Source organism: Bradyrhizobium sp. USDA 4353, from assembly GCF_054063215.1.
In genome coordinates, this window is the sequence record NZ_JBSSGB010000001.1 from 5,535,696 (window position 1) to 5,990,912 (window position 455,217).

Below are 455,217 nucleotides of genomic sequence, written 5' to 3' on the forward strand. Positions count from 1 at the left end.
GGCACCGGCCGACACGGACGCCTTGTTGCGAATCTCGAGCATTCCCATCGTGAAATAGCCTTGGCTCACAAAGGCTACGAAGGCGGCATCGACGCGCCGACCTTGATACTCGAGTCCCCCCAACATCCGGTCCAAATGTGGCTCCGGAGAATTGTCGTTACAAATTCATGCACACAGCAACGAAGCGAGCGCTATCGATAGAGATCCCAGCTTAGTGCGGACGAGGTCAATGGTTTTGCAGAACGAGCGAGGAGCCTCCATCGTTGATCATGAGTTCGAGCAGGCGCTACAGCAGCTCCTCGCGTCCTACTCTCTGAGGCTGCAGCACCTCCATCAGGGCACAATCAACTATCAGAAAACGATCCTGGATCAGCCGCAGTCGTGGGTCGAGCTGCACGTTCTTGCGTCGCCGGTCGTTAGCTGATGTGCGCCAATCGAGTTCTCGCCGCGGTAGCAAGGTAGCAGCCACCTAAAGATTGGTTAACGATTGAAATCGCCGACCAGCGCAATTGCTTCGGGTTCGTAACGCGACCTCAACCCGCCTCGGTCATCGTCAGATCCGCAGAAGCGAGGTCAGCCATGTTACACGCGACAGAACGTCAGTTTGCAGACGCCCAGGCGATCGAGGCGAAGTCCATCAAGCGCGAAGCGATGGAAGCGCTCTTCGTGGCGCAGATCGCCGAGGCGCTCTATCCGATCCTCATCACAGACGAGAGCGGCCCGGCCGATCAGGCGGAGAAGCGGGCGCGTGTTGAACAGGCCGCGCGTGCAGCGTGGGAACGTTTCTCGGCGGTCTGACAGAGACGGTGCACACCGCTCCGTTCTGCACGCCACAATGCCGGAGGAGACGCCGGTGTGCTTCCCGGAAGCGACGCGCCTGAAAGAGTCGCCAGGAGATATTACTGCCGCATCGTTCCCACGAGTCGGGGAGCGATAAGTTGCGCTGAAGTGCAGCGCTAACAGGCAAGCCGTTGAGCACTGTCAATCCCGAACGATTGCGAACGACGGAAAACAGGATTCTGGCGGAAGGGGTGGGATTCGAACCCACGGTACCCTTGCGGGCACGCCGGTTTTCAAGACCGGTGCCTTAAACCACTCGGCCACCCTTCCAATCCGGCGTGATTCCGGAATGCTCGCGAGCGAGTCGGCATGATGAGCAGCGTCCTCGCGAGCCCTGTTTAGGGTGCTGGCTTGCGGCTCGTCAACGGCGGTTTCGCTCCTCGGCGAATCTCGGTCGTTCGAATCGTCGGTCGGGGCGCGCTCGCGCGGAATTTCCGTCGCCCAGGGCAACGGTCGATCGTGCCGGCGCTCGGAGCGCCCGGCCTCGTTTACATGAACGCAAAAACCATGAGGCTCGAGCACAACACGGCGGTGCTCACGGCCGCCAGGGCGAGAAAGCCGCCCGAAAACAGATCTTGGTGTCGCATGGGCCACCTGCTGCGGCCGGATTCGCGGTCCGAACTCGCGGGCTCGTTCGATCGAAGGCCCGGCTCGGAGATCATGCAGCTTCAGGCCAATCCTGAAGGGTCGCTGTCGTAGGGATAAGATATCAGCGGACGAAAGCCGACCGTGTCGTCGGCTGTCCGACCTTTGCAGCATCAGGCCCGCGAACGGACCCCTTCAAACGCGTGAGCGAGGAAGATGCCGGCGCCAACCAAGCCCATCACCGCTGTCATTGCTTCGATCATCGTGAACACACCCTTGTTGCGCCCCGTGTGAAGGAAACGACGTGCAGGCCTGCACAGTCAAAATGATTCAGGGGAGGTAAATGAGAACGCCCCTAAGTGATGTTTTCACGCAACATATGTGTCTAAAAAGGTGCACTCGCAACAATGCGCGGCGGATCCGTGCACGCGAGGGCACCTATCGCACAGGACGGACAACCGCTGTGATAGGCGCGCGACGCCCCGGAAAGCTCCGGTTAACCAAGGCGGGGGCCACCCCATTTCCGCCGTGTTCGGGTTGCGTTATCCTTATGCAGTGAGTTGCGGGGATGCGACTCGGGGAGAAGCCGGTACGTGGGGGCTGCGGGGCGCGGCTCGAGCGACCACCGGCGAAGTGGTATTTGGGGTCGATGGGGATTGATCAAACAGATCCGGCCGGGAGAGCGGTGCGCGGCGCTGTCGCGATTCTCGCCTGCCTGATGGTCGCGAATTGCGCCTCCTCCAACAAGTTCGCCAGCAAGGTCGATCCGAAATACGGCGTGTCGTCGAGCCCGCGTGTCGTCGGCTTCGGCGAGCCGGTGCCGAAGGGCGGCGGCGTCTACCGCGTCGGCAAGCCCTATACGGTCGCCGGCAAGACCTACGTGCCGGAAGAGGACACCAATTATCGCGCCGAGGGCATGGCGTCCTGGTATGGCGACGACTTCCACGGGCGCCTGACCGCCAATGGCGAGGTGTTCGACATGGCCTCGCTGACGGCGGCGCATCCGACCCTGCCGCTGCCGAGCTATGCGCGGGTCACCAATCTCGCCAACGGCAAATCGCTGATCGTCCGGATCAATGATCGCGGCCCGTACCACGGCAACCGGTTGATCGACGTCTCCAACAAGGCGGCCGACCTGCTCGAGTTCAAGGGCAACGGCATCGCCAAGGTGCGCGTCGAATATGTCGGCCGGGCGCCGCTCGAAGGCTCCGACGATACCCAGCTGATGGCGACCCTGCGCACCGGCATCCCGGCGCCCGCGCCGTCGCTGGTCCGCGTTGCCTCGGCCAAGCCGTTCGTGCCGGAGATGGGCGCGAGCCGTCCGATTCGCGGCGAGATCCCGATGCCGGAGGGCCGGCCCTATACGCTCGGCAACACGTCAGCCGACATGGCCTCGATCGGCGCGACCTCCGAGCTGTCGGCCTCCAGCCGCTCCAGGGGACGCACCCTCGATAATCCCCGCGCCGTCTCCTACGACCAGAGCGGCCGCTACGTCTCGCAGGGAGAGACGACCGCCAATGACGGCGCCGACGAGGCGCGCGACATCATGAGCGGCCGCGGCCTTTACTGAGCACACCGTCGATCGCTTTCAGATGCCCAAAACCGCCCCGTCCGGGGCGGTTTTGATTCGCGCGGCAGCTTCTCCCTCATCGGGCGCTGAACGGCACCCGCGCCTTGGCCGAGAAGGTCCACACGCGGGTGTTGCCGCCGATGCCGCCATATTCGGCGCCGAGACCGACGCCGGCGCCACCCGCCGTCTCGATGCCGAGGCCGCCGGTGAAGCGGGCCGACCAGCCCTGCAGCAGCGGCGTCGACGCCAAGGCGCCGGCGACGAGGGCGTTGGCGTCCTCCTTGTTGAAATAATAGTCGCCATACATGCCGACGAACGGCGTCAGCAGCAGGCCGCTATCGAGCCAGGCAACGGGGTAGGCGGCGCGCAGACCGCTGGAGGCGCGGCCGCTGGCGAAGTCGTAGGAGCCCTGCCGCGTGCCCAGCGAGTCGGTATAGGCGTTCTGGTGCTCCCACAGCGCGTAGACCTTGGTCGACGGCTCCAGCACCACGCCCGCCCATTTGTAGGTGCCGGTCAGGCCGGAGGAGAGCATCCATCGCTGGCCGGTGAAGCTGCCCTGCGCGGTTCCTGCGCTGCCATCATAACCGATGCCGGAATAAGCGACGGCGGCGTCGAAGCGCAAGGTCGGCACGATCTTCCAGCCGAGATAGGCGCCGGTGGTCCAGCCGTCGCCCTTCAGCTTTCCGTTGATGTCCTGCTGGGTGTAGCTGAACGTCTCGTAGCCGCCGAGCACGCCGACCAGGACGCTCGGCGACGCGCGATAGGTCAGCCCCATCATGGCGTTGAGCTGCTGGCCGTAGAGCGAGGCCTGGCTGGACTGGGTGACGCCGGCCGTGCTGGTCGTGCCGAAGCGGTCGACGCCGGTGCCGCGCACGTCGGCCCATAGCAGCCACTCCTTCTGCTCGTGCCATTTCGGCGCCGCCTGCTTCTTGTCGCCGCGGTCGATCGCGGCAAAGGCATCGTCGACCCGGTTGCGATTGACGGCGCGTCCGCGCTGCGGCGCGCCCGGCAGCAGCGAGGACGCGGCATTGGTGCCGGCGGCGCCGTCCGCGGCCACAGGCCGCTCGTCCTGATCACGCGGATCGGCCGAGAAGTTGAAGCGCATGCGCGTGCCGCCCGGCGTCAGGAACGCCCCACCGCCGTCGCTGAAGCCATCGGCAATCGCATCATCGATCGCGCCCGAGATTGCCTGCCCGGAGTTCTGCGCCACCATCTTCGAGACGGTCTGCTGCAGCGAGCGCAGCCGCACGCTGTCGACCGGCACGTTGACGGTCTGAGCGAGCCCAGGCGACGTGCTCGCCGTGAACAGTGCGCTACCGCCATAGCTCGCCGTGATGGTATGGCTGCCGACCGCAAGCGTCGAAATCGCGAGCGTGGCGACGCCGCCCGTCAGAGCTCCCGTGCCGATCGGCGAGCCATTGTCGTTGAACGTCACCGTGCCGGTCGGCGTCCCGCCGCCGCCGACTTGCGGCGTCACGGTCGCGGTGAAGGTCACCGGCTGGCCGAACTGGCTCGGGTTCTGGGACGATGTCAGCGCCACCGTCGTGCTGAGCCGCCCGACCGAGAGGCTGAACGTGGCGCTGGCGGTCGCGCTGACGGTGTCGGTCACTGTCACCGTATAGGTCGCCGCCGGCGTCGTAGTGGTCGGCGTGCCGCTGATCTGGCCGTTCGACGCATTGAAGCTAAGACCGGCCGGCAGGGCTGGAGACACCGCATAGGTCAGTGTGCCGGTGCCGCCGGAGCCCGTCACCGGCGTGAACGGCGTCACTGCCTGGTTGATCGGCAGCGTGGTGGATGGCACGGCCGTCGTCGCGGCGACCGGACCGTTGACGGTCAGGCTGAAGGTCGCGCTCGCGGTCGCGCTGTTGATGTCGGTGACGGTGACCGTGAACGTCGTCGCCGCTGTCGGCACGGTCGGCGTGCCGGTGACCTGGCCGTTCGATGTATTGAAGCTGAGGCCGGCCGGCAAAGTGGGAGACACCGCATAGGTCAGCGTCCCCGTGCCACCCGATCCGGTCACCGGCGTGAACGGCGTGACCGGCTGATTGTACGGCAGCGTGGTGGACGGCACGGCCGTCGTAGCGGAGACCGCGCCGCTCACCGTCAGGCTGAATGTGTTGGTCGCGGTCGCGCTGGCCGCATCGGTCACGGTGACCGTGTAGGTGGCGGCGCCGCTCGCGGTCGTCGGCGTGCCGCTGATGCTGCCGGTCGAGCTGTTGATCGTGAGACCTGCGGGTAGCGAAGGCGATACGCTGTAGGTGTATGGCGTGGTGCCGCCGCCGCCGGTCACCGGCGTGAAGGCGGTGACCGCCTGGTTTGCGGTCACGACCTTCGACGCGATCGCCTGCGTCGCGGTCACCGGGCCGTTCACCGTCAGGCTGAACGTGTTGGAGGCGGTGGCGCTGTTGGCATCGTTGATCGTGACCGTGTAGTTGGTAGTGCCGCTGATCACCGTCGGCGTGCCGGTGATCGCGCCGGTGCTGGTGCTGAACGTGAGGCCCGTGGGCAGGGACGGTGAGATGCCGTAGGTGTAGGACGGCGTGCCGCCTGCTGCGGTGACCGGCGTGAACGAGGTTGCCGCCGTATTCTGTGTCAGCGCCTTGGAGGCGATCGCCTGGGTCGCGCTCAACGGGCCGTTGACCGTCACCTGGAAGGTGCCGCTGGCCGTGCCGTTGTTGGCGTCCGTCACCGTTACCGTGTAGGTGGTGGTGCTGCTGACGACGGTCGGCGTGCCGCTGACCTGGCCGGTCGCCGTGTTGAAGCTGAGGCCGGCCGGCAGTGTCGGCGAGATTCCGTAAGACAGTGGTGACGTGCCGCCGCCGCCGTTGATCGGGGTGAACGACGTGATCGCCGTGTTCACGGTGACGGTGGCCGAGGTCACCGATGGCGTCGCCGTGACCGCGCTGTTGACCGTCAGGCTGAACGTGTTGCTCGCGGTGGCACTATTGGCGTCGGTGACGGTGATCGTATAGGTGGTCGCACCGCTGGTCGCGGTCGGCGTGCCTGTGATCGCACCCGTGCTGCTGCCGAGCGAGAGGCCCGCAGGCAGTGATGGCGAGATGGTGTAGGTCAGCGAGGGCGTGCCGCCGCCGCCGGTGACCGGGGTGAAGTTGGTCGACGGCTGGTTCCGGGTCAGCGTCTTCGAGGCGACCGACTGTGTGGCAGTCACCGCGGCGTTGACGGCGAGCGTGAACGTATTCGAGGCGGTCGCCGAGTTGGCGTCGGTCACGGTGATCGTATAGGTCTGCGACCCGCTCGTGGCGGTCGGCGTTCCCGTGATCGCACCGCTCGAGGGACTGAGCGTCAGGCCCGAGGGCAGCGACGGCGAGATGCTGTAGGTATAGTTCGGCGTGCCGCCGCCGCCCGTGACCGGCGTGAAGTTGGTCGAGGGCTGGTTCTGGGTGAGCGTCTTGGACGCCACCGACTGCGTCGCCGTGACCGCGCCGTTGACCGTCAACTGGAAGGTCTTGCTGTCCGACAGGCTGTTGGTATCGGTGACCGTGACCGTATAGGTCGTGGCGCTGCTGGTGACCGTGGGCGTGCCGCTGATCGCACCATTCGTCGTGTTGAAGCTGAGGCCGGACGGCAATGTCGGCGAAATGCCGTAGGTGAGCGATCCGGTGCCGCCGCTACCGGTGACCGGCGTGAAGGACGTGGTCGCCGTGTTGACAGTCAAACCCTTCGACGCAATGGCCTGGGTCGCGATCGGTCCCGCCGGCAAGCCAGTGATCTTGACGAAGATGGGATTGAACGGCGACGTCGGGGTCGAGGGACAGCTCGCCGTCGGACAGTTGTTGGAATCGATCGCATACATCGTGATGTAGTCGGTCGATTGGCCGCTGGTATTGAGGCCGAGCAGTGCGAACGAGTAGGAGCTCGTTTGTCCACCGTCCACCGAATTCGCCGACACCTTGAACTGCACGCCGTTGGCGGATGTCACCGTCTGATTGCTGTAGGTCGGTGTCAGCACGGTGCCCGCGTTCGCAAAGGACGAGACGTTGAAGCTTGCGGACGGATACAGGCCGAGAGAGATGTCAGCATCCTGTGTGCCGACGGTGTTGAAGGCATTGCTGCAGACATTCGACCCCTGCGTCTGCGTGGTGGTCGCGCTGCCGGTGCCCGAGCCGCTATAGCCCGAATAGGCCGCCGTGAGCGCAGAGCCGCAAAAGGTCGAGCCGGCCGATTGAGCCTGGGCGCCCGACGAGAGGCCGAGCAAGGTGAGGCTCACCGCCGCGGCGACGCTGGCAGCGTTCACGGCTCGCTTAGAAAGAGGTCGCGAAAGCCTGCGGCCCGACGTCGCACGATCGAACGACGTGGCGAGACGCGCACATCCGCTTCGAAGCAGGTGGATCAGTAACAGAAAAAGCACAATGCCCCCTCGCGCCGATCCTATGTCTGGAGCGTGCGCGCCTCGTTGAAATCAGATCGCTGGTACTCAATGCCGCGATCTTGTCGCTACTACCCAAGGTTAGGCAAGCCGCCGCCGGCCCATGAGGGACATCAAGGAGGCATGCAGAGCGGATTTGGAAGGTGACGTTGCCGACGCGCAACATCATGGAACCGTTGGAATCAGGACGAGTGTGTTCCGCGGTAATATGATGATGATCACGCAATGCACGCCGATCAACACATGGCAACATCCGAATCTCGCGAAGGCCACAAGCTCACTCACGACCTCAGGTTGCTGCCTTGTGGACCGGGCTTGACGCGCGAACATGCGCTCTCTAACAATCAAAGCGCGAGAGTTATTTTCTCTCGCCTATCGGACGCGTGTCCATCGCTCGATCTTATTGAACCTTTGCTTTCACCTGCGAACTGATTGTCGAAGAACATATTCGGGGGAGACACTGCATGCCGTTGACGCCTGTGCTCGGGCAGATCATGCCCTTTGCCGGAAACCAGGCCCCGCGTGGATGGGCGTTCTGCAACGGCGCGCTGCTCGCGATCCAGCCCAATCAGGCGCTGTTCTCGCTGCTCGGTACTTATTACGGCGGCAATGGCGTCACGACCTTCGCGCTGCCGGACCTGCGTGGCCGCGCCATCCTCGGCTCGACCGGAAACGGCGGCCAATATCCGGCTGGCATGGTCAGCGGTGAAACGTCAGTGACGCTGACCGTCCCGCAGCTTCCGTCACATAATCATTTGATGCAGGCGTCGACGACCAACGGCGCAGGGCGCGTCGCCGCGCCGACGGACAAGCTGTTCGGAACCAATACGTTTCCGCCGACCGACACCAAGTTGATCTTCGCCACCGCAGGGGTCGGCGAAGTGCCGCTGGCAACGGGCACCAACATCACCAACACCGGCGGCGGGCAGGCGCACAACAACATGCAGCCCTATCTCGTCATCAACTATCTGATCGCGATGCAGGGGGTCTATCCCTCACGCGACTGAGGCGGGTCGGCGCAGCTCACGCCGGCCGTGTTCGACCTTCTCGATCGAGACGCAATGTCGCGCCGTCGGCAAGACGGCGTCGATCGCTCAATGGCATCGCTCAATGACATGGCTCAATGATACGGCTCAATGATACGGCTCAATGATACGGCTCAATGAAAGGATGTCGGGATGTCAGACCCGTTTCTCGGCGAGATCAGGCTGTTCGCCTTTCCACGCGTGCCGGAATGGCTGGCTGGCCTGCGACGGAAGCTCGCAATCCATCGCTGCCAATGATGCGCTTTACGCCGTCATCGGAACGACCTTCGGCGGCGATGGCATCCAGACCTTCAACCTTCCCGATCTGCGCGGGCGCGTCCCGCTCGGGCAGGGCACGACGCAGGATGGCACGCCGTATATCATCGGCCAGATCGCGGGCGAGGACGATCATACTTTGATCTCGAACGAGATTCCTGCCCACAGTCACGCTCTGCTGTCGTGCACCGTTCCCGCCGATACGGCGACGCCTGGCCCGACCGTCCATCTAGCGACTGCGTCGACTGGCAATCTCGACGCGCCCATCGCCGATGCAGGAACCTACTCGGTCATGGCTCCCTGCCTGGTCGCTACGGGACAGAGCGTTCCGCACAACAACATCATGCCGACGGTTGTCGGCAACTACTGCATCTGCATCGCCGGCATCTTCCCCTCGCCAGGCTGAGGCGTCGCGGCACGATCGCAACTCATCGCGTAGTCTCGAATGGCGCATTCTCGAGGAGAGTCCACGTGTCAGATCCCTTCATCGGCGAAATCCAGGCTTTTCCGTTCACCTTCGCCACCGGCGGGTTCAACAGTGCCTGGCTGCCGTGCTTCGGGCAGGTGCTGCCGATCCAGCGATATACGCCGTTGTTCGCGCTGATCGGCACCTATTATGGCGGCAACGGCACCACCAACTTCCAGCTCCCCAATCTGAGCGGCAGCATCACCAACGGCCAGGGCGACGGCCCCGGCCTGCAGCCGCGCGTGATCGGCGAGACGCTTGGCAGCAGCACCGTATCCCTGGTGTCCGCCGAGTTGCCGTCCCACACGCATAATCTGCAGCTCGGGAGCAAGAGTGCTGAGAACGCTGCGCCCGGACCGGGGACGGCCGGCACCATGGTGGCCATCGATCCCGGCTTCAACGGCTTCGTGGCCCCGCCGGCGAATGTCAACTTTGCGCCGAATGCGGTCACGTCGACCGGGCAGAACATCCCGCACGACAACATGCAGCCGACCCAGGCGCTGATCTGGTGCATTTGCTATGCGGGCATCTTCCCGTCGTTCAACAACTCCTGACCTCGCATGTCCGTGGCAACGACGATCGCCAGCGAGATCGTCTCGCAGGATGCGCGCTTGCGGCTGCGGCTCGGCGATATCGCCGACGAGCCGTTCCTGCGCGACCTGTTCAAGTCCGTGAAAGCGGCGCAACTCGCGACCGCCGGCCTGCCTTCTGCAATGCTCGATATCGTGGTGGCGCAGCAGTATCGTGCGCAGGTGGCGGGCTATGCGGCGCAGTGTCCGGCGGCGCAGTCTCTGATCATCCTCCGCGATGGTTCGCCGGTCGGGCGGCTGCTGCTCGATCGCACTGTCACGCGGTGGCACGTCGTCGATCTCGCGTTGCTGCCGGGCGCCCGCAACGCCGGGGTCGGGCGCGAGATCATGGAAGCGGTCGCCGCCGCGGCACGGGAGCAGGGCGCCGGCGTCCTCTCGCTCGCGGTCGCGACCAGCAATGAGGACGCGATGCGGTTCTATGCGCGGCTGGGTTTCTGCGATATCGCGGATGCGGCCACGGCCTCGCATCGCCGGATGGAGCTTGTGCTCGCAAGCTAACCTGCCGCCGCGACCTCGTGTAGGAACGCGATCAGCGCTGCATTCACCTCGGCGGCGCATTCCTGCTGGATCCAGTGACCGGCGCCCTCGATGATCAGCTTGCGCCGGAGGTCGGGCAGCACGCGCTCCATGTCCTGCACGCGCTTGGCGCCGATGATTCCCTTGATCACGGCATCGTCGCTGCCGGCGATGAACAATGATGGCTGGCGGATCGGCGCATCCTGCCACGGCGCGGTCAGCTCCCAGTTGCGGTCGATGTTGCGATACCAGTTGAGGCCGCCGCGAAAGCCGGAGGTACGGTAGGCCGCGATGAACTCGGCGAGGTCGGCTTCACTGAGCCAAGCCGGCAGAGGCAGGTTGGGATTCGTCTCGCCAAGGAAAGCCCTTGCCGGGCGCCACGAACAGCGACTGCGGGTCGGAGAAGCCTCGTGCGAGCATAGTGCGCATCGTCAGGGCCACGTCTCGCTCGAGCTCGGCCTCGGCGACACCGGCGTCTGAAAATACTGCCAGTAGAAATTCGCGATACCGCCGGCCTTGAGCGTCTCGAGCGGCCGGCCGCGTCCGCGAAACGGCGGCGGCACGCTCAGGCCGGCCACGGCGGTGAACATGTCCGGGCGAAACATCGCGGCGTGCCACGCCACCGGCGCCCCCCAATCATGGCCGATGATCACGGCCTGGCGTTCTCCGAGCGCTCCGACGAGCGCCACCATGTCGCCCACAGTGTCGAAGATGGAGTAGGCGGCAATATCAGCAGGCGCCTGCGAGCGGCCGAAGCCGCGCATGTCGGGCGCCACGACCCGATAACCAGCCTCGGCGAGCGCCGGGATCTGATGCCGCCACGAATAGGACAGCTCGGGCCAGCCATGGCAGAGCAGAACGAGCGGACCTTCGCCCTGTTCGCGCACGAACAGCTCAATTCCGTTGGCCTCGACGATCCGCGCCTGTGACACCGCGTCCTCCCAGTGGTTTTTCTGTTCTTGGTCCTACGGTATCGCATCGCGCGCAGCACGGTGCAAATCGCGGGACAGCCACGGCGGCGGCGGACTGCCGAGTTGTTTGCGCACCGCCCAGATGCTAGATTCCAAGCGCGCTCCAGAGCTTAGCCGATGAATCTCATGCTTTTACCGTTCCGCCGCGCCGGCACCACGTCCGGGCGGACGACGCGTGCCCTCATCGCCCTGGCGGCCGCGCTGGCGGTCGGCTGGAGCGGGATGCTCTATGCCGCCAACCAGAGCGTCCAGGGCGCGAAAAAGGAAGACGGCGGCTTCGACGGGGACGCGCCGACCGCGATCCTGGTCGAGGCCAACAGCGGCAGCGTGCTGTTCGAGAAGAACGCCGACGAGCTTCGCGCGCCCTCCAGCATGATGAAGCTGATGACCGCCGAAGTGGTCTTCAACGCCGTCAAGGAAGGCACCATCAAGCTCAACGACGAATACCGCATCAGCGAGAATGCCTGGCGCCGCGGCGGCGCGCCGTCGGGCACCTCGACGATGTTCGCAGCGCTCAACAGCAAAGTGTCCGTCAGCGATCTCCTGCATGGCGCGATCATCCAGAGCGGCAACGATGCCTGCATCGCGCTCGCCGAGGGCATGGCCGGCAACGAGAAGATCTTTGCCGCGGACTACATGACCAAGCGTGCCCGCGAGCTCGGCCTGACGAAATCGACCTTCGCCAATTCCAATGGCCTGCCGGACCCCGGCAACAAGATGACGGTGCGCGAGCTGTCGATGCTCGCGCGGCACATCATCCTGGATTTCCCGGAATTCTATAAGATCTTCGGCGAGAAGGAATTCACCTGGAACAAGATCCGCCAGCAGAACCGCAATCCGCTGCTGAATGCGATGGAAGGCGCTGATGGCCTGAAGACCGGCTTCACGAAGGAGGGCGGCTACGGCATGGTCGGTTCCGCCGTGCAGAACGGCACGAGGCTGATCGTCGTGGTCAACGGCCTCGAGGATCCCGAGGATCGCGCCACCGAGGCCAAGAAGATGCTGGAATGGGGTTTCCGCAACTTCGAGACCCGCACCTTGTTCACCGCCGACCAGACGCTCGGCTACGCAAAAGTGTTCGGCGGCGAGAGCCGCTCGGTCAAGCTGTCGAGCCCGGTGCCGGTCAAGGTGATGGTGCAGAAGAACGGCGGCGAGAAGCTGCTCGCGCGGATCATCTACAGCGGGCCGGTCAAAGCGCCGGTCGAGCCGGGGCAGAAGGTCGGGGTTGTCAGGGTCTGGCGCGGCCCCAATATCGCCATGGAGGCCCCCGTCTATGCTGCGGAGGCGGTGGCCAGGGGGTCCACGATGCGGCGCGCGATCGACGGAGCGAGCGAGCTCGTGATCGGAATGTTCCGCGCCGGGGCCGAGAAGCTCTAGAGACATGGCGGATGCAGCTTTGAAACGTGGTCCGGGCCGCGGCCGATTCGTCACCTTCGAAGGCGGCGAGGGCGCCGGAAAATCCACGCAGATCAAGATGTTGGCGGACCGTCTGGAGAAAGAGGGTGTGCGCGTGGTCTTGACGCGCGAGCCCGGCGGCTCGCCCGGCGCCGAGATCATGCGTCACCTCGTGCTCTCCGGGATGGGCAAGCTGCTCGGCGCCGAGGCCGAGACGCTGCTGTTCGCCGCCGCCCGCGACGACCATGTGCGCAACGTGATTCTGCCGGCGCTCAACCAGGGCAGCTGGGTGCTGTGCGACCGCTTTTTCGATTCGACGCGGGCCTATCAGGGCAGCCAGGGCAAGGTCGCGCCCGACGTGCTCAACGCGATGCAGCGGGTGACGATCGGCGATCTCAAGCCGGACCTGACCCTGATCCTCGACGTGCCCGTCGAGGTCGGCCTGCAGCGCGCCTCGGCGCGGCGCGGCAGCGGCACGCCGGACCGGTTCGAGGGCGAGGACATCAAGTTCCACAAAGGCTTGCGCGACGCCTTTCACAAGATCGCGGCCGACGATCCCAGGCGCTGCGTGCTGATCGACGCGACCGCGAGCGCCGAGGCCGTGTCGCACATCGTCTGGGATGCCGTACGCGAGCGCCTGTTCACGGCTGTGGCAGCCGCGTCATGAGTGCGCGCAAGGTCGAGCCGGAAATCGCGGTCCGCCATCCGCGCGAGACCACGGCGCTGTTCGGGCACCGCGAGGCGGAGGCCGCTTTGCTTGCCGCCTATCGCAGCGGCCGCATGGCGCATGCCTGGCTGATCGGAGGGCCGCAGGGCATCGGCAAGGCGACCTTGGCCTATCGCATGGCGCGGTTCGTGCTGGCGCATCGCGATCCCACCGCCATGGAGGTGCGCGCTGCCGAATCGCTCCACGTCGATGCGGACGATCATGTCGCCCGGCTGATCGCCTCGGAGGCCCATGGCGGCCTGCTGACCTTGGAGCGCTCCGCCAACGACAAGGGCGTGCTGCGGACGGTCATCACCGTGGACGAGACGCGCGAGACGATCTCGTTCTTCGGCTCGACGGCGGCCGTCGAAGGTTGGCGCGTCTGCATCGTTGACACCGTCGACGAGCTCAATCCCAACGCGGCGAATGCGCTGCTGAAGATTTTGGAGGAGCCGCCGCAGCAATCGCTGTTCCTGCTGGTCAGCCACGCCCCCGCACGGGTGCTCGCTACGATCAAGTCGCGCTGCCGACGGCTTGCGCTGCGGGCGCTGTCGACCGAGGACGTCATCAGCGCAGCCGCCGAGGCGACCGGCATGGACGGCGGCGAGCCGGCGCTGCGCGAGGCGGCCAAGGCCTCCGAGGGCAGCGTCTCCAGGACCGTGATGCTGATGGGCGGCGACGGGCTGCAGTTGCAGACCCGGACCGCGGCGCTGCTCGCGGGCCTGCCGCGAATCGACGCCGGCGAGCTGCATGCCCTGGGCGACGCGCTCGGCACCAGCGATCGCGTCGCGCTGGCGAGCTTCCTCGACAGCATCGAGCGCTGGGTGGCGGAACGGCTGCGGGCGCAAGATCCGAACGCGGAACTGCCGCGCCTTGCACGGCTGGCGGAGGTATGGGAAAAGATCGTCCGCGCCGCGCGCGACACCGAATCCTATAATCTGGAGCGAAAACCGCTGGTTTTCTCGGTGTTCGGGATGCTCGCCGAAGCCACGCGGTAACGCGCCGACCATCATCCCGGGATCATCAGGATCAATCCGTCCACCGACGGCGTCAAAGAGGAATCTGCCGTGGCCAAGGCCAGCAAGACAACCGTGAAGAAGGGCAAGCCGGCGACCAAGGGCGCCGCGAACAAGGCTGCCACCAAGAAGGCTGTGAAGTCACCCGCGAAGGCCAAGACCGCCGCGACCAAAGCCAAGGCGAAGGCCGCGGCTGACAAGGACAAGAAGGCGAAGGCTGCGAAAGCCAAGGCTACGAAAGGCAAAACGTCTTCCGCGCCCGCCAAGAGCAAGGCACCGAAGGCTGCGAAGAAGGTCGCTGCCAGCAAAGGGACTGCCAAGAAGGCTGTGAAGGTGCCTGCCAAGAAGGCCGCGGCCAAGCCTGCTACACCGGTCAAGAAGACCGCTCCCAAAGCCGCCGCCACCAAGCCCGCGTCGTCGAAGAAGCCAGCGGCGACGAAGCCCGCGCCTGCTCCGAATCCAGTCGTGCCAGCGGCTACCGAGAGCCCGAAGCCGGCGCGCGCCGCAAAGCCCAAGGCCCCGCGCAAGCCGAAGGTCGAGGCCGTCGCGGCTCCCGACATCGAGATCGCCGAGATCGACGTGGCTGAGGTCGAGGTTGTCGAGATCGAGGTCACCGAGACAGAGGAAGCCGCCGAGCCCGTGGCCGCCGCGCCGGCCGAGAGCAACACCTTCTACGTCACCACCGCGATCGCCTATCCCAATGGCAGCCCGCATATCGGCCACGCCTATGAGGCGATCGCGACCGATGCCATCGCGCGGTTTGCGCGGCTCGACGGCAAGGACGTGTTCTTCCTGACCGGCACCGACGAGCACGGCCTCAAGATGGTGCAGACCGCGCAGAACGAGGGCCTGACGCCGTCCGAGCTCGCGACCCGCAACGCCGGCCGCTTCCGCGAGATGGACGAGCGGCTGAACGTTTCGTTCGACCGCTTCATCCGCACCACCGAGCCCGCCCACCACGCATCGGTGCAGGCGATCTGGACGCGCATGCTCGAGAACGGCGACATCTACGCCGACACCTATTCGGGCTGGTACTCGGTGCGCGACGAGGCGTACTACGCCGAGGAGGAGACGGTCGTCGGCGAGGACAATGTCCGCCGTGGACCCCAGGGCACACCGGTCGAATGGGTCGAGGAGAAGAGCTACTTCTTCCGCCTGTCGGCCTATCAGGACAAGCTGCTGGCGCTGTATGAGAGCCAGCCCGATTTCATCGGGCCTGATGCGCGGCGCAACGAGATCACGAGCTTCGTGAAGGGGGGCCTCAAGGACCTCTCGATCTCGCGCACCACGTTCGACTGGGGCGTCCGCGTGCCCCATGACGACGAGCACGTGATGTATGTCTGGGTCGACGCGCTGACCAACTACATCACCGGCGTCGGCTTCCCCGACGAGAGCGACAAGAACTGGAAGTACTGGCCCGCCGACGTCCACGTCATCGGCAAGGACATCATCCGCTTCCATGCGGTGTACTGGCCGGCGTTCCTGATGTCGGCCGGCGTGCCCGTGCCAAAGCGGGTCTATGCGCATGGCTTCCTGTTCAACAGGGGCGAGAAGATGTCGAAATCGGTCGGCAACGTCGTCGATCCGTTCAATCTCGCCGACCAGTATGGCGTCGACCAGCTGCGCTATTTCTTCCTCCGCGAGGTGCCGTTCGGCCAGGACGGCAACTACAATCACGAGGCGATCGTCGCGCGCATCAACGCCGACCTCGCCAACGACCTCGGCAATCTCGCGCAGCGCTCGCTGTCGATGATCACCAAGCAATTGGGCGGCGTGCTACCGGAGCCCGGCGAGTTCTCTGCCAACGACCAGGCGATCCTGGCCGAGGCCGATGCGATGATCGGAGCGGCGCGGAAAGCCATGGCGACGCAGCAGATCCACCAATGGCTGAATGCCGTGTGGTCGGTGGTCGCCGAGGCGAACCGCTATTTCGCGGGCGAGGCGCCGTGGGCGCTGGCCAAGACCGATCCGAAGCGCCAGCACACCGTGCTCTACGTCACCGCCGAGGTGATCCGGCAGGTCGCGATCCTGACGCAGCCGGTGATGCCGACGGCGTCCGCGAAGCTGCTCGACAGCCTCGGGATCCCCGAAGGTGAGCGGACCTTCGCGCAGCTCGGCGGCGAGGTGCGCATTGCGGCGGGCACGCAGCTGCCGGCACCGCAGGCGGTGTTCCCGCGCTACATCGAACCGACGGCGGCGTGATGCTGGTCGACAGCCATTGCCATCTGGATTTTCCGGACTTTGCAGAGGATCTGGATGGCATCGTCACGCGTGCCGCCGCGGCTGGCGTCGGCCGACTGGTGACGATCTCGACCCGGGTGCGCAGGCTGCCGGACCTGCTCGCCATCACCGAGCGGTTCGACAACGTGTTCTGCTCGGTCGGTACGCATCCTCACAACGCCGATGAGGAGGACGGCATCACGGCCGAGGAGCTGATCGCGCTAACGAAGCATCCGAAGGTGGTCGCGCTCGGCGAGGCCGGGCTCGACAATTTCTACGACCACGGCTCCAAGGACGCGCAGGAGCGCGGGTTCCGCGCACATATCGCGGCGGCCCGCGCAACCGGCCTGCCACTGGTGATCCACACCCGCGAGGCCGATGAGCAGTGTAGCCGCATCCTCGACGAGGAGATGGCGCGCGGACCTTTCAAGGCCGTGCTGCATTGCTACACCGGCGGACGCGAGCTGGCGATGAAGGCGATCGATCTCGGACTGCACATCTCGTTCACGGGCATCGTGACGTTCAAGAAGTCGGAGAGCTTGCGCGCGCTTGCCGCCGAGGTGCCGGCCGACCGCATCATGGTCGAGACCGACGCGCCGTATCTGGCGCCGGGCAAGTTCCGCGGCAAGCGCAACGAGCCGGCCTATGTGGTGGAGACGGCGAAGGTGCTGGCGGAAACGCGCGGCGTCTCGTTCGAGGAATTCTCGCGCCAGACCTCTGATACCTTCTTCAAGCTGTTCTCCAAGGTGCCACGACCCGAGGTGCTGGCATGACCCTGACGCTCACCATCCTTGGCTGCGGCTCGTCGGCCGGCGTGCCGCGCCCGGCGCTGGGATGGGGCGCCTGCGACCCGAGCAACCCCAAAAACCGCCGCCGCCGCTGCTCGCTGCTCGCCGAGCGCCACGGGCCGCATGGCGTGACGCGGGTGGTGATCGACACCTCGCCAGATCTGCGCGAGCAGCTGATCGACGCGGAGGTCGATCACATCGATGCGGTCTTCCTCACGCATGAGCATGCCGACCAGACCCATGGCATCGACGATCTGCGCTCGGTGGTGCTGCATCAGCGCCGGCGCATTCCGGTCTACCTGAACCAGTCGACCGCCAAGGACATCATGCACCGGTTCTCCTATTGCTTCATCTCGCCACCGGGCAGCGACTATCCGCCGATCCTGACGCAGCATTCGATCGAAGCCGGCGAGACCCAGGCTGTGGAAGGGAAGGGCGGCGAACTGAAGCTGACCGCCTTCCTGGTCCAGCACGGCAACATCCCCGCGCTCGGCTATCGCATCGGCAACGCCGCCTATACGCCCGATCTGAACGACATTCCCGAGGAGAGCTGGGGCGCGCTGGAAGACCTCGACCTCTGGATCGTCGACGGCCTGCGGCCGGCATCGCATCCGAGTCATTTCTCGGTCAACGACGCGCTCGCCTGGATCGAGCGCTTCAAGCCGCGGCGCGCCGTCATCACCAACATGACCGCCGACCTCGACTACGAGGTGCTGCGCCAGAGCCTGCCGGCCGGCGTGGTCCCGGCCTATGACGGCATGCGACTGGAACTGACTGCGTAGGGTGGGCAAAGGCGCGGGCAAACTCTCGCCACGCGCGAGGTGGAAGCGGCGCCGTGCCCACCATCTTGCCGATGAGTACGCCGCCCGCCGGTGGGCACGCGTCGCCTGACGGCGCCGCTTTGCCCACCCTACGCAGCAACTCGCACTGAACTAACAAGGAGCAGCTTGCCATGCTGTCGCTGTTCTTCGAGGTCGAGGTCAAGCCCGGCCGTCTCGATCAGTACCTCCAGCTCGCAGCCGCGCTGCGGCCCGAGCTCGACGCGCTCGGCGGCTGCCTGTTCCTCGATCGCTTCAGGAGCCTGTCGCGCGACAACCTGATCCTGTCCTACCAGATCTGGCAGGACGAGGGCGCCATGACCGCCTGGCGCGTCCACGCCCATCACCACGATATCCAGACGCTCGGCCGCGACAAGGTGTTTTCCGACTATCGCCTGCGCGTCGCCGAGCTGGTGCACGAGGTGAGGCCGGGGCAGGCGGCCTGGCAGCCGGAGCGGCGTGGGACGTACAACGATCCGAAGCGGCGTGCGCCGACTTATGTGCTCGTGCTGGAGACGGCAGAGCCGCAGTTGAATACTGTTACGAACCTAGGGGTCGAGAGCTTTTCCAGCGTGTATCGGCAAGGCCGCTTCGCGCATTTAATCGAGCTGCCGGACGAATCCACCGGCATCTCGCTGAGCGCTCAACTCCTCACCGAACCCGGCTCCGACAACATTCGCATCGTTGAAGTCAGCAGAGACTACGGCATGTACGAACGCCGCGAAGCGCCGCAATACTATCCGCAGAAGAGCAGGGGCGAAGCGATCGACTAATCGTCCGCACAACACGATCGAAAGAAAAAAGACGCGCAAGTTTGGTCACGTAATTGCGCCTCTCCACGCGCGTTGCTCGCGGAGAGACACCCCTCACCCAATCGAGTACGAGGCGGCGCCGGCGCTGCCCTCTCCCACCCTGGCGAAGCTTCGCTTCGCCTTGGGGGCGAGGGCACTGTATCGGGTAGCGGTGCGGAGGCCGGGAGTGTTCAGAGTGCTGTCAGGACAGGCTGCGGCCATCGAGAGTCGAGCGGACGTCACCTTGTCTCGCCGCGGGCGCGGTGGCGGTGACTGGGCCCTCGCCCCTTGTGGGAGAGGGCATGTATGACAGTGCCACAAGCTCGCTTGGGTGAGGGGTTCTTACGTCACATTGCGCTTTGAGTTCGTGGCAACCCCTCACCCGGTTTCGATGCCTTGCATCGAAACCACCCTCTCCCACAAGGGGAGAGGGTGCACCGTCCGCGTCGATGCAGCTCATCAGCTCAGCTGATAGTTCGGTTGCCCTACGCCGAGATCGCCTTCGCCGAATTCACCTCATTGCGCAGCAGGAACTTCTGGATCTTCCCCGTCGACGTCTTCGGGATCGGGCCGAACACCACGACCTTCGGCGTCTTGAAGCCGGACATGTGGCTGCGGCAATAGGCGATGATCTCGGCTTCCGTCGCCTGGGCGCCGTCCTTCAGCTCGACGAAGGCGCAGGGGACCTCGCCCCATTTCGGGTCGGGCTTGGCGACGACGGCGGCGAACAGCACGGCAGGATGCTTGTAGAGGATGTCCTCGACCTCGACGGAGGAGATGTTCTCGCCGCCGGAGATGATGATGTCCTTTGAGCGGTCCTTGATGATGACGTAGCCGTGCTCGTCGAGCACGCCGAGATCGCCGGTGTGAAACCAGCCGCCGGCGAACGCCTCCTGCGTGGCCTTCTCGTTCTTCAGGTAACCCTTCATGACGATGTTGCCGCGGAACATGACCTCACCGATGGTCTCGCCGTCGCGCGGCACCTCCTGCATCGTCTCCGGATCGAGCACGGTAACGGCTTCCTGGAGCGGATAGGGCACGCCCTGGCGACGCTTCAGCCGCGCGCGCTCGGGCGCCGGCAAATCGTCCCAGCCGGGCTGCTCGGCGCAGACGGAGGCGGGGCCGTAGACCTCGGTGAGGCCGTAGACATGCGTCAGCTTGATGCCGATGCTCTCGGCGCCTTCGAGCACGGCAACCGGCGGCGCGGCGCCGGCGATCAGGCCGACAACTGGCTTCTCGCGCTTCCCCTTGGGCGCATCAGGCGCGTTGATCAGCACGTTGTAGACGATCGGCGCGCCGCACATGTGGGTGACGCCGTGAGTCTTGATCAGCTCGAAGATCTTGGTCGGCTCGACCTTGCGCAGGCAGACATTGACGCCCGCCGCGGCCGCCATGGTCCAGGGAAAGCACCAGCCGTTGCAGTGGAACATCGGCAGGGTCCAGAGATAGACCGGATGCTGGCCGAGTCCGCCGGCGAGGATGTTGCTGACGGCGTTGAGATAGGCGCCACGATGATGCGTCACGACGCCCTTGGGATTGCCTGTCGTGCCCGACGTGTAGCTCATCGCGATCGCATCCCACTCGTCAGCGGGACGGCGCGGTTCGAAAGAGGGATCGCCAGCAGCGACCGCGGCCTCGTACTCGATCTCGCCGATGCGGCCGCCGCCGGCGTAGGACGCATCATCGACGTCGATCACGAACGGTTTTGCGCCGCTCATCAGCTTCAGCGCTTCGCTGATCACGCCGGAGAATTCCGGATCGACCAGGATGATCTTGGCCTGGCCGTGGTCGAGCTGGAATGCGATCGACGGCGCGTCGAGGCGGATGTTGAGCGTGTTGAGCACGGCGCCGGTCATCGGCACCGCGAAATGCGCTTCGTTCATCGCCGGGATGTTTGGCAGCATCGCTGCGACCGTATCGCCGACGCCGATGCCGCGGCCGACGAGATAGGACGCGAAGCGCTGGCAGCGCTCGTCGGTCTGGCGCCAAGTGAAGCTGCGGCCTTCATAGACCGTGCTGACATGGTCGGGGTAGACGGCCGCGCTGCGCGCCAGGAAGCTGAGCGGCGTCAGCGGCACGTAGTTGGCGGGGTTCTTGTCGAGGCCGAGCTGGTATTGGTTGGTGCTCATGGCTGCCCTCCCTTGTCACCCCTGGAGTTTACAGGAACCCAATCGAAATCCACGGAAAAATCGCAACGATGATCAGGCCGATCAGAAGCGCCAGCAGGTAGCCCCAGATCGGCCTTATGCCCTCGGCGGGATCGACCCGGCCGATGGCGCAGGCGGCGTAATATCCGACCCCGAAGGGCGGCGCGAACAGGCCAATGCCCATCGCCAGGATGATCACCATGGCATAATGCACCTCGTGCACGCCGACCGCGCGCGCGATCGGAAACAGCAGCGGCCCGAACAGCACGATCGCCGGAATGCCCTCGAGCACGCTGCCGAGGATCGTGAAGGCCACGATCGAGACTGCAATGAAGGTCGCAGGGCCGCCCGGCAGGCCGGTCATGGCGGCTGCGAGCGAGCGCGAGAAGCCGGACTGGGTCAGGCCCCAGGCCATGCCGGTGGCGGTGCCGATGATCAGCAGGATCGCGCCGGACAGCGCGGCCGTCTCGATCAGCATCGGCATCAGCCGGCGCCAGTCGAACTTGCGATACACCAGAAGGCCCGCGAGCACGCCGTAGACGATGCCGATGGTCGAGACCTCCGTGGCTGTGGCGATACCCTCGACAACCGCGGCGCGGATCACGAAGGGCAGGGCCAGGGCAGGGACCGACACCACGAACGCCTTGCCGATCTCGGCAGCCGTCGCGCGGCGGACGCCGCTCATGTCCTCGTTGCGATAGCGCCACCACACCAGCGTGCACAGCGTGAATGCGAGCACCACGCCCGGCAGCAGGCCGCCGGTGAACAGCGCCGCGATCGAGACGCCGGTGACCGAGCCGATGGTGATCAGCACCAGGCTCGGCGGGATGGTTTCGGTCTGCGCGCCGGTGGCGGCGAGCAGGGCGACGAGATCGCCGGGCCTGGCGCCGCGCGCCTTCATCTCCGGAAACAGCACCGGCGCCACCGCGGCCATGTCGGCCGCCTTGGCGCCGGAGATGCCGGACACCAGATACATCGCGCCGACCAGCACGTAATGCAGCCCGCCGCGGACGTGGCCGAGCAAGCTCGCCAGGAACGCGACCATGGCGCGCGCCATGCCGGTCATCTCGATCAGCAGGCCGAGGAAGACGAATAGCGGCACGGATAGCAGGATGAGGTGGCTCATGCCCTCGTCCATGCGCCCGACCAGCACCATCAGCGGCGTCCGCGTCGTGAGCGCCAGATAGCCGAAGATCGCAAGCCCGAACGCGAACGCGATCGGCACGCCGGCGAACACGCAGACGCCGACCACGCCGACGAAGAAGATCACGAGATTGATGTTGCCGAGCGGCTTCAGCACCGGCTGCGCCAGCCAGAATAGCGCCAGGATCGCCGCGATGGATATCACGGCCAGCAGCATGGTCCGGAAATTGGCCGTGCGCGCCAAACGGATCAACGCGAACAGCGCCATCAGCCCGATGCCGACCGGCAGCGCCGCGGCGCGGCAGATGTTGGAGATCTGCAGCGCCGGCGTGGTGATGTAGCTTTCCTCGTAGGCGTATTCCCAGGACGGCCAGGCGATCATCACAAGGAACGCCAGCGCGGCGGAGGTCGCCACCAGATCGAGATAGCCGCGCAAGCCCGGGCTTGCGCGCGCCACCATGGCGGTCATGCGCATGTGCTCGCCGCGGCGGAAGGCCACCGCGGCGCCGAGCATCGCCAGCCACAGGAACAAGATCGAGGCCAGCTCGTCCGACCAGATCAGCGGCCGGTGCAGGCCATAGCGCGCGACCACGCCGGCGAACAGGATCACGATCTCGGCTACGACCAGCAGCGCGGCCGGGATCTCGACCAGGAGGCCGAGCAGGGCCTCCAGGCGGTCCAGCCAGGACCAGCGTCGAGGGGTCTCGATGACCACCTCACCGACCGCAATTTCCGTGAACTCGGCATGCGCCATGACGTCACCCGAACGCGCTTACGTCAGTGTCGTCAGGACAGCTTGCCGACGGCCCTTTCCAACAGCCCCCAGGCCTCGTCGCCATACTTGCCCTTCCACTCGGCGTAGAAGCCTGCGGTGCGCAGCTTGTCGCGGAACGGCGCGACGTTGGGCTGATTGAAGGTCAGGCCCTTGCCGGCGAGATCCTGCTGCAGGCCCGCATTGAGCTTGGCGACGTCCTCGCGCTCCTTCACCGCGGCGGCGTTGATGTGCTTGGCGACGATCTCGCGCATGTCGGCCGGCACGGCCTCCCAGGCGCGGCGGTTCGCCAGGAACCAGAAGCCATCCCACATGTGATTGGTGAGCGAGCAGTACTTCTGCACCTCGTACAGCTTGGCCGTCGAGATGATCGCCAGCGGGTTCTCCTGGCCCTCGACGACCTTGGTCTGCAGCGCCGAATAGACCTCGCTGAAATTGATCGACGCCGGCGCCGCCTCGAACGCCTTGAACATCGAGGTCCACAGCGGCGACACCGGCACGCGGATCTTGAAGCCCTTGAGATCGTCAGGACCGTTGATCGGCTTGGTCGACGACGTCGTCTGGCGGAAGCCATTGTCCCAGATCTTGTCCATGACCATCAAGCCGGCCTTGTTGATCTGACCGCGCACGTAAGCGCCGAGATCGCCGTCCATGGCCTTCCAGACCGTGTCGTAGTCCGGGAATGCGAAGCCGATGCCGTTGATCGACGCCGCCGGCACAAGGGTCGCCAGGATCAGGCCCGACAGCGTGAAGAACTCGACGCCGCCCGAGCGGATCTGGCTCAGCATGTCCGTGTCCGAGCCGAGCTGGTTGTTCGGAAAGATCTGCAGGTCGAACTTGCCGTTGGTCTCGGCCTTGATCGCTGCCGCCATCTCCTTGGCGCGGACGTTGAGCGGATGCGTGTCGGGCAGGTTGTTGGCGTACTTGTAAGTAAAATCGGCACTCTGTGCGCGCGCGACATGCGGGGCCGCGATCCCACCCAGAACGGCCGAGGCCGCTGATGCCTTCAACAGCGCGCGTCGTGACAGGCTCATTCTCGTTTCTCCCTGGAGATACTTCTTCTTGTTTCATGCTCAGCCGGAGGACGCGCGGTTCGAATCCCGCGGCGTCAGCGGCGCCGTCTGCGCTTATTGCAGCGATGAGCCGCAGCGGCAATATCGGCGTTCGCAGCAGAGCTTGGGAGACGGATTTGAGAGCCACGGGGGACGCTGTGGCGAAACCTGGAGATGCGTCCTAGAAGGCGCGGATGCTCGTGGCCGGTTCGAGCTTCTGGCGCCAAGCCATTGATATCCCGGCCATATAAATATTCCATAATATACCTTATGCGAATCGGCTATATGGCGGTCCAACCCGGTCCCCTGGGTTCAGGCAGCCCGTGCCGATGCCAGACAGAGTGATCACGCGCGTCGGACCGCCGGCTTGAACTTCACCATGTGCCGCGGTGCCGGCCGGTGGTCAGGATGAGCGACGGACATCCGTTCGTCCTCCGATCGAGCCGCTCATTGCAGCTCAGCGCCAGAGGCATTGGACGGATCGGGTCCCACGTCTCGGCGTCCCATTTGCGCGTGCGAAATCGCCGCCGGCTGGTCACCCCTTAGTCTTCCTTTGGTCAAAGCCCCCCGCCAAATCGCTGGCGGGGATTTGGCACGGGCGCTTCGCGTACAGGACCCGAAAACATGTCAGTTCAGTCGACGCCGAAGGAAGATGATCCGGGCGATGTCGCGCTGTCGCCCGACAACGAGATCTGCGAACAGATCTATCAGCGTGTCCTGACCGAGGTGCGCGCCCGCATCGATCAGCGCATCGCCGCGATCGAGGCCCAGGCCGCGGCGGAAGGCGACGGCGACGTGGATGCCGAAGTGGTCGAAGCCGGCGGACCGTCGAGCGCCGTGGTGAACGCAGCGGCGCCGGAGGTTACCAAGCGCCGGCCGGTGTTTCGGGCCGCGATCACGCTTGCTGCGTCCGCCGGCCTGGTGGGCGCCGTCGTCACCTTGGCGCGCGATCATCAGGAGGCCATCACCTCGGTGACCGACCGGATCGAGGCGGCGCTCCAATCCATCCGTCGTGAAACCTCGCAGATCGCGCTGCCGACCAGCGGACGCGAGCCGACGACAACAGGATCGAGCGAGGCCGCGGCCGCAGAGACGCCCCCTGCCTCATCCTCTCCATCAGCGTCCCCGTCGCCCGAGCCGTCAACGGGGCGATCCAGCGATCCATCCTCCGCAATGGCGGAAGCGACGTCGGAGCGGGACATGCCGCCCGCGCCGGAGCGAGAGCTCGCGCCGCTGATCGAGAAGATCGCGCATGATATCGCCGCGCTGCAGACCGGGCTGCAGGATCTGAAGGCGAGCCAGGAGCAGGCCAGCCGCGATCAGGCCAAGGCCATCGAGCAGCTGCAGACCGGCCAGGAGCAGCTCGCGCGAGCTGTCCGGGCGTCGAAGACCGAGCCCGCGACGACCGTCGGCGCCGCCGCACGGCTGGCGCCACCGCGACCGCCGCAGCAGGTTCCAGCGCGCCCTCCTCGGTTTTCGAACTTCTGAGCTGACGCGATCCGGGCAGGGCGTACCGATGTCCCTGCTCCCTGCCCGTGCGTCACAGGTAGTTCGCGGCAGCCTCGGCCTCGAAGCGATCCGGCGGGCCTTCCCAGACGATCTTGGCGTGATCCAGCACGTAGACCCGGTCCGCATGCGGGAGCGCAAAGGTGACGTTCTGCTCGCCGAGCAGCACTGTTATCTTGGTGGTCTCGCGCAAGCGGTCGAGTGCCTTCGACAGCGTCTCCAGGATGACCGGCGCGAGACCGAGCGTGGGCTCGTCGAGGATCAGGAGCTTTGGCTTCATCATCAGCGCGCGCGCGATCGCCAGCATCTGCTGCTCGCCGCCGGACAGCGTGCGCGCCAGTTGCGGCTGCCGCGATTTCAAGATCGGAAACAGGCCGAACAGCCATTCCAGCCGCTCGCTGCGCTCCGTGTCCGACAGCGCATTGCCGCCCAGCTCGAGATTTTCGCGCACCGTCATGTCGCCGAACAATTCGCGCGTCTCCGGGCACTGCACGATGCCGTCGCGCGCGATCTGTGCCGCCGTGCCGCCGGCAAGGTTGCGCCCTGCCCATGTCACCGCGCCTGAATACGGCACCAGGCCCGAGATCGCGTTAAACAGCGTCGTCTTGCCGGCGCCGTTGAGGCCGACGACGGACACGAACTCGCCCTCATGGACATGCAGCGAGACGTCCTGCAGCGCCTGCGCCTTGCCATAGAGCACGCTGACCTTGTCGACCTGCAGCGCCGGCGTGACGTCCTTGAAGCTCGCCTCGGGCCGCGCGGTCGAGACCAGCGCGCCACCGAGATAGACCCGGCGCACGGTCTCGTCCTGCATCACCTCGGTCGCCCTGCCCTCGGCGATCTTCTCGCCGAGATACATCGCGAGCACGCGGTCGACCAGCGCCGACACGCTCTTGACGTTGTGATCGACCAGCAGCACGGCACGGCCGTCGTCGCGGAATTCGCGGATCAGGTTGGAGAAGTCGGCGACCTCCGACGCTGTCAGTCCCGCGAAGGGCTCGTCAACCAGCACCAGCTTCGGGCTGCGAGCGACTGCTTTCGCAAGCTCGAGCCGGCGCAGATCGGCGAAGGCCAAGGTCGGCGGCCGGCGGTCGATGACGCCGCCGAGGCCGACGCGCTCGGCGATCGCGCGCGCTCTGCTATCGACATCCTTGTCCGCGAACAGCCGCGTCAGCTTGTCCGGCAGCAGCGCGACCTTGATGTTCTCCAGCACGGTCTGGCGTGCCAAGGGCCGCGAGTGCTGAAACACCAGGCCGACGCCCATGCGTGCGATGCGATGCGACGGCAGGCCGGCGAGCTCGACGCCGTCGAGCTTGACCGAGCCGGCGGTCGGCCGCTCCACGCCCATCACGCTCTTCATCGCCGTCGACTTGCCCGAGCCGTTCGGCCCGATCAGGCCGAGGATCTCGCCGGGGCTGATCGAGAAGCTGAGGTTCTTGACGGCAACGAGGCCGCCGAAGCGCTTGGTGAGACCGTCGACCTCCAGCATTGGAGCCTGAGTCATGCTTTGGCCCCTCCCCTGATGATGCCGAGGAAGCCGTCGGGGAAGAACAGGATCACCACCAGCGCGATCACCGAGACGATCAGGGTGGCGAGCTCGCCCAGCGGCCGCAGCAGCTCGCCCATGCCGATCAGGAAGATCGCGCCGATCGCGGCGCCAATGACGGTGCGCCTTCCGCCGAGCACCGCCGCGATGATGATCTGCACGCCGACGCCGACATCGACGAAGGTCGAGACCGAGGCCGTGCCCATGTAGAACACCATCAGCGCGCCGGCGAGGCCTGAGAAGAACGCGCTGACCACGAAGGCCGCGAGCTTGTGCTTGGTGACGTTGAAGCCGAGCGCGCCGGCCTGGATCTTGTCCTGGCCGCTCGCCTGCAGGATCAGCCCGATGGCGCTGCGCGACAGGCCGAACAGGATGGCGCCCGATACCAGCATGAAGCCGAGCGCGATCCAGTAGTTGGTCTTGGCGTCGATCGAGATCACGTCGGGCACGGCGAGGCCGATCTCGCCGCCGGTGAGACCTGCCGCGACGACGATGAAGTTCTGCAGCATCAGCACGGCGACCAGCGTGGTCAGGCCGAAATACGGCCCGCTGACGCGCAGCGCCGGCAGCGCCAGGATCACGCCGCCGACCACTGCGGCCAGCGCGCCGGCTGCGATGCAGATCCAGATCGACAGCCCAGGCGAGTAATGCGCGTCGAGAATGCCGGCGGTGTAGGCGCCGACGCCGATCAGGAAGGTCGGGCCGAAATTGACCTCGCCGGCGAAGCCGAACAACAGGTCCCAGGACATCGCGAACACGGCCGTGTAGTACGCGACCGTCAGCAATCCGAGCACGTAGCCAGAGACATAGGTCGGCAGCACCAGAGCGACGACGACGGTGAGCGCGCCCATCCAGAACAGCCGGGATGAGAGGAATGCCGGCATGCTCACCTCCGTCCGAACAGCCCTTGCGGGCGCAGATACATGACGATGACGAGCAGCAGCAGCGCCGGGATGGTCCGGTAGGCCGGCGAGATCAGGTAGGCCGTTCCGGTCTCGAGATAGCCGACGACATAGGCCGCGATCAGCGAGCCGGAGACGCTGCCGAGGCCGCCGAGCACGACGATCGAGAATGCGCTCGCCGTCAGCGGCCCCACGCTGTAGGAGCTGACCCCTAGGAACATGCCGAGCAGGATGCCGGCGACGCCAGCCAGCAGGCCGTAGATCGCCCACACCGTCAGATAGATCGACGACAGCTCGATGCCGAGCAAGGTGACGCCGCGCGGGTTCATCGAGGCCGCCATGACCGACTTGCCGCGCCGGGTGCGATTGACCAGCAGCCACAGCAGCCCGATCGCGACCCAGCAGATCACGGCGGTGAAATATTCGTTGCGCGGCGTCCGCACGCCGAACACCGTGACGACGCCCTCGACGATCGGCAGCACGGTCTTGGCGTTGTTGGTGAAGAAATACGCGATCGCCTCCTGGATGATGATGCCCCAGAGCAAGGTGGCGGTCAGGATGAAGATCTCCTTCTCCGACTCCGCGATCGCCTTGGAGCGCTGGATCGGCCGGACGGCGATGAAGTAGGTGGCGAAGGCCAGGATGAGGCCGGCGAGGATGCCGATGAGCGCTCCTGCATAGGGCCCCGTGCCGAGCTCGCCGGCGGCGGCCCAGGCCGCCACGGCTGCGCCCACCATGATGGCGCCGTGGGAGAGGTTGAGCACGCCGGAGACGCCGAAGATCAGCGTGAAACCGGTCGCGCCAAGCGCATAGAGAGCGCTGATGGCGAAGCCATCAATCAAGATCTGCCAGAAAAGCATTGAGAATGGATCCGAGCGTCGAACTGAGGCACCAGGAACATGGGCCGCCCCTCTCGGAGCGGCCCTGTGATGCGTCAGTTGCTGGCTGCCTTGAGCTTGATGAAGGACGGCCAAGTCACGGTGCCCGCGGCAAGCTCCTTGGGCCAGACATTGACCTGCTTGCCGCCCTGCCATTGCAGCATCAGACCGGTGATGTAGCCCTTGCCGGTGCGCAGCGCGTGCGGGTTCGGATCGCCCTTCGGCTTGAACGCCACACGGCCGATCGTGCCGACATAGTCGGTCGCCTCCATCGCCTCGACCATCTTGTCCGGATCGGTGCCCCCGGCGCGATGAATCGCATCCGCGATCATGTAGACGTCGTCATACGAGGTGTAGCCGGCATAGGACGGGATGTTGCCGAACTTTTTCTGATAGGCATCGACGAAGGGCAGCGTCTTCGGCGTGACCGCCACGCCGGGACCGGACACGGCATTGAACATCACGCCTTCGACCGCGCCGTTGGTGTCTTTCCAGAACGTCGAATTGGTGGCCTGCGAGGAGATGCCGAACATCGGGATCGGCACCTGCTGGCTCTTCCACTGCACCGTCGGCTGCGTGCCGACATGGGAGATGCCGGTGATCATCACATCAGGCTTAAGGGCCTCGATCTTGTTAAAGATCGGCGTGAAGTCGGTGGTGTCGGGCGACATCCGGATGTGGTCGACGACTTTCACGCCGATCTCGGGCAGGCACTTCTCGTAGCCGGCATCGAGCGGCGTCGTCCACGCCGCGTCCTCGCTCATGATCACGGCGGTCTTCATCTTGTAGGGCTCGACCAAGAGATCCTTGGCCGCATCGCAGACGAGGCCGGCGAGCGACGTCGAGGTCAGGTAGCCATGGAAGGTGTATTTGAGCCCGTCATAATTCTTGGCGATGTTCTGGGTGATCACGTCGGACGCCGCACCGGGCGTGATCATCAGGGTCTTGAGGCGCCCTGCCCACGGCTCCAGCGCCAGCACGACCTCGGAGATGTAGCTGGCGATGACGGCATTGACCTTGTCCTCGCTGACCGCGCGCTGGAACGCCCGCACCGACTCGGCCGACGATGAATGGTTGTCGTAGACGACGATCTCGATCTTGCGCCCGTCGACGCCACCCTTGGCATTGATCTCCTCGGCGGCGAGCTGCGCGGCGGGGGCAATCGACGAGCCGGCAACCGCCTGAGCTTCCGCAATGACGGCGATCTTGATCGGATCAGCGGCCGACGCGGCCGATGACACGAGCGCGGTGGCGCAGCTCGCAAGCAAGAATGACTTGAGCGACAACATAGGACCTCCCGATTCCTTATGCCTCTGACGGGCAACCGGACTTTGGTCTCCCACATGCCAGCGAGCAAGAGCACACGCTAACTCCTGCTCTGCGTTCAGCGCATTGTGATGGCGCGATTAGCTCATGACTGGCGGAAGTCCCGCAGCGCAGCAGTGCGCTACTCCGGCAATCTGCCGCGTTGCAGCGTATCCCCTCGAAGCGAGCGGAACTAATTTCCGTCAAGCGGACGACAGCAGAGCAAGAGGTACATGCCAGCGCAGTAGCGGCCGCAGAAGCAGCTCTCAGCCAGTCGGCCGTACGTGGCTGAGCATCTCATGCACGTCGTAGGTCATGACCGCGAGAAGTGCCGCGAGCGCCAGATAAGTCCCGGCATATTCCACCTTGGTCTGCAGCGTCGTGCCGTAATAGGCGACATTCTCTGCCGCGTTGGGATCGTAGCGCCACGCCTTCATCAGTTGCGGAGCGGCGAGGACCGCGATGAAGATCAGCATCGGGCTCGGCCGGTAGAGCATCATGGCAAGCAGCATGGGAACGCCGAGCAGCCAGATCCGCGGGCTGAGCACGCTGGTGACGCGGCCGCCATCGAGCGGCGAGATCGGCAGCAGGTTGAACAGGTTGAGGAACAGGCCCGAATAGGCGATCGCGAGCAGCAGATTGCTGTCATATGATCTCGCGCAAAGATACACGGCCAGCGCGGCGATGGTGCCGACCAGCGGACCGGCGAGCGCGACATAGGCTTCGGTCTCGACGTCGACCGGCTGCTCCTTCAGCGCGATCCAGGCGCCGACGAACGGGATGAAGGCAGGTGCACCGACATCGAGGCCACGCTGGCGCGCGGCGATGTAGTGCCCCATCTCATGGGCGAACAGCAAGGCGATGAAGCCTGCCGCATAGCGCCAGCCCCAGATGCCGGCATAGACGATGAGCGACAGCAGCATCGTGCCGCCGCTCATGGCGAGCTTGCCCCATTTCAGTCCCGAGAACAGGAGCAGCAGGATCGCCTTCACGCCGCCCCGCCTGCATTGTCGTTACGGGGCTTGCGGCGGAAGAAGTTCATCACGGTCGCGCCGAAGCCCACCACGGCGAAGATGATGATCTTGGCGAACTTCAGGACGAAGGCACCGGCCAGCGCCAGCAGTCCGAGCTTCTTGGCGGCAACGCCGCCGACCAGGGCGAGAAGCCCATATTCGGCGATCCGGTCGGTGCTCGCGCTGAAGTCCTCATAGCGTTTGCCGGCATTGTAGGAGAGGTCGGACAGCAGCTCGTGCGCGACCGCCTTGTCGCCGGCGATCCGATCGGAGCCGGACAGCAAATTGAGGCTGAAATAGCCGTCGCGCCCGAGCGCAAAGGTGTTGTAGTTGACGTTCTTCGGCGCATCGTCGGACTGGCTCTTGTTCTTGGCGAGCAGCGACCACACCAGGCGATGCGTCGTAGCGTCATAGGCCGGCGGCTCGATCCAGCCGATGACCGTCATCTCCGGAAAGCCGCGCTCGACCCGTTCCTTGTTGGCCTCCTCCGCGCCGGCGCGCAGATTGCTCAACAGCTCGTCGGCATTCCAGTTCTTGGCGTCATCGTCTTTGATGTAGCCTTCCTTGATGTGCTTGATCACGACCATCCAGCCGTCGTTCTGACGCTGGCCGACGACCAGGCCGACGAAGGTCGCATCGTTGACGACGTTGCCGAGCGCACGAAGCACCCGCAGGCCCTCGCTCTTCGGCACGTAGAAATAATCGGCGGGAAGCTTCAGCGTGCCCTGATCGATCAGCGTGATCTCGCTCGGACCGGCGGTCCCCGCCTGGCTCGCGGCCTGCCAAGCCGCCACCAACTCCGCCTTGCGCGCTCCCTCGTCCGCCGGCGCAGCCTGCGCAAGACAACACCAGCCAACCCATGCCGCGCATAGCGCAGCGCGTATGATCGCACCGAAGATTTTCACCAGCCCCAATCCTTCAACCCCAAGATGATAGGTCGAATGCTACCTTGATCGCTTGCAAACATGCAAGGAACTCAGCCCTTGCCCCGCGTCAATCAATCCCCGAGCCCTGCAGCAAGGGGAAGATTGTCCGAAATGGCCCCCTCCTCGTCACGACGCTGTCTTGCTTTCGGCCAAAGCGGCGGGTCGAGTCACGCTTGAAAATTCAAAGACAAAAGAGCGTCGGCGGCGGACGTACAGGGTTTGGGGATCACCAATGCAGTCCACACAGAATGTGCAACAGATCGATCCGAGCGACGTCGGGCTTGCTCCGGATAAGCCGGAGAAGACCAGCTACGATCAGCTGTACCGCAGGGTCCTGCGCGAGGTGCTGACCCGAATCGACACGCGGCTGGCGGCGATCGAGAAGCCGGGGGTCGCCGCAGATGCCGCTGCCGCGGCCAGCACGAGCGACGCGGTCGCGACAGAGCGCAGCCGTTGGGCGCGGGTCAAGGCGCCGCTGAGCAAGCTGCGCGGGCGCAACGCGGTCGGTCTCGCACTGCTGGTGCTGCTGGTCGGCGGCTCCGTGGCGTGGTCGCAGCGCGACCCGGGATCGTCACTGATGGACCGCTGGATGCCCGGCTCCAGCGAGACGTCGCAGGAGGAGGCGTCCGCGCAGCAGCCGGGCAACGACGACGGCATGATGTCGAACGCGTCGCTCCGCGGCAGCGAGGACGGCACCACCGGCAGCCCGGGCAATCTGATGCAACGGATGGCGCGCGACATCGCCGAGCTGCAGCAGGGCATCGAGCAGATCAAGAGCACGCAGGATCAGGCGAGCCGGGATCATACCCGGGCGATCGAGCAGTTGCAGGCCGGTCAGGACCAGCTGATGCGGCTGGTGTCGCGGATGTCGAACCAGGCGGCGCAGGCCCGCGGCGCAGCCGCGCCGGCGGCTGCGCCGCAGCAGATCATCGTGACGCCGCAGCAGCGGACCACGACGGGACTGGCGCGGCCGCAACAACAGCAGGGATCGACGATCGGAACGTTCCTGACCCGCAACACCTCGGGCATTCAGTCGCCGCTGCCGCGCTGATGGGACGATCGGCAGCGGGCATCGCCGCTGCCGACACGATCTGCTCGTTACGAGCAGCGATGCACCCGGCCGTCATAGCCGTGGTAGGTGCCGCTGTCGGCGTCATAGGTGCGGAAGCTCTTGCAGTCACGGCCGCCGCGCCGCACATGGTGCTTCTTCTCGGCCTTGGCCTTGGCGCGATGCTTGTGCCTGGCCGGCTTGTCGTCGTCGTGGGCATGCTCACGATGGCGGTGCTTTTCGGCCTTCTCCGACGCGCCGGCCGCGTCATGCTTCACGTCGGCCTTCTGTGGTGCGGCTGGCGGGCTCACTGCAGCGGGAGCCGCGATTGCCGGCTCGGCCTTCTTGGTCTCAGCCGGAGCCGCCGCCGGCTTGCTGCTTTCGGCGGCCTTCTCGGCGGGCTTTGCCTCGGCCTTTTCAGGCGCGGGCGCATCCTTGGCAGCGGCGGGCGCCGGGGCCACCGCATCCGCAGGCTTCGCCTCGGTGACGGCCGGCTTCTGGCTTGCGTCCGACTCAGGCTTCGTCTCGGTCTTCGGCTCGGCCTTCAATTCAGGCTTGAATTCAGGCTTGAATTCAGGCTTGGCCTCAGACGGGGTCTCGGACTTCGCCTCAGAGGAGTTTGGCTCTGACTTCGGCGCAGCTTTGGCCTCGTCCTTGGATTCGCTCGGCTTGGTCTCAGCGGCGCTCTCGGTCGGCGCCGGCTTCTCGGCGGCCGCCTTTTCCGCAGGTGCAGCTGGCTCAGCGGGCTTGTCTGCCGTCTTCTCCGGCTCCGCCGCGGCTGCCGCCGGCTTGTCGGCCACCTGCTCTGGCGGCTTGGCCTCGGTGGCCGCGGGCTTCTGCTCGGCCTCAGCGGGCTTGTCGGCGGGTGTCGCGGCGGGCTGCTCCGTGGCCGGCTTGGCTGCATCGCTCTGCGCGCTCGCAGAGCTCCCGATTGCGCCGAGGACGCAGAACAGAACGCCAGCGCACAGACGGCCGACAGGCGAACGAACGACAGATACTGACATGGATAACGGTCTCACTTGTGGATGACGCCGTCACCGTCTACGTCAATTCGGCTGACCTTTCTTCTTCAAATCTTCGCTCGCGCAAAATCGTCGCACCTGGTGTGCCTTCCGCACCATGGCTGCGCAATTCCAGCGTGAGGACAACGCACGCTCGTCGCCCTCCAGTGGTGGACTCAGGCGCTCACGGCGTTGCGTGTGATCACGTGACGATAATACGAAGCGCTCAGCTTCGGCGTCCGCACCTGGGTGTCGAAATCGACATGGTAGACGCCGAAGCGCTGCTTGTAGCCGAACACCCATTCGAAATTATCGAGCAGGCTCCACAGGAAGTAGCCCTTCACGGGCACGCCTTCCGACGTGGCGCGCTGCAGCTGGGCCAGGTAGTTGCGCAGATACATCACGCGGTCGAGGTCGTGGACCTTGCCGTCGGCCGTCAGCTTGTCGTCCGACGAGGTGCCGTTCTCGGTGATGTAGATAGTCTTGAGATTCCAGATCTTGGCGGCGAGCTTCGGCACCCAATAAGCGGTCTCGGGCCCAACCAGCAGCCAGGGCGAGCTCATATGCGGGAACGAGGCCGGCATCGGCAGCACGTCGAATCCCGGCGCGCGATCGGAGGCAACGACATAGGCCTGCGGCGCATAGATGTTGAGGCCGACGAAATCGACCGGCGACGCAATCGTCTTCAGCTCGTCTGCGGTGAACACCGGCGCATCCTTGCCGGACCAGGCCAGGAAGCCCTCGGTGTAGCGGCCCTCGAGGATGACGTTGAGGAAGCCGGCATTCATCTCGCGCGTCGCGATCTCGGCGGCCCGGATGTTCTCTGGCGTGTCGATCGCCGGCAGGCAGGCGGTGATGTTCTCGGCCATGCCGACGCGCGTGCCGGCCTGCCCCTGGGCGCGGATCGCCTGCACCGCGAGGCCGTGCGCCAGCGCCACGTGGTGGCGCGCCTGATTGACCTCCTGCGGCGGCAGCTTCAGCCCTGGCGCATCGATGCCGAGGCCATAGCCGAACGGAATGAACCGGCCGCACTCGTTGATGGTGAAGATGGTCTTCACGCGATCACTGAGGTGTTGCGCGACATAGCCCGCATAATGCGCGAAGGCTTTTGCGGCTTCCGCCGAGCGCCAGCCGCCGATGCGGTCCTGCAACGCCTGCGGCAGGTCCCAATGATACAGCGTCGCATAGGGCGCGATGCCGTTGGCGAGCAACTCGTCGACGAGGCGATTGTAGAAGTCGAGCCCTTTCGGATTGGGTGTCAGCCCGCCATCGGGAAACAGCCGTGGCCAGGCGATCGAGAAGCGGTAGGCGCGGCAGCCGAGCTCCTTGATCAGCCGAACGTCCTCCTTGTAGCGATTGTAGTGATCGCAGGCGACATCGCCGGTCGAGGCATCCTCGATGTTGCCCTGAATGCGCGTGAACACGTCCCAGATCGACGGCCCGCGGCCATCGGCGGTCGCGCCGCCCTCGATCTGATAGGACGAGGTGGCCGTGCCCCAGACGAAATCGGCGGGGAAACGACGGCTGACATCCTCCCTCACGGCGGCCTCCTCCGCTTGCGCCGGCGCATTGGCGGCCCCGAGGGCAGCCAGTCCGGCCAGCTTCGCAAGATCACGGCGGGAGACGTCGTTTGGCATTGATGAACCTCAATCCTGATGGTCTTTTCACCCCCAGCCCGGCGGGTCGACCCCAACAGGAACCACATCTTGGCGTGAATTTGAACCTTTGGAGCCCGCCGAAATGAAGTTACAGTTTCAGCGTGCCCTCAGAAGATGCTTCCACTGCGCAGTGCGTCGCTCGACAGCGCAGTGGGATACCCGTATTTTCGCGCCATGACCGATCACGAGCACCATCACGACCATCATCACGATCACTCGGAATTGTCCGAGACCGATCTTCGCGTCCGCGCGCTGGAAAGCATCCTCACCGAGAAGGGTTACCTCGATCCGGCCGCGCTCGATGTCCTGATCGAGACCTATGAAAGCAAGGTCGGCCCGCGCAACGGTGCTCGGGTGGTGGCGCGGGCGTGGACCGACCCGGCCTTCCGGGAGCGGCTGCTCAGGGATGCCACGCCGGCGATCGGCGAGCTCGGCTATGCCGGCCGCCAGGGCGAGCACATCGTCACGGTCGAGAATACGCCGGAGCTGCACAACATGGTCGTGTGCACGCTGTGCTCCTGCTATCCTTGGCCGGTGCTCGGCCTGCCGCCGGTCTGGTACAAGTCGGCGCCCTATCGCGCCAAGGCGGTCAAGGACCCGCGCGGCGTGCTCCGTGATTTCGGCTTCGAGCTGCCGGCAACCACCAGGATCCGGGTCTGGGATTCCACTGCCGAGGTCCGCTATTTCGTGCTGCCGATGCGCCCCGAAGGCACCGATGGCTGGAGTGAGGACGAGCTCGCCGAGCTCGTCACCCGCGACAGCATGATCGGCACCGGCCTGCCGAAACAGCCCGATCAGGTGCAGCGCTCCGCGGAGAAATCCTGATGGATGGCGCGCACGACATGGGCGGCGTCGCCGGCTTCGGCCCGGTCCGCCCCGAGCCGAACGAGCCGGTGTTTCACGCCGAGTGGGAGCGCCGCGCACTGGCGATCACGCTGGCGATGGCCCTGCCCGGCGGCTGGAACATCGACATGTCGCGCTTCGCGCGCGAGAACCGGCCCGCCGATGATTACCTCGGCATGAGCTACTACCAGATCTGGCTCGCCGGCCTCGAGCGGCTGATGCAGGACCAGCATCTGGTGGAGGCGGATGAGCTCGCCGCGGGCAAGCCGCTGCATCCCGCGAAGCCGGTCGCGAAGATCCTGACCGCCGACGAGGTGCCCGCGGTGCTGCGCCGGGGCGGCCCGACCGAGCGTCCCGCCACCGGGCCGGCGCTGTTCGCCGTCGGCGACCGCGTGCGTGCCAAGGACATCCATCCGCCGACGCATATCCGACTGCCGCGCTATGTGCGCGGCCATGTCGGCCGGATCGAAGCCGTCAGGGGCGTGCACGTGTTTCCGGACAGCAACGCGCATGGCCATGGCGAGGACCCGCAATGGCTCTACACGGTGTCGTTCAGCGGCGCCGAGCTGTGGGCCGACGCGCCCGATCCACTGCTGGAGGTGACGGTGGACGCGTTCGAGCCCTATCTGGAGCGCGCATGACGGGCGCCAACCGCGACGCTGCGCTGGAGGCGACACGCGCCCTGCCCGGCATTCCCGTCGATGCCGATGGGCCGGTGTTTCGCGAGCCGTGGGAGGCGCACGCCTTTGCGATGGCGGTGACGCTGCACGCGCGCGGCCTTTTCAGCTGGCCGGAATGGGCCGCGGCGCTCGCCGAGGAGATTGCGCGCGCGCAGGCTGGCGGAGATGCCGATTGCGGCGATACCTATTACAGACATTGGCTCGCGACCTTGGAGCGCCTGGTGGCCGAGAAAGGCGTCACCAATTCCGCCACCCTCGCCCGCTACCGCGACGCCTGGGATCACGCCGCCGACCGCACCCCGCATGGCAAGCCGATCGAGCTGCAGCCTGAGGACTTCGCAAGCTGAGCTCAGCCAGCATCGTTAAGCTTGCGTGACCAGCTTGCAGGGCATTTGAGCGTCCGACCTTAACGGCCGGGTATGCATGATGCGAAGAGCCGTATTCGCGCGAAATTGAACGTTCATCAGTGCGACCGTAGCGTCCCGCGCATCTTCTTTGATGGAGTTGAGGGGACGTCGAGATGCCTGCGTCAGAGTCTTTCGCTGCGATCGTCGACACGCTCGCGAGCGTGCGACGGGACTACCACGAGAAGCTCAAATCGATTCCGCAATACGAGGCCTTCCTGCTGATCGAGAGCTCGACCGAGAAGGCCGCCGGCGCCCTGCACGGCACCGCTGCATCGTCCTCGTCGATCGCGACCGACGTGATCGACTCGCTGCAATATGCGCGCACCCGCTTCGAGCAGCACATGACGTCGATCCCGGAGTACCGCGTGCTCGTGGCGATCGACAAGGTGATCAAGGAGATCTCGCAGCATCTCGGCCTCGCCACCAGCGACGATGCGGCGCCAGCGCCGAGCGCGGTTGCGGCATCGGATCAGCCCGCGCCTGAGGCTGCGCTCGCATCTGCCGAAGCGAACCAGTCTGCGTCGACAGCCGAGGCCGTCGCGGAGCCTGAGCTTGCTCAGGAGAGTGGCGCCGAACCGGCGGCCGAGGTCGCCGAGCAGCCTGCGGTCGCGGAAGCCGAGGACGTCGAGGCTGAAGCAGAAGCGGAGGTTTCCGCAGAGGCAGAGGTGCCGACCCTGCACGTGGTCGAAGCCAAGTCGCCGTCGATCGTGCCCGCCGATCATGCCGAGGACGACGACATCGTCGTGCTCAATGCACCGGCCTGGGAGAAGAGCGGCAAGGACGCCAAGGACGACATCACCGCGCGTCTCGCCGCCCAGGCGGCCTCCGCTGCCGCCCACGACGCGAACGAAGGCGATGACGACGCCGACGCCGATCTCGTGATCGTCAGCAAGCGCGAGCCGTCCGATCACGAGGCGGCCTGACGTCACCACCCGATCATTTCATTGCCGATGAGAGGCGGGGCCGTACGGCCCCGCTTTTTTTTAGGACGATCCGCCGACGGCGATGTATTCGCGCCAGCCTCGCGCGCGCAGCTCGCAGGCGGGACATTGACCGCAGCCATAGCCCCATTCGTGCCGTGCGCCGCGCTCGCCGAGATAGCAGGTGTGCGACTGGTCGCGGATGAGATCGACCACGCCGCGGCCACCGAGATCGTAGGCCAGCTGCCAGGTCGATGCCTTCGACAGCCACATTAGCGGCGTGTGCAGCTCGAACGGCCGGGCCATGCCGAGGCTCAACGCGGTCTGCAGCGCCTTGATGGTCTCGTCGCGGCAATCCGGATAGCCGGAATAGTCGGTCTCGCACATGCCGCCCACGATGTGGCGGATGCCGCGCCGATAGGCCAAGGCGGCAGCAAAGGTGAGAAAGACGAGGTTGCGGCCCGGCACGAAGGTGTTGGGCAATCCGTCGGCGCCCATCTCGATGGCGACGTCGCGCGTCAGCGCGGTCTCGGAGATCGAGGCCAATGTCGGGATGTCCAGCGTATGGTGGTCGCCGAGCTTGTCCGCCCAGTCGACGCGTAGCTGCGCGAGGCCGTCCAGCAGCCGGGCGCGGCAATCGAGCTCGATCGCATGGCGCTGCCCGTAGGCGAAACCGATCGTCTCGACCCGCGCGAAGCGGTCGAGGGCCCAGGCGAGGCAGGTCGTCGAATCCTGCCCGCCCGAGAACAGCACCAGGGCCGTTGCATCCTGCTCAGTCATGAGCCTCGCTTAGCACCATCGCCCGGTCCGGCCAACCCGTCGGCAGCCCACGCGTTCCCAGCCGTTTTTGCTGGGACGCGCCCGCCCCTTGAGGCATACAGGGCGCAATCCGAGACTGCTGCCAGGACCGCGCCCATGACCCCTTCCCGCGACATCTCCCGCCTGATCGAGATCATGGCCGCATTGCGCACACCCGCGACCGGCTGCCCATGGGACGTCGAGCAGACGTTCCAGAGCATCGCGCCCTATACGATCGAGGAGGCCTATGAGGTCGCGGATGCGATTACGCGCGAGGATCTCGACGATCTGCGCGAGGAGCTCGGCGATCTCCTGCTGCAGGTCGTGTATCACGCGCGCATCGCCGAGGAGCGAGGCGCCTTCGCCTTCGAGGACGTGGTCGAGGGCATCACGAAGAAGATGATCCGCCGTCATCCGCACGTGTTTCCGGACAAGGACGGCAAGGTCACGCAGCCCACCAAGGGCACCTGGGATCGGATCAAGGCCGAGGAGAAGGCCGAGCGCGCGGCGCGCCGGCCGCCCCAGGAGCAGGCGAGCAGGTCCTCGCTGCTGTCGGGCGTGAAAGCCGGGCAGCCGGCGCTGGTGCGCGCGATGGAGTTGCAGAGGAAGGCGGCAACCGTCGGCTTCGACTGGAACGATCCGCGCGCGGTGCTGCAGAAGATCCGCGAGGAGGCCGACGAGATCGAGGCCGCGCTCGACAACAAGGATGCGACCGAGCTCTCCGCAGAGACCGGCGACCTGCTGTTCGCGCTGGTCAACCTCGCACGACACGCCGAGGTCGATCCTGAGACCGCCCTGCGGGGCACCAACGCCAAGTTCGAGCGCCGCTTCGGCCATATCGAGCGCGCCCTCGCGGCCCGCGGCCGCACGCTGGAAGAAGCCTCCCTCGACGAGATGGACGAGCTGTGGAACGAGGCGAAGACGCTGGAGAAGTAGCCTTCCCCTCCCGACGCTGAGATCAGCCGGCTTTGCCGGACAGAGTCCGCTTGGCGATCTCCACGAAGCGCTGCGCTGCTGGTGACAAGCCGAAATCGGCGCGGCTCAGCAGCGAGACATGGCGGGAGATGGTCGGCTGCGAGAGCGGGATCGCCGCCAGCATCGGGAATTGAGTCTTCGGCAGCATGTGTGCGGGCAGGATGCTCAGCCCCGCGCCTTCGGCGGTGAGCGCCAGCGCGGTCGTGATCAGCGACACTTCCCAGGCCGGCTTCAGCGCGCGCCCGCTCTCCGCCAGCGCCTCGTCGATCTGGCGGCGAATGCGCGTCCCGCGGCGCATCGTGATCAGGTCGGAGCTCATGATGCTGTCCCAGGTCAGCCGGCGGTGCTTCTCGAACCGGCCGTCACGGAGGCCGATAGCGGACAGCGGGCTCTGCATCAGCGGCTCGACCCGCACTTCCGGCACGCCCTCATCCTCGACGCTGCCGAGGCCGAACTCGGCCTGACCGGCCATCACGATCGTGAACAGCTCGTCGGGCGCAACGTCGCGCAGGTCGATGCTCACCTCGGGATGCCGCGACCGGAACGTCGCGAACACCCGCGGCAGCAGCGCCGAGGCGACGCCCGCCGACACCGCGATCGAGATGCGGCCGGTCTTGATCTCGGCGAGGTCGCGCATCCGCTGCGACAGCCCTTGCGCGCCGGCCAGGATGCGTTCGGCCGCCGTGATCGCCTCGCGACAGGCCTCCGTCGGATGCAGCGCCCGCGTGGTGCGATCGAACAGCTTGAGCTGAAAGTTCTCCTCGATCTGCCGGATCAGCAGGCTGATCGCCGACTGCGTGACACGCAGCTCCGCGGCCGCCTTGGTGATGCTGCCGAGCCGATACACCAGGACCAGGGCCTCCAATTGCCGCAGGGTCGGTGACATTAGCTTTCCTCATGAATGAATGAGAATTTTGTGGCTAATCGAAAGATTTTGAACATGCAACATATTTGCAAACAGCCGGTGCCATCGGGGGCGCGAGGTAACAACAAGCTCACGGGGAGGGACAATTGTCGCAGGCGATCAATCTCACACGCTACGTCGACGAACGACCTCTGTCGGGATTTCAGATCCGGGTGATCTGCCTGTGCGCGCTGGTCGTAGGCCTCGACGGCTTCGATGCCCAGGCGCTCGGCTTCGTCGCGCCCGCCCTCAGCAAGGACCTGCATTTGGCGCCGGGAGCGCTAGGTCCCGTATTCGGCGCGTCGCTGTTCGGCGTGATGGTCGGCTCGCTCGTGTTCGGCGCCCTCGCCGACTATCTCGGACGCAAATGGCTGGTCGTCGCCGGCGTGCTGGTGTTCGCGCTGGGATCGCTGGCAACCAGCCAGGCCACCAGCGTCTCCGACCTCGTGATGCTGCGCTTCGTCACCGGCATTGGGCTCGGCGGGGTCCTGCCGAACACCATCGCATTGACCGGCGAGTACGCGCCGCAGCGTCGCCGGACCTTGTTGATCATGCTGATGTTCATGACGGTGTCGCTGGGCTCGGCAATCGGCGGAGCGGTCGCGGCCAAGCTCATCACCGCCTATGGCTGGCAGGTCATCTTCATCATCGGCGGCGTGCTGCCGCTGATCCTTTGCCCGATCCTAATCCTGTGGCTGCCGGAGTCGCTGTCGCTGCTGGCGCTCAATGCCGACAAGAGCGATCGCGTCCGCACGCTGCTGATGCGCATCGATCCCTCGGCGCAGCTTCCGGCGGATGCACAGTTCACGATCGTCGAAGAGAAAGGCAAGGGCTTCCTGCTGCCGCAGCTCTTCACCAACCGCCGCCTGATTCCGACTTTGCTGCTGTGGGTGATGTTCTTCATGAACATGATGGACATCTACTTCCTCAACAGCTGGCTGCCGACGCTCACGCATGGTGTCGGGCTCGATGTTCAGGCGGCGATCGCCGTCGGCGTGGCGTTCCAACTCGGCGGCATGCTCGGCACGATCGGGCTCGGCGTGCTGATCGAGCGGTTCGGCTTCGACCGCGTGCTGTTCGTCACCTATGTCGCGGGCTTCCTGTCGATCATCACCATCGGCATCGCCGGTGCCTCCTTGCCGATCCTCGTGCCGGCTGTCTTCATTGCCGGCGTCGCCGTCATCGGCGGGCAGATCGGCTGCAACGCCTACGCGGCGAAGATCTACCCGACCTACATCCGCGGCACCGGCATCGGTTGGGCGCTGGGCATCGGCCGCTTCGGCTCGATCCTCGGCGTCACCATCGGTGGAATGATGCTCGCCGCCAAATGGGACGTCGCCTCGCTGTTCCAGGCCAGCGCGGTGCCGCAACTGTTCTCCGCGCTGGTGATCCTGGGATTGGCGCTTCTCAGCATGCGCGGCAGCCTTCCGACTGCCGACGACAGCCAACGTAATCCGCTCTCGGCCGCCGAGCGCGCGTAGCATTCTAGCAAGAGACACGGACATGAAGACGTTACAGACCCAGGTTCTCATCGTGGGCGCCGGCCCGGTCGGACTGACCGCCGCCATGGATCTCGCCTCGCGCGGCATCGACGTCGTGGTCGCCGAGATCCGGCGCGCCGGCGAGCCGCCGAACGTGAAATGCAACCACGTCTCGGCGCGCTCGATGGAGGTGTTCCGCCGGCTCGGCATCGTCCGCGAGGTGCGCGAGGGCGGCCTGCCCGCCGATTTCCCCAACGACTGCGCGTACCGGACCGCCGTTGTCGGCCGCGAGCTGACGCGCATCCCGATCCCCTCCCGAAGGGATCGCTACACCGCTACGGGTGGACCTGACACCGACTGGCCCACGCCCGAGCCGCCGCATCGCATCAACCAGATCTATCTCGAGCCGATCCTATTCGCCGCCGCGGAGGCGCAGCCGCGCATCACGATCCTCAATCGCGTTCAGCTCGACCGGTTCGAGCAGGACGACAAGGGCGTGATCGCCCACGCCCGCGATCTCGACTCCGAGCAGGACATCACCATCTCAGCCGACTATCTGATCGGCTGCGACGGCGGCCGCTCCACGGTCCGCCGGTTGATCGGCTCCCGCCTTGGCGGGACGGACGTCGTGCAGCGGGTGCAGTCGACCTATATCCACGCGCCCGCGCTGAAGGACCTCATCACGCAGAAGCCGGCGTGGATGACGATGTCGCTCAATCCGCGCCGCTGCGGCACGACGGTCGCGATCGACGGCCGCGACAACTGGCTGATCCATAACCATCTCGCCGCAGAGGAGGTCGAGTTCGACAGCGTCGATCGCGACTGGGCGCTGCGCACCATCCTGGGCGTCGACGATCACTTCAAATACGAGATCATCAGCAAGGAGGATTGGATCGGCCGCCGCCTGGTCGCCGATCGCTTCCGTGATCGCCGCGCGTTCATCTGTGGCGATGCCGCGCATCTGTGGATCCCCTATGCGGGCTACGGCATGAATGCCGGGATCGCCGATGCGGTCGATCTGTGCTGGATGCTGGCCGGCGTCATCCAGAAATGGGCCGCCCCTGCCCTGCTCGAGGCCTATGAAGCCGAGCGCCAGCCGATCACCGAGCAGGTGTCGCATTTCGCCATGAACCACGCGCTCGCCGTCATGAGCCAACGGCGCTCGGTCCCTCCCGAGGTGGAAATGGACGGCCCGATCGGCGATGCCGCGCGCAGCAAGGTCGGACAGGCCGCCTATGACCTCAACGTGCAGCAATATTGCTGCGCCGGCCTGAACTTCGGCTACTATTACGATCAGTCGCCCGCCATCTCCTATGACGGCGAGACGCCGCCGCCTTACGGCATGGGCCACTTCACCGCGTCCACGGTGCCCGGCGCGCGCGCGCCGCACGTCTGGCTGGCGGAGGGCCGGTCGCTGCTGGATGCGCTCGGGCCCGCCTACACGCTGGTCCGGTTCGATCCCTCACTCGACGCGACCGCGATGGTCAAGACCGCAGCCGACCAGGGCGTTCCGCTGGCGCTCGTGGATGTCGACCGCGCCGAGGCGGGCTATGCGTTCGCGGAAAACCTGCTGCTGCTGAGGCCGGACTCTCACATCGCCTGGCGCGGAATGAGCGCACCGCGCGATCCCGGACAGCTGTTCCAGCACCTGCGGGGTATCGCAACCCAGCCTGAGGGCATGCGCCGTGACGATGCCGTCCTCGCCTGATCCGCGTCCGCGCGCCGTGGCCAGCCACACCACCGCGCATTACTTCCTGGAGGCGCTCGTCGACCTCGGCGTCGACTACATCTTCGCCAATCTCGGCACGGATCATGTGTCGCTGATCGAGGAGATCGCGCGCTGGGACGCCGAGGGGCGACGGCATCCGGAGGTGATCCTCTGCCCCCACGAGGTGGTCGCGGTGCACATGGCGATGGGCTACGCCATGCTGACCGGCCGCGGCCAGGCCGTGTTCGTCCATGTCGACGCGGGCACAGCGAATGCCTGCATGGCCATCCAGAATGCGTTTCGCTACCGGCTGCCGGTGCTGCTGGTCGCGGGGCGCGCGCCCTTCGCGGTTCATGGCGAGCTGCCGGGCGGACGCGACACCTACGTCCACTTCGTGCAGGAGAGCTTCGATCAGGCCAGCATCGTCAGGCCCTACGTCAAGTGGGACTACACGCTGCCGTCGGGCGTCCTGGTGAAGGAGGCGCTGGCGCGCGCAGCCGCGTTCATGCACAGCGATCCGCCCGGCCCGGTCTACATGATGCTACCACGCGAGACTCTTGCCGAGACGTGGGCCGCCGAGGCCATGCCGGCCTACGCGCCCGCACGTTACGGCAGCGTCAAAGCCGGAGGGATCGAGCCGGAACGTGCGCTGGCGATCGCCGACGCGCTGATGGCCGCGGATAACCCGATCGCACTGACCGCGTATCTCGGACGCAGTGCCGAGGCCGTGTCGATGCTCGAGCGGCTGGCCCTGGTGTGTGGAATCCGCGTCGCCGAGTTCAATCCCGTCACCATGAACATCTGCCAGGACTCGCCCTGCTTCGCCGGCTCCGATCCTGCAGCTGTTGTTGCAAACGCCGACCTCGGGCTGTTGATCGACATTGACGTGCCGTTCGTTCCGCAGGCGCTGAAAGCGGCCGACCAATTGCGCTGGATCCAGATCGATGTCGACGCCCTCAAGGCCGACATCCCGATGTGGGGCTTTGCCACCGATCTGCGCATCCAGGGCGATTCAGCCGTCATCCTGCGCCAGGTCCTGGAGATCGTCGTCGCGCGCGGCGATGACGCCTATCTGAGGAAGGTGCGCGATCGCATCGCGAGCTGGCAGCCGGCACGCGAAGCCGCTCAAGCCAAGCGGGTCGCCGCAGCCGCACAGAAAGGCAGGACCGGCACGATCAACCCGGCTTTTGTGTTCGCGCGACTGCAGGCGCTGCTGTCGGAGGACGACATCGTCCTCAACGAGGCCGTTCGCAACGCGCCCGTCCTGCAACAGCAGCTCCGTCGCACCAGGCCGATGACCTATGTGGGCCTCGCCGGCGGCGGCCTCGGCTTCAGCGGCGGCATGGCGCTCGGGCTCAAGCTCGCCAATCCCACGACGCGCGTCGTGCAGGTGATCGGCGACGGCGCCTATCACTTCGCGGCCCCGGATTCCGTCTACGCCGTCGCGCAGCAGTATCAGTTGCCGATCTTCACGGTGATCCTCGACAACGCCGGCTGGCAGGCTGTGAAGGCCTCGGTCCAGCGCGTCTATCCCAATGGCGCTGCCCAGCAGAGCGACGCGTTCCTGTCGCGGCTCTCGACCGGACGCGAGGATGAGCAGCGTCGTCTCGCCGACATCGCCTGTGCCTTCGGCGCTCATGGCGAACGGGTCGGAGACCCCGATGCACTCGATGCCGCGATCGAACGCTGCCTCGCGGCCGTCGACGGCGGACGCGCCGCGGTGCTGCACGTCGACATCACTCCGCTCTGAAGCGCGATGGGATCAGGCGACCCGGGGCACGCCGTGATAGCGCTCGACGACGATGTCGCGCTTGGTCGCATCGACGCGCACCGTCATGTCGTAGTGGCCCTCGTGCAGCTCCTTGGCGAGCACCTCGGCGTTGCGATGCAGCCAGGAGATACCGGCGCCGTCGGACGCGTCGATGGTGAGGTCGAGCGTCGTGCGCGCGGCTGCGAGCCGGTCCTCGATCGCCTGCAGCAGCGCATCGACGCCTTCCCCGGTTTCGGCGGACACCAAAAAGCATGGCCGCTCCGGCGGCCGCCCGGGCGGCGATATTGGCGAGGTTTTCGCGCGCGGCTTCGTCGAGCCGGTCGATCTTGTTCCAGACCTCGATAATGCTGTCGGTCGCCTCGGGATCGATGCCGAGCTGGCTGAGCACCAGCTCGACGTCGTGCTGCTGCGCCTCGGCATCCTCATGCGACATGTCGCGGACATGCAGGATGACGTCAGCTTCCAGCACCTCCTCCAGCGTCGCGCGAAACGCCGCAACGAGCTGCGTCGGCAGGTTGGAGATGAAGCCGACAGTGTCGGACAGCATCGCCTTGCCGCCGTGCGGCAGGCTGATCGCGCGCAGGGTCGGATCGAGCGTGGCGAACAGCATGTCGGCCGCCTGCACGTCGGCGCGCGTCAGACGGTTGAACAGCGTCGACTTGCCGGCATTGGTGTAGCCGACGAGCGCGACCACGCGATACGGCACGCGCTGGCGCCCGGCGCGATGCAGCCGCCGCGTCGCCTGCACCTTCTTCAGCTCGTTCTCCAGCCGTGTGATGCGATCGCCGATCAGCCGGCGGTCAGCCTCGATCTGGGTCTCGCCCGGGCCGCCCATGAAGCCGAAGCCGCCGCGCTGACGCTCGAGATGGGTCCAGGAGCGTACGAGACGGCTGCGTTGATAGTTGAGATGGGCGAGCTCGACCTGCAGCGCGCCTTCCTTGGTCTTGGCGCGGCGGCCGAAGATCTCGAGAATCAGCCCGGTGCGATCGAGCACCTTGGTGTTCCACGCCTTCTCCAGATTGCGCTGTTGGATCGGCGACAGCGCGCAATCCATCACCACGAGCTCGGCGGCCTGGCTCGCGATCACGCCGGCGATCTCGTCGACCTTGCCCTTGCCGAGATAGGTCGCGGGGCGGATCTGTCCGATCGGCGCGAGAATCGATTCCACCACCTGGAGGTCGATCGCCCGCGCAAGACCGGCGGCCTCGTCGATCCGCGCCTCGAAATCACGCATGTCGGCGTGCGCAGATTGCGCGTCATCGCCGCGGCGCGCCCGCAAATAGGGGCCGACCACGATGACCAGCCCCGTTGTCTTGACGTCATCCGGCCTGGAAAGGCCGATGAACCCTTGGCGATCCCTGGGTTCCAATCAGGTCACTCTCACGCAGACGCGTCCTCGCCGCCCTCGAACAGCTGGATCGGGGCGCCCGGCATGATGGTGGAGATCGCATGCTTGTAGACGAGCTGCGAGTGACCGTCGCGCCGGAGCAACAGGCAGAAATTGTCGAACCATGTGACAATGCCCTGCAGTTTCACGCCATTGACCAGGAAGATCGTGAGCGGTGTCTTGGTTTTGCGGACGTGGTTGAGAAAGGTGTCTTGTAGGTTTTGTGCGCGGTCTGCCGCCATCGTTGTTATCTCGCAGTCTTGTGCTTTTTCTTATTGGACCTGCGGCGACCCGATTGCCGGCCTCGGTGCCGTCGCGGTGACCCATGATCCATTGAGATCCCCCTCGAGGGATCATGGGACGCGTGATTAGAGGACAGGCGAGCATATTAGGCAAGCCGCTTGCGTCGACCCTGGTTCCAAAACACCCGGATTCGCCCGTAAATATCCGGAGCCGGACGAATTTTCCAATGTAAATTCGTCCAACCCGGCAAACTTTGCCTAGTTGATTGCCTCAGCCGACCCCGAGAGCCTTCAGCTTGCGATGCAGGGCCGAGCGCTCCATGCCGACGAACTCGGCGGTGCGCGAGATGTTGCCGGAGAAACGGCTGATCTGCGCGATCAGATAATCGCGTTCGAACACCTCGCGGGCCTCGCGCAATGGCAGGCCCATGATGTGCTCGCCATTGTTGCTGGTGGGCATGGCCGGCACCATCGAGCCGACATCAGGCGGCAGCATGTCGGCGGTGATGATCACCTCCGGACCGCCGGCGGCGAGAATCATCACGCGCTCGACGTTGTTGCGGAGCTGGCGGACGTTGCCGGGCCACACATGCGATTGCAGCACGGCCATCGCATCCTGCCCGATCTGCCGCTTCGGCAGGCCGGTCGTGATCGAGATCTGGTCCATGAAATAGTCGATCAGCTCGGGAATGTCCTCGCGGCGCTCCGACAGCGGCGGAACGCGAATCGGCACCACCGACAAGCGGTGATAGAGATCCTCGCGGAAGCGGCCGCTGGCGATCTCCTCCTCCAGGTTCCTCGCCGTCGAGGAGATGATACGCACGTCAACGTGCACTTTGGTGGTGCCGCCGGCGCGCTGGAAGGTCTGGTCGACCAGCACGCGCAGGATCTTGTTCTGCGTCTCGCGCGGCATGTCGGCGATCTCGTCGACGAACAGCGTGCCGCCATGCGCCTCTTCGAGCGCGCCGGTCTTGCGCGACTGCTCGCCATTGGACTGCTCGATGCCGAACAGCTCCTCCTCCATCCGCTCCGGCGTGATCGCAGCGGCGTTGATCACCACGAACGGGCCTTCCGCGCGCGGCGATTGCGCGTGCAGCGTGCGTGCCGCGAGCTCCTTGCCGGAGCCGGGAGGTCCGACGATCAGGATGCGGCTGTTGGCCTTGGCCGCGCGCTCGATGGTCTGGCGCAGCTGGTTCATCGAGGGCGAGCGGCCGGTCATCGTGCTCGCGGTCGGCGCGAGTTGCTTGAGCTCGCGCACCTCGCGCTTCAGCCGCGAATTCTCCAGCGCGCGCGTCGCGACGAGAATGAGACGGTCCGACTTGAACGGCTTCTCGATGAAGTCATAGGCGCCGCGCTTGATCGCGGCGACCGCGGTTTCGATGTTGCCGTGGCCGGAGATCATCACGACCGGCAGATCGGGATGATCCTTCTTGATCTGCTCCAGGAGTTGCAGCCCGTCGAGCTTGGAGCCCTGCAACCAGATGTCGAGGAAGACAAGATTCGGACGGCGGCCCGCGATCTCGGCGAGCGCGGAATCGCTGTCGCGAGCCGTTCGAGTCGTGAAGCCTTCGTCGTCCAGGATGCCGGCAACTAGCTCCCGGATATCGGCTTCGTCGTCGACAATCAGAATATCACTCGCCATGGGTCACGCCTGTCTCGTCAGCTGCCGGTCGCAGCTTGGATTTTTGGTTGATCATTGGTCGCTTGAGCCGTGGCCGCGGTTTCCCCGCCCGGCTCCGTTATCTGCGTTTGACTGGAGGCTGCTGCCTGCTCCTTCGCTCCGGGTTTTGCGGCCTGGCCGGACACGGCAAACCGCAGCCGCATCCATGCGCCACGCTGGCCGGGACGGAAGTCGGAGGCATCCTTCAGCTCCAGCTTGCCGCCATGGTCCTCGAGCACGCGGCCGACGATCGCAAGACCAAGGCCGGTGCCCTTGGCGCGCGTCGTGACATAGGGCTCGAGCAGCCGTTGCCGCGCGACCTTGGGCAGGCCGATGCCGTTGTCGACCACGTCGATCAGCACATCGTCGCCCTCGCGCGAGGCCACGACATCGATACGGCCCTTGCCGAGCTCCTCTTCCGGCACCACCTCGATCGCCTCGGTGGCGTTCTTGATGATGTTGGTCAGCGCCTGCGAGATCAGGCGGCGGTCGAACTGCGCGCGCAGCGGGTCCTGCTTGATGTCGGTCTCGATATCGATCTCGGGATGCGCAACCTTCATCAGGAACACGGCCTGCCGCACCGCGTCGGCGACGTCCTCGCCTTCCATCACCGGCTTCGGCATCCGCGCGAATCGCGAGAACTCGTCGACCATTCGCCTGATGTCGTCGACCTGCCGCACGATCGTCTCGGTACATTGCTCAAATACGGCCTTGTCCTCGGTGATGACCTTGCCGAATTTGCGGCGAATTCGCTCTGCGGACAGTTGAATCGGCGTCAGCGGATTCTTGATCTCATGCGCGATGCGCCGCGCGACATCGCCCCAGGCCGAGGTTCGCTGCGCCGACACCAGCTCGGTGATGTCGTCGAGCGTGATGATGTAGCTGTCGCGCGCCTGGTTTGTTTGTTCCGCAGTGACGCGCACCGACAGATTGCGCTCGTGGCCGTCGCGCTGGATCGTGATCTGTCCCTGCACCAGCCGCTGCTTGCCCTCGCGCGCCGTCTTCATCATGTCGTCGAGCTCGGGCAGCACCTCGGACAGCGGATGATCGAGCACCTCCTGCTCGGCGTGGCCGATCAGCTTCTCGGCCGAGCGGTTGAGGATGCCGACGCTGCCGGAGGCATCGACGCCGATGATGCCTGCCGACGCCGAGGACAGCACCGCCTCAATGAAGCGGCGGCGGCTGTCGATCAGGTCGCTGGCGCTGACCAGCTCGTCGCGTTGCGTGCGCAGCTCCTGGGTCATCTTGTTGAAGGTCTGGCCCAGCTGCGCAAGGTCGCCCTCGGAGCGATGCACGGGGACCTGGACGTTGAGGTCGCCGGTCGCGACCGTATGCGCGGCGCTCATCAGCTGCCGGATCGGCGACACCAGCCAGTTGGCAAAGTTCAACCCGATCAGCACCGAGGCCATCAGGATGGTGAGCGCGATCACCGCGAACATCAGCGCGAAGGCGATCTGGATGCCGAAGCGGCGCGCCTCGACCTGGGCGTATTCGGCGACCGACAGCTCGGTCTGCTTGAGCTGATCGACGACCTGCGGATCGAGCGGACGGGCCACGTAGAGGAACGTGTCGTTGAACGCGCGGAGCCGGATCACGGCGGCAACGTAGTTCGACTCCGGCAGGATCGCGATCTCCGGCTCTTCCTCGCGAACGTTGTTGAGAAACTCGGGCGCCGGCGGCGAATAAGCGAGCTGCACGCCCCCGGTCTCCGCCCACACGATCGGCTTGGTGTCCTTGTCGATGATCATCGCGCCCGGCAGATTGCGCGAGGCGGCGCTGGCGGTGAGCAACTCGCGGAAGCTCGCGCGGTCCTGATCGAACAGCGGCCGCGCGCGGGCGATGTCGTTGGACATGCCGATAATGTCGCCGCGAATGAACTGCGCGTGCTCCTGGGTATAGGCGCGGGCGATGTCCAGCGAGTTCTGGATCGCGACCTTGGCGGGTCCGGAGAACAGCCGGTCGAGGCCGCGGTCGATGGTGACGTTGGCGGCGACGGCGACCAGCACCGCCGGCAGCACCGCGATGACCGAGAACAGGCTGACGATCTGCACATGCAGCCGGGCTGCCGCGCGCCCGCGGCGGCGGGCCTGCACGACCTGCCAGACCTCACGGATGATGATGCCGACCAGGATCAGGATGGTGCCGGCGTCGATCAGGTAGAACGTCTTGACGACCTCGGCCGTCGGTTCGATCGGGCTGAGGCCGACCAGCACGATGAAGGTCAGGAAGGCCGACAGCAGCGCGAGCCCGACCGCCACCGGCGCCAGCCAGGTGCGCCAGGTCCAGCGCCGGCCGTCGCCGGGCGTCGAATCGAAGGGGGTGGCCGAGGTCTCTGCGCTGGTCATTCCGGCAAGGGGTGTGATGTGAACGCGGCACGTCCTGAAGAATCGGACTGATGCATTCCTACCACGCTGTTGCCAAATTGCGACAAATCCACGGCGCGGAAGCCCGTCGCGGGTTTGTCTACAATATTTCTCATCTACGGCGCTTTCCGGACGACGGTATCTTGGAACCCTTGCACCCGCCCCACCCCGGCTGCCTCGTTCCTATCCGCCACATGCTGTGGTCAAATCGACCCCAGCCGTCTTCAACAGCGGACGGATCTCCTCGGCATGCTCCGCGGTCAACCGGGTCACCGGACCGGACAAAGCGAGGGCGCCCAGCAGAGCGCCGCCCGGGCCGAACACCGGCGTCGCAAGCGCCGCAGAATGCGGATCCGTCACGCCACTGGTAAAGATCGGCACCTCGATCTCCGCCGCGGTCCGGCCGCGGTCGAAGTGGCGGAGAACCTGGGCGATGGCCGACTTGTCCATCGGACGCAGATCGCCGGGCTGGACATGCATCCGGATCTGGTTCGCGCTTTCGACCCGGAACAGGCAGAGGCGCTGGTCGCCCCGGCGCGTGTAGAACGAAGCGGTCTCGCCGGTCGAACGCGCGAGCCTCTCCAGCACCGGGGTGACGTGATCGGCGAGGCCGAAGGCATGCTGATAGCAGGCCGCAAGCCGCATCACCTCGGCATCGAGGCGGTAGCCGCCATCGTCGACGCGCCGGATCAGACCGAAGCTCTCCAATGAGAGCGCCATGCGCATGACCGTCGTCTTGATCAATCCGGTACGCCGCGTCAGCTCGGCGAGACTGACCTCGCCGTCGCCGCGCTGAAACGCCGTCAAGATGCTGAGCGCGCGATCCACGGCGGAGACGCCCTTCAGGCCGGACGGCGCCGCGGGCTTGGCAGTCTTGTTGCGACTGCTGGATTTTTGGGGGCTGGATTTCTTCGCCACGTCGTGATTCCCGAAGCGGCCACCGATCGGGCGGCCGTTGCGGGACGGTATACACAGCCACGACGCGAAGTTCACGCCGTTCGAGCGGAAGCTCAGCCCATATATTCGACGCCGCGCTTCTTCAATTCCTCATCGACCCATGAGCGATCGTTACGGCCGGCGGCAATCGCCTCGAGCTGCGCGGTCTCGGCCTCATGCTTCTTCTTCGCGGCAGCGAACACAGTCTCAGCGTCGGCGAACGGCACGCAGACAAGGCCGTCGTCGTCGCCGAGGATCAGGTCGCCCGGATGAATCACCATGCCGTCGATCGCGATCGGGACATTGATCTCGCCGGGACCGTCCTTGTACGGGCCGCGATGGGTCACGCCCGCAGCAAAGATCGGAAACTTGCCGGCGCGGATCGCAGCCGCATCGCGGACGGCGCCGTTGATGACGACACCAGCGAGGCCGCGCCGCTCGGCGTGCGCAATCATCATCTCACCGATCAAAGCGTTCGAGAGATCGCCGCCGGCATCGACCACGACGACGTCGCCGGGCTCGGCGATATCCAGCGCCTTGTGCAGCATCAGATTGTCGCCGGGGCGCGCCTTCACGGTGATCGCCGGTCCCGCGAGCACGCCGCCGCCATGCATCGGCCGCAGCCGCGGGCCGGCTGCGGTCATGCGGGACATGCTGTCGCTCACATTGGCGACCGGGAGCGTCCGATACCGCTCGACCAGGTCCTTGGAAACTCTCTGCTTCGGATTCGGATAAATACGAAAACCGACGGTCATGGCGTGCTCCTCTTCGCGATCGTCCCTGCGGCTCTGCCGATCGGCGGTTGACAAAATGAGCCGTCGCGGCGATACGTACAAAAAATGCAACGCCGTTTCAATTTTAAAATACGGCGCGGGAAACGGTCAGCATCTCGTCAAGGAGCGGGCCTGCGGCACAATGCTGCGGTCGGGCTGAGCCGCCATCGCGAGCCCGTGGGCGGGCGTTGCCGCCAGCAAGCAGAGGCAGCGACATGCGGTACAAACTTCTCATCACCGGCCCGGCCCTCACCGCAGAGGCGACGGCGATCGCTGCCCAGCGCGGTGCGGTGCTGATCGACAACCCGCGATATGCGAGCCCTCAGGAGCTGGCGGAGATCGCAGCCCGCGAGCAGCCCGACGGCATCATCGTGCGGCAGGGCAAGATCGACGACCAGGTGATCGGCGCCTCGCAGAGGCTCAAGGCGATCGCCAAGCACGGCGTCGGCTATGACAACATCGATGTCGACGCCGCCGACCGCCGGGGCATCCCCGTGTTCGTTGCGCGCGGCGCCAATTCACAATCCGTGGCCGAGCTCGCCTTCGCGCTGATGTTCGCTGTCGCCCGCGAGATCCCGCACCTCGACGCGCGCATCAAGACCGGACACTGGGACAAGGCGACCACGAAGGGCGCGCAATTGCTCGGCCGCAGCCTGGGCGTGATCGGCTTCGGCGAGATCGGCCGCATCCTGGTCGGCCTGGTTCAGCCGCTCAAGATGCAGGTGCGCATTTTCGATCCCTATATGCCTGATCACGCCGATATCGCGGGCGCCGAGCGTGTCGACAGTCTCGACGCGATCCTCGCGGCAAGCGATGTGATCAGCCTGCACTGCCCGTTGACGCCGCAGACCCGCAACATGATCGGCCGCGACCAGCTCGCCCGCATGCGCCGCAATGCGATCCTGATCAACACCGCCCGCGGCGGGCTGATCGACGAGGCCGCCTTGTTCGAGGCGCTGCGCGACGGCGTCATCGCCGGCGCCGGCCTGGATTCGTTTGCAGAGGAGCCGGCGCGGCCCGATCTGCCGCTGCTGACCCTGCCCAACGTCGTGGTCACCCCGCATGCCGGCGCCAGCACCCAGGAAGCGCGCGATGCCATGGGCGTGATCGCGGTGAATCACGTCATGGACGTTCTGGAAGGCAAGGCGGCCGACCGGCGGGCCATCGTCAACAAGAAGCAGCTCAGCATCGCCTGAGCGACGTAAACAACAAAACGGGAGGATCAGATGGCTCAAGCTGCGGCCGCGCCGAGTGCGCTCGAACAGACGACCATGCGCCGGGTGTCCTGGCGCATCATGCCTTTCATGATGATCTGCTATCTGTTCGCGATCCTCGACCGCGGCAACGTCGGCATGGCGTCGCTGCAGATGGTGCACGATCTCGGCATGTCAAAGGCGGTGTTCGGCTTCGGCGCCAGCCTGTTCTTCTTCTCCTACTTTCTCATGGAGGTGCCGAGCAATCTAGCCCTGCAGCGCTTCGGCGCGCGGCGCTGGATCGCGCGGATCATGATCAGCTGGGGCATCATCTCGGCCGGCATGGCCTTCGTCCAGGGCCAGAATTCGTTCTACGTGATGCGCTTCCTGCTCGGCGCTGCCGAAGCCGGCTTCTTCCCCGGTGTGCTGCTCTATCTGACCTACTGGCTGCCTGCGAACTATCGCGGCCGCCTGATCGCGCTGTTCGGCATCTCGATTCCGGCTGCGAGCTTCATCGGCTCGCCGCTCGGAGGCCTGCTGCTCGGCATGGACGGCCTGCTCGGCCTTCGCGGCTGGCAATGGCTGTTCATCGTCGAAGGCGTTCCCACCGTGGTGCTTGGCCTGATCTGTCTTGCCATTCTGACCGATCGTCCCGAGGACGCACGCTGGCTGAGCGATGACCAGCGGAGTTGGCTGTGCAATGAGCTCAACCGCGAGAAGGCGGGCCGCCCATCGGCGGCGGCCAAGACGGGGTGGGGTTCGTTCCTGAATCTGCTGCGCAACCCGATCGTCTGGGCCATGGCGCTCGCCTGCTCCGGTGCCTCGGCCGCCGGATCGGTGCTCGGAGTCTGGCAGCCGCAGTTCCTCAAGTCATTCGGCCTCACCAATCTGGAGACCGGCCTGATCAACTCGATCCCCTACGGCGTCGCTTGTGTGCTGATGGTGCTGTGGGGCCGACACTCCGACAAGACCCGCGAACGCCGCTGGCATACCGCGCTGACGCTGCTGCTGATCTCGTTCGGCTTCCTCGGTGTCTTCGTGATCCATTCCCTGATCGGCACGGTCATCCTGCTCAGCCTGGTCCTGGTCGGCGCCTATGCCTTCAAGGGCCCGTTCTGGGCGCTGTCGTCGGGATGGCTCGGCGCCGGATCGGTCGCAGCAGGTCTTGCGATGATCAATGCAACGTCGAACCTGATCGGCGGCGGCCTGATGGTCAACATCTATGGCAGCGTGCTGGATGCGACCGGCAATTATGGTTTGGCCCTGCTGCCGATCGCGATCGTGACCATGATCGGCGCCGGGCTGGTCCTCGTCATCAGCCGCTCACGCAGCACCCAGACGACGATCCTAGCCGCCGCGAAGGAGGCGTGACATGAGATCTTCCTCTCACGTCACGCGCCGCGGCCTGCTGCTCGGCGCCGCGGCGCTGGCCGCCCTGCCCCGCTCGGCCAGCAGCCAATCCGCCGATGCCGTGCGTTGGTCGGCTGGGACCGCGCCGCCCGTCAGCAAGGCGCCGCCGCGCGCGACCGACTGCCATTTCCACACCTACGACGCCAGCTATCCGACGGCGCCCGGCGCTGCGCTGACGCCGCCCGACGCGTCGCCTGACGACTACAAGGCGCTGCAATGCCGGATCGGCACCACGCGCGGCGTGCTCGTGACGCCGTCGACCTACGGCACCGACAACAGCCTGCAGCTGGCGTCGATGAAGGCGCTGGGGCCTGAGAATTTCCGGATGGTCGCCGTCGTCGCTGAAGACGTTTCTGACGCCGAGCTGAAGCGTCTCGACGCGCTCGGTGCGCGTGGCGTACGCTTCAACCTGCCCTTCCCCGGCCCGCTGTCGGTCGCGTCGCTTGAAAAGCTGTCGCCGCGGCTTGCGGCGCTCGGCTGGCACTGCGAGATCAACATGCGTCCGCAACAGCTCGAGGCCGCGCAGGACATGCTGCTGCGCCTGCCGTCGCGGCTCGTGGTCGATCATCTCGGAGCGTTGCCGGCCGAGGGCCTCAACAGCCCGTCCTACAAGATCATTCGCCGGCTGCTCGACAAGGGCAACACCTGGGTGAAGCTGTCGGGTGCCTATCTCAGCAGCCGGTCGCCTTATTCCGAGAGCGCCGCGATCACGGCGGCCTATGTCCGCGCGGCTCCGGAGCGCATGGTGTGGGGCAGCGACTGGCCGCATCCCACCCGCAAGGCCGATGACAAGCCGGATGATGCCGAGCTGTTCGACCTGATGGCGAAGGAGATGCCGGACCAGGCCGCGCTGAAGCGGGTCCTGGTCGACTCGCCCGCCGAACTCTATGGATTTCCGACATGAGCTGGTTCGCACCGCCCCGCCGCGTCGACACGCAGGTCTTCACCCGGCTGCCGGATCAATTCCGCAAGGCCGAGCGGAGCGCCTGGGCAGACGCCAACCAGGGCGGCCGCGCCATCGACAGCTTTCTCGAAGGGCCCTCCTTCGACCGCCAGGGCCGGCTCTACGTCACCGACATCCCGTTCGGCCGCATCTTCCGGATCGATCCCGACGGCGCCTGGACGCTGATCGCCGAATATGACGGCTGGCCCAACGGGCTCAAGATCCGTGCGGACGGCCGCATCTTCATCACCGACTACAAGCGCGGCCTCATGCTGCTCGATCCCGGCATCGGCCGGGTCACGCCGTTCCTGGAGACGGCGGCGAGCGAGAGCTTCAAGGGCGTCAACGATCTGGTGTTCGGACGCTCGGGCACACTGTATTTCACCGACCAGGGCCAGACCGGCATGCACGACCCGACCGGCCGTGTCTGGCGACTCGACACCGATGGCCGGCTCAGCTGTCTCGTCAATACGATCCCGAGCCCGAACGGCATCGTGGTCGATCCCGAGGAGACATTCCTGCTGGTCGCCGTCACCCGCGCCAACCAGGTCTGGCGCATTCCACTGCCCGCGAGCGGCATCACCACCAAGGTCGGTGTGTTCGTGAACCTGCACGGCGGTCCCGGCGGACCCGACGGCCTGGCGCTCGACCGCGACGGCAATCTCCTGATCTGTCACACCGGGTTCGGATCAGTCTGGCGCGTGTCGCCCGTCGCGGAGCCGCTCGACCGCATCGTCTCATGCGCCGGAGTCGGCACCACCAATCTCGCCTTCGGTGGCCCCGACAATCGCAGCCTCTTCATCACCGAGAGCCGGACCGGTTCGATCCTCCGCGCCGAGCTCGAGACGCCGGGCCTGCCGATGTATTCGCACGCCTGACGCCGTCGCGTCAGGCAAAGCCGAACAGCCGCGCCGGATTGCCGACCAGGATCTTCTCGCGGATCGCAGCATCCGGCGCCCAGTTCGACAACAGGTCGAACAGCAGCGAATCGTCCGGCTTCTCCTTTTCGGTCGGATGCGGCCAATCGCTGCCCCAGATCACCCGGTCCGGTGCTGCCTGCACGCAGGCGCGTGCCACCGCGCTCGTATCCGTATAGTCCGGCGGACCAACCTTGGTGTCGGCATAGGGTTCCGACAGCTTGATCCAGCCGCGGCCTTTGTCCGCGAGACGCAGCATCGCCTGCGCGCCGGGATGCGCCAGGCCGCTCGGCTGCGGGATGCGTCCGAGATGGTCGAACACGACCGGGACCGGCAACGCCGCCAGCACGGCCTCGTGTTGCGCGATCTGGTCGCCGGACATCAGCACCTGGACATGCCAGCCGAGCGGCGCGATCCGCTTCGCGGTCTGCTCCAAACGCTCCGCCGTCGTGACGCCCCAGGATTGCGGCGTCAGGAAGTTGACGCGGACGCCGCGCACGCCGCGTTGGTCCATCCGCTTCAACTCGGCATCATCAGTCTGCTCGTCGATGACGACGATGCCACGCGCCTCGGCGCCGAACTGGTCGAGCGCGTCGAGCAGGCATCGATTGTCGACGCCATAGGTCGAGGGCTGCACGATGACGTGCCTGGCGACGCCGAGCCGCTTCTGCAGCAGCCGATAGTCGGCGACGGTCGCGCCATCCGGCCGGCCGCCGCGCCAATGCGGCGAGACCGGGAAGCGCGCGTCGTAGATATGATGATGGCTGTCGCAGGCGTTGGCCGGCGCCTTCAGCTTGGGCGGCTCCGAGCCGGCCGAGTTGGGCACGGTGTCGGCGGCGGCCGGCCGGACAGCCATTGCGACGACGGCGCCTGCTGCCAACAGGCTGCGGCGGGTGATCATGCGGTCTCCTTTGCTGAGGCTGTGTCGCGGGCGGGATCACCGAGCGCGAACATCACGGCGGTGCCGACAAGCAGGATCGCCGACAGGACATAAAGCGGCGTCGAGAAGCTCTTCGTCGTCTCGCGCAGATAGCCGATCATGTACGGACCGACGAAGCCGCCGAGATTGCCGATCGACACGATCAGAGCGAGCCCGGCCGCTGCGGCCCGTCCGGTGAGGAAGCCGGATGGAATCGCCCAATAGGTCGCCTGGAACGACAGGATGCCGACCACGGTCACCGTCAGCGCCAGCATGGCCGGCAGCGGTGCGGCGAAGCTCGCGCTGACCGACAGCGCCACACCTGCGGCCGCCAGCGCGCCGCACACGACCCACAGGCGGTGCCGGCCGCGGTTGGCGAGGCGTGCCCATAGCAGCATGCAGACCGCACCCAGCGCATACGGCGCCGCAGAGATGAAGCCGACCGCGACATAGCTGACGCCGAAGCCACGCACGATCTGCGGCAGCCATAGGCCAACGCCGAGCGAGCCGCAGATGCCGCAGAAATTGACCAGCGCCAGCACGAAGACCTTCGGATTGGCGAAGGCATCGCGCAGCGTGTTGCCGTGACGGGCGGAGAGCGTCGCCTGCTCCGCCGTCAATTGCGCATCGAGCGCGCGCCGCTCGTCGGCGTCGAGCCATTTGGCCTCGCCGGGACGGTCCGACAGCACGAACAGGCAGGCGATGCCGAGCAGCACGGCCGGCAGGCCCTCGATGATCAGCAGCCACTGCCATCCGGCGAGGCCGGCAAAGCCGTCCATCGTCAGCAGCGCGCCCGAGATCGGCGAGCCGATCATGTTGGCCACGGGAATGCCGACCAGGAAAGCAGCAGTTGCACGGCCACGCCAGACGCCCGGAAACCAGTAGGTGAAATAGAGGTACACGCCCGGCGTGAAGCCGGCCTCCGCCATGCCGAGCAGGAGACGCATCACCGAGAAGCTCACCGGCCCGGTGACGAGGCAGGTGAGCGTGGACAGCAGACCCCAGGTGATCATGATGCGTGCGATCCACAGCCGCGCGCCGACGCGCTGCATCATCAGATTGCTGGGGATCTCGCAGAGGAAATAGCCGAGGAAGAACAGCCCGGCGCCCCAGCCGAACTGCGACGGCGTCAGGCCGAGATCGCGGTTCATCTGCAGGCCGGCGAAGCCGACATTGATGCGGTCGAGATAGCTGACGACGTAGCAGACGAAGATGAACGGAATGATGCGTCGCATCACCTTGCGCATCGTCGAGGTGATGTCGAATGCCGGCGCCGCGCGCACAGCTACGCTGTCCATTTCCGTTCCTCCGTGGTGCCTTCTCGGGCCTTGTGACGGCCAAGCTTGCGGGCACCATAGGGGACGAAAAACTTAAATGCAACGCCGTTTCATTTTATGTAATCGACATGCCGAGCCGCTCGGAGGACGCGCAAAGACGCATCGGCGCCGCGGGTGCGCCGGTGCTTCGACTATGCTATCGCGTGCTTGGAGTGCGGGCTTGTGCTGCGAGCCGCGGTCGCGCTTCGCCTGATTGGCAGGCGGTCTCCCCCGACCTCGTCGGGGGAGATGCGTTCGGGACTAGCCGCCGCTACGATAGACCTGGATGTCGAGATCGCGAATCTTCTTCCGCAGCGTGTTGCGGTTGAGGCCGAGCAGGTCGGCGGCGCGGATCTGGTTGCCGCGGGTCGCCGCCAGCGCGGCCGTCAGCAGCGGGATCTCGATCTCTTTCAGGATGCGGTGATACAGGCCCGGCGGCGGCACGCCGTTCGGAAAACCCTGGAAGTGCGAGGACAGATAGGCCTCCACGGCGCCGCCGAGATTGTCGATCGAGGTCGGCGCATTGGAGCCGGTGGTCACGGCCGGCGGCGCCAGCTCGCCGTCGATGACCGACGCCGTGATGACGTCTTGCGGGTACAGCGCCGCCAAGCGGCGGGCGAGATTCTCGAGCTCGCGGACGTTGCCCGGCCAGCGGTGCTGCTTGAGCCGCTCCAGCGCCGCGGCGTCGAGCTTCTTCGGCGGCAGCCCGTCCTTCTCGGCGAGCGCGAAGAAGTGGCGGACGAGGTCCGGCAGATCCTCGATGCGCTCGCGCAACGGCGGCAGCCGCAGCGGCACGACGTTGAGGCGGAAGAACAGGTCTTCGCGGAACAGCCCCTGCTGAATCAGGATGCGCAGATCCTTGTTGGAGGCCGCAACGATGCGCACGTCGGTCTTGATCGGGGTGCGGCCGCCGACGGTGGTGTACTCGCCCTGCTGCAACACGCGCAGCAATCGCGTCTGCGCCTCCATCGGCATGTCGCCGATCTCGTCCAGGAACAAGGTGCCGCCCTCGGCCTGCTCGAAGCGGCCGGAGGCTCGGGTGTTGGCGCCAGTGAAGGCGCCGCGCTCATGGCCGAACAATTCCGATTCGATCAGGTCGCGCGGGATCGCCGCCATGTTGACCGCGACGAACGGGCCATTCCGGCGCTTGCCGTAGTCGTGCAGCGCGCGCGCCACCAGCTCCTTGCCGGTGCCGCTCTCGCCGGAGATCATCACCGTGAGGTCGGTCTGCATCAGCCGCGCCAGCACGCGGTAGATGTCCTGCATCGCCGGGGAGCGGCCGACCAGCGGGATCGATTCGAACTCGCTGTCGTCGGGCTGGCTCGCCGCCCGCTCCTTCGGCTCGGCGAGCGCGCGGCCGACGATCGCGATCAGCTCCTTCAGGTCGAACGGCTTCGGCAGATACTCATAGGCGCCGCGCTCGGAAGCCTTGATCGCGGTCATGAAGGTGTTCTGCGCGCTCATCACGATGACCGGCAGGTTCGGCCGCATCTTCTTGATCCGCGGCAAAAGGTCGAACGCGTTCTCGTCGGGCATCACCACGTCGGTGATGACGAGATCGCCCTCGCCCTGGCTCACCCAGCGCCACAGCGTGGCGGCGTTGCCGGTCAGCCGCACCTCATAGCCGGCGCGTGACAGCGCCTGGTTCAGGACCGTGCGGATGGCCGTATCGTCGTCGGCAACGAGAATGCTACCTGCAGGCATAGGTGGTCCTCAATGTGATCCCTGAGAGGCATGCGACGACGTTCCCGAAATGTCATCGCCAATGCTGTTTTTTGGGCCGTGGTCGTGTTGTTTGCTGGCGCTGTACATCGGCATCAGCACCCGGAAGGTCGTCTTGCGCGGCTGCGACTCGCACTCGATGATCCCGCCATGGTCGCCGATGATCTTCGCGACCAATGCAAGACCGAGGCCGCTTCCGGTCGGCTTGGTGGTCACGAACGGATCGAACAGGTTCGGCATCAGATCTTCCGGCACGCCGGGGCCGTTGTCCTTGACGCAGAACTCCAGCGGCAGCGACACGCGCGATTTCTTGCCGGGCACCGACAGCCGCACGCCCGGGCGGAACGCCGTGGTGAGCTGGATCTCGGCATCCGAGCCGAGGTCGACGACCGCCTCGGCGGCATTCTTGACCAGGTTCAAAAACACCTGGATCAGCTGGTCCTGGTTGGCGAGCACCGGCGGCAGCGACGGGTCGTAATCCTCGATGAAGCGGATGTTGCGGGCAAAGCCGGACTGCGCCAGCCGCTTCACGTGGTCGAGCACCGAGTGGATGTTCACAGGCCCGCGCGCGACCGGGCGGTCGTCGCCGAACACCTCCATGCGGTCGACGAGCGTGACGATGCGGTCGGCCTCGTCGCAGATCAGCCTGGTCAGCATGCGGTCCTCCGAGGAGGCCTGCTGCTCCAGCAGTTGGGCGGCGCCGCGGATGCCCGACAGCGGGTTCTTGATCTCGTGCGCCAGCATCGCGGCCAGCGCGATCACCGAGCGCGCGGCGCTGCGATGGGTGAGCTGGCGGTCCATCTTGTCGGCGATGGTGCGCTCCTGCAGCATCACCACGATATGGCCGGGCCGCTCCGGCAATGGCGCGACGTGCAGATCAACGAGTCGATCGGCGCCGGTGCGCGGCGTGCCCAGATCGACCTTGTACTCGTTGACCGGCGCGTTGGTGGTCCGCACCTGGTCGATCAGCGCCAGCAGCGGCGAGCCGAACGGCACCAGCTTCTTCAGCGACTGCCGCTGCAGGAACTGGGTGGAGGAATCGAAGAACGATTCCGCCGCCATGTTGGCGTCCATGATCATGCCGTCCGGGCCGATGACGAGCACCGGATTCGGCAGAGCGTTGAGGATGGCATCGCCATCGGACGGAAGGCGCTTGCGCTGTTCTGCGGCTGAGCTCATGCGGCTGCACTCCAGGCAAAATCGTCAAAGGCCTCGCGCAGCGCCCGACGCACCTGGGACGGCTGCTCGGATGTCAGGATACGCTCGCGCCACGCCTTCAGTTTTTCCGCCGGCGCTTGGGCATGCTCCGCGGCGACGTCGAGTCCCCAGCTGAGATGCTTGCGGGCGTGGCGCAGCCCGACCCGCTCGCCATAATGGCGGCAGGTCTCGTCATAGAGCGCGGTGAGAAGGTCGAGCTGCTGCGCAAGCTCCGGCGCGCTTTCTTCCATGCCGCCGTCGAGGCGGCGGCCGATCTGTCCGGGCACCCAGGGCGCGCCCTGCGCGCCGCGGCCGATCATCACGGCGTCGGCGCCGGAGGCCTCGAGCGCCTCGCGCGCGTCCTCGAAAGTGGTGATGTCGCCATTGACGACGACGGGCAGCTCAACCGCCTGCTTGACGGCGCGCACCGCGCTCCAATCCGCCTCGCCGTTATAGAACTGCTGCCGCGTCCGGCCATGCACGGTAATCAGTTTCACGCCGGCGGCTTCGGCGCGGCGCGCCAGCTCCGGCGCATTCAGGCTGCGCTCGTCCCAGCCGAGCCGCATCTTCAAGGTCACGGGCACGTCGACGGCCTCGACCGTCGCCTCGATCAGGGTCAGCGCATGATCGAGATCGCGCATCAGTGCCGAGCCGGACTGGCCGCCGGTGACGTGGCGCGCCGGGCAGCCCATGTTGATGTCGATGATATCGGCGCCGCCGTCCGCGGCGACCTTGGCGCCCTCGGCCATCCAATGCGCCTCGCAGCCGGCGAGCTGCACCACATGCGGCCCGATGCCGCTGGCCTCGCAGCGCAGCCGGGATATCCACCGCCCGCGCACGAGATCATCGCTCGCCGTCATCTCGGACACCACCAGACCGGCGCCCAATTCGGCAGCGAGTCGGCGGAACGGCGCGTCGGTGATGCCCGACATCGGCGCGAGAATGGCCCGGTTGGCGAGTGAAACGTCGCCTATCTTCAATTGCTTGGCGGGTGTATTGGCCGGACCGGTCACGAACGACTCTTCAAGCTCATCGACGCATCATTGCGTCTGTCCTGCACTCTCAAGCACAATTCTTGGGCAGTCAAGCGTCATGCCTACACTTTAGCCAAGATCGACTGCTTTTCAAGTGCACTGCAGCAAAATATGCTTGTTCAGCAGTCATGGTAAACCCGTGAGCCGCCGGGTTTTTGCATGGCTCCGTGCAGACAGGCCGCAAGCGCGGGGCGGGCTGGCCCCTGAGGTGATCATGCACCACTCACCTCAGTCCGAGTCGGGGTCGCCGCTCATGCAATGTGTGATCCCGCTCGCTTAACATCCTCTGCAGATGTAAGAAGCCGCGACCAATCACCGCTTCCCCACCTCACGAGCATCGATACCCTGTTCCCATGACGACTTCTCAGCGGACTGTAGCCATTCTCGTCGCGGCCGGACGTGGCCTGCGCGCCGGCGCCGGCGGTCCGAAGCAATATCGCGAGATCGGCGGCCGCACCGTCATCCACCGCGCGCTCGCCGCCTTCGCCGAGCATCCCGAGGTCGCTGTCGTGCAGCCGGTGGTGAACCCGGATGATATCGACGTCTTCAATGCCGCCGTGTCAGGCCTGCCTCATGAGGCGCCCGCGCATGGCGGCGCGACGCGCCAGGCTTCGGTGCTCGCGGGCCTGGAAGCCTTGGTGCCGCACCGGCCCGACATCGTGCTGATCCATGATGCCGCCCGTCCCTTCGTGACATCTGCGGTGATCTCGCGGGCGATCGTCGCTGCCAACAAGACCGGCGCCGCGATTCCCGTCGTGCCCGTCACGGATACGATCAAGGAAGTGAGCGGCGGCGGCGACATCACGGCGACGCCGGACCGTGCAAAACTGCGGATCGCGCAGACTCCGCAGACTTTCAAATTTGAGACCATCCTCGAGGCGCATCGCCGCGCCGCGCGCGACGGCCTCACCGAGTTCACCGATGATGCGGCGATTGCCGAATGGGCGGGATTGACCGTCGCGACCTTCGAGGGCGATGTTGCCAACATGAAGCTGACCACCCCGGAAGATTTCGTGCGCGAGGAAGCGCGCCTGGCCGCCCAGCTCGGCGACATCCGGACCGGCACCGGCTACGACGTGCACGCCTTCGGCGAAGGCGACCATGTCTGGCTGTGCGGCCTGCGCGTGCCGCATACGAAGGGCTTCCTGGCGCACTCGGACGGTGACGTCGGCCTCCACGCCCTTGTCGACGCCATCTTGGGTGCCCTGGCCGATGGCGACATCGGCTCGCACTTCCCGCCCTCCGACATGAAGTGGAAGGGGCGCCTCCTCCGACCAGTTCCTCAAATACGCTATCGAGCGCGTCACCGCCCGCGGCGGCCGCATCGCCAATCTCGAAGTGACGATGATCTGCGAGCGCCCGAAGATCGGCCCGTTGCGCGACCAGATGCGCGCCCGTATCGCCGAAATCTCCGGCGTCGACATCTCGCGCATCGCCGTCAAAGCCACCACCAGCGAACGCCTCGGCTTCACCGGCCGCGAGGAAGGCATCGCGGCAACCGCGAGCGCGACGATCCGGCTGCCGTGGGGAGTGTAGCAGGAAGATTGGATTGATTTGACGCAGTGGTGGAGAACCTCGACTGCTGACGTTGAGTTGGAAGTTCAATCCAATCCGAGTTTGAGTCGAGTCATCGCCGCAAGCGCGGTGCGCTCCCTCGCCCCGTTCTTACGGGGAGAGGGTTGGGGTGAGGGGCAGCCGCACGGGCGGTGCGTGCGGAAAGCCCCCTCACCCCGATCGCATCTGACGATGCGATCTGACCTCTCCAGCCCGAGCGAAGCTTCGCTTCGCCCTGGCGGAGCGAGGTGAACCGAGTCCGTGGCAGCGTCTCGAGTCCATCGAGCGTCATCCGTTTTCGGCGAACCACATGTTGAGGCTTTGATCGCTTCGAGGACGACCGGGGACATGGCGAGCGAACGTCAAATCGGCTCCACCAGCGCGCTGGCCCGCTCGCTGCTCGACCTCTGCCGGTCGCGCAAGCTGATGATCGCGACCGCCGAGTCCTGCACCGGCGGCCTGGTCGCCGCCGCGCTCACCGAGATCCCCGGCTCCTCAGATGTCATCGACCGCGGCTTCGTCACCTACTCCAACGAGGCCAAGCGCGCGATGCTCGGCGTCGAGGCCTCGACCTTGCAGACCTTCGGCGCCGTCTCCAAGGAGACCGCCATCCAGATGGCCGTCGGCGCCCTCGAACGCGCCGACGTCGACCTCGCGGTCGCCATCACCGGCATCGCCGGTCCCGGCGGCGCCACCCCCGGCAAGCCGGTCGGCCTCGTCCACTTCGCCGTCGCCGCCCGCGACGGCCGCATCACCCACCGCGAGCACCGCTTCGGCGCCATCGGCCGCAGCACGGTGCGGACACGCTCGGTGATCGAGGCATTGCGGATGCTGATGGAGTTGGCGAGGCCGCAGGTGCCCGCCAAGCCGAAGCGCGCCGCGGCGACGCGATTGCGCCCGCGCGTCGCACGGGCGCCGCGGCTGCATCCGGTGAAGCGACCACCGAGGCGGCCTCGGACGTAGCTGCGAACGTTGCGCTGTGCTCTCGCTGCGCCTCCATCGTGAGCGCAGCGAGGGGATCCAGTATCCTGCGCAGCCATTCCGGATTGCTTGGCACGAGAGACGCACGCAATGACGAGAGAATGGTTTCGACCTCGATCTATATCAACTCGTCCGGATCGCGCGCTGCGTGACGCACGCCATGAACGATCACCTCATCAGCAGAAACTTCATAGTAGATGAGGTAGGGGTACGGGTTGACGACCAGCCTGCGCAGGCGTGGATGGTTCGATTGCGCGCCTGCTTTCGGATAATACGCCAGCACATCAAGAGCCGATTTGATGCGGGTCTGCACGCGTCTTGCCCCACTTGGCGAATGGGCGGCGATATAGTCGAGAACGACCTCAAGCTCGCGGGCAGCACGAGTCGTGAATCGAAGCTTCAGAGACCGTGCTTGGCCCATATGGCCTTGATCTCGTCGTCAGACGCAAACTGGCGTTGATCTGCCTCGCGAAGAGATCCTGCCAAGGAATCAAGGTCTGCCTGGGTCAACTCGACGCGAGCCTCGTCGTGCCCGGTCAGCCGCAGCAGCACCCGCGCCAACTCGTCCTGCTCTTCGACAGGAAGCTGGCGTGCCACATCGAAAGCTTTGTCAAGCAAAGTGGTCATGAAGGAAATATAGACCCGCAAGTCGTAGGTGGGAAGTCCTCCACCGCTCGCGCTTGCGCGGACTGGCTATACTTTGCCCCGCCGCAGACAATCATCAATAACCTGCATTCGCGAGGTTAAGGCGACGCTGCGGCCCCACCCACCGTCGTCATCCCCGCGAACGCGGGGATCCATAACCATAGGATGCCGTGTGGCGGCACGTCCGTGACTCCGACCCCCTCTCACCACACCTGCTGCGGAGTATGGATCCCGGGTCGGCGCCTCCACGGCGCTGTGCGCCGTTCCGGCTTGCCCGGGATGACAGTTGCGGGTGGGCTGACGCCTCCGTCTCAGCTGAAAGCCGTCATGCCCGCCAGAACGGGCGGCGGCATATCCGCCGTGCCTCGTCGCGCGTGAGGCCGTAGTCCTCCAGCACTTCGTCGGCGAGCCAGGGCAGCTCTCTGGCGAAGCTGCGACGCTCGCGCCAGCGTGCCCACCAGAGCCGCAGCAAGGACATCCGCTTCGGCTCGCTCCGACTTTGGTCGGGAGACGGAGTCGACAAGTAGTAGACGTTGGCGCCAGGCAAGATCGGATGTCCCGACGTGCGCTCGCGACGCGGCCCGATCAGTCGGTGCGAGCGCGCGCCGTCACGGAGCGCACGCGTCCCAATGGCGCTCAGGCTCTGCTCGTCAGTCGTGCTCGGCATGGAGGGCTCCCTCGGAAAGAAGAACCTGCCGGCACCAAAAAAGCCGCCAGGTTCCTGGCGGCTGTTCGGATCAAAGACTGCAAATCAATCAGATTGCGCGTGATCCTCCCGCCGCCCGCGAGCTACGGTGCGTCCAACGACCGAAACGATGGGTGGCGGCGGTGATCATGGTCGGCTCTATAGCTGATCGATCTGAGGTTGTCATCCGCCAATTCGGCCAGAGATCAGCGACCGCCTTGTCCAACCTGTCAGGACGGAAACGCGCCCACCGTGCGCGCAAGCTGCCGCGCCAACGATCCCGGCAGCGCCTGATCGAAGATCTTGCTCAGCGTGCGGTAGTACCAGAGCGTCCCATCCTTTCCGCCAGTGAAGCGTTGCCACACGGCGTCGCCCACTTCGTCGAAATCGCGCGCGATCGCCTCGGCATTGTCGACCTTGTCGGCGAGCGAGACCAAAAGCGATGACGCCGGCTTGTGCGGCAGCTTGGCGAGATAGGCTTTCTTCCGGGGACGCCAGTCCGGCTTCGGCTCGATCCAGGAATCCGTGCAATCCGCGACAATCTCGGCGACACCATCGCCGAACCGCCGCCGGATCTCGTCCAGGGTCGCTTGCCCGCCCTGATCCTCGGCGGCGTCATGTAACAGGCCGGCGATGGCCTGCACCTCGCTGCCGCCGGCCGACAGCACGCGGCTGGAGACGCTCAGCAGATGCGCGATGTAGGGCACGTTGCTGCCCTTGCGGACTTGGGTGCGGTGCAGCTCCGCTGCGTAGACGAGCGCGTCGTCATAGAGAGACGAGAGTGACATCAGTTTGCTTTCTTCTCCGGATGCTTGAGGCGGTCGCCCCTGTATCGATCGACATTGGCATCTGGTCCTCCCAACATCTGCCGCGTGGGTCCGGATCAGCGCTTCGCCGACGCGAGCGTCGGCGACGCTTGTCCGGGACGATACCGTTGATTCTGCTGCTACCTGATCATCGCCGGACCGTGGTCCGGCACGGCAACATCGAGGACGCGCAGTTGGACGCGCTCGACGCCCTGGTAGCGGTCGACGGTCAGCGTGCCCGCGACATGCAGCACCTGGCCGCGATGCTGGACCAGGGCATTGCCGAGCTTCTGGCCGACCGAGCGGAACGCGATGGCATTCACCGTGGCGCCGTCGCCGGACTTGAAGCGGAGCTTGAGATGCGCCTGCCCGACCTCGTCGGCATAGACAAGCTGGTGCGACGGCAGCGCCACGATCGGCTCGGGATTGCCGCTGCCGAAGGGACCTGCGCGGTTGAGCGTGTGGACCAGCTCCGGCGTCGCCGCGCGCGCGCTGATCGCGCCGTCGATCAGGATCTCGTTGACGTGCCGCGCCTCGGCGACATCGGCGGCGAGCGCGTTTTCGAGATAGGCGCGAAACTCCGCCAGCCGCTCCTTGCGCAAGGTGACACCGGCGGCCATGGCATGGCCGCCGCCCTTCATCAGGATGCCCTGCTCCACCGCGTGGCGCACGGCACGGCCGAGATCGACGCCGGGGATCGAGCGGCCCGAGCCGGTGCCGATGCCGCCGGGCTCCAGCGCGATCGCGAACGCCGGCCGCGCGAACTTTTCCTTCAGCCGCGAGGCCACCAGCCCGACCACGCCGGGATGCCAGCCCTCGGACGCGGTGACGATGACCGCGCCCTTGTCCTCCAGGCCGAGCGAGGCCAGCGCCTCGGCCTCAGCCTGCGCCTCGGCATGCTGCTCGATGACGCGGCGCTCGGTGTTGAGCCGGTCGAGCTCGGCCGCGATCCGCGCCGCCTCCGACACGTCGGTTTCCAAGAGCAGCCGCACGCCGAGATCGGCGCGTCCGATGCGCCCGCCAGCGTTGATGCGCGGCCCGAGCATGAAGCCGAGATGCCACGCCTCCGGCGGGCCGTTGAGCCTGGCGACATCCATCAGCGCGGTGTGGCCGACGTGGTCGCGCCGGCGCATCGCGATCAGGCCCTTGGCGACGAAAGCGCGGTTGAGCCCGACCAGCGGCGCCACGTCGGCGACGGTGCCGAGCGCGACGTGATGCAGCATGCCGAGCAGGTCGGGCTCCGGCCGCGTGCTGCTGAAGAAGCCGCGACCGCGCAGCTCGCGATTGACGGCAACCAGCGTCACCAGCGTGAGCCCGACCGCGGCGAGATGGCCGAGCCCGGAGAGATCATCCGGCCGGTTCGGATTCACCAGCGCCTCGACCTCCGGCAGCTCCTCGCCGCATTGATGGTGGTCGATCACGACCACGGACATGCCGAGCCGCCGCGCCTCCGCCAGCGGCTCCAGGCTGGTTGTGCCGCAATCGACGGTCACGAGCAGGGTCGCGCCCTTGTTGGCGAGGCCACGAATCGCCTCGCTGTTCGGCCCGTAGCCTTCGAAGATGCGGTCGGGAATGTGGATCAGCGGATCGAGCCCGCAATGCCGCAGGTGCCAGGCGAGCAGTGCCGCCGAGGTTGCGCCGTCGACATCGTAGTCACCGAAGATCGCAACCTTCTCACCGTTGACGGCCGCATCCGCGATGCGCTTGGCCGCCGCCTCCATCTGCGTGACGGTGAACGGATCGGGCATCAGCTTGCGGATGGTGGGATCGAGGAAGTCGTTGACCGCGTCGAGCTCGACGTCGCGCCCGGCCAGCACCCGCGCCAGCATCTCCGGCAACTGATAGCGCTGCACGATCGCCAGCGCCCGCGCGGCGCCGCGCGCATCCAGCCGGTCGCGCCACAGCCTGTTGGTCAGCGACAGCCGCACGCCGAGGAACGCCGGCGGGGCGCTCAGGGGCAAGGCAAGGGCGGACGGTGCCATCAGGCTAAGGGCCTCGCATGCGGCATGGCGATTCGAAAACGACGGCGCCGAATCTACAGCAAGTCGCCGCGCTCCACAGGCTCTGGCAAGGGAACCCACTGGAATCGCACTGCATGATCGGTGGAAATCACAACCATAGCGGGGCGACTGCTGACATATAGTGCAGCATGCCTAAAATTGAAGCTGTGTTCAGGAGCGTGCATTAAACGACCGTTAGGCGAACTCCGTGACATTTCAATCAAATGATACCGACTGAATTGGTTCGCAGTCTCCGCATCGGCCGAGACGGCGATGAAATGGAGTTGTTCAATGTTAGCAGCGCCTGAGCTGAAGACCTCGCCTTCGATTGCGCCCTCCCCGACGGCTCCCCAGGACGAGAACGACGTCTCCGCGCTGATCGCGCGGCTCACCGGCGAGGTCAACCAGATCGCGTGCGAGAAGACCAAGTCGATCCAGCAGATCACCAATCAGATGAAGATGCTGGCGCTCAACGCGCTGATCGAAAGCTCGCGCGTCGGCGCGCAGGGCGCGGGCTTCGCGGTCGTGGCGCAGGAGGTGCGCGCGGTCGGCCAGCAGGTGGAGACCATCGCGCGCGAGCTCGAAGGCCAGCTGACGACACGCACCGGCAATCTCAAGAGCTCGATCGAGCGCATGACCGAGCGCGCCCGCGGCGAGCGCATGGTCGATCTCGCCCTGAACGCGATCGAGCTGATCGACCGCAATCTCTATGAGCGGACCTGCGACGTGCGCTGGTGGGCAACCGACTCCGCCGTCGTCGATTGCGCGGCTGCCCCGGATGCCGACCGCGTCGCCCATGTCTCCGAACGGCTCGCGGTGATCCTCTCGGCCTACACGGTCTATCTCGATCTGTGGCTGTGCGATCCCAGCGGCAAAGTCATCGCGAACGGCCGCGCCGATCGCTACAATGTGGTTGGCCAGAGCGTCGCCGATACCAAATGGTTTCGCGAGGCGCGCGGCCTGCGCTCAGGCGATGACTACGTCGCCGGCGACGTCGAGTGCCAGCCCCTGCTCGGCAACGCCCAGGTCGCGACCTATTGCGCATCGGTGCGCGAGAACGGCAAGGCGCATGGCAAGCCGCTCGGCGTGCTCGCGATCCATTTCGACTGGGAGGCACAGGCGCGCGCGATCGTGCAGGGCGTCCGCGTCAGTGAAACCGACAAGGCGCGCGCGCTGCTGGTGGATTCCAGCCATCGCGTGATCGCCTCCTCGGACGGCCAGGGCATTCTCAGCGAGCGCGTCTCGCTGAAGCTCGACGGCAAGCGCAGCGGTTTCTACCAGGACGCATCCGGGCGCATGGTCGCCTTCCACGCCACGCCCGGCTACGAGACCTACAAGGGCCTCGGCTGGTACGGCGTGATCGTGTCGGGTGCGTGAGGCGGAAGATCAGCAGCCGAGCCGGTCGGCGATGCCGTTGAAGTCGGCGGCCACGATGTCCCAGGCGCCGGTCGCCTCGAAGTCACGGTTCTGCAGCGGGCCGTATTCGGTGGGTCGGGCGACGAAGGCCGTCTTCAGGCCATAACGCTGGGCGGCCTCGAGATCGTTGTTGTGCGCGGCGACCATCATGACCTCGCCGGGCGAAAGACATAGGAGACGCGCGGCGCCGAGATAGGTCTCGGGATCGGGCTTGTAGTGCTCGAACAGCTCGGCGGAGAGAACGAGGTCCCAGGGAAGCCCTGCGAACTTCGCCATGTTGGTCAGCAGCGCGACATTGCCGTTGGAGAGCGGCGAGATGATGTATTTGGACTTCAGCCGGGTCAGCCCGGCGACACTGTCGGCCCACGGATGCAGCCGGTGCCAGCCGCGCGTCAGATAGTCGAGATCGGCCTCGGTGAGGCCGGCGATGCCGAGCTTGGCGACGAGCGTCTCGAGCGAGCGCCGGTGCAGTACGTCGAGGATGAGATAGCCGCGCTCGGGATGCCTGCGGACCTCCTCCATCGAGCCGACATAGAGCCCGCGCCAGCCATCAACCAGCGCGGTCCAGTCGCCCTGGATGCCGCGCGTCTTGGACCAGGCGGTGAAGTCGTTGATGAGGCTCGTGCGCCAGTCAACGACGGTGCCGAACACGTCGAACACCAGCGCCTTGACCATCGAGAGATCGGACATTGCGGCGCTCCGCCGTCAGTCGAGGTGGAACTTCTCGAGCTGACGGTGCTCGGCGCGGATGTAGCGGACGGTGCCGGTGACGGAGCGCATCACGACGGTCTCGGTCTCGATCACGCCGTCCTTGCGGAACTTTACGCCGGACAGCAGCGAGCCGGTGGTGACGCCGGTGGCCGCGAACAGGCAGTCGCCGCGGGCCATGTCCTCGATGCCGTAGATCATCTTGGGATCGCCGACGCCCATCTTGTGAGCGCGCTCGCGCTTCTCCTCGGTGTCGAGGATCAGGCGGCACTGCATCTGGCCGCCGATGCAGCGCAGCGCCACCGCAGCCAGCACGCCCTCGGGCGCGCCGCCAGTGCCGAGATACATGTCGACTCCGGTGTTGTCGGGGTCGGCGCAATGGATCACGCCCGCGACGTCACCGTCGGTGATCAGTCGGACGGCAGCGCCGGTCGAGCGCACGCCCTGGATGATATCGGCGTGGCGCGGACGGTCCAGCACCAGCACGGTGATCGCGGAGGGATCGACGCCCTTGGCCTTGGCGAGACGGCGGACGTTGTCCGCCGGGGTGGCATCGATGTCGACCACGCCCTTGGCGTAGCCCGGACCGACGGCGATCTTCTGCATGTAGACGTCGGGGGCGTGCAGCAAGGTGCCACCATCGGCCATCGCCATGGTCGCGATCGCGCCCGGCATGTTCTTGGCGCACAGCGTCGTGCCCTCGAGCGGGTCGACCGCGATGTCGACCCTGGGACCGGCATTGAGGCCGACCTTCTCGCCGATATAGAGCATCGGCGCCTCGTCACGCTCGCCCTCGCCGATCACGACCGTGCCTTCGATCGGCAGCTTGTTGAGCTCGCGTCGCATCGCATCGACCGCCGCCTGGTCGGCCGGCTTTTCCTGGCCGTGGCCGCGCAGCCGCGCCGCCGACACCGCCGCGCGCTCGGTCACACGCACCAGCTCCAGGGTCAGGATGCGCTCGAGCAAGAGCTGTTGCGGGACGGAAATCTGCGTCGACATCGGTCAACTCCTCAAGACGTCAAGGCGGCACACCGCCCTCAAATTCTACCAGCGCGAGGCCGCCATCGGGGGCGGCTCACGGTTCAGCGGGACGGCCCGGATGGCCGCTCCTCGCCGCGCGATTCCACCGGTTTGAGCATGAACCTAAGCCAAACGCCACGCGTTTGTTTGAGCAACGGCAACCGGTTCCCGGGGCATCCCAGGTTAATTCTTCTCGATCCGGATCACCTGCGGCTTGCCGCTGATGACCTTGTCGCGCTGCACGGCCTGGAGCGCCTTGTGCACGGCATCCTCATGCGTCGCATAGGTGATCAGGATCACCGGCACGGGGCCGCCCTTGGCGCCGGTCTTCAGCGCCTCGCTGCCATTCGGATGGCGCTGCACGATCGACTCGATCGAGATCTTCTGCTCGGCGAGCCGGGTCGCGATCGTTGCGGCTGTGCCGGCATGGTCGCGCGCCATCAGGCGGATGTAATAGCCGCCCTCGTGCCGCTCCATCGGCGCCTTCTCGGTCGGCTGCAGCTTCTCGACCGGACGCCCGAACGGCGCTGAGCGGATGCCGCGCGCGACGTCGGCGATATCGGCAACGACCGCGGACGCGGTTGCCGCGCCCCCTGCGCCCGGACCGACCAAGGTGATCGGCGGAATGCCTTCGCCGTCGATCGTGACCGCATTGGTTACGCCCATGACCTGGGCGATCGAGGAGGATTTCGGCACCATGGTCGGATGCACGCGCTGCTCGATGCCCTTGGCGGTGCGCATGGCGACCCCGAGCAGCTTGACGCGGTAGCCGAGCTCATCGGCAGCCTTGAGATCCTCGGGAGCGATCGAGGAGATGCCTTCCACATAGATCGATTTCTCGGCCACCTGGGTGCCGAAGGCCAGGCTCGCCAGGATCGCGAGCTTCTGCGCGGTGTCATGGCCATGGATGTCGAAAGACGGATCGGCCTCGGCATAGCCGAGGCGCTGCGCGTCCTTCAGGCACTCGTCGAACGACAGGCCCTCCTGCTCCATCCGGGTCAGGATGTAGTTGCAAGTGCCGTTGAGGATGCCATAGACGCGGCCGATGCCGGTGCCGGCGAGACCCTCGCGTAACGTCTTGATGACCGGGATGGCGGCGCCGACGGCGGCCTCGAAATTCAGCGCGGCGCCCGACTTCTCGGCGGCCTTGGCGAGCTTCAGGCCATGCTTGGCGATCAGCGCCTTGTTGGCCGTGACCACCGACTTGCCCGCCTTCAGCGCGGCGTCGATCGCCGACAGCGCCGGGTCGCCCGATCCGCCCATCAGCTCAACGAAGCAATCGACCTCGGGATCGCCGGCCAAAGCGAGCGGATCCTTAGCCCACTTGATGCCGGTGAGATCGACGGCGCGCTTCTTCTTCGACCGCGCCGTCACGGCCACGACCTTCAAGGGCCGCCCCGTCCGCTCGGTGAGCACGCGCCCCTGCTGCTCGATCAGACGAACGACTTCGGCACCCACGGTGCCGAGGCCCGCGATGCCCACTCTCAGGGGTGCGACCATGGAATCAAAGAACCTGCAGCAAGGAAACGGGAAGACTCAGCGCCGGTTGGCCAGAGGAACCACGTTGTGCAACGTTTCGATGCCGCTTTCAAGGAAGCGGCGGACGCCGCGCGCGGCCTGCCGGATGCGCTGCTCGTTCTCGACCATCGCGATGCGCACATAGCCTTCGCCATGCTCGCCAAAGCCGACGCCCGGCGACACCGCGACGCCGCACTTCTCGACCATCAGTGTCGCGAACTGCATGCTGCCCAGGCTCTTGAACTTCTCCGGAAGCGGCGTCCAGGCGAACATCGAGGCCTCCGGCGAGGGGATCTCCCAGCCGGCCCGGCCGAACGACTCGACCAGCGTATCCCGACGCTTGCGATAGACGTCGCGCATCTCGCGAATGCAGTCGTCGGGACCGTTCAGCGCGGCCGTCGCTGCGACCTGCACCGGCGTGAACGCGCCGTAGTCGAGATACGATTTCACCCGCGCCAGCGCGGCAATGATGCGCTCATTGCCGACGGCGAAGCCCATGCGCCAGCCAGCCATCGAATAGGTCTTCGACATCGAGGTGAACTCGACCGCGACATCCATCGCGCCCGGCACCTGCAGCACCGACGGCGGCGGGTTGTTGTCGTCGAAATAGACCTCGGCGTAGGCGAGGTCCGACAGGATCAGGATCTCGTGCTTTTTCGCGAATGCGACGAGGTCGCGATAGAAGTCGAGGCTCGCGACATAGGCGGTCGGGTTGCTCGGATAGCAGACGATCAGCGCCAGCGGCTTCGGGATCGAGTGAATGATGGCCCGCTCGGCCGCCTCGAAGAATTGCGGCGTCGGCTCGGCCGGCACCGAGCGGATGACACCGCCGGCCATCAGGAAGCCGAACGCGTGAATCGGATAGCTCGGGTTCGGACACAGGATGACGTCGCCCGGCGCGGTGATCGCCTGGGCCACGTTGGCAAAGCCTTCCTTGGAGCCGAGCGTCGCCACGATCTGGGTGTCGGGATTGAGCTTCACCCCGAAGCGGCGGTCGTAATAGGCCGCCTGCGCGCGGCGCAGGCCAACGATGCCGCGCGAGGCGGAATAGCGGTCGGTGCGCGGCTTGCCCAGGGTCTCCTTGAGCTTCTCCAGCACATGTGCCGGCGCCGGCAGGTCCGGATTGCCCATGCCGAGGTCGATGATATCGGCTCCGGCGTTCCGCGCGGCCGCCTTGGCCCGGTTGACCTGCTCGAACACGTAAGGCGGCAGACGGCGGATGCGGTAGAAATCTTCCATGGGTCTCTCGGCTCCGGCAACCGGGGGCGAATTCGCCAACGTGGCTGGCGCTGCGACGCCTCAGCCCTGAAATCCGTGCTTGAACATAAGCTTAGCACGGCCATACGGCCTGGCTGGCGGCGACACGCAAGGGTGCGGTTGATTCCGGTGTTTTATCATGGACGCCGCGCCGCGCCAGACAATTACGTCATTGGGAGCGGGCCGGAGGGCTTACCGGTCCCTGACGCCGGACGCGGCCGAGGCCTGGCGGTCGCGCGCAGCCGTGAGCTCCTTTTCGATCCGGGCGCGCTCCTCCGGCGAGATCATCGGCGTTCCGCGATCGCGCGGGACGTCGTTCACAGGCAGATAACCGGAGGGCTCCTTGGGGTGAGCGCCGGCGTCGGCGTCGAGCGAGGGCATGTCGGCGATCGAGCTGGAGCAGCCAGCCAACGCCAGGCTGCCGCAAAGCACGACGGCCGCCGCCAAGGCGCGCGCCCACGTCCTCCCGCTCTGCTCCGCCCCTGTCACGCCAAAGTCCCCACCGACCCAACCGACCCAACCGACCCCAAAACGCAATGCGGCACATTTTGCCGCAGTACAACCAATTGTCACCCGAAACGTTAGACGGTTGAACAGGAATTTCGTCGCCTATGCGAACGCATTGTGACTGACGCGAATCTTTTTCGCAACGCAACACGCAGAAATCGAATTAACCGCAAACTCGCGGATTATTGATCTCGCGCGGTGACGAGCGGGTCCCAACGCGATAGTGTGATCTGGCCATGACCGACGTTTCGAACAACACCACCCAATCAACAAAAACATTCGACGCCGAAGCCTTCGCGACGAATATCGCGAGAGCAATGGAGACCAGCGGCAAGGCGCTCGCGGCCTATTTGAAGCCCCGCGAGACCGGCGAGGTTCAGGACCGGCCGCCGACCGAGCTTGCCGAGGTCGTGAAGTCATTCACCGCCGTCGCCGACTACTGGCTGTCGGACAAGGATCGCGCCAGCGATATCCAGACCAAGATTGCGAAGGGCTATCTCGACCTGTGGGGCTCGGCCTCGCGGCGTCTGGCCGGCGAGGAGGCGCCGCCCACAATCTCGCCGTCGCCGCGCGACAAGCGCTTCGCCGATCCCGAGTGGAAGTCGAACCAGTTCTACGATTTCGTCATGCAGGCCTATCTGCTGACCACGCAGTGGGCGCAGGACCTCGTGCACAATGCCGAAGGCCTCGACCCGCACACGCGCAAGAAGGCCGAGTTCTACGTCAACCAGATCACCAACGCGCTGGCGCCGTCGAACTTCGTGCTCACCAATCCGGAGGTGCTGCGGCAGACGGTGGCGTCGAGCGGCGACAACCTCGTGCGCGGCATGCAGATGCTCGCGGAGGACATCGAGGCCGGCAAGGGCACCTTGAAGATCCGGCAGTCCGATCCGGCCAATCTCGAGGTCGGCGTCAACATGGCGACGACGCCGGGCAAGGTGATCTTCCAGAACGAGATGATGCAGCTGATCCAGTACGCGCCGACCACGGAGAACGTGCTGCGCACGCCGCTCCTGATCGTGCCGCCCTGGATCAACAAGTTCTACATCCTCGATCTCCGCCCGGAGAAATCCTTCATCAAATGGTGCGTCGATCAGGGCCTCACGGTGTTCGTGATCTCCTGGGTCAATCCCGACAAGTCGTTGGGGAGCAAGACCTGGGAAGACTACATGAAGGAAGGCCCGCTCACCGCGATGGACGTCATCGAGAAGGTGACGGGCGAGATGAAGGTGCACACGATGGGCTATTGCGTCGGCGGCACCATGCTGGCGACGACATTGGCCTGGCTCGCCGACAAGCGCCGCCAGCGCGTGACCTCCGCCACCTTCCTCGCAGCCCAGGTCGACTTCACCCATGCCGGCGACCTCCTGGTGTTCGTCGACGAGACCCAGATCTCGGCGCTCGAGCGCGACATGCAGGCCTCGGGCGTGCTCGAGGGCAGCAAGATGGCGATGGCCTTCAATATGCTCAGGTCGAACGACCTGATCTGGTCCTACGTCGTCAACAACTACCTCAAGGGCCAGCCGCCCCAGGCGTTCGACCTCTTGCACTGGAATTCCGACGCCACGCGGATGTCGGCGGCCAATCACTCCTACTACCTGCGCAACTGCTATCTGGAGAACCGGCTGACCTCGGGCACCATGGTGCTCGACAACACGCTGCTCGATCTCTCCAAGGTGAAGGTGCCGGTCTATAATCTCGCCACCCGCGAGGACCACATCGCGCCGGCCGACTCCGTGCTCTACGGCTCGCAGTTCTTCGGCGGCCCCGTGAAGTACGTGCTGTCGGGCTCGGGCCACATCGCCGGCGTCGTCAATCCGCCCTCCTCCGGCAAGTACCAGTACTGGACCAACGACCAGATCCACGACATCTCGCTGAAGGACTGGATCAAGGGCGCCGAGGAGCACAAGGGCTCGTGGTGGCCGGACTGGCGCGCCTGGCTCGGCGAGCTCGATCCGGAGCAGGTTCCCGCGCGCAACGTCGGCAGCGAGGCCTATCCACCGCTTGAAGATGCGCCCGGGTCGTATGTCCGTGTCCGCGCGTAGCGTGATCAGCCGCGATTGACTATAACCGCTCCGTCCCGCCGGGACGGGACGGTAATCAGTTGAGGGGATGTTGATGACGCGCGAACTGTTCTGGCTGACGCTCACGGTCATTCTGACCGGCCTGCTGTGGGTTCCCTACATCCTGAACCGCTGCCAAGTCCGCGGCCTCACCGGCGCCATGGCCAACCCGTCCCGCAACGACAAGCCCCACTCGGCCTGGGCGAACCGGTTGATGTTCGCGCATGACAATGCGGTCGAGAACCTCGTGATCTTCGCGCCGCTGGTGCTGATCCTGAACGCGATCGATTATTCGACCAAATGGACCGTGCTGGCCTGCGCCGTCTATTTCTGGTCGCGCGTCGCCCACGTCATCGTCTATGCGATCGGCCTGCCCGTGTTTCGGACGCTTGCTTTCGTTGTTGGTTTCGCCGCCCAGGCGGTTCTGGCGATCGCGATCTTCGGCTGGCTGTAATCCCTAGGGCAGATTGTCCCGCAGGAAGATGTCGATGCGGATGCGCTCCTGATCGGGGCTCGTCGGCTCGCCCGAGCAATGCGCAAGCAAGACGCGCGCTGCCGAGCGCGCCTCGTGGCCCGGATCCTGGTTGATGATCGCGTCCAGCGTGCCGCGGACCAGGAAGCGCCGGGTGTGCTGGGTCAGCTCATGCGTGATCCACACCACCTCGCGCGCTCGCCCCGACGCCTCCAGCGCATCGGCAATTCCACGGTTGCCGGCGCCGCAGCAATAGATGCCGCGCAGGTCGGCGTGGCGGGCGAGCAGCTCCGTCGTCAACTCCCGCGTGCGCTCGCTGTCGTCGCGGCCCTCGAGCACCGGTAACGCCCGCAGGTTCGGATACTCGCTCGACAGGATCTGGTTGAAGCCGAACTGCCGCTCGGCATGATCGCGCAGCGACAATGAGCCGGCGATGACCGCGACGGTCCCCTCCTGGCCGCCGAGATAGCGCCCCATCAGGGTGGCCGCGGTTCGCCCCGCCGCGGGATTGTCGATGCCGACGTAGTGCAGGCGGCGCGAGCTCGGCGCGTCCGACACCAGCGTCACAACAGCAACGCCACGCGCGGTGAGCTCGTCAATGGCGGCACGGACTCGGGGATGGTCAAGCGCAATCACTGCGACGCCCTGATAGGCCGGCGACAGCGTCTCCAGCGCGCGCGCCAGCACGTCCGGATCGAACACATCGACATGGAGGATGTCGATGAAGCCGCGCTGGCCGGCCAGCCACTCCGCGGTGCGCTGGACCTGCTCGGTCAGGTTGGTCATGAAGCTGTTGCCGCCGGTCGGCAGCACGAAGGCAAAGCGAAAGCTTTGGCCGCGGGCGAGACGCGCGGCGGCGATGTCGGCGCGATAGCCGAGCTTGGCCACGGCAGCCTCGACGCGCGCGACGGTCTTGGCCCGCACACCCTCGCGCCGATTGATCACCCGGTCGACAGTGGCGAGCGAAACGCCGGCCGTCCGCGCGACGTCTTCAAGCGTGGCGCGGACCGGCATTGGCGTTGCGTCAGGGGTCACTCGCGGGCCGCCCATAGCATGCCGCGCGTCATGAGCGTGCGGATCTCGGGCACGTCGAGCTCATAGGCGCGATGACCGAGCGAGGAATAGAATACCCTGCCCTCGCCATAACGTTTCTTCCACACCACCGGCATCACGACCCCCTCGATCCAGGGGGCATGCTCGCCGCTGAAGGTCGTGGTCGCCAACACCTCGTTGGCCGGGTCGACATGCATATAATACTGCTCGGACCGGTGTTCGAAACTCTTCAATCCCTTCATGATGGGATCATCCGGCTTGGTCAAGTCGACCCGGTAGTCAATGATATTGCCGGGATGCGCGACCCATTGCCCGCCGCACATGAACTGGTAGTCCACCGAATCGCGGAAGGCGTCGCCCATGCCGCCGTGATGGCCGGCGAGACCGACGCCGCTGCGCACCGCCGCACAAAGGTTGAGCGCCTCAGCTTTCTCGATCTTGGACATCGTGTAGATCGGAATGATCAGCGACAGATCATGGATCGCGGGATCGGCGAAAGCCGCGGTCGTGGTCTCGATCCGGACGTCGAAGCCTTCCGCCTTCAGCCATCCCCGGATCATCGAGGCACAGAGATCGGGGTCGTGTCCCGGCCAGCCGCCCCATACAATCATTGCCTTGCGCATGTCTCTGTCCTCAATCGATCTGTCCGGTGTCGCGTCCCGCCGGCAGGGCCGCAGGCCGCTCGACGCGGCTCTCGATCCTGACGCGGCGGCCTTCGTTGGCGGAGGTCTGGAACGCCTCCATCACCTCGAGCACGTGGAAGGCCAGCGCGCCGCTGGCGCGATGCGGCCGGTCGTTCAGGATCGCGATCGCCATGTCGGCGACGCCGATCGAGCGGAATTCGCCGTCGACGTGCCCATGCGTCAGCGGCATCGTCTCCCATTCACCGCCGGTCTTGGCCACCTGCACCTCGCCGCCGAAGCGGTTGGGATCCGGCACCAGCATGCTGCCCTGGTCGCCATAGATCTCGATCGGCGCATGCCGGTGCTTGGGCACATCGAAGCTCATCGTCACCGACACCACCGCCCCGCTCTCGAATTCGAGCGTGCCGGAGACGTGCGTCGCCACCTCGACCGGGATCAGCGTGCCGTTCATCGGCTGGCTGGTGACGAGACGCTCCGCCCGCGGACGCGCGGTCGAGCCCATCACGCTCGCGACCGGACCGAGCAGTTGGACGAGATCGGTGATGTAGTACGGTCCCATGTCGAGCATCGGACCGCCGCCGCGCAGATAGTAGAAGCCCGGCGCAGGATGCCAACGCTCATGGCCGGGGCAGCCGAAGAAGACGCTGCCGGCGACGGGCGTGCCGATCGCGCCGTCGTCGATCAGCTTGCGCGCGGTCTGGTGTCCGCCTCCGAGAAACGTGTCCGGCGCACAGCCGACGCGAAGATTCTTCTGCGCGGCGAGCTCCATCACCTTGCGGGCTTCGGCGACATCGATGCCGAGCGGCTTCTCGGAATGAACGTGCTTGCCGGCATTGAGCACGGCGAGGCTGACATCGGTATGCGCGAGCGGCACGGTGAGATTGATGACGATCTCGATGTCGTCGCGCTTGAGCAGCTGGTCGACCCGCATGCCGGGAAGGCCGAAGGCGGCGCCCTGGCGCTCGGCCGCCTCGCTGCGCATGTCGGCGAGAGCCTTGATGTCGAGGACCGGGAAGCGCTGGGCCGCCTTCAGATAGGCGGTGCTGATGTTGCCGCAGCCGATGATGCCGATGCCGACGCGTCTCATTGCATTCTCCGTGATGTCAGGTTCATCCCTTCACCGCCCCCGACGTCAGGCCGGCAACGATGTGCTTCTGCGCCAGAAGGAACAGGATGATGGTGGGCGGGATGGTCAGAGTGATGAAGGCCAGGATCAGGTGCCACTCGGACGAATATTCGCCCTGATAGACCATGATGCCGAGCGGCCAGGGATACAGCGCATCGGTGTTGAGCATCACCAGCGGCAGCAGATAAGCGTTCCAGCTGTTGACGAAGGTGATGGTCCCGACGGTCGCCAGGATCGGACGTGATAGCGGCAGGGTCACGTAGCGGAAGAACTTCACGTAGCTGCAGCCGTCGACCAGCGCGGCTTCCAACAGCTCGTAGGGGATGTCCTTGAAGAACCGTCGCAGCAGCAGCACGCTCATGGCGAGGCTGAACGCGACCTGCGGCAGCGCGACGCCGAAATAAGTGTCGAGCAGCCCGAGGTCGCGCACCTTGATGAACAGCGGCAGCACCGCCGTCGCTGCCGGGAACAGCAGGCCGAGCGTGAGATAGCTCAGCAGCATCGAGCTGCCGTAGAACCGGACATGAGCGAAGGTGAACGCCGCCATGGACGCGACGATCAGGGTGAGGACCACCGTGAGCGTCGAGATGATCAGCGAATTGCGCAGCAGCTGCCAGTAGCGGCCGGAGAACAGGATGTCGGCATAGTTCTGCCACTCCCAATGCCTGGGCAGCCCGAACGGATTGACGCGCAATTCGCCGAGCGACTTGAAGCCGCCGAGGAAGGTCGCCAGCAGCGGCACCACAACGAAGACGGCGACGATGGTCAGGAATGCCGCCTTGAACAGCACGGCCGGATCGAACGGCTCTCTCGTGGTCTCAGCCCTATTCATCGCGCATGAACCATCGCTTGTAGGTGAAGGCAAAGGTCACGCAGATCACGAACAGGATGACGCCGATGGCGCTGCCGTAGCCCACCCGCATGCGCGAGATGCCGTTGTTGTAGAGGAAGCTCACCATCGTGTTCGAGGAGTCCGCTGGCCCGCCACGTGTCAGCGGCATCACCAGGTCGAACAGTTGCAGCGAGCCGATGATGGCGAAGAAGACGGACAGCCGGATGGTCGGATAGAGCAAGGGGATGACGACATGGCGCAGGCTCTGCGTCCGCGTCGCGCCGTCGATCCGGGCGGCCTCGATCAGGCTCTTGTCGATGCTCTGCAGCGCTGCAATGAACAGCATCATGTGGAAGCCGAAATACTTCCAGACGATCACGATCAGCACCGCCAGCATCGCGGTGTCGGTCGAGGCCAGGAGGTGCGGCGGCTCGGCACCGAAACCGCGCCAGATGGAGGCCACGAGGCCGTAATCCCCGTCATAGACGAAGCTGAAGATCAGCCCGGTCGCGATCTCCGCGAGAATATACGGCATGAAGAACAGCATGCGCAGCGCGACCGCGCCGCGGAACCGCTCGGCGAGCATCAGGGCCAGCGTCAGCGCCAGCGGGAGCTGCACGCACAGCGAGACCGCGATGATCAGGCCGTTGTTGCGGAGCGCGAGCCAGAACGCGCGCGTCTCCAGCACGAAGCGGTAGTTGTCGAAGCCGATCCAATTGGTCGGCCTGCCGAACCCGTTCCAGTTGAAGCCGGAGTACCAGGCGGCCTCGCCGATCGGCAGCACCACGAACAGCGTGAACAGCAGCAAGGCCGGCGGCAAGAACAGGATCAGGACGGTGAAGCGGCCATCCCAGCTCGGGCCGCGGCTCGCGCGCACGGCCGGCGACGGCCGCGCGACCTGCAGCGACGGCGTACTCGCGATCGGACGCGCCACGTCAGTTGCCCTGCTTGCGCGCCGCTTCGATAGCCTTCGCCGCCTCCGGCGGACTCATGCTGCCGCCGGCAATCTCCGCGCTGACGTCGTTGACGACGCGGCCGACCGACGGGCCGAGGCTCTGGTCATAGAAGTTCTGGTGATAGTTCGACTTCGCCAGATTGGTCGCGATCTGCTTCATGAAGGAATTGGTGAGACCGGCCTCGGCCCCCTGCACCACCGGAATGATGAAGTTGCCGGCCGCAAGCCGCGTCTGCACGTCCTTGGAGATGAAGTATTTCAGGAAGTCCGTCGCTTCCTTCGGCGAGCCCTTGGTGACGAGCCAGCCGGTGATGCCGCCGAGCGTATCGGTCGGCTCCCCCTTGCCGCCGGCGACCGTCGGGAAATCGAACCAGCAGATCTTGTCCTCGCCGAGGCCCACCTTATCGGCCGCGAGCGCGCGCTGAAGATTGTAGACCGAGCTGATCGCCAGCGTCATCGCCGCCTTGCCGTCGCCGAAATAGCCAACCGCCTGCGGGTTCTTGAAGCCGAGGAAGCCGTTCTGGAACGGCTGGAGATCGACCAGTTGCTTGAACAGCTCGCCGGACTTGACGAAAGTGTCGCCCGCGAAGCCGCCGTTCTCGCCACGGAGCGCCGCCTCGAACGCCGGCTTGCCGCCGAGTCGGACGGCCAGATGAGTCCAGTAGAAGTGCAGCGGCCATTTGTCGGCGCCGCCGACCACGATCGGGGTCACGCCCGCAGCCTTCAGGGTCTTCACGGCTCCCAGCAGATCGTCCCAGGTTTTGATCGCGGCGGGATCGACCTTGGCCTTGGCCATCAGCTCCCTGTTGCAGACGAAGCCGACCTGCGAGAGCGAGATCGGCAGCCCGTACACATGGCCATTGTCGGTGAAGGCGGCGAGCGCCGCCGGAGTGATGCTGTCGCTATAGCCCTTCACCTGGTCGGTGATGTCCTCCAGCACGCCGGCCTCGATCTGCGCCTTCAGCACGCCGCCGGCCCAGCTGTAGATGATGTTCGGACGGTCCTTGGATTGCAGAATCGTCGGCAGCTTCGCCTTGTAGGCCTCGTTCTCGAGGAACTGCATCTCGATCTTGGTGCCGGGATGCGAGGCCTCATAGGCACGCGCGACCTCCTCCCAGATCTTCACCTGGGCCGGATTGACCTCGATGTGCAGCCATTTGACGGTCGTGTCGGCGACGGCCGCGGCAGTGCCAAGCAGGCATGCGGCCGCAGCGAATCCGAGCTTCGCGAGCAGTCTCATCAGAATCCTCCCAACGTCTTTTTGTTGAGGTAATCCTGTCCTCAAATTCTGAGGTGCGCAACTAAAATTCTGACCTGGCTCACCTCACGCGATTGACTTCGCGCATGCAGCAGGCGTGCGCGGGTGCACTCCGCCGGTCCGAGTTCCATCAGACCGCGAGCGGAACGGAGGGCGGCGGAGGAAACAACAACCACGCTGCAACGCGGTGAACCACGACGACCACCTCGCTCACGCGAGGCGGTCAGCCGGCACTCAGCCGTCGAGGGCGTCGATCAGCGTTTCGTCGACCAGTGGACGCAGGCTGAAATCGTCCTTCAGCCGCGTGCGTCCATACCAATCGAGCAAGGTGACCTCCTTGCCGAGGTAACGCTGCATCGCCAGGCCGAACAGCGGATGGTCCTTGTTGGCAATGGCAAAGCTCTTTCGATCGAGATCGCGGTCGCGCTGATAGATGGCCTCGATCTCATCCAGAAAGCCAGAGAGCATGCTCTTCAGCCGCGCCTCGACCTCATTCACAGCGGCCAAATCAACACCTGCTTCCACGAGGTGGCCCTTGACGTCGTCCAGCTCCTCGTTCAGCGCGAGCCACGCGATGTCGCGCTCGCGCAGGAACGACAGGCTGCGATGGATGCGCAGGTACCAGGGACACTTGACCTTGACCATGTCGCCATTGGCGAACTGGATGACGTAGCCTTCCCTGCCCTCCATGTCGGCGAGCGAGTCGATGGCAGCCGACAGCGAGAGCCCGTCGAACCGATGCACCAGCGGAACGGCGTGACTGGCGATCAGGTCGTGAACGGCGTGACCACGATCGAGCATCACATATTGACCGGTGACGTTGTCGCGCACATGCAGCAGGCGCAGCTCGGGCTGCTCCTGCGCAACGACGATCCGCGCATCCGGGTGCGTCAGCTCGAAGATCGCCGTCATGCCGGCGCGCGCGACCTCCTGGGCGAAGGCGTTGATGCGGCCATTCTCAGGCTGCCCCAGCAATTGCGTCGCCAGCCTGACGACATCCGAATTGAACGACTTCTTCGACCGCCATCTCAGCTGATCATCGACCCAGGCGGTCGCGACCATGCTGCCGTCGAGCTTGTCGTAGATCGCCACGATGTCGTCGCGCGACAGCAGCCGGTCCGGCGCCAGCCACTCCTTCTCGCCGACATTGAAGAACTTGTGCAACGGCCGCGACACGATCTGGCCAGCGCGATCGAACGCGATGCCGCGGCACTCCAGCGCCTCCGGCGAGTCGAAGGTCTTGGAATCCATGAACAGGTAGCAGCCGAGCGTGATGCCGTTGGGCTGGGAGAGGAAACGAATCTCCTTCTTGCCGGCAACCGCGGGCTCGACGTCGGAAATATGCCGAATCGTCTTGAACATCGTTGACGTTCCACAATCAGTATGAATCGAGAGACGAACAGGCTCAGGTGCAGCGCGCCTTGAAATCGGCGGCCACGAGCTTCGCCATCACGTCGTTGAGATGAGCCTGGTCGCGGGTCTCGATCACCAGCTCCAGCAAGGTCGCCTTGGCAGGCAGATCCGAGAACGTGCGCTGGTGCGACACCTCGATGATGTTGGCGCCGGCGTTGGCGAGCAATGTCGACACGGCTGCGAGCTGTCCCGGCCGATCGACGATGTCGATCGACAGCTGCGTCAGCCGGCCCTCGCGTGCCAGCTCCCGCGTCAGCACCGAGGCGATCAGACGGGTGTCGATGTTGCCGCCGCACAGCACGAGGCCGACATTGCGGCCGGCGAACGGCGCGGGATGCGCGAGCACCGCGGCGAGGCCGACGGCGCCGGCGCCTTCGACGACCGTCTTCTCGATCGAAATCAAGGTGGCCAGCGCGCGCTCGATCTGCGGCTCAGTCACGAGCAGGATGTCATCGACGAGATGGCGGATGATCTCGGTCGTGATCCGGCCCGGCGATTTCACCGCGATGCCCTCGGCCAGCGTGTCGCCACGCATCGACAGGCTGCTGTGATTGATCGCGTTGAACATCGACGGATACAGCTCGGCCTGTACGCCGATGATGCGCAGGCCCGGCTTGATCGCGCGCGCCGCCACGGCGATGCCGGAGATCAGGCCGCCACCGCCGATCGGCACCACCAGCGTGTCGAGCTCGGGGACGACAGCGAGCATCTCCAGCGCAACCGTGCCCTGCCCCGCGATGATCAGCGGATCATCATAAGGATGGATCATGGTCATGCCGTGGGCCGCGCCGTGCTCTCTGGCGAACGCGCCGGACTCCTCCAAGGTCGCGCCGGAGATCACGACCTCGGCGCCGTGCCGCCTGGTGTTCTCGATCTTCACCATCGGCGTGCCCACGGGCATGACGATGGTGGCGGGAATGCCGAGCCGCCGCGCGTTGTAGGCGACGCCCTGCGCGTGGTTGCCGGCGGACATCGCGATCACGCCGCGCTCTCTCTGCTCGGCCGACAGCGCGTTGAGCCGGTTCAGCGCGCCGCGCTCCTTGAACGAGGAGGTGAACTGCAGGTTCTCGAATTTGAGCCAGATGTTGCAGCCGCAGATCTCGCCCAGCGTCCGGCTCTGGTTGCAGGCAGTGGCCAGCACCGCGCCGCCGATGGTGTCAGCCGCGGCGCGGACGTCGTTCACGGTCACGGGCAGCGCGTTCAGATCGATGGCGGTCATAGCTCTGCCTATCCCCAACGTGCGTCATTGCACGGCGATGCCGGTCAGGCGCCGGCGCTTGCATCATACTGTTGAAACCAGCCGGCCGCTGGCGCAGCCGGCTGATCCGTGTCGATCTCAGCCGAGGTCGGGAAGCCCGAGCATCAGCCGCATGTTCTGCACGGCCGCGCCCGACGCTCCCTTGCCGAGATTGTCGAGCCGCGCGACCAGCACCGCCTGGTGATGCTTGTCGCTGGCGAACACGTAGAGCTCGAGTTGATTGGTCTCATTCAGCCCCTCGGGCTCCAGCTTGCCGCTTGTGTTGGACCCGCTCTCGAGCGGCATCACCGAGACATATTTGCTGCCGGCATAGTGCTTCGCCAGGGCGGCATGCAGATCCGCCCCCGCGGGCTTGCCCGGCAGCGTCTCGAGCTGCAGCGGCACCGACACCAGCATGCCCTGCCGGTAGTTGCCGACCGAGGGAATGAAGATCGGCCGCCGCGTCAGCCGCGAATAGAGCTGCAGCTCCGGCAGGTGCTTATGCTCCAAGCCGAGACCATAAAGCTCGAAGTGCGGGGCGGTCCCGGCCTCATAGGCCGCGATCATCGTCTTGCCGCCGCCGGAATAGCCGCTCACCGCGTTCACGGTGATCGGATAATCCTGTGGCATTAGGCCAGCATCGACCAGTGGCCGCAGCAGCGCGATGCCGCCGGTCGGATAGCAGCCGGGATTGGAGACCTTGCGTGCGTTGCGGATCTTGTCAGCCTGGTCGGGGGCGAGCTCCGGAAAGCCATAGGCCCAGTCCGGCGCCACGCGATAGGCGGTCGACGCGTCCAGCACCTTCGGCGCCGCGCTGCCCATGCCATCGATCAGCGCCACCGTCTCCTTGGCGGCGTCATCGGGCAGGCACAGGATGACGAGATCGACCTCGGCCATCAGCGCCCGCTTGGCGGCGGGATCCTTGCGCTTGTCCTCGGCGATCGTCTTGACGACGATGTCGCTCTGATGCGCCAGCCGCTCAGCAATCCCCAGGCCGGTCGTGCCCGAGCCGCCGTCGACGAAGACGGAGCGGGTCGTCATGCCGGCGGCAGTGTGAGCCTTCGGCGGGTTGCTATCGATCACGGTCATGACACGCTCCTTCAGGTCTGGGTTTCGCCGGCAAAGGCCTGGGGCCGCGCCTGCCGCATGAGAGAGGAAATCTGTTGCGAGCCGATGTCGGGCTGCTCGCCGAGCCTTGCGGCCACGGCTGCATAGTCGGCCTCGGACTTGTGCTGGTTGAGCTTGAAGCTGCCCTCGACCTGTTCAATGGTCATGACGATGCCGACGATTGCCTTGCGCATCGACTCCAGCCGGCCGGCGGTCATCTTGTCCGAGGTCCACGGCGTCTTCGGCAACAGCCATTGCTCGAACTTGGCGCTGAGCGCGTCGGCCTGCGCCGCGAGCTCGGCATCGGACAGCACCCGCGCCGGGCCGGTGAGATGCACCGCCTGATACAGCCAGGTCGGCACCTGCTCCGGCGAGACGTACCAGTCGGCCGAGACATAGGCGTCGGGACCGTTCACGGCGAGCAGCCATGGCGTCGCGCCGTCGGCGAGCTTCACCAGCGGATTGTTGCGGGCCACATGGAAGAACGCCTGCGGCGTACCGTCGTTCAGCGCCCCCAGATGAAACGGCAGCGGTGACGCAACTGGCTTGCTGCCGTCCCACGCGCAGACCGTGCCGAAGCCGCGCGCATCGGCAAAGCCGAGGCTTGCGGCGCGGTCTGGCTTGAAGGGCGGTGGCGTGTACATCGGTCACTCCTGCTGGACGAAGGAGCCGCCTGATCGATCACGCTGCAAGGGGAAGAACTGCCGCGGGATCGGGTCCGGCGGCAAGGGGGATGATCTAGACGCAGACCATCGCCCGTACCGCGGGGGTACGACGGCGCATGGCGGCAATGAAAATGGTCGCGGCGTTGATCATGGGCGCAGGGCTATAAGGCCGCGCGGTTCCTGCGTCAAGGTCGCGTCTGGCCGGCGCGCGTCAGACGGCGCGCCACAGCCATTCCATGATGCGCCCGATGATATCGCCGAACAGCAGCAACACGGCCGACCAGACCAACGCCGAGACGAAGTTGGCGATCTGGAACATCATATACGGCATCTCGAAGATGCCCGCGGCCAGCGGCACCGAGGCGCGCAGCGGCCCGAAGAAACGGCCGATGAAGATGCTCGGCACGCCCCAATCCCGCACGAACGCCTCGCCGCGCGGCAGCAGCTCCGGATAGCGCGACAGCGGCCACATCTGCGCGACGCGGTCCTTGTAGCGGTAGCCGAACCAGTAGGACACCCAGTCGCCGAGCGCCGCGCCGAGGCCGCCGGCCAGCCAGACCGGCCAGAAGCTGATGCCGGTGGCGCCGATCAAGGCGCCGATCGCCACCAGGGCGCCCCAGGCCGGAATCAGCAGCGAGATGAAGGCCAGGGACTCGCCGAAGGCGAGCAGCAGGACGATTGGAGCAGCCCAGGCCTGATGGTCGCGCACGACGTCGGCAACCGCGCGGCCAAAATCTTCCATCTGCTCGACGCCTTTCCTGCGACCCGGCTGTAAGTGCTTGAAGCGCTTTGCGGTTCCCTGGCGAAGACTGGTACGCCACGGAGCGGGGCAACTTCAAGTCACAACAACCGGCTGCGGCGCGTGAACAAGCCGGATCCAGCGACCACACCCGCCTCCGCCTGCCGGTTGGTTCCGGGGGCCGGCGTTTCCGGGATCATTGTCTTATGCCGGTCCATGGCATAGTCAGGCGCAACGATTCGTTCCAAATGCGCAAGCGCAACATCAAGATTCCATGGGTAAGCCGTTGAAATCAGCTGCAAAAGCCAAGGCCAAGGGGGTCCCCGACCCGCTGGCGGCATTCGCCGCCAAGGGCAAGGCCCAGACCAAGCCGCAAGCCAAGACTCCCGCCAAGCCAGCCGCCCGTGCGGCCGGTTCCGAGGGCGACTACACCGCCCGTGACATCGAGGTGCTTGAGGGCCTGGAGCCGGTACGGCGCCGCCCCGGCATGTATATCGGCGGCACCGACGAGAAGGCGCTGCACCATCTGTTCGCCGAGGTCATCGACAACTCGATGGACGAGGCGCTGGCCGGCCACGCCACCTTCATCGAGGTCGAGCTCGACGCCGAGGGCTTCCTCACGGTCACCGACAATGGCCGCGGCATTCCTATTGATCCCCACCCCAAATTCCCGAAGAAGTCGGCGCTCGAAATCATCATGTGCACCTTGCACGCGGGCGGCAAGTTCGACTCCAAGGTCTACGAGACCTCGGGCGGCCTGCACGGCGTCGGCATCTCCGTGGTGAACGCGCTGTCGACCCGGCTCGAGGTCGAGGTCGCGCGCAACCAGAAGCTCTATCGCATGATCTTCGAGCGCGGCCATCCCAAGGGCAAGCTCGAGGAGGTCGGCAAGGCGCCGAACCGCCGCGGCACCAAGGTGCGCTTCCAGCCCGACCCGACCATCTTCGGCGCCAAGGCGACGTTCAAGCCGCAGCGCCTGTTCAAGATGGCGCGCTCCAAGGCGTATCTGTTCGGCGGCGTCGAGATCCGCTGGAAATGCGATCCGTCGCTGCTCAAGGGCATCGAGGACGTCCAACCAGAGGCGACCTTCCACTTCCCGGGAGGTCTGAAGGATTATCTGGCGGCAGCGATCCACGCCGACACGCTGGTCCATCCGGACATCTTCGCCGGCAAGTCCGGCCGCACCGGCGGCCATGGCGGCTGCGAATGGGCGGTGGCCTGGACCGCCGACGCCGACGGCTTCCTGTCGTCCTATTGCAACACGATTCCGACCCCCGATGGCGGCACCCACGAATCGGGCATCCGCAGCGCACTCCTGCGCGGCCTGAAGGACCACGCCGAGCGCGTCGGCCAGGGCAAGCGTTCGGCGAACATCACCTCCGAGGACATCATGGCCGGCGCCGCCATCATGCTCTCGGTGTTCGTGCGCGAGCCGGAATTCCAGGGCCAGACCAAGGACCGTCTCGCGACAGCAGAAGCGCAGCGCATCGTCGAGCAGGCCGTGAAGGACCCGTTCGACCACTGGCTCTCGGGCAATCCGGTGCAGGCGAACAGGCTGCTCGACTTCGTCGTCGAGCGCGCCGAGGAGCGCATCCGCCGCCGCCAGGAGAAGGAGACGGCGCGCAAGACCGCGACCAAGAAGCTGCGCCTGCCCGGCAAGCTCGCCGACTGCACCGATGCCGGCACCGAGGGCTCCGAGCTGTTCATCGTCGAGGGCGATTCGGCCGGCGGCAGCGCCAAGCAGGCGCGCGACCGCAAGAAGCAGGCGGTGCTGCCGCTGCGCGGCAAGATCCTCAACGTCGCCTCGGCCGGCAAGGACAAGCTGACTGCCAACGCCCAGCTCGCCGACCTGGTGATGGCGATCGGCGCCGGCACCGGCACGTCGTATCGCGAAGAGGATCTGCGCTACCAGCGCATCATCATCATGACCGACGCCGACGTCGACGGCGCCCATATCGCTTCGCTCTTGATCACCTTCTTCTACCGGCAGATGCCGCGGCTGATCGACGAGGGCCATCTGTACCTCGCCGTGCCGCCGCTGTACCGGCTGACCCATGGCAGCAAGACGTTCTACGCGCGCGACGACGCCCATCGCGACGAGCTGCTCAAGCGCGAGTTCAACGCTAATGCCAAGGTCGAGATCGGCCGCTTCAAGGGCCTGGGCGAGATGATGCCCGCGCAGTTGAAGGAGACCACCATGGATCCGGCCAAGCGCACCCTGCTCCGGGTGACGCTGATCGCCGACGATCGCGACGGCACGGCCGACTCGGTCGAGCGGCTGATGGGGACCAAGGCGGAGGCGCGCTTCGCCTTCATTTCGGAAAAGGCTGAATTCGCCAGCGACGAGCTGCTCGACGTCTAGCTTTTGACCCGATTTCACGCCACGATTGCAGGTTCCACGCGCTCGCGTGGGCCTGCTTTTGTTTTTTGTGAACAACGACTTACGGGAACGCCGACGGTCCCGCACTGCACTTTCCCCTCCACTGTGGTGAACCGGCAACAGCTTTTGGGCATCAATCGGCTATAGTTCGGGCACATCAGGCGAGGGAATCGCCGCCACGTCCGGTCTTTGACGACCCGTCGATCTCTTGGGGAATTAGATATGAAAAAGCTTTTGCTTGCTACGACCGCGGTGGTGGTGATGACGGGTGCGGCTTCGGCTGCCGATCTGGCCGCGCGTCCCTACGCGAAGGCCCCGATGATGGCGCCGGTTGCTCCGAGCTGGACCGGCTTCTACATCTTCGGCGGTGCTGGCGGTGGCCTCTGGAATGCCGATAGCAACGTCAACACGGTTGGCGGCCTGGCGATCACCCGCGATCAGCGCCTCGGTGGCAATGGCTGGTTCGGCACGGTCGGCGCCGGTTACGATTGGCAGTTCAACAGCTCCTGGCTGGCCGGCGTGTTCGCCGACGGTCAGTTCGGCGACATCCGCGGCTCGCTGACCGATCCGAACTTCGCCCTCGAAGGACGTGAGAAGCTGCGCACCAGCTACGCCGCTGGTGTCCGCGTCGGCTACCTCGTCGCGCCGAACGTTCTGTCCTACGTCAACGGCGGCTACACCGGCTCGGAGTGGTCGGGTGCTGGTCTGTCGACCCTGGCTGCGGGCGGTGGCGCTGTCGTCGCGAATACGCCTTCGTTCCACCGCGACGGTTGGTTCATCGGCGGCGGTGTCGAGAACAACCTGAACATCTTCGGCATCACCGCGCCGGGCTGGTTCATGAAGACCGAATATCGCTCGGCCTATTACGGCCGCGTCACTCTCCCGGAGACGGCGGTCGGCGCTGCGGCCCCGTTCCAGACCGTGACCTTCAAGCCGTGGGTGCAGACCATCAGCACCTCGCTGGTCTATCGCTTCAACTGGACCGGCCCGGTCGTTTCGAAGTACTGATCGGCAATCGGCATTCTCGATTGACTGCGAAAAGCCCCGGATCATCCGGGGCTTTTTGTTTTGCTCCCCGCAGATTGCCGCCCTGGTCAGCGCGACCATCGGCCGCTAGGCTCTCCTCCACAAAAAAGACGGCAGCAGCGTCTCCGATGCTGAGAAGCCAGTCGACGACGGAGGACAATGGCCATGCGGAGATTCTTGATGATCGGCGGCCTGCTTCTGCTCGCCGTCGGCCTGTTCTGGGTTGGTCAGGGCACCGGCGTGGTGGCATGGCCCCGGACGAGCTTCATGATCAACCAGCTGCAATGGGCCGGCTATGGCGTCGGCATGGGTGCGCTTGGCCTGGTGATGATCTGGCAGGGCACCTGCTGACCTCTTTTGAAAACCGATTTGGAGAAGACGCATGGCAGGCCGTTTCGACCTGAGAGGCAGAGTTGCGATCGTGACCGGAGGCAATGGCGGCATCGGCCTGGGGATGGCGCGGGGACTCGCCGACGCCGGCGCCGACATCGCCGTGGTCGGCCGCAACGAGGCGAAATCGCAGGCCGCTGTGACCGACCTTGCCGCACGCGGCGTCCGCGCCATCGCGGTCAAGACCGACGTCAGCAACACGGATGACGTGGCCGCGATGGTCGCGCGCGTCACCGGCGAGCTCGGCCGAATCGACATCCTCATCAACAACGCCGGCATGAGCATCCGCAAGCCGCCGCATACGCTCGAGCTGGAGGAATGGCAGGAGGTGATCGACACCAACCTGACCAGCGCCTTCCTGTGCTCCAAGGCCGCCTACCCCGCCCTGAAAGCGAATGGCGGCGGCAAGATCATCAATATCGGCTCGATGCTGTCGATCTTCGGCGCCAGCTTCGCGCCCGCCTACGCCGCCAGCAAGGGCGGCATCGTGCAGTACACGCGCGCCTGCGCTTGTGCCTGGGCGCCTGACAACATCCAGGTCAACGCGATTCTGCCCGGCTGGATCGATACCGATCTGACGCGCGCGGCCCGCCAGCAGATCGACGGCCTGCACGACCGCGTGCTGGCACGCACGCCGGCCGCGCGATGGGGCGATATCGACGACTTCGCCGGCATCGCGACCTTCCTGAGCTCACCGGCCTCCGACTTTGTCACCGGCACGGCGATTCCGGTCGACGGCGGCTACTCGATCTCGGCGTGAACCAGATCAGCGCGGAAGCTGTCAGCGCCGAAAACTCTTGATCTCGGACACGCTGCCATCGCGATAGGTCAGCTCGACGGAGACGAACTTCGTCGCCGGCGGCAGCTTCAGATAGGGCGTGGCGTTGGACGGGATCGCGATCGGATCGCGCATGTCGCAGCCGGGCATGTTCAGCACCTTGTCCGGCACGGCCGTATCGATGCCGATGCGCACCTCGCGGATCGCGCAGCGATACGACATCAGATGCGTGTAGTAGACGAGCAGCCCGTTGAACTCGCGAAACGACAGCCAGCTGGTCGCGGTCATGTCGAGGATCTTGCGCTGGTCGCGCACCAAAGCGGCCTCCGGCTCGAACCGGATCGGAAACGGCCCCTGCATCTCGCCTGATGCATCGACATAACGCACCTGGATGGTGCCGGCCGGCGCATCCGCCGGCAGCTGGATCGACGGATTGGGCATGCGCTTGCGGGTGCGCGGATCGAGCACATCCAAAAATCCGGTCTCGCGAAACTCGCCCGTCTCGCCCATGCGCCAGGAGATGCCGAGCGTCGGATCGGCGATCGAGAACGTCACCGTCCAGCCGCCATTGTGGCGGGAGAACATCGCGATCGGCGCGTTCATGATCTCGTTGGCCGGCGGAATCTTCGGCGCGGAGACCGGCGGCAGCGCAGCCAGCTTCTGCTGCGGCTCGGGCGGCTTCTCCGCCGCAGGTGCTTTCGCCATCCCGTTGAGAAAGACATCATCGACCATCTGGTCGAAATACACCGGGATCTGCTTGTGGCGCACGGTCTCGGCAAGCTCGCTCACGGCGCGCCGGGTGCGTTGCGCGACCTGCACCAGGTTCACGCCGGGCTGCGTCAGCTCCTTGGCGAAGGTGCGCGTGAACACCGAGTTCGGATTGGTGTCCTCATTCGAGAGCCGGTCGAGCGCGGTCTGACGCGGCCCGGCCGAGAATACCGAGAACACGCCTTCGGGCAGCTGCGTCAACGGCGCCAGTCCACCGCCGCCGGCGACCGCGCGCGTGCCCGAGCGCTCGAACGGATTGTTGCGGCAGGCATCGAACACCAGGATCGAGGTCCGCGCTTTCTTGTTCTGCAGGCGCTCGATGATGCGGTCCGCGAGGATCGAGGCGTCGCGCACCAGCTCCTCCTGCCCTTCCGTCGCCGCCGGCACGTCGGTCGGCAGCAGGAAGTTCTGGCCGGCGATCTCGAAGCCATGCCCGGCGTAGAAGAAGAACGCGGTATCGCCGGGCTCGACGGCATTGTCGAAGGCGAGCAGGGTCTGACTGAATTGCTGACGGTTCAGATTTTCCGCGACCATCACGTTGAAGCCGAGCTGCTTGAGCGTATCGCCCATCGTGCGCGCGTCATTGACGGCCTTCTGGAGCTTCGGGACGTAGCGATAGTCGTTGTTGCCGACGACGAGCGCGACGCGCTTCTCCGCCTGGGCGGGCGGCGCCACCATCATGGCCAGCAGCGCCAACCCGCAGGCCAGCATCATCAGCATCGATCTCATCATTCGTCCCTGCCCTCGCAGCATCAGGCTGCGCCATCGATAGTCGGCCGCGCCGGGCCGCCGGTTCACCTATCCCAGGCCGGCACGCCCCCGACCTCGCCAGCGGCGCCGAACACACGCCGCAATTCCGTCGACAATTCGACGAGGCCCCGCCCTCGGTGGTGGGCGTCCTCGTCTTCGGCCAGCCCGAAGTACGACAACAGGACGACGATCTGCCTGGAATCAATGCAAAAACATTAAGCTTTTTCGGGACTTCGCCGCCCTCTTCCATTGACTTTGCGGATTTCGTCCCTATCTTCCGCAGCAGCGCGGCCGGGATACGATCCGATTCCTGATGAATTCGCCGCCGGTCAGCGTAAGTCAGACACCCCCAGCTTCCTTAGAGCATGCCGTTTCGGGGTTGAACGCGACCACAGCCTTTTACCCCTCGATTCCTAACGGCGGCGTCGAATAGAGGCCCCGTCGCCTGTTGGCGCGTGACATAGAGGCTCGATGTCTTTTTCCAATCTCGGCTTGTCCGACAAGGTGTTGGCTGCAGTAGCGGCAACCGGATACACCACCCCGACTCCCATTCAGGAACAGGCGATCCCCCACGTTCTCGCCCGCCGCGACGTGCTCGGCATCGCCCAGACCGGCACCGGCAAGACCGCCGCCTTCGTCCTGCCGATGCTCACCATCCTCGAAAAAGGCCGCGCCCGCGCACGCATGCCGCGCACCCTGATCCTGGAGCCGACCCGCGAGCTCGCAGCACAGGTCAAAGAGAATTTCGACCGCTACGGCGTCGGACAGAAGCTCAACGTCGCCCTGCTGATCGGCGGCGTTTCCTTTGGCGACCAGGATGCCAAATTGACCCGCGGCGTCGACGTCCTGATCGCAACGCCGGGCCGCCTGCTCGACCATACTGAACGCGGCGGCCTGCTGCTCACCGGCGTCGAGCTCCTGGTCATCGACGAAGCCGACCGCATGCTCGACATGGGCTTCATTCCGGACATCGAGCGCATCTGCAAGCTCGTCCCCTTCACTCGCCAGACCCTGTTCTTCACCGCGACCATGCCGCCGGAAATCCGGCGCATCACCGACGCCTTCCTGCACAATCCGCAGAAGGTGGAAGTGTCCAAGCCGGCCACGACGGCGGTCACCGTCACCCAGTTGCAGGTGCCGTCCGGCCGCGAAGCGCATCAGAAGCGCGAAGTGCTGCGCCGCCTGCTGCGTGAAGCCAAGGACCTCAAGAACGCGATCATCTTCTGCAACCGCAAGCGCGATGTCGCCATCGTTCACAAATCGCTGCAGAAGCACGGCTTCAGCGTCGGCGCGCTGCACGGTGACATGGACCAGTCGGCGCGCATGGCGGCGCTCGATCAGTTCCGCAAGGGTGAGCTGCCGCTGCTCGTCGCCTCCGACGTCGCCGCCCGCGGCCTCGACATTCCCGAGGTCAGCCACGTCTTCAACTTCGACGTTCCGCATCATTCCGACGACTACGTTCACCGCATCGGCCGCACCGGTCGTGCCGGACGTACGGGGACGGCGATCTCGATCGTCGCTCCGGCCGATCAGAAGTCGGTCGTCGCGATCGAGAAGCTGATCGGACAGAGCATCCCGACCATCGAGGGCGACTACCAGGTTCAGGAGTCCTCGCACGAGGACGAGCAGCGCGAGCGCCGTCCACGCGATGCCTCTCGCCGCAGCCGGGGCAAGACCTCGCGCGAGCGCGAGCCGCGTGAGCGTGAGCCCCGTGAGCGTGAGCCCCGTGAGCGGGAACCGCGCGAGCGTGAGCCGCGTCCGGTCGTAGCCTCCCCTCGTCCGGCAGCATCAGCACCGTCGCGGCCTGCGCGCAGCGAGCAGCCGCGTCATGAGCAGCCGCGCAACGAGTCGCGTCGGCCGCGGCGCGACCACGACAACGAGCCGGCCGATCATTCGCATCTGCCCGCTTTCCTGCTGCGCCCGGTCCGCGCGCCGCTCCCCTGACCAGTGAGAGTTCCAAGCTATTAGTTCGCTTGGAGCTCTGCTGTTTCGGTTCCCAGCTTCACATAAGTTAAGCCGATCGCACGATCCCCCTCAGCGATGGTGCGATTTCCGATGCGAGCCCAGACAGTCCTCAGGACGAGGCGCCAGATAACGCTCGCAAATCGCCGCTTATGTAGCTCATTGAACATATGAGCGACGGCTCCGGTGTAAGCGCTGCTTGACGCTTCTCCGTGACTCTACGGCCGTATTTACCCCTGGTTCACACACGTCCTTTAGCTTGGCCGTCATTCATTATTTCATTGTTGTGACGGCGACGCGGGCGATTGGGGAGAACCTGTTGTGGTCAATGCGCTTGACGAACACGAACGCACGCTGGCCTACGCCGAGGTCGCGCTCAGCCAAATCAGAACGCTGCGCCACTCGGCAAACCCGCGCAACTACGAAATCTGGTACGTCTATGCGACGGGCTACAACGCGCCACTGAATGAGATCATCAACGAGACCTTGGCGCGCAACGGCAAGCTCTCGCAATCCGAGCTCGACCAGCTCTACGAATCCTATCTCACGCATCTCAAGACGTCGGATCGCATCGACAAGGTCGGCGCCCGCGTGGTCGGTGAGATCGACGATCTCATGGGGATGCTGTCGGATGCTCTCGGCCGGACGGCGAGCTATGATGCGAGCCTCGCCGGCGCCGATCGCATGCTCGCATCGGCCACGAGCCGCGAGCAGCTCGTCGACATCATCGAGGCGCTCGCGCACTCGACCAAGCAGATGCGCGAGACCAACCGGGTGCTCGAGGAACGCCTGTCGCTGTCCAAGGACGAGATCAGCGGGCTGCAGCAGAGCCTGGAGGCGATCCGGGCCGAGAGTCTCACCGATCCGCTGACCGGGCTCGGCAACCGCAAATATTTCGATCGCATGATCGAGACGACGGTGCAGACGGGGCTCGCCACCAGCCAGCCGCTCTCGCTGCTGATGTTCGACATCGACCATTTCAAGTCGTTCAACGACTCCTACGGCCACCTCACCGGCGACCAGGTGCTGCGCCTGGTCGGCATGACCTTGAAGCATGCGATCAAGGGACAGGACATCGCCGCGCGCTATGGCGGCGAGGAATTCGCCGTCGTGCTGCCGAACACCTCGCTCCGGCAGGCGTTGACGGTGGCCGACCAGATCCGCCGCGCGGTCACCGCGAAGGAGCTGAAGAAGAAGTCGACCGGCGAGATCCTGGGGCGCGTGACGATCTCGGTCGGCGTATCGATGCTCCGATCCGGCGATGACACCGACGCGCTAATCGAGCGCGCCGACGCCTGCCTCTACGCGGCCAAGCGCAACGGCCGCAATCGCGTGGTCTGCGAGACCGACCCTGAATACACCGCGGAGACGCGCGGCCAGGTCGCGTAATGGCCACGCGACGGCTGCATCCTCGATCTCAGCGGCGTCTGGCCGTCGGAGCACCGGACGCACGAGCGCGCGGCGCAACCTTGCGAGTCGCTTTGGCGGACTTCGCTTGCTTCGGCTTCGCCAGCGTCTTCTTGGCTGACGTCTTGTTCGTTGGGACCTTTTTTGATCCGGACTGTTTCGGCGCGGTCTTCCTAGAGGCGCCAGCCTTTTTAACCGAGCCCTTCTCCGGTGTCAGAGACGAGTCGCGGCCCTTCCGGGACGTCGCGCGCTGCTTCATCCGTTTGGCCAGCGCTGCCGTTTGCGCAGCGCCGAATGCCTCACGCGCCCACAGCGTGAACTCGTCGCTATCGTCGAACAGATGCGCGGGGACCTGCCAATAGGAGCGCACGGTCATCGCTCGCGCCCGGGTCTCGTAGGAGAACGGCTTGGAGCCGGCTGCCTCGAATTTGGCGAAGCTCGCTTCGTCCGCGCGCAGATAGAGCCCGCTGCGGAGCGCCAGAGCGAAGTTGATGCCGTCAGCCGAGATGCCGAAGCCGGAGAACATCCGCCGGATCGTGACCGGTCCGAAGCCGGCGAACAGCTCCTCGAGATATTCGCGATCCATCGCGGCGTGCCTCCGGCCGGGACGATTCAAAAACGCATGATGCGTTTGTCGTCCTGCCGAGGCCAGCCTGTCAATGTCGCGAACGCGACAGATGTGGCGGAAATGCCGGGTCGAAATCCGACGATCAGACTTCAGCGGGCTTCAGCTGCACCGACTCGCCGCAGCCGCAGGCGCTGATCTGGTTCGGATTGTTGAACACGAACTGGGCCTGCATCTTGTCGCTCTGGTAGTCCATCTCGGTGCCGAGCAGGAACAGCACCGCCTTGGGATCGACCAGGATCTTGACGCCCTTGTCCTCGACGACCTCGTCGGTCGGCCGGATGTCATGGGCATATTCGACCGTATAGGATTGTCCGGCGCAGCCGCCGTTCTTGACGCCGACGCGCAGGCCGATGATCTCGGACTCGGCACGCTGCGTCAGCTCACGGATGCGCGTGGCGGCCGCTTCGGTCAGCCGCATCACTTGCGGACGGGGGCGCGGCTTCGGCTTGGCGGCGACTGGCGTGTTCGTCATATCGGTCATCTGTTCAATCCCGGCGGTCGATCAATGCCGCCCGTCATTCAAACTTCGTGCCTCACCACATATTGAGGACGAGGCGGGCCTCGTCGCTCATCCGGTCCGGCGTCCATTGCGGCTCCCAGACGATGTTGACGTTGACGACGCCGACGCCGGGAACGCTGGCGATGGCGTTCTCCACCATGGTCGGCAGCTCACCGGCCGCCGGGCAGTTCGGCGTCGTCAGGGTCATCACCACGTCGACGCTGCGATCGTCCTTGATGTCGACCTTGTAGATCAGGCCGAGCTCGTAGATGTCGGCCGGGATCTCCGGATCGAACACCGTCTTGAGCGCCGCGATGATCTCGGCGGACAACCGTTCGGTCTCCTCCGCCGGCAGCGCCGACTGCGTTTCGACTGACTGAGTTTTGACTTCGGCCGTGTCGGTCATGCAAACAAATCCCGCGCCTTGATCAGTGCCTGTGCCAACTGATCGACCTCTTCCCTCGTGTTGTACATGCCAAACGAGGCCCGGCAGGTCGCCGTGACGTTGAATCTCTCCAAAAGCGGCATCACGCAATGCGTGCCCGCGCGCACCGCGACGCCCTGGCGGTCGATCACGGTGGCGACATCGTGCGCATGAGCGCCCTTCATCTCGAACGAGATCACCGGCCCCTTGCCCTGGGCGGTGCCGATCAGCCTGACCGAGTTGATCTCGCGCAGCCGCTCCTGAGCGTAAGTGAGCAGGTCGTGCTCGTGCGCGGCGATACGCTCCTTGCCGACCGAATTGACGTAGTCGATCGCAGCGCCCAGGCCGACGGCCTCGACGATCATCGGCGTGCCCGCCTCGAACCGGTGCGGCGGGTCGCCATAGGTGACGACATCCCGCGACACTTCGCGGATCATCTCGCCGCCGCCGTTGAAGGGGCGCATCGCGGCGAGCATGTCGTACTTGCCATAGAGCACGCCGATGCCGGTCGGCCCGTACAGCTTGTGGCCCGTGAAGACGTAGAAGTCGCAATCGATGTCCTGGACGTCGATCGCGAGATGCACGGCCGCCTGGCTGCCGTCGATCAGCACCGGGATGCCGCGCGCATGCGCGAGACGCACGACCTCCTTCACCGGCACCAAAGTGCCGAGCATGTTCGACATCTGGGTGATGGCGACGATCTTCGTCCTCGGCGTCAGCAGCTTCTCGAACTCGTCGATCAGGAAGTTGCCGTCATCGTCGACCGGCGCCCACTTGATCACGGCGCCCTGGCGCTCGCGCAAGAAGTGCCACGGCACGATGTTCGAGTGGTGCTCCATGATCGAGAGCACCATCTCATCGCCCTCGCCGATATTCGCGCCGCCCCATGATGCGGCGACGAGGTTGATCGCCTCGGTCGCATTGCGGGTGAAGATGATCTCCTCGCTGCGCCGCGCATTGAGGAAGCGCGTGACGCGCTCGCGGCCGCCCTCATAGGCTTCGGTCGCGGCGTTGGCGAGATAATGTAGGCCGCGATGCACGTTGGCATACTCGCTGGTGTAGGCCTGCGTCATGCGGTCGAGCACCGCGCGCGGCTTCTGCGCCGAGGCGGCGTTGTCGAGATAGACGAGCTTCTTGCCGTAGACCTCGAGCGCCAGCGCCGGAAAATCCTCGCGGATGCGGGCGACGTCGTAGGAGCCGTTGGACACGGCGGGATGCGTGCTCATGCGCGGGCCTCCAGCCAGTCCTGGGCCGTGGCGATGACGCGCTCGCGCAGGCCATCGTCCTCGATTGCTTCGATGGCCTCGCCGACGAAGGCCTGGATCAGCAGCGCCTGCGCCTGCTTCTCGGGGAGGCCACGGGCGCGGAGATAGAACAGCAGGCTGTCATCGAGCGCGCCGGCAGTGGCGCCGTGGCCGCAGGAGACGTCGTCGGCGAAGATCTCGAGCTCCGGCTTGCTATCGGCCTCGGCCTCGTCGGACAGCAGCAGCGCGCGGGTCATCATCTTGCCGTCGGTCTGCTGCGCGTCGGGGCGGACGATGATGCGGCCCTGAAACACCGAATGGGCGCGATCGTCGAGCACGGCACGGAAGTTCTCGCGGCTGGTGCAGCCGGGCACGGCGTGGTCGACCACCAGCGTCATGTCGCCGTGCTGCTTGTCGCGCAGCAGGTTGACGCCGTTGACGATCAGCTCGCTGGCCTCGCCCGCGAGCGTGAAGAACGCCTGCAGCCGGCTGACCGCGCCGCCGCTGGTCATGTTGAACAGGCCGAGCTTGGACTTGGCACCGACGGTGAACAGCTCGGACGAGATGTTCACGGCGTCAGCAGCATCGCGCATCAGACGGATGTGCGAGAGCTGAGCGCCGTCGCCGACCCAGATCACGGCGGCATCATTGGCCTGATAGGCGGCAACGCCATCAGCGGCGATGGACGTCTCGACCAGGGTCGCGCGGGCGCCCTGCCCGACCTTCACATGCGAGCGGCTGTAGCGTGCGGCTTTCGACGCCGTGGCGACGTGGATCAGGTGCAGCGGTGCCGATAATTGCGCACCATCGGCAACGGTGACCAGGACCCCGTCAGTCGCGAGCGCCGCGTTCAGCGACAGCATGGGATCGCTGGCCTTGGTCAGCAGCAGGTCGCCACGCGCCTCGTTCGATGCCTCGTCCAGCACCGCGCGCAACGTGCGCACGGTGACGCTCGCCGGAAGCGCGGCGAGGTCGGACAGTTCGGCTGCGACCACGCCATCGACCAGCACCAGCTTGGCGGCGCCGTCGATCGCGACCAGGGCGATTGCAGCTTTCGCCTTCGCCAATGCCGCAGCATCGGGCGCACCGGCAAGCGGCAGAACCTCGCGCACCAGGGCGCGCAAGTCCGTGTACTTCCATTCCTCGATGCGCCGGTGCGGCAGGCCGGTGCGCTCGAAGGCTGCGAAGGCCTCGCGCCTGACATCCGCCACCTTGCCGGCGCCGGGCAGCCGGCCCTGCGCGGCAGCGAACACGCTGCTCGCCGCCGGACCGCTGTCGTTCTTGACCAAAGCTACATTCATCACAGATCCATTCCGGCCAGCGATCAGGCCGCGTCTTCGAACTGGGCGTAACCGGACGCCTCCAGCTCGAGCGCGAGCTCCTTGCCGCCGCTCTTCACGACGCGGCCCTTCGACATCACGTGAACGACGTCGGGCACGATGTAGTTCAGAAGCCGCTGATAATGGGTGATCACGATCATCGAGCGCTCCGGCGAACGCAACGCGTTGACACCGTCGGCCGCGATGCGCAGCGCGTCGATGTCGAGGCCGGAATCCATCTCGTCGAGGATGCACAGCGACGGCTGGAACAGCGCCATCTGCAGCACCTCGTTGCGCTTCTTCTCACCGCCGGAGAATCCGACATTGACGCCGCGCTTGAGCATGTCCTGCGGGATGCTGAGTTGCCTGGAGATCTCGCGCACCTTCTTCAGAAAGTCCGGCGTCGAATATTCCTCCTCGCCGCGCGCCTTGCGCTGCGCGTTCAGCGCGGTGCGCAGGAAGGTCATCGTCGCGACGCCGGGGATCTCGACCGGATATTGAAACGCCAGGAACACGCCCTTGGCGGCGCGCTCGTCCGGATCCATGGCGAGCAGGTCCTCGCCCTTGAACAGGATCTCGCCGCCGGTCACCTCATAGCCGGGCTTGCCGGCGATGACGTGGGACAAGGTCGACTTGCCGGAGCCGTTCGGCCCCATGATCGCATGCACCTTGCCTTCGTCGATCGTCAGCGTCAGCCCATGAAGAATCTCGCGCTCCTCGACGCGGACCTGCAGGTTCTTGATTTCGAGTAGTGCCATCGGTCAGTCCTGATCCTGGTCAATCAGCTCCAGACGCTTTTCGATGCGGTCGAGCCGAACTTTGATTGCTGCGATATCCTGGTGGTCGTGATCTTGGATGGTCACGACCCCTGCGAGGTGCTGGCGGATCGCCGTCATTTCGACGCTGAGGGTCTGCATCCAATCCGCCATCTTGCTCATGTCCGAGCGGATCGCCCGGAGATGTTCGAGAACAAGATTGTCGGGTTCGACCATCAGCCCACGCTCCCCTCCAGGGAGATCGAGATCAGCTTCTGCGCCTCGACGGCGAACTCCATCGGCAGCTGCTGCAGCACGTCCTTGACGAAGCCGTTGACGACGAGCCCGACCGCCTCTTCCTGCGAAAGACCGCGCTGGATGCAGTAGAACAGCACGTCCTCGGAGATCTTGGACGTGGTCGCCTCATGCTCGAAGGTCGCCGAGGAATTCTTCGCCTCGATGTAGGGCACGGTGTGCGCGCCGCATTTGTCGCCGATCAGAAGCGAATCGCAGGCGGTGAAGTTGCGCGCGCCGGTGGCCTTGCGATGCGCCGTCACCAGGCCGCGATAGGTGTTCTGCGACTTACCCGCTGCGATGCCCTTGGAGATGATGCGGCTCGACGTGTTCTTGCCGAGATGAATCATCTTCGTCCCTGAGTCGACCTGCTGGAAGCCGTTCGAGATCGCGATCGAGTAGAACTCGCCGCGCGAATTGTCGCCGCGCAGGATGCAGCTCGGATATTTCCAGGTGATCGCCGAACCCGTCTCGACCTGGGTCCAGGAAATCTTGGAGTTGGCGCCGCGGCAGTCGCCACGCTTGGTGACGAAGTTGTAGATGCCGCCCTTGCCTTCCGAGTTGCCCGGATACCAGTTCTGCACCGTCGAGTACTTGATCTCGGCGTCGTCCATCGCGACGAGCTCGACGACCGCGGCGTGCAACTGGTTCTCGTCGCGCTGCGGCGCCGTGCAGCCTTCGAGATAGCTAACATAGGCGCCCTTGTCGGCGATGATCAGCGTGCGCTCGAACTGGCCGGTGTTGCGCTCGTTGATGCGGAAATAGGTCGACAGCTCCATCGGGCAGCGCACGCCCGGCGGCACGTAGACGAACGAGCCGTCGGAGAACACCGCCGAGTTCAGAGTGGCGTAGAAGTTGTCCGAGGTCGGCACCACACTGCCGAGATATTTCTGCACCAGCTCGGGATATTCGCGGATCGCCTCCGAGATCGGCATGAAGATCACGCCGGCCTTCTTCAGCTCCTCCTTGAACGTCGTCGCCACCGACACCGAATCGAATACGGCATCGACCGCGATCTTGCGCGTCTCCGGGCTGCCGGCGCCGGGCTTGGGCTCCACGCCCTCGAGAATCGCGACCTCGCGCAGGGGAATGCCGAGCTTCTCGTAGGTCTTCAGGATCTCCGGATCGATCTCGTCGATCGAGGAGAGCTGCTTCTTCGGCTTCGGCGCGGCGTAGTAATACAGATCCTGGAAGTCGATCTTGGGGTAGTCGACGCGCGCCCAGGTCGGCGCCTGCATGGTCAGCCAGCGGCGATAGGCCTCCAGGCGCCATTCGAGCATCCAGGCGGGCTCGTTCTTCTTGCCCGAGATGAAGCGGATCGTGTCTTCGGAGAGGCCCTTGGGGGCCTTCTCGGATTCGATGACAGTCTCGAACCCATAGCGATATTGGTCAACGTCGATCCGCCTGACGCGGTCGACCGTCTCTTGTACGGCTGGCATTCCATCCTCCGCTCGCGGTTTCAAGGACCGCGGTGGACATCTCTGGAACCGTCTTACGACGTTTCGCAGACGAAATCACGCCCTTAGAATCGCTCAAGCGCTGTTTCGTCACGTCCTTTAAGTAGGGTCATCGACAGCTTTCGCCAAGCCTCGACGGCCCGATCGACCTCCGCAGGGGTGGTGGACCAGCCCAGACTGAGACGCACCGCTCCCTCCGCGACGGCGGAACTGGCGCCCATCGCCTCCAGGACGTGGGACGGCTGGACCTTGCCCGAGGAGCAGGCGGAGCCGGAAGATACCGCCATACCTTCGAGATCGAAGCCGATCACGGCGGTCTCGGCTTTCAGACCGGGTGCCGTGAACAGCGTGGTATTGGGCAGCCGCGGCGCATCGGATGAAAAGACCGTAACGCCCGACGTCTGGCGCAGGCCGCTCTCCAGACGGTCGCGAAGCGCCGTGATCCGGGGCAGATCCGCCTCCATGACCGCCAGAGCCGCGCCCGCCGCGGCGCCGAAGCCGGCAATTCCGGCCAGATTCTCGGTTCCGGCGCGGCGCCCCCGCTCCTGTCCGCCGCCCCTCAGGACCGGGATGACGTCCTCGACCGCGGCGCCCAGCACCAGCGCGCCGATCCCCTTGGGGCCGCCGATCTTGTGCGCAGAGACGGTCACAAGATTTGCGCCCATCTGGTTGATATCGAGGGGTATTTTGCCGAACGCCTGGATCGCGTCGACATGCAGCAGGCCGCCGGCTTGGCTGACGATCTCAGCGACTTGCGAAACCGGCTGAAGCGCGCCGGTCTCGTTGTTGGCCGCCATCACCGAGACCAGCGCCGGCGGACCGCCGGCCAGCATGGCTTCGAGTCGGCCGAGATCGACCACGCCGGACCGATCGACCGGAATCGTCTGCACCACCGCCGGCGCAAACCGGCCGCCAGATAGCACCGAGGCATGCTCGACCGCCGAGACCAGCAACCGCTCCACCGCTCCGGCCGGGGCCTTCAGCCCCGGGCTCAAGGCCAGCGTATTGGCCTCTGTCCCCGCCGGAGGTGAACACAACGCGGCGCGCCACCGTGCCGAGGCCGCGGGCGATCGCCGCGCGGGCCTCCTCCATCACCCGCCGCGCCTTGCGGCCTTCATCGTGCACCGACGACGGATTGCCGACGAGGTCGAACGCAACGAGCATGGCCGCGCGCGCCTCGGGGCGCAGCGGCGTAGTGGCATTCCAGTCGAGATAGACGCGATCCGGCATGGCCTCTCATACCATCTTGCAAGACCGCGCCAATCGGAACCGCACACCTCAGGCGGGCTGCTGAACCGCCTTCACCGGCGCGTTCGTCCCCATCCGCAACCCGAACAGCGGCCGCAGCCAACTGACCCGCCGCGCGATCTCGTAGGTGACCACGCAGGCGGCAACGGTGCCCGCGATGATGACGCCGGCTTCCAGCCCGGCCGAGAGGCCGCTGCCCTGCAGAGCATGCGCGATCATGATGATCGCGGTCTGATGCACGATATAATAGGGAAACATCGCATCCGTCAGATAGCGGCGAACCGGGCCATCGGCCGAGATGAGGCGCCGCGCCATCCCGAGCACCGCGGCCATCGCCAGCCATTGATAGCAGCCATAGGCGACGCCGACGATCGTCTTGAGCGTCGGCACCGGCGCGAGGCCCATGCCGAAGCCTGCACGGATCGAGAGGAAGACCGTGAAGACGGCGGCCCCGGCCGCCAGCGCGCCCCAGCGCCAGCGCTCCAAGGTGACCCACACAGTCTCATCCCTCGCCAGCAGGAAGCCGATCAGGAAGGCCGTCGCATAGTCCGCGTGATCGTACCAGTCGCCGACCAGCGCATGCGTCGCCGGAAACAGCGGGAACAGAGACACTCGCCAAGTGACGAAGAGCAGGCACGGCAGGATCAACAGCCAAGGCCCGCGGAGCACGGCGCCAAGCTGCGCGCCGAGCCGCTCCGGCAGCGCAGGCCAGATGGCCAGCACGCCGATCACGGACGCGGTGTAGACCCAGAGATAGAGCACGAACCAGAGATGGTTCCAGGTCGGCAACATGATGCAAGGCCCCGGGCAGAACTGCACGGAGAAGCTGAGATAGTGCCGCAGATAGAAGTCGAGAAACCCGCCGGAATAGCCGACGCTCTCGACGACCTGCGCATAGGACTGCGGCGGCACGATCACCAGCATGCCGAAGACGAGCGGAATGAGCAGCCGCGCCGAGCGCGCGCGGAGCAATGCCATTGGCTCGTATTTGCCGAGCATGAAGCGGGTCGCCACGCCCGAGACCAGAAACAGCAGCGACAACCGCCACGGGTTGACCAGCAGCATCACTGGCTCCAGCCAGACCAGCCGATGCTCGCTCTTGATGTGGAAGCCCCAGGATACGTAGAGCATGCCGACATGGTAGAGGATCAGCAGGCCGAAAGCGCTAATCCGGACCCAGTCGAGATCGATGCGCCGTTGCGAGGGGGAATAGGGTTGGGATGCCGACATGATGACCGCCTTCCTCGGCCGGACGCGCGGGTGATCGTCGCGCCGGCTCTGCGTTGAGATGTCCACGCAATCTGCAAGCCAAGCGACCAGAGTCGAGCCGGCTTGGGATCAGCCGCCGGCCCGAGGGATGAATTGCCGCCACCGGGGACGAGCGGTGGTCGTCGCGGGATCAGCGGTGATTGGGTGATATTCGAGGCGATTGCCGTGATCGCGAGACGGCCTGTCGGCGGCCGGGGACGCGGCGAGCCCCTATGCTGCCGACCTGGCGACATGGTGGTATCCTCGCCTGCCTGGAGAATGGCGGGTGCGATGCCATGAGGAAGATGACTGATCTGATCCTGCGTCCGAACGACAGGACCTTCTATGCGACGACAGCCGCGCTGTCCGTGGGCATCGGCATCATCAACGCCTTCTCAACTGCCCATGATGCCGCCCGGCGGGGCGCCGCCTACGATATCGACAAGCCGCTGCTGTTCGAGTTGACGAGCATCCTGTTCGTCATTCTGCTGACGCCCCTGGTGGTGGCGACCGTCCGGTCGATTCGCGGCTCATCCGGAGTCGGACGTCGCGTGATCCTCGCCGCGGCAGCCCTCCTCGCTTTCTCCGCGCTGCACATGCTCGGCATGGTGGCGTTGCGCAAGCTGCTGATCTGGACTGCGGGCGGCAGCTACGATTTCAATCTCTCCTGGCCGACGGTGCTGTACGAGTTCAGGAAGGACATCATGACGGTGCTGCTGATCAGCACCACGCTCTGGCTCTGGGACGGCTACCACGCCGGCAGTACCCGGAGCCCGTCCCCGCAGCGGGAGGACGACACGGCTGTCCCGGCCGCGCTCTGGCTGCGTGATGGCACCAGCCGGATCCGGATTGCGCCGGCGGAGATCCTGTGGGTCGCCTCCGCCGGCAACTATGTCGAGTACACCATGGCGGGCGGCCGCCAGCACTTGATCCGCGGGACGCTGTCGGCTGCCGAAATCGAGCTCGCTCGTTTCGGCCTCGCTCGCATTCACCGCGGCCGGCTGGCCAATACGGCGCGGGTGACCGCGCTCTCGGTGCTGCCATCAGGCGATTTCAGCCTGACCTTCGACACCGGACAGTCCATCCAAGGCAGCCGCCGCTATCGCAGCGCCGTGATGCAACTGGAGCAGACGTCCGCACCGAGCCCCGTCGCCGCTTCGACGGAGACGGAAAATTCCAAGACTTTCAACCAGCTGCACGGAGATCCGGAGCGAACGGGCTGATCTCGCAGGCAAGCCCGCCGCGCGCCGACGACGTGGGCTCGAAGCCTGTCTCCCCACCGCCGGGCGTTGAAAATCCTTGCTTTTTGCCCCGCGCTCCATGCTAGAAGGCCAACTTCCAGTCACGCCAGCACCGCTCCGTCGAAGCGAACGGACGGTGCTCGATCACCACTTTTCCTGCAGATGTCCCCTGCTGATCTCCTCGGCGAGGCGCAAGATGAAGCACGGACGAAGTCGGTCGATGCTCTGCCAAGGATTCTCTGATGCCTGAAGTCATCTTCAACGGTCCGGCCGGCCGCCTCGAAGGCCGTTACCATCCGGCGAAGCAGAAGAACGCGCCGATCGCGATGATCCTGCATCCGCATCCGCAGTTCCATGGCACGATGAACCATCAGATCGTGTACCAGTGCTACTACGCTTTCGCGCATCGCGGCTTCTCGGTGCTGCGCTTCAATTTCCGCGGGGTCGGCCGCAGCCAGGGCTCGTTCGACCACGGCACCGGCGAGCTGTCGGATGCAGCTTCGGCGCTCGACTGGGCGCAGACCATCAACCCCGAGGCGCGCGCCTGCTGGGTGGCCGGCTTCTCGTTCGGCGCCTGGATCGGCATGCAGCTCCTGATGCGCCGTCCCGAGGTCGAGGGCTTCATCTCGATCGCCCCGCCGGCCAACCTCTACGACTTCTCGTTCCTGGCGCCCTGCCCGTCCTCGGGCCTGATCGTGCACGGCGAGAAGGACGCGGTGGTGCCGCCGAAGGACGTCAACACCCTGGTCGAGAAGCTGAAGACGCAGAAGGGCATCGTGATCGACCAGCAGGTCATCCCCGGCGCCAACCACTTCTTCGACGGCAAGCTCGAGCCGCTGATGGAGACCATCACGGCGTATCTGGACATGCGCCTGGCTAACGTCCGCTGAGGCTACGAGCCTTGCTTCTGTAGGGTGGGCAAAGGCGCGTTCGACGCTCCGTCAACACGGCTGGTCGCCAACGCGCCGTGCCCACCAACTTCATCGGCGAGTTCGGAGACAAAGGTGGGCACGCCTGCGGCTTTGCCCACCCTACGATCTGCAAATGAATGCGCCCTCTCCCCTTGCGGGAGAGGGCATGTAGGAAAGCGCAACAAGCTCGGTTCGGTGAGGGGTATCTCTCCGCGAGCGCCGTTTGCCGAGAGATACCCCTCACCCAACCGCACACGTGGACAGGACGGCGATGCCCTCTCCCGCAAGGGGAGAGGGCGCTGTAACTAACAGTCCCACGCTCGACCTACGCCGCCTGCTTCAACAAATAAGCATCGTGCCGCGCAAGGAATGCGCGGAGTAGCTGCGGATAGTCGTTGCTGACCGCGGCCGCGACGCTCGGCCGCTGCGCCAGCTGAGCACGCCAGGCGCGAACCTTCGGCGTGGCTGCGAAGATGCCGAGATCGCCATACGCGTCGAACACATCGAAGTAGCGGAAGATCGGCGCGAACACCGCATCGACCAAACCGAACTGCGCACCCGCAAAATACGGCCCCTCGCCCAGCGCGTCCTCGACCCGCGCGAACTTGGCCGTCAGGGCCTCGCGCTTGGCCGCGAACACAGCGGCGTCCTGCGTCGTCTCCAGGCCCCAGAGATCGCCTGATATCGCCGAGCCGAACTCCATCCACGCGCGATGCTGCGCCCGCGCCAGCGCGTCCTCGGGATGTAGCTTCACTACCGCTTGCGTCTCCTCGATGTACTCGCAGATCACGCTGCTCTCGAACAGCGCCACCTCGCCTTGCGGCGTGGGCACCACCAGCACCGGCACCTTGCCGAGCGGCGAGAGCTTCAAGAACCAGTCGGGCTTGTTGGCGAGATCGATGTCGATCCGCTCGAAGGCGATGCCCTTCTCGGTGAGCGCGATGACCGCGCGCTGCACATAGGGGCAGAGCGTATGGCTGATCAGCTTCAGGACCGGCATGACATCCTCGGCAGTTTGATGCAGATGCATCAAACTAAATGCATTTGCATGAACCTGTCAAGGTGGATGCATCTGCATCGATCAGGGCCGCGCGATCACCCCGCCGGTCATTGGGAACGGCACGCCCGTCGTGGTCGGATAGCTCAGCGGCAGGCCCTTCATGCCGCGGACGGCCAGAAAGCCGAACGCCTGGGCCTCGATCGCATCGGCCGACCAGCCGAGCGCATCCGCCGATTCGACGCTCGCTGGCGCGAGACGCTGGCGCAGCATCCGCATCATGGTGTGGTTGCGGGCGCCGCCGCCGCACACGATCCAGCTCGCCGGCGGCTTCGGCAGCAGCGGCACGATGCGGGCGATGGCGGCCGCCGTGAACGCCGTCAGCGTGGCCGCGCCATCCGCCGCGGTCACATCGCCAAGCTTCAGCGCCGCGAAGTCGTTGCGGTCGAGCGATTTCGGCGGCGGCAGCGCGAAGAACGGCAACGCCAGCGCGCTCGCGATCCACGCCTCGTCCGACGTGCCCTGCTCCGCCACCCGGCCATCCTGGTCGAACGCCTGGCCGGTCATGCGATGCATGAAGTCGTCGAGCAGCGCATTGCCCGGACCGGTGTCGCAGGCGATCAGCACCTCCTCGCCGTCGATATAGGTGACGTTGGAAACGCCGCCGATATTGACCACCGCGATCGGACCCTCGCGCGACAGCGATTGCGCCAGCGCGCGGTGATAGACTGGCACGAACGGCGCGCCCTGCCCGCCGAAATCGACGTCGGCTGCGCGAAAGTCATGCATCACCGGGATGTGGACGGATTTGGCGAGCGCGGACGCGTCGCCGATCTGCACCGTCAGGCGCCGCTCCGGCCGGTGCAGCACGGTCTGACCGTGGAAGCCGATGATGTCGATATCCTCAGGCTTGAGCCGGTGCTGGGAGAGGAACGCCGCGATCGCCTCGGCATGCGCCAATGTCACGGCCTGCTCGGCGTCGCGCACGCGTCCCGGGCGCGCCTCGCGCCGCTCGATCTGCACGGCATCGGCGAGCGCCTCGCGCAGCAGGCTGCGCTCCGCAGGGCCGTAGGGCCGATAGCCGGACGGACCAAGGCTCTTGATCTGCCGCCCGTCGGTCTCGATCAAGGCCACATCCACCCCGTCCAGCGAGGTGCCACTCATAAGGCCAAGTGCGGTCAGAATCATTGCAGTCGAACCTGAAAATCCTGGCCTCGCCCGGAAGTGCGGCTGATTTGAGGTCCCGCAGGCGTCCTGCACATGACCTTGTACAAGCCGGGCGCGTCCTATAATGCCACAACGCCTGGAGAGGCGGCAGCCGCCCTCCTGCAGGCGGCCGCGATATCAGGCCAATACCGTAAACAAAAGCTCAGAGTCCGCCGACCATGACTGGCTTCAAGTCTGATTTCCTGAACGTGCTGCAGAGCCGCGGGTTCATTCATCAGTGCTCCGATTTCGAGGGCCTCGATGCGCTCGCCGCCAAGGGCCAGGCCACCGCCTATGTCGGCTATGACTGCACCGCGCGCTCGCTGCACATCGGCAACTTCCTGACCATGATGATGCTGTACTGGCTGCAGCAGACCGGGAACAAGCCGATCACCCTGATGGGCGGCGGCACCACCATGGTGGGCGACCCCTCCGGCAAGGACGAGACGCGGGCGATGCGCACGGTCGAGGAGATCGAGGCCAACAAGGCGTCCATCCGCGGCGTGTTCGCCAAGGTGCTGCGCTATGGCGACGGCGCCACCGACGCCATCATGCTCGACAATGCCGAATGGCTGACCAAGCTCAATTGGATCGAGATGCTGCGCGACATCGGCCGTCACTTCTCGGTCAACCGCATGCTGACCATGGACTCCGTCCGGCTGCGCCTCGAGCGCGAGCAGGAGATGAGCTTCATCGAGTTCAACTACATGGTCTGCCAGGCCTACGATTTCGTCGAGCTGTCGCGCCGCACCGGCTGCCGGCTGCAGATGGGCGGCTCAGATCAGTGGGGCAACATCGTCAACGGCGTCGAGCTCGGTCGCCGCATGGGCACCGAGCAACTGTTCGCGCTGACCACGCCGCTGCTCACCACCGCCTCCGGCGCCAAGATGGGCAAGACCGCACAGGGCGCGATCTGGCTCAACGCCGACCAGTGCAGCCCGTATGATTTCTGGCAGTACTGGCGCAACACCGAGGACGCCGACGTCGTCAAGTTCCTCAAGCTGTTCACGACCCTGCCGCTGGCCGAGATCGAGAAGCTCGGAGCGCTTCAGGGCGCCGAGATCAACGAGGCCAAGAAGGCGCTGGCGGATGCGGCGACCACGCTGCTGCACGGCGAGGAGGCCGCGCGCACCGCGGCCGAGACCGCGCGCCGCACCTTCGAGGAAGGCGCGATCGCGGAGAACCTGCCGACGGTCGAGATCGCCAAGAGCGAGCTCGATGCCGGCCTCGGCGTGCTCAACGCCTTCGTCAAGGCCGGCCTCGTCGCCTCCAACGGTGAGGCACGGCGCCAGATCAAGGGCGGCGGCCTGCGCGTCAACGACGTCGCGGTCACCGACGAGAAGATGGCGCTGACGTCCAAGGATCTGACCAGCGAGGGCGTGATCAAGCTCTCGCTGGGCAAGAAGCGTCACGTGCTGCTCAAGCCTGCATAGCCGCATTCGCTTTTGCCGGCTTGCAAGGGCGCGCCAGACGGCGCGCCCTTGGCGTATGATGACCAACGCGCCGTAGCTCCGCGCGCTTTATTGACCGACGTCACTCATATTCGTGACCGACATAGTCGTCATCCCAATTGTCCCGCCAACCGGGCGGCGGATCGCTCTCCTCCCAATGATAGTCGACCCATCGCGGCAAGTCGCTGTACAGCGGCAGCTCGCGATAATGGTCGTGCCAGTAGGTATTGATCTGGAACGTCAAGACCGGAATTTCGACGCGCGGCGCATAGGCCGGAACGTAGACGCGCCGTGTCTCGTAAGCGAACTGAATGTGGGCGCCCGACGCCCAGCCGCGAAGTCCGGCGGCACTGACGTCACACCATTTGTAGCCGGTCAGGCAGCCGTGAATCGTCAGCGACGAACCGGCTCCGAGGATTCCGACCGCCGGGAAACGCACGCTCGGTCCCGACCGAACATTCAGGTTGACTCCGGCATAGCCTCCGAGGTCGGCTGCGCCGGCCTCGTGGCCGAGGCCCACGACGATCAGCACTGCGGCCGTCTGAAAGAGCAACTTGGCTTTCACGTAACAACTCCTTGTCGATCCTCCGCCCATCGCCGCGGGCGATCGGCGAGCGCGTAACGTCGGTTACATCCAGGATGCCACCAGCCTGGTTGCGAGGGCATCCGATCGGGCCGGAACGCGGCCCGCTGAAACTCTCACCAGAATTCGCGCGATGAGATGCCAGCCTGTTGCCCTGGCAGGCTTACGACAGGCTGACCGACGGAGTGCGTAAGCTGGCGTCGATGAGCCTGTCGATGTCACGATGAGGTCATGAGCGAGCCCCGGCTCTCGCCGGCGTCCTCGTTTCCCTCACGACTGATGGCAGCGAACAACACTGCCGCGCAAAGCGACGTGCGGTTGTCAGTTGTTCGGCGGCAGCTCGGCCGGCGGGTATGGCTGCTTGCCGGTGTTGAAGTCCATGATCTTGCGCGTCACGCCCGGCAGCATGGCCGAGATCGGATTGATGCGCACCACCGGCTGGCTCGGCGTGCCGACGACCTCATAGGTCACGCCGAACAGGCCCTCGTTGCTGCCGCCCAGGAACAGGCCGACGATCGGGATCTGGTTGAACATGTTGTTCAGCCCGTACAGCGGCACGATCGTGCCGGAGGCGCGGACCTGGTTGACGTTGTAGTCGATGCTGCCTTCGATGGTCAGGCCGAGCGTCGGTCCCTTGACGACGCCGTCGCGGATCGAGAGCAGCCCGTTCTGCCGCGTGAACTCTGCGCGCAGCATCGTGAAGGCGATGCCTTGCGAAGCGCCCTGCGTCGCGCCGGACGCGGCGCGATCAAGCGCCTGCTCGCCTCTGACAGTGAAGTTGCGAACGATCGCCAAGCCTTCCTTGGGGCTGGAGTCGGCCGTCGGCGGCTCCATCGCGAGCTCGAGCTCGCCGCCCGACATCTTCGAATAGGTGTCGGCAAAGCGCAGCAGCGCGCCGGCGTCATTGGTCACGAGATAGATCACCTCGCGTCCCTGGCGGCGCGCGCGCGGATCGGCACTGGGGGCCTCACGGCCGACGCGGATGTCGGCGGTGACGGGCGTGTCGCGGCCGACCTTGCCGGTCAGGTTGAAGCTCTTGAAGGCGCCGCCGCGCCGGGACAGCTTGACGTCGACGCTGCGCAGCGCCTCGCCGTTGAAGCCGGCGACCGCGCCGAGCTTGACCTCGGCGTCGAAATCGAGATTGGAGCGCGCCTTGTTCTTGTCGGCATCCTTGTTGGTGCCGGAGATCGCCGTCTTCAGGAAGCCGCGGCCGTCGAACACGTCGCCGCGCATCGACAGCTTGAGCACGCCGTCCTGACCGCGCTCGGCCTTGAGCTGCGTCTTGTCGCCTTCCGAGGGCGAATAGGTCGGGAAGTTCGCATTCATCAGGTCGCCATTCTGGTCGACCTCCAGCGAGCCCTTGATCGCGACGCCGCCGCCTTCGATGTTGATGTCCTCGAAGCGCGTCGATTGCTGCTTCGCCACGACGTTGAATGTCGCCTTGCCGGCCTTGCCCGGATTCTTCACCCAGCCGGGCAGCAGGTTGTCAAGCTTGAGCTGGGTCAGGTCGGCCTCGACGCCGAGCCGGCTGTCGCGATCGGGCGAGCCCGCGATCTTGCCGTTGAGCTTGAGCGGCACGTTGCCGCTGATCGCGGTGCCCAGATCCATGCCGAGCCGCGCCCGGCTGGCATCATCAAGGATCGCCTGCATCTTGATGTCGGCGTCGCCCTCGCTCGGCTTGCGATAGTCGAGCGTCGCCGGCTGACCGTTGATCTTGACGTCGCCCTTAACCTGGTAGCCTTGCGTGTTCGCGACGATCTTCAGCGTGTTGGCTTCGAGCTTCTGGTTCATCACCAGCTTGTCGGCGGCGAAGCCGTTGAGATCGGCCGTGACCGTGTAGTTGGTGTCGGCCTTGGTCAGCTCGCCCTTGACCGGCATCGCCAGATTGACGTTCGCCTGGAACGTGCCCTTGGTCTGCGCCGGATCGATCGGAATCGACGACATGTCGCTCAGCCGGTCGGAGGCGAGGATCTCGGCCGCGGCCGCGACCGGACCATCGACGCGCATGCGCACCTTTGACGGCGACGGCTTCGGCGCCATGTCCGGCACCTCGAACACGACATCCGAGAAATTGAGCTTGCGCCCGGCGGGCGTGTCGGCGACGCCCTGCCCCACGGTCACCGTCGCGGTGCGTCCGGTGACGTGCGCCTTCATGTCGGCGTCGCGCACCGCAGGCAGGCCGTCGACGGGACGCACCGTCACATTCGTCGCGACGACGTTGACGTCGAGGCCGTCATCGGGAATCGGCGGTCCCTTGCGCGGCAAATTGCGGGTCGGCGAATTGACCGCGATGTCGATGCGCTGCACGTTGCCGCGCTCGATGCGCTCGATCATCCAGGCCCGCACCTCGGGCACGATCAGCGCCGGCCACAGCCGCTTCATCGCGAGCGCCGGCATCGGCGTTGCGGCGAAGCCGAGCTTGAGCCGGGGCTCGCCGGCATAGTCGATGCTGCCGGTGCCGGCGACGCCGATCTCGCCGTTCGAGACCTCGGCCTGCGTGAGCAGCACGCGCTTGCCCTCGGTGTCGAAGCGGACATTGATCGAGATGCGGTTGAAGATCAGCGGCGCATCGTTCGCGATCGCACCGAGCAGGATCGTGCCGCCGCTGAGGTTCAGCCGCCAGTCATTGACCGCGTCGTTCGGCGGCTCGAGATTGGCGTTGAGCGTGACGCGGTTGGCGCCCGAGATGATCTTGAACGGAGCGACCAGCACGCGGCGGCCGGCATCCCATTCCATGTTCAGCTCGGCGGAATCGATCGCCATCGGATAATCCGGCGTATCGGTGTCGATGATGCTGCCGGCGCCGATGTTGATCTTGCCGCGCAGATAAGTCGGCAGGCCGTCGCGGGCGAGCTCGCCCTTGACCTCACCGGTCAGCGGCAGGTCCGCCATGTAGGTGAGGTCCTTCAGCCGCAGCGCCAGCAGGATGTTGCTGGTCGAGACCTTGTCGGCCTTGACCTCGATCGAGCGCACGCCGTTGGCCGGCGCCCCGACCAGGACGCGCAGCGACCACGGCTTGGCGCCCTCCTCGCCGAGGCTCAGCGCGACTCCGCCGCCCGAGGGCCGGCGCAGGCTGAGGCTGATGTTCTCGAACGTCCATTTGTTGCCGCGCTGCTGATCGTCGACGGTCAGCACCCCATTCTTCAGGCCGATCTCGTTCAGGTTCTGGCCGTCGAGCCCGGTGAGGCTGAGGCTGTCGAGCCAGTCGAGCCCGGCCAGCAGGCCGCTCTGGGCGCTGGCGGGGACCACGGGCGGCACAGCCGCTGGATTGGCCGGCGCCTGCGGCGACGCGGCCTGGGGCGCACCGGGTGACGGCGCGGGAGCCTGGCCCGGCCGCGGAAAGGTCGGCGGCAGGCCGGCATCGCGCTTGCTGGCCACGCCCGTCGCCAGCGGCTTGGCGGTCTCGCCGGTCGAGACCGTGACGGTGCCGTCGGGCGTGATCCGGATGGCGAGCTCGGCGTCGACAAGCTTGAGGCTCTCGGCGCGCAACTGTCCCATCAGCAGCGCGGCGCCCGACAGCCGCACCTCGGCCTTGGGCGCGCTGGCGACGACGGCGTGATCCTGGTCGCGCACCACGATGTCGCGAATGCGAACCGCAACCCGGATTCGTCCCGCGCGCTCGATCTGCGTGCCGCCCACCTCGACCGTGTTGCCGTGCCCGATATTGTCCTCGATCGCCGCCGCGAGCCACGGCGTCGCCAGATCGAGGCTGATCGGACCGGCGCCGAGCCGCAACCACAACCCGCCGAAGCCGACCGCCAGGATCAGCAGCAGCACGAAGCAGGACGCCGCGGTTCGCCGCAACCACCGGCGGCGCGACCGGCGCGGACCTAACGCGTCGACCCTGCCTGAAGCGGCCGGCTCGGCAGGCGCGCGCGACTCGTGATCGGCGGCGTCTTCGTAATGATCGGACAAATGCTGATCGGCGACGTCCCAGTCGGCCTCATCCCACTGTTGGCCCTGGGTGTCCGCTTGCAGATGGGGCCGCTGGGGTGATGTCTGTCTTGCCATTGCCTCTCGGTGCTGGCCCCTGGTGTCCGATAATGTGGAGACAATCTGGCCCCAGCCAGATTGGTCGCCGATGTGGCCCCGACGTTGAGGCAGCGCGCCCTCTGCTTGCCCGCATTGGCCGCGCCCTGTCGATCCCCGTCGCGCTTCAGCCGGCGCTCTCTGAGCCGCCCGCTGCCGTCATGCCCGCGACGCGGGCCAGACGAAGCGCCAAATCTCCGTCACTATACCCCGCCGTCGTCTGGTTTGCCCACCCGCTCGTACCGGTCGACCGGCACGCCAGGCGGGGTCGAAATTTGTGGACGGGATGTCTGATCCGGAGACGGTACGAGAGTCGTCATGGCTTTGGTACTCACGCATGCTGGTACCCGTGATTTCCCGAGCGCCGCAAGAGGCATCACCCCCACACGCCGAAGCACGGATGCAAGATCGATCCCGGGACACCGGACAAGAACCGAGATACTTTCATTTTTGAGCCGCCGAAAGCGACGAAAGGAAGGCGTATGTCAAAGGAATCACGGAAGAAATCCTCTAACCCGGCGTCATACGGGACGGCTGCAGGGAACCAGCTGGCCGCCGCGGCCAAGAAGGTGGCCAAAAGGACCGCCAAGGCCGCAACGGCTAAGCCGGCCAAGAAGACCACCACCAAACCGGCTGCCAAGACCGCGAAGTCGCCGGCCAAGGCCGTGAAGAAGGCTGCGCCCCCCAAACCGAGCGCAACCAAGCCCGCCCCGGCGGCGGCAGCCGGGCTTGCCGAGGGCGCCAAGGCCCCCGGCTTCAAGCTGCCCCGCGATGGCGGCGGAACCGTTTCGCTGGCCGATTATGCCGGCAAGAAGCTGGTGCTGTTCTTCTATCCCAAGGCCAACACGCCCGGCTGCACCAGGGAGGCGATCGACTTCACCCGCCTGTCGAAGGACTTCGCCGCCGCCGGCGCTGCCGTGCTCGGCGTCTCCGCCGATTCGGTGAAGGCGCAGGACAATTTCCGCGACAAGCACGACCTCGCCGTCCCCCTGATCTCCGACGAGACGCACGAGATGCTGGAGGCCTATGGCGCCTGGGGCGAGAAGTCGCTCTATGGCCGCAAGTTTCTCGGCATCGTCAGGAGCACCGTCCTGATCGGCGCCGACGGCCGCGTCGCCCAGGTCTGGCGCAACGTCAAGGTCGACGGCCACGCCGACGCGGTGCTGGCCGCGGCCAAAGCGCTGTAGACTCGCGAGGCATGGTGTTGGGGGAAAATTAACCATGCAGGGGTCAAATCCCTCCCGTAAATGACGCCGCTGGACACGACGATCTCCGGCCGGCGCGGGAGTGTCGATGTCGCATCGTTCCGGCCAGTACGCCGAATATCCCCAACACCATCCTCATGACCGCGGGCGCGCCGTGCAGCAGCGGCGGTCGCCGGTCAGTCATCCCGCCCCTGCACCGGCCGCCTCGCAGAGCGACTACACGCTGGTGCATGCCGGCAAGCAGGTGCGCATCGGCCCCGTCGTGTTCTGGATCGTGGTCGGCACCGTCAGCCTGCTCGGTATCTGGTCGGCCGCGACCGCGACCTATTTCGCCTTCCGCGACGACGTGCTGACGCGGCTGATCGCGCGCCAGGCCGAGATGCAATACGCCTATGAGGACCGCATCGCCGAGCTGCGCGCCAAGGTCGACCGCGCCACCAGCCGGCAGCTGCTCGACCAGGAGCAGTTCGACCAGAAGCTCGACCAGATCCTCAAGCGCCAGAGCGCGCTCGAAGGCCGCGCGACTGCGCTCGGCAGCATGCCCGACATCACCGGCTCGATCCGCGCGCCTGCGCGTAGCCCGGCAATCGAGCCCTCAGCTGCGCCGTCGACGCCAAAACCGTCGCCGATCAGCGACACCGTGATCTTCACCGCCCCGCCGGACCGCGAGGCACGGCTGGAATCGCGCAGCCCCGTGCTTGCCAATGTGCAGCCGAATCCGTCGACCAAGCTCGCCGGCGTCGACAATGTGCTGACGCGGCTGACGCGCTCGCTCGACCAGGTCGAGGCGCGGCAGATCGCGATGCTGTCCTCTGCCGAGGAGACGCTGGAATCGAAGCTGCGCCGGATGCGCGGCGTGATCACCGATCTCGGCCTCGACATGGGCCAGCTCGAAGCCGCCGCGCCGAAGGGCGGCATGGGCGGCCCGTTCGTGCCGGTCAAGCTCGGCGCCGAATCCGGTCCGTTCGAGCGCCAGCTCTATCGCATCAGCATCACCCGCGCGCAGGTCGACAAGATGAACCGCACGCTGTCGCTGGTGCCCTATCGCAAGCCCGTCATCGGCGAGGTCGAGTTCACCTCGGGCTTCGGCGTGCGCTCCGATCCGTTCCTCGGCCGGCCTGCGATGCACACCGGCCTCGACTTCCGCGCCGCCACCGGCGATCCCGTCCGCGTCACCGCCAACGGCAAGGTCGTCAATGCCGGCTGGGCCGGCGGCTATGGCCGCATGGTCGAGGTCGATCACGGCAACGGGCTCTCCACCCGCTACGGCCATCTCTCCGAGATCAACGTCAAGATCGGCCAGCAGGTGAAGATTGGCGACATCATCGGCGAGGTCGGCTCCACCGGCCGCTCGACCGGCCCGCATCTGCACTACGAAACCCGCATCGACGGCGAAGCCGTCGACCCGCAGAAATTTTTGCGCGCCGGCGTGCGGCTGAGCGCGGGCTGATCAGCCCGCGACCAACGCATCGAGGAAGCGAGACAGATCCTCCCACAGCTCGCCCGACTCCTCGAGCCCGATGCTGAGGCGCACCAATCCTTCCGCTGCATTCCACGGCCGCATTGTGCGATCGGCCACAACATCCATCGGCGCGATCAGGCTGTGGGTGCCGCCCCAGGACGCCCCGATCGCGAACAGCGTGAGCTGGCCGAGCGCAGGAGTGATCCGTGCCGAGAACTCCGGCTTGATGACGAGGCTGAACACGGTGCTCGCAGCCTTGTAGTCGCGGGCAAAGATCTCGTGGCCGGGACATGACGGCAGCGCCGGATGCAGCACGCGCGCGACCGCCGGTGACTGTTGCAGCCGCTCGGCAAAGTCAAGCGCGACACGGCCGGAATGCGCCATGCGCACGCCCATCGTTTCAATGCCGCGCAGCGCCAGCGCCGCCTCATCCGGTGACACGCCGATGCCGAGCGGGCCCAGCACATCCTTGAGCGCCTTGCGCAAGCTCAGGTCCTTGACCGTGATCGAGCCGAGCAGCAGGTCGGAATGACCCCCGACATATTTGGTCAGCGCCTCCACCGCGAAGTCGACGCCATGCGCCAGCGGCTTGAAGAGCAGCGGGCTCGCCCAAGTGTTGTCGCAACCGGTGAGCACGCCCCGCGCTTTCGCAGCCCGCGCGATCGCCGGCACGTCCTGCACCTCCATCGTGCCCGAGCCTGGCGATTCCATCCAGATCAGCTTCGTGCTGGCATCGATGAGATCGCCGATGCCTCCGCCGATCAAGGGATCGTAGACCTGATGCGCGATGCCGCGCGCGGCGAGATAGCCTGCGCAGAGATGACGCACCGGCGGATAGACGTGGTCGGGGATCAGCACCGTGTCGCCCGGCTTGAGCACCGCGAGCATCGTGATCGCGACCGCAGCCTGACCACTCGGAACCAGCACGGTGCGCTCGCCGCCATGCAGCGCGGTGATCTGCGCCTCCAGCGTCCGCGTCGTCGGCGTGCCGTGCAGGCCATACGTGTAGCCGTCGAGACCGCGCGCGGCGCGCTTGGCAAAATCCTGCGGCTCGTCATAGACGATCGTCGAGGCGCGATAGGTCGGAACGGCCAGCGACTTGAAGCCGTCATGCGACACGGCGGGATGCTGAACGCAGCGGGTGAGATCGTGCATGGACACCTCGTGAGACAATGCTTGCGATCATCCTAGCGCAATCGCGCGAGCGGCGCGCTGACAACGTCTCCGCGCTCGGCCGATACCAGCCCTCCGCTCACATCGCCGCTGTCAGGGCCTGCGCCACACGATGCAGCGCCTCGTCAAGCTCGGGCAACGGCAGCACGCCGAAGCCAAGACGAAACACCCGCGCGTCATCGCCGAACCACGAGCCGGGTGCGACGCGCGTCTCGCGCGCGGCCAGCTCGCGATGAAACCGCGCCACGGCCGCGTCGTCGAACATCTCACGCCTGAGTCTGATACAGCACAGCGCGCCGGCATCCGGCCTGATCCATTCGATCAGCCTGGCATTGTCGGCCACGAACGCGGCGGTGCGCGCCAGGGCCGCGGCGAGGTGACGGCGCCGGTCGCGCATGATCGTGTCCAGTTCGCGCAGGATGCGCAGCGCGATCGCCTCATCGACCACCGAGTTCGAGATCGTCGTGTTGAACTTGGCCAGCAGCAGCTGGGCGCGCAGCGCCGCGTCACGCGTGATCACCCATCCGGTGCGGATGCCCGGCGCGCCATGGCATTTGGAGAACGACGCGCAGCTGACGATGCGCCGATCCCGCGCAACCACGCTCGGACGCGGTTCCGCCTCGCCATGCACCGCCTCGCGATAGGTCTCGTCGACCAGCAGGAATGCCTCGGGACAGATCTCGTCTATCGCCGCGAGCACCTCGCGCAGCTCGGGATCGGACAGCGCCACACCGGACGGATTCTGCGGCGAGGCCAGGCTCACCAGCCGCGTGCGGGGCGTCAACAGCGACCGCAGGCGGCCGGCATCGAGGCGATAGCCGTCGTCGAAATGCAGCGGCCAATCGACGACGCGCAGGCCCACCGCCGCGAGCACGTTGCGGGCATTGGGAAAGGCCGGGCGTCCGATCACGACCTCCGCATCGGGCTCGGCGAGAACGAAGGCCATCAGGAACAGCGCCTGCATGCCGCCGACGGTGGTGATGACATCGTCAGCGCCGACACCATGTCGCGCGGCGATCAGCTCCCGCAGCCCGGCATGACCTTCGGTCGGACCGTAGCGGAGGACGAGATCCTTCAGCTCATCGCCGAGACCGCCCGCGAGCAGCTGGCCGAGTCTCAGATCCGGGCTGACGCTTTCGGCGAGATCGTAGCGGACGGCCTGCGACGTCAGGCTCATGATGTCGTTGTGCGGGAAGCGGCTAGGCACGTGAGGCATGGCGAAACTCCGGGCGAGCGCAAACGAGACGCTAGAGCCCGGGGGCTCGCGCTGACAGATACAGACGATCCTGATTGCCACCAGTACAGATCTGGGATTGGATGATCTGTATGGACCAGCGCACGCCCTCCCCGCCGCTCTACGAAGCCCTCGCTGCCGGCGTCACGGCGCTGATCGACGATGGCGTGCTGCGTCCGGGCATGCGCGCGCCGTCGGTGCGCGCCTTCGCGTCCCAGCATCGGGTCAGCCTGACGACGGCGGTGCAGGCCTATCGCCTGCTCGAGGATCGCGGCGTGCTGGAGGCGCGGCCGAAGTCGGGCTTCTACGTCATGCAGCGGAGCGACCGGCAGCGCGCGCTGCCCACAGCCTCGCAGCCGCCGCAGCGGGCGAGCCCGGTTGCCATCTCCAATCCCGTCTTCAGCGTGCTCTCCTATGCCGGCGACCCGTCCTATGCGCCCTTGGGCTGCGCCATCCCGAGCGCCGGCCTGCTTGCCGCCGAGCGGCTCGACCGCCATCTCGCGCGCTGCGCCCGCGTCCATGGCCGCCACTACAACATCTATGCCGATCCGCATGGTGATGCCGAGCTGCGCGACCAGATCTCCGCGCGTGCCCTGCGGCTCGGCCACGCGGTGCCGCCCGAGGGCGTGCTCATCACCAATGGCTGCACCGAGGCGCTCAACATCGCGCTCGGCGTCACCACGCGTCCGGGCGACACGGTCGCGATCGAATCCCCGACCTACTTCGGTCTCTTGCAGGTGCTCGAAGCCCGCAGCCTGCGCGCGCTGGAGCTGCCGACAGATCCCACCAGCGGCGTCGACGTCAAAGCGCTCGACAAGGCGCTCGGCACACGCCGCGTCGCCGCCTGCCTGCTCGCCTCGAGCTTCAACAATCCGCTGGGCACGCGCACCGACGACGCCAAGAAGGCAGCGATCATCCGCGTGCTCACGCGCCACGGCGTGCCGCTGATCGAGGACGACATCTACGGCGACATCAGCTTTGGCGATGACCGGCCGCGGCCATTCGCCGCGATCGCGCCAAAGGCCGACATCATCCTGTGCAGTTCGTTCTCGAAGACGATTGCGCCGGGTTATCGGATCGGTTGGCTCGCCGCCAACCGCCGCGCCGATGACATCCTCGCCGCCAAATTCGCGCTGTCGCTGAGCGGCGCGGCCTTGCCGCAGAAGGCGATGGCGGATTTCCTGAACTCAGGCGGCTACGACGCCCATCTGCGCCGCATCCGCAAGGTGTTCGCCGACAACATCGACCGTATGCGCCGCACCGTCGACCGCAGCTTTCCCAGGGATACGCGGATGACCGACCCCAAGGGCGGCTTCGTGCTCTGGCTGGAGCTGCGAGACGGTTTCGACTCCGACGCGCTGTATCAACGCGCCATCCGCGAGCGCATCTGCTTCGTGCCCGGCGGCCTGTTCACGGCGACATCAGGCTATCGCAACTGCCTGCGGCTGAGCTGTAGCCATGATTGGGACGCGCGGATCGAGCGCAGCGTCACGCGACTCGGCGAGTTGGCGCAGGAGCTACTTGCATAGTCCTGCAGATCCGCCGTCGCGCTGCTTGCCAATCTCAGCTAGCGCTTGGCCGGCAGCACGAACACCTGGCCCGGATAGATCAGATCCGGCCGGCGGATCTGCTCGCGATTGGCGCGATAGATCACCGCGTAGCGCGTGCCTTCGCCGAGGAGACGCCGGCTGATGTGCCACAGGCTGTCGCCGCGCGACACGGTGATCGTCCTCGCGCCCGCGCGGTCAGGTGACGCCGCCATATCCTTCAGGTCGGCCGGCGACGCCGATGCGAGCTGCGTACGCGCGCCGGCAGCAGCGCCGCTGCCCTGCCCTTGGCTCGCGGCGGCAGGCAGCGAGGCCGTGGTCAGCGCCTCCGGCACATTCAACGGCACCTCGGCGCGCGCCTGCACGGCGCCGGTCTTGGCATCGACCTCGTCGAGCCGCAGCCGGTCCTTGCCGGACCAGGCGGCGTCCTTGATGGTCGTCGCGACGCGGCCATCCGCACCAGCCGTCGCCGTGCTGACGAGGCGGTCGTTGAGATAGATCCGCACGGTCGCCCCGGGCTTGGCGCGGCCGCTGACACGCAAATTGCCATTCGGCTCGAAGTCGACGGCCTCGACCGCGACCGCCAGCGGCGCCGAAGCTGCCGGCTTCGACAGCACGCGCGTCGGCTGGTCCGGCGCGATCACCGCGACCGTCGCCGGCCGCTTGCCGGCCTCGACCACCACGGCCACGCTCTGCTTGGACGACATCTCGCGGCCATCCGGCTGCTTGGCCCGCAATGTCAGCTCGAACGTCCCGGCGGGTAGCGGCGGCGGCACCATGGAGAACTGGCCCGAGCGATCGGCGACCACCCGCGCATGCGGCTCGCCATTGCGCAACAACTCGACCGTGGCGCCGGGCGCCGCGCGGCCGGCCACGACCGTGTCGCCCGACGGTTCCACGCTGACTACGTCGAATGACGGACCATCGCTCTCGGCGGCCTGCGGCGCGACGGGCGCCAGCAACGCAGCCAGCCCGCTCGCCTGCTGCTGCGCCGACGCGAGCGCGGAGGCGGCCTGGCTCGCAGCCCCCTTGTCCGGCGCACCCGGCTCCGCCGCCGCAATGCGCTGCGGTGCAGCGGGCGCCCCATCTGTCGGAGCGCTCGGCGCGACCGCGGCCGTCCGGCTCGCCCACGTCCCATCGCGCTTGAAAATCGAGAGGTCGAGGCCGAAACCCTGCGCAAAGGCGATAACCAGACCGGCGATCACGACCGCCGCAACGGCGCCACCGCCCCAGATCAACCGTCCGCCGTTTCCGATGCTCATGCGGTGATCCGTCCCTGTGCGAGCGCGGAGACGACCGCTCCTTCAGCGGGAATCTCGCTTTACTCATAGCATCATGCGGGGCGGATTGCCATCGCTCGGGCAATGGAGCTTTCGGACGGAAGCTGCACCCTGGCGCCCGAAACAAGAAGGGGCGAGCCGCAGCCCGCCCCATTTGGTGCTCTCTTCGAACTTGTTAACGGGAGGCCCTCAATCACCAGACCGCTAAGTCGTTGGCAAAACCTCTTTTGACGAATTCGACGTACACACCACCTATAACTTCTACTCTTCTCCGGGTTGTGTCAATATCTAGCTGAGCAATACTGAACGCGGAATGGATAGGCGACGAGTCAGAGTACAGATGCTCTGATCGCAGCTCACGGTGCTTGGCTTTTCGCCTCCTCGTTCCGACGAGGACATTCGATAATGAAGAAGCATACTACAAGGAAATATCGCCTCGGCATTGATGCGGGCGCCAACTCCCTCGGCTGGTCCATCGTCTGGCTGGATGACAGCGGCGCGCCTGTAGGTCTTGGTCCTGGAGGCGTGCGGATCTATCCGGACGGACGGGATCCCAAGTCCAAGGAATCCAACGCGGCCGATCGTCGCGTTGCGCGGAGCATGCGGCGGCAACGAGATCGTTATCTGCAACGGCGCGGCAAGCTGATGGGCCTGCTGGTGGAGCACGGATTGATGCCGGCAGACGAGCCGGCCAGAAAGGCGCTGGAGGCTCTTGATCCCTATGCCTTGCGCGCTGGAGCGCTGGACGGACCGCTGCCGGCTCATCACGTCGGCCGCGCGCTGTTTCACCTGAACCAGCGGCGCGGATTTCTCTCGAACCGGAAAACCGAAAAAGGCGACAAGGATTCCGGCGCCATCAAGATTGCGGCCGGCAGGCTGCAAGCCTTGATGAACGACACCGGCGCGCGCACGCTAGGTGAATTCCTTCATCGCCGCCATCAGGCCCGCGCCCCCGTTCGCACGCGCAACCGCGCAACCGGCGTCAAGGCGGAGTACGATTTCTATCCGACACGCGCGATGCTTGATCATGAGTTCGAAGCCCTCTGGGCTGCTCAGGCGCCGCATCATGCAGTGATGTCAGCCGAGGCTTACAGCACCATCCGCGAGGCGATCTTCTTTCAGCGCCCCTTGAAGCAGCCGCCGGTCGGCAAATGCTCGCTCGATCCGGCCGCCCACAAGGACGATGTGGAAGGCTTCCGCTGCTCCTGGGCGCATCCCTTGGCGCAACGCTTCCGCATCTGGCAGGAGGTGCGCAATCTGGCAGTGATCGAGACCGGCCGAAGCTCGCCTGCTTTGGCAAAGGAAGATCAGGAGAAGGTCGCTCTGGCGCTGCTACAGAACAGCAAGCTGAGCTTCGACAACATCCGCAGCCTGCTTCGACTGCCATCGGAAGCCAAGTTCAACCTCGAAAGCGAGAAGCGTGATCACCTGAAGGGCGACGAGACGGCAACGTCTCTCTCAGCCAAGAAGAACTTCGGCAAGGCTTGGCGCGGCTTCTCTCTGGATCGGCAGATCGAGATTGTCTCTGAGCTCGAGACGCAGGCTGATGAGGCAGCGCTCGTCACATGGCTTTCAACCAAGTTCGCATTCGACAAGGAAGATGCAGAGCGGGTCGCGTCAGCGCTACTACCCGAAGGGCATTGCAGGCTCGGGCTTCGGGCGATCAAGAGGATCCTGCCGCTGATGGAAGCCGGCAAGAACTATCCAGACGCGGCCACCACGGCCGGCTATGATCACGCGCTGCTACCGAGCGGAGAGCAGTCGCCGACCGGCTATCTGCCCTATTACGGCCAATGGCTCCAGAACGACGTGCTCGGCTCAGGTGATGAGCGTGACACCAACGACCAGCGCTGGGGACGTTTTCCTAATCCGACGGTTCACATCGGTCTTGGGCAGTTGCGACGCGTCGTCAACGGACTCATCGCCCAATATGGTGCGCCGGCCGAGATCGCCGTCGAGATGACACGCGAGTTCAAATTGTCCCCCAAGCAGTTGTCGGAGCTGGAGCGCGAGCAAGCCCAGAACCAGCGCAAGAATGACGCTCGTGCCGACGAGCTGCGAAAGCTGGGTCAGGCGGTGAACGCGCGAAACCTGCTCAAGATGCGGCTCTGGGAGGAGCAAGGCAATGTCGCCCGGGAGTGTCCCTACACCGGAGAGGTGATTGGGCTCGAGCGGCTGCTTTCGGAGGAGGTCGACATCGATCACATCATCCCCTTCTCCGACAGTTGGGACGACAGTGCTGCCAACAAGGTGGTCTGCATGCGCTACGCCAACCGCGAGAAGGGCAATCGCACGCCGTTCGAAGCGTTCAGCAACAGCAAAGGCCGGCCCTACGACTGGGCCGCCATCGCGCAACGGGCGGCGGCTCTGCCGAGAGGCAAGCGCTGGCGCTTCGACCCCGACGCACGCGCGCATTTCGACAAGCTTGGCGGGTTCCAGGCGCGAATGCTCAACGAAACCGGCTGGCTCGCCCGCGCCGCGAAGCAATATCTCGCCGCAGTGACCGACCCGTACAAGATTCATGTCTTACCGGGAAAGCTGACGGCGATGATCCGCGCCAAATGGGGGCTCAACGATCTGCTGCCTGATCACAACTACAGCGACGCCAAGAACCGCAAGGATCATCGCCATCATGCCATCGACGCGCTCATAGCGGCACTGACGGACCAGCGGCTGCTGCATCGCATGTCGAGCGCCTATGACGAGGAGCGACAGAAGATCGAGGTGCCGCTGCCCTGGCCGACCTTGCGGGCGGATCTGGACGCCAAGCTCAAGAGCATGCTGGTCTCACACAAGCCGGACCACGGCCTGCAAGCCCCGCTTCACGAAGACACGGCCTATGGAACAGTCAAAGAGCCCGAGAAGGAGCGCGGAGCCAATCTGGTCTATCGGAAGAACTTCACCGACATCAGCGAGAAGGAGATCGACCGGATTCGCGACCGCCGGCTCCGTGACCTAGTCAAAGCACACGTTGAAAGCGAAAGGGCGAGCGGCAAGGATTTGAAGGCGGCGTTGCTTGCCTTTGCACAGCGCAAGGATGTTCCCGGTCAACCGAACGGCATCCGCCACGTACGGCTGACGAAATCAGAGAAGCCGGAATATCTCGTCCCGATCCGTGACAAGGAAGGCCGCGTCTACAAATCCTATAGCGCCGGCGAGAATGCGTTCGTCGACATCATCCGCTCCGCGGATGGCCGTTGGATCGCGCGTGCGACCACCGTGTTTCAGGCCAATCAGTCGGCAGGACCGGGTGATGCGCCACCGCCCTGCGCCGTGCTCGTCATGCGGGTGTTCAAAGGCGACATGCTACGCATCGATCACGACGGCCGGGAGAAGTTCGTGAAGATCGTCAGGCTGTCCCCTTCCAACAACGTCCTCTATCTCGTCGAGCACAACGAGGCCGGCGTTTTCCAGAACCGCCACGACGATCCCGATGATCCGTTTCGCTGGATCTTCGCGAATTTCGACAAGCTGAGGGAGTGGAACGCCGAGCGCATCCGGATCGACGCGCTGGGGCGGCCTTGGCGACTTCATTCGGTCCAAGCGGCGCATTCGTTCTGAGGGGCGCAACATGGTGGGCCGGATCGTGGAGATCGAGACGAATGACCGGCACCTCGCGATCAATCGCGGCTTTCTCGTCGTTTCAGACAAAGGCACCGAAATTGGGAAGGTGCCGCTCGATGACATCGCTGCGGTCATCGCTAATGCGCACGGGCTGACCTATTCCAATAACGCGCTCGTGGGCCTTTCTAGCCGCGGCATCCCGGTCATTCTCTGCGGCGCCAATCATATGCCGGCCGCGATTGTCTGGCCCGTGGACGCCCACCACGTCCAGACCGGTCGCATGAAGGATCAGATCGCAGCAAGCCTGCCCCTGAAGAAGCGCTTGTGGGCGCAAATCGTGCGGGCCAAGATTCTGGGCCAGGGAGCTACACTGGAATCCGTCGGAGCTACGCACGAAGGCTTTCTCCTGCTGTCTCGCAAAGTGCGGTCTGGCGATCCGGACAATGTCGAAGCCGAAGCGGCCCGGCGCTACTGGCGCCTGCTGATGGGACCGGATTTCCGCCGCAACACGGATGGCGGCGGAACCAATGCGATGTTGAACTATGGCTATGCTGTGCTGCGCGCCGGCGTGGCGCGGGCTGTCATGGCGACCGGCCTGCACCCAAGTTTCGGGCTAATGCACTCGAACCGATCGAATCCGATGGTGCTGATCGACGATCTGATGGAGCCCTTCCGGCCAAGTGTCGACCGCGAGGTCTGGCGGCTCGTCCGGAACGGAACCAGCGACGTCGACAAGGAGGCTAAGGCGGCGCTGGCGCGCATCATGGTGATCGACCTGCCGACCAGCTTCGGCCTCAGCCCTTTGATGGTCTGCGCCGAACGGCTGGCTCAATCCCTCGCCAAGGCCTTTGCCGGCGAAGCCGACCAACTGGAGTTGCCCCTCCCCGCCCGACCGTTGGAGACGTGATGGCGCGCAGAGTTCGCAAGAAAAGCTCGACGCCAGCGCGACCTGCTGGGGAATCGTTCACGACACTGACCGGGTACCGCATCATGTGGATATTCGTTCTGTTCGACCTTCCTGTCGGAACCAAGAGAGAGCGCAAAGCCGCCAACGGATTCAGGCTGGCCTTGCGCGACCTAGGCTTCGAGATGAGCCAATTCTCGGTCTACCTGAAGTTCACGGCCGGAAAGGAGCAGGCCGAGGCTGTCGAGCGCCAAGTGGAAACGCTGATGCCATCGTCCGGCAAGGTGCACGTCATCCAGATCACCGACAAGCAATATGAGAACATTCGGACCTACCGGGGACGAAAACGAGAACACTCCCCGAAAAACCCGAGCCAGCTGGCGCTGTTTTGACCCGCCCGCTCCTGCAATCCCGCGATCAATATCAAAGAAAAAGGCCCTGAACTCAGGGCCTTAGGGGAGTATCGATCATAGCGGTCTGGTGATTGAGGGCCAACCGCAACTGCGTCGCAAAGACTAAGTTTCCGGTTTGAATCATAGCGGTCTGGTGATTGAGGGCCAACCGCAACAGCCCCAAGTGGAACGAGCACAACAGGCGATCATAGCGGTCTGGTGATTGAGGGCCAACCGCAACCCATTTTGAGCGAGTGTCCATGGGCCTGAATCATAGCGGTCTGGTGATTGAGGGCCAACCGCAACCGCAAGCTTCTTGACCAGCCCGGCATCCGATCATAGCGGTCTGGTGATTGAGGGCCAACCGCAACAGGTCGCGCCTTATGTGCACGGCTCGACCGATCATAGCGGTCTGGTGATTGAGGGCCAACCGCAACAGAGGGCATGCACGACAGCGCAACGATCTCATCATAGCGGTCTGGTGATTGAGGGCCAACCGCAACCGGCGGTCTCCTCGGCCATCTCATCCATCAATCATAGCGGTCTGGTGATTGAGGGCCAATCGCAACCAGTTCAAATTCATCACCGGCTGGAACCGATCATAGCGGTCGGTAATTGGAGGCCAGCACTCCAAAATTCTCTCAATGGTCAAAAGAGGATAGCTCAAGTCAGGCCGGACCAGCATTTTTTCATTTCTTTTTTCCGGAAATGATGTATGATCCGCGCATCCTGCCTCGTTGCGAGGGGCGTACGCGTCGTCACGGACGTTGGGGCGGGATGCGGTGGACGGAGCGGCGATGCACGACGGGCATGGTTGCTGCGGACGGCGAAGTCGCGTGGTCCTGACCTCCCGATGCTGAGGTCAAGCCTGTCGCCGATGTTGACGCACGGCGCGGGTGACGGTGGCCAGAAAGCTCGGCGCACCGGGGAGATCGCGTATAAGCTGTTAAAACCAGCCGCGCGGGGAATGCCGGGTCGATCGGCTGAACCTGTGGTGACTGCCGCCTGCTTTTTGTGTTGCAGGCGGGCCATGGGTGAGGCCTTCACCCGGCATTCCCTGCGCCCTTGTTTCGCGAGGGCAGAGCTGCTCCATCAATCCCGGGCGCCATCGGCGCTGCGGCGACGATAGCGCGTGTCAGGTCATGGTATCCGCTGCGAGCTTGGATCAATCGCATCTGCGCGCCATCGGATGCACTCCGCGCCTGTCGCGATCGTCGGCTACGGCCGGCCACTCGAACGGATCGGGCGGCCCTGGCTGATGAAGGCGTAGTGGCCGGCGCCGATGCCGCCGACCATCAGCGCCTCGACGACGGGCTCGGCGATCTCGCCGGTCGCCGCCCAGTCGACGACGAAATTGGCGCCGGTGCCGCCGCGGGTGTCCTTGGTCGGCACGAAGATCTCGATGGTGGCGAACGGCTTCAAGGCGACCGGCGCAGCGAGGTGGGCTTCGACCAGCGCGCCGGCCGTGTCGTAGTAATTGATGCGCCGGATGATCAGCGGCCGCTGCTCGGAGGCGTTGTGGATGCTGAGGGTGACGGAGAAATCGGCCTGCACGCGGCCCGGCGCCATGGTGACGCTGGAATAGACGGGGACGTAGACCGCGCCCGTCACCGCGGGCGGCTCTGTGGGAACTGTGGTCAGCGAGCTGGCGAAGGTCGTGGTCACGCTGTCGGCGGCCCGCATCTCGCCAGTCGCGAGCCACAGCGCCAGGGCCGCGGCCGCGATGTGACAGATTGCGGGTTTCCTTGTGCGGCGGCGCGACATAAGTTGACCCCTCGGGGGTTGCTTCATGCATGAACTGATTGGCGACATCACGCTCTGCATCCTGTTTGCGTGGGTGCTTGGACTGGCCGCACATAAATGGCGCCAGCCCTCGATTCTCGCTTATCTGGTCGCGGGCTTCGCCATTGGCCCCTTTGGCACCGGCTGGGTCAAGTCCCAGGAATCGATCTCGGTCATCTCCGAGCTCGGCCTGATCTTCATGCTGTTCATGATCGGGCTCGAGATCGACCTGAAGAAGATCATCCGCGCCGGCCCGGTGATTCTCATCGCCGGCGGCGTGCAACTGCTCGGCGGCGCCGCGCTCGGCATCCTGTTCTTCGTCGCCATCGGCATGCGCATGGGCGCCGAGAGCTACGATGCGCTGTATCTCTGCGTCGCCTGCGCGCTGTCCTCGACCGTGATCATCGTCAAGGTGCTGTACGAGAAGCGCGAGCTCGACACCCTGCCCGGCCGCATCACGCTCGGCGTGCTGGTGTTGCAGGACGTGTTCGCGATCCTGTTCCTGGCGGTGCAGCCGAGCCTCGACGACCTCCATTTTGGCGTGATCCTGCTGTCGTTCGCGCGCGCCGGCGCGCTGGTCGCGATCGCGCTGCTGCTCAGCCGCTATGTGCTGCCGCCGGTGTTCCACCGCATCGCGCGGACCCCCGAGCTGATCCTGCTCGGCGCGCTCGCCTGGTGCTTCCTGATCGGCGAGATCGCCGAGCGGCTGCACCTGTCGCGCGAGATGGGCTCCTTGATCGCGGGCGTGTCGCTGTCGACCTTCCCTTACGCGCTCGACGTCACCGCCAAGGTCACGACCTTGCGCGATTTCTTCATCACGCTGTTCTTCGTCGCGCTCGGCATGACCATCCCGATCCCGACCATGTCGGTGGTCGGGCTGGCGCTGGTGATCGCGCTGTTCACGGTGGCGAGCCGGCTGCTGACGACCTTCACGCCGCTCTACATGATGCGTCAGGGCCTGCGCGCGAGCCTGCTGCCCGCGCTCAACCTCGCCCAGATCAGCGAGTTCTCGCTCGTCGTGATCCAGACGGGTGCGGCCGCCGGACACCTGAAGAACGGCACGTCGGCGGCGGCATCCTTCGCCTTCGTGCTGCTCGCGGTGCTCTCGACCTTCGTGATCGTGCGCTCCGACCCGATCGTGCGCCGGGCGATCCCGCTTCTGAAGCGCGTCGGCTTGAACGATCTCGACGACAGCAAGGACGGCGAGGCCGGCCACGACGGCGGCGGTCACGGCGCGGGCCGGCCGATCGTGCTGCTCGGCTTCTTCCGCACCGCCAGCGCCCTGCTCAGCGAGATCGAGCGCAACCAGCCGGCGCTGCTGGAGCAGATCGGCGTCGTCGACTTCAACCCCGTCGTCTTCCGCACCCTCTCCGATCGCGGCATCCAGGTCACCTACGGTGACATCAGCAATGTCGATACGCTGTTGCATGCCGGCGTCGGACAGGCCGAGCTGATCATCCTCAGCATTCCCGACTCGCTGCTCAAGGGCGCCAACAACGAGAAGCTGGTGCGTCACGTCCGCAGCATCAATTCGACCGCCAAGATCGTCGCGACGGCCGACCTGCTCGCCGACGTCAACGACCTCTACGAGGCCGGCGCCGACTATGTGACGGTGCCGCGGCTCAGCGACGCGCAGGTGCTGCTCAACCTGATCCAGGACGCGAGCGCGGGCCTGTTGTCGGAGCGTCGCAGCCAGGCCGAGGCGATGCTGGCCGACCGCCGCGAGGTCCTGCCGTGACGCGCCTCATCCACGTTTCATCACTCCAGACCCGCCAGATGCCATGACCAACAGCCACGTCCACGTCGTCGATCACCCGCTGGTCCAGCACAAGCTCACCTTGATGCGCGAGCGCGACCGCTCCACCAAGGGGTTTCGCGAGCTGCTCAACGAGATCGGCATGCTGCTGGCCTACGAGGTCACGCGCGACCTGCCGATCGAGCTGGTCGACATCGAGACGCCGATCGCGGCGATGAGGGCGCCGAAGATCGCCGGCAAGAAGCTGACGCTTGCGCCGATCCTGCGCGCCGGTGTCGGCTTTTTAGACGGCATGCTGGCCCTGATGCCCTCGGCGCGCATCGCCCATATCGGGCTCTACCGCGATCCCAACACGCTGCAGGCGGTCGAGTACTATTTCAAGGCGCCGCAGGATCTGTCAGACCGCACCGTGATCCTGATGGACCCGATGCTCGCCACAGGCAATTCCGCCTGCGCGGCAGCCGAGCTCCTGAAGGCGCGCGGCGCCCGCGACATCCGCTTCGTCTGCCTCCTGGCCGCGCCCGAAGGCATCGCCAGATTCAGCGCAGAGCATCCGGACATCCCGATCTGGACCGCCGCGATCGACGAGAAGCTCAACGACCACGCCTATATCGTGCCGGGCCTCGGCGATGCGGGAGACCGGATGTTCGGCACGAAGTAGGATGCCGCGATCGATGCCGCCGCGAGACGACTTGCACGGCAAAGTGTCAGGACGCGCGCGGCGCGACGCGCAGAACATTGAAGATGCGTCCGTCGATCACCAGCAGCGCGCTCCCGATCACCAGCGCTCCGAGGATCTCGCGCAGCGAAATGGTGTCGCCGAGCACCATATATCCGAGCAGGATCGTCGTCAGCGGGATCAGCAGCGTCACCAGGGTCACATTGGTCGCGCCGGAGCGGCGCAGCACCTGAAAGAACACGATGTAGGCGAAGGCCGTCGACAGCCCCGCAAGGGCCGAGATCGCGAGCCAAGTCTGAGGTCCGGGCATTTGCAGGCGCCAGGGCTGGTCGACGATCCCCGCGATCACCAGCACCATCACGCTCGATGCGGACAACTGGAAAGTGGCGGTCGCGAGCGGCGGCGAGGTGGCGAGATGGCGCCGCACCAGCAAGGCGGCCACGCCGTAGCTGAGCGATGCGCCGAGACCGAACAGAATGCCGGGTCCGCCGTCCAGTCCCGCCCCGCCCCGCAAGATGACCACGCCGGCGAGGCCCACGATCAGACCTGCGACACGGCGCGCCGAGAGCCCTTCCTCTCCCGCGGCAGCCATCACTGCGATCGTGAACAGCGGCGTCGTGGCATTAAGAATCGCGGCAAGACCCGACGTGATGTAGGTCTGGCCGATCACGATCAGACAGAACGGCACGACGTTGTTGAACAGCGCGACAGCAAAATAAGGCCGCCATCCGGCGATCCCCTTCGGCAGTCTGAGCCCGCGCAGGCGCGCGACCGGTAACAGGATCGCGGCCGCAAGCGCGATACGCAACAGCACGAGCGTCAGCGGCGGCAACTCCTTCAGGGCCAAGCCATTGAAGATGAACGAGCCGCTCCACAACAACGACAGCAGGCCGAGCAGCGACCAGTCGCGCGGGTCCATCCTGTCATTCTGAACTGCCATCACCGCCCGTCGCCGTTGGAATGCTGGTTGATCGTTGCAGACCGTGTGGGAAACCGTCCACCCGCTTTCCGAAGGCGGAGAGGCCGACGGCCGAGGTCAGGCCTTCGGCCGCGAGACCAGCTCGATCATGCGGCCCTCGTCCTCGTCGGGCATCGCCGCCTTCGCGTGCGCGTAGGCGTCGACCGCCGCCTGCGTCATCACCGGACGCGCGCCCAGCAGCTCTTCGGCGAGCCGCAGCGCATAGGCCGCATCCTTGTGGCGCAGCGCCGCCGTGAAGCTGGCATTGGCGAAGTCGCGCGCGATCATCCGCGGCGCATGGCGCAGCACCTGCGGGCTCGCCGCGACGCCACCCTGGATCGCCTCCAGCACGAGGTTCATGTCGAGGCCGGCCTGTTCGGCGATCGCAAGCCCCTCGGCGAGCCCCGCGATCTGCATCGCCCCGAGCAGGTTGTTGATCAGCTTGTAGACGGTGCCGGCGCCGACGGGTCCGAAATGGCGGATGGTCGAGCCGATCGGCGTCAGATACGGCCGGGCGCGCTCGAGATCGGCGGGATCGGCGCCAACCAGCAGAGTGAGCTTGCCGCTCGCGGCCGCATCGGGCAGGCCCGTCACCGGGCAGTCGAGATAGGTGACACCGCGTGCATCGAGCTCGCGCGACAGCCGCAACGCATGATCGCGCGAGACGGTCGAGCATTCGATCGCGATGGTGCCGACGCGCATCGTCGCCGCGGCGCCATCGGGCCCGAGCCAGACCATGCGCGAGGCCTCGTCATCGGCCACCATGGTCACCACGGCGTCGGCATCGATCGCGGCATCCGCCGGCGAGGTCGACCAGCGCGCGCCGCGCGCGATCAGGTCCTCGGCCTTGGCCTGGCTGCGATTCCACACAGCGACCGAGTAGCCGGCGTCGAGATAACGCCCGGCCATGCCATGGCCCATGCGGCCCAGTCCGATGAACGCGACGCGAGCCACCCGCTAGTCCACGTCGTCGATCACGGCACCCGGCGACGTGCCGAAGGCACGCTGCGCCAAGGTCGCGGCCATGAACTCGTCGAGATCGCCGTTGAGCACGCCGGACGTGTCGGAGGTCTGCACGCCCGTGCGCAGGTCCTTCACCATCTGGTAGGGCTGCAGCACGTAGGACCGGATCTGGTGGCCCCAGCCGATCTCGGTCTTGGCCGCCTGGTCCGCCGCCGCCTTCTCCTCGCGCTTCTTCAGCTCGATCTCGTAGAGGCGCGCACGCAGCATGTCCCAGGCCTGGGCGCGGTTCTTGTGCTGCGAGCGGCCGGCCTGGCAGACCACCGCAACGCCGGTCGGGATGTGCGTCAGACGCACCGCCGATTCGGTCTTGTTGACGTGCTGACCGCCGGCGCCGCCGGATCGCATGGTGTCGACGCGGACGTCGGACTCCTTGATGTCGATCTTGATGGAGTCGTCGATGACCGGGAAGATCTGCACCGACGAGAACGAGGTGTGGCGGCGCGCATTCGAATCGAACGGCGAGATGCGCACCAGGCGATGCACGCCGGCTTCGGTCTTCAGCCAGCCATAGGCGTTGTGGCCGGAGATCTGGATGGTGGCCGACTTAATCCCGGCCTCTTCACCGAGCGATTCTTCGAGAAACTCGACCTTGAAGCCGTGGGTCTCGGCCCAGCGCGTGTACATGCGCAGCAGCATCGAGGCCCAGTCCTGGCTCTCGGTGCCGCCGGCGCCGGCGTGGACTTCGAGATAGGTGTCGAACTTGTCGGCTTCGCCCGAGAGCAGCGCTTCGAGCTCGCGGCGGGCGACCTCCTTCTTCAGCTCCTTGAGCGCATTCTCGGCCTCAGTGACCACGCCGGCATCGTTCTCGGCCTCGCCGAGCTCGATCATCTCGATGTTGTCGTTGAGCTCACGCTCGACCTTGCCGATGCCGGTCAGCGAATCCTCCAGCGAGGTTCGCTCCTGCATCAGCCTTTGAGCTTTTTGGGGATCGTTCCAGAGATTGGGGTCTTCGGCGAGCTTGTTCAGCTCGGCCAGCCTTGCCGTCGATGTCTCGACGTCAAAGATGCCTCCTCAGCAGCCCGACCGACTGCTTGATCTCTTCTACGATTTTTTCGATTTCGGCGCGCATGTCGCTCTCTTCAGGCCACGGCCGAAAACGCCGCGGCAATCATCTCTGTCCCGGGATGTAGCGGCGCGCGGTGCAAAGCGCAATCGCCATGCACCGCATCTACCGGAGTTTCATGGGACCTAGTAGAGGCTACCCGTGCCCGGGCGGATGATGAAGTTGCCGGCGTCAGGCTGGCCGCCGCTCTGCGACGGCATCACGCGCCCGTCGGCATCGGCGACGCCGATGACCGAGTAGTTGTCCGGCGGCGCCGTGCCGGGCTTGAACGCCTCCATGATGGTACGGCCGCCATCGCCCGGGCTCGCCCGCATGCCGGTCTTGGCGTCGACGCGAACCAGCTTGATGCCGGCCGGGATCTTGAACGGCGTTGCCGGCTTGTCGGCCAAAGCGAGCTTCATGAAGTCCTTGGCGATCGGCGCAGCGAGATGACCGCCGGTCGCGGCGTTGCCTTTGCCGAGGGGACGCGGCTTGTCGTAGCCCATGTAGATCGCGACCGCGAGATCCGGCGAGAAGCCGACGAACCAGGCATCCTTGGCCTCGTTGGTGGTGCCGGTCTTGCCGGCGATCGGCTTGCCGACCTCCTTCAGCACGGTCGCCGTACCGGCCTGAACCACGCCCTCGAGCATCGAGGTGATCTGGTAGGCCGTCATCGTATCCAGCACCTGCTCGCGGCGGTCGACCAGCTGCGGCTCACTCTGGTTCTTCCAGCCGTCCGGCGCGTCGCAGCCGCGGCACTCGCGGGCGTCATGCTTGAAGATCGTGTGGCCGTAGCGGTCCTGGATGCGGTCGATCAAGGTCGGCTTCACCCGGCGGCCGCCATTGGCGATCATCGAATAGGCCGTCACCATGCGCATCGCGGTGGTCTCGCCGGCGCCGAGGGCATAAGAGAGATAGTTCGGCAGCTCGTCATAGACGCCGAAGCGGCGCGCATATTCCGAGATCAAGGGCATGCCGACGTCCTGCGCCAGACGCACCGTCACCGTGTTCAGCGACAGCCGCAGCGCGTTGCGCAGGGTCGTCGGACCGAGATACTTGCCGTTCGAGAAGTTGTCGGGACGCCAGACCTGGCCACCCTGCCCCTGGTCGATCTCGATCGGCGCGTCGACGACCTGGGTCGACGGCGTGTAGCCGTTGTCGAGCGCCGACGAATAGACGATCGGCTTGAACGACGATCCGGGCTGACGATAGGCCTGCGTCGCGCGGTTGAACTGGCTCTGGTCGAAGGAGAAGCCGCCGACCATCGCCAGCACGCGGCCCGTGTTCGGGTCCATCGCGACCATGGCGCCGGACACCTCGGGCAATTGTTCGAGGCGATACTGGCCCTCGACCGGATTGCCTTCCTTGAACAGCGGGTCGGCATAGATCACGTCGCCCGGCTGCAGCACCTGCGCTACCGACGTCGGCACCTTGCCGCGGCCATTGCCGCTCGCAGCGCGCGCCCATTTCACACCGTCGAGCGTGATGAGGCCGGTCTGCCGCTCCTTGCTGACGGCGCCGCCGAGCTCGCGCGGCGGCTGGAAGCCGATGCGCGCGGACTGGTCGCTGGTCTCCAGCACCACCGCCATGCGCCACGGCGAGATATCGGAGAGCGACTTGATCTCGGCGAGCTTCAGGCCCCAGTCACCGGAGATGTCGAGCTTGGACACGGGGCCGCGATAGCCCTGCTCCTGGTCATATCGCACGAGGCCCGCGACCATGGCCTTGCGCGCCATGACCTGGACCTTCGGGTCGAGCGTCGTCCGAACCGACAGCCCGCCCTCATAGAGCTTCTTCTCGCCGTAGCGCTCGAAGATGTCGCGCCGCACTTCCTCGGCGAAATATTCGCCGGCGAAGATGTGCGCGCCGGTGTTGCGGCTGGCGATGGTCAGCGGATCCTTGCGCGCCTTCTCGGCGTCGGCCTGCTTGATCCAGCCGTTCTCGAGCAAGCGATCCACGACGTAGTTGCGGCGCTCGATGGCGCGGTCGCGGTTGCGGATCGGATGCAGGCTGCCCGGCATTTTCGGCAACGCCGCGAGGTAGGACGCCTCGGCGACCGTGAGCTCGTTGACCGATTTGTCGAAATACACCAGCGACGCCGCGGCGATGCCATAGGCACCGGAGCCGAGATAGATCTCGTTGAGGTACAGCTCGAGGATCTTGTCCTTCGAATAGGTGCGCTCGATGCGCATCGCCAGCAGCGCTTCCTTGATCTTGCGCGCGAACGAGACCTCGTTCGTCAGCAGGAAGTTCTTGGCGACCTGCTGCGTGATCGTCGAGGCGCCCTGCGGACGGCGGTTCGAGCCGAAGTTTTGCGCGTAGACGACGGCAGCACGCGCCATGCCGGTGAAGTCGATGCCGCCATGCTCGTAGAAGTTCTTGTCCTCGGCTGCGAGGAACGCGTTGATCACGAGCTTGGGAACCGCCTGGATCGGGAGGTACAGCCGGCGCTCCCTGGCGTATTCGCCGACCAGCGAGCCGTCCGCGGCGTGAACCCGCGTCATCACCGGAGGCTCATAATCCTGCAGCTGGGAGTAGTCAGGCAAGTCCTTGGAGAAATGCCAGATCAGGCCGGCCGCTGCCGCCACACCGACCAGGAACACAACCGTACCTGCGGCGAACAGGAAGCCCAAAAACCGCACCAGAAAGCGCATTGGCGAATATCCGTTCCAACTCTTGTTCGTCTCTCGGCTCGGACACGGCGCGTCTCGCAAGACGCTGCCGCAAACATCACGCGGGCGGCTGCAATGCCGCGCAACCCATGCCGGAGAACCGCACGGTCAAGCCCATCAGCGGTCAAGCCTACCACAAGTCTGCAGAGAAGGAATCCTCAGCTGATTCCTGGTGCCTCGCAGCACGTTTATACGGCTGTTGCTGTGGCCAAACTAGGGCTTTGCACGGGCCGGCGCCGGCTTGTCCGGCCGCTCGGCAACCGCATTGGCGACCCGCTTGGCGAGGAAGGCATCGATCGCCCGCGCCATCGCCTCTGCCGTGCGCGACCGCCAGGCCTCCGAGACCAGGTTCCCCATGTCGCCCTTGTTCGAGACATAGCCGAGCTCGACCAGCACCGAAGGTACGTCGGGCGCCTTCAGCACCCGGAAACCCGCCGATTTCAACGGCCGCTTATGCATGTGCACGGCGGTCTTCATGTCGTTCATCAACACCCGGGCGAAGCGATTGGAAAACGTGCGGGTTTCCCGTCTCGCCAGATCGATCAGGATGTCGGCGACGTCGGCGGGCTCCTCGGTGAGGTTGACGCCCCCGATTTGGTCGGCGCGGTTTTCCGCCTCGGCCAGCCGCTCCGCCTCAACGTCGGACGCCTTGTCCGACAGGGTATAGATGGTGGCGCCCTGCGCGCTGCCCTCGCCCTTCGGCAGCGCATCGGCGTGAATCGACACGAACAGCGCCGCCGACTGCTTCTGGGCGATTCGAACGCGGTCGCCGAGCGGAATGAAGGTGTCGTCGTCGCGGGTCATGACGACGCGGTATTTACCTGCGCGTTCGAGCCGGTCGCGCAGCGCCTGGCCGAAGGCGAGCACTAGATTCTTCTCAGGCACCTCGCCGCCCTGGGTTCCGTAATCGATTCCGCCATGGCCGGGATCGATGACCACCACGGGGCGGGTGTCGGGCGGGCCGCCGGTCGGCGGCGTTGCGACGGCAACGGTGGTCGGCGGCGGCCGGACGGCCGGAGGTCCTCCGCTGCCCGCAGCCCCGGACGACGCTGTCGAATCGGCCTGCTTGGGCGGCGACCGGCCATCGACCCCGATGGAGCGGGCGAAGGTGGCCTCGTCGACCTCCTCCAGCTCGAGCACCAGCCGGGGCGGCTGGCCGTTGGCCGCATCGAGCACCGTCGAATTGGCGATTCGCGCCGGCCCTGTCAGATCGAACACGATGCGGGAGCCGCCGGGCATCACCAGCCCGTAGCGAAATGCCTTGACCAGTCCGCGGCCGCCGCTTCCGGCGCCGGTCGGCAGGTGGAAGCTGACCTGCGGCAGATCCACGACCACGCGATAGGGATCGCTGAGGGCGAAGGCGCGGAACGGAACCGTCCGATCGAGATCGAGGACGAACCGGGTCTGCCGGGAATCACCGGCCAGCCGCGCGTCGGTGGCGATTGGAAATACCGGCGCAGCGATCACGGGTTGGGGCTGGACGACCGGCGCGCTCTGGGCCTGCGCCGGGGCCGTGCATAACATTTGCGTGACGCAGAGCGCCGCGCATCCCAGCCAAAAAAGCGTATTTGCCCGGCGAGCTGCCAATTCCATGCCTCCGCGGGACCGTCTTACCGCAACCAATCCCAGGGGTTAATCGTCTAATTTTGTCATTTTCGTTAAAGGCCCCCGATTGTTGCGGTTCCGCGACGCTTCCCTTGCACCGCCTGACCATTCCTCGTATGTACGAAGGGCTGAAGGCTATTCCTTACTGCCGGTTGTGTCGCGTTCAACCTCCCGGTGAAACGCTGGAAGCTTCGTGATCGGGTTCTCAACGTCGGGCCCTCGATCGTTGCGGAGATTCCTGCGCCTTTCCGACGCTCCAACAAGCCTGCGCGATCCCGCGCGGCTGCGACGGAGAGCCGGTCACGAGCCGAGTAGCGCCTAGCGCAGGCGCCGTCTCGCAGAGACCGTCCGGGCACGAGGTCAGATATGACCAAGGTCAGACACGGCGTAGCCCAATACCACATTCCTACCGGGGTGGGTATTGTTCCAGGGCATGCGTCTCGGCGCGATCTGGCCTTCGGCAAGAGACAGGCGGCACCCGCTGCCGCCCACATATTCCAGACGGGCCGACGCTTGATGCGCCAGACTGAGTTGCCAACCATGACCAGCGGACGATCCGCGCCGATGCGGGGCCAGACCCCCGCCCGGCCAATCGCCCCGCCGGCATCAGGGTTGGTGCGGCGCGACCAGACGCGTTTAGGCCTTCCCCTCACCCCCGAATCAGGTGGACCGTCGCGTCATCCGACAGCGCGCCACGCGCTCGCGGCTAACCGCGTCCGTCGCCTCCAAGAGTTCCAATATGCCCAACAAGATGTTGATCGATGCTACCCACCCGGAAGAGACCCGTGTGGTCGTCGTCCGCGGCAACCGCGTCGAGGAATTTGATTTCGAAACTGCCCAGCGCAAGCAACTTCGGGGCAACATCTACCTGGCGAAGGTCACCCGCGTTGAGCCTTCGCTCCAGGCCGCCTTCGTCGAGTACGGCGGCAATCGCCACGGCTTCCTGGCCTTCAGCGAAATCCATCCCGACTACTACCAGATCCCGGTCGCCGACCGGCAGGCGCTGATCGAGGCCGAGGAGCGCGCCCACCGCGAGGCCGAGGAAGAGAGCGAGAACCGCTCCAACCGCCGCCGCAACCGTCACCGCAGCTCGCGTCGCCGCGGCAGCGGCGAGCGCGTGCAGAGCGAGATCGTCGAGGCCGCCGAGGGCGTCCAGACGGTTCATGGCGAAGGCCATGAGGCCGATCACGAGGCGCATGAGCATCACGCCTACGTGCAGGACGATCATACCGATCAGCCGCATGCCGAGGCCGGCGAGCAAGGCGAGGCGCAGGGCTTCTCCGAGACGCCGCTCGACGCCCCCGAGCACGACGACGCGGGCGGCGCGCATGAGGGCGCAGCCGAGCCGTCGCACGGCGCCGACGACCATCACGACGCCGTCGCGGCCCCCGCGGCGGCGGAGCCCGTCGCTGCGGCAGAGCAACCGGCGGTGGCCGCCGCAGAAGCTGAGACCGCCTCGATCAGCGACGCTCCGGCCGAGGCCTCCGCGCCCGCTGCCGAGGCAGACGACGATCACGAGGCCCACGCTCATGACGAGCATGATCATGACCACAATGACCATGTTCATCATGAACACGACCATCATGACCATGACGAGCATGACCACGACGAGGACGTCGCTCCGGTCGGCGAGCATGAGGGCGAGGGCGTCACGATCGTGCCGGGTGACGAGAACGGCGCCGATCCGGTCTCCGACGAGCACGAGGATGACGACGAGGAGATCGAGGAAGAGGTCGTCGAATCCGTCGGCGGCGACGACGTGCTCGAGGAGGTGCCGGAGCGCACCTTCCGTCCGCGCCGCCAGTACAAGATCCAGGAGGTCATCAAGCGCCGCCAGGTGATGCTGGTGCAGGTGGTCAAGGAGGAGCGCGGCAACAAGGGTGCTGCGCTGACGACCTATCTGTCGCTCGCCGGCCGCTACGCCGTCTTGATGCCCAACACCGCCCGCGGCGGCGGCATCAGCCGCAAGATCACCTCGGCCCAGGACCGCTCGCGGTTGAAGGAAGTGGTGCAGGATCTCGACGTGCCCGAAGGCATGGGCGTGATCCTGCGCACCGCCGGCGCCAACCGCACCAAGCCCGAGATCAAGCGCGACTTCGAATATCTGCTGCGCCTGTGGGAAACGGTCCGCGACATGACCCTGAAGTCGCAGGCCCCCACCCTGGTCTATGAGGAAGGCTCGCTGATCAAGCGCTCGCTGCGCGACCTCTACAACAAGGAGATCGACGAGATCCTGGTGGCCGGCGAAGCCGGCTACCGCGAGGCGCACGACTTCATGAAGATGCTGATGCCGACCAATGTCCGGGCGGTGAAGCAGTATCGTGACGGCCAGCCGCTGTTCTCGCGCATGGGCGTCGAGAGCCAGCTCGATGCGATGTTCACGCCGACGGTGCAGCTGCGCTCCGGCGGTTACATCGTGATCAACCAGACCGAGGCGCTGGTCTCGATCGACGTGAACTCCGGCCGCGCCACGCGCGAGCATCACATCGAGGACACTGCGCTCAAGACCAACATGGAGGCCGCCGAGGAAGTGGCGCGCCAGCTCCGCCTGCGCGACCTCGCCGGTCTGATCGTCATCGACTTCATCGACATGGACGAGAAGCGGAACAACCGTTCCGTCGAACGCAAGCTGTCGGATTGCCTGCGGCAGGATCGCGCGCGCATCCAGGTCGGCCGCATCTCGCATTTCGGCCTGCTCGAAATGTCGCGCCAGCGCATCCGCGCCAGCGTGCTGGAAAGCTCGACCGAGCCCTGCGCGCATTGCGGCGGCACCGGCCATGTCCGCTCGGTCTCGTCCGTCGCGCTGCAGCTGCTGCGCAGCCTCGAAGAGGCGCTGATGAAGGGCGCGACCCACAATCTCGTGGTCCGCACCCGCACCGAGGTGGCGCTGTACGTGCTCAACCATAAGCGCGGCCATCTGCGCGACCTCGAGAACGGCTTCAAGGTCTCGCTCGCCGTCATCGCCGACCCGAGCGTCAGCGGCCAGCAATCCTTCATCATCGATCGCGGCGAGCAGGTGCATACGCTCGAGGCCGCCAAGGCGCTGCTCGTGGCGCAGGCCTCCGCGCCGCCGCTGGTGGCCGAGGAGATCTACGACGAGGACGAGGCGTTCGACGTCGAGACCGAATCCGAGGTCGAGACCGAGGAGACCGAAGGCCTTTCCGAGGATGCAGCCGAGGGCAGCGCTGGCGAAGGCGAACGCGACGGTCAGCGCCGCAAGCGGCGCCGGCGCCGCCGCGGCCGTGGCAGCGAAGCCCGCGAGGGCGCGCTTCCGGAAGGGACCGTCGCAGCGCCGAACGCCGAGCCCGGCTTTGCTGGTGAGCAGGCGGTCGAGGAATCGGACGCAGAGGATGACGAGAGCGAGGAGCAGCCCGCTTTCGCGCAAGGCGAGCAGGCCGATCAGGGCAACGGCGAGCGGCGTCCCCGTCGCCGCGGTCGCCGCGGCGGCCGCCGCCGTCGTGGCGGCGCGGAGGATGGTCTCGCCGCCTCGATCGGTGACGAGCTCGCGCCCGCCTCGGCCTCAGAGGTTGAATCGGCGGTCGCCGACTTCGACGGCAATGGCGCTCCCCATCATGACGACGAGCCCGCCGAGCCTGCGACGCCGGTCCATTCCGCGGCCGTCGTAGAGGTCGATGAGCCCGCTGCTGCGACACAGGCGGCTCAGGCCCCTGCCCCCGCGGTCCACGAGACCGAGGCTCCGAAAGCCGAAGCTGCGAAGACCGAGGCGGCCAAGCCTGAGTCCGAGAAGACCCCGCGCCGCTCGACCGTGCGCGAGAAGGTCAGCTTCGTCACGGAGCCCAAGCCGGAGAGCGCGGCTACGGCGGTGAACGTGGCCGAGAGCAGCCCGGTTGCTCCGTCGGCCGAGACCACGCCGTCCGAGCCGGCCGCAACCGAGCCGGCGGCCACAGACGCGACGACGCCGGCGGCGCCGCGCCGGGCCGGCTGGTGGTCGCGCCGCTTTGGTGGCGGGCAGCAATAAGCTTCGCCGTTTTCGAACGCTCCAATGCAAAACGCCCGGCCACACGGCCGGGCGTTTTCGTCTCAGATTGGCTTTGATGGCCGACGACTCAGCCGGTCGTGACCGCCGTCTCGACATCCGACGGGTCGATCTGCTGGTTGAGCCGCTTCTGCAGCAGGTCGTGATCGAGCTCGCCTTCCCACCACGACACGAACACCGCGGCGATGCCATTGCCGGTGATGTTGGTGAGCGCGCGCACCTCGCTCATGAACTTGTCGATCGAGAACACGATCGCCATGCCCGGCACCAGCGCAGGATTGACCACCGACAGGGTCGCGGCGAGCGTGATGAAGCCGGCGCCGGTGACGCCGCTGGCGCCCTTCGACGTCAGCATCGCCACGATCAGGATGGTGACCTGCTGGCTGAACGACAGGTCGACGCCGAGCGCCTGCGAGATGAACAGCGTCGCCAGGGTCATGTAGATGTTGGTGCCGTCGAGGTTGAAGGAGTAGCCGGTCGGCACGACCAGGCCGACCACCGGCTTGGAGCAGCCGAGCCGCTCCAGCTTCTCCATCAGCTGCGGCAGCGCGCTCTCCGAGGAGCTCGTGCCGAGCACGATCAACAGCTCGTCCTTGATGTAGGCGATGAACTTGAAGATGCTGAAGCCGATGAAGCGGGCGATCAGGCCCAGCACGATCACGACGAACAGGCCGGCCGTGATGTAGAACAGCGCGATCAGGCCGATGAGATTGCCGAGCGCGGCGGGACCGTATTTGCCGATCGTAAAGGCCATCGCGCCGAATGCGCCGACCGGCGCGGCCTTCATGACGATGGCGATGACGCCGAACACCGCATGCGCCGTGTCGTCGATGATGTCACGCAGCTTGTGGCCGCGCTCCCCCAGCGCCATCAGCGCGAAGCCGAACAGGATCGCGAACAGCAGCACCTGCAGGATGTCGCCGCGCGCCAGAGCGCCGACCACGCTGTCGGGAATGATGTTGAGCACGAAGTCGACCGACTTCTGCGCTTCCGCCTGCTTGACGTAGTTGGCAACCGCGGCGGCATCGGGCTTGGCGGCCAGACCATGGCCGAGCGGCGCCAGGTTACCGACGATCAGGCCGAGCACCAATGCAAAGGTCGAGACGATCTCGAAATAGACCAGCGCCTTCACGCCGACGCGGCCGACCTTGCTGGCGTTCTGGATGTGGGCGATGCCCGACACCACGGTGCAGAAGATGATCGGCGCGATCACCATCTTGATCAGCTTGATGAAGCCGTCGCCGAGCGCCTTGATCCAATCATTGGTGGCGATGTTCGGGAACAGCCAGCCGACCAGGACGCCGATCACGATCGCGATCAGCACCTGGATGTAGAGAATGCTGTACCAGGGCTTGCTGCCCGTTTGTGAAGGGACGCCGCGCGTCCCGGTTTCCGTCGCTGCCACCATCGGCCTCATCCACCTTCGTCTGTCGGGCTCGCGTGTCCCAGCCCTTGTCGGCCGCACCTCAGACAAATTGTCGCGACCGAGTCAATGACGACGAAGGATGGTCGCGCCAGGCGCTAGCCCAGCCAGCGCGCGATCCGGGCCACGGCTTCGCGCATATCCTCAGCCGAGCGTGCATAGGAGAAGCGCACGAAGCTGCGGCCGTGGATCGGATCGAAGTCCACGCCAGGGGTCGCCGCGACATGCGTCTCCTCTAGCATGCGCTTGGCGAACTCGAAGCTGTCGGAGGTAAAGTCGGAGACGTCGGCGTAGAGGTAGAAGGCGCCATCGGCCGGCAGAAACCGCGTCAGGCCGGCCTTGGGAAACCCCTCGATCAGGATCTGGCGGTTCTCCTGATAGCCGTGCTTGATCGCCTCCATCTCGGCGCGGCCATCGAACGCCGCCTCGGCCGCGATCTGCGACAGGGTCGGAACGGAGATCGCGAGGTTTTGCTGCAGGCGCTCGATCGGCCGAACCAGCGCATCCGGCACCACCATCCAGCCGATGCGCCAGCCGGTCATGCAGAAGTATTTCGAGAACGAATTGATGATCAGGGCGTCCGGCGACAGCTCGGCCGCCGTCACCGCCGGGAACGCATAATCGAGCCCGTGATAGATCTCGTCGGAGATGAAGCGGATGCCGGCCTCGCGCGCCGCCGCGATGACGCCGCCGAGCGCCTCGCGCGACATCATCGTTCCCGTCGGATTGGCCGGGCTCGCCACCAGCACGCCCTTCAGCGGCGTCTTGCGGTGCGCCGCGAGCAGTGCCTCGCCGGTAAGTGCATGGCGGTTTTCGGCGGTGGTCTCGATCAGCACCGGCTCGCAGCCCAGCGCCGTCAGGATGTGGCGATAGGGCGGATAGCCCGGCACCGTCACGGCGACGCGGTTCGCCGGGCTCGAACATCGCCAGGAACGCCAGGATGAACCCAGCCGACGATCCCGTGGTGATCACGATCCGCGCCGGATCGATCTCGCACGCATGCGTCTCGCGATAATGCCGCGCGATGCGCTGCCGCAGCGACGACAGGCCCAGCGCCGAGGTGTAGTCGATGCGGGCCTGATCGAGCGCGGCGTGAGCGGCTGAGATCGCGGTGCGCGGCGCCGGCGCGGCCGGCTGGCCGACCTCCATGTGAATGACATGGCCTCCGCCCGCCTCGATGCGCTCGGCCGCGGCCATCACGTCCATCACCATGAACGGCGGAACATTGCTGCGCGCGGATGGCGCCGTCAGGTTGGCGATCCGCTGTTCCAATGTCGGTATCACTGTCGCATCCACCATGGATATCTGCTATTGACCCCGCCTGTTCGGACCCGCTCTCGACCGGCGGCATGAGGACCATGGCCTGACCGGGGCCTCATCCGCCGCAGATGAGCCGCATTCCGCAGTTTGGTGGGCAATAGCCCGTATCGAGCCTCGCGCCAATTGCAAAGATCGACCGATGTTGCTCCCAATCGTGCTTCGCAAGAAATTGTCCGGCGGGTTGGCCGCGATCGTCGCGGCCGCCGTCGCGCTCGGACCGGTTGAGCCGGCTTCGGCGCAGCAGGGCAAGGGCCCGCCGATCCTGCGCGACACCGAGACCGAGGTGCTGCTGCGTGAATACACGCGGCCGATTCTGCGCACTGCCGGGCTCGAGAAGCAGAACATCCAGATGGTCATCATCAATGACAGCTCGTTCAACGCGTTCGTCGCCGATGGCCGCCGGATCTTCGTCAATTACGGCGCGATCCTGCAGTCGGAGAATCCGAACCAGCTGATCGGCGTGCTCGCACACGAGACCGGCCATCTCGCAGGCGGCCACCTCGCCAAGCTGCGCCAGCAGCTCGCCACCGCGCAGACGCAGATGATCATCGCCACGATTCTCGGCGCCGGCGCGCTCGCGATGGGCGCCTCCCGCGGCGGCGGCAATGGCGGCCTCGCCAATGCCGGCGCCGCAACGCTGTCGGCGCCGGGCGAAGTCATCCGCCGCTCGCTGCTGTCCTATCAGCGCCAGCAGGAGGAGAACGCCGACCGCGCCGGTGTCAAATTCCTCACCGCCACCGGCCAATCGCCGAGGGGCATGTACGAGACCTTCAAGCGCTTCACCAATGAGAGCCTGTTCGCGGCGCGCGGCTCGGACCCCTATCTGCAGTCGCACCCGATGCCGGCGGATCGCGTCGAGGCGCTGGAAGGCCTGGCGCGGCAGTCGCCCTATTGGGACAAGAAGGACGACGCGTCACTGCAGCTGCGCCATGACATGGTGCGCGCCAAGATCTCGGCCTTCATGGAGCGGCCCGACACGGTGGCGCGGCGCTATCCGATGTCCGACAACGGCCTGCCGGCGCGCTATGCCCGGGCGATCTCGACCTATCTTCATGGCGACCTGCGCAGCGCGCTGAGCCAGATCGACGCACTGATCCAGGTGCAGCCCAACAATCCCTATTTCTACGAGGTTCGCGGCCAGGCCCTGCTCGAAGGCGGGCGTCCGACGGAGGCCATCGCGCCGCTGCGCAAGGCCGTGCAACTGTCGAATAGCGCGCCGCTCATCAACATGTTACTTGGCCAAGCCTTGGTGGCATCCGAGAACAAGGCCTACACTGAGGAGGCGATCACGATCCTGCGCGCCGCCGTTGCACGCGAATCCGAGGCGCCGCTCGGCTACTCCCAGCTCGCGATGGCCTATGGCCGCAAGGGCGACTTTGCGGAGGCGGATCTGGCTTCGGCCCAGGCGGCGTTCCTGCGCGGCGACAACAAGACGGCGCGGGAGCTGGCGTCACGGGCCAAGACGCGCTTCGCCGTCGGCTCTCCGGGCTGGGTCAAGGCCGACGACATCGTCTCGTCAAAGCCGTCTTCGAGCCAATAGGTCGCGGGCAGCCGAACTGGACTCGTCGGAGCATTGAAACTGCTGCTAATCTGCTGACCGGAACACTGAAATACCGATCACGACCATCGACAAGGACCCGATCATTTTGACCCAGAGGATCTCCTTCATGCCGTCATTCCGCACGCTCCTTCCCGCGGCGCTGCTCGCGCTCTCGCTCTGCGGCGCCCCGCAAGTGGCGTCGGCTGAGAGCTTCTCCGACAGCCAGCGCGGCGAGATCGAGACCATCGTCAGGAATTACCTGATCGCGCATCCCGAGGTGCTCGAGGAGGCGATGGCCGAGCTGCAGAAGCGGCAGACCGCGGCCGAGGCGGCCAAGCACGAGGCCGGCATCGCCAAGAACGCCGAGACCATCTTCAACTCGCCGCGCGGCGTCGTGCTCGGCAACAAGGATGGCGACGTCACCTTCGTCGAGTTCTTCGACTACAATTGCGGCTACTGCAAGCGCGCGATGACCGACATGATGGAGCTGATGAAGAGCGACCCGAAGCTGAAGGTCGTTCTCAAGGAATTCCCGGTGCTGAGCCAGGGCTCGGTCGAAGCCGCGCAGGTCGCCGTCGCCGTCCGCATGCAGGCGCCGCAGAAATATCTCGACTTCCACCAGAAGCTGCTCGGCGGCCGCGGCCAGGCCGACAAGGCCCACGCGCTCGCGGTGGCGAAGGATCTCGGGCTCGACATGGCACGCGTCGAGAAGGACATGGCGAGCCCCGAGGCCAAGGCGACGATCGAGGAGAACTTCAAGCTCGCCGAGGAGATGGGCATGAACGGCACGCCGAGCTACGTGATCGGCAAGCAGGTCGTGATCGGCGCCGTCGGCGTCGAGGGCCTGCGCGAGAAGATCAGCACCGCACGCTGCGGCAAGGCGAGCTGCTGAGCCGCGCTCGCCGACGACGGTCTGATATCACGGACATCGAACGAAAGGCCGGCTGGATCAGCCGGCCTTTTGCTTGTGCAGGACCAGCCGAGCAGGACAAGCCGGCCCCAACGGGGACAGACAGCGCCTTTGGAGCTTTCAGCTCCGGTGTATCAACCGTGGCCCCGATTCCGTTAGCCCCCTTGCCACGCCCCGGCCAATGGCCGTACACTTGCCGTGGAGGCATCGCTATGTCCAAAACCCCATCTCGTGCCGGCAAGGGCCGCGTCCGGGCGGAGCGGCTAGAGACGCGGGTGACCGCTGCCCAAAAAAGCCTGATCGAGCGCGCAGCCGCCTTGCAGGGGCGGAGCGTCACCGATTTCGTGCTGGCCAGCGTGCAGGATGCCGCGCGGCGGACGATCGAGGAGCACAATCAGCTCGCGCTCTCGGTGCGCGACAGCGAGGCTTTCGTCGATGCGCTGTTGAAGCCGCAACCGGTCAATGACCGTCTCCGCGACACCGTGCGCCGCTATCGTGAGCGGACGGGCGTCTGAGGTGTGGCCGACGACGGCGCGCCAGTCCGGTTCGAGGCGCTCGCGGCGCATCACGATCGCTCGGACTTCGACAGCGGGGTAGCACCGCTGGACCGATATTTTCGCACCCAGGCCGGACAGGACGCGCGCAAAAACATGGCTGCGCCGTTCGTGCTGGTGCTGTCCGACGATACGATCGCGGGTTACTACACGCTGTCAGCCACATCGGTCCGGCTCGCCGAATTGCCCGAGCCTGTGGTCCGCAGGCTGCCGCGCTATCCCTACGTCCCCGCGACTTTGCTCGGTCGTCTCGCCGTCGACCGACGGCAGCAGGGCAAAGGCTACGGCCGCCTCCTGCTGGCCGACGCGCTCCATCGCTCGGCACGCAGCGAGATCGCCTCTTTTGCTGTTATCGTCGATGCCAAGGACGACAACGCCCGTCGCTTCTACGAGCGCGAAAGCCTTCTGTCGCTGCCGGACCATCCGATGAAACTGTTTCGGCCGATGGCGGATATACGTCGTTTATTCGATAAGGACTAAATTGCTTCGGCGCAGGCGATGCGGATGATGTCGCAACATCGAGAACTCTTGGTTCAAGAGGCGCTCCTCACCACGAGCCTCCAGCGTTACGGTGACAGTGCACACTCAATAGCCGAGCCGCCGCCAGAGCGCTCCAGCGGAAAAAGTTGAGTGCACTGCCGCCGTAATTCCCGTGGCGGACACCTGCTTCCGGTTGAGCCCCAAAAGCAGACCTCGCGCGAACCGGCGGATAAGTCCGGAATGGGCCATAAGCTGACGTGGGCCGGCAGCGGCGCGCTAGGTTTAGTTCCTAGAACCGGACCTGCTCGATTCGATCGTCCGGCTTCGCGGGCCAGCTGGCAACAAAGTCCAGCACTTCCGCGAGCGGTTCGTCAGGATGCAATGTGGTCGTAAGCTTTCTGATCCGACCAGGATCCGAGCCATCCCCGACGACAATCTCGTCGATTAAATCGTCCACCAAGCTCGCCTCCGGCCCCACAACCGCCACCAACACGACGCCATCGGCGAGGCAGGCCTCGACAAAGGAGTCGAGTTTCGCAGGATCAACGAGAGGTGTGTGCAGAATGATCTTTCGAGCGTAGGGCATGCGTGAACGTAGGACAAAAGTCGGATCGCGACAATCAATTGGGGAACTTGACGCGGCATCTGTCCGCTCCGGGTCAAAAGCGGCCTCTCGGCCATGCGACGCTTACTTCCGGTTGCCCCCTGAGAGCGGACGTCGCCAGCAACGACTGGAAGGCCCGAGATGGGCCATAACCAAAAGTGAACCAACGTGTCGGCATTCTGGATCAAACGGCCAAAGTTCTTTTTAGTGCGGTCGTTCTTCCAATGATGCGCTACGGTCGATCTGCCATAGATAGATACAGTTGCGACTGGGGCGGCATGAGGGGACCGAAATGAGTACAAGAAATAAGGCGCGCTTGGTCGTTTTAGCCCTGCTTTGGTCGATCCTGGGGTGTATGTGGCTATTCGGCACTGCCAACCCTGCGGTTTTCCTAGTGTTGACGATTGGTCTGCCCGTACTAACTCTGACGATTGCGCTCCCGATAGCGGAGTTGATTAGGTGGTCCAATCGTTCAACTCAAAATATGCCACCTTCAAATTTAAAATAGTACTCCAGGACTAGAAACAGATCAGTGCTGCGCACCACATTTTGTTAAGAAAGTTGAGCAGGTCCGCTTCGGGTCAAAAGCTGACTGCGGCCGTCCGACGGCAAGCTTCCGGTTGAACCCTCAGACCGGACATCGCTGTCGCCGACCGGAAAGGTCTGACATGGGCCATTCGTGACCGAGGTCAACGGGGGTACGGTGACAGTCACCGCAATTGCACGTTGCGCCCATACGCGATCAAAGCCCTTCGTCCCGAAGAATCTGCTTCGCCTTTTCGTCGTTGAACGCAGCAGCTTTCCTCAACAAATAAATGGCACGGTCTTGGTCCTGCAGCACCATTCAGGCCATGAGCGTAGTTGACGATCATTTCGCGACTGGCCGCCAGATGACCTGCTTCCGCCACGCGCTCCTTCAGGTCGAAGTAACGCTCCTTGGCAGTCCCGGCCCCGAGTCCGCGCCGAAAAGCTCCCGAAAGATAGAGAAGCGAATCGAAGTCCTCGGGTGCGATTGCCCGCTCGGCCTCTTCCATCCAGCGCAAACTAGAGGAGTTGTCTCCCTTGTCTTGCAAAAACTCCGCCATTTCGATCATGGCCAGGATCGAGCCCTTGGCGATGAACTGTTCGAAATAGGCAACAGCCTGCTCCTCCTCACCTTGTCTGAGAAGCTCCCGAGCTTCTCAGACATCAAAGCCCACTGCGTCCGAGAAGATCTGCACCACTTACTCAGTCTATTCTACCTTGAATTGCGCCCCGCACATTGGGCCACTTCGTCTTCGAAGTGCGACAGCATCAGTCGCCTGCCGATTGAATTCAACCTTCTGCAATAAGCTCGTGACCTCGTAGGACCTGCTCAAAGCTCCGTCGATTTGCTGGAGCTGGCGGAGTGCCGAGTCGCCCGTCGGGCACGCCTTGTCCGAACGGATGGCTTCGGTCGCATTGTTCGGGCATCAAACAACGTGCGCCCCGAAACTGATTTCGCCCGCGCGTTCAAGCCGATGACCCCTGTCCAGTCCTGTCGCGAAAAACATTCCTCTTTCGCCTTCTCAGAATTCGTGATTTCCTATCCCCGTCCCGTCTCGATCAGAGGGGCGCTTCGCGGTCGTCACGGACGTTGAGGCGGGATGTGGTGGGTGTGTTGGTGCTGCAGCGTGGCTTGGCCGCGCGGACGAACGGCATCGATGCGCACGGTCAAGTCGCGTGGTCCTGACACCCCGACGCTGGTGTCAAGGTCGAAGGGCTGGACGAGCCCTGCGGCCGACGGTGGCCAACAAGCCCGGAGCACCGGGGAGAACGCGAAGCAGCCGTTAAAGCCATCGCGCGGGGAATGCCGGGATGTCTCGGCTGAACCTGTGGTACCTGCCGCCTGCATTTTTTTCCGCAGGCGGGCCATGGGGGCGGCCAGCTCCCGGCATTCCCCGTGCCCTCTTCAAGGAGAGGGCATATCAAGAACGGCAAGCTCGGACGCAACTGCGCCGCGAGGCAGCGGTGGCGTGTCCCGGCGCGAGGAGCGAGCCGACCCCATGTTTGAGCCGCGCATGTTCAGCATCGAGAGCAACGAAGGTCCCCGCTCCGACCCAGGGCTATCTCGCGCTCATGCCGAGCCGGGTGCGCAGCGCCTCGCGAATATGGCCGCGCGCGACCGCCTCGGCCCGGTCGGCATCGCCGGCGGCAATCGCCTCGATCAGCTCAGCATGTTCAGTCGCTGCGATGGCCGGACGTCCCTCGGCCGCGAAGGTCGTTGTGCCCAGCAGCGCCGTCGCGACATGCATGTCGGCCAGCGCGGCATCGAGATAGCGATTGCGCGCGGCCCGCTGGATCGCGCCGTGCATCAGCCGGTTCAGCCGAGCGAGACCGGCCGCGCCACCCTCGCCACTGGCAAAGCGCGCATGGATGTCGCGAAGGGCGGCGATCTCGGCCGGCACCGCATATTGCGCCGCCAGCCGCGCCGCCGCGCCCTCGAGAATCTCCCGCATCGCGTAGAGCTCGAGGATCTCGTTCTGGTCCAGGCTGCGCACGATCAGCCCACGGCCGCCCGCCGGCTGCACCCAGCCCTTGGCGACGAGCTTGCCGAACGCCTCACGCACCGGCGTCCGGCTGACCTCGAGCTTCTGCGCGACCTCGTCCTCGCGCAGCCGGTCGCCGGAGCGATAGACGCCGTTTTCCAGCGCTTGGCACAGCGCGCGGAACACCGCCTCGCCGAGAGAGACGTTGTCGCGATCGATCGTCAGCTTGGGAGCGTCGGAGGTCATCGGCGTCACTGTCGCATAGCCTTGTACGGCCGCAAAGCCCCCTTGCATATTTTTGTATACAATAGTATACGGATTTCAAATTCGGCCCCCGATCTGTCGGGGCCTCGAACCGATTTGCCCGCGCCCGGAGGGATCGCGTCATGACGGCCGACGGCGACTTCGCCCACCATCCCCAAACCTACGACGTCGTGGTGGTCGGCGGCGGCAACGCGGCGCTATGTGCCGCCATCTCGGCGCGGCGCGCTGGCGCGTCGGTCATCGTTCTCGAGGCGGCCACAAAATTCTATCGCGGCGGCAACACGCGCCATACCCGCAACATGCGCTGCACCCACGACGCGGCAACGGCGACCTTGAGCGGCCCCTACACCGAGGACGAGTTCTGGGACGACCTGCTGCGCGTCACCGAGGGCCAGACCAACGAGCAGCTGGCGCGGATGATGATCCGGCAGTCCAAGGAGATGCTCGACTGGATCGTCGAACAGGGCGTCCGCTTCCAGCCCTCGCTCGGCGGCACGCTGAGCCTCGGACGCACCAACTCGTTCTTCCTCGGCGGCGGTCGCGCGATGCTCAACGCGCTCTATCTGACCGCCGAGCGTCTCGGCGTCGACGTGCTCTACGAGGCCGAGGTGGTGGCGCTCGACATCGAGGACGACCGTTTCCGGGCTGCCATTGTGCAGCAGCCTAACGGCAGGGTCCGCATCCGCGGCAAGGCGCTGGTCGCGGCGGCCGGCGGCTTCGAATCCAACATCGATAAGCTGGTGGAGGGCTGGGGCGAGATCGCGCGCAACTTCCTGATCCGCGGCACGCCGAACAATCGCGGCACGGTGCTGGACATGCTGCTCGGCGCCGGCGTCGACAGCATCGGCGATCCGACGCAATGTCATGCGGTGGCGATCGATGCGCGCGCGCCGAAATATGACGGCGGCATCATCACGCGGCTCGACTGCGTCGTGTTCGGCATCGTCGTCAACAACCGCGCGGAGCGCTTCTACGACGAGGGCGAGGACGTCTGGCCAAAACGTTACGCCATCTGGGGCCGTCTCGTGGCCGCGCAGCCCGACCAGATCGCCTACATCATCTTCGATGCGAAATCAGCTACTCTGTTCATGCCGTCGCTCTACCCTGCGATCCAGGCCGACAGCATCGCCGAGCTCGCCGGCAAGCTCGAGCTCGATCCCGATAAGCTGTCGGCCACCATTGCGGAGTTCAACGCCGCGGTACGCGACGGCAGCTTCAATCCCGACATTCTCGACGATTGCCACACCGAGAACCTGACGCCGCCGAAATCGCATTGGGCGCGCCGCATCGAGACCGGTCCGTACTACGCCTACCCCGTCAGGCCAGGCATCACCTTCACCTATCTCGGCGTCCGCGTGGATCACGAGGCCAAAATGATGATGAAGCAAGGCGGATGCGCCGACAACATGTACGCCGCCGGCGAGATCATGGCCGGCAACGTGCTCGGACGCGGCTATGCCGCCGGCATCGGCATGACCATCGGCAGCGTGTTCGGACGCATCGCGGGCCAGGGAGCAGCACGACATGCAGCAGCACGACATGCAGCGCAGTGAGGCGTTGACCGAAGCGGATCGGCTGATGACGATCTGCAATTCCTGCCGCTATTGCGAGGGCCTCTGCGCCGTGTTTCCAGCCATGGAGATGCGCCGCGCGTTCACTTCAGGCGATCTCAACTATCTCGCTAATCTCTGCCATTCCTGCGGCGCCTGCTATGTCGACTGTCAGTTCTCGCCGCCACACGAGTTCGACGTCCGCGTGCCCGCGGTGCTCGCGCGTGTCCGGCGCGAGAGCTACGCGGACTACGCCTGGCCGCGCGCGCTCGCGCCGATGTTCAAGCGCAACGGGCTGGCGATTGCGCTCACCGCCGTGCTGAGCATCGCCCTCTTCATCCTCGGCTTCGTCGCCTTCAACGATCGCACTGCGTTGCTGCAAAGCCGGCATGGCCCTGGATCGTTCTATGCGCTGATGCCGCACAACACGATGGCGCTGGTGTTCGGCGCGGCATTCCTCTGGGCGATGATTGCTTTCATCAAGGGCGCGCGCGCCTTCTGGACCGATATCGGCGAGCCGCAGGGGACGCTCACCCAGCCGCGCCCGTTCCTGCGCGCCGTGCGCGACGCCGGCAGCCTGCGCTATCTCGATGGCGGCGGCGTCGGCTGCTACAACGAGGATGAGAAGCCTGATGACAACAGACGCTTCTACCATCACCTCACGTTCTACGGCTTCCTGCTCTGCTTCGCCTCCACCAGCGTCGCGACGCTGTATCATTATCTGCTGCATCGCGAGGCTCCCTACCCGCTGTGGGACCTGCCGGTGGTGCTCGGCACGCTCGGCGGCCTCGGCATCGTGATCGGACCGCTCGGGCTCTACGCTGCGAAACGCAGGCGCGACCCGGCGATGATCGATGACGGCGGCCGCGGCATGGACATAGCGTTCCTGGCCATGCTTGTGCTGACCGGCATCACCGGCCTCAGCTTACTGATCTTGCGCGAGACCAGCGCGATGGGCTCGTTGCTGGCGCTGCATCTCGGCGCGGTGTTCGCGCTCTTCCTCACCATGCCCTACGGCAAGTTCGTGCACGGCCTCTATCGCTTCCTGGCATTGGTCCGCTACGCACGCGAGCGTCACACGGCGACCGTGTAGTCGGCGGAACAACATCGTCTCATCCGTTGAGCCTGCTGATTGTCATGCTGCATTCATGACCCTGAGCATCCGTTCATAAAGTTGCGATCTGCGATATTTTTTCGGAACGATTGGAGCCGTACGGAACGACTCCAACCTCCTGCGGTTGTCGGCGCGGGCAGTGCCAATGACAGAGGAGGATCGAGGATGACTCATCGCTTGATGGTATCAGTTGCTGCAATCGCGCTTTTGGCGGGTGCAAGTTTTGCTCATGCGCAGGGCGCCGGTGGTGCGGGCGGCGCGGGTGGTCAATCCGGCGGTGCCGCGATGCAAGGCGGCGCAAGCGGTGGTGCGACGGGCGGCGCGTCCGGCGGCGGCAGCGCAACGGGCGGTGCCATGAATCGCGACAGCGCCTCGCCTTCGGCCGGCGGCTCGTCCGAGATGCGCTCGAGCCAGTCGGAGCAGAAGTCCGGTGCGACCAAGGGGCAGCACGCCGAGGACAACATGAAGGGGCCGGCCACCAAGGGCGCGAGCTCCGAGACCGACAAGGGCGGCGCCAAGAACATGAAGGCCGAGGGCCGCGACAGCAAGACCGGCAATAGCGCTGCGGAGAACCGCGACAGCAAGACCGGCACCAGCACCAACGCCGAAACCAAGACCGGCGGCGATCGCTCGCAGACGACCACCGGACAGGCTGGCGCCAGCGCCAAGCTGACCACCGAGCAGCGCACCAAGATCACCAGCGTGATCCGCAGCCAGCGCGTCGAGCCGGTGACCAACGTCAACTTCAACATCTCGGTCGGCACCCGGGTGCCGCGCGAGGTCCACTTCCACCCGCTTCCGGCCGAGGTCGTGACGGTTTATCCGGAATGGCGCGGATATGACTTCATCCTGGTTCGTGAGCAGATCGTGGTGATCGATCCTCGGACCTACGAGATCGTCGCCGTTCTCGACACCTGATCCCCGACCAGGCAGGTGACGGGACAAGGGGCGGGCAGCAATGCCTGCCCCTTTCTGCTGCCGCAGCACACGCAGCGCGTGCAGCAGGCCGTCGACAGTGGTTAACGAGCCATTTCCAGGGCTTGTACGGGTTTTTTCGTGTGACGGGCAAGCCGCGCTATCCCCATCCGCGGCGCCGAAAGGCTTCCCCTGGGCAGCTTTGTTACCTATAACGCCGCCCACCGCCGCCACACCGCCGGAATGGGAATGGCCGAAGACGCAAACACGACGATCTATGTGCTCAATGGACCCAGCTTCGATCTCCTGGGCACCTGCGAGCCGCAGACCGCTGGCCAAGCCACGCTGGCCGATGTCGAGCGTCTGTGCGCGGAGATGGCGGCCCGGTTCGGGCTGACCAGTGAATGCCGGCAGTCCGATGAAGACGGGCTGGTGCAGTCGATCCATGAGGCCCGCGCCAGAGCCGTCGCCGGCATCGTGCTGAATGCCGGCACGTACTGCCGTACCTCAGTTGCCGTGCAGGATGCTCTGCTGGAAAGCAGGATCCCCACGGTGGAGGTGCGCAACGGCAACACTCGTACCCGCGACAGCTTTCGGCACCACACTTTCACCGCCAGAGCCGCGTTTGCGTCAATTTCCGGCTTTGGTGTCGACGGCTACCGACTCGCCATCACCGGCCTTGCTGCCAAGCTTGGAGCGAAGGCCGCCCCGCAGACCGACCTCTCGGCGCAAGCCTGACGTCCCCTCACTCAACGTTTCTGGATCACGATCATGGCGCCTCAGCCCGACGACAAGACCACGGCCAAGTCTGAAGACAGCCAGCTCATTCGCGAATTGGCCGCGCTGCTGGATGAAACCAGCCTGACCGAGATCGAGCTGGAGCGGGCCGGCCTGCGCATCCGCGTCGCCCGCAACGTCACGATTGCCGCCGCGGTGCCGTCGGCGGTTCCTGCGGCAGCGTCCGCGGTCCCCGTGGTCGCCGCTGCAGCGGCGGCCGCCGCCGGCGCCGATCTGTCCAAGCACCCCGGCGTCGTGCCGTCGCCGATGGTCGGCACCGCCTATTGGGCGCCGGAGCCCGGCGCCAAGCCGTTCGTCGAGGTCGGCTCCAAGGTCTCGGTCGGCCAGACCCTGATGATCATCGAGGCGATGAAGACGATGAACCAGATCCCGTCGCCGCGCGCGGGCACGGTGACGCAGATCCTGGTCGAGGACGGCCAGCCGGTCGAGTTCGGCGAGCCGCTGGTGATCATTGAATAAATGCGAATGGCGAATAGCGAATAGCTGTCCGTTCCCTGTTCGCTAATCCCTATTCGCTACTCGCCCCCCGAGGCCCCATGTTCGACAAGATCCTCATCGCCAACCGCGGCGAAATCGCCCTCCGCATCCTCCGGGCCTGCAAGGAGCTCGGCATCTCCACCGTCGCGGTGCATTCGACCGCCGACGCCGATGCCATGCATGTCCGCCTCGCCGACGAGAGCGTGTGCATCGGACCGCCGCCGTCGAAGGACAGCTATCTCAACATTCCCGCGCTGCTCGCCGCCTGCGAGATCACCGGCGCCGACGCCGTGCATCCGGGCTACGGCTTCCTGTCCGAGAACGCGCGCTTCGCCGAGATCCTCGCCGACCACAATCTGCATTTCATCGGGCCGAAGGCCGAGCACATCCGCCTGATGGGCGATAAGATCGAAGCCAAGAAGACGGCCAAGCGGCTCGGCATTCCCGTGGTGCCGGGCTCCGACGGCGCGGTCACGCCCGACCAGGACGCGATGGCGATTGCGAAAGCGATCGGCTTCCCGGTGCTGGTCAAGGCCGCCGCCGGCGGCGGCGGTCGCGGCATGAAGGTCGCGCACACCGAGGCCGACCTGCAGTTGGCGCTGACCACCGCGGCCAACGAGGCCAAGTCGGCGTTCGGCGATGCCTCGGTCTATCTCGAGAAATATCTCCAGAAGCCGCGCCACATCGAGATCCAGGTGCTCGGCGACGGCCGCGGCGGCGCCATCCATCTCGGCGAGCGCGACTGCTCGCTGCAGCGGCGTCACCAGAAGGTCTGGGAGGAAGGCCCCTCGCCGGTGCTCGACGCAGCCGCGCGTGCGAAGATCGGCAACACCGTCGCCAAGGCGATGCAGGAGCTGAAATATATCGGCGTCGGCACCATCGAGTTCCTCTACGAGGACGGCGAGTTCTATTTCATCGAAATGAACACCCGCATCCAGGTCGAGCATCCCGTCACCGAGATGATCACCGGCATCGACCTCGTGCTGGAGCAGATCCGGATCGCCGCCGGCGGCGACCTGCCGATGACCCAGGACCAGGTCGTGATCAACGGCCACTCGATCGAGTGCCGCGTCAACGCCGAGAACCCGGTCAGCTTCCGGCCTTCCCCCGGCAAGATCCAGCAGTACCATCCGCCCGGCGGCCTCGGCGTCCGCATCGATTCCGCTGTTTACCAGGGCTACGTCATCCCGCCTTATTACGACTCGCTGGTCGGCAAGCTGATCGTGCACGGCAAGAGCCGGGTCGAGTGCCTGATGCGGCTGCGCCGGGCGCTGGACGAGATGGTGGTCGACGGGATCGAGACCACGCTGCCGCTGTTCCGCGCCCTGGTCCGCGAGCCCGCGATCATCGACGGCGACTATCACATCCATTGGCTCGAGCAGTATCTCGCCGGCCAGAAGGCGGACTGAGCGGTCCGTTGAGAAAACCCTCGTTCGAGGCGGAACCATCCGGCCGCAGCCGCGTTTTGCTCGGTCGGATCAGTTCCGCCAGGGGGCAGTAATTACCAACGACGTGCGAGTGTGTAGTGGCGCCTGAGGTGAGACGAAGGCGCACACTGGGGCAGGTCCTGCTGTTGTCAGCGGGATTTCTGGTGCTGGTCGCCGTCAGCACGGCGTCGGTTCTGCTGGTCAACAAGGCGCGCAGCGACAGCGCCTGGGTGGTGCACACCGTCGAGGCCGAGAACCAGATCAACGCCGTGCTGCTGGAGGTGCGTCGCGCCGAGAGCGGCGCGCGCGCCTATCTGCTGACGCAGAGCCCTGACTTCCTGCGGGATCATGAAGCCGCCGTCGGCGCGATCCGGCCGCTGCTCGACAAGCTCGCAACGCTGGTCGCGGATAACCAGGTGCAGGTCGACAACCTCGCCAAGCTGCGCGGCGTCATCGAGATGCGTCTCTCGCAGTTCGATCGCGAGAAGGCCCTCGTCGCCTCCGGCGATCTTCCCGCCGCCGTGGCGCTGGTGCGCGACGCCGCCTCGACCGACAGCAGCACGACGATGCGGACCACGGCGGAAGCGATGCGCATGGAGGAGGAGCGTCTGCTCGCGCTGCGCACCACCAATGCTGACCGTAGTCAGCAACTGGCCACGATCGTCACCGTCACCGGCTCTGCGCTGGTGGTTCTGCTCGCCATCATCTCGGTGCTCCTGGTCCGCCGCTCGACGCAGGCGCGCGACGAGGCCGAGGCCAAGCTGCGTGAGAGCAACCTCAACCTCGAGGCCACGGTCGACGAGCGCACCGCCGATCTGCGCGAGGCCAATGAGGAGATCCAGCGCTTCGCCTATATCGTGAGCCACGATCTGCGCTCGCCGCTCGTCAACATCATGGGCTTCACCAGCGAGCTAGAGGAGCTGCGCAACGACATCTTCCGGCGCATCGCGACCCTGGCCCGCGCCGTCTCGGCCTCACCGCCGCCTGCCGAGGGCACCGAGCCCGAGCTCGAAGGCACCGACAAGCAGCTGTCGGAGGATTTCTCGGAGGCGCTCGGCTTCATCAAGTCGTCGATCGCCAAGATGGACCGGCTGATCAGCGCGATCCTCAATCTCACCCGCGAAGGCCGCCGCGAGTTCGTCCCGGTCCGCATCGACACGCGCGAGCTGATCGAGCAGATCGTCTCGACGCTGGCGCATCAGGCGGAAGAGGCGCAGACGACGATCCGCGTCGAGCCGCTGCCGACGATCGTCAGCGACCGCCTGGCCCTGGAGCAGATTTTCTCCAACCTGATCGACAACGCGATCAAATACATGAAGCCCGGGGTGCCCGGCGACATCGCCATCCGCGCCCGCACCAAGCTCGGCTTCGCCATCTTCGAGGTCGCAGACAACGGCCGGGGGATTGATCCCCGGGATCACCAGCGTATCTTTGATCTGTTCCGCCGCGCCGGGACCCAGGACCGTCCGGGTCAGGGGATCGGATTGGCGCATGTGCGCGCGCTGGTGCGCCGGCTCGGGGGAACCATGTCGGTCGCGTCGGAGCTCGACCAGGGTAGCACGTTCACCATCACGCTCCCGATCAACTGGAACGTCTCAAACCGGAACTCAGACCGATGACCAAGCCCGTGACCATCATCATGATCGAGGACGACGAGGGCCACGCCCGGCTGATCGAGCGGAACATCCGCCGTTCCGGCGTCAACAACGAGATCAAGCCGTTCACCAACGGTACAGACGCGGTGAAATATCTGCTGGGAGCTGACGGCAGCGGCCTCGATCACAAGGGCCACGCTTTGCTCATCCTGCTCGACCTGAACCTGCCGGACATGACCGGCATCGACATTCTGAAGATGGTCAAGCAAAACAGCTATCTGAAGAGCGCGCCGGTGGTGATTCTGACCACCACGGACGACTCCCAGGAGATCAAGCGCTGCTACGAGCTCGGCTGCAACGTCTACATTACCAAGCCGGTCAACTACGATAGCTTCGCCAACGCCATTCGCCAGCTCGGACTATTCTTCTCCGTCATCCAGGTTCCGCCCGCCGCATGAGCGCCCCCGCCCCCACGCTGCTCTATATCGAGGACGACGCAGCGCTGGCGCGGCTGGTCGAGCGCGGGCTGAAGCGGCTCGGCTTGGCCGTGGAGCATGCGCCTGATGGGAGCGCGGGCCTCGAACGGCTGCAGCGCGGCGGCGTCGACGTGGTTGCGCTCGACCAGCACATGCCGGGGCTCGACGGGCTGGAGACGCTGGAGCGCATCATGGCGCTGCCGGATCCGCCGCCGGTCGTGTTCGTCACGGCCTCGCAGGACTCCAAGATTGCCGTGACCGCCCTCAAGGCCGGTGCCGCCGACTATCTGGTCAAGGACGTGCAGGGCGAGTTCATCCCGCTGCTGCAAGTCGCCGCCGAGGGCGCGCTGCGCCAGGCGCGGCTGCAAAAGGCCCGGGACGAGGCGGAGGCCGAGGTGCGCGCCTCGCGCGATCGCTTCGCGGCACTGGCGGCCGAGCGCGAGGTGCTGCTCCGCGAGGTCAATCATCGCGTCGGAAACTCCTTGCAGATCATTGCCTCGCTGCTGCACCTGCAGGCCAATTCAAGCACGCAGGACGACGTCAAGGCGGCGCTCACCAACGCGATGGGCCGCGTCGCCGCGGTGGCCCAGGTGCACCGCCGGCTCTATACGTCGCAGGACCTCAAGAGCGTGATGCTCAACCAGTACCTGGACTCGCTGCTCGACGATCTCCGCCGCTCCGCCGAGGGCAACCGGATGTCGCGCCTGACCTTGAAGGCGGAGCCGGTCGAGATCGATCCGGATCGGGCGGTCGCGATCGGCATCGTCGTCAACGAGCTGGTCATGAACGCCGTCAAATACGCCTATCCCGACGGCCCCGGCCCGATCCATGTCGAGCTGAAGCTCGAGAGCGGAGACATCGTGCTGTCGATCGCCGACAATGGCGTCGGCCTCAACGCCACCAGCGATCCCCGCTCCACCGGCATGGGCCAGCGCATCGTCAGCGCGATGGCGACCAAGCTCGATGCGACGGTGGAGCCGGATCCGAGCCATGACGGCACCAAGATCGTGGTTCGCTTCCGCCTCAACAAGGTTGTTGCGAAGCCCGCGACTGCCGCGGTGGGCTGAGCGGCTTCGTCCCAACGACCCATCGCGTGCCGATCGATGTCCTGCTAGACTGCCCGCATGAATTCGCGCGACTCCGCGTCCGAGATCACGCCCGAGGTTCTGCTGCGCGCCTATGCCTGCGGCATCTTCCCGATGGCCGAAAGCGCCGATGACCCCTCGCTGTTCTGGGTCGAGCCGGAGCTGCGTGGCGTCATTCCGCTCGACGGCTTTCGCGTGGCCTCGCGGCTCGCCCGCACGGTGCGCTCCGACGCCTTCACCGTGACCGTCAACCAGGCCTTCAAAGCCGTCATGGATGGCTGCGCCGAGCCGCAGCCGGGTCGCGAGGACACCTGGATCAACCGGCGCATCCGCGAGCTCTATAATGGCCTCTACGCGATGGGCCATTGCCACAGCGTCGAGTGCTGGCAGGAGGGCGAGCTGGTCGGCGGGCTCTATGGCGTCAGCCTGGGGCGCGCGTTCTTCGGCGAGAGCATGTTCCACCGCGTCCGCGATGCCTCGAAGGTCGCGCTCGTACATCTTGTGGCCCGGCTGATCGCCGGCGGCTTCGAGCTGCTCGACACCCAATATGTGACCGAGCATCTCAAGACCTTCGGCGCGGTCGAGATTCCGCGCCGGCGCTATACCCTGCTGCTCGAAAAGGCGATCACTGGACCGGCGGCGAACTTCGTCCGGCTTCCAATCGACCGGCCGATCAGCGGCGCCGAAGCGCTCGGCATCATCGCCGAGCGCGGCTGAACGTCTCTACCGGAACACGCCGCCGAACGGCCCGCCGGCCTGCGGGGGCGGAGGTGGTGGCGGCGGCACCTGCTGGGTCTGATATTGCGGCGGCGGACCGGGCGGACGCGGCGCCGCCTGCTTCTGCTGTGCCGGCCGCTTCTGCGCAGGCTGCGGCTGCGGTGCGGGCTTCTGGTCGGGCGCGGCACTGGCCACCGTGTTCTGCGGCTCTTTGCAGTCGACCAGCCAGATATCGTAGATCGGGTGCTCGACGCCGTGCAGGCCGGGGCTCGCGGCGAACATCCACCCCGAGAAGATCCGCTTCACCTCGCCCTGCAAGGTGATCTCGTCGACCTGCACGAAGGCGTCGGTGTTGGCGGCCTCGGTGGCCGGCCGGGTGTAGCAGGCGTCAGTCTTCACCCGGAGCGCGCCGAACTGCACAGTCTCGCCGATCTCCTCGTCGAAATTGATGATCCGGCCGGTAATCTTGTCGAGGCCGGAGAAGCTCGCCTTCTTGTTCACGATCTTCTGCGCAGGCGGCTCGGTCACCACCTCGTCGCCGGGCTGAATGGTCGCCGGAGTCTGCGGCACCGCGCCGTTCGGCGGGATCGTGGCATTCTGGGGCGCGCCGCGCGGCGGCGCCGGCCGCTGGCCGGGCTGCGCCGGTGCGGCACCGGGCTGGCCAGGCGGTGCGACCGCGACGGGCGGATTGTTCTGCGGCAGGACCGTCGTTCCCGGCGGCGGCGCCAGCGGCTGCGACTGCACCGGGCCGGGCAAGGCAGCACCCTGCCCCGGCGGCGGACGGGTCGGCGCCGGCAGCACGCGGCCCTGCGGCAGCTCCGGAATCTCCTCCTCCTCATCGGGCGGCGGCGGCATCGGCTCTCCGCGACGTGGAATGTTGCCCGGCGGACGCGGCACGGGATCTGAGAAAATGGTCCCGATCTGGGCGCGTGCGGGCACGGCCAGCGCGAGGGATGTGGCGGCCAGCAATGCCGCGATACCGGTCAGGACGATTGTTCGGTGCATCTCGCGCGGCTTTATCAGGCGAATCGGGGTTCGGGACAATCAAATCGCGTCATGACCCATCCGCCGCTCTCGATCAGCCCTCCCGTTAACATGCCGAATACGGCGGGGAAAGGGCGACTTACCAGCGCACCGCGAGGTGGCCATCCGGTTCATCCAATGAGATAGTCGCATGATCAGAAGATAGCGTGAAACCAACACGCGACAAGGCCGCGGCCACGCGCCGTGGCGCACGGGAGGAACACATGGCTGATTCGATCAGGCTCGACGGCCGGGTTGCCGTCGTGACCGGCGCGGCAGGCGTCATCGGCGCTGCGACCATGCAGTTGCTGGCGGCCCGCGGCGCCCGTATTGTCGCCGTCGACCGGCGCGAGCAGGACCTCAACGAGGCCGTCAGCGCCCTTCCCGCCGGCGCCGAGCCGCTGGCGATCACCGCCGATGTCACCGACGAGGAACAGGTCGCGTCCTATGTCCGCCGCGCCTGCGACCGCTTCGGAACAATCGATGTGTTCTTTAACAATGCGGGCGTCGAAGGCGAGATCAAGTCGATCACGAACTACCCGCTCGATGCCTTCCGCCGCGTGCTCGACGTCAACGTCATCGGCGTCTTCCTCGGCCTCAAGCACGTGCTGCCGGTGATGCTCAAGCAGAACCGCGGCTCGATCATCAACACCGCCTCGATCGCCGGCCTGATCGGCTCGCCGCAAATCGCCGTCTACAGCGCCAGCAAGCACGCCGTGATCGGGCTGACCAAGAGCGCCTCGTGGGAATGCACCGGCACCCATGTGCGCGTGAACTGCATCTGTCCCGGACTGATCGACAGCCGCATGCTGAGCGCGATCATCGAAGGCCGCAGCGGCGCGCCCGTGCCGATCGAGAAGGTCGTCGATCGCGTGCCTGCGCGCCGGCTCGGCCAGGGCGCGGAGGTCGCGGCGATCGTCGCCTTCCTCGCCTCCGACGATGCGAGCTACGTCTCCGGCGCGGCCTACACCGTCGACGGCGGCCGCACCGCCGCCTGAACAAGCTTTCACATCAACCCGCTCAACGCACAGGTCGCTCGTCAATGCCCGTTCAACTCGATGCCGATGCCGCAGCCGTCTACAAAGCGTTCCAGGAGGCCGGCCGCCCCGCTTATGAGACGCTGACGCCGCAGGAGGCGCGCGACTACTATCTGGCCGCGCGGATCGTGAGCAATCCCGAGCCGCCGGAGCTCGCCGAGGTCGGGGATCTCGCCATCCCCGGTCCGCACGGCGCGATCTCTGCCCGGCTGTACCGCCCGAAGACGGTGCGCCAGACCAATGGCCTCGCGCCAGGGCTGGTGTTCCTCCACGGCGGCGGCTGGGTGATCGGCAATCTCGATTCGCATGATGTGGTCTGCCGGACGCTGGCGCATGAAGGCGAGCTGATCGTCGTCTCGGTCGACTACCGCCTCGCGCCCGAGCACAAGTTTCCCGCCGCGGTCGACGACGCCGTCGCAGCGACGCAATGGGTCGCCGACAACGCCGCCTCGCTCGGGATCGATGCTCTCAGGCTCAGCGTCGGCGGCGACTCCGCTGGCGGCAATCTCGCAGCAGTTGTTGCGTTGTCGGCGCGCGACGGCAAAGGGCCGAAGCTGTCGGGCCAGGTGCTGATCTATCCCGCCACCGACTTCGCCATGAGCCATCCCTCGCACAGCGAGCCCGAGACCAGCGTGCTGCTGACTCATTCGGTGATCCGCTGGTTTCGCGACCACTACCTCAACAGCACAGCCGACATCCACGATTGGCGCGCCTCGCCGGCGAAGGCCGCGACGCTAGCTGGCCTGCCGCCCGCCTATGTGCTGACGGCCGGTGCCGACCCGCTGCGCGACGAAGGCGATGACTACGCCCGGCGCCTGCGCGAGGCCGGCGTGTCGGTGACGCATCGGACGCATCCAGGTCAATTCCACGGCTTCTTCACCATGGGCAAGCTGCTCGACCAGGCCAATGTCGCGGCCCGCGATATCGGCAACTGGCTCAAGCAGCTCGATCGGCAGGGCGGCATATGAGCGACCCGTTGAGACCGGACCGGGAGCTCGAGGACGCTGCAAGCATCGAGCACGTCATGGTGTTGGGCGTCGCCTGGTTCAAGCGTGAGGAATGGGACGAGGTGAAACAGATCTGCCCGGATCTGCACGACACCTATGACGAATGGCTGGCCGACGCCGAGGCTGTCGTCGACAGCCTCGCAAGCTTGGAGGGACATCAGGTCGTCAAGACCATTCTGACGGTCGACGAGCTCCGCCGGTGGAAGCGCGCCACTGGACGTGAGGTCGACGGCAGGGTGCGCTCTCGGCTTGCCACCAAGAAAGCGCGCAAGATCGCCAATGCGGACCCTCAGCCCGGTCGCGCGCCAAGTCGCGACTGAGGCAGAGGCGCGCCGGCCATCGCCAGCCGGCTCCGCTCGCAAGAGCAAGGAGCGGCTGATGCAGCCAGCTGCCCCTTTCCGCATTCGCTGCAGGCAGCCATGCAGCGCGGAAATTCCCGCTGATTTCGCGCTGCAACCAAGCTAGTGTCCGCACGGCCGCCGAGCGACCACCGCCTGCCGCCCGCGACGCAATAGGAATGCTCCACGATGTTCGAACGCCTGAGCCGCCAGCCCGATGATCCCCTGCTCGCCTTGATCGGCATCTTCAAAGCCGACCCGCGCGCCGACAAGGTCGATCTCGGCGTCGGCGTCTATCGCGACGAGGCCGGCCATTCGCCGATCTTTCGCGCGGTGAAGGCCGCCGAACGCAGGATCTGGGAAACCCAGGACAGCAAGGCCTATGTCGCCCCGGAAGGCGATCAGGGCTTCCTGGACCTGCTGTGGACGATGGTCGGCGGCACGGCCTCTTCAGTCCATGCCGCTGGTGTCCAGACTCCCGGCGGCTCCGGCGCGCTGCGGCTCGCCGCCGATCTGATCCGCCAGGCCGGCACAGGCAAGATCTGGCTGGGCCTGCCGAGCTGGCCCAACCACGCCGGCATCTTCGCCGCCGTCGGGCTCGAGATCGAGACCTATCCCTATTTCGACGTCCCGTCGCAGACCCTGCTGCTCGACAGCATGCTCGAGGCCTTGCAGCGGGCTCAGCCCGGCGATGCCGTGCTGCTGCATGCCTCCTGCCACAACCCGACCGGCGCCCCGCTCGGGGCCGCGGACTGGGCGCGCATCACCGAGGTGATCGCCGCCCGCGGGCTCGTGCCGCTGATCGACTCGGCCTACCAGGGATTTGGCGCCGGCTTCGATGGCGACGTCGCCGGCCTGCGCGCGATGATCACTGCGATCCCGGAGGCGCTTGTCGCCGTGTCCTGCTCGAAATCCTTCGGGCTCTATCGCGAGCGCACCGGCGCGCTGTTCGCCGTCGCCGCCAGCGAGGCTGCAGCGGCCACGGCCCGCTCCAACCTGGTCGCCATCGCCCGCACCAGCTACTCGATGCCGCCCGATCATGGCGCCGCAATCGTGAGGACGATCCTGGGCACGCCGGAGCTCTACGCCGACTGGCGGGCCGAGCTCGAGTCGATGCGCGAGCGCCTCGCGAGCTTGCGCCGCTCCTTCGCCGCGGCGCTTGGCGATCGCTGGTCGAACTCGCTCGTGATCGGCCAGCAGGAGGGCATGTTCTCGCTGCTGCCGCTTTCGCCTGCGGAAGTGATGGCTCTGCGAGAGAAGCACGGCGTGTATATGCCGACCTCCGGTCGCATCAACATCGCCGGCTTGAAGCTCGCCGACGTCGCCCGCGTCGCAGGCCTGTTCAAGGCGATCTGAGCGGCGGCAGGCAAGGACCACAGGCGTGAGCGAGATCGTGCAGGAGCGGCACAAGCTCTATGAGGACGCGATGGCCCTGACGCTGGGCACGCTGTTCGTGTCGCTGGGCATGCTGATCTACAGCAAGACGGTGCTGCTGGTCGGCAGCACCGCGGGCCTGTCGCTGCTGCTCAGCTACATCAGCGGCTACGGCTTCGGGATCAGCTTCTTCCTGCTCAATTTGCCGTTCTACGTGCTCGCTGTCAGGCGCATGGGCTGGCCGTTCACGATCCGCACCTTCGTGGCGGTCGGCCTCGTCGCAATATTCTCGCGTCTCACGACGTCATGGGTCGACATTGCCGAGATCAATCCGATCTATGCCACCGTGATCGGCGCCGGCCTGACCGGCACCGGCCTGCTGATGCTGTTCCGCCACCGCACCGGTCTCGGCGGCATCAACATCCTCGCGCTCTATCTGCAGGAGCACTGGAAGATCCGCGCCGGCTATTTCCAGCTCGCGGTCGACTTCCTGATCATGATCGCCGCATTCTTCGTGATCCCCGTCAACCGGCTGGCGCTGTCGATCCTGGGCATCGTGATCGTCAATGTGATCATCGCCATCAACCACAAGCCCGGCCGCTACATGGCGCTGAGCTGACCGCCGATCATCCCCTCAAGCATGATCCGGAAAAGTGCGCAGCGGTTTTCCGAAAAGATCATGCGCAAACAACAACCTGAAGCGCGATGACGATCCATCCTGATCTCATCGCGCTTTAGGCGCTTTGTGCCGGCATCACCCGCTCGGGATGTCGCAGGCGTGCGCTGCACCTTGCCAGACGGACCGTTCCATGGGATGAAGTCTCTGGTATGCCAGCGATCCAGGGCACGGGTTACCGCCTTCGTGCGCCCTTGGTTTGTGCCAGGGGCCCACGACGGCCCCTTCGGTGCGACTGGATCGCCAATAAAAAAATCGCCAACACAAAACCAAGCTCTGGGGAAGACCAAGGTATGGCACGTAACATTCTGATTCTCGGAGCCTCCTATGGCTCCCTGCTCGGCACCAAGCTCTTGATGGCCGGCCACAACGTCACGCTGGTCTGCCGCAAGAAGACCGCTGAGCTGATCAATCGCGAGGGCACGGAGGTCCGCATCAAGCTGCGTGACGAGCCGACCCATCGCTCGATCTTCTCACGCGACCTGCCCGGCAAGCTCGACGCCGCCACGCCCGACGCCGTCCATCTCTCGCGCTACGACCTCGTCGGCCTGGCGATGCAGGAGCCGCAATACACCAACCACACCATTCGCGTGCTGATGGTGAAGATCGCCGAGGCCAAGCTGCCGTGCCTCTCGATCATGAACATGCCGCCGCTGCCCTATCTCAAGCGCATCCCCGCGCTGGCCAACAGCGATCTCGAAGAGGCCTACACCAATGCGCAGGTCTGGGAGCGCTTCACCCCCGGTCTCGTCACGCTGTGCTCGCCCGATCCGCAGGCCTTCCGTCCGCCGGAGGAAGGCGCCAACGTGCTGCATGTCGGCCTGCCCACGAACTTCAAGGCCGCCGCCTTCGACGACGAGAGGCACAACGCGCTGCTGCGCGAGCTCGAGCGCGACATCGACGCGGTCAGGCTGGACGGCCAGGATGTGCCGGTGAAGCTGAAGGTGTTCGACTCGCTGTTCGTGCCGCTGGCCAAATGGTCGATGCTGCTCACGGGTAACTATCGCTGCATCACCCGCGGCGAGCCGCAGGCGATCCGCGACGCCGTGCACGGCAATCTCGCCCAGTCCAAGGCGATCTACGAGCATGTCGACGCGATCGCGCGCAAGCTCGGCGCCGATCCGAGCGACCAGGTGCCGTTCGAGAAATACGCCAAGGCGGCCGAGAGCCTGCTGAAGCCGTCCTCGGCCGCGCGCGCTGTCGCCGCCGGCGCGCCGTTCATCGAGCGCGTCGATCTCTTGGTGAAGCTGATCGCCCAGCAGATCGGCATGCCCAATCCCGAGATCGACCAGACCGTGCAGACCGTCGACTTCAAGCTCAACGAGAAGATCGTGGTCGGCGGCTCCAGCGCGCAGTGAGATCAGGCGCCGACATCGTCCGTAACCAGATGTGACTTTGCATGAACGCGCGGCCAGCCCATGGTTCGCGCGTTCATTGATTCAGATCGTCTGGAATTTCGATGCCGCTCTCCGGTCCACTCGCCGTTCCTCTGCGCGCCCTGAGCTGGCTCGGCGATCAGGGCACCCGCGCCGTCGCGGCGGTGCTGCTGATGGCGATCGCCGTGCCGCCGCTCGGCGAGCTGACGCGCCCCTATGTCACCGAGGCCATCGTCGGCCTGCTTTGCATCTCCTTCATGCGCGTCGACGTCGCGATCCTGACAGCGCATCTGCGCCGGCCGCTGTTGGTGCTCCTAGCGACCGCGTGGACCACGATCGCGATCCCGGCCCTCGCAGGCTTGATCGGACGGATCGCGGGCGTCGATGTGTCAGCGCCGGATCTCTATCTCGCGCTGATGCTGCAGGCCACGGCGTCACCCATGATGGCCTCGCCCGCGCTCGCCGCGCTGATGGGATTAGATGCAACGCTGGTGCTGATCACGCTGGTGACATCGACGGCGCTGGTGCCGTTGACGGCGCCGCTGTTCGCCTATCTGTATTTTGACCAGACGTTGGCGCTTGCGCCGGCCGCATTGGGCCTGAAGCTCGCCGGCGTTCTCGGCATCGCGCTGGCGGTCGCGATCGCGATCCGCCTCGGCTTCGGCATCGAGCGCATCCGCCGCCACCGCGCTCCGATCGACGGATTCAACGTCCTCATCCTCTACGTGTTCGCCTCGGCGATCATGGCGCATTTCGTGACCGACCTCGTTGCGAGCCCGTTCCGCATGCTGGGACTCGCGGTGCTGGCGTTCACCGTGTTCTTCCTGCTCCTGGGTATCACGATGCTGCTGTTCCGCCGTGCGGGCCGCGAACGGGCGATGGCGCTCGGCGTGATGGTCTCGCTGCGCAACATGGGATTGATGCTGGCGGCGACCGACGGCGCGATCCCCGGCACGACATGGCTCTACTTCGCGATGAGTCAGTTTCCCATCCATCTGGCTCCCCAGCTGCTGCGGCCGTTGGCCGAGCGTCTGCGGTCCTCATCACTTCCATCCCGCGGGACTGAACACGGTGCACTCAGTCCTGCACGCGAATGAGGCAGCGCAGCATCGCGGCTGCGTGTCGCTCCTAAGTTAGCTACCAGCTTCGAGATGCTTGTTGCTGGTCAGCGAGGCCAACGCTACGCTCCACGCCGATTGGTGCAGGAGGATGTTGTGACCCCATCAGACGATCAGAAGATTTCCGAAGACCGCCGCGACGCGCTGCGCTATGCGCTCGCGATCGGCTCCGGCGCCGCGCTCGCGTCGGCGATGACGACGACGCCGGCCTCGGCACAGGCCGCCGGCGACAACACGCTGGATCGCGTCCGTGCCAACAAGGTGCTGCGCATTGCCGTGCTGCCGGGCGAGCTGCCCTATTTCAACAAGGATCTCGCCTCCGGCACCTGGTCGGGCTTCTCGATCGAGATGGCCAACGACATCGCCAAGCTGCTCGACGTGAAGCTCGAATATGTCGAGTCGACCTACGGCAATTCGGTGCTCGACCTGCAGGCCGGCAAGATCGATCTCGGCTTCGCGCTCAACCCGACGCCGCAGCGCGCGCTGGTGATCGATTTCTGCGGCACCGTCTTTCCGCATCCGTTCGGCGCCATGCTGAAGAAGGGCCTGGAAGCCAAGACCTGGGCCGACATCAACAAGCCCGAGATCAAGATCGCCGTCGACGTCGGCTCCGCCAACGAGGCGGTGGCGCGGCGGTTTGCGCCGAACGCGACCATCAAGTCGCTGAAGTCGCGCGACGAGGTGATGCTGGAGATGGCGTCGGGTCGCGTCGACGTCGTCGTCAACGCCCTGATCCTTGGCCTGACCGCGATCGCCAAGAACCCCAATCTCGGCACCTACAAGATCCTGCAGTCGCCGTCGGTCGCGATCCCCTCCAGCATGGGCGTGCGCCGCGAGGCCGACAAGCGCTGGCGCGACTTCCTCGCGGTGTGGATCGACTACAACCGCGGCATCGGCCAGATGCGCGAATGGTTCATCAAGGGCCTGGGCCTTGCCGGCGTCAAGGCCGAGGACGTGCCGGTGGAAGTGAATATCTGACGATATCGCCGCACGCACCGCCGTCATTGCGAGGAGCGAAGCGACGAAGCAATCCAGGTCTCAGTTGCCGCACTGGATTGCTTCCGCCGTCGCCTTTCAGGCTATGGCGGACAAGTCGCTTCGCTCGCAATGACGGCGGATATATTCCCCGCCTCACGCCTTGTCGTAGCTCATGCCGCGCTCGAAGCGGCGGCCGAGCAGCGTGGCCGGGAACAGGATCGCGAAGTAGATGATCGCGATGATGGTGTAGACCTCGAGCGGCCGGTAGGTATCGGCGTTGATCAAGGTCGCGTTGTAGACGAGATCCGGCACCGCGATCACCGACACCAGAGAGGTGTTCTTGAGCTGCGTCACCGACTGGTTGACGTAAGGCGCGAGCATCGGCTTCAGCGCCTGCGGCAGGATCACGAGCCGCATCATCCGCCACGGGCGCAGGCCCAGCGCGCGCGCCGCATCCCACTGGCCGCGCGGCACGCTCTCGATGCTGCCACGGATGATCTCGGCATAGAACGCCCCGCCATACAGCGACAGCACGGTCACCGCCGCAACATGGGCCGGGATGTTGACGCCGATCACCACGGGGAATGCGTAGTAGAACCAGATGATCTGCACCAGGAGAGGCGTGCAGCGGAATAGCTCGATATAGGCGATCAGCAGCCAGTCGATCACCACCGGACGCCGCAGCCTGATGATGCCGACGAGGAGCCCGATCAGCGTGCCGAGCAGGATCGTGCCCAGCGTATAGGCCATGGTCCAGCCCAGCCCCACCCAGAACAGGTGGCTGTACTTGCCGAGAATGGCAAAATCCCAGGTGTAGTTCATCAGAGCTCCGGCGCGAGGCGGTCGCGGCCCATCACAGATACCGGCTCGGCGCGAAGGCGGAGGCGTCGAACGACGGCGCCTCGCCCGCGATCATCGCGGCAATCGCCGCGCCCGTGGCCGGCCCCGTGGTGAAGCCGATGTGCTGGTTGCCGAATGCAAGCCACAGGCCGGAATGCCGGGGCGCCGGTCCGATCATCGGCAGCGCATCCGGCAGGCTCGGCCGCGACCCGCGCCAGGGCGGCGCGACGGCCTCGCCGAACTCGACGACGCCGCGCGCCAGCGGCACCACCTGCTCGAGCTGAGCGAAGTTCGACGGCGCATCGCGGTCGGTCAGCTCGACGCCGGAGGTGACGCGCACGCCGTTCTCCATCGGCGCCAGCACGAAGCTGCGCTCGGCATCGTTGATCGGCCGCAGCAGCTTGCGGTTCGGGTTCGGCGTGAACTCCTGGTGATAGCCGCGCTCGAACGCCATCGGCACGTGATAGCCGAGCGGCCGCAGGATGTCCGGCGACCACGGCCCGAGCGCGACCACAACGTGCCGCGCGCGGATTTCGCCATCGCCGAGCACCACGCGCCAGCCGTCATTGTCGCTCAGCAGCGCCCGGATCTCGGACTGGCGCAACGTTCCGCCCGCGCCCTCGAACATCCGCGCATAGGCCTTGGTCACATTGCCCGGCGAGTCCACCGACGCGGTCTGGCTGTGCAGCAGGCCGACCTTGTAGACCGGCAGCATGTTGGGCTCGAGCGCGGAGATCGCCTGGCCGTCGAGCAGCTCGCTCTTGATGCCGTACTCGGCGAGAAAGGCCTGCTCGGCCGTGGCCGCTCCGACCGCCTCGCTGCGCCACGCCTTGAGCCAGCCGGTCTCGCGCACGCGCTGCGGCTCGCCGGCGCGGACGATCCAGTCACGGTGCAGCGTCAGCGACGCGCGGATCAGGCCGTGCAGCGCAATCGCGCGCGGCTTGACGCGGGACTCCACGGCGTTGGCGAGAAAGCGCAGCACCCAGTCGATGTTGCGCAACGTCCAGGATGGACTCCAGCGCAGCGCGGCACTCTGGTTGCCGAGATAAGACGGCAGCGCCTTGAACAGCGAGGGCTTGTTGAACGGCAGGATCGAGGCCGAGGAGAGAATGCCGGCATTGCCGTAGGAGGTCTCCTCGCCAGGCGCCTTGCGGTCGACCAGCGCCACCGAGAGCCCGCGCTCGCGGATCGCATAGGCGCAGGAGACGCCGACGATCCCGGCTCCGAGCACGACCACGTCGGTCGTCTGCTGTCCACTCTGCATCGTCTCTCAATCCATCTCAGATCTACATCAGGGTGAGGCCGCCATCGACCGGCAGCACGGCGCCGGTGACATGGCCGGCCTCTGTCGACAGCAGGAAGGTCACGGCGGCTGCGACGTCGTCCGGCTCGGCGAGCCGCTGTTGCGGATTGGCGGCGGCCGCCTTCTGCCACGCCGCCGGATCGAGCGAGCCGAGCCGGCCCGCATCCTTGCGCGTATAGCCGGGCACCACGACGTTCGCGGTGCCACCGGTCAAGGCGAGCTCGATCGCGAGACATTTGACCAGCGCCTCGAGCGCGGCCTTGGCGGCCGCCGAGGCCGGGAAGGTGCCGCCCGGCACGAAGCGATGCGCGACGAAGCTGGAGATCGCGACCACGCGCGCCGCGCTGCTCTGCATCAGGTCCGGCAACGCTGCGCTGGCGAGCTCATGAAAGGCCGCCGGCATCACGGCCAACGAGCGGTCGAGCCCCTCGCGCGGCAGGTCGCGAAAGCTGCGGCGATCGGCGAAGCCCGCCGCATGCACCAGCGCATCGACACGCCCGAACCTGGCGCGCGCGGCAGCCACGAGCTCCGACGCGGCGCCTGCGGTGGCCAGGTTTGCGCAATGATAGGCCACCTCGGCGCCAGACTGCCGGCACGTCTCTGCAACGGCCTCCAGCCGCGCCAACCCGGCGGCATCGGCGCCCTGGCCATGCAGCATGAGGCCCTGCCCCGGCCCCGCAAGGCGGCGCGCCACCGCGGCGCCGATCCCGGCGCCGCTGCCGGTGATGATTGAAACGCGCATGATCCCCAGTGCCGAATGCAATTCGAGGCGCGGACTATAGGTCTCGCATCCGCTAATGCAAACCGCCGCATCGGCATGCCTGGAAGACCCTGACGCAACCGCACCCGGCTCAGATGGACAAACCGCTGCAGGTCAGGATGACGCGCGTGGCGCGCCAAACCAGGGTCTTGCCGTCGCGCGCCGCCTGCAGGCTGAGGACGCGCTCATTCCAGTGCGGATCATGCGCGAAGCGAATGTTCTCTATGACGAAGTCCTGCTGCTGCCGCTTCCATTCGATCGCCCAGGCGAGGTGCGCCTCTTCGAGCTGCTGCCGCAGCTTGGAGAGCTCGATCACATAGGGCGACGGGACGATGATCCCCAGAGCCATCGGAGTGCCGGCCATCGCGCGACCTCAGTGATCTCTCGCGACGTTGCCCGAGCCTATCCCGCCCGCGCCGCGCGTCGCAAGGCCTGCGGCGGCTGGCCGAAGGCACGGATGAAGGCGCGGCGCATCCGCTCGGGATCGCGAAAGCCGGCGGCTTCGGCGACCAGCTCGATCGGCTGGTGCGAAGCCTGCACGCGGTCGCGCGCCACCTCCAGCCGCAGGCGCTCGATCGCCTTGGACGGCGTGGTGCCGGTCTCGGCGACGAAGGCGCGGGTGAAATGCCGCGTGCTCATGCCGGCGCGCTCGGCGAGGTCGTCGACCGTGAGCGGTGCATCGAGATGCTCGCGCGCCCAGGTGAGCAGATCGGCGAAGCGGCCGCTCGGCGCCTTCAGCTCCAGCAGTGAGGAGAATTGCGACTGCCCGCCACTGCGGCGGTGATACAGCACGAGCTGGCGCGCGGTCTTCTGCGCGATCTCCTCGCCGTGGTCCTCGGCGACCATGGCGAGCGCGAGATCGATGCCGGCGGTGATGCCGGCCGAGCTCCAGACCTGGCCGTCACGGACATAGATGCTGTCCGGCTCGAGCTTCACGTTGGGATAGGTGCGCAGGAACTGCCGCGTGCGCTGCCAATGCGTGGTTGCACGCTTGCCGTCGAGCAGGCCGGCTTCGGCAAGCACGAAGGCGCCCGAGCAGACGCTGGCCACGCGCGTGCCGCGGCGCGCGACCTTGCGCACGAAATTCAGCGTGCAGGCATTGCGGCTCGCCGCCTCCACGCCGTCACCGCCGGCGATGAGCAAGGTCGAGAGCGCCGACACGGGACCAAATTTGCGCGCCAGCATCTCGGCGCCCGAGGAGGAGCGCACCGGACCCGGCGCCGCCGCCACCACCCGGATCTGCGGCGCAGCGCTCGCGTAGCGCGCGGCGATCTCGAACACCGAGATCGGGCCGGCGGCATCGAGCAACTGAAAATCCGGAAAGATGAGCACGCCGATCATGCGGGACGCTCCGTCAGTCGTCTGTCCGAAATCGAGGGAACTTTGGCATATGAGACAGCAAGGGGATCATGCAGGATGGCCGGCGTCAACCCATCATCGCTCGTGAGATCCGCCCATGGCCGAACCGCTCTCCATCGCTCTCGTGCTGTTTCCCCAGGTCACCCAGCTCGATCTCACCGGCCCGGTACAGGTGTTCTCGAGCGTGCCCGGCGCGACGCTGCATTTGGTCTGGAAGCGGATCGAGCCGATTCCGACCGATTCCGTTCTCACGCTGCTGCCGACGACGACGTTTGCCGAGTGCCCGCAGGCCGACGTGATCTGCATTCCCGGGGGCTTCGGCGTCGATGCCATTCTGGACGATGCCGAAGTCATCGGCTTCATCCGCCGCCAGGCCGAAGGCGCCAAATACATCACCTCGGTTTGCACCGGCTCGCTCGCGCTCGGAGCCGCTGGCCTGCTGAGGGGCTATCGCGCTGCGACCCATTGGAGCGCGCGCGAGTGCCTGCCGCTATTCGGCGCCACCATCAGCACCGAGCGCGTCTGCATCGACCGCAACCGCGTGACCGGCGGCGGAGTCACCGCCGGCATCGACTTCGCGCTGACCCTGGTGTCGCAACTGGTCGACCGCGCGACGGCGGAAGCGATCCAGCTCAGGCTCGAATACAACCCGGCGCCACCGTTCGCGGCCGGCTCGCCCGACACCGCACCGCCCGAGGTCGTGTCGCGAATGCTGGAGCGAATCGCCCCCTTCCGCCAGCGGCGTGTGGCGGCGGCCGAGCGGGCGGCGGCTATGCTCAGGGCCAGCAGCTAGCGGAGGCCCCGCTCAGCCATGCCCAAGCAAAGAGGCCGCCCGGAGCCCGGACGGCCTCAGAAACATGATTCAAGCAGCGATCGAGTTAGCTGCCGGGCGTCCAGGGCTGATAATCGCCGGTCGCCTTCGGACGGCGGCCGCTGGCCAAGGTCGAGCCGGCCGGACGATAGGCGAGCGCAGTGCCGGTCAGGTTCGGCTGATGCGGCTTCTCCCATTCGCGCGGCTTGTAGCCGTCCTGGGTCGGCGGCACGTCGACCATGTGATGGATCCAGGCATGCCATTCCGGCGGGATGCGGCTGGCTTCAGCGAGACCATTGTAGATCACCCAGCGGCGCTCGAAATGCAGCACCGGATCGATCTTGCCGCCGGCGGTCCGATAATAACGGTTGCCCTGCGCATCCTGCCCCACGAGCTCGCCGAACCGCCAGGTCCACAGCTGCGTGCCGAAGGTCTGGCCGTTCCACCACGTGAAGAGCTTGAGAAAGAACTGTTTCATGCGCTCGGGGCCGGTTCTGTGAAGATCCCGGCTGTGATGCCACCCCGCTTGCGACTTGTCCAGTGTTGCACCGCCCCCGCCCGCGACGATGCACCGGTTCACGCCGGGGAACGACATCCCTACCCTGCGGTTAGGTCATTTTCCCCTGATGGAGCGAGAGCGATGACCAGATTGAAGACATGGAGCGCCGCCGCGGCAGTGGCGCTGATTCTGCCGCTCGCGGCAGCGACCACGAGCTTTGCTCAAGGCCCCGGCGGCGGCCGTGGTCCGGGCGGCGGTGCGGCCATGGGCGGCGGCGGTGGCGGTGGCGCGGCCATCGGCGGTGGTGGTGGCGGCGGAGCGATCGGCGGTGGTGGCGCGATCGGTGGCGGCGGACGCGGCGCCTTTACGGCTGGGCCGGGCGGTGCCGTGGGCGGCGGTAGCTTCTCCGGGCGCACAGCCGTTGGCGGCCCAGGCCTGGTGGGCCGCGGTCCGGGTGGCGGCGCGAATGTCGCCGTGAACAATGGCGGCGGCCGCGGTAACTGGACCGGCGGCGGCGGCAATTGGAACGGCGGTGGCGGAAACTGGAACGGCGGCGGTTGGCGTGGTGGTCACCATGGCGGCTGGCATCGCGGCGGCGGCTTCTGGCCGGGCGTCGGCGTGGGCGTCGGAATTGGCCTCGGCAGCTCCTACGCCTACTACAATGATCCGTATTATTACGGAAACGACTACTACAACGACTACTCCTACTACGACGACTCCGCTCCCGTGGCCGTCGTCGGAACCGAGGGCGTCGATCCGAGCTACTGCGCTCGCCGTTACCGCTCCTACGATCCGGCGTCAGGAACCTATCTGGGCTACGACGGTCTTCGCCATCCCTGCCCGTAAGCAGCAGCGGCAATTCCGTCCCGTGACGAACAAGGCGGCGAGGTACTTACCTCGCCGCCTTTGCTTTGAAAGTGTTATAATGTTGTTTGTTATGTGTCTCATCCGCCACGATGCAGACTGAATGTCGACGAAATTGCGAGAATGTGCCCCGCGACGTGCAGATGTCTTGCGCGTTCCGGTCCAATATCAATCAAGCTCGTGATTCTGCTTCGCTAAGCTGAACACAGGCGTGGTTGATTAGTACCGACGGACCCATCGACTGACGGATCATGGATCGCGCAGACCCGAGTGCAGTTGAGATCGCTGCGCGCCACCGGTCGACCGCTCCATCGCGCCAAAACTTTCGAACAAGGAGGCGCGCCTTGCGACATATCATCACCGCCCTTCGATGCAGCGGTACCGAAACGCGGGCGCATCAGGCTCGTCGCCATCATCCCGCCAAGCGCGGGCGGGCCACGTCGTTGATTGAGACATGCGGATGATTTATCAGCGCCTCGCTTTGGGGCTCGGCCTTGGCACTCTGCTTGCGATCGGCGCCGCATCGACGGCGCTCGACATCAAGTCGCGCCATGACGCGGCCTGGGTGACCTCGTCGCTGAACATCCTGCAGAGAACCTCCGATCTGCGATTGCTGCTGAGCGAGGCCGAGGCCACCTCACGCGGCTTCGCGCTGACGGCGGCCGAACCATTCCGGGCCGAGTTCGAGGACGTCCGCGGCAAGATTCCCACAGCCTTTGCCGAGCTGCAGCGGGCTGTCGCCGACAGCCCGATGCCGACGCAGCTTCTCAGCCAGACGGACGCCCTGATCCTCCGCAGGATCCAGATCGCGTCGGACGTGATCCGGATGAAGGCGGCATCCGACCGCGCCGGGCTCGAAGCGCTGGCGAGCCGGGGCGAAGGCCCCGCGACCATGGCCGCGATCACGGCCAATCTCGACCGCTTCGTGACCGAGCAGCGCGCGCTGCTCGCACAGCGCTCGGCGACGTCGAAAGCCACGGGCTCGCTGCTGCTGACGATCGACCTGTGCGGCCTGGCGCTGCTGCTGATCATCGCGGGCTACCTGATCCGGCGCGCCTATCTCGACGACCAGAAGCTGCGCGCCTCCCTGGTCCGCTCCGAGGCCGAAGCGGTCTCGCTGGCCGAGCGGGCCGAGAAGCAGCATCTCGACCTCGTCGAGGCGCATGAGAAGCTGCGCCACTCCGCCGAAATCCTGCAGAGCACGTTCAACAGCATGGCCGAAGGCGTGCTGGTGATCGATGCCGCCGATACCGTGGTGTTCTCCAATCCCGCCGTCGAGGATCTGCTGGGCTACCGTCACGGCAGGAAGCTGTCGGACGTCCGGGCACGCCTGCGCGTCTATGAGCGCGACGGCATCACACCGGTCGCAACCCACGACCTGCCGACGCCGCGGGCCCTGCGCGGCGAGTCGTTCGACCGGCGCGAGCTGATCGTCCACCAGCCCGACCGCGACGCGACGCTGCGCCTGATGATCAGCGGCCGCCCGCTGCGCGATGCGGCCGGCGGCATCACGGGTGCAGCGATCGTCTATCACGACATCACGATGGCCCATGAGACGGAGCGCCTGCTGCAGCAGGCACAGAAGCTCGATGCCATCGGCAAGCTCACCGGCGGCGTCGCGCATGACTTCAACAACATGCTCACGATCATCACCGGCACGATCGAGACGCTGGCCGACGAGGTGAGGGACCGTCCCGCGGCCGCCGCCACCGCCGCGCTGATCGGCCAGGCCGCCGATCGCTGCACCGAGCTGATCCGGCACCTGCTCGCCTTCGCGCGCAAGCAGCCGCTGCATCCCCGCGACAGCGACGTCAACAGCACCATCGTCGACATCGCCAAGCTGTTGCGCCCGACGCTCGGCGAGCAGATCGAGATCAACTCGATCCTCGAGGAGGAGACGCTGGTCGCGCATATCGATTCGGCGCAGTTGGCCAATTCGCTGGTCAACATGGCCATCAACGCGCGCGACGCGATGCCGAATGGCGGCAAGCTGCTCTTGGAGTCCCGCCGGGTCCTGCTCGACGAGACCTATGCCGCGGCCAATGCCGGCGTCACGCCGGGCGCCTACATCATGATCGCCGTCAGCGACACCGGCACCGGCATGTCGCCGGAGGTGCGCGATCGCGCCTTCGAGCCGTTCTTCACCACCAAGGAGGCCGGCAAGGGCTCGGGTCTCGGCCTCAGCATGGTCTATGGCTTCGTCAAGCAGTCCGGCGGCCATATCAAGATCTACAGCGAGGAAGGCCGGGGGACCACGATCCGCCTCTACATCCCCGTGCCCAAGGGTCTGGCAGCGATCCCTGCCGCGCCCGAGCCGCCGCCGCCGCGCGGCGAGGAGACGATCTTCGTCGTCGAGGACGACCTCCTGGTGCAGGACTTCGTCGTCTCGCAGCTGCAGAGCCTCGGCTACAAGACGATCACCGCCTCGACCGGCGTCGAAGCTCTCGCCAAGATCGATTCCGGGCTGTGCTTCGACCTGCTGTTCACCGATGTCATCATGCCCGGCGGCGTCAACGGCAAGGAGCTCGCCGAGGAGGCGCTGCGGCAGCGGCCGGGCACCAGGGTGCTCTACACCTCCGGCTACACCGACAATGCGATGGTCGAGCATGGCCGCATCGACCAGACGGCGCTGCTGCTCACCAAGCCCTATCGGAAATCGGAGCTGGCCCAGATGGTCCGGCGCGCATTGATCGGCTTCGCCGAAGGCAGGTCGACCGCCGAGCAGCCGAAGCGTGCGCAGTCGAGCTGACCCCGCCCGGAGAATTGGAACTGACATCGGGCCGGACAAATTGCAATGGAACTCAAACACGCGATTGGCAGGACGCGCGGCCTTGCTTACAACTCACGACATTTGCTGACCGAACTATTCGCCAGTCACGATAGGACAACTCATAGTCACGATGCGGCTTGATCGACGGCGCGCATCCAGCGCCTCTGGAACTCACCCATGATTCGCCGGCGGGTGGCGATCGGGCTCGGCCTCGGAACCCTGCTCGCGGTTGGCGCCGCATCGACGGCGCTGGACATCAAGGCGCGCAGCGAAACCGCATGGGTCGAGCACACGATGGAGGTTCTCGAAAAGGCCTCCGAGCTGCGTCTGCTGCTGCGGCAGGCCGAAGCGGCCTCGCGCGGCTTCGCCTTGTCGCGCGCCGACCGCTTCGTCACGGAGTTTCAGGAGACCAGCGGTCATGTTCCGGCCGCCTGGGCAGAGCTGCGTGATCTCGTCCGTGACAACCCCGCGCAAAGCGAACGGCTGCGACTGATCGACGGTGTCGTGCAGCGGCGCATGGAGCTGGCCGGCGAACTGATCCGCCGCCAGGCCGCACAAGATCGCGACGGGCTGCCGGCCCCGATCTCGACCGGCCCGGGCTCTGCGGCGATGGCGACGATCAACGAGGCCCTCGATGCCTTCACCGAGCAGGAGCGCCGGCTGCTGGCGGACCGCACCGCGACGTCGCGGCGGACGGGATCGTGGCTGCTGGCGATCGATCTCGCCGGCGTCGCGATCGTGCTCGCGATCGCGGCCTATCTGGTCCGGCGAGCCTATCTGTCGGACCGGGCGCTGCGGACGTCGCTCACCCGCTCGCAGGCCACGGCCACCTCGCTGGAGGCCCAGGCGCTGCAGCAGCGCGGCGACCTCGCCGCCGCCTATGACGAGCTGCGCCGCTCCTCCGCCATCCTGGAAAACACCTTCAACAGCATGGCCGAGGGCGTGCTGGTGGTCGATCCCGAAGGCACGATCATGCTGTCGAACCAGGCGGTGGGGCATTTCCTCGGGACCGGAGTCGGCAAGACCTTCGGCGATATGCTGGCCACTAATCAGTTCTACGAGAACGACGCCTTCACCCGCATCGCCAACGACGATCTGCCGATCGCGCGCGCGTTGCGCGGGCTGTCATTCGATCGCCGCGAGGTCGTGGTCAAGCCGACCGATGGCCGGCCGCAATTCCGCCTGATGGTCAGCGGCCGGCCGCTGCGCAATTCGGCGGGCGCGATCAGCGGCGCGGCGCTGGTCTATCACGACGTCACCGAGGTGCACGAGATCGAGCGCCTGCTGCAGCAGGCGCAGAAGCTGGATGCGATCGGCAAGCTCACCGGCGGCGTCGCGCACGACTTCAACAACATGCTGACGATCATCACCGGCTCCATCGAGATGCTGATCGACACCGTCCAGGACCGGCCCGCAGCCGCCGAGCTCGCCGTCCTGATCAGCAGGGCAGCCGATCGCTGCACCGAGCTGATCCGCCACCTGCTCGCCTTTGCGCGCAAGCAGCCGCTGCGCCCGCGCGACATCGACGTCAACGCCACGGTCGACGACATCGCCAAGCTGCTGCGGCCGACGCTCGGTGAGCAGGTCGAGATCCGGACCATCCTCGCCGAGGGCGATCTCATCGCCCATGTCGACTCCGCGCAATTGGCGAACTCGCTGGTCAACATGGCGATCAATGCGCGCGATGCGATGCCGGATGGGGGCAAGCTGCTGCTGGAGACGACGAAGACCGTGCTCGACCCGGCCTATGCAGCGGCCAATCCTGGCGTCGTGCCGGGCACCTACGTGATGGTCGCCGTCAGCGACACCGGCAGCGGCATGCCGGCGGAGGTCAGGGATCGCGCGTTCGAGCCGTTCTTCACCACCAAGGATGCAGGCAAGGGCTCCGGCCTTGGGCTCAGCATGGTCTACGGCTTCGTCAAGCAGTCGGGCGGCCACATCAAGCTGTACAGCGAGGAGAACAGCGGCACCACGATCCGGCTTTATCTGCCGGCGGCGGACCGGCTGCAGCAGAGCGAACCGGAGCACGAGCAGGTGCTGCCGCGCGGCACCGAGACGATCCTGGTGGTCGAGGATGATCCGCTGGTGCGCGACTTCGTGCTCGCTCAACTGCAAGGCCTGGGCTACGCGACCCTCGTCGCATCGCAGGCCAAGGAAGCGCTGGCCATCGTCGCCGAGGACCAGCCGTTCGATCTGCTGTTCACCGACGTCATCATGCCCGGCGGCATCAGCGGCAGCCAGCTCGCGGAGGCGATCAAGGCGACACGGCCGGGCCTGCGGGTGCTCTACACCTCCGGCTATACCGACAACGCGATCATCGAGAACCGCCAGCTCCTGCCCGATGCGCTGCTGCTGACGAAACCCTATCGCCGCGCCGAGCTCGCCCAGATGGTCCGCCGCGCGCTGGACGCCACTCCGGCTGTCGCCGCTAGAGCATGATCCGGAAAAGTGCGCAGCGGTTTTCCGAAAAGATCATGCGCAAACAAAGCGAGAAGATCATGATGCGTTTCCGCCGAAACGCATCATGATCTAGCCCCGCGTTGCCAGCGCCACTGCCCCCAGCGTGAAGGCGAGCGCCGCGATCTGCCCGGCCCCGAGCGGCTCGCGCAGCGCGATCGCCGAGGCGACGACGCCGATCACCGGCACCGCCATGGTGCCGATCGCGGCCACCGAGGCCGGCAGCCGCGACAGCGCCGCGAACCAGGCGACATAGGCGACGCAGAACTGGATCACGGTGGAATAGAACATCAGCGCCCAGTCGAGCTGGTCGAGCCTCGTCCAGTCGGAATGCTCGAGCGCGAATCCGACGATCACGATCGGCACACAGCCGATGCCGATCTGCCAGGCCGCGGCCGAGAGCGGCGGCAGCCGGATCGGCAGCTTCTTGGCCATCACCGTGCCGAGCGCGAAGCCGAACGCGCCGCCCAGCACCATCAGGATGCCCGGCAGCTTGTCGCGGCTGGCATTCAGGCCATTGGCGCCCATGATCGAGGCGAGCCCCGCGAAGGCCAGCACCAGCGCCAGCACGCGCAAGGCCGTCGGCCGCTCGCCGAGAATCGGCCAGGCCAAGAGCGAGGCCCACACCGGCATGGTGTAGGCGATCAGCGCCGCCTCGCCCGCCGGCAGCCACAGCAGCGCGAGCCCCATCAGCACCATCCAGGCGGTGACGTTGAGCATCCCCGCCAGGATCAGCCGCGGCCAGATTTCGCGCGGCACGGCGAGGCTCTGGCTCCGGATCACCGCGAGTAAGGCCAGCAGTAGCGCCCCGACCACGCCGGTGGTGCCGCGGAGCGTCAGCGGGGGCAGCACCCCGACGAGATGCTTGGTCACAGGCCAGTTGAAACCCCAGCCGAGCGAGGTGATGGCGAGGAACATCAGCCCGGCGGGCGTGATCCGCCCGCTGGCCGTTGGCTTGTCTGACATGGAATCAACCGGCGCCGTCTGTGGGACGATCAATTTGCCGGCGTTTTCTTGGGCACACCATGGATTGTGGGACATGCCTGCCCCGCGCCCTGCCCGTAAGCCGCCGTGAGTCCCGCTGATGCAAGCAAAACACACCCGTATGACGCGAATAAATTTGCCCCTGTGAACAGCGGGACGAAGCCCTGTGGACGGTGCCGTCAGGAAATTTTTTTGGTTTCGAATCCGTAAGGACTCGCCGATAGTTACGGCCATCACGATACCGGCACGTGCCCTACTTATCCCGGACTTTCCCCCATATTTAGTGTTTGGTTAGGGAACCCCCACTAGTCCTTGACGGGGGAAGCGGAGTCGTCCTAGCTTCCGGCCCGGTTCGGCGCTTGATCATGTTTCCAGTTTCGCCGGCCGCTCCCAGAAGGGTTTTGAGGATGACCGCGCCAGAAGGCCAACAGGCCCGGCGTGCGGCTCGTCGTCTGTCCCGCGGCGGAGTGGTCGCGCGGACGGCGCCGCAGAGGCCCCCACTAGATGTGGGGGCTGTCTTGCAGCAGCGATGGAGCCGGACGGCACGCGTGAGGCGTTGAAGAGAGACGGGACCGGGCGACCGGTTGAACTGCGGCGGCAGACGAGATCCCTTCGGATGGGACTCGCAAGCCCTCGCCTTTGGATGCAATGATCCCGGCCGCCAAACGCGGTCCGGCAAGAACAATTGGGGCTCGCGATGCGGATTGAACGGCGCAACACCACCGAAGGGCAGTCGGCCTATCACGGGATCGACTTCCGCCTGACCACGTCCGAGATCCGGAATCCGGACGGCTCGGTGGTGTTCCGGCTCGAGAATGTCGAAGTGCCCGAGTTCTGGTCGCAGGTCGCCTCCGACGTGCTGGCGCAGAAATATTTCCGCAAGGCGGGCGTTGCCGCGCGCCTGAAGAAGGTCGAGGAAGAGTCCGTGCCGTCCTGGCTGTGGCGCTCGGTGCCCGACACCGACGCGCTCGCCACTCTGCCCGAGAACGAGCGCTACGGCAGCGAGCGCTCCGCCAAGCAGGTGTTCGATCGCCTCGCCGGCTGCTGGACCTATTGGGGCTGGAAGGGCAACTACTTCTCCTCCGAACAGGACGCAGTCGCGTTCTACGACGAGCTGCGCTTCATGCTCGCCAAGCAGATGGTCGCGCCGAACTCGCCGCAATGGTTCAACACCGGTCTGCACTGGGCCTATGGCATCGACGGCCCCGGCCAGGGCCACTATTACGTCGACTACAAGACCGGCAAGCTGACCAAGTCGAAATCGTCCTACGAGCATCCGCAGCCGCACGCCTGCTTCATCCAGGGCGTCGAGGACGACCTCGTCAATGACGGCGGCATCATGGACCTCTGGGTGCGCGAGGCGCGCCTGTTCAAATACGGCTCCGGCACCGGCTCCAACTTCTCGCGGCTGCGCGGCGAAGGCGAGAAGCTGTCGGGCGGCGGCCGCTCGTCCGGCCTGATGAGCTTCCTCAAGATCGGCGACCGCGCCGCGGGCGCCATCAAGTCGGGCGGCACCACCCGCCGCGCCGCCAAGATGGTGGTGGTCGACGCCGACCATCCGGATATCGAGGCCTATATCGACTGGAAGGTGAAGGAGGAGCAGAAGGTTGCGGCGCTGGTCACCGGCTCCAAGATCAACCAGAAGCACCTGAAGGCCGTGATGAAGGCCTGCGTCAATTGCGAGGGCTCCGGCGACGATTGCTTCGATCCCGAGAAGAACCCGGCGCTGCGCCGCGAGATCAAGCTCGCGCGCCGCGCGCTGGTGCCCGACAATTACATCAAGCGGGTCATCCAGTTCGCGAAACAAGGCTACAAGGACATCGACTTCCCGATCTACGACACGGACTGGGATTCGGAAGCCTACCTGACCGTCTCCGGCCAGAACTCCAACAACTCGGTGTCGCTGAAGGACGACTTCCTGCGCGCGGTCGAGACCGACGGCGACTGGAGCCTGATCGGCCGCACCAACAAGAAGGTCGTCAAGACGCTGAAGGCCAGGGACCTCTGGGAAAAGATCGGCCACGCCGCCTGGGCCTCGGCCGATCCGGGCCTGCACTTCAACACCACGATGAACGACTGGCACACCTGCAAGGCGTCCGGCGACATCCGCGCGTCCAATCCGTGCTCGGAATACATGTTCCTGGACGACACGGCGTGCAACCTGGCTTCCGCCAATCTGCTGACGTTCTACGACACCAAGACCAAGCAGTTCGACGTGGCGTCCTACGAGCATCTCTGCCGGCTCTGGACCATCGTGCTCGAAATCTCCGTGCTGATGGCGCAGTTCCCGTCCAAGGCGATCGCCGAGCTGTCCTACGAGTTCCGCACGCTCGGCCTCGGCTATGCCAATATCGGCGGCCTCTTGATGACCATGGGCCTGTCCTACGACTCCAAGGAAGGCCGCGCGCTGTGCGGCGCGCTCTCGGCGATCATGACCGGCATTGCGTATAAGACCTCGGCCGAGATGGCCGGCGAGCTCGGCGCCTTCCCGGGCTACAAGAAGAACGCCGCGCACATGCTGCGCGTCATCAAGAACCATCGCCGCGCGGCGAAGGGCGAGGCCACCGGCTATGAGGCGCTCTCCGTCAACCCGGTGCCGCTCGACCACGCCCACTGCCCGCAGGTCTCGCTGGTCAGCCACGCCATCCAGGCCTGGGACGACGCGCTCGCGCTCGGCGAGACCAACGGCTATCGCAATGCCCAGGTCACCGTGGTCGCCCCCACCGGCACCATCGGCCTCGTCATGGATTGCGACACCACCGGCATCGAGCCCGATTTCGCGCTGGTGAAGTTCAAGAAGCTGGCCGGCGGCGGCTACTTCAAGATCATCAACCGCGCGGTGCCAGAGGCACTGCGCGCGCTCGGCTACCGCGAGAGCGAGATCGCCGAGATCGAGGCCTATGCCGTCGGTCACGGCTCGCTGTCCAACGCGCCCGGCATCAACGCCTCGACGCTGAAGGCCAAGGGCTTCACCGACGAGGCCATCGCCAAGGTCGAGAAGGCCTTGCCGACCGCGTTCGACATCAAGTTCGTGTTCAACAAGTGGACGCTCGGCGAGGACTTCATCACCAAGCAACTCGGCGTTTCGGCCGAGGCGCTGGCCTCCCCGACCTTCGAGTTGCTGTCGGCGATCGGCTTCACCAAGCGCGAGATCGAGGCCGCCAACGTGCACATCTGCGGCGCGATGACGGTCGAGGGTGCCCCGCATCTGAAGGCCGAGCATTATGCGGTGTTCGATTGCGCCAATCCCTGCGGCAAGATCGGCAAGCGCTATCTCTCGGTCGAGAGCCACATCCGCATGATGGCGGCGGCGCAGCCGTTCATCTCGGGCGCGATCTCGAAGACCATCAACATGCCGAACGACGCCACGGTCGAGGACTGCAAGGCGGCGTATCTCCTCTCCTGGAAGCTCGCGCTGAAGGCCAACGCGCTCTACCGCGACGGCTCGAAACTGTCGCAGCCGCTGAACTCGCAGCTCATCTCGGACGATGAGGACGAGGACGACGCGGTCGAGTCCTTCTACGAGAAGCCGCTTGCCGCGCGCGCCACCCAGGTCTCGGAGAAGATCGTCGAGAAGCTGGTCGAGCGCATCGTGGTGATGCGCGAGCGCGAAAAGATGCCGGATCGCCGCAAGGGCTACACCCAGAAGGCGGTCGTCGGCGGCCACAAGGTGTATCTGCGCACCGGCGAGTATGATGACGGCCGCCTCGGCGAGATCTTCATCGACATGCACAAGGAGGGCGCGGCGCTGCGCTCCTTCATCAACAACTTCGCGATTGCGGTGTCGCTGGGCCTCCAGTACGGCGTGCCGCTGGAGGAGTATGTCGACGCCTTCACCTTCACTCGCTTCGAGCCGGCCGGCCCCGTCCAGGGCAACGACTCGATCAAATATGCGACGTCGATCCTCGACTACGTGTTCCGCGAGCTCGCCGTCAGCTACATGTCGCGCTTCGACCTCGCCCACGTCGACCCCTCCGAGAGCAATTTCGATGCGCTCGGCCGCGGCGTCGACGAAGGCAAGCCGTCGGAGGACGGCCCGAGCCAGCAGGCCGCAAGATACGTCTCGCGCGGCCTGACCCGCTCCCGCACCGACAACCTCGTCGTGATGCGCGGCGGCACGTCAGGCGGCCACGCTGCTTCCGTTCCCTCCCCCCTCGTGGGGGAGGGTCAGGGAGGGGGGCCCCGGATGTCCGCTCTCTCGACGTCGAGGGCCGGCGACGCCATCGAAGGCGCCGTCGCCCTGAAGCAGGAGGCAAGCCACGACCTCTCGCCCACCGAGAAGCTCGAGGCCCTGCAATGGAGCAAGGCCGGCACGGCTGCGACCCAGGTCGCCTCCAAGGCCGAACGCCGCGCCGAAGCCAAGGCTAGGGGTTACGAAGGCGAGATGTGCTCGGAGTGCGGGAATTTCACGCTGGTGCGGAATGGCACCTGCATGAAGTGCGACACGTGCGGCAGCACGACGGGGTGTTCGTAACCGGTTCCCTGCTGCAGCGCGACTACTGTACCGCTAGAACAATGAAGATGCCCAGTTTACGCGGGCATCTTCATCAACCCGCTGAGCTCCCTATTCTCTTCGTTGCAAGAGATCGACGGATCTGCAAGAGGCTCTCACATCATGAAGTGCCCACACTGCACCGTCTACTTCCACGATAACTGGGTTGAAGACAACTTTCAGAGACACAGTCACAATCTTGTTCCGGATCGCGTCAAGCAGGATCTTTTTTGGTTTTACCGAACCGCCTACTGCCCTGAATGCAAGAGAGTAATCATTGAAGTTGCTCTGAAGAACGGCAAAACTTCTGAACCAAATTGGGAACTCATCGTGCCTCGAGGCGCAGCTAGGGGGCCTGTCCCGACAGAGGTCCCAAGTAACATAGCGTGCGACTATTTAGAAGCTTGCGAAGTTCTAACGATCAGCGCCAAAGCATCAGCAGCCCTCGCGCGAAGGTGTCTTCAAGCAATGCTTCGTTCTGCTGGATACAAAGCAAAAGACTTGGCCAAAGAGGTTGAACTGCTATTAAACGAGGCTGATCCGAAGAAGGCTCTCACTCATCAATTGCGTGAAACAGTTGATGCCATCCGAAACTTCGGGAACTTCTCCGTACATCCAATAGACGACAAAACGACCCTGCAAATAATCGAAGTCGAGCCGCATGAGGCCGAATGGTGCCTCGACGTAATTGAAGAGCTGTTCCAGCACTTTTATGTCGGACCAGCTATAGCAAAGGCCAAGAAAGATGCCCTCAACGCTAAGCTCGTAGCGGCGGGCAAACCCCCAGCTAAATAGAATCCAGGAACTCAATCGGGCGCACACATCGCAAGTCTCGTGCAGCCGCCTTTAGCCTGACCCGACCTACCACTTAACTACTCCATCTGAGCTCATTTTAATTCTATTGATTTGAGACGGCCACCCCTTCTACGTCCGCAAGATCACCTAATTCATCGAGCCAGGGCGATGGCATGTAGACCAAACCTCCCCATGCACTCACCGGAACGAGAAGTCCATAACGACTAACGGAAGCGCAGAGCGCATCTATCTCCGCTGCTGGATAGCCACCCGATTCGAGGGACGATTTGAGTGCCTGCCAGAAATCATTCGTCGCATCTGATCCGACGTCCACCATCTTACGCTTCACAGCGATCGCTTTTCCAAGAACTATCAGCTCGTCTCGAGTAAGCTGCTCGAGCGTATTGGCCCATTTTCGAAATTTGTCTGGGTCTAGCGCTTTATTCTTCTTAAGCCCAACAATTATCTGCGCAAGAAGTCGTAGGTTCTCTCGCGCAGCTCCGTCTGCTACCGCCTTCGAAAACCTGTATATAATCGCAATTAGGGGATCAGCATCACTCTCGGAAAATTCAATCGGCCCGGATCGACCCCTCGCAACTTCTTCGATCAGAATTTCAGCTGCTTCGTTGCGCCTCTTTTGCAGATATTCATCCGCAAACTTGCCCAATGAATTGCCGCCCGGAATCGAGAATGTCGACATCACATCGGCCGCGATCACAGCCCCCCAGGGAATAAGCTCCCGCCCGGTCGTCATGAACTTCTCCTCGAATTGTCATCTTTGGCTTCTGAAGCGGCAATCGTTGTCGTTGTTAGAGCGGCGAAGCAAGATAGCAGCAATCAATCTATCCCATTGCCGGCGAGGCCAGCAATCTAGTTCTGTAGACGCCGCCTTGACCGGATCCGCGCATTACGCTTCGCTAACGCGCCCCACGCTGCGAGCCTGTGCTCCACCTCCCTACCCCCGATGCACCTCCACATCTTCTCCGATCTCCACGCCGACATGGCCGACATCAAGCCGATTCCGGCCCTGCCCGGGGTCGATGTGGTCGTGGTCGCCGGCGATGTTGGCGAGGGAGCGGTGAACGGGTTTGCGCGGCTGCGCGAGATCGTGACTGAGGACGTGCCGATCGTGATGGTGATGGGCAACCATGAATTCTATCACCGCACCTATCCCGACGAGCTGAAGCAGGCGCGCGCCGAGGCGGCGCGGTTCGGCGTGCATCTGCTGGAGAACGACACGGTCGTGCTCGCGGGCGTGCGCTTTGCCGGCTGCACGCTGTGGACCGACTATGCGATCTTTGGCCACGGCTCCGAGGTCCACACCATGGCGGTGTGCCGCGACCGCATGAACGACCATCGCCGCATCACCTGGCGGAAAGACCCCTGGCTGCGCTTCCGGCCGCAGGAGGCGCTCGGCCTGCATCGGAGCTCGCGCACCTGGCTCACGGGCCTGTTGGAGACGCCGTTCGACGGCCCGACCGTCGTCGTCACCCACCACGCCCCCGCCTGGGGCTCGGTCGCCGAGCACTATCGCAACGACCGCGTCACCGCCGCCTACGCTTCCGACCTGTCAGCGCTGATCCTGGCGACGAGCCCCGCGCTCTGGATCCACGGCCACATCCACACGCCGTCGGACTATTGCGTCGGCGCCACCCGCGTGGTCTGCAACCCGCACGGCTATGGCCGCGAGAACCCGGCCTTCGATCCGGCGCTGGTGGTTGAGGTGCCGTAGCACGCTCCGGCTGGCCGGGCAGCCTCTCTCCGCGGGTCAATCGCTTCGTACGATTGCCGAAGGCCTTTCTACATCGGCAAAGCGATGGTATTCTTTCTCCCGTGACCACGGCCGAAGATCTCGAAAAGGCGGTTGAGCAGCTTCCCCGCGACGAACCGGCACGGTTTCGCGCCTGGTTCGAACGGTTCGACGCAGCGCAGTTCGATGCCGCCATCGAACAAGATGCGCGTGTCGGCATGCTCGACGCCTTAGCCGACGAGGCCGTAGCGGCCCATTGCGCCGGCCGCTTACGCGAGTTGTGAGGCGCAACGTCGACAAACCGCCCTCTGCCGCGGGTTATCGCTGCCCATGCTGCCGCTTCCTCACCTTGGGCGAACGCGGCGGCTTCGAGATATGCCCCGTCTGCTACTGGGAGGATGACGGGCAGGACGATCATGACGCCGACCTCATCCGCGGCGGCCCGAATGGCAGGCTGTCACTGACCGAAGCGCGACAAAATTTCGGGAGCTGCGGAGCGTCGGATCCGGCCTACCGCAAACATGTTCGACGGCCGCTGGACGAGGAGCGTTAGTTCGAACGCTGGCCCATGGTGGAGCAAACGCCGCCCGAGAGCAGCGCTTTGTCTCCCCGCTACGGCATTATCGATGCTGGCTGCCGAACCAAGCGCCAACCTGCAGGCGTCACAGATCAACCCTGACCTCGACCGCGTCAGGGTTCTTCGCTGCGCCGTACCGCTTGACCACGAAGCCGCCGCGCGTCACCGGAGCCGCCTTCAGGAAAGGCGCGATGACGCCGAACAGCCGATCCGCGTCGGGTCCGTACATGAAGAGCACGCAGCGTCCGCCGCCGAACTCGTCGCCATCGAATTCACCCACGCCGTGGTGATCGATCGCCTGCTGCAGCTCCGCTGCGAGATCCGCGATCTCTGCGCCTTCGCGCTCGGACCCGAATTCACCTTCTCGCAGCCGAATATACACTAAGACCGCCTGCTCCATTTGCGCTTCCAAGTCGAACTCACCGCCACTTCGGATCGTTGATATGGCTGACATCGTGCTCGTCAGCACTCCACTCGCGGATATGAACCGAGCCATCTCGCGCGACTTCGATCAACATGTTGACGAGATCGGCGTTACGGGCAGCATAGAGATCGAGCGCCTTCTGAAACAGATCCATCTGCTCAGAGCGCACGAGGTTCCAGTCCTGCCAGCCGCTCTTCCCGAGATGGGTGACGTAGTCCGCCTCATAGCCGCGGGCCTTCGCTATTCCCACCAAAGCGCCGCTCAGACACTCGTCGATCAAGAAGCGCTCGCTCAACGTCCGGCTGCCGCCTGCTCTGACGTCCGCCATTCGGAGCCATAGGTGGCCTCCGCCCAGCGGATCACCGCGTCGATTCCATCGATCGGCAGGCTCGGATAGTCGGCGAAGATGTCCTGCGCCGGATAGCCGGCGCGCAGATAGGCCAGGATGGTTTCGGCAGGCACGCGGGTGCCGCGAACCACCGGGTCACCACTCATGACCGTGGGATCACGCACGACTTCGGCTCTGACGGCGACCTTGATGGTCATGGCTACGTTCCTCTTCCGTAGCTGTCATTATAACGCGATCGGGGTGCGGAGGCGAGGCGGGAGTTCGCGGTCTCCAGAGGCTGCATGGTGGGCACGCGCCGCCATGCGGCGCTTTGCCCACCCTACCCTTTCCCTACTTGAAGCACACCGACTTGTCGTTCGGATCGAACGAATTCCCCGGCATCGGCCGTAGCGGCGTCAGCTTGGGATTGGCGGCCAGCAGCCGCTTCGAATAGGCCCCGAGCGCAGCGTTCATCGTGTTGAGCCGGTCCTGCGCGTCGGTGCGTTGCAGGGGGAAGGTGATGACGCCGGAATTGTAGACCTCGGCGCGCGACCATTGCTGCCCCGAGACGATGCGGCCGACGAGGCGCGACTTCAAATCGGCGGCGCTGTCGCCGGCGGCGCTCTTGGCGCCGACGACGTTGGGCGGCAGCAGGCTCGGATTGACGATCCAGCCGCGCGGCTTGGCGACGTTGTTGCCGAACAGGATCAGCTCGTCGAGCGTGTTGTTGAGCGCCACGTAGTCCCGCAGCGGCAGGCTGGCATCGCCGGTGCCGGTTTCCTGGACGTGGCTCGCCAGATGCGGCCCCGTCGCGCAATAGGTGCCGAACACCAGCTTGATGCTGCCAGAGTCCATATACATGTAGCTGCCGACATCCGAGCCGCCCGGCGGCGACGGCGCGTCGTCGCCACAGAACGTGCCGTGCGACGAGGCATCCTGGAGGGAGTGCAGATAAAGCCCGATGCGGGCGATCTGCACCGGCACCGGCGGCTTCCGGGGATCGTCGAACAGCACGCCGGTGGTCCGGCTCTTGTCGTCGAGCCACGATTTCAGCCGGGTGTAGTCGACGGTGCCGCTCGCATTGTCGAGCACCTTCGGCCCCGAGGTGATGTTGATCGCCGGCCCAATCGCGTAGTTCTCCAACAGCGGGACGGTGCCGCTGATCGGAACATTCGCCAGGCATTGCGGGCCGCTGAAGTTGGAGGAGCCGTTCGGCACCGTATATCCGGCGGTGCACAGCAGCCCCGGCGCCTCGTCGCCCTTCATCGCCCATTGCCGGAGATCGTACAGCGTGCCCTGATAGACGCTGTCGATGGTGATGGGATAGCCCGGCGGCGGATAGTGAAACGGATACACCGCCTGCACGCCGCTGGCGCCGTGCACGTCGGTGCCCTGCCCGTTCGGCGAGAAGTTCAGGAGATAGTGATACAGCGGCCCGTCGGTGGTGTTGTTGGTGCGCTTGAAGCCGTTGAACGCAGCCGTGATGTAGCTCGCGCCCGAATTGGTCGAGCTTGCCTGCCCGCCGCACTGATCGATCGGCAGATACTGCCCGTAATCCGAGTTCTCATTGTAGGCCGCGATCCAATAGGCGACGTCGGCGCGATAGCCGAGCGCTTGCGCAATGAAGTAGGTGGAGTCGGCATGGATCATGCTGCGCCCGGGCGGAATGACCGCGAACTGCACCGCCTCGAGCAGACAGCCGCGGTTCAGCGCCTCCGCCGGATCCTTGCAGGCGCTGGCCGGCGCGAGGCAATTCTTCAATCCGTCCTTGACGCGCGGAATGCAGATATCCTCCAGGAACGCGTGCGCGGGACGCGGCGCGGTCAGCCCGCAGCAGAGAACCGCTGATCCCACGACCATGGAGAAGGTCGAGACGGCAAAGCCCATGCGCATGGAAAACTCCTTGGTGAATCGAAATCGGGTCGGCGCGGACGAGCGCGCGGCGGACGGCAAGTCCGAAATGGCAGATCGAGACGCTGCGCGGGTCCGTGAGGCCTTGAGAGATTCGGCAAGTGAATTTGAACCCATATCAAATGATTAATCAACCCAAAGTTGTTTCTTTCGAACATACGTTCTTGCTCTCCATCATTGCGAGCGCAGCGAAGCAAGCCAGGGGGGATGCGGGACTCTGGATTGCTTCGCTGCGCTCGCAATGACGTGGAGAGTGCGGGGCTGGAATCGCCACTAGTGATTTCGTTCCGTTGTCCGCCGGCCGATCATCATCGCGCGAGCAAGGATTGATCCGGCAGATGACCGCCCTACCTCAGGTCACGCGCCGCCACGCTGCGCGGCCATCGCCAGTTCCAATCGCCGTGAGCTTCAACATGACCGCATCATCCTCAAGACGCAGATCGAGCGGCGAGGACCTAGCCGTGACCCGGATCGACAGCTTCGCCGCCGCGCGCGAGGTGCTGCGCTCGGGTGATGTCCGGCAAGCCGGCTTCAATGCCGAGCTGGTGCATCGCTTCATCGGGCCGCGCCATGCGCCGGTGCTGTACCAGGACGGCGAGCCGCATCAGAAGCAGCGCAGCGCCACCGCGCGGTTTTTCACGCCGCGCGTGGTGGCGACGCGCTATTGCGAGCTGATGGAGGCGACCAGCCGCGATCTCGTGGCGCAGCTTCGCCGGACGCGCCGCGCCCGCCTCGACGATCTGAGCCTGACGCTCGCGGTGGCCGTCGCTGCCGACATCATCGGGCTGACGAACAGCTCGCGCGAGGCGATGGCCGCGCGGCTGAACCGCTTCTTCACCGCGCCCACGGGCCACGGCTCGCTCGCGACGCTGCGCAACGCCGTGTATGGCCAGCTCCGCACGCTTGCCTTCTATTGGTTCGACGTGCGCCCGGCCATTCGCGCCCGCCGCCATCAGCCGCGCGAGGACGTCATCTCGCATCTGATCGCCGAGGGCTATTCCAACCGCGAGATCCTGACCGAATGCCTCACCTATGGCGCCGCGGGCATGGCGACCACGCGCGAGTTCATCGTGATGGCGGCGTTGCGCCTGTTCGAGGACGATGCTCTGCGCGCGCGCTTCCTCGCCGCCAGCGAGCCGCAGCGCCTGACCATTCTCGAGGAGGTGCTGCGGCTCGAGCCGGTGGTGTCCACGCTGAAGCGCCGCACGGCGTGCGACATCACGCTGCATACGGAGGCGGGCGCGACGACGATCCCGGCGCGCAGCCTTGTCGAGATCGATGTCGGCGCCGCCAACCGCGACGAAGCCGCCGCCGGCGCCTGCCCGCATCAGCTCGATCCGGACCGCACGCGCCCCGCCAAAGGCCCGGCCAGCCTGATGAGCTTCGGCGACGGCCCCCACCGCTGCCCCGGCGCGGCGGTAGCGCTGCACGAGGCCGCGATCTTCCTCGATCAGCTGATGCGCGTGCCAGGCCTGCGCCTGGAGCGGCGGCCGACCAAGACCATCAACCCGGTGAGCAGTGGCTATGAGCTACGCGATGCGGTGATCGTGGTGGGGTGAGCCGATGGAGTACTATCAAGTCATCATCTCGGGAAGCTAATGAGCAACGAACCGCGCTGCCAATGAATGCGCCCTCTCCCCTTGCGGGAGAGGGCATGTAGGGCAGTGCGACAAGCTCGCTTGGGTGAGGGGTATCTCTCCACAAGTCTCACTCGCGGAGAGATACCCCTCACCCCACCGCGTATGAGGATGGGCCGGTGATGCCCTCTCCCGCAAGGGGAGAGGGCGCATTCATGGGCAGCAGTGCGTTGGCGCTAAGAGCAAGCCACTGGAGACCCCAGACATTGCGTCGTTCATCCGAGCTACAATTCTCGCGGCCTAAGGACAACGCTGACCAGGCTTAGCCCCTACTTCTCCTCCTCCATCGTCACCGCCACGGCGCCCACCGCCGACAGCCGCACCTTGTCGCCCTCGACGTCGGCGACCAGGCCCTTGTCGATGAAATGATGATGCCCCTTGTGGCCGCCTTCGCCGCTGTCCTTTTTGGTCAGCTTGATGCGGTTGCCGTCGACGCGGTCGACGGTGCCGACATGCACGCCGTCGGCGCCGATGACTTCCATGTGTTCCCTGATGTCCAGCATGACGAGTTCTCCGTGATTGATGTGAGAGCTGCGTCAACCGGCGTGTGAGACAAGGGTTCCGGAGCCGTCGGGTGGGCAAAGGCGCGCCCAACCCGGGGCCGTATGGCGCGCGCCGTGTCCACCGCCCGCCCCCAGCGGCGCCGATGGTGGGCACGCGTCGCCTCCGGCGCCGCTTTGCCCACCCTACGGCAGTCTCGTTCGACGTGCGACCGGAGCATCACACGACTCCGAGATTTCCGCAAAAAATAATCATATTGCTATTTTTCGGAATTCGTGCTTTTCTTCCCCCATCCCGGCCCGCGAGAGGGGCGCTTCGCGATCGTCACGAGACGTGGGGCCGGTGATGCGGTGGCTGTGAGTTTGCTGCAGCGGGCTGATGCTCGCCGACGAACGGCAGGCTTGCGGACGTGAAGACGCGTGGTCCTGGCGCCCCGACGCTGGCGTCAAGCTTTCTGGTCATGATGATCCGGGGAGCGACGGTGGCTACCAAGCCGGACACCGGGGAGATCGCGACATAAGCGTGAAAACCATCGCGCGGGGAATGCCGGGTGATCTCGGCTGAACCTGTGGTGACTGCCGCCTGCTTTTTTTGCTGCAGGCGGGCCATGGGTGCGGCCAGCGCCCGGCATTCCCCGCGCCCTCTCTCTTTCGAGGGCCGCTGACGAGCAGCACTCGGGCGCGTCCATGCGCCGCGGGATCGCTCTCGCGCATCCGCTCTCTGCGAGATCTGCTCGGCCCGCTGTTTGACACTCGTTCGGTGCATGCGCTGCCGACGACGCGCGCTCGCGTCGTGGCGACCAGCGACTCCTGGGCCTCACGCCTTACGCACCGTGCCGAGGAAGCCCTCCACGGCTACGCGGAAACGATCGGCATCATCAGACATGCGGCGCACCGACTCGACCATCGCAGCGCCGGCATTGCCGGTCTGGCGGTTGAGCGCCGCGACCGAGCCGATCGTGTCGGTGACGGCGCGGGTGCCCTGCGCCGCCTGCTGGAAGTTGCGCGAGATCTCGGTGGTGGCGGCGCGCTGCTCCTCGACGGCGGCTGCGATCGCCGTCATCTTCTCGTCGATGCCGGAGATGTTGTGGCTGATGGCGCGGATCGCCTCGACGGACTCGCCGGTGGCGGCCTGGATCTCGGCGATCTGCCGGGTGATGTCATCGGTCGCGGTCGCCGTCTGCGCCGCGAGGTTCTTGACCTCGCCGGCGACGACGGCAAAGCCGCGGCCGGCCTCGCCCGCACGCGCCGCCTCGATGGTGGCGTTGAGCGCGAGCAGGTTGGTCTGGCTCGCGATCGCGGTGATCATCTTGACCACCTCGCCGATGCGGTTGGCGGCGCGGTCGAGCATCTCCACCGTGGCGTTGGTCTGGGCAGCGCGTTCGACCGCCTGGCGCGCCTCGGCCGCGGAGGCCTGCACCTGGGCTGCGATCTCCGACACCGAGGCGGTGAGCTCCTCCGTCGCGGCGGCGATGGTCTCGAGGTTGGTGGTTGCGGTCTCCGCGGCGCTGGCGACCGCGGCGGTCTGCTCGGTGGAATCATCGACCAGCTTGCGCACGTCGGTGGCGCTGGAATCGAGCTGGCCGGTCGACTGGCTCATGCTGACGATGACCGCCTGCACGGTGTCGTCAAAGCTCTTGCAGGCGCTGTCGATCGCCTGCGAGCGCTCCAGCCGCCTGCCCTGGTCGAGCTCGCGCTCGCGCGAGAGCTGCTCGGCAGTCGCGGCGCTATCGCGCAGGCCTTCGAGGGCGGCGGCCATCGCACCGAACTCGTCGGCATGGGCGAATTGCGGCACCTTGGTCTGGTAGTCGCGCTGGCCGATGCGCTCGATCGCCTGCATCAACGCAGCCACCGGGCGCACCAGGCGGACGCGCACGGCGCGGAAGGCGAAGCCCGCCACGAGGAGCGCGGCGATGAAGGCGAGCGATTGCACGATCAGGCTGCTCAGCGCCGCGGTCTTGATCGCCTCGGCGCGCGCGATCGAGCCGTCGAGCGCGGTCATGCCGATATTGATGATGCCCTGGAACGGGCCCTGGCAGAACGCATTCCATTCCGGCGCCGGCATCGCCGGCTTGCCGCTGCCATCGAAGCCTTTGCTGAGCTGGTCCATGCGCTGATGCGCAGCCTCGACCTCGGCCCGCGACGTCTTGACGGTCGCAGCGAGCTCGGCGCTGCCCGCGCTGCCCAGGAGATCGTCGAGCCCGGACCAGCCGGCCGCCACCGTGCCGCGCCATTGCGCGATCGAGCCCTTCTGCGCCTCGTCGAGCGGCTTGGAGCCGTTGATGTTCGGGCGCATCGCCGAGCACTGCAGGCCATAGCGGTCGCGCACCTGCCAGGCCAGCCGCCGCGCCTGCACCATCTTGGCGATCGCCGGATCGGTCATCCAGGCACGGTTGGACACCGCGAGCGAGGCCGCATTTGCGGCATCGAGCGTCTTGGTCATGGCGTCGTACCAGGCCTGGGTGCGGGCGAGCACGCGCTCGGCGCGCGGCTTGGCCGCTTCGTCGAACACGAGCTTGAACTGCGGAACCGTCGCCTCCCAGCTCGACTTCAGCCTCGCCGTGAGATCGTCGCGCTCGGGCATGTCGACGCCTACGAGCGCTTTGACGATGCCCTCATAGCCCTTGGCCTCGATGCTCTGATATTCGGTGAGCTTGGCGCGTGGGTCATCCTCGCTGAGCAGAACGCTCTGGATGTCGCCGCGATGGGCGCGCATGACGAGAACGTTCTGGAAGATCGCCTTGTCAGCCGCCGTCAGCTGCTCGGTCGCCACGCTCTCGCGATACCGTGCCGCCGCCCCGCTCATCAGAATCGCCGTCGACGCCAGGATGCCCGCCGCCAACACCGACAGCAGCACCATCAACAAAGTGCTGACCGACTTCCTCATCACCCAATTCTCCACACCACAAAGTGGCACGATGGGGCAATTGCACAAATTCTTCCTTAACCATGCACCGGCACATCGGAGGCCGAGGTAATCAGTTGCCGAACAGCCCCTCTCCACCCCAACAAAAAATGCGCAGGCCGCGTCGCGCCGCGCGCTGGCGCGCGATTGCGCGCGAGGTCAAGCGAATCGGACAGCGCGGCGCGCGCCGGCTGCGGCAAATCGCGGGTGCGACGCCGCGATGGTTGAAGATCACCTGCGGCGCGGTGCTGGCGCTCGGCCTCTTCGCGCTCATCAATCTGGCCTATCACGTGGCCCGCAAGCCGACCGAGCTGTTCGTCGTCACCGGCCATTCGCTGGACAAGGAGCCGGAGGAGACATGGCGGCAATACGGGGCGCTGTTCCGCGCGCATGCGACGCGGGCGATCACCGCGGAGCTGCTGGCCGCGCTGGCGCAGACCGAGAGCTCCGGTAATCCGGTGGCGCGCACCTATTGGCGCTGGCGCTTCGCCTGGAATCCATTCGCGCTCTATCAGCCGGCGTCGAGCGCCGTCGGCTTGTTCCAGATGACCGACGGCGCCTTCGCCGACGCCGCACGGTTCTGCATCCGGGATCACGAGGTGACGAGCGACGGCTGCGGCCCGTCGAGCCTGTATATCCGGGCCTGGCCGGCGCATGCGGCAGAGCTCACCGTGATCTCGCTCGACCGCCAGGTCACAGCCATCCTCGCGCGACACCCTGCTGCGAAGCCGACGCTGGCACAGAAGCAGGATCTCGCCGCGGTGATCCATCTCTGCGGCGCAGGGCCAGCCACAGGCTTCGTCCGCCGCGGCTTCAAGCCGGAGAGCGGCGAGCGCTGCGGCGACCATTCGGTCGCGGGCTATCTGGGCAAGGTCAATGCGATGAAGAAGCAGTTTCAGAAGCTCGCCGCCACGGACCGGAGCTAGCGCCCGGTTCCACGTTAAGCACGTCGGATGCGCAGATGTGGGCAAGCGTCGCGCGTTAACAGATTGGCAACGAAGTCCACCGCATTTTCGGGTTCCCATTAGTACAGGAGTCACCATGTCAGAGATCGGCATTCCCGGCGCGCGCATCCGGTCATTCGTCGAGCGGATCGAGCACCTCGATGGCGAATTGGCGGAGCTGAACGAGCAGAAGAAGGAAGTGTTCGCCGAGGCCAAGGGTGAAGGCTTCGACGTCAAGATCCTGAAGGAGATCATCAAGCTGCGGAAGCAGGACCAGGACGAGCGCGACGAGCACGAGACGCTTCTCGACACCTACCTGCGCGCGATGGATGCGGCCGAGACCGAGCAGGCTGCCAAGACGCCTGAGCGCAAGGCGGCGTGAGACCCGGCGAGGCGCCAGCCTCCTGGCCGAGATCGGCGGCGCGCGGCTCTGATTGTTGCGCGCTGCCCGCCCCAGGGATTTTTCCTTGCCCGGTTCCATCCGAGCCTCTATCGCTGCGCCACGCTACCAGCAGCGCCTGAGGATGAGATGACCGACGCGATGACCTGCCCGCAATGCCGCTCCGAGCACGCCTATCAGGACGGCGCCTTGTGGGTCTGTCCGGAATGCGGTCACGAATGGAGCGCAGATGCCGCCGTCGCCGCGACGGCCGGCGATGATACCAGCATCCGCGACGCCAACGGCAATGTGCTCGCGGACGGCGATAGTGTCATCGTCATCAAGGACCTCAAGGTCAAGGGCTCGTCCTCGACCGTGAAGGGCGGCACCAAGGTGCGCAATATCCGTCTGCAGGACGCGAGCGACGGTCACAACATCGCCTGCAAGATCGACGGCATCGGCCAGATGAACCTGAAGTCGGAGTTCGTCCGCAAGGCGTAGAGCGCCGTCCTCCCGGAACATTCGCGACGCCCTTGCGTTCGCATCAACAACGGGAGGATGGCCATGCTGACGGACGACCAGATCGCGACGCTTTCGGACATCGGCCAGGCGATCGCCTTCTCGCCCGACCGGCAGGACGAGATCGACGGCCTCATTCGCGAAGGCTACGTCGCCAAGGACGGCGACATCTATGAGCTGACCCCTAAGGGCCAGAAGGTATTGACCGACCGCGGCGCCGGACTGAACGAAGCCTGAGGCTGTCGTTACACGGTCGAACCCTTCCGCGAGATGTCTCCGGCGGTCTCGCGACGCGCTGCCCCTCGGCAGCCAACGCCGCAAGCCTGCGCAGCCATTGCCTGATCTTTGACAATGCTCGCGATGCCAGCCGCGATCTAAGATGGGATCGCCCTGCAGGTGCCCCACTGCGAACTCATCAGCAGAGGGAATAATGCCACTCCAAGCTCGCCGTGCGTGATATGAGCGGCTACTTCATCACGCTTCTGTCGCCATGAAGTGACACCCGTATCACTCCCTTCCGTAGCAGCACGGCCTGCATTCATAACTTGGCATGAACTCTGCTTTCTTGATCCTCACCGGGTCCCACTCTTTGGAGGCAGAATCAACGTGCTCGTCACTCTCGTCGCACTACTTTGCAACGGCCAGCTCTGCATGGAGAAGGTCGTTACCAACAGCGAGATGTCCGGCATCACGATGACATCCTGCGCGGTCAACGCGCAGATCGGAATCGCAGACTGGATGTCCAAGGGTCCGTATCACGAGTGGCGTCTGCAGAGTTACAAGTGCGTCGCCGGCCAATACGTGCCGAAGACCCACGCCTGAGTTCGTCCGCGGCTGGCCGGCGTCCAACGTCGGACGCCGGCTGCCGCGTGGGAGGCCTCCGATGGCTGTGGTGCGTCCGACGTCGGCCGCGTCGCGTTTGAGACAGGGTTCGGAGCGGAGGAGCTCCGTTTGCACGCAAACGACCCCGGACCCGGCCCAAATCAGCAATTTTTGCGCCCGTTTCACTGGCCCGCTTCGTGCAGCGCCCCCTGATGTCAACGAGGGGGATGCGTCATGCCGTTCTACAGCTTCCATTGCGCGACCTGTGCCGAAGAGGTCGAGTTGCTGATCGGGATCTCGGAGAAGCCGGTCTGTCCGACCTGCGGCGGCCGCAAGCTGACGCGCCTGCCGTCGCTGCCCGCACCGCCTGCGCGCAGCCCCGGCCTGATCGAGGCGGCCCGCGCCCAGGCCGCGCGCGAGGGACATCTCAGCAACTACAGCCGCGCCGAGCGCAAGAAGCGCTGATCGATCGGCGCCGGCAATTCCCGGCGCGTGGTGTCAGTCCGATGTGATCTGCACTTCGGGGACGTCGTCCTCGGGATCGTCGATGTCGAGACCGTCCTCCTCGTCGAGATCGACGCCGGACAGGCAGATGTCACCGTCGTCGATCACCAGCGTGACCGGGAGCAGCGCCTTGCCCTGACAGGGTCCGATGAAGCATTGCCCGGTATCGAGATCGAACTGCGCGCCATGTTGGCCGCAGACCAGGAAATTGCCCTCCTCGTCCATGAACTCGCCAGGAATTTTGTCGAGGCGGGCGCCCTGGTGGGGACAGGCATTCTCGAATCCATAAAAATAATTGCCCTTGCGGGTCACCAGGATCGGCCAGGGCTTGGCGCTGCCATCCGGCTCACGCCGCTGCAGGACGAAGCCACGCGCCGTGCCGTCGTCCACCTCATAGGTCGCGCAGATCGCAAACAGCATGCTCATCACGGGCCTCCATTGGCGCAGACGCGACATCGCGTGGCGCCTGGAACAGAGGCGCAGCAAGCGGTATGCCAATGGCCGTGTCGGGGGCCTTACGCCAGCGGCATGCCCAGCCGGCCAATTCCGGGGAATTTCAGGGCGGGCCGGCGCACATCGATGCCGAGAACTCCACCGAAGAAGTTCAGCTCGATCCCCTCGATCCAGCCGACGGTGAGGCCGAGATAGCCGCCCGCCGACACGAACAGGCCCGTGCCGGACGCGGTCCGCCCCCACCAGCCGTCATAGGGATAGTCCTTGCCAATCGCGGTCGGCGGCAGCACTGCGTTCAGCTCGGGCACGGCATTCAAGGCCGCCTGCACGAAGGTGTTCGAATTCGGTCCCGGCCAGGCTTTGTAGTCGCCATAGGTGCGGAAACGATAGGTCTCGACGACGCCGCGGATCTTCGGAATCACGCGCTCGGCCTCCTCGCCGTCCACGGCCAGGACCGTCTCCGGCAATGCTCCGAACCAGCGTCCGTCGGGCGCGAAGCCATCGACGCGGATCGGCTCGCCCCAGGCGGTGTAGTCGTAGCGCGTGTAGCGCGGGGCGCCCTTCTCCTTCACCACGATCCAGCTGTGGACCGCGAAGATGCCGCGCCAGCGCACGGTGCGCGCAGCGAACACGCGGACGATGGCGTCGGCATGTTGGGCCGGAGGCGGCAAAAGGCCCGCGCTCGACCGATCCGCGGTCTGCCAATTGCCGCGACGATCGCCGCGCAGATAGTTCGCGGCTGAGAGCGAGAGGGGCGCGATGATGAGCAGCAGGAAGACGAGCACGAGCTTTTTCACGATCGGCAAGGACGACAAGAATGACTGGGAGTGAGACGCATGTAGTCATTCTCCGCGCGACCGCCAGCGGCGATGGCCCGGGTTCGTCATTGCGCGAACGCGCAAGCCGCGCATCAATGGCGGCGGAAACCGCCTCCCGATCCCCGGCCGCCGCCACCGCGCACACCGCCGGCGGCCATCCGAGGCGCACCCATCGCGGCCATGCCTCCGGCCTGAGACACGCCGCCCATGGAGAGAGAGCTCCCGATCCCACTTCGCATGCCCATCATCTGCGCACGCGCTCCCTGCGGACCGGCACCTCGTCCCATTCCCGGCTGCGGGACGCGTCCCGCCATGCCTGCCTGGCCAGGCGAACCCGCAGCAACGCCGGGTCCGGCAGCGGGCGCGGGCGGTCCACCGGTCGCCATGCGTGGCGGCGCCACAGATCCGGTCACCGGCCCCGCACCGCCGGGGGCCTGCCCGACGGCGCCCGGGCCGCGCGCTGGTCCGCCTGGCGTCATGCCGGTCGGATGCGGATTCTGCGCCATCACAGGCGGGTGACGAAGCCAGTACCGGTTCCAAAACGCCTGCCGGTGGTACCACGGCCGCCCGAAGTAGAAGCTGCTCCAATAGGTGGTCAGCACGAACGGGGCGACGGGAACGTATTCGACGTATTCGGGCAGATAGACATATTGCTCGCGGTACAAATATCGGAGCGTCCTCGCTGCGACCCAGCCGCGCTCGCCCTCGAGGCTCACGTCACACCACGCGCCGCCTTCGATGCAGCCGTGAATGGTGATGCGGGCGCCTGCGGGAATCCTGTCGACTACTGGAAAACCGGGGCCGGGTCCTGCGCGCATCGTGGCTGATGTTCGCACCAGGCCCGGCGCAGCCACGGCGAACGAGGCGGGTGTCGCAATCAGCAGCGCAGCAACGAGACACGTCCTGAGTTTCACCACGAGCGCCCTCCTGTCTGGTTCAGCACTGAGCGTGGCAGGCCATCGCGGCAACCTCACGGCGCGAGCGTGGAGGCAGCGCTGCGCTGCGCCTCATTGGCGCCGCCGGAAAGGAAGTGAGATCACTTGGGGTATCAGTTGCGCTGACGCGCGTGCTGCGGGCGTGGCCGCGAACGTGATGGCCCTAGGGGGAACCGTTGCCGGACAGGATCTGCGCCACGCCACCCAGTCCGCGACGAAAGGCCTCATCGAAGGTCACGCCACGAAACTGCCATCGATGCTTTGCGCCCGCTGCGTCGAGCTGCCATTGCGAGACCCAGCCGAGATCGGAATCATCCCAGGTGAGATGACCAAGCAGCGTCACCTCGGCTCCACGCAATGACGACGCCAGCGTCGCTGGCGGAAGATCAGCGCCGTCGATTGCGACGGGTCCGGCCTGCGACGCACCGGGAAGCAAGACAGTGAGGCCGCGCTTGCTGGCCGCGGCGCGCAACGCATCGCGTTGCAGTTCAGACTGCCTGTCGTCTGAGGTCACCAGGAACGTCCGGCTGCCGGATGACATCGCAACGATGACGGCGATCGACGGCCGCGGCGTCAGCCACGGCTTCACGTCCAGCGTTTGCAGCAAACCGTCAATCCCGCCGTGATCGAAGGTGACGGTCAGGTCGTAGGGCCGGTCGCGCGTGCCCTGCTCATCGCGCTTCGGCTTACCCGACATCTGGTCGTGATAGTCGAAGGCGGTGACGAAATCGCCGGCCCGCGCCTTCAACAGCGCGAGCCGGCCATCATCCTTCAATTGGAATGCGCCGGACACCTTGATCAGGACATCCTCAAGACAGTCTGCAAAGCCGATCCGACGATTGTCCTCGCCCTGCCCCGTCACGACGGTCTGCGCCTGATAGAGCAGATCGTGATCCGCGCGCACAGCATCGCACGTGGTCACGAGCCCAAGGCCCACGCACAATGCGCCCCAGGCAAGGCGGGCGTTGCGCAGCCTGATCATGTCACCTCGGCGAACCCCAGACGTTCTCGGACTATTTCTGCCGATCGAGCTTGGTGATCGTCTTTGTTGCACCGTTGTCAGAAATCGAGAAATTGACGCGATCGCCGGCATGAATGTCCTCGATCATGGCGTTGTCCTTGATCTTGAACTCCTCCGCCGCCATGTTCGCACCGACGGTTCCGCTCTGGACGCGCTTGATCGCGATGGTGCCGTTGAGCCGGTTGATTCCCGTCACGACGCCCGCGGTGCCTTGCTCGGCTGCGAAAACGGGCACGCTCGACACCAGAGCCGCGACCGTGGCCAGAGTGATCGTTGCTGCTCTCATCGCTGTTCTCCTACTTTCCATCCGCGGCAGACAAGTGCCCGCGAATGCGTTGGTTCCCTGGAATGCCACCGTGTCATTTGACGCCAGCCTGCATGCGGCGGTTTGACCCGCAGCAAACCCACGATGACAACTGCGCATCGAAGCTGAAGCGAGCCGGCGCGCCCTCACATAGTCATTTCCAGCGATTTGTCATCAGAGACGAGCGCAGCTACTTTTGCACTGCGTCGCGAGCGCAACAGCATCCTGTAACGCCGAATTCATCATTGCGTCATCATGCGCCTTGACAGCAACGATGCCCAGGAGGACGATCGTGCAGTCGCTTGATCGACGTAGTTCATCCATGAGCAGCGACACCGATCGGGCGACACCCGACAACTGAGACGACCAGGAGGATCAATGACTCCACCTCAGTACCACCTCCGCTGAATGCGACGATATCGCTTCGGATCCTCGCATCGCGGCCACTCACAAACGGCACGCCGGGCGGCGGCTTAGAGGGCTGCATCAGTGAGGCATGGCCCCTTGCCGGCCCGGCGCTGTTCGTTGCCGTGCTGCGGCCAATTCGCTGAACGATCTCGCGCAACGTATCTCGCATGAGAGATCACGCGCACGAGCGATATCCTTTTTGGGCTCAATAATCGTGGAGCAATGCTCGCGGCATGACGGCGGGTCGAATGCCCGCCGCGCTGGATTGATCGAAGCGATCGCGTGTTGCCGCGACTACTTGCTGTAATCGTAGAAGCCCTTGCCGGTCTTGCGACCGAGCTGGCCTGCGGCCACCATCTCCTTCAGCAGCGGCGCCGGACGATATTTCGGATCGTTGAAGCCGTTGTAGAACACCTCCATCACCGACAGCATCGTGTCGAGGCCGATCAGGTCGGCCAGCGCCAGCGGCCCGATCGGATGATTGCAGCCGAGCTTCATGCCCTCGTCGATGTCTTCCGCGGTCGCGATACCTTCCGAATAGGCGAAGATCGCCTCATTGATCATCGGGCACAGGATGCGGTTCACGGCGAAGCCGGGGCTGTTCTTGGCGGTGATCGCGACCTTGCCGATCCGCTTGGCGAAATCGGCCGCGGCCGCGTGGGTGGCATCCGAGGTCTGCAAGCCGCGGATCAGCTCGAGCAGTGCCATCATCGGCACCGGATTGAAGAAGTGCATGCCGATGAAGCGATCCGGCCGGTCGGTCCCGGTCGCAAGCTTGGTGATCGAGATCGAGGAGGTGTTGGTCGCGATCAGCGCCTCCGGCTTCAGGCCGGCGCAGAGATCCTTCAGGATCTTGAGCTTGAGCTCCTCATTCTCGGTCGCGGCCTCGATCACCAGATCGCAGCTCGACAGCTTCGCCTTGTCCGTGGTGCCGGTGATGAGAGACAGCGCCTTGTCCTTGTCGGCCGCCGTCAACTTGTCCTTCTTGACCAGGCGGTCGAGGCTGGAGCCCACCGTCGCAATGCCGCGCGCCACGGCCTGCTCCGAAATATCGACCATGACGACCGGCACGCCCGGCCGCCGCGCAGACCTGCGCGATGCCGTTGCCCATGGTGCCCGCTCCGATGATGCCGACCGTCTGAATCATATCCAATCCCTCTTTCGTGTCCTGCGGATCACGCGCCGCTTTCCGCTGCTGCTTAACAGGCAATCGCGCAGCCCGGTAGGGCCCAGACGCGCTGGAATCAGGAGGCCGCGAGGCGCGCCGGCGGACCGTCTCCCACGGCACGGAAGGCGTCGCGGATCACGGACAGCAGTGTCTGCACGCGTGCCAGATTGACCCGGGTCGTCGGCACTAGCGCCTTGACCCAGAGATCGGGCACCAGCACCTCCGGCAGAATCTCGACAAGCGCTCCGCTCTGTAGGCGCGGCGTCATCGCCGCCCGCGAGACCACGGCGATGCCGCCGCCGGCGCTCAACGCTTCGACCAGCAGCGCGTTGTTGTTGGTCACCAGGCGCGGCCGGACCGCAACGGTGGTCAGGCCGCTTTTGCCGTCGAACGTCCAGACCGGCCCCATCGGCGCAAACACCAGGCAGTCATGATCGGCGAGATCGCGAACATGACGCGGCTGACCGCGGCGCGCGATGTAGGACGGCGCGGCGCACAGCACGCGCGGAAATGCCAGCAGCGGCTCTTCGACGACGCCATGAAACGATGACGGCATCATCGTCAGCACGATGTCGAAGCCCTCCTCGACCGGATTGACCGTGCGGTCGACCAGTTGCGCCTCGAGCGTGACGCGCGGATATTTGATCTGGAAGCTCGCCAGCAATCCGCAGAGATCGATCGCCATCGGCGAGCCCGGCGCCTTGATCCGGATCTGGCCCTCGATCTCGTCGGGCGAACGCTTCACGCCGGCGGCCATCTCGTCATACTCGCGGACGATGTGCTGCATCGTCTCGAGATAGCGTTCGCCGACCTCGGTGAGCTGCAGCCGCCGCGTGCTGCGGCGCATCAGCTTGCATTTGAGCGACCATTCGAGCTGGCTCACCCGCTTGGTCACGACCGACGGCGCCAGACCGAGCTGGCGCGCCGCTTCGGAAAAGCTGCCGCCGCGCGCCGTCGCCACAAAAGCCTTCATGTTCAACAGGCTGTCGCTCATTTCATCCAATCCGGAAAAAATGTCCTTCCAAATTAGCCTATTCTCCCTCGATCCCGAAGCAAATAGCCTGCAGCTGCAAACTGCTTTGGCTGCGGACGCGTCCCCAGGTTGCGTCCTGACGCCGGCCGCTCCGCCCAGTCCCGGCCGGCCGTCGCCAGAGTGGTTTGCAACAAGCCGTCGTTCACGAACGGCAGACAACAGGCCAGGGGAAGGAGCGACCATGAGCGCCACAGCCGTCATTGACGTCAGCGACGTCATCGAGCGCCAACGCCGCAACGGCGTGGTGCTGCGCGTGATGATCCTCTCCACGGCACTGATGTGCCTCGACGGCTACGACCTGCACGCCATGGCCTTTGCCGCCCCGTCCCTGATCCGCAACTGGGGCATCGACAAAGCCACGCTGGGCGTCGTGTTCAGCGCCGGCGTGTTCGGCATTCTGGTCGGCGGTCTCATCTTCGGCTCTCTCGGCGACCGCATCGGCCGGCGCCTTGCGATCGTTGCAGCCACGTTGACCTTCGGCGGCTTCAGCCTGCTGACGGTCTGGGCCGGCGATCTCAATACGCTGATCGCGTTGCGCTTCCTCGCCGGCATCGGGATCGGCGGACTTGCGCCGCTGTGCTTCTCGCTCAATCTCGAATATGTGCCGAGCCGCTATCGCGGCACCGTGGTCTCGATCATCATGCTCGGCTACGTCGGCGGCGGCAGCGCCGGCGGGCTGATCGCGGCCTGGCTGGTGCCGCAGCTCGGCTGGCAGATCGTGTTCTGGATCGGCGGCGTGCTGCCGCTGATCGCGGCCTTTGTCAGCTTCTATGCGCTGCCCGAGTCGATCAAATACCTCGTCGTGCACGGCCAGCAGCCTGACGCGGTGGCCCGCATCGTCAACGACATCGAGCCCGGCTTGGCGGCGACGCCCTCCAGCCGCTTTGTCGTTCACGAAGAGCCGAGCCCGGCCGGCAGCGGCCTGCTCCCGCGCGTGTCCGCGCTGTTCGACGGCAAGCTCGCACTCATCACGCCGCTGCTGTGGCTTGCCTACATCGCCAGCTCGATGACGATGTTCTTCCTCAACAGCTGGACGCCGATCCTCGCCGAGGCATCCGGCTATACGCCCGCGCAGGCGGCGTTCGGGCTCTCGATGTTCAGCCTCGGCGGCGCGGTCGGCGCGCTGCTCGCCGGCGTCGTGCTCGACCGCTACGGCGTGCTCGCGATCGCTGCGGTGCCGATGATCGCCTGCCCGCTGGTTGCCTCGCTGGGGTTCGCCGGCTTCAGCGATGCCGGCTTCCTCATCGCCATGATGTGCGTCGGCTTCTTCGTGGTCGGCGGCCATCAGGGCCTGAACAGCGCGGTCGGACAGTTCTATCCCAGCGCCAACCGGTCCACCGCGGTCGGCTGGGCGCTGTCGGTGGCGAAGATCGGCTCTATCGGCGGGCCGCTGATCGCCGGGCTCCTGCTCGCACGGCACCTCCCGGCGTCGAGCCTGTTCCTGCTCGCCGCGCTGCCGCCCCTGGTGATGGCGAGCTGCGTCGTCACGCTCGGGCTCTCGCAGCGCCGGCACACGGTCGCGGCGGCCGAGCCGGACAAAGTCGATCAGCCCGCGCCGGCCTGACCACAAGCCGCTCGCAACCCCGCTCACACCATGACGGAGCCGACGATGAGACTGCCTTATGCGGGCGCAATCGATTGCGATCTCCACGTCCCCTCACCGACCATTCCTCAGTTGCTGCCCTATCTCGATGACTACTGGCGCGACCAGATCGTCAATCGTGCCCTCGACCGCATGCCGTTCGCGATGATGAGCTATCCGCCGAATGCGCCGATCAGCATGCGCGAGGACTGGCGCGCAGCACCGGCCGCGACAGCGCTGGAGACGGTCCAGGCCCAGGCGCTCGACGCCTTCGGAATCCGCTTCGCCATCGCCAATGTCATCCATGGCTGCGTCGCGCTCCACAATGACGACATGGCAGCGGCGCTGTGCCGCGCCGTCAACGACTGGCTGCGCGTCGAATGGCTCGACCGCGAGCCGCGGCTGCGCGGCTCGATCCTGATTCATCCCCAGGACATCGCCCAGGCAGTCGCCGAGGTCGAGCGCCTCGCCGCCGACGGACGCTTCGTGCAGATCCTGATGCTGGCGATGGGCGAGCGGCCGCTCGGTCGCCGCGAGTACTTCCCGATCTACGCAGCCGCGGAACGCCACGGGCTGGTTATCGCGGTTCACGCCGGCAGCACCTATCGCTATGCGCCGACCATCGTCGGCTGGCCCTGCTATCAGTTCGAGGACTATGTCGCGCAGGCGCAGGCGTTCGAGAACCAGACGGTGAGCCTGATCGCCGAAGGCGTCTTCCAGCGCTTCCCCGGCCTCAAATTCGTCTTAATGGAATCCGGCGTCAGCTGGCTGCCGGTGACGATGTGGCGCACCGACAAGACCTGGCGCGGCGCGAGGCCGGAGACGCCCTGGGTCGACCGCTGGCCATCCGACATCATCCGCGAGCACATCCGCCTGACGACGCAGCCCTTCGATGCACCGGATGCGGCAGCAGTGGCACAGACCATCGAGCGCATCGGCTCCGACGACGGGCTCTTGTTCGCCACCGACTATCCGCACTGGCAGTTCGACGGCGACGACGTGCTGCCGGATGGGCTGTCGGCCGCCACGTTGCGGAAGCTGCTGATCGACAATGCGATGGCGACCTATCCGCGCCTGGCGCAACAGACCACAGGCGCAGCCGCATTCGAGGAGACGATCCGATGAACGCACCGTTCCAGGAAGTCCAGGCGCGCCAGACGCTCGCGGTGGTCGATTGCGATATCCATCCGGCCCACCGCACGCCCGGCGAGCTGCTGCCCTATCTGGCGCCGCGCTGGCGCGAGCATTACCAGACCTATGGCGTGCATGTGCGGCAGGCGCTGTCGAGCACCCTGATGTATCCGCGGATGATGGCCGCCGGAATGCGCGCGGATGCGCTGCCGGCCAGCGGCCCGGCCGGCTCGGATCTCGACATGCTGCGCCAGCAGCATCTCGATCCCGTCAATGTCGAGTTCGGCCTGCTGATGGCGCTCAGCAAAGGCGGCATGGAGGAGCGCAATCCGGAATTCGCGGCCGCGATGTCGCGTGCCACCAATGACTGGCAGATCGACCGCTGGGTGCGGCAGGAGCCGCGGCTGCGCGCCGGCATCGTGGTGCCGCAGGAATTCCCCGAGGCCGCCGTCGCGGAGATCGAGCGCTGCGCCGGCGATCGCCGCTACGTCCAGATCATGCTGTCGTCGCGACCGTCGGATCCCCTGGGACATCCGCGCTACTGGCCGATCTACGAAGCAGCCGAGCGCGCCGGCCTGCCGATCGGCCTTCATCCGGTCGGCTACAATGGCGGGCATCCATCGACCGGCTCGGGCTGGCCGACCTATTACCTGCAGGAGCACTACGTCTTCGTCGCCTGCATGGAGGCGCTCGCCGCGAGCTTCATCCTGGGCGGCGTGTTCGAGCGCTTCCCCGGCCTCAAGGTGGTGCTCGTCGAGGGCGGCTTCGCCTGGGCGCCGGCGCTGGCTTGGCGCATGGACAAGCATTTCGACAAGTTCCGCAAGGAGGTGCCGCATCTGAAGCAGCGGCCGTCCGATTATCTGCGCCAGCACATCTGGTGGACGACGCAGCCGATCGAGGAGCCCGAGCACGCCCGGCATCTGGTCGAGATCATCGACTGGATCGGCTGGGACCGCCTGCTCTACTCCTCGGACTATCCGCATTGGGACTACGACAATCCGAGCTTCTCCTTCAAATTCCCGATGACCGAGGCGCAGCGCCGCAAGATCTTCAGGGACAATGCGATGGCATTGTATCGCCTGTCATGAGCCGGCACGTCGTCTGTTCCGCCGATGAGCTGCCGCCGGGAGCGCGCCGCACCGCCTTCGTCGACGGCCGCGAGATCGCGCTCTTCAATGTCGGCGGCCAGTTGCATGCGCTGCTGAACCGCTGTCCCCATGGCGGCGCGCGAATCTGCAACGGTGTCCTCACCGGTATTGCGACCTCGTCGGGTCCCGGCGACTATCGCCTCGAGCGCGACGGCGAGTTCCTGCGCTGCCCCTGGCACGGCTGGGAGTTCGAGCTCGCCACCGGCCAGTCCTGGTGCGACCCGCGCACCACCCGGCTGCGCAACTACGAGGTCAGGCGCGAGTCCGGCGGGAACCTGGTCAAGGGCCCCTACGTCGCCGAGCGCTTTCCGGTGGTCGTCGAGAACGACTACATCATCGTCGAGCTCTGACCGTCAGCTTCGTACAAGGAACGGATACGAATCCCTCTCGTTGATGCTGCGTCCGGCGGCGAGGTCCGCCGGTGGAGCAGCGCGGGAGGCGATCGGCATGAATGGTGGAGCAGCAACATTCTGGGGGTGGGGTCTCGGCATCGTCATCCTCGGCCTGATCCTCGCTTATGCCGCGACTCGCTCGGGACGGCTGCGGCCGGGAGAACGCGCAAGGCTCGACGAGAACACGCGCGCATCGATCCACGCCCACGATCAGGCTGAGAGCGCCACCAGCGCCGGATCGCGCGTCCCGGGCATGCAGAGCAACACCCCCTATGCGCTGTTGATCCCGATCGTTGTCGTAGCGGCAGCGATCGCGCTGATGTTCTGGTCCTTCGCCGGCGACAAGGGCCCGCGCCAGGACGCGCAATCGACCAGTCAGCAGACCACGGGTAACGCGGCGCCGAAGCAGGCCGCACCGGCGGCTCCGGCGAACGACACCGCCAGCGACAGCGCACGCGGCTCAGGACCGCTCAACAAGAGTCGATAATGCAAGGACGGCTGGCCTCTGCGGAACGACGCGCGGTCACCGCGTAAGCCTGACCTCGACCTCTCGCGCGACGAACTCCCATTCTTTGGTCGCGCGCAGCTCAGCCAGGAGATCATCAAACGCGGTCTCGTGCTCCGGAGCAAACTCGAACCAGGTCAGGAAATCGAACGGCTCAGTGGTGCCGATGTCGCGGCAGTGATGCAGCCGCCGCGCGACCGGCGGCAGATATTTCAAGCCGATGCTGGTGTGACGCGACTGCTCCTCGAAGATCGCCCGTCGCTCATCTTGCGGCAGCTCCCACCATGCGGCCGTCTTCGTTATCGGGATCAGCGCAGCGCGGCGTGCCTCTGATCGTCCGAGCCCGGCCTGAACCGAGGCGAGTGCACTCTGCTCTGAGCGCGTCGTGTACCTGACATTGCTAGTGATGCCGCGGAGCGACCAGCCCTCGTCTTGAGACGGCACCGAGCCCTGAACGATATCCAGGCCCGCAACATCCGCCAACGTTGGCCCCTGCACCGGCCGGATCTCACGGACCGTCCACGCCCCGACCGGTCCGCCGACGAATGAAAACATGCGTTGGACAGCAGCCATTGCATCCCCCGATCAGACCGGGAATTCCCTATCACCTTAGCTTCTCTGATCATGCGTCGATCAAGGCGGTTTGCAATTGCAAAACGTGGGCAGCTCCTGCTCAGACAAACGGCCATGCGGAATTCACGATCTCAATCGGAACACCCGGAGACGCCAGCTGTTCTCAAGCAGCCAGCGCACTGCGCCGACCGAGGAGACCGCTGTGACCACCGCCGAGACGAACCGCCCTGCCCTGGATTCCACAGCGCGCATCGCGCGACATCCGATCCACCCGATGTTGGTGCCATTCCCGATCGTCTGCTTCATCGGCGCCCTCGTCACCGACATCGCCTATTGGCGCACGGCTGAGATCATGTGGGCGGACATGTCGGCGTGGCTGCTGCTGATCGGCCTGATCATGGGCATCCTGGCCGGCATCGCCGGCCTGATCGACTTTCTCGGCAACCGGCTGGTCCGCGCGCAGGCGCCGGCCTGGCCGCACATGATCGGCAATCTGATTGCGCTGGTGCTGGCCTTCTTCAACAACATGGTGCACGCGCGCGATGCATGGACGTCGGTGGTTCCCACCGGTCTCATCCTGTCGCTGGTCACCGTGCTGATCCTGCCGATCACCGGCTGGCTCGGCTGGTCGCTCGTCTATCGCCATCGCGTGGGAGTCGCTCGATGAGAACCTCACGCACCACATTATTCGCAGCTCTGCTGCTCGCAACATCCGCGCTCGCCCTCACGGGCTGCAACGAAGGCGGCGATCCCAAGGCGGAGGTCGGCCCGAACGTCAAATTGCCATCGCTCACGCAATATCTGCTGCCGCCGATGAATGTCGCGACGGTCGTCGGCTGGAAGCAGGGCGAGACGCCGAAGGTTGCGCCGGGCCTGAAGATCGAGGCGCTGGCCACCGGGCTGCAACATCCGCGCTCGCTCTACACCCTGCCGAATGGCGACGTGCTGGTGGTGGAATCCAAGGCGCCGCCTCCGCCGCCGCCCAAGCGGCCGAAGGACATCGTCATGGCGTTCGTGGAATCCTGGGCGACGTCCGGCGGCAGCACCGGGCCGAGCAACCGCGTCACGCTGCTGCACGACACCAATGGCGACGGCGTGCCGGAGCAGAAGAGCGTGTTCATCGATCACATGAACTCGCCCTTCGGGGTGACCCTGGTCGGCAACGACCTCTACATCGCCAACACCGACGCCATCGTCCGCTATCCCTACACGCCGGGCGACACGCAGATGAAGGACGCCGGCACCACGCTCACGGCGCTGCCCGGCGGTCCGATCGATCATCATTGGACCAAGAGCCTGACTGCCAGCCCGGACGGCCGGCTGCTTTATGTCGGCGTCGGCTCCAACAGCAACATCACCGAGAACGGCATCGAGGCCGAGAAGAACCGCGCCGCGATCCTGGAGGTGGACCGCACGACCGGGCGCTGGCGGGTGTTCGCCAGCGGCCTGCGCAATCCGAACGGGTTGACCTTCGAGCCGCAGAGCGGCGCGTTGTGGACGGTCGTGAACGAGCGCGACGAGATCGGCCCGGATCTCGTCCCGGACTACATGACGTCGGTGAAGGATGGCGCCTTCTATGGCTGGCCGTACAGCTATTATGGCCAGCATGTCGACCCGCGCGTGCAGCCGCAACGGCCCGATCTGGTCGAGAAGGCGATCGCGCCCGACTATGCGCTGAGCTCCCACGTCGCGCCACTCGGGATGACGTTCTACACCGCGAACGCGCTACCCCAGGCCTATCGTGGCGGCGCCTTCGTCGGCGAGCATGGCAGTTGGAATCGGACGCCGCTGAACGGCTACAAGGTGGTGTACGTGCCGTTCTCTGGCGGCAAGCCGAACGGCGCAGCGCAAGACGTCGTCACCGGCTTCCTCAACGACCAGAACGAGGCGCGTGGCCGGCCCGTCGGATTGGCGGTCGACAAGACCGGCGCGCTTCTCATCGCCGACGATGTCGGCAACACGGTCTGGCGCGTCACGGCGTCCGGCAGCTGAGCACGCTCGCGGCAGCAGCGATGGAGGATGGAATGGGATTGGCACAATATGCAGTCGTCGCCGTCGGCGAGCGCTGGAGCGTGCTGCATGATGGCGATGCACAGGGCGACTACGCGACCCGGGAAGCGGCGTTCGAATCGGCCGCGGCTGCGGCCACGCTGGCGCTCAAGCAAGGACATGAGGTGCATCTCAGCGTCCCCGGAAACGACCCGGACCGGTCAAACAACTAATCAGTTGCTCGTGCCCACATTCCGGTTCCCTCGTGCTCCACGGAACGTGACCTGCACGCTAACGTGGGTTAGCGACATACCCGAGTGAAAGTCGCAAGCTCCTGCCGAGATGAACAGGAGCTTGCCATGACGCAGAAGAGAAACCGGCGCAAACAAACCGTCTCGTTTGCCGACCGACTGCAGCAGGCTGCCATGGCCGCGCGCAACGCAGCGCAGCTGCTCCCAGCAGGGCCGGAACGCGACATGATGTTGAAGAAGGCGCTCCAGGCTGAGACAGCCGCTCATATCAACGAGCTGCTGAGCGCACCGGTCATGCAGGCTGCCGAGCAGCGCTGACTTCGCGCCGCGGCTCGGGCGACGATCCGGATGTCCCTCGATCCCAGGAACCTCGGCGCAAGAGAACGCTTCTCTCGAGATTGTCACGATCTCGGGGAGGCAGAGTGGATGGCTCGCGTCGTCGTCGGCACATCAGGGTGGCACTATGAGTCCTGGCGCGGCCCCTTCTTTCCGCCCGGCCTGCTGATCAGGCATCAACTGCCCTATTACGCCAGCCAATTCGAGACGACCGAATTGAATGGCGTCTTCTACCGAACGCCGACCGAGGCCGCCGTGCGCAGTTGGCACGACCAGACCGGTCCCGACTTCGTCTTCGCCTGGAAGGCGTCGAAGTTCATCACCCATTGGAAGCGTCTGTCCGACCGCTCGGTCAACAGTCTCGAGTTGATGGAGAGCCGCCTGAAGCTGCTCGGCGACAAGGCCGGGCCTGTGCTGTTTCAGCTGCCGCCGCAGTTCGAGGCTGATCACGACCGGCTAGCATCCTTTCTCCGGCTGCTGCCGAAACACCGCCGCTACAGCTTCGAATTCCGCCATCCGAGCTGGTATGCCCCCGCCATCCTGCGCCTGCTCAAGCAAGCGAACATCTCGCTTTGCCTGTCGGACCATCACGACGCGCCGGCGCCTTGGAAGCGCACGGCGGATTTCGTCTATGTGCGGGGCCATGGCCCGGGTGGCCGCTACAAGGACAATTATCCCACAGCGACACTCGAGGACTGGGCCAAGCGCATCCGCACCTGGTCGACGCACGGCATCGAGGTGTTCGTCTACTTCGACAACGACCAGAAGAGCGCAGCTCCCGCCGACGCCTTCCGGCTTCGCGCTCTCCTTTCCTCGCCGCGTAGCAGCGCAACGAGCCGCTCGCGCACGGCCGCAGCGGAACCTCGCGACCAGCTCCAGGTTTAATCCTCAACCATCGAGGAGAGGAACCAACCATGAAGCGTACGATCATTGCCATCAGTTGTCTGCTGATCGCCGGGCCCGTCCTGGCGCAATCCGTCGGCGAGAAGACCGGCGTCAATTCGGCGCTCGGCATCACGCCGAGCACGGAAGATTTCGTCAAGCAGGTCGCCATCAGCGACATGTTCGAATTGCAGTCGAACCAGCTTGGCGAGCAGAAGGGCAACGCACAGGAGAAGAGCTTCGCCGCGCAGATGGTCAAGGACCACACCAAGACGTCGAGCGAGCTCAAGAGCATGGTCGAGAGCGGCAAGCTCAAGGTGCAGCTGCCGACGGCGCTCGACAGCGCGCATCAGAGCAAGCTGGACAAGCTGAAGGGCGCTCAGGGCAAGGACTTCAGCTCGGATTTCGACGACATGCAGGTCAGTGCTCACAAGGATGCGGTGTCGCTGTTCGAGCGCTACGCAAAGGGTGGCGACAATCCCGAGCTGAAGGCATGGGCCGGCAAGACGTTGCCGGCGCTGCAGCATCATCTGGAGATGGCGCAGAATCTGGAGAAGGCCAAGGAAGGCGCGAAGTAACAGCCCCGAGCCGCTCGTCTGCCAAACAGGAAGCGCCGGATCCACGCGATCCGGCGCTCTTTCATGTCGCGGCGCCGATCGGTCGTCAGGCCACGCGGACCGAGCCGAGGAACCGCGTCACTTCGCGCTTCAATCGGCTGCTTTCACCGGCGAGCGACTTGGCTGCGTTCAGCACCTGCGCCGAGGCCTGGCCGGTCGCGCTGGCGCCGCGCTGCACGTCGGTGATGTTGGACGAGACCTGCTGCGTGCCGTGCGCGGCCTGCTGAATGCTGCGCGAGATCTCCTGCGTCGCTGCGCCCTGCTCTTCCACCGCCGATGCAATCGTCGAGGCAATCTCCGACATCTTCTCGATGGTCTCGCCGATTTCCCTGATCGCGTTGACAGACTCCTGCGTCGCCGACTGGATGCCGTTGATCTGCTGGCTGATCTCGTCGGTGGCCTTCGCGGTCTGCTCGGCCAGCGCCTTCACCTCGGAGGCCACGACGGCAAAGCCGCGCCCGGCTTCACCGGCACGCGCCGCCTCGATCGTCGCATTGAGCGCCAGCAGGTTGGTCTGGCCCGCGATCGAGTTGATCAGCTCGACGACGTCGCCGATGCGACCGGCTGCCTTGGCGAGCTCGCCGACGCGATCATTGGTGCGCTGCGCCTGCTGAACCGCCTCATTGGCGACCCGAGCCGAATCCTGCACCTGCCGGCTGATCTCGCTCACCGACGACGACATCTCCTCCGTGGCGGACGCAACTGAGTGCACGTTGGTCGACGCTTCCTCCGAAGCGGACGCCACGGTGGTGGCCAACCGCTCCGACTGCTCCGCCGTGGAGGTGAGCGTTCCCGCAGAGCTCTCCAACGCGGTGGAGGCTGACGACACGACCTCAACGATCTCGCTGATGACAGCCTCGAACTCGCGGGTGATCGCGTCGACGCGCTGTCCGCGCTGGATTTTCGCTTCGGCCTCGGACGCGGCCGCACGATCGGCGGCCTTCTTCGCCAGCAGCGCGTCCTTGAACACCTGCAGCGAGCCGGCGAGCGTTCCGATTTCGTCCTGGCGGTCACTCGCGGGAATGCTGACGTCGTCACGGCCAGCCGCGAGCTCGCCCACGACGCCGGTGAGGGCCGCGAGCGGCGCGATCACGCGACGGCGCAGCATGAAGGTGACGACGCCGAGCATGCCGAGCAGCGCCAGCACGGCCGCGCTGCCGAGCAGCAGCATCAGGCGCGCCTCGTCCCGCTCCGCTTCCGCGCGTTCACGCGCCTCCGCCAAGGCCTTGTCGCGGACCGACAAGAACTTCAGGATCGGCGGAACCGCGAGATTGCCGAGCTCCTCGGGCGTCAGCGAGTAATTGCCGTTGCTGCGTGAGGCGGCGACCTCCTTCTCGATCAGCGCTGCGGTCTTGCTGAAATAGCCATCGACGGCCTCGTTCATGACCTGGACGACGCTTGGCGGATTGCCGATTTGATCGATGCTGGATTCGATCCGCTCGCGGTTGGCCTCGACGCGGCCCTGGGCGCGATCCATCGCGGAGATCTCGGCCACGGTCAGCGGGCGCTTCGATCCGAGCACCGGCGACAGCATGGCGGCACGTCCGCCCGCGGTCAACCTGAGATCCTGCGCGGTGCGCGCGATGATGAGGAGCGGGGTCAGCGAGGAATCGGCGGCCGCCACCCGGCTTTCAAGCCGGTTCAACAGCGGCTCCATGATCTTCAGGGTCTCGGAAATGCCGGGGAGCACGCTCCTGGTCGCGTTCTGGTCGCGCGAGCTCAACGGCACCTGGACGGCACGATCCACCATCGCGCGGACCTCGCCGAGCTTCGCGGTCGCCTTGTTCAAGCCGTCGATGATCGACTGGCTGTCGGAAATCGATTCGACCGTGCTGCGCGCCTTCGCAAAGGCGGCGTCGGCCTGCTGGCCGGCCTTGGCCATGGCCTCCAGCTGCGCGGGGCTGGCAGGCGCCTCCTGGAACAGGGTCGTGGCGTAGGACGTCCTGAATCCGGCGACGGCCTGTCCGGTGAGCAGCACCGCACCGAACGCATCGACGGACCTGATCGCCTCCGTCTTGCTCGCATAGGCGCGATATTGCGAGACGACGATCTCTCCTCCTAATACGCAGGCGAGGCCCGCAACCGAGAGCATCGAGACCGCAAAGAGCTGACCGACTCGCATGATACGTTTCCAACTGATTGATTTTCACCAACTTAGGAAGCGGAGCCTAAGAGGGTCTTAATCTTTTCGACTTCGGTTTGACAGAAACGCCGCGCAACACCAAATCCCGTAGTTTCCCGGTGTCTCTCGCACGCGTAGCTGAAGCCCTGTCGCATCGGCCGAACACACGACATTGGATGGCCGGCGTATCACCTGCACGGTTCCGCGAAAGACCGAGGCCTCATTGGTTCCCGCGCAGCAAAGAAATTTGCGGCAAGTGATGAGGTATCATGCTAACATAAGTTATTGTGGGCGCACCGCATGGAACCCCTATAAGCGAGCCGGGGGAACCGTTCCTTGAGTCATCTGGTTCGAAAGCTCGAGAATTTCGTCCGCCTGTCCGCGGCGGATCGACTGATGCTCAACCGCGCTGCCGCGCAGCGGGTCAGGACGTTCGCGCCACGCACCGACATCGCGCGCGAAGGCGAAAAGCCCAAGGACGTCCACCTGATCCTGAACGGCTGGGCCTGCCGCTACAAGCAGCTCGAGGATGGCCGGCGCCAGATCGTCTCGTTCTTCCTGCCGGGCGACATCTGCGACCTCAACATCTTCATCCTGCGCGAGATGGACCATTCGATCGGCACCATCACGCCAGTCTCGATCGCCGACTTGCCGCGCGAGTTCTTCGACGAGATCAGCGCCGGCTATCCGCGCATCGCCACGGCGTTCTGGTGGGAGACGCTGGTCAACGCCGCCATCCAGCGCGAATGGACCATGAACCTCGGACAGCGCACCGCGTCCGAGCGCATGGCGCATTTGTTGTGCGAGCTGTACTTCCGGTTGCGTCTCGCAGGGCTCGCCGACGACAACAGTTGCAGCTTCCCGCTGACGCAGGCGGATCTCGCCGAGGCGACCGGGCTGTCGAAGGTTCACGTCAACCGCACCCTTCAGGAATTGCGGGCCAGCAATCTGATCGTGCTCAAGGGCAAGATGCTGGTGCTGCCGGATCTCGAGCGGCTGATGGGCGCCGGACTGTTCAACGCCAATTACTTGCATTTGGACCGCGAAGGTCGTCAGCTTGACGCGAATGAGTGACACGTTCCTCCGGGAGCCCGCGGATTGAGCTGGACTGCCGGGGGTGACGTTCTGCCGGGGACACGGCGATGGCCGAGCTGCGTGTGCGCGACGATGAGCGTTTCGAGCAGGAGATCGCGCTCCGCCTCGGGCTGGTGCCCAACCTGTTCCGGCTGGCGCCGTCGGCCCCGCAGACCACCCGCCAGCTATGGCAGTTTGCGAAATGCGCCTATCTCGATACGGCGCTGCCGTCCTTGTTCAAGGAGCGGCTGGCCGTCCATCTCTCACGCCTCAACGCCTCGTCCTATTGCCTCGCCCGGCATGTCGGCTTCCTGGTCGGACTAGGCCGGCCGGCCGGCGATCCGGCGTGCCGCCCCGAGACGATCGACCAGGCGATTGCGCTGCTAGCAAGACCGCTTGCGGATTCCACACGGATCGCGGCGGCGCTTTGCCGCCTCGAGGCGATCGGTGAGCCCATCGATATTCCTGAGCCGCGCAGCGAGGCCGAGGCCGATCTGCTCGATGCGGCGGGAGCCGTGTTCCTGCAGCGCGCCTTCGCCGCCCGCGCCGGCCTGGCGATCCGCAACGCCTTCGGCACAGCCTGCTTCGAGCTGCTGACGTCTTTCATGGCCTATCTGCGGATGGCGCAGTTCTGGGCCGATGCGCATCCCGAGCTCGCGATCGATCCGGATGTGCTGGCCTTGGCGCAGTCCCATCCTGAGCTCGCGGCCCATCTCCGCTGCGGCGAGCAGCGTCAAGACTCTCCACCTGCAAGCCCGCTCGTGAACGGCAACGGATCGAGCGCGCATCCGCTACAGCGTCTCATGGAGATCGACACGGTCGGCGTGTTGTTCTTCAATCACGCTGAGGGCACGCTGGTCGATGCCAACGACGCCTTCCTCGCGATGACCGGCTATTCACGCGAGGAGGTGCAAAGTCGTCAGCTGAGCTGGCAGCGGATGACGCCGCCCGAATGGGTCGACAGCTCCGCATCCCAGATCGAGCAACTACGGCGCACCGGCCGGATCGGCCCCTACGAGAAGGAGTACTTCCGCAAGGATGGCGAGCGCACCTGGATGATGTTCGCCGGCCGCGACCTCGGCGACGGCACGCTGGTCGAGCTTGCAATGAACATCGACGACCATAAGCGCACCGAGGCCGCGTTGCGCGATAGCGAGGCACGCTTTCGCCAGTTCGGCGAAGCCTCATCCGACGTGGTGTGGATCCGCGATGCAAGGAGCATGAAGTGGGAGTATCTGAGCCCCGCCTTCGAGGCGATCTATGGCCTGCCCCGCGCCGCCGTGACCCAGGGCGATCACATCACGTCCTGGACGGATCTGATGCTTGCCGAGGATCGGCCGCGCGTGCTCGAAGGCCTCGAGCGCGCCAGGGGCGGCGAACGCGACAGCTTCGACTTCCGCATCGTCAGGCAGACCGATGGCGCGGTTCGGTGGCTGCGCATCCGTAGTTTCCCGATGGTCGATGCCGCCGGTCAGGTGCAGCGAATCGGCGGCATCACCCAGGACATCACGGCGCTCGTCTCGGCCGCCGAGCACCAGAAATTCCTGTTGGCCGAGTTGCAGCACCGGGTGCGCAACATGCTCGGCGTGATCCGCTCGATCATCCGGCGCACCGGCGACAGCAGCGACAGCGTCGAGGATTTCGCCGGCCATCTCGAGGGCCGTATCTCGGCCCTGTCGCGCATTCAGGCCGTGATCACCCGCGATCCACTCGCCGGCTTCGATCTCGCCGAGCTGATTGCCGACGAGCTGCGCGCCGGCGCCGCGCGCGAGGATCGCCAGGTCTCGCTGTCAGGTCCTGCCGTCAGGATCAAGCCGAAGGCCGCCGAGAGCATCGGGCTGGCGATGCACGAGCTCGCGACCAATGCGCTCAAATACGGTGCGCTGACGGTGCCGCGCGGCTTCATCAGCATCGCGTGGCGGCTCGACGAGCACGATGGGCGCCGCTGGCTCGTCATCGACTGGGTCGAGACCGGCATGTCGGGCCGCACGCTGGGGTTCAACAGACAAGGCTTCGGAACCGTGCTGCTGGAGCAGATGCTGCCCTATGACGTCGGCGCGCGCGTCGCGAGGCGTTTCGAGCCGAGCGGGCTTTGCTGCGAGATCCGGCTGCCGGCCGACGACATCCTCGCGCGCTGACCAGTCGGCAGGAATGGCCGAGGCGCCCATGCGCTGTCGGCGTAGCCTTCGCCCTCCATTCGGAGTATGCTCAAGGGCAGACGGCCTGAGGAGCGGCCGTCGGATACGTACGACCTGCGATGTACGACCTGTCATGTACGACTTGCCTTGAGCTGCGCTTCGCCATGCGTTTGCCTTGGTTTGGCCCGATATGGCAGGGAGTGCGGAGATGCACGAGGAATCAGCTGAGCGTCGAGGCGGCGGAACGAGGATGGGACGTTCCGGGGCATCCGGCTCAGGCCACTATCAACACCATGCACATGCAGGCGCATGCGCATGCGGGACAACCGGTATCCAGGTTCTGTTCTGAAGCGGCCCTCGGGCCGAGCGTCGCGTGACGTCGTCATCAGCAGACGATCTCATCAGGCGTTGCTACCCGCGAGACGTTGGTACGACGAGTTTGCGTAGAACGTTGCGTTGGTAGGAGACATCGGACGGAGCCGAGCGCCGCCGGCAGGCGGACGACAACGGAGGACGGAGCGTCAATGCTTGCAACGACGACGACGAAAGAAGCCGATCAGCAGCCCCACGCCGTGATCGACCCCGATATCGTGCTGGCGGCGCGCGCCGACCGGCCGGGCGTCGAACCCGAGCGGCGCAGCGCGCAGCGGCCGCCGGAGGTCCCCTCGCCCAAGATCGATCAGCGGATCGATCCGAGGGTCGATCCCGCGTTCCGGACCCAGACGGCGGGCAGCGTTCCTGACACCGAGGGACGCACCACCATCGGCACCTGGATCGTCCGCACCGTCCTGGCCGTGCTGTTCGCGGTCGGCAGCGCCGTCGCCGCAGCCGCCTGGCAGAGCTATGGCGACCAGGCCCAGGAGGTGATCGCACATTGGATGCCGCGGATCTCGCTGGTCTCGAATGCCGACAGGGATTCGACCGCCCAGCCTGTCACCTCGTCTGCTCCGCAGGAGACGGCCGCAGCAGCGCCGTCGCACGCGACCGAGCCGGCGACCGGAGCGATCAGCGCGAACGCCTCGCAGGAGCAGGCCCAATTGCTGCAATCCATGGCGCAGGATCTCGCCGCCCTGAACCAGCAGATCGGCGAGCTGAAAGCGAGCCTCGCCCAGCTCAAGTCGGGCCAGGAGCAGATGGCGCGCGAGATGGCACGCGTCGCAGAGGCCAAGCCGAGCGAGCGCACCGCCGAGGCCAGGCCGTTCGACCCGCGCGCCATCGAGCAGACGATCCGGCCGCGCCCGGCGCCGCGTCCTGCGACCGCTGCCGTGGCGCCTGGGCAACCTGCCGCTGCCGTGCCGCACCGGCCGCGACCGCCGCAGCCGTCCGCAGCCAGCATGGTTCCCCCGCCTCCGGCCCCGATGGCGCTGCCCTCCGCACCGGCGCAGGCCGCGGCCGATCCGGACCAGCCGGTGGTGCGTCCGCCGATGCCGGTGCGCTGACGCGCACACCGCCTTCGCCGCGCTCGCGGTCAGCCGCGCACGGTTGCTCGCGCGTCGTGATGCACTTGTCCGGCTGCGGCGATCCGGCTAAGGAACTGCGCCTGACAGTGCCGATGCGAGGGGTTCATGAGCCTGACCGATCCGACCAGCTTGTCCGCAGCCGACCTCGCCGACCGCATCGCGATCCTGCGCGACAACATCCGCCAGATCACCGAGCAGGCCGCCTCGCAGTCCGGCGCGGCCGATGAGGAGCGCAATGCGGACCGCCTCGCGCAACAGAGCGAGGAGCTGGATGCGCTGCTCAAGGAGCAGGAGCGCCGGCTGAGCAAGTAGCTCGGCCGCCGCTGCCGCCGCGATCAATTCGCGCGTGTTGCACCGCCCTCCTTGTTGATCGCGCTGCCACCAGACGCTAGCCTTCCCGAAAACGAAGCGGGAGGTCTCCTGAAGTGATGCGTTTGCAGTTGACGATCGCGGCCGTGCTGACGGCCGCTGCCGTGGCTCCGGCCAGCGCCGAGCCGCGCCATGTGTATACCTCGATGGTGCTCGAGGCCTTTGCCACCAAGGTCGAATGTCCCGGGATCGACGTCGTCTATCAGGACCTCGTCAAGAAGGCGCAGGACATGCAGCTACCCGACGGCACCACCGAGAAGGTGCGTCAGGCAATCGCCTACATGCACACCGGCGGCAAGATGGGCCAGAAGCAGGATGACGATCTGATGGCCGAGGTGGCGGTCGCCACGCAGGCGATCGACATGGATCAGCGCCGCCTCGGGATGAGCAATTGGTGCGAGGAGCACAAGAAGACCCTGGCCGGCTTCATCCGCCCGAAGGGCTGAGCAGGCGCAAGCACGCGCCGGCCGGCAGCACGGCCGCGGCGCGTCGTTCATCCTGATGAGCCGTCGCGGCACGCTGCGCCGGCTTGAGGTGACCCTTCCCGCGCAGGCCAGGAACTCGAACCGGCCGCCGTCGCTTGGCACTGTCTCATTGCGGCCCCGGAGCAAACGCCATGCGCAACGAAACCGCCTTCCTGTTCGACCTCGACGGCACGCTGGTCGACAGCGTCTATCAGCATGTGCTGGCGTGGAAGACCGCGCTCGATGCCGAGAGCATCGAGCTGTCGGTCTGGCGCATCCATCGCAAGATCGGCATGAGCGGCGGCCTGTTCACGCATCAGCTGCTGCGCGAGACCGGCTTTGCGATGGAGCCGGACCGCATCGAGCGGCTCCGGCGCGCGCACGCCGCGGCCTATCAGGACCTCGGGCGGCAGGTCCGGCCCCTGCCCGGCGCCCGTGAGCTTCTGTCGTTCCTCAGCGACGCCGGCATTCCCTGGGCGATCGCGACATCAGGCCGGATGGAGACCGCGGCCGTCAATCTCGCCGCGCTCGGCGTCGATCCGAAGCAGAGCGCAGTCGTCACCCGCGACGAGGTCCGCTACGCCAAGCCCGATCCCGACCTGTTTCTCGCCGCCGCCGCGCGCCTGGACGCGCCGATCGAGCGTGCGGTGGTGGTCGGCGACAGCATCTGGGACATGCTGGCGGCGACGCGCTGCCGCGCGCTCGGCGTCGGCCTGCTCAGCGGCGGCTACGGCTCGGAGGAGCTGCGCCAGTCCGGCGCCATTCGCGTCTATGAGGATCCGGCCGATCTCCTCGACCATATCGACGAGGTCGGTGGCCGGCGCTGAATGAGCCGACGGCGATCACGTCTGCGGGCCCGACAGAGGGATGTCGCGCTCGGCCCGAAAGATGTTGGCATAGAGGTTCGCGATCCACTGCCGCCCGGTCGAGGTCATGTTGAGATAGCGGATCTCGGTCTGGATGTGCGGCGCAACGCTGTTCCAATAGAACTGCGGATAGCGGTGGACGATATCGGCAGGAGAATCGTAGCCGAGCTGCCGGTTGATGCCGACCTCCTCGAACTCGTGATACAGCGCGTTGGCCTTGCGGATGTAGTTGGGATCGCCGAGCTGGCCGATGAGATCGGCGGCGCGCACGATCGACTGCTCCTCGTCGAATTGCTGGCCGGCGAGCGGCGGAAAGCGGGTGCCCTCGATCGCGCGCGCAATGCGGTCCTTGTCGAGCGGCGCCATGCCCTCGATGCGGTTGATGACATACAGCTTCGAGCGGTCGACGTGATACGGCATCAGGCTGGCATCCGAGGAGCCGCGCGGCAGGCAAATCTTGCGGCCGCCGCGATCGATCACGAAGCCGTCGCTGTCGTCCTCCTTGAACAGTCCCCGGACGTAGCCGATGTCGTGCAGCAGACAGGCCATGATCACATGGACGTAGTCTTCCGCCGTCATGTGGCTATGCAGCGCCCGCCCGCGCAGGATCTCATGCCCGGCCAGCGTGACCAGCAACGTATGCTCGACATTGTGATACAGCGCATCGCTGTTGCCGATGCATTCGAGCGCGATGCGTGCCGCGGCCGGAAGCATCTCCGACAGCTGCGTGTGGGAGGATCCGAACCGCCGGCGCATATACGAGCTGAGAAACCGCTCCAACGCCGCTGCCGCGAGCTCCGGTAAGGTCATCATCGCTGCTGCCCCGCCTCAAGACAGCTCAAAAGCACAACGCCAAAAGAAAAAGCTCGGCAAAACACAAATCACCAAGACGCTTCGCGGTCACCAAGACACTTCATGATCACCCAAACATTTCGCGCGACGCCGCCCGGGAGGGCCGATCGGGGGAGACGGGCACGCTGTCCGGCGAACCACGTTGATCCGCGCGGCAGGTCGGCCGCCTTGGGCCGTCAGCATAGCGCAGGTTGCGCGGAGCGGCCACACCCGGATGGCGACGCCCGGGAAACTGCGGGCGGCGCGGTGGGCGGACGGAGCGTCAGCGCGTCATGAATGCTATCGTCCCCGCACGGGCAGCGGCGGACGCGGCGGCCGGGCCTCGCCGCGGGCCAACGGCCGGCGCGCATTCGGCTTGCGTGCAGATGCTGCCGGCGTGTCGACGGACTGCAAATAGCTGCTCAGCGCCGACGCGGAATCGGCGCTGCTCGTGTAGTGCTTCTGCAGGAACAGATAGAGCGTGAGCCGGAAGCGGCCCTTGGCGAGGCCGCGGGCGGAGCGGTGACACGTCGCACAGCTGTCGGCGAACAGCCGCGCACCGGATTTCCCCGCATCGAGATCTTCGGCCCTGGCGCTGCTGACAATGATGAGCAGCAGCGCCAGAGCCGGCAGAATCAGGAGCGGCAGCGCCAGGGAGCCCCGACGGGCAGCGGCCGATGCTCCCGCGCAGCGCTCAGGCGACATCGGCGCGCGGCGCCTCCTCGGCCGGAGTGCCGAGCGCATCGAGATCGATCAGCGCCGGATCATCCGGCGCCGGCTCGCTCTGCTGCGGCCCGCTGCCATGGACGTGCATCAGCGTCTGCACCCGTCGCGCATTGAGATAGTCGACGTGCTGATGGGCCAGCGCAAGCGGCAGCAGCGCCTTGGGCAGCGCGGTCATGGTGAAGGCGGCCACGCGCTTCACCTCCTCGCCCTCGCGCCACGTCAATGGGCTCAGCGTATAGATCATCTGGCGATCGGTCTCCGGTGCGGGCAGCTGCCTCACATCCGGCGGCGCCAGCAAGGCGACGTTGATGTTGCCCGCGCGCGTGCGCGTCGCGGCTGCGCGCAGCTCCCAGCAGATCAGCTCCGCGGCGGACAGCACCTCGCGCCTGATATCATCGACGTCGGCCGCGAAACGGCTGGCCTCGCTCAATGCCGCACGGCCGCGCGTGACGGCATCGACGAGCGCCGCGGCGCCGATCTCGAAGCGCGGCACCGCCTGCTCGATGGCGGAGGCCACCGCTTCGATCTCATTGGCCGCGCGGTCGCGGTCGCGCTGCGCCACGGCGTCGGCAAAGGCGCGCTCTGCGAGGATGATCTGCTCGTCGCATTCGGCAACGGAAGCGCGCAGCGCCTTGGCCTTCTGCTCCACCGCCTGCATCTTCGCTTCGGCGCGGTCGAGCTGGCCATTGGTGGCGCCGGCCTTGGCGAGCCGCTCGGCCGCGACGCGCTTCTCCTCCAGCGCAAGCTCGGCCACGCGCAAGCGTTCCGCGAGCTTCTGCCGCGCGGCCTGTTTGTCCTTCAGCGCGCGCTCGAAGATTTCGACCGGGCTCAGCTCGCGCTTGAAAAAGACCATGGCAATCATCCCTGGACGGCGGTCGCGCCGACGACGGTGGTCAACGGCGAATCCGCTGCCGAATCATTGCCTGAATCTTGCGGGCAAATTGGGTCGGAAACCAGGATGAGAATGCGGCCGCGCCCTCTTGACGGACCTGCATCCACTGCGCATGCCGCGTTGCAGAGTCGGGGCGCGCGGTGGTCATTCGAGCGCAGTTTCCGCAAAAAAGAAAGCTCGCATCAACTCTGATGCGGCCCGCGCATCATCTTCATCGCATCCGCGATGTGGCGCCATTCTCGCGCCTCTTCGGATTCGCCGTCACTCTCGCACGCCGAGGCCTTCTGTGAAGCCTGCGCGATGGCGGAAGCTCCGTGCATCTCGAGCATCTGCCGGGCGATCGCATGAATCTGGGTCTCGGACATCATGCGTGGTGCTCCCCTGATCGCACTTGACTGCGGCATTAACCACACGGCGCGTCACGAGTTCCAAAAACCGCACTCAGCGTGATGGCGGTCACGGCCGATGCGGTTCCAAAAGGCCACACTGCGCCCGTAATTTACCTTACGTGGTCAATCGCAATATCGCGGCGCGCGTTGCGCTGTTACTGATGGATGAGATTCGGGGTGGCTGAGGAGTGCGACATGACGCAGGTCTTCTTTCATTGCTCCAACGAGGATGAGATCCTGATCGACCGCCGCGGCACCGCGGTGCTCGATCTGGCGGAAGCCCGCGACCATGCGACGCGCGTGATGCACGAGCTGATCTCGGCTGAAAGCGAGGAGGACTGGCGCGACTGGGTCCTACACGTCGCTGACGATCTCGATGAGGAGATCTTCGCCATGCCGTTCTCGTCCGTTCTCGGCCAGATGCACTAGAGGCGAGGTCCGGATGTTCTCCGTTGGTACCCGTCGCCTGGCCGCATTGCGTGACCGCTGGAAAAGCTTCTTTGCGCTGGTCAGTGATCCCTATCGTCCCGAGCGCTACTACATGCGCGGCCCCGGTCCGAAGTGGCGGGCCAAATACGGCAAGCACACGGTGACGCAAAGCTGACGGCTACGGCCGATCAGCAACACGTGGCAACCCGGCGCATCGCGCAGCCCCTCGGCCGCATTCTTCTCGCCACATTTGTCCTTCATTTCGGCGGCGGTAAGACGAAGGGGACATCGCATGACCAGAATGCTGGCCACAACGGCGCTCGCACTCACACTCGCGACATCGGCCGCGATGACATCGGCGCGGGCCGACGAGCACCGCGGCGGTGATGCTGCGCTCGGCGCGCTGTCGGGAGCGGTCGTGTTCGGCCCGGTCGGCGCCGTCGCGGGCGCCGTGGTCGGCTACACCGCCGGTCCGTCGATCGCACGCTCCTGGGGCTTCCGTCGCTCCCGCACGGCGCGGTCGCAGCAGGTCCGCCGTCCGGTGCGCGACAGCCAAGCCTTGATGACCGACCCGCAACAGCCGCCGCAGGCCGCGGCGCCGCGCGCTCCTCAGGTACAGCCGAAGACCATCGCGGCAGCGCCTCCGCCGGTGCCGCAGGGACCGGTCGCACCGCCGGTGCAGACGCTCGAATAGGAACGCCGCTACGGGCTCAATAGCCGCGCGCACGGTCGACGACGTTCAACAGCGTCTCGCCGCGCAGCAGTCGTCTGGCGTTCTCAGCGACCTGCTGGGCGATCGTCTCCCAGGATGCAATCGCGGCCATATGCGGCGTCACCAGCACGCCGGGCTCGCGCCAGAGCGGATGATCCGCCGGCAGCGGCTCCTGCTCGAACACGTCGAGCACCGCGCCGCGCAGATGCCGGCTCCGTAGCAGCGCGACGAGATCATCCATCACGACGTGCTCGCCGCGACTGCACAGGATCAGCGCGGCTCCCTTGGGCAACCGGCTCAGCCGCGCCGCATTGAGCAGCCCCACCGTCGAAGGCGTCAACGGCAGCAGCGACACCAGGATATCCGTCTCGCTCACGAAGGTGTCGAGGGCGTCGGTGCCGCTGAACGTCCTGACACCGGCGAGCTGCTTCGGCGACCGCGACCAGGCGCTCACGCTGAAGCCGAGATCGACGAGACGCCGCGCGGCGTCGGTGCCGAGCTCGCCGAGGCCGAGAATGCCGACGCGGGCGTCCTTCGCCGCGCGCTGATCATAACGTTGCCAGCGGCCCTCACGCGCATTGCTGATGACGCGGTCGAAGTCGCGATGGATATACAAGGTGCTCCACAGCACGAACTCGGTCATGGCCGCGGTGATGCCGGGATCGACGATCCGGCACAGCGGCACATCGGGCACGGTGGGATCGGACAGGATGTTGTCGACGCCAGCCGCGATCGCATGAATGAGCTTCAGCTTCGGCATCGCTGCCAGCGCGCCGGGCTCCGGCTTCCAGCACACCGCAAGCTCGGCGTCACGGGCTGCGGCCTCCGGCCATGACGCGACGGTCACGCCCGGCAGCTCTCGCGCAAGCAGCGATGTCATGGGGTCCATCAGCCCGGGACGGCTGAGAAGCGCGACGCTGATCATGCTTTGCGCAGCCCGCACCATTGCGCGACGAACATCGCGATCGACAGCGTGGTCTTGCGCACGCTGTCGAGATCGACGCGCTCGTCGAACGCATGCGGCCCGATGCCATAGGGCCCGTAGCACAGCGCCGGGATGCCATAGTCGACGGAGTAATAACGAGTGTCGTTGACGGCAGTGGAGAGCCGCACGTCGAGCGGCTGCTCGAACACGCGGGCATGCACCTCGGCGAGCGCCGCCTCTGCCGCGCTGCCGGGCTCGCAGACCGCGGGATCGGCCTGGAAGCCGCTCCACACCAGCTCGACCGGATTCTCCGACAAGAAACTATCTGCGGCCTGCGCCTTGGCAAGGCACTGCTCGATGCCGGCCATCGCCTCCGCCGGCGTCTCGCCCGGCAGCACGCCGAGACGGCAATCGAGATCGCACCAGGCCGGCGTCGAGCTCGCCCAGTCACCGCCCTTGATGATGCCGACGTTGAACTTGATCGGATTCTTCACGCCCGAGAACCACGCATTCGAGGTGGCGCGCGCGTTGATCTCGCTGGTGTGCTCCTGGAACGCGCGGATCAGATGCATCGCCGACAGGATCGCATTGGTGCCGGTCTCCGCATAGGCGACATGCACCGGCGTGCCGCGCACGCGCAGACGGAACCAGATCGCGCCGACCTGGGCCCGCGTCAGCGTGTGCCCGGTCGGCTCGGGAATGAGGCAGGCATCCGCGGTGTAGCCGCGCATCAACGTGGAGAGCGCACCGTTGCCGGTGCTCTCCTCCTCGGTCACCGTCTCCAGGTGAACGCGTCCGTCCGGGACGAAGCCGGCGGCCTTGATGGCATCGAGCGCGAAGATCATCGCGGAGACGCCGGACTTCATGTCCTGCGCGCCGCGGCCGATCATCCAGCCGTCGCGCACGATCGCCTCATAAGGCGCATCGCTCCACAAATCGGTCGGCCCCTCCGGCACGACATCGATGTGCCCCTGCAGGATCAGGCTGCGCCCCTTGCCCTCGCCGTCCAGGGTGGCCACAACCTGCCTGGAGCCGTCGAGCGCGATATTGTCCATCGGCGCCGCTTTGGGATGCTTCATCAGGTCGACATCGGCGAGGCTGAAGCGGTCGACCTTGTAGCCGCGCGCCTCGAACTCACTCGCCAGCCACTCCTGCACCGGCGCTTCCTCGCCGCGCAGGCTGCGGAATTGCACGAGCTGCTGCAGGAAGGCGACCTGCTGCTCGAAGTTGGCATCCACAGCGGCGGCGAGCCGCTCCATCACATCGTTCGGCACAGCCGCCGCAGCTTCAGTCACGCAAAGCCTCCAGTCTTCCCATTCATCTCCGGCTGCCTCAGGCAGCCAGGCATTTCTCCAGGATCTCAAGCCCTTCGTCCACGATCGCGTCCGACGCCGTCAGCGGCACGAGAATGCGGATGGTGCTCGCAGTGACGCCGCAGGATAGCAGAATGAGACCGTTCTCGTGGGCCACCCGGGTCACACGCTTGGTCATCTCCGCATCCGGCTCATCGCTGCCGCGCTGCTTCAGGATATCGAATGCAACCATCGCGCCAGGACCGCGCGGCTCGGAAACCGGAACCAGATTGTTGGCGCGCGAGAAGCGCGTGATCGCGGCGCGCAACCGGTCGCCGATCGCATTGGCGCGATCGAGCAGCTTCTCCTGCTCGAACACGTCGAGCACCGCGAGCGCGGCCGCGCAAGCCAAGGGATTGCCGCCATAGGTGCCGCCGAGGCCGCCCGGCTCGGCCGCATCCATGATCGCGGCGCGGCCGATCACGCCCGACAGCGGCATGCCGCCGGCGAGGCTCTTGGCGACGCAGATCAGGTCCGGCTGAACGTCGTAATGCTCCATCGCGAACATCTTGCCGGTGCGGCCGAAGCCGGTCTGCACCTCGTCGGCGATCAGCACGATGCCGTTGGCGTCGCAGATCCGGCGCAGGCCGCGCATCAGCTCCGGCGGCGCGGGGTGAAAGCCGCCCTCGCCCTGCACCGGCTCGATGATGATGGCCGCGACCTGCGAGGCATCGATGTCGGCCTTGAAGATGAAGTTGATGTAGGACAGCGTGTCCTCGACCGAGACATTGCTGCCGGCGATCGGGAACGGCGCATGCCAGACGCCCGGAAGCGGCGGTCCGAACGGCTTCTTGTACGGCATCACCTTGCCGGTCATCGCGTTGGCAAGCGCGGTGCGGCCATGGAGCACCGGTAAAAGCGATGATGCCGCTGCGCCCCGTTGCCGCGCGCGCGATCTTGATGGCGTTCTCGGTCGCCTCGGCGCCGGTTGTCAGCAGGATCGACTTGGCGGGACCTGCGATCGGCGCCAGCGCATTCAGCCGCTCGCTCAGGCGAATGTAAGGCTCGTATTGCAGCACCTGGAAGCAGGTGTGGGTGAAGCGGTCGAGCTGAGCGCGGATCGCCGCCACGACATGCGGATGGCAATGGCCGGTGTTGAGCACGGCGATGCCGCCGGCGAAGTCGACATAGCGCTTGCCCTCGACATCCCAGACTTCGCTGTTGAGGGCACGGTCGGCAAACAGCGGCGTCGCATAGCTCACGCCCCTGACGACGGCTTCATGCCGACGTGCCAGCAGTTCTTGGTTCGCAGCCATGAGGCTCGACTCCTTGCGGGAAATGATCGAGACGCAGGCTACGAGCGTCGTTATTGCGATCAATCAGCTTGTTCCCGCCGACAGGTGACTCCAATGCACCAGAGCGAAGGACGGCCGCTGTGCGCAGCTCAGATGGCCAGCACCTTCTTCAGCCACCCGCGCAACGCGACGATCGCCGGCTCGTCCCAGCGCTCCCGGAGCGCGACGAGCTGATAGGCCCCCATGTAAATCGTGGAGGGGATCACCTCGGCCAGCGCGCCGCTGCGGATGTCGTCCGCGACCAGCACCTCATTGGCCAGCGCCACGCCCTGCCCGATCCGTGCCGCCTCGATCGCGAGATGCGCGTGCCATAGCCGCTGGCCGCGCAAGGTCACGTGCTCCGGATAGCCAGCGAGTTCGAACCATTGCTCCCACTGCGCGGTCGACTCCTCATGGATCAGCGACGCCTTGGCGAGACCGGGCAGCGTGGCGATGGCCGGAAAGCGCGCCAGATAGGCTGGGCTCGCCACCGGGAAGACGCGCGGGCGCACCAGCGCCTCGGCGGTCAGCGGACCGCGGACGTCGATCGCCTCGGCGTAGACGATCTCGGCATCGGCCTCGCCACGCGTGAGGTCGGGATGCGCCAGGGTCGGCTGCAGGTTGATGTCCCAGTTGCGCGGCGGCCCGGTCAGCTCGGGCAGCCGCGCCAGCAGGCGCCGGTTGGCAAGGCCGGGAATGCACCAGATGTTCAACGTCGGCCGCGCCACCGGCCGCACCTGCGTGGTGGCGCGGGCGATGATGTCGAAGGCCTGGGTGACCTCGGCGTGGAATTGGCGCCCGGCCTCCGTGAGCGCGAGGCCGCGCCCCTCGGCGCGGACCAGCGCGACGCCGAGGCTGCGCTGCAGGTTCTGCAAATGGCGGGAGACGACGGTGTGGCTGACGGCGAGCTCGTCGCCGGCGGCACGCACGCTGCCCTTGCGGCCGACGGCCTCGAAGGCGCGCAGCGCGATGAGAGAGGGCAATCGGGGTCGCGTCATGCTCGCACAGTTGTCCGCCTGCGCGCTTCCCCGCCCCCGTCCGCTGTTGCAGCGAACCGCCACGATCCGTCGTTCACGCGGCCGATGATCGGAGCGCCGGCCACCCTGGCGACGTCGTTGGCCGAACACGGCGCTTCCACCAGGAAGGGCCGCATGAGGCCCATGAGGGCGCATATGCGCGTCGGATCGCTCTTAGCGTCCGCCGCCGCGCGACGCCAGCCCAGATGCCGCCACAGTCGCGCGCCCGGTCGCCGTGCTCGGCGTCACCGTTAATCCGCCCCACGCGCAGGCAAATGATCCTTAAGGACCGCGTTGATGCCTGAACGATTTGCCTCAAAGTTTCCACAATTCGACTCTGAATCGGCGGTGCTTCGAGCAGGAGAACCCCACATGCGGATCACCCCCGTGATCTTCGTCGGTTCGCTGGCTGCCCTTGTCGCAACGGCAGCTCCCGCACTGGCGAAGAATTCCCAGACACCCCGATCTGACGAGCAGGCCACCGCCTCCTCACCCTGTCGCGCCTATCAGCAGGCCGCCGATGGCAGCTGGAAGGAGCTACCCTGCCAGGGTCAGGGCCAGGCTGCGGCCGCGCCACGCCGGCAGCAATCGGTGACCACCACGCCGAGCAGCGCAACGCGCTAGCCGGCTGACGGACGATGCCGGAGCGCCTGGTGCGCTCCGGCTGTCCTTTGCGAACCTCTGCGCTCAGTAAGGCGGCGCCTTGCGCGCCCGCTGCTCCCTGCCCGCCTCGACCCACCACAACAGATCATCGGCGAAGCGCGGAAACGCGTGCGCGAGCGCCTTGCCCGCCTCGCCCGTCGGCTTGCCGTCAGCCGACAATGCCTGCCCGATCGGGCCCACCGCGAGCGTGCTCGACACCACGACCATGCCCATCTCCGACAGCGTGCCGTGCCATGTGGTCGCGGCGCGCGCCCCCGACAGCCGGCCGGCCGAGTAGCTCGCGATCGCCGCCGGACGCCAGAACCATTCCTCTAGGAAGTGGTCGGTGAGGTTCTTCAGCCCGGGCTGCATGCCCCAATTATATTCGCCGGTGACGAACACGAAGCCATCAGCCGCGCGGATCTTGGCCGCAAGCTCGGCCATGGCGGCCGGCGCCTCGCCGGGCTTGTACTCCTTGAACATGCGGTCGAGCATGGGCAGACCGACCGCCTTGGCGTCGATCAGCTCGACGTCCTGGCCTTTGCCGCGCAGGCCGTCGACGACGAATTGCGCCAGCCGGATGCCCATCCGGTCGACACGATAGGAGCCATAGAAGACGAGGATGCGATTGCTCATGGCGGGTCAACTCCTGGCCGGACGATCCGTGCCAGTCTACCACGTCGCACTGCAATCCGAGTGATGGTGGGGGACGCCGCGGATCGGAGGGACCAGCGGCGTGTCGTCGTTCAAAGCAACGCAGGTGAGCTCAGCGCGTCACCGTCGCCGAGGCGGAGCGCTCGCTCGGCCGGCCGAACACGCTGCGGCAGCCGTCGCTGAGGCTGGCGCGCTGCTTCATCATGCAGGCGATGATGCGGTCGCGATCGGGAATTTCCGACGAGCACAGCCGAAACACGTCGCCGGTGCACAGCCGCCGCTGGTCGTCCTCCGTGAAGGCATGGCCCGCGCGCGGGCTGGCGATCATCGCCAGCGCAAGCCCGGCCATCGCCACATTCAAGTTCCGCATCCTGAACAGATGAGTTCGCATCAAGGTCCCCAATTCGCCCGCTGTTTGCCCGGTTCACCCGCTGCCTTCGCTGACCCCGCGAAGCAGTTGCCGCCGCAGAATCAAATGATGACACAGGGACGCGCGCCTTCAACAAGCGCTCTTGCTCCTGCACCACTATTTTGCCGGCTGTTGCATCTTCGACTCCTTTTCATCGCCGGAACCTGGGAGACGCCGCCAAATTGTCATTAGGCGAACGCAATCCGGCCCAGCGGCGCTCACACTCTCCCGGCGTAGTGACGACGAACCGATGGTGCTTCGGGCCATCGTCCCCAGAGTCGATGGTTGGGAGTGTCGAGGTCATGGCGTACACGATGATCGCCGAGCGGGAGCAGCAGAAGATCCGCAAGCAGCGCGAAAGCGCGCTGATCGTGATCGCCAATGCGCAGGTGATGGAGGCCGAGGGCTGGACCGTCGTGATCACCGACGAGGACGGCAAGACGCTGCCGCTCGCCGAGTTCGAAGCCACGCTCTCGCAGAAATTCGCGTCCTGGTACAAGGCGAAGTCGCGGCCGGTGGTGCCGACCACCATCCCCGGGCCGAACCTGTTCTCGGAGCCGGCCAATGACGACGCCGCGCCGGAAGCCGTTGTCGCGGCCGAGCTCGCAGCCGAAGCGGTCGAGACCGAAGCCGTCGCTGAAGTGAAGGAGATCGCCGAGGACGATTTCGAAACCGCCGAGGCCGCCAATGCGGTGCCCGCCGAGAAGACCGAGCGCGAGGAGATCGCGCTCGTTGCCGAAGAGATGGCCGACTAGCGGCTGCTGCGGCCGCGCCGCAGCATGTTGAGGCGCTATTCCCCGCCTTCGTAGAACAGCTCGAGCGGCAGCCCGACCTGGGCCTTGCCGATCCATTCCCGGGCGATGATGTTGGACGGCCCCATCGCGATCGCGGCACGGGCATCGCGAAAGGCGCGCTCGATCGGGCCGCGGTGGTAACCGTAGCCGCCCGTCACCGTCAGCGCCGTCGACGCCACCTTGTTGGCGACCTCCGCCGCATGCACCTTGAACTCGGTCAGCGGGATCAGGATCTCGCTCTGCGGCTTGCCGGCGCGCCAGAGCTCATCGAGCTTGTGCGCGAGCTCGATCCGCCACGGACGCAGGCTCTCGACCAGCACCTTGGCGGCCCCGAGCTCCTGCCGGATCGCCTGGTAGTCGGACAGGCTCTTGTTGCGGTCCTTGTGCACGAAGCCGGTGGTATGCGCGACCGCCGCATTCAGCACGCCGCGCGCCAGCCCCTCCCAGACCGCGCCGAGCCCGATCAGATAGACCGGCGAGACGCCGTCATAGATGATCTCCTTGCCCTGCCCCTCGGCGCCCAACCGGTCGCGCTTGGGGACGTGCACGTTCTTGTAGCTGATGCCGCCGGAATGGTTGGCGCGCACGCCGAGCGCCTCCCAGGGCCTGGACTCGATGCCCTCGGCCTTCCCGTCGACGATGAAGAAGATGATGTCGGCCTGGTCCTTGGCGCCGGGGGAGCGGGTCTGCGCGACATAGAAATCGGCCTGGCCCGAGCTGGTCGTGAACGACTTGTCGGCGTTGAGGCGATAATCCTCGCCGTCGCGCGCGGCCTCCGACAGATTGTACCACCAGTGCCCGCCGGTGGCGCGCTCGCTGGTCGAGTAGGTCCCGAGCAGCCGTCCCTGGTCGGCCTTCAGCCAGCGCTCCTTCTGGTCGTCGGTGCCGAACAGGTTGATGGTCTGGGCGGCGCCGACATGCATGACATAGACGAGCCCGGTCGAGGCATCGGCCTGGCCGATGCGGTAGGCGGCCTCGGCAAAGTCGACATGGCCGAGCCCGAGCCCGCCGAAGCGCGGCTCATTGAGCACGCCGGTCCAGCCGGCCTCGGCCAGCGCCAGCAGGTTCTCGCGCGGAAAGCGGCCCTCGCGGTCGTTGCGGTCGGCGTTGGCCTTGATGACGTCAGCGACGATGGCGTCGAGCTGCGGATACGGGCTGTCGTCGATCTTGCGTGCGGCAGTGCTGGTCGCCATGAACAGTCTCCTCTTGCTGTGATGAAGTCAGGCCACGGCCTGGGTGGTCTCGGACGGCGCGGTGGCGCCGCCGAGATAGAGATGCTTGATGTCCGGCCGCTGCCTGAGCTCGCGCGCGGGGCCCGCGAGCACGCTGCGGCCGCCTTCGAGCACGATGGCGTGGTCGGCGAAGCGCAGCGCCACGGTGGAGTTCTGCTCGGCCACCAGGATCGACAGCCCCTCCTCCGCATTCAGCGTCTTGAGCGCGCGGAAAATGCCTTCGACCACCAGCGGCGCCAGCCCCATCGACGGCTCGTCGAGCACCAGCAGCCGCGGCCGCGACATCAGCGCGCGGCCGATCGCCGTCATCTGCTGCTCGCCGCCGGAGGTCAGCCCCGCCACCGAGCGGCGATGCCGCGTGAGCTGCGGAAACAGCGCGTAGACACGCTCGAGATCGGCACTGATCTCACCGCGCCTCGCATCGCGGCCGATCGCGCCGGTGATCAGATTCTCCTCGACGCTCAGCGAGGCGAAGCAGTGCCGGCCTTCGAGCACCGGCACGAGCCCGGCGCGCACGAGCTGCGCCGCCGAGGACGCTGACACGTCGCGTCCGTCATAGACGATGCGGCCGCCCGTGATCTGGCCGCGCCGCGCCGGCAGCAGCGCCGAGACCGCCTGCAAGGTCGTCGACTTGCCCGCGCCATTGGCGCCAAGCACTGCGACGATCTCGCCCGCGTGGACCGCAAACGAGACATCGCTGACCGCGCCGATCGCCTGATCATAGGTCGCCGCGAGATGCTCGACCGACAGCAGCACATCGCTCATCACGCAAACTCCTTCATTGCGCAGAGCGTCGCCGACACTTCTCTGCGGCCGTCCTTCGAGACGCACGCCTGCGGCGTGCTCCTCAGGACGAGGTCCGAGGTCTTGGGGAAATTTGAACCCTCTCCACGAGCACATTGTTCATGGTCAGTTTTTCGGGACAGTCCGGCTCGACGCTCGCTGCGAGCCTCTCCCCGCGTGCGGGGAGAGGCCGGACTGCATCGCAGATGCAATCCGGGTGAGGGGGGCTCTCGGCGCGGTCGGTGGGTGTGGCTGCCCCTCACCCCTACCCTCTCCCCGTGAAGAACGGGGAGAGGGAGCGCACCGACATCGCCGCGCCGACAGTGCGCGAGGATCGCTCCCGCGCATCGCCGACGTCACTGCCCGACCGGGTCGTCACCGGAGGTGCGGATCTTGATGCCGCGCTCCTGCGCATAGGCGGTCGAGGACTTCTCGATGATCGGCCGCAATGCCGCCCAGTCCGGCGAGATCCAGTCGGAGACGACCTTCCACTTGGCGCCGTCCCATTGCTGGAAGGTCACGCGGCCATTGCCCTCGTGATTGTCCCAGGTGACGTTGATCGAGTGGAACAGGCCCTTGGCGCCGAGCGCCTCGACCCGCGCCGGATCGAGCTGCAGATGCTCGAAACCCCAGCGCACCTCGTCGCCGGTCAGGGTCCGCTTGCCGAACTTCTCCTGCGCGATCCTGACCGCCTCGACATTGAGGATGCCGTTCACGATGCCGAGATTGTGGTAGACGCTGCCGATGCGCTTCTTGTCGTCGAGATTGCCCTTGCCGGCGCCATAGACGGTCTTGATCACCTCCTGCAGCACAGGGTACTCCGCACCCGACGCCTGCGTGGTGATCGCGACATAGCCCTTGGCGGCATCGCCCGCCGGGATCACGTCCTCTTCCGAGTTGGACCAGACGTTGCCGATGATGTGGTCGACCGGAAAGCCGGTCTTCTGCGCCGTCTTCAGCGCCACCGGGTTCATCACGCCCCAGCCGCGCAGCACGACATAGTCGGCCTTGGCGCGGCGGATCGACAGCCATTGCGACTGCTGCTCATTGCCGGGATGCGGCACCTCGATCTGCTCGAGCTCGAAGCCGTATTTGTCGGACAACAGCTTGTAGATCGGGATCGTCTCCTTGCCATAGGGCGAGCCGTGATACAGCACGACGATCTTCTTGCCCTTCAGCTTCTCCGCCCCGCCTTCGCGCGACGCGATGTAGTTCACGATACCGGACGTCTCGCTGTAGGGATTGAGCAGCAGCGGAAAGACGTAAGGGAACACCCGGCCGTCGGTCGAATCGGTGCGGCCATGATTGATGGTGATCAGCGGCACCTTGTCCTTGCTGATGCGGTCGATCATCGCATAAGCGATGCCCACCGACAGCGGATTCCAGGCCGCGACACCCGGCCGGCTCTTCAGCCGCTCATAGACCTCGACGCCGCGCTCGACCTCGTATTGGGTCTCGCCCTCGTCCCAGGTCAGCTTGACGCCATTGACGCCGCCGTCGCGGATGTTGATCAGATTGAGATAGTCGATGAAGCCGCCGAAGAAGCCGGTGCCGCCGGCCGCATAAGGGCCCACCCGATAGCTCTGCAGCGGGAAGAACTGCTCGTCGGCTTTCGCCGGCAGAGCCGTGAGCAGCCCGAGGGCGAGCGCCGCCCCTAAAGCCAGCTTTGCTTGTCTGAACGTCGTCATGATGATCTCCTTCTAGTGTGACTGTTTCAGGACTGGGATGAACGGAAGCGGCGCAGCCGGTCGGCCGCGCGATCGATCAGCGCGACCAGGCCGCGCGGCTCGGCGATCAGGAAGGCGATGATCAAGGCGCCGATGACGATGCGCTGGCTCATCTCGAGCACGCCGGAATCGAACACGCTGCCGAGCACTGCGGCGCCGAGCCGCGACAGCAGCAGCGGAAACACGACGATGAAGGCCGCGCCGATGAAGGCGCCGCGCAGCGAGGCCAGCCCGCCGATGATGATGATGAACAGGATCTGGAACGAGCGATCGAGGTTGAAGCCGGCCGGCTCGACCGTGCGCAGATACGCGAACGCCCAGAGCACGCCGGCGACGCCGATCAGGAACGACGAGAAACCGAAGGCCAGCAGCTTGGTGCGCAGCAGCGGCACGCCGATCACCTTGGCCGCGACCTCGTGGTCGCGCACCGCGATGAAGTTGCGCCCGGTCTGCGAGGCCAGCAGCCGCGCCGTCAGCGCGGTGGCGATCGCGACGATCGACAGCGAGAACACGTAGCGGCCGGTCGCCGAGGAGAACGTCAGGCTGCCGATGCGGAGCACCGGCGCGTCGATCACGCCCGACGCATTGTCGTTGGAGAACCAGCCGAACTTGGTCAGCGCCCACTGCACGAAGAACTGCGCCGCGAGCGTCGAGACCGCGAGGTAGAAGCCGCGCAGCCGCAGGCTCGGCAGGCCGAACACGATGCCGACCGCCGCGGCGATGCCGCCCGCCAGCACGATGTCGGCGAGCAGTGGCAGGCCCGGCAATCTTAGATTGAGATTGTAGGCCGCATAAGCGCCGACCGCGAGGAACGCCGCCGAGCCCAGCGACACCTGACCGGCATAGCCGGTCAGCACGTTGAGCCCGACCGCAGCCAATGCCAGCGCCAGGAACGGCGTCAGCACCGCGTCCATCAGATAGTCCGAGCCGATCCACGGCACGATGATGTAGCCGAGCAGGAGCAGCAGCACGATTCCGAGCAGGTTCGGGGTGAGCCAAGACACACGGGACGGCGTCAAAGTGGTTTCGGTGATCGTACTCATCACACCCGCTCTACCAGCTTCTGGCCGAACAGGCCGGAGGGCCGCACCAGCAGCAGCGCCAGCGCGACGACATAGGCCGCCCAGGCCTCGATGCCGCCGCCGAAGAACGGCCCGACATAGACCTCGGCGAGCTTCTCGATCGCACCGATCAGGAGCCCGCCGACGATCGCGCCGGTGATCGAGTCGAAGCCGCCGAGCACCAGCACCGGCAGCGCCTTGAGCACCACCAGCGACAGAGAGAACTGCACGCCGAGCCGCGCGCCCCACAACAGCCCCGCGACCAGCGCGACGATGCCGGCCGCCGTCCACACCGCCGCCCAGACGCGCGGCAACCGCAGTCCCACCGCGAGCGCGGCGAACTGATCGTCGGCGACGGCGCGGAACGCGAGCCCAGTTCGGGTGTAGCGGAAGAACAGCGTAAACAGTGCCACCAGACTGCCGGCGACAGCGGCGGCGAACAGATCGAAGCGGCTGATGAAGACGCCGCCGATGTCGAACGGAATGTCGCTGACGCCGATCTCGAGCCCGTGAACCTGCGTGCCCCAGAGCAGTTGCGCGGCGCCCTCGATCACATAGGACAGGCCCAAGGTCGCCATGAACAGCGTGATCGGCGGCTGGTTGATCAGCGGCCGCAGCACCGCGCGCTCGATGGTGATGCCGAGCGCGACCATGATGGCAAGCGTCGCCAGCAACGCTAGCGCGAACGGCGTGCCGCGCTCGACCAGGCTGACGAAGGTCAGCGCGGCGAACAAGAGCATCGCGCCTTGCGCGAAATTGAGCACGCCCGAGGTCTTGTAGATCAGCACGAAGCCGATCGCGACCAGCGAATACATCACTCCGGAGAGCAGGCCGCCGACCAGCACCTCGATCAGAAACTGATAGTCGAACATCAGATCGCGAGCTCCGTCTCGTCCTCATGGGCGACGCCGAGATAGGCATCGATCACCGCCTGGTTGGTCTTGATCTCAGCCGGCGGTCCGTCAGCGATCTTGCGGCCGTAGTCGAGCACGGCGATGTGGTCCGAGAGATCCATGACGATGCCGATGTCGTGCTCGATCAGCACGATGGTGGTGCCGTAGCGGTCGCGCGCGCCGCGGACGTGCTGCGCCAGCTCCTGCTTCTCGCTCAAGGTGACGCCGGCAAAGGGCTCATCGAGCAGCAGCAGTCTTGGACGCGCGACCAGCGCGCGCGCCAGCTCGACGCGCTTCTGCAGGCCATAGGGCAACGTGCCGGCAATGCGGTCGCGCACGGCCTCGAGATGCAGGAAGCCGATGACCTCCTCCGCCGCGGCGCGGTTCTCGGCCTCGATCCGCCGCGCCGCGGGCGTGCCGACAAGCTGTCGGATGAAGCCGGCGCACACGCGGTGCGCCAGCCCCATCAGCACATTGTCGAACACGGAGAGCCCCTTGAACAAGGCAAGGTTCTGAAACGTGCGGGCGACGCCGTGACGAGCGAGCTGCGCCGTCGGCACTTGCCGGAACGCATGATCGCCGAACCAGACCTCGCCTCGATGCGGCCGGTAGAGCCCGCTGACGACGTTGAGCAGCGAGCTCTTGCCGGCGCCGTTCGGTCCGATCACCGCGCGGATCTCGCCCTCCGCGACATCGAGATCGATATCGCGGAGCGCGGTGAGACCGCCGAACGACAGCGAGATGTTGGCGAGCCGCAGCACCGCACGCGGCCCATCCGCGACCGGCGCCGACGCGCCTGACGGCTCCGCCGCGAGCACCTGACGCGCCGTTCCCGGCGCCCAGGTCTCCAGCGCCAGCACGTCCAGCGAGGTGGTGAGCCCGCTCAACAACATCGCTCCCTGCCCTACTCGGCCGCCTGCAAGCCAGCCTTGGCCGCCGCCTTGGCCTCGAGCTCGCGCACCAGCGGAATCACGTGCTTGCCGAAATAGGCCACCTCCTCCTGGAAGTGCAGGAAGCCGAGCAGGATGAGATCGACGCCGACGTCCTTCAGCGCGACGATGCGCTCGGCGATCTGCTGGGGCGTGCCGATCAGATTGGTCTTGAAGCCGTCATTGTACTGGACGAGATCCTCGAAGGTCGATTTCGCCCAGTTGCCCTCGCGCTCCGGCGAGGCCTTGCCGGCATTGGCCACCTCATGCGCGAAGGCGTGCACGGCATCCGGATTGGCGTGGTCGATGATGTCCTTGAGCACGGCCTGCGCCTCGGCCTCGGTGTCGCGCGCGATCGCAAACGCGTTGACGCCGATCTTGACGTAGTGGTTGTTGGCCTTCGCCTTGGCTTTGATGTCGTCGACCTGCGCCTTGATGCCCTCGACCGAATTGCCGTTGGTGAAGTACCAGTCGGACACGCGCGAGGCCATGTCGCGCGCTGCGCGCGAGCTGCCGCCTTGGAAAATCTCGGGCTGCGGATCGATCGGCTTCGGCTTCAGCGAGTAGTTCGTGAAGCGGTAGAAGTCGCCGCGGAGGTTGAAATTGTCCTCGGTCCAGATGCCCCTGAGCGCGCGGATGAACTCCTCCGAGCGGCGGTAGCGCTCGTCATGATCGAGCCAGGGCTCGCCGATCGCGGTGAACTCGCCGCGGAACCAGCCGCTGACGATGTTGACGGCGACGCGCCCCTCGGTGAGATGATTGATGGTGGCGATCTGCTTGGCGACGACGGCCGGATGCCATGGCCCCGGCAGGATCGCCGCGATCACCTTCAGCTTGGTCGTGGCCTCCAGCAGCGCATGGCTGAACGACACGGACTCATGCTGATACTCGGCGCCGTAGCCGGCGGTGAAGCGGATCTGGCTCAGCGCGTAGTCGAAGCCGCTGGCTTCAGCGATCTGCGCCAGCTTCTTGTTGTAGCCGATGTCCCAGCTCGTGCGCTGCTCGATGTTGGAGATCACGAGGCCCCCCGAAACGTTGGGCACCCAATAGGCGAACTTGATCGACGAATCCTTGGTCGTCATAGGCTTCCCTCACTTGTCCTGATCGTCATGAATGCCGCTCCGCCCCGATGAGGACGGCCGTCGGCATCTGCGCTGCCGGGGCCGGCGGCACATTTGGTTTGCTTGGTGATGTCGCTTGATGGGCAGGCGCTGCCTGCCGGTGCCGAGGCGTCGATGCGCCCCGGCCGTCATGTCAGTGCATCAACAGAACCAGGCGCAGACCGTGCGCAACAGGCTCCCATTCATGCGCAAGAGCGCATCACTGGAGTCATTGCCGTTGTTGCCGATCATGCAAGTCCCCTCTGTCAATCACTGTTCGACCGACGCACGAAGTCTCGCAGAGAAGCGCTGAGGCAGCGAGTCCAAGACCGTCTCTTTTTGCAGGAGGCGGTAAAAACGTCTTCCGTAGTTTGGCGTAACATGGATCAATTTTGCTTCCGGCCCCGTTTCAGTTCCGTCGAACGAAACCTCGCCGTGAGAGGCGAACTAACAAGTGAAAAGTTCGCTTCTCGGCCGGTCGATCCAACCTCGCGAAAGAACAACAACGCTGCCCGTCGGGCAAATCAGCACGAATTCTTTCAGGATTCCGCGACATATGGAGGTTGAACGGATCGATCCAGCGCTGCGCGCAGAAACGATTTTCTTCAGGCGCATCAAGCTGATTTGCCCTGTCCAGTCCCGCCGTCAAAAATATTCCGCTTTTCCTAAGCCGGATTCGGTGCTCTCTTAGGCTCATCTCCTGCTCGCAAGAGGGGCGGTTCGCGGTCGTCACGGACGTGGAGCGGGAGGAGCGGTGAACGCGATGGCAGCGCAGCGCATCTTGCGCCGACGAACGCCGTGATCGCGTACGGTCAAGTCGCGTGGTCCTGGCATCCCGACGCTGATGCCGCGCTGGTGCGAAAGCATCATGCGCAACGGTGACCAGAAAGCCCGGCGCACCGGGGAGAACGCGAAGCAGCCGTTAAGATCGCCGCGCGGGGAATGCCGGTTGCCCGGCTGAACCTGTGGTGACTGCCGCCTGCTTTCTTTTCTGCAGGCGGGCCATGGGTTGCGGCCAGCAGCCCGGCATTCCCCGCGCCCTCTGTTATCTGGAGGGCAAGACGGACGGATCACTCGGACGCCGCGCGTCGCGAGAACGCGAGGGCATGCGTGAATGGATTGCTTGTCACGAGGCGTTTGAGCGGAATGAGGTCATGCCCTCGCACCGCTGCAGAGCTCCGAAGAATGACTCAAGGCTCACAGCAGCTTCGCGCTCACGAACAGCGTGCGCACCGCATTGGTCGCCTGCACCGTCATGATAGCGTTGTCGGCCGCGGCCTGCAGCGAGGCCATGGCCTGGTCGTGCAGCGACTTGAACTCCATCCATTCGACGGCGTTGAGGCTGGTGAGGAATTGATGCGCCTGCCCGACCGTCGAAATCACGACCGGCTTGCCGTTCACCTTGATGTTGAACGTTGTACGCAGACGCGTTTCCGACTTTGCGGGATCAATCATGAGGACCTTCCGGAAGATGCGACAGGCGGCGCCGCCGCGGTCGCGCCCGGTGACGGAGCGTCACTCGGTCTTCTGCGCGGTCCGCGTCGGGGTGCCAGCCTCGAGCCCGACGACGACGACGAGTCGGTTGAACTCGCCATCATCATACGCCTTCAGGAAGCGATCGTAATTCTTGATCGAGACGCAGCCGTTCGAATCACCCTCAGGCCCCAGCATGTAGGGGTGGGTCAGCAGGCCGACCCGGCCGAGAGCCGTGCCCTCGACCACGTTCATCCGCAGCGCGCGCACACCGTGGAACGGCTTTTCCCGGGGCTTCAGCTCGTAGGTCGCCGGCGGCGTCGCGCCGACCATGCGCTGATTGACGTGCTCGGGATCGTCGCGCAGGTTGCCCATGCCGGAGTGCGCCTCCAGACCGATGCCCGAGGGCAGATAGACCATCTTGGCCTTGATGTCGTAGACGGCGGTTCTCTCATAGCCGAGCGCGGCGAGATCGATGCCGGAGCGGACGATGCCGGCATCCGGCCCGAGCGAGGCGAACTTGTTCGGGCTCGGCAGCAGATCCGACAGCTTCTGCAGGATCGAGCGGTCGTCGACGTGGCCGACCGCCTCGGTCGCGCTGGCCGAGACGAGGCTCGTCGGCATGTTCGCGACCGACGGACGCGGCCGCGGCAGCGGCACGCCCGGAGCGGGCATCGCAACCGTGTTGCCTTCCGTCAGCATCGGCCGCCAGTCGCTGCCGTTGAGGTCGCGCGCGGCGGGATCGCGGGATTCCATGCCCTTCACCAAGGCGGCCCGCGCATCCAGCAACTGACGATCGATGCCGCGCAGGGCGAAACGGTCGAGCGCGCGGATCGCGTCCTTCTCGGAATAGGCCGAGGCGGAAGCCGACGCCGGCGCAAAGCGGGTTTCGAAGGTGATGGGTTGGGCGGCGGGAAGTGCGGCGGTCGCGACCGGCGCCGGTTCGCTGCTGCTGTTGGTATCGACCCATGCGGCAGCGCCCGCTGCGATCGCCAATGCGGCGAGCACGACGGCGATCGCTTCGGAGCGCCCGAAGCGGCTTTGCGACAACAGAACGTCTACGCTTGCTTCACTGGAAGCCATCACGTCCCCGATATACCCCCCTTTTCGAACACCCGCAGAGGATGTCCGACCCCAAGGGGTACGATTCGACCCGTCATGACATAGGATGGCAAGAGTGCGGCATAATCTAGACAAAGGCCAGCCCGGATTGCTCCGGTCGTGCCGGAAAGCGGGTCGGCGAAAGGGCGTGGCCCGCCACAGGCAATCGATTGATACCATCGACCGTTCAATGGGTTGGAGCAGAAAATGAAGACCAATTCTGGCGACCTCAGCCGATTTGTCGACGCACAGAATTCGATTTATTCGCGCGTCACCGCCGAACTTGCGGCCGGCCACAAGCAAAGCCACTGGATGTGGTTCATCTTCCCCCAGGTTGCAGGGCTGGGCAGCTCGGCCATGGCGCAGCGCTACGCCATCGGTTCGCGCGCGGAGGCCGAGGCCTATCTCGCGCACCCCGTGCTTGGGCCGCGCCTCCTCGAATGCACCCGCCTGGTGCTCGCGGCAACCGGCAAATCGCTTCGGCAGATCCTGGGCTCGCCTGACGACGCCAAGTTCCGCTCCTGCATGACGCTGTTCGATTCCGTCAATCCGAATACGGATTTCGCCGCGGCGCTGGATCGGTATTGCGACGGGGAGCGCGATCCGGCGACGCTGGCCTTTCTGCAGCGCGGGAGCGTGTAGCGATGCCGGTCATACGAGCGTCATCGGTAGCATGCTGAGGAGCAGACCGCTGTCGCGCCGGATTTCGGGTGATAGCGGGAACAGCAAACTTGATCGCGCCAAGATTTGCGGCTCCCATCCGCCGCATTGTTTGTCCCAAGGAGACACGCTCATGAAGAAGTTTTTCCTGATTGCCGCGCTCGCGACCTTCGCCGCCGGCTCCGCCTTCGCCGAGGACAGCTGCGAGACCAAGGCCGTCGGCAAGGACGGCAAGGCGCTGTCCGGCGCCGCCAAGACCTCGTTCATGAAGAAGTGCATGGCCGAGACCTGCGAGACCAAGGCCGTCGGCTCCGACGGCAAGAAGCTCGCCGGCGCCGCCAAGACCTCCTTCATGAAGAAGTGCGAGGCCGGCGGCTAAGATATTCGTTCGACGACGAATGCCCCGCGGCCAAGCCCGCGGGGCATTCGACAACCATCCCGCAAGTTCCATCGGAGGGAGCGTACCGCAGGCCTTGTTGACATGATATGTTGTCAGCCGAACTCCACATCGAGCTGCCCATGCCTTGTAACGCTCCCCTGATTTCGAAGTCCGACGAGGCTTGTGCCGCGTGAGTTCCGTGGAGGCCGACGCGCTCCGCCAGCGCCTGCTGGAGCTTGAAACCGAGAATGCCCGCCTCACGGCGCTGTTCGCCGCCGATGCCGGCAAGCGCGCCGAAGCCGAGACGGCGCTCGCCGAAAGCGAGGAGCGCTACCGCACGCTGTTCAACTCGATCGATGAAGGCTTCTGCATCATCGAGTTCCTCGACGGCCCGCACGGCCCGTTGAGCGACTACGTCCACGTCGAAGCCAACCCGGCCTATGCGCTGCACGCCGGCATCCCCAACGTGGTCGGGCAGAAGGTCCGCGAGATGGTGCCGGCCGAAGCCGGCGGCTGGGTCGAGCTCTATGGCAAGGTGCTGCGGACCGGCGAGCCGATCCGCTTCGAGCGCGAGCTGGTCGCGACCGGCCGTTATCTCGAGCTCGCCGCCTTTCGCGTCGAGCCTGCAACGCGGCGCCAGGTCGCGGTGCTGTTCCAGGACATCACCGCGCGCAAGCGCGCCGAGGCCGCGCTGCAGGAGATCAACGACACGCTCGAGGCGCGCGTCGTCGCCGCGCTCGCCGAGCGCAAGCTGCTCGCCGACATCGTCGAAGGCACCAACGCCTTCGTGCAGGTGGTCGACATGCGCTTCCGCCTGATCGCCATCAACGGCGCCGCCGTGCAGGAGTTCGGCCGCATCTTCGGCGTTCATCCCAAGGTCGGCGACGACCTGCTGGAGCTGTTCAAGGATCTTCCCGAGCATCAGGCAGCCATCCGCGCCGTGTGGTCGCGCGCGCTTCAAGGCGAGGAGTTCGTCGAGGTCAGCGAGTTCGGCGTGGCCGGTCGCGACCGCCGCTTCTACGAATTGCGCTTCTCGGTGTTGCGCGACGCCGGCGGTGAGCAGATCGGCGCCTATCAGTTCGCCTATGACGTCACCGATCGGCTGCGTGAGCAGGCGCGGCTGCGCGAGGCCGAGGAGGCGCTACGCCAGTCGCAGAAGATGGAGGCGGTGGGCCAGCTGACCGGCGGCATTGCGCACGACTTCAACAATCTGCTGACCGGCATCATGGGCTCGCTCGAGATGCTGCAGACCCGCATGCGCCAGGGCCGCTTCACCGATGTCGACCGCTATGTCGCCGCGGCCCAGGGCGCCTCGAAGCGCGCCGCCGCGCTGACCCACCGCCTGCTGGCCTTCTCGCGCCGGCAGACGCTCGATCCCAAGCCGACCGACGTGAATCGCCTCGTCATGGGTATGGAGGAGCTGGTCCGCCGCACCGTCGGCCCGCAGATTCATCTGGAGGTCGTGACCGCCGGCGGCCTTTGGCCGGCGCTGATCGATTCCTCGCAGCTCGAAAGCGCCCTGCTCAACCTCTGCATCAATGCGCGCGACGCGATGCCCGAAGGCGGTCGCATCACGATCGAGACGGCGAACAAATGGCTCGACGACCGCGCCGCCCGCGAGCGCGATTTGTCGCCCGGCCAGTACATCTCGCTGTGCGTCACCGACACCGGCACGGGCATGACGCCCGATGTCATCGAGCATGCCTTCGATCCGTTCTTCACGACCAAGCCGATCGGCCAGGGCACCGGCCTCGGCCTGTCGATGGTCTATGGTTTTGCGCGGCAGTCCGGCGGGCAGGTGCGGATCTATTCCGAGCTCGGCCAGGGGACCACGATGTGTCTTTATTTCCCGCGTCATTATGTCGGCGAGGCCGAGGCCGCCGATCCTGCCCAAGCCAGTGCAGCGGCGTCGGCTCGGACCGGCCAGACCATCCTCGTCGTCGACGACGAGCCGACCGTGCGCATGCTGGTCATGGAAGTCCTCGACGAGCGCGGCTATGCGGTGATCGAGGCAAAGGACGGACCGACGGGACTGGCAGCGCTGCAATCCAACGCGCGGATCAATCTGCTGGTGACCGATGTCGGCCTGCCCGGCGGCATGAACGGCCGCCAGCTTGCCGACGCCGCGCGCGCCACGCGGCCGGATCTCAAGGTGCTGTTCATCACCGGCTATGCGGAGAATGCGATCCTCAACAGCGGCCAGCTCGCGCCGGGCATGCAGGTGCTGACCAAGCCGTTCGACGTCGAGGCGCTCGCCGGGCGGGTCAGGGAGATGATCGAGAGTTGAGCAGGGAGAGAGGTCACCGATGATCACGCTCTGGCGGCATGCGGCTGTTGCAGGACTGAGCCTGTTCGGCCTGCTGATATCGCGACCGGCATTCGCGGCGCCGCCGGAAACGGTCTACTTTGCGAGCGGCGACAGCACGGAGCTGACGGCCTATCTGTTCAGGCCGTCCGGAAAGGGGCCCTTCCCCGCCATCATCATGCTGCATGGACGCGGCGGTCCCTACTCGTCGAACGTCAATGCGGATTGCACGCTCGTCTCGCGGACTGCGGCTTCGCCTTGCAATGCTAGCTCGCTGTCGAAGCGGCACATGATGTGGGGCAGCTACTGGGCGGAGCGCGGCTACGTAGCGGTGCTGCCCGACAGCTTCGGCCCGCGCGGCAAGGCGCACGGCTTCGGCCGTCACACCCATGACGATCCCGACCGCGACGACGTCAACGAGCGCACCGTGCGGCCGCTCGATGCCGAGGGCGCGCTGGCCTATCTGCGCCAGCGCGGCGACGTCACACCGAGCCGCATCCTGCTGCAGGGCTGGTCGAACGGCGGCAGCACGACATTGAACGTGCTGTTTCGCCAGGGCACGCAGTCAGGAGGGTTTCGCGGCGCGTTGGTGTTCTATCCCGGCTGTGGAGAGAACTCACTGCTCGGCCCGACGCTCAAGTCGCGGGTGCCGATCCAGCTGTTTCTCGCGGCCGATGACGAGGAAGTGTCACCAACGCTGTGCAGCGCGATGGCCGATCGGTCCCGTCAAGCCGGCACGGCGATCGATGTCACGATCTATCCGGGGGCAACCCACGGCTTCGACGAGCCGGCCGCCAGCCGGCAGTCGATTCCGGGCAACGGCCCGGCGATGGACGACACGCTGCGGCGTGCCGCCCCGCTGGCCTTCGATTGGCTCAAACAATGACGGGACGAACGATCAGCTCCGCAGGCCCGGCGCCTCGTGGCCGCTACGGGCGACATATTCGGTGTAGCCGCCGCCATATTGGTGCAGACCGTCCGGGGTCAGCTCTAGCACGCGGTTGGACAGCGCGGCCAAGAAATGCCGATCGTGCGAGACGAACAGCATGGTGCCCTCGAAGTTCGAGAGTGCTGCGATCAGCATCTCCTTGGTCGCCATGTCCAGATGGTTGGTCGGCTCGTCCAGCACCAGGAAGTTCGGCGGATCGTAGAGCATCTTGGCCATCACCAGCCGCGCCTTCTCGCCGCCCGACAGCACCCGGCAGCGCTTCTCCACGTCATCGCCGGAGAAGCCGAAGCAGCCGGCGAGCGCACGCAGCGAGCCTTGGCCGGCCTGCGGGAACGAATGCTCGAGCGACTCGAACACCGTGTCTTCGCCGTCGAGAAGGTCCATCGCATGCTGTGCGAAGTAGCCCATCTTGACGCTGCCGCCGATCGTCACCGAGCCGTCGTCGGGCTCGGCCGTGCCGGCGATGAGCTTCAACAAGGTCGACTTGCCGGCGCCGTTGACGCCCATCACGCACCAGCGCTCGCGGCGCCGGATCGTGAAATCCAGCCCCTCATAGATGCGGCGGCTGCCGTAGCTCTTCGACACCTTCTTCAGCGCGACGACATCCTCGCCCGACCGCGGCGCCGGCAGGAAGTCGAAGGCCACGGTCTGGCGCCGCTTCGGCGGCTCGACGCGCTCGATCTTGTCGAGCTTCTTGACCCGGCTCTGCACCTGCGCCGCATGCGACGCCCGCGCCTTGAAGCGCTCGATGAACTTGATCTCCTTGGCGAGCATCGCCTGCTGGCGCTCATATTGCGCCTGCTGCTGCTTCTCGTTCAGCGCCCGCTGCTGCTCGTAGAAATCGTAGTCGCCCGAATAGGTCGTGAGCTGGCCAGCGTCGATCTCGATCACCTTGTTGATGATGCGGTTGATGAACTCGCGGTCGTGCGAGGTCATCAGCAGCGCGCCCTCATAGCCCTTCAGGAAGTGCTCCAGCCAGATCAGGCTTTCGAGATCGAGATGGTTCGACGGCTCGTCGAGCAGCATCACGTCGGGGCGCATCAGCAGGATGCGGGCCAGCGCGACGCGCATCTTCCAGCCACCGGAGAGCAGGCCGACGTCCTTGTCCATCATCTCCTCGGAGAAGCCGAGGCCGGCCAGCGCCTCGCGGGCACGGCTGTCGAGCGCGTAGCCGTCGAGCTCCTCGAAGCGCGCCAGCACCTCGCCATAGCGCGCGATGATCTCGTCCATCTCGTCGGCGCGCTCGGGATCGGCCATCGCCGCCTCGAGCTCCTTGAGCTCGGCGGCCACCGACGAGACCGGCCCTGCCCCGTCCATGACCTCGGCCACGGCGCTGGCGGCCAGACATCTCGCCGACGTCCTGGTTGAAATAGCCGATGGAGATGCCGCGATCGGTCGAGACCTGGCCTTCGTCCGGCTGGTCACGGCCCGAGATCATGCGGAACAGCGTCGACTTGCCGGCGCCGTTGGGGCCGACCAGCCCGATCTTCTCGCCGCGCTGGAGGGCTGCGGAGGCTTCGATGAACAGGATCTGGTGGCCGACTTGCTTGCTGATGTTGTCGAGGCGGATCATAAGGGCTCAGGCGGTGGACGGGTTGCCGCCGCTCTTAGTCGATGCGCGCCCCCGGTGGAAGGCGCAATTTCGCACCGCAACTCGCGGCCCAAACTTGCTCGGTCAGCGGCCCTGCGGGCGAAAATCCTGGTTGCCGAACGGCTTGTCGGTCGGGATTCGGATGGCGACGTAGCCGCGCTCCATCGTGGCGTGGCAAGCATTGCAGCCCGAGGTCAGCTCGGTCACGGCAGAGGCGAACCGCTTGCCGTCCTTCGCCGTGATCGCATCGGAGATCGATTGGATCGGCTGGCTCAGGGTGGTCACGTTGTCCACCGGCAGCCCCGAATAGAAACTGGCGGCATCAGCGAGGCTCTGCTTGAGCTGCGCCAGCTCGTAGGCGGCGAGATCCCAGTTCTTGGCCTGTCCGGCGAACCACAGCTTGGCGTGCCGGACCTGCACCAGGTTCATGATGTCACCGAGACGCGGGAGGTATTGCTCCGCCTTGGACGGTGCCACGGCCAGCGCGATCGCCGTACCGGCGAGCGCGACGCCAACCACCCATTTCCGATAGCTCATTCGACACTCCACTTCCCAGATCCACGTCTTCGCCGTCCAGGAGACACATACCGCTGCCATCGCGGGCCGGACTTGCGATTGATCAAGACGGATTGGCAGAGCTCGCAGTCGACGATTTGCCGCCACAAACGAATGATCCGCCGAAGCGGCTGCTCCGGCGGATCATCATGTGAGCCCCTGCCCCGGGGTATGATGCTCGGCGTCTTAGGCTGCGGCTTTCGCGCCGGTCGGAACCGTGGCGATCGTCTTCAGGACCTGAGACGCGATCTGGTAGGGGTCGCCCTGCGAGTTCGGACGGCGGTCTTCCAGATAGCCCTTATAGGCGTTGTTGACGAACGAGTGCGGCACGCGGATCGAGGCGCCACGGTCGGCCACACCCCAGCTGAAGGTGTCGATCGAGGCGGTCTCGTGCTTGCCGGTCAGACGCATGTGGTTGTCCGGACCGTACACGGCGATGTGGTCGGCGCGAGCTTCCTTGAAGGCGTCCATCAGCTTCTCGAAGTACTCCTTGCCGCCGACTTCGCGCATGTACTTGGTCGAGAAGTTGCAGTGCATGCCCGAGCCGTTCCAGTCGGTGTCGCCGAGCGGCTTGCAGTGGAACTCGATGTCGATGCCGTACTTCTCGGTGAGGCGCAGCATCAGGTAGCGAGCCATCCACATCTGGTCGGCCGCGGTGCGCGAGCCCTTGCCGAACACCTGGAACTCCCACTGGCCCTTCGCCACCTCGGCGTTGATGCCTTCGTGGTTGATGCCGGCCGCGAGGCAGAGGTCGAGATGCTCTTCGACGATCTTGCGGGCGACATCGCCGACGTTCTTGAAGCCGACGCCGGTGTAGTACGGACCCTGCGGAGCCGGATAGCCATACTCGGGGAAGCCGAGCGGACGGCCATCCTTGTAGAAGAAGTACTCCTGCTCGAAGCCGAACCATGCGTCCGGATCGTCCAGGATGGTGGCGCGCGCGTTCGACGGATGCGGGGTCTTGCCGTCCGGCATCATGACTTCGCACATCACCAGCACGCCGTTGGTGCGGGCGGCATCGGGATACACGGCGACCGGCTTCAGCACGCAGTCGGAGCTATGGCCTTCGGCCTGCATCGTCGACGAGCCGTCGAAGCCCCAAAGAGGCAGCTGTTCCAGGGTCGGGAAAGAGGAAAATTCCTTGATCTGTGTCTTGCCGCGCAAATTCGGCACCGGCTTGTAGCCATCGAGCCAGATGTACTCGAGCTTGTATTTCGTCATTGAGCCTCTCTATCTTATCGAAAGGTGGGAGCCCAGCAATCGAAGGCTCCCCGCGCTTACCCGGCCACGATCGGCCAGCGCACTCTTAAGCACGGAACGTGCCAACTCCCGCGACGTCCCGCCGCAGCCGCTGAGGACGATCCAGGCACCGCCAGACCCGGTCCACACACCTGAAAGGTGCGACAAAGGCGCGCGGCCGCGATTGCACGGAATGCATGGCGGCGGCCGGCCGATGTCAAAATCCCGCTTGATTCCTTGGCATTTGCGGCGCCGCGGAAAATCGCCCGAACAAGGTCTCGGCAGTTCCGGGACATTTTCGAAAAGACGGAGCCGTGGTTCTCGCAACCTTTGGTCCGGCCCAAGCGTTAGTCAGCTGCACGTTGCTTCGCAGGAGGCAAAACCCGGAATGCCTTCCAAATGCGCAACATGTGATTTCATTTTCATCATGTTGCATTCCCCGGGGCAGCCACCGATATCGGAAGCGGTAACCACAAGAGAACGAGTCGGGCGCACCATGAGCTTGCCCCGATGGGAAGGAGACTTAGGGAATGGAGACCAATGTGAACGAGGGATCCGCAAGGATCTACCAATTTCCGCGCGGGGGGCGAGCCGGCCTCGCATCCCGCTCTGCCGGCGCTTCGGCCCGGCCGGCCGCGCCGTCGATCCAGCCGACCATCTACAGCGGCAGCTGGTATCACGACGAGGCGATTCAAGAAGCCAAGCCGGCGTGGGACCGCTGATGTCGACAAGTCCCGTGACGCATGCTTCGCGCATCTTCTAAAGGGTCGGACCGACGAGGTTCCGGCCCTTTTCCTTTCCCCACGCTTCAGAGCGACGTTGAGACCGGCGGTTAACTCTTGGCGTGTTTCACAGGGGCTCTCGGTTGACGTACAGTGCCTTTATGTCCGCTGCAGAATCTCCGTCCCCTTCCCGTCATCTCGGCCTCCAAGGCGCCAGCAACTTCAGGGATCTCGGCGGCTATGCCAGCCGCGACGGACGCCACGTGCGTTGGCGGCAGATCTTCCGCTCGAACCATCTGGGTCAGCTGACGGAAGCAGATGCGGCCGTGGTGCGCCAGCTCGGCATCCGCAGCGCACTCGATTTCCGCGGCCGGCAGGAGCGAGCCGCCGGCCCGTGTGCGATCGCCGAAATCGCCGTTCACACGCTGCCGATCGAGCCGAGCGTCGCCCCGATCCTGCGGGAACGCTGGTCAGCGGGACGACTGATGACCGACGATGCGCTGGAGCTGATGCGGGAGTCCTATCGCAACTACATCCGTCACTACACCCCGCGATTCCGCACTCTGTTCGACCACCTTCTCGCGGATCACGCTCCTGTGGTCATTCACTGCACGGCTGGGAAGGACCGCACGGGCGTGGCGTGCGCGCTGTTCCTGTCCGCTCTCGATGTGCCGGACGAGATCATCCTCGACGACTATCTTCTCACCAACCAGTATTTTCGCCGCGATACCACTGCTCATCCCGAGCTGCCCGACGAGGTGCTCGAGGCGATCGGCACGGTGCAGGCGTCGTTTCTCGCCGCGGCTCTGGAGACGGTCCGCGAGGAGCATGGCGACATCGACACCTATCTTCGCTGTGGCCTGGGCCTCGATCAAGCGGAGCGCAAGGCGCTGCAAGAGCGCTATCTCACAAGCTGAGTTCGGTCAGTTGGGCAGCTTAGCCCGCTCGATGGAGATCACGCGCGCCGCAGCCGCCGATTTCACCGTCTTGATCATGAGCTCGACGCGGAAGCCAAGTGCGGGCTCCTCGCTCTTCGGGATGAACAAGATCGCTGCAAAGGTCAGCCGCCCATCGGAGTCGAGCTTGACGGGGAGATCCTCTCGCACGCGAAACAGCCGCCCTTTCTCGACCTTCTTCGCGGCCTTCGCGCGCACTGCCTGCTCGACGAGATCGTGCAGATCGAGGCTGACCAGCTCGGCACCGGTGACGGCGTAGAAGCGGAACGAGTCGGTGTCCCATCGGCTGTTGGCGACCTCGACCACGGCCCGACTATCAGGTGACCAGGCGGCGATCAGCTCATAGCGGTTGGCGCGCATTTCGCCGGTCGCCCAATAGGCGCCGCCGAGCCGGCCGAGCACCGCGCCATCCGACAGTTTGACCAGGACGTTCTCGACATCAGCGGCCGGCTCCGCCTGCCCGCTGGGCAATCCCTTGGATGTCCGCCAACCGAAGGCAAGCTGTCGCGACGGCGAGATCGTATCGGGAAAGACGCGGATGGCTGCGGTGCCTTCGCCACAGATGAAGCTCTGATGCTGATCGGGGGCGCAGCCGGCCTTGGCCGCAGCCGAGCTCAGGCTCAGGCTCAGGCTCAGGCTCAGGGCGACGGCAATGATGGCAACGGTGCGAATCCGGTCCATGCCGATCATGTTAGCGGCGGCGCGCCCGCCGCGCACGCCGAGATATTACGTTTTCGATCACCCCGCGCGTCGTGACGCAAGGTCCCCCGATCTGGGATCAGGCCGCTTCGATGTCGGCGCTTTCGGCGGCCTCGAGCGCATCGAGATCGGCAATGACCTCCTCGAACGCGGAAATCGCCTGCTGCACGGCTGCAATCTGCATCAGCTCCCAGCCGCTCACCGGACCCGACCGGTTCTGCAAGGCGACCACGAGATCCCGCCGCTGCTCCTTCAGCTGCACCAGCGGCAAACCATGGTCCTGCAGATGTCTCATCATGACAAAGCTCCAATGCCCATCAAACCGGCATTGAAGGAGGCTACCTTGCGACGCTGGCGATCTGCTTACGAAACTCGGGCAAATTTTAATCGATCAGCCGGCCGCTGTCGGGCTCGCCATGATGGCCTGCGCAAGAACCTCGCTGACATGGGCCGTCGCGCATTCGCTCATATGGAGATGATCGTCATGACCGTCATCCAGCGCAGACAATGGCAGGCCGGCGTCACACCAGCCCTTCATCAGGTCCCAGCGTCTGAAAAGATTGACGCCCGCGGCGGTCGTGACCTGCTCGATCCGCCGCTGCATGTCCAAAGCGAAAGCCAGCCGATCGGGTTGCTCGACGATCGCGGCCGTGTATTGCAGATCCATGACGATGACATCCATCCGCTGCAACCCGGTCAGCCATCCGAGACCGACGCGCAGCGCCGCCTCGACTTCGTCGGGACTATAGATGCCTGCACGATAGGCTGCATTGGTGCCGACCTGCCAGATGACCAGCGACGGCTGCTCCGCCAGCACGTCGCATTCGAGGCGCGACAGCTCCTCAGCGGCTTCCTGGCCACCGATGCCGCGATTGAGGACATCGATCACGCAGCCGAAATTGGCCTTACGCAACCGTTGCTCGATCCGCGCGGGAAACGCCACGATGTTGTTGGTGCCCGCCGTCGAGGATGAGCCGAGCGCCACGACCCGGGTCTTGCGCTGCGCGCTTAGACTCTGACGGAAATGCCGCAGCGGCAGCCGAAACGCGGTCAGAACATTGGGAAAGGCGGAAGAGCTTGTCGCGGTCATGGTCACCTCGGACGAACCACGCTTTCTGATTGCAATTGCATGCCGCGGCTGCGCAGCCATTGCAACTGGTCCGCTTGGCAATAGTATAAAAGAACGGCGCTGTGGGGCGCGGCAACGGGGTCAAGGGACGGAATGAACGGAGCAGTGATTGTCATTACGGGAGCGCAGGGCGCGCTCGGGCGCAGCGTGGCTGATCTGGCGCTCGCGCGCGGCGCGCATGTGGCCGGGATCGATCATGCCCAGGCCGAGATCCCGGCGAGTGATGACCGGATCGAGCTTGGCGGCGTCGATCTCTCTGACCCAGAGCAGGCCAAGGTCGCGATCGACTCCGTGGCGGCCCATTTCGGCACCTTGGACGCCCTGATCAACATCGCGGGCGCCTTTGCGTTCGAGCATGCCACCGAGGGCGACGACAGCGTCTGGGAGAAGATGCATGCGCGCAACCTGATGACGGCGCTGCACGCCTCTCGCGCGGCGATCCCGCATCTGGTTCGCTCCAGCACCGGGCGCATCGTCAATATCGGCGCGATGGGCGCGCTGCAGGCCGGCGCGGGCATGGGCCCTTACGCCGCCTCCAAATCCGGCGTGCACCGCCTGACCGAGGCGCTCGCGGCCGAATGGAAGGGCAAGATCACCGTCAACGCGGTGCTGCCTTCGACCATCGACACGCCGGCCAACCGCGCCAGCATGCCCAAGGCCGATTTCGACAAATGGGTCACGCCGCAGGAACTCGCCGAGGTCATCCTGTTCCTGGCCAGCGACGCGGCGAGCGGCGTCACCGGCGCATTGATACCGGTGGTCGGCCGCATGTAGCGGCCGCAATCGGTCCGAACGCGTTGTTGCCCGCTGACATCGCAGGATGCATCGGGCTAGACTCCGGCGCCTGAGTCGCAAATGTGGACGGCCCTTGGAAACCGCGCTCTACCTTCCCGTCAAACGCTTCCTCGAGGGCCTCGGCTTCTCAGCCAAGGGGGAAGTCGGCGGCTGCGATGTGGTGGCGCTGAAGGGCGAGAATCCGCCGATCGTCGTCATCTGTGAGCTGAAGCAGGCGTTCAACCTGGAATTGCTGCTGCAGGCGGTCGATCGCGCCGGCGCCTGCGACGAGGTCTGGGTGGCGGCGAAACTGTCGGCGCGCGGCAAGGGTCGCGAGAGCGATGCACGCTATCGCAACCTGTGCCGCAGGCTGGGCTTCGGCATGCTGGCGGTCACCTCGAACGGGCAGGTCGAGGTGCTGGTGCATCCGCCGACCACGGCGCCGCGCAAGAACCCCAAGAAGCGATCGCGTCTCGTCAGCGAGCATCAGCGCCGCAAGGGCGACCCCGTCGCCGGCGGCTCGACGCGCGCACCGATCATGACGGCCTATCGGCAGCAGGCGCTGGCCTGCGCCTCGGCGCTATCCGGCGGCCCGAAGCGCGTCCGCGACCTGCGCGCGGACATTCCGGACGCAGCAAAGATCCTGCAGCGGAATGTCTATGGCTGGTTCGACCGCGCCGAGCGCGGCATCTACGCCCTCACCAAAGAAGGGCACGCGGCCTTGCGCCGCTGGCCCCAGGATCTCCACATGACCAAGGCAGCGTTGCCCGATCGCGACATGGTGAACGCATAGCTGGGCTGCCGCGCAGATTCTATATTGCAATGCAACAATGCTGCTTCTAGGTATCCCGGACGATTCACGAGGCCCCCATGAGCGAAGATTGGAACACCAAGTACGGTCCGCGTCGCGTCAGGCGTGATCCCCCGACTCTGGAGGAGGCGATCTTCGCGGCGTCCGGCATCACCGATGACGTGCAGGCCCAGGCCGAGATCGCCTCGGCGCTGATGGGGCTGCCCATCGAGCAGGTGCTGCCAGAGGTGAAGAAGGCCGTCCGTGTCGCCGCGCGCACCAACACCCGCGTCATCACCGCGGATCAAGGCACGCAGCAGCGCGCCGTCGTGGTCGAGCGCCGCACCGTGCGCCGCTTCAACTTCGACAAGCGCACCGCCTGAGCGATTTCGACAGGCGTCGACGGTCAATCTCAGCGAATGCAAAAGGCGCAGCAGCGATGATCGCTGCCGCGCCTTTTTTGATAGGCGAACGGGTGCGCCTCAGGCGGCGCGCTTGTCGTACATGCGGGTCACCAGCTTCCAGCACGCGCGATTGAGATTGAAGAACGCGCGCGCCGCGGCGATCGGCGTCTCGATCACGAGCTTGGCGAACTCATCCTGCGGCTGCTGGCTCAGATCGATCGTGCCGGTCGACTCGCCGTGGCGGAACGCCAGATGTGCGCCGAACTTCGCCGCCAGCGCCCGCATCGCATGGTTCTGCGATCCCGTCGTCACGCGCAGCTCGCGATAGCCCTTCCAGCGCGCTTCCGAAATCACGCGCTCGAACAGCAGGCTGCCGACGCCGCGGCGGCGCACGCAGGATTCGACGCTGAACGCGATCTCCGGAAGCCCGTCCTCGGACTGCTCCGGCGGATGCAATTCGGCGGCGCCGCGCACCATGCCGTTTTCCATGTAGGCGACGACGATGGTGCCGTCGGCCGCACAGCGGGCCGCGTAGCGTTCGATGAAACTGTCATCGAGAAAACCGTTGAATCGATCATGCCGGCTCTCCGGGTCGAGCCGCAGCAAATGATCGCGCAGCAGCGGCAGTTCCTCGTGCTGGCTGAGCGTCCGCACATAGCCGAAGCCCGGCCGCGGACGAAAGATATCTACCTGTGACACTGCCAAAGACTCCTCTTCGAAGCCCTCCCGCACAGACGTCTTCCCTAGACAGGAGCTATATTGTGCATCGCAACATTCATTGCAAGCCCCGCGCTCTACGGGGAGAACATGACGCCATGCAGCGGATGCGTGAGTTAACAGGTCGTTCGTGTACGAATCATCACAGCACGAGCTGAGTCTGGGTCACGATCGCCACCAGCTTACCGTCCTCGGTCTCGATTCGCGTCTGCCATACCTGGGTGCGGCGGCCGCGATGCACGGGTGTTGCGATAGCCTTGACGACGCTCCCTTCCTTGGCGCCGCCGATGAAGTTGGTCTTGCTCTCGATGGTCGTCGTGCCCTTCGCCTCCTCGGGCAGGTTGATCACGGTCGCGGCCGCTCCCACGGAGTCCGCAAGCGCCATGACCGCGCCGCCGTGAATCGTGTGATGCAGCGTGCAGAGATCGGCGCGGATCAGCATCTGCGCCACCACGCGCTCGGTGCTGGCCTCCGTGAAGGTCACGCCCTTCAATTCCGCGAACGGCATCCTCAGCGAATTGATCTTCTCTAGCGGCGTCATGCCGTCCCCTCCCCGTTTCGCGGCGACACGTCTGCGCGCGTCTGCCCAGTCTGAATGTCTTATGGAGCCGAAAGCCATGACCTGGGAGGTCATGGCTTTCGGACATCTTGGCGCTCAGGCTTTCTCGACCCCGCACCACTCGGCGATGAACAGCGCCATCGTCTTGGTCACCTGGCGCAGCGAGTCGAGCTCGACATATTCGTTGAAGCCGTGCATGGCCGCACCGGTTGCGCCGAAACAGAGGCTCGGGATGTTGTAGTTCAGCCCGTAGAAGCGCGTATCGGTCAGCGCCGTGAAGACGAGATCCTGGACCTCACCGCCATGGACGGCATTGAAGGCCCGGCCGAAGGCGGCCTCCGGCTCGGCCGAATTGGTCAGCTCATAGCCTTCCGACAGGAAACCCGACCATTCCACCACAGGCGGATTGTTGGACAGGAAGCGGTGATCGCGCGAGGCAGCGGCGACGCAGGCGAGGATCTCGCTCTGACAGTCCTTGATCGACCAGCCCGGAAGAACCGCGATGCGGCAGTCGAGGTCGCACCAGGCCGGCACGCTCGAGGCCCAGTCGCCGCCCTGGATGATGCCCGGGTTGAAGTTGATCGGATGAGCGAGCGCCTTGAAGTGGCGGTCGCTCCTGGCGCGCTCGTTCCAGTCGGCCTCGAGCTTCTCCAGGGCGTGGATGAGATGATAGGTCGCCTTGATCGCATTGGCGCCGATGCCGGCTTCGAACACATGCGCCGGGAAGCCGCGCACCTTGATCCGGAACCAGATCACGCCGACCTGCGAGCGCACCATCTTCTCGCTGGTCGGCTCCGGGATGAAGCAGGCATCGGCGCGGTAGCCGCGCTGCAGGGTCGAGAGCGCGCCGACGCCGGTGCTCTCCTCCTCGATCACGGATTGCAGATGAATGCGCGCGGTCGGCTTGAGGCCGGCGGCCTTGATGGCGTCGAGAGCGTAGAGCGCCCCGATGGTGCCGGACTTCATGTCGCAGGCACCGCGGCCATACATCCGGCCATCGCGGATGACCGGCGAGAACGGCGGCGTCTCCCACATGTCGAGCGGACCGGCGGGCACGACGTCGCAATGCCCCTGCAGGATCAGCGAGCGACCGGCCGTGGTCGCCGGCCGATAGGTTCCGACGACGCTGCGCGCCTTCGAGAAATCGTGCTCGATCGGACCGTAGCCGCGCATGTCCTTGAGGTCATCGAGATCGATGTGCCAGTCGTCGACCTCGTAGCCGCGCGCACGCAGGAGATCGCCGAACATGTCCTGGCACGGCCCTTCCGCGCCGCGCGTCGAGGGAATCGCGACGAAGTCGCGCGTCGTCGCGAGCTGGCGATCGAAGCCGGCGTCGACGGCCTCGATGATCCGTTGCGTGATGTCCTGGGTGATCATGCCTGTCCTGGTTCCCATTGCTGATCGCCGGAGCAAATCACATTCCGATCCACAACGGCACCAGATTTGCCGCTGCTTTCAGAATCGCAGGGCCGCCCGTACATTGGCGCATACGCATCAGGACGATGCTCTTTGGAATTTCGCATGTCGGATCACCGCAACATTCTCTATTTTCTGCTCGGCATTCTGAGCGCCGCGGTGATCGTGCTCGGCTACAATCTCTATCAGGCCAAGAGGCAGCCGGAAGGCGTCCAGATCAATCTCGGACCCAACGGACTGAAGATCGAAGGAAAGTGATGCGGTTTCGAATCCCGGCGTTGTCAACCATGGCCGCACGCGGCCTCATTGGTCTGTCTCTCCTGCTTCTGCTGACCGCTCCCTCCCGCGCGCAATATGTCGGTCGCGAGGAGGACGTCACCGATCTCAGGCTCGGGCAGCGCGTGCTGGTCGATGACGGCACCTGCCCCGCCGGACAGGTCAAGGAGGTGTTGGGGTCGAAGATGGCCGAGGCCGGCATCGTCCGCAGCGTCAAATGTGTGCCGCGCTTCGGGCCGAAGAAGAAGTAAACCGGCGCCTATCGCGCCTCCCGCGCCAGCGTGATCCACCGCACAGTCCCGTCACGCGGGATCGCCGATGCTCCCCGCTGTCGATGATGGCGGGGGACGCAACATGGCGATGTCACTGGCGCAAGATCAGAGCTTCTTTGAACCGGCCGACCGGCCGCAGCCGGTCAAGGCCGATTTCGGCCGCTACGCCCTGCTCGGCTACGTCTCTATCGCGCTCGTGTTCGGCGGCTTCGGCGTGTGGGCCGGGTTTGCGCCGCTCGACCGGGCGGCGATCGCGCCGGGCACGGTGTCCGTGTCGGGCGACCACAAGGTGGTGCAGCACCGCGAGGGCGGCATCGTCAGGGAGATCCTGGCCAAGGAGACGCATGCCGTTCGCCGCGGCGACCTGCTGTTCCGGCTGCAGCCGGTGGAAGCTCAGGCCAACACCGATCTGTTGCGCAAGCAGATGGATGCCGCGCTGGCCGAGGAAGCGCGACTGGTCGCCGAGCGCGGCAATGCGCGGATGATCACCTTTCCCGACAGCCTGCTCAATCGCCAAAACGTGCCGGAGGCCGCGCTCGCCATTGCCGATCAGCAGCGCCTCTTCGTCGAGCGCCGCAACGGCCTGATCAGCCAGATCAACATCCTCAATTCGCAGATCGTCCAGCAGCAGCAGGAGCTCGCCGGCCGCGACCGGCAGCGCACGGCGCTCGCCGCCCAGCTCGCGAGCTTCGACACGCAGATGAACAATGTCCGGCCGGCGGTCGCCGCCGGCTATTATCCACGCAACAAGTTCCTGGAGCTGGAACGCGACCGCGCCCGTGTCGAAGGCGATCTCGGCCAGGCGCAGGCCGACGTGGCGCGGCTGACGCAGACCGCGGCGCAGACGCGCCTGCAGATCGACCAGAGCTTGCAGAAGTACCAGACCGAGGTCGGCCAGCAGCTCGACGCCACCCGCGGCAAGCTGTCCGAGCTGCGCGAGAAGATCGTGATCGCCGAGGACGTGCTGCGCCGGGTCGACATCTACGCCGAGCGCGACGGCATCGTCATGAACATGAAGGTCCACACCATCGGCGCCGTCGTGAAGCCCGGCGACACGCTCGCCGAGATCGTGCCGGTCGGCGAGGGCGTCGACGTGATGGCCCACGTCTCGCCGCGGGACATCGAGAGCGTCGCGGTCGGCCAGAAGGCGGAGGTGCGCTTCGCCAATTTCTCCTCGCGCACGACGCCTGCGATCTTCGGCAAGGTGGCGAGCGTCTCGGCCGACGCGGTGAGCGAGGAGTCCTCCAAGCAGAGCTATTACAAGGCGCGCGTCGTGATCGACTATTCGACGATCCCGCCCGAGGTCGCCGAGAAGATCCTGCCGGGCATGCAGGCCGACGTCATCATCTCCACCGGCGAACGCACCGTGCTGGAATATCTGGTCGGTCCGCTGCTCAACACGCTCGCCAAGACGTTCCGCGAGAAATGAGCCAACGTCTAACCGGAAGCCACTTGGGCCGCGCTCGTCACGACAGCGATGTCGCGGGCGCGGCTCACGCCGATCACATCGAGCGCGCCGCCGCCTTCGGCGCCCCCGAGAGTCTCGCGGCCTATGCCGCTGAGAGCACCCAAGCCGGCGCGTGTGGCGAGGTCATCCGACATCACGAGCTGACAGCCGCGCGCATCCGCAAGCTGCGCCATCCGCGCCGGCCGCTCCGTTCCGAGTCCGAGCACAGCGACCTGCGTCATGCGTCCCAGGCTCAAACGTCCCACGACGGTGTTGCTGACATCAGCGCCGATCGCGAGCTCGACCGGCCGGCCGATCTCGGCTGCGATCTTCTCGTTCACGCGGTCCATGGCCAGATCCATCGCATGGACAGCCTGCAGCGCATCGCGACAGGCCTGATCGAGCTCCTGCTGCTCGCCGAACACGGCGAGCACACCGTCGCCGAGGAAACGGTCGATGCGTCCGGCATGGGCGTCAACGGCTCCGCCGATGGCGCCGAAGATCTCGTTCACCATGAAAGCGAGGTCGGAGGCCAAGCGGTCCCCCGCAATGGTCGCGAAGGCGCGCACGCGGACAACAACGAGACAGACGGTGCGACGCTCACCCGGGCCATCGCCCTGTGCTGCCACGAGCGTCGGCGCGTCCCCGCCTCCGACCAGGGGCGTGACCGTGAGGGGCGCCGTGGGACGGATCTGACAGGCGAGCCGCACATTGTCAGGCGCAGCCAAGCCAGCGAGCACCGCGCGCTCCGCACGGCCCGGAGCGGGCAGCGTCTCGGCCCCCTTCTCAACACGGACACGGCACAGGCCGCAACGGCCGCGCCCGCCGCATTCGGAGCCATCGGAGAGATCGTTGCTCCTGATGCTGTCAAGCAGCGTTGGACCGATCGCCGCCTGGATCGTCGTCCCGCCCGGAAAGGCGATCGCCACCTTCGGCGCCGCCAGCAGCGCGATGTGACGGAACACGACGATGGTCGCTCCGGCCACGAGCAGCGCGGCCACGGCGATCCATGCCGACATCTTCAGCAGGCCGATCCACCTCGCATCGAGCTCGCTCGGCCAATGCGTGACATCGCGCATCCGCTCAGCCATGGCCGGATCGCTCAGCAACGCAGCGACGGCGCGCCCGGACACCACGAAGCCCATCAGCGCCGCCATCGGCACCGCGACAGCCAGGATGATCAGCAGCGGCTGCGCCAGGCGGTACCAGCTGCGGAATTTCAGCCAGTGGTGCAGGCCGACGCAGCCATGCGTCCAGACCAGCAGCAGCAACGCGCTCTGCACCCACGCCAGGTTCGGCCACAGCAAGGCCAGCGCGTAGAGGTAGCTGTCCTGGACCCCGAACAGCGCGTGCGCCACGTGCGTCTCGATGATGTGGGGCAGAAGCAGCGCCGGGATCGCAAATCCCGTCGCGAGCTGGATCAGCTCCCATGCCGGCAGCCGCCAGGTGCCACGCCGGATCGTCTTGGAAACCGCGAGTGCGGCATGCATGAGCAGCGCCGCCGCCAGCACGATCATCCCGGGCCAGGACCTCGTGACGAAGAGCCGCCACTCCTGCACCTCGTCCATGGCTTCGAGGCTGAACAGACCGACGGCATGATTGAGGAAATGCGTGGCCGCGAATGCAAACAGGACGAGGCCGGAGACGAGCCGGATGGTCTGGGACGTGACGGCAGGCATGAGGTCTCTGTGAATGAGGCAAGCGTCGAGATCTGAGCAGGTCTGATCCATCCGGTAGCGGCTGCAACTGGCCAACTCAAGCGCCCGCAGATCGGCATTCACGCAGTGTGATGCCGGTCACGGTCGCTGACGCTCGCTTGCGCGAAGCTCCCCAGCGTCACTGCAAGGGGATTGATCATGACGACGAGCACCACACGAAGCCCGCTGGGAACCGCGCTCCGCGCCTGCTTTCCCGCGCTCACCGCGACCTTCGTCCTCAGCCTGTTCATCAATGCGAGCATGCTGGCCTCGCCGCTTTATTCCATGCAGGTCTATGACCGCGTGCTCACCAGCCGCAATCTCGGCACGCTGGTGATGCTGACGCTGATCGTTGGTGTCTTCCTGGTACTGTACGGTGTCCTCGAATTCGCCCGCTCCGGTGTGCTGGCGCGCGCCGGCGTGCAGTTCGAAGGCACGCTGCGCCATCCGCTGTTCGAGACGATGATGAAGGCCGAGCTGTCGCCACGGCATCGCTTCGGCCAGCAGATCATCCGCGACGCCGAGACCATCCGCGACTGCATTTCCAGCGGCACCGCGGCCATTGCCTGCGACCTGCCGTGGACGCCGGTATTCGTCGCGCTGTGCTTCCTGCAGCATGCCTATCTCGGCATCCTGTCGCTGCTCGGCGCGACCGTGCTGTTCTCGCTGGCGCTGTTCACCGAGTTCTACACGCGCTCCAGCGTCGAGCGCACCAACGCGCTGGCCAACGAGGCCTCGCGCTTTGTGGCGGCCGCGCTGCGTAACGGCGAGGTCGTGCGCGGCCTCGGCATGGGCGACATCGTGCTGGATCGCTGGAGCTGCCGGCAGTCGGCAATGGTAGATGCCCACAGCACGCTGGTCGAGCGCGGCGCGGCGATGCATTCGGTCACCAAGTTCGCCCGCATGGCGGTGCAGACCTCCCTGCTCTGCATCGGCGCCTGGCTCGCGATCGAGCAGCAGATCTCGCCTGGCGCCATGATGGCGACCTCGATCATCATGGGCCGCGCGCTGGCGCCGGTCGAGCAGGTCGTCGGCCAGTGGAAGCGCATCATCGCCTTCCGCTCCGCCTATCGCCGGCTGGAAGAGCTGTTCCAGGCCCTTCCCGTGACCGCCGCGCCGACTGCGCTGCCGACGCCGCGTGGCGATATCGAGGTCGAGAATGCCGTGGTCTGGCCGCCGGCGGCGGGTCGTCCCTCCGTCAAGGGCGTGAGCTTCTCGCTCAAGGCCGGCGAGAGCCTCGCGATTGTGGGCGCCTCCGCCAGCGGCAAGTCGAGCATGGCGCGTGCGATGGCCGGCGTCTGGCCGCTGCGCGAGGGCCAGATCCGCATCGACGGCGCCGCCTATAGCCAATGGGACCAGAACCGGCTCGGCAAGCACATCGGCTATCTGCCGCAGGACATCGAGCTGTTCTCGGGCACCGTGGCCGACAACATCGCGCGCCTCGCCAAGGTCGATGAAGCGGCCGTCGTCGCCGCTGCCAAGGCGGCCGGCGCCCATGACGTCATCCTGCGCCTGCCCAACGGCTACGACACCCCGATCGGCGAAGGCGGCGTGGCGCTGTCCGGCGGCATGCGCCAGCGTGTCGGCCTCGCCCGCGCCCTCTACGGCAATCCGCGGCTGCTGATCCTCGACGAGCCGAACTCCAACCTCGACGAGGATGGCGAGCGCGCGCTGGCTCATGCCATGGCGCAGGCGAAGGCCGCCGGCCGCACTGTGATCGTCGTCACGCACCGCCCGCAGCTTTTGGCGCATGTTGACCGCATCATGGTGATGGCCTTCGGCAAGACGCTGGCATGCGGCCCGCGCGACGAGGTGATCGCCAAGATGCGCGGCCAGCGCGTCGTCGTCGCCCACGACCGGGCGACTGCTGGCGCCGCGGCCTGAAAGCAACGAACACAGATTGCAAGGAGCCAGCCATGACGAAGTTCACATCGCGCGCGACGACCCTCCAGCTGACGCTTGCGGCCGCAGTCCTGTTGCCGATGGCAGCTTTTGCGGAAACACCGATGACGGCACGGCAGATGCTGGCTCACGCCCAGATGCAGGCCCTCAACGTCCCCGGCGACATCAAGAAGCCGGAACTGGACCGGAGCGAGAAGATCACCAGCGCCTCCATCGCCGCGCCTGTGGAGACGACGGCCATCGCTGCGCCGCTGCCGGTGATCGAGCCCCCTGCGCCGATTACGCCGCCGAGCGCAACGGTCACTGCGGTTGCTGCGCCTGTCATCGCGCCGGAAGCAGCTTCGCCCCAAACGCGCTCCAACGTGCTGGTGGCCGCTGCGCCCACAGATGACATCGTCAAAGCATCCAACACGACGACCGCCGCGGCGCCCGTCGTCCCCAACACTGTCGCGCCGGCGCCCGCAGTACCAGCGTCCCCTCCGGCCGCAGCCGCTGCCGCTCCAGCCGGAGCAGCGCCCTCTGTCGCTGCTCCGGCAGCGTCGACCACGCAGGCGCCCCAGGGCCATGCCGCCTCCGTCGCCGCTCCGACCAAGTCTCCGTCGAATGAGAAAACCGTCCACGCGCAGCGCCAGCCGACCCCGACCAACACCGCAGCGTCACGCGCTGCCCGCAAGCCCGCAGCAAGATCGTCCGCCCGCGGCACCGAGACGAGCGTCGAGACTCAGATCGCGCGCATCATGCGGCGACCGGAGGTGCAGTCGCTGATGTCGCAGTATGGCTTGGAATGAGAGGCCGGCGGACGACCGGTGTTGCCAGAGCTCAGTTCTGTGGCACGTCGGTCGTCTGCTGATCGGCCGGCGGATCGAACAGGCACTGCAGAGCAGGCTTTGCGATCCTGGAGAAGGTTGGCCCGATCTGCGACTGCTTGGCCGGAGACACCCATGCCGTCTCGATCGTGGGAACCCCGCTCTCTCTGATCCCGCGCAGCAGCGCCTCGCGCAGATCATTGTCCTCGACGACCGCAGCGGCACGGTCGTGCAGGCAGGAGCAGACGGCTTCGGGATGCTGCCACCGGCCGAGCATGTGAGGCGCGCATTCACGGACGAAGTCACTCCGCAGATCGGCCGATCGCAGCGTCGGCTGGGCATCGGCAGGAGACCAGGAGAGACAGGACAGAACGGCCAGTGCCGCAGCACCCAGTCGAATGAGCATGATGGACCGCTGGCCTCGTGTTCTTCTCATGACATCTGCGCCGGACCGGACGACACACTGGATGACATCGCCGCCCGCCGATGTTTCATAGCCATTTCACGTTTCATCCGGGCGGCGCCACAAGCCTGAAATGGTTTCGTCGACCGCTGCTTTGTTTCGTGCGGCTTTTCCGACGACACAAAACGCAATCGCAACGAGAACCTCGCCCCCCATCAAACAAAGGGATGCCACTCGGTGGATCGGCAGCGAAGCAATTGCCCGCGCGGCGCGCGCCGTCAGATCCGGGCCATGCAGGGGTTCTTAAGATCCGTGCTGTAACGCTGCCGCATGAACACGACGCCCATCCCTGCCTCCGCCGCCAAAGCGCAGCACCGGCGCAGTCCGCTGTCCGCACCGATGGCTCAGCAAAGTCGCGAGAGCTTTGCTGGCTCGACACCGCAAAGCCTGGTCCAACTGATCGGCTGCCACGATCCAGGCCAACGCAGATTGCATGGCAGGACGGACAGCCGACCGGCGATCGGTGCGCTCCCTATTGAATGAAGTCGCCGCACTTCTGGACCTCGCCGTCATCCGCCTTGCCCCAGGGCATGACAGGCACTGACGAGGTCGAGTTCTTCGGCGAGCCTTCGATCAGCTTGTCGGAATAGACCATGTAGACGAGCACGTTGCGCTTGGCATCGCAGCCACGCACGATCTGCATCTTCTTGAAGAACAGTGAGCGACGCTGCCTGAACATGTCGTCGGCCTGCTCGAGCTTGCGCTTGAAACGGATCGGCCCGATCTGCCGGCAGGCGAGCGAGATGTCGGAGACCTCCTCGGCCAGGCCGAGCCAGCCGGCATAGCCGCCCTTCTGAGGAACGGTGAAGTGGCAGGCCACGCCCTCGACCTCTGGATCATCAACGCCATAGGTCGCGAGCTTGTCATTAGGGCTCAGCAGCTTGAACACCGTCGACCGACGGAAGATCAGATCCGGCTCATCCGCAGCGTAGGCTGACACCGCGGGCGAAGACAGTCCGATAAGCGATAGCAAAGCTAGGGTTTTCAGCCACAGATCAAACCGGTTGGTGGCTCTGAACGACATGTCGGTCTCCGTTATACCGCCGATGGTCGGCGTACCGCCCATGTAGGGACACAAACGCCTGCAAGGAAGGCACAGCCTACCGCTGCCCGATGCGCGTTTAACGGGATGTGAGGCTTTTCTGCTACGATCGGACGAAAATCAGGGCGGGCAGAAGCCCCAAGCTGGTGAACGCGGACTCCGTCTGCGACACTAAAGACCAGATGGTTCTTGAGGATTTGCCGGAATGCTCTGCGTTCGTGCAGCCGCCAGGGGGCGGTTCTTTTGTGCAGCAATCGTTTCAGTACCGCTTGTTCTAGCCGCCACATCATGGGCTGACGCAGCGTCGTATTATTATTGGGACGACCAGCAGCCGGTCACCATTGCTCCGCCGCTGCGTCCGGCCATGCAGCCACGCAAGCCGAAGGCCAAGATGACCGCGACGATCGAAAAGGAAGCAGCCAAGCCGCAGGGGCCGCTCACGATCGCTGTGTCGATCAACAAACAGCAGGTCAAGGTCTACGACGCCAACGGCCTGTTCGCCGAGGCGCCGGTCTCAACCGGCATGAAGGGGCACTCCACGCCGATGGGCGTGTTCAGCGTCATCCAGAAGCAGAAATTCCATCGCTCCAACATCTACAGCGGCGCGCCGATGCCGTTCATGCAGCGGATCACCTGGTCGGGTGTCGCGCTCCATGCCGGCGTCCTTCCCGGCTATCCGGCGTCGCATGGCTGCATCCGCATGCCCGCGAGCTTTGCGCCCAAGATCTATGGCTGGACGCGGATGGGATCGCGCGTTCTGGTGACGCCGGGTGAAGTGGCGCCAACCAGCTTCTCGCACCCGATGCTCGCCGCGCTGAAGGCGCCACAGCCGAGCGCCGCGGTGCAGCCCGACGCCAGCGCTCCCGCGGCCAAGTCGGACAAAGGCGCAGCCGTGGCGACGCCGACCATCACCGTCGCGACCATCGACCTGCGCGCCACGATCGGCCACGCCGACGGCGCCAGTGACGACATCAGTGCGGCCGCCCGCCCGTTGCGAACCGCCGATGCCAGCAACGCTACCGGCGTGCCGGCCACGACCTCCGACGCCTCGCCGCGCACTGAGCCATCGCGGTCGGACGCGCGCGAAGCTCCGAACGCAGCCGCGGATCTGAAGCCTGCCGTTACCGACACGACGACCAGCGAGACCGCGCCCAACCCGAACACGGCACCGGTCAAGGCCGAAGCTGCTACTTCGGACGAGCCCAAGCCGGCTGCGAGCGAGACCGGACCGGCTCTGGCGAGCCAGCCCGCGCCCAGCGAGAGCGGCAAAGCGGAGGCGACCGGATCCACCGACGTCAAACCTGCCGAGGCAAAGGCTGGTGACGCGAAGATCGCCGACCAGCCTGCCGGGCCGTCCACGACGGCCGCCGACGCTCCTGCAAAACCCGCCGATGCCAACGAGCTCACCAAGGATCAGTCTCGCCTCGCCGCGCCCGACAAGCCGGTCGCGCCGAAGCCCGAGTTGAAGCGCAACAGCCAGATTGCGGTCTTCATCAGCCGCAAGGATTCCAAGCTCTATGTCCGGCAGAACTTCGCGCCGGTGTTCAACACGCCGGTCACGATCGCGCCCTCCGACAAGCCGCTCGGCACGCACGTGTTCACCGCGACCGCCGACAAGGCCGATCCTGCGACGATGCGCTGGACGGTCATCTCGCTGCCCGCCTCGGCGCGCGGTGCTACGACGACTGACGGGGCCGAGAAGGCAGCCCGACACGGCAAGAAGGTCGCCGAGGCTCGCGTCGAGACGAGGCCGCCGGTGTTGTTGAGCACACCGGCCGAAGCGCTCGACCGCATCACGATCCCCGCCGACGTCATGGCCTGGCTCGGCGAGGCGCTGTCGACCGGAAGTTCGCTGATCGTCTCCGACCAGGGCATCAATCAGGGCGAGACCGGCGAAGGCACCGAGTTCATCGTTTCGCTGCGCTGACGACCGACGGCCTCCCTCTTTCCGCCCTAGCGGAAGGGTATCCCTTGCTGGAAAGCAGCCTGATCCAACGCAACGCCGCGCCCGTTGACACAACGGCCGGCCAAGCGCGGGCGCATGCATGCTGACGGGGCTGGCTCTGCACAGGGAGATTCACATGATCGATCGCAGGATGGTTGTTCTCGGCCTCGGTGCGTCCTTGTCCGGCACGATGCTCGTCTCGCGCGCGGCTCAGGCCGACAGCGCGGTGAGCAAGACCACGGCTTACCGCTTCTCGTTCCCGGTGCCGTCGGGCGAGCCGATTCGCCTGGCGGATTTCGCCGGCAAGCCGGTGCTCGTGGTCAATACCGCGTCCCAGTGCGGCTACACGCCCCAATACACCCGGCTGCAGCAGCTCTGGAGCGAGTTCCATGAGCGCGGCCTGACCATCATCGCGGTGCCCTCCAATGACTTCAACCAGGAGCCCGGGATCGGTGCCGACATCGCCGCTCTGGCGAACAAAGACTACGGCGTTACCTTCCCGATGACCTCGAAGGCCGTCGTCACAGGCTCCAACGCCCATCCGTTCTACCGCTGGGCAGCCGAAGCGCGGCCCAAGGAGACCCCGCGCTGGAACTTCCACAAATACCTGGTCGGCCGCGACGGCTACATCGCCGACGTATTCGCGTCCTCGGTCGAGCCGACCGATACGCGGGTCAAGACCGCTGTCGCCCGGATGCTCGCCCAGGGCTGAGCGACACTTTAGGCAACACTTGGCAAGAATGCGGCGGGAGCCGGCAACTTCCCCGTGTTTTTGCCTCGTTTCCTTTTGGCGCCGATCCGGCCGCTGGGGTAGTATCCCAAGCCGGATGGTGGAGCGACTCTGGATCCCCGACGCTCCCGTTGCAACAACCCCCGAGGAAACACGATGCGGATTGCGGCTGGACTGGTGTTCGCAACTTCTTTGGCAGCGTCGCTCCTGGCGTCGAGCGCCGCCTGGTCGCAAGCGCAGCGCACGGCGGCAGCCCCGACTCCGGCTGCGGCTCCGGTGCCCCTCGCGGCCCAAGCGGCCGCACCCCAGGCTCAGCCGCCGCGCGCACCCTGCATGAACCCCGAGGCGCTCGGTGTCGGCCGCACCGTCGAGATCGACACGACCGGCGGCCCGGGCTTCGGCTTCGAGCACTTCAAGGACCTCGACTTCCTGAAGGACCATGAAGTCGTGCTGACCTTCGACGACGGCCCGTGGCCTGAGAACACCCCGGGCGTGCTCAAGGCGCTGGCCGACCAGTGCACGACGGGCATCTTCTTCATCATCGGCAAGCACGCGACCTACTATCCGGAGATCCTCAAGCAGGTCTACAACGCCGGCCACACGGTGGGCACGCACACCTGGTCGCATGCCGCGCTGACCAACAAGAAGCTGACCGAGGACCAGCGCAAGGAAGAGATCGAGCTCGGCATCAGCGCCGTGAAATGGGCGCTCGGCGGCAACTCGCCGGCGCCGTTCTTCCGCTTCCCGGCGCTGCAGCACCCGCCGGAGATGGTGACCTATCTCGGCACCCGCAACATCGGCATCTTCTCCTGCGATCTCGACTCGTTCGACTTCAAGGCGAAGAATGCGCAGGCGGTGATCGACGTCACCTTCAAGAAGCTCGACAAGCTCGGCAAGGGCATCATCCTGATGCACGACTTCCACAAGCACACCGCGGAAGCCCTGCCCGAGATGCTGCGCCGCCTGAAGGCCGGCGGCTACAAGGTGGTCGCGATGCGCGCCAAGGCGCCGGTGCAGTCGCTGCCGCAATATGACGAGCAACTTGCCAAGGTCGCCAAGCTGCCGACGGTGAGCCAACGGCCGGTCTCGAGCGTTGTGACGACAGTGTCCGAATGAGACAGGATTGCTTTCGTCAGTGACCAAGCTTCGTATCGAAGGTTATGTGATCGTATCGGCCGACGGCATGTTGGCCGATACTGCTAATGTGATGCCCGGGGTTCTCAAATTCCCGGGTGACGCCGAGTTCTTCTCCAGCGCGCTGGACGGCGCCGATCTGATCGTCCACGGCCGCAACTCCTATGAGGACCAGCCGAACTCGCCGAAGCGGCGCCGGCTGGTGGTGACGCGCAAGGTCGCGGCGCTCGCGCCTGATCCCGACAAGCCGCACTCGACGCTGTGGAACCCCGCTGGCGCCTCGTTCGAGCAGGCCTGCGAGGCTGCGGGCGTAACCTCCGGCACGGTGGCGATCATCGGCGGCCCCGTCGTGTTCGACATGTTCATGGACCGCTACGACACGTTCTTCCTCTCATTCGCACCCCGCGTGCAACTGCCCGGCGGCGCCCCCTGCTTCACCGAGGTCGGTCCCGGCCGGTCGCCGCAGCAGGTGCTGACGGCGCACGGCATGACACCCGCCAATCAGCTGATGCTCGACCCCGAGCACGACGTCAGCGTCACCGCCTGGCAGCGCGCGGCCTGATCGGAGCCGTCAGATGTCGCCATAGGCGCTCTGCTCAGGCGCTTTAGGACCCTTGCCGTAGCCGAAGATCATGAACAGCGCGCCGATGATCGAGAGGTTCTTCAGCGCGTCGATCAGGGTCTTGGCGTTGTCGGGCGGGGTCTGGTTCCAGAAATCGTGGAAGTAGAAGATCGTCGCGCCGACGAAGAGGATCATCAGCGCCGCGAAGAACCGGCCGAGGAAGTTCAGCGCGATCATCGCGCCGGCGAACACTTCGAAGGCGCCGGAGGCAATGGCCAGGATCTGCGGCATCGGCATCTTCGCCGCCGCCTCGAGCTGCGCCGCATAGGGCGCGAGCAGCGGCGGAATCGTGACCTTGCCGGCGATGATATCAGCGGTCACCGGAATGCCGAACAGCTTGGTCGCGCCCGAATAGATGAAGATCACGGCGAACAGAACGCGCCCGAACGTAATGAAACCCGGCATTCTCGCCCTCACGGCTGAACTTCAAACAGATACCGCCGGCCTCTCCGGCCGGATGTATGACATCGCGAACGCTTTTCACCAACAAAGGCGGGCGGAATGCGACCGAAACCGGACGAATTCCGCCACACTTCGATCACGCCGAGCGGATCACGCGAACAGCGTCGGCTGCGCCCTCCCCGCCCGCTCCTGGGCCTCGACGGCGGCCACCGCCGTCATGTTGAGAATGCCGCGCGCCGTCACCGACGGCGTCAGGATGTGCGCCGGACGCGCGGGGCCGATCAGGATCGGGCCGACCGGAACCGCATCCGCCAGAACCTTGATCATCTGATAGGCGACGTTGGCGGCGTCGAGGTTCGGCATGATCAGCACATTGGCCGAGCCTTCGAGATCCGAATGCGGCAGGATCGCCTTGCGCGCGGTGGCCGACAGCGCGGTGTCGCCCTGCATCTCGCCATCGGCTTCGAGGTCCGGCCGATGCTGCTTCAGCAGCGCGGTGGCCTGCCGCATCTTGCGCGACGAGTCGGTGTCGTAGCCGCCGAAATCGGAATGCGACACGAAGGCGATCTTCGGCTTGATGTTGAAGCGCGTGACGTGATTGGCCGCGAGCGACGCCATCTCGGCGAGCTCCTCGGCCGTCGGATCAGGACGCACCTGGGTGTCGCCGATGAAATAGGCGCCCTTGCTGGTGATGGTGAGCGCCAGCGCCGCGTAGTCGCTGACCCCCGGCATGAAGCCGATGATCTCGCGGACATGACGCAGATGGCTCATGTAGCGGCCCTCGACCCCGCAGATCATCGCATCCGCCTCGCCCCGGACCACCGCAAGCGCCGCGATGACGGTGGCATTGGTGCGCACCACCGTGCGCGCCGCATCCGGCGTCACGCCACGGCGGCCGGCGATCTCGATGTAGCTCTGGACGTAGGAGCGGTAGCGCGGATCGTCCTCGGGGTTGACGAGGTCGAAGTCAACGCCGGCCTTGATCGACAGGCCGAAGCGTTTGATGCGTGCCTCGACCACGCTCGGACGACCGACCAGGATCGGCCGCGCCAGCTTTTCCTCCAGCACGACTTGCGTCGCGCGCAGCACGCGCTCGTCCTCGCCCTCGGCGTAGATCACGCGCACCGGCTGCGCCTTGGCTTTCGCAAACACCGGCTTCATGACGAGGCCGGAGCGGAACGCGAAGCGCTCGAGCAGCGCGGTGTACTCGTCGAAATTGGTGATCGGCCGGGTCGCGACGCCCGACTCCATCGCGGCCTTCGCCACCGCCGGCGCGATGCGCAGGATCAGGCGCGGATCGAAGGGTGACGGGATCAGCGAGCCCGGGCCAAAGCCCTGCGTCTCCCCGGTGTCGAAGCCGCGGCTCACCGCGTCCGACGGCGGGTCCTGGGCGAGCTGCGCGATCGCATCGACCGCCGCCTGCTTCATCGCCTCGTTGATCGCGGTGGCGCCGACATCGAGCGCGCCGCGGAAGATGAACGGGAAGCAGAGGACGTTGTTGACCTGGTTCGGGAAGTCGGAACGGCCGGTGCAGATCATCGCGTCGGGCCGCGCCGCGCGCGCCTCCTCCGGCATGATCTCGGGATTCGGATTGGCGAGCGCCATGATCAACGGCTTCTCGGCCATCTGCTTCAGCAGCTCCTGCTTCAGCACGCCGCCCGCAGAGAGGCCGAGGAAGATGTCGGCGCCGCCGATCACATCGGCCAGGGTCCGTTTGTCGGTCTTCTGCGCATAGACCGCCTTCCACGGATCCATCAGCGTGTTGCGGCCCTCATGAACGACGCCGTCGATGTCGCAGACCCAGATGTTCTCGCGTTTCGCGCCCATCGAGACCAGTAGGTTGAGGCAGGCGATCGCGGCCGCGCCCGCGCCAGAGGTCACGATCTTGACCTCGGAGAGCTGCTTGCCGGCCAGCGACAGCGCGTTCTTGATCGCGGCGCCGACGATGATCGCGGTGCCGTGCTGGTCGTCGTGGAAGACCGGGATCTTCATCCGCTCCTTCAGCCGCGCCTCGATCTCGAAGCACTCCGGTCCCTTGATGTCCTCGAGATTGATGCCGCCGAAGGTCGGCTCCAGCGCCGCCACCGTCTCGACCACGCGGTCGATCGTCTCGGCATTGATCTCGATGTCGAACACGTCGATGCCGGCGAATTTCTTGAACAGGACCGCCTTGCCTTCCATGACCGGCTTGGAGGCCAGCGGGCCGATATTGCCGAGCCCGAGCACGGCGGTGCCGTTGGAGACGACGGCCACGAGGTTGGCGCGCGCCGTCAGCGAGGCGGCCTCGGCCGGATTGTTGGCGATCTCGGTGCACGCTGCCGCCACGCCCGGGGAATAGGCCAGCGCAAGGTCACGCTGGTTGGCGAGCGGCTTGGAGGCCTGGATCTCCAGCTTGCCGGGCCGCGGCAGGCGGTGATAGGCCAGGGCTGCGGAACGAAGATCTTCAGAATAGGACGACGACATACGTGCTCCAGCGTTTCCGACCCGGAATTTTGCTCTCTTGCGTTTCGTTCAGACGTCGGTTTTTCCGGCCGGTGGAAGCGCATGTGATGCACGTTGGACGGCTTTCATGCAACATCCGAAACCATGCTCGTCGGCATCCCGGGCCAGCGATTCCTTAATTCGCAGAAGCACATCCCTACTCCATCGATTTCCCTGAGACCATCACCCTCCTGCTGCCTAAGCGTTGGGCGGAGCATATCGAATGAAACGTATCGTCATCGCAGTCCTCGTAGCGGTAGCCCTGGGCGCAGCCGGCGTCATCGGCGTCCCCTGGTACGCCCAGGCGCGCGCCGAGCGCGAGGTCGAGGCCAATTTCGCCCAGATCCGTCAGAGCGGCGCCACCGCCACCCACGGCAAGGTCGCCTTCGACCTGTGGTCGCGCAAGTTGACGATCGCCGACGTCAAGCTGGAATCGGCCAGCCAGCCGTCGGCGAGCATCAGCTTCGGCACCGTCACCGCGACCGGGCTGAGCCAGCCCGACAGCGAGCACGTTTCCGCGGCCAGCATCGAGCTGAACGACGTGGCGATCAGCGGCCAGGCCGCCGGCCCCCGCCGCGCTGCGCATCAGCTACAAGATGCCGCAACTGGTGGTGAAGGATTATGCCGGCCCGGCCCGGTTCGCCGCGATCCCTGCCGGCACCGGCACGCTCGACGTCTACCGCGCGCTGGTCCAGCAGTTCGTCGCGATCAACGCCACCTCGATCACGGTGCCGCGCACCACCGGCACCATGGACGGCGGCGCCGCGACGGGCCCCGCCGAGTTCACCTATTCCGGGCTGAGCTTCGACGGCATCAAGGCCGGCCGGATCGCGAGCTACAAGCTCGACGAGGTCACCTTCACGATGAGCCCGCAACAGCCGGGCGGCAAGGCCGACAAGATGCAGGGGCGCATCGCGGACATCGTTCACCACGACCTCGACACCAACGCGCTCGTCGCCCTGCTCAATCCCGATGCGGCCAAGGACGACCGCACCTACCGCGTCTACGGCAAGGTCACGATGGGGGCTTACGAGATCAACTCGTCGGCCGGCATCCGCATGCGCATCGACGGCGCGACGCTCGACGAGTTCAACGTCCGTCCGTCGCGCCTGCAACTGCCGGCGCTGATCGCGGCCCTGCCGACGGTGCCCGCCGGCCCTCCCACGCCCGCGCAGGCACGCGATCTGATGGAGCGGGTCGCCGGCGTCTACGAAGGCATGGCGATGCGCAATGCCGAGATCCGCGGCCTCGCGGTGGAGACCCCGCAGGGCCCGTTCAAGCTGGCGGCGATCCGCGCCGACCTGAAGGACGGCAAGGGCGACATCGCCGTGGAAGGCCTCGACGGCCGCGCGCCGAACGGGCCGGTCAAGCTCGGCCGCTTCGCCCTGAAGGGCTTCGACTTCGCCGGCCTGATGCATTTCGCGGCCAAATATTCCGCCGCCGGCGCCAAGCCCGCCGCGGCCGACGCCGCCGAATTGTTCAAGATGCTCGACGGCGTCGAGCTGAAGGCGCTGACGACGCCCTACACGACCGGCGACAAGCCGGTGCAGATCGACGATATCAGCCTCGACTGGGGCCAGTTCGTCGGTCCCATCCCGACCAAGGCGCGCCTGGTGGCCAAGATGGCCGGCCCGCTCGATCCGTCGAACCCGGCGTTGCTGCCGCTGCTGGTCGCCGGCATCGACACCGCCGCGTTCGATGCCGATCTCGGCCTCGGCTGGACCGAGAGCGCTGGGACCTTCGCGCTGGAGCCGTTCAAGCTCGAGGTCAGCAATCTCATCGCCGCCTCCGCCAATGTGTCGCTGGCGCAGGTGCCGCGCGAGGTGTTCACGGTCGACGTGCAGCAGGCCATGACGGCCGCGGAGAAGATCGAGGCTGCCGGCCTCGCTCTGACGCTGCGCGATCTCGGCGCCGTCGACGTGCTCGTCGCCAACTACGCGCGCAGCCATTCCATTCCCCGCGATGCCGCACGCAAGGCGCTGGTCGACAGCATCAAGGCGATCGGCGCGCAGGTCGCGGCCGACAATGCCGACGTGGCGAGCGCGGTCGATGCGCTCAGCCGCTTCGTCGAGAAGCCGCGCCAGACCTTCACGCTGAAGCTCTCGCCGCGCGCCAAGGTCCCGGCCATGCAGCTCGCCCAGCTGATTGCGATCGATCCGCCGAGCGCCCTGGCGCAGTTCAAGATCGAGGCGCAGACCGCGCCGTGAGTGGCGACCGTAGCGCGAACTCATCCGCCACGAAGGGGATGATTGGTCGGGAAGAACAACCGCGCTGCGTCGTGCTCGGTGCGGGGAGAGGTCCGATTGCATCGCAGATGCAGTCCGGGTGAGAGCGTACAGGTCTCACCACATATACCGCCCGTGCGTCGGCCCCCCACCCCAACCCTCTCCCCGTGAAGAACGGGGAGAGGGAGCACACCGTACTGGCGGCAGGATCGGAGCGTGCTTGTCCTGCCGCCTTCCGACATAAGACGAGGTTGCGCCTGTCGTCGTTGATACTGGTCGGGGTCGGCTTATGCTCACGGTTCATATCTCGCGAACTGAGCGACGCGACTTCGCGATCCCGCGGCCCGATCGCCCGAGTTGTTCCGGTTCGTTCGGCCCTCCTCTTCCGAAGAGGGCGCAGGGAATGCCGGGTGCTGGCCGCAACCCATGGCCCGCCTGCGAAAAAAATGCAGGCGGCAGGTACCACAGGTTCAGCCGGTCATCCGGCATTCCCTGCGCGGTGGGCTTATCGGCTGCTTCGCGCTCTCCCTGGTGCGCCGGCTTGTTGGCCACCATGGCGACAATGCGCTTCGAGCGCCTTGCGCTTGACACCAGCGTCGGGGTGTCGAGACCACGCGACTTGACCGTCTGCACCGTGCCGTTCGTCCACGCGCTTACGCACGTTGCGACACGATGCAGCCACCGCCTCCCCACCTCACGTGTCGTGACGACCGCGAACCGTCCCTCTTCATCGAGGCGGGATGCCCGGAAATGTGGATGTGATTTGCCCGACGGCGCAAGGGAAATGTTTGCGACAAACTAACACGACGGGCAATTTGCGCATTACGGGGATGCCGGGATTGCCCGTCGGGCAGCCTCGCTTTAGAGCCCCATCGATCTCCTCATCAAACTAACAAGCTCCTCCGGCAAACTAACCACCCGGACGATCGGGCAAAAGCGAGACAATTGACATTCCATTTTTAAAAAACAAACTATTGTGCTTGCCCGACTACTCATCAGCGGCATTGAAGCCATCCTCTGGCTCAACGTTGTCATCATACGAAATAAGCTGAAACAACATTACCCGCTCTACCCTTGCATCAACGACAGTATACTCATTAGCAGGTTTACCGCCTTGCGCACCCTCGGCGGCGCGAGTCCCAGTAAGACGAATTATACCAGCATTCTCCCAAGATTGGATTCTTGTACGAGCCGATTGAGCTCCAACCTTAAACGTAAGCTGCACATCTTTGTTTGTGAACACAGTCTTATTCAACCTGAATATTTGCGCGAGCAATCGCTCACCATAAACCGTCGCGATTGTATCGGTAACGTACTTGTCTAGACCGATCTGCATCGATTCCGCGCTAAGCAGGACAACGTCACGCGCTTCAGAAAAACGAATATCGTGCTCTCGCACGATAACATCCATCAGCCTGACAAGCTCGCGAGGCGATCGCATCGATACGCTGATCAATTCACTATATACTTTGGGCATGTTCGTGTTTGCCTCAAACAGGCCCGCGAACCCAATTGACCCGCCAACTCTTTGTCTCGAATAATACTCCAAACGACGATTGAGCATCTGAACAAAAAACTGATCTTCCCACGAAACCGTCGCATGACCAATCTTATCGAGCCGAACAGCAAACTGTTGGGCCTCAAAAATTCCCTTAATCCGACTCCAAAGAAAGAAAATCCAGGAAAACCCCTTAATCTCAAGCAACTGAACACGCGCGAGCAATGGATAGATCAATTCCGCCGTCTTATCGGCCGAATTGGTCGTCGCCTCCGTCTCATCGACCTTATCGATCAAGAGAACGATACCAGCAAATCCAAAGACTTTAACCAGATCAACCAGTTTTCTTATCAGCAGAATAGAATCATATTCATCATCTGCCTTCTTAAGCAATCCGGACAGATCATCCCCGACATCAGCCTTCACGCCCGTCTTTAGCTCAATGATCGACTGCAATGTTTTTGCGACAACTGACGTGACCGCAGTCCACCTCTGCTCAACCCACAGCCTGCTCTTTGACACGAAAGCCTGATTGAAAAGTTCCATTGCTTCGCGGGAGGACTTCTCGCGCTTGCCGGAAGGGCGCGAGAGATAATGGTCGCGCAATAGCTCGTAGCAGAGTCCCAGCTCTTCCGCATTCATCGCTTCTTGATAAGTATTTCGGTCATCTTCCTCGAGAGAGCTTAACCAAACCAGCAAACTCTCAATCACCACAAAGGCAACCTCGCTAATCAAAATCGATTCTGTAGCGGCCCCGATCCTCTTTCCAGACAATGCAACGGAGAAGTCAACAAAATTGACGGCAAGCGGAACATCATCACGTTTGGCCTTTGCCGCCCAGAGTTCCTTGAAAACAGTGAGCCTAGTCGCGCTCTTCCCAGCTCCCCTGTCACCGAACAAGATGTACGAGGACGTATTCTTTGCGCGAGCATCGATCGCCTCGAAATACGGAGGCTTTACTGCGTACTCGACGATATCAGGCTCCGTCTCAGCGACGTAGTGTTCAAATGGATTGGCGATGAGCCCGAGCGCGCTAAACAACCTTGGCATAATTTCTTTCTCTTACGCGGACCGGAATCTATCGACAGGTCACCACGGTGTTCTGCGAAGCATTTCAAGCCATGTCAACTTGCGGTTGACCCGCGCGGCCGAATATCCCTGGGTTTCACGCGACTCGTGGCGGCGATCGATAGCGTGCAACGACCTAGTGACCACCACCCACGAGACACTGCTCGCCGCTGCGAGAACGGCCGCAATCCTGTTGCGAACGGCGGTACACTCGTCCGGACTTGATAGAATGCGCGACAAGACCGCATAACCGCCTCACCAGACAATTCATGCCCCACCTCCCCACCTTCCTCCTTTTCCTCTCCGCCGCACTCCTCGTCGCGCTGACGCCCGGCCCCGGCATCTTCTACATCGTCGCGCGGACGCTGGCCGGTGGGCGGAGCGAGGGGCTGGCGTCGAGCGTGGGGCTTGGGCTCGGCGGGCTGGTGCACGTGGTCGCCGGTGCGGTCGGGCTGTCGGCGCTGGTGATGGCGAGTGCGGAAGCGTTCACCGTGCTGAAGATCGCCGGTGCGCTCTACCTGATCTGGCTCGGCGTGAAGACCTGGCGCGAGGCGAGCGTCGCAGAACCGGCCGAGGTGACGACGACGGGCAGCCGGCGGGCATTCCGCGAAGGCATCATCGTCGAAGCGCTCAATCCGAAGACGGCGGCGTTCTTCCTCGCCTTCATTCCGCAATTCGTCGATCCCTCGGGCCATGTCGCCGCGCAGTTCGTCGTGCTCGGGCTGATCTCGGTGGCGCTGAACACCAGCGTCGACCTTGTCGTAACGGTCTGGGCGGCCAAGGCGCGCCATGGGCTGGTCAGGCGGCCGAGCCTGGTCATGCGGATGCGCCAAGCCTCCGGCGCTGTCATGTGCGGTCTCGGCGGCGCCCTGTTGCTCGCGCGTCGCGCGAGTTGAGCCGCCCTTCAACCACGTCACCCGAGAGGCCAGCGCGCTTGTTGCCTCCCGTCGCAACACCGGATTCTCGGTGAATGTCGCGTTGCGCCGATCAGAACCCCAGTCGACGGCGCGAGCGATGAGCCAGCGCGGGGCCTTCACGCAAGCGACTTATGTCTGCGCTATCTCAGTCCCGTGACAAGCTCTGCAACGGAGGCTTGAGTCGTCAGGCCAGCCCCTCGTCGCGGAGCGCGTCATTCCTCTCCTCTGGCATGTCTGCGTGCGGGACCGACGTGAATCACAGCAAGCTCAGCTACTACGCCGAACTCGTCATCTACCCGATCGTCATCGTTGCATTGCTGCTGCTCGACCTTGCGAGCCATGGCTTTGCCCTGCCGCGGCGCTGGCTGCTCGCCGCAGCCTGCGGCGCTGCGCTGTGGACGCTCGCCGAATATCTGGTGCACCGGTTCCTCTACCATGAGGTCACCATCCTGAAGCAGCTCCATGGCCTGCACCACGCGCGCCCCAGTGCCTTGATCGGATCGCCGGTGTGGGTCAGCGTCGTCATCTTCGCGACATTCTTTGCGCTCGTGGCTGAAGTCACGGACCTGCAGATCGCGAACGGCAGCACGAGTGGCCTGATCCTAGGCTATCTGCTGTATCTGCTGGTCCACGACGCCGTGCATCGCTGGCCGCTGGCCGGGCAAACGCGGCTGCACGCCTGGCTACGCAGTTGCCGGCTGCGCCATCTGCGTCACCATCGCGACCCCAAGCCCGGCAATTTCGGTGTGGTCACGCCGTTCTGGGATCACGTGCTCGGGACCGCGCTTGCACCGGGACGCGCGCGCCGCGCTTGAGGCGGTGGCGCGCGCTGACACGCGCATGATCCTCCGCTCTCAGTCCGCTCCCTGCTTCAGGCGATCGATCAGCCAGCGGCCGGCCGGCCCCGGCGGCGTGTCGGTGCGATAGACAGCGGACATCCGGATCTGCGTGTCGGCTTCGGCCTCCGCAAGCGTCAGCGGCACCAGCGCGCCGCTGGCGAGATCGTCTTCGACCACATGGAATGGCATGCCGCCCCAGCCAAGACCGGCGCGCAGGAAGGCATGCTTGGCGCCGAGGTCGGACAGCCGCCAGGTCCGCGACGAGAACACGCGCAGATCCTTGCCTTCGGTCAGGCGGGAGCGATCGGTGAGCACGAGCTGCACGTGCTCGCTGAGCATCTCAGGCGGGATCACCCCGTCGCATTGCGCCAGAGGATGGTGAGCGGATGCCACCATCAGATAGCGGATATCGCGCAGCGGCTCGCTGCGCAGATCGGGATGGCCGGTCAAGAGCGGGCCACGAATGCCGAACGCACAGCGCTTCTCCAGCACCGGCTCGATCACCGCGCCCATGCTCTCGACCGAGACGCGCAACGTCGTGCCCGGAAAGGTCTGCTGAAACGCGCCCACTGCGTCCGTCAGCACCGCGGTCGGAAACAGCACGTTCACGGCAATGCTGAGCTCCGGCTCGAGCCCCTGCGCCAGCCCGCGGGCGCGCGCCTTCAGCTCGGCCAACCCATCAGCGACCGCGCGCGCGTCGGCGAGCAAGGCGCGGCCGGCCGGCGTCAGCACGGGATAGCGGCCGGTGCGATCGAACAGGCGCACCTCGAGCTGGGCTTCGAGGTTTGCGAGATTCTGGCTGATGACCGACTGGGCCCGGCCGAGCTTGCGGCCGGCGGCGGAAAAGCTGCCGGTCTCAGCGGCCGCCACGAAGGTGCGGAGCTGGTCGAGCGAAATACCGTCGAGCATGTCTATCGTCTATTCCGATGGGTTATATCGAAATATATTGGCTTTTCCGATCTACCGCAACCGACCATGGTCCTCAGCGAAGGCGGCGACGCTGCCGCAACCGGAGACCTCCCATGAAGCTGCTTCACATCGATTCCAGCATTGCCGGACCCGGCTCGGTCAGCCGCCTGCTCTCGGCCGAGATCGTGTCCGCGCTGGCCAAGGCCGTCACGGTCGAGACCAGCTATCGTGACCTCGCGGCCGAGCCGGTGGCGCATCTGACCGGCGCCCATCTCGCGGCCATGCAGGGCGGCGCCGCCGACGCGGCCCTGCAGCAGGACGTGCAGGACGGATTGCGCGCGATGGAGCAGCTCCTCGCCGCCGACATCGTGGTGATCGGCGCGCCGATGTACAATTTCGGCGTCCCCTCGCAGCTCAAGGCTTGGATCGATCGGCTCGCCGTGCCCGGGAAGACCTTCATGTATGGCGAGACCGGCCCGGTCGGCCTGTGCAAGGGCAAGAAGGTGATCATCGCCTCCGCACGCGGCGGCATCTTCAGCGCGGGATCGCCGATCGCGGCGCTCGACCACCAGGAAACCTATCTGCAGGCGTTCTTCGGCTTCCTCGGCATTTACCGACGTCTCGTTCGTGCGCGCCGAAGGCGTCGCGATGGGACCCGAGGCGCGCGCCAAGGCGATCGAGGCCGCCAAGGAACAAGCCAAGGCGCAGGCACTGGCGCTCGCCGCCTGACCGCTGCCGTCCATCGGCTCGAACTCGCGGGGCGCGCTCGCCATGGCCATCGTATTCTCCTCCATCACCTCCGCCCGACCACACGGCACGGCCGGGCGCTTCCTGGTCAAGGCCGTGGACCTGGCCGGGCTCGGACCGGTGGGTTCGCCGGTGCTGGTGCTGGATGATTTCAGGGTGAGCGGCCGGCCGTTCCCGCCGCATCCGCATGCCGGCTTCTCGGCCGTGACCTACGTGTTTGCGGATTCGGCGGGCGGCCTGCGCAGCCGCGACTCGCTCGGCAACGACGTCACGGTCGGCGCCGGCGGCATCGTCTGGACCGAGGCCGGCAACGGCGTCCTGCATCACGAGATCCCCGCCGATGCGCGGGAGCTTCACGGGCTGCAGCTCTTCCTCAAGCTGAGCGCCGGCAACGAGCTCCGCGCGCCGCGAATGCTGCAACTGGCGGGCGACGAGGTGCCGGAATGGACCAGTGGGGACGGCGATCGCGTCCGCGTGGTGGTCGGCTCCTTCAACGGTGTCGCCTCGCCGCTGGTGCCCGCGGAGCGCTTCACCTTGCTCGACGTCACGCTGCGCCGAGGGCTCGACTACGCGCTGACGCCGGGCGAGGTCGCGATCATCTACGCCACGCAGGGCGGCCTCGCGATCACCACCGATGACGGCCGCCGGGACCTCGCGGAGGGGGAAGCCATCGCCGTGCAGGGCGAAGGCCACGCGAAGCTGACGGCTGATGGCGCGACCCAGCTCGTCATCATGTCCGGGCCGGAGCTACGGGAGCCGATCGTCGTCGACGGTCCCTTCATCATGAGCAGCGAAGCCGAGATCGCCGCCGCCTCCACGCGCTACCGCGCGGGGCTGATGGGGCGCCTGGCTCCGTTGTAATTGACCGTTTCATCACAGGAGATTTCAGATGTACGCAGTCACCGGAGCGACCGGGCAGCTCGGACGAAAGGTCATCGCCGGGCTGCGGGAGCGCGCGCCTGCCTCGGACATCGTCGCCATCGTCCGCGATCCCGGCAAGGCGGCCGAGCTGGGCGTCGCCAGCCGCGCCGGCGACTATGCCGATCCCGCGGGGCTCGAGCGCGCATTTTCCGGCGTCAGCAAGCTGCTGCTGATCTCATCCAACGCGTTCGGCACGCGCCAGGTCGAGCATGCCAATGTGATCGCAACCGCGAAGCGGGCCGGCGTCGGCTACATCGTCTACACCAGCCTGCTGCGTGCCGAGCAATGGACGCCCAGCTTCGCCAGGGACCACGTCGAAACCGAGCGTTGGATCAGGGAGTCCGGGCTCACTTACACCATCCTGCGCAACGGCTGGTACTGGGAGAACCACACCGCGACGCTGAGCCTTGCGCTCGGCCATGGTGTGCTGATCGGCAGCGCCGGCGACGCGCCGATCTCGTGGGCGTCGCGGCGTGATTTCGCCGATGCCGCAGTGTCGGTGCTCACAAGCCCTGGTCATGACGGCCAGACCTATGAGCTCGCCGGTGATCACGCGCATACGCTGGCCGAGCTCGCGGCCGAGGCCGCCGATCAAAGCGCGCAGCCGGTCGCCTATCAGAACCTCACCGAGGCCGAGCACGCCGCCTTCTACGAGCGCGCCGGGCTGCCGCCGCCGATCGCAGCGATGCTCGCCGAGGTCGAGGCGCAGGGCGTCGCGTCCGGCGTGCTGCGCGACGACAGCCGCACGCTGTCGCGGCTGATCGGACGGCCGACCCAGTCGTTGCGCGAGGCGGTCACCGAGGCGCTGGCGAGCTGACCAGCGCCTCCCAGAGATGGCGCGGCGGGCGAGGCGCGCCGCGCAGGTCAGCCCTACTCCAGCTCGATCGCCTGGTAGGTGCCGGTCTCGTCGAGCGTGGTGCCCCAGATCTTGTGCGAGGCCTGGTGCTCGGCGCGGCCGAAGGACAGCTTGCTGCCGAGGCCGACATCGATGTTCTGCATCGATTCCAGCGTATCGACCAGACGCTCGGTGTCGAGCGGCGTCGTCTGCTTCAGCGCCTGGATCAGGATGCTGGCGGAGATGAAGCCCTCGAGCGAGGTGTAGTCCGGCTCCTCGCCTGGGAAGTATTTCGCCAGCGCGGTTTTGTAGTCGAGCACCAGGCTCGAATAGCCGGCCACCGACGGCACGCCCTGGGTGACGATCACGTTCTTGGTGTATTTCGGGCCGAGCAGCTTCAGCTCCGCCGCGAGCGAGGTCGAGCCGACGGCGGAGATGTTGGCGTAGATCAAACCCGGCGCGGCGTCGTGGGTCTTCTCGATGAACTTCGCCGCGGCGCGGTCGGTCGCGATCATGATGACGGCCTTGATCGCGGGCTTCTGCGCCTTCAGCTGGTTGACCGCCTCGTCGACATCCAGCGAGCCGCGCGGGAAGCCGTAGCGGATGATCGGATCGGTGATCCCTTGCGCGCGGAAGGCCTTGGCGACACCGTTGGCGCCATCGTCGCCATAGCCGTCGTTCTGCGCGAACACCGCGATCTGCTTCGCCGGGATGCGCTTGACCTTCATCAGATAGTTGACGATCGCCGCCGTCTCCTCCGCGTAGCTCGCACGGTAGTTGAAGACGTAGCGATCGGGCGGGTCGCGGCGCACGATCGCCGAGCCGCTATAGGGCGCGAAGAACAGCGCGCGGCGCTCCAGCGCATAGGGGATCGCCAGCGCATTGTTGGCGGTGCCCATGTTGCCGATGAAGCCGAACACCTGCTCCTTCTCGTAGAGCTGCGTCATCGCGCCGATCGTCTTGGCGGGATCATAGGCGTCGTCGGCCGCGATCAGCCGGAGCTTGCGGCCATTGATGCCGCCGGCGTCATTGGCGCGGTTGAACGCCGTCTCGATGCCGACCTTCATCTGGCGCGCGGGCTCCTTGCGGACGCCCGAGAACGGAATGACGGTGCCGAAGCGGATCTCGGTCTCGCTGACGCCACGCGGCAGCGGCGGCGGAAGATTGGCGGTGGGCTGCGTCGACGCGGCTGCCGTCGAGGGCGCCAGCGCGAAGGACAGGCTGGGCGCAGACGACTGCTGCTGGCTCAGCGACCGCTCGAGCTCGGCCAATTGGCGCTCGGCGGTCTGGCAAGTCACCTGCGAGGACGCGACGCGGCCGCGGCCTTCGGCGATGTAGCTGTTGAAGCTGCGAACAAGACCATCGCGCTCGCCGCTGTTCGACGAGCCCTGGCGGATGACCTCGGTGAACTGATCGATGATGGTCTGGACCCGTCCCTGGGCGATCTCACGGCAGGTCGCGGCCTGGCCGACGACCGGACCGACCCGGGAGGCGAGATCGCGAACGGCATCGGGCGTGATGGCGAGAGCGGAGGCGGGAGAAGCGAGGAAGCAGATACCGAGAAGGAGCGCACACCAGCGAACGGTCATATTTGAACTATCCGTTTTCTTCTGATTGGTTGGCCATGTTCACTACATGAGTCAGACAGCAATCCTATTAAGAACGGGTTGCATGACACCGCAACACCCATTCGTCCGATCGGTCTGGCCAGGAATCTGCCGCGCAACGAAGCGCGAGAGGACGCGCCGAGCGCGGCGCGCACCGCGCCGAACTAACAGCCGGCATGCGCGATTAGTTCTCGGAATCAACGGTTTGCCTTCTTGCGCGGTTGACGGTTTCGCAGGCCGGATGATGGCTCGGGCACAGCGCGCGCGGAGCATCAAGCCCGGTCTGGACGCGTTCGGAGGATGCGATGAAGTTGTCGGCAGTCTTAACCAGCCTTAACGCGAGACCATCAAATGCAGGGCGACGCCTTCAACGCTGGGTCATCTTGCGTGCGAGCGAGATCGCGATGCGAGAGGGCTGGCGACGACATGCCGCAGCTCGGCATCGATAACGACCCGGTGAGAGGAAATTGACCTGGGAAGCCGCTCGATACCGGCGCTGCCGCTGGCTGAACCGCTGGTTTGACGATAGCAGCACGTCGCAAGCTGCGGTGCGGCGTGATGTGCGAGGGGACCTGGAATGCCGTGGAAGAATACGAAGCTGGAGTTTGGCGCGGTCGCCAAGCTCTTCCATTGGACCAGCGCGGCGGCGTTCATCGCGGCCTATGCTGTCGTGTACTACGTCATCTGGTTCATGGACGACAATGCGCCCGAAGTCCTGCCCGTGTTCAACGTCCATTGGGTGCTGGGCATGATCGTCGGACTCTCGGTGTTGCCGCGCCTGCTGTGGCGGCTCGTCAACGTGCAGCCGGATCAGCCGCACGGCTCGCATGCCGAGGCGTGGCTCGCGCAATCAGCGCATTGCGGATTGTACGCGCTGCTCATCCTGATGCCGCTGACCGGCTATATCGGCACGGATGCTCCGACCGATTTCGGACTGTTCGCGCTGCCGAGCTTTCGCGAGACGACATTGTTCGGCTGGATGGAGTCGCGATGGGGGATCACCTGGGAGGCGTTCGAGCCGCCGGTCGATGCGGTCCACCATTTCGTCGGCAAATGGATCGCCTGGGTCGTCGTGGCCCTGCACGTCGCCGCCGCGCTGTTTCATCACGTCGTCCGCCGCGACGGCGTGCTGACGCGGATGCTGCCGGGACGGTCAGCGGCGTGAGGGGACGTAGGGTGGGCAAAGGCGCTCCCCTGCACTCTCCTCGCGGCCATCTGCGGGAGCGCCGTGCCCCCCCATCTCACGGGGAATGCGCGGATGAACGGTGGGCACGCTGCCGCCTGACGGCGGCCGCTTTGCCCACCCTACATTCGAACGCTGCCGAACTACTTGTTCGGCAGGTTGGGCTTGATGTGCAGCTCGCGCAGCTGCTTGACCGTGGCTTCCGACGGCGCGCCCATCAAGAGGTCCATGGCCTGCTGGTTCATCGGGAATAGCGAGATCTCGCGCAGGTTGGTGGTGCCACAGAGCAGCATCACGATGCGGTCGACGCCGGCGGCCATGCCGCCATGTGGCGGCGCGCCGTACTGGAAGGCGCGGTACATGCCGCCGAAGCGGTCGACCACCTCCTGCTCGCCGTAGCCTGCGATCTCGAACGCCTTCACCATCGCTTCCGGCTTGTGGTTGCGGATGCCGCCGGAGGCGATCTCGTAGCCGTTGCAGGCGATGTCGTACTGGAACGCCTTGATGGTCAGCGGGTCCTTGGTGGTGAGCGCCTCGAGTCCGCCCTGCGGCATCGAGAACGGGTTGTGCGAGAAGTCGACCTTCTTGTCGTCCTCATTGTACTCGTACATCGGGAAGTCGACGATCCAGGCCAGCGCGAAGCGGTCCTTGTCGATCAGGTTCAATTCCTCGCCGACCTTGGTGCGGGCGAGGCCTGCGAACTTCCAGAACTTGTCGGGATCGCCGGCGACGAAGAAGGCGGCGTCACCCTCCTTGGTGCCGAGCTGGGCTCGAACCGCTGCGGTGCGCTCTGGGCCAATGTTGTTCGCCAGCGGGCCCGCGCCCTCGCCGCCCTCGCGCCACATGATGTAGCCGAGCCCGGGCTGTCCCTCGCCCTGCGCCCAGGAGTTCATGCGGTCGCAGAACGCGCGGCTGCCGCCGCCCGGAGCCGGAATCGCCCAGACCTGGTTCTTGGGGTCCTCGAGCATGCGCGCGAACACCTTGAAGCCGGAGCCGCGGAAGTGCTCGGAGACGTCCTGCATCTCGATCGGGTTGCGCAGGTCCGGCTTGTCGGTGCCGTATTTGCGCAGCGCTTCCGCGAACGGGATGCGCGGCCAGCCCTTGGTGACCGGCTTGCCCCTAGCGAACTCCTCGAACACGCCGGTGATGACAGGCTCCAGCGCCGCGAACACGTCCTCCTGCTCGACGAAGCTCATCTCGACGTCGAGCTGATAGAACTCGCCCGGCAGACGGTCGGCGCGCGGGTCCTCGTCGCGGAAGCAGGGCGCGATCTGGAAGTAGCGATCGAAGCCGGACATCATCAAGAGCTGCTTGTACTGCTGCGGCGCCTGCGGCAGCGCGTAGAACTTGCCGGGATGGATGCGCGACGGCACCAGGAAGTCGCGCGCGCCCTCGGGCGAGGACGCGGTCAGGATCGGCGTCTGGAATTCGAAGAAGCCCTGCTCCTTCATCCGTCGGCGCATCGAATCGATGATCGCGCCGCGGGTCATGATGTTCTGGTGCAGCTTCTCGCGGCGCAGGTCGAGGAAGCGGTATTTCAGCCGGATGTCCTCAGGGTACTCCTGCTCGCCGAACACCGGCAGCGGCAGCTCGGCCGCGGGGCCCAGCACCTCGATGTCGGCAACGTAGAGCTCGACCTGGCCGGTCGGCAGCTCGGCATTCTCGGTGCCCTCCGGGCGGCGGCGGACCTTGCCTTCCATGCGCACGACCCACTCCGAGCGCAGCTTCTCGGCCAGGCCGAACGCCTTGGAATCGGGATCGACGACGCATTGGGTGATGCCGTAATGGTCGCGCAAATCGACGAACAGCACGCCGCCATGGTCGCGGATGCGATGGCACCAGCCGGACAGCCGGACCGTCTCTCCGATGTTGCTGTCGCGGAGCGCGCCGCAGGTATGGGTCCGGTAGCGATGCATGGTCGTCCTGAATGGTCGGCGTGAGGAAAAGGGAATCGGCGCAGCCGTGAGGGGCGCGTTACCGAATGCGCGCAGGGTTTAGCCGAGCCGCCCCGGCGCGGCAACCGCAGGAACGGCTTTTCCGGCCCCGGAGCCCTCATTGCAACCACCGGCGCTGCCGCCGAATTGGGCTGGCGCTGAAGCGCTCATCTGACGGCCGTTTGGGCTCGAAAAGCGGCCGCCTTGCGCCTATCTTGGAGCCATGACCGTGCATTTCCCCTTCCAGAACTCCTACGCCGCGCTGCCGGACAATTTCTTTGCCCGGGTGGCGCCCACGCCCGTGGCCGCGCCGCGGCTGATCAAGCTGAACCGGCCGCTGGCCGAGGAGCTCGGGCTGAACCCGGCCGAGCTGGAGACGCCGGAGGGCGCCGAGATCCTCGCCGGCAAGACCGTCCCTGAGGGAGCCGAGCCGATCGCGATGGCCTATGCCGGACACCAGTTCGGGCATTTCGTGCCGCAGCTCGGTGACGGCCGGGCAGTGCTGCTCGGCGAGGTCGTGGACAGGAACGGCGTCCGCCGCGACATCCAGCTCAAGGGCTCCGGCCCGACCCCGTTCTCGCGCCGCGGCGACGGCCGCGCGGCGCTGGGACCGGTCTTACGCGAATACATCGTCAGCGAGGCGATGGCGGCCTTGGGCATCCCGACCACGCGTTCGCTCGCGGCGGTCGTGACCGGCGAGCAGGTCTATCGCGGCACCGCCCTGCCGGGCGCCGTGCTGACGCGGGTCGCCACCAGCCACATCCGCGTCGGCACGTTCCAGTATTTCGCGGCGCGCCAGGACGTCGAGGCCGTCCGCCGGCTCGCCGACCACGTCATCAACCGGCATTATCCCGATCTCGCCGGCACCGAGCGGCCGTATCACGCGCTGCTCGATGCCGTGATCTCACGCCAGGCCAGGCTGATCGCCGACTGGCTGCTGGTCGGCTTCATCCACGGGGTCATGAACACCGACAACACCTCGGTGTCGGGCGAGACGATCGATTACGGCCCCTGCGCCTTCATGGACGCCTACGACCCGAAGCAGGTGTTCTCCTCGATCGACGAGTTCGGCCGCTACGCCTTCGCCAACCAGCCGCGCATCGCGATGTGGAACCTGACGCGGCTGGCCGAATGCCTGCTGCCGCTGTTCGACGCCGACAAGGATCAGGCGGTCAAGCAGGCCGAGGCCGCGCTCGACGGTTTTGCAGCCCAGTTCACCGAGGCGCATCAGGCGGGGTTGCGCCGCAAGCTCGGACTGTTCTCACAGCGCGAGGGCGACCAGCCGCTGGCGCAGGCGCTGTTCGACGCGATGGCCGCGGCCAAGGCCGATTTCACGCTGACGTTCCGCCGCCTCAGCGACGCCGCGGGCAGCGGCGATCTCGGCGAGGTCCGCGCCCTGTTCGAGGATCCCACCGGCTTCGACGAATGGGCCGCCCGCTGGCAGCAGCGCCTCGCTGCGGAGCCGCAGACTGCGGCCGAGCGGCGCGAGGCCATGCGCAAGGTCAATCCGGCCTTCATCCCGCGCAACCACCGCATCGAGGCGGTGATCACCGCGGCGGTCGAGAACGACGACTACGCGCCGTTCGAGGAGCTGCATGCGGTGCTGGCGCGGCCCTATGACGACCAGCCGGAGCGGGCTGATTATGCCGAGCCGCCGCAGCCGGAGGAGCGTGTGCTGCAGACCTTCTGCGGCACCTGACACGCAGTCTTAACTCTACGTCCACCATCGCCTCGACCGCACCGCGGTCCTTAAGAAACGATCAACACAGCCCCGACAAGTTGAAGCAACAAGTCGGGGAGGTCTGAGACGTGGACGCGCTGGTGTTCGAATTCATGGGTCTGGCGATGATCGCGCTGTGCCTGATCGTGCTGGCGGTGCCGTCCGGACGGCGCCCGTCCGGCCGCGTCCGGCATCACTGAGGCGCCCCATCGTCAACCATAGAGCGATCCGCTGACGCCTCGGCGCTTGCGTTCCGGCCTGTTTGGGCCGACAAGCGGAGATGAATTTCGTCTCGTACCCTTTGCCGACACCCTTGACTTGTCAGCGTTTTCGGACGACGGCGTAAGAGCCTCGTCATGGATCGTTCATGGACTTGATCACCACCACTGCGGACCTCGCAGCCGCCTGCGACCGCCTCGCAAAACACCCGGTCATCACCGTCGATACCGAGTTCCTGCGGGAAACCACCTACTACCCCCTGCTCTGCGTCGTGCAGATGGCCAGCGCAGACGAGGCCGTGGTGATCGACGCGCTCGCGGAAGGGATCGATCTCAAGGCCTTTTTCGAGCTGATGGCCAATGAGAAGATCCTGAAGGTCTTCCACGCCGCCCGCCAGGACATCGAGATCATCTGGCACCGCGCCGGCATCGTGCCGCACCCGATCTTCGACACCCAGGTCGCCGCGATGGTGCTGGGATACGGCGACAGCATCGCCTACGACCAGCTCGTCGAGCGCATCACCGGCCACCGCCCCGACAAGACCCACCGCTTCACCGACTGGTCGCGCCGGCCGCTGACCAAGGAGCAGGCGCATTACGCCGAGGCCGACGTCACCCATCTGCGCGACGTGTTCGCAGCCCTCGATGCCGACCTCAAGAAGCGCGGACGCAGCGACTGGGTCAGCGAGGAGATGGAGATCCTCACCTCGCCCAAGACCTACGACTTCCATCCCGAGCGCGCCTGGGAACGGTTGAAGACCCGCGTCCGCAAGCCGAAGGAGCTCGCGGTGCTGATCGAGGTCGCCGCCTGGCGCGAGCAGGAGGCGCAGAGCCGCGACGTGCCGCGCAGCCGCGTCATGAAGGACGACGCGGTCGGCGACATCGCCACGCATGCGCCCACCACGATCGAGAAGCTCGGCAATCTGCGCTCGCTGCCGAAGGGCTTCGAGCGCTCCAAATGGGGCTCCGACATCGTCGCCGCCGTGCAGCGCGGGCTTGCGCGCGACCTCGCCGCGCTGCCCAAGCTCGAGAAGCCGCGCAACAACTCCAATGGCGCTGCGATCGTCGAGCTGCTGAAAGTGCTGCTGCGCATGACCTCCGAGCGGCACGCGGTGGCGAGCAAGGTCATCGCCACTGTCGATGATCTCGAGCAGATCGCAGCCGACGACCATGCCGACGTCGCCGCGCTGCAGGGATGGCGTCGCGAGCTGTTCGGCGAAGCGGCGCTGGCGCTGAAACATGGCAAGCTCGCGCTCGCCATCGACAAGGGCCGCGTCATCCGCGTCGACCGGGCCTGACGGCCCGCCACGACGACTGGTTGCAGCTCCCCGCATTTAACCAGGTGATTGCAGCGCCCCTCACATGGGGCGATTCTGCCACAGTTTCACTCAGAATCGGCCTGCCCCCTCAACTCCGCCTCGATTGTCTGGGACACCTCCACCAGGGCCAAGGAAAGGATATAGGCGCTCGTCGGCAGGTTGAGCTGGCGCGCCCTCGCGATGGCCGCCTGGAGGCTGCTCGCCAGCTCTTTGAGCTCTTCCTCTCGGGTCATGTCGCGTTCTCGTTGCTGGAGCTGCCGCGTGAGCAAAGACGATTGCGAGCCGCCGGAACAGAAGCTGCTGCGGCTGCTGAGCGAGAATCCTGTTGATTTGCATGTGGTCGAGGCGTTGCGTCTTGTCGTTGCATTCAACAAGATCAGCAACCCGTCGGATCGGCGCATGGTGATCGAGCTGGCGGAGCGGCTCGCAGGCTGCTGACGGCGACGTCTCACACCGCGAGATGGCCGCTCGCCTCGATCAGCTCCGCGCTGTCGACGACGCCGGCGAAATTGCCGATCACCCGGGTCACGACCAGCTTGTAGGCGGCGACATCGCCGTCGCAGGCCTTGCGGCAGGCCACCGCATCCCCGATCACCTGGTAGCGGTGGCTGCGATGGAAGCCGTCCACCACCGTCGAGAGGATCGTCTCGTCCAGCGAGAAGCCGAGCATCACGCAGCGGATGCTGCGCATGTTCGACATGTAGTCGGCGAACCGCGCCGAGCTGTAGGCCGATGGCAGCGGATGCTCGAACGCGATCTCGCCCGGCTTCGGCTTGAAGTCATCGAGCCAGTTCGTGAGATTGGAGGCCGGGTTGAACCAGGCCGCGCGCGCAATCCGCTTGAGGTGGACCACCGGCCAGAGCTGACCGCGCCAAAGCTCGATCAACTGCCGGCACCGGGCCATGACCACCTCGCCGTCCGCGATCAGGTGCTTGCGTCCCTCGGCCAGGTACTCGCACTGCAGATCGGCGCACACCAAAACCGGCGGGTCGGTATCGGTCGCGCCGAACGGATCGCGGCTCTGCATCACGGTCTCGCGGCAGCAAATTCACGCAGAGGCGAGGACGCCGGACGGCCTGCTGAGAGATCGAGCACGCCCGGCCGATCCCAATCGCCCTCGGGACGGATGATCATGTAGGGATCGCTGTCGAGCGTGATCGCATCGGAGCACGGCTCGAGGTCCAGCACCATCTCCGTGTAGGAGAAATCTGAGAAGGTCAGCTTACGATTATGGCCGAGCGGCTTGGCGCCGAAATGAGCCCAGAAGTCGACGAGGCGATCCTGCGCGTGGCCATAGGCCTTCTTGAAGCCCTTGCGCCGGCAATAATCGAGCGCCTCGCGGACCAGCTTGAACGACAGCCGCGAGCGCCGATATTGATGGCGCACGGCGAGTCGTTCGACCTTGGCGAACTCGCCGAAGAAGCGTACACGCACGCAGCCGGCCGGCTCGTTGCCGACAAAGCCGAGGAAATGCGCGGCGACGAGATCGTTGCCGTCGAACTCCTCCTCCATCGGGCAATCCTGCTCGGCGAGATAAACCGCGGACCGGATCGCCGTCACGAGCATCAGATCGTTCGGATCGCGCGCGATGCGCACCGTGATCGCGCGTGGATTCGATTTCGTCGTCTTGACCGAACTAATGCCGTGCATCCGCCAGACTCCCTTTCACGAACTGCGTGGTCGATTGAAGCGAAGGCGCCATCACCTCCGGCAGCCGGTTCCAGGGGCGTTGGTACCACCAGAGATCCGGCTGAAAGCTCGCAAGCGGCGCGAAGCCGAGCGCACCGAGAAACGCCCGCCCTTCCGCGCTCGATGGTTGCGCATAGTAATCAGCCGCGCGATATCGCGGCGCGCGCATCGCATGAGCGACATTGCCGAGCCCGACTGCGCCGCGTCCCCGCGCCACCAGCGCCCAGACATAGATCGCAGCCGCCTCCTCATCCGGCCGAGCCAGATATTGGCGCGGCGGATTGTTCAAATTGAACTCATCCAGCAGCAACGCATCGAGGCCGGCGCAGTTCAGATAGAGAAAGGCAATGCCGCCGAGCAGCCGCGTGCCGCGGCAAAGCGCGAAGATCGACTCCGGATCTTGCCGCAAGAACTCCGCGAGCTCACGCTCGGATGCGCGCACCCCTGGAATTTCCTGGCGCGCCAGCGCGGCGAGCTCGCCCAGCAGATCGGGCGTGACCGGATGCGCTGCGATCATGTCTATTAGCGGCAATGCGTCTAGCTGATGTCTGGCTGTGAATTCTGCGCTTCCGCGCTGCAGGATCTGCATCTATGTTTCCAGCTTGGCTTTGATGACGTCATCATACTTGTCGGGGCTGGAGTGTATGCGGCAACATTTGCATCGGGGTGCTGCATCTACGCAGCGCAGGAAATCTGACGAAACGCTTAATGCATCCTGGGAAGATTTAAGAGCATTTCTACTTTGTACGCGGCATCAGAGCTTCAGGAACGCGGCTGAGGTTCTCGGCCTTACTGGAACCACACTCATGCGCAAGATCGACCGTCTGGAGGACGAGCTCGGCTTCAAGCTCTTCATTCGCGATCAATCGGGCCTGTCGCTCAGCGACGAAGGTCGGTCGCTGCTGTTCGACGTTGAGCAGATGGAACGGCTGAGCTTCAACATCTTCCGCCGGGCCTCGCTGTCGACCGATACGCAAGGCTCGGTGCGTGTCGCCGTGACCGAAGGCCCGGGCAATTTCTGGATCCTGCCGCGGCTGATCGATTTCCAGAAGACCTATCGCAGGATCACCGTCGACCTGAGCTGCGCGATGCAGCAGGCCGACGTCTCGCGCCTGGAAGCCGACATCTCCATCCAGTTCGAACGGCCCACCAATCCCGATGTGATCGTGGCGAAGCTCGGGCGCTTGCACATCTACGGCTTCGTGTCGGAGGCCTATCGCGACGCGCATGGCCTGCCGACGTCGCTTGCGGATCTGAAGAACCACCGGATCATCAAGCAGCACGGCGTGCAGCTCGACGAAACCGGCTATGCGCGCATCCTCGGGCTGGAGTCGCTGGAGGGCATCGTCGGCATCTCCACCAATTCGAGCGTGGCCGTGCTCTATGCCGTCGAGCGCGGCGCCGGCATCGGCTTCCTGCCGACCTCGGCGATTGCGCTCGGCGCACCGCTGGTTCCGGTGGATCTCGGCATCAACTACCACATGGATCTGTGGCTGACCTATCACAAGGAGTTCCGCACGTCGGATCGGCACAAGGTGGTGATCGACTGGCTGAAGCGGATCTTCGACCCGAAGGTCCACGCCTGCTTCCGGGACGAGTTCATCCATCCCGCCGATCTCGTTCCGCTGATGGCGGAAGCGCGCGACGTCATCGGATTCAACGGCTACGTGGCGCCGAAGCCGGTCTGACCAACTACCATTTGAGCTCGATCCCGAGCGTTCCCTGGTGCGACTGCAGCGCCGAGCGGAGCTTTGCGTCGTAGTTGAAATAGAGGCGCGCCGTGCTGCTGAGCGAGAGCGAGAGCGCCGCGCCGGTGTCGGCCCCATAGCGCCCCTCGCCGAGGCCCTGCAAGGTGATGCTCTGCGTGCCCAGGCTGACGGTGACCGCGCCGAGATTCTGCGCGATGTTGTCGACGAACTTGCCGTAGGCCGAGACGTCGAGGATCTTGCCTTCCAGGATGAAGTAGCGGCCGACCTCGGCGCCCAGCAGGATCCGGCCACGCTCCAGCGAGGTGCCGCTGACCACCAGCGGATCGAGACCGCCGGTCTCCTGGAACGCCGCGGTCGTGGCGCGCGCATATTCGAGGGCCAGCTTGGGAACCACGCGGCTCTCGCCGGAGCTCCAGTAGTAGTCGAGCTCGCTGAGCACGCCCGTGATATGAGCGCCATAAGCCGAGGTCGTGGCCCCCAAGCCGGTCTGACGCCGCGCATCGATGCCGCCGAAGCCGTGGACGATGGCGATGGCCCAGGTCCAGGGCCCCTGGTCGACCGAGGCGTTGAAGCCGAGCTGGGTGAGGTCCAGCGTGGCGGACTGCAGCGCCAGCGGCAGGTCGACTCGGGTGCGGCTCTGGTCGATCGACAGCCCGGCATTCACGCCCGGAGCCACACGCATGCCGATGCCAGCAACGCCGCCCCAGGTGGTCCTCTTGTCGCCGACGAAATCACCCTGCGTGCTCGCGTGCGCGGTGATGCCATAGGTCTCGCCCCACGTCCGGAACCGCGGCTGCTCCGCCGCCTCGGACGCACCGCCGCCGCCGGGATTGCTGCGCTGCAGCCTGCTGCCCCCGAAGGTCGCCTGATTGCCGAGGCGTTCGAGAAAGCTCGATCCGAGATCCAGCACCGCCCGGCCGGAGGACAGGTCGGAACTAACGGCGCCCGGGACGGGGCTCGGCAAGGGGCTGGGTGTCGGCGTTGGAGTAGGACTGGGACTAGGTGTCGGTGTCGGGCTGGCCGTGACGCTGGGCAGACTTGCGGCGTTGGCCGGACGCGGCATCGGAGCGAGGCCGGCCACCGCGGCGATGAGCGCAACCGCGAGGCATGGGCCGGCCCACGGTCGTTCGCCTTGCCTGACCCGAGATGGTCTCCGCATCGCTGTCCGTCCGCCGCGCGCTCAATTTGTTTAAAATATCGCCTGGACGATTTGCTCGCAGTTCCCGACGGCGGTCAATCACGATCACCAGCCAGCCGAGCTACCTCGGCAGCAGAGTGGTTCCCGTGCCACAACGCGTCCTCACCGCTGCCGCGACTCCGCGACGCGTTCTCATCGGCCCGGCAAACTTGCTATCGCCGAAAAATCGTGTTGCAATCCGGACAACAATCGGATCTGGCCGTTCGACTGTGCGTTTCGTCATACCTGAAATTCAGCAGACTTCGGAGAGCCCGCTTGTGGCGTGGCACGCGAGAGCGTGACCGCGTCTTTTTTTCGTCTAGACGAGGAGACAGCGATGCCGACCCATAAAGGCAGCGTGAAATGGTTCAACCCGACCAAGGGGTATGGGTTCATCAAACCGACCGGTGGAGACAAGGACGTGTTCGTCCACATCTCGGCCGTCGAGCGTGCCGGACTGACCACGCTCAATGAGAACCAGGCGATCGAATATGATCTGGTCGAGAGCCGCGGCAAGACATCGGCGGAGAATCTGAAGCTTTCTTGAGATGCTTCGGGGCTCGGCGTGCTACGCCGGTTCGACTAAGAGCTTCGCGCAACACCAACGCCGCGCGAATGACCAGACTTCGTCAGCCCTTGATGCCCCCGGCCCTGCCGGGGATTTTTTTGTCCATCGCGGCCTCAGCGATGACGATGCACGACTGTATCTGCGGACAGATAGCCCTCACCCGAGCGAGCCCGCTGATGCGCCGGCGATGCCCTCTCCCACCCCGGCGAAGCTTTGCTTCGCCTTGGGGGCGAGGGCACTGCATCGCGCAGTTTTGGCGCAGCGACGATCAGTAGGTCACTTTCTAAGCTCGTGCGGTGGTAGTTACTGTGCCCTCTCCCCTTGCGGGAGAGGGCTGCACGGTGGCAGCGTCATACTCGTTCGGGTGAGGGGTTCTCTCCGCCAGCACACTGCTAGACAGATGTCTTTACAGCAGATGACGCGCCGCCCTAACTACGACGCCACCGGCCAGATCATCATCTGATCCGCCTGCTCAGTCGCCTGCGTCCGGCAGAGATCACCTTCGAGCCGCACCTGATCCTTCGCCAGCAGCTTCAGCGCTTCCGGATAGATCCGATGCTCGACGCCGAGGATGCGCTCCGACAGAGTATCGGCGGTGTCGTCGTCCCGCACCACCACCGCGCCCTGCATCACGATCGGGCCGGCGTCGGTCTCCGGGATCACGAAGTGCACGGTCGCGCCGGACAGCTTGACGCCGGCGCGCAACGCCTGGCCGTGCGGATCGAGGCCGGGGAAGGACGGCAGCAGCGAGGGGTGGATGTTCAGCATCCGGCCATACCAGCGCTGCACGAACGCCGCGGTGAACAGCCGCATGAAGCCGGCGAGGCAGATGATCTCGATGCCGCGCGCATCCAGCGCCGCCTGCAGCTTGGCCTCGAAGCCGGCGCGGTCCTTGCCGAACGGCTTGCTCTCGATCACCTCGACCGCGACGCCGCTATCGGCGGCCTTCTGCAGGCCCGCGGCGTCCGCGCGGTTAGAGATGACCACGGCGATCTCGGCCGGAAAATCCGGCTGCGACGCGGCGCGGATCAGCGCGGCCATGTTCGAGCCGCGACCGGAGATCAGGATGGCGACGCGGCGCTTCATCGGCTCACCGGGCTCACAGCGCCAGATCGAGCGCGCCGGTGTAGATCACGCGCTCCTCGCCGGCGGCCGCGACCACCTCGCCGAGCCGGGCGACGTGCTCGCCATTGGCGGTGAACACCTCGGTGACGGCATCGACGGCCTCGGCCTTGACGATCACGATCATGCCGATCCCGCAATTGAAGGTGCGCAGCAGCTCGCGCTCGGCGATGCCGCCCTGCTCCGCCAGCCATTTGAACACCGGCAGCACCGGCAGGTGCGTGAGGTCGATCGAGACGCCGAGATGCTTCGGCAGCACGCGCGGAATGTTGTCGGTGAAGCCGCCGCCGGTGATGTGCGCCAGCCCCTTCACCGCGCCGGTCTCGCGGATCGCGCGCAGGCAGGACTTCACATAGAGGCGCGTCGGCGTCAGCAGCGCAGCGCCCAAGGTCAGCACGGGAGCGAACGGCGCCGGCGCATCGAAGCCGAGGCCCGACTGGGCGACGATCTTGCGCACCAGCGAGTAGCCGTTGGAATGCACGCCGGACGACGCCAAGCCGAGCACCACGTCACCCGCCGCGATATCCGGCGACGGCAGCAGGGTGCCGCGCTCGGCGGCGCCGACGGCGAAGCCGCCGAGATCGTAGTCGCCGTCCTTGTAGAGGCCCGGCATTTCCGCGGTCTCGCCGCCGATCAGCGCGCAGCCGGATTCCCGGCAGCCCTCGGCGATGCCGGCGACGATCGAGGCGGTCGCCTCGGGGTCGAGCTTGCCGCAGGCGAAGTAATCCAGGAAGAACAGCGGCTCGGCGCCCTGCACCACGAGATCATTCACCGACATAGCCACCAGGTCGATGCCGATGCCGCCATGCAGCCCGGTCTCGATGGCGATCTTGACCTTGGTGCCGACGCCGTCGGTGGCCGCCACCAGCACGGGGTCCTTGAAGCCGGCCGCCTTGAGGTCGAACAGGCCGCCAAAGCCGCCGATCTCGGCATCCGCCCCCGGGCGCGCGGTGGCGCGCACCATGGGCTTGATCAGATCGACCAGACGGTTTCCGGCGTCGATATCGACGCCCGAATCTGCATAAGTGAGCCCGTTCTTGCGCTCGGTCATGGTCAAAACCCCTAATCTGGCCGCTGGTTACGTCGGAATCCGGCTGCGCGCAATGGCTCGCAAGGGGCCCGTCCCCACCCTATCTAGGAACTGGACCGGTTCGCCACGCTTCGGCATCGGGTTGTCTGTTGATCGAGTTGTCGTTGGGACCAGCTGCGTGACCATTCCCCACTCCATCCCCAACCTGATTACGCTCGGCCGAATCCTGCTGGTGCCGATCGTGGTGTGGGCCATCGCGGCCGGCGAGATGGAGATCGCGTTCATCGTGTTCGTGATCGCAGGCGTCAGCGATGCCGTCGACGGCTTCCTGGCCCGGCGCTTCAACCTGCGCTCCGAGCTCGGCGCGCTGCTCGATCCGCTCGCCGACAAGGCGCTCCTGGTATCGATCTTCGTCACGCTCGGCATCTGGGGCGCCATCCCGCGTTGGATCGTCATCCTGGTGGTGTCGCGCGACATCATGATCGTGGCCGCTGTCATCGTCTCCTGGCTGTTCGACCGGCCGGTCGCAATGAAGCCATTGATGGTGTCGAAGCTGAACACCGGGGCGCAGGTCGGATTCGCCGCGCTCGTGCTGGCGTCGCTCAGCTTCGGCTTCGAGCCCAAGCCTTATGACAGCGTGCTGATGGTGCTGGTGACGGCCTTTACCCTCGTCTCTGTCGGGCTTTACCTGGTGGACTGGGTGCGGCACATGAACACCATCGAGGTGCGGTGAGCCGGCCCGCGCGCTTTCGCTCATCCCGCCGACGACACTGTACGGAGCACGTCACCCTTGGCCGGCCATATTCCCCCTCGTCAACTGGCCCTCGCCTTGCCGCATGCGGAGAGCCTGACGCGGGACAATTTTCTCGAAGGCCCCGGCAATGCCGCCGGGCTCGCGCTGGTCGATGCCTGGCCGGAATGGCCGGCGCGGACGATGTTCCTGGTCGGCCCGGACGGCTCGGGCAAGAGCCACCTCGCGGCGATCTGGGCCGAGCAGTCCGGCGCCCGCTCGCTGTCGGCGCATGCGCTGGAGGCGAGCGCCGTCCCGGGGGCCCTTGCCACCGGAGCGCTGGTGCTGGAGGACCTGACGACCGCCGATCTCGACGAGCGCGCTTTGTTTCACCTGCTCAACCTCGCCCGCCAGGACGAGGCCTTTGTGCTGATCACCGCGCGGGAGGCGCCGGCGAGCCTGCCGATCGCGCTGGCCGACTTGAGGTCGCGGCTGCGCGCCGTGCCGGTGGTGACGCTGCTGCCGCCCGACGACCAGTTGTTCCGGGCCCTGATCGTGAAGCTGGCCGCGGACCGGCAGCTGGCGATCGACGAGACGGTCGTGAGCTACCTCGCCAGCCGCATCGAACGCTCCTACGCGGCGGCCCGTCAGACCATTGCCCAGCTCGACCAGGAGTCGCTGCGGCTGGGGCGGCCCGTCACGCGGGCGCTGGCCGCCGAGCTGCTCCGCAGCGTGTGACCGCCGGACATCTTGACGACAGCCGTGGGCGGAACCTCAATGGTGCCGGCAACGTCATCCTTCTGTCATACGGGTTGCGCTACTGGTTCGCGCTTGCGCAAGTGATTTGGCGCCTGACCCAATTTGGATCGATTTCTGATGGACACCGAGCAAGCAACTGAAATTGCAGCACAAGAGCCGGTTGCGGCGGCCAAGCTTGAGATCGCCTCCAGCCCCGAGCGCTTCATCAACCGGGAGCTGTCCTGGCTGCATTTCAACCGCCGGGTGCTCGAAGAATCGGTCAATCCGCGCCATCCGGCGCTGGAGCGGGTCCGGTTCCTGTCGATTTCGGCCAACAACCTTGATGAATTCTTCATGGTCCGCGTCGCCGGTATCCGCGCCCAGGTGCGCGAGGGCATCGCGGAGCGCAGCCCCGACGGGCTGACGCCGCTGGAGCAGCTCAAGGTCATCAACGAAAGCGTCTCGCAGCTCGCGATCGACCAGCAGGCGATCTGGCGCGACCTGCGCAAGTTCCTCGCCGAGCTCGGCATCGTGCTGGTCGACGGCCAGGACGTCACCAAGACCGAGCGGGCCTGGATCGAGGATCACTTCCTCTCCAGCATCTTTCCGCTGCTGACGCCGCTGGCCATCGACCCTGCGCATCCCTTCCCGTTCATCCCGAGTCTCGGCTTTACGGTGGCGCTGCAGCTGACGCGCACATCGGACGGCAAGCCGATGAACGCGCTGATCCGCATGCCCGGCAAGATCGACCGCTTCATCCGCTTCCCCGGCGCCAAGGACGGCGTGATCCGCCTGATCACCTTGGAACAGGCGACCAGCCTGTTCATCGGCCGCCTGTTCCCCGGCTACACCGTCAAGGGCCAGGGCGCGTTCCGCATCATCCGCGACAGCGAGATCGAGATCGAGGAAGAGGCCGAGGATCTGGTGCGGCTGTTCGAGACCGCGCTGAAGCGCCGGCGCCGCGGCTCGGTGATCCGGCTCGAGATCGAGGCCAACATGCCGGAGGAGCTGCGCTTCTTCGTGCAGGATGCGCTGGCGACCACCGACGACGAGGTGTTCGTCGTCGACGGCGTGCTAGCAATGAACGAGCTGTCGCAACTCACCCGCGTCGACCGGCCCGACCTCGAATTTGCGCCCTACGTGCCGCGCCATCCCGAGCGCGTGCGCGACCATGGCGGCGACATTTTTGCGGCGATCCGGCAGAAGGATCTGATCGTCCACCACCCCTATGAATCATTCGACGTCGTCGTGCAGTTCCTGCAGCAGGCGGCGCGCGATCCCGACGTCGTGGCGATCAAGCAGACGCTGTACCGCACCTCCAACAACTCGCCGATCGTGCGCACCTTGGTGGAGGCGGCCGAGGCCGGCAAGTCGGTCACCGCGCTGGTCGAGCTCAAGGCGCGGTTCGACGAGGAGGCCAACATCCGCTGGGCGCGCGACCTCGAGCGCGCCGGCGTGCAGGTGGTCTACGGCTTCCTGCAGCTGAAGACGCATGCGAAGCTCTCGATGGTCGTGCGTCGCGAGGGCGGCAGCCTCACCACCTACGTGCACACCGGCACCGGCAACTATCACCCGGTGACCGCGCGCATCTACACCGACCTGTCCTACTTCACCTCGGACCCGGTGATCGGCCGCGACGTCACCCGGGTGTTCAACTACATCACCGGCTATGCCGAGCCGATCGACATCGAAAAGATGGCGGTGTCGCCGCTCACGCTTCGCAAGCGCATCATCGAGCACATCCATGGCGAGACCAGCTTTGCCCGCCAGGGCAAGCCGGCCGTGATCTGGATGAAGATGAACTCGCTGGTCGATCCCGACATTATCGACGCGCTGTACGAGGCCTCGCAGGCCGGTGTCTCGATCGAGCTGATCGTGCGCGGCATCTGCTGCCTACGTCCCGGCATTCCCGGCCTGTCCGACAACATCCGCGTCAAATCGGTGATCGGGCGCTTCCTCGAGCACGGCCGGATCTACTGCTTCGGCATGGGCCAGGGTCTGCCGAGCGCCAAGGCGGCGGTCTACATCTCCTCCGCCGACATGATGCCGCGCAATCTCGACCGCCGCGTCGAGGTGCTGTGCCCGTTGCAGAACCCGACCGTGCACCAGCAGGTGCTGGAGCAGATCATGGTCGCCAACCTCAAGGACACCGAGCAGAGCTGGCAATTGTTGCCGGACGGGTCGTCAACGCGTATGAAGGCCGCGAAGGGCGAGGAGCCGTTCAACCTGCATAATTACTTCATGACGAATCCGAGTCTGTCCGGCCGTGGAAAGTCGCTCAAGGAATCCTCACCGCGCCGGCTCACGCGCCGGAACGAACGCAACCCGTCCTAGATTCCTTTGCGGCAAGGGAATGCAGCGGTGAAGCGGCCCTCCCCCAGGGCCGCGAGCGTTGGCGTCATCGACATCGGCTCGAACTCGGTCCGTCTCGTCGTCTATCAGGCGATGGAGCGCAGCCTCGTCACCGTGTTCAACGAGAAGGCGCTGTGCGGGCTCGGCCGCGAGGTGCAAACCACCGGCCTGCTCGCGGCTGATGCCGTCGAGAAAGCGTTGACCGCGTTGAAGCGGTTCCGCGCGCTGTGCAAGGTGCAGAAGGTCGGGCGTGTCCACGCGATCGCGACGGCCGCCTGCCGCGATGCCTCCAACGGGCCCGATTTCATCGCCAAGGCCGAGAAGATCTGCGGCGTCGAAATCCAGATTCTCACAGGCCCCGAGGAAGCGCGCTATTCCGCGCTCGGCGTCATCTCCGGAGTCCACAAGCCCGACGGCATCGTCGGCGATCTCGGCGGCGGCTCGCTGGAGCTGATCGACGTGCGCGGCCATCAGGTGCGCAGCGGCATCACGCTGCCGCTCGGCAGCCTGGCGCTGCAGGACCTCTCTGAGAAGTCGCTGAAGAAGGCTCAGCGCATCGTCAGCGACGCGCTCACCGACCTGCCGCAGCTCGCCGCCGGCGAGGGCCGCACCTTCTATGCGGTCGGCGGCACCTGGCGCGCGCTGGCGCGCATCCACATCATCCAGAGCGGCTATCCGCTCGGCGTCATGCACGGCTATGCGATCCCGGCCGCGGAGGCGCTCGCCTTCGTGCGCCGACTGCGCCGGCTGGTCGCCGCGGACATGCTGGCCGACATCGAGGCCATCGCCGAAGCGCGGCGTCCGCTGCTCGCTTATGCCGCCCTCGTGCTCGAATACGTCATCCGCGTCGCCAAGCCGACCACCGTGGTGTTCTCCACCTTCGGCGTGCGCGAGGGCCTGCTCTACTCCAAGCTGCCCGATGCCGAGCGCGCCAAGGACGGGCTGCTCTGCGCGGCGCAAGGGCTGAACGAGCTTTTGTCGCGCTCGGCCCAGCATGCCCGCGAGCTGATCGACTGGACCGACCGGCTGTTTCGCGTCGTGCACGTCCGCGAGACCGAGGACGAGCGCAGGCTGCGCCACGCCGCCTGCCTGATGTCCGACATCGGCTGGCGCATGCACCCGGATCATCGCGGCGAGCAGACCTACGGCATCATCCTCAACGGCAATTTCGGCTCGATCAGCCATGAGGGTCGCATCTTCGCCGCGCTGTCGGTGTTCTTCCGTTATGAGGGCCAGCTCGACGAGGCGGCGGCGCCTGCGCTCACCCAGCAGCTCAGCCCGGCCCAGATCGACCGCGCGCGCCTGCTCGGCACCGCCTTCCGCGTCGCGCATCTGATCTCGGCGGCGCGGCCGGGCGTGCTGCCCGCCACGCATTTCCGCACCCAGGACCGCAAGCTGATGCTGGTGTTCGAGCATCATCTGGTCGACCTCGTCGCCGACCGGGTCGGCGGCCGCTTCAAGCAATTGGCGCGGCTTGTCGGTCGGTCCGGCTCGGTGGTGCTGAGCTAGTCCCGGAGCCGCCGCGCAGCCCTCCACGATCCCTTTTTTGCAAGGACTAGCGTCTCCACACCGTCTGATTTAGTTTGACTCCGTCGCGAAAAACGATGGCCTGATCCGAACCCGCACGTTCGAACGGCTGTCGAGCACACGCCCAACCATGCGCATTGCGCGGTTCGGCCAGCGTCTCCCAAGCAACACCCGACCATGCGTCGGGACGATCTCAGTCGTTCGGCCCCTTCGGGCGATGCACGTCTGCGACAACAGGAGCGCAACAATGCGACGTCCGATCGCGATTATCGGCGCGGGCCTCGGCGGCCTCACGCTCGCCCGCATCCTTCATCTGCATGGCATCCCCGCAACGGTCTATGAGGCCGAGCCTTCGGCGGAGGCGCGAGGACAAGGCGGCCTGCTGGATATTCACGAGCATAACGGACAGATCGCGCTCAAGGCCGCCGGCCTGTTCGCATCCTTCCTGAGGCTTGTCCGTCCCGGCGAAGACGCCAAGCGCGTTGTCGATCAGGACGGGGTCATTCTTTTCGATCATCCCGGCAGCCCTACCGTCAAACGCCCGGAAATCGACCGTGGCGACCTGCGGAGGATGCTGATCGAGTCCATTCCCCAGGATTGGATCGCGTGGGGTCACAAGGTGATGTCGGCGACCGCGATCGGAGGCGGACAACACGCGGTCGTTTTTGCCAATGGCGCGACGATCACCACCGATCTCCTCGTCGGCGCCGATGGTGCATGGTCGAAGATCCGGCCGTTGATCTCAGATGCAAAGCCCGCCTACACAGGCGTGTCCTTCGTCGAGACGCGCCTCTTTGACGGCGATACGCGCCACAAGGCCAGCGCCGACGCGATCGGCACTGGCACGCTGATCGCCGCTGCCCCAGGCAAGGCCATCCTGGCGCATCGCCATGCGGATGGAACGCTCCACACTTACGCGGCCCTGCAGAAGCCGGCAGCTTGGTTCGACGTCAGCGATGCGCGCGCGAGCCTGGCGCGTCTCGCCATGGAGTTCGAAGGCTGGGCGCCGCAACTCACCGCTTTGATCTCCGCGAGCGACACCGATCCCGTGCTGCGCCCGATCCATGCCCTTCCTGTTGGGCATCGCTGGGATCGCAAGCCCGGCGTCACTCTCCTCGGCGACGCCGCCCACCTGATGTCGCCCTTCGCCGGCGAAGGCGCCAACCTCGCTTTGTACGACGGCGCCGAGCTTGCCCGGGCGCTCATCGCCAGACCCAACGACACTGAAGCTGCGCTCGCCGCCTATGAACGTGATCTGTTTGCCCGCAGCGCCCGCGTCGCGGACGAGACGGCTCGCAATCTGGCGACGTTCTTCGATGACACCGCGCCACATGGCCTCGTCGAGCTGTTCAGAAGACATCTCGCGACTCGCTAGCCGGCCGCTGCGATACGGCATTGGAACGGCCCTGTCGGTGCCACGTTGGCCAAGCTCCCTGCATCCGCCCGGAGAGCCGATTTGGCCGAGACCCGCAAGACCATCGTCAACAGCCCGGCCGGCGGCTGGGGCGCGCTGAACGCCACCGAGACGCATCTGGCGCGCCAGGAGATCCTGGTGCGCGGCAATCGCGCGCTGCTGTCGATGAACAAGCCGGGCGGATTCGACTGCCCGAGCTGCGCCTGGCCCGATCCGCGCAAGCCGCACACCTTCGAATATTGCGAGAACGGCGCCAAGGCGGTCGCGTGGGAGGCGACGCGCAAGCGCGCGACGCCGGAGTTCTTCGCCGAGCATACCGTGAGCGAATTGCGCGGTTGGACCGATCACGACATCGAGGATGTCGGCCGGCTGACCGAGCCGATGCGCTACAACGCGGCAACCGACAAATACGAGCGTACCAATTGGGACGAAGCGTTTTCGGCAATCGGCGCCGAGCTGCGCGCGCTCGATCCCAAGCGGGTCGAGCTCTACACCTCGGGCCGCACCTCCAACGAGGCTGCGTTCCTCTATCAGACCTTCGGCCGCCTGCTCGGCACCAACAACTTCCCCGACTGCTCCAACATGTGCCACGAGACCACGACGGTCGCGCTGCCCGAAAGCATCGGCGTCGGCAAGGGCACGGTCGATCTCGACGATCTCGAGGATTGCGACGCGATCTTCATCTTCGGCCAGAACCCCGGCACCAACAGTCCGCGCATGCTCGGCTATCTCCACGACATGGCCAAGCGCGGCGTGCCGATCGTGACCTTCAATCCGCTGAAGGAGCGCGGCCTCGTTGCCTTCGCCAACCCGCAGAATGCCGTGGAGATGCTGACCGGCGGCGGCCAGAAGATCTCGTCGCAATATTTCCAGCTGCGGGTCGGCGGTGACATCGCCGCCGTGCAGGGCATCTGCAAAGCGGTGCTCGCAGCGGCCGCCGCCGCGACGGGAAGCAAGCGCATCCTCGACGAGGCGTTCATCGCGCAGCACACGCACGGCTTCGAGGCGTTCGCGACGTATCTGCGCAACCTGCCGTGGGAGCGGCTGGAGCACTATAGCGGCCTGTGCCGCGCCGACATGGAGACCGCGGCGGAGATCTACATGAAGGCCGATCGCGTCATCGCCTGCTGGGGCATGGGGATCACGCAGCATCGCCGCGGCGGCGACGCCATGCAGCAGATCATGAACATGCTGTTCCTGCGCGGCAATGTCGGACGCAAGGGCGCCGGCGCCTGCCCGATCCGCGGCCATTCCAACGTGCAGGGCGACCGCACCGTCGGCATCTATCAGAAGCCGAAGGAGCCGTTTCTGCAGAAGATGGACGCGGCGTTCGGCTTCACCTCACCGCGCGAGCCGGGCCACGATGTTGCGCAATGCTGTGAGGCGATCCTCGCCCACGAGGTCGACGCCTTCATCGGAATGGGCGGCAACTTCTTCCGCGCCATTCCGGACAATGCCCGCATCGCCGCCGAGGTGCCGCGGCTGCGCATGACGGTCTATGTCGCGACCAAGCCGAACCTGTCTCACATGACGCATGGTCAGTCGTCGTGGCTGCTGCCCTGCCTCGGCCGCACCGAGCGTGACGTCCAGAACGGCCAGGTGCAGACGATCACCGTCGAGGACAGCTTTTCGATGGTGCACGGCTCCGTTGGCCTGCTGGAGCCGGCGAGCCCGCATCTGAAATCGGAGGTCGACATCGTCTGTGGTCTGGCAAAGGCCACCGTCGCCGAACGGGCATCCATCGACTGGGATGTCTTCGTCGCCGACTACGGCCTGATCCGCAACAGGATCGAAGCGGTGTTTCCGGAGCAATTCCAGAACTACAATGCCCGCATCGCCCAGCCCGGCGGCTTCCGCCTGCCCAACGGCGCCCGCGAGCGCAAATGGGACACGCCGACCGGCAAGGCGAACTTCCTGTTCAAGGACGGTCTGATCGATGCCGATGACGATGCGCCGGAGGCACCGCATCTGCAGCTGATCACCTTGCGCAGCCACGACCAGTTCAACACCACGGTCTATTCCAACGACGACCGCTATCGCGGGGTCCGCGGCGAGCGCATGGTGGTCTTCATGAACGCGCGCGACATTGCCGCGCTCGGACTGCATGAGGGCGCCACGATCGAGTTCGCGACCGTCTGGCACGACGACATCGACCGCCGCCTCGGCGGCTTCCGCGTCGTCGGCTTCGACATCCCGGCCGGCTGCTGCGCCGCCTATTATCCGGAGACCAACGGCCTGCTGCCGCTCGCCCACCGCGACGAGCGCAGCAACACGCCGGCAGCCAAGTCGGTGCCGGTGCGGATCACCGCCGTGGCGCAAGGCGAGCCGGTGGCCGCCGATGGCGGCATCGCCGAGCACGGCCGTGCCCGCGAGACCGATCCGGCGAGCGTCCCGCTGGCCTGACTCTCAAAGCCGTGATCACGCCGTCCCTCGCAGATCGCGAGGGCGGATTACAGTGCGTGCGTGTTGAGCAGCCCGCGTGATGAAACATCGAGCATCCTGAGCGGCTCATAGGCATCACCTTTCGAATTGTCGCAAATCCGACAATGCGGCTGCGCATCTATGCTTCGCACAATACAGCTTTCGGTAAAGCGAAAATCATTCTATTGGCCTTGACGCAGGAGCAACCGAGCGGAGCTGAGGGCTTCGCCGGCTCTGCCAACCGCGAAAGGACGATATTCCCATGGCAACCACGACGGCCGAGCTCGAGCAGCTTCTGATGCAGCGCTCGCTCACCGACGCCGAATTGATTGCGGCGGCGGAAACGGCGGCTGATTTCCGCATCCTTCCTGACGCGACCGTGATCAAGGTCGGCGGCCAGAGCATGATCGACCGTGGCCGCAGCGCGATCTATCCGCTGGTCGAGGAGATCGTTGCCGCCCGCAAGGCGCACAAGATGCTGATCGGCACCGGCGCCGGCACCCGCGCGCGTCACCTCTATTCGATCGCTGCCGGGCTCAATTTGCCGGCCGGCGTGCTGTCACAGCTCGGCGCCTCCGTTGCCGACCAGAACGCGGCGATGCTGGGCCAGTTGCTCGCCAAGCACGGCATCTCCGCGGTCGAGGGCGCCGGCCTCTCCGCCGTGCCGCTCTACCTCGCGGAGGTGAACGCGGTCGTGTTCAGCGGCATGCCGCCCTACGGCCTATGGATGCGTCCGTCGGCCGACGGGGTCATCCCGCCCTACCGCACCGACGCCGGCTGCTTCCTGGTCGCCGAGCAGTTCGGCTGCAAGGCCATGATCTACGTGAAGGACGAGAACGGCCTCTACAGCGCCAATCCCAAGACCGAGAAGAACGCCACCTTCATCCCGAAGATCTCGGTCGCCGAGATGAAGGCGAAGGGCCTTGCCGACTCCATCCTGGAATTCCCGATGCTCGACCTGCTCGAAGCCGCGCGCCACGTCCGCGAGGTCCAGGTCGTCAACGGCCTCGTCCCCGGCAATCTGACCCGCGCGCTGGCCGGCGAGCATGTCGGCACCATCATCACCGCGAGCTAAAGGAGCCGACCGTTATGGCTGACATCAACACCATCAAGCACGTCGCCTCGCCGCTCGCGCGCCAGACCCTGCTCGACAACAAGCTCACCCGTCCGGTTGCCGGAAAGCGCCCGATCGCGCTGCTGCCCTGGCTGCAGGTGGTCAAGATCGGCGGCCGCTCGATCATGGACCGCGGCGCGGACGCGATCCTGCCGCTGGTCGAGGAGATCCGGAAGCTCCTGCCGGAGCATCGGCTCCTGATCCTGACCGGCGCCGGCATCCGCGCCCGTCACCTCTATGGCGTCGGGCTCGATCTCGGCCTGCCCGTCGGCTCGCTCGCGCCGCTCGCGGCCAGCGAGGCCGGCCAGAACGGCCATATCCTGGCGGCGCTGCTGGCCTCCGAGGGCGTCTCCTACATCGAGCATCCGACCATCGCCAACCAGCTCGCGATCCATCTGATGGCGGCGCGCGCGGTCGTCGGCAGCGCGTTCCCGCCCTATCACCACCACGAATTCCCGACCTCGCGGCTGCCGACGCATCGCGCCGACACCGGCGCCTTCCTGATCGCCGACGCGCTCGGCGCTGCCGGATTGACGATCGTCGAGGATGTGGACGGCGTCTTCACGGCCGATCCGAACGGACCTGATGCCGCAGAGGCGACGCTGCTGCGCGAGACCAGCCATGACGCGCTGGCGAAGCACGAGGGCACGCTGCCGTTCGACCGCACGCTGCTCGAGGTGATGGCCAATGCCCGGCACCTGTCGCGCGTCCAGGTCATCAATGGCCTGGTGCCGGGACGGCTGACGGCCGCGCTGCGCGGACACCATGTCGGCTCGGTCATCACGACCGGCGCGCGTCCCTGATCGTCCAAAAGAAAAGGCCGCTCGTGTCACGAGCGGCCTGTCGGTCTGAGCTAGGCGAGATTCCTGCGCGCTGACTGACGCTGCCGCTACGGCAGCTCGACGCCGCGCGCCGGAACGGCTTCGATCTCGTGCTTGTCGTGGTTTTGCAACGCGCGGCCGCGCCAGATCGAGCCGGCCACGAGCACCACCAGCGCACCGAGCAGCGACATCAACGTCTCCATGACGTCGACATGGCTGGTCAGCTTCGAGGCGCCGGCGAACAGCGCCGAGGTCGCATCGATGCTGATATTGACGGTGCCGTCGAGCAGATGATGCAGCATGGGCTCGATCGCCGGATCGGTCGCGATCACCTCGCCGGCCACCCAGCCCAGCAGCATGGCGCCGAGCCAGACGAGAAGCGGGAAACGGTCGAGCACGAGCATGATCAGCGCGGCGCCGGCGATGATCAGCGGGATGCTCATGGCAAGGCCGATGATCAGCAGCGAGGCCTGGCCGTTGGCGGCGGCGGCCACCGCGATGACATTGTCGAGGCTCATCACGAGGTCGGCGAGCGCGACGATGCGCACCGCATGCCACAAGGTGGTGCCGGCGGCGATGTCGTCGTTCTCGTCCTCGGGCACCAGAAGCTTGGCGGCGATGACGAGCAGGGCGAGGCCGCCGATCAGCTTCAGGTAAGGCAGCGCCATCAGGGTCGCGACGATGCCGGTGAAGGCGATGCGGAGCGCCACGGCGATGCCGGAGCCAGCGACCATGCCCCAGAAGCGGTGCTTGCCGTGCAGGCCGCGGCAGGCGAGCGCGATCACCAGCGCGTTGTCGCCCGACAACAGCACGTTGATCCAGATGATCTTGCCGAGCGCGAGCCAGAAGCCCGGGCTTTGCAGGTCGGCTTCGAATTGCGCGAGGAGATGGCCGTAAGTGGCGGGATCAGCGAGCTGTGACAGCCAGTTCACGGCCAGACCTTTCAGATGCGTTCAACGGGATTGCGGCGGAGCGAGGCTCCGCCGCAGCGATCGCGGCTCAGCCGACGATCTCGTTGCCGGAAAAGAACTGCGCGATCTCGACTGCGGCCGTCTCCGGCGCGTCCGAGCCATGCACCGAGTTCTCGCCGATCGACTTCGCGTGCGCCTTGCGGATGGTGCCCTCGGCCGCCTTGGACGGATCGGTCGCGCCCATGACGTCGCGGTACTTCAGGATGGCGCCCTCGCCCTCGAGAACCTGCACCACGACCGGGCCGGAGATCATGAAGTCGACCAGCTCGCCGAAGAACGGGCGGGCCTTGTGGACCGCATAGAAGGTCTCGGCCTGCTCGCGGGTCATGCGGATGCGCTTCTGGGCCACGATGCGCAGGCCGGCTTTCTCGATCAGCGCGTTGATCGCGCCGGTGAGGTTACGCTCGGTCGCGTCGGGCTTGATGATCGAAAAGGTGCGCTCAATCGCCATGATATCGTCCTTGGAGATGGGGGATTTGGGTGAGATGCGGGCTTATATCGACGCGATCCGTCGACGGCAAGCGACGGGGCCCCGGTCCGAGGCGCGACGCCTTACGACAATTTCACGATTCTGAACATAGAATGAAGGATCTGTGCCACCGGTGTTCAGCTCCCATGCCCTAACGTGATCTGCATCGGGCGAAGACGAGCCGGCGTACCGGTAGCCGCCTTCTCCCAGCCTCATCCGTCGGACAATTTCGGCGCCTCTCAAGCGCTGTCATCCAGGAGACGATCATGTTGCGCAAACTCTCCCTCATCGTGGCGGCTGCCGTGTCTCTCGGCGCAGCTGCCCTCGCCCCGACGGCCGCCTCGGCCCATTGGCACGGTGGTTGGCATGGCGGCTGGCACCATGGCTGGCACGGTGGCTATGGCTGGCACCGCCCGTTCTATGGTCCGCGCGTGTTCGTCGGCGGCCCGGTCTACAGCTACGGCTATGGCGGCTGCTACGTGCGCCGCGTCGTTCCGACCCCGTGGGGGCCGCGCTGGCGCTGGATCAACCGCTGCTACTGACCTCCCCTGAGACGAGCCTAGGACGGCATCCGCCCCCCGCCGCTCCGAACTCGCATTGCCCCGGCGTCCCCCACGCCGGGGCTTTTTTTGTGAATTTTCAACCTCCTTCGGCGCATTTCGCACGCGCCCGGAAACAAAACGGCCGCCCACGACTTGATATGGCATCTTCTTGCAACTGCTCGTGGAACTCCGTCATGTCTGGCCGCACCGCCGAATACTGCGAGGCGCTCGATCGCAAGACCAGCCGATCGATCTGTGAGGCCGTCGGCGAACGGCTGCAGCGAAGCCTGCCGCCTGAGCAATCCAGCCTGCCCGAGTCCCTCGCGTCTCTGATGAACGAGCTGCGCAGGCGCGACGAGCCGCTGGCGCGCTTCGATTGACAGGCTCCAGCGGCTGAAGCCGGCATAAAGCGGTTGCGTTTGGCCGCGCGCGCGGTGACAAGGCGCGCATGCTTTCCATCACTGACATCTCCATCCGCCTCGCCGGACGGCTTCTCATCGACCATAGCTCGGTGCAGATTCCGCCCGGCGCCCGTGTCGGCCTGGTCGGCCGGAACGGCACCGGCAAGTCGACGCTGTTCAAGGCCATCCGCGGCGAACTGTCGCTGGAGAACGGCAGCATCAGCCTGCCACCGCGGTGGCAGATCGGCAGTCTGGCCCAGGAGGCGCCGAGCGGCCCCGAGAGCCTGATCGAGGTGGTGCTGCGGGCCGATCTCGAACGTGATGCCCTGCTGCGCGAATCCGAGACCGCCGAGGATCCCGACCGGATCGCCGAGATCCAGACCCGTCTGGTCGACATCGACGCCCATTCGGCGCCGGCCCGCGCCGCCGCCATCCTCAGCGGCCTCGGCTTCTCCGCCGCCGATCAGGCCCGCGCCTGCTCGGAATTCTCCGGTGGCTGGCGCATGCGCGTCGCGCTCGCGGCCACGCTGTTCGCCGCGCCCGACCTGCTGTTGCTCGACGAGCCGACCAACTATCTCGATCTCGAAGGCACGCTGTGGCTTGAGGATCATCTCGCGCATTATCCGCGCACGGTGATCGTGATCAGCCACGACCGCGACCTGTTGGAAACATCCGTCGACCAGATCCTGCATCTCGACCGCGGCAAGCTGACGCTCTACCGCGGCAGCTACTCGTCGTTCGAGGAGCAGCGCGCGACGCGCGAGATGCTCGACGCCAAGGCGGTCAAGCGCCAGGAGGCGGAGCGCGCACGCTTGCAGGCGTTCGTCGAACGCTTCAAGGCCAAGGCGTCGAAGGCGAGGCAGGCGCAATCCCGCGTGAAGATGCTGGAGCGGATGAAGCCGATCACGGCACTCGTCACCCAGGACGTGCACGAGATCACGTTTCCCGCGCCGGACAAATTGCTGTCGCCGCCGATCATCGCGGTGGACAACGCGACCGTCGGCTACGATCCGGCGCAGCCCGTGCTCAATCGCGTCACCTTGCGCATCGACAATGACGACCGCGTCGCGCTGCTCGGCTCCAACGGCAACGGCAAGTCGACCTTGGTGAAGCTGCTCGCCGGACGGCTCGCGCCGTTCTCCGGCAAGATCACACGCGCCGACAAGCTGTCGATCGCCTATTTCGCGCAGCATCAGCTCGATGAGCTGGATGAGGACGGCTCGCCCTACAGCCACGTCCGCAAGCTGATGGGTGATGCGCCGGAGTCAAAGGTGCGCGCCCGCGCCGGCGCGATCGGCTTCTCCGGCAAGGCGGCGGACACGTCGGTGAAGAGCCTCTCGGGCGGCGAGAAGGCGCGGCTGCTGCTCGGGCTTGCGACCTTCTACGGCCCGAACATGATCATCCTGGACGAGCCGACCAACCATCTCGACATCGACAGCCGCGCCGCGCTCGCCGAGGCCATCAACGAGTTTCCCGGCGCCGTGATCATGGTGTCGCATGACCGCTATCTGATCGAAGCCTGCGCCGACCGGCTGTGGGTCGTCGCCGATCGGACGGTCAAGACCTATGACGGCGATCTCGACGAGTACCGGCGCATGATCCTGTCCTCACGCGGCGGCACGGCCACGCGTGAGACGGAACGGCCGCAGGTGAGCGAGAAGGCCGAGCGGCCGCGCGGCGACAACAAGCGTGGCGCGCTGAAGCAGAAGATCACGGCGGCCGAAGCCGAGATCGCCCGCATCACCGAGATCATCGCCAAGATCGACGGCGCGCTGTCGCTACCGGACATCTTCACGCGCGATCCGAAGCAGGCCGCGCAACTGTCGAAGGCGCGGGCAAATGCAGCGGATGCGTTGGCGCGCGCCGAGGAGCAGTGGCTGGAAGCCAGCACGCTGTATGATGAGGCGGCCGGGTGACGAACCGACATTCGTCGACTAAACAAAGACGCCGACTGAAGAAAGAAGACGTGAGCGCGCTCAGGCCGCGCGCTTCTTCGCCTTGCCGGGCTTGGCCACCTTCGGCGCCGGACCGGCGTCGGGCGCGCGCTCGACCGATGTCAGGCGGCCCGCCGTGAAGGTGTAGACACCCGCACGGGCGCCGCGCAGCCAGGTCACCGTCGCGACTCGGTCGCCGCCATTGTTGCCGATGTTGACGCTGTCGGGCGCGCCAATGCCGCGCACGACGTCGCACTCAGTGTGACCCAGCGCAACCGAGCCGCCAGCGGCCGGCGGCGGCGCAGCGGCCGCATCGTTGCTGAGTGCATTCGCACCCGGAGCACCGCCGGCGGGCGCCATGCCCGGACAGCCGCCCTCGGCGGTGACGAGATCATCAGCGGTCACGGGCTTGTCCGGCGTCAGCGGCGGCGCGTCGATCGAGATGTTTCTGATGAACAGGCGCTGCGGCCGGTTGAACCACTCGGCATCCTTCGACAGGAAGTCGGGCGTGCTCGAGCATCCGGCCACGACCGGGGCAAGCACAAGGAACGCCAGAGCGCGCGTCAGCTGTTTGGTGTGGTCTCGCACGATGAACCTTGCTGAATTGCAACCTGTGGACACTCTAACGTGTTGTCCCAACATCACTTTGCGGCACGTTCGTGACTTTGCCAACGCTCTGCCGGTAAATCGGCAGATTATCATTAATCGCGCGGCGCTGCCATCACGGCACGTCGCCCCGGCCTTACGCCATCACTGCCGACGTTGCCAGCGTCCGCGCTCATCGGCCTGCCAATAGGTGACATCGAATCCACGGCTTTTGCAATCGGTCCATGCCGACCGCGCTGCAGCGAGCGCGTCGGGATCATCGCCGTTGAACACCAGCACCATGCGCTCGTAGCTCTGCGCATCCGATGGCAGCGGCGCGTTATCCACCAGGAACCGGACATGGGCGCCGTTCGGATTGCCCTCCTCGATCGCGAGCACAATCGGCTGCTCGGCCACATCGGCCACGCGCCAGGTGGCGTGCGGCAGAAACGAATCGTCACGATAGGTCCACAGATGCGCATCGAGCGCATCTGCACGCTCCTCCGACGTCGACTGCACCACCACCCGCCAGCCGCGCTCGAGCGACTTCTCGAGCAGCGGCGGCAGCACGCCTTCCAGCGTCATGTTCTGCAGGTGATAGAACAGGACTTCGGTCATGCGCGTTGATGTCCCTTACGATTTCGCCTCGTAGGAATCCCAGACGAGGCGATCGAGCAGGCGCACGCCATAGCCGGATCCCCAGCTCTGGTTGATCTCGGATTTCGGCGCGCCCATCGCGGTGCCGGCGATGTCGAGATGCGCCCATGGCGTGTCGTTGACGAAGCGCTGCAGGAATTGCGCAGCCGTGATCGAGCCGCCATGACGGCCGCCGGTGTTCTTCATGTCGGCGAATTGCGAATCGATCAGCTTGTCGTATTCGGAGCCGAGCGGCATGCGCCACACCTTCTCGCCGGTCTCCTGCCCGGCCTTCAACAGCTTGTCGGCAAGATCGTCATTGTTGGAAAACAGGCCGGCATGCTCGGTGCCGAGCGCGACCAGGATCGCGCCGGTCAGCGTCGCCAGGTCGATCATGAATTTCGGCTTGTACTTGGTCGCGACGTACCAGAGCACATCGGCCAGCACGAGCCGGCCCTCCGCATCGGTGTTGATGATCTCGATGGTCTGGCCCGACATCGACGTGACGATGTCGCCGGGGCGCTGCGCGTTGCCATCCGGCATGTTCTCGACCAGGCCGATCGCGCCGATCACATTCGCCTTGGCCTTTCGCGCCGCCAGCGCATGCATCAGGCCGACAACGCAGGCGGCGCCGCCCATGTCGCCCTTCATGTCCTCCATCGAGCCGGCCGGCTTGATCGAGATGCCGCCGGTGTCGAAGCAGACGCCTTTGCCGATGAAGGCGACCGGCTGCTCGCTCTTCTTGCCGCCGTCATAACGCATCACCACGGTGCGGCTGGGCCGGGCCGAGCCCTGACCGACGCCGAGCAGCGCGCCCATGCCGAGCTTCTTCATCGCGGCAACGTCGAGAATCTCGACGGTGACGCCGAGCTTGCGCAGCGCCGCCGCGCGCTTGGCAAACTCTTCCGGGTAAAGGACGTTCGGCGGCTCGTTGACGAGATCGCGGGCGAGAATCACGCCGTCGGTGACATGGGCGCGCGGCGCGAACGCCTTCTTCGCCGCGGCGACGTCGGCTGTGGCGATCGAGACGTTGGCGCTGACCTCGCCCTCCTCGTCCTTCTTCTTGGTCTTGTAGCGGTCGAATCGATAGGCCCGCAGCCTGACGCCGGCGGCCAGGGAGCTGACCTGGTCGGGCGTCATCGGCCCGGAGGGCAGCTCGGCCAACACCGTCACGGCTTCAGTTCCGGCGTTGAGTTTTCCGGCTAAGCTGCCGCCATATTTGAGGAAATCCTTTTCCTTGTGATCACCGCCCTTGCCCGTGCCGATCACGATCAAGCGCTGAATCTTGATTCCCTCCGGGGCCAGGAGATCCAGAACCGAGCCATCCTTGCCCTCGAAGCGGGCGGCTCCGGCGGCGCGCTTGATCAGGTCCGAGGCTCCGCCGAGCGCCTTCTCGGTCGCGGCGCCTAGCCGCAGCGCGTCGTCGCAAAAGGCCACCGCGATACCGCGCGGGGCGGTCGACAGCGGGACGAAGCCGACCTTGACGGTGTCGGACATCAAGCAATCCTCCAGAATTTCGACATGAGAGCCGCCGCGACCGGCCAAAATCCGAGCGGACAGACGGGGATGGCGGCAGTTCGGAACCCAATCTGGCAGCAGTATGGCCTGCCTTGGCGCAAGCTGCCAAGTCTTCCCGTGGCGGGGCGGCCACAACGATGAAATTTCGACCACATTTTCGTGGCGCCACGCCACAGCCATTTTGTCGACGGATCAAAGGGATGGTAAAGATATTCACCGGCCTTGGAACGTCACGGCGCAGGCAGCCTGGGGGCCCCGTTTCAAGGGTGCTGCAGCGCTCGTTCCGGGACTGCTGATTGGGGATCGAGCGCGCACGATGGGGTCCATCGACAAGTACATCTTTCGCACGACGCTCGCGTCGTTTGCGTTGGTGCTGGTCAGCCTCACCGGCGTGATCTGGATCACCCAGGCGCTGCGCGGCATCGACCTGATGACCAGCCAGGGCCAGACCATCCTGACCTTCCTCGGCATCACCGGACTGGTGATTCCCTCCCTGCTCGGCGTCATCGCGCCGATCGCGCTGATGATCGCGGTCTCGCACACGCTCAACAAGCTCGCGACCGATTCGGAAATCATCGTCATGAACGCCGCCGGCATGTCGCCGATCCGGCTGTTCGTGCCATTCGCCTATGCGACCTGCGTGGTCGCCCTGCTCGTCACCCTCCTCGCCTCCTATGTCGCGCCCGACGGGCTGCGCCGGATCAAGCAGTGGGATGCCGAGATCACCGCCGACGTGCTCACCAACATCCTGCAGCCCGGACGTTTCGCGCAGCTCGACCAGAACCTGACGATCCGAATCGGCGAGCGCCAGCCCGGCGGCGAGCTCAAGAGCATCCTGATCGACGACCGCCGCGATCCCAAGGAGCGGATCACGATCATCGCCGAGAAGGGCACGGTGGTGAAGAACGCCGACGGCTCGTTCCTGGTGCTCGAGGACGGCAATCTCGAGCGCTTCGAGATCGGCAAGCGCGAGCCGGCGATGGTGGCATTCGCCCGCTATGCGTTCGACATGTCGAAATTCTCGAATCAGGGCCGCGACGTCACGCTCGGCATCCGCGAGCGCTATCTGTGGGAGCTGATGGCGCCCTCGGAGAACGATCCGATCTACAAGCAGATCCCCGGACAATTCCGGCAGGAGTTGCACGACCGCTTCCTGGCCCCGATCTACCCGTTCGCCTTCGCCGCCCTCACCTTCGCGTTTCTCGGCGCCCCGCGCACGACGCGCCAGAGCCGCAACTTCTCGTTCGGCAGCGCCATCCTCGCCGTGTTCGGCGTGCGCATGGCCGGCTTTGCCTGCTCCGTCATGACCGTGAAGACGCCGATCGCGGCGCTGATCCAGTATCTGATGCTGCTCGGCACGCTCGGCCTGTCCATCTGGGTCATCATCGGCGGCGTGGTCATCGAGCCGCCGGCGCGGCTGATGGAGGCGATCAACCGCTCCAATGCGCGGATCGCGCGGCTGTTCAGAAGGCCGGTCACCGCATGAGCATGGTCACCAACACGCTCGGACGCTACTTCGCCGGCCGCTTCCTGGTCTCGGCTGTCGGTGTGTTTGCGAGCATTTTCCTGCTGCTCGTGCTGGTCGATTACATCGAGATGGTCCGGCGCACCTCGGGTCTCGCCTCCGCCTCAGCGCTGATGGTGGCGGAGACGTCGCTGTTTCGCGTGCCGCAGCTGCTCGAGAAGATGATGCCGTTCTGCGTGCTGATCGGCGCCATGACCTGCTACCTCGCGCTGTCGCGACGGCTCGAGCTCGTGGTCGCCCGCGCCGCCGGCGTGTCCGCCTGGCAGTTCATCGCGCCGGCGCTCGCCAGCGCCATCATGCTCGGCCTGATGGCCACCACGCTCTACAACCCGATGTCGGCGAACTTGCGCGAATTGTCGAAGCGCATGGAGGCTGAGCTGTTCGGTGCTGCACCTGGCGGCGGCGTGCAGGATGCGTCAGGCTTCTGGCTGAACCAGGTCAACCCGGATGGCTCGGTGATCATCAACGCCGCGCGCAGCGAGCAGCAGGGCGTTCGGCTCACCGGATTGACCCTGTTCCGTTTTGATACGGAGAAGCGCTTCAAGGACCGAATCGAAGCGCGCGAGGCGACGCTCGAAGACGGCCAATGGGTGTTCAAATCGGTGCGCCGATTCTCGCTCGATACGCCGCCGGTCGACGAACCGACGTTCATTTTGCCCACAACCCTGACGCCTGCGCAGGTCCGCAACAGCTTCTCCACCCCCGAAACTGTGTCGTTTTGGCAACTGCCGAGCTACATCCGTTCGTCGGAAAGCTCGGGCTTCGCGACCGCGGGCTACCGACTGCAGTATCATAAGCTGATCGCACAGCCGTTTTTGCTGGCTGCGATGGTCATGCTGGCTGCGTCCGTGTCCCTCAGGTTCTTCCGTATGGGTGGCGTTCAGAAAATGGTTTTGAGTGGCGTGGGCGCCGGCTTTCTGCTCTACGTGCTGTCGAAAGTAACGGAAGATTTGAGCAAGGCTGCGTTGATGAATCCGATCGCTGCGGCGTGGCTGCCCGTGTTCGTCGGCGGCCTCACCGGTTTTATGGCCTTGCTCTACCAGGAGGACGGCTAGTGTCGTTCGTTGCCGTCCGTCAGACCGCGCTCGCCGCGCTCCGGCTGCATGCCGTTGCGCGCGTCGCTTGCGTGGGCGCCCGTCGCGCCGGGTCTGCCGTTCTTGCCGGTCTGTTTGCGCTGACGCTCGGCGTCGCGATTCCCGTCGCGTTCGATGCTGCGCTGTCGCCTGCCGCTGCCCAGGGCTTCACCTACAATCCGCGGCCGCCGAAGGCGCCGCCGCCGCGCGTCGCCAACGACAACCAGATGCTGGTTCAGGCGACCGAGGTCGACTACGACTACAACAACTCGCGCGTGTCGGCGGTCGGCAACGTGCAGCTGTTCTACAACGGCACCTCGGTCGAGGCCGACCGGGTGATCTACGACCAGAAGACCAAGCGACTGCATGCGGAAGGCAACATCCGCATGACCGACGCCGACGGCAAGATCACCTACGCCAACAGCCTCGATCTCGCGGACGACTATCGCGACGGCTTCGTCGATTCGCTGCGCGTCGAGACCGAGGACCAGACCCGGATGGCGGCGACCCGCGCCGACCGCACCAAGGGCAACTACACGGTGTTCGAGAACGGCGTCTACACCGCCTGCGCGCCGTGTAAGGACGATCCGAAGAAGCCGCCGCTGTGGCAGGTCAAGGGTGCGCGCATCATCCACGACCAGACCGAGAAGATGCTGTATTTCGAGAACGCCCAGCTCGAATTCTTCGGCGTTCCCCTGGCCTATATCCCCTACTTCTCGACGCCGGACCCGACGGTCAAGCGCAAGAGCGGCTTCCTGATGCCCGGCTTCACCCAGACGGGTGGCTACGGCTTCGGTGTCGACATTCCCTATTACTGGGCGATCGCGCCGGATTACGATGCGACGTTCACGCCGCGCATCACCTCCAAGCAGGGCGTGCTGGTGCAGACCGAATTCCGCCAGCGCCTCAGCAATGGCGGCTATCAGGTGCGCCTGTACGGCATCGACCAGCTCAACCGCAACGCGTTTGCCGGCCAGCCCGGCGACCGCCAGTTCCGCGGCGGCATCGACACCAAGGGCCAGTTCGCGCTCAATGACAAATGGGTGTTCGGCTGGGACGGCATCCTGCTGTCCGACTACATGTTCCTGTCCGACTACCGGCTGGCGCAGTACCGCGATCCGTTCAACTCGTTCATGAGCCTGCCGACGGAGGCAATCTCGCAGCTTTACCTGACCGGCGTCGGCAGCCGCAGCTTCTTCGACGTCAGGGCGATCCATTACCTGAGCTTCTCGGGCAACCAGCAGACCGTGCCGATTGTGTATCCGGTGCTGGATTACTCGAACGTGCTCAACTATCCGGTGTTCGGCGGCGAGTTCAGCTACAAGACGAACTTCGTCAATCTGACCCGCGAACAGGCGGTGTTCGATCCGATCACCACCACGGCCAACACCAACGGCCTGTGCACGACGACCTCGGCTGATCCGATGGCGCGGCTGCCCACGCAGTGCCTGCTGCGAGCCACGCCCGGCACTTATACGCGCCTGAGCGCGCAGGCGCAGTGGCGGAAGTCGTTCACCGATCCCTACGGCCAGATCTGGACGCCGTTCGCGATCCTGCGCGCCGACGCGATCAACGCCAACGTGACGGCACAGCCGGGCGTCGGCAACTTCCTGCCCACCGGCGACACCCAGGCGCTGCGCCTGATGCCGACCGTCGGCCTGGAGTACCGTTATCCGTTCATCAACGTCCAGCCGTGGGGCACCACCACGATCGAGCCGATCGCGCAGGTCATCATCCGGCCGAACGAGACCTATGCCGGCCGGCTGCCGAATGAGGACGCCCAGAGCATGGTGTTCGACGCCAGCAACCTGTTCAGCGTCGACAAGTTCTCCGGCTACGACCGGGTCGAGGGCGGCGGCCGCGCCAATGTCGGCGTGCAGGCCACCACGCAGTTCGACCGCGGCGGCACCATCAACGTGCTGTTCGGCCAGTCCTACCACCTGTTCGGCCTGAACTCCTTCGCCGTCCAGGACATGAACAACACCGGCATCGGTTCCGGCCTCGACAAGAACGTTTCGGATTACGTGGCCCGGGTCGATTACTCGCCGAACCGGACCTATACGTTCAGCATGCGCAGCCGGTTCGACCAGCAGACCCTGAACGTGCAGCGCTTCGAGGCTGAGGCCAAGGCCAATTTCGACCGCTGGTCGGTCGCCTTGACCTACGGCAACTATGCCGCAGATCCGGCGATCGGCTACCTGAACCGCCGCGAGGGTGTCCTGGGCAGCGGCTCGGTGAAGGTCGCGCCGAACTGGATCGTGACGGGTGCAGCGCGATGGGATCTCGCCGCGAACAAGATCAACCAGTATGTGATCGGCGCAGGCTACGTCGACGACTGTTTCGTGCTGGCCGCTAACTATGTAACGTCGTATAATTATACGACTGGTACAACCACACCCGTTCTGAGCCATGCCTATATGCTCCAGATCGGACTCCGGACGCTCGCCAACACCTCGTCCACGGGAACCGGGGCTGGAGGCCTTCAGTAGGACGCGCGGCTCACCGACCGGGGCTCCCTGGCGCACATGGCCCGTGCCGTGGCCCGCGTGGTTAGGCGCGCGTCCCTGCCCACGGGAAAGCGGCTTCGCGACTATGGGTGAAGGTCTTGAGATCAGAGCGTCGGGCTCGGAACCTGGGTGTCGTAGCACTGCGTCTCTGGGCCGTGCATTGAGAGCCACGGCGCCGCTCCCAATTGGAAACATTGCGAACAGCGAAGCTGAGTCATGACGACTGCGTTCCTCCCTCGCCTTCGAACCCTGGTCCTCTGCGCGCTTGCCGCGCTGGCCTGGGGCTCCGGAATGACGTCCGCTCACGCCCAGAGCATCGTCGTGATGGTGAACGGCGATCCGATCACCGATTACGACATCGAGCAGCGCACCAAGCTGAATTTCCTGAGCACCCGCAAGCAGCAGTCCCGCCAGGAGATCATCAACGAGCTGATCGACGACAAGGTGAAGATCAAGGAAGGCAAGAAGTTCGGCGTGGAGCCAACCTCCGCCGACATCGACCAGTCCTATGCCGGCATGGGCTCGCGCATGCGTCTCGGCGCCGAGCAGCTCACAAAGACGCTCGAGAGCCAAGGCGTGCGGCCGGACACGCTCAAGGCTCGCATCAAGGCCGAGATCGTCTGGACCAGCCTCGTCCGCGGCCGCTACAAGGAGCGCCTGATCGTCTCGGATAAGGAGGTGGCGGCCGCCGTCACCGCCGCGGGCGGCGACAGTGACCAGCAGGGGCAGGCGTTCGAATACAAGATGCAGCCGGTGGTTCTGATCGTCGCGAACTCGTCCAATCAGGGCGCGATGGAGATCCGCCAAAAAGAAGCCGAGGCTCTGCGTGCGCGGGTGCAGAGCTGCGCCGACGCCAACACCATCTTCAAGACGACGGCGAACGCCGTCATCAAGGAGATCGTGGTCAAGACGTCAGCGGATATCCCGCCCAATCTGCGCAAGCTCCTGGATGACACCCCGATCGGCCACCTGACGCCGCCGGAGTCGACCAAGCAGGGCATCCAGATGGTTGCGCTCTGCTCGCGCACGCCGACCACGGTCGACACGCCGAAGAAGCGCGAGATTAAGGAGCAGATGTACGCCAAGAAGTACGAGGCGACGTCGAAGGCCTATCTGCAGGAAGTCCGCAAGGCGGCGATGATCGAATATCGCCGATGACGAAGCCGCTCGCGCTGACGTTGGGCGAACCGGCCGGCATCGGACCGGACATCACCCTGCAGGCCTGGCTGCGCCGGACCGAGCTCGGACTGCCCGCCTTCTACGTGGTCGGCGATCCCGCGTTCCTGGCACAGCGGGCCAGGCTCCTCGATCTGCCGATTGCCATAGCCGAGGTGCGGCCCGAGGAGGCGTCAGGGGCCTTTGCCAGCGCCCTGCCCGTGGTCGCCACCGGCCGTCGTGTCACCGCCCAGCCCGGCCGGCCCGATGCCAGCAGTGCCGACGCCGCCATCGGCTCGATCCGTCAGGCCGTCGCCGACGTCCAGGCCGGACGCGCCGCGGCCGTCGTGACCAATCCGATCGCCAAGGCCGTGCTGTATCGCGCCGGCTTCTCCCATCCGGGCCATACCGAATTTCTCGCCGAGCTCGCCGCAGAGGGCGGAGCCGTCCCGCAGCCGGTGATGATGCTGTGGTCGCCTGATCTTGCGGTGGTGCCGGTGACCATCCATGTCGCCCTGCGCGATGCGATCGAGCAGCTGACCAGCCCGCTGATCACGTCCACCACGCGCATCGTCGCCGCCAGCCTGCGCCGCTATTTCGGCGTGTCACGGCCGCGCATCGCGATGTCCGGCCTCAACCCGCATGCGGGCGAGGACGGCACGCTGGGCACCGAGGAGGACACGATCATCGCGCCGGCGATCGCGACCTTGCGCAACGCCGGCCTGGACGTGCAGGGGCCGCTGCCGGCCGACACGATGTTTCATGCGGCTGCGCGCAAGAGCTATGATTGCGCCGTCTGCATGTATCACGACCAGGCGCTGATCCCGATCAAGACGCTCACCTTCGACGAGGGCGTGAACGTCACGCTCGGCCTGCCGTTCATCCGGACGTCGCCGGATCACGGCACGGCATTCGGCATCGCCGGCAAGGGCACCGCCAATCCCGCGAGCCTGATCGCAGCCTTGCAGCTCGCCGCGCGCATGGCCAGCCAATCGTCATGAGCGCGATCGACGACCTCCCGCCGCTGCGCGAGGTCATCCGCGAGCACCAGCTGTCGGCGCGCAAGGCGCTCGGCCAGAACTTCCTGCTCGATCTCAACCTCACCGCAAGGATCGCGCGCGCCGCCGGTCCGCTGGAGGATGCCACCGTGGTCGAGATCGGCCCGGGCCCGGGCGGCCTGACGCGCGCGTTGCTCGCGCTCGGCGCCCGTCATGTCATCGTCGTCGAGCACGACGAGCGCGCCATTCCAGCGCTGCGGACAATCGCCGACCGCTATCCGGGGCGCCTCGAGATCGTCTGCACGGATGCCCGCACCTTCGATGTCCGGCCGTATCTCGGCAGCACCAAAGCAAAGATCGTCGCCAACCTGCCCTACAACATCGCGACGCATCTGTTGATCGGCTGGCTCTCGGCCGAGCCTTGGCCGCCCTGGTACGACATGATGGTGCTGATGTTTCAGCGCGAGGTCGCCGAGCGCATCGTCGCAACGGAGAACGAGGAGGCCTATGGTCGGCTCGGCGTGCTCGCCAATTGGTGCTGCGAAACCAAGATCCTGTTCGACATCTCGCCCTCGGCCTTCGTGCCGCCGCCGAAGGTGACGTCGTCCGTGGTGCGGCTGGTGCCGCGCCCGTCGCCCGAGCCGTGCGACCGCCGCGCGCTCGAGCAGGTCGCCGCCGCCGCCTTCGGCCAGCGCCGCAAGATGCTGCGGCAAAGCCTGAAGTCGCTGCCCGCGGATCCCGCGCGGCTCGCCGCGGCCGCCGGCATCGATCCGACCCGCCGCGCCGAGACCATTCCGGTCTCCGGCTTTGTTGCCATGGCGCGTGAATTGACCAATAGTCGCAACGATAACAAGACCTAACAACAAGCATTTCAGGGAGAGTCATCATGGCGCTGATGCGTCGTCAGTCGCTCGTCAAATTCGATGCACCGCTGTGCGAGACGATCGTCGAAACTCCGAAGCCGCAGGGCCGCGAAGTTCTGGTCCGCATCGAGCGCTGCGGCCTGTGCCACTCCGACCTGCATATCCAGGACGGCTATGCCGATCTCGGCAATGGCAAGCGCCTGGACACCACGCGCGGCATGACCTTGCCCTTCACGCTGGGTCACGAGATCGCCGGCGTCGTCGACGAGATCGGGCCGGATGTGCCGAAGGAGCTGATCGGCGCGCGACGCGCGGTGTTTCCATGGATCGGCTGCGGCCAGTGCCGCGACTGCGCCAATGGCGACGAGAATCTGTGCGCCAGGCAGCGCTTCCTCGGGGTCTCGATCGACGGCGGCTTTGCCACTCACGTGCTGGTGCCCGACGCGAAGTATCTGCTCGACTATGATCCGCTGCCGGTGAACCAGGCCGCGACCTTGATGTGCTCGGGCGTCACGGCCTATGGCGCGCTGAAGCGCCTCGTCGATCGGCCGCGCCAGCGTAACCTGCTGCTGATCGGTCTCGGCGGCGTCGGCATGATGGGCCTGTCATTCGCGCAGGCGATGTTCAAGCAGCCGATCGCGGTGGCCGATCTCTCCGCCGCCGCCCGGGAGACGGCGCTGCAGAATGGCGCGGCAACGGCCTATGATCCGGCCGAGCCTGATGTGATCAAGCGCATCCTGAAGGAGACCGAAGGCGGCTTCGATGAGGTCGTCGACTTCGCGGGCAATGAGAAGTCGATGGCGTTCGCGGTGTCGGTGGTGGCGCGCGGCGGCAAGATCGTGGTGTCCGGCCTCATGGGCGGCCAGTTCACGCTGCCGATGGTTCAGTGGGTCTACAAGCGCATGACCATCGAGGGCTTCATGGTCGGCACGCTCGCCGAGGGCCATGAGCTGATGGCGCTGGCGCGCGCCGGCAAGATCAAGCCGCCGCCGATGCGCGAGGAGCCGATGGCCGATGTGCAGAAGTGGATCGACGCCTTGCGCGCCGGCCATGTCGTCGGACGGGTCGTCCTGACCAACTGATTAGTCGTGCTCAGCGGGCGGCGGTATTTGGCGCATCCACGCCCGCTGGCGCCTGCTCCGCGCGTCGTTCGCTCAGAGAACGATGAGCCGCTCGCCAACCGCTCTCGTCGCCGATCATTTGTCCACAAACGCCGCGGTTGTCGGACTTTTCGCGCAATCGCCGAGAGTGAAATGCGCGATCGATCTTCACGGATGTGACCGCTTTGGCGCGAGATCGCGGCCGAATTCGCCATGCGACACGCCGTCGCTTGTGGGGAAAATGCCGCACTCGACGACGAAACAACCGAGACAGAATTAATCCGGAATTGCGGCTCATTGCCACCCAACTTGTTTCCGAGAACGCGCCGTTGCGTAAGCGTATCCGGAGTCGTCAATGGCAAGCCGAACGGCAGGAGTTGCATTTGCCATTGCCGTTGGCGTCGTCGGGACGGTCGTGGTCGCGCTGCCGCGTGTAGTGATCGCGGCAGAGGAGTGCCTGACCGAGCCGACGGGAGAGAAGTCCGATGCGCAGCGCTGGTATTATCGTTTCGATCGCGGCACCAACCGCCGTTGTTGGTATCTGAAGGATGCCAACGGCAGCAGCACCGCCGCGTTGGCGCGGCCGGGCCAGCAGCCGGCGCCGTGGGACTTCGCCCAGCCGGCTCCGCCCAAGCTGACGACGCGCCGGACCGACGGCCCTGCCCCCCGCGCGGCGGCCGACGCTCTCGCAGAATCGCCGCAGCCTCGCTTGCGCACCGATCTCGCCGTCAGGGGAACGCCCAAGCCACAGAATGTCGCGATCACGCCGACGACCTTGACGGCCTCGGACGCCAGCCTGCCGCGCGGCCTCGATAGCGCCTCGCCCTGGCCGTCGGCTCCGTCGCCGCAGCAGGCCGAGACGACCAGCGGAGATTCGTCTCCCGCGGCCATGGCCGACGACGGCAATGCCGACATGGACGCCAACGCCGTATCGGCGCCTGACGGCCCGGCGGCCAACATGTCGAAGGCAACCAAGCCGGAAGCGCCGATCCACATGCTGTTGCTGGTGGTGATCGGCGCGCTTGCAATTTCCGGCCTGCTGGCCAGCGCGCTCTACCGGCTCAGCCACATGGGACGGCGGCGGCGCGGCAAGGGGAGCTGGCACGCGGACGCGGCGCGGAGCCGTCGCGCCCGCATGAAGCCACGGAGCAAGCCGCAGCCGTCCGGCCTGCGCGCCGATCGTGGCGGCATGCCTGCCGCGCCCTCTCATGCCGGCAGCAGCCGCAGCGCGCAGCCGGCCTCGGCGCTCGATCTCGCTAGCGCGCGGCTCGCGGCTTCGCAGCCGGAGCCTGTCGAGGCTCGCGGATACCATCCGGGACCCGCGCATCAGCCCAGCAATCACCAGGCCGTCTCGGCGCGCCGGCGTGAGCTCGACGCCGCGTCGGACATGCAGCGGACGCAAAACACGGACGCCGTGTGGCAGGCGGCCGATCAGCTCGCAGAGCACGCCGCGGCACGACGCGCTCCGTCCGTCGCTCCCGACCAGATCGCGGCAACCGCTAAGCCTTCCGCCGCCGCGCCGATCGCGCCTACGCCTGCCACGTCCCAGGCCCAGCAGGCGCAGACCGCTGCGGCCCAGATCGCCGCCGCACAGATGGCGCTGGCCCAGGCCGCTGCGGCGAAGGCGAAGATGGCTGCGGCCCAGAGCAATGCCGTCGCACCTCCGGCTGCATCTGGTCTTGGGGCGTGGAGCGAGCCGGCCGCGAACGAGACTTGGGCCACACAGCGGGCCGCTCCGCCGCAGCCCGCCCAGCCTGCCGCGGCCGCCGAGCCGCCTGCGCCGGTCGATGTCAGCGAGATCGTCACCGCCTTGCGCAAGGCCCGGGCGGGCGAGGCCGCATCGCCGTCCGCGGGCGCCGCACCGCTCGATGCGGCCAAGGTCATCGCCGCGCTGCTGGTGTCGCGCGCCGCCAAGCGGCGCAACGCGCAGTCTGGCGCGGCCGAGACCGGTGAGGCGCCGCAGGCAATCCCTGGCCCCCCTGTTTCGCAGCCGATGGCGGAGGCTGCCGCACCGCAGCCGACCCAGCCACCGCAGCAGATGATGCCGCAGTTGCGCAGCGCGCAGCCCATCGCTCAGTCGGATTTTGCCACGCCCCAGCAAACGGCCGCAGTCTCCGCGCAACCAGCCGCCGCCGATCCGGCGGCCGCGCTGATCGAGACGCTGCGCGCGCATGCGGCACGACAACCGACCTATCAGCCCGACGCGCGTGTCGCCACGGCTGAGCCGGACGCCGTGCCGGAGGAGAGCCGTGCGACCGCCGACGAGGATGATCTCGACGATCCCGCGGCGGCGCTGATCAATCTGCTGCAGTCGCGCTTCTCATTGCCAGAAGATGAGCTGGAGCCGGAGCAGCCGCTCGAGGAAGAGCCCGCGGCGTTCGCGGCCGAAGCTCCGCACAATGTGGCGCACCTGCATGACGATCCCGCCGCGCAACTGATGAGCCTGCTGGAGTCGCGGTCATCGATCCCCGCAGCGGTCCCGCCAGCGGCCGTCGAGCCACCGCGGCAGCGGCCTCAGCACGCTCCGCAACAGCAGCGGCCGCAGCGGGCTCCGCAGCAGCGCCCGCTGTTTGCTCCGACGCCGATCGAGGATTCCACGACGCCGCCGCTGGATTTCATTCCGCGTCCGCCGGCCCTGCGGCCGCGCCCGCGCAATATTCAGCAGGACGAGTCGCTCGACGGCATCCAGGACATCCTGGCGCGTCTCGGCCGCCGCGCGTAAGGCCGCGCGTCAGCTCTCGAGCTGGCGCTGCAGCTCGCGCACGAAGGTCGTCAGCCCGGTGCGGCGCTCGCGCTTCAGCCGCTCGGCCTTGAGGATCGACTGCACCTCGGCAAACGCATCATCGACGTTGCGGTTGATGACGATGTAGTCGTACTCCGCCCAGTGGCTCATCTCATGGCTGGCGCGGCTCATGCGGCCGCGGATGACCTCATGGGAGTCCTGCGCCCGCGTGTGCAGGCGCTTCTCGAGATCGGCGGCCGAGGGCGGCAGGATGAACACGCTGACGACGTCCTGCCGCGCCTTTTCGCGCAGCTGCTGCGTGCCCTGCCAGTCGATGTCGAACAGCACGTCCTGGCCGGCGGAGAGCGCGGCCTCGACCGGACCGCGCGGCGTGCCGTAGCGATTGTCGAACACGGTCGCCCATTCCAGCAGATCGTTGCGCTTGACCATGTCCTCGAAGCGCACGCGATCGACGAAGTGATAGTCGCGGCCGTCGACCTCGCCCGGCCGCATCGGCCGCGTCGTCGCCGAGACCGACATCTGCAGGCCCGTCATGCGCTCGATGAGCATGCGGGACAGCGTCGTCTTGCCGGCGCCGGAGGGCGACGACAGCACGAACATCAGGCCGCGCCGCTCGACCCCATCAAAGCTTCCGTCGTGAGCCGCCATGGATCACTCCAGATTCTGAACCTGTTCGCGAAACTGCTCGACCACGGTCTTCAGCTCGAGGCCGATATTGGTGAGCTCGATGTCATTCGACTTCGAGCAGGTGGTGTTGACCTCACGGTGGAATTCCTGGGCGAGGAAGTCGAGCCGGCGGCCGACCGGCCCGCCCTTACCGAGCATCTCGCGCGCCTGCGCGATATGCGAGGCAATGCGGTCGAGCTCCTCGCGGACATCGGCCTTGGCCGCGATCAGCAGCGCCTCCTGCGCCAGGCGATCGGGATCGAACCGGTCGGACGTCTCCAGCAAGGCGGCGACCTGCTCGGCGAGCCGCGCCTTGATCGCCTCAGGCTTGCGGCCGGGCGACGCCTCGGCGCGCTTCGCCAGCGCCTCGATCTCGTCGACGCGCTGATTGAGGATCTGGCCGAGCGTGTCGCCTTCGCGCCGGCGCATCTCGACGAGATGCTTCAGCGCGGTCTCGAACACGGCGATGGCGGCGTCCGTGGCCGCTTTGTCCTCGGCCTCGTCGGTCTCCGGCTCGGCGACCTCGATCACGCCCTTGATCGACAACAGCCCGTCGATGCTCGGCGCGACCGCATCAATGCGGCCGGACAGCGAGCTCGCGACCTTCACGACCGCGGCCAGCACGTCCTCGTTGATGCGGACCGTCGATCCCGTCTCGGTGCGCTTGACCGTGAGATTGGCGTAGACGGTGCCGCGCGACAGCACCTCGGTGGCGCGCTTCTTCGCGAACGCCTCGACATCGTCCCAGCCCTGCGGCAGCCGCACCCGGACGTCCAATCCCTTGGCGTTGACGGACTTCAACTCCCACTCGAACGAGTAGGGACCGCTTGCCCCGTGGTGACGGGCAAAGCCGGTCATGCTCGACAGCGCCATTTCGTCAATGTCTCCGGCAAATCAGCAGCGGGCGACAGACTCGCCCGCCAAAAGTGCGCGAACCTTACGGCCTTTTGGCCAAATGTTAAGCCCGGTTCTGCGCGGCCGGCATGCGTGGGAAATTATTGCTGAACGACCGGCGGACTCGGCTGGGCCGCGCCCTGACGGGCCCCATTGGCGGGCGCCGCGCCTCCGGTTGCACGGGGAGCCGGCGGCCGTTTGGCCCCGGCCGGCGCACGCGGCGCGGTCGCGGCGGCGGCCGGATCAGCCGCCCCGCCAGCCACCGCAGGTGGCGCCTCCTCCGGCTCGACGGTGTCGTTCTGGGTCTGCCGCTCCATCGCCCTGAGCTTTGCGACGTTCTTCTGGTGAAGATCGTAGGTCTCGGTGAAGGCGTGGCCGCCGGTGCCGTCGGCGACGAAATACAGATCGCGCGTGCGCGCCGGGTTCGCGGTCGCCTCCAGCGAGGCGCGCCCGGGATTGGAGATCGGACCGGGCGGCAGGCCCTCGATCACATAGGTGTTGTACGGCGACGGCTGAGTGATCTCGCTGCGCTTGATCGGCCGGCCCAAAGTGCCCTTGCCGCCGACTAGGCCATAGATGATGGTCGGATCTGACTGCAGCTTGATCCGCTGCCTGAGCCGGTTCACGAACACCGCAGCGACGCGGCTGCGCTCGTCCGGCTTGCCGGTTTCCTTCTCGACGATCGACGCCAGCGTCACCAGTTGCTCCGGCGACTTGACCGGCAGATCCGGGCTGCGGCGCTCCCAGATCTCGGCCAGCACGCGCTTCTGCGCCTGCTGCATGCGCTGGATCACCTGGTCGCGGCTGGTGCCGCGCGGGAACTTGTAGGTCTCAGGCAACAGCGTGCCCTCGCGCGGAATTTCGCGCACGCTGCCGGTGAAGATCTCGTTGTCAGATAGACGGGCGACGATCTGCTCCGAGGTCAGGCCTTCGGGAATCGTGACGCCGTGCTGCACGACCTTGCCTTCGACGATCACGCCGATGACCTCGCGCAGCGATGCGTTCTTCTGAAACGCATACTCGCCGGGCTTGAGGTCGGAGCTGGCCTTCAGCGCGTAGACGCCGCCGATGAAGATCCAGGGATTGACGTCGATCACGCCCTCGCGCGCGAGCACGTCGGCGATGTCGCGCTTGCCGGCGCGCTGCGGGATGTTGACGATCTTGTCGTCCTGCAGCGGACCCGGTGCTTCGAGAATTTGACGGCCATAGTAATAGGCGGCGCCGGCGCCGATCATCGCCAGGATCAGCAAGGTGATGATGGCATTGCCGACCACGACGAACGGGTTACGCGCCCGCTCGGAGCGACGAGGCGGTGGCGGCACTCGTTCGGGCTCCAGCGCTGCGCGCGGACTACGGGGCGAGATGGGCGGCCGTTCACTCATCGATGCAACCTTCAGTCCTGTCGCTCTCGTCGTGGCCGCGCGCACCCCACGCAACCGACCCGCAGTTCTCGCCCATCCCTAACGATTCGTCATCGAATACGGCGAAAAGGTGTTTTCGCCTGATATCGCCGCCTTGAACATCCGCGTACCGCGTCGGCGCTCGACCGCCTCGCGGAGGACACGCGAAGTGTTGGGTTCTAGTGTGGCTGTAGTCGGAAATCCGCGTGACAAACTGGCAACAGCCCGGCGCGGCGATCCGTCCGTCCTCACTAGTTCATGATGCGTTTCGGCGGAAACGCATCATGATCTTATCTCTTTGTTTGAGCATGATCTTTTCGGAAAACCGGTTTCCACTTTTCCGGATCATGCTCTAGTTCACCACGCGCCGCAGAATCACGGACGCGTTCGTGCCACCGAAACCGAACGAGTTCGACAGCGCCACATTGATCTCGCGTTGACGCGGCTTGTGCGGGACGAGGTCGATCGCGGTTTCCACCGACGGGTTCTCCAGATTGATCGTCGGCGGCGCGATGTTATCCCGAATCGCGAGAATGCTGAAGATCGCTTCGACGGCGCCGGCCGCACCCAGCAGATGACCGATCGACGATTTGGTCGAGGACATCGAGATCTTGGAGGCGGCATTGCCGAGCAGGCGCTCGACGGCGCCGAGCTCGATCTCGTCGCCGACCTGCGTCGAGGTGCCGTGAGCGTTGATGTAGTCGAGGTCGGCAGCCGTCATGCCCGCCCGCTTCAACGCCGCGCTCATGCTGCGGAAGCCACCGTCGCCATCCGGCGAGGGTGACGTGATGTGATAGGCGTCGCCAGACAGGCCATAGCCGACGACCTCGGCATAGATCCGCGCGCCGCGCGCCTTGGCATGCTCATACTCCTCGAGCACGACGACGCCGGCGCCCTCACCCATCACGAACCCGTCGCGGTCCTTGTCGTAGGGCCGCGAGGCCCGCTCCGGCGTCTCGTTGAAGCCGGTCGAGAGCGCGCGTGCCGCGCAGAAGCCGGCCATGCCGATTCGGCAAATCGGCGATTCGGTTCCGCCGGCCACCATCACGTCGGCATCGCCGAGCGCGATCAGCCGGCTGGCGTCGCCGATGGCATGAGCGCCGGTCGAACACGCCGTGACCACCGAATGGTTGGGCCCCTTCAGGCCATGCTCGATCGAGACATAGCCGGAGGCGAGATTGATCAGGCGACCGGGAATGAAGAACGGCGACACCTTCCGCGGGCCGCGCTCCTTGAGCAGGATCGCGGTGTCGGCGATGCCGGACAGGCCACCGATGCCAGAGCCGATCAGCGTGCCGGTGGCGCAGCGGTCCTCTTCGGTCGCGGGATGCCAGTTGGCGTCATCGAGCGCCTGGCGCGCCGCGGCCATCGCGAAGATGATGAAGTCGTCGACCTTGCGCTGGTCCTTCGGCTCCATCCACTGGTCGGCATTGAAGGTGCCGTCGGAGCCATCGCCGCGCGGGACCTGACAGGCCACCTTGGCGGGCAGATCGGAGACCTCGAACGTTCCGATCACACGCGCGCCGCTCTTGCCCTGGAGGATTCGCTGCCAAGTCGTTTCCACACCGCAGCCAAGCGGCGAAACCATGCCAAGGCCCGTGACGACAACCCGCCTCATGTTCGTTTCTCCAGACCCGCTATCGAGCGCGGTGACATCGGCTGACCGCCGTCGCGGCACCTCGGGTCAATCGTTCGAGCAACATTTTCTGGCATCGCAGCGCGCGCGAATCGCGCATCGCCGACGGCCAAATGACGGCTGATCTCGACGCCGCCAACAGCAAGAAACCGGTCGACCGCACAAGACGGATCGGCCGGTTTCGCGCAACTCTCGCCGGAGCGTCAGCTCTTGGCGTTCTTCTCGAGGAACTTGGTGGCGTCGCCGACCGTCAGGATGGTCTCGGCGGCATCGTCCGGAATCTCGCAACCGAACTCTTCCTCGAAGGCCATGACGAGCTCGACCGTGTCGAGGCTGTCGGCACCGAGGTCGTCAATGAAGCTCGCGTTGTCGACCACTTTCTCGGGCTCGACACCAAGGTGCTCGACCACGATCTTCTTAACCCGCTCGCCAATCTCACTCATCGTTCAACCTCGTGCTTGTTCCTTTAAGACCCGACCCCCGGATGAACAGCGTCATCCCGGCCGCTAAACTTCCTTCGCAATCGCGCAAAACCAGATTTGCCCCGCAGCGCCCCTTTACCGAAGCTTGGCCGACGACGTGCGGTCCGCAAACTTAGGAAACGGGGCCACTCACAACTCCAATCCTCACTCCACCAGTCCGGTACGCCTTCGACCCAGAGCGCTCAAACAGGAACCCGGATCAGCAGCACCAGCCGACGGAGGCCCGGCGAACGATGGCAGCTCGCCCCGCCAATATACAGGGTTTGGAAATCCTGCAATGGCGTTCTTCGTGCCCTCATGAGCGGCCCGGTTACCATACACGTAAATCATTGGCCACACGGCCCGGAATGGTTGTTGGCGACGTCTTTTCGCCGCATTCCGAGCCGCGGAAGCCAGCTAGATCATGGCCATGCCGCCGTTGATGTGGATGGTCTGTCCGGTGACGTAAGCCGCCTCGTTGGAGGCGAGGTACACCGCAGCTGCAGCAATGTCCTCGGGGGTGCCCAAACGCGCCGCCGGGACCTTGGCCAGGATGGATTCGCGCTGCTTGTCATTGAGCGCATCCGTCATCGGCGTCTTGATGAAGCCGGGTGCGATGCAGTTGGCGGTGACGCCGCGCTTGGCATATTCGGCGCCGAGCGTCTTGATCATGCCGATGATGCCCGCCTTGGACGCGGTGTAATTGCCCTGCCCCGGATTGCCGGTGACGCCGACGATCGAGGTGATCGCGATGATGCGGCCGAAGCGCTTGCGCATCATCAGCTTGGTCGCCGCACGCGACAGGCGGAAGGTGGCGGTGAGGTTGACCTTGATGACCTCGTCCCAATCCTCGTCGCGCAGCTGGACGAACAGGTTGTCACGGGTGATTCCCGCGTTGGCGACGAGAATGTCGACCTGCCCCATCGCCTGCTCCGCAGCCGGCACGAGCGCCTCGACCTCGGCCGCGTCCGACAGGTTGCAGGGCAGCACATGAACGCGGCTACCCAGCTCGCCTGCGAACGTCTCAAGCACCTCGCGCCGGGTGCCGGATACGGCAACGGTCGCGCCCTGGGCATGCAAGGCCTTGGCAATCGCATTGCCGATGCCGCCGGTCGCGCCGGTGACCAGCGCGGTCCTGCCACTCAGATCGAACATCTCAACTCTCCTCACTGCCGCTGACGCGGCCCTTTACGATGCTTTCGCCGCGGCCAGCGCATCCCTGGCGGCTGCAATATCCCCGGGTCCGCCGACGGCGACGCCGACCGCGCCATCCGCGATCCGCTTGACCAGGCCGCTGAGCACCTTGCCGGCGCCGATCTCGAAGAAGCGGGTGACACCCTGGCCGGCCATATAGGCGATCGATTCGCGCCAGCGCACCGTGCCCGTGACCTGCTCGACCAGGCGACGGCGAATCTCGTCGGGATCGGTGATCGGCGCAGCCAGTACGTTGGAGATCAGCGGGGATGCCGGCGCCTTGATGATCACCTTCGAAAGCGCCTCGGCCATGACCTCGGCCGCCGGCTGCATCAGCTGGCAGTGGAACGGCGCAGACACCGGCAGCAGCATGGCACGCTTGGCACCCTTGGCGCGGGCGATCTCGACCGCGCGGTCCACCGCGGCCTTGTTGCCGGACACCACCACCTGGCCACCGCCATTGTCATTGGCCGCCTGGCAGACCTCGCCCTGCGCCGCCTCTTCCGCCACGGCCACCGCAGCGTCGTAATCCATGCCGAGCAGCGCTGCCATCGCGCCAACGCCTACCGGCACAGCCTTCTGCATCGCGAGCCCACGGGTCCGCAGCAGGCGGGCGGTATCCGCAATCGTCAGGCTGCCGGCGGCGGCCAGCGCCGAATATTCGCCGAGCGAATGGCCGGCGACGAAGGCCGCGTCCTGGCCGACCGAAAAGCCCGCCTCGGCCTCCAGCACCCGCAAGGTTGCCATCGAGACCGCCATCAGGGCAGGCTGGGCGTTCTCGGTGAGCTGCAGGGTTTCGGCGGGACCTTCCCAGATGGTGCTGGTCAGCTTTTCACCGAGCGCCGCGTCGACCTCATCGAACACCGCGCAGGCGGCCGGAAATGCGTCCGCCAGCGCCTTGCCCATGCCGACGGCCTGGGACCCCTGCCCCGGAAAAGTGAATGCTGCCGTCATGGCCGCTCCCTGAACGTTCCAAAATCCCTGGAATTGAGTAACTTTGGCCGGAAAGACACTGGCCGGGGCTTCGATGTCAAGCGCGTGACGGGCGCATTTCGACCACTTTCCCTTGCCTCGCCGGCGAAAATCGGTATAAGGCCCGCCATCCGTGGATCCCGAGCCGGGAGCTGAACGGACGGTCCCAGCAAATCCGCTTTGCTCGTTCTTGGGGATGTACCCTCTCCAGGATGTCCAGGCGACTTTGATGTGGCAGGGCCAGTCGGCCCGTCGTCCCGTGTTCCCGCCTTCTGAGCTGACGTCTGCGAGTCCTTTCCACAAGGGCTCGAAGGGCTTGACGCCGGGATTTGCGCCAACTTGGAAAGGACAGCCATGCCGCTTTACGAGCATGTTTTCCTCGCGCGTCAGGACGCGAGCACCCAGCAGGTGGAAGAACTGACGGCTCAGATGACCGGTATCGTCGAGGGTCTCGGCGGTAAGGTCACGAAGACCGAGAACTGGGGCGTTCGCTCCCTCACCTACCGTATGAACAAGAACCGCAAGGCGCACTTCGTGCTGCTCAACATCGACGCGCCGTCCGCGGCGATCGCCGAGATCGAGCGCCAGGAGCGGATCAGCGAGGACGTGATCCGTTACCTCAGCGTCCGCGTCGAGGAGCTCGAGGAAGGTCCGTCGGCGATGATGCGCAAGGCCGATCGCGATCGTGAGCGCGACGACCGCGGCGGCGGCTTCCGTGGTGAGCGCGATGGCGGCGGCTTCCGTGGCGATCGCGGTGACCGTGGCGATCGTGGCCCGCGCCGGCCCCGTGACGAAGAAACTGCGGACGAGGAGTAAGATCAATGGCTGAAGCCCCCGCACGTCGCCCGTTCTTCCGCCGCCGCAAGACCTGCCCGTTCACGGGCCCGAACGCGCCGAAGATCGACTACAAGGACTCCAAGCTCCTGATGCGCTACGTCTCCGAGCGCGGCAAGATCGTGCCGAGCCGCATCACGGCGGTGTCCGCCAAGAAGCAGCGTGAGCTGGCTCGCGCCATCAAGCGCGCCCGCTTCCTCGGCCTGCTGCCCTACGTCATCCGCTAAGCGCGGACTTCGAGCCGGCGGCCTGGTGCCGCCGGCTCGTTCTGTTTTTGAATTCTCATAAGGCTTCCGGGTCGTCCGGTCGCCGATGGTTGGGGCCTCCTGGCCTCTAACCGCTCGAAGGGAGCGGGACAGCTGATGATCGGAACGCTTCTCATCGCGCTCGCGGCAGGCGCTGCCTCTGCCGTCATGTTCGCCTCGACCGTGTCGGGCGTGATGATGTCGGTTGTCCTGGCGCTGTTCGCTGCCGTTCCGCTGATGGTCGCCGGCATCGCCTGGGGCCGGCTCTGCGCCGCCATCGGCGGCCTCTTTGCAACGGCTTGCGTGGCCGTCTTCAGCTTCTCGCGTGCCGAGATCTTCGCGATATCTGTCGCCCTTCCCGCCTGGTGGCTCGGCCATCTGGTTCTGCTCGGCCGGACGATGACCACGCCGTCCGGTCAGGACGCCGTCGAATGGTATCCGCCCGGCAACATCCTGCTCTGGGTCGCCGTGATCGCTGCGCTGATTGTCGCGTTCACCTTCGGCACCGACGTGTCGGCGACGGAGCAGTCCTTCAGGCGGCTGCTGGAGCGCGTGCTGGCCAGGACCGGGTCGCCCGCGGGCGTCGACATTCCCCGCCTGCTCGAGCTGCTGGTGTTCATGGCGCCGATGATGGTGGCGATGATCATGACCACCATCCTCACGCTGAACGTCGTGATCGCCGCCAAGATCGCTGCGATCTCGGGCCGTCTGCTGCGCCCCTGGCCGCGCCTGCGCGAGACCAAGCTGCCGCTGATGACGCTGCCTGCCCTGTTTGCCATCATTGCCTTCTGCTTCCCGGGCGGCCTGGTCGGCCTGCTGGCGCGGATCGCCGCCGCGGCGGTGATGACGGCGTACGCGCTCACCGGCTTTGCGGTGCTGCATACGCTGACCTTGCCGCTGCGGACGCGGCCGCTGTGGCTCGGCCTCGCCTATGCGCTGATGCTGACCTTCATCTGGCCAATCCCCGTGCTGGCCATGGTTGCGCTCGGCCTCGCCGACGCCGCCTTCGACCTCCGCCACCGCTTCGGCCCCAGGCGGCCGCCGCCGTTGCCCGTGCCCTGAAAAACCAACCTCACACCAACTGCTTCCGAACATCCTGAAGGAGAACATTGATGGAAGTCATTCTGCTGGAACGTGTCGCCAAGCTCGGCCAGATGGGCGAGATCGTCAAAGTGAAGGACGGGTTCGCCCGCAACTTCCTGCTCAAGCGCAAGAAGGCGCTGCGCGCGACGGCCGAGAACAAGGCCAAGTATGAGGGCATGAAGGCCGAGCTCGAGGCCAACAACATCAAGGCCAAGGGCGAGGCGTCCAAGGTCGCCGAGAAGATCGACGGCCGCGACATCGTCATCATCCGCCAGGCCTCCGAATCCGGCCAGCTGTTCGGCTCGGTCTCGGTCCGCGACATCGTCACCGCGCTCGCCGCCGACGGCATCACCGTCAGCCGGCCGCAGGTCTGGCTCGATGCGCCGATCAAGACCATCGGCCAGCAGAAGATCACCATCGCGATCCACCCGGAGGTCGAGACCTCGGTGACCGTGACGGTGGCCCGCAGCGCCGACGAGGCCGAGCGCATCAAGCGCGGCGAGGACATCTCGACCCGCCAGGAGGACCGCGACGCGGCCGCCGAGGCCATCGCCGCCGCCGGCGAGTTCTTCGATCCGGAGGCCCAGGACGAGGGCGCTGCCGAGCCGGCTGCGCAGTAAGCGAAACGCATCAAAAACACGAAGCCCGGCTCATCGAGCCGGGCTTTTTCCTAGTCTCACCGCGATGGCGACGACGGCACTGAGGGATCCGCCGGAACCGACTGGGTGGTCGCCGGGGCCGGCGTCACCGGCGGCACCGGATCGGCGCGCAGCGCAGGCGCCGCCTCGCTCGACTTGGCCGGCTCGACCCGCGGCGGCTCGGAGCGTGCCGCGCTGTCGTCGCGGGCCGGAGCCGGAGCGGTCGCGCCGGTCGGCTCGCTCTTGGTCTCATCTGCAGCGGCGCCTTCCTGGGCCGGCTTCTTGCGCTTGCCGAGCTTGCCCTTCTTGGCGGGCGGAGCCGCCTCGCCGTCAGCCGGCGCGGCAGCCGGATCGGCGCCGGCTTCGGGCTTGGTCTCGGCCGGCGCCGAGCGCTTCGAATGATGGCCGCGGCGGCGCGGCTCGGCCGGGCTCGCGGCATCCTCTGCCGGCTTGGCCTCGGGCTTGGCCTCGGACGGCTCGGCCGCAGTCGCCCGCGCCCGCCGCTCGGAGCGCGTCTCCTTGCCCTCCTTATTACCGTCCTTGCCCGAATGGCCCATGTAGCGCGCATCGGCGGCGCCGTTGGAGATCAGGTAGTTCGCGAGCACGCCGGCCATGTCAGGGCTCGTCGTGTAATGCTGGCGGAGAAATCCTGGCAGCGATCCCGCCGAGACAGTCTTGGCGAGACCGCGCGGCGATTTGTGGCAGACCGCGCAGGTCCCGCTGAACAACTGAGCCGGGGACTTCCCCGCGTCCAAATTCTCCTGCGCCCTGGCCGCTCCCGCCAGGCCCACGCAGAACACGGCAACCACCGCCGCCAAATTGAGCGCTCGGCCCACCATTCTCATTCTCCAGCCTATGGTCTTGCCCCACACGGCAGCGTTCGCGACATCAGCCGCCGTGCTTCCCTCGCCACCGGCGACGTTCAAATCGTCACCTGCGGTCATCCCAGGCCGCGTTCGGCGTTGAGGCGCCGAACACCGGCTAAACGCCGGTGGCCGACGCCTTTTTAGCGGATCGGAAGGGGAATGAAAGCGCACAGATGCCCCACCGCCCGGCTGTCCAGCCTTCGATGTGGATGGGGAATAACGGCCTTGTGTCCTCGGGGATGGCACGAGATATGCCTCCTAACTAACATATGTCAGCGTGGAACGGGAACCAATCGGTTCTCGACGCGTCGAGTGCGACAGCCGGGCAAGTCAGCATCTCACGGGGGTAGCTCGTTGGGTGGTGGGAATGGACCGTTTGCTGCGTCGTTTGTTGAGTAGCTTCATCTGCCGTGGGTCGATCAGCTTCACGACCGCCGACGGCGTGACCTTCAGCTGCGGGGATGGCACCGGCGTCCCCGTCGCAGCGCGGTTTCGCACCCGGGAGGCCGAGCGCCGGCTCCTGACCAATCCCGAGCTCGCGCTCGGCGAAACCTATATGGACGGCACGTTCGTGCTCGAGCGGGGATCGATCGCGGATCTGCTGGCCATCATCATGAGCCAGCCGGCCGTGATGCCCGATTGGGCCAAGCCGCAATGGTGGCTGCGATACCTGATGCGCCCGCTGCGCCAGCTCAACATCAAGGCACGCGCGCGCCGAAACGTTGCGCATCACTATGATCTCGACGGGCGGCTCTACTCGCTCTTCCTCGATGCCGACCGGCAATATTCCTGCGCCTACTTCGCCACGCCGGACACCACGCTGGACGATGCCCAGCTCGCTAAGAAGCGGCATCTCGCGGCCAAGCTGCTGATCGAGCCCGGCCACCGCATCCTCGACATCGGCTGCGGCTGGGGCGGCCTCGGCCTCTACCTCGCCGAGATGACCGGCGCCGACATCACCGGCGTGACCTTGTCCACCGAGCAGCTGCAGGTCGCCAATGCGCGCGCGGCGGAACGACAGCTCTCGGCCTCCGCGCGCTTCCTGCTGCAGGACTATCGCGACGTCCCCGGCACGTTCGACCGCATCGTCTCGGTCGGCATGTTCGAGCATGTCGGGGCGGCGTTCTACGACACCTTCTTCCGCCGCTGCGCCGAGCTGCTCGATGAGAACGGCGTCATGCTGCTGCATTCGATCGGGCGCTCGGAAGGGCCTGATTCCACAAATCCGTGGATCGCCAAATACATCTTCCCCGGCGGCTACATTCCGGCGCTGTCGGAGGTGTTGCCGGCGATCGAGCGCGCCGGGCTCCTGGTCTGCGACATCGAGATCCTGAGGCTGCATTACGCCGAGACGCTGAAGGCCTGGCGCGAGCGCTTCATGGCCCGCCGCGAGGAGGCCGTGCAGCTCTATGACGAGCGCTTCGCACGGATGTGGGAGTTCTATCTGGCCGCCTCGGAGATGGCGTTCCGCAAGCAGAACATGATGAACTTCCAGATCCAGCTCACCAAGCGCCAGGGCATCGTGCCGATGACTCGCGACTACATCCATCGCGAGGAGGCGCGCCTGCGCGCGCTGGAGCGCGGCACCCGTCCGGCGCTGCGGATGGCGGGGGAGTAGCGTGTGTCGCCAGCGCGCAGGCTGTCGATGAGCCGATGCGTTGCGAGGACCCAATGTGTCTCCACGCTCCCCGCTGTCGTCCCTGCGAACGCAGGGACCCATAATCACAGGTGGCTGTTGAGGCGCGCAACTGGGCCGGCATTGTGCGTCAGCATGCCTCCCTGTGGTTATGGATCCCGGGTCGGCGCCGCAAGGCCGCTGCCGCGGCCTCGCGGCTTGCCCGGGACGACAGCGGAGAACATCTGCTGGATCTCGAACTGCCCAAGCAAAGCCGTCGCTCTGCAGCTGCTTGCTTAGCCTCTCTATTTGAAGATGCGCCTTGTATTTCCCACACCCTGAAAAAGAGATCGCGCTCATCCGCCTCAAACTTTCGAACAAATCGTTCGATCTGTGAACTGGCTCACAGACCCCGGGAAAGCCCGGCCGTAATGTCCCGGCATGATCAAGAGCCCGGCACGAGCCATGTTGGAACCCCAGACCGACTTCAGCACCGACTACGCGCTGATTGCCGCGGGTGTGGGCGCGTCCCTGATCGCGCTGCTGTATCTGCTGCTGGTCTGAGCAGCCGCGCGGACCCTGAGGTGGATGCAGCACGCCTGCTTGCACCGGCCGTTCCCATCTCGCACGATCCCGGCCGCAGGCTGCGCATCTCGCCGCTTGATTGCACCGCGGTTCCGCTTCCCCATGGGCAGCCTTGAGTCCGGCCGGTTCCGTCAAGCACGGCATCTGGCGAGTCCGGATTCATCCACCAGATTTACCGGACGGTGAATAGCGCCCACGTTTCGCTTCCGCTTCGCACACGATCGGCGCTTTATCCCCTCCCCTGCAAAGCTGCTAAACACGCATCCATGGCATTGACCGATTCGAACGTACACAAGCTGGCTTCTGCGGACGCCGCAACGCCGACCTATCGCAGCGCGCCTCACAACATCGAGGCGGAGCAAGGTCTGCTCGGCGCGATCCTCGTCAACAACGACGCGTTCTATCGCGTCTCGGACTTCCTCGAGCCGAAGCATTTCTACGAGCCGCTGCATCAGACCATCTTCGAGACGACAGCCAGTCTGATCCGGATGGGCAAGATCGCGACGCCGGTGACGTTGAAGACGTTCCTGCCGGCGGACGTCGATCTCGGCGGCATGACCGTCGGCCAGTACCTGGCGCGTCTCGCCGCCGAGGCGACGACGATCATCAACGCGCAGGACTATGGCCGCACCATCTACGACCTGTCGTTGCGCCGCGACCTGATCGGCATCGGCGAGGACATGGTCAACGTCGCCTATGACGCCCCGGTCGACTTCGCGCCGCGCAACCAGATCGAGGATGCCGAGCGCCGGCTCTATGAGCTTGCGGAATCCGGCCGTTACGACGGCGGTTTCCAGAAATTCTCGCAGGCGCTGACGACAGCGCTCGACATGGCCGCGAAAGCGTTCCAGCGCGACGGCAAGCTCTCGGGCATCTCGACGGGCCTGCGCGATCTCGACGCCAAGATGGGCGGCTTGCAGCACTCCGACTTGATCATCCTCGCCGGCCGTCCCGGCATGGGCAAGACCTCGCTCGCCACCAACATCGCCTACAATGTCGCGCAGGCCTATGTTCCGGAGCTGCAACCGGACGGCACCTACAAGGCCGCGCAAGGCGGCGTGGTCGGGTTCTTCTCGTGCGAAATGAGCGGCGAGCAGCTCGCCACCCGTATCGTCGCCGAGCGCTCCGGCATTCCCTCCAGCATGATCCGCCGCGGCGGCATCACCGAGGCCGATTTCGAGAAGCTGCGCGAGTGCTCGATCGAGCTGCAGTCGCTGCCGTTCTATGTCGACGAAACCGGCGGCATCTCGATCTCGCAGGTGATGGCGCGCGCCCGCCGCCTGAAGCGGCAGAAGGGTCTCGACCTCCTGGTGATCGACTACATCCAGCTGCTCGCCGGCTCCGGCAAGCGCGGCAGCGACAACCGCGTGCAGGAAATCACCGAGATCACCACCAGCCTCAAGGCGCTGGCCAAGGAGCTCAACGTTCCCATCATCGCGCTGTCGCAGCTGTCGCGTCAGGTCGAAAACCGCGACGACAAGCGGCCGCAACTGTCCGACCTGCGTGAATCCGGCTCGATCGAGCAGGACGCCGACGTCGTGCTGTTCGTGTACCGCGGCGAATACTACCTGGCTGCCAAGGAGCCGCGCCCCGGCACCGAGGAGCACCAGAAGTGGCAGATGGAAATGGAACAGGCGCTGGGCAAGGCCGAGGTGATCATCGGCAAGCAGCGTCACGGTCCGACCGGCACCGTCGAGCTGCACTTCGATGCCTCGGTCACCCGCTTCGGTGACCTCGCCCATGACGGTATGCCACCGCAGCATCACGACTATTGACCGGGTGCTGTTGAACGGACGCGCTGCGGCGCGTAAAAGCGCCGCATGAGTGTTCCCGAACCGAAACCTGCCGAGCAGCCGCACTTGGCTGACGAGGTCAACCAAATCCCTGCCAGCGCGACCGGCGTGCTGACCATCGATCTCGATGCGCTCGCCGCCAATTGGCGCAAGCTGGAAAAGACCGCGGTGCCGGCCGAATGCGCCGGCGTGATCAAGGCCGATGCCTATGGCTGCGGCATTCCGCAGGTGGCGCGCACGCTTGCGGCTGCCGGCTGCAAGACCTTCTTCGTCGCCTCGCTCGGCGAGGCCAAGGTGGCGCGCAGCGCCCTGCCCGACTCCGCCGCGCTCTACGTGCTCGACGGCTTCTTCCAGAACACCGGCGAGGACTACGCCGCGATCAACTGCCGCCCCGTCATTGGCGATCTCAACGAGCTCGCCGAATGGGACATGTTCTGCCGTCGCACCGGCTGGAAGGGCGGCGCCGCGATTCATGTCGATACCGGCATGAACCGGCTCGGCCTCACGCCGCTGGACGCCCAAGGCATGATCCCGCGCATCCAGAGCGGCGACCACGGCATCACCCTGGTGATGAGCCATCTGGCGTCGGCCGAGCAGGTCAACAGCCCCGCCAATGCGCGCCAGCTCGCGACCTTCCGCGAGGTCACCAGCGTCTTCACCGGCGTGCCGGCCGCGCTCGCGGCGTCCTCCGGTATCTTCCTCGGCGCCTCCTTCCAGTTCGACATGGTGCGCCCCGGTGCTGCGCTCTACGGCGTGAACCCGACGCCCGAGGCCGACAACCCGATGCAGCCGGTCGCCGAGATCAAGGCCCGCATCGTGCAGCTGCGCGACCTCGCCCGCGGCGATGTCGTCGGCTATGGCGGCACCTGGACGGCGCGCCGCCCGACCAAGATCGCGATCCTCTCCGCCGGCTATGCCGACGGCTATTTCCGCGCCGCCTCGTCCAACGACGGCACCCGCGGCGCCGACGTCATCATCGCCGGCCAGCGCTGTCCCGTGGCGGGGCGCGTCTCGATGGACCTCATCGCGGTGGATGTCACCGACCTGCCGCCGAAGGCCGCCCGCCGCGGCCACTTCGCCACCCTGCTTGGCGAAGGCATCACGGTGGACGAGCTCGCGCATCATTTCGGCACCATCGGCTACGAGGTCCTGACCAATCTCGGCCACCGCTATCACCGCATCTACAAGGGCGGCGCGGCGGTCGCGGAGAGCTGAGCTTCCGCAGCAGGCGTGGACGTTGGTATCGGCACCAGCTCACGACGTCGCCCGCTGCCGTGGTGGCTCTCCCGCTTTCGGCCACCAAGCATGCACCATCGTTCTCGCGGCATGAAATGCCCGAGGTCTGCATCTCGTTGTCACCCTCTTCGCAAGACGAGGGCGCAGGGAATGCCGGGTGCTGGCCGCAACCCATGGCCCGCCTGCAGAAAAAAAGCAGGCGGCAGTCACCACAGGTCCAGCCGGTCAACCGGCATTCCCTGCGCGATGGCTTCACGTCTTATGCGCACTCTCCCCGGGGATCGGCTGTCTTGCCCCCGTGACCGGCGGATCATCATCACCACCAGCGTAGCATCGGCGTCGAGATGCCAGGACCATACGTTTTCGACGTGCGCCTCGAGCCGTTCGTCCGCACGGCCAAGCCATGCTGCGACCCGAAGCGCCCACCGCATCCCACCCCGCGTGCCGTGACGATCGCGATACGCCCCTCGTGCCGAGGCGGGACGAAGGGAGTGAACCATATTTTTCTGATAAACGGAAGCCGAATATTTTTCGCGAAGGGACTGGACAGGGGTTGTCGCGTTGAGATTGCTCGCGAAATTCGTCGCGTCGCGCACGCGAGCTCGCGCCGCGACAGGAAGGTTCGGCCTGACAGCACCGGTCAGTCGGTGATTGAGTCTCCGCAGAAACCTGAGGTAGATTAATCGGACAAAGCTGATCGACCGGCGTGATGACGAACCAATTGCCGCATTCCCAGCCCATTGCACGTCGCAAGCCGGGCGCCTTCGCCATCAGCTGCTGCGTCTCCGTTACGGGACACGTTGTCTTGGTGCTGCTGTTGCTGCTCAGACAGCACGTGGCCCCCCTACCTGATGATCCGTCGCCGGTCGATGTCGTACTGACGGAAGACAAGCCCGCGCAGGCCGCCTACCTGGACAACCGAGACCTCGTCGAGAAGCACGCCAACGCCGCGCCGGCCAACCTGAATGTCGACGGTGTCCACCGGCCAACGCAGGCTGGATTCGATGGATCTGATCCGCACTCCGGGCCGGCGGGATCGCTCGTGCCGGGTGAGGGCGAGTTGACGGCAGGAGACCTAACCGGCTCCGGTCACGCCGTGGTCGTGGCCGCGATCGGCCCGGCGCCACCGCAAGCGACCACACGTCAGCCGGGCGATGACGAGCGCACGGCCGTCGAACAGCAGGACGTTCAGTGCGGTCGCCTGGCGAAGACCGAACTCAGCACGCATCCGCTGCGACACCAGTCCAGGGTGGTGGGATTCATGACCGACACGCAAGCAGCAGCAGCGCAGCCGAAGGATCAGGCCAGAGTCGACCGGCGGCTCAATCCGAACTACATCGTAGCGCAACGTGTCTTTGTTCGAAGACTGCTCACGGGCATGGGGGTCGTCGTGGTCATTCCGGCCGGCATGACGGTGAACATCGGAGATGTGATCGAACAGGATGGCGCCTATATCGATCCGACGGACCCTTGTCAGTACATCCCGAACGTCGCTGTGAGCCATAGGTGACACCAACCTAAACGACACCAGCGTTCGTGCTCCCTAAGCCTCCAGCGACCGAGACGTAACCAAGATCAACCGCGTTGAGTCCACGGCATGCAAAGAAGATCGTCTCGGTAGATCATACAACTTGGGCGGCCGAAATCTTCGGGTGACCGCCCCCCGTGACCCCTTTGTCCGATTCCACAAGAGTCACCGCGCAAACAGAGGCCTGCACAAACGGTGGAGCAAGGGGCCGGCGTTACTTCGCAGTCACATGATCAGTCACTTCATAGGAGCGACGATCGAACCGACCCTTTCCCTGCGGAAATAGGTCGTAAACAACGCATGAGACATCGAGCCCCCCGCATGTCGCTGAGCTCATGTGGACTACCGAATGCCTCCGGGGCTTCGCTATTGCCCGATCCCCAGCGAGCCGGGCCGCGGCTCGCTGCGCGCGACCGGCGGGGCATAGGGGCTGGTGTCGACCCGGTCGTCCTCGGGGCGATAGCGGTAGCGCGGGACGATGTTGTAGTCGGGGATCCAGAACGGGTCCCGTGCGGCGGGCACGTCGATCACGAGCCGCTCCGGCCGCTGAACCACGCGACGCGAGTCGAGCCGCGATGCGGCCTGTGCGGTGGCGCTGAGCGCGGCTGCCGTTGCGAGCGCCAAGGTGATGGTGATTGCTCTCATGTTTCGGACCTTTCTGGCCATGGACCAAGGCAACGAGAGCGGCGCAATGGTGTTCCCAGTGCCTCAGCGACCGTCCGACCAATGATCCTTGGCGCCGACTGGCCCTCGGCGTCAAAGCGCTTCCCACCCGCGCTTGTCCGTCACCAGCAGCGCGTACAGCATATCGTCGCGCCATTCGCCGGCGACGCGCAGATGGTCGCGCAGCCTTCCCTCGCAGCGGAAGCCGAGCTTTTCGGCCAGACCGCGCGAGGCGGCGTTGTCGGGATGAATGAAGGCCTGCACGCGGTGCAGGCCGAGCTCGCCGAAGCAGAAGTCGAGCATCGCCGCGACCGCCTCGGTGGCGATGCCGGTGCGCTGCCTCCCGGGATCGACGATGTAGCCGATCGTGACGCGCCGGCTCCGCATCTGGCCGTCGTGATAGTTGACCATGCCGACGCAGCGGTCGCTCCCGGCCTCCGCGACCGCCCAGAACCGGTAGTAGGACGGCGTGCAGTCGACGAAGCGACGCACGGCGCGCTCGCTCTCGCTCGGCTTGGTGTAGGCTGCGTGATTCCAGAACCGCATGGCAGCGGCATCACTGAGGCAACGATGCATCGCTTCGGCATCATCGGGCCGGAACTGCCGCAAGCGCAGACGCGGGGTCGAGAGGATCGGGTGCGGGATGGGGGCTTTGGCCATGGCGGGTGTCCTCGGTGCGCGGCATAACCGTACCAGTGATCCCGCTGGGAGCGCCAGCTCGGTTGCCGACGGGCCAAAAGCTGTCCAGTGATCATCGAAGCGTCACGCCGCCGTCATCGCGGTTTCGCCGTGCGCTGCTCTCTGCTCGCCCGCACGAAAAGAGGTTTCCATGCATCCGACCCAGACGATCTCGTCGCACCGCCGCTCGATCCTGAAGGGGCTGGCGGCCGCCGCGATGACGCCCCTCGCCACGGCGGCCATGGCTGGCGAGACGGCTAGCGAGGAGCTGCCGAAGCTGACGGGCGACACGGCCGCCGAGATCGCCACCGACGCGGGCTATTGGGCCGCGGTGCGCCGGCTCTATGCGGTCACGCCTGACATCGTCAATCTGGAGAACGGCTATTGGGGCGTGATGCCGGAGCCGGTCCGGCGCGAGTTCATGCGCCAGACCGAGATGGTCAACAGAGAGAATTCCTATTACGCGCGGCAGCGCTTCGGCGCGGATTTCGAAGCAGTGCGCGTGAAAGTAGCGGAGGCGGTCGGCGCGGCACCGCAGGAAATCGCGCTGACGCGTGGCGCCACCGAGGCGCTGCAGCTCCTGATCAGCGGCTACAACCGGCTGAAGCCGGGCGACAGCGTGCTCTATGCCGATCTCGACTACGACTCGATGCAATATGCGATGAACGCGCTGAAGACGCGGCGCGGCGTCGACGTGGTGAAGTTCAACATTCCGGAGCCGGCGACCCGGCAGGCCGTGCTCGACGCCTATGCCAGCGCGCTGGAAGCCAATCCGAAGACGCGGCTGTTGCTGGTGACGCATGTGAGCCACCGCACCGGGCTTGTAATGCCGGTCGCCGAGATCGTTCGCATGGCGAAGGCCAAGGGTATCGACACCATCGTCGACGCGGCGCATTCCTGGGGCCAGATCGACATCAAGGTCGGCGATATCGAGGCCGATTTCATCGGCTTCAACCTGCACAAATGGATCGGCGCGCCGCTCGGCATCGGCTTCCTCTATATCCGCAAGGACCGGCTCGACAGCATCGACCGCGACATGGGCGACGAGGATTTTCCCGAGAGCGACATCCGCTCGCGCGTGCATACGGGCACGATGAATTTCGCGACCGTGCTGACGGTGCCGACCGCGATCGCCGTGCACCAGGAGATCGGCGCCGCGGCCAAGCAGGCGCGCCTGCGCCACCTGCGCGACGCCTGGGTCAGCCGCGCCCGCGCGTTCAAGGGGCTGGAGATCCTGACGCCGGACGAGCCCGGCCTGTACGGCGCCATCACCTCGTTCCGGCTCACCGGCAAGACCAGCAAGGCGGACAATGAGGCGATCGTGGCGAAGCTGCGCGACGAGCACAAGGTGCTCACCGTGCGCCGCGCCGGCGTCGCCAACGGCCAATGCGTCCGCGTGACGCCGGCGCTCTACAACAGCGAGGCGGATCTCGACCGGCTGGTGGAGGCGCTGGCAATCCTCACCGGCAGCAAGGCGGGATGAAACGCGAGGGCGCTGCGCATCGGCGCAAAGCGCAGATGATCACGAGTGGCCGGAGATCACCCCGGACCGATCGGCCTGTTACTGAGGGACGCTCGAACGACTGGGCCGTGCCCCGCCACCGGCCGCCACGATCTTGTCGATCTCCTGCAGCCGGACGAACGCCGCCCGTCGCTATTTGCCGGTCAGCTTGATCGAGCCCAAGATCTTGGTCATCGCCGCGGCGTTGCGCTGGAAGCCGTCCGCCGTGCCCCATTGCGCGACCTGAAGACAGCGCTTGCCCGGCAGGGGTGCGACCAGGGCCACGATCTGTCTCGCCTTCTTGTCTTCCGTCGCCGCGTATTGCGTCGCCGTGCCCTGCAGGCCGGGAAGCGGCTGCGCGCTCTCCTTGGCGGACGCGCGATCGATGGCCATGCCGTTGCGGGTCAGCATCGCAACCACGTCGTCGCGCGCGGCTGCGCAATTATCGCCGTTGAACGTGTAGATCGACATGAAGAAGGCATTGCCGGGCGCGGCGGCGTCGACGCCGTCCTCGGAATGATTGGGATTCCAGCCATCCGGAACGGTGACCGTGAAGGCCGATTTCTCATAGGGAACGCCGAACGTCCCCGCGACGGAAGCGGTCGTCATGACCATCATGCTCAACGCACCGATCAGTGCTCTCATCTGTCCCTGCCCTTCGAATGGCGCAGCGAGCGCGCCCACCCCAACGCGCCTGCGGCGCGCCGTATTGGTCGCACCAGCGCGCGGCCCGGTTCACCCGAGATCATCGATAAACAGGCCGATGACGTCCTTGATATCGCGGTTCATCAAGCTGCTCCCCTGAAAGCCGGCTACTCCTTGGTGTCGGCCTTGTAGGCGTCCAGCATCTTCTTGCAGGTGTCGGCGAGCTGGGCATAGTTGCGCGTGAGGCAGGCGATGATGCGGCCGCCGCCGGGGATCATGCCGAGGCAGAACTTGTCGTAATCGGCCTGGCAGGCGGCGCGCTCCTCGTCGGTCGGCTGCCGTTGCGCCTGCGCCGCGGGGGCGACCGCGACCGTCAGCGTGAACAAAATGGCGGTTGCGAGCTTTGTCATCCCAGTCGATCCCTTCAGCGGCGGCATCATGAAGATCGCGACCTTCAACATCAACAATGTCCGGCGACGTCTCCCCAACTTGCTGGCCTGGCTGCACGCCGCCAAGCCTGATGTCGTCTGCCTGCAGGAGCTGAAATCTGCGCAGAACGAATTTCCGGTCGATGAGATCGGCAAGGCCGGCTACGGCGCGGTGTGGCAGGGACAGAAGACCTGGAACGGCGTCGCGATCCTCGCGCGCAAATCCGAGCCGGTGCTGATCCGCACCGCCCTGCCCGGCGCGCCGGCCGACAAGGAGGCGCGCTATATCGAGGCCGCGGTACGCGGCATCGTGATCGGCTGCCTGTATCTGCCGAACGGCAATCCGCAGCCGGGGCCGAAATTCGACTACAAGCTCGCCTGGTTCAAGCGGCTGCACAGGCACGCGGCGAAGTTCATCAAGGACGACCTGCCGGTCGTGCTCGCCGGCGACTACAATGTCGCGCCGACGGCGCTGGATATCTATCCAACGACATCGTGGGACAAGGATGCGCTGATCCAGCCGAAGAGCCGCGCGGCTTACAAGGCGCTGGTCGATCAGGGCTGGTGCGACGCGATCCGCACGGTGCATCCGTCTCAGCCGATGTTCACCTTCTGGGACTACAAGCGCAACCGCTGGCCGCGCGATGCCGGCCTGCGGCTCGATCATCTGCTGCTCAGCCCGCGGCTCGCGCCGCGCCTCGCCAAGGCCGGGGTCGACCGCGCCATTCGCGGTGAGGACGGTGCCAGCGATCACGCGCCGGCGTGGATCGTGTTGAAACGGAGTGCCTGGCCAAGCCGGTCGCGCAAACGGACTAACAAAAACGGCGCGTGAGATCGGCTCAGCCGCGATCCGGCCAGACCTCCTCGAGCTGCGTCGCGCGCTCCGGCAGGCCCTCCGTGAGCGTCGCGGTGCCGCCGCACACCGGCAGGTGCACCACGAGGCTCGCGGCATCCGGGACATTGGCGCGCGGGGTGATGTTCCACAGCATGATCTCCTGGGGCGTGCGGCGGATCTCCTTGAACTCGTAGCTGTAGGTCTCGGAGCCGCGGGGATATTCGCGCCAGATGTTGCCCTCCTTGCGGAAGCTGCTCTGCGTGCCGCCGAAGCGATCCGCGTAGGTCAGGCAGGCCGGCAGGTTCAGCATGTCCAGCGTGGCCGAGCGGATGTTGGAGACGGCGGGAATGACGCTGTTCACCGCGCCGATGGCGGCAAACACCGTGGTCAGCGCGCCGGCCGCCATCGCAAGCCAGGTCTTCGATGCGCCCGGCTTGGCGCTGATCGACTTGCTGGACAGAAGCTTGGACGACGACGTCAGATGGAGCTGGGTCATGACTGCGTTCTCCGATGTTTCGCAGGGGGTTTGCTGACCAACCGGGTCCGTTCATCGGAGATCAATCTCGCAAGTCTCAGCCGTGGCGAATGTGAGGCGGGTCACAACCAGACATTTCCGCTCACCTTCGCTACACGGCTGACGGTCAACAGTGCTGTCCTATCAGTCGCGCCCCGCATCCATGATCGCCTGCGCAAGCCGTGCCGGGTCGGAGAAGCACAGCTCGTGGCTGCCGGGCACCTGCACCAGGCGGAACAGGCCGAGCTTGCCGGACAGGCGCGGATGCCATGGCAGGCTGTGCGGCAGCGCCGTGTCCTCGGTGCAGTTGATGTAGGACTTGGCGATGGTCATCTCGGCCGGATTGGTCTTCAGCTTGATCGGATCGGTGAAGGTCTTGTTGGGATGCGGATTGAGGATCTCGTAGGTGCGCGTGGCCGTGGCGAGATCGGCATCGTTGATGAAGGCCTCGCGCCAGATCGGGAACGGCAGCATCACCGAGCCATCGCCACGCTCGGACGCGACAGCATCGAACAGCGCGACATAGTGCGGCGGCACCATGTCGTTGAGGCATTCGCCGTCATTCGGCACGAAGGCATTCCAATAGATCAGCCGGCGGATGCGCTCGGGGATGCGATCGGCGACGCCGGTGATGACCATGCCGCCATAGGAATGGCCCATCAGCACGGCGTCGGTGATGTCGTGCGCGGCGAAGTAGTCGACGATCGAGCTGATGGCCTCGTCGAGGCCTGTGGTCTTGGCGTCGCCGGGACGGTTGCCGCTGATGGTCGGAAGATGCACGGTGTGGCCGGCGGCGCGGATCGGCGCGGCGACCGGCTCGAGCTCGGCGCCGGTATGCCAGGCGCCGTGGACCAGGACATAGGTTGACATGATCATGTTCCTTTGCACGATGAGGGACGGTGCAAGAAGGATGGCCGGACCGCGGTCGCCGCGCTTGGCTGCAACTGAACCGATTGGTCTCGGAGTGAACCGATGCCGGGCGTGGAGGCTGAGCGTCAGCGGAGCTGGAATACGGCGGCGGTGCGGCCAGCCGAGCAGTTCTCGTATTATCGCGAGGCGATCTGCCAGGCGTTCATGAACCTGACGCCGGAGCCGGCCCGCGGCAGCGGCTTTGCCGCGGAGGTGCAGCATGTCAGCCTCGGCAGCGGCGCCATCAACCGCGTCACCTTCCCGGAGCACATCGTGCGCCGCTCGCGCACCGACATCGCCGCTTCAGGCCAGCGCTGCTTCTATCTCAACCTGAAGCTCGCCGGCCGTTGCACCATCCTGCAGGACGAGCACGAGGTCAGCCTGTCCGCCGGACAGGTTGGCATCTTCGACAGCGACCGCACCTTCGTGCTGCAGCACGACCGCGGCCCGTCGCTCGGTGTCATCTCATTCCGCGTCCCCGCCGCTTTGCTGCTCGACCGGCTGCCGGCAGCGACGGATGTCGCGCCGGCGCGGCTGTCCGACGATCCCTGCCTCGGCGCGCTGATCGTCGAGACCGCGCGCTCGCTCAACGCCAATGCGCTGCGGCTCGCACCTGATCAGGCCACCGCACTGTTCGACGTGCTGCTCGATCTCGTCGCGCTGAGCGTGTCGCGCAGCCGCGAGGCGCATGCGACGGCTTCGTTTGCTGACGCGACGACCTTGGCGCTGCGCCGCGCCATCCACGAGCGGCTGCGCGAACCCGGCCTGACGGTGGCAACCATCGCGGCATCGGTCGGGATCAGCGAACGCTACGTGCACAAGCTCCTGGCGCGCGCCGGCACCAGCTTCTCGGAGATCGTGATGGCGCGAAGGCTCGACGGCGTGGCGCGCGATCTGCGCGATCCTGCCTGCGCGGGCCATGACATCGGCCGCATCGCGTTCGACTGGGGCTTTTCGGATCTGTCGCACTTCTCGCGCCGCTTCAAGCAGCGCTTCGGCCTGCGCCCGCGCGACTGGCGCGCAGGCTGCTGAGAGCTCAGACTGACAGCCGCCGCGCGTTCGCCGCGACGTGCTCGCGATAGCGACCGACGACATCGGCCGGCGATGCGCCGAAGCACAGGCTTGCCGCCGCCTCGAAGGCGGCCGCGATCTTCTCTGTCACCATCAGTTGCGCTTCGTGCGAGGCGTCGTCATCGCAGCGCACGAACTTCTCGAGCCGTAGGCAGATCACCTCGCCAGCCTCCATCGCCAGCATCGCGCCTGCGAACAACGGAAACGCTGTCGCGGATGACGTGGGTCTCGGCTGATGATTCCTGCGCATCGTCGTCTCGCTCGAAAGATGTCGGCTCACATGCGACGAATACGCTTCAACTTTTAATGATGCAGACGCACAATCATCGGCGATTTCGAGTCGGGTCGAACCAGCTGTTAACCACCGGCGCAGCTCTCTCCTCCGTCATTGCGAGCGCAGCGAAGCAATCCAGGGCGATGCGTGACGCCCCTGGATTGCTTCGTCGCTTCGCTCCTTGCAATGACGAGCGGAAAGGTCGTGCCTCATCCCTGCGGAGGACGACACCCTTGGGCTTCCTGTTCGTCCTCGCGGTCGGCCTCGTTGCCGGCACTCTGTCCGGCATCGTCGGCACGGGATCGTCGATCATGCTGATGCCGGTGCTCGCCTATGAGTACGGACCCAAGGAGGCCGTGCCGATCATGGCGGTCGCGGCTGTCATGGCGAACCTGTCGCGCATCCTGGCTTGGTGGCGCGAGGTCGACTGGCGCGCTTGCGCGGCCTATTCGGTCACGGGCATTCCCGCTGCGGCGTTCGGCGCGCGAACGCTTTTGATCCTGCCGTCACATGCGGTCGACATCACCATCGGGCTCTTTCTCATGGCGATGGTGCCGGTGCGGCATTGGCTGGCGCGGCACGAGATCAAGGCCAACCTCTGGCACCTCGCGCTCGGCGGTGGGGTGATCGGATTTCTGACCGGCATCGTGGTCTCGACCGGGCCGCTCAGCGTGCCGCTGTTCCTGTTCTATGGGCTGTCGAAGGGCGCGTTCCTCGCCACCGAGGCCGCGAGCTCGCTCGGCCTCTACGTCTCGAAATCCATCACCTTCCAGCGCTTCGGCGCGCTGACGCCGGACGTCCTGCTGAAGGGCCTGATCGCCGGCGGCTCGCTGATGGCCGGCGCCTTCGTGGCCAAGCGCTTCGTGCTGCACATGAAGCCGGACGTGTTCCGCCTGGTGATGGATGGCATCATGCTGGCCGCGGGCCTAAGTATGTTATGGAACGCCATTCACTCCTGACCGCATCGATTCTTCCCCATGGCCAAGATCGCCCTCTCCTTCGTCTGCCAGAATTGCGGCGCGGCCTATTCGGCGCTGGCAGGGCAAATGCGAGGCCTGCGGCGAGTGGAACACGCTGGCGGAGGAAGACACCACGGGCGCGACCTCGGCGCCAGTGTCGCTGCGCTCCAAGCGCAAGGGCCGCACCTTCCAGCTCGAATCGCTGACCGGCAAGAGCATCGACGCGCCGCGACTGTCCTCGGGCATGACCGAGCTCGACCGCGTCACCGGCGGCGGTTTTGTGCGCGGCTCCATTCTCCTGGTGGGCGGCGATCCAGGCATCGGCAAGTCGACCCTGCTGACCCAGACCACCGCGATGATGGCGCGGGCCGGCCATCGCGCCGTCTACATTTCGGGCGAGGAGGCCGTGGCTCAGGTGCGGCTACGCGCCGAGCGGCTCGGGCTCGCGGATGCCCCGGTGCAACTGGCGGCCGAGACCTCGGTCGAGGATATCATCTCGACCCTGTCCGAAGGCACGGTGCCGCGACTGATCGTGATCGATTCGATCCAGACGATGTGGACCGACACGGTCGAATCGGCGCCGGGCACGGTGACCCAGGTGCGTGCCTCCGCGCAGAAGCTGATCCGCTTCGCCAAAAAGTCCGGCGCCGCCATCATCCTGGTCGGCCACGTCACCAAGGACGGCCAGATCGCCGGCCCCCGCGTCGTCGAGCACATGGTCGACGCTGTCCTGTCGTTCGAGGGCGAAGGCTCGCAGCAGTTTCGCATCCTGCGCGCGGTGAAGAACCGCTTCGGCCCGACCGACGAGATCGGCGTGTTCGAAATGACCGGGCTCGGCCTGCGCGAGGTCACCAACCCTTCCGAGCTGTTCCTGTCGGAGCGCGATCTCGGCAGCCCCGGCACCGCCGTGTTTGCCGGCATCGAGGGCACGCGGCCCGTGCTGGTCGAAATGCAGGCCCTGGTGGCACCGACCTCGCTCGGCACGCCGCGCCGCGCCGTCGTTGGCTGGGATCCGAGCCGGCTGTCGATGGTGCTGGCGGTGCTGGAGGCGCATTGCGGCGTCAAGCTGTCGGGCCATGACGTCTATCTCAACGTCGCCGGCGGGCTGCGCATCCACGAGCCCGCGGCCGATCTCGCCGCCGCTGCCGCGCTGGTGTCATCCTTGGTGAACGCGCCGTTGCCGCCCGACGCGGTTTATTTCGGCGAAATCTCGCTGTCCGGCGCGGTGCGGCCGGTGGCGCAGACCTCGGCGCGGCTGAAGGAGGCCGCCAAGCTCGGCTTTTTGCGCGTGGTGCTGCCGGAGCGCGCCCGCGGCGAGGCTGGCGGCGATGCCGGGCTCAACCTCAACACCGTCGGCGGGCTCACATCGCTGGTTGCAGACATCGCCGCCCGCGGCACGCCGCGCGCGCGTCACGGCAACAGCGGAGACGACGGCGAATCGCGCGATCAGGGCCGCCGTGCCCCGAGCCATGCCGAAAAAAATGCCACACCAGCGAGATTCCGCCGCCAGGACGGCTAGCCGGACCGTGACGTTCCCGTGACTCGCCGCTATACAACGCCGCATCCGGGCCCGCACGGGATCGTGTGACGGACCGGACTTGCCGGGGAACCCTGCTTTCCTGCACCTGGGAAGGCCGTCCTCCGTCGATTCGAAGCGAACCTTGACCTTGAAGCGGACCTGAGCAGCCGATGCCCGTAACGATCCTCGATCTCATCCTGCTCGGCGTCATGCTGATCTCGGGGCTGCTCGCGATGGTCCGCGGCTTCATGCGCGAGGTGCTGTCGATCGCAGCCTGGGGCGCGGCGGCCCTGGTCACGCTTTATTCATTCTCCAAGCTGCTGCCGACCGCCAAAACCTACTTCAACAACGATACCGTCGCGAGCGTCGTTGTCGTTGCCGGTACTTTCGTCGGCACGCTGCTGATCGTCTCGATCATCACGGTCAAGATCTCCGACATGATCCTCGATTCGCGGATCGGCGCGCTCGACCGCACCCTCGGATTTCTGTTCGGACTGGGCCGTGGCCTGCTGATCGTCGTGGTCGCCTTCCTGTTCTTCAGCTGGCTGGTGCCGGACAAGCAGCGTCCGGACTGGGTTACTGGTGCAAAATCCCGTGTGGTCCTGCAGGGAACCGGGGATTGGCTGATGTCGCTCTTGCCTGATGATCCCGAGAACACCATTTTAAAGAAATTCAAGAAGAACAAGCCGGACGAAGACCAGACTGACACCGAGTCGCCCGGAGCGGGCGGCGATGGGTACAGCAAGCCTGCCCGCGACAGCTTGAAGAAGCTGATCGAGAAACCCGCGGCCAAGTGAGCCAAGCCCAGAAGAGAGGCGCGATGGACCAGCACCACGATTCTTCCGGCCACACCTCTTCAGGCCAAGCCTATTCCGATGAAGCCCAATCGGATGCCTACGGGGATCTGGACTTCGGACCTCAAGCCTGCACGAGAGACCCTGACCTGGACGGAGACACGCTGCGCGAGGAGTGCGGCGTGTTCGGCATTTATGGGCATAGCGATGCCGCGGCGATCACCGCACTCGGCCTGCATGCGCTCCAGCATCGTGGTCAGGAAGCCGCCGGCATCGTCTGCTACGATGGCACGCGCTTCCACAGCGAGCGCCGCCTCGGCCTGGTCGGCGACACCTTCTCTCGGCGCGAGGTGATCGAGCGCCTGCCCGGCAACGCCGCGGTCGGCCATGTCCGCTACGCGACGACAGGCGCAACGATCCTGCGCAACGTGCAGCCGCTGTTCGCCGAGCTCAACGCCGGCGGCTTCGCGGTCGGTCACAACGGCAACCTCACCAACGGCCTGTCGCTGCGTCGCGAGCTGGTGCGCGCCGGCGCGATCATGCAGTCGACCACCGACACCGAGGTCATCCTGCATCTGGTCGCGCATTCCCGCCGCAGCAACTTTATCGACCGCTTCATCGAGGCGCTGCGCGCGCTCGAAGGCGCCTACTCGCTGGTCTGCTTGACCAACAAGAAGCTGATCGGCGCCCGCGATCCCCTCGGCATCCGCCCGCTGGTCTATGGCGAGCTCGACGGCTGCCCGATCCTGGCCTCCGAGACCTGCGCGCTCGACATGATCGGCGCCCGCTACATCCGCGACATCGAGCCGGGCGAAGTCGTCGTCTTCGACGAGACCGGCATGCACAGCCACAAGCCGTTCCCGCCGAAGCCGGCGCGTCCCTGCGTGTTCGAATACATCTACTTCGCCCGTCCCGACTCGGTGGTCGGCGGCCGCTCGGTCTACGAGGTGCGCAAGGCGTTCGGCGCGCAGCTCGCGCGCGAGAGCCATCCCGAGGTGGACGTCGTCGTTCCCGTGCCGGATTCCGGCGTGCCGGCGGCGATCGGCTACAGCCAGTATTCCGGCGTGCCGTTCGAGCTCGGCATCATCCGCAACCACTATGTCGGCCGCACCTTCATCCAGCCGACCCAGGCGATCCGCGAATCCGGCGTGCGCATGAAGCACTCGGCGAACCGCGCCGCGATCGAAGGCAAGCGTATCATCCTGATCGACGACTCGCTGGTGCGCGGCACGACCTCGCGCAAGATCGTGCGCATGATGCGCGACGCCGGCGCCACCGAGGTGCATTTCCGCCTGGCGTCGCCGCCGATCCTCTACCCCGACTATTACGGCATCGACCTGCCGGACCGCGGCGGCCTTCTGGCGGCCACGCATTCCCTGGAGGAAATGCGCGAGCTGATCGGCGCGGATTCGCTCGCCTTCCTGTCCATCGACGGCATGTACCGCGCGATGGGTGAGCCGGCCCGCGATCCGGCCGCGCCGAAATACGCCGACCACTGCTTCACCGGCAGCTATCCGACCAACCTCACCGACCAATCGCTGGTCGAGCCGACCCAGCACCAGCTCTCGTTGCTGGCCGAGGCGAGCTGAGGCGGTCTCTCCTCACGACGTCATTCCGGGGGCGATGCGCAGCATTGAACCCGGAATTCCGAAGTTGTCTTGCGCGACTCACCTCTAAATTCTCAGGTGCGCAATTGCGCACCATAGTTCGAGGCCTGCGGCCTCGCCCGGAATGACAGCATAAGGTTGGCCGTCGTCCCGGCGAAAGCCGGGACCCATCAGGCACCGAACGTCGTTCGGTAGGCAGGACTAGCCACGACCAGCCAAGTCCCTCATAACCGCCGCAGAGTATGGGTCCCGGCGTTCGCCGGGACGACCAAGATTGAGACTTGCGCCCATGACCACCCTTCCCCTCGCCAATCGGATTGCCCTCGTCACCGGCGCCTCGCGCGGCATCGGGCATGCGACCGCGCGCGCGCTCGCCCGCGCCGGCGCACATGTCGTGGCCGTCGCCCGCACCCAAGGCGGGCTGGAGGAGCTCGACGACGAGATCCGCAAAGAGACCGGCAATGGCGCCACCCTGGTGCCGCTGAGCATGACCGACAGCGACGGCATCGCCCGGCTCGGGGCCGCGCTGCATGAGCGCCATGGCAAGCTCGACATCCTCGTCGGCAATGCCGCGGTGCCCGGCCCGTCCTCGCCGCTCGGCCATATCGACCTGAAGCCGTGGAACGACGTCGTCGCCGTCAACCTCACCGCCAACTTCCAGCTGATCCGCTGCATGGAGCCGCTGCTGAAGGCCTCCGACGCCGGCCGTGCCGTGTTCGTCACGTCAGGCGCCGCCCACAAGGCGCAGGCCTATCTCGGCCCCTACGCCGCGACCAAGGCCGCGCTGGAGACGCTGGCGCGGGTCTGGGCGCACGAGACCGAGCGCACGCCGCTCCGCGTCAATCTGTTCAGCCCCGGCCCGATCCGCACCCGCATGCGCGCCACGGTGTTCCCTGGCGAAGACCCGATGACGCTGGAGACGCCCGAGCAGGCCGCCGAGTTTATCCTGCCGATGTGCCTGCCGTCCTGGACCGAGACCGGCAAGTTCTACGACTACAAGACCCGCACGCTGAAGAGCTTTCAGCCGCCGGCGTGAGAGCGACGGACGCCGGCCACGTCAGGTGACGTGCTACCTCACTCTCCCGCTGCCTGCCGCGACCTCCACGAGAGCGATGGCGCGCTCCGGACAGGCCACGACGCACAGGCCGCAGGCGAGGCAGCGGTCGCTGTTCGGCGTGGCGGCCGTCTTCATGCCGTGGAAGCGGACGCGCATCCGGCCGAGGAAGGACAGCGCGCGAAAATCATCCTCGCTGATCGGCACGACGTCGAACACGTCGAAGGGGCAGACCTCGACGCAATCGCCCTTGGCCTCGCATCTGTTGCGGTCGACCACCGGCACGAAGCGACCCGGCTCGGCCTTGCAGCCGACGCCTGGCCGCTTCGGATGCCGCGCTGCCTTGCGGACCTTGGCGGGATTGGTGCGCTTCGAGAGTATCGGCGGGGTGGGCTCGGTCAATTGGTCTGATCCTGGTGGATGCTGGTCAGGCGATGCTGAGGACGAAGGTGTTGCCCGCCCAGCTACTAGCGACACCTACCGCCGTCGTCCCGGCGAACGCCGGGACCCATAACCACCGGCGGTCGTTGTGGCGGATGATCGCAATGCAGATTGTCTATCATCACACACATCACGCGGTATGGGTCCCGGCGTTCGCCGGGACGACGGCGGAGGACGTGGTCGGTACTTCCCGCCTCATGCATGCGCCATCAACACGTTTGTAACTGACAGACGTCGTGGCTGATCGGCACCGCGACCTACTTCGGAGCAGGACTCTGTGCAGGCTTCGCTGGCGTTCCCTTCACGGCTGGCGGCAATTGGCGATCGCGGACGGTCATCAGCTCCTTGCGCAGCTTCTCCTGCTGCTCCACCGACAGCACCGGCCGCTGATCGTCGTGCGGCACGTCGTTGACGGGCAGATAGTTGTAGGTGTTGTGAAACTGCCCGTCCGTCTCCGGCGCAGGCGTGCTCGAGGTGGCGCAGCCGCCGAGCGGCAGCATCATCAGCAAGGTCCCGCAGGCCAGCGCCGCGCGCACCGAGGCTCTTACGCCGGAACGACACGTCGACAGTGATGAGGTCATCGCACCGCCGCCGCCATGGTGCGCGCAGGGATCTGCGCCGTGATGCCATGCTCGTTGGACTGCAGGCCCGGCAGGGCCTTCACCCAGGGATAGCCGCGCCGTCCCATGTCAAAGCCGCGATCGAACAGAGCGGTCATGTAGCTGCGGTCGAACGGGCCATCGGCCTTGGCCTGGAAATCGGCCGGCACGCTGGCGAGGTTGAAGTCGATGCCATTGAATTTCGCCACCGAGTAGATGCGGTAGATGTCGCCGATGCCCTGGTTCTTGACCAGCGTCGCCAGCGAGCGCTGCGTCACCGAGAGCACGTCGGCGCCGACGCTCTCGAATTGCGGATCGATGCGGGCGTTGCGGATGACGTAGAGATGCGCGCCGCTCACGCTCCTGCGCGGGCCGCGGCCGGAGACGAGGCGCAGCACCGACGGACCGATGAACACCTGCCGGGTCACGCCGCCATCGACATGCAGCTCGTCGAAATCCTTGTCGCCGATCCGCACCTTGATGCGCACGGGCGCGAAGGCGCCGGGCACGGTGGCGGAGGCCAGCAGCACCTGCCGGAAGAGATCGATTGCCTCGGGCGTGTCGGCGGCGGCGATGCGGCCCATGTCCCACAGCACCGGACGCTGCGCATCGAGATTGGTGGTGCCGACCAGCAGCACCCTGCCCCTCGCGCTCTCGCGGGCGACGTCGCGCAGGAAGTCGCGGTCGACATATTTCTCGATCAGGCGCGACAGCGGCGTGTTGTCGGCCAGCGCCGAGCCCTGCAGCAGGCCGGGAATGTTGACCGTGAAGATGTCCTTGCGCTCATAGGCGGTGAAGATCTCGCGCAGCCGCTCATCATGGGCGCGGCCCAGGAAGACGAACGGCGCGATCAGCGCGCCGGAGCTGACGCCCGTCACCATGTCGAAGCTCGGCCGATTGCCGGCCTCGCCCCAGCCGGCCAAGAGACCGGCGCCGAACGCGCCGTTCTCCGCGCCGCCGGAGATCGCCAGGAAGTTCAGCGGGCGCGACACGGCCATTTCGGCCGATGCGCGCTGCATCGATGCTTCCGTCATGCGCGGCGACGGCTCGTCGCCCCAATAGCGCACGTCGCGAAAGCCGACCGGCTCGGCGCTGAGCGCTGCCAGCTCGGACGGCGCATTACGCGGCATGATCGCCGCGCAGGCGGCAAGCTGCAACGACGCGGCGAGCACGATTGCGACACGCAGGGCAACGGTCCGGAAGCTGGCGGCGGGCATCATCGCGACGGCTGCAGCTCCATGCTCGCGACCTCCGGCGCCGATTGCGGGGCCACAGGCTTAGGCTGCCCCTTGGCCTCCTCGGCGCCCTTGTCAGTCCAGCCCGGCGGCAGGCCGAGGCCGGCGCCGACGAATCCCTTCAGGCCCGGGAAGCGACCAAACTGCTCACATGCGGCATATTTAGGGGCGCCGCCGAGCTTGGCCGGCACGCTGGAAACGGACGGCAGCGAGGCGAACGAGGCGACGCCTGAAAACGGCGACTCGCCGGTCGACACAAGCTTGGCAAAATCGGCACCGAACTCCGAAGCGAGGTCGTAGGCATCGCCGTCATTGGCCATCCGGGCCGTGGACACCGAGTTGGCGGCGCGCGCCCACACCATCGCGGCCTTCTGGAAGCCGGCGAAGTCGCGGGCCTCCGCCTCGACCGACAACGTGCCGAGCCCGACCGGCAGCCGCGGCACCGGCACGGGAACGCCCGGCAGGGCCACGGTCTTGGCGATCGAGGCGGCCTGCGAGGCCGCTGAGGCGGTCGCATTGGTCGCCGTCGCATGGGTGACGGTCGCCTTGATGATCAGGTCGGCCTCCTCGCCCGGCGCTACCACTTGGAAGCGCTCGCTCAACCGCAGGCACATTTCGCGGCTGATGGCGTTGGCCACCAGCTTGCGCTCCGTCTCGTCGAAGGCGACGTCGGCACGAGGCGAAAAGGCGGTCGGCTCGACCCGGACCGTCTTGGCCTCGAGCAGCTCCTTTTTGTTGGCCTTGATCTGAGCGCGCGTCACCAGGCCGTTGGCGTCGGCGAGACGGTCGTAGCTCCTCAGCGAGCCGGCGCGCTCCAGCGGCGCGGTGGCGCAGCCGGCGGTGCTGATGGCCAGCGAAGCCAGCGCTGTCCACTGGAGCGGAGCAAAAGGCACCATACCGCGGAGACTCATTGATAGATAACTCACTCTAGCTTATCTCACGGGCTTTGAGGCCTGTCCATGTAAACTAGATCAAATTCTCTAGATGAGAGCGGCGTAAAATATTATTTTATATTACAATCAGTTGGCTCACCTTCTAGAATGAGGCGAGATTTGGGCAGACGAGATCTGGCGCGATGAGGAAGGTCGATCCGGTCAAGCACGAGCAGAAGCGGCTGGAGATTCTCCAGGCGGCGCTGGCGTGCTTCGTCAAAGACGGCTTTCACGGCGCCAGCACCACCGACATCTGCGCCGAAGCCAAGATCAGCCCCGGCCACCTCTATCACTACTTCCGCAGCAAGGAGGCGATGATCCAGGCGCTGGTCGAGCGCAACCTCAGCCATGCCGCCGGCCGGCTCGAGGCGATCCTCGCGGCGCCGGATGTGATCGAGGCGCTGGTGCAGGAGCTCGAGAGCACCAGCATCCACCAGCCGCAGGCCCAGGTCCTCAGCACCGAGGCGCTGGCGGAGGCCTGCCGCAATCCCGGCTTCGCCCCCATCGTCCACGCGCAGGGTCGCGCGATGCGGGCCCTGCTGGTCGACTTCCTCATCAAGGCGCAGCGCCGCGGCGAGGTCGATGCCGGCCTCGATCCCGAAGCGACCGCGAACATCCTGTTGGTCATCGTCGATGGCGCACGCGCGCTGCCGATCCGCAATCCCTGCGTCGACCTCAAGCGTAGCAGCGAGCATCTGCGGCTCATGCTGACGCGCTTTCTCCGGCCGTCCGCAGCGGCGCCGCCACCGGCTACAGCCCCCGCCGAGCCGACGGCGGTCTGAGCGGATCGCGTCAGCTGCGATTGACACCCCTCCCCGCCCGCGATTGACTGCATCCAACCAAGCGGATTGACCGCAGCAGGCGATCGGGAGGATGCCATGACGCGAGCACAACGCGGACGCGCGACTGGTCGCGCCCAGGCAGCCCTCTTGTTCGCGATCGCTGCCATCGCCCTCCTGCTGCCGCGCATGGTCAGCGCCGCCGACATCCCGGCCTTCGCCGTCGAGCCGTCCTGGCCGAAGCAGCTGCCCAACAACTGGATCCTCGGCCAGGTCGGCGGCATCACCGTCGATGCCCAAGGCCACGTTTGGGTCATCCATCGCCCGCGCTCGCTGACCGACGACGAGAAGGGTGCCGCCCTCACTCCGCCGCGCTCGAAATGCTGCATCCCGGCGCCGCCGGTGCTGGAGTTCGACACGGAAGGCAATCTGCTGCGCGCCTGGGGCGGCCCGGGCCCGGGCTACGAATGGGTCGGGCGCGAGCATGGCATCGAGGTCGATGAGCGCGGCTTCGTCTGGATCGGCGGCAATGCCGACAATGATAACGCCATCCTGAAATTCACCCTCGACGGCAAGTTCGTCGCGCAGATCGGATCGATCGCGCCGAGCAAGGGCTCCAACGACACCACGCAGCTCGGCAAGCCGGCGGAGACCGCGATCGACAAGGACGCGAACGAGATCTACGTCGCCGACGGCTATGGCAACCGCCGCGTCATCGTGTTCGATGCGACGACGCTGGCCTACAAGCGTCATTGGGGCGCCTATGGCCATGTGCCTGACGATGCCAAGCAGGCGGCCTATGATCCGAAGGCGCCGGTGTCGCAGCAGTTCGGCAATCCCGTGCATTGCGTGAAGATCGCCGACGACGGCCTCGTCTATGTCTGCGACCGCATCAACGACCGCATCCAGGTGTTCAAGAAGGACGGCACGTTCGTCACCGAATGGTTCTTCGAGAAGAATACGCTCGGCAATGGCGCGGTGTGGGACATCGCGATCTGGCCCGATCCGAAGCAGACTTATTTGTTGTCCGCCGACGGCGAGAACAATGAGATCCGGATCATCCGCCGCGCCGACGGCCAGGTGGTCGGGAGCTTCGGCCACAATGGCCGCAATGCCGGCCAATTCCACTGGGTCCATGCCATGGCCGTGGACAAGCAGGGCAACGTTTATACCGCCGAGGTCGACACCGGAAAGCGCATCCAGAAATTCCGGCTGACCTCGGACGCGCTGCGTTAACGCTCGCGCCATCAGCCCAAAGCTTGGGCTCCCCTCCCCCCTTTTGGCGCATTGCCGCAACTCACAAGACCGGCTAATCAGGATGGCAGACGGCCAAGGGGCGCCCAAGATGCCCCGCCGCGACACGATACCAGGGAGGACTTTGATGACGACGTCTCATGCGCGGCGGATGGCCGCGCTGCTTGCAGCCACCACGCTCAGCTTTGCCGGCTCCGCCTTTGCCGACGACAAGGTCGTCAAGATCGGCGTGCTCAACGACATGTCGAGCCTCTATGCCGACATCGGCGGCCCGAATTCGGTGGCTGCGATCAACATGGCGGTCGAAGATTCCGGCATGAAGGCGAAGGGCTGGACCATCGAGGTCATCAGCGGCGATCACCAGAACAAGCCCGACATCGGCGTCAATATCGGCCGGCAGTGGATCGACACTCAGAAGGTCGACGTGATCATGGACACGCCGAACTCCGGCGTGGCGCTGGCCGTCTCCAACCTGGTCAAGGAGAAGAACTCCATCCTGCTCAACTCCGGCGCCGCCACCGCCGACCTGACCGGCAAGGCTTGCAACGCCAACACCATCTCCTTCACTTACGACACCTACATGCTCGCCAACGGCACCGGCAAGGCGCTGACCAAGGCGGGCGGCGACAGCTGGTTCTTCCTGACCGCCGACTACGCGTTCGGCCAGGCGCTGGAGCGCGACACCTCGGCCGTGGTCACCGCCAATGGCGGCAAGGTGCTGGGCTCGGTGAAGCATCCGCTCAACACCGCCGACTTCTCGTCCTTCCTGCTGCAGGCGCAGTCGTCGAAATCCAAGGTCATCGGCCTTGCCAATGCCGGCGGCGACACCACCAACGCGATCAAGCAGGCCTCCGAGTTCGGCATCGTCCAGGGCGGCCAGAAGCTCGCCGCGCTCTTGTTGTTCGTCAACGACGTGCATGCGCTCGGACTGAAGGTCGCGCAGGGCCTGACCTTCACGGAATCGTTCTATTGGGATCTCAACGACAAGACCCGCGAATGGTCGAAGCGGTTCCAGAAGCTGTCGCCGAAGGGCACGATGCCCTCGATGACCGTGGCGGGCAACTACGCCGGCACGCTGCATTACCTGAAGGCGCTGGAAGCGCTCGGCGGCAATCCGCATGACGGCGCCAAGGTCGTGGCCAAGATGAAGGAGATCCCGACCGACGATCCGCTGTTCGGCAAGGGCCCGCTGCGCGCCGACGGCCGCCGCCTGATCCCGGCCTATCTGTTCGAGGTCAAGAAGCCGGACGAGTCCAAATATCCCTGGGACTACTACAAGCTGATCGCGACCATCCCGGCCGAGGATGCCGCCAAGCCGCTCGAGGCCAGCGAGTGTCCGCTGGTGAAGAAGTAACAGCTTCAATCTCAGACGAGGCGCGCGCCGCGCCGTCTCGACCTCCAAGGGAGACCCTCATCCGTTCAGGATGAGGGTTTTTCTTTGCCCGCACGCAGCGTCCGCACCGCAATCACCAGCGCCATGATCAGCAGCGCCGAGACCAGCAGGAACGGCGCGCCGGGCAGATGCAGCGGCGCCGTCGCGCCGATGAAATAGGCGAAGGTCAGCGTGAACAGGAAGGGCCCCGCGAGCTGAGCCATGCTCTGCACGCTCGACGTCGCGCCCTGCAGCTGGCCCTGCCGGTCCGGCGGCACCAGCCGCGTCATCAGCGCCTGGATCGCCGCCCCCGACACGCCCCACAGCGCCATCGCCGGAATGCCCGTCCAGCTCAACGGACCGGTCGGGGCGAGGCCGAAGATCAGGAAGCCCAGCGTGCCCGAACAGAGCCCCAGCATCAGTGCACCGCGCTCGCCGAGCGAGCGTACGATGAAGCCAACCGCGCCGCCCTGCACCACCATCGCGCAGACGCCGACGATCGCGAGCGTCAGGCCGACCGTGCGGGTGTCCCAGCCATAACGATAGGTCGCGTACAGCACGAAGGTCGAGGGCAGCACGACATGGGCGAGCTGGGTGATGAAGTTGACGAGCGACAGCCCCGCGAGCGTCCGGTCCGAACGCAACAAGCGCAGCGCGCCCAGCGGATTCGCCGACCGCCAGCGGAACGGGCTGCGACGCTCTGATGGCAAGGATTCCGGCAGCACAAGGAGGCCGTAAAGCGCATTGGCGAAGCTCAAGCCCGCGGCCGCCCAGAACGGCAGCCGCGGATCGATGTCGCCGAGGAGACCGCCGGTCGCAGGACCGAGCACGAAGCCGGCGCCGAATGCGGCCCCGATCCGTCCGAAGATCGCGGCGCGCCGCTCCGGCGGCGTCAGGTCGGCGATGTAGGCAAACGCTGTCGAGATGCTGGCCGAGGTGACGCCGGAGATCAGCCGGCCGACGAACAGCCAGGCGAGCGACGGCGCCAGCGCCATCAGCACGTAGTCCGCGGCGAGGCCGAAATTCGACAGCAGGATCACCGGGCGCCGCCCAAACCGGTCCGACAGGCTGCCGAGCACCGGCGAGAACACGAACTGCATCAGCGCCCAGGCGGTGCCGAACAGGCCGAAGATGCGCGCCGCCTGCGCGGTGTCGTTGCCGACGAAGCTCTCGATCAGCTTCGGCAGGATCGGCATGATCAGGCCGAGCGCGAGCATGTCGAGCAGGATGGTGACGAAAATGAACGCGACCGCGCCGCGGCGCGGAGCCTGCGGCGCGACGGCCTCGTCGGATGTCGTGCTGTCGGTTGGAAGCATGGCCTGCCATCGGAGGGGCGCCTACGGCAGCCGCAGACGGGGGCCGACTTATACACCGCCAACCGCGGTCAGCAATCCGGGCGCCAAGGCGGGACGGTGCGCAGCTCAGCCGGGCTCCTTCCGAAGGCTGATCGCGTCCTGCAGCGCGGCGCGGACCCGCCCGATGACCGCGGCGTAGTCACGGCGCTCGTCCTGCCGGAACAGGCGCATGGTCGAATACCATGGGCTGTCGTCACGGTCGAGCAGCCAGCGATAGTCCGGCACATAGGGCAACAGGATCCAGATCGGACGCCCGAGCGCGGCCGCGAGATGCGCGACGCTGGTGTCGACGGTGATGACGAGATCGAGGCTCGAGACGAGCGCCGCCGTCTCGACGAAGTCGGTGAGATCAGCCGTCAGGTCGATCACCTCCGCGCGCTCGCGCAGCGCCGGCCGATCCTCGGCGCGCGGGTCCTTCTGCAGGCTGATGAAGGTCGCATCTGCATCGAGCAGGCCGGCGATCGTCCGGAACGGCATCGAGCGCGCGCGGTCGCGCGGGTGCCGGGGATTGCCCGACCAGACGAGCCCGACCCGCAAGCGATCATGCGGCCCCAGGCGCTGGTCCCACGCCGCGACGCGATCCGGCGGCGGCGCCGGAAGATAGGCGGTTTCGGCGGGGATGGAGTCAAGGCGGGTCTGGAACACCAGCGGCAGGCTGGTCAGGGGGCAATGAAAGTCATAAGGCGGCACCATCGCAGCCGATTTCGGAATGCACTGCGCGACGCCGGGGAGCCGCGACAGCAGCGGCTGCAATTCGTCCTGGACCAGCAGGATCACCCGCGCGCCGCGTGCCGCCAGCATCGGGACGTAGCGGGCGAACTGGATGACATCGCCGAGGCCTTCATCCGGGCAGACCAGGACGGTCTTGCCGTCGATCGGCTCGGCACCTTGCCAGAGCGGGCCCGACAGCTTGGGATAGCCATCGACGAGGACAGGAATTCGCCACCGCGCCGCCTCTCGCCCCGCCCAGCCCGCTTCGAAATTGCCGGTCAGCAGATGAAGGAGCGCGAGATTCCAGGCGGCACCGGCATCATTGGGGTCATCGGCAACCGCGCGGCGATAGCCGGCCAGCGCCTCGTCGTAGCGGCCGAGCTGCTCGAGCGCGATCGCCTTGTTCTTCAGCGCATGCTTGTCGCCGAGGGCGAATGCCATGTCGTAAGCGAGCAAGGCGTCGCCATGGCGGCCAAGCGCCGACAGGCAATTTCCCATCTGATTGCAGACATCGGCATTGGTCGGATCGAGCAAACGAAGCGTTTCGAGGTCGCGGAGGGCCTCCGAATAGCGCGCGAGATTCATCTGTGCCGTCGCGCGCAGGCTCAGTGTCCGCGTGTTGCCGGGTTGCAGGCTGATGCACAGATCGAGATGGACGAGCGCATCCTCGAAACGTGCGGCCTGATGCGAGAGGATCGCGGCGTTCTGTGCAGCGTCCAAATAGCCGGGATTGAGCTTGAGCGCATGCTGGAAGCTGAGAATGGCGTCGTCGTTGCGCCCGAGCTGGGCGAGCACCAGACCCAGATTGTGCCATCGCTCAGCGTTGCCGGCCTCGAGCTCGACGGCTTTCTCGAAGGCCTTGAGCGCCTCTGCGCCGCGCCCCTGCTGCAGCAGCACCGTGCCGAGCGTGGTGAGATAGAGCGGCTTGGGCTCGCGCCTGAGCGCGTTGGCGAGCCACTCCACGGCATGGTCGAGCTGCTGGCTCTGAAGGCACAACACCCCCATCAGATGCAGCGTGTCGGCATGACCGGGATCCTGCGCCAGCAGCTGCTGGCAACAGAGCTGCGCATCGAGCGTCCGGCCTGCGCGCATGTGCTGGACCGCGGTCTCGTGCAGTTGGGCCAGATCGCCGCCCGGCGCCTGGCCGGCCGTGTTTCGATCCTGAGCCTTCTGATCCTTGCGGCCAGCCATTGCGCCACCTGAAATTGCAGATCGGCCGAACGGTATTTGATTCCGCCCCTCGCCGAAAGGCAGAGGCCGCTGATCCCTGGGCGGGATGGGCGGCCCCCTGTCGCTCATGGCTCGAGCGAGCGCGGCGTCCGGGACGTCAGGGCCGAGGGAGCCGTACTCTCTCTGGACTAACAAGGACCGTTCAAAACTGCGGCTGCCAATGCCGCAGCTCGCGGGCGGCCTTGGTCACCGCGGCGATGGTTGTGAACGACGCCGTCTCGACCATCAGCGTGCGCGCCAGGCGTAGCGCCCGCGCCTCGCAGGTCGCGCGCCGCCTTGTGTCTTCGATCAACTCGAAATCGATGTTGTGCGCGAGGCCAAGGATGCGGCGGATGATCTTCGCCGCCGTGAAGCCGACGGCGTCCTGGAACAGCCTCGCCATATAGGCCTGACGTTCCGCTTCCAGCCGCGCGGCGCCCGCCTCGCCGGGAAACAGCGACAGCGGATAGGCATCGCCGGTCGCATCGCTGCGCCACAGCGTCAGGAACTTGTGCGCGAATCCGCTCCACACCTGATCGACGGTGCCGAGCACCCAGCTCTCGAACGCCTCCCGGTCGCCTTGCGACCGCTCATGCCCGGCGGAAGCGAAATAGGCCATCAGCAGATTGGCCAGGACGGCGCCGACGTCGAAGCCCATCGGACCGTAGAAGGCGAATTCGGGATCGATCACCTTGGTTTCGGTCTCCGTCACCATGATCGATCCGGTGTGCAGGTCGCCATGGATCAGCGCCTCGGCGCTCGACAGGAATTTGAGCTTCAGCCGGGAGACCGCGACATGCAAATCGAGATCGGCGCGGATGTCGGCTGCGGTCGCGTCGAGCCATGGCGCGGTCCAGCGGTTCTGCTCGGCGATGCGATAGGGATCGGTGAAGATCAGGTCCTCGGTGATCTTGCACAGCGCATGATTGCCGGCAAAGCTTGCGATCGCCTCCTTCTTCGCAGCGGCCGACAGCGCGAGGTCGGATGAGAAGAACAGCGTCCGCGCCATGAAGGTCGTGATGTTCTCGACGAAGCCCGGATAGATCGTGCCGGCGACCAGGCCCTTGCGCATGATGATATGCGGCTCGAGCAGCTCCATGGCGGTCAGCGCCAGCGCCGGATCATGGTGCACGATCGCCGGCACCAGGCCGGGCGCGAGGCGGTTCTGATGGGTCAGCGCCAGATGCTCATAATGGGCGCGTGACAGCGGCAGCGGCCAGCTCTCGCCGACCAGGCGCACATAAGGCAGCGCCTGCTTTACCGCGAGACCGCCGGTCGATCCCTTGACGATGAAGACGAGATTGAGATTGCCGTCGCCGACCTCGGTGATCTCCCAACACTCGGCCGGTCCGCCCAGTTGCGCCGCGACCGCCGGCGTCGCCGCGAGCGTGCTGCGAAGATCCGTTTCATTGAGAATGCGATAGCCCGGCGGCGTCCCCTGCCCGGCTGCGGCCGATGTCGTCACGCGCGACCTCCCTGTCGATCTTGTTGTCACCTCCTATAGCAAAAAAGCCGACGCGCGTCCGCGCATCGGCTTTGTCGAGATGTTGTGCGACGCAAGCAGGCTAAATCGCGATGAGATCAGGATGAATCGTCATCGCGCTGTAGGTTATTGTTTGCGCATGATCTTTTCGGAAAACCGCTGCGCACTTTTCCGGATCATGCTTTAGAACGGCAGCCCCATCAGCTTGGACAGCCGCTCGATGCTGAGATAGCCAGCCTGATAGGCTGCCAGCGCGAGGCCGAAGATCACGGCCGACAGAAATGTCGTCCAGATCAGGCGGCGGCCCATCAGGCTGATCGTCGGTGCGCCGGGATCAGTGCCCGGCAAGGCACCGCCGGTCTCGTGCTGGCTGCGCACGCCGAACGGCAAGGTGACGAACAGCGTGACCCACCACAACACGAAGTAGATCGCGAGCCAGGTTGAGATCGTATAGACCATGATCGTGCCGAGCCTCAGGCCTGCTCGATCTCGACGAGCGCGCCGGAGAAATCCTTCGGATGCAGGAACAGCACCGGCTTGCCGTGGGCGCCGATGCGCGGCAGCCCGTCGCCGAGCACGCGGGCGCCTTCCTTGATCAACGTGTCGCGCGAGGCGATGATGTCGGGCACCTCGTAGCAGACATGGTGGATGCCGCCATCGGCATTGCGCTCCAGAAACTTCGCGATCGGCGAGGCCTCGCCGAGCGGCTGGATGAACTCGATCTTGGTGTTGGGCAAGGTCACAAACACGGTGATGACGCCGTGATCCGGCAGCGGCAGCGGCGCCGAGATCTCCGCGCCGAATGCCGCGCCATAGATCTTCGCCGCCTTTTCCGCGTCCTTGACCGCGATCGCCACGTGGTTCAGCCGGCCCAGCATTGCATCCTCCACTTCTTGTTTGTCGTTCGATCGGCGCGCGTCAGACGTCCAGCAGCTACACTTCCAGCACTCACACTTCCAAGACGTGCACCAGACAGATCGGCTTCTTGCCCCACTGCTCGTTCACAGCCGAGCGAACCGCACGCCGCACCGACTCGGCTGCCGCATCCGGGTCACGCCGGCGCGCCCGGGGCAGGCCTTCGAAGGTCGAGACCACGGCATCAAACACGATGTCGTCCATCGGCTCGCCGGCCGTCGTCTTCTCGGGGATGCCGACCATGTCGACCTCGGGATCGTCGACCAGCTCGCCCTTCTCGGTGACGGCCAGCGCCACAAAGATGCAGCCGGCGAAGCTCATCTTGCGGCGCTCGACGACGGCGCGCGACTTCGAATCCTCGAGGATGGTGCCGTCCTTGTAGAGCCGCCCCGACGGCAGCTCATCGATGATGCCGGGGTCGCCGGGGCCGAGCTTCACGAGATCGCCATTGCGGCAGGTGATCACCTTGGGCACGCCGCAGGCGCGCGCGAGACGCGCGTGCTCGTGCAGGTGCAGCGCCTCGCCATGGACGGGGATCAAAAGCTGCGGCCGCGTCCAGGCGATCATGTCGCGCAGCTCGTCGCGGCGCGGATGGCCTGACACGTGCACCAGATGGTCGCGGTCGGTGATGATCTCGATGCCCTGCTGCACCAGCCCGTTGATGACAGCGCCCACGGCCTTCTCATTGCCGGGGATGGTGCGCGAGGAAAAGATCACGGTATCGCCCTTGTTCAGGGTGACCAGCGGATGATCGTCGTTCGCGATGCGCGCCAGCGCCGCGCGCGCCTCGCCCTGGCTGCCGGTGCACAACGCCAGCACCTTGTCCGGCGGAAAGTGACCGTACAGATCCATGCCGCGGAAATTCTGCACGCCGTCGAGATAGCCGGTCTCGCGCGCGACCTGGACGACGCGCTCCATCGCGCGGCCGACGATGACGACCTCGCGCTCGGCCTCGCGCGCGGCATCAGCGACGGCGCGAATGCGCGCGACGTTGGAGGCGAAGGTGGTGACGGCGACGCGGCCTTTGGCTTCCTTGACCAGCTTGGCGATCGTCTTGGCGACCTCCGCCTCGGACGGCGAGCGCCCTTCGCGCACGGCATTGGTGGAGTCGCCGATCAGCGCGAGCAGCCCGGCATCGCCGAGCTCGCGCAGCCGCTTCTCGTCCGTCGGCGCGCCCAGCACAGGCGTCGGATCGATCTTCCAGTCGCCGGTGTGCAGGACGGTGCCGACCTCGGTATGGATCGCCAGCGCGTGCGATTCCGGAATCGAATGCGCGACCGGAATGAACTCGACGTTGAAGGGGCCGATATCAACGCGGCCGCCTGACGGGATCACCTTGACGGGGATCTTGGCCGGCAGCCGCTCGGCCTCGCACTTCGCCTCGAACAGCGCGGCGCTGAACTTGGTCGCGTAGATCGGGCATTTCAGCCGCGGCCAGAGATCGATGATCGCGCCGAAATGGTCCTCATGGGCGTGCGTCAGCACCAAGCCGACGAGGTTCTTGCCCTCCTTCTCCAGGAAGCTCACATCGGGCATGATCAGGTCGATGCCCGGCAGATGCTCCTCGTCGCCGAAGGAGACGCCGAGATCGATCGCGAGCCAGGAGCGCTGGTGGCGATTGCCGAGGCCGTAGATCGACAGGTTCATGCCGATCTCGCCCACGCCGCCGAGCGGCGCAAATGTCAGTTCGTCGGGACGCGCCATCTAGACCGCTCCTTTGGATGCGACCGAGCCGAAATGAACATCACCGGCCGTGATCGGCTCCAATCGTCCCTCCGCGGTCCGCACCAGCATACAACCCTGTTCATCGATCGTGTCGAAAATCCCCTCGATGATAGCATGCCCGGACCTGATGGCGACGGGCTGGCCGAGGCCTGCCGCCCGCTCCAGCCACAGCTTTCGGATATCGCCGAAGCCACGCCCGGCGTTCCAGATGCCGAAATATTCGACCCAGCAATCGGACAGAGCGGTGAACAGATCCTCGGCGCTAACCTCGACGCCGAGGTCCCGCAGCGAGACCGCCGGTGTCGGGGTATCGGTTGGTGCGGCCACCACGTTGGTTCCGATGCCGGCCACGACGGCCAGGCCGCCGGCTACCTGCTCCGCTTCGAGCAGCATGCCGACGATCTTGCGGCCGCCAGCGAGCACGTCATTGGGCCATTTCACGGAGAAATCGAGGTTCGAACTGCCGCCGGAGCGCAGCACGGCCTCCCGGCTGACCTGCCGCAGGGCGCTCGAGATCGCCAGGCAGGCGGCAAAGCCGAGCGTGGCCGCAACGGCGGGCGCGACGTTCAGCAGTTCGAGGACGGAGGACGCCAGATTGCCGCGCGGCGCAATCCATGGCCGCTGGCGCCGACCTCGCCCGGCCGTCTGTTCCGTCGTGACGAACCAACTCGGCTTGGCGCCCTGCCGCGCAACGGAGAGGGCCTCGATATTGGTCGAGCCGGCCTGGTCGAAGACGACGAGCCCGTAACCGCTGGCAGCGGCACGGGCTCCGAGCGTAAACGTCATCTAGAACAGCGACTTCGCCGCGGCCGCGGCGGCGCTGACCAGCGGGCCGGGATAGGCGAAGAACAGGATGTTGAAGACGCCGGAGATCGCAAGCACGGTGCGCAGCTCGATGCGGACCGGATCGACGCTCGGCAGCGGCTCGTCGAAATACATCGTCTTGACGATCAGCAGGTAGTAGTAGGCGCCGACCACGCTGGTGAGCACGCCGATCACGGACAGGGTGAACAGCCCGCCCTTGATCGCCGCGACGAAGACGTACCATTTGGCGAAGAAGCCCGCGAGCGGCGGGACGCCGGCCAGCGAGAACAGCAGCATCGCGAAGAAGAAGGCGAGCAGCGGATTGGTGCGCGAGAGACCGGCGAAATCGCTGATCTTTTCGAACGACTGGCCGTTGCGCTTGATCGCCATGATCACCGCGAAGGAGCCGAGCGTCATCGCCACGTAGATCGCGATGTAGGTCAGCACGCCCTGTGCGCCTTCGACCGTGCCGGCGGCGAGGCCGACCAGCGCGAAGCCCATGTGGCCGATCGACGAATAGGCCATCAGGCGCTTGATGTTGGTCTGGCCGATCGCGGCGAACGAGCCGAGCGCCATCGAGGCGATCGACACGAACACGATGATCTGCTGCCACTGGAAGGTGATGCCCGGGAATGCCGTCAGCGCGACGCGGGCGAACACGGCGATCGCCGCGACCTTCGGCGCGGAGGCGAAGAACGCGGTGACCGGGGTCGGCGCACCTTCATAGACGTCCGGCGTCCACATGTGGAACGGCACCGCCGAAACCTTGAAGCACATGCCGGCGAACAGGAAGACGAGGCCGAAGATCACGCCGACGCTGCCGGTCTTGGTCGCCGCCGCGATCCCGGCAAAGCTCACCGTGCCGGTGAAGCCATAGACCAGCGAGGCGCCGTAGAGCAGCATGCCCGACGACAGCGCGCCGAGCACGAAGTACTTCAGGCCGGCTTCCGTCGACTTGACGTTGTCGCGATGGCTGGCGGCGACGACGTAGAGCGCGAGCGACATCAGCTCGAGGCCGAGATAGAGCGCGATCAGGTCGCCGGCCGAGATCAGCACCAGCATGCCCAAGGTCGAGAGCAGCACCAGGATCGCGTATTCGAAGATGCGGCGGTCCGGCTTGGAGAGAAACTCCGCCGACATCACCAGCGTGCCGATCGAGCCGATGATCGCCAGGACCTTCAGGAAGCGCGCATAGCTGTCGGCGATGAAGCTGCCGCCGAATGCCTGCCCGGCCGGCTGCCTCAGCACGAGGACGCCGACCACGATCAGCAGCACGACCGCAAGGCCGGTGACGATCCCCGTCGTCCCCTGCCCGCGAAACGCGCCCAGCATCAACAGCGCCATGGCCCCCAAGGCCAGCAGCAGCTCCGGCAGCACCACCCAAAGCTGAGGCCCAAGATTCTCGATCATCGTCTCTGTCCCGACCCCTTAAGGTCTCATCATTGGAGCAGCGCGGCGGCCTTCACGGCCGTCACGGCGGTATTGTAGTTGGTGACGAGCTGCTGCACCGAGGCCGCCGACATGTCCAGGATCGGCTTCGGATAGACGCCGAACAGGATGGTCAGCGCCACCAGCGGAAACAGGATCACGCCTTCTCGCAGCGTGAGATCCTTGATGCTCGCGAGCGACGGCTTGGTCAGCGCGCCGAACACCACCTTGCGGTAGAGCCACAACGCGTAGCCGGCCGAGAGGATGACGCCGAAGGTCGCGAAGAACGCGGTCGGGATCGACACCTTGAAGGTGCCGAGCAACGTCATGAACTCGCCGACGAAGCCGGAGGTGCCGGGCAGGCCGACATTGGCCATGGTGAACACCATGAACACCAGCGCGTAGATCGGCATCCGGTTGACGAGGCCGCCATAGGCCGCGATCTCACGGGTGTGCATGCGGTCGTAGACGACGCCGACGCAGAGGAACAGCGCGCCCGAGACGATGCCGTGCGAGATCATCTGGAAAACGCCGCCGGCGACACCCTGCATGGTGCCGGCGAAGATGCCCATCGTGACGAAGCCCATATGCGCAACCGACGAGTAGGCAATGAGCTTCTTGATGTCCTCCTGCATCAGCGCGACCAGCGAGGTGTAGATGATCGCGATCGCCGACAGCGTCCAGACCAGCGGCGCGAAGTCGTGCGACGCCAGCGGGAACATCGGCAGCGAGAAGCGCAGGAAGCCGTAGCCGCCCATCTTCAAGAGGATCGCAGCCAGGATCACCGAGCCCGCCGTGGGCGCCTCGACGTGCGCGTCCGGCAGCCAGGTGTGAACCGGCCACATCGGCATCTTCACCGCGAAGGACGCGAAGAAGGCGAGCCATGCCCAGGTCTGCAAGGACCGCGGCACCGCCGTGTGCATCAGGGTCGGAATGTCGGTCGTGCCGGCGTTCCAGTACAGCGCCATGATGGCGAGCAACATCAGCACCGAGCCGAGCAAGGTGTAGAGGAAGAACTTGAACGACGCGTAGACCCGGCGCGGGCCGCCCCAGACACCGATGATCAGGAACATCGGGATCAGGCCGCCCTCGAAGAACAGATAGAACAGCACGAGGTCGAGCGCCGAGAAGGTGCCGACCATCAGCGTTTCCAGGATCAGGAACGCCATCATGTATTCGCGCAGGCGGTTCTTGACTGACTTCCAGCTCGCCACGATGCAGAACGGCATCAGGGCGGTGGTGAGGATCACGAACGGCAGCGAGATGCCGTCGACACCCATGTGATAGCTGATGCCGGCCGCCAGCCAGTTCTTCTTCTCGACGAACTGGAAGTCGGTCTGGTTGGGGTCGAAGCGCAGCACCAGGATCACCGACACCGCGAAGGTGATCAGCGTGGTCCACAGCGCGATCCAGCGCGCATTGCGCTGGGCGGCCTCGTCGTCGCCCCGGACCAGATAGATCAGCAGCGCACCGACGAGCGGCAGGAAGGTGACGACAGAGAGAATTGGCCAGGTGGTCATTGCTGGCCCCCCATGAACATGAACCAGGTGATCAGGCCGGCGACGCCGATCAGCATGGCAAAGGCATAGTGATAGAGATAACCGGTCTGGATCTTGACGACGTTGCGCGTGACGTCGAGCACCCGCGCGGAGACGCCGTCCGGACCGAACCCGTCGATGACGAAACCGTCGCCCTTCTTCCAGAGGAAGCGGCCGAGCCACTTCGCCGGACGAACGAAGATCACGTCATACAGCTCGTCGAAGTACCACTTGTTGAGCAGGAAGTTGTAAAGCAGCGGCTGCTGCGCGGCGAGCTCCTCCGGAATGTCCGGACGCTTGATGTAGAAGAAGTAAGAGACCGCGAAGCCACCGACCATCATGATGAAGGGCAGCTGGCCCAGCCAGAACGGCATGTGCTCCATGTCCTCCAGGATGTGCGGGTTCATCTTCAGCGACTCGCCGAAGAAGTGCTCGACACCGTGGGGGTCGACGAACAGGCCCTTGAACGGGAAGCCCGCCAGGATCGAGCCCGCCGCGAGAACCCCGATCGGGATCAGCATCCAGATCGGGCTCTCGTGCGCAGCGTCGTAGTGATGCTGGTCGTGCGGGGTGCCGAAGAAGGTCTTGAACACCAGACGCCAGGAATAGAACGAGGTCAGGCCGGCCGCGACGATCGTGAGGAAGTAGGCATAGGTCGCGAACGGATTGTGCGCGGCATAGGCGGCCTCGATGATCGCGTCCTTGGAGAAGAAGCCGGCGAAGCCCGGGAAGCCGGTCAGCGCCAGCGTGCCCACCGTCATCACCGCGAAGGTGTACGGGATCTTGCGCCACAGGCCGCCCATGTTGCGGATGTCCTGCTCGTGGTGCATCGCATAGATCACCGAGCCGGCGCCCAAGAACAGCAACGCCTTGAAGAAGGCGTGCGTGAACAGATGGAACATGCCGACCGAGTAGGCCCCTGCTCCCATCGCCACGAACATATAGCCGAGCTGCGAGCAGGTCGAGTAGGCGACGATGCGCTTGATGTCGTTCTGCACGAGGCCGACGGTGGCCGCGAAGAACGCGGTGGTGGCGCCAAAGAACATCACCACCGCCTGCGCGTTCGGCGCGAGCTCGAACAGCGGCGACAGGCGCGCCACCATGAAGACGCCGGCGGTGACCATGGTTGCGGCGTGGATCAGCGCCGAGACCGGGGTCGGACCTTCCATCGCGTCCGGCAGCCAGGTGTGCAGCAGGAACTGCGCCGACTTGCCCATCGCGCCCATGAACAGCAGCAGACAGGTCAAGGTCAGCGCATCGGCATGCCAGCCGAGGAAGTTGATGGTCGTCTTGCCCGCAATGCTCGGCGCAGCGGCGAAGATGGTCTCGAAGTCGGTGGACTTCGTCAGCAGGAAGATCGCGAAGATGCCGAGCGCGAAACCGAAGTCGCCGACGCGGTTGACGACGAAGGCCTTGATGGCGGCAGCATTGGCCGAGGGCTTCTGGAACCAGAAGCCGATCAGCAGGTAGCTCGCCAGACCCACGCCCTCCCAGCCGAAGAACAGCTGCACGAGGTTGTTCGCGGTCACCAGCATCAGCATCGCGAAGGTGAACAGCGAGAGATAGGCGAAGAAGCGCGGACGGTTCGGATCCTCGTCCATGTAGCCGATCGAATAGAGATGCACGAGCGAGGACACGCTCGTCACCACGACCAGCATCACCGCCGTCAGCGTATCGACGCGCAGCGACCAGGACACCTGCAACTCGCCGGAATTGATCCAGGGCAGCAGCTCCTTCACACCAGCTTCGTGGTGCATGAAGCCGACGCTGACCAGGGTCGCCCAGGACAGCGCGGCCGAGACGAACAGCAGCGCCGTGGTGATCGCCTGCGCGGCCCAGGTGCCGGAGGCTGGCGGCTCGGCGACATGGTGATCGTCGTGGCCATGGCCATGGTCGTCGTGAGCGTGGTCGTCATGCGCATGGGCATGCGCGTCGGCGGCGCCATGCGCATGGTCGTCGTGATGCTCGACCTCGTCGCCGCTCGGATGGCGCCCATGCGCCCCGAGCAGCGCGATCAGGCCGGCCAGGATCGCGCCCAGCAGCGGCAGAAAGACAATGGCCTGGATCATTCGCCCGTTCCCTTACGCATGACCTTGCCGGCGAGCCGGCCCCCACTCTTGCGGATCATGCGCCTTAGCCCTTCATCAGATTGACGTCTTCGACCGCGATCGAGCCGCGGTTGCGGAAATAGACCACCAGCACCGCAAGACCGATCGCGGCCTCGGCCGCGGCAACCGTCAGCACCAGCAGCGCGAACACCTGGCCGACGATGTCGCCGAGGAAGGTCGAGAACGCCACCAGGTTGATGTTGACGGCGAGCAGGATCAGCTCGACCGACATCAGGATCACGATGATGTTCTTGCGGTTGAGGAAGATGCCGAGGATGCCGAGCGTGAACAGCATCGCGGCGACCGCGAGGTAGTGCCCCAGTCCGATGGTCATTTCACCCACTCCGCGGCATCCGTGTCCTGCAGCCCCTGCCCGACCGCGACCTTGCGAACGGCCATCGCCATCTCCGGCGTGCGGGCGTTCTGGACGTTGATGTCCTGGCGCTTGACGCTCGCCTTGTGGCGCAAGGTCAGCACGATCGCGCCGATCATCGCCACCAGCAGGATCATGCCCGACAGCTGGAAGTAATGGACGTACTTCGTATAGAGCACGAGGCCGAGCGCCTCGGTGTTGGTGACGTTGGTCGGGATCGCCGCCGTGATAGCCTTGGGCGTCGACGGGTTGATGACCCAGTACGACACCGTCAGCAGGAGCTCGAACAGGAAGATGCCGCCGATCACGAGGCCGATCGGCATGTACTGCAGGAAGCCCTCGCGGAGCTCGGTGAAGTCCACGTCGAGCATCATGATCACGAACAGGAACAGCACCGCGACCGCGCCGACATAGACGACGATCAGGATCATCGCCAGGAACTCCGCGCCCATCAGCACGAACAGGCCGGAGGCGTTGACGAAGGCGAGGATCAGATAGAGCACCGAGTGAACGGGGTTCTTCGAGACGATCACCATCACGGCCGAGGCCACGCAGACCGCCGCGAAGAGATAAAAGAAGAGCGCAGGAAGGATCATCGGACGGCCTCAGCGGTACGGCGCGTCGAGCGCGATGGCTTTGGAGATCTCGCGCTCCCAGCGGTCGCCGTTCGCGAGCAGCTTGGCCTTGTCATAGTACAGCTCCTCGCGGGTCTCGGTCGCGAACTCGAAGTTCGGGCCCTCGACGATCGCGTCCACCGGACAGGCTTCCTGGCACAGGCCGCAATAGATGCACTTCACCATGTCGATGTCGTAGCGCACCGTACGGCGGGTGCCGTCGTTGCGGCGCGGACCAGCCTCGATGGTGATCGCCTGCGCCGGGCAGACGGCCTCACACAGCTTGCAGGCGATGCAGCGCTCTTCGCCATTGGGATAGCGGCGCAACGCATGCTCGCCGCGGAAGCGCGGCGAGATCGGGCCCTTCTCGAACGGATAGTTCAGGGTCGGCTTGGGCTGGAAGAAGTAGCGCATCGCGAGGAAGAACGCAGAGACGAACTCCTGCAGCAGCAGCGACCGTGCAGTGGCGGAGATGTTCATGACAGCCTCATTTCGGCGCGATGCCGGCGAAGTGCAGCACGCCCGCGACAACGACCACCATGACCAGCGACAGCGGCAGGAACACCTTCCAACCGAGTCGCATCAACTGGTCGTAGCGGTAGCGCGGCACGATCGCTTTCGCCATCGCGATCAGGAAGAACATGAAGAACAGTTTCAGCGAGAACCAGATGACGCCGGGCACCCAGTTGAACGGCGCCACGTCGATCGGCGGCAGCCAGCCGCCAAGGAACAGGATCGTCGCCAGCGCGCACATCGTGGTGATCGCGACATATTCGCCGAGCATGAAGAGGAGATACGGCGTCGAGCCGTACTCGACCATGAAGCCGGCGACGAGCTCCGATTCCGCCTCGACCAGATCGAAGGGCGGGCGGTTGGTCTCGGCCAGCGCCGAGACGTAGAACACCACGAACATCGGGAACAGCGGCCAAACGTACCAGTTCAGGATGGTCAGCTGCGGCAGGCCGATCAGGCTGGCGAGGCCGCGCGCATGCTGCGCCTCGACCACGGCAGAGAGGTTCAGGGTGCCGGCGCACAGCAGCACGGTGATGATCACGAAGCCGATCGAGACCTCGTAGGACACCATCTGTGCCGCGGAGCGGAGCGCCGCCAGGAACGGATACTTCGAGTTCGACGACCAGCCGGCCATGATGATGCCGTAGATCGACAGCGACGAGATCGCGAAGATGAAGAGGATGCCGACATTGATGTCGGCGATCGCCCAGCCGAGATTGGTCGGGATCACCGCCCAGGCCGCGAGCGCAAGCACGCAGGACACCAGCGGCGCGAGCAGGAACACGCCCTTGTTGGCGCCAGCCGGAATGATCGGCTCCTTGAGCACGAACTTCAGCAGGTCGGCGAACGACTGGAACAGGCCGAAGGGCCCGACCACGTTGGGGCCGCGCCGGATCTGCACCGCAGCCCAGATCTTGCGGTCGGCGAGCAGAATGTAGGCGATCGCGACCAGGAGGACGACAAGGAGCAGCACGCTCTGCGCGATCATGATGATCAGCGGCCAGAGGAAGCCGGTCCAGAACGAGCTTGCGAAGAAATCAGCCATCAGGTCACGCTCACTCCGCTGCCGTCAGCATCTGCCCGGAGGCCAGGCGGGAGCATTCCGCCATGACCGCCGAGGCGCGCGCGATCGGATTGGTGAGATAGAAGTCGTCGACGACAGGCTTGAACGGCGCCTTTTCGAGGCTGCCGCCCTTGCCCGCCAGGGTCTTGATGTCGGCGATCTTGCCGGCCTCGATCTGGTCGATGCGACCAAGATGCGGCACCGCCTTGATGATCTCGGCGCGCAGCGCCGCCATCGAGTCGTAGCCGAGCTTGCGGCCGAGCACGTCGGACAGCGCGCGGATGATCGCCCAGTCCTCGCGGGCCTCGCCCGGCGGGAACGACGCCCGCGCCGCGATCTGCACCCGGCCCTCGGTGTTGACGTAGAGGCCGGACTTCTCGGTGTAGGCCGCGCCCGGCAGGATGACGTCGGCGCGATGCGCGCCGCGGTCGCCATGGGTGCCGATATAGACGGTGAACACGCCCTCGGGCACCTCGACCTCGTCGGCACCGAGCAGGAACATCACGTCCATGGTGCCGAAGGTGGTCATCTGGGCGCCGGTGAGCCCGGTGCCGTTGAAGCCGATGTCGAGCGCGCCGACGCGCGAGGCCGTGTCATGCAGCACGGCAAAGCCGTTCCAGTCGTCGCGCACCGCGTTGACGTCCATCGCGATCTTGGCGGCGAGCGCCAGGATCGCCCCGCCATCATGGCGCGCAGCAGCGCCGGCGCCGACCAGCACGATCGGGTTCTTGGCGTTGCGGAACGCGGTCGCGAAGGAATGCTTGCCGGCGGCGACGTCGCTGAGCGAATCCGTGCCCGCGCCGATGTGCTCATAGGCGTAAGTGAGATCGGCCTTGGGACCGACCACACCGACCTTGAGCTGGCCGGAGCGCCAGCGCTTGCGGATGCGGGCGTTGAGCACGGCCGCTTCCTTGCGCGGATTGGCGCCGATGATCAGGATCGCGTCGGCCTGCTCGATCCCTGCAATGGTCGGATTGAACAGATAGGAGGCGCGGCCGAGCTTGGCATCGAAGCTGTCACCGCCCTGCACCGCCACATTGGTCGAGCCGAGCTTGGCGAGCAGATCCTTGAGCGCGTACATCTCCTCGACCGCCGCGAGGTCGCCGGCGATGGCGCCGATGCGCTTGCCGTCGATGCGCGACAGTTTTGCAGCGATCGCCTTGAATGCCTCGGGCCACGTGGCCGGGCGCAGCTTGCCGTCCTCACGCACATAGGGACGATCCAGCCGCTGCGTGCGCAGGCCGTCGACGACGTGACGGGTCTTGTCGGAGATCCACTCCTCGTTCACAGCATCGTTGACGCGCGGCAGGATGCGCATCACCTCGCGGCCGCGGGTGTCGACGCGGATCGCCGAGCCCAGGCCGTCCATGACATCGATCGACTGCGTCTTGCCAAGCTCCCAGGGACGGGCCGTGAAGGCATAGGGCTTGGACGTCAGCGCGCCGACCGGGCAGATGTCGACCAGATTGCCCTGCAGCTCCGAGCTCAGCGCCTGCTCGAGATAGGTCGTGATCTCCATATCCTCGCCGCGGCCGGTCGCGCCCATCTCCGGCACGCCGCAGACCTCGGCCGAGAAGCGGACGCAACGCGTGCACTGGATGCAGCGGGTCATCGAGGTCTTGACCAGCGCGCCGAGATACTTGTCCTCGACGGCGCGCTTGTTCTCGGCGTAGCGGCTGGTGTCGACACCATAGCCCATCGCCTGATCCTGCAGGTCGCACTCGCCACCCTGGTCGCAGATCGGGCAGTCCAGCGGATGATTGATCAGAAGGAATTCCATCACGCCTTCGCGCGCCTTCTTGACCATCGGCGACCGCGTCGAGATCTCCGGCGGCTCGCCCTTCGGGCCCGGCCGGCAGTCGCGCACGCCCCAGGCGCAGCTCGCGACCGGCTTGGGTCCGCCCTTTACCTCGACCAGGCACATCCGGCAGTTGCCGGCGATCGACAGCCGCTCATGATAGCAGAAACGCGGAATCTCGGCGCCAGCCGCCTCGCACGCCTGCAGCAGCGTGTACTCCGGCGGCACATCGATCTCTTTGCCATCGATGATGATCTTGGTCATTGCCTCAAGTCTTTCTCAATGCGTCGCGTCGGACAGTTCGAGGCGCCTCTCGACCCTGTCAACACGCAGCTCCAGACGATCCAGCCGCCGATTGACGCCAGCCAGACCTTCCTCGATCGCCGTGACGCGGATTTTGAGATCCTGCAGATCCTCGGCCATCCGTTCGGTGCGCTGATCGATCTTTCTCAGGATCGCCAGCACGATGTTGTCAGGCTCTGTCGCCATCACCTACTCCGCCGCCACCATGTGCGCGGGATCGCGCACGCCGACGTCGTCGGCATCGGCCTTGTGCGAATACTGGTCGATGCGCGCTTCGATCTCGTGACGGAAATGCGTAATCAGGCCCTGGATCGGCCAGGCCGCGGCGTCACCGAGCGCGCAGATCGTGTGACCCTCGATCTGCTTGGTGACCTCCAGCAGCATGTCGATCTCGCGCTTGTGGGCGCGGCCCTCGGCCATGCGGGTCAGCACGCGCCACATCCACCCGGTGCCTTCGCGGCACGGCGTGCACTGGCCGCAGCTCTCATGCTTGTAGAAATAGGATATGCGCGCGATCGCCCGGATCAAGTCCGTCGACTTGTCCATCACGATCACGGCCGCGGTACCGAGGCCCGAGCGCAGCTTCGACAGGCTGTCGAAATCCATCGGCGTGTCGATGATCTGCTCGGCCGGCACCATGCGCACCGACGAGCCGCCGGGGATAACAGCCTTCAGATTGTCCCAGCCGCCGCGGATGCCGCCGCAATGCTTCTCAATCAGCTCGCGGAACGGAATGCCCATCGCCTCTTCGACGTTGCAGGGCCGCTCGACATGACCGGAGATGCAGAACAGTTTGGTGCCGACATTGTTCGGCCGGCCGATGCCGGCGAACCATGAGGCGCCACGGCGAAGGATGGTCGGCGCGACCGCGATCGACTCGACGTTGTTGACCGTGGTCGGGCAGCCATAGAGACCGACGTTGGCCGGGAACGGCGGCTTCAGCCGCGGCTGGCCCTTCTTGCCCTCGAGGCTCTCGAGCAGCGCGGTCTCCTCGCCGCAGATATAGGCGCCGGCACCATGTGCGACATAGATGTCGAACGGCCAGCCGTGGATGTTGTCCTTTCCGACCAGCTTCGCGTCATAGGCCTGGTCGATCGCCGCCTGCAGCCGCTCGCGCTCGCGGATGAACTCGCCGCGCACATAGATGTAGCAGGTGTGCGCGTTCATCGCGAAGCTGGCGAGCAGACAGCCCTCGACGAGATGATGCGGATCGTGCCGCATGATCTCGCGATCCTTGCAGGTGCCGGGCTCGGACTCGTCGGCATTGACGACGAGATAGCTCGGCCGGCCGTCGGTCGATTCCTTCGGCATGAACGACCATTTCAGGCCGGTCGGGAAGCCTGCGCCGCCGCGGCCGCGCAGGCCGGACGCCTTCATCTCGTTGATGATCCAGTCGCGGCCCTTCTCGATCAGCCCCTTGGTGCCGTCCCAGCTGCCGCGACGGCGTGCGCCTTCGAGGCCCCAATCGTGCAGGCCGTAGAGGTTGGTGAAGATGCGGTCCTTGTCGTCGAGCATCAGACGGCTTCCTCTGACATCAGCGGTTCGACTGCATGGTGGCGATGAAGGCGGCACAGCCGCCGAATACCAAGGCCCACAGCAGACTGGACTCCAGCGTCGCGTTCAGCGCGAACCGCTGCAGTACGAAAATGAAAGCGGCGGCTGCGAGCGTATGCAGCGCCACGTAGCGCCAATTCTTCATCGCGGCGCCCTCTTGGCTCAGGGCCGCAACGCGGGTGCGATTGCGGCTCATGTCTTCTCCTTCAGCGTCGTCGGTCCGCCCGCCGGCGCCGAGAACTGGCGGCCGTTCTGCGGACCCGGCGTCGGCAAATTGCCGGTCGCGAAGCCGTCGAGCACCTTGCCGAAGCTTTCCGGCGTCAGGTCCTCATAGGTATCCTTCCAGACCTGCACCATCGGCGCATTCACGCAGGCGCCCAGGCACTCGACTTCTTCCCAGCTGAAATCGCCGTCCTTGGAGAGGTGGAACGGATCATGATGGATGCGGTGCTTGCAGACCTCGATCAGCTCCTCGGCGCCGCGCAGCCGGCACGGCGTCGTGCCGCAGACCTGGACATGCGCCTTCTTGCCGACCGGTTGCAGCTGGAACATCGTGTAGAAGGTCGCGATCTCCAGCACGCGGATATAGGGCATGCTCAGCATGTCGGCGACGAACCGGATGGCGGCTTCCGAGACCCAGCCCGCGTTCTGCTCCTGGGCGCGCCACAGGATCGCGATCACGGCCGAGGCCTGGCGGCCTTCCGGGTACTTGGCGATCTGGGCCTTGGCGAAGGCGAGGTTTTCATCCGTGAACGCAAAGCTCGCGGGCTGGACTTCCTTCGGGGCAAGACGGCGGACGGACATGGCTCTCTAGTCTTTCATTGCATGCGGCGCGCGGCACTTGCATTGAGCGCTGCGACGCGATTCTGCCAGAAGGCACTTGCAGTTCCGAACACGTTGTAGCCGACGTGCGTGGACACCTTGATACGGTCGAGGATCGACAATTCGGTCACGGTCTCGAAGCGGCGGCTGGCAGGGTCATAAACCAGGAGCTGCATCGGGGTCTGATCGAGGATGTAGCGCGAGACCGTATGGTTGCGGTCCTGGCCATGCTCCTCGCACAGGATCATGCTGTCGGTCGCGAGCAGCCGCGCCCCGCCCTTGATCGCCTCGATCTCGACGCCCTCGACGTCGAGCTTGATCAGGTACTTGCCGGAGGCTGCGACCTTGCCGTCGTCGATCAGGTCATCGAGCGCCATCACCGGCACCTGCTCGCCATCAGCACTGTCGCCGGCGATGCTAAAGGCCTCGTGCTTGGTGCCGGTCAGATGCGCCACGCCGCGGCTTTCGCCGATCGCGCACTTCATCACCTCGAAGCGGCCGCCGTTGATGTCAGCGTTGTTGGCGAGCTTGGCGAAATTCGCCGCGGACGGCTCGATGGCGATCACCCTGTGCGCGCCATAGGGCGCGCTCGAGACCAGCACCGACCAATAGCCGTAATTGGCGCCGCCATCGATGAAGGTGTAGTCGACGTCGACAGCGCCGAGGAACAGCAGCTCGAGCTCGTCCTCGTACTTGTAGTCGCGGTTGAGCAGCTTGCTCCAATAACCGTCGCCGTAGGGGAACTCGAACACCGCATCGGCATTGAGTTTCACCGCAAGATTGCGCTCCGGTAGCGCCAGCCGCAACAGATTGGCGCAGCGATTATAGCCGCGATGCGAGAAGTGCGACGAGATCTTCGAGCCGGTGGACAGCGCCAATGCAGCCGTGCGCTCCCAGAGGTTCGCCCCTTCGAGCGCCCCTGAAGCACGATCGAACTGGATCGGCGCATGGCCCATCAGCGATCCACCTCTCCGAACACGATGTCGAGCGAGCCGAGGATGGCCGAGACGTCCGCCAGCAGGTGGCCGCGGCAGAGGAAGTCCATCGCCTGCAGATGGGCGAAGCCCGGCGCGCGGATCTTGCACTTGTACGGCTTGTTGGTGCCGTCGGCGACGAGATAGACGCCGAACTCGCCCTTCGGCGCCTCGACGGCCGCATAGATCTCGCCGGCCGGCACGTGCACGCCTTCGGTGTAGAGTTTGAAGTGGTGGATCAGCGCTTCCATCGAGCGCTTCATCTCGCCACGGCGCGGCGGCGCGATCTTGTTGTCGGTGATCAGCACCGGGCCCTGCCCGTCAGGCGCGCGCAGCTTGGCGATGCACTGCTTCATGATGCGCACGGACTGACGCATCTCTTCCATGCGGATGAGATAGCGGTCGTAGCAGTCGCCGTTCTTGCCGATCGGAACGTCGAAATCCATCTCGGCATAGACGTCGTAGGGCTGCGACTTGCGCAGGTCCCAGGCGGCGCCGGAGCCGCGCACCATCACGCCGGAGAAGCCCCACTCCCAGGCCTGCTTCAAGGTGACGACGCCGATGTCGACGTTGCGCTGCTTGAAGATCCGGTTGCCGGTCAAGAGCTGGTCGAGATCGTCGACCACCTTCAGGAACGGATCGCAGAACGCGTCGATGTCGTCGATCAGCTTGGTCGGCAGGTCCTGGTGGACGCCGCCGATGCGGAAGTAGTTGGCGTGCATGCGCGAGCCGGAGGCGCGCTCATAGAACACCATCAGCTTCTCGCGCTCCTCGAAGCCCCACAGCGGCGGGGTCAGCGCGCCGACGTCCATCGCCTGCGTGGTGACGTTGAGAAGATGCGACAGCAGACGGCCGATCTCGGAATACAGCACGCGGATCAGCTGGCCACGGCGCGGCACCTCGATGCCGAGCAGGCGCTCGGCGGCGAGGCAGAACGCATGCTCCTGGTTCATCGGCGCGACGTAGTCGAGCCGATCGAAGTAGGGCATCGCCTGCAGATAGGTCTTGGTCTCGATCAGCTTCTCGGTGCCGCGATGCAACAGGCCGATATGCGGATCGACACGCTCGACGACCTCGCCGTCCAGCTCCAAAACTAGACGAAGCACGCCGTGGGCCGCCGGATGCTGCGGGCCGAAGTTGATCGTGAAGTTTCGGAGTGCCGGGCTCTGCTCGTTCATGCTGAAGCTCCCACTCACTTATTCGCTTTCTCGTCGCCCGGCAGCGGATAGTCCGCGCCTTCCCAGGGCGAGAGGAAATCGAACTTGCGGAATTCCTGGTTGAGCCGGACCGGCTCGTAGATCACCCGCTTCTCCTGGTCGTCGTAGCGCACCTCGACGAAGCCGGTCGTCGGAAAGTCCTTACGCAGCGGGTGACCATCGAAGCCGTAATCGGTGAGGATGCGGCGCATGTCGGGATGGCCGACGAAGATCACGCCGTAGAGATCGTAGGTCTCGCGCTCGAACCAGTCGGCGCCCGGGAAGACGTCGATCAGCGACGGGATCTGCGTCGTCTCGTCGGCCTCCGCCTTGAGCCGGATGCGGGTGTTCAGGGCCGGCGACAGGAAGTGGTAGACGACCTCGAAGCGCTTGGCGCGCTCGGGGTAGTCGACCGCCGTGATGTCCGTGAAGTTGATGAACCGGCAGGCCGGGTCATCGCGCAGATGCTTCACGACCTCGACGATCCGGGCCGGCTCGACGTTGACCGTGAGCTGGTTGAAAGCGACCGAATGACCGAGAGCGGCGCCCGGGAGCGCGCTCACGATCGTCTGCCCAAGGGCGTCGAGCCTGCCGTCGTCCATGACCAAAACCTTCAGCGTTCGATGGTGCCGGTGCGACGGATCTTCTTCTGCAGCAGCAGAACACCGTACAGCAGCGCTTCCGCGGTCGGCGGACAGCCGGGCACATAGATGTCAATGGGAACGATGCGATCGCAGCCGCGGACCACCGAATAGGAATAGTGGTAGTAGCCGCCGCCATTGGCGCAGGATCCCATCGAGATGACGTAGCGCGGCTCCGGCATCTGGTCGTAGACCTTGCGCAGCGCCGGCGCCATCTTGTTGGTCAGGGTGCCGGCCACGATCATAACGTCCGACTGGCGCGGCGAGGCACGCGGCGCGAAGCCGAAGCGCTCGACGTCGTAGCGCGGCATCGAGACCTGCATCATCTCGACGGCGCAGCACGCCAAGCCGAACGTCATCCACATCAAGGAGCCGGTGCGGGCCCAGGTGATGAGATCGTCAGCGGCGGCAACGAAGAATCCCTTGTCCGACAGCTCGTGCTTGACCTCGAGGAAATACGGGTCGTTGGCACCAACAGGCCTGCCGGTCGCGGGATCGAGAATGCCCTTCGGGGCCGGTGCGGTCACCGGACCAGAGGACGGGGTCGGGCTCAATCCCATTCAAGCGCGCCTTTCTTCCATTCGTAGGCAAACCCGACCGTCAGCACGGCCAGGAACACCAGCATCGACCAGAAGCCGGCTGCGCCGAGCTTGCCGAATGCGACTGCCCAGGGGAACAGGAAGGCGACTTCGAGGTCGAAGATGATGAAAAGGATGGCAACCAGGTAGAAGCGGACGTCGAACTTCATGCGCGCGTCATCGAACGCATTGAAGCCGCATTCGTACGCGGAGAGCTTCTCGGGATCGGGCTGCTGGTAGGCGACCACGAAGGGCGCGATCAGCAGCACCACGCCGATGATGGCTGCAACACCTATGAAAACGACGAGGGGGAGATAGTTCTGAAGGATGCCGGTCATCGGCGCCACTTTCCTCTGCGATTTCGGTGCAAACCGCAGACTCGCTGCATTGGAATTGGTCGAAGCCTTAGCGCAGCGCACCAAGCCGCGCAAGACAAGCCATCTCAAGCCCGTCATCCCTCCCCACATTGCGGAAACCCGGACACACAGGTGAGTGCGACCGCCGCAGCATGGGCGCTGCGCTCGCGTCACGGACCCGGAGCAATACGGTGTTCGACTCGACATCGACCGATTGCTGACAGGGTCAGCGATCGCGAGCACGCACGACACTGTGCGCAGGCAGAGCTGGTCAGAGACGGGGTGCGGAGCAGCGATCGGATGACCGCGGGTGGGGTGCGGTTGGGTGATGACCCGATACGCTTCCGCTATCGAGTCAGATGGTCGCGGCAGCCTGCCGAATCAAGGAGCAGCGTGGGCGCGGCGCGGTGCCTGGATCACGGCGCTGCTGGCGCAGGTCGAGGCGGCCACTGATCGAGCCGCTTACCCCCGATTGCTGCAACGATCCCTGCAACCGATGAAACCATTTTGAGGAAACCAAGAAACCGGATCGAAACAAAGCGGCGGTAGATATACGGCCAACAAAGTGGCGCTCTGAGACGCCGGGAGGCTGACATGAACCACTCGATCCATTCCGCAGACCGCTCGACCCATCTGAAGATCGTGATCGTTGCCCTCATTGCAGGCATCGCCGTGACCGCCTTCGGGATCGCGGCCCGCACCAATGGCGATTACAGCCAGACGGCCTCGCATGCGCCCGTCAAGGCCGGCAAGCCGGTGGTCGTGACGAGTTCCAACGACTCGATGGTGCGCTGAGCGCCGTTCGCGCCGCATCGGTCAGACCCAGATCTGTGCCAGGCCGCCCTAGTGGCAGCCTTTTTCGTGTCCAATCAGCCGATGACGCGAGTTGCCGCACGCGAAGCGCAGCACGAGCGCATACCGACAGGCCGACTGATACTGGAGCGTTTGGAGGGAGCCGGGCCGGCGGATCAACGAGGGGGCCATTTGAAATGGCGCGAGAGACGGGGCTCGAACCCGCGACCTCCGGCGTGACAGGCCGGCGCTCTAACCAACTGAGCTACTCCCGCGTGATCGCGAAATCCCGCGGAGGAGTGCGACTTAAAGGGGCGATGTTTCGAAGTCAAGGACAATGAAACCGGATTTGTGAGAAGTCGTTGATAGGCGCCCAAGACTAGCCGGCAGCATCGCTTCCGCGCCTGCCCAGGTCGATCAGGACCGTGTCCTTGGACGGATGGGCCTGCCGCACACACCAACATGCCAGTCCCGGCCGTATCCTCCCGGCGGTCGGCAGCACATCGGCCGGGGCCCGCCTGCACGAGGCCGGGAGCTACCGACACATTGCGCCGGTCACACAACCCACGTCCGGCTCTCAGCCGACTTTCCCGCACGCGCCTTGCTACAGATCGGGATGATGACGGCGAATCGTCCAGCCCCTCCGAAGCAGCGACACCGAAGCGCGGGACACGCAGATCCCAAGCCGTCCCGGCCGACCGCGCGAAGCGCGGATTCCGAATGGCTCCCCCGCCGTGCGCTGTGACATACTAGAGCCGCGCAGGTCTGGTATGTGGTATACGCAGTCTGATATATTGGTATCTTTGCTATTGAAGGTAACATAATCCTCCAGAATCCCTGGTGCTCATGCCCGACACGTCGCTGAACTTCACCCACACCGTCCTCGAGCGGTTTCTCCGCTATGTCGTGATCGACACCCAGTCGGATCCGACGTCGCCCACCTGCCCCTCGACATTAAAGCAGAAGAATCTCGGCCGTCTGCTCGCCGACGAGTTGCAGGCGATGGGCCTGCCGGATGCTCACCTGGACGATCACGGCTACGTCTATGCGACGATCCCTGCGACCACCGACAAGACCGTGCCGGTGATCTGCTTCTGCTCGCACATGGACACCTCGCCGGACTGCTCCGGAGCCGATGTGAAGCCGCAGATCGTGCGCAACTACCAGGGCGGCGAGATCGTGCTGCCGGGCGATCCAGCCCAGGTGATCCGCCCGGCCGAGCATCCGGCCCTCAAGGACCAGATCGGCTGCGACATCGTCACCTCCGACGGCACCACCCTGCTCGGCGCCGACAACAAGGCCGGCATCGCCGAGATCATGGACGCGGCACAGTTCCTGATCAGCCATCCCGAGATCAAGCACGGCACCATCAAGATCCTGTTCACGCCTGACGAGGAGATCGGCCGCGGCGTCGACCGCGTCGACCTGAAGAAGCTCGGCGCCGACTTCGGCTACACGATGGACGGCGAGACCGCCGGCAACATCGAGGACGAGACGTTTTCGGCCGACGGCGCGACGATCATTATCAACGGCGTCAGCGCGCATCCCGGCTTTGCCAAGGGCAAGATGGAGCACGCCATCAAGATCGCCTCCGCGATCGTCGAGCGCCTGCCGAAGGACACCAGCTCGCCGGAGACCACCGAGGGCAAGGAAGGCTTCCTGCATCCGGTCGGCGTGTCCGGGACGCTGGAGCAGGCCCGGCTCGACTTCATCGTGCGCGACTTCAGCGAGCAGGGTCTGCGGCAGAAGGAGGCGCTGCTCGAGGATATCGTCAAGGACGTGATGCGGGACTATCCGCGCTCCAGCTACGAGATGCAGGTCAAGGCGCAGTATCGCAACATGAAGGAGGTCATCGACCTCCATCCGGAGATCGTGACCTATGCCGAGGACGCGATCCGTCGCGCCGGGCTGACGCCGGTCCGGACATCGATTCGCGGCGGCACCGACGGCTCGCGGCTGTCCTTCATGGGACTGCCCTGCCCTAACATCTTTGCCGGCGAGCACGCTTTCCACTCCAGGCAGGAATGGGTCAGCGTCCGCGACATGGAGAAGGCGGTGCAGACCATCGTGCACTTGGCAATGATCTGGGAGGAGCGCTCCTGAAGCTGCGCGGCGCGGGCCTCAGGCGCGCGCCGTCACCAGCCAGATCGAGCCGGACAGCGTGACGCTGCCGCCGCTCTGGTATTGGGCGAGCAGTTCGCGGACCGACTGACGCGCGGCCTCGCGCGTGTCAGCGGGATGGCCCTCCAACGCGCGGCTGGCGGGGCCGATCTCGAACGCCGATTGCACGGCCGCCTCGAGCCCCTGCCCGCGCGCGATGTCGAGCGACAGCGCATGGGCCTCCAGCGCCACATCGCTGAAGCCCGCCTCGCCGAGAATGCGCGTGACGCGCGTCTCGGATGCGAAGGCGAAGGGACCGGGATCCTCCGGCGCCATCTCCGGCAGCTTCGGGACATGGCGATATACCGCCTGCAGCGGCGCGATCATCCACGGATTGGCCTTGGGCTCGCGCCAGCAGGCGAACACGACGCGGCCGCCGGGCTTGAGCGCCGTTCGTAGATTGGCAAACGACGTCACGGGATCGGCGAAGAACATCACGCCGAAGCGCGACACCAGCAGGTCGAAGCTCGCCGGCGGGAACGGGTGCACGGTGGCGTCCGCCAGCACGAACTCGACGGGAAGATTGGCCGGCGCCACCTCACGCGCCCGCGCCAGCATCGGCGCGGAGATGTCGATGCCGAGCACCGATCCACCAGGCGCGACCTGCCCGGCCAGCGCGATCGCCAGGCCGCCGCAGCCGCAGCCGACGTCGAGAATGCGATCGCCCGGCTTGGCCGCGATGCGCTCGATCAGGATCTGCGACACCGGCGCCAGCAGGACGTCCTGCGCCTCCTGGCGATCCGACCAGCGCTGGCCGCCCGGCCCGTTCCAATAGGCGATCTGGTCGGCATTGCGGTCGTGGCCTGCGGGCAGTTGCATGATGCGCCTTGTCTGATGCCGTCGTCGAAACCGCATCGCGCACGCATGGCTCTCGCCTGTCAAGGCACGAGCGCGCGACCCGACCGCAGCCAGGACCACCCGCGATACCGTCGATGGCCGGCCAACCGACGCGAGGATGGCCTGCTGGCGCTGGCGGCGTTGAGATGCGATAGCGGGGGAGAATCTGGTCCCGCTCTTGCTTCGACCTGCGCGTCAGGAGTCTCATGCGCTGTCTCGTCGTTGCCGATCTTCACTACACGCTGCCGCAGTTCGACTGGCTGGTCGCGGCGGCCGATCATTTCGATACGGTCATCTTCGCCGGCGATGCGCTCGATCTCGCCTCGATCGTCGACATCCGGGCGCAGATCGTGGTGGTGAAAAAACATCTCGCGCTGCTCGCGGCCAAGACCCGCGTGATGATCTGCTCCGGCAATCACGATCTAGAGGAGCGCAGCGCGGCGGGCGAGAAGATCGCAGCCTGGATCGGGACGGTCCGCGAGCTCGGCATTGCCGCCGATGGCGACGACGTCGCGGTGGGCGACACGCTGGTCTCGGTCTGCCCCTGGTGGGACGGTCCGCTCGTCCAGGCGCAGATCGGACGCCAGCTCGCCGCGGCTGCCGCGCGCCATCCGCCGCACTGGATCTGGGTGCACCACGCCCCGCCGGCGAATTCGCCGGTGAGCTGGGGCGGCAAGCGCTATTTCGGCGACACCGCGCTCGAGGGCTTCATCGCGCGGCACCGGCCGGCAATGGTGATCTCGGGCCATGTCCACCAGTCGCCTTTCATTACGGACGGCTCGTGGTTCGATCGTCTCGGGGAGACCTGGGTGTTCAACACCGGCCGTCAGCCCGGACGGCCACCGACCTACATCGTGATCGACACCGACGCGCAGCGCGCGTTCTGGCTGGCGGCGGGGCAAGCCGAATGGATCGATCTCGCCGCAGCGCTGCAACGACCAGCCCAGCCGGTCATGGTGGCGCCGGACTGGCTCAGAGCCTTGGATCGGATTCCAGATCCGTTCCTGGCGCGACCTGCTGCGGCGGCAGGTTGATCATGCTCTGCAGGACGTCGCCGACCATCGAGAGGTGCGTGCCGTGGCCGGCATATTGCCGCTTGAGGTCGGCGAGAAAAATGTTGGCGACATTGAGCCGCTGCGCCAACATCCGCGCGATCGCCAGGGTCGCTTCGGGATTTTCGGTGAGGAAGCGCTGCGCATCCATGATCTCGTAGATCCGGCAGTCGGCGAGCGCCCGCACCGTCGCCGTATGCGGCTGCTCCAGCAGCAGCGACATTTCTCCGAACAGCGCACCCGGCTCCGAGACGACAGCCACCGCCGCCCCGGCCTTGATGACCTCGAGCCGGCCTTCGAGCAGGATGTAGAGATGCCCGGTGTTGCCGCCCTCTTCCAGGAGGGCAACACCCGCATTGATCGTCCGCTCAGCGCCTCCGCTACAATGGCGCAGAAAGTCGGTCATGTATTTGCCTCGACCTCGGTCCACGCAGCAGGGTAACGGAAGCACGGCCAATCGCCACACGAATTTGCGGCGACTGGCAGTACCGGCGCGGGAACGTCAGCCTGCGGGAGTCGACAAAGAGTGGGGGTTGAAGAGTAGGCATGAAGAACCAATGGGTTGATTTATTCTTTTCGTGGCTGCCGTTTCTGAGCCTGATCACGATCTGGTTCGCTTTCAGCAAACGAATGAACGTCACGAAGATGTCGACCGACCTGCATCAACACTATGAGCGGCAAATCGCGGAAAGCCAGCGCATGAACACGCTGCTGGAACGGATTGCGGTCAGCTTGGAGAAGCGCGCGGCTGAATAGCCGTTGTTCGACGGGCGGACCATTGGCCCTGCGCGGATGGTAGGCGGCGAGAGATTCGAACTCCCGACCCTCTCGGTGTAAACGAGATGCTCTAACCAGCTGAGCTAGCCGCCCTCACGCGCGCTTCTTTACCCCCTGCCCGACGCGCAATCAACGCCGGAACCGCACGGCGGCGCGGGAAAGCCGGGGCGCGGGCGCGACCTTCCGACGCCCCGGCGCAGCCGGATCCCTCAAACGAAAACGGCGCCCTCTCGGGCGCCGTCTCCTTTGGCTCAATTCCGACCTCAGTGGGCGGTCAGGCCGCCGGCGGCTTCGTCACCATCGGCCTTCACGGGCACCTTGGTGTCCTCTTCCCAGACGATCGGCACCGGCTTGCGGACCAGGGCCCGGGCGACGACGTCGTCGAGACGGGCAACCGGGATGATCTCCATGCCGCCCTTGATCGCATCGGAAATCTCCGTGAGATCCTTGGCGTTGTCCTCGGGGATCAGCACCGTCTTGATGCCGCCGCGAGCGGCCGCCAGCAGCTTCTCCTTCAGACCGCCGATCGGCAGCACGCGACCACGCAAGGTGATCTCGCCGGTCATCGCGACGTCGTGACGGACCGGGATGCCGGTCATCACCGAGATAATCGTCGTCGCCATCGCCACGCCGGCCGAGGGGCCGTCCTTCGGGGTCGCCCCCTCCGGCACGTGGACGTGGATGTCACGCCGGTCGAACAACGGCGGCTCGATGCCGTAGTTGATCGCCCTGGAACGGACGAACGAGGCGGCAGCCGAGATCGACTCCTTCATGACGTCGCGCAGATTGCCCGTCACCGTCATCTTGCCCTTGCCGGGCATCATGACGCCTTCGATCGTCAGCAGCTCGCCGCCGACATCGGTCCAGGCCAAGCCCGTCACGATGCCGACCTGGTCGTCGCTCTCGATCTCGCCGAAGCGGTACTTCGGAACACCCAAGAATTCCTCGACGGTCTTCTCGGTGATCTTCACCGACTTCTTCTTGGACATCATGAGCTCCTTCACGGCCTTGCGGGCCAGTGTGGAAATCTCACGCTCCAGGTTACGCACGCCCGCCTCGCGGGTGTAGCGCCGGATCACATGCAGCAACGCATCGTCGTCGATCGACCACTCCTTCGAGTCCAGGCCGTGCTTGGAGATCGCGCTGGGGATCAAATGCTTGCGGGCGATCTCGACCTTCTCGGTCTCGGTGTAGCCCGCGATGCGGATGATCTCCATGCGGTCCATCAGCGGCCCGGGAATATTCAGCGTATTCGCGGTCGTGATGAACATGACGTTCGACAGGTCGTAGTCGACCTCCAGATAGTGATCGTTGAACGTCGTGTTCTGCTCGGGGTCCAGGACCTCCAGCAGCGCCGACGACGGGTCACCCCGGAAGTCCGAGCCCATCTTGTCGATCTCGTCCAGCAGGAAGAGCGGGTTCGAGGTCTTGGCCTTGCGCATCGACTGGATGATCTTGCCGGGCATCGAGCCGATATAGGTCCGGCGATGACCCCGGATCTCCGCCTCGTCGCGCACGCCGCCCAGCGACACGCGAACGAACTCGCGGCCGGTGGCCTTCGCGATCGACTTGCCGAGCGAAGTCTTGCCGACGCCGGGAGGTCCGACCAGGCACAGGATCGGGCCGGTCAGCTTGTTGGCGCGCGACTGCACGGCGAGATACTCGACGATCCGGTCCTTGACCTTCTCCAGACCATAGTGATCCGCATCCAGAACCGCCTGCGCGGCCTCCAGATCCTTCTTCACCTTGGACTTCTTGTTCCACGGAATCGACAGCAGCCAGTCCAGGTAGTTGCGCACGACGGTCGCTTCCGCGGACATCGGCGACATCTGGCGCAGCTTCTTCAACTCGTGCTGGGCCTTCTCGCGCGCTTCCTTGGAGAGCTTGGTCTTGTTGATTCGCTCTTCCAGATCGGCGAGCTCGTCGCGGCCGTCCTCGTCACCCAGCTCCTTCTGAATGGCCTTCATCTGCTCATTCAGGTAGTACTCGCGCTGGGTCTTCTCCATCTGGCGCTTGACGCGCGAGCGGATGCGCTTCTCGACCTGCAGCACCGAGATCTCGCTCTCCATCAGGCCCAGCACCTTCTCCAGGCGCGTGGTGACGGACAGCGTCTCCAGGATGCCCTGGCGATCGGCGATCTTGACGGCGAGATGCGAGGCGACGGTGTCGGCCAGCTTGCCGAAATCCGTGATCGACTGAACGACGCCGACGACCTCAGCCGAGATCTTCTTGTTCAGCTTCACATAGCTTTCGAAGTCCGACACGACGGAGCGTCCCAGCGCTTCGGCCTCGACCGACTTCGCGTCGGTGTCCTCAAGCGCAACGGCGGTGGCTTCGTAGTAGTCGGCGCGATCGGTGTACTTCTCGACGCGCGCGCGCTCCAGGCCTTCGACCAGCACCTTCACGGTGCCGTCGGGCAGCTTCAGGAGTTGCAGCACGCTGGCGAGCGTCCCGGTCTCGTAGATCGCATCCGGAGCTGGATCATCGTCGGACGCGTTCTTTTGCGTCGCCAGCATCACCAACGCGTCGTTCTTCATCACCTCTTCGAGGGCGCGAATGGATTTCTCGCGGCCCACGAACAGCGGAACGATGTTGTGCGGGAAGACGACGATGTCGCGGAGCGGCAGCACCGGATAGGCGTGGCTCTCGCCGTAAACGATGGTCGGCCGGGGTTTGGGGGTCGTCATGGCCTGTTCCTTTTGTTTAGCCCCCTTGCACGCAGTCCGCCATCGTGCGCAACCGCCACAAGGTGCGATCTGATCCTGACGTGACTGGCGCGTTGATATCGCCCGCTTGTCTCGGATCGTCTGTGAGGCGAATCCCGGGATTGAGATTTGTATCGCCACGCGACATTAGGTGGCTATCGACCCGGGGGGTGTCAAGTATCGGTAAACGCCCGCCAAAAACGGCTTTACGCAGCGGGGCACTGAAACGCTGCGACGCCGCGGACTGGGCGTCCGCAGCGATCGCTGAACTGATAAATCGAGGTCGTCTGTCGATCGTGCCAGCGCGGATCACGCGCTGGCGCTGCTTTCCACCGCGCGATCGGAACGATCGGCGTAGATGTAGAGCGGACGGGCCGTGCCTTCGACGACCTCGCGCGAGATGACCACTTCCTCGACGCCTTCGAGACCCGGCAGATCGAACATCGTCTCGAGCAGGATGCTCTCGAGGATCGACCGCAGACCGCGTGCGCCGGTCTTGCGCTCGATCGCCTTGCGCGACACGGCGCCGAGCGCCTCGTCGGCGAAGGTGAGCTCGATGTTCTCCATCTCGAACAGACGCTGATACTGCTTCACCAGCGCGTTCTTGGGCTCGGTCAGGATCTTCTTCAGCGAGTTCTCGTCGAGATCCTCGAGCGTCGCCACGACCGGCAGACGGCCGACGAACTCGGGGATCAGGCCGTACTTCAGGAGATCCTCAGGCTCGACGTGACGGAAGATCTCGCCGGTGCGGCGGTCTTCCGGCGCCAGCACCTGGGCCGCAAAGCCGATCGAGGTCGACCGGCCGCGCGACGAGATGATCTTTTCCAGGCCGGAGAACGCACCACCACAGATGAAGAGAATGTTGGTGGTGTCGACCTGCAGGAACTCCTGCTGCGGATGCTTGCGGCCGCCCTGCGGCGGAACCGATGCAACCGTGCCTTCCATGATCTTGAGCAGCGCCTGCTGGACACCCTCGCCCGACACGTCGCGGGTGATCGAGGGATTGTCCGACTTGCGACTGATCTTGTCGATTTCGTCGATGTAGACAATGCCACGCTGCGCACGCTCGACATTGTAGTCGGCCGCCTGCAGCAGCTTCAGGATGATGTTCTCGACGTCCTCACCGACATAGCCGGCCTCGGTCAAGGTCGTGGCGTCGGCCATCGTGAACGGCACGTCGAGGATACGGGCGAGCGTCTGCGCGAGCAGCGTCTTGCCCGAACCGGTCGGACCGATCAGCAGGATGTTCGACTTCGCGAGCTCGACGTCCGAGTGCTTGGTCTGGTGGTTGAGGCGCTTGTAGTGGTTGTGAACGGCGACCGACAGCACCTTCTTCGCATGGTTCTGACCGATCACGTAATCGTCGAGAACCTTGCAGATTTCCTTCGGGGTCGGAATGCCGTCACGCGACTTGACCAGCGAGGACTTGTTCTCCTCGCGGATGATGTCCATGCAGAGCTCGACGCATTCGTCGCAGATGAAGACGGTTGGACCTGCGATCAGTTTGCGGACTTCGTGCTGGCTCTTGCCGCAGAACGAGCAATAAAGCGTATTCTTGGCGTCGCCCGTGCCGACCTTACTCATTCCTGTCTCCGTCCGCGGTTCGCTCTTGTCCGCTCGTTCGTTCCGACCCGGCGCGGGCCGGACCGAATTGGTGAAAGAGCAAATTTCGTACCAAAATTAAGACCTTGTTCTTGACCCGCCGTGCACCCACGGCTCACGCGAATCCCCCACGATCCATAACTGGGCACTCTAGCCAATCATGCTGTCATCCGACTATCAAGAATTCGCTAATCGGAGCACAGACCCTAGACCGTGACATTACCGTGATTTTGGGGCTTGACACGGTAAGAACACGCGAAATCGGCTGAACGTTGCGTGTTTGCCACGCCTGTTTGCCGGTTGCACGGCTGGGTTGCGGCCCTTTTGGGACCCCACCTAGTACCTCTGCCGGCGGAAGCCGGCAAAGGCGATGCCGTGATATACCGAGGCCCGTCCAACGGACCCCGCCTTACTCAGCTACGGCTCACTTGCCCATCGCCGCCGGATCTTCCGGCCGCTTGTCGAGCACCTTGTCGATGAGCCCGAACTCCTGGGCGGCTTCCGCCGTGAGGAATTTGTCGCGTTCCAGCGCATCCTCGATCGCCTTGTAGGGCTGGCCGGTGTGCTTCACGTAGATCTCGTTGAGCCGCTTCTTGAGGCTCAGGATCTCCTGGGCGTGCAGCATGATGTCGGTCGCCTGGCCCTGGAAGCCGCCGGACGGCTGATGCACCATGATGCGCGAATTCGGCAGCGAGAACCGCATGTCCTTGTGGCCGGCGCAGAGCAGCAGCGAGCCCATCGAGGCGGCCTGGCCGGTGCACAACGTCGACACCGCCGGACGGATGAACTGCATCGTGTCGTAGATCGCGAGACCTGATGTCACCACGCCGCCCGGCGAGTTGATGTACATCGCGATCTCCTTCTTCGGGTTCTCGGCCTCGAGGAAGAGCAACTGCGCGACGATCAGGGTCGCCATGCCGTCCTCGACCGGGCCGGTCACGAAGATGATGCGCTCCTTCAGGAGGCGCGAGAAGATGTCGTAGGCGCGCTCACCGCGGTTGGTCTGTTCGACCACCATGGGCACAAGGTTCATATAGGTTTCGACGGGATCGCGCATGAATCACCCAAGGGTTGGACCAGCAGTTGAAGACGACCGGCCGCCGCAGGTGAGGCTCGTTCAGCGAGCAGCGACGGACGATGGCCCCGTGATGCAGAACTTCAAGACCGAGCCCACAGATATGGACCAATTTCCCGGTGACAAGACCGGTAACCGGCCAACCGCAAGCGAGGTCGTTGCCCTGTTCAAGCTGATTCCCGCGGCGGCGGCCAGCACCGGAACCGGGCCGACCGGCGCTTTCGCCGGTCAACCTTAATCATGCGCTGATGCCGTAAACCCGCCCCAGAGGTGGCCTGATCAGGCCGCCTTGTCGTTCTCGTCGTCCTTGAACAGCTCGTCCTTCGAGACCTTCTTCTCGGTCACGTTGGCGAGCTCGAGGATGAAGTCGACGACCTTGTCCTCGTAGATCGGCGCGCGCAGCTGCGCGAGCGCCTGCGGGTTGCTGCGATAGAAGTCCCAGACCTCCTTCTCGCGGCCGGGCATCGAGCGCGCGCGCTCGATCACGGCGCGGCTGACCTCGTCGTCGGTCACGGTGATCTTGTTCTTCTCGCCGATCTCCGACAGCACGAGGCCGAGGCGCACGCGGCGGTCGGCGATGGTGCGGTATTCTTCCTTCGCCTTGTCCTCGGTGGTGTTCTCGTCGGCGAAGGTCTTGCCGCTCGACTTCATCTCGGCCTGAACCGAGTTCCACATCAGGTTGAACTCCTCGTCGATCAGCGACGGCGGCGCATCGAACTTGTGGGTCTCGTCGAGGCGGTCGAGCAGCGCGCGCTTGACGCGCTGGCGGGTCGCCTGGCTGAACTCGCCGGCGAGCCGGTCGCGCATCAGCTCCTTCAGCTTGTCGAGCGATTCCAGGCCAAGCGTCTTGGCGAACTCGTCGTCGACGACCTTCTCTTCCGGCGCCTCGATCGCGGTCGCGGTGGTCTCGAACTCCGCGGCCTTTCCGGCCAGCTCGTTGTTGAGATAGTTGGTGGGGAACGTGACCTTCAGCGTGCGGGTCTCGCCGACGCCGATGCCGATCAGCTGATCCTCGAAGCCCGGGATGAAGGTGTTCGAGCCGATCACGACATCGATGCCCTCGCCGGTGCCGCCGTCGAAGGCGACGCCGTCGATCGTGCCCTTGAAGTTGACCTTCACGCGGTCGCCGCTCTCGGCCTTCGCGCCCTCGGCCTTCGCGGCATAGCTGCGGTTGGCATCGGCCAGGCGCTTGATCGCCTCATCGACATCGGCATCAGTGATGTCGGCGACCGGCTTCTCGACCGAGAAGGTTCTGAAGTCGGCCAGCGTGATCGCCGGCACCACTTCGATCGCCACGGTGTAGGTCAGGTCGGTCTGGCCGGCGAGGATCTTCTCGACCTCGGCCTCTTCGGTCGGCATCGTCACCTTCGGCTCGGTGGCGAGACGGAAGCCACGCTCGGTGAAGATCTGCGTGTTGGTGTCGCGGATGGTCTGGTCGATGGTCTCGGCCATGACCGACTTGCCGTAGATCTTCTTCAGATGCGCCACCGGCACCTTGCCGGGACGGAAGCCGTTGATGCGGACCTTGTCCTTGAGATCGACCAGCTTCGCATCCGCCTTGGCGTCGAGATCGGCAGCGGGAACGCTGATCTGGAACTCGTGCTTCAAGCCTTCCGACAAGGTTTCTGTGACCTGCATGGCGTCAATCTTCTTCCGCTACGGTCCGGACCCTTGCGATCCGGACACACCTGATTCAATTGTGGACGACGCGCGGCCAACGAGCCTTGCGCCGGTGGGATCGGTGCCGCCGCTCTCCCGAGACCAGGAGCGCGGCTGCGCCGTGAAACTTTCGGCAAACGCCTGAGGAAGCGCTTGGTGCGGGCGGAGGGACTCGAACCCCCACAACTTTCGTCACTGGAACCTAAATCCAGCGCGTCTACCAGTTCCGCCACGCCCGCGTGAACTGCATCGATAGCCCGGCCGCGATGCCGCGGGCGGCGCGGCTTATACCACGCGTGAAACCGTCCGCAGCAAAAAAATGGGCCCGAAAGAGCGCCCGCGGCCGGCCAATCGGCCAAGCTCGCGGCACAGATAAGGGAAAACGAGATGATCCGCATCCCCCTCAACGCACAATGTTTTGTCGCATGACGCAGCCTGTGGATGGGCTCAGTCGCCGCACCGTGCTCGGCGGCTTTGCCGCAGCCTGCGCGACCGCGGTTCCGCGTTTCGCCATCGCCGCCGAACGCACGTCCGTCGCGCTGGAGGCGAGGGCCGAATCTCTGGCTTTGTCCGAGGGCCGGCCGCCGGCGCGGATGTGGCAGCTGACCGGCGGCTCGCCGGTGCTCCGGCTGGTCCGCGGTGCCGCGCTCGATCTCTCCCTAGCCAACGGTCTTAAGATACCGGCAGCCGTCTCGGGGCGAGGCTTGGCGTTGCCGGCGCCGCTGCTCGCCCAACCGCCCATCGCGGCGGGCGGCCGCGCCATGGTGGCTGCGACGGCGCCGCGGCCGGGAACCGGACTGCTCGACCTGCGGCTGCTCGCCGATGGTGCCGCCGCACCGATCCGGCCACTGCCTCTTATCGTCGATGAAGGCGCGGCGGTAACCTTTGACCGCGATGAGATTTTTCTGGTTGAGGACTTCCGCCTCAAGCCGGACGGCACGGCGATCGCGCCGGGCACGGACCCCGGGGACTCCGAGCTGCTCTACACCTTGAACGGGCGAATCCAGCCCGAGATCGCGCTGCGCGCCGAGTCGCGGGTCAGGCTGCGCTTCATCAATGGCTGCCAGCGCGCTGTGATCGCGATCAAAATCGCCGAGATCGACAGCGTCAGGGTGATGGCGATCGATGGCCAGCCGGCGGAGCCGTTCCTGGCCCGCAACGGCGCGGTCGTGCTGCCGCCGGGTGGCCGTACCGACGTGGTCATCGACATGCCCGCGGCGAAAGCACCGCTACCAGTGCTGCTGCACGACGGCACGGCGACACGCCCCCTCGCCCGCCTCGCGCTGTCGAGCGAGCCGGCGCAGCGTGCCGCCCCGCTGCCGCCTCCGTCGCCCCTGCCCGCAAATGGTTTGCCGGACAAGCTCGACCTGCGCAGCGCCATTCGTGCCGAGCTCGCGCTCGACGGCGCCGACTGGCGTCCGCCCACCCAGTTCAATCCCGGCAGCGCCCCCGCCTTCCAGGCCAAGTCCCGCCGCGTCGTGGTGCTGGCGCTGGCCAACAAGGCCGCGGGCCCGACGGTCGTCCACCTCCAGGGGCAGCCGTTCCGCCTGCTCGACCGGCTCGACGACGGCTGGAAGCCGTATTGGCTCGACACGCTCGCATTGGAGGCCGGCCAGACCCAGCGCATCGCCTTCCTGGCCGAGACCGCTGGTCGCTTCCTGATCGAGCGCATGGGCACCGACTGGGCGGCGCCGCGGCTTATCAGGTGGTATGAGATCGGGTGAGGAAACGAACCAGGGAGAACTCCCCATGACCACAGCCGCCATCACCGGCGTCACCGCGCGCGCCGTCGTCACCCCGATGAAGCGCCCGCTGCGCAACGCCTTCGGCATCATCGACGCCGGACCGCTGGTGCTGATCGACGTCACGACGGATCAGGGGGTTACCGGCCATTCCTATCTGTTCGCTTACACCCGGCTGGCGTTGAAGCCGCTCGTGCATCTGGTCGAGGACATCGGCCGCGATCTCCGAGGCAAGGCGCTGGCGCCGGTCGACCTGATGAAGGTGATGGACGCAAAGTTCCGCCTGCTCGGCTGGCAGGGCCTGGTGGGCATGGCCGTTTCGGGTCTCGACATGGCGTTCTGGGACGCGCTCGGCCAATTGGCCAACAAGCCCGTGGTCGAGCTGCTCGGCGGCAGCGCCCGTCCCATTCCCGCCTATGACAGCTACGGCGTGCTCGACGCCAAGGCAGACGAGCGCACTCTGCGCACCGCCTGCGACGAGCATGGCTTCCGGGCCATCAAGACCAAGGGCGGCCATGGCGACCTCCCCACCGACGAGGCGATGATCAAGGGCCTGCGCGCTCTGCTCGGCCCGGACATCGCGCTGATGCTCGACTTCAACCAGTCGCTCGATCCCGCTGAGGCGACGCGGAGAATCGCGGTTCTTGCAGATTACGACCTGACCTGGGTCGAGGAGCCGGTGCCGCAGGAGAATCTCTCGGGCCACGCCGCAGTGCGCGAGCGCTCGGAGATCCCGATCCAGGCCGGCGAGAACTGGTGGTTTCCGCGCGGCTTCGCCGAGGCGATCGCGGCCGGCGCGAGCGACTTCATCATGCCCGACCTGATGAAGGTCGGCGGCATCACCGGCTGGCTCAATGTCGCAGGCCAAGCCGACGCCGCGTCGATCCCGATGTCGAGCCACATCCTTCCCGAAGCCAGCGCGCATGTGCTGCCGGTGACGCCGACCGCGCACTTCCTCGAAGTGCTGGATTTCGCCGGAGCCATCCTCACCCATCCGCTGCAGGTGATCGACGGCAAGGTCGCGGTGAAAGGTCCAGGCCTCGGTCTCGCGTGGAACGAGAGCGCAGTGGCGAAGCATCAGGTGACGTGAGCGAGGCGCGCTGACGCCACCACAAACACAACTGTCATCGCCCGGCTTGACCAGGCGATCCTCAGTATTCGATCCCGAACCGGTCATACAGCCGCCGGAAGACCGCCGGCAGCGTCTCCGTCAGGTCTTCCGCGATCAGGCCCGGCCCCGCTTCCGAGCCCGCCTCGCCATGCATCCAGACGCCGATGCAGGCGGCCTCGAACGCCGGCACGCCCTGCGCCAGGAGCCCTGCAATGATGCCGGCGAGCACGTCGCCGGCACCGGCAGTGGCCAGCCAGGGCGGCGCGTTGGCGGCGATGGCGGCGCGGCCATCCGGAGATGCGATGGTGGTGTCGGCGCCCTTCAGCAGCACGACGGCGCCACAGCGCGCGGCCGCGGCGCGCACCCGCTCGAGCTTGGAGCGGCCGGGAGTCTTGTTGCTGAGATCCGAAAACAGGCGCGGGAATTCGCCTTCATGCGGCGTCAGCACGATCTGCGCCTCGGCCATCGCCCTGATCGGTTCGAACAGCCGCTCCGGCGCATCGGCGAAGCTCGTCAGCGCGTCCGCGTCCAGCACCAGATGGCGCTGCGCGGTCAGCGCAGTGAAGACGAGATCGCGCGTGCGCTCGCCGACCCCCGTGCCCGGGCCGATGATGCAGGTGTTGTAGCGCTTGTCGCCGAGCAGTTCGCCGAACTCGATCGCGGTGTCGGCGGCGCGTACCATCACCGCCGTCAGCGCCGCGGCATTGACCGCCAGCGCGTCGCGCGGCGAGGCCAGGGTGACGAGGCCTGCGCCAGCCCGCAGCGCAGCCCGCGCGGCCATGCGCGACGCGCCAGTCGCGGTGACATCGCCGGACACCGCGAGCACGTGCCCGCGCGCATATTTGTGTCCATCGATGCGGGGTACGGGAAAGCCCCCGTGCCACAGCTCCGGCTCGTTCTCGAACGCCTGCGGCTTGATCTCGTCGAGCACCTGCGGATCGATGCCGATATCGGCGAGCCGGACGCGGCCGCAATGCTGGCGCCCGGGCAGCAACAGATGCGCGGGCTTCTTGCGGAAGAAGGTCACCGTCTCGGTCGCCCTGACGGCGATGCCCATGACCGCGCTGGTCGTCCCGTTGATGCCGCTCGGCAGATCGACCGCGAGCACCGGCGCGCCATTGGCATTGATCGCCGCGATGACCTCGTGCGGCTCGCCGGTGACCGGCCGGCTCAGCCCGGCGCCGAACAGCGCATCGATGATCAGCGCGGGCTTGCCGATCGCCTGCGGCGTGAATGGCAGCACCGGAAACTTCCAGCCCTTCGCGGCGGAGGCCGCATCGCCTTGCAGGGCATCGCGCTCGCACATCAGGACAACCGAAACGTCGCGGCCCTGCGCGGCCAGCTCGGCGGCCGCGACGAAGCCGTCGCCGCCATTATTGCCGGGACCGCAGACGACCAGGATCGGTCCCTCCTCGACGAGGTCCATGGCGGCGGCGGCGACCGCCTGGCCGGCGCTCAGCATCAGCGAGAATCCGGGCGTGCCGGCCGCGATGGTCAGCCGGTCGGCGCGCTCCATTTCGCTCGTGGTCAAGACTTCCATTGCAACTCTTACATCCCCTGCAGCCGTCCTCTGCCGGCCGCTCGACAGCAATCGCAACACGCCGGCTTCCCCAAAGCCGGCCACCCCCGCCGAATCTCTGCCTTCCTATTGCCGTGCCGAGCAGCAAGTTCCAAGAGCGTAGACCTGCCGTGGCCCCCGGCTGCGCTCAATCCCGCCTTTTCGCTGGGCATTTCCCTTAGCGTGTCCCTTGGCGTGCGGACGCCGCACCACCATCTGCACAACTTCTGGCCTGTTTGCCTAATTGGCGAGCTTCGGTATTCTGGGCACTCCCATGGGGAATCGTCGGGCCGATGCGAAAGACCCGGATATCCGCTCGATTTGGCCTCGTTAACGACTTGGCATAGACCCTGCTTTTGTGGAGCCACTTCGGCACGGGGCAAGACGGGCTGTCAATCACCGGGCCTCCGCCGGGGAGTGTCAGGCCCGGTAACGAAGTGATCGAACGACCTGCGCGCTGGCGCAGCCTGACGATGACCCAACTGTTTCTTAATGCGGAATGCCCGGGAGGCGCTCAGTGAAGAAAATCGAAGCCATCATCAAGCCGTTCAAGCTGGACGAGGTGAAGGAGGCACTTCAGGAAGTCGGGCTCCAGGGCATCACCGTCACCGAGGCCAAGGGCTTCGGCCGCCAGAAGGGCCATGCCGAGTTGTATCGCGGTGCCGAATACATCGTCGACTTCCTGCCGAAGGTGAAGATCGAGATCGTGATCGGCGACGAGCTAGTCGAGCGCGCCATCGAGGCGATCCGCCGCGCCGCCCAGACCGGCCGCATCGGCGACGGCAAGATTTTCGTGTCCAACATCGAGGAAGCCATCCGCATCAGGACGGGAGAATCGGGGTTGGACGCAATCTAGGCGGGGCTTGCGCCCACAGCGGGCGGCCTGGAACGGCCATATCGCTCCAGGCCCTCCGCCGAGAACATCTGCTGCGCCAGCAGCGCTCAGGCAGCTGAGATGTCCTCTAAGAGGCATCTGCATGCGGCCTTTTTGGCGTTTTCGGATATTGTCTTGGTCCCCCGGCGAGGCTAATGGAGCATGACCCGCGGACGCCGTCCCGCGCCGGGCCGTGACGTTTCAGCCAAGAGGGGTATTCATGAAGACCGCCAAGGACGTCTTGAAGGCAATCAAAGACAACGACGTCAAATACGTCGACCTCCGCTTCACCGACCCGCGGGGCAAGTGGCAGCACGTCACCTTCGACGTCAGCATGATCGACGAGGACATTTTCGCCGAAGGCACGATGTTCGACGGCTCCTCGATCGCCGGCTGGAAGGCGATCAACGAATCCGACATGTGCCTGATGCCCGACCCGGTGACCGCGACGATCGATCCGTTCTTCGCCGAAACCACCATGATCATCACCTGCGACGTGCTCGAGCCGACCACCGGCGAGCCCTACAACCGTGACCCCCGCGGCATCGCCAAGAAGGCCGAGGCGATGGTGAAGTCGATGGGCGTGGGTGATACCGTGTTCGTCGGCCCCGAAGCCGAGTTCTTCGTGTTCGACGACGTCCGTTACAGCTCCTCGCCCTACAACACCGGCTTCCGCCTGGACTCCTCGGAGCTGCCGACCAACTCCGATACGGAATATGAGGGCGGCAATCTCGGCCACCGCATCCGCACCAAGGCCGGCTACTTCCCGGTGCCGCCGCAGGACTCGGTGCAGGACATGCGCTCGGAGATGCTCGGCGCGATGGCGCGCATGGGCGTCAAGGTCGAGAAGCACCATCACGAGGTCGCGTCCGCCCAGCACGAGCTCGGCATGAAGTTCGACACGCTGACCCTGATGGCCGACCAGATGCAGATCTACAAGTACTGCATCCACCAGGTTGCGCATATCTACGGCAAGACCGCCACCTTCATGCCAAAGCCTGTTTATGGCGACAACGGCTCAGGCATGCACGTCCACCAGTCGATCTGGAAGGACGGCAAGCCGGTGTTCGCGGGCAACAAGTACTCCGACCTGTCGGAGACCTGCCTGTCCTACATCGCCGGCATCATCAAGCACGCCAAGGCCATCAACGCCTTCACCAACCCGTCGACCAACTCCTACAAGCGTCTGGTCCCGGGCTATGAGGCGCCGGTGCTGCTCGCCTACTCCGCGCGCAACCGCTCGGCCTCGTGCCGCATCCCCTACACCTCCTCGCCGAAGGCCAAGCGCGTCGAGGTCCGCTTCCCCGATCCGCTCGCCAACCCCTATCTCGGCTTCGCCGCGATGCTGATGGCCGGCCTCGACGGCGTGAAGAACAAGCTCGATCCGGGCCCGGCGATGGACAAGGACCTCTACGACCTGCCGAAGGAAGAGCTGAAGCAGATCCCGACCGTCTGCGGCTCGCTCCGCGAGGCGCTCGAGAACCTCGACAAGGACCGCGCCTTCCTGAAGGCCGGCGGCGTGTTCGACGACGACTTCATCGACAGCTACATCGCGCTGAAGATGACCGAGGTCGAGCGCTTCGAGATGACCCCGCACCCGGTCGAGTTCGACATGTACTACTCGGGCTAAGCCCGACACGATCGGCGGATCACGAAGGCGCCCCTCGCGGGGCGCCTTTTTGTTTGCCGGGGCGAACTGTCCGGTGGCGAGAGGTCACGGGCTCTCGAGACGCTTGGCTGCATGAGGCCCGACCGTTAGCACGGCCGCGCTACTTGTCGGGATAATGCACGACGATCTGCTCGACGACCGGCGCCCATTTGCGCGCTCGCAAGTTGCCGGACGAAATGCGGTCTCCCTGGGGAACCCCGTTCTCGTCCCTGCCCTTGCCAAATCGAACTGAGATTCCGCAGCCGCCCGGCAGAGGACGGTCCAGCGCACCGCCCTTCCAGTCCACGACAAAGCCGCCACCGTCAGTGAAGAACTCGCGCATCAGAAATGGCCGGCCGTTGATCTTTTGTACCTCGGCCAGCGTCGAACCGAGCGTCACGCCGGAGACATTCCAATGGCTCGTCTTGGCGTCGATCAAGGTCAGCCGCGAAACCCGCTGCATGGTCTCGTCGGCAAAGCCAATCTCGATGCGCCACTCCGGCGATCGTGGCTGCAGCGCGACGCCCTCATAGGTGATGTCTTCCATCCCAGTGGACAGCTCCTTGTCGATCACTGCATCCTGGCCATAGCGTAGCAGCAGGCTCCTTGCGGAATCGCCGACGGACACAGGGAAGGTACAGCTGATCGCCCCCTCAGCAGGCGGCACGGTTTGTGCCGAGGACGGTTCTGCGAGACACATCAACAACAAGATCGTTCGGCGCATGCGCTTCCCACTCTGGCCAGCCATGCAGCCACTACTTCGCGGCGAAATTGACGCCGATCTCGGTCACCACAGGCGCGAGCTTCACCAAAGCCGGATTGTCGGACGACACCTTCACGCCATCGCCCGAGAGCGAACGCGGCGTGTCCTTGCTGGTCCCGAAGCGGATCGTGATCGAGCAGCCGCCCGGCAGCGTGCGCCCGAGTGCGCCGTTCTTGAAGTCGGTGACGTAGCCGCCATAGTCCCAACCGAAGCCCGCGACGACGAACGGCTTGCCGTTGGCCTTCTGGACCGCGGCGAGGCTTGCGCCGATCGAAATCCCGGCGACGTTCCAGCGGCTGGTCTTGGCCGTATCACGAAGGGTCAGCCCGGAGACCGTCGCCCTCTTGTCCTCGATAAACGAGATCTCGATGCGCCGGTCCGTAGCCCGCGGGAACAGGACCAAGCCCTTATACGTCTCGCCCTCGGCCCCAGGCAGATCCTGCACGACCGCCTCGCCGCCATAACGCTGCTGAATGCTTTTCGCGGTGTCAGTCGAAGCAACGGGCTCCGTACAGGTGATCGGCCCCTCGCTGGGCGGAGCCGTCTGGGCCAGGGCCGGAACGGCAACGAGCAAACCGGCGGCAAACGACAGCATACAAATCAGAGCGCCTTTGCCCGGCCCCTCAAGAATGACAGATGACTGCACCGATCCGCCCCCCAATGAACCGTCAAGCAGCCTTCAGACGATATGGCGCAATCAACAACTCAGCCGGCACTTTCCACTCGGTGTGCAGCCTGTGAATCATCTCGACGGTCAGGGCTCTCTGCCGGGCCAGGACTTCCGAAGCGCGCGCATTCGAGCCGAGCAATTCGCCGAGCTCAGCCTGGGTATGCCCACCTTCTTCAATGAGGTAGCTCAAGACATCGACGGGATCGACCCCGGAAAGATCGATCGGCCAGCGTTCGTTCTCGTATCGCTCGACGAGCGTGGCCAGGATATCGAGCTTGTCTCCGTCATCACTGCCGGGTGCAGCTCCCCACAGTCTCTCGATCTCTGCGACTGCTGCGTCGTAGTCTGCCTCGTTGCGGATCGGACGAATTTCCATGAGCCGGACTCCTCAGTATCTCGCGACCGTGAGCGCATCGACCTTGTCGTATTCGGCATGCGTGCCGATAAACTTAATGAATACGATCTGGTGACTAAACGAAAAAGCCGCAATCAGCCTGAAGCTCCCTCCGGCGATCTCGAACCTTGCTCGCTCGCCGTTCAGCACAACCGCGCCAGGAACGGCGGCCTGGACGTCGTTCATCGATCCCCATTTCGCAGCTTTCACCAGCTTGAGCCATCTGAGGACAGAGGGACCAGCTTTGGGGTTCTGGTCGGCAAACCGGACCAATGTCGACTGCTTGATGATCCTCACGATGAATGATCCCAGATTGGGATAGCCAAATCAATATCGAGCGGATTATCTGGCCCTCCCGCAGCGTCGCCTGTCACAGCCGCCGCCTCCGCACCGCCTCCCCGAACGCCTCGAACAGCTTGCGGTTGATCGGGTTCTTCTGCGGGTCGTACTCGGCGTGCCATTGCACGCCGAGCGCAAAGCTCGGCGCGTCGGCGATGCGGATGGCCTCGATGGTGCCGTCCTCGGCGATGCCCTCGATGACCACGCGATCGCCGGGCTCGAGGATGCCCTGGCCGTGCAGCGAGTTCACCTTGATGCTGTCGCAGCCGAGGATGCCGGCGAAGGCGCCGCCCGGCGTCAGCCTGACCTCGTGGCGATCGGCGAAGATGACGGTCGGGTCAGGATGGATCTCGCCGTTCTCCAGCCGGGGCATGCGATGGTTCATACGGCCCGGAATCTCGCGGATCTCCGGATGCAGCGAGCCGCCGAAGGCGACGTTCATCTCCTGCAGGCCGCGGCAGATGCCGAACAGCGGAATGCCCCGGGCGACGCAGGCCTCCGTGAGTTGCAGCGCGACCTCGTCGCGGTGGACGTCATAGGGCTCGTGCTTGAGGCTCGGCTCGGTGTTGAAGCGCGTCGGGTGCACGTTGGCGCGGGCGCCGGTCAGCACCACGCCATCGACGACGTCGAGCAGCGCGGCGATGTCGGTGATCTCGGGGACGCCGGCAAACATCAGCGGCAGCGCGCCCGCGACCTCGGCCACGGCGCTCAGATTACGCTCGCCCACCATCTGAACGGTGAACCTGTTCTCGACGCGATGGCTGTTGCCGATCACGCCGACGACCGGACGCTTCATGGCCCTCGTTTCCGTTTCGCTCCCACGATAGGCACAAATCATGCCTGTGTCGTAAAGACGGATCAACAGATGACCGCGCGGGTCCCCAATGCCGTTTCCGGACACTCAAACGACGTTCCGCCGCGAAACCATTCCGCAAGCCCGCGCTTGATCCGCAAGCCGTTTTCGCCAATGTGTGCGGGCCGATCAGCACAGAGGACGCCGCATGACCGCCCCCGCCGACCCCCGCCTCCAGGCCCGCAGCGATCTGGCCTGGGCCATTACGGTGGGCGGCATCGGGGTCATCCTGTTCACGGCGGCGCTGGCCTTCAGCTGGTACTACGCTGCGGCGCTGTTCCTGCTGTTCTCCGGCATGCTGCTCGGCGTGGCCCTCAACGCCATGACCACCCTGCTCGGCCGTGTGCTGCCCTGGCCGCATCCGCTGCGGCTCGCCATCGTCTGCCTGACGCTCGCGGCCCTGCTCGTCGGCATTGTCTTCCTCGGCGGCACCACCATCGCGGACCAGGCCAAGGTGCTGAGCGACACGATCAAGTCGCAGCTCGGCAACATCAAGGGCTTCCTCGACCGCAACGGCATCGACACCAGCTTCTTCGAGTTCAACAGCGCCAACACGGCGACCGCAGCGCCCGATGGCGGCACGACCACCCCGACGCAGTCATCGTCGCATGGCCTGCCGGGCGGCCTGCCCTCGCCGAGCGCGCTCGCCTCCTCCGGCGGCGCCATCGTCAGCCAGACCTTCAAGCTGCTGCTGGGGACCGTGAGCGCCGTCGGCAACTTCTTCATCGTGCTCTTCTTGGGGCTGGCCTTCGCTGCGCAGCCTTCGGTCTACCGCAGCGGATTGCTGTTCCTGGCACCGGCCAAGTACCGCGACCAGGCCACTGTGATCATCGACCGCATCAGCTATACGCTGGAGCGCTGGCTGATCGCGCAGATCACCACCATGTTCGCGGTATTCCTGGTCACCTGGATCGGGCTCGCGATCATCGGCGTGCAGAGCTCGTTCATCCTCGGCATCCAGGCCGGCCTGCTCGCCTTCATCCCGACGGTGGGCGCGATCATCGCGGGCGTCATCGTCGTGCTGGCGAGCCTTGCCTCGGGCTGGGTCGCGGCGGTCTCCGCCTTCGTGCTGTTCCTCGGCGTGCACGCGATGGAGAGCTACGTGTTGACGCCGCTGATCCAGCGTCAGGCGCTGGATATTCCTCCGGCCACGCTGTTCGCGTTCCAGATCCTGCTCGGCATCGTGTTCGGCGTCTGGGGCCTGACCCTGGCGCTGCCGCTGATGGCGATCGCCAAGGTCATGATCGACTATTTCAAGAGCGACCGCCGCACCGAGGATGCCGCGGCCGCGATCTGAGCGGGCTGCGCTCAGCCGGCCGGCATCGCCGTCTCCACGAGCTTGGCCCAATAGCTGATCCCATGCGGGATCACCTCGTCGTTGAAGTCGTATTCGGGGTGGTGCACGCCGGCGCCTTCGCCGATGCCCATGAACACGAAGGCGCCGGGGCGCGCCTGCAGCATATAGGCAAAATCCTCGCCGCCGAGCCGGGGCGGCATGTCCGTTTTGACCTGGTCCGGCCCGACGACGCTGCGCGCGACGTCGGCGGCGAACGCCGTCTGCTCGGCGTGGTTGACCACGACCGGATAGCCCCATTCATAGTCGATCTCGACCTCGACACCCATGCCGTTGGCGAGCCCCGTCACCACGCTCTTGAAGCGCTCGTCCATCAGACGGCGGACCTCCTCGTCGAGTGTGCGCACGGTGCCACCGATGACTGCCGTCTGCGGAATGATGTTGTCGGCCGAGGTGCCGGCGTGGAAGCGCGTGATCGACAGCACCGCGCTCTCGACCGGATCGACATTGCGCGCCACGATCGACTGCAAGGCGGTCACGATCTGTGCGCCGGCGATGATCGGATCGACGCATTTGTTCGGCCGCGCCGCGTGGCCGCCGAGGCCCTTGAGGCGGACCTCGAAAGTGTCGGCGGCGGCCATGACGGCGCCGGGGCGCGTCGAGACATGTCCGAGCGGCAGCCCCGGCGCGTTGTGCAGGCCGTAGACTTCCTTGATGCCGAAGCGCTCCATCAGCCCGTCCTCGACCATGGCGCGGCCGCCGGCCCCGCCCTCCTCGGCCGGCTGGAAGATCACGACCGCGGTGCCGGCGAAGTTGCGGGTCTCGGCGAGATAGCGGGCGGCGCCGAGCAGCATCGCGGTGTGGCCGTCATGGCCGCAAGCATGCATCCGGCCCGGGATCTTGGATTTGTGCGGGATGTCCCGCGTTTCCTGCAGCGGCAGCGCGTCCATGTCGGCGCGCAGGCCGATCACGCGCTCCGACGGCTGGCGTCCGCGGATCACGCCGACAACGCCGGTGCGGCCGATGCCGGTGACGACCTCGTCGACACCGAATGAGGCCAACAGCTCGGCGACCCGCGCCGCCGTCCGATGCACCTCGTACTGCAACTCGGGATGTTCGTGGAAATCACGACGCCAGACCGTGGCGTCCTCCGCCAGCTCGGCGGCGCGGTTGATGATCGGCATGAATGGAGTTCCGAAAAATGAGGCGCGCGCCAGGCCGGCGCGCATGTCATTTCATTGCATGTCGCGCGGCGGCAAAACACAAGCGCTATCGGCACATACGTGCTGCGCGGACTGCATTCCTGCTAGGATCGGAGCTGCTTCAGCTCGCGCGCCAAATTGGCCCGCGCCTTCGCATCGAGCGCGGCGGCGAAGGCGGGATCGGGATAGATCACCGGCCGGCTTGCAAACCGTTCCAGCACGGCGGCACGCCCGGCGCGGTAGGCGTCATCAGGCACATGGGCATATTCGCGACGGATCGCGCGGGCATAGGCGTCGTAGGTGGCGTCATCAGCGCCGAGAACCGCGAGATCGATCGAGACCAGCAGCGCGCCGCGGCGGTCGCCGGCGGGAACGTCATGCGTCCGCGTCAGGCGGATGAGGCGGCCGACCTCGTCCCGCATGTCAGCCGCGACGTGCTGCTCCGCGAGCAAGGCGCTCTGCTCCTCATTGTCAGAGCGCGTGGGGTCGTAGACGACGTCGTGCCACCAGATCGCCTGGGTCAGGATCTCGCGATCCGCAGCGCTGAGGTCCGCGACCGACGCGAGCCGCGCCAGACACTCCTCGATATGGCTGAGATCGTGGTAGTGCCGCCCCGGCGCGGTGTAGGCCGCGACCAGATCGTCATGCGTCATGATCGCGGCTCGCGCTGTTCAGCCGGCCGAATTCAGCACCGTCTCGGTGTGCTCGACATCCGGAGGCGCGGCGAAATACTGCCCGACCAGGCCGCGCCATTCGGCGAAGTTCTCCGAGCCGCGGAAGTCCACCGTGTGGTTCTCGAGCGTCTCCCACTTGACCATCAGGCGGTAGCGCTGCGGCTTCTCGATCGACTTGTGCAGCTCGAAGCCGTGAAAGCCCTTGGAGCGGCCGAAGGCAGCGCGCGCCTTGGCGACAGCGGCCTCGAAATCCTTCTCGGTGCCGGGCTTGACGTCGATCTGGGCGATTTCGGTGATCATGGACGGTCGGCCTCCCCTGTTGTCTGCTTGGAGACCGTGTCTAGCCGAGATGCGCCGCGAGAGAAAGCCGCGTCGCGCGGCAAGTCTCAGCTCGAGATCACCGCCTGCTCCGGCTGCGGCGGCTTGAGACCGATGGCCGCGGCCGCGCGTTGCCGGCGATAGCGCTCCAGCGACAGCGGCAGCTCGGCCGAGGCCTCGACGCGGTTGCGGCCCGCGTGCTTCGCCTTGTAGAGCGCGGTGTCGGCGGCGGCGAGCAGCACGTCGAGCTCGGTGCCGGCCGGCCCGCCGGCAACGCCGATGCTGACGGTGGTGTCGACCGGCTTCTCCTCGCAGACGACGCCTGCGGCCGCGAAGGCTTCGCGCACGCGCTCGGCAGCAACCATCGCCTCTTCGATCGAGCACGGCAGCAGCGCGGCGAATTCCTCGCCGCCGATCCGCCCCGACACATCCGTCAGCCGAAGCTTGTTGACCACGACATCGGCAAAGATCTTCAGGACCTCATCGCCTTCAGCATGGCCGAAGCGGTCGTTGATCGACTTGAAATGATCGATGTCGAAGATCAGCACGCTCACCGACCTCGCCTCGCGCGCCTCGCGCTCGATGAGCTGCGCGCAGGCATCGGCAAAGCCGCGGCGGTTGAGCAGGCCGGTCAGCGGGTCGATGGTCGCCGCGCGCTTGTGCGCGGAGACGATGCGCTCGGAGACCAGCATGAAGATCACGAACACGGTGCCGACCGCATAGAGCACGAGCTCGATCGAGAAGATCGTCACCCAGGCGGCGGCAAACGCGCCGTCGGCGTCGCGCAGCATGTTGCCGAGCAGGATCGGCAGCATCAGGACGAAGCCGTGCATTGCGGGAACGATCAGCGCCGGCCACCGCCGATGCAAGGTCCGCCGCCGCTCCTGCCAGAGCTCGGCCGCCGTCAGCGTTGCATAGATCACGACGATCGCTGCGCCAATCGTCAGCCGCAGCGCTTGCGCGGCGGGATCGAGCAGCATGCCGCTCGCGATCCAGACGATCGCGCCGAGCGCGAGACCGGGAATGCTGGGGGACTTGCCGTGGAACACGCGCGCGGCATTCCAGACCATGGCGGTGGCGATCAGGCCGATCGAGCTCAGGAACAGCGAGACCACCTCGCCATAGCTGTCGGCGACCAAAGTCCACAGCGCGATCGCGACCGCACCGAGGATATAGGCCGCGCCCCACCAGCGCAGCGCCGGCGTGTTCTCCTGCCGTCCGAAATACAGCAACATGGCGCCAAGCAGCGCCGCGACCATAGTCGCTACGATGTCGAGCGTCATGCTGTCGAGTGCCATCCGTCACCTCGGTTGTTGCGGCAGCGCGGGAGCTCAGGGTTACCGCGGCCTTATCGCGACCAACCTAACCGGAGGTCTGTTCGAAAGAGGTTTGCCTGGGATGCCAAGTTTTCTCGAAAAGCTCGGCACAACTCGCCCATAAATTGCTGCGCAAAAATGCAGCAAACAGGATTCAAAAACGATCGCACGCCCGCGGCCCCGCGCTCGCTGTAATTGCGCGCCACCCATGGTCTTTCATTATTAGTTGCGAACGAACGCCTGCGATATGAACCATTTCACATCCGCCGGCCGACACTCATCGAAACGATAAGAAACTTTCTCAAATTTGAGATCATCTCTCCCTAACACGGCGCGACAGGGGCACAGCGGCCTGACGAGGGGACGAGAATGTCTTTCGACGACGATACAAACGACAAGAAATCAACCGCAGATCATCCGGCTGGGCGCGTCGATCGCCGCACGCTGCTGCGCAACGCGATGGGCGTCTCGGCGCTCGGCCTCGGCGCCGGCATGCTGCCGGGCCAGGCGCAGGCGCACTGGCATTGGCGCATGCATCATCACCATCACCACGTCACCACCAGCTTCGCGCTCGCGGTGCTGCCGGACACGCAGTTCTATTCGCGCTATGCGACGTCGGAGGAAGGCCAGGCCTATCAGCGCCAATATGGCAGCACGCCCTATCCGGCGCAGACGCAGTTCATCGTCGACAACGCCGCGAAATATCACATCCCGTTCACGATCCATCTCGGCGACGTCGTTGACCAGGTCAAGCATCCGCAGCAATGGGCGGTCGCCGACGCCGCGATGAAGCTCCTGGAGAACGCCGGGCGGCCCTACTCGGTGCTCGCCGGCAATCACGACGTGCTGCAGGCGCTGGAGTTCGAGACCGCGGCGAGCCAGAGCTCGGGCACTGACGCGCAGCGCGGCTCATCCGAGCCGTATCTGTCCTGGTTCCCGACCAGCCGCGCTGCCAAGCAGCAGACCTTCCTGGAACGGCATCCGAGCGGCTGGCACGAGGCGCATGTGTTCCACGCTTGCGGCGTCAGCTTCATGGTGCTGTCGCTGTCCTGGCGCGCCTCGGACGATGCCATCGCCTGGGCGCGCAGCATGATCGCGCGCTATCCGATGCTGCCGGTGATCCTCGCCAATCACCAGCTGCTCAACATCGCCAATGACGGCGTCAGCCCGCTCGAGGTCGCCTACGGCCAGTATCTCTGGGACAAGCTCATCCGCAGCAACGACCAGATCTTCATGACGCTCAACGGCCACTATCATGGTGGCGCGCATCTCGTGAAGTTCAACGACTTCCACAATCCCGTCCACGAGATGGTCGTCGACTATCAGATGGCCTATCAGGGCGGCAACGGCCTGATGCGGCTGTACGAGTTCGACTTCACCAAGAACAAGATCGACGTCGCCTCGTTCTCGCCCTGGGTGGTCGAGAAGCCCAAGGACAGCCTCAAGCAGTTCGACCGTGCGTGGCTGACCGAGGAGAACCACGAATTCACCATCGACATCGACTTCCAGCGCCGCTTCTCGCGCTTCACCCATTTCTGCCATCTGCCGGCCTTCGCCGGCACGCCGATCCTGCCGCGGGTGAAGCAGGACCTCTACGCCAACTACACCGAGCAGCCCGAGCCGGTGGTGGTGCCGCCGGCCAACGAGCAGGATTATCCGCTGATCGCCGAGACGGTGGCGCATTGGCGCATCGCGTCGTCTGCGATCGGCAAGGCCGTCGCCGCCGGCACCGCGCTGCCGGACCTGACCTCGGGCAATCCGATGCAGCGCGCTTCGCTCACGGGTAGCGCCCAGGTGGCTGACGTCGTCTTCACCGCCGACAAGCATCGCCTGTCGTCGGCCGCGGGCAGCGTGCAGTTCCTCAACACCACGCACGCGGGTGCCGGCCGCTTCAGCTGGTTCACCACCGCGGCCAATGCGCCGATCAACGCGGCGACCTTCCCCCAGGGCTACACCGTCGAGGCCTTCATCAAGATCGATCCCAACTGGAAAGCCGCCGATCACGCCTGGTGCAACATCCTCACCCGCTTCGGCAACCGCGGCTGGCTGCCGGGCTATGCCGGGGGCGATCCGGAATCGCCGCCGATCCTGTTTGCAATCTCGAACCTGCGCGAAGTGCAGTGGGAGATCGTGCCGTCGAGCGCCACCGCGCAGCCGCAGACCGACTGGTCCGGCGAGATCATGCTCAACACCTGGTACCACCTCGCCATCGTCAATGATCCCAAGGACAATTCGACGGTGCTCTACATCGAGGGCGCGCCGGTCGTGCGCAGCGTGATCGGCGGCAACGGCCTCGCCAGCGTCGCGGCGTCCCAGCCCTGGGCGCTCGGCTGCGGCTGGTGGGACCGCGCGCCGTCGGACGGCTTCATCGGCAGCATCGGCGAGGTCCGCGTGGTGTCGAAGCCGCTGGCCCCGAACCAGTGGCTGACCGCGCGCCGCGCCAGCGCCTGATCCGCAAACACGAAGCAAAACGGGCGCCCGCGAGGGCGCCCGTTCGTATTGGTGGCTGACCAATCCGGCGAAAGCCGGATCGCCAAAATCAGCGCTTCGAGAACTGGAAGGAGCGGCGGGCCTTGGCCTTGCCGTACTTCTTACGCTCGACGACACGCGAGTCGCGGGTCAGGAAGCCGCCCTTCTTGAGGACGCTGCGCAGCTCCGGCTCGAAGTTGGTCAGCGCCTTCGACAGGCCGTGACGGACCGCGCCGGCCTGGCCGGACAGACCGCCGCCGGCGACCGTGCAGATCACGTCGTACTGGCCCTTGCGGGCGGCGACGACCATCGGCTGCTCGATCATCATGCGCAGCACCGGACGGGCGAAGTAGACTTCGATGTCGCGGGTGTTGACGGTGACCTTGCCGGAGCCCGGCTTGATCCAGACGCGGGCGACCGCGTCCTTGCGCTTGCCGGTGGCATAGGCGCGGCCGAACTTGTCGACCTTCTTCTCATACTTCGGAGCGTCCGGAGCGGCGACCGCGCCCTTGAGCTGCGACAGCTGATCGAGAGACTGGATGCTTTCGGCCATCTTATGCGGCCCTCGTGTTCTTGCGGTTCAACTTCGCGATGTCGATCTTCTCGGGGTTCTGCGCCTCGTGCGGATGATCAGGTCCGCCATAGACACGCAGATTGCCCATCTGCACGCGGCCGAGCGGCCCGCGCGGGATCATACGCTCGACGGCCTTCTCGAGCACGCGCTCCGGGAAGCGGCCCTCGAGGATCTGGCGCGCGGTGCGCTCCTTGACGTGACCGACGAAGCCGGTGTGCTTGTAATACGTCTTCTGCTCGCGCTTGCGGCCGGTGAACACGGCATGCTTGGCGTTGACGATGATGACGTTGTCGCCGCAATCGACATGCGGGGTGTAGATCGGGAGGTGCTTGCCGCGCAGCCGCATGGCGACCAGCGTGGCGAGACGGCCGACGACCAGACCCTTGGCGTCGATCACGACCCACTTCTTCTGGACCTCGGCCGGCTTTGCCGAAAAGGTTTTCATGAGAGATATCCGTGACAGGGAGAATGCGGCGCGGATGACGCGCCGAACTGGGGCTGCTTCTAGAGAAGCGCCCCGCATTCGTCAACGCCACTGAGACAAAATTACCATAACAAAAACAGTAACTTGCAAATATGGTGCAATAATACCCTCGAAAAGCTCACGCATTCGGAATGGAATAGGTGGCCGTGACATGGGCGATCGGATCGGGCGATTCCCCTGACAGCAGAGTGACTTCGCCGACCGCCAGCCGCTTGCCGAGCTTGAGCAGCCGCGCCTCGGCCAGCACGTCGGCGCCGGCCGCGCCCTTGCGCAGGAAGTTGATGTTGAGATTCGTCGTCACCGCGAGCCCGACCGGGCCGATCGCCGACAGCAGCACGACGTACATCGCGAAATCGGCCAATGCCATCAGGGTCGGCCCGGACACGGTTCCGCCGGGCCGCAGCATGCGCTCGTTGAAGCGCTGCCGCAGCACGCAACTCTTGCCGTCAGCGCTTTCGATCGCGATGTCGCCGCCGGTCCGGAAGGCCTGGGGGAATTCCGCGTGCAGGAACGCTTCCAGCTCCGCGATGGTCATCTTGGCCGTCATGTCTCCCCCTGCTCTGGTTGTTGGCAACCTGTTACATTAGCTGCAACGACACGCCCATATGGAAATCGGAATGTCCGCCCCTGCCCTCGCCCATGCTGCCGACGCATCGATCCTCCTCCGCGAGATGGCCGGCTCCGTCGCGGTGCTGACCTTGAATCGGCCCGCGCAGCGCAACAGCCTGTCCGAGGCACTGATCGCCGAGCTGCATCGGGCGCTCGCCGAGATCGCCGCCGACAAGGCGGTGCGCGCCGTGGTGATCGCCGCCAGCGGCCCGGCTTTCTGCGCCGGCCATGATTTGAAAGAGCTCACGGCGCGCCGCGCCGACGCCGACCGCGGCCGCGCCTTCTTCGCGCAGCTGATGAACGCGTGCAGCGCGATGATGCAGGCGATCGTGCATCTGCCCAAGCCCGTTGTCGCCTCCGTGCAGGGCATCGCCACCGCCGCCGGCTGCCAGCTGGTCGCAAGCTGCGATCTCGCGGTCGCCTCCGAGCGCGCCTCCTTCGCCACGCCCGGCGTCGATATCGGCCTGTTCTGCTCGACGCCGATGGTGGCGCTGTCGCGCAATGTCAGCCGCAAGCAGGCCATGGAGATGCTGCTGACCGGCGAGCCGGTTCCGGCGCTTCGCGCTCGCGAGATCGGCCTGATCAACCGTGTAGTGACGCCGGGCACGGAACGCGACACGGCGATTGCGCTGGCACAACAAGTCGCGCGCAAATCCGCGCATACGATCAAGCTCGGCAAGGAGGCGTTCTACCGCCAGGCCGAGATGAACCTTGCCGACGCCTATCGTTATGCGGCAGAGGTGATGACCGAGAACATGCTCGCCCGCGACGCGGAGGAAGGCATCGGCGCCTTCATCGAGAAGCGGACACCGACCTGGCGGGATGAGTGACGCCAGCCCTGCTCTCTCCACGTCATTGCGAGCGAAGCGACGCAATCCAGAGTCCCACCCGAGCCCCTGGATTGCTTCGTCGCAAGAGCTCCTCGCAATAACGGCAACTAACAGAAGCGCACGCCCATGAATCACGACACCTATCCCGACGACTACATCCGCGGAATCCTCAACGGCGTGAAGGTGATCGCGATGGTCGGCGCCTCGCCGTCCGAGATCCGGCCGAGCTTCTTCGCGTTCAAATATCTGGTGCAGCGCGGCTACGACATGATCCCGGTCAACCCGGGCCATGTCGGCAAGAGCCTGATGGGCCGGCCGTTCGTCGCCTCGCTCGCCGACATCGGCCGCCCGCTCGACATGGTCGACATTTTCAGAAGCTCCCAGCACATCATGCCCGTCGTCGACGAGGCGCTGAAGCTCTCCCCTTTGCCGAAAGTGATCTGGATGCAGCTCGGCGCGCGCGACGATGCCGCGGCAGAAAAGGCCGAGGCCGCCGGCATGAAGGTGGTCATGAACCGCTGCCCCAAGATCGAATATGGCCGGCTGTCGTCGGAGATCTCCTGGATGGGCGTCAACTCACGCACCATCAGCGCCAAGCGCGCGCCGATCCCGACGCAAGGCATGCGGCTGTCGCTCAACCGCACCAGCGTCGGCGGCGGCACGACGGCGGCCGCCGACCGCGCCGCGAAGGACAGAAGCGATCCGACCTGACGCATCTGCGAAAGGAACGTGTCGCGACCATGGCGCGACACAGCAACGCATTTCAAATCTGCTCTGACATCGCCGCCCACCTTGACGGCATCCGGGCCACTGGCAAATGTCCTCCGCCGGGATGACGCGGAGGCGCACAACGACGCGCTATCGACACCGTCTCCCATCATCGATCCCCGTGCCGGCCGGCGCCGCCGCGCGAGGGATCAAGCCCACGAGGAAACACCATGACCGAACGTGCCCCCGGATTCGCCACCCTCGCCATTCACGCCGGCGCCCAGCCCGACCCGACCACCGGCGCGCGGGCGACGCCGATCTACCAGACCACGTCGTTCGTCTTCAATGACGCCGACCACGCCGCCTCGCTGTTCGGCCTGCAGGCGTTCGGCAACATCTATACCCGCATCGGCAACCCGACCAACGCCGTGCTCGAGGAGCGCGTCGCCGCGCTCGAGGGCGGCACCGCCGCGCTCGCCGTCGCCTCGGGCCATGCCGCGCAGGTGGTCGCGTTGCAGCAGCTGCTGGCGCCCGGCGACGAGTTCATCGCCGCGCGAAAGCTCTATGGCGGCTCGATCAACCAGTTCACGCATTCGTTCAAGAGCTTTGGCTGGAACGTGGTGTGGGCCGACACCGATGACATCGCGAGCTTCGAGGCCGCGGTGAGCCCGCGCACCAAGGCGATCTTCATCGAGTCCATCGCCAATCCCGGCGGCACCATCACCGACATCGAGGCGATTGCGCAGGTCGCGCGCAAGGCCGGCGTGCCGTTGATCGTCGACAACACCCTGGCCTCGCCCTATCTGATCCGCCCGATCGACCACGGCGCCGACATCGTGCTGCACTCGCTGACCAAGTTCTTAGGCGGCCACGGCAACTCGATCGGCGGCATCATCGTCGACGCCGGCACGTTCGACTGGGCCGGCAGCGGCGACAGATATCCGATGCTGACGCAGCCGCGTCCCGAATATCACGGCATCCGCATCCACGAGACGTTCGGCAATTTCGCCTTCGCCATCGCCTGCCGCGTGCTCGGCCTGCGCGATTTGGGTCCGGCGCTGTCGCCGTTCAACGCGTTCCTGATCCTCACCGGCATCGAGACCTTGCCCTTGCGCGTGCAGAAGCACAGCGACAATGCCAAGGCGGTCGCGGAATATCTCAGCAAGCATCCGGCGGTCGCCTCGGTGAGCTATGCGGGCCTGCCCGAGGACAAATACCACGCGCTCGCCCGCAAATATTCGCCGAAGGGCGCGGGTGCCGTGTTCACCTTCTCGCTCAAGGGCGGTTATGACGCGGGTGTCAAGCTGGTGTCGAATTTGAAGCTGTTCTCGCATCTCGCCAATGTCGGCGACACCCGCTCGCTGGTGATCCACCCGGCCTCGACGACCCACAGCCAGCTCGACGACGCCGCCAAGATCAAGGCCGGCGCCGGCCCCGACATCGTCCGCATCTCCGTCGGCATCGAGGACAAGGAAGATCTGATCGCCGACCTCGAGCAGGCGCTGAGCGCGTAAGCGCGAGCTGTCCCGGCGGACAATCCCGTCTATGAGTTACGCCGTCATGCCCCGGCTTGTCCCGGGCATCCACGTCGGTCTCAGCATGCCGGACGACGTGGATGGCCGGGACAAGCCCGGCCATGAAGACGCTGCGAGAGACGAGCACAAAACTACGATCTTCAATGCGATAGCTGCCGCACGCGGGGAGAGGCGTAGTAAAGCAAGATTCGCCGCGCGTGCTTCAAAGTTGCTTTACGCTCGCCTGGATGGCCTCACCTGCACCATCGCCCACAAACAAAGAGAGCGCGGGCGGCCCCCTGGGCTTCCGCGCTCTCCTTCGTCCCACGGTCTGGCCGTTGCCGGCTTCTCGGACCGCGCCCTCGTTAACTCATCATGTCACGTCATCTGGTGCAGCATCCGCGCATGCGCCTGGCCAGCCAGCGGCAACGCCGTCGTCGCAATCAGCCGGCTCACAGCCAACGCCCGCAAACAGGCGCCGTCCTCATCGAGTGCAGCAAGATCGGAATTGAATGAGCCTGTCCGTGATTTCAGATGTTGGCGCGCCGACGCGCAAAACGGAATCACCGACATGCTCGAAACCTTCTGGTCTGAGACTCTGATGAAATGCAGCAGAGATTCTATTGCGAACGCGGGGCCACAGCCCTTCGTTCCGCCAGCCTTCAAAATCGCCGACGGCCGTAAACTTGCACCAGCAGATCTTAACAGAAGCTGAAAAAGCCCGTCCTTCTACGGGCGATTGCAGCCGCCTCGGCTCGCGAGAAAGTTTTCGTTAACCATAAACGGCCCATTCTACCGTCCATGGAATCGCGCGGCGTCTGACGTCGCCGCGCTGGCGCCGGTCTCGACATCCGGCACGCGACCGATGTGACAAGGCAGGAGAGCAGAATGCGTACCCTCGTGATCATGATGCTGCTGGCGGCCACCGCAGCAAACGGCGTCGTGCTCGCCGCCGACCTGCCTGGCATCCACGACAAGGTCGTCCACTACAAGGCCCGCCGCGCCGTCAGGGCCGCTCCGCCCGTGGTCATCGTCAAGGACCAGGACTCGCTGATCTCCCCGATGTGGCCCTCGACGCCGCTGCTGCTCGGCCGCCAGGAGCTCCCCGGCTATTACGGCCGCGCCTTCTCCTACGACTACCAGGGCCCGTATTACGGCGGCGAAGGCACCACGAACTACATGTTCCGATTGCCATATGCGTGCGGTGTGACGGGATATTGCTGATCGGCGATATCAGCTCAATTCATTCACGATGATCGCAACCCGCACGAACAAAGCAACATCTGGAGCAGCGGCGGGTATTCGCTCGTACTGAGATCGCAACCGCTCTATCGCTGCCGATCGTCCACCTTGCTACCAACGTCAAACGACGTTCTGCTGGCACGCCCCACCCAAGGACGTCCTAATACATGCTCGCCATCGACGGCCACTTTCCTTGAGACAGCGAGTCTATCAGGCTTCACACAGAACGCCTGCTCAGGCCTGACGTAGAGATCATAGCTCTCGGTCTCGACGCAACGGATCTCACCGTCCTTGACGAGGCCGACAACGCCTCCGAGATCGCTTCGGTCGATGCAGCAGCTGTTGTCGACCCCACATCGTTCAAGAGACCGGGTGAAGGCGCCGCCAAGCCTTACAGACTCCGCCAGGAATTCGCGACGGAAGGCGCTACGGTCGATACACACCCAATCGGCCCCGCCGATGAGCTGCGTCTCCGCAAGGCTCCGGCCCGAAGCGAGCGCATCCAGGTCACGGCGCAGCTTTTGATCCAGATCAGGCGTCGCACAATATGCGAACAGGCCGAAGGATGACCCGGCCAAAGCGGCTATCGTGACCCAGCGGATTGGCTTCAACATGGACCTGAGGGCTCTTTCGCAGCCTCGATCCGCTCAATATCCTCCTTGAGGAGAGTATTGACGAGTTCGCTCAACGACCAGCCCCGAGCACGAGCGACTCCATTCGGATGATCAAGCACATCCGGCTCCAGATGCAGGGGGGGAATCATGCGCGCACCCTTGCGAAAGAACCTTGGCGCGTTCGGCGTTCGAGAAATCGTAGGGGTCCTTCATTGAGCAATCCCGCTTACTCCGCAGCGGCTACACGCACTTGAATCTGTAAGCCCGTCTCAGCCTGCAGCGCGTTGATCACGCCAAGCAAATTCTCGGCCGTCGGATTGCCTGAAGGACCAAACATTCGCATCAGGCTTTTCGGCGGCCGGCCGAGCGCCTTGCTCAACGCATCGAATCCAATCGTTGCATTGATGTAGGAACGCAGTCCTGCGCGCCCTTCGTCGACCTCTCCGCGCAGCAGAGCGCTCACGGCCTCCTGGAACATTGCTTCCCGAAAAGCTGGATCGCGCTCTGCGCGCGCTTGCACCGTTTCTCGGAAGTCTCTCGTCAACGCCATGTCTCGCTCCCGTCAACTGCGAGCTTTGTAGTCGTGCCATCGTCTGAGCGCAGTTTGTATATCGTCTTGTTGTCGCCTTTTGGTACCGCCGCCGACCAAGATCACGAGTGTGCTGCCCCGCCTTCCGAAATACACGCGATAACCCGGTCCCCGATCGATACGCAGTTCGGCCAAGCCTTCGCTGATCGCCTTCACGTTCGACGTGTTACCGTCCGCTAAACGACCGATCGCTACAGTCACGATCGCAGCAGATCGTGCATCGAGAGCGTCAAACCAGCGACGAAACGGGCTGTTACCGTTCGCATCAAGATACTCCTGAACCTCGATCATTGGTAGCCTATACGTTACCAAAAATGAGCGATTTACGTTCGGCGCTTCGCCGCCGACGTTGCGAGCAATCCCTTGCCAAACAACGCAACTCAGTTTATGTTCTTCTTATGTTCTCGTCCAGCCGAGGGGCGCTTCCGGATCGTCCAGTTGCGTGGGATTGGGAATGCGGTGGATGTGGCGGGCCGTGCGCGGGCGTATGCTGGCGCGGACGAACGGCCGTCATGGACGGCGAAATCGCGTGGTCCTGGCGCCCCGACGCTGGCGCTAAGTCTCGTGTCGATGCTCACGCATTGCATGAGGTGACGGGGGCAAGACAGCCCGTTCCCCGGGGAGATCGCGTATAAGCGTTAAAACCATCGCGCAGGGAAGGCCGGGTGTTTCCAGGCCGTACCTGTGGTGACCGCCGCGTGCTTTTCTTGTTGCACGCGGGCCATGGGTGCCGGCCAGGCATCCGGCCTTCCCTGCGCCCTCGCGTGTTTCGAGGGTGAGACGAACCGCATGACTCGGCGTAATCGGCGCGCGAGGGTGAGGAAGTGTGCCTGCTAACGAAATCGAAGCGCCGTGCTTTACCCGACCTGCCCCGCAGCCACGGCCGCCTGCGGCACGGTGACCGCAGCCACCCGCCGCGGCGACATCCGCTCCGCCTGCAGCACCGCAAACGTCAGCACGATGATAGCCGTGCCCTGATGCAACAGCGCCAGCGAGATCGGCACCACCATCAGCAAGGTCGCGATGCCGAGCACGGCTTGCACCAGGATGGCCGCAAGCAGCCGGTGCGCGCCGCGCACCACGTTGCGACCGGCGCTCGCGCGCATCACGTCGAAAGCGTGCCAGGCCGCCAGCGCCAGCAGCGTATAGGCGGTCATGCGATGCATCAACTGCACCGTCAGATGGTTCTCGAACAGATTGAGCCACCAGGGCGAATGGGCCCACAGATTAGCCGCGTTCGGGATCCAGGCGCCGTCGATCTCCGGCCAGGTGTTGTAGACCAGACCGGCGCGGAGCCCCGCGACCAGGGCGCCGAGATAGAGTTGCACGAAGGTCATGCCGACCAGCACCCAGGCGGTCAGCCGCAGCCGGGCCGGCACCTCGGCCTCGTCGCGCGGCTTGAGCCGACGCAAGGTCCAGACGATCGACGCGAAGATCAGCAGCGCCAGCGACAGATGCGTCGCCAGCCGGACCGGCGCCACCTCGGTGCGCTCGGTCAGTCCCGACGCCACCATCCACCAGCCGACGGCGCCCTGCAGCGCGCCCAGGCCGAAGATCAGCCACAGACGGCGGCCGAGCGGCCCCGACACGACGCCACGCCACAAGAACCACAGGAACGGCAGCAGATAGACCATGCCGATGACGCGGCCGAGCAGCCGATGACCCCACTCCCACCAGAAGATCGTCTTGAACTCGTGCAAGGTCATGCCGGCATTCATCTGCCGGTATTGCGGGATCTGCTTGTAGGCTTCGAACGCGTCGGTCCAGGCCTGCTCCGAGAGTGGCGGCAGCGTGCCGGTGACCGGCTTCCATTCGACGATGGACAGTCCGGATTCGGTCAGCCGGGTCGCGCCGCCAACCAGCACCATCAACGCGATCAGGCCAGCAACGATCGAGAGCCAGACGCGGATCGCGGCAGTGTCTCTGGCGTGGGGAACCGTGGTCATGGAGGTTGAGCGCTCGATTGAACCTAAGCTGTCAGGCCCTTATAATCCCGGTGAATTCCCGCGCAAGCCGCGCCGCCCTAAACCCAGGCTGACATTCCCGTCATGACCATCCGCACCCGCAAATTGATCGGCGCCATCGCCCTGCTGCTGCTCGCCTTCGCCTGGTCGATGATGGGCATGGTGCTGGCGCAATTCCCCCTGATCGCCAATTCCGGCTGGATGCAGGCGGTGTATTACGTCGTCGTCGGCATGGGCTGGGTGCTGCCGGCGATGCCGATCGTGAGCTGGATGCTGCGCCCCGATCCGGCGCAGGAAAGCTGATCGACCGGGCTGATCAGCCAAGATCGAGCTCGGGTCGCGCCGCGAATTTTTGTCGCGGCAGGGTCACCCCGGCCATCAGCACCTTCAATGCCCGCAGCGAGCGCGAGCGGCCGTCCCAGGCGATCCGCGGCAGCATACGGAGTTCGGTGTGTCCCTCGCTCTGGACGACGCCGCCGATCGTGGTCGCCGCGCTGACGAAGCCGGCCTGCTCAGCGAGCACGGCGTCGCTGCGCCGGAACGATTCGGCGTCGCCGAACGGATACGCCATATGCCGGACCCGCCGGCGCAGCGCCGTTTCCAGCACCGCCTTGCCCATCGCGATCTCGCGCTGCGCGTCGGCGTCCTTGAGATGCGCGAGCACCGGATAGTTCACGGTGGCGCTGCCGATGGTGACGTTGGGATCGGCCGCCAGTCTGGAGATATCGGCCCAATCCATCGACGCCTCGCGCGTCAGGGCCGACAGATCGAATCCATGGCGCGAGCAGAGATCGCGGATCGCGACCGACAGCTCCGCCGCTGGCAGCTTGCGGAGCCAGCCATGCAGATAGGCGAACAGCTCGGCCTTTTCGGCTGGCTTGAACACCGAGAAGCGCTGCTCGCGATGATCGATCACCAGGCTGACGCGGGCCTCGCGGGCAATGAGCGCCTCCAAAGCGAGCCACCACGCCTCGCCGAGCCCATCCGGAAACGCGGTGGGCACGTAGACCGTGAACGGCACGGCATGACGCGACAGCACCGGATAGGCATGCGTGACGATGTCTTTCCAGGCGCCGTCGAAGGTCAGGCAGGCGAAGCGGCTGCGGTCGGCAAGCCGCACGGAGCGGTCGCAGGACTCGTCGAGCGATATGATGTCATAGCCCCAGCGCTTCAGCGCCCGGATGACGTCATCGAGAAAGCGCGGCGTGATCTCGGCCGACTTCAGCGGCTGAAACGGTCCCTTGCGGCGCGGCCGCACCCGTTCGAACCGCAGGATGACGCCGGCGCCGCGTGTCGCGCGTGAGGCCGTCAGCGTGCCGCCTGCAAAATAGGCCAGTTCGAGCCGGGCGCTCCGTAGCCACCTCCTGTCCGACGACAATCCTACGCCCTTTCCGAAATATGGCCCTTGAAACGCGGCCGCTCGCGCCCACCTGATGCTGAGCGACGATGGCGCGATCGCGTCACAGTCGCCGCCACGTGATCTTTACGAGGATTTTCTTTCGAGATCGGGTGGCCGCCGCCGATTTGAACACATCTTTTCGTCCGTTTTCCCGATTTGGGACGCGATCATTGCATTACCTTTTGTTGAGACTTCTTTGCGAGGGTCGGCGGAACCAGCCACGAAATTCCACGACAACGCGAGCTGCGCGATGACCATGGCCGCCGTGATCGAGAGCCGGACGGCCGAGGCGCCCGCGCGTTGGCTGCCGTCGGGAATAGCGCATATCGAGGTCATCTCCGATCTCGCAGCCGCCGAACCCGTCTGGCGGGCGCTGGAGGGGCCGCAGCATCTCTCGACGCCCTATCAGCGCTTCGACCTGCTCGGCGCCTGGCAGCGCGAGGTCGGCCAGAGCGAGCAAGCGACACCGTTCATCGTGGTCGGCCGCGACGCCGAGCGTCGCCCGTTGCTGCTGCTGCCGCTGACGTTGCGGCATGCCTGCGGCGTCCGCATCGCGAGCTTCATGGGCGGCAAGCACACCACATTCAATATGCAGTTGATGGATCGCGACTTCGCCGGGCGCGCGGGTGCCCGCGATCTCGACGCGTTGCTGTCCGCGCTGCGCGACCATGGCGGCGCCGACGTGCTCGCCCTGAGCCAACAGCCGAAGCTATGGCGCGATCTCGCCAACCCGCTGGCGCACTGGCCGCACCAGCCGTCGGTGAACGACTGCCCGGTGCTTCTGATACCGCCGGGCGCCGCGCCGACGACGCTGCTGTCGAGCTCGTTTCGCAAGCGGCTCAAGAGCAAGGAGAAGAAGCTGCAGGCGCTGCCCGGCTATCGTTACATGATCGCCGACAGCGACGCCGAAATCGGCGAGATGCTGGACTGGTTCTTTTGCACCAAGCCGATCCGAATGGCCGAGCAGAAGCTGCCGAACGTGTTCGCCGAGCCGGGCATCGAAGCCTTCGTGCGGCATGCCTGCATGACGAAGCTCGGCTGCGGTCGCCGCGCCATCGAGATTCACGCATTGCGTTGCGACGCCGAGATCATTGCATTGTTCGCAGGCGTCGCCGACGGCACGCGCTTCTCGATGATGTTCAACACCTACACGTTGTCTGAGAATGCACGCTGGAGCCCGGGGCTGATCCTGATGCGCTCGATCATCGATCACTATGCGCAACAGGAGTTCCGCGCGCTCGATCTCGGCATCGGCTCCGACGACTACAAGCGGGTGTTCTGCAAGGACGACGAGCCGATCTTCGACAGCTTCATCCCGCTCACCGCGCGCGGCCGCGTGGCCGCGGGCGCCATGGCGGCGATCGGACGGGCGAAGCATGCCGTCAAGCACAGCCCTGCCCTGTTCCGGCTCGCGCAGCGTCTCCGCGGCGCGCTGCAGCCACGAACGGGCAACGCGAAGGACGACGATTAAGCCGCGACGCCGCGCGGCCCCGGCTGGTTGTGGTGGGTCCCGACCGGCGCCGTCAGCATCGCGACGGCGCCGAAGCCGACCTCGCGCAGCTGCTCGCTCATCTGGCTGCGCGCCTCCGCAGGCATGGCGGGATCGGGCACCACGACGGCACGCGCTGACGTCGTCAGCAGCTCGGCCGGCAGGTCGGAGGCGTTGCCGGCATCGAGCAGCACGTGGTCGTAGACCCGCAGCAGCGCGTCGATCGCGAGCACGAGCCGCGGCGACTGCAGCTGGTTACGATCGGCGCCGGGCCGGCCGGCGTTGACGAGATGCAGCCGCGAGGCCTGGTCCTTGGTGATGATGGACGCGAACGTCGCCTCGCCCAGCATCAGCTCGATCAGCCCGGGCGCCGCCGGGTCGACCGAGAGGCTGGCGAGCAGCTGGGGCCGGCCGGCGAGGTCGACGAGCACCACCCGCGCCTCGCGCGCCATGGTGCGGGCGAGCAACAAGGCGGTGGTCGTGACGGCCTCGCTGCCCGCCGTGCCGAGCACTGTAACCTTGCGGGCGGCCTCGCCGGCGGCGAGCAAGCCGGCCGCGAGCTGGTCTAGCTCGGTCAAGGGCGGCGGCGCGGGCTTCACCGGCTCGGGAGCCTGTGGCGAGACGGCGGCGGGTGGCGGAGTGACGACAATTGGAGACGGAGGGACGACTTGCGCGACGACGGCAGGCGCATTGACCACTGGAGGAGCAGCGACGGACAGTGCAGGAGCCGCCATCACCGGCTCGACGCGTGCCGTCGGCGCTACCGCGACGACGACCGGCGCGATCGGCGCAAGAGCTGTTGCGCGCGGCGCAGTGAGACGCAGCAGCTCACCGGTGATGACCACGCCGGAGGTGAGCATCAACGTGGCCAGCGTCGCGATCAGCACGATCGGCAGCTTCTTCGGATAGGCCGGCGTGTTCGACACCACCGCCCGCGAAATGATCCGCCCTTCCGCCGGCGGCGTGTCGAGGGTTTCGCGGCTGTTGGCGTCGCGATACTTGGCGAGATAGGACTCCAGCAGGTCGCGCTGCGCCTTGGCTTCGCGCTCGAGCGCCCGGAGCTGAACATCCTGGCCATTGGTCGACGCCGCCTGCTTCTTAGCCTGATCGAGGCTCTGGCTGAGCATCTGCACCCGTCCGTCGGCGATGCGCGCATCACTGTCGAGCGAGCGCGAGATCTTGCCGGCCTCGTCGCGGATCTGGCGGTCGAGATCGGCCAGCTGCGCCTTCAGCTCCTTGATACGCGGATGGTTGTCGAGCAGCGTCGACGATTGCTCCGCGAGCTGCGCGCGCAGGTTCACGCGCTGCTCGGACAGGCGTCGCATCAGCTCCGAATTGAGGACCTCAGAGGCCTCGATCGGCTGGCCGCTTTGCAGCATCTCACGGATCAGCCGCGCCTTGGTCTCGGCATCGGATTTCAGCGCGCGCGCATTGTTGAGCTGGGTGCTGACCTCGCCCATCTGCTGGTTGGACAGCGAGGTGTTATTTGTGCCCATGAAGGAGTTCGACTTGGCGCGGAACTCCTCGACGCGTGCTTCGGCCTCCTCGACCTTCTTGCGCAGGCCCTGAATTTCTCCGGCCAGCCACTGGCTCGCCGACTTGGCCTGAGCCTGGCGGGCATTCTGCTGAACGACGAGGTAGCCGTCGGCAATGGAGTTGGCGACCTGGGCGGCGAGATCGGGATCCTGCGACTGGAATTCGACGACGAGGACGCGCGACTTGTCCACGGCATAGACGGTCAGGCGCTCATAATAGGCATCCATGACGCGCTCGTCCGGCGTCATCGCCAGCGGATCCTTGACCAGGCCGAGCATCGCGGCAATCGACTTCAACGGCGACACGCCGCGCAAGACGGAATCGAACTCCGGCAGCTCGTTGAGCTTGTTCTTCCTGATGATGTCACGGGCCAGATCGCGCGACAGTACCAGCTGCACCTGGCTCGCCACCGCCTCGGCATCGAGCGCCTGACGCTCTTCGACGCGCTCGCTGTTCGGACGCAAGAACACGTTCTCGCGGCCGTCGATCAGGATGCGCGCTTCGGACCTGTAGCGCGGCGTGATCAGGTTGACCGCCGTCACTGCCAGGCCCAGGGCAAGCAGCGTCGGCAGCAGAATGAAACCACGCTTGCGCGCCAAAGCACGACCGATCAGCCGGATGTCGAGATCGCCGGATGGGACGGGCTCGACCGAAGACGGCGAACTTCTCACAGGCTGAACGGAAGCCTCATCAGCCCCTTTCTTCTTCCTGTCGGCACGCCAGAACGCCAACTGCATCATCGACTCCCGCGGGATCCACGCCACGCCGCTACTATACGTGGTACAATTACACTCCATTAAGGTTGCTGACGGGTTAACCGGAAAACCATCCAGCGATCCTCGCAGCAAACATGGGAGATCCTGACTTTGGAGTTGAGCTCGGCTTGCGCCAGATCGTCACAATGTCGCAACCAGAACGGCATCGAGGGAGATCAATTGAGACTTTGTTAACCATCAGCAATCTATCGAGAGAATACTATCACAGGAATGAGACGAGAGGCGCCCGTGCTTCCTCTATCCGCCAGTCGTCAGATCAGCTCTCGCAGCGGCGCCTGGCAGGTCGCAGCCGATGGCGCTGACGAGCGCGACATGGTCCCGTCTCCTCACAAGCCGCTGAAGATCCTTCATGCCGTCCGGGCGCCGGTCGGCGGCATCTTCCGGCACATTCTCGACCTTGCCAACGGCCAGGTCGATCGTGGACACGATGTCGGCATCGTCGCAGACAGCCTGACCGGAGGCGAACGCGCGGATGCGGCGCTGGCGCAGATTGCGCCGCGATTGACGCTCGGTGTGCATCGCATCGCCATTCATCGCGAGCCCTGGCCGACCGATGTCGTGGCGTTGAGCCGGTTTTACCGGCTGGCGCGCAACATCGATCCGGACGTGCTGCACGGTCACGGCGCCAAGGCCGGCGCGTTCGTCCGCATGCTTCCGCACCGCCCCGGCGCGATCCGCATCTACACGCCCCACGGCGGCTCCCTGCACTATCCGCGCAACACGCTGAAGGGCGCGCTCTACGGACGGCTCGAGCGGGCGCTGATGAACCGGACCGACCTTTTCCTGTTCGAGAGCGCGTTCGCCCGCGACACCTATGAGCGCATGATCGGCCATCCCCAGGGCCTCGTTCATTGCGTCTTCAACGGCGTGACCGCCGGCGAATTCGATCCGGTCACGGCGGCCGCGGATCAGACCGATCTCGCTTATGTCGGTGAGTTCCGGCACATCAAGGGTGCGGATCTTCTGATCGATGCCGTAGCGCAGCTGCGCGACCGGGGCCGGCCAGTGACACTCACACTGGGCGGCGACGGCGAAGAGATGCCTAGGCTCAAGGCCCAGGTCGAGCGTCTGGGTTTGACCAATGCCGTGCGCTTCATCGGACACGTGAAGGCGCGTGACGGATTTTCCAAAGGCCGCCTGCTCGTCGTCCCCTCGCGCGGCGACTCCATGCCCTATGTCGTGATCGAAGCTGGAGCTGCCGGCATTCCGATGATCGCGGCGAGGATCGGCGGCATCCCAGAGATCTTCGGGCCGCACAGCGAGGCGCTGTTCATGCCGGGCAATGCCGTCGCGATGGCGGATGCGATCGCAGCGGCGCTCGACGATCCCGCCACTGCGCAGCTGCGCGCCAAGGCGCTGCGCGAACGCATCTTCCAGCACTTCTCGCAGAAGGCGATGGTCGAGGGCGTGCTCGACAGCTACCGCGAAGCGTTTACCAAGACCTGACGTCATTTACCATCGCTAACCGTTTCTTCCGATTTACCAATTAATCCCGTCGGTGGGGAATTTCCCCCGGCGCTTTCAGCGCTTACATGACCATGAATACTAACAAACATAATCCGGGCTTGTACGACTGTGGAACCGATCAACGCTCGCTCGATGTTGGATGCTGCGGCCGCCACGGCCGCATCGACCGCCGCGGCCGGACGGCCGGCTGTTGAGCGGCGTCGGCGTCTGTCGCCGGCGGCCCTTGCTGTCGCCAATCAGAAGGTTTCACCGCGCCTACTCTCCGATCGTTCTCGCCGGTATCGTCCGCATCACGGACTTCATGCTGCTGAGCATCGTCGGCAGCCTCGTTTACTTCGGCTACGTCGTACCGCTCAGCGGATTCCACTGGGAGTATCTCGTTGCCATCCTTGGCTTGGCGGTGAGCGCAGTGGTGTGCTTCCAGGCCGCAGACATCTACCAGGTCCAGGTCTTCCGCGCCCAGGTGCGGCAGATGACCCGGATGATCTCGTCCTATTGCTTCGTCTTCCTGCTGTTCATCGGGCTGTCCTTCTTCGCCAAGATCGGCAGCGAGGTCTCCCGTTTGTGGCTTGCGGCGTTCTTCTTCATCGGGCTCGGCGCGCTGATCGCGAGCCGCGTCGTGCTGCGCAACCTGATCCGCAGCTGGGCGAGACAGGGTCGCCTTGACCGACGCACGATCATCGTCGGCGCCGACCAGAGCGGCGAAGACTTGGTGCGCGCGCTGAAGGCGCAGGACGATTCCGAGATCGAGATCCTCGGCGTGTTCGATGACCGCAACGACTCCCGTGCGCTCGAGACGTGCGCCGGCTCGCCCAAGCTCGGCAAGGTCGACGATATCGTCGAGTTCGCTCGCCGCACCCGCGTCGATCTCGTGCTGTTCGCGCTGCCGATCTCGGCCGAGACGCGCATCCTCGACATGCTGAAGAAGCTGTGGGTGTTGCCGGTCGACATCCGATTGTCGGCGCATACCAACAAGCTCCGCTTCCGTCCCCGCTCTTACTCCTATATCGGCGCCGTCCCGACGCTCGATGTGTTCGAGGCGCCGATCACGGATTGGGACCTCGTGATGAAGCTGCTGTTCGACCGGGTGGTCGGCGGCCTGATCCTGCTGCTCGCGCTCCCGGTGATGGCGCTGGTGGCGCTCGCGATCAAGCTCGACAGTCCGGGACCGGTGCTGTTCCGGCAGAAGCGGTTCGGCTTCAACAATGAGCGGATCGACGTCTTCAAATTCCGCTCGCTGTATCATCATCAGGCCGATCCGACGGCGTCGAAGGTCGTCACCAAGAACGACCCGCGCGTGACCCGCGTCGGCCGCTTCATCCGCAAGACCAGCCTCGACGAGCTGCCGCAGCTGTTCAACGTGGTCTTCAAGGGCAATCTCTCGCTCGTCGGTCCCCGGCCGCATGCCGTGCAGGGCAAGCTGCAGAACCGGATGTTCGACGAGGCTGTCGACGGCTACTTCGCCCGCCACCGCGTCAAGCCGGGCATCACCGGCTGGGCGCAGATCAATGGCTGGCGCGGCGAGATCGACAATCAGGAGAAGATCCAGAAGCGCGTCGAGTTCGACCTCTATTACATCGAGAACTGGTCCGTGCTGTTCGATCTCTACATCCTGCTGAAGACGCCGCTGGCGTTGATGACGAAGAGCGAGAACGCCTACTGATTTCGGGGACCCGGATTGGGCGTAAGCCCGCTTCATGTTTTGGTATGGCCGGTCCCGCCTGATGTTGCGTATGAGTGTGAGTTCGTGATGGCGTACACGGCGGCAGCCGGAGAGTTTGCGTCGAGGCCGATCGCTCCTCCGGGCGTGATCGGCCTGCAGCGCGTGCTCGTCTGGCTGATCGGAGCCTCCGGCGCGATCGTCTTCATCGAACCGAGCCCCTATGAGCTGGTGACCCTCGCCTCCGCCGCAGTGTTCGTCGCCACCGGTATCAGGCTGCGCGCGGTCTTCGTGCCTCTCCTTCTGCTCCTCTTCCTAGTCAATCTCGGCTATACGATCAGCGCCGTTCCGCTGCTCGACGATTCCAAGATCGCGAGCTGGATCGCAACCTCCTGGTACATGGCGGTCACGGCCATGCTGCTGGCCATGGTCACCGCCGAAGACACCGCGGCGCGGCTCGACATGCTCCGGCGCGGCCTCGTGATGGGCGGCGCGATCGCCGGGCTTGCCGGTGTCGCCGGCTATTTTCATCTCGTACCCGGCGGCTACGACCTCCTCACGCTGTATGGCCGTGCGCGCGGCACGTTCAAGGACCCGAACGTGCTCGGCGCATTCCTGATCCTGCCGGCGCTGCTCGCGCTGCAGAACGTCGTCACCGCCCGCCTCGCCGCAACCTTGCGCGCGAGCTTCGCGCTCGGCGTCATGGCGCTCGCGATCCTGCTCGCCTTCTCGCGCGCAGCCTGGGGCGGCCTCGTGCTCACCGCGGCCTTCATGCTGGTGCTGATGGTGCTCACCAGCCAGACGCGGGGCGAGCGGTCCCGCATCATCGTCATGACGCTCGCCGCGGCGGTGGCAGGGCTCGTTCTGGTCGGCGTGCTCCTCTCCATCGATTCCATCGCCGACATGTTCAAGCAGCGAGCGAGCTTCGACCAGAGCTACGACGAGGGCCGTTTCGGCCGCTTCGGCCGGCACATCCTCGGCGCCGACATGGCGCTCGATCTGCCGTTCGGGATCGGGCCGCTGCAGTTCCACAACTACTTCCCCGAGGACACCCACAACTCCTATCTGAACGCCTTCATGTCGGGCGGCTGGCTGTCCGGCATCTGCTACCCCGCCCTGGTCTTCACCACCGTCATTCTCGGCTTCCGCTATTTGTTCGTGCGCGTGCCGTGGCAGCGCACCTATATCGCGATATTCTCCGCCTTCCTCGGCACGGTCGGCGAAAGCTTCATCATCGACACCGACCATTGGCGGCACTTCTTCCTGATGCTCGGCACGATGTGGGGCATGATCGCCGCCACCCGCGCCCATCAGGCTGCGAGCCGATCCGCGGAGATCGGCTCGCCCCTCACTCTTAGTCCTCAGCCGTGAACGTCAAGCCGGCGTTGTCGACGAGACGCTTGATCAGGCTATCCTGGAGCGCTGCGCCCGGGGTCCAGAAGCCACCCTTCACGCTGGCGCCATCGCGCAGCAGGCCGACCGCGCATTCAGAGATCATCTTCGAGGTCGAGCCGTAGCCAGGATCGCGGTCGCCCTTGACGGTGGCGCGGACCTGGCGGCCGTCGGGTCCGATCGCAACAAAGAGGAGGTTGTAGTAGCCGTTGTCGCGCTCCTCCTTCGAGGGGCCCTCGCCCGGCTTCGGCGCGTTCGGGCCGGTCTTCTCGGCGTTCGCCGCCATCACCTTCTTGGCGTTGGCCTCGCCCTTCTCGCCCTGGCCCGTCAGCACCATCTCGTCATAGACGAAGTCCTGACCGTAGGGGAAACCCATCAGCATGTTGGAGCGGTGGACATTGCGGGTGTTGATCAGCGCCATCATGAACGGTGCGGCCCAGGACTGCAGGTCGTCCTCATAGAGAGGCTTGTTGCCGGCCGGCTGCTTCGGGCCCTTGAAGCCCGGCGTCAGCGCGAAGAAATCCTTCAGGATCGAGACGAGGCTGAGATCCTTGGCGACCGCATCGAACGTCGCCTTGGCGCTCGCGGCGGTGCCGCCCGAGAGCGTCCCGCTCATGCCGCGGACGCGGCCCTTGACGCGGGCGGCAGGCGCGCCGAGCACCTTTTTCGCCTGCTGCTGCACGAAGTAGACGCCGAGCTCGAACGGCACGGAATCGAAGCCGCAGGAGAACACGATGCGCGCGCCGCTTGTCTCGGCTGTCGCCTGATGCTTATCGATCATCTGCCGCATCCACACCGGCTCGCCGCAGAGATCGACGTAGTCGGTGCCGGCTTCGGCGCAGAGCGCGACGAGCTCGTTGCCATAGAGCTGATACGGACCGACGGTGGTCAGTACCAGCTTGGTCTGCGCCACCATCGCCTTCAGCGACTCCGGATTGGACGCATCGGCTGCGATCAGCGGCGTATCCGCCGGCGCGCCAATTTCGTCACGGACCGCGGCGAGCTTGTCGAGACTGCGGCCGGCCATCGCCCAGCGCAGCGAGCTGTCGCCGCGATACTGTGTGGCGAGATATTCGGCGACGAGCTTGCCCGTGAAGCCCGTGGCGCCGTAGACGACGAGGTCGAATTTGGATGACGTCATTCTTGTTCCCTAGCGATCAGCTGTAAATCAGTTGCTCCGTCTGGCGGAGCACGTCGGTCACTTTTTTCCATACGACACGCTCATGCCCGCGCGGACGTCGTTCTGGATGCCATAAGGCGCGATCGGATAGCGCAGGCCGTTCTTGGCGAGTTGCTTCATGCCGCCGATTGCCTTGGCCAGATCGGCCGGCTTCAAAGCCATCAGCATCTCCTCGTCGGGCACACCGCCATAGCGGCGCTCGGCGAAGCATGGCAGCGACAGGCTGGGCTCGCCGGTCTTCAGCGCGCGGCCCCAGGAATCGGCGCAAGCGGTCTCGCCGACGACGCCCCATTCGAACTTCTTGTAGCCGACATATTGCAGGCCGTTGATCAGGATGATCATCTGGCCCGGCGTGGCATAGACGAGGCAGATGTCCGGCGGATCGAGCCGGCCGCTCGCCAGCGGGCTGACGGCCATTGCCTGGTAGCGGCCTGATGGCACCACGTCGAGCGCCTCCTGCCGCTTGCGCGCGTCCTCCGCGGTGCCATGCCAGACGCCGACATAGCCTTCGCCCTTCAGCCATGTCTCGTCCTGCGGGCCGAGCCCGATCACGGCGCGGCACTGCGCGCCGACGAGATCGTCGCCGGTAATGCCGACTGTCCAGCCGAGCCGCGCGGCCATGCTGACGATCTGGTCGGTGGTGTGCACCGCATTGGGCCGGCGGATCTTCTCCACCGCCTCCATGTCTGCGACACTCGCGAACATCTTGATGCCGATCACGGTGGTCTTCAGCCGCAGCAGAGCGTTGAGGTCGGCGACCATCGCGGCCAGATCGAGCCGCTCGGGGACGTTCGGCTGTTGCATGTGGCGCTCCCTCTCTGCCCCGCGGTCCGAGCCCGCGCCGCGTGTCATGGCGAGGCCTGGTCCGACTTCGGGGCGCTTGTTAGACGCTCGCAGCCCGGGAGGCCAGCCCCTCCGCCGCCCGTGTTCGCCCGCCCTCCCATGATCCTTCTCGATCCCCCAGGAATCACTTATGAATTTTCGATCCGCAGGCAGGATCGAGCGATGAGCCGCAGTGACCGGAACAAGGGCGCGAAGAGCGCAAAGCCCGGCCCGACGGCGGCGACGCCGCTGTCGGCGGCCGCGCTCTACGAGGCCGGTCTGCACCACCTCGGCGGCGGCCGCCTGCTCGACGCGCAGATGTCCTGCGAGCAGGCGCTGGCGGCCGACCCGAACCATGCGGACAGCCTCGCGCTGATGGGCATCATCGCGCTGCAGATGGGCCAGCACGACCATGCCGTGGCGTGGTTCTCGCGGGCGATCCGCCAGAGCCCGAAGATCGACTATCTCACCAGTCTCGGCTTCACCCTGAAGCAGATGGGCCGGCTCGACGATGCGCTCGCCGTGTTCGACAAGGCGATCCAGCTCAAGTCCGATGATGCCGAATTGTGGAAGCACATGGGCGGCGTGCTGCTGGCGCAGAATCGCGGCGCCGAAGCGCTGCTGAGCTATCAGCACGCGCTGTCCATCAATCCCGCGCATCGCGAGGCCGCGTTCCAGAGCGGCCTGCTGTTGCATGGCCAGCAGCGCTATGAGGAAGCCATTCAGGCTTTCACTGTGTGCCTGACCCAGCAGCCTGACGACCTCCAATCGCTGCAGATGCGCGCCCGCTGCGCCCGCCAGATGAAGCGTTACGACAACTATCTGGCCGATTGCCAGTGCGCTCAAACGCTTGCGCCGACGGATCCCCTCGTCTGCAACAATCTCGGCGATGCCCTCGTCTGTCTCCGCCGCAGCGCAGAGGCGCTGGCCTGGTTCGACAAGGCGCTGGCGCTGCGGCCGGGCTTGGTGGACGTGCTGCACAACAAGGGCTTCGCGCTGCTGCAGCTGTTGCGCTTCGAGGAGGCCGCCGCGGTCTATCGCGACATTCTCGCGATCGAGCCCGACAACGCCAAGGCTGAGTGGCAGCTCGCCCATGTCGAGCTGCAATGCGGCGACTACCAAGCCGGCTGGGCACATCGCGAGGCGCGCTGGGCCATGCCGGATTTCTCGCCCGATTATCCGCGCTTCGCCCAGCCGAAATGGCTGGGGAAGGAGGAGATCGCCGGCAAGACCATCCTGATCGAGGAGGACGAGGGTTTTGGCGACAACATCCAGTTCGCGCGCTATCTGCCGATGGTCGCCGCGCGCGGCGCCAAGGTGATCCTGGTGGTGCGGGAGCCGCTGCGGCGGCTGATGGCAGGGATCGACGGCGTCTCGCAATGTCTTACCTTCACGCCGGAGCTGCAGCGGCCGGCGTTCGACATGCATTGCCCGATCATGAGCCTGCCGCTCGCCTTCGGCACCACGCTCGACACCATCCCGCCGGCGAGCTATTTGCCACCTCCCCCGGCCGATCGCGTCGCGGTCTGGGAGCAGCGGCTGGGATCGCACGACCGGCTGCGCGTCGGCCTCGTCTGGTCCGGCAACCCGCACCAGGCCAATGACGGCAACCGCTCGATGCCGCTGTCGACCCTGCTGCCGCTGCTCGATGTCGAGGCTGATTTCATCAGCCTGCAAAAGGAGCTGCGGGCGGCGGACAAGGCGCTGCTCGCGCAGCAGAGCCGCATCCGCGACGTCACCACTGATCTCACCGACTTCGCCGAGACGGCAGCTTTGATGTCGTGCCTCGACGTCGTGGTGACCGTCTGCACCAGCGCCGCGCATCTCGCCGCGACCTTGGGACGGCCGACCTGGATCATGCTGCCCTATGTCGCCGATTGGCGCTGGCTGCGGGATCGCGACGACAGTCCGTGGTATCCGAGCGCACGGCTGTTCCGGCAGGATGCCGGCTGCCGCTTCGAGCCGGTGGTCGCGCGCGTGCGCGGCGAGCTGGCGGCGAAGGCTGCCGCCTTCACACCAACGCCTTAGGTCGGGCCGGGAAACAGATCGTCGGTGCGGCCGCGCAAGCGGTAGGCCAAGAGGCCGACCCATTCGCGCACGGCGATATCGGCGCGGCGCAGGCCGAGCATCGAGATGCCGTCGACATCGAGCACGCGGCCGACGCGCCAATCCACTGGATAGGGCTCGACCGGGAAGCCCGCTTTGCGGAACAGGCCGACCGAGCGCGGCATGTGATAGGCCGAGGTGACCAGCAGCCAGCGCTCGCCGGGCTTCGGAGAGATCATCGCCTTGGAGAAGATCGCATTCTCGTAGGTGTTGCGAGACTGCCGCTCCAGGAGCAGCCGCTCCTTGGGCACGCCGAGGCTTTCCAGGATCTCGGCGCCGACATCGGCCTCCTTGGCCTCGGTCGCGATCAGGTTGGCGCTGCCGCCCGTGAACAGGATTCGCGCATTCGGATAGCGCCGCGCCAGCACCGCCGCCTGGATGACCCGATCGGCGCCCGCGACCGTCACCGGCATGCCGTACATCACCGAGAGATCGGAATCGACGGGACCGCCGAGCACGATGATGCCGTCCGGGGCGCCGTTCGCCGGGTCCCATTTCGGGAAGCGGCTTTCCAGCGGATACAGCATCAGGCTGCCGAGCGGGGTGAGGCCAACAATCGCCAGCAGCAGCATCGCCGACACCACGAGCCTGCGGCCGATCACGGCAAACCGCGTCAGCATCAGGAGAGCGCCGAGGAGGCCGAGCGCGATCATGAAATTGGTCGGCAGCGCCAGCAGGCCGAGCGT

General features: G+C 65.7%; 416 protein-coding genes, 4 tRNA genes, 12 pseudogenes and 1 CRISPR repeat array (2 of these 433 running past the window's edge). Of the genes and pseudogenes, 202 read left to right on the plus strand and 230 right to left on the minus strand.

Going from position 1 to position 455,217, the window contains the following annotated elements; all coding sequences use genetic code 11:
• On the minus strand, positions 1–126 hold the 5' portion of the coding sequence (locus tag ACVILH_RS25045) for a TetR family transcriptional regulator (protein WP_456717070.1). The gene continues 105 nt to the left of window position 1, outside the view; 126 of the gene's 231 nt are visible here — the first part of the coding sequence; the start codon lies at positions 124–126; its stop codon lies off the left edge, out of view.
• A gap of 103 nt (positions 127–229) precedes the next feature.
• Here ACVILH_RS25045 and ACVILH_RS25050 point away from each other — a divergent pair, with 103 nt between their 5' ends.
• Both ACVILH_RS25050 and ACVILH_RS25055 read left to right on the plus strand, forming a co-directional pair.
• Positions 230–424, plus strand: a complete 195-nt coding sequence (locus tag ACVILH_RS25050; protein ID WP_456715272.1) for a hypothetical protein — start codon at positions 230–232, stop codon at positions 422–424.
• A 155-nt stretch (positions 425–579) separates the two neighbouring features.
• Positions 580–798, plus strand: a complete 219-nt coding sequence (locus tag ACVILH_RS25055) for a hypothetical protein (RefSeq protein ID WP_456715273.1) — start codon at positions 580–582, stop codon at positions 796–798.
• Between the two features lie 222 nt (positions 799–1,020).
• On the opposite strand, the gene ACVILH_RS25060 is transcribed toward ACVILH_RS25055, so the two are convergent.
• A tRNA-Ser gene (locus ACVILH_RS25060) sits at positions 1,021–1,110 on the minus strand.
• A gap of 81 nt (positions 1,111–1,191) precedes the next feature.
• Here ACVILH_RS25060 and ACVILH_RS25065 point away from each other — a divergent pair.
• A complete protein-coding gene (locus tag ACVILH_RS25065) occupies positions 1,192–1,539 on the plus strand; it encodes a hypothetical protein (RefSeq protein WP_456715274.1) in 348 nt (115 codons plus the stop codon).
• Positions 1,540–2,074: 535 nt separating this feature from the next.
• Positions 2,075–2,995 carry a septal ring lytic transglycosylase RlpA family protein gene (locus tag ACVILH_RS25070; protein ID WP_456715275.1) on the plus strand — a complete coding sequence of 307 codons (921 nt, stop codon included), beginning with the start codon at positions 2,075–2,077 and terminating at the stop codon, positions 2,993–2,995.
• A gap of 76 nt (positions 2,996–3,071) precedes the next feature.
• On the opposite strand, the gene ACVILH_RS25075 is transcribed toward ACVILH_RS25070, so the two are convergent.
• The gene (locus ACVILH_RS25075) at positions 3,072–7,250 is read right to left on the minus strand and encodes a putative Ig domain-containing protein (RefSeq protein WP_456715276.1); all 4,179 of its coding nucleotides are present in this window, start codon (positions 7,248–7,250) and stop codon (positions 3,072–3,074) included.
• A 596-nt stretch (positions 7,251–7,846) separates the two neighbouring features.
• On the opposite strand from ACVILH_RS25075, the gene ACVILH_RS25080 reads away from it, so the two are divergent.
• The 4 genes and pseudogenes from ACVILH_RS25080 (at position 7,847) to ACVILH_RS25095 (ending at position 10,237) form a co-directional block, all read left to right on the plus strand.
• Positions 7,847–8,389, plus strand: coding sequence for a phage tail protein (locus ACVILH_RS25080; protein WP_456715277.1), 543 nt, complete (start codon positions 7,847–7,849; stop codon positions 8,387–8,389).
• Between the two features lie 163 nt (positions 8,390–8,552).
• Positions 8,553–8,690 (plus strand): annotated as a pseudogene (locus ACVILH_RS25085) (phage tail protein); the annotation flags it as partial.
• A 464-nt stretch (positions 8,691–9,154) separates the two neighbouring features.
• Entirely contained in the window at positions 9,155–9,703 is a 549-nt protein-coding gene (locus ACVILH_RS25090) for a phage tail protein (RefSeq protein ID WP_456715278.1), read from the plus strand.
• A 57-nt stretch (positions 9,704–9,760) separates the two neighbouring features.
• Positions 9,761–10,237, plus strand: a complete 477-nt coding sequence (locus tag ACVILH_RS25095) for a GNAT family N-acetyltransferase (RefSeq protein WP_456715279.1) — start codon at positions 9,761–9,763, stop codon at positions 10,235–10,237.
• Here ACVILH_RS25095 and ACVILH_RS25100 read toward each other — a convergent pair.
• Positions 10,234–11,142 (minus strand): annotated as a pseudogene (locus tag ACVILH_RS25100) (alpha/beta fold hydrolase). The gene ACVILH_RS25095 and the pseudogene ACVILH_RS25100 overlap by 4 nt on opposite strands.
• Positions 11,143–11,448: 306 nt before the next feature.
• On the opposite strand from ACVILH_RS25100, the gene ACVILH_RS25105 reads away from it, so the two are divergent.
• The 7 genes from ACVILH_RS25105 to ACVILH_RS25135 all read left to right on the plus strand — a co-directional run bounded on the left by ACVILH_RS25105 (position 11,449) and on the right by ACVILH_RS25135 (position 18,942).
• Positions 11,449–12,603, plus strand: a complete 1,155-nt coding sequence (locus ACVILH_RS25105) for a D-alanyl-D-alanine carboxypeptidase family protein (protein ID WP_456717071.1) — start codon at positions 11,449–11,451, stop codon at positions 12,601–12,603.
• 4 nt (positions 12,604–12,607) lie between these two features.
• Positions 12,608–13,288, plus strand: a complete 681-nt coding sequence (gene tmk / locus ACVILH_RS25110; RefSeq protein ID WP_257164796.1) for a dTMP kinase — start codon at positions 12,608–12,610, stop codon at positions 13,286–13,288.
• The gene (locus ACVILH_RS25115) at positions 13,285–14,325 is read left to right on the plus strand and encodes a DNA polymerase III subunit delta' (protein ID WP_456715280.1); all 1,041 of its coding nucleotides are present in this window, start codon (positions 13,285–13,287) and stop codon (positions 14,323–14,325) included. The genes tmk and ACVILH_RS25115 overlap by 4 nt, the downstream gene beginning before the upstream one ends.
• Before the next feature lie 69 nt (positions 14,326–14,394).
• Positions 14,395–16,545: a methionine--tRNA ligase gene (gene metG, locus ACVILH_RS25120; RefSeq protein WP_456715281.1), complete on the plus strand. Its 2,151-nt coding sequence runs from the start codon at positions 14,395–14,397 to the stop codon at positions 16,543–16,545.
• Complete coding sequence (locus tag ACVILH_RS25125; RefSeq protein WP_456715282.1) at positions 16,545–17,336, plus strand: TatD family hydrolase; 792 nt, start codon at positions 16,545–16,547, stop codon at positions 17,334–17,336. The genes metG and ACVILH_RS25125 overlap by 1 nt, the downstream gene beginning before the upstream one ends.
• Positions 17,333–18,133: an MBL fold metallo-hydrolase gene (locus tag ACVILH_RS25130; protein WP_456715283.1), complete on the plus strand. Its 801-nt coding sequence runs from the start codon at positions 17,333–17,335 to the stop codon at positions 18,131–18,133. Before ACVILH_RS25125 ends, ACVILH_RS25130 begins: the two co-directional genes overlap by 4 nt.
• A 170-nt stretch (positions 18,134–18,303) precedes the next feature.
• Positions 18,304–18,942, plus strand: a complete 639-nt coding sequence (locus ACVILH_RS25135) for an antibiotic biosynthesis monooxygenase family protein (RefSeq protein WP_456715284.1) — start codon at positions 18,304–18,306, stop codon at positions 18,940–18,942.
• Between the two features lie 503 nt (positions 18,943–19,445).
• Here the strand turns inward: ACVILH_RS25135 and ACVILH_RS25140 are convergent.
• The 3 genes from ACVILH_RS25140 to ACVILH_RS25150 are packed head-to-tail and all read right to left on the minus strand — an operon-like array spanning position 19,446 to position 24,056.
• Positions 19,446–21,089, minus strand: a complete 1,644-nt coding sequence (locus tag ACVILH_RS25140) for an acyl-CoA synthetase (RefSeq protein WP_456715285.1) — start codon at positions 21,087–21,089, stop codon at positions 19,446–19,448.
• Positions 21,090–21,117: 28 nt separating this feature from the next.
• Positions 21,118–23,004, minus strand: coding sequence for a TRAP transporter large permease (locus ACVILH_RS25145; protein WP_456715286.1), 1,887 nt, complete (start codon positions 23,002–23,004; stop codon positions 21,118–21,120).
• Positions 23,005–23,036: 32 nt separating this feature from the next.
• Positions 23,037–24,056 carry a TRAP transporter substrate-binding protein gene (locus ACVILH_RS25150; RefSeq protein WP_456715287.1) on the minus strand — a complete coding sequence of 340 codons (1,020 nt, stop codon included), beginning with the start codon at positions 24,054–24,056 and terminating at the stop codon, positions 23,037–23,039.
• 642 nt (positions 24,057–24,698) lie between these two features.
• Here ACVILH_RS25150 and ACVILH_RS25155 point away from each other — a divergent pair.
• Positions 24,699–25,562, plus strand: coding sequence for a hypothetical protein (locus ACVILH_RS25155; RefSeq protein WP_456715288.1), 864 nt, complete (start codon positions 24,699–24,701; stop codon positions 25,560–25,562).
• Positions 25,563–25,614: 52 nt separating this feature from the next.
• Here the strand turns inward: ACVILH_RS25155 and ACVILH_RS25160 are convergent, their stop codons facing one another.
• From ACVILH_RS25160 to ACVILH_RS25185, 6 genes are all read right to left on the minus strand, one after another.
• Positions 25,615–27,084 (minus strand): ATP-binding cassette domain-containing protein, encoded by a 1,470-nt coding sequence (locus tag ACVILH_RS25160; protein WP_456715289.1) that lies wholly within the window; start codon positions 27,082–27,084, stop codon positions 25,615–25,617.
• Positions 27,081–28,010 (minus strand): branched-chain amino acid ABC transporter permease, encoded by a 930-nt coding sequence (locus ACVILH_RS25165; RefSeq protein ID WP_456715290.1) that lies wholly within the window; start codon positions 28,008–28,010, stop codon positions 27,081–27,083. Before ACVILH_RS25165 ends, ACVILH_RS25160 begins: the two co-directional genes overlap by 4 nt.
• A gap of 2 nt (positions 28,011–28,012) precedes the next feature.
• Complete coding sequence (locus ACVILH_RS25170) at positions 28,013–28,888, minus strand: ABC transporter permease subunit (RefSeq protein WP_434877460.1); 876 nt, start codon at positions 28,886–28,888, stop codon at positions 28,013–28,015.
• A 74-nt stretch (positions 28,889–28,962) separates the two neighbouring features.
• On the minus strand, positions 28,963–30,249 hold the full coding sequence (locus tag ACVILH_RS25175) for an ABC transporter substrate-binding protein (protein ID WP_456715291.1): 1,287 nt from the start codon (positions 30,247–30,249) through the stop codon (positions 28,963–28,965).
• Between the two features lie 228 nt (positions 30,250–30,477).
• The gene (locus ACVILH_RS25180) at positions 30,478–31,203 is read right to left on the minus strand and encodes a site-2 protease family protein (protein ID WP_456715292.1); all 726 of its coding nucleotides are present in this window, start codon (positions 31,201–31,203) and stop codon (positions 30,478–30,480) included.
• Positions 31,200–32,018, minus strand: a complete 819-nt coding sequence (locus tag ACVILH_RS25185; protein ID WP_456715293.1) for a DUF2167 domain-containing protein — start codon at positions 32,016–32,018, stop codon at positions 31,200–31,202. The genes ACVILH_RS25180 and ACVILH_RS25185 overlap by 4 nt, the downstream gene beginning before the upstream one ends.
• 364 nt (positions 32,019–32,382) lie before the next feature.
• Between ACVILH_RS25185 and ACVILH_RS25190 the strand changes: the two genes are divergently transcribed.
• Positions 32,383–33,201: a hypothetical protein gene (locus ACVILH_RS25190; protein WP_456715294.1), complete on the plus strand. Its 819-nt coding sequence runs from the start codon at positions 32,383–32,385 to the stop codon at positions 33,199–33,201.
• A gap of 47 nt (positions 33,202–33,248) precedes the next feature.
• Here the strand turns inward: ACVILH_RS25190 and ACVILH_RS25195 are convergent, their stop codons facing one another.
• Together ACVILH_RS25195 and ACVILH_RS25200 are read right to left on the minus strand one after the other, a co-directional pair.
• Positions 33,249–34,202 (minus strand): hypothetical protein, encoded by a 954-nt coding sequence (locus ACVILH_RS25195; RefSeq protein WP_456715295.1) that lies wholly within the window; start codon positions 34,200–34,202, stop codon positions 33,249–33,251.
• A gap of 173 nt (positions 34,203–34,375) precedes the next feature.
• Entirely contained in the window at positions 34,376–35,836 is a 1,461-nt protein-coding gene (locus tag ACVILH_RS25200) for a GH1 family beta-glucosidase (RefSeq protein ID WP_456715296.1), read from the minus strand.
• Positions 35,837–36,031: 195 nt separating this feature from the next.
• Between ACVILH_RS25200 and nthA the strand changes: the two genes are divergently transcribed.
• From nthA to ACVILH_RS25220, 4 genes are all read left to right on the plus strand, one after another.
• Positions 36,032–36,682: a nitrile hydratase subunit alpha gene (gene nthA, locus ACVILH_RS25205; protein ID WP_456715297.1), complete on the plus strand. Its 651-nt coding sequence runs from the start codon at positions 36,032–36,034 to the stop codon at positions 36,680–36,682.
• On the plus strand, positions 36,682–37,341 hold the full coding sequence (nthB, locus tag ACVILH_RS25210) for a nitrile hydratase subunit beta (RefSeq protein ID WP_456715298.1): 660 nt from the start codon (positions 36,682–36,684) through the stop codon (positions 37,339–37,341). Before nthA ends, nthB begins: the two co-directional genes overlap by 1 nt.
• Positions 37,338–37,727 (plus strand): nitrile hydratase accessory protein, encoded by a 390-nt coding sequence (locus ACVILH_RS25215; protein ID WP_456715299.1) that lies wholly within the window; start codon positions 37,338–37,340, stop codon positions 37,725–37,727. The genes nthB and ACVILH_RS25215 overlap by 4 nt, the downstream gene beginning before the upstream one ends.
• Positions 37,728–37,900: 173 nt before the next feature.
• Positions 37,901–38,710, plus strand: a complete 810-nt coding sequence (locus tag ACVILH_RS25220; RefSeq protein WP_456715300.1) for a hypothetical protein — start codon at positions 37,901–37,903, stop codon at positions 38,708–38,710.
• 60 nt (positions 38,711–38,770) lie between these two features.
• Here ACVILH_RS25220 and queC read toward each other — a convergent pair whose 3' ends face one another.
• Complete coding sequence (gene queC, locus ACVILH_RS25225) at positions 38,771–39,487, minus strand: 7-cyano-7-deazaguanine synthase QueC (RefSeq protein WP_456715301.1); 717 nt, start codon at positions 39,485–39,487, stop codon at positions 38,771–38,773.
• Between the two features lie 135 nt (positions 39,488–39,622).
• Between queC and mazG the strand changes: the two genes are divergently transcribed.
• The gene (gene mazG / locus ACVILH_RS25230; protein ID WP_456715302.1) at positions 39,623–40,441 is read left to right on the plus strand and encodes a nucleoside triphosphate pyrophosphohydrolase; all 819 of its coding nucleotides are present in this window, start codon (positions 39,623–39,625) and stop codon (positions 40,439–40,441) included.
• A gap of 22 nt (positions 40,442–40,463) precedes the next feature.
• Here mazG and ACVILH_RS25235 read toward each other — a convergent pair whose 3' ends face one another.
• A complete protein-coding gene (locus tag ACVILH_RS25235) occupies positions 40,464–41,366 on the minus strand; it encodes a LysR family transcriptional regulator (RefSeq protein WP_456715303.1) in 903 nt (300 codons plus the stop codon).
• 125 nt (positions 41,367–41,491) lie between these two features.
• Here ACVILH_RS25235 and ACVILH_RS25240 point away from each other — a divergent pair, with 125 nt between their 5' ends.
• From ACVILH_RS25240 to ACVILH_RS25250, 3 genes are read left to right on the plus strand one after another with little or no spacing between them, the layout of a single operon-like run.
• Positions 41,492–42,865: an MFS transporter gene (locus ACVILH_RS25240; protein ID WP_456715304.1), complete on the plus strand. Its 1,374-nt coding sequence runs from the start codon at positions 41,492–41,494 to the stop codon at positions 42,863–42,865.
• Between the two features lie 22 nt (positions 42,866–42,887).
• Positions 42,888–44,573, plus strand: a complete 1,686-nt coding sequence (locus ACVILH_RS25245; RefSeq protein ID WP_456715305.1) for an FAD-dependent oxidoreductase — start codon at positions 42,888–42,890, stop codon at positions 44,571–44,573.
• A 16-nt stretch (positions 44,574–44,589) separates the two neighbouring features.
• On the plus strand, positions 44,590–46,323 hold the full coding sequence (locus ACVILH_RS25250) for a thiamine pyrophosphate-requiring protein (protein ID WP_456717072.1): 1,734 nt from the start codon (positions 44,590–44,592) through the stop codon (positions 46,321–46,323).
• A gap of 12 nt (positions 46,324–46,335) precedes the next feature.
• Here the strand turns inward: ACVILH_RS25250 and hflX are convergent.
• The 6 genes and pseudogenes from hflX to ACVILH_RS25280 all read right to left on the minus strand — a co-directional run bounded on the left by hflX (position 46,336) and on the right by ACVILH_RS25280 (position 53,687).
• Positions 46,336–47,713: pseudogene (gene hflX / locus ACVILH_RS25255) on the minus strand (GTPase HflX).
• A gap of 11 nt (positions 47,714–47,724) precedes the next feature.
• The gene (gene hfq / locus ACVILH_RS25260) at positions 47,725–47,973 is read right to left on the minus strand and encodes an RNA chaperone Hfq (protein WP_006613906.1); all 249 of its coding nucleotides are present in this window, start codon (positions 47,971–47,973) and stop codon (positions 47,725–47,727) included.
• Between the two features lie 271 nt (positions 47,974–48,244).
• Positions 48,245–49,615 carry a nitrogen assimilation response regulator NtrX gene (gene ntrX, locus ACVILH_RS25265; RefSeq protein WP_006613905.1) on the minus strand — a complete coding sequence of 457 codons (1,371 nt, stop codon included), beginning with the start codon at positions 49,613–49,615 and terminating at the stop codon, positions 48,245–48,247.
• Positions 49,616–49,632: 17 nt separating this feature from the next.
• Positions 49,633–51,978 carry an ATP-binding protein gene (locus ACVILH_RS25270; RefSeq protein ID WP_456715306.1) on the minus strand — a complete coding sequence of 782 codons (2,346 nt, stop codon included), beginning with the start codon at positions 51,976–51,978 and terminating at the stop codon, positions 49,633–49,635.
• Between the two features lie 201 nt (positions 51,979–52,179).
• On the minus strand, positions 52,180–52,842 hold the full coding sequence (locus ACVILH_RS25275; RefSeq protein WP_456717073.1) for an IclR family transcriptional regulator: 663 nt from the start codon (positions 52,840–52,842) through the stop codon (positions 52,180–52,182).
• Positions 52,843–53,006: 164 nt separating this feature from the next.
• Positions 53,007–53,687 (minus strand): RraA family protein, encoded by a 681-nt coding sequence (locus ACVILH_RS25280; protein ID WP_456715307.1) that lies wholly within the window; start codon positions 53,685–53,687, stop codon positions 53,007–53,009.
• Positions 53,688–53,920: 233 nt separating this feature from the next.
• On the opposite strand from ACVILH_RS25280, the gene ACVILH_RS25285 reads away from it, so the two are divergent.
• From ACVILH_RS25285 to ACVILH_RS25300, 4 genes are read left to right on the plus strand one after another with little or no spacing between them, the layout of a single operon-like run.
• Positions 53,921–54,901, plus strand: a complete 981-nt coding sequence (locus tag ACVILH_RS25285) for a hydroxyacid dehydrogenase (RefSeq protein WP_456715308.1) — start codon at positions 53,921–53,923, stop codon at positions 54,899–54,901.
• Between the two features lie 30 nt (positions 54,902–54,931).
• Positions 54,932–56,269, plus strand: a complete 1,338-nt coding sequence (locus tag ACVILH_RS25290; protein ID WP_456715309.1) for an MFS transporter — start codon at positions 54,932–54,934, stop codon at positions 56,267–56,269.
• A gap of 1 nt (position 56,270) precedes the next feature.
• On the plus strand, positions 56,271–57,212 hold the full coding sequence (locus ACVILH_RS25295) for an amidohydrolase family protein (protein ID WP_456715310.1): 942 nt from the start codon (positions 56,271–56,273) through the stop codon (positions 57,210–57,212).
• The gene (locus tag ACVILH_RS25300) at positions 57,209–58,129 is read left to right on the plus strand and encodes an SMP-30/gluconolactonase/LRE family protein (RefSeq protein ID WP_456715311.1); all 921 of its coding nucleotides are present in this window, start codon (positions 57,209–57,211) and stop codon (positions 58,127–58,129) included. Before ACVILH_RS25295 ends, ACVILH_RS25300 begins: the two co-directional genes overlap by 4 nt.
• Before the next feature lie 10 nt (positions 58,130–58,139).
• Here ACVILH_RS25300 and ACVILH_RS25305 read toward each other — a convergent pair whose 3' ends face one another.
• The 5 genes from ACVILH_RS25305 to dusB form a co-directional block, all read right to left on the minus strand.
• The gene (locus ACVILH_RS25305) at positions 58,140–59,069 is read right to left on the minus strand and encodes an amidohydrolase family protein (protein ID WP_456715312.1); all 930 of its coding nucleotides are present in this window, start codon (positions 59,067–59,069) and stop codon (positions 58,140–58,142) included.
• Positions 59,066–60,385, minus strand: a complete 1,320-nt coding sequence (locus tag ACVILH_RS25310) for an MFS transporter (RefSeq protein WP_456715313.1) — start codon at positions 60,383–60,385, stop codon at positions 59,066–59,068. The genes ACVILH_RS25305 and ACVILH_RS25310 overlap by 4 nt, the downstream gene beginning before the upstream one ends.
• Before the next feature lie 279 nt (positions 60,386–60,664).
• Positions 60,665–62,107 carry a nitrogen regulation protein NR(I) gene (ntrC, locus tag ACVILH_RS25315; RefSeq protein ID WP_006613895.1) on the minus strand — a complete coding sequence of 481 codons (1,443 nt, stop codon included), beginning with the start codon at positions 62,105–62,107 and terminating at the stop codon, positions 60,665–60,667.
• A 9-nt stretch (positions 62,108–62,116) separates the two neighbouring features.
• On the minus strand, positions 62,117–63,304 hold the full coding sequence (locus ACVILH_RS25320) for a two-component system sensor histidine kinase NtrB (protein ID WP_456715314.1): 1,188 nt from the start codon (positions 63,302–63,304) through the stop codon (positions 62,117–62,119).
• Positions 63,301–64,302: a tRNA dihydrouridine synthase DusB gene (dusB, locus tag ACVILH_RS25325; RefSeq protein ID WP_456717074.1), complete on the minus strand. Its 1,002-nt coding sequence runs from the start codon at positions 64,300–64,302 to the stop codon at positions 63,301–63,303. Before dusB ends, ACVILH_RS25320 begins: the two co-directional genes overlap by 4 nt.
• A gap of 407 nt (positions 64,303–64,709) precedes the next feature.
• Here dusB and ACVILH_RS25330 point away from each other — a divergent pair.
• Positions 64,710–65,892 (plus strand): annotated as a pseudogene (locus ACVILH_RS25330) (bifunctional 2-C-methyl-D-erythritol 4-phosphate cytidylyltransferase/2-C-methyl-D-erythritol 2,4-cyclodiphosphate synthase).
• Positions 65,893–66,258: 366 nt separating this feature from the next.
• The gene (locus tag ACVILH_RS25335; RefSeq protein WP_315799941.1) at positions 66,259–66,873 is read left to right on the plus strand and encodes a CinA family protein; all 615 of its coding nucleotides are present in this window, start codon (positions 66,259–66,261) and stop codon (positions 66,871–66,873) included.
• 136 nt (positions 66,874–67,009) lie between these two features.
• Here ACVILH_RS25335 and ACVILH_RS25340 read toward each other — a convergent pair whose 3' ends face one another.
• The 5 genes from ACVILH_RS25340 to recJ form a co-directional block, all read right to left on the minus strand.
• Positions 67,010–67,312, minus strand: coding sequence for a type II toxin-antitoxin system RelE/ParE family toxin (locus ACVILH_RS25340; RefSeq protein ID WP_456715315.1), 303 nt, complete (start codon positions 67,310–67,312; stop codon positions 67,010–67,012).
• Positions 67,291–67,518, minus strand: a complete 228-nt coding sequence (locus tag ACVILH_RS25345; RefSeq protein WP_456715316.1) for a hypothetical protein — start codon at positions 67,516–67,518, stop codon at positions 67,291–67,293. Before ACVILH_RS25345 ends, ACVILH_RS25340 begins: the two co-directional genes overlap by 22 nt.
• Positions 67,519–67,861: 343 nt before the next feature.
• On the minus strand, positions 67,862–68,203 hold the full coding sequence (locus tag ACVILH_RS25350) for a DUF1127 domain-containing protein (protein ID WP_456715317.1): 342 nt from the start codon (positions 68,201–68,203) through the stop codon (positions 67,862–67,864).
• A gap of 248 nt (positions 68,204–68,451) precedes the next feature.
• Entirely contained in the window at positions 68,452–69,009 is a 558-nt protein-coding gene (locus tag ACVILH_RS25355) for an HD domain-containing protein (RefSeq protein WP_456715318.1), read from the minus strand.
• A gap of 158 nt (positions 69,010–69,167) precedes the next feature.
• The gene (recJ, locus tag ACVILH_RS25360) at positions 69,168–71,009 is read right to left on the minus strand and encodes a single-stranded-DNA-specific exonuclease RecJ (RefSeq protein ID WP_456715319.1); all 1,842 of its coding nucleotides are present in this window, start codon (positions 71,007–71,009) and stop codon (positions 69,168–69,170) included.
• A gap of 309 nt (positions 71,010–71,318) precedes the next feature.
• Here recJ and ACVILH_RS25365 point away from each other — a divergent pair, with 309 nt between their 5' ends.
• Positions 71,319–72,404, plus strand: a complete 1,086-nt coding sequence (locus tag ACVILH_RS25365) for a methyl-accepting chemotaxis protein (protein ID WP_456715320.1) — start codon at positions 71,319–71,321, stop codon at positions 72,402–72,404.
• 9 nt (positions 72,405–72,413) lie between these two features.
• On the opposite strand, the gene ACVILH_RS25370 is transcribed toward ACVILH_RS25365, so the two are convergent.
• The 5 genes from ACVILH_RS25370 to ACVILH_RS25390 all read right to left on the minus strand — a co-directional run bounded on the left by ACVILH_RS25370 (position 72,414) and on the right by ACVILH_RS25390 (position 77,393).
• Positions 72,414–73,133: a haloacid dehalogenase type II gene (locus tag ACVILH_RS25370; RefSeq protein ID WP_456715321.1), complete on the minus strand. Its 720-nt coding sequence runs from the start codon at positions 73,131–73,133 to the stop codon at positions 72,414–72,416.
• A 15-nt stretch (positions 73,134–73,148) separates the two neighbouring features.
• Entirely contained in the window at positions 73,149–74,150 is a 1,002-nt protein-coding gene (glpX, locus tag ACVILH_RS25375; protein ID WP_456715322.1) for a class II fructose-bisphosphatase, read from the minus strand.
• Between the two features lie 204 nt (positions 74,151–74,354).
• Positions 74,355–75,671 (minus strand): homoserine dehydrogenase, encoded by a 1,317-nt coding sequence (locus ACVILH_RS25380; RefSeq protein WP_456715323.1) that lies wholly within the window; start codon positions 75,669–75,671, stop codon positions 74,355–74,357.
• 36 nt (positions 75,672–75,707) lie between these two features.
• Entirely contained in the window at positions 75,708–76,928 is a 1,221-nt protein-coding gene (locus ACVILH_RS25385) for an LL-diaminopimelate aminotransferase (RefSeq protein ID WP_006614790.1), read from the minus strand.
• A 210-nt stretch (positions 76,929–77,138) separates the two neighbouring features.
• Entirely contained in the window at positions 77,139–77,393 is a 255-nt protein-coding gene (locus tag ACVILH_RS25390) for a hypothetical protein (protein WP_456715324.1), read from the minus strand.
• Between the two features lie 296 nt (positions 77,394–77,689).
• Between ACVILH_RS25390 and ACVILH_RS25395 the strand changes: the two genes are divergently transcribed.
• Both ACVILH_RS25395 and ACVILH_RS25400 read left to right on the plus strand, forming a co-directional pair.
• A complete protein-coding gene (locus ACVILH_RS25395; protein WP_456715325.1) occupies positions 77,690–79,498 on the plus strand; it encodes a PHA/PHB synthase family protein in 1,809 nt (602 codons plus the stop codon).
• A 73-nt stretch (positions 79,499–79,571) separates the two neighbouring features.
• Positions 79,572–79,970 carry an MAPEG family protein gene (locus ACVILH_RS25400; RefSeq protein WP_434860869.1) on the plus strand — a complete coding sequence of 133 codons (399 nt, stop codon included), beginning with the start codon at positions 79,572–79,574 and terminating at the stop codon, positions 79,968–79,970.
• Between the two features lie 3 nt (positions 79,971–79,973).
• Here the strand turns inward: ACVILH_RS25400 and ACVILH_RS25405 are convergent, their stop codons facing one another.
• The 11 genes from ACVILH_RS25405 to ACVILH_RS25455 form a co-directional block, all read right to left on the minus strand.
• Positions 79,974–81,023, minus strand: coding sequence for a LacI family DNA-binding transcriptional regulator (locus tag ACVILH_RS25405; protein WP_456715326.1), 1,050 nt, complete (start codon positions 81,021–81,023; stop codon positions 79,974–79,976).
• Positions 81,020–81,664 (minus strand): ThuA domain-containing protein, encoded by a 645-nt coding sequence (locus tag ACVILH_RS25410; RefSeq protein WP_456715327.1) that lies wholly within the window; start codon positions 81,662–81,664, stop codon positions 81,020–81,022. Before ACVILH_RS25410 ends, ACVILH_RS25405 begins: the two co-directional genes overlap by 4 nt.
• Before the next feature lie 10 nt (positions 81,665–81,674).
• A complete protein-coding gene (locus tag ACVILH_RS25415; protein WP_456715328.1) occupies positions 81,675–82,772 on the minus strand; it encodes a Gfo/Idh/MocA family protein in 1,098 nt (365 codons plus the stop codon).
• A gap of 22 nt (positions 82,773–82,794) precedes the next feature.
• A complete protein-coding gene (locus tag ACVILH_RS25420) occupies positions 82,795–83,643 on the minus strand; it encodes a carbohydrate ABC transporter permease (protein ID WP_456715329.1) in 849 nt (282 codons plus the stop codon).
• Entirely contained in the window at positions 83,636–84,577 is a 942-nt protein-coding gene (locus ACVILH_RS25425) for a carbohydrate ABC transporter permease (RefSeq protein WP_456715330.1), read from the minus strand. The genes ACVILH_RS25420 and ACVILH_RS25425 overlap by 8 nt, the downstream gene beginning before the upstream one ends.
• A gap of 1 nt (position 84,578) precedes the next feature.
• Entirely contained in the window at positions 84,579–85,838 is a 1,260-nt protein-coding gene (locus tag ACVILH_RS25430) for an extracellular solute-binding protein (RefSeq protein WP_456715331.1), read from the minus strand.
• A gap of 252 nt (positions 85,839–86,090) precedes the next feature.
• Complete coding sequence (locus tag ACVILH_RS25435; RefSeq protein WP_456715332.1) at positions 86,091–87,218, minus strand: RNA ligase; 1,128 nt, start codon at positions 87,216–87,218, stop codon at positions 86,091–86,093.
• 43 nt (positions 87,219–87,261) lie between these two features.
• Positions 87,262–88,488, minus strand: coding sequence for a threonine ammonia-lyase (locus ACVILH_RS25440; RefSeq protein WP_456715333.1), 1,227 nt, complete (start codon positions 88,486–88,488; stop codon positions 87,262–87,264).
• A 117-nt stretch (positions 88,489–88,605) separates the two neighbouring features.
• A complete protein-coding gene (argC, locus tag ACVILH_RS25445; RefSeq protein WP_456715334.1) occupies positions 88,606–89,595 on the minus strand; it encodes an N-acetyl-gamma-glutamyl-phosphate reductase in 990 nt (329 codons plus the stop codon).
• Positions 89,596–89,606: 11 nt separating this feature from the next.
• Complete coding sequence (locus ACVILH_RS25450; RefSeq protein ID WP_456715335.1) at positions 89,607–90,257, minus strand: FMN-binding negative transcriptional regulator; 651 nt, start codon at positions 90,255–90,257, stop codon at positions 89,607–89,609.
• A gap of 232 nt (positions 90,258–90,489) precedes the next feature.
• Positions 90,490–91,020 carry a DedA family protein gene (locus tag ACVILH_RS25455; RefSeq protein WP_456715336.1) on the minus strand — a complete coding sequence of 177 codons (531 nt, stop codon included), beginning with the start codon at positions 91,018–91,020 and terminating at the stop codon, positions 90,490–90,492.
• 271 nt (positions 91,021–91,291) lie between these two features.
• Between ACVILH_RS25455 and parE the strand changes: the two genes are divergently transcribed.
• From parE to ACVILH_RS25475, 4 genes are all read left to right on the plus strand, one after another.
• Positions 91,292–93,379: a DNA topoisomerase IV subunit B gene (parE, locus tag ACVILH_RS25460; RefSeq protein ID WP_456715337.1), complete on the plus strand. Its 2,088-nt coding sequence runs from the start codon at positions 91,292–91,294 to the stop codon at positions 93,377–93,379.
• 240 nt (positions 93,380–93,619) lie between these two features.
• Positions 93,620–94,405 carry an outer membrane protein gene (locus tag ACVILH_RS25465; RefSeq protein ID WP_456715338.1) on the plus strand — a complete coding sequence of 262 codons (786 nt, stop codon included), beginning with the start codon at positions 93,620–93,622 and terminating at the stop codon, positions 94,403–94,405.
• Positions 94,406–94,588: 183 nt separating this feature from the next.
• Positions 94,589–94,774: a hypothetical protein gene (locus ACVILH_RS25470; protein ID WP_456715339.1), complete on the plus strand. Its 186-nt coding sequence runs from the start codon at positions 94,589–94,591 to the stop codon at positions 94,772–94,774.
• 31 nt (positions 94,775–94,805) lie between these two features.
• On the plus strand, positions 94,806–95,573 hold the full coding sequence (locus ACVILH_RS25475; RefSeq protein ID WP_456715340.1) for an SDR family NAD(P)-dependent oxidoreductase: 768 nt from the start codon (positions 94,806–94,808) through the stop codon (positions 95,571–95,573).
• A 21-nt stretch (positions 95,574–95,594) separates the two neighbouring features.
• Here ACVILH_RS25475 and ACVILH_RS25480 read toward each other — a convergent pair whose 3' ends face one another.
• The gene (locus tag ACVILH_RS25480; protein WP_456715341.1) at positions 95,595–97,091 is read right to left on the minus strand and encodes a caspase family protein; all 1,497 of its coding nucleotides are present in this window, start codon (positions 97,089–97,091) and stop codon (positions 95,595–95,597) included.
• A gap of 489 nt (positions 97,092–97,580) precedes the next feature.
• Here ACVILH_RS25480 and ACVILH_RS25485 point away from each other — a divergent pair, with 489 nt between their 5' ends.
• Together ACVILH_RS25485 and ACVILH_RS25490 are read left to right on the plus strand one after the other, a co-directional pair.
• Entirely contained in the window at positions 97,581–99,053 is a 1,473-nt protein-coding gene (locus tag ACVILH_RS25485) for a DEAD/DEAH box helicase (RefSeq protein WP_456715342.1), read from the plus strand.
• Positions 99,054–99,392: 339 nt separating this feature from the next.
• Positions 99,393–100,460 (plus strand): GGDEF domain-containing protein, encoded by a 1,068-nt coding sequence (locus ACVILH_RS25490; protein WP_456715343.1) that lies wholly within the window; start codon positions 99,393–99,395, stop codon positions 100,458–100,460.
• A 28-nt stretch (positions 100,461–100,488) separates the two neighbouring features.
• On the opposite strand, the gene ACVILH_RS25495 is transcribed toward ACVILH_RS25490, so the two are convergent.
• The 10 genes and pseudogenes from ACVILH_RS25495 to ACVILH_RS25540 all read right to left on the minus strand — a co-directional run bounded on the left by ACVILH_RS25495 (position 100,489) and on the right by ACVILH_RS25540 (position 109,576).
• Positions 100,489–101,064, minus strand: coding sequence for a TfoX/Sxy family protein (locus ACVILH_RS25495; RefSeq protein ID WP_456715344.1), 576 nt, complete (start codon positions 101,062–101,064; stop codon positions 100,489–100,491).
• Positions 101,065–101,188: 124 nt separating this feature from the next.
• The gene (locus ACVILH_RS25500) at positions 101,189–101,578 is read right to left on the minus strand and encodes a HesB/IscA family protein (RefSeq protein WP_456717075.1); all 390 of its coding nucleotides are present in this window, start codon (positions 101,576–101,578) and stop codon (positions 101,189–101,191) included.
• A 61-nt stretch (positions 101,579–101,639) separates the two neighbouring features.
• The gene (locus ACVILH_RS25505; protein WP_456715345.1) at positions 101,640–102,011 is read right to left on the minus strand and encodes an SUF system Fe-S cluster assembly protein; all 372 of its coding nucleotides are present in this window, start codon (positions 102,009–102,011) and stop codon (positions 101,640–101,642) included.
• On the minus strand, positions 102,008–103,255 hold the full coding sequence (locus ACVILH_RS25510) for a cysteine desulfurase (RefSeq protein ID WP_456715346.1): 1,248 nt from the start codon (positions 103,253–103,255) through the stop codon (positions 102,008–102,010). The genes ACVILH_RS25505 and ACVILH_RS25510 overlap by 4 nt, the downstream gene beginning before the upstream one ends.
• Complete coding sequence (gene sufD, locus ACVILH_RS25515) at positions 103,252–104,574, minus strand: Fe-S cluster assembly protein SufD (protein WP_456715347.1); 1,323 nt, start codon at positions 104,572–104,574, stop codon at positions 103,252–103,254. The genes ACVILH_RS25510 and sufD overlap by 4 nt, the downstream gene beginning before the upstream one ends.
• A 23-nt stretch (positions 104,575–104,597) precedes the next feature.
• Entirely contained in the window at positions 104,598–105,350 is a 753-nt protein-coding gene (gene sufC, locus ACVILH_RS25520) for a Fe-S cluster assembly ATPase SufC (RefSeq protein WP_456715348.1), read from the minus strand.
• A 3-nt stretch (positions 105,351–105,353) separates the two neighbouring features.
• Positions 105,354–105,584, minus strand: coding sequence for a hypothetical protein (locus tag ACVILH_RS25525; protein ID WP_011926466.1), 231 nt, complete (start codon positions 105,582–105,584; stop codon positions 105,354–105,356).
• The gene (gene sufB, locus ACVILH_RS25530) at positions 105,584–107,080 is read right to left on the minus strand and encodes a Fe-S cluster assembly protein SufB (protein WP_456715349.1); all 1,497 of its coding nucleotides are present in this window, start codon (positions 107,078–107,080) and stop codon (positions 105,584–105,586) included. Before sufB ends, ACVILH_RS25525 begins: the two co-directional genes overlap by 1 nt.
• A gap of 83 nt (positions 107,081–107,163) precedes the next feature.
• Positions 107,164–108,328, minus strand: a pseudogene (locus ACVILH_RS25535) (cysteine desulfurase family protein).
• A gap of 48 nt (positions 108,329–108,376) precedes the next feature.
• Positions 108,377–109,576, minus strand: coding sequence for an acyltransferase family protein (locus tag ACVILH_RS25540; RefSeq protein ID WP_456715350.1), 1,200 nt, complete (start codon positions 109,574–109,576; stop codon positions 108,377–108,379).
• Positions 109,577–109,827: 251 nt separating this feature from the next.
• On the opposite strand from ACVILH_RS25540, the gene ACVILH_RS25545 reads away from it, so the two are divergent.
• Positions 109,828–110,817, plus strand: a complete 990-nt coding sequence (locus tag ACVILH_RS25545; protein ID WP_456715351.1) for a LytTR family DNA-binding domain-containing protein — start codon at positions 109,828–109,830, stop codon at positions 110,815–110,817.
• Between the two features lie 260 nt (positions 110,818–111,077).
• Positions 111,078–111,725, plus strand: coding sequence for an alpha/beta hydrolase (locus ACVILH_RS25550; protein WP_006614822.1), 648 nt, complete (start codon positions 111,078–111,080; stop codon positions 111,723–111,725).
• 346 nt (positions 111,726–112,071) lie between these two features.
• Here ACVILH_RS25550 and ACVILH_RS25555 read toward each other — a convergent pair whose 3' ends face one another.
• Both ACVILH_RS25555 and ACVILH_RS25560 read right to left on the minus strand, forming a co-directional pair.
• Complete coding sequence (locus ACVILH_RS25555) at positions 112,072–112,746, minus strand: glutathione S-transferase family protein (protein ID WP_456715352.1); 675 nt, start codon at positions 112,744–112,746, stop codon at positions 112,072–112,074.
• Between the two features lie 81 nt (positions 112,747–112,827).
• Entirely contained in the window at positions 112,828–113,931 is a 1,104-nt protein-coding gene (locus ACVILH_RS25560) for an anhydro-N-acetylmuramic acid kinase (RefSeq protein WP_456715353.1), read from the minus strand.
• Between the two features lie 197 nt (positions 113,932–114,128).
• Here ACVILH_RS25560 and tyrS point away from each other — a divergent pair, with 197 nt between their 5' ends.
• Positions 114,129–115,382 carry a tyrosine--tRNA ligase gene (tyrS, locus tag ACVILH_RS25565; RefSeq protein WP_456715354.1) on the plus strand — a complete coding sequence of 418 codons (1,254 nt, stop codon included), beginning with the start codon at positions 114,129–114,131 and terminating at the stop codon, positions 115,380–115,382.
• A gap of 100 nt (positions 115,383–115,482) precedes the next feature.
• On the opposite strand, the gene ACVILH_RS25570 is transcribed toward tyrS, so the two are convergent.
• Both ACVILH_RS25570 and ACVILH_RS25575 read right to left on the minus strand, forming a co-directional pair.
• Positions 115,483–115,965, minus strand: coding sequence for an SH3 domain-containing protein (locus ACVILH_RS25570; protein ID WP_456715355.1), 483 nt, complete (start codon positions 115,963–115,965; stop codon positions 115,483–115,485).
• A gap of 339 nt (positions 115,966–116,304) precedes the next feature.
• Positions 116,305–119,994, minus strand: coding sequence for a YhdP family protein (locus tag ACVILH_RS25575; protein WP_456715356.1), 3,690 nt, complete (start codon positions 119,992–119,994; stop codon positions 116,305–116,307).
• A 500-nt stretch (positions 119,995–120,494) separates the two neighbouring features.
• On the opposite strand from ACVILH_RS25575, the gene ACVILH_RS25580 reads away from it, so the two are divergent.
• Both ACVILH_RS25580 and ACVILH_RS25585 read left to right on the plus strand, forming a co-directional pair.
• A complete protein-coding gene (locus ACVILH_RS25580; RefSeq protein ID WP_456715357.1) occupies positions 120,495–121,199 on the plus strand; it encodes a peroxiredoxin in 705 nt (234 codons plus the stop codon).
• Positions 121,200–121,305: 106 nt separating this feature from the next.
• Positions 121,306–122,667 carry a peptidoglycan DD-metalloendopeptidase family protein gene (locus tag ACVILH_RS25585; RefSeq protein WP_456715358.1) on the plus strand — a complete coding sequence of 454 codons (1,362 nt, stop codon included), beginning with the start codon at positions 121,306–121,308 and terminating at the stop codon, positions 122,665–122,667.
• Here the strand turns inward: ACVILH_RS25585 and ACVILH_RS25590 are convergent, their stop codons facing one another.
• Positions 122,668–123,834, minus strand: coding sequence for a trans-sulfuration enzyme family protein (locus tag ACVILH_RS25590; RefSeq protein ID WP_456715359.1), 1,167 nt, complete (start codon positions 123,832–123,834; stop codon positions 122,668–122,670).
• 97 nt (positions 123,835–123,931) lie between these two features.
• Positions 123,932–125,068, minus strand: coding sequence for a pyridoxal phosphate-dependent aminotransferase (locus ACVILH_RS25595; protein WP_456715360.1), 1,137 nt, complete (start codon positions 125,066–125,068; stop codon positions 123,932–123,934).
• Positions 125,069–125,178: 110 nt separating this feature from the next.
• On the opposite strand from ACVILH_RS25595, the gene ACVILH_RS25600 reads away from it, so the two are divergent.
• Entirely contained in the window at positions 125,179–126,615 is a 1,437-nt protein-coding gene (locus tag ACVILH_RS25600) for an aminotransferase-like domain-containing protein (RefSeq protein WP_456715361.1), read from the plus strand.
• Positions 126,616–126,653: 38 nt separating this feature from the next.
• On the opposite strand, the gene ACVILH_RS25605 is transcribed toward ACVILH_RS25600, so the two are convergent.
• Positions 126,654–127,895, minus strand: coding sequence for a LysM peptidoglycan-binding domain-containing protein (locus ACVILH_RS25605; RefSeq protein WP_456715362.1), 1,242 nt, complete (start codon positions 127,893–127,895; stop codon positions 126,654–126,656).
• A gap of 423 nt (positions 127,896–128,318) precedes the next feature.
• Between ACVILH_RS25605 and cas9 the strand changes: the two genes are divergently transcribed.
• The 3 genes from cas9 to cas2 are packed head-to-tail and all read left to right on the plus strand — an operon-like array spanning position 128,319 to position 132,773.
• On the plus strand, positions 128,319–131,474 hold the full coding sequence (gene cas9 / locus ACVILH_RS25610; RefSeq protein WP_456715363.1) for a type II CRISPR RNA-guided endonuclease Cas9: 3,156 nt from the start codon (positions 128,319–128,321) through the stop codon (positions 131,472–131,474).
• A gap of 10 nt (positions 131,475–131,484) precedes the next feature.
• Complete coding sequence (cas1, locus tag ACVILH_RS25615) at positions 131,485–132,384, plus strand: type II CRISPR-associated endonuclease Cas1 (RefSeq protein ID WP_456715364.1); 900 nt, start codon at positions 131,485–131,487, stop codon at positions 132,382–132,384.
• Entirely contained in the window at positions 132,384–132,773 is a 390-nt protein-coding gene (cas2, locus tag ACVILH_RS25620) for a CRISPR-associated endonuclease Cas2 (protein ID WP_456715365.1), read from the plus strand. The genes cas1 and cas2 overlap by 1 nt, the downstream gene beginning before the upstream one ends.
• A gap of 74 nt (positions 132,774–132,847) precedes the next feature.
• Positions 132,848–133,342: direct repeats of the CRISPR family, unit length 36 nt; unit sequence ATCATAGCGGTCTGGTGATTGAGGGCCAACCGCAAC.
• 649 nt (positions 133,343–133,991) lie between these two features.
• On the opposite strand, the gene ACVILH_RS25625 is transcribed toward cas2, so the two are convergent.
• Positions 133,992–134,537 carry a DUF3124 domain-containing protein gene (locus tag ACVILH_RS25625; protein WP_456715366.1) on the minus strand — a complete coding sequence of 182 codons (546 nt, stop codon included), beginning with the start codon at positions 134,535–134,537 and terminating at the stop codon, positions 133,992–133,994.
• 25 nt (positions 134,538–134,562) lie between these two features.
• On the opposite strand from ACVILH_RS25625, the gene ACVILH_RS25630 reads away from it, so the two are divergent.
• Positions 134,563–136,293: a cation:proton antiporter gene (locus ACVILH_RS25630; RefSeq protein WP_456715367.1), complete on the plus strand. Its 1,731-nt coding sequence runs from the start codon at positions 134,563–134,565 to the stop codon at positions 136,291–136,293.
• Between the two features lie 43 nt (positions 136,294–136,336).
• Complete coding sequence (upp, locus tag ACVILH_RS25635) at positions 136,337–136,972, plus strand: uracil phosphoribosyltransferase (protein ID WP_456715368.1); 636 nt, start codon at positions 136,337–136,339, stop codon at positions 136,970–136,972.
• Between the two features lie 46 nt (positions 136,973–137,018).
• Here the strand turns inward: upp and ACVILH_RS25640 are convergent, their stop codons facing one another.
• The 5 genes from ACVILH_RS25640 to ACVILH_RS25660 all read right to left on the minus strand — a co-directional run bounded on the left by ACVILH_RS25640 (position 137,019) and on the right by ACVILH_RS25660 (position 144,209).
• Complete coding sequence (locus ACVILH_RS25640; RefSeq protein WP_456715369.1) at positions 137,019–137,930, minus strand: DMT family transporter; 912 nt, start codon at positions 137,928–137,930, stop codon at positions 137,019–137,021.
• Positions 137,931–138,026: 96 nt separating this feature from the next.
• Positions 138,027–138,902: an NAD(P)-dependent oxidoreductase gene (locus ACVILH_RS25645; RefSeq protein ID WP_456715370.1), complete on the minus strand. Its 876-nt coding sequence runs from the start codon at positions 138,900–138,902 to the stop codon at positions 138,027–138,029.
• 3 nt (positions 138,903–138,905) lie between these two features.
• A protein-coding gene (gene prfB, locus ACVILH_RS25650; RefSeq protein ID WP_456715371.1) for a peptide chain release factor 2 occupies positions 138,906–140,040 on the minus strand; the annotation gives its coding sequence in 2 pieces (ribosomal slippage) (positions 138,906–139,970 and positions 139,972–140,040; 1,134 coding nt in all).
• A 119-nt stretch (positions 140,041–140,159) separates the two neighbouring features.
• The gene (locus ACVILH_RS25655) at positions 140,160–142,667 is read right to left on the minus strand and encodes a penicillin-binding protein 1A (RefSeq protein WP_456715372.1); all 2,508 of its coding nucleotides are present in this window, start codon (positions 142,665–142,667) and stop codon (positions 140,160–140,162) included.
• Positions 142,668–142,898: 231 nt separating this feature from the next.
• The gene (locus tag ACVILH_RS25660) at positions 142,899–144,209 is read right to left on the minus strand and encodes an N-acetylmuramoyl-L-alanine amidase (protein WP_456715373.1); all 1,311 of its coding nucleotides are present in this window, start codon (positions 144,207–144,209) and stop codon (positions 142,899–142,901) included.
• 820 nt (positions 144,210–145,029) lie between these two features.
• Here ACVILH_RS25660 and ACVILH_RS25665 point away from each other — a divergent pair.
• Positions 145,030–148,269 carry an Rne/Rng family ribonuclease gene (locus ACVILH_RS25665; protein WP_456715374.1) on the plus strand — a complete coding sequence of 1,080 codons (3,240 nt, stop codon included), beginning with the start codon at positions 145,030–145,032 and terminating at the stop codon, positions 148,267–148,269.
• Positions 148,270–148,357: 88 nt separating this feature from the next.
• Here ACVILH_RS25665 and dctA read toward each other — a convergent pair whose 3' ends face one another.
• Together dctA and ACVILH_RS25675 are read right to left on the minus strand one after the other, a co-directional pair.
• Positions 148,358–149,695, minus strand: a complete 1,338-nt coding sequence (gene dctA / locus ACVILH_RS25670; RefSeq protein ID WP_456715375.1) for a C4-dicarboxylate transporter DctA — start codon at positions 149,693–149,695, stop codon at positions 148,358–148,360.
• A gap of 113 nt (positions 149,696–149,808) precedes the next feature.
• A pseudogene (locus ACVILH_RS25675) lies at positions 149,809–151,009 on the minus strand (pyridoxal phosphate-dependent aminotransferase).
• 160 nt (positions 151,010–151,169) lie between these two features.
• On the opposite strand from ACVILH_RS25675, the gene ACVILH_RS25680 reads away from it, so the two are divergent.
• The 4 genes from ACVILH_RS25680 to ACVILH_RS25695 all read left to right on the plus strand — a co-directional run bounded on the left by ACVILH_RS25680 (position 151,170) and on the right by ACVILH_RS25695 (position 154,514).
• Positions 151,170–152,570: a M48 family metalloprotease gene (locus tag ACVILH_RS25680; RefSeq protein WP_456715376.1), complete on the plus strand. Its 1,401-nt coding sequence runs from the start codon at positions 151,170–151,172 to the stop codon at positions 152,568–152,570.
• Between the two features lie 127 nt (positions 152,571–152,697).
• The gene (locus ACVILH_RS25685; RefSeq protein ID WP_456715377.1) at positions 152,698–153,462 is read left to right on the plus strand and encodes a DsbA family protein; all 765 of its coding nucleotides are present in this window, start codon (positions 152,698–152,700) and stop codon (positions 153,460–153,462) included.
• A gap of 230 nt (positions 153,463–153,692) precedes the next feature.
• Positions 153,693–153,995, plus strand: coding sequence for a type II toxin-antitoxin system TacA family antitoxin (locus ACVILH_RS25690; RefSeq protein ID WP_456715378.1), 303 nt, complete (start codon positions 153,693–153,695; stop codon positions 153,993–153,995).
• Between the two features lie 3 nt (positions 153,996–153,998).
• Positions 153,999–154,514, plus strand: a complete 516-nt coding sequence (locus tag ACVILH_RS25695; protein ID WP_456715379.1) for a GNAT family N-acetyltransferase — start codon at positions 153,999–154,001, stop codon at positions 154,512–154,514.
• A gap of 289 nt (positions 154,515–154,803) precedes the next feature.
• Here ACVILH_RS25695 and ACVILH_RS25700 read toward each other — a convergent pair whose 3' ends face one another.
• The 3 genes from ACVILH_RS25700 to ACVILH_RS25710 form a co-directional block, all read right to left on the minus strand.
• The gene (locus tag ACVILH_RS25700; RefSeq protein WP_456715380.1) at positions 154,804–155,100 is read right to left on the minus strand and encodes a hypothetical protein; all 297 of its coding nucleotides are present in this window, start codon (positions 155,098–155,100) and stop codon (positions 154,804–154,806) included.
• Positions 155,101–155,828: 728 nt separating this feature from the next.
• Positions 155,829–156,212, minus strand: a complete 384-nt coding sequence (locus ACVILH_RS25705) for a hypothetical protein (RefSeq protein WP_456715381.1) — start codon at positions 156,210–156,212, stop codon at positions 155,829–155,831.
• 990 nt (positions 156,213–157,202) lie between these two features.
• A complete protein-coding gene (locus ACVILH_RS25710; RefSeq protein ID WP_456715382.1) occupies positions 157,203–157,871 on the minus strand; it encodes a GntR family transcriptional regulator in 669 nt (222 codons plus the stop codon).
• A gap of 140 nt (positions 157,872–158,011) precedes the next feature.
• Between ACVILH_RS25710 and tcuA the strand changes: the two genes are divergently transcribed.
• From tcuA to aat, 10 genes are all read left to right on the plus strand, one after another.
• A complete protein-coding gene (tcuA, locus tag ACVILH_RS25715; RefSeq protein ID WP_456715383.1) occupies positions 158,012–159,442 on the plus strand; it encodes an FAD-dependent tricarballylate dehydrogenase TcuA in 1,431 nt (476 codons plus the stop codon).
• Complete coding sequence (gene tcuB / locus ACVILH_RS25720; protein WP_456717076.1) at positions 159,429–160,532, plus strand: tricarballylate utilization 4Fe-4S protein TcuB; 1,104 nt, start codon at positions 159,429–159,431, stop codon at positions 160,530–160,532. Before tcuA ends, tcuB begins: the two co-directional genes overlap by 14 nt.
• 186 nt (positions 160,533–160,718) lie before the next feature.
• Positions 160,719–161,471 carry a DUF1236 domain-containing protein gene (locus tag ACVILH_RS25725; RefSeq protein WP_456715384.1) on the plus strand — a complete coding sequence of 251 codons (753 nt, stop codon included), beginning with the start codon at positions 160,719–160,721 and terminating at the stop codon, positions 161,469–161,471.
• Positions 161,472–161,717: 246 nt separating this feature from the next.
• The gene (locus tag ACVILH_RS25730; RefSeq protein ID WP_456715385.1) at positions 161,718–162,206 is read left to right on the plus strand and encodes a type II 3-dehydroquinate dehydratase; all 489 of its coding nucleotides are present in this window, start codon (positions 161,718–161,720) and stop codon (positions 162,204–162,206) included.
• A 33-nt stretch (positions 162,207–162,239) separates the two neighbouring features.
• Positions 162,240–162,725 (plus strand): acetyl-CoA carboxylase biotin carboxyl carrier protein, encoded by a 486-nt coding sequence (gene accB / locus ACVILH_RS25735; protein ID WP_456715386.1) that lies wholly within the window; start codon positions 162,240–162,242, stop codon positions 162,723–162,725.
• A gap of 77 nt (positions 162,726–162,802) precedes the next feature.
• Positions 162,803–164,152 carry an acetyl-CoA carboxylase biotin carboxylase subunit gene (gene accC / locus ACVILH_RS25740; protein WP_456715387.1) on the plus strand — a complete coding sequence of 450 codons (1,350 nt, stop codon included), beginning with the start codon at positions 162,803–162,805 and terminating at the stop codon, positions 164,150–164,152.
• Positions 164,153–164,268: 116 nt separating this feature from the next.
• Positions 164,269–165,789 carry a sensor histidine kinase gene (locus ACVILH_RS25745; RefSeq protein ID WP_456715388.1) on the plus strand — a complete coding sequence of 507 codons (1,521 nt, stop codon included), beginning with the start codon at positions 164,269–164,271 and terminating at the stop codon, positions 165,787–165,789.
• A complete protein-coding gene (locus tag ACVILH_RS25750; RefSeq protein ID WP_456715389.1) occupies positions 165,786–166,223 on the plus strand; it encodes a response regulator in 438 nt (145 codons plus the stop codon). Before ACVILH_RS25745 ends, ACVILH_RS25750 begins: the two co-directional genes overlap by 4 nt.
• Positions 166,220–167,308: a sensor histidine kinase gene (locus tag ACVILH_RS25755; protein ID WP_456715390.1), complete on the plus strand. Its 1,089-nt coding sequence runs from the start codon at positions 166,220–166,222 to the stop codon at positions 167,306–167,308. Before ACVILH_RS25750 ends, ACVILH_RS25755 begins: the two co-directional genes overlap by 4 nt.
• A gap of 57 nt (positions 167,309–167,365) precedes the next feature.
• Positions 167,366–168,043: a leucyl/phenylalanyl-tRNA--protein transferase gene (gene aat / locus ACVILH_RS25760; RefSeq protein ID WP_456715391.1), complete on the plus strand. Its 678-nt coding sequence runs from the start codon at positions 167,366–167,368 to the stop codon at positions 168,041–168,043.
• Positions 168,044–168,049: 6 nt separating this feature from the next.
• Here aat and ACVILH_RS25765 read toward each other — a convergent pair whose 3' ends face one another.
• A complete protein-coding gene (locus ACVILH_RS25765; protein WP_456715392.1) occupies positions 168,050–169,048 on the minus strand; it encodes a DUF2155 domain-containing protein in 999 nt (332 codons plus the stop codon).
• A 242-nt stretch (positions 169,049–169,290) separates the two neighbouring features.
• On the opposite strand from ACVILH_RS25765, the gene ACVILH_RS25770 reads away from it, so the two are divergent.
• The 8 genes from ACVILH_RS25770 (at position 169,291) to ACVILH_RS25805 (ending at position 176,970) form a co-directional block, all read left to right on the plus strand.
• Complete coding sequence (locus ACVILH_RS25770) at positions 169,291–170,064, plus strand: SDR family NAD(P)-dependent oxidoreductase (RefSeq protein ID WP_456715393.1); 774 nt, start codon at positions 169,291–169,293, stop codon at positions 170,062–170,064.
• Positions 170,065–170,108: 44 nt separating this feature from the next.
• Positions 170,109–171,071 (plus strand): alpha/beta hydrolase, encoded by a 963-nt coding sequence (locus tag ACVILH_RS25775; protein WP_456715394.1) that lies wholly within the window; start codon positions 170,109–170,111, stop codon positions 171,069–171,071.
• The gene (locus ACVILH_RS25780; RefSeq protein ID WP_456715395.1) at positions 171,068–171,430 is read left to right on the plus strand and encodes a hypothetical protein; all 363 of its coding nucleotides are present in this window, start codon (positions 171,068–171,070) and stop codon (positions 171,428–171,430) included. Before ACVILH_RS25775 ends, ACVILH_RS25780 begins: the two co-directional genes overlap by 4 nt.
• A 207-nt stretch (positions 171,431–171,637) precedes the next feature.
• On the plus strand, positions 171,638–172,804 hold the full coding sequence (locus tag ACVILH_RS25785; protein WP_456715396.1) for an amino acid aminotransferase: 1,167 nt from the start codon (positions 171,638–171,640) through the stop codon (positions 172,802–172,804).
• A 25-nt stretch (positions 172,805–172,829) separates the two neighbouring features.
• Complete coding sequence (locus ACVILH_RS25790; RefSeq protein ID WP_456715397.1) at positions 172,830–173,441, plus strand: YitT family protein; 612 nt, start codon at positions 172,830–172,832, stop codon at positions 173,439–173,441.
• 350 nt (positions 173,442–173,791) lie between these two features.
• The gene (locus tag ACVILH_RS25795; RefSeq protein ID WP_456715398.1) at positions 173,792–174,856 is read left to right on the plus strand and encodes a ketopantoate reductase family protein; all 1,065 of its coding nucleotides are present in this window, start codon (positions 173,792–173,794) and stop codon (positions 174,854–174,856) included.
• Between the two features lie 101 nt (positions 174,857–174,957).
• Positions 174,958–175,971 (plus strand): Na+-dependent transporter, encoded by a 1,014-nt coding sequence (locus ACVILH_RS25800; RefSeq protein WP_456715399.1) that lies wholly within the window; start codon positions 174,958–174,960, stop codon positions 175,969–175,971.
• 117 nt (positions 175,972–176,088) lie between these two features.
• Positions 176,089–176,970 (plus strand): transporter substrate-binding domain-containing protein, encoded by an 882-nt coding sequence (locus tag ACVILH_RS25805; RefSeq protein WP_456715400.1) that lies wholly within the window; start codon positions 176,089–176,091, stop codon positions 176,968–176,970.
• Between the two features lie 153 nt (positions 176,971–177,123).
• Here ACVILH_RS25805 and ACVILH_RS25810 read toward each other — a convergent pair whose 3' ends face one another.
• The 5 genes from ACVILH_RS25810 to ACVILH_RS25830 form a co-directional block, all read right to left on the minus strand.
• Positions 177,124–177,792: an amino acid ABC transporter permease gene (locus ACVILH_RS25810; protein WP_456715401.1), complete on the minus strand. Its 669-nt coding sequence runs from the start codon at positions 177,790–177,792 to the stop codon at positions 177,124–177,126.
• Positions 177,793–177,823: 31 nt separating this feature from the next.
• Positions 177,824–179,074 (minus strand): NAD(P)/FAD-dependent oxidoreductase, encoded by a 1,251-nt coding sequence (locus ACVILH_RS25815; RefSeq protein WP_456715402.1) that lies wholly within the window; start codon positions 179,072–179,074, stop codon positions 177,824–177,826.
• A gap of 22 nt (positions 179,075–179,096) precedes the next feature.
• Positions 179,097–179,855, minus strand: coding sequence for an SDR family NAD(P)-dependent oxidoreductase (locus tag ACVILH_RS25820; RefSeq protein ID WP_456715403.1), 759 nt, complete (start codon positions 179,853–179,855; stop codon positions 179,097–179,099).
• A 109-nt stretch (positions 179,856–179,964) separates the two neighbouring features.
• Positions 179,965–180,237, minus strand: a complete 273-nt coding sequence (locus ACVILH_RS25825) for a hypothetical protein (protein ID WP_456715404.1) — start codon at positions 180,235–180,237, stop codon at positions 179,965–179,967.
• A gap of 38 nt (positions 180,238–180,275) precedes the next feature.
• Positions 180,276–181,214, minus strand: coding sequence for a GlxA family transcriptional regulator (locus tag ACVILH_RS25830; RefSeq protein ID WP_456715405.1), 939 nt, complete (start codon positions 181,212–181,214; stop codon positions 180,276–180,278).
• A gap of 115 nt (positions 181,215–181,329) precedes the next feature.
• Between ACVILH_RS25830 and ACVILH_RS25835 the strand changes: the two genes are divergently transcribed.
• A complete protein-coding gene (locus ACVILH_RS25835; RefSeq protein WP_456715406.1) occupies positions 181,330–182,025 on the plus strand; it encodes a DJ-1/PfpI family protein in 696 nt (231 codons plus the stop codon).
• Positions 182,026–182,110: 85 nt separating this feature from the next.
• Here the strand turns inward: ACVILH_RS25835 and ACVILH_RS25840 are convergent, their stop codons facing one another.
• Positions 182,111–182,521 carry an NADH:ubiquinone oxidoreductase subunit NDUFA12 gene (locus tag ACVILH_RS25840; protein WP_006614883.1) on the minus strand — a complete coding sequence of 137 codons (411 nt, stop codon included), beginning with the start codon at positions 182,519–182,521 and terminating at the stop codon, positions 182,111–182,113.
• A gap of 162 nt (positions 182,522–182,683) precedes the next feature.
• Between ACVILH_RS25840 and ACVILH_RS25845 the strand changes: the two genes are divergently transcribed.
• The 3 genes from ACVILH_RS25845 (at position 182,684) to ACVILH_RS25855 (ending at position 188,615) form a co-directional block, all read left to right on the plus strand.
• A complete protein-coding gene (locus ACVILH_RS25845; protein WP_456715407.1) occupies positions 182,684–183,388 on the plus strand; it encodes a BA14K family protein in 705 nt (234 codons plus the stop codon).
• A gap of 478 nt (positions 183,389–183,866) precedes the next feature.
• A complete protein-coding gene (locus ACVILH_RS25850) occupies positions 183,867–186,155 on the plus strand; it encodes a CHASE3 domain-containing protein (RefSeq protein WP_456715408.1) in 2,289 nt (762 codons plus the stop codon).
• Positions 186,156–186,353: 198 nt separating this feature from the next.
• Positions 186,354–188,615, plus strand: a complete 2,262-nt coding sequence (locus ACVILH_RS25855) for a CHASE3 domain-containing protein (RefSeq protein ID WP_456715409.1) — start codon at positions 186,354–186,356, stop codon at positions 188,613–188,615.
• A 90-nt stretch (positions 188,616–188,705) separates the two neighbouring features.
• Here the strand turns inward: ACVILH_RS25855 and ACVILH_RS25860 are convergent, their stop codons facing one another.
• Complete coding sequence (locus ACVILH_RS25860; protein WP_456715410.1) at positions 188,706–189,599, minus strand: DMT family transporter; 894 nt, start codon at positions 189,597–189,599, stop codon at positions 188,706–188,708.
• Positions 189,600–190,314: 715 nt separating this feature from the next.
• Between ACVILH_RS25860 and ACVILH_RS25865 the strand changes: the two genes are divergently transcribed.
• Positions 190,315–194,091, plus strand: coding sequence for a vitamin B12-dependent ribonucleotide reductase (locus tag ACVILH_RS25865; RefSeq protein WP_456715411.1), 3,777 nt, complete (start codon positions 190,315–190,317; stop codon positions 194,089–194,091).
• A 141-nt stretch (positions 194,092–194,232) separates the two neighbouring features.
• The gene (locus ACVILH_RS25870) at positions 194,233–194,904 is read left to right on the plus strand and encodes a DUF4145 domain-containing protein (RefSeq protein ID WP_456715412.1); all 672 of its coding nucleotides are present in this window, start codon (positions 194,233–194,235) and stop codon (positions 194,902–194,904) included.
• A 103-nt stretch (positions 194,905–195,007) separates the two neighbouring features.
• Here the strand turns inward: ACVILH_RS25870 and ACVILH_RS25875 are convergent, their stop codons facing one another.
• Positions 195,008–195,658, minus strand: a complete 651-nt coding sequence (locus tag ACVILH_RS25875; RefSeq protein WP_456715413.1) for a hypothetical protein — start codon at positions 195,656–195,658, stop codon at positions 195,008–195,010.
• Positions 195,659–195,868: 210 nt separating this feature from the next.
• Between ACVILH_RS25875 and ACVILH_RS25880 the strand changes: the two genes are divergently transcribed.
• The 3 genes from ACVILH_RS25880 to ACVILH_RS25890 all read left to right on the plus strand — a co-directional run bounded on the left by ACVILH_RS25880 (position 195,869) and on the right by ACVILH_RS25890 (position 197,207).
• Positions 195,869–196,636, plus strand: coding sequence for a metallophosphoesterase (locus tag ACVILH_RS25880; protein WP_456715414.1), 768 nt, complete (start codon positions 195,869–195,871; stop codon positions 196,634–196,636).
• Between the two features lie 101 nt (positions 196,637–196,737).
• Positions 196,738–196,938, plus strand: coding sequence for a hypothetical protein (locus ACVILH_RS25885; protein WP_456715415.1), 201 nt, complete (start codon positions 196,738–196,740; stop codon positions 196,936–196,938).
• Positions 196,935–197,207, plus strand: coding sequence for a CPCC family cysteine-rich protein (locus ACVILH_RS25890; protein WP_456715416.1), 273 nt, complete (start codon positions 196,935–196,937; stop codon positions 197,205–197,207). The genes ACVILH_RS25885 and ACVILH_RS25890 overlap by 4 nt, the downstream gene beginning before the upstream one ends.
• 109 nt (positions 197,208–197,316) lie before the next feature.
• Here ACVILH_RS25890 and ACVILH_RS25895 read toward each other — a convergent pair whose 3' ends face one another.
• The 4 genes from ACVILH_RS25895 to ACVILH_RS25910 form a co-directional block, all read right to left on the minus strand.
• On the minus strand, positions 197,317–197,631 hold the full coding sequence (locus ACVILH_RS25895) for a hypothetical protein (RefSeq protein ID WP_456715417.1): 315 nt from the start codon (positions 197,629–197,631) through the stop codon (positions 197,317–197,319).
• Positions 197,632–197,650: 19 nt separating this feature from the next.
• Entirely contained in the window at positions 197,651–197,950 is a 300-nt protein-coding gene (locus ACVILH_RS25900; RefSeq protein WP_456715418.1) for a hypothetical protein, read from the minus strand.
• On the minus strand, positions 197,947–198,201 hold the full coding sequence (locus ACVILH_RS25905) for a DUF433 domain-containing protein (protein ID WP_434862414.1): 255 nt from the start codon (positions 198,199–198,201) through the stop codon (positions 197,947–197,949). The genes ACVILH_RS25900 and ACVILH_RS25905 overlap by 4 nt, the downstream gene beginning before the upstream one ends.
• Positions 198,202–198,334: 133 nt before the next feature.
• On the minus strand, positions 198,335–199,876 hold the full coding sequence (locus ACVILH_RS25910) for a hypothetical protein (RefSeq protein ID WP_456715419.1): 1,542 nt from the start codon (positions 199,874–199,876) through the stop codon (positions 198,335–198,337).
• Between the two features lie 479 nt (positions 199,877–200,355).
• Between ACVILH_RS25910 and ACVILH_RS25915 the strand changes: the two genes are divergently transcribed.
• Positions 200,356–201,453 carry a cytochrome P450 gene (locus ACVILH_RS25915; protein ID WP_456715420.1) on the plus strand — a complete coding sequence of 366 codons (1,098 nt, stop codon included), beginning with the start codon at positions 200,356–200,358 and terminating at the stop codon, positions 201,451–201,453.
• Between the two features lie 347 nt (positions 201,454–201,800).
• On the opposite strand, the gene ACVILH_RS25920 is transcribed toward ACVILH_RS25915, so the two are convergent.
• From ACVILH_RS25920 to ACVILH_RS25930, 3 genes are all read right to left on the minus strand, one after another.
• Entirely contained in the window at positions 201,801–202,034 is a 234-nt protein-coding gene (locus ACVILH_RS25920; RefSeq protein WP_456715421.1) for a DUF2171 domain-containing protein, read from the minus strand.
• 322 nt (positions 202,035–202,356) lie between these two features.
• Entirely contained in the window at positions 202,357–202,641 is a 285-nt protein-coding gene (locus tag ACVILH_RS25925; protein ID WP_006611778.1) for a hypothetical protein, read from the minus strand.
• A gap of 207 nt (positions 202,642–202,848) precedes the next feature.
• Complete coding sequence (locus tag ACVILH_RS25930; protein ID WP_456715422.1) at positions 202,849–204,918, minus strand: methyl-accepting chemotaxis protein; 2,070 nt, start codon at positions 204,916–204,918, stop codon at positions 202,849–202,851.
• 128 nt (positions 204,919–205,046) lie between these two features.
• Here ACVILH_RS25930 and ACVILH_RS25935 point away from each other — a divergent pair, with 128 nt between their 5' ends.
• The 6 genes from ACVILH_RS25935 to ACVILH_RS25960 all read left to right on the plus strand — a co-directional run bounded on the left by ACVILH_RS25935 (position 205,047) and on the right by ACVILH_RS25960 (position 208,065).
• The gene (locus ACVILH_RS25935) at positions 205,047–205,862 is read left to right on the plus strand and encodes a lytic transglycosylase domain-containing protein (protein ID WP_456715423.1); all 816 of its coding nucleotides are present in this window, start codon (positions 205,047–205,049) and stop codon (positions 205,860–205,862) included.
• Between the two features lie 115 nt (positions 205,863–205,977).
• Positions 205,978–206,262 carry a DUF2312 domain-containing protein gene (locus tag ACVILH_RS25940; protein ID WP_456715424.1) on the plus strand — a complete coding sequence of 95 codons (285 nt, stop codon included), beginning with the start codon at positions 205,978–205,980 and terminating at the stop codon, positions 206,260–206,262.
• 147 nt (positions 206,263–206,409) lie between these two features.
• The gene (locus tag ACVILH_RS25945) at positions 206,410–206,760 is read left to right on the plus strand and encodes a zinc ribbon domain-containing protein YjdM (protein WP_456715425.1); all 351 of its coding nucleotides are present in this window, start codon (positions 206,410–206,412) and stop codon (positions 206,758–206,760) included.
• A 63-nt stretch (positions 206,761–206,823) separates the two neighbouring features.
• Complete coding sequence (locus tag ACVILH_RS25950; protein WP_456715426.1) at positions 206,824–207,015, plus strand: hypothetical protein; 192 nt, start codon at positions 206,824–206,826, stop codon at positions 207,013–207,015.
• Between the two features lie 369 nt (positions 207,016–207,384).
• The gene (locus ACVILH_RS25955) at positions 207,385–207,600 is read left to right on the plus strand and encodes a hypothetical protein (protein WP_006611771.1); all 216 of its coding nucleotides are present in this window, start codon (positions 207,385–207,387) and stop codon (positions 207,598–207,600) included.
• Positions 207,601–207,834: 234 nt separating this feature from the next.
• Complete coding sequence (locus tag ACVILH_RS25960) at positions 207,835–208,065, plus strand: FmdB family zinc ribbon protein (RefSeq protein ID WP_456715427.1); 231 nt, start codon at positions 207,835–207,837, stop codon at positions 208,063–208,065.
• Positions 208,066–208,098: 33 nt separating this feature from the next.
• Here ACVILH_RS25960 and ACVILH_RS25965 read toward each other — a convergent pair whose 3' ends face one another.
• The 7 genes and pseudogenes from ACVILH_RS25965 to ACVILH_RS25995 all read right to left on the minus strand — a co-directional run bounded on the left by ACVILH_RS25965 (position 208,099) and on the right by ACVILH_RS25995 (position 214,205).
• On the minus strand, positions 208,099–208,530 hold the full coding sequence (locus ACVILH_RS25965) for a Rieske (2Fe-2S) protein (RefSeq protein ID WP_456715428.1): 432 nt from the start codon (positions 208,528–208,530) through the stop codon (positions 208,099–208,101).
• 89 nt (positions 208,531–208,619) lie between these two features.
• A complete protein-coding gene (locus ACVILH_RS25970; RefSeq protein ID WP_456717077.1) occupies positions 208,620–209,342 on the minus strand; it encodes a DUF3750 domain-containing protein in 723 nt (240 codons plus the stop codon).
• Positions 209,343–209,467: 125 nt separating this feature from the next.
• Entirely contained in the window at positions 209,468–210,292 is an 825-nt protein-coding gene (locus ACVILH_RS25975; RefSeq protein ID WP_456715429.1) for an SH3 domain-containing protein, read from the minus strand.
• Between the two features lie 181 nt (positions 210,293–210,473).
• Positions 210,474–211,292 (minus strand): DUF2066 domain-containing protein, encoded by an 819-nt coding sequence (locus ACVILH_RS25980; protein WP_456717078.1) that lies wholly within the window; start codon positions 211,290–211,292, stop codon positions 210,474–210,476.
• A gap of 31 nt (positions 211,293–211,323) precedes the next feature.
• A complete protein-coding gene (locus ACVILH_RS25985) occupies positions 211,324–211,617 on the minus strand; it encodes a copper-binding protein (RefSeq protein WP_456715430.1) in 294 nt (97 codons plus the stop codon).
• A gap of 720 nt (positions 211,618–212,337) precedes the next feature.
• Positions 212,338–213,190, minus strand: a pseudogene (locus ACVILH_RS25990) (3-hydroxybutyryl-CoA dehydrogenase).
• Positions 213,191–213,287: 97 nt separating this feature from the next.
• A complete protein-coding gene (locus ACVILH_RS25995; RefSeq protein ID WP_456715431.1) occupies positions 213,288–214,205 on the minus strand; it encodes a LysR family transcriptional regulator in 918 nt (305 codons plus the stop codon).
• Between the two features lie 220 nt (positions 214,206–214,425).
• Between ACVILH_RS25995 and ACVILH_RS26000 the strand changes: the two genes are divergently transcribed.
• From ACVILH_RS26000 to ACVILH_RS26020, 5 genes are all read left to right on the plus strand, one after another.
• Positions 214,426–215,808: an MFS transporter gene (locus ACVILH_RS26000; RefSeq protein WP_456715432.1), complete on the plus strand. Its 1,383-nt coding sequence runs from the start codon at positions 214,426–214,428 to the stop codon at positions 215,806–215,808.
• 45 nt (positions 215,809–215,853) lie between these two features.
• Positions 215,854–216,951: an amidohydrolase family protein gene (locus ACVILH_RS26005; RefSeq protein WP_456715433.1), complete on the plus strand. Its 1,098-nt coding sequence runs from the start codon at positions 215,854–215,856 to the stop codon at positions 216,949–216,951.
• On the plus strand, positions 216,948–218,045 hold the full coding sequence (locus ACVILH_RS26010; RefSeq protein WP_456715434.1) for an amidohydrolase family protein: 1,098 nt from the start codon (positions 216,948–216,950) through the stop codon (positions 218,043–218,045). Before ACVILH_RS26005 ends, ACVILH_RS26010 begins: the two co-directional genes overlap by 4 nt.
• Entirely contained in the window at positions 218,042–218,455 is a 414-nt protein-coding gene (locus tag ACVILH_RS26015; RefSeq protein ID WP_456715435.1) for a Rieske (2Fe-2S) protein, read from the plus strand. Before ACVILH_RS26010 ends, ACVILH_RS26015 begins: the two co-directional genes overlap by 4 nt.
• 97 nt (positions 218,456–218,552) lie before the next feature.
• Complete coding sequence (locus ACVILH_RS26020; protein WP_456715436.1) at positions 218,553–218,984, plus strand: hypothetical protein; 432 nt, start codon at positions 218,553–218,555, stop codon at positions 218,982–218,984.
• A 36-nt stretch (positions 218,985–219,020) separates the two neighbouring features.
• Here the strand turns inward: ACVILH_RS26020 and ACVILH_RS26025 are convergent, their stop codons facing one another.
• Positions 219,021–219,557, minus strand: coding sequence for a chlorite dismutase family protein (locus ACVILH_RS26025; RefSeq protein ID WP_456715437.1), 537 nt, complete (start codon positions 219,555–219,557; stop codon positions 219,021–219,023).
• Positions 219,558–219,777: 220 nt separating this feature from the next.
• Between ACVILH_RS26025 and ACVILH_RS26030 the strand changes: the two genes are divergently transcribed.
• The 6 genes from ACVILH_RS26030 (at position 219,778) to ACVILH_RS26055 (ending at position 223,611) form a co-directional block, all read left to right on the plus strand.
• On the plus strand, positions 219,778–220,242 hold the full coding sequence (locus tag ACVILH_RS26030; RefSeq protein WP_456715438.1) for a DUF2231 domain-containing protein: 465 nt from the start codon (positions 219,778–219,780) through the stop codon (positions 220,240–220,242).
• Complete coding sequence (locus ACVILH_RS26035) at positions 220,239–221,567, plus strand: PQQ-dependent sugar dehydrogenase (RefSeq protein ID WP_456715439.1); 1,329 nt, start codon at positions 220,239–220,241, stop codon at positions 221,565–221,567. The genes ACVILH_RS26030 and ACVILH_RS26035 overlap by 4 nt, the downstream gene beginning before the upstream one ends.
• A gap of 32 nt (positions 221,568–221,599) precedes the next feature.
• Positions 221,600–221,797 carry a hypothetical protein gene (locus ACVILH_RS26040; protein WP_456715440.1) on the plus strand — a complete coding sequence of 66 codons (198 nt, stop codon included), beginning with the start codon at positions 221,600–221,602 and terminating at the stop codon, positions 221,795–221,797.
• Between the two features lie 126 nt (positions 221,798–221,923).
• Complete coding sequence (locus ACVILH_RS26045) at positions 221,924–222,133, plus strand: hypothetical protein (RefSeq protein WP_456715441.1); 210 nt, start codon at positions 221,924–221,926, stop codon at positions 222,131–222,133.
• A gap of 108 nt (positions 222,134–222,241) precedes the next feature.
• The gene (locus ACVILH_RS26050; protein WP_456715442.1) at positions 222,242–223,036 is read left to right on the plus strand and encodes a DUF72 domain-containing protein; all 795 of its coding nucleotides are present in this window, start codon (positions 222,242–222,244) and stop codon (positions 223,034–223,036) included.
• 29 nt (positions 223,037–223,065) lie between these two features.
• Entirely contained in the window at positions 223,066–223,611 is a 546-nt protein-coding gene (locus ACVILH_RS26055) for a DUF4142 domain-containing protein (protein ID WP_456715443.1), read from the plus strand.
• An 85-nt stretch (positions 223,612–223,696) separates the two neighbouring features.
• Here ACVILH_RS26055 and ACVILH_RS26060 read toward each other — a convergent pair whose 3' ends face one another.
• On the minus strand, positions 223,697–225,772 hold the full coding sequence (locus ACVILH_RS26060; protein ID WP_456715444.1) for a methyl-accepting chemotaxis protein: 2,076 nt from the start codon (positions 225,770–225,772) through the stop codon (positions 223,697–223,699).
• 336 nt (positions 225,773–226,108) lie between these two features.
• Here ACVILH_RS26060 and ACVILH_RS26065 point away from each other — a divergent pair, with 336 nt between their 5' ends.
• The 6 genes from ACVILH_RS26065 (at position 226,109) to ACVILH_RS26090 (ending at position 232,104) form a co-directional block, all read left to right on the plus strand.
• The gene (locus tag ACVILH_RS26065; protein WP_456715445.1) at positions 226,109–226,846 is read left to right on the plus strand and encodes a Crp/Fnr family transcriptional regulator; all 738 of its coding nucleotides are present in this window, start codon (positions 226,109–226,111) and stop codon (positions 226,844–226,846) included.
• Between the two features lie 68 nt (positions 226,847–226,914).
• Entirely contained in the window at positions 226,915–228,984 is a 2,070-nt protein-coding gene (locus ACVILH_RS26070) for a sensor histidine kinase (protein ID WP_456715446.1), read from the plus strand.
• Positions 228,985–229,508: 524 nt separating this feature from the next.
• Positions 229,509–230,423: a hypothetical protein gene (locus ACVILH_RS26075; RefSeq protein ID WP_456715447.1), complete on the plus strand. Its 915-nt coding sequence runs from the start codon at positions 229,509–229,511 to the stop codon at positions 230,421–230,423.
• 126 nt (positions 230,424–230,549) lie between these two features.
• Positions 230,550–230,756: a hypothetical protein gene (locus ACVILH_RS26080; RefSeq protein WP_006611747.1), complete on the plus strand. Its 207-nt coding sequence runs from the start codon at positions 230,550–230,552 to the stop codon at positions 230,754–230,756.
• Between the two features lie 116 nt (positions 230,757–230,872).
• Positions 230,873–231,259, plus strand: coding sequence for a hypothetical protein (locus ACVILH_RS26085; protein ID WP_456715448.1), 387 nt, complete (start codon positions 230,873–230,875; stop codon positions 231,257–231,259).
• Positions 231,260–231,429: 170 nt separating this feature from the next.
• Positions 231,430–232,104: an HAD family hydrolase gene (locus tag ACVILH_RS26090; RefSeq protein ID WP_456715449.1), complete on the plus strand. Its 675-nt coding sequence runs from the start codon at positions 231,430–231,432 to the stop codon at positions 232,102–232,104.
• 15 nt (positions 232,105–232,119) lie between these two features.
• On the opposite strand, the gene ACVILH_RS26095 is transcribed toward ACVILH_RS26090, so the two are convergent.
• From ACVILH_RS26095 to ACVILH_RS26110, 4 genes are all read right to left on the minus strand, one after another.
• Positions 232,120–232,956, minus strand: a complete 837-nt coding sequence (locus ACVILH_RS26095) for an HD domain-containing protein (protein WP_456715450.1) — start codon at positions 232,954–232,956, stop codon at positions 232,120–232,122.
• A 318-nt stretch (positions 232,957–233,274) separates the two neighbouring features.
• Positions 233,275–233,679: a cytochrome C gene (locus tag ACVILH_RS26100; RefSeq protein ID WP_456715451.1), complete on the minus strand. Its 405-nt coding sequence runs from the start codon at positions 233,677–233,679 to the stop codon at positions 233,275–233,277.
• Positions 233,669–234,553, minus strand: a complete 885-nt coding sequence (locus tag ACVILH_RS26105) for a hypothetical protein (protein WP_456715452.1) — start codon at positions 234,551–234,553, stop codon at positions 233,669–233,671. Before ACVILH_RS26105 ends, ACVILH_RS26100 begins: the two co-directional genes overlap by 11 nt.
• A 221-nt stretch (positions 234,554–234,774) precedes the next feature.
• A complete protein-coding gene (locus ACVILH_RS26110) occupies positions 234,775–234,957 on the minus strand; it encodes a hypothetical protein (protein ID WP_456717079.1) in 183 nt (60 codons plus the stop codon).
• A 219-nt stretch (positions 234,958–235,176) separates the two neighbouring features.
• On the opposite strand from ACVILH_RS26110, the gene ACVILH_RS26115 reads away from it, so the two are divergent.
• The 3 genes from ACVILH_RS26115 to ACVILH_RS26125 all read left to right on the plus strand — a co-directional run bounded on the left by ACVILH_RS26115 (position 235,177) and on the right by ACVILH_RS26125 (position 236,104).
• Positions 235,177–235,410, plus strand: coding sequence for a DUF6894 family protein (locus ACVILH_RS26115; protein ID WP_456715453.1), 234 nt, complete (start codon positions 235,177–235,179; stop codon positions 235,408–235,410).
• A 13-nt stretch (positions 235,411–235,423) separates the two neighbouring features.
• Entirely contained in the window at positions 235,424–235,585 is a 162-nt protein-coding gene (locus ACVILH_RS26120) for a hypothetical protein (protein WP_456715454.1), read from the plus strand.
• Between the two features lie 117 nt (positions 235,586–235,702).
• Positions 235,703–236,104, plus strand: a complete 402-nt coding sequence (locus tag ACVILH_RS26125; RefSeq protein WP_456715455.1) for a hypothetical protein — start codon at positions 235,703–235,705, stop codon at positions 236,102–236,104.
• Positions 236,105–236,120: 16 nt separating this feature from the next.
• Here the strand turns inward: ACVILH_RS26125 and ACVILH_RS26130 are convergent, their stop codons facing one another.
• The 4 genes and pseudogenes from ACVILH_RS26130 to ACVILH_RS26145 all read right to left on the minus strand — a co-directional run bounded on the left by ACVILH_RS26130 (position 236,121) and on the right by ACVILH_RS26145 (position 240,671).
• Positions 236,121–237,047: a 2-hydroxyacid dehydrogenase gene (locus ACVILH_RS26130; protein ID WP_456715456.1), complete on the minus strand. Its 927-nt coding sequence runs from the start codon at positions 237,045–237,047 to the stop codon at positions 236,121–236,123.
• Positions 237,044–238,342: an ArgE/DapE family deacylase gene (locus tag ACVILH_RS26135; RefSeq protein WP_456715457.1), complete on the minus strand. Its 1,299-nt coding sequence runs from the start codon at positions 238,340–238,342 to the stop codon at positions 237,044–237,046. Before ACVILH_RS26135 ends, ACVILH_RS26130 begins: the two co-directional genes overlap by 4 nt.
• Positions 238,343–238,379: 37 nt before the next feature.
• Positions 238,380–239,655: pseudogene (gabT, locus tag ACVILH_RS26140) on the minus strand (4-aminobutyrate--2-oxoglutarate transaminase).
• A gap of 128 nt (positions 239,656–239,783) precedes the next feature.
• A complete protein-coding gene (locus ACVILH_RS26145; RefSeq protein ID WP_456715458.1) occupies positions 239,784–240,671 on the minus strand; it encodes a LysR substrate-binding domain-containing protein in 888 nt (295 codons plus the stop codon).
• Between the two features lie 390 nt (positions 240,672–241,061).
• Between ACVILH_RS26145 and ACVILH_RS26150 the strand changes: the two genes are divergently transcribed.
• Positions 241,062–241,313, plus strand: a complete 252-nt coding sequence (locus ACVILH_RS26150) for a hypothetical protein (RefSeq protein WP_456715459.1) — start codon at positions 241,062–241,064, stop codon at positions 241,311–241,313.
• Between the two features lie 63 nt (positions 241,314–241,376).
• Here the strand turns inward: ACVILH_RS26150 and ACVILH_RS26155 are convergent, their stop codons facing one another.
• A complete protein-coding gene (locus tag ACVILH_RS26155; RefSeq protein ID WP_456715460.1) occupies positions 241,377–241,967 on the minus strand; it encodes an NADPH-dependent FMN reductase in 591 nt (196 codons plus the stop codon).
• Between the two features lie 130 nt (positions 241,968–242,097).
• Positions 242,098–242,355, minus strand: coding sequence for a hypothetical protein (locus ACVILH_RS26160; RefSeq protein WP_456715461.1), 258 nt, complete (start codon positions 242,353–242,355; stop codon positions 242,098–242,100).
• A 341-nt stretch (positions 242,356–242,696) separates the two neighbouring features.
• Between ACVILH_RS26160 and ACVILH_RS26165 the strand changes: the two genes are divergently transcribed.
• Positions 242,697–243,149: a hypothetical protein gene (locus ACVILH_RS26165; RefSeq protein WP_456715462.1), complete on the plus strand. Its 453-nt coding sequence runs from the start codon at positions 242,697–242,699 to the stop codon at positions 243,147–243,149.
• Positions 243,150–243,184: 35 nt separating this feature from the next.
• On the opposite strand, the gene ACVILH_RS26170 is transcribed toward ACVILH_RS26165, so the two are convergent.
• From ACVILH_RS26170 to ACVILH_RS26210, 9 genes are all read right to left on the minus strand, one after another.
• Positions 243,185–244,381 carry an acyl-CoA dehydrogenase family protein gene (locus ACVILH_RS26170; RefSeq protein ID WP_456715463.1) on the minus strand — a complete coding sequence of 399 codons (1,197 nt, stop codon included), beginning with the start codon at positions 244,379–244,381 and terminating at the stop codon, positions 243,185–243,187.
• Between the two features lie 27 nt (positions 244,382–244,408).
• On the minus strand, positions 244,409–245,185 hold the full coding sequence (locus ACVILH_RS26175) for an ABC transporter ATP-binding protein (RefSeq protein ID WP_456715464.1): 777 nt from the start codon (positions 245,183–245,185) through the stop codon (positions 244,409–244,411).
• 374 nt (positions 245,186–245,559) lie between these two features.
• Positions 245,560–246,891, minus strand: a complete 1,332-nt coding sequence (locus ACVILH_RS26180; protein WP_456715465.1) for an ABC transporter substrate-binding protein — start codon at positions 246,889–246,891, stop codon at positions 245,560–245,562.
• A 26-nt stretch (positions 246,892–246,917) separates the two neighbouring features.
• Complete coding sequence (locus ACVILH_RS26185; RefSeq protein ID WP_456715466.1) at positions 246,918–247,973, minus strand: branched-chain amino acid ABC transporter permease; 1,056 nt, start codon at positions 247,971–247,973, stop codon at positions 246,918–246,920.
• Positions 247,973–248,863, minus strand: a complete 891-nt coding sequence (locus ACVILH_RS26190) for a branched-chain amino acid ABC transporter permease (protein ID WP_456715467.1) — start codon at positions 248,861–248,863, stop codon at positions 247,973–247,975. The genes ACVILH_RS26185 and ACVILH_RS26190 overlap by 1 nt, the downstream gene beginning before the upstream one ends.
• On the minus strand, positions 248,863–249,777 hold the full coding sequence (locus ACVILH_RS26195; protein ID WP_456715468.1) for an ABC transporter ATP-binding protein: 915 nt from the start codon (positions 249,775–249,777) through the stop codon (positions 248,863–248,865). Before ACVILH_RS26195 ends, ACVILH_RS26190 begins: the two co-directional genes overlap by 1 nt.
• 11 nt (positions 249,778–249,788) lie before the next feature.
• Complete coding sequence (gene sfnG / locus ACVILH_RS26200; RefSeq protein ID WP_456715469.1) at positions 249,789–250,895, minus strand: dimethylsulfone monooxygenase SfnG; 1,107 nt, start codon at positions 250,893–250,895, stop codon at positions 249,789–249,791.
• A gap of 1,215 nt (positions 250,896–252,110) precedes the next feature.
• Positions 252,111–252,368: a hypothetical protein gene (locus ACVILH_RS26205; RefSeq protein WP_456715470.1), complete on the minus strand. Its 258-nt coding sequence runs from the start codon at positions 252,366–252,368 to the stop codon at positions 252,111–252,113.
• 60 nt (positions 252,369–252,428) lie between these two features.
• A complete protein-coding gene (locus ACVILH_RS26210; RefSeq protein WP_456715471.1) occupies positions 252,429–253,469 on the minus strand; it encodes a DUF2778 domain-containing protein in 1,041 nt (346 codons plus the stop codon).
• A gap of 225 nt (positions 253,470–253,694) precedes the next feature.
• Here ACVILH_RS26210 and ACVILH_RS26215 point away from each other — a divergent pair, with 225 nt between their 5' ends.
• The 4 genes from ACVILH_RS26215 (at position 253,695) to ACVILH_RS26230 (ending at position 257,717) form a co-directional block, all read left to right on the plus strand.
• Positions 253,695–254,129, plus strand: coding sequence for a DUF1810 domain-containing protein (locus ACVILH_RS26215; RefSeq protein WP_456715472.1), 435 nt, complete (start codon positions 253,695–253,697; stop codon positions 254,127–254,129).
• A 151-nt stretch (positions 254,130–254,280) separates the two neighbouring features.
• Positions 254,281–254,526, plus strand: a complete 246-nt coding sequence (locus ACVILH_RS26220) for a hypothetical protein (protein WP_006613499.1) — start codon at positions 254,281–254,283, stop codon at positions 254,524–254,526.
• Between the two features lie 190 nt (positions 254,527–254,716).
• A complete protein-coding gene (locus ACVILH_RS26225; RefSeq protein ID WP_456715473.1) occupies positions 254,717–256,813 on the plus strand; it encodes a PAS domain-containing protein in 2,097 nt (698 codons plus the stop codon).
• A 19-nt stretch (positions 256,814–256,832) separates the two neighbouring features.
• Positions 256,833–257,717 (plus strand): dienelactone hydrolase family protein, encoded by an 885-nt coding sequence (locus ACVILH_RS26230; RefSeq protein ID WP_456715474.1) that lies wholly within the window; start codon positions 256,833–256,835, stop codon positions 257,715–257,717.
• Positions 257,718–257,729: 12 nt separating this feature from the next.
• Here ACVILH_RS26230 and abc-f read toward each other — a convergent pair.
• From abc-f to ACVILH_RS26245, 3 genes and pseudogenes are all read right to left on the minus strand, one after another.
• Positions 257,730–259,353 (minus strand): annotated as a pseudogene (gene abc-f, locus ACVILH_RS26235) (ribosomal protection-like ABC-F family protein).
• 102 nt (positions 259,354–259,455) lie between these two features.
• A complete protein-coding gene (locus ACVILH_RS26240; RefSeq protein ID WP_456715475.1) occupies positions 259,456–259,908 on the minus strand; it encodes a hypothetical protein in 453 nt (150 codons plus the stop codon).
• 204 nt (positions 259,909–260,112) lie between these two features.
• Entirely contained in the window at positions 260,113–261,147 is a 1,035-nt protein-coding gene (locus ACVILH_RS26245; RefSeq protein ID WP_008961259.1) for a glutamine synthetase beta-grasp domain-containing protein, read from the minus strand.
• Between the two features lie 548 nt (positions 261,148–261,695).
• On the opposite strand from ACVILH_RS26245, the gene ACVILH_RS26250 reads away from it, so the two are divergent.
• On the plus strand, positions 261,696–261,887 hold the full coding sequence (locus ACVILH_RS26250; protein ID WP_456715476.1) for a DUF2735 domain-containing protein: 192 nt from the start codon (positions 261,696–261,698) through the stop codon (positions 261,885–261,887).
• A gap of 161 nt (positions 261,888–262,048) precedes the next feature.
• On the plus strand, positions 262,049–262,804 hold the full coding sequence (locus ACVILH_RS26255; RefSeq protein WP_456717080.1) for a tyrosine-protein phosphatase: 756 nt from the start codon (positions 262,049–262,051) through the stop codon (positions 262,802–262,804).
• 6 nt (positions 262,805–262,810) lie between these two features.
• Here ACVILH_RS26255 and ACVILH_RS26260 read toward each other — a convergent pair whose 3' ends face one another.
• From ACVILH_RS26260 to ACVILH_RS26270, 3 genes are all read right to left on the minus strand, one after another.
• Complete coding sequence (locus ACVILH_RS26260) at positions 262,811–263,524, minus strand: hypothetical protein (protein WP_456715477.1); 714 nt, start codon at positions 263,522–263,524, stop codon at positions 262,811–262,813.
• Positions 263,525–263,621: 97 nt separating this feature from the next.
• A complete protein-coding gene (locus ACVILH_RS26265) occupies positions 263,622–263,840 on the minus strand; it encodes a hypothetical protein (RefSeq protein WP_006613492.1) in 219 nt (72 codons plus the stop codon).
• 93 nt (positions 263,841–263,933) lie between these two features.
• A complete protein-coding gene (locus ACVILH_RS26270) occupies positions 263,934–264,632 on the minus strand; it encodes an SGNH/GDSL hydrolase family protein (protein WP_456715478.1) in 699 nt (232 codons plus the stop codon).
• Between the two features lie 132 nt (positions 264,633–264,764).
• Between ACVILH_RS26270 and ACVILH_RS26275 the strand changes: the two genes are divergently transcribed.
• The 3 genes from ACVILH_RS26275 (at position 264,765) to ACVILH_RS26285 (ending at position 266,618) form a co-directional block, all read left to right on the plus strand.
• Complete coding sequence (locus tag ACVILH_RS26275) at positions 264,765–265,445, plus strand: SDR family oxidoreductase (protein WP_456715479.1); 681 nt, start codon at positions 264,765–264,767, stop codon at positions 265,443–265,445.
• Between the two features lie 94 nt (positions 265,446–265,539).
• Positions 265,540–266,238: a DUF2161 domain-containing phosphodiesterase gene (locus ACVILH_RS26280; protein WP_456715480.1), complete on the plus strand. Its 699-nt coding sequence runs from the start codon at positions 265,540–265,542 to the stop codon at positions 266,236–266,238.
• A 77-nt stretch (positions 266,239–266,315) separates the two neighbouring features.
• Positions 266,316–266,618 (plus strand): hypothetical protein, encoded by a 303-nt coding sequence (locus tag ACVILH_RS26285; RefSeq protein WP_456715481.1) that lies wholly within the window; start codon positions 266,316–266,318, stop codon positions 266,616–266,618.
• A gap of 99 nt (positions 266,619–266,717) precedes the next feature.
• On the opposite strand, the gene ACVILH_RS26290 is transcribed toward ACVILH_RS26285, so the two are convergent.
• The 3 genes from ACVILH_RS26290 to ACVILH_RS26300 form a co-directional block, all read right to left on the minus strand.
• The gene (locus ACVILH_RS26290) at positions 266,718–267,371 is read right to left on the minus strand and encodes an N-acetyltransferase family protein (RefSeq protein ID WP_456715482.1); all 654 of its coding nucleotides are present in this window, start codon (positions 267,369–267,371) and stop codon (positions 266,718–266,720) included.
• A gap of 127 nt (positions 267,372–267,498) precedes the next feature.
• Entirely contained in the window at positions 267,499–267,897 is a 399-nt protein-coding gene (locus ACVILH_RS26295; protein ID WP_456715483.1) for a PaaI family thioesterase, read from the minus strand.
• 114 nt (positions 267,898–268,011) lie between these two features.
• Positions 268,012–269,292 carry an ArgE/DapE family deacylase gene (locus tag ACVILH_RS26300; protein ID WP_456717081.1) on the minus strand — a complete coding sequence of 427 codons (1,281 nt, stop codon included), beginning with the start codon at positions 269,290–269,292 and terminating at the stop codon, positions 268,012–268,014.
• A 144-nt stretch (positions 269,293–269,436) separates the two neighbouring features.
• Here ACVILH_RS26300 and ACVILH_RS26305 point away from each other — a divergent pair, with 144 nt between their 5' ends.
• The 3 genes from ACVILH_RS26305 to ACVILH_RS26315 all read left to right on the plus strand — a co-directional run bounded on the left by ACVILH_RS26305 (position 269,437) and on the right by ACVILH_RS26315 (position 271,308).
• Positions 269,437–269,589: a hypothetical protein gene (locus tag ACVILH_RS26305; RefSeq protein ID WP_456715484.1), complete on the plus strand. Its 153-nt coding sequence runs from the start codon at positions 269,437–269,439 to the stop codon at positions 269,587–269,589.
• A 29-nt stretch (positions 269,590–269,618) separates the two neighbouring features.
• The gene (locus ACVILH_RS26310) at positions 269,619–269,858 is read left to right on the plus strand and encodes a DUF6719 family protein (protein WP_456715485.1); all 240 of its coding nucleotides are present in this window, start codon (positions 269,619–269,621) and stop codon (positions 269,856–269,858) included.
• A 103-nt stretch (positions 269,859–269,961) separates the two neighbouring features.
• A complete protein-coding gene (locus ACVILH_RS26315) occupies positions 269,962–271,308 on the plus strand; it encodes an HlyD family type I secretion periplasmic adaptor subunit (RefSeq protein ID WP_456715486.1) in 1,347 nt (448 codons plus the stop codon).
• A gap of 8 nt (positions 271,309–271,316) precedes the next feature.
• On the opposite strand, the gene ACVILH_RS26320 is transcribed toward ACVILH_RS26315, so the two are convergent.
• Positions 271,317–273,005 (minus strand): adenylate/guanylate cyclase domain-containing protein, encoded by a 1,689-nt coding sequence (locus tag ACVILH_RS26320; protein ID WP_456715487.1) that lies wholly within the window; start codon positions 273,003–273,005, stop codon positions 271,317–271,319.
• 177 nt (positions 273,006–273,182) lie between these two features.
• Between ACVILH_RS26320 and ACVILH_RS26325 the strand changes: the two genes are divergently transcribed.
• On the plus strand, positions 273,183–274,907 hold the full coding sequence (locus ACVILH_RS26325; RefSeq protein WP_456715488.1) for a type I secretion system permease/ATPase: 1,725 nt from the start codon (positions 273,183–273,185) through the stop codon (positions 274,905–274,907).
• A gap of 32 nt (positions 274,908–274,939) precedes the next feature.
• Positions 274,940–275,713: a hypothetical protein gene (locus ACVILH_RS26330; protein WP_456715489.1), complete on the plus strand. Its 774-nt coding sequence runs from the start codon at positions 274,940–274,942 to the stop codon at positions 275,711–275,713.
• Positions 275,714–275,744: 31 nt separating this feature from the next.
• Here ACVILH_RS26330 and ACVILH_RS26335 read toward each other — a convergent pair whose 3' ends face one another.
• Positions 275,745–276,137 (minus strand): hypothetical protein, encoded by a 393-nt coding sequence (locus ACVILH_RS26335; RefSeq protein ID WP_456715490.1) that lies wholly within the window; start codon positions 276,135–276,137, stop codon positions 275,745–275,747.
• Positions 276,138–276,666: 529 nt separating this feature from the next.
• The gene (locus ACVILH_RS26340) at positions 276,667–277,218 is read right to left on the minus strand and encodes a CreA family protein (RefSeq protein WP_456715491.1); all 552 of its coding nucleotides are present in this window, start codon (positions 277,216–277,218) and stop codon (positions 276,667–276,669) included.
• A gap of 223 nt (positions 277,219–277,441) precedes the next feature.
• Here ACVILH_RS26340 and ACVILH_RS26345 point away from each other — a divergent pair, with 223 nt between their 5' ends.
• The 4 genes from ACVILH_RS26345 (at position 277,442) to ACVILH_RS26360 (ending at position 281,607) form a co-directional block, all read left to right on the plus strand.
• A complete protein-coding gene (locus ACVILH_RS26345) occupies positions 277,442–279,163 on the plus strand; it encodes a L,D-transpeptidase family protein (RefSeq protein ID WP_456715492.1) in 1,722 nt (573 codons plus the stop codon).
• 154 nt (positions 279,164–279,317) lie between these two features.
• Positions 279,318–279,893, plus strand: a complete 576-nt coding sequence (locus ACVILH_RS26350; RefSeq protein ID WP_456715493.1) for a glutathione peroxidase — start codon at positions 279,318–279,320, stop codon at positions 279,891–279,893.
• 174 nt (positions 279,894–280,067) lie between these two features.
• Positions 280,068–281,027 carry a polysaccharide deacetylase family protein gene (locus tag ACVILH_RS26355; RefSeq protein ID WP_456715494.1) on the plus strand — a complete coding sequence of 320 codons (960 nt, stop codon included), beginning with the start codon at positions 280,068–280,070 and terminating at the stop codon, positions 281,025–281,027.
• A gap of 19 nt (positions 281,028–281,046) precedes the next feature.
• The gene (locus ACVILH_RS26360) at positions 281,047–281,607 is read left to right on the plus strand and encodes a dihydrofolate reductase family protein (protein ID WP_456715495.1); all 561 of its coding nucleotides are present in this window, start codon (positions 281,047–281,049) and stop codon (positions 281,605–281,607) included.
• 9 nt (positions 281,608–281,616) lie between these two features.
• Here the strand turns inward: ACVILH_RS26360 and ACVILH_RS26365 are convergent, their stop codons facing one another.
• From ACVILH_RS26365 to ACVILH_RS26375, 3 genes are all read right to left on the minus strand, one after another.
• Positions 281,617–282,072 (minus strand): DoxX family protein, encoded by a 456-nt coding sequence (locus tag ACVILH_RS26365; RefSeq protein ID WP_456715496.1) that lies wholly within the window; start codon positions 282,070–282,072, stop codon positions 281,617–281,619.
• Positions 282,073–282,219: 147 nt separating this feature from the next.
• Positions 282,220–284,532, minus strand: a complete 2,313-nt coding sequence (locus ACVILH_RS26370) for an NADP-dependent malic enzyme (RefSeq protein ID WP_456715497.1) — start codon at positions 284,530–284,532, stop codon at positions 282,220–282,222.
• Between the two features lie 366 nt (positions 284,533–284,898).
• Positions 284,899–285,078, minus strand: coding sequence for a hypothetical protein (locus ACVILH_RS26375; RefSeq protein WP_456715498.1), 180 nt, complete (start codon positions 285,076–285,078; stop codon positions 284,899–284,901).
• A gap of 68 nt (positions 285,079–285,146) precedes the next feature.
• On the opposite strand from ACVILH_RS26375, the gene ACVILH_RS26380 reads away from it, so the two are divergent.
• A complete protein-coding gene (locus ACVILH_RS26380) occupies positions 285,147–286,757 on the plus strand; it encodes a hypothetical protein (protein ID WP_456715499.1) in 1,611 nt (536 codons plus the stop codon).
• A gap of 318 nt (positions 286,758–287,075) precedes the next feature.
• On the opposite strand, the gene ACVILH_RS26385 is transcribed toward ACVILH_RS26380, so the two are convergent.
• Positions 287,076–287,408, minus strand: a complete 333-nt coding sequence (locus tag ACVILH_RS26385; RefSeq protein WP_456715500.1) for a hypothetical protein — start codon at positions 287,406–287,408, stop codon at positions 287,076–287,078.
• Positions 287,409–287,763: 355 nt separating this feature from the next.
• On the minus strand, positions 287,764–289,323 hold the full coding sequence (locus ACVILH_RS26390) for a P-loop ATPase, Sll1717 family (protein WP_456715501.1): 1,560 nt from the start codon (positions 289,321–289,323) through the stop codon (positions 287,764–287,766).
• 287 nt (positions 289,324–289,610) lie between these two features.
• Between ACVILH_RS26390 and ACVILH_RS26395 the strand changes: the two genes are divergently transcribed.
• Positions 289,611–290,237, plus strand: coding sequence for a LysE family translocator (locus ACVILH_RS26395; RefSeq protein ID WP_456715502.1), 627 nt, complete (start codon positions 289,611–289,613; stop codon positions 290,235–290,237).
• Positions 290,238–290,509: 272 nt separating this feature from the next.
• Entirely contained in the window at positions 290,510–291,073 is a 564-nt protein-coding gene (locus tag ACVILH_RS26400; RefSeq protein ID WP_456715503.1) for a sterol desaturase family protein, read from the plus strand.
• Positions 291,074–291,112: 39 nt separating this feature from the next.
• Here the strand turns inward: ACVILH_RS26400 and ACVILH_RS26405 are convergent, their stop codons facing one another.
• A complete protein-coding gene (locus tag ACVILH_RS26405) occupies positions 291,113–292,006 on the minus strand; it encodes a LysR family transcriptional regulator (RefSeq protein WP_456715504.1) in 894 nt (297 codons plus the stop codon).
• Positions 292,007–292,119: 113 nt separating this feature from the next.
• On the opposite strand from ACVILH_RS26405, the pseudogene ACVILH_RS26410 reads away from it, so the two are divergent.
• The 3 genes and pseudogenes from ACVILH_RS26410 to ACVILH_RS26420 all read left to right on the plus strand — a co-directional run bounded on the left by ACVILH_RS26410 (position 292,120) and on the right by ACVILH_RS26420 (position 294,491).
• Positions 292,120–292,735: pseudogene (locus ACVILH_RS26410) on the plus strand (FMN-dependent NADH-azoreductase).
• Positions 292,736–292,777: 42 nt separating this feature from the next.
• On the plus strand, positions 292,778–293,614 hold the full coding sequence (locus tag ACVILH_RS26415) for a pirin family protein (protein ID WP_456715505.1): 837 nt from the start codon (positions 292,778–292,780) through the stop codon (positions 293,612–293,614).
• A 28-nt stretch (positions 293,615–293,642) separates the two neighbouring features.
• A complete protein-coding gene (locus ACVILH_RS26420) occupies positions 293,643–294,491 on the plus strand; it encodes an SDR family oxidoreductase (protein ID WP_456715506.1) in 849 nt (282 codons plus the stop codon).
• Positions 294,492–294,544: 53 nt separating this feature from the next.
• On the opposite strand, the gene ACVILH_RS26425 is transcribed toward ACVILH_RS26420, so the two are convergent.
• Entirely contained in the window at positions 294,545–296,098 is a 1,554-nt protein-coding gene (locus ACVILH_RS26425; RefSeq protein ID WP_456715507.1) for an ABC transporter substrate-binding protein, read from the minus strand.
• A gap of 595 nt (positions 296,099–296,693) precedes the next feature.
• Between ACVILH_RS26425 and ACVILH_RS26430 the strand changes: the two genes are divergently transcribed.
• Positions 296,694–297,281 carry a cytochrome b gene (locus ACVILH_RS26430; RefSeq protein ID WP_456715508.1) on the plus strand — a complete coding sequence of 196 codons (588 nt, stop codon included), beginning with the start codon at positions 296,694–296,696 and terminating at the stop codon, positions 297,279–297,281.
• Between the two features lie 161 nt (positions 297,282–297,442).
• Here ACVILH_RS26430 and aspS read toward each other — a convergent pair whose 3' ends face one another.
• Complete coding sequence (gene aspS / locus ACVILH_RS26435; RefSeq protein ID WP_456715509.1) at positions 297,443–299,215, minus strand: aspartate--tRNA ligase; 1,773 nt, start codon at positions 299,213–299,215, stop codon at positions 297,443–297,445.
• Positions 299,216–299,456: 241 nt separating this feature from the next.
• Between aspS and ACVILH_RS26440 the strand changes: the two genes are divergently transcribed.
• Together ACVILH_RS26440 and rnd are read left to right on the plus strand one after the other, a co-directional pair.
• Complete coding sequence (locus ACVILH_RS26440; RefSeq protein ID WP_456715510.1) at positions 299,457–300,932, plus strand: protein adenylyltransferase SelO; 1,476 nt, start codon at positions 299,457–299,459, stop codon at positions 300,930–300,932.
• A 388-nt stretch (positions 300,933–301,320) separates the two neighbouring features.
• Entirely contained in the window at positions 301,321–302,469 is a 1,149-nt protein-coding gene (rnd, locus tag ACVILH_RS26445; RefSeq protein ID WP_456715511.1) for a ribonuclease D, read from the plus strand.
• 86 nt (positions 302,470–302,555) lie between these two features.
• On the opposite strand, the gene ACVILH_RS26450 is transcribed toward rnd, so the two are convergent.
• Positions 302,556–302,723 carry a hypothetical protein gene (locus tag ACVILH_RS26450; protein ID WP_456715512.1) on the minus strand — a complete coding sequence of 56 codons (168 nt, stop codon included), beginning with the start codon at positions 302,721–302,723 and terminating at the stop codon, positions 302,556–302,558.
• Between the two features lie 28 nt (positions 302,724–302,751).
• On the opposite strand from ACVILH_RS26450, the gene ACVILH_RS26455 reads away from it, so the two are divergent.
• Entirely contained in the window at positions 302,752–302,928 is a 177-nt protein-coding gene (locus tag ACVILH_RS26455; RefSeq protein WP_257168269.1) for a hypothetical protein, read from the plus strand.
• Positions 302,929–302,938: 10 nt separating this feature from the next.
• Here the strand turns inward: ACVILH_RS26455 and ACVILH_RS26460 are convergent, their stop codons facing one another.
• Genes ACVILH_RS26460 through ACVILH_RS26470 form a run of 3 tightly spaced genes read right to left on the minus strand, consistent with a single transcriptional unit; the run spans position 302,939 to position 304,768 of the window.
• Entirely contained in the window at positions 302,939–303,517 is a 579-nt protein-coding gene (locus ACVILH_RS26460) for an isochorismatase family protein (protein WP_456715513.1), read from the minus strand.
• On the minus strand, positions 303,517–304,140 hold the full coding sequence (locus ACVILH_RS26465) for a GNAT family N-acetyltransferase (protein ID WP_006613455.1): 624 nt from the start codon (positions 304,138–304,140) through the stop codon (positions 303,517–303,519). Before ACVILH_RS26465 ends, ACVILH_RS26460 begins: the two co-directional genes overlap by 1 nt.
• A complete protein-coding gene (locus ACVILH_RS26470; RefSeq protein WP_456715514.1) occupies positions 304,127–304,768 on the minus strand; it encodes a hypothetical protein in 642 nt (213 codons plus the stop codon). The genes ACVILH_RS26465 and ACVILH_RS26470 overlap by 14 nt, the downstream gene beginning before the upstream one ends.
• 55 nt (positions 304,769–304,823) lie before the next feature.
• On the opposite strand from ACVILH_RS26470, the gene ACVILH_RS26475 reads away from it, so the two are divergent.
• Positions 304,824–305,867, plus strand: a complete 1,044-nt coding sequence (locus ACVILH_RS26475; RefSeq protein WP_456715515.1) for a LysR family transcriptional regulator — start codon at positions 304,824–304,826, stop codon at positions 305,865–305,867.
• A 4-nt stretch (positions 305,868–305,871) separates the two neighbouring features.
• On the opposite strand, the gene ACVILH_RS26480 is transcribed toward ACVILH_RS26475, so the two are convergent.
• Positions 305,872–307,047, minus strand: a complete 1,176-nt coding sequence (locus tag ACVILH_RS26480; RefSeq protein WP_456715516.1) for an autotransporter outer membrane beta-barrel domain-containing protein — start codon at positions 307,045–307,047, stop codon at positions 305,872–305,874.
• A 355-nt stretch (positions 307,048–307,402) separates the two neighbouring features.
• Between ACVILH_RS26480 and ACVILH_RS26485 the strand changes: the two genes are divergently transcribed.
• Positions 307,403–307,612, plus strand: a complete 210-nt coding sequence (locus ACVILH_RS26485; RefSeq protein ID WP_006613451.1) for a cold-shock protein — start codon at positions 307,403–307,405, stop codon at positions 307,610–307,612.
• A gap of 453 nt (positions 307,613–308,065) precedes the next feature.
• On the opposite strand, the gene purN is transcribed toward ACVILH_RS26485, so the two are convergent.
• Complete coding sequence (purN, locus tag ACVILH_RS26490; RefSeq protein WP_456715517.1) at positions 308,066–308,719, minus strand: phosphoribosylglycinamide formyltransferase; 654 nt, start codon at positions 308,717–308,719, stop codon at positions 308,066–308,068.
• 13 nt (positions 308,720–308,732) lie between these two features.
• Positions 308,733–309,806: a phosphoribosylformylglycinamidine cyclo-ligase gene (gene purM / locus ACVILH_RS26495; protein ID WP_456715518.1), complete on the minus strand. Its 1,074-nt coding sequence runs from the start codon at positions 309,804–309,806 to the stop codon at positions 308,733–308,735.
• 157 nt (positions 309,807–309,963) lie between these two features.
• Here purM and ACVILH_RS26500 point away from each other — a divergent pair, with 157 nt between their 5' ends.
• The 8 genes from ACVILH_RS26500 (at position 309,964) to ACVILH_RS26535 (ending at position 320,884) form a co-directional block, all read left to right on the plus strand.
• Entirely contained in the window at positions 309,964–310,518 is a 555-nt protein-coding gene (locus ACVILH_RS26500) for a CDP-alcohol phosphatidyltransferase family protein (RefSeq protein WP_006613448.1), read from the plus strand.
• 57 nt (positions 310,519–310,575) lie between these two features.
• Positions 310,576–311,253 (plus strand): HdaA/DnaA family protein, encoded by a 678-nt coding sequence (locus ACVILH_RS26505; RefSeq protein ID WP_456715519.1) that lies wholly within the window; start codon positions 310,576–310,578, stop codon positions 311,251–311,253.
• A 138-nt stretch (positions 311,254–311,391) separates the two neighbouring features.
• Entirely contained in the window at positions 311,392–313,587 is a 2,196-nt protein-coding gene (locus tag ACVILH_RS26510) for an RNA degradosome polyphosphate kinase (RefSeq protein WP_456715520.1), read from the plus strand.
• A 27-nt stretch (positions 313,588–313,614) separates the two neighbouring features.
• Positions 313,615–315,114, plus strand: a complete 1,500-nt coding sequence (gene ppx, locus ACVILH_RS26515; protein WP_456715521.1) for an exopolyphosphatase — start codon at positions 313,615–313,617, stop codon at positions 315,112–315,114.
• 265 nt (positions 315,115–315,379) lie between these two features.
• Complete coding sequence (locus tag ACVILH_RS26520) at positions 315,380–316,507, plus strand: FAD-dependent oxidoreductase (RefSeq protein WP_456715522.1); 1,128 nt, start codon at positions 315,380–315,382, stop codon at positions 316,505–316,507.
• 81 nt (positions 316,508–316,588) lie between these two features.
• Positions 316,589–318,949 (plus strand): FdhF/YdeP family oxidoreductase, encoded by a 2,361-nt coding sequence (locus ACVILH_RS26525; RefSeq protein WP_456715523.1) that lies wholly within the window; start codon positions 316,589–316,591, stop codon positions 318,947–318,949.
• 280 nt (positions 318,950–319,229) lie between these two features.
• Positions 319,230–320,042, plus strand: a complete 813-nt coding sequence (locus ACVILH_RS26530) for an amino acid kinase family protein (RefSeq protein WP_456715524.1) — start codon at positions 319,230–319,232, stop codon at positions 320,040–320,042.
• Between the two features lie 14 nt (positions 320,043–320,056).
• Positions 320,057–320,884 carry an amino acid kinase family protein gene (locus ACVILH_RS26535; protein ID WP_456715525.1) on the plus strand — a complete coding sequence of 276 codons (828 nt, stop codon included), beginning with the start codon at positions 320,057–320,059 and terminating at the stop codon, positions 320,882–320,884.
• Positions 320,885–320,970: 86 nt separating this feature from the next.
• Here the strand turns inward: ACVILH_RS26535 and ACVILH_RS26540 are convergent, their stop codons facing one another.
• Together ACVILH_RS26540 and ndk are read right to left on the minus strand one after the other, a co-directional pair.
• The gene (locus ACVILH_RS26540; protein ID WP_456715526.1) at positions 320,971–321,834 is read right to left on the minus strand and encodes a TerC family protein; all 864 of its coding nucleotides are present in this window, start codon (positions 321,832–321,834) and stop codon (positions 320,971–320,973) included.
• A 67-nt stretch (positions 321,835–321,901) separates the two neighbouring features.
• Positions 321,902–322,324: a nucleoside-diphosphate kinase gene (ndk, locus tag ACVILH_RS26545; RefSeq protein ID WP_456715527.1), complete on the minus strand. Its 423-nt coding sequence runs from the start codon at positions 322,322–322,324 to the stop codon at positions 321,902–321,904.
• Between the two features lie 284 nt (positions 322,325–322,608).
• Between ndk and ACVILH_RS26550 the strand changes: the two genes are divergently transcribed.
• From ACVILH_RS26550 to ACVILH_RS26560, 3 genes are all read left to right on the plus strand, one after another.
• Entirely contained in the window at positions 322,609–322,884 is a 276-nt protein-coding gene (locus tag ACVILH_RS26550; protein ID WP_006613440.1) for a hypothetical protein, read from the plus strand.
• Positions 322,885–323,078: 194 nt separating this feature from the next.
• Positions 323,079–323,264, plus strand: coding sequence for a hypothetical protein (locus ACVILH_RS26555; protein WP_456715528.1), 186 nt, complete (start codon positions 323,079–323,081; stop codon positions 323,262–323,264).
• A 68-nt stretch (positions 323,265–323,332) separates the two neighbouring features.
• On the plus strand, positions 323,333–325,201 hold the full coding sequence (locus tag ACVILH_RS26560) for an ABC-F family ATP-binding cassette domain-containing protein (protein ID WP_456715529.1): 1,869 nt from the start codon (positions 323,333–323,335) through the stop codon (positions 325,199–325,201).
• A 60-nt stretch (positions 325,202–325,261) separates the two neighbouring features.
• Here ACVILH_RS26560 and ACVILH_RS26565 read toward each other — a convergent pair whose 3' ends face one another.
• From ACVILH_RS26565 to ACVILH_RS26575, 3 genes are all read right to left on the minus strand, one after another.
• Positions 325,262–325,762: a hypothetical protein gene (locus ACVILH_RS26565; protein ID WP_456717082.1), complete on the minus strand. Its 501-nt coding sequence runs from the start codon at positions 325,760–325,762 to the stop codon at positions 325,262–325,264.
• A 207-nt stretch (positions 325,763–325,969) separates the two neighbouring features.
• Positions 325,970–326,422 (minus strand): DNA polymerase III subunit chi, encoded by a 453-nt coding sequence (locus tag ACVILH_RS26570; RefSeq protein WP_456715530.1) that lies wholly within the window; start codon positions 326,420–326,422, stop codon positions 325,970–325,972.
• Positions 326,423–326,437: 15 nt separating this feature from the next.
• Positions 326,438–327,937, minus strand: coding sequence for a leucyl aminopeptidase (locus tag ACVILH_RS26575; RefSeq protein ID WP_456715531.1), 1,500 nt, complete (start codon positions 327,935–327,937; stop codon positions 326,438–326,440).
• 337 nt (positions 327,938–328,274) lie between these two features.
• Here ACVILH_RS26575 and lptF point away from each other — a divergent pair, with 337 nt between their 5' ends.
• The 8 genes from lptF (at position 328,275) to ACVILH_RS26615 (ending at position 339,901) form a co-directional block, all read left to right on the plus strand.
• A complete protein-coding gene (lptF, locus tag ACVILH_RS26580) occupies positions 328,275–329,444 on the plus strand; it encodes an LPS export ABC transporter permease LptF (RefSeq protein WP_456715532.1) in 1,170 nt (389 codons plus the stop codon).
• A complete protein-coding gene (gene lptG / locus ACVILH_RS26585) occupies positions 329,441–330,538 on the plus strand; it encodes an LPS export ABC transporter permease LptG (RefSeq protein ID WP_456715533.1) in 1,098 nt (365 codons plus the stop codon). Before lptF ends, lptG begins: the two co-directional genes overlap by 4 nt.
• Positions 330,538–333,045: an LPS-assembly protein LptD gene (locus ACVILH_RS26590; RefSeq protein ID WP_456715534.1), complete on the plus strand. Its 2,508-nt coding sequence runs from the start codon at positions 330,538–330,540 to the stop codon at positions 333,043–333,045. Before lptG ends, ACVILH_RS26590 begins: the two co-directional genes overlap by 1 nt.
• Positions 333,046–333,279: 234 nt before the next feature.
• A complete protein-coding gene (locus tag ACVILH_RS26595; RefSeq protein ID WP_456715535.1) occupies positions 333,280–334,221 on the plus strand; it encodes a SurA N-terminal domain-containing protein in 942 nt (313 codons plus the stop codon).
• A complete protein-coding gene (pdxA, locus tag ACVILH_RS26600) occupies positions 334,218–335,219 on the plus strand; it encodes a 4-hydroxythreonine-4-phosphate dehydrogenase PdxA (RefSeq protein WP_456715536.1) in 1,002 nt (333 codons plus the stop codon). Before ACVILH_RS26595 ends, pdxA begins: the two co-directional genes overlap by 4 nt.
• A complete protein-coding gene (gene rsmA / locus ACVILH_RS26605; protein ID WP_456715537.1) occupies positions 335,216–336,076 on the plus strand; it encodes a 16S rRNA (adenine(1518)-N(6)/adenine(1519)-N(6))-dimethyltransferase RsmA in 861 nt (286 codons plus the stop codon). Before pdxA ends, rsmA begins: the two co-directional genes overlap by 4 nt.
• 26 nt (positions 336,077–336,102) lie before the next feature.
• Entirely contained in the window at positions 336,103–337,161 is a 1,059-nt protein-coding gene (locus ACVILH_RS26610; protein ID WP_456715538.1) for an alcohol dehydrogenase, read from the plus strand.
• A 373-nt stretch (positions 337,162–337,534) separates the two neighbouring features.
• Complete coding sequence (locus ACVILH_RS26615; protein ID WP_456715539.1) at positions 337,535–339,901, plus strand: hypothetical protein; 2,367 nt, start codon at positions 337,535–337,537, stop codon at positions 339,899–339,901.
• Between the two features lie 9 nt (positions 339,902–339,910).
• On the opposite strand, the gene gmk is transcribed toward ACVILH_RS26615, so the two are convergent.
• From gmk to fabD, 7 genes are all read right to left on the minus strand, one after another.
• A complete protein-coding gene (gene gmk / locus ACVILH_RS26620) occupies positions 339,911–340,570 on the minus strand; it encodes a guanylate kinase (RefSeq protein WP_456715540.1) in 660 nt (219 codons plus the stop codon).
• 3 nt (positions 340,571–340,573) lie between these two features.
• Entirely contained in the window at positions 340,574–341,461 is an 888-nt protein-coding gene (locus ACVILH_RS26625; protein WP_456715541.1) for a YicC/YloC family endoribonuclease, read from the minus strand.
• Between the two features lie 122 nt (positions 341,462–341,583).
• Entirely contained in the window at positions 341,584–342,864 is a 1,281-nt protein-coding gene (gene mltG / locus ACVILH_RS26630) for an endolytic transglycosylase MltG (protein WP_456715542.1), read from the minus strand.
• A 370-nt stretch (positions 342,865–343,234) separates the two neighbouring features.
• Positions 343,235–344,500, minus strand: coding sequence for a beta-ketoacyl-ACP synthase II (fabF, locus tag ACVILH_RS26635; RefSeq protein ID WP_456715543.1), 1,266 nt, complete (start codon positions 344,498–344,500; stop codon positions 343,235–343,237).
• Between the two features lie 221 nt (positions 344,501–344,721).
• Positions 344,722–344,961 (minus strand): acyl carrier protein, encoded by a 240-nt coding sequence (locus ACVILH_RS26640; protein ID WP_006610957.1) that lies wholly within the window; start codon positions 344,959–344,961, stop codon positions 344,722–344,724.
• A 435-nt stretch (positions 344,962–345,396) separates the two neighbouring features.
• The gene (fabG, locus tag ACVILH_RS26645; protein WP_456715544.1) at positions 345,397–346,134 is read right to left on the minus strand and encodes a 3-oxoacyl-[acyl-carrier-protein] reductase; all 738 of its coding nucleotides are present in this window, start codon (positions 346,132–346,134) and stop codon (positions 345,397–345,399) included.
• Between the two features lie 33 nt (positions 346,135–346,167).
• On the minus strand, positions 346,168–347,127 hold the full coding sequence (gene fabD, locus ACVILH_RS26650; RefSeq protein WP_456715545.1) for an ACP S-malonyltransferase: 960 nt from the start codon (positions 347,125–347,127) through the stop codon (positions 346,168–346,170).
• 372 nt (positions 347,128–347,499) lie between these two features.
• On the opposite strand from fabD, the gene rpsF reads away from it, so the two are divergent.
• From rpsF to rplI, 4 genes are all read left to right on the plus strand, one after another.
• A complete protein-coding gene (gene rpsF, locus ACVILH_RS26655; protein ID WP_434861223.1) occupies positions 347,500–347,961 on the plus strand; it encodes a 30S ribosomal protein S6 in 462 nt (153 codons plus the stop codon).
• A 5-nt stretch (positions 347,962–347,966) separates the two neighbouring features.
• Entirely contained in the window at positions 347,967–348,206 is a 240-nt protein-coding gene (rpsR, locus tag ACVILH_RS26660; RefSeq protein ID WP_006610961.1) for a 30S ribosomal protein S18, read from the plus strand.
• 135 nt (positions 348,207–348,341) lie between these two features.
• On the plus strand, positions 348,342–349,286 hold the full coding sequence (locus tag ACVILH_RS26665; protein ID WP_456715546.1) for a hypothetical protein: 945 nt from the start codon (positions 348,342–348,344) through the stop codon (positions 349,284–349,286).
• 50 nt (positions 349,287–349,336) lie between these two features.
• Positions 349,337–349,927 (plus strand): 50S ribosomal protein L9, encoded by a 591-nt coding sequence (rplI, locus tag ACVILH_RS26670; protein WP_006610963.1) that lies wholly within the window; start codon positions 349,337–349,339, stop codon positions 349,925–349,927.
• A 56-nt stretch (positions 349,928–349,983) separates the two neighbouring features.
• Here rplI and ACVILH_RS26675 read toward each other — a convergent pair whose 3' ends face one another.
• Entirely contained in the window at positions 349,984–350,784 is an 801-nt protein-coding gene (locus tag ACVILH_RS26675; RefSeq protein ID WP_456715547.1) for a hypothetical protein, read from the minus strand.
• 394 nt (positions 350,785–351,178) lie between these two features.
• Between ACVILH_RS26675 and ACVILH_RS26680 the strand changes: the two genes are divergently transcribed.
• The 3 genes from ACVILH_RS26680 to alr all read left to right on the plus strand — a co-directional run bounded on the left by ACVILH_RS26680 (position 351,179) and on the right by alr (position 356,019).
• On the plus strand, positions 351,179–352,429 hold the full coding sequence (locus ACVILH_RS26680) for a class I SAM-dependent methyltransferase (protein WP_456715548.1): 1,251 nt from the start codon (positions 351,179–351,181) through the stop codon (positions 352,427–352,429).
• Between the two features lie 848 nt (positions 352,430–353,277).
• A complete protein-coding gene (locus ACVILH_RS26685; protein ID WP_456715549.1) occupies positions 353,278–354,786 on the plus strand; it encodes a replicative DNA helicase in 1,509 nt (502 codons plus the stop codon).
• 45 nt (positions 354,787–354,831) lie between these two features.
• A complete protein-coding gene (gene alr, locus ACVILH_RS26690; protein ID WP_456715550.1) occupies positions 354,832–356,019 on the plus strand; it encodes an alanine racemase in 1,188 nt (395 codons plus the stop codon).
• Positions 356,020–356,246: 227 nt separating this feature from the next.
• Here alr and ACVILH_RS26695 read toward each other — a convergent pair whose 3' ends face one another.
• Positions 356,247–356,636, minus strand: coding sequence for a hypothetical protein (locus tag ACVILH_RS26695; RefSeq protein ID WP_456715551.1), 390 nt, complete (start codon positions 356,634–356,636; stop codon positions 356,247–356,249).
• Between the two features lie 209 nt (positions 356,637–356,845).
• Between ACVILH_RS26695 and ACVILH_RS26700 the strand changes: the two genes are divergently transcribed.
• The gene (locus tag ACVILH_RS26700) at positions 356,846–357,550 is read left to right on the plus strand and encodes a hypothetical protein (RefSeq protein ID WP_456715552.1); all 705 of its coding nucleotides are present in this window, start codon (positions 356,846–356,848) and stop codon (positions 357,548–357,550) included.
• A gap of 384 nt (positions 357,551–357,934) precedes the next feature.
• Here ACVILH_RS26700 and ACVILH_RS26705 read toward each other — a convergent pair whose 3' ends face one another.
• Both ACVILH_RS26705 and ACVILH_RS26710 read right to left on the minus strand, forming a co-directional pair.
• Positions 357,935–358,213, minus strand: coding sequence for a hypothetical protein (locus ACVILH_RS26705; RefSeq protein WP_456715553.1), 279 nt, complete (start codon positions 358,211–358,213; stop codon positions 357,935–357,937).
• A 111-nt stretch (positions 358,214–358,324) separates the two neighbouring features.
• Positions 358,325–358,891, minus strand: a complete 567-nt coding sequence (locus ACVILH_RS26710) for a GNAT family N-acetyltransferase (protein WP_456715554.1) — start codon at positions 358,889–358,891, stop codon at positions 358,325–358,327.
• Positions 358,892–359,060: 169 nt separating this feature from the next.
• On the opposite strand from ACVILH_RS26710, the gene ACVILH_RS26715 reads away from it, so the two are divergent.
• On the plus strand, positions 359,061–360,392 hold the full coding sequence (locus tag ACVILH_RS26715) for an aminotransferase class V-fold PLP-dependent enzyme (protein ID WP_456715555.1): 1,332 nt from the start codon (positions 359,061–359,063) through the stop codon (positions 360,390–360,392).
• Between the two features lie 171 nt (positions 360,393–360,563).
• On the opposite strand, the gene ACVILH_RS26720 is transcribed toward ACVILH_RS26715, so the two are convergent.
• Together ACVILH_RS26720 and ACVILH_RS26725 are read right to left on the minus strand one after the other, a co-directional pair.
• Positions 360,564–361,019, minus strand: coding sequence for a hypothetical protein (locus tag ACVILH_RS26720; RefSeq protein WP_456715556.1), 456 nt, complete (start codon positions 361,017–361,019; stop codon positions 360,564–360,566).
• 203 nt (positions 361,020–361,222) lie between these two features.
• On the minus strand, positions 361,223–361,465 hold the full coding sequence (locus ACVILH_RS26725) for a hypothetical protein (protein ID WP_456715557.1): 243 nt from the start codon (positions 361,463–361,465) through the stop codon (positions 361,223–361,225).
• Positions 361,466–361,493: 28 nt separating this feature from the next.
• Between ACVILH_RS26725 and xth the strand changes: the two genes are divergently transcribed.
• A complete protein-coding gene (gene xth, locus ACVILH_RS26730) occupies positions 361,494–362,315 on the plus strand; it encodes an exodeoxyribonuclease III (protein ID WP_456715558.1) in 822 nt (273 codons plus the stop codon).
• Between the two features lie 7 nt (positions 362,316–362,322).
• Here the strand turns inward: xth and ACVILH_RS26735 are convergent, their stop codons facing one another.
• On the minus strand, positions 362,323–362,814 hold the full coding sequence (locus ACVILH_RS26735) for a hypothetical protein (protein WP_456715559.1): 492 nt from the start codon (positions 362,812–362,814) through the stop codon (positions 362,323–362,325).
• A 162-nt stretch (positions 362,815–362,976) separates the two neighbouring features.
• Entirely contained in the window at positions 362,977–363,702 is a 726-nt protein-coding gene (locus ACVILH_RS26740; RefSeq protein ID WP_456715560.1) for an alpha/beta fold hydrolase, read from the minus strand.
• A 102-nt stretch (positions 363,703–363,804) separates the two neighbouring features.
• Between ACVILH_RS26740 and ACVILH_RS26745 the strand changes: the two genes are divergently transcribed.
• Positions 363,805–364,773 carry a helix-turn-helix domain-containing protein gene (locus ACVILH_RS26745; protein ID WP_456715561.1) on the plus strand — a complete coding sequence of 323 codons (969 nt, stop codon included), beginning with the start codon at positions 363,805–363,807 and terminating at the stop codon, positions 364,771–364,773.
• 4 nt (positions 364,774–364,777) lie between these two features.
• Here the strand turns inward: ACVILH_RS26745 and ACVILH_RS26750 are convergent, their stop codons facing one another.
• Complete coding sequence (locus tag ACVILH_RS26750; protein WP_456715562.1) at positions 364,778–365,062, minus strand: hypothetical protein; 285 nt, start codon at positions 365,060–365,062, stop codon at positions 364,778–364,780.
• A 257-nt stretch (positions 365,063–365,319) separates the two neighbouring features.
• On the opposite strand from ACVILH_RS26750, the gene ACVILH_RS26755 reads away from it, so the two are divergent.
• From ACVILH_RS26755 to ACVILH_RS26775, 5 genes and pseudogenes are all read left to right on the plus strand, one after another.
• Complete coding sequence (locus ACVILH_RS26755; RefSeq protein ID WP_456715563.1) at positions 365,320–366,045, plus strand: sulfite exporter TauE/SafE family protein; 726 nt, start codon at positions 365,320–365,322, stop codon at positions 366,043–366,045.
• 18 nt (positions 366,046–366,063) lie between these two features.
• A pseudogene (gene radA / locus ACVILH_RS26760) lies at positions 366,064–367,564 on the plus strand (DNA repair protein RadA).
• A gap of 170 nt (positions 367,565–367,734) precedes the next feature.
• A complete protein-coding gene (locus tag ACVILH_RS26765) occupies positions 367,735–368,361 on the plus strand; it encodes a CvpA family protein (RefSeq protein WP_456715564.1) in 627 nt (208 codons plus the stop codon).
• A gap of 23 nt (positions 368,362–368,384) precedes the next feature.
• Positions 368,385–369,947: an amidophosphoribosyltransferase gene (purF, locus tag ACVILH_RS26770; protein WP_456715565.1), complete on the plus strand. Its 1,563-nt coding sequence runs from the start codon at positions 368,385–368,387 to the stop codon at positions 369,945–369,947.
• Positions 369,948–370,254: 307 nt separating this feature from the next.
• Positions 370,255–371,001 (plus strand): SDR family NAD(P)-dependent oxidoreductase, encoded by a 747-nt coding sequence (locus tag ACVILH_RS26775; protein WP_456715566.1) that lies wholly within the window; start codon positions 370,255–370,257, stop codon positions 370,999–371,001.
• Between the two features lie 33 nt (positions 371,002–371,034).
• On the opposite strand, the gene ACVILH_RS26780 is transcribed toward ACVILH_RS26775, so the two are convergent.
• The 4 genes from ACVILH_RS26780 to ACVILH_RS26795 all read right to left on the minus strand — a co-directional run bounded on the left by ACVILH_RS26780 (position 371,035) and on the right by ACVILH_RS26795 (position 374,190).
• Positions 371,035–371,421, minus strand: a complete 387-nt coding sequence (locus ACVILH_RS26780; protein ID WP_456715567.1) for an ATP-binding protein — start codon at positions 371,419–371,421, stop codon at positions 371,035–371,037.
• Positions 371,422–371,717: 296 nt separating this feature from the next.
• Positions 371,718–372,041, minus strand: coding sequence for a hypothetical protein (locus ACVILH_RS26785; protein WP_456715568.1), 324 nt, complete (start codon positions 372,039–372,041; stop codon positions 371,718–371,720).
• Positions 372,038–373,279, minus strand: a complete 1,242-nt coding sequence (locus ACVILH_RS26790) for a patatin-like phospholipase family protein (RefSeq protein ID WP_456715569.1) — start codon at positions 373,277–373,279, stop codon at positions 372,038–372,040. The genes ACVILH_RS26785 and ACVILH_RS26790 overlap by 4 nt, the downstream gene beginning before the upstream one ends.
• The gene (locus ACVILH_RS26795; protein ID WP_456715570.1) at positions 373,276–374,190 is read right to left on the minus strand and encodes a DUF3313 family protein; all 915 of its coding nucleotides are present in this window, start codon (positions 374,188–374,190) and stop codon (positions 373,276–373,278) included. Before ACVILH_RS26795 ends, ACVILH_RS26790 begins: the two co-directional genes overlap by 4 nt.
• 179 nt (positions 374,191–374,369) lie before the next feature.
• Here ACVILH_RS26795 and ACVILH_RS26800 point away from each other — a divergent pair, with 179 nt between their 5' ends.
• From ACVILH_RS26800 to ACVILH_RS26810, 3 genes are all read left to right on the plus strand, one after another.
• Positions 374,370–375,008 carry a TetR/AcrR family transcriptional regulator gene (locus tag ACVILH_RS26800; RefSeq protein ID WP_456715571.1) on the plus strand — a complete coding sequence of 213 codons (639 nt, stop codon included), beginning with the start codon at positions 374,370–374,372 and terminating at the stop codon, positions 375,006–375,008.
• A 96-nt stretch (positions 375,009–375,104) separates the two neighbouring features.
• Positions 375,105–376,241: a hypothetical protein gene (locus ACVILH_RS26805; protein WP_456715572.1), complete on the plus strand. Its 1,137-nt coding sequence runs from the start codon at positions 375,105–375,107 to the stop codon at positions 376,239–376,241.
• Between the two features lie 145 nt (positions 376,242–376,386).
• Positions 376,387–377,613 carry an ABC transporter substrate-binding protein gene (locus tag ACVILH_RS26810; protein ID WP_456715573.1) on the plus strand — a complete coding sequence of 409 codons (1,227 nt, stop codon included), beginning with the start codon at positions 376,387–376,389 and terminating at the stop codon, positions 377,611–377,613.
• A gap of 65 nt (positions 377,614–377,678) precedes the next feature.
• Here ACVILH_RS26810 and ACVILH_RS26815 read toward each other — a convergent pair whose 3' ends face one another.
• Positions 377,679–378,947, minus strand: a complete 1,269-nt coding sequence (locus ACVILH_RS26815; protein WP_456715574.1) for a TCR/Tet family MFS transporter — start codon at positions 378,945–378,947, stop codon at positions 377,679–377,681.
• A 105-nt stretch (positions 378,948–379,052) separates the two neighbouring features.
• Positions 379,053–380,744, minus strand: a complete 1,692-nt coding sequence (locus ACVILH_RS26820; protein ID WP_456717083.1) for a tetratricopeptide repeat protein — start codon at positions 380,742–380,744, stop codon at positions 379,053–379,055.
• Here ACVILH_RS26820 and ACVILH_RS26825 point away from each other — a divergent pair.
• Positions 380,664–380,900 (plus strand): hypothetical protein, encoded by a 237-nt coding sequence (locus tag ACVILH_RS26825; RefSeq protein ID WP_456717170.1) that lies wholly within the window; start codon positions 380,664–380,666, stop codon positions 380,898–380,900. The genes ACVILH_RS26820 and ACVILH_RS26825 overlap by 81 nt on opposite strands.
• A gap of 169 nt (positions 380,901–381,069) precedes the next feature.
• Here ACVILH_RS26825 and mtnK read toward each other — a convergent pair whose 3' ends face one another.
• The 22 genes from mtnK to ACVILH_RS26935 form a co-directional block, all read right to left on the minus strand.
• Positions 381,070–382,371 carry an S-methyl-5-thioribose kinase gene (gene mtnK / locus ACVILH_RS26830; RefSeq protein ID WP_456715575.1) on the minus strand — a complete coding sequence of 434 codons (1,302 nt, stop codon included), beginning with the start codon at positions 382,369–382,371 and terminating at the stop codon, positions 381,070–381,072.
• Positions 382,372–382,572: 201 nt separating this feature from the next.
• Positions 382,573–382,848, minus strand: a complete 276-nt coding sequence (locus ACVILH_RS26835) for a DUF1467 family protein (protein WP_456715576.1) — start codon at positions 382,846–382,848, stop codon at positions 382,573–382,575.
• Positions 382,849–382,862: 14 nt separating this feature from the next.
• Positions 382,863–383,267: a methylmalonyl-CoA epimerase gene (gene mce / locus ACVILH_RS26840; protein WP_257165739.1), complete on the minus strand. Its 405-nt coding sequence runs from the start codon at positions 383,265–383,267 to the stop codon at positions 382,863–382,865.
• A 70-nt stretch (positions 383,268–383,337) separates the two neighbouring features.
• The gene (locus tag ACVILH_RS26845; RefSeq protein WP_456715577.1) at positions 383,338–385,008 is read right to left on the minus strand and encodes a ribonuclease J; all 1,671 of its coding nucleotides are present in this window, start codon (positions 385,006–385,008) and stop codon (positions 383,338–383,340) included.
• Positions 385,009–385,815: a biotin--[acetyl-CoA-carboxylase] ligase gene (locus ACVILH_RS26850; RefSeq protein WP_456715578.1), complete on the minus strand. Its 807-nt coding sequence runs from the start codon at positions 385,813–385,815 to the stop codon at positions 385,009–385,011. It abuts the gene before it with no gap.
• A complete protein-coding gene (nuoN, locus tag ACVILH_RS26855; RefSeq protein WP_456715579.1) occupies positions 385,816–387,243 on the minus strand; it encodes an NADH-quinone oxidoreductase subunit NuoN in 1,428 nt (475 codons plus the stop codon). It lies immediately after the preceding gene.
• A gap of 29 nt (positions 387,244–387,272) precedes the next feature.
• Positions 387,273–388,781: an NADH-quinone oxidoreductase subunit M gene (locus ACVILH_RS26860; RefSeq protein WP_456715580.1), complete on the minus strand. Its 1,509-nt coding sequence runs from the start codon at positions 388,779–388,781 to the stop codon at positions 387,273–387,275.
• The gene (gene nuoL, locus ACVILH_RS26865; protein ID WP_456715581.1) at positions 388,778–390,868 is read right to left on the minus strand and encodes an NADH-quinone oxidoreductase subunit L; all 2,091 of its coding nucleotides are present in this window, start codon (positions 390,866–390,868) and stop codon (positions 388,778–388,780) included. The genes ACVILH_RS26860 and nuoL overlap by 4 nt, the downstream gene beginning before the upstream one ends.
• Before the next feature lie 64 nt (positions 390,869–390,932).
• A complete protein-coding gene (gene nuoK, locus ACVILH_RS26870) occupies positions 390,933–391,241 on the minus strand; it encodes an NADH-quinone oxidoreductase subunit NuoK (protein ID WP_006611001.1) in 309 nt (102 codons plus the stop codon).
• Positions 391,238–391,876: an NADH-quinone oxidoreductase subunit J gene (locus ACVILH_RS26875; protein ID WP_456715582.1), complete on the minus strand. Its 639-nt coding sequence runs from the start codon at positions 391,874–391,876 to the stop codon at positions 391,238–391,240. Before ACVILH_RS26875 ends, nuoK begins: the two co-directional genes overlap by 4 nt.
• 9 nt (positions 391,877–391,885) lie before the next feature.
• The gene (nuoI, locus tag ACVILH_RS26880; RefSeq protein ID WP_006611003.1) at positions 391,886–392,374 is read right to left on the minus strand and encodes an NADH-quinone oxidoreductase subunit NuoI; all 489 of its coding nucleotides are present in this window, start codon (positions 392,372–392,374) and stop codon (positions 391,886–391,888) included.
• 7 nt (positions 392,375–392,381) lie between these two features.
• Positions 392,382–393,452 carry an NADH-quinone oxidoreductase subunit NuoH gene (gene nuoH / locus ACVILH_RS26885; protein WP_434879868.1) on the minus strand — a complete coding sequence of 357 codons (1,071 nt, stop codon included), beginning with the start codon at positions 393,450–393,452 and terminating at the stop codon, positions 392,382–392,384.
• A 10-nt stretch (positions 393,453–393,462) separates the two neighbouring features.
• On the minus strand, positions 393,463–395,532 hold the full coding sequence (nuoG, locus tag ACVILH_RS26890) for an NADH-quinone oxidoreductase subunit NuoG (RefSeq protein WP_456715583.1): 2,070 nt from the start codon (positions 395,530–395,532) through the stop codon (positions 393,463–393,465).
• 15 nt (positions 395,533–395,547) lie between these two features.
• Entirely contained in the window at positions 395,548–395,733 is a 186-nt protein-coding gene (locus ACVILH_RS26895) for a hypothetical protein (protein WP_456715584.1), read from the minus strand.
• 27 nt (positions 395,734–395,760) lie between these two features.
• Entirely contained in the window at positions 395,761–397,086 is a 1,326-nt protein-coding gene (gene nuoF, locus ACVILH_RS26900) for an NADH-quinone oxidoreductase subunit NuoF (protein WP_456715585.1), read from the minus strand.
• Positions 397,087–397,105: 19 nt separating this feature from the next.
• Positions 397,106–397,321 carry a hypothetical protein gene (locus ACVILH_RS26905; RefSeq protein ID WP_257165730.1) on the minus strand — a complete coding sequence of 72 codons (216 nt, stop codon included), beginning with the start codon at positions 397,319–397,321 and terminating at the stop codon, positions 397,106–397,108.
• Positions 397,318–397,929, minus strand: coding sequence for an NADH-quinone oxidoreductase subunit NuoE (gene nuoE, locus ACVILH_RS26910; RefSeq protein WP_456715586.1), 612 nt, complete (start codon positions 397,927–397,929; stop codon positions 397,318–397,320). Before nuoE ends, ACVILH_RS26905 begins: the two co-directional genes overlap by 4 nt.
• A gap of 14 nt (positions 397,930–397,943) precedes the next feature.
• The gene (locus tag ACVILH_RS26915; RefSeq protein WP_456715587.1) at positions 397,944–398,903 is read right to left on the minus strand and encodes an FkbM family methyltransferase; all 960 of its coding nucleotides are present in this window, start codon (positions 398,901–398,903) and stop codon (positions 397,944–397,946) included.
• Complete coding sequence (locus ACVILH_RS26920; RefSeq protein WP_456715588.1) at positions 398,903–400,099, minus strand: NADH-quinone oxidoreductase subunit D; 1,197 nt, start codon at positions 400,097–400,099, stop codon at positions 398,903–398,905. The genes ACVILH_RS26915 and ACVILH_RS26920 overlap by 1 nt, the downstream gene beginning before the upstream one ends.
• 14 nt (positions 400,100–400,113) lie before the next feature.
• Positions 400,114–400,719 (minus strand): NADH-quinone oxidoreductase subunit C, encoded by a 606-nt coding sequence (locus ACVILH_RS26925; protein WP_006611011.1) that lies wholly within the window; start codon positions 400,717–400,719, stop codon positions 400,114–400,116.
• 11 nt (positions 400,720–400,730) lie between these two features.
• Entirely contained in the window at positions 400,731–401,312 is a 582-nt protein-coding gene (locus ACVILH_RS26930; protein WP_456717084.1) for a NuoB/complex I 20 kDa subunit family protein, read from the minus strand.
• A complete protein-coding gene (locus tag ACVILH_RS26935) occupies positions 401,309–401,674 on the minus strand; it encodes an NADH-quinone oxidoreductase subunit A (protein ID WP_006611013.1) in 366 nt (121 codons plus the stop codon). The genes ACVILH_RS26930 and ACVILH_RS26935 overlap by 4 nt, the downstream gene beginning before the upstream one ends.
• Before the next feature lie 612 nt (positions 401,675–402,286).
• Here ACVILH_RS26935 and ACVILH_RS26940 point away from each other — a divergent pair.
• On the plus strand, positions 402,287–402,487 hold the full coding sequence (locus ACVILH_RS26940) for a hypothetical protein (protein WP_456715589.1): 201 nt from the start codon (positions 402,287–402,289) through the stop codon (positions 402,485–402,487).
• Between the two features lie 195 nt (positions 402,488–402,682).
• Here the strand turns inward: ACVILH_RS26940 and ACVILH_RS26945 are convergent.
• A tRNA-Asp gene (locus ACVILH_RS26945) sits at positions 402,683–402,759 on the minus strand.
• A 571-nt stretch (positions 402,760–403,330) separates the two neighbouring features.
• Here ACVILH_RS26945 and pepT point away from each other — a divergent pair.
• Positions 403,331–404,587: a peptidase T gene (gene pepT, locus ACVILH_RS26950; RefSeq protein WP_456715590.1), complete on the plus strand. Its 1,257-nt coding sequence runs from the start codon at positions 403,331–403,333 to the stop codon at positions 404,585–404,587.
• A gap of 18 nt (positions 404,588–404,605) precedes the next feature.
• Here pepT and ACVILH_RS26955 read toward each other — a convergent pair whose 3' ends face one another.
• Entirely contained in the window at positions 404,606–405,463 is an 858-nt protein-coding gene (locus ACVILH_RS26955; RefSeq protein ID WP_456715591.1) for a class I SAM-dependent methyltransferase, read from the minus strand.
• A gap of 224 nt (positions 405,464–405,687) precedes the next feature.
• On the opposite strand from ACVILH_RS26955, the gene ACVILH_RS26960 reads away from it, so the two are divergent.
• Positions 405,688–406,515, plus strand: a complete 828-nt coding sequence (locus tag ACVILH_RS26960; protein ID WP_456715592.1) for a metallophosphoesterase family protein — start codon at positions 405,688–405,690, stop codon at positions 406,513–406,515.
• On the opposite strand, the gene ACVILH_RS26965 is transcribed toward ACVILH_RS26960, so the two are convergent.
• Positions 406,454–406,939: a cyclic nucleotide-binding domain-containing protein gene (locus ACVILH_RS26965; protein WP_456715593.1), complete on the minus strand. Its 486-nt coding sequence runs from the start codon at positions 406,937–406,939 to the stop codon at positions 406,454–406,456. The two genes, ACVILH_RS26960 and ACVILH_RS26965, sit on opposite strands and share 62 nt — an antisense overlap.
• Before the next feature lie 140 nt (positions 406,940–407,079).
• On the opposite strand from ACVILH_RS26965, the gene ACVILH_RS26970 reads away from it, so the two are divergent.
• Positions 407,080–407,289, plus strand: a complete 210-nt coding sequence (locus tag ACVILH_RS26970) for a hypothetical protein (RefSeq protein WP_456715594.1) — start codon at positions 407,080–407,082, stop codon at positions 407,287–407,289.
• Positions 407,290–407,326: 37 nt separating this feature from the next.
• Here ACVILH_RS26970 and ACVILH_RS26975 read toward each other — a convergent pair.
• The 4 genes from ACVILH_RS26975 to ACVILH_RS26990 all read right to left on the minus strand — a co-directional run bounded on the left by ACVILH_RS26975 (position 407,327) and on the right by ACVILH_RS26990 (position 412,674).
• Positions 407,327–407,403 (minus strand) — tRNA-Val (locus ACVILH_RS26975).
• A 170-nt stretch (positions 407,404–407,573) separates the two neighbouring features.
• Positions 407,574–409,997, minus strand: a complete 2,424-nt coding sequence (lon, locus tag ACVILH_RS26980; protein WP_456715595.1) for an endopeptidase La — start codon at positions 409,995–409,997, stop codon at positions 407,574–407,576.
• A 327-nt stretch (positions 409,998–410,324) separates the two neighbouring features.
• On the minus strand, positions 410,325–411,599 hold the full coding sequence (clpX, locus tag ACVILH_RS26985) for an ATP-dependent Clp protease ATP-binding subunit ClpX (RefSeq protein WP_006611022.1): 1,275 nt from the start codon (positions 411,597–411,599) through the stop codon (positions 410,325–410,327).
• A gap of 442 nt (positions 411,600–412,041) precedes the next feature.
• Positions 412,042–412,674 (minus strand): ATP-dependent Clp protease proteolytic subunit, encoded by a 633-nt coding sequence (locus ACVILH_RS26990; protein ID WP_006611023.1) that lies wholly within the window; start codon positions 412,672–412,674, stop codon positions 412,042–412,044.
• A 91-nt stretch (positions 412,675–412,765) separates the two neighbouring features.
• Here ACVILH_RS26990 and ACVILH_RS26995 point away from each other — a divergent pair, with 91 nt between their 5' ends.
• Positions 412,766–412,930: a hypothetical protein gene (locus tag ACVILH_RS26995; RefSeq protein ID WP_456715596.1), complete on the plus strand. Its 165-nt coding sequence runs from the start codon at positions 412,766–412,768 to the stop codon at positions 412,928–412,930.
• A 41-nt stretch (positions 412,931–412,971) separates the two neighbouring features.
• On the opposite strand, the gene tig is transcribed toward ACVILH_RS26995, so the two are convergent.
• Together tig and ACVILH_RS27005 are read right to left on the minus strand one after the other, a co-directional pair.
• Positions 412,972–414,330, minus strand: coding sequence for a trigger factor (tig, locus tag ACVILH_RS27000; protein WP_456715597.1), 1,359 nt, complete (start codon positions 414,328–414,330; stop codon positions 412,972–412,974).
• A 175-nt stretch (positions 414,331–414,505) separates the two neighbouring features.
• A tRNA-Leu gene (locus ACVILH_RS27005) sits at positions 414,506–414,590 on the minus strand.
• A 174-nt stretch (positions 414,591–414,764) separates the two neighbouring features.
• On the opposite strand from ACVILH_RS27005, the gene ACVILH_RS27010 reads away from it, so the two are divergent.
• Both ACVILH_RS27010 and ACVILH_RS27015 read left to right on the plus strand, forming a co-directional pair.
• Positions 414,765–416,075, plus strand: coding sequence for a multicopper oxidase domain-containing protein (locus tag ACVILH_RS27010; protein WP_456715598.1), 1,311 nt, complete (start codon positions 414,765–414,767; stop codon positions 416,073–416,075).
• A 25-nt stretch (positions 416,076–416,100) separates the two neighbouring features.
• The gene (locus ACVILH_RS27015) at positions 416,101–417,183 is read left to right on the plus strand and encodes an enolase C-terminal domain-like protein (RefSeq protein WP_456715599.1); all 1,083 of its coding nucleotides are present in this window, start codon (positions 416,101–416,103) and stop codon (positions 417,181–417,183) included.
• Positions 417,184–417,244: 61 nt separating this feature from the next.
• Here ACVILH_RS27015 and ACVILH_RS27020 read toward each other — a convergent pair whose 3' ends face one another.
• The gene (locus tag ACVILH_RS27020; RefSeq protein ID WP_456715600.1) at positions 417,245–418,744 is read right to left on the minus strand and encodes an NAD(P)H-hydrate dehydratase; all 1,500 of its coding nucleotides are present in this window, start codon (positions 418,742–418,744) and stop codon (positions 417,245–417,247) included.
• Positions 418,745–419,279: 535 nt separating this feature from the next.
• On the opposite strand from ACVILH_RS27020, the gene ACVILH_RS27025 reads away from it, so the two are divergent.
• Together ACVILH_RS27025 and glnA are read left to right on the plus strand one after the other, a co-directional pair.
• On the plus strand, positions 419,280–419,618 hold the full coding sequence (locus tag ACVILH_RS27025) for a P-II family nitrogen regulator (protein WP_006611029.1): 339 nt from the start codon (positions 419,280–419,282) through the stop codon (positions 419,616–419,618).
• Between the two features lie 238 nt (positions 419,619–419,856).
• Positions 419,857–421,266 carry a type I glutamate--ammonia ligase gene (gene glnA / locus ACVILH_RS27030; protein ID WP_006611030.1) on the plus strand — a complete coding sequence of 470 codons (1,410 nt, stop codon included), beginning with the start codon at positions 419,857–419,859 and terminating at the stop codon, positions 421,264–421,266.
• A gap of 139 nt (positions 421,267–421,405) precedes the next feature.
• Here the strand turns inward: glnA and ACVILH_RS27035 are convergent, their stop codons facing one another.
• The 5 genes from ACVILH_RS27035 to ACVILH_RS27055 all read right to left on the minus strand — a co-directional run bounded on the left by ACVILH_RS27035 (position 421,406) and on the right by ACVILH_RS27055 (position 424,246).
• Positions 421,406–422,008, minus strand: coding sequence for a hypothetical protein (locus tag ACVILH_RS27035; protein WP_456715601.1), 603 nt, complete (start codon positions 422,006–422,008; stop codon positions 421,406–421,408).
• Positions 422,009–422,039: 31 nt separating this feature from the next.
• Positions 422,040–422,642 (minus strand): hypothetical protein, encoded by a 603-nt coding sequence (locus tag ACVILH_RS27040; protein ID WP_456715602.1) that lies wholly within the window; start codon positions 422,640–422,642, stop codon positions 422,040–422,042.
• A 73-nt stretch (positions 422,643–422,715) separates the two neighbouring features.
• On the minus strand, positions 422,716–423,093 hold the full coding sequence (locus ACVILH_RS27045; protein ID WP_456715603.1) for a helix-turn-helix domain-containing protein: 378 nt from the start codon (positions 423,091–423,093) through the stop codon (positions 422,716–422,718).
• A 12-nt stretch (positions 423,094–423,105) separates the two neighbouring features.
• Positions 423,106–423,408, minus strand: a complete 303-nt coding sequence (locus tag ACVILH_RS27050; RefSeq protein ID WP_456715604.1) for a type II toxin-antitoxin system HigB family toxin — start codon at positions 423,406–423,408, stop codon at positions 423,106–423,108.
• A 73-nt stretch (positions 423,409–423,481) separates the two neighbouring features.
• Positions 423,482–424,246, minus strand: coding sequence for a gamma-glutamyl-gamma-aminobutyrate hydrolase family protein (locus tag ACVILH_RS27055; RefSeq protein ID WP_456715605.1), 765 nt, complete (start codon positions 424,244–424,246; stop codon positions 423,482–423,484).
• A gap of 205 nt (positions 424,247–424,451) precedes the next feature.
• Between ACVILH_RS27055 and ACVILH_RS27060 the strand changes: the two genes are divergently transcribed.
• A complete protein-coding gene (locus ACVILH_RS27060) occupies positions 424,452–425,600 on the plus strand; it encodes an AI-2E family transporter (RefSeq protein ID WP_456715606.1) in 1,149 nt (382 codons plus the stop codon).
• A gap of 11 nt (positions 425,601–425,611) precedes the next feature.
• On the opposite strand, the gene ACVILH_RS27065 is transcribed toward ACVILH_RS27060, so the two are convergent.
• The 4 genes from ACVILH_RS27065 to ACVILH_RS27080 all read right to left on the minus strand — a co-directional run bounded on the left by ACVILH_RS27065 (position 425,612) and on the right by ACVILH_RS27080 (position 429,089).
• A complete protein-coding gene (locus ACVILH_RS27065) occupies positions 425,612–426,781 on the minus strand; it encodes a M20 aminoacylase family protein (RefSeq protein WP_456715607.1) in 1,170 nt (389 codons plus the stop codon).
• A gap of 122 nt (positions 426,782–426,903) precedes the next feature.
• Positions 426,904–427,452, minus strand: coding sequence for an HD domain-containing protein (locus tag ACVILH_RS27070; protein ID WP_456715608.1), 549 nt, complete (start codon positions 427,450–427,452; stop codon positions 426,904–426,906).
• Positions 427,453–427,470: 18 nt separating this feature from the next.
• Complete coding sequence (locus ACVILH_RS27075) at positions 427,471–427,773, minus strand: antibiotic biosynthesis monooxygenase family protein (RefSeq protein WP_456715609.1); 303 nt, start codon at positions 427,771–427,773, stop codon at positions 427,471–427,473.
• An 86-nt stretch (positions 427,774–427,859) separates the two neighbouring features.
• Positions 427,860–429,089 carry a diguanylate cyclase gene (locus ACVILH_RS27080; RefSeq protein ID WP_456715610.1) on the minus strand — a complete coding sequence of 410 codons (1,230 nt, stop codon included), beginning with the start codon at positions 429,087–429,089 and terminating at the stop codon, positions 427,860–427,862.
• 387 nt (positions 429,090–429,476) lie between these two features.
• Between ACVILH_RS27080 and ACVILH_RS27085 the strand changes: the two genes are divergently transcribed.
• Positions 429,477–431,558, plus strand: coding sequence for a LamG-like jellyroll fold domain-containing protein (locus tag ACVILH_RS27085; protein ID WP_456715611.1), 2,082 nt, complete (start codon positions 429,477–429,479; stop codon positions 431,556–431,558).
• Positions 431,559–431,646: 88 nt separating this feature from the next.
• Here ACVILH_RS27085 and rpsI read toward each other — a convergent pair whose 3' ends face one another.
• The 3 genes from rpsI to ACVILH_RS27100 all read right to left on the minus strand — a co-directional run bounded on the left by rpsI (position 431,647) and on the right by ACVILH_RS27100 (position 433,181).
• Positions 431,647–432,129 (minus strand): 30S ribosomal protein S9, encoded by a 483-nt coding sequence (gene rpsI / locus ACVILH_RS27090; protein WP_456715612.1) that lies wholly within the window; start codon positions 432,127–432,129, stop codon positions 431,647–431,649.
• A gap of 1 nt (position 432,130) precedes the next feature.
• Entirely contained in the window at positions 432,131–432,595 is a 465-nt protein-coding gene (gene rplM, locus ACVILH_RS27095) for a 50S ribosomal protein L13 (protein WP_008966110.1), read from the minus strand.
• A gap of 157 nt (positions 432,596–432,752) precedes the next feature.
• The gene (locus ACVILH_RS27100) at positions 432,753–433,181 is read right to left on the minus strand and encodes a PaaI family thioesterase (RefSeq protein WP_456715613.1); all 429 of its coding nucleotides are present in this window, start codon (positions 433,179–433,181) and stop codon (positions 432,753–432,755) included.
• A gap of 70 nt (positions 433,182–433,251) precedes the next feature.
• On the opposite strand from ACVILH_RS27100, the gene ACVILH_RS27105 reads away from it, so the two are divergent.
• From ACVILH_RS27105 to ACVILH_RS27115, 3 genes are all read left to right on the plus strand, one after another.
• On the plus strand, positions 433,252–434,073 hold the full coding sequence (locus ACVILH_RS27105; RefSeq protein WP_456715614.1) for an enoyl-CoA hydratase: 822 nt from the start codon (positions 433,252–433,254) through the stop codon (positions 434,071–434,073).
• A 126-nt stretch (positions 434,074–434,199) separates the two neighbouring features.
• Positions 434,200–434,784, plus strand: coding sequence for a CoA-binding protein (locus tag ACVILH_RS27110; RefSeq protein WP_284418683.1), 585 nt, complete (start codon positions 434,200–434,202; stop codon positions 434,782–434,784).
• Between the two features lie 227 nt (positions 434,785–435,011).
• A complete protein-coding gene (locus ACVILH_RS27115; protein ID WP_456715615.1) occupies positions 435,012–436,295 on the plus strand; it encodes an O-acetylhomoserine aminocarboxypropyltransferase in 1,284 nt (427 codons plus the stop codon).
• 378 nt (positions 436,296–436,673) lie between these two features.
• Here the strand turns inward: ACVILH_RS27115 and ACVILH_RS27120 are convergent, their stop codons facing one another.
• The gene (locus tag ACVILH_RS27120; protein WP_456715616.1) at positions 436,674–436,868 is read right to left on the minus strand and encodes a hypothetical protein; all 195 of its coding nucleotides are present in this window, start codon (positions 436,866–436,868) and stop codon (positions 436,674–436,676) included.
• A gap of 315 nt (positions 436,869–437,183) precedes the next feature.
• On the opposite strand from ACVILH_RS27120, the gene ACVILH_RS27125 reads away from it, so the two are divergent.
• Positions 437,184–437,519: a hypothetical protein gene (locus ACVILH_RS27125; RefSeq protein WP_456715617.1), complete on the plus strand. Its 336-nt coding sequence runs from the start codon at positions 437,184–437,186 to the stop codon at positions 437,517–437,519.
• Positions 437,520–437,623: 104 nt separating this feature from the next.
• Here the strand turns inward: ACVILH_RS27125 and ACVILH_RS27130 are convergent, their stop codons facing one another.
• The 4 genes from ACVILH_RS27130 to ACVILH_RS27145 all read right to left on the minus strand — a co-directional run bounded on the left by ACVILH_RS27130 (position 437,624) and on the right by ACVILH_RS27145 (position 440,686).
• Entirely contained in the window at positions 437,624–438,151 is a 528-nt protein-coding gene (locus ACVILH_RS27130) for a hypothetical protein (protein WP_456715618.1), read from the minus strand.
• A gap of 226 nt (positions 438,152–438,377) precedes the next feature.
• Positions 438,378–438,701: a transcriptional regulator gene (locus ACVILH_RS27135; protein ID WP_456715619.1), complete on the minus strand. Its 324-nt coding sequence runs from the start codon at positions 438,699–438,701 to the stop codon at positions 438,378–438,380.
• Between the two features lie 12 nt (positions 438,702–438,713).
• Positions 438,714–439,028 carry a type II toxin-antitoxin system RelE/ParE family toxin gene (locus ACVILH_RS27140; RefSeq protein ID WP_456717085.1) on the minus strand — a complete coding sequence of 105 codons (315 nt, stop codon included), beginning with the start codon at positions 439,026–439,028 and terminating at the stop codon, positions 438,714–438,716.
• A gap of 569 nt (positions 439,029–439,597) precedes the next feature.
• A complete protein-coding gene (locus ACVILH_RS27145; protein ID WP_456715620.1) occupies positions 439,598–440,686 on the minus strand; it encodes a COX15/CtaA family protein in 1,089 nt (362 codons plus the stop codon).
• Between the two features lie 102 nt (positions 440,687–440,788).
• Between ACVILH_RS27145 and ACVILH_RS27150 the strand changes: the two genes are divergently transcribed.
• Entirely contained in the window at positions 440,789–441,007 is a 219-nt protein-coding gene (locus ACVILH_RS27150; RefSeq protein ID WP_006611053.1) for a DUF2842 domain-containing protein, read from the plus strand.
• A 13-nt stretch (positions 441,008–441,020) separates the two neighbouring features.
• On the opposite strand, the gene ACVILH_RS27155 is transcribed toward ACVILH_RS27150, so the two are convergent.
• The gene (locus tag ACVILH_RS27155; RefSeq protein WP_456715621.1) at positions 441,021–442,082 is read right to left on the minus strand and encodes a polysaccharide deacetylase family protein; all 1,062 of its coding nucleotides are present in this window, start codon (positions 442,080–442,082) and stop codon (positions 441,021–441,023) included.
• A gap of 271 nt (positions 442,083–442,353) precedes the next feature.
• Here ACVILH_RS27155 and ACVILH_RS27160 point away from each other — a divergent pair, with 271 nt between their 5' ends.
• Complete coding sequence (locus ACVILH_RS27160; RefSeq protein WP_456715622.1) at positions 442,354–443,574, plus strand: GNAT family N-acetyltransferase; 1,221 nt, start codon at positions 442,354–442,356, stop codon at positions 443,572–443,574.
• Here ACVILH_RS27160 and ACVILH_RS27165 read toward each other — a convergent pair.
• Positions 443,571–445,865 (minus strand): GumC family protein, encoded by a 2,295-nt coding sequence (locus ACVILH_RS27165; RefSeq protein WP_456717086.1) that lies wholly within the window; start codon positions 445,863–445,865, stop codon positions 443,571–443,573. The genes ACVILH_RS27160 and ACVILH_RS27165 overlap by 4 nt on opposite strands.
• Positions 445,866–446,216: 351 nt before the next feature.
• Between ACVILH_RS27165 and ACVILH_RS27170 the strand changes: the two genes are divergently transcribed.
• The 3 genes and pseudogenes from ACVILH_RS27170 (at position 446,217) to ACVILH_RS27180 (ending at position 450,402) form a co-directional block, all read left to right on the plus strand.
• Positions 446,217–447,350, plus strand: coding sequence for a glycosyltransferase family 4 protein (locus ACVILH_RS27170; protein WP_456715623.1), 1,134 nt, complete (start codon positions 446,217–446,219; stop codon positions 447,348–447,350).
• 129 nt (positions 447,351–447,479) lie between these two features.
• Positions 447,480–449,034: pseudogene (locus ACVILH_RS27175) on the plus strand (undecaprenyl-phosphate glucose phosphotransferase).
• A gap of 87 nt (positions 449,035–449,121) precedes the next feature.
• Positions 449,122–450,402: an O-antigen ligase family protein gene (locus tag ACVILH_RS27180; protein ID WP_456715624.1), complete on the plus strand. Its 1,281-nt coding sequence runs from the start codon at positions 449,122–449,124 to the stop codon at positions 450,400–450,402.
• Here the strand turns inward: ACVILH_RS27180 and ACVILH_RS27185 are convergent.
• Both ACVILH_RS27185 and ACVILH_RS27190 read right to left on the minus strand, forming a co-directional pair.
• Positions 450,386–451,564, minus strand: a complete 1,179-nt coding sequence (locus ACVILH_RS27185) for a saccharopine dehydrogenase family protein (protein ID WP_456715625.1) — start codon at positions 451,562–451,564, stop codon at positions 450,386–450,388. The genes ACVILH_RS27180 and ACVILH_RS27185 overlap by 17 nt on opposite strands.
• Before the next feature lie 57 nt (positions 451,565–451,621).
• A complete protein-coding gene (locus ACVILH_RS27190; protein WP_456715626.1) occupies positions 451,622–452,407 on the minus strand; it encodes a DUF169 domain-containing protein in 786 nt (261 codons plus the stop codon).
• Between the two features lie 201 nt (positions 452,408–452,608).
• Between ACVILH_RS27190 and ACVILH_RS27195 the strand changes: the two genes are divergently transcribed.
• Positions 452,609–454,453 carry a tetratricopeptide repeat protein gene (locus ACVILH_RS27195; protein WP_456715627.1) on the plus strand — a complete coding sequence of 615 codons (1,845 nt, stop codon included), beginning with the start codon at positions 452,609–452,611 and terminating at the stop codon, positions 454,451–454,453.
• On the opposite strand, the gene ACVILH_RS27200 is transcribed toward ACVILH_RS27195, so the two are convergent.
• A protein-coding gene (locus ACVILH_RS27200; RefSeq protein WP_456715628.1) for a YdcF family protein crosses the window boundary here: on the minus strand, positions 454,450–455,217 show its 3' portion. Its footprint extends 21 nt past the window's final position; 768 of the gene's 789 nt are visible here — the last part of the coding sequence; its start codon lies off the right edge, out of view — the gene reads right to left on this strand; its stop codon occupies positions 454,450–454,452. The genes ACVILH_RS27195 and ACVILH_RS27200 overlap by 4 nt on opposite strands.

Coding starts and splice junctions, on each gene's coding strand:
- ACVILH_RS25050 (WP_456715272.1), top strand. CDS start 230: ATGGTTTTGCAGAACGAGCGAGGAGCCTCCATCGTTGATCATGAGTTC.
- ACVILH_RS25055 (WP_456715273.1), top strand. CDS start 580: ATGTTACACGCGACAGAACGTCAGTTTGCAGACGCCCAGGCGATCGAG.
- ACVILH_RS25070 (WP_456715275.1), top strand. CDS start 2,075: ATGGGGATTGATCAAACAGATCCGGCCGGGAGAGCGGTGCGCGGCGCT.
- ACVILH_RS25080 (WP_456715277.1), top strand. CDS start 7,847: ATGCCGTTGACGCCTGTGCTCGGGCAGATCATGCCCTTTGCCGGAAAC.
- ACVILH_RS25105 (WP_456717071.1), top strand. CDS start 11,449: ATGCTCTATGCCGCCAACCAGAGCGTCCAGGGCGCGAAAAAGGAAGAC.
- tmk (WP_257164796.1), top strand. CDS start 12,608: ATGGCGGATGCAGCTTTGAAACGTGGTCCGGGCCGCGGCCGATTCGTC.
- ACVILH_RS25115 (WP_456715280.1), top strand. CDS start 13,285: ATGAGTGCGCGCAAGGTCGAGCCGGAAATCGCGGTCCGCCATCCGCGC.
- ACVILH_RS25125 (WP_456715282.1), top strand. CDS start 16,545: ATGCTGGTCGACAGCCATTGCCATCTGGATTTTCCGGACTTTGCAGAG.
- ACVILH_RS25130 (WP_456715283.1), top strand. CDS start 17,333: ATGACCCTGACGCTCACCATCCTTGGCTGCGGCTCGTCGGCCGGCGTG.
- ACVILH_RS25135 (WP_456715284.1), top strand. CDS start 18,304: ATGCTGTCGCTGTTCTTCGAGGTCGAGGTCAAGCCCGGCCGTCTCGAT.
- ACVILH_RS25140 (WP_456715285.1), bottom strand. CDS start 21,089: ATGAGCACCAACCAATACCAGCTCGGCCTCGACAAGAACCCCGCCAAC.
- ACVILH_RS25145 (WP_456715286.1), bottom strand. CDS start 23,004: ATGGCGCATGCCGAGTTCACGGAAATTGCGGTCGGTGAGGTGGTCATC.
- ACVILH_RS25150 (WP_456715287.1), bottom strand. CDS start 24,056: ATGAGCCTGTCACGACGCGCGCTGTTGAAGGCATCAGCGGCCTCGGCC.
- ACVILH_RS25155 (WP_456715288.1), top strand. CDS start 24,699: ATGTCAGTTCAGTCGACGCCGAAGGAAGATGATCCGGGCGATGTCGCG.
- ACVILH_RS25160 (WP_456715289.1), bottom strand. CDS start 27,084: ATGACTCAGGCTCCAATGCTGGAGGTCGACGGTCTCACCAAGCGCTTC.
- ACVILH_RS25165 (WP_456715290.1), bottom strand. CDS start 28,010: ATGCCGGCATTCCTCTCATCCCGGCTGTTCTGGATGGGCGCGCTCACC.
- ACVILH_RS25170 (WP_434877460.1), bottom strand. CDS start 28,888: ATGCTTTTCTGGCAGATCTTGATTGATGGCTTCGCCATCAGCGCTCTC.
- ACVILH_RS25190 (WP_456715294.1), top strand. CDS start 32,383: ATGCAGTCCACACAGAATGTGCAACAGATCGATCCGAGCGACGTCGGG.
- ACVILH_RS25195 (WP_456715295.1), bottom strand. CDS start 34,202: ATGTCAGTATCTGTCGTTCGTTCGCCTGTCGGCCGTCTGTGCGCTGGC.
- ACVILH_RS25200 (WP_456715296.1), bottom strand. CDS start 35,836: ATGCCAAACGACGTCTCCCGCCGTGATCTTGCGAAGCTGGCCGGACTG.
- nthA (WP_456715297.1), top strand. CDS start 36,032: ATGACCGATCACGAGCACCATCACGACCATCATCACGATCACTCGGAA.
- nthB (WP_456715298.1), top strand. CDS start 36,682: ATGGATGGCGCGCACGACATGGGCGGCGTCGCCGGCTTCGGCCCGGTC.
- ACVILH_RS25215 (WP_456715299.1), top strand. CDS start 37,338: ATGACGGGCGCCAACCGCGACGCTGCGCTGGAGGCGACACGCGCCCTG.
- ACVILH_RS25220 (WP_456715300.1), top strand. CDS start 37,901: ATGCCTGCGTCAGAGTCTTTCGCTGCGATCGTCGACACGCTCGCGAGC.
- queC (WP_456715301.1), bottom strand. CDS start 39,487: ATGACTGAGCAGGATGCAACGGCCCTGGTGCTGTTCTCGGGCGGGCAG.
- mazG (WP_456715302.1), top strand. CDS start 39,623: ATGACCCCTTCCCGCGACATCTCCCGCCTGATCGAGATCATGGCCGCA.
- ACVILH_RS25235 (WP_456715303.1), bottom strand. CDS start 41,366: ATGTCACCGACCCTGCGGCAATTGGAGGCCCTGGTCCTGGTGTATCGG.
- ACVILH_RS25245 (WP_456715305.1), top strand. CDS start 42,888: ATGAAGACGTTACAGACCCAGGTTCTCATCGTGGGCGCCGGCCCGGTC.
- hfq (WP_006613906.1), bottom strand. CDS start 47,973: ATGGCGGCAGACCGCGCACAAAACCTACAAGACACCTTTCTCAACCAC.
- ntrX (WP_006613905.1), bottom strand. CDS start 49,615: ATGGCGAGTGATATTCTGATTGTCGACGACGAAGCCGATATCCGGGAG.
- ACVILH_RS25270 (WP_456715306.1), bottom strand. CDS start 51,978: ATGACCAGCGCAGAGACCTCGGCCACCCCCTTCGATTCGACGCCCGGC.
- ACVILH_RS25280 (WP_456715307.1), bottom strand. CDS start 53,687: ATGACCGTCGGTTTTCGTATTTATCCGAATCCGAAGCAGAGAGTTTCC.
- ACVILH_RS25285 (WP_456715308.1), top strand. CDS start 53,921: ATGCGGTACAAACTTCTCATCACCGGCCCGGCCCTCACCGCAGAGGCG.
- ACVILH_RS25290 (WP_456715309.1), top strand. CDS start 54,932: ATGGCTCAAGCTGCGGCCGCGCCGAGTGCGCTCGAACAGACGACCATG.
- ACVILH_RS25295 (WP_456715310.1), top strand. CDS start 56,271: ATGAGATCTTCCTCTCACGTCACGCGCCGCGGCCTGCTGCTCGGCGCC.
- ACVILH_RS25300 (WP_456715311.1), top strand. CDS start 57,209: ATGAGCTGGTTCGCACCGCCCCGCCGCGTCGACACGCAGGTCTTCACC.
- ACVILH_RS25305 (WP_456715312.1), bottom strand. CDS start 59,069: ATGATCACCCGCCGCAGCCTGTTGGCAGCAGGCGCCGTCGTCGCAATG.
- ACVILH_RS25310 (WP_456715313.1), bottom strand. CDS start 60,385: ATGGACAGCGTAGCTGTGCGCGCGGCGCCGGCATTCGACATCACCTCG.
- ntrC (WP_006613895.1), bottom strand. CDS start 62,107: ATGCCTGCAGGTAGCATTCTCGTTGCCGACGACGATACGGCCATCCGC.
- ACVILH_RS25320 (WP_456715314.1), bottom strand. CDS start 63,304: ATGAGCTCAGCCGCAGAACAGCGCAAGCGCCTTCCGTCCGATGGCGAT.
- ACVILH_RS25335 (WP_315799941.1), top strand. CDS start 66,259: ATGGCGAGCGAACGTCAAATCGGCTCCACCAGCGCGCTGGCCCGCTCG.
- ACVILH_RS25340 (WP_456715315.1), bottom strand. CDS start 67,312: ATGGGCCAAGCACGGTCTCTGAAGCTTCGATTCACGACTCGTGCTGCC.
- ACVILH_RS25345 (WP_456715316.1), bottom strand. CDS start 67,518: ATGACCACTTTGCTTGACAAAGCTTTCGATGTGGCACGCCAGCTTCCT.
- ACVILH_RS25350 (WP_456715317.1), bottom strand. CDS start 68,203: ATGCCGAGCACGACTGACGAGCAGAGCCTGAGCGCCATTGGGACGCGT.
- ACVILH_RS25355 (WP_456715318.1), bottom strand. CDS start 69,009: ATGTCACTCTCGTCTCTCTATGACGACGCGCTCGTCTACGCAGCGGAG.
- recJ (WP_456715319.1), bottom strand. CDS start 71,009: ATGGCACCGTCCGCCCTTGCCTTGCCCCTGAGCGCCCCGCCGGCGTTC.
- ACVILH_RS25365 (WP_456715320.1), top strand. CDS start 71,319: ATGTTAGCAGCGCCTGAGCTGAAGACCTCGCCTTCGATTGCGCCCTCC.
- ACVILH_RS25370 (WP_456715321.1), bottom strand. CDS start 73,133: ATGTCCGATCTCTCGATGGTCAAGGCGCTGGTGTTCGACGTGTTCGGC.
- glpX (WP_456715322.1), bottom strand. CDS start 74,150: ATGTCGACGCAGATTTCCGTCCCGCAACAGCTCTTGCTCGAGCGCATC.
- ACVILH_RS25380 (WP_456715323.1), bottom strand. CDS start 75,671: ATGGTCGCACCCCTGAGAGTGGGCATCGCGGGCCTCGGCACCGTGGGT.
- ACVILH_RS25385 (WP_006614790.1), bottom strand. CDS start 76,928: ATGGAAGATTTCTACCGCATCCGCCGTCTGCCGCCTTACGTGTTCGAG.
- ACVILH_RS25395 (WP_456715325.1), top strand. CDS start 77,690: ATGACCGACGTTTCGAACAACACCACCCAATCAACAAAAACATTCGAC.
- ACVILH_RS25400 (WP_434860869.1), top strand. CDS start 79,572: ATGACGCGCGAACTGTTCTGGCTGACGCTCACGGTCATTCTGACCGGC.
- ACVILH_RS25410 (WP_456715327.1), bottom strand. CDS start 81,664: ATGCGCAAGGCAATGATTGTATGGGGCGGCTGGCCGGGACACGACCCC.
- ACVILH_RS25415 (WP_456715328.1), bottom strand. CDS start 82,772: ATGAGACGCGTCGGCATCGGCATCATCGGCTGCGGCAACATCAGCACC.
- ACVILH_RS25420 (WP_456715329.1), bottom strand. CDS start 83,643: ATGAATAGGGCTGAGACCACGAGAGAGCCGTTCGATCCGGCCGTGCTG.
- ACVILH_RS25430 (WP_456715331.1), bottom strand. CDS start 85,838: ATGAGACTGCTCGCGAAGCTCGGATTCGCTGCGGCCGCATGCCTGCTT.
- ACVILH_RS25435 (WP_456715332.1), bottom strand. CDS start 87,218: ATGTTCAAGACGATTCGGCATATTTCCGACGTCGAGCCCGCGGTTGCC.
- ACVILH_RS25440 (WP_456715333.1), bottom strand. CDS start 88,488: ATGACCGCCATCGATCTGAACGCGCTGCCCGTGACCGTGAACGACGTC.
- argC (WP_456715334.1), bottom strand. CDS start 89,595: ATGACCGTGATCGATAGCAACCCGCCGAAGGCTCACACTGCCGCCGGC.
- ACVILH_RS25450 (WP_456715335.1), bottom strand. CDS start 90,257: ATGTACACGCCACCGCCCTTCAAGCCAGACCGCGCCGCAAGCCTCGGC.
- ACVILH_RS25455 (WP_456715336.1), bottom strand. CDS start 91,020: ATGGAAGATTTTGGCCGCGCGGTTGCCGACGTCGTGCGCGACCATCAG.
- parE (WP_456715337.1), top strand. CDS start 91,292: ATGGGTAAGCCGTTGAAATCAGCTGCAAAAGCCAAGGCCAAGGGGGTC.
- ACVILH_RS25465 (WP_456715338.1), top strand. CDS start 93,620: ATGAAAAAGCTTTTGCTTGCTACGACCGCGGTGGTGGTGATGACGGGT.
- ACVILH_RS25470 (WP_456715339.1), top strand. CDS start 94,589: ATGCGGAGATTCTTGATGATCGGCGGCCTGCTTCTGCTCGCCGTCGGC.
- ACVILH_RS25475 (WP_456715340.1), top strand. CDS start 94,806: ATGGCAGGCCGTTTCGACCTGAGAGGCAGAGTTGCGATCGTGACCGGA.
- ACVILH_RS25480 (WP_456715341.1), bottom strand. CDS start 97,091: ATGATGAGATCGATGCTGATGATGCTGGCCTGCGGGTTGGCGCTGCTG.
- ACVILH_RS25485 (WP_456715342.1), top strand. CDS start 97,581: ATGTCTTTTTCCAATCTCGGCTTGTCCGACAAGGTGTTGGCTGCAGTA.
- ACVILH_RS25495 (WP_456715344.1), bottom strand. CDS start 101,064: ATGGATCGCGAATATCTCGAGGAGCTGTTCGCCGGCTTCGGACCGGTC.
- ACVILH_RS25500 (WP_456717075.1), bottom strand. CDS start 101,578: ATGACGAACACGCCAGTCGCCGCCAAGCCGAAGCCGCGCCCCCGTCCG.
- ACVILH_RS25505 (WP_456715345.1), bottom strand. CDS start 102,011: ATGACCGACACGGCCGAAGTCAAAACTCAGTCAGTCGAAACGCAGTCG.
- ACVILH_RS25510 (WP_456715346.1), bottom strand. CDS start 103,255: ATGAGCACGCATCCCGCCGTGTCCAACGGCTCCTACGACGTCGCCCGC.
- sufD (WP_456715347.1), bottom strand. CDS start 104,574: ATGAATGTAGCTTTGGTCAAGAACGACAGCGGTCCGGCGGCGAGCAGC.
- sufC (WP_456715348.1), bottom strand. CDS start 105,350: ATGGCACTACTCGAAATCAAGAACCTGCAGGTCCGCGTCGAGGAGCGC.
- ACVILH_RS25525 (WP_011926466.1), bottom strand. CDS start 105,584: ATGGTCGAACCCGACAATCTTGTTCTCGAACATCTCCGGGCGATCCGC.
- sufB (WP_456715349.1), bottom strand. CDS start 107,080: ATGCCAGCCGTACAAGAGACGGTCGACCGCGTCAGGCGGATCGACGTT.
- ACVILH_RS25540 (WP_456715350.1), bottom strand. CDS start 109,576: ATGTCGGCATCCCAACCCTATTCCCCCTCGCAACGGCGCATCGATCTC.
- ACVILH_RS25545 (WP_456715351.1), top strand. CDS start 109,828: ATGCTGCCGACCTGGCGACATGGTGGTATCCTCGCCTGCCTGGAGAAT.
- ACVILH_RS25550 (WP_006614822.1), top strand. CDS start 111,078: ATGCCTGAAGTCATCTTCAACGGTCCGGCCGGCCGCCTCGAAGGCCGT.
- ACVILH_RS25555 (WP_456715352.1), bottom strand. CDS start 112,746: ATGCCGGTCCTGAAGCTGATCAGCCATACGCTCTGCCCCTATGTGCAG.
- ACVILH_RS25560 (WP_456715353.1), bottom strand. CDS start 113,931: ATGATTCTGACCGCACTTGGCCTTATGAGTGGCACCTCGCTGGACGGG.
- tyrS (WP_456715354.1), top strand. CDS start 114,129: ATGACTGGCTTCAAGTCTGATTTCCTGAACGTGCTGCAGAGCCGCGGG.
- ACVILH_RS25575 (WP_456715356.1), bottom strand. CDS start 119,994: ATGGCAAGACAGACATCACCCCAGCGGCCCCATCTGCAAGCGGACACC.
- ACVILH_RS25580 (WP_456715357.1), top strand. CDS start 120,495: ATGTCAAAGGAATCACGGAAGAAATCCTCTAACCCGGCGTCATACGGG.
- ACVILH_RS25585 (WP_456715358.1), top strand. CDS start 121,306: ATGTCGCATCGTTCCGGCCAGTACGCCGAATATCCCCAACACCATCCT.
- ACVILH_RS25590 (WP_456715359.1), bottom strand. CDS start 123,834: ATGCACGATCTCACCCGCTGCGTTCAGCATCCCGCCGTGTCGCATGAC.
- ACVILH_RS25595 (WP_456715360.1), bottom strand. CDS start 125,068: ATGCCTCACGTGCCTAGCCGCTTCCCGCACAACGACATCATGAGCCTG.
- ACVILH_RS25600 (WP_456715361.1), top strand. CDS start 125,179: ATGGACCAGCGCACGCCCTCCCCGCCGCTCTACGAAGCCCTCGCTGCC.
- ACVILH_RS25605 (WP_456715362.1), bottom strand. CDS start 127,895: ATGAGCATCGGAAACGGCGGACGGTTGATCTGGGGCGGTGGCGCCGTT.
- cas9 (WP_456715363.1), top strand. CDS start 128,319: ATGAAGAAGCATACTACAAGGAAATATCGCCTCGGCATTGATGCGGGC.
- cas1 (WP_456715364.1), top strand. CDS start 131,485: ATGGTGGGCCGGATCGTGGAGATCGAGACGAATGACCGGCACCTCGCG.
- cas2 (WP_456715365.1), top strand. CDS start 132,384: ATGGCGCGCAGAGTTCGCAAGAAAAGCTCGACGCCAGCGCGACCTGCT.
- ACVILH_RS25625 (WP_456715366.1), bottom strand. CDS start 134,537: ATGTCGCGCCGCCGCACAAGGAAACCCGCAATCTGTCACATCGCGGCC.
- ACVILH_RS25630 (WP_456715367.1), top strand. CDS start 134,563: ATGCATGAACTGATTGGCGACATCACGCTCTGCATCCTGTTTGCGTGG.
- upp (WP_456715368.1), top strand. CDS start 136,337: ATGACCAACAGCCACGTCCACGTCGTCGATCACCCGCTGGTCCAGCAC.
- ACVILH_RS25640 (WP_456715369.1), bottom strand. CDS start 137,930: ATGGCAGTTCAGAATGACAGGATGGACCCGCGCGACTGGTCGCTGCTC.
- ACVILH_RS25655 (WP_456715372.1), bottom strand. CDS start 142,667: ATGCGCTTTCTGGTGCGGTTTTTGGGCTTCCTGTTCGCCGCAGGTACG.
- ACVILH_RS25660 (WP_456715373.1), bottom strand. CDS start 144,209: ATGTTATGCACGGCCCCGGCGCAGGCCCAGAGCGCGCCGGTCGTCCAG.
- ACVILH_RS25665 (WP_456715374.1), top strand. CDS start 145,030: ATGCCCAACAAGATGTTGATCGATGCTACCCACCCGGAAGAGACCCGT.
- dctA (WP_456715375.1), bottom strand. CDS start 149,695: ATGGTGGCAGCGACGGAAACCGGGACGCGCGGCGTCCCTTCACAAACG.
- ACVILH_RS25680 (WP_456715376.1), top strand. CDS start 151,170: ATGTTGCTCCCAATCGTGCTTCGCAAGAAATTGTCCGGCGGGTTGGCC.
- ACVILH_RS25685 (WP_456715377.1), top strand. CDS start 152,698: ATGCCGTCATTCCGCACGCTCCTTCCCGCGGCGCTGCTCGCGCTCTCG.
- ACVILH_RS25690 (WP_456715378.1), top strand. CDS start 153,693: ATGTCCAAAACCCCATCTCGTGCCGGCAAGGGCCGCGTCCGGGCGGAG.
- ACVILH_RS25700 (WP_456715380.1), bottom strand. CDS start 155,100: ATGCCCTACGCTCGAAAGATCATTCTGCACACACCTCTCGTTGATCCT.
- ACVILH_RS25705 (WP_456715381.1), bottom strand. CDS start 156,212: ATGATCGAAATGGCGGAGTTTTTGCAAGACAAGGGAGACAACTCCTCT.
- ACVILH_RS25710 (WP_456715382.1), bottom strand. CDS start 157,871: ATGACCTCCGACGCTCCCAAGCTGACGATCGATCGCGACAACGTCTCT.
- tcuA (WP_456715383.1), top strand. CDS start 158,012: ATGACGGCCGACGGCGACTTCGCCCACCATCCCCAAACCTACGACGTC.
- tcuB (WP_456717076.1), top strand. CDS start 159,429: ATGCAGCGCAGTGAGGCGTTGACCGAAGCGGATCGGCTGATGACGATC.
- ACVILH_RS25725 (WP_456715384.1), top strand. CDS start 160,719: ATGACTCATCGCTTGATGGTATCAGTTGCTGCAATCGCGCTTTTGGCG.
- ACVILH_RS25730 (WP_456715385.1), top strand. CDS start 161,718: ATGGCCGAAGACGCAAACACGACGATCTATGTGCTCAATGGACCCAGC.
- accB (WP_456715386.1), top strand. CDS start 162,240: ATGGCGCCTCAGCCCGACGACAAGACCACGGCCAAGTCTGAAGACAGC.
- accC (WP_456715387.1), top strand. CDS start 162,803: ATGTTCGACAAGATCCTCATCGCCAACCGCGGCGAAATCGCCCTCCGC.
- ACVILH_RS25750 (WP_456715389.1), top strand. CDS start 165,786: ATGACCAAGCCCGTGACCATCATCATGATCGAGGACGACGAGGGCCAC.
- ACVILH_RS25755 (WP_456715390.1), top strand. CDS start 166,220: ATGAGCGCCCCCGCCCCCACGCTGCTCTATATCGAGGACGACGCAGCG.
- aat (WP_456715391.1), top strand. CDS start 167,366: ATGAATTCGCGCGACTCCGCGTCCGAGATCACGCCCGAGGTTCTGCTG.
- ACVILH_RS25765 (WP_456715392.1), bottom strand. CDS start 169,048: ATGCACCGAACAATCGTCCTGACCGGTATCGCGGCATTGCTGGCCGCC.
- ACVILH_RS25770 (WP_456715393.1), top strand. CDS start 169,291: ATGGCTGATTCGATCAGGCTCGACGGCCGGGTTGCCGTCGTGACCGGC.
- ACVILH_RS25775 (WP_456715394.1), top strand. CDS start 170,109: ATGCCCGTTCAACTCGATGCCGATGCCGCAGCCGTCTACAAAGCGTTC.
- ACVILH_RS25780 (WP_456715395.1), top strand. CDS start 171,068: ATGAGCGACCCGTTGAGACCGGACCGGGAGCTCGAGGACGCTGCAAGC.
- ACVILH_RS25785 (WP_456715396.1), top strand. CDS start 171,638: ATGTTCGAACGCCTGAGCCGCCAGCCCGATGATCCCCTGCTCGCCTTG.
- ACVILH_RS25795 (WP_456715398.1), top strand. CDS start 173,792: ATGGCACGTAACATTCTGATTCTCGGAGCCTCCTATGGCTCCCTGCTC.
- ACVILH_RS25800 (WP_456715399.1), top strand. CDS start 174,958: ATGCCGCTCTCCGGTCCACTCGCCGTTCCTCTGCGCGCCCTGAGCTGG.
- ACVILH_RS25810 (WP_456715401.1), bottom strand. CDS start 177,792: ATGAACTACACCTGGGATTTTGCCATTCTCGGCAAGTACAGCCACCTG.
- ACVILH_RS25815 (WP_456715402.1), bottom strand. CDS start 179,074: ATGCAGAGTGGACAGCAGACGACCGACGTGGTCGTGCTCGGAGCCGGG.
- ACVILH_RS25820 (WP_456715403.1), bottom strand. CDS start 179,855: ATGCGCGTTTCAATCATCACCGGCAGCGGCGCCGGGATCGGCGCCGCG.
- ACVILH_RS25825 (WP_456715404.1), bottom strand. CDS start 180,237: ATGGCCGGCACTCCGATGGCTCTGGGGATCATCGTCCCGTCGCCCTAT.
- ACVILH_RS25830 (WP_456715405.1), bottom strand. CDS start 181,214: ATGATCGGCGTGCTCATCTTTCCGGATTTTCAGTTGCTCGATGCCGCC.
- ACVILH_RS25835 (WP_456715406.1), top strand. CDS start 181,330: ATGGCCGAACCGCTCTCCATCGCTCTCGTGCTGTTTCCCCAGGTCACC.
- ACVILH_RS25840 (WP_006614883.1), bottom strand. CDS start 182,521: ATGAAACAGTTCTTTCTCAAGCTCTTCACGTGGTGGAACGGCCAGACC.
- ACVILH_RS25845 (WP_456715407.1), top strand. CDS start 182,684: ATGACCAGATTGAAGACATGGAGCGCCGCCGCGGCAGTGGCGCTGATT.
- ACVILH_RS25850 (WP_456715408.1), top strand. CDS start 183,867: ATGATTTATCAGCGCCTCGCTTTGGGGCTCGGCCTTGGCACTCTGCTT.
- ACVILH_RS25855 (WP_456715409.1), top strand. CDS start 186,354: ATGATTCGCCGGCGGGTGGCGATCGGGCTCGGCCTCGGAACCCTGCTC.
- ACVILH_RS25860 (WP_456715410.1), bottom strand. CDS start 189,599: ATGTCAGACAAGCCAACGGCCAGCGGGCGGATCACGCCCGCCGGGCTG.
- ACVILH_RS25865 (WP_456715411.1), top strand. CDS start 190,315: ATGCGGATTGAACGGCGCAACACCACCGAAGGGCAGTCGGCCTATCAC.
- ACVILH_RS25870 (WP_456715412.1), top strand. CDS start 194,233: ATGAAGTGCCCACACTGCACCGTCTACTTCCACGATAACTGGGTTGAA.
- ACVILH_RS25875 (WP_456715413.1), bottom strand. CDS start 195,658: ATGACGACCGGGCGGGAGCTTATTCCCTGGGGGGCTGTGATCGCGGCC.
- ACVILH_RS25880 (WP_456715414.1), top strand. CDS start 195,869: ATGCACCTCCACATCTTCTCCGATCTCCACGCCGACATGGCCGACATC.
- ACVILH_RS25895 (WP_456715417.1), bottom strand. CDS start 197,631: ATGGAGCAGGCGGTCTTAGTGTATATTCGGCTGCGAGAAGGTGAATTC.
- ACVILH_RS25905 (WP_434862414.1), bottom strand. CDS start 198,201: ATGACCATCAAGGTCGCCGTCAGAGCCGAAGTCGTGCGTGATCCCACG.
- ACVILH_RS25910 (WP_456715419.1), bottom strand. CDS start 199,876: ATGCGCATGGGCTTTGCCGTCTCGACCTTCTCCATGGTCGTGGGATCA.
- ACVILH_RS25920 (WP_456715421.1), bottom strand. CDS start 202,034: ATGCTGGACATCAGGGAACACATGGAAGTCATCGGCGCCGACGGCGTG.
- ACVILH_RS25925 (WP_006611778.1), bottom strand. CDS start 202,641: ATGGCCCGCCTGCAGCAAAAAAAGCAGGCGGCAGTCACCACAGGTTCA.
- ACVILH_RS25930 (WP_456715422.1), bottom strand. CDS start 204,918: ATGAGGAAGTCGGTCAGCACTTTGTTGATGGTGCTGCTGTCGGTGTTG.
- ACVILH_RS25935 (WP_456715423.1), top strand. CDS start 205,047: ATGCGCAGGCCGCGTCGCGCCGCGCGCTGGCGCGCGATTGCGCGCGAG.
- ACVILH_RS25940 (WP_456715424.1), top strand. CDS start 205,978: ATGTCAGAGATCGGCATTCCCGGCGCGCGCATCCGGTCATTCGTCGAG.
- ACVILH_RS25945 (WP_456715425.1), top strand. CDS start 206,410: ATGACCGACGCGATGACCTGCCCGCAATGCCGCTCCGAGCACGCCTAT.
- ACVILH_RS25950 (WP_456715426.1), top strand. CDS start 206,824: ATGCTGACGGACGACCAGATCGCGACGCTTTCGGACATCGGCCAGGCG.
- ACVILH_RS25960 (WP_456715427.1), top strand. CDS start 207,835: ATGCCGTTCTACAGCTTCCATTGCGCGACCTGTGCCGAAGAGGTCGAG.
- ACVILH_RS25965 (WP_456715428.1), bottom strand. CDS start 208,530: ATGAGCATGCTGTTTGCGATCTGCGCGACCTATGAGGTGGACGACGGC.
- ACVILH_RS25980 (WP_456717078.1), bottom strand. CDS start 211,292: ATGATCAGGCTGCGCAACGCCCGCCTTGCCTGGGGCGCATTGTGCGTG.
- ACVILH_RS25985 (WP_456715430.1), bottom strand. CDS start 211,617: ATGAGAGCAGCAACGATCACTCTGGCCACGGTCGCGGCTCTGGTGTCG.
- ACVILH_RS25995 (WP_456715431.1), bottom strand. CDS start 214,205: ATGAGCGACAGCCTGTTGAACATGAAGGCTTTTGTGGCGACGGCGCGC.
- ACVILH_RS26000 (WP_456715432.1), top strand. CDS start 214,426: ATGAGCGCCACAGCCGTCATTGACGTCAGCGACGTCATCGAGCGCCAA.
- ACVILH_RS26005 (WP_456715433.1), top strand. CDS start 215,854: ATGAGACTGCCTTATGCGGGCGCAATCGATTGCGATCTCCACGTCCCC.
- ACVILH_RS26010 (WP_456715434.1), top strand. CDS start 216,948: ATGAACGCACCGTTCCAGGAAGTCCAGGCGCGCCAGACGCTCGCGGTG.
- ACVILH_RS26015 (WP_456715435.1), top strand. CDS start 218,042: ATGAGCCGGCACGTCGTCTGTTCCGCCGATGAGCTGCCGCCGGGAGCG.
- ACVILH_RS26020 (WP_456715436.1), top strand. CDS start 218,553: ATGAATGGTGGAGCAGCAACATTCTGGGGGTGGGGTCTCGGCATCGTC.
- ACVILH_RS26025 (WP_456715437.1), bottom strand. CDS start 219,557: ATGTTTTCATTCGTCGGCGGACCGGTCGGGGCGTGGACGGTCCGTGAG.
- ACVILH_RS26035 (WP_456715439.1), top strand. CDS start 220,239: ATGAGAACCTCACGCACCACATTATTCGCAGCTCTGCTGCTCGCAACA.
- ACVILH_RS26040 (WP_456715440.1), top strand. CDS start 221,600: ATGGGATTGGCACAATATGCAGTCGTCGCCGTCGGCGAGCGCTGGAGC.
- ACVILH_RS26045 (WP_456715441.1), top strand. CDS start 221,924: ATGACGCAGAAGAGAAACCGGCGCAAACAAACCGTCTCGTTTGCCGAC.
- ACVILH_RS26050 (WP_456715442.1), top strand. CDS start 222,242: ATGGCTCGCGTCGTCGTCGGCACATCAGGGTGGCACTATGAGTCCTGG.
- ACVILH_RS26055 (WP_456715443.1), top strand. CDS start 223,066: ATGAAGCGTACGATCATTGCCATCAGTTGTCTGCTGATCGCCGGGCCC.
- ACVILH_RS26060 (WP_456715444.1), bottom strand. CDS start 225,772: ATGCGAGTCGGTCAGCTCTTTGCGGTCTCGATGCTCTCGGTTGCGGGC.
- ACVILH_RS26070 (WP_456715446.1), top strand. CDS start 226,915: ATGGCCGAGCTGCGTGTGCGCGACGATGAGCGTTTCGAGCAGGAGATC.
- ACVILH_RS26075 (WP_456715447.1), top strand. CDS start 229,509: ATGCTTGCAACGACGACGACGAAAGAAGCCGATCAGCAGCCCCACGCC.
- ACVILH_RS26080 (WP_006611747.1), top strand. CDS start 230,550: ATGAGCCTGACCGATCCGACCAGCTTGTCCGCAGCCGACCTCGCCGAC.
- ACVILH_RS26085 (WP_456715448.1), top strand. CDS start 230,873: ATGCGTTTGCAGTTGACGATCGCGGCCGTGCTGACGGCCGCTGCCGTG.
- ACVILH_RS26090 (WP_456715449.1), top strand. CDS start 231,430: ATGCGCAACGAAACCGCCTTCCTGTTCGACCTCGACGGCACGCTGGTC.
- ACVILH_RS26095 (WP_456715450.1), bottom strand. CDS start 232,956: ATGATGACCTTACCGGAGCTCGCGGCAGCGGCGTTGGAGCGGTTTCTC.
- ACVILH_RS26100 (WP_456715451.1), bottom strand. CDS start 233,679: ATGTCGCCTGAGCGCTGCGCGGGAGCATCGGCCGCTGCCCGTCGGGGC.
- ACVILH_RS26105 (WP_456715452.1), bottom strand. CDS start 234,553: ATGGTCTTTTTCAAGCGCGAGCTGAGCCCGGTCGAAATCTTCGAGCGC.
- ACVILH_RS26110 (WP_456717079.1), bottom strand. CDS start 234,957: ATGTCCGAGACCCAGATTCATGCGATCGCCCGGCAGATGCTCGAGATG.
- ACVILH_RS26115 (WP_456715453.1), top strand. CDS start 235,177: ATGACGCAGGTCTTCTTTCATTGCTCCAACGAGGATGAGATCCTGATC.
- ACVILH_RS26120 (WP_456715454.1), top strand. CDS start 235,424: ATGTTCTCCGTTGGTACCCGTCGCCTGGCCGCATTGCGTGACCGCTGG.
- ACVILH_RS26125 (WP_456715455.1), top strand. CDS start 235,703: ATGACCAGAATGCTGGCCACAACGGCGCTCGCACTCACACTCGCGACA.
- ACVILH_RS26130 (WP_456715456.1), bottom strand. CDS start 237,047: ATGATCAGCGTCGCGCTTCTCAGCCGTCCCGGGCTGATGGACCCCATG.
- ACVILH_RS26145 (WP_456715458.1), bottom strand. CDS start 240,671: ATGACGCGACCCCGATTGCCCTCTCTCATCGCGCTGCGCGCCTTCGAG.
- ACVILH_RS26150 (WP_456715459.1), top strand. CDS start 241,062: ATGCGGATCACCCCCGTGATCTTCGTCGGTTCGCTGGCTGCCCTTGTC.
- ACVILH_RS26155 (WP_456715460.1), bottom strand. CDS start 241,967: ATGAGCAATCGCATCCTCGTCTTCTATGGCTCCTATCGTGTCGACCGG.
- ACVILH_RS26160 (WP_456715461.1), bottom strand. CDS start 242,355: ATGCGGAACTTGAATGTGGCGATGGCCGGGCTTGCGCTGGCGATGATC.
- ACVILH_RS26165 (WP_456715462.1), top strand. CDS start 242,697: ATGGCGTACACGATGATCGCCGAGCGGGAGCAGCAGAAGATCCGCAAG.
- ACVILH_RS26170 (WP_456715463.1), bottom strand. CDS start 244,381: ATGGCGACCAGCACTGCCGCACGCAAGATCGACGACAGCCCGTATCCG.
- ACVILH_RS26175 (WP_456715464.1), bottom strand. CDS start 245,185: ATGAGCGATGTGCTGCTGTCGGTCGAGCATCTCGCGGCGACCTATGAT.
- ACVILH_RS26180 (WP_456715465.1), bottom strand. CDS start 246,891: ATGACGACGTTCAGACAAGCAAAGCTGGCTTTAGGGGCGGCGCTCGCC.
- ACVILH_RS26185 (WP_456715466.1), bottom strand. CDS start 247,973: ATGAGTACGATCACCGAAACCACTTTGACGCCGTCCCGTGTGTCTTGG.
- ACVILH_RS26190 (WP_456715467.1), bottom strand. CDS start 248,863: ATGTTCGACTATCAGTTTCTGATCGAGGTGCTGGTCGGCGGCCTGCTC.
- ACVILH_RS26195 (WP_456715468.1), bottom strand. CDS start 249,777: ATGTTGTTGAGCGGGCTCACCACCTCGCTGGACGTGCTGGCGCTGGAG.
- sfnG (WP_456715469.1), bottom strand. CDS start 250,895: ATGACGACCAAGGATTCGTCGATCAAGTTCGCCTATTGGGTGCCCAAC.
- ACVILH_RS26205 (WP_456715470.1), bottom strand. CDS start 252,368: ATGATTGATCCCGCAAAGTCGGAAACGCGTCTGCGTACAACGTTCAAC.
- ACVILH_RS26210 (WP_456715471.1), bottom strand. CDS start 253,469: ATGGCTTCCAGTGAAGCAAGCGTAGACGTTCTGTTGTCGCAAAGCCGC.
- ACVILH_RS26215 (WP_456715472.1), top strand. CDS start 253,695: ATGAAGACCAATTCTGGCGACCTCAGCCGATTTGTCGACGCACAGAAT.
- ACVILH_RS26220 (WP_006613499.1), top strand. CDS start 254,281: ATGAAGAAGTTTTTCCTGATTGCCGCGCTCGCGACCTTCGCCGCCGGC.
- ACVILH_RS26230 (WP_456715474.1), top strand. CDS start 256,833: ATGATCACGCTCTGGCGGCATGCGGCTGTTGCAGGACTGAGCCTGTTC.
- ACVILH_RS26240 (WP_456715475.1), bottom strand. CDS start 259,908: ATGAGCTATCGGAAATGGGTGGTTGGCGTCGCGCTCGCCGGTACGGCG.
- ACVILH_RS26245 (WP_008961259.1), bottom strand. CDS start 261,147: ATGACGAAATACAAGCTCGAGTACATCTGGCTCGATGGCTACAAGCCG.
- ACVILH_RS26250 (WP_456715476.1), top strand. CDS start 261,696: ATGGAGACCAATGTGAACGAGGGATCCGCAAGGATCTACCAATTTCCG.
- ACVILH_RS26255 (WP_456717080.1), top strand. CDS start 262,049: ATGTCCGCTGCAGAATCTCCGTCCCCTTCCCGTCATCTCGGCCTCCAA.
- ACVILH_RS26260 (WP_456715477.1), bottom strand. CDS start 263,524: ATGGACCGGATTCGCACCGTTGCCATCATTGCCGTCGCCCTGAGCCTG.
- ACVILH_RS26265 (WP_006613492.1), bottom strand. CDS start 263,840: ATGATGAGACATCTGCAGGACCATGGTTTGCCGCTGGTGCAGCTGAAG.
- ACVILH_RS26270 (WP_456715478.1), bottom strand. CDS start 264,632: ATGACCGCGACAAGCTCTTCCGCCTTTCCCAATGTTCTGACCGCGTTT.
- ACVILH_RS26275 (WP_456715479.1), top strand. CDS start 264,765: ATGAACGGAGCAGTGATTGTCATTACGGGAGCGCAGGGCGCGCTCGGG.
- ACVILH_RS26285 (WP_456715481.1), top strand. CDS start 266,316: ATGAGCGAAGATTGGAACACCAAGTACGGTCCGCGTCGCGTCAGGCGT.
- ACVILH_RS26295 (WP_456715483.1), bottom strand. CDS start 267,897: ATGACGCCGCTAGAGAAGATCAATTCGCTGAGGATGCCGTTCGCGGAA.
- ACVILH_RS26300 (WP_456717081.1), bottom strand. CDS start 269,292: ATGATCACCCAGGACATCACGCAACGGATCATCGAGGCCGTCGACGCC.
- ACVILH_RS26305 (WP_456715484.1), top strand. CDS start 269,437: ATGTCGGATCACCGCAACATTCTCTATTTTCTGCTCGGCATTCTGAGC.
- ACVILH_RS26310 (WP_456715485.1), top strand. CDS start 269,619: ATGGCCGCACGCGGCCTCATTGGTCTGTCTCTCCTGCTTCTGCTGACC.
- ACVILH_RS26315 (WP_456715486.1), top strand. CDS start 269,962: ATGGCGATGTCACTGGCGCAAGATCAGAGCTTCTTTGAACCGGCCGAC.
- ACVILH_RS26320 (WP_456715487.1), bottom strand. CDS start 273,005: ATGCCTGCCGTCACGTCCCAGACCATCCGGCTCGTCTCCGGCCTCGTC.
- ACVILH_RS26325 (WP_456715488.1), top strand. CDS start 273,183: ATGACGACGAGCACCACACGAAGCCCGCTGGGAACCGCGCTCCGCGCC.
- ACVILH_RS26330 (WP_456715489.1), top strand. CDS start 274,940: ATGACGAAGTTCACATCGCGCGCGACGACCCTCCAGCTGACGCTTGCG.
- ACVILH_RS26335 (WP_456715490.1), bottom strand. CDS start 276,137: ATGCTCATTCGACTGGGTGCTGCGGCACTGGCCGTTCTGTCCTGTCTC.
- ACVILH_RS26340 (WP_456715491.1), bottom strand. CDS start 277,218: ATGTCGTTCAGAGCCACCAACCGGTTTGATCTGTGGCTGAAAACCCTA.
- ACVILH_RS26345 (WP_456715492.1), top strand. CDS start 277,442: ATGCTCTGCGTTCGTGCAGCCGCCAGGGGGCGGTTCTTTTGTGCAGCA.
- ACVILH_RS26350 (WP_456715493.1), top strand. CDS start 279,318: ATGATCGATCGCAGGATGGTTGTTCTCGGCCTCGGTGCGTCCTTGTCC.
- ACVILH_RS26355 (WP_456715494.1), top strand. CDS start 280,068: ATGCGGATTGCGGCTGGACTGGTGTTCGCAACTTCTTTGGCAGCGTCG.
- ACVILH_RS26365 (WP_456715496.1), bottom strand. CDS start 282,072: ATGCCGGGTTTCATTACGTTCGGGCGCGTTCTGTTCGCCGTGATCTTC.
- ACVILH_RS26370 (WP_456715497.1), bottom strand. CDS start 284,532: ATGTCGTCGTCCTATTCTGAAGATCTTCGTTCCGCAGCCCTGGCCTAT.
- ACVILH_RS26375 (WP_456715498.1), bottom strand. CDS start 285,078: ATGCTGGCCGCGGAAACGTGCTCGCTGTCGGGCTGGCTCAGCCCGGTC.
- ACVILH_RS26380 (WP_456715499.1), top strand. CDS start 285,147: ATGCCGCAACTGGTGGTGAAGGATTATGCCGGCCCGGCCCGGTTCGCC.
- ACVILH_RS26390 (WP_456715501.1), bottom strand. CDS start 289,323: ATGCCAAGGTTGTTTAGCGCGCTCGGGCTCATCGCCAATCCATTTGAA.
- ACVILH_RS26395 (WP_456715502.1), top strand. CDS start 289,611: ATGCCCCACCTCCCCACCTTCCTCCTTTTCCTCTCCGCCGCACTCCTC.
- ACVILH_RS26405 (WP_456715504.1), bottom strand. CDS start 292,006: ATGCTCGACGGTATTTCGCTCGACCAGCTCCGCACCTTCGTGGCGGCC.
- ACVILH_RS26415 (WP_456715505.1), top strand. CDS start 292,778: ATGGCCATCGTATTCTCCTCCATCACCTCCGCCCGACCACACGGCACG.
- ACVILH_RS26420 (WP_456715506.1), top strand. CDS start 293,643: ATGTACGCAGTCACCGGAGCGACCGGGCAGCTCGGACGAAAGGTCATC.
- ACVILH_RS26425 (WP_456715507.1), bottom strand. CDS start 296,098: ATGACCGTTCGCTGGTGTGCGCTCCTTCTCGGTATCTGCTTCCTCGCT.
- ACVILH_RS26430 (WP_456715508.1), top strand. CDS start 296,694: ATGCCGTGGAAGAATACGAAGCTGGAGTTTGGCGCGGTCGCCAAGCTC.
- aspS (WP_456715509.1), bottom strand. CDS start 299,215: ATGCATCGCTACCGGACCCATACCTGCGGCGCGCTCCGCGACAGCAAC.
- ACVILH_RS26440 (WP_456715510.1), top strand. CDS start 299,457: ATGACCGTGCATTTCCCCTTCCAGAACTCCTACGCCGCGCTGCCGGAC.
- rnd (WP_456715511.1), top strand. CDS start 301,321: ATGGACTTGATCACCACCACTGCGGACCTCGCAGCCGCCTGCGACCGC.
- ACVILH_RS26450 (WP_456715512.1), bottom strand. CDS start 302,723: ATGACCCGAGAGGAAGAGCTCAAAGAGCTGGCGAGCAGCCTCCAGGCG.
- ACVILH_RS26460 (WP_456715513.1), bottom strand. CDS start 303,517: ATGCAGAGCCGCGATCCGTTCGGCGCGACCGATACCGACCCGCCGGTT.
- ACVILH_RS26465 (WP_006613455.1), bottom strand. CDS start 304,140: ATGCACGGCATTAGTTCGGTCAAGACGACGAAATCGAATCCACGCGCG.
- ACVILH_RS26470 (WP_456715514.1), bottom strand. CDS start 304,768: ATGCAGATCCTGCAGCGCGGAAGCGCAGAATTCACAGCCAGACATCAG.
- ACVILH_RS26475 (WP_456715515.1), top strand. CDS start 304,824: ATGCGGCAACATTTGCATCGGGGTGCTGCATCTACGCAGCGCAGGAAA.
- ACVILH_RS26480 (WP_456715516.1), bottom strand. CDS start 307,047: ATGCGGAGACCATCTCGGGTCAGGCAAGGCGAACGACCGTGGGCCGGC.
- ACVILH_RS26485 (WP_006613451.1), top strand. CDS start 307,403: ATGCCGACCCATAAAGGCAGCGTGAAATGGTTCAACCCGACCAAGGGG.
- purN (WP_456715517.1), bottom strand. CDS start 308,719: ATGAAGCGCCGCGTCGCCATCCTGATCTCCGGTCGCGGCTCGAACATG.
- purM (WP_456715518.1), bottom strand. CDS start 309,806: ATGACCGAGCGCAAGAACGGGCTCACTTATGCAGATTCGGGCGTCGAT.
- ACVILH_RS26510 (WP_456715520.1), top strand. CDS start 311,392: ATGGACACCGAGCAAGCAACTGAAATTGCAGCACAAGAGCCGGTTGCG.
- ACVILH_RS26520 (WP_456715522.1), top strand. CDS start 315,380: ATGCGACGTCCGATCGCGATTATCGGCGCGGGCCTCGGCGGCCTCACG.
- ACVILH_RS26530 (WP_456715524.1), top strand. CDS start 319,230: ATGGCAACCACGACGGCCGAGCTCGAGCAGCTTCTGATGCAGCGCTCG.
- ACVILH_RS26535 (WP_456715525.1), top strand. CDS start 320,057: ATGGCTGACATCAACACCATCAAGCACGTCGCCTCGCCGCTCGCGCGC.
- ndk (WP_456715527.1), bottom strand. CDS start 322,324: ATGGCGATTGAGCGCACCTTTTCGATCATCAAGCCCGACGCGACCGAG.
- ACVILH_RS26550 (WP_006613440.1), top strand. CDS start 322,609: ATGTTGCGCAAACTCTCCCTCATCGTGGCGGCTGCCGTGTCTCTCGGC.
- ACVILH_RS26555 (WP_456715528.1), top strand. CDS start 323,079: ATGTCTGGCCGCACCGCCGAATACTGCGAGGCGCTCGATCGCAAGACC.
- ACVILH_RS26560 (WP_456715529.1), top strand. CDS start 323,333: ATGCTTTCCATCACTGACATCTCCATCCGCCTCGCCGGACGGCTTCTC.
- ACVILH_RS26570 (WP_456715530.1), bottom strand. CDS start 326,422: ATGACCGAAGTCCTGTTCTATCACCTGCAGAACATGACGCTGGAAGGC.
- ACVILH_RS26575 (WP_456715531.1), bottom strand. CDS start 327,937: ATGTCCGACACCGTCAAGGTCGGCTTCGTCCCGCTGTCGACCGCCCCG.
- lptF (WP_456715532.1), top strand. CDS start 328,275: ATGGGGTCCATCGACAAGTACATCTTTCGCACGACGCTCGCGTCGTTT.
- lptG (WP_456715533.1), top strand. CDS start 329,441: ATGAGCATGGTCACCAACACGCTCGGACGCTACTTCGCCGGCCGCTTC.
- ACVILH_RS26595 (WP_456715535.1), top strand. CDS start 333,280: ATGACGACTGCGTTCCTCCCTCGCCTTCGAACCCTGGTCCTCTGCGCG.
- pdxA (WP_456715536.1), top strand. CDS start 334,218: ATGACGAAGCCGCTCGCGCTGACGTTGGGCGAACCGGCCGGCATCGGA.
- rsmA (WP_456715537.1), top strand. CDS start 335,216: ATGAGCGCGATCGACGACCTCCCGCCGCTGCGCGAGGTCATCCGCGAG.
- ACVILH_RS26610 (WP_456715538.1), top strand. CDS start 336,103: ATGGCGCTGATGCGTCGTCAGTCGCTCGTCAAATTCGATGCACCGCTG.
- ACVILH_RS26615 (WP_456715539.1), top strand. CDS start 337,535: ATGGCAAGCCGAACGGCAGGAGTTGCATTTGCCATTGCCGTTGGCGTC.
- gmk (WP_456715540.1), bottom strand. CDS start 340,570: ATGGCGGCTCACGACGGAAGCTTTGATGGGGTCGAGCGGCGCGGCCTG.
- ACVILH_RS26625 (WP_456715541.1), bottom strand. CDS start 341,461: ATGGCGCTGTCGAGCATGACCGGCTTTGCCCGTCACCACGGGGCAAGC.
- mltG (WP_456715542.1), bottom strand. CDS start 342,864: ATGAGTGAACGGCCGCCCATCTCGCCCCGTAGTCCGCGCGCAGCGCTG.
- fabF (WP_456715543.1), bottom strand. CDS start 344,500: ATGAGGCGGGTTGTCGTCACGGGCCTTGGCATGGTTTCGCCGCTTGGC.
- ACVILH_RS26640 (WP_006610957.1), bottom strand. CDS start 344,961: ATGAGTGAGATTGGCGAGCGGGTTAAGAAGATCGTGGTCGAGCACCTT.
- fabG (WP_456715544.1), bottom strand. CDS start 346,134: ATGTTCGATCTGAGTGGCAGGACCGCGCTGGTCACCGGCGCGACCGGC.
- fabD (WP_456715545.1), bottom strand. CDS start 347,127: ATGACGGCAGCATTCACTTTTCCGGGGCAGGGGTCCCAGGCCGTCGGC.
- rpsF (WP_434861223.1), top strand. CDS start 347,500: ATGCCGCTTTACGAGCATGTTTTCCTCGCGCGTCAGGACGCGAGCACC.
- rpsR (WP_006610961.1), top strand. CDS start 347,967: ATGGCTGAAGCCCCCGCACGTCGCCCGTTCTTCCGCCGCCGCAAGACC.
- ACVILH_RS26665 (WP_456715546.1), top strand. CDS start 348,342: ATGATCGGAACGCTTCTCATCGCGCTCGCGGCAGGCGCTGCCTCTGCC.
- rplI (WP_006610963.1), top strand. CDS start 349,337: ATGGAAGTCATTCTGCTGGAACGTGTCGCCAAGCTCGGCCAGATGGGC.
- ACVILH_RS26675 (WP_456715547.1), bottom strand. CDS start 350,784: ATGGTGGGCCGAGCGCTCAATTTGGCGGCGGTGGTTGCCGTGTTCTGC.
- ACVILH_RS26680 (WP_456715548.1), top strand. CDS start 351,179: ATGGACCGTTTGCTGCGTCGTTTGTTGAGTAGCTTCATCTGCCGTGGG.
- ACVILH_RS26685 (WP_456715549.1), top strand. CDS start 353,278: ATGGCATTGACCGATTCGAACGTACACAAGCTGGCTTCTGCGGACGCC.
- alr (WP_456715550.1), top strand. CDS start 354,832: ATGAGTGTTCCCGAACCGAAACCTGCCGAGCAGCCGCACTTGGCTGAC.
- ACVILH_RS26705 (WP_456715553.1), bottom strand. CDS start 358,213: ATGAGAGCAATCACCATCACCTTGGCGCTCGCAACGGCAGCCGCGCTC.
- ACVILH_RS26710 (WP_456715554.1), bottom strand. CDS start 358,891: ATGGCCAAAGCCCCCATCCCGCACCCGATCCTCTCGACCCCGCGTCTG.
- ACVILH_RS26715 (WP_456715555.1), top strand. CDS start 359,061: ATGCATCCGACCCAGACGATCTCGTCGCACCGCCGCTCGATCCTGAAG.
- ACVILH_RS26720 (WP_456715556.1), bottom strand. CDS start 361,019: ATGACGACCGCTTCCGTCGCGGGGACGTTCGGCGTTCCCTATGAGAAA.
- ACVILH_RS26725 (WP_456715557.1), bottom strand. CDS start 361,465: ATGACAAAGCTCGCAACCGCCATTTTGTTCACGCTGACGGTCGCGGTC.
- xth (WP_456715558.1), top strand. CDS start 361,494: ATGAAGATCGCGACCTTCAACATCAACAATGTCCGGCGACGTCTCCCC.
- ACVILH_RS26735 (WP_456715559.1), bottom strand. CDS start 362,814: ATGACCCAGCTCCATCTGACGTCGTCGTCCAAGCTTCTGTCCAGCAAG.
- ACVILH_RS26740 (WP_456715560.1), bottom strand. CDS start 363,702: ATGTCAACCTATGTCCTGGTCCACGGCGCCTGGCATACCGGCGCCGAG.
- ACVILH_RS26745 (WP_456715561.1), top strand. CDS start 363,805: ATGCCGGGCGTGGAGGCTGAGCGTCAGCGGAGCTGGAATACGGCGGCG.
- ACVILH_RS26750 (WP_456715562.1), bottom strand. CDS start 365,062: ATGCGCAGGAATCATCAGCCGAGACCCACGTCATCCGCGACAGCGTTT.
- ACVILH_RS26765 (WP_456715564.1), top strand. CDS start 367,735: ATGCCCGTAACGATCCTCGATCTCATCCTGCTCGGCGTCATGCTGATC.
- purF (WP_456715565.1), top strand. CDS start 368,385: ATGGACCAGCACCACGATTCTTCCGGCCACACCTCTTCAGGCCAAGCC.
- ACVILH_RS26775 (WP_456715566.1), top strand. CDS start 370,255: ATGACCACCCTTCCCCTCGCCAATCGGATTGCCCTCGTCACCGGCGCC.
- ACVILH_RS26785 (WP_456715568.1), bottom strand. CDS start 372,041: ATGACCTCATCACTGTCGACGTGTCGTTCCGGCGTAAGAGCCTCGGTG.
- ACVILH_RS26790 (WP_456715569.1), bottom strand. CDS start 373,279: ATGATGCCCGCCGCCAGCTTCCGGACCGTTGCCCTGCGTGTCGCAATC.
- ACVILH_RS26795 (WP_456715570.1), bottom strand. CDS start 374,190: ATGGTGCCTTTTGCTCCGCTCCAGTGGACAGCGCTGGCTTCGCTGGCC.
- ACVILH_RS26800 (WP_456715571.1), top strand. CDS start 374,370: ATGAGGAAGGTCGATCCGGTCAAGCACGAGCAGAAGCGGCTGGAGATT.
- ACVILH_RS26805 (WP_456715572.1), top strand. CDS start 375,105: ATGACGCGAGCACAACGCGGACGCGCGACTGGTCGCGCCCAGGCAGCC.
- ACVILH_RS26810 (WP_456715573.1), top strand. CDS start 376,387: ATGACGACGTCTCATGCGCGGCGGATGGCCGCGCTGCTTGCAGCCACC.
- ACVILH_RS26815 (WP_456715574.1), bottom strand. CDS start 378,947: ATGCTTCCAACCGACAGCACGACATCCGACGAGGCCGTCGCGCCGCAG.
- ACVILH_RS26825 (WP_456717170.1), top strand. CDS start 380,664: ATGGTCGAGCTGCTGGCTCTGAAGGCACAACACCCCCATCAGATGCAG.
- ACVILH_RS26835 (WP_456715576.1), bottom strand. CDS start 382,848: ATGGTCTATACGATCTCAACCTGGCTCGCGATCTACTTCGTGTTGTGG.
- mce (WP_257165739.1), bottom strand. CDS start 383,267: ATGCTGGGCCGGCTGAACCACGTGGCGATCGCGGTCAAGGACGCGGAA.
- ACVILH_RS26845 (WP_456715577.1), bottom strand. CDS start 385,008: ATGGCGCGTCCCGACGAACTGACATTTGCGCCGCTCGGCGGCGTGGGC.
- ACVILH_RS26850 (WP_456715578.1), bottom strand. CDS start 385,815: ATGACGTTTACGCTCGGAGCCCGTGCCGCTGCCAGCGGTTACGGGCTC.
- nuoN (WP_456715579.1), bottom strand. CDS start 387,243: ATGATCGAGAATCTTGGGCCTCAGCTTTGGGTGGTGCTGCCGGAGCTG.
- ACVILH_RS26860 (WP_456715580.1), bottom strand. CDS start 388,781: ATGACCACCTGGCCAATTCTCTCTGTCGTCACCTTCCTGCCGCTCGTC.
- nuoL (WP_456715581.1), bottom strand. CDS start 390,868: ATGATCCAGGCCATTGTCTTTCTGCCGCTGCTGGGCGCGATCCTGGCC.
- nuoK (WP_006611001.1), bottom strand. CDS start 391,241: ATGACCATCGGACTGGGGCACTACCTCGCGGTCGCCGCGATGCTGTTC.
- ACVILH_RS26875 (WP_456715582.1), bottom strand. CDS start 391,876: ATGATCCTTCCTGCGCTCTTCTTTTATCTCTTCGCGGCGGTCTGCGTG.
- nuoI (WP_006611003.1), bottom strand. CDS start 392,374: ATGAACATCTCCGCCACTGCACGGTCGCTGCTGCTGCAGGAGTTCGTC.
- nuoH (WP_434879868.1), bottom strand. CDS start 393,452: ATGGCTGATTTCTTCGCAAGCTCGTTCTGGACCGGCTTCCTCTGGCCG.
- nuoG (WP_456715583.1), bottom strand. CDS start 395,532: ATGACCAAGATCATCATCGATGGCAAAGAGATCGATGTGCCGCCGGAG.
- nuoF (WP_456715585.1), bottom strand. CDS start 397,086: ATGCTCGACGACAAGGACCGCATCTTCACCAACCTCTACGGCCTGCAC.
- ACVILH_RS26905 (WP_257165730.1), bottom strand. CDS start 397,321: ATGAGCCGCAATCGCACCCGCGTTGCGGCCCTGAGCCAAGAGGGCGCC.
- nuoE (WP_456715586.1), bottom strand. CDS start 397,929: ATGTCCGTCCGCCGTCTTGCCCCGAAGGAAGTCCAGCCCGCGAGCTTT.
- ACVILH_RS26915 (WP_456715587.1), bottom strand. CDS start 398,903: ATGGGCCATGCGCCGATCCAGTTCGATCGTGCTTCAGGGGCGCTCGAA.
- ACVILH_RS26920 (WP_456715588.1), bottom strand. CDS start 400,099: ATGAACGAGCAGAGCCCGGCACTCCGAAACTTCACGATCAACTTCGGC.
- ACVILH_RS26925 (WP_006611011.1), bottom strand. CDS start 400,719: ATGGACGACGGCAGGCTCGACGCCCTTGGGCAGACGATCGTGAGCGCG.
- ACVILH_RS26935 (WP_006611013.1), bottom strand. CDS start 401,674: ATGACCGGCATCCTTCAGAACTATCTCCCCCTCGTCGTTTTCATAGGT.
- ACVILH_RS26940 (WP_456715589.1), top strand. CDS start 402,287: ATGAACCACTCGATCCATTCCGCAGACCGCTCGACCCATCTGAAGATC.
- pepT (WP_456715590.1), top strand. CDS start 403,331: ATGCCCGACACGTCGCTGAACTTCACCCACACCGTCCTCGAGCGGTTT.
- ACVILH_RS26955 (WP_456715591.1), bottom strand. CDS start 405,463: ATGCAACTGCCCGCAGGCCACGACCGCAATGCCGACCAGATCGCCTAT.
- ACVILH_RS26960 (WP_456715592.1), top strand. CDS start 405,688: ATGCGCTGTCTCGTCGTTGCCGATCTTCACTACACGCTGCCGCAGTTC.
- ACVILH_RS26965 (WP_456715593.1), bottom strand. CDS start 406,939: ATGACCGACTTTCTGCGCCATTGTAGCGGAGGCGCTGAGCGGACGATC.
- ACVILH_RS26970 (WP_456715594.1), top strand. CDS start 407,080: ATGAAGAACCAATGGGTTGATTTATTCTTTTCGTGGCTGCCGTTTCTG.
- lon (WP_456715595.1), bottom strand. CDS start 409,997: ATGACGACCCCCAAACCCCGGCCGACCATCGTTTACGGCGAGAGCCAC.
- clpX (WP_006611022.1), bottom strand. CDS start 411,599: ATGAGTAAGGTCGGCACGGGCGACGCCAAGAATACGCTTTATTGCTCG.
- ACVILH_RS26990 (WP_006611023.1), bottom strand. CDS start 412,674: ATGCGCGATCCCGTCGAAACCTATATGAACCTTGTGCCCATGGTGGTC.
- ACVILH_RS26995 (WP_456715596.1), top strand. CDS start 412,766: ATGCAGAACTTCAAGACCGAGCCCACAGATATGGACCAATTTCCCGGT.
- tig (WP_456715597.1), bottom strand. CDS start 414,330: ATGCAGGTCACAGAAACCTTGTCGGAAGGCTTGAAGCACGAGTTCCAG.
- ACVILH_RS27010 (WP_456715598.1), top strand. CDS start 414,765: ATGTTTTGTCGCATGACGCAGCCTGTGGATGGGCTCAGTCGCCGCACC.
- ACVILH_RS27015 (WP_456715599.1), top strand. CDS start 416,101: ATGACCACAGCCGCCATCACCGGCGTCACCGCGCGCGCCGTCGTCACC.
- ACVILH_RS27020 (WP_456715600.1), bottom strand. CDS start 418,744: ATGGAAGTCTTGACCACGAGCGAAATGGAGCGCGCCGACCGGCTGACC.
- glnA (WP_006611030.1), top strand. CDS start 419,857: ATGAAGACCGCCAAGGACGTCTTGAAGGCAATCAAAGACAACGACGTC.
- ACVILH_RS27035 (WP_456715601.1), bottom strand. CDS start 422,008: ATGCGCCGAACGATCTTGTTGTTGATGTGTCTCGCAGAACCGTCCTCG.
- ACVILH_RS27040 (WP_456715602.1), bottom strand. CDS start 422,642: ATGCTGTCGTTTGCCGCCGGTTTGCTCGTTGCCGTTCCGGCCCTGGCC.
- ACVILH_RS27045 (WP_456715603.1), bottom strand. CDS start 423,093: ATGGAAATTCGTCCGATCCGCAACGAGGCAGACTACGACGCAGCAGTC.
- ACVILH_RS27055 (WP_456715605.1), bottom strand. CDS start 424,246: ATGAAGCGTCCGGTCGTCGGCGTGATCGGCAACAGCCATCGCGTCGAG.
- ACVILH_RS27060 (WP_456715606.1), top strand. CDS start 424,452: ATGACCGCCCCCGCCGACCCCCGCCTCCAGGCCCGCAGCGATCTGGCC.
- ACVILH_RS27065 (WP_456715607.1), bottom strand. CDS start 426,781: ATGCCGATCATCAACCGCGCCGCCGAGCTGGCGGAGGACGCCACGGTC.
- ACVILH_RS27070 (WP_456715608.1), bottom strand. CDS start 427,452: ATGACGCATGACGATCTGGTCGCGGCCTACACCGCGCCGGGGCGGCAC.
- ACVILH_RS27075 (WP_456715609.1), bottom strand. CDS start 427,773: ATGATCACCGAAATCGCCCAGATCGACGTCAAGCCCGGCACCGAGAAG.
- ACVILH_RS27080 (WP_456715610.1), bottom strand. CDS start 429,089: ATGGCACTCGACAGCATGACGCTCGACATCGTAGCGACTATGGTCGCG.
- ACVILH_RS27085 (WP_456715611.1), top strand. CDS start 429,477: ATGTCTTTCGACGACGATACAAACGACAAGAAATCAACCGCAGATCAT.
- rpsI (WP_456715612.1), bottom strand. CDS start 432,129: ATGGCCGAAAGCATCCAGTCTCTCGATCAGCTGTCGCAGCTCAAGGGC.
- rplM (WP_008966110.1), bottom strand. CDS start 432,595: ATGAAAACCTTTTCGGCAAAGCCGGCCGAGGTCCAGAAGAAGTGGGTC.
- ACVILH_RS27100 (WP_456715613.1), bottom strand. CDS start 433,181: ATGACGGCCAAGATGACCATCGCGGAGCTGGAAGCGTTCCTGCACGCG.
- ACVILH_RS27105 (WP_456715614.1), top strand. CDS start 433,252: ATGTCCGCCCCTGCCCTCGCCCATGCTGCCGACGCATCGATCCTCCTC.
- ACVILH_RS27110 (WP_284418683.1), top strand. CDS start 434,200: ATGAATCACGACACCTATCCCGACGACTACATCCGCGGAATCCTCAAC.
- ACVILH_RS27115 (WP_456715615.1), top strand. CDS start 435,012: ATGACCGAACGTGCCCCCGGATTCGCCACCCTCGCCATTCACGCCGGC.
- ACVILH_RS27120 (WP_456715616.1), bottom strand. CDS start 436,868: ATGTCGGTGATTCCGTTTTGCGCGTCGGCGCGCCAACATCTGAAATCA.
- ACVILH_RS27125 (WP_456715617.1), top strand. CDS start 437,184: ATGCGTACCCTCGTGATCATGATGCTGCTGGCGGCCACCGCAGCAAAC.
- ACVILH_RS27130 (WP_456715618.1), bottom strand. CDS start 438,151: ATGTTGAAGCCAATCCGCTGGGTCACGATAGCCGCTTTGGCCGGGTCA.
- ACVILH_RS27135 (WP_456715619.1), bottom strand. CDS start 438,701: ATGGCGTTGACGAGAGACTTCCGAGAAACGGTGCAAGCGCGCGCAGAG.
- ACVILH_RS27145 (WP_456715620.1), bottom strand. CDS start 440,686: ATGACCACGGTTCCCCACGCCAGAGACACTGCCGCGATCCGCGTCTGG.
- ACVILH_RS27150 (WP_006611053.1), top strand. CDS start 440,789: ATGACCATCCGCACCCGCAAATTGATCGGCGCCATCGCCCTGCTGCTG.
- ACVILH_RS27160 (WP_456715622.1), top strand. CDS start 442,354: ATGACCATGGCCGCCGTGATCGAGAGCCGGACGGCCGAGGCGCCCGCG.
- ACVILH_RS27165 (WP_456717086.1), bottom strand. CDS start 445,865: ATGCAGTTGGCGTTCTGGCGTGCCGACAGGAAGAAGAAAGGGGCTGAT.
- ACVILH_RS27170 (WP_456715623.1), top strand. CDS start 446,217: ATGGTCCCGTCTCCTCACAAGCCGCTGAAGATCCTTCATGCCGTCCGG.
- ACVILH_RS27180 (WP_456715624.1), top strand. CDS start 449,122: ATGGCGTACACGGCGGCAGCCGGAGAGTTTGCGTCGAGGCCGATCGCT.
- ACVILH_RS27185 (WP_456715625.1), bottom strand. CDS start 451,564: ATGACGTCATCCAAATTCGACCTCGTCGTCTACGGCGCCACGGGCTTC.
- ACVILH_RS27190 (WP_456715626.1), bottom strand. CDS start 452,407: ATGCAACAGCCGAACGTCCCCGAGCGGCTCGATCTGGCCGCGATGGTC.
- ACVILH_RS27195 (WP_456715627.1), top strand. CDS start 452,609: ATGAGCCGCAGTGACCGGAACAAGGGCGCGAAGAGCGCAAAGCCCGGC.